The sequence below is a fragment of the Citrobacter sp. RHBSTW-00881 genome, assembly GCF_013728515.1.
In the GTDB taxonomy this organism is placed as follows: Bacteria; Pseudomonadota; Gammaproteobacteria; order Enterobacterales; family Enterobacteriaceae; genus Citrobacter; species Citrobacter braakii.
In genome coordinates, this window is record NZ_CP056269.1 from 4087137 (window position 1) to 4548509 (window position 461373).

Annotated in this window: 436 protein-coding genes, 8 tRNA genes, 3 rRNA genes, 11 pseudogenes and 1 other annotated feature (2 of these 459 running past the window's edge); of the genes and pseudogenes, 171 read left to right on the plus strand and 287 right to left on the minus strand. The window is 52.2% G+C overall.

Going from position 1 to position 461373, the window contains the following annotated elements:
- The 37 genes from HV311_RS19675 to HV311_RS19850 all read right to left on the minus strand — a co-directional run.
- Positions 1-759, minus strand: the 5' portion of a protein-coding gene (locus HV311_RS19675; RefSeq protein ID WP_191220348.1) for a hypothetical protein. It extends 636 nt beyond the left edge of the window; only the first 759 of its 1395 coding nucleotides appear in the window; the start codon lies at positions 757-759; its stop codon lies beyond the left edge, outside the window.
- On the minus strand, positions 760-1701 hold the full coding sequence (locus HV311_RS19680) for a hypothetical protein (RefSeq protein WP_191220349.1): 942 nt from the start codon (positions 1699-1701) through the stop codon (positions 760-762).
- Positions 1685-2119, minus strand: coding sequence for a hypothetical protein (locus HV311_RS19685; protein ID WP_045407444.1), 435 nt, complete (start codon positions 2117-2119; stop codon positions 1685-1687). Before HV311_RS19685 ends, HV311_RS19680 begins: the two co-directional genes overlap by 17 nt.
- Positions 2116-2544 (minus strand): hypothetical protein, encoded by a 429-nt coding sequence (locus HV311_RS19690; protein ID WP_000213589.1) that lies wholly within the window; start codon positions 2542-2544, stop codon positions 2116-2118. The genes HV311_RS19685 and HV311_RS19690 overlap by 4 nt, the downstream gene beginning before the upstream one ends.
- A complete protein-coding gene (locus HV311_RS19695) occupies positions 2541-3023 on the minus strand; it encodes a hypothetical protein (RefSeq protein ID WP_047721640.1) in 483 nt (160 codons plus the stop codon). Before HV311_RS19695 ends, HV311_RS19690 begins: the two co-directional genes overlap by 4 nt.
- A 68-nt stretch (positions 3024-3091) precedes the next feature.
- Positions 3092-4123: a hypothetical protein gene (locus tag HV311_RS19700; RefSeq protein ID WP_023327266.1), complete on the minus strand. Its 1032-nt coding sequence runs from the start codon at positions 4121-4123 to the stop codon at positions 3092-3094.
- Between the two features lie 16 nt (positions 4124-4139).
- The gene (locus tag HV311_RS19705; RefSeq protein ID WP_191220350.1) at positions 4140-5000 is read right to left on the minus strand and encodes a hypothetical protein; all 861 of its coding nucleotides are present in this window, start codon (positions 4998-5000) and stop codon (positions 4140-4142) included.
- A 15-nt stretch (positions 5001-5015) separates the two neighbouring features.
- Positions 5016-6632 (minus strand): NUDIX domain-containing protein, encoded by a 1617-nt coding sequence (locus HV311_RS19710; RefSeq protein ID WP_191220351.1) that lies wholly within the window; start codon positions 6630-6632, stop codon positions 5016-5018.
- An 18-nt stretch (positions 6633-6650) separates the two neighbouring features.
- Entirely contained in the window at positions 6651-7475 is an 825-nt protein-coding gene (locus HV311_RS19715) for a hypothetical protein (protein WP_191220352.1), read from the minus strand.
- On the minus strand, positions 7472-8893 hold the full coding sequence (locus HV311_RS19720) for an anti-CBASS protein Acb1 family protein (RefSeq protein WP_191220353.1): 1422 nt from the start codon (positions 8891-8893) through the stop codon (positions 7472-7474). Before HV311_RS19720 ends, HV311_RS19715 begins: the two co-directional genes overlap by 4 nt.
- Before the next feature lie 11 nt (positions 8894-8904).
- On the minus strand, positions 8905-10236 hold the full coding sequence (locus HV311_RS19725; protein WP_191220354.1) for a terminase large subunit domain-containing protein: 1332 nt from the start codon (positions 10234-10236) through the stop codon (positions 8905-8907).
- A gap of 2 nt (positions 10237-10238) precedes the next feature.
- Positions 10239-10979, minus strand: a complete 741-nt coding sequence (locus HV311_RS19730; protein ID WP_191220355.1) for a hypothetical protein — start codon at positions 10977-10979, stop codon at positions 10239-10241.
- 58 nt (positions 10980-11037) lie between these two features.
- Positions 11038-11562, minus strand: a complete 525-nt coding sequence (locus HV311_RS19735) for a hypothetical protein (protein WP_191220356.1) — start codon at positions 11560-11562, stop codon at positions 11038-11040.
- Positions 11563-11710: 148 nt separating this feature from the next.
- Positions 11711-11971: a DUF1378 family protein gene (locus tag HV311_RS19740; RefSeq protein WP_191220357.1), complete on the minus strand. Its 261-nt coding sequence runs from the start codon at positions 11969-11971 to the stop codon at positions 11711-11713.
- Entirely contained in the window at positions 11968-12498 is a 531-nt protein-coding gene (locus HV311_RS19745; protein WP_191220358.1) for a hypothetical protein, read from the minus strand. The genes HV311_RS19740 and HV311_RS19745 overlap by 4 nt, the downstream gene beginning before the upstream one ends.
- Positions 12495-13022: a lysozyme gene (locus tag HV311_RS19750; protein WP_191220359.1), complete on the minus strand. Its 528-nt coding sequence runs from the start codon at positions 13020-13022 to the stop codon at positions 12495-12497. The genes HV311_RS19745 and HV311_RS19750 overlap by 4 nt, the downstream gene beginning before the upstream one ends.
- Positions 13023-13024: 2 nt before the next feature.
- A complete protein-coding gene (locus HV311_RS19755; RefSeq protein ID WP_317077090.1) occupies positions 13025-13267 on the minus strand; it encodes a phage holin in 243 nt (80 codons plus the stop codon).
- A 194-nt stretch (positions 13268-13461) separates the two neighbouring features.
- Positions 13462-13536 (minus strand) — tRNA-Ile (locus HV311_RS19760).
- Between the two features lie 91 nt (positions 13537-13627).
- Positions 13628-14317 (minus strand): bacteriophage antitermination protein Q, encoded by a 690-nt coding sequence (locus tag HV311_RS19765; protein WP_191220360.1) that lies wholly within the window; start codon positions 14315-14317, stop codon positions 13628-13630.
- Positions 14314-14439: a hypothetical protein gene (locus tag HV311_RS28085; RefSeq protein ID WP_326928872.1), complete on the minus strand. Its 126-nt coding sequence runs from the start codon at positions 14437-14439 to the stop codon at positions 14314-14316. Before HV311_RS28085 ends, HV311_RS19765 begins: the two co-directional genes overlap by 4 nt.
- Entirely contained in the window at positions 14436-14633 is a 198-nt protein-coding gene (locus HV311_RS19770; protein WP_191220361.1) for a Lar family restriction alleviation protein, read from the minus strand. The genes HV311_RS28085 and HV311_RS19770 overlap by 4 nt, the downstream gene beginning before the upstream one ends.
- Complete coding sequence (locus HV311_RS19775; RefSeq protein ID WP_191220362.1) at positions 14630-15214, minus strand: recombination protein NinG; 585 nt, start codon at positions 15212-15214, stop codon at positions 14630-14632. The genes HV311_RS19770 and HV311_RS19775 overlap by 4 nt, the downstream gene beginning before the upstream one ends.
- A complete protein-coding gene (locus tag HV311_RS19780) occupies positions 15207-15377 on the minus strand; it encodes a NinE family protein (RefSeq protein WP_191220363.1) in 171 nt (56 codons plus the stop codon). Before HV311_RS19780 ends, HV311_RS19775 begins: the two co-directional genes overlap by 8 nt.
- Positions 15370-15819, minus strand: a complete 450-nt coding sequence (locus HV311_RS19785; protein WP_191220364.1) for a recombination protein NinB — start codon at positions 15817-15819, stop codon at positions 15370-15372. Before HV311_RS19785 ends, HV311_RS19780 begins: the two co-directional genes overlap by 8 nt.
- A gap of 230 nt (positions 15820-16049) precedes the next feature.
- Positions 16050-16205: a hypothetical protein gene (locus HV311_RS19790; protein ID WP_191220365.1), complete on the minus strand. Its 156-nt coding sequence runs from the start codon at positions 16203-16205 to the stop codon at positions 16050-16052.
- Between the two features lie 173 nt (positions 16206-16378).
- Positions 16379-16594: a hypothetical protein gene (locus tag HV311_RS19795; protein ID WP_191220366.1), complete on the minus strand. Its 216-nt coding sequence runs from the start codon at positions 16592-16594 to the stop codon at positions 16379-16381.
- The gene (locus HV311_RS27880; RefSeq protein ID WP_220131807.1) at positions 16591-17214 is read right to left on the minus strand and encodes a hypothetical protein; all 624 of its coding nucleotides are present in this window, start codon (positions 17212-17214) and stop codon (positions 16591-16593) included. Before HV311_RS27880 ends, HV311_RS19795 begins: the two co-directional genes overlap by 4 nt.
- Entirely contained in the window at positions 17211-17909 is a 699-nt protein-coding gene (locus tag HV311_RS28090) for a hypothetical protein (protein ID WP_326928873.1), read from the minus strand. Before HV311_RS28090 ends, HV311_RS27880 begins: the two co-directional genes overlap by 4 nt.
- A 252-nt stretch (positions 17910-18161) precedes the next feature.
- A complete protein-coding gene (locus tag HV311_RS19810; protein ID WP_191220367.1) occupies positions 18162-18743 on the minus strand; it encodes a hypothetical protein in 582 nt (193 codons plus the stop codon).
- Complete coding sequence (locus HV311_RS19815) at positions 18733-19059, minus strand: hypothetical protein (RefSeq protein ID WP_191220368.1); 327 nt, start codon at positions 19057-19059, stop codon at positions 18733-18735. The genes HV311_RS19810 and HV311_RS19815 overlap by 11 nt, the downstream gene beginning before the upstream one ends.
- On the minus strand, positions 19056-19598 hold the full coding sequence (locus HV311_RS19820) for a hypothetical protein (RefSeq protein ID WP_191220369.1): 543 nt from the start codon (positions 19596-19598) through the stop codon (positions 19056-19058). The genes HV311_RS19815 and HV311_RS19820 overlap by 4 nt, the downstream gene beginning before the upstream one ends.
- Complete coding sequence (locus tag HV311_RS19825; RefSeq protein ID WP_191220370.1) at positions 19595-20098, minus strand: hypothetical protein; 504 nt, start codon at positions 20096-20098, stop codon at positions 19595-19597. The genes HV311_RS19820 and HV311_RS19825 overlap by 4 nt, the downstream gene beginning before the upstream one ends.
- A complete protein-coding gene (locus HV311_RS19830; protein ID WP_191220371.1) occupies positions 20098-21501 on the minus strand; it encodes a DnaB-like helicase C-terminal domain-containing protein in 1404 nt (467 codons plus the stop codon). Before HV311_RS19830 ends, HV311_RS19825 begins: the two co-directional genes overlap by 1 nt.
- The gene (locus tag HV311_RS19835) at positions 21498-22316 is read right to left on the minus strand and encodes a replication protein (RefSeq protein WP_191220372.1); all 819 of its coding nucleotides are present in this window, start codon (positions 22314-22316) and stop codon (positions 21498-21500) included. The genes HV311_RS19830 and HV311_RS19835 overlap by 4 nt, the downstream gene beginning before the upstream one ends.
- Complete coding sequence (locus HV311_RS19840) at positions 22309-22455, minus strand: chorismate synthase (RefSeq protein ID WP_146158953.1); 147 nt, start codon at positions 22453-22455, stop codon at positions 22309-22311. Before HV311_RS19840 ends, HV311_RS19835 begins: the two co-directional genes overlap by 8 nt.
- An 87-nt stretch (positions 22456-22542) precedes the next feature.
- Positions 22543-22764, minus strand: a complete 222-nt coding sequence (locus HV311_RS19845; RefSeq protein WP_191220373.1) for a CII family transcriptional regulator — start codon at positions 22762-22764, stop codon at positions 22543-22545.
- A 33-nt stretch (positions 22765-22797) separates the two neighbouring features.
- The gene (locus HV311_RS19850) at positions 22798-23019 is read right to left on the minus strand and encodes a helix-turn-helix domain-containing protein (RefSeq protein WP_191220374.1); all 222 of its coding nucleotides are present in this window, start codon (positions 23017-23019) and stop codon (positions 22798-22800) included.
- A 99-nt stretch (positions 23020-23118) separates the two neighbouring features.
- Here HV311_RS19850 and HV311_RS19855 point away from each other — a divergent pair, with 99 nt between their 5' ends.
- The 19 genes from HV311_RS19855 to HV311_RS19935 all read left to right on the plus strand — a co-directional run bounded on the left by HV311_RS19855 (position 23119) and on the right by HV311_RS19935 (position 31900).
- The gene (locus HV311_RS19855) at positions 23119-23751 is read left to right on the plus strand and encodes a LexA family protein (RefSeq protein WP_191220375.1); all 633 of its coding nucleotides are present in this window, start codon (positions 23119-23121) and stop codon (positions 23749-23751) included.
- 178 nt (positions 23752-23929) lie between these two features.
- A complete protein-coding gene (gene kil / locus HV311_RS28095) occupies positions 23930-24328 on the plus strand; it encodes a host cell division inhibitory peptide Kil (protein WP_326928874.1) in 399 nt (132 codons plus the stop codon).
- Positions 24325-24522 carry a DUF1482 family protein gene (locus tag HV311_RS19865; RefSeq protein ID WP_191220376.1) on the plus strand — a complete coding sequence of 66 codons (198 nt, stop codon included), beginning with the start codon at positions 24325-24327 and terminating at the stop codon, positions 24520-24522. The genes kil and HV311_RS19865 overlap by 4 nt, the downstream gene beginning before the upstream one ends.
- Entirely contained in the window at positions 24488-24805 is a 318-nt protein-coding gene (locus HV311_RS19870; RefSeq protein ID WP_326928875.1) for a hypothetical protein, read from the plus strand. Before HV311_RS19865 ends, HV311_RS19870 begins: the two co-directional genes overlap by 35 nt.
- A gap of 82 nt (positions 24806-24887) precedes the next feature.
- On the plus strand, positions 24888-25283 hold the full coding sequence (locus tag HV311_RS19875; protein WP_191220377.1) for a hypothetical protein: 396 nt from the start codon (positions 24888-24890) through the stop codon (positions 25281-25283).
- Complete coding sequence (locus tag HV311_RS19880; protein ID WP_191220378.1) at positions 25277-25435, plus strand: hypothetical protein; 159 nt, start codon at positions 25277-25279, stop codon at positions 25433-25435. Before HV311_RS19875 ends, HV311_RS19880 begins: the two co-directional genes overlap by 7 nt.
- Positions 25419-26078, plus strand: a complete 660-nt coding sequence (exoX, locus tag HV311_RS19885; RefSeq protein WP_191220379.1) for an exodeoxyribonuclease X — start codon at positions 25419-25421, stop codon at positions 26076-26078. Before HV311_RS19880 ends, exoX begins: the two co-directional genes overlap by 17 nt.
- A 3-nt stretch (positions 26079-26081) precedes the next feature.
- Positions 26082-26750, plus strand: coding sequence for an ATP-binding protein (locus HV311_RS19890; RefSeq protein ID WP_191220380.1), 669 nt, complete (start codon positions 26082-26084; stop codon positions 26748-26750).
- A gap of 15 nt (positions 26751-26765) precedes the next feature.
- Positions 26766-27470, plus strand: coding sequence for a hypothetical protein (locus HV311_RS19895; RefSeq protein WP_191221210.1), 705 nt, complete (start codon positions 26766-26768; stop codon positions 27468-27470).
- Positions 27454-27636, plus strand: coding sequence for a hypothetical protein (locus tag HV311_RS19900; protein WP_191220381.1), 183 nt, complete (start codon positions 27454-27456; stop codon positions 27634-27636). Before HV311_RS19895 ends, HV311_RS19900 begins: the two co-directional genes overlap by 17 nt.
- The gene (locus tag HV311_RS19905; RefSeq protein ID WP_191220382.1) at positions 27629-28186 is read left to right on the plus strand and encodes a phage N-6-adenine-methyltransferase; all 558 of its coding nucleotides are present in this window, start codon (positions 27629-27631) and stop codon (positions 28184-28186) included. Before HV311_RS19900 ends, HV311_RS19905 begins: the two co-directional genes overlap by 8 nt.
- Positions 28183-28404: a hypothetical protein gene (locus HV311_RS28100; protein ID WP_326928876.1), complete on the plus strand. Its 222-nt coding sequence runs from the start codon at positions 28183-28185 to the stop codon at positions 28402-28404. The genes HV311_RS19905 and HV311_RS28100 overlap by 4 nt, the downstream gene beginning before the upstream one ends.
- Positions 28401-28994 (plus strand): hypothetical protein, encoded by a 594-nt coding sequence (locus tag HV311_RS19910; protein WP_191220383.1) that lies wholly within the window; start codon positions 28401-28403, stop codon positions 28992-28994. The genes HV311_RS28100 and HV311_RS19910 overlap by 4 nt, the downstream gene beginning before the upstream one ends.
- Positions 28991-29182: a DUF1382 family protein gene (locus tag HV311_RS19915; protein ID WP_191220384.1), complete on the plus strand. Its 192-nt coding sequence runs from the start codon at positions 28991-28993 to the stop codon at positions 29180-29182. The genes HV311_RS19910 and HV311_RS19915 overlap by 4 nt, the downstream gene beginning before the upstream one ends.
- The gene (locus HV311_RS19920; protein ID WP_191220385.1) at positions 29179-29907 is read left to right on the plus strand and encodes a DNA-methyltransferase; all 729 of its coding nucleotides are present in this window, start codon (positions 29179-29181) and stop codon (positions 29905-29907) included. Before HV311_RS19915 ends, HV311_RS19920 begins: the two co-directional genes overlap by 4 nt.
- Positions 29904-30131 carry a TraR/DksA family transcriptional regulator gene (locus HV311_RS19925; protein WP_191220386.1) on the plus strand — a complete coding sequence of 76 codons (228 nt, stop codon included), beginning with the start codon at positions 29904-29906 and terminating at the stop codon, positions 30129-30131. The genes HV311_RS19920 and HV311_RS19925 overlap by 4 nt, the downstream gene beginning before the upstream one ends.
- The gene (locus HV311_RS19930; protein WP_191220387.1) at positions 30128-30478 is read left to right on the plus strand and encodes a DUF7694 domain-containing protein; all 351 of its coding nucleotides are present in this window, start codon (positions 30128-30130) and stop codon (positions 30476-30478) included. Before HV311_RS19925 ends, HV311_RS19930 begins: the two co-directional genes overlap by 4 nt.
- 37 nt (positions 30479-30515) lie before the next feature.
- Complete coding sequence (locus HV311_RS27885) at positions 30516-30863, plus strand: helix-turn-helix domain-containing protein (RefSeq protein ID WP_317101379.1); 348 nt, start codon at positions 30516-30518, stop codon at positions 30861-30863.
- Positions 30746-31900, plus strand: a complete 1155-nt coding sequence (locus tag HV311_RS19935; protein ID WP_326928899.1) for a site-specific integrase — start codon at positions 30746-30748, stop codon at positions 31898-31900. The genes HV311_RS27885 and HV311_RS19935 overlap by 118 nt, the downstream gene beginning before the upstream one ends.
- 14 nt (positions 31901-31914) lie before the next feature.
- Here HV311_RS19935 and HV311_RS19940 read toward each other — a convergent pair.
- From HV311_RS19940 to proB, 14 genes are all read right to left on the minus strand, one after another.
- Positions 31915-31990: transfer RNA gene (locus tag HV311_RS19940), tRNA-Thr, on the minus strand.
- A gap of 168 nt (positions 31991-32158) precedes the next feature.
- Entirely contained in the window at positions 32159-32620 is a 462-nt protein-coding gene (locus HV311_RS19945) for a methyltransferase family protein (protein WP_191220389.1), read from the minus strand.
- A 193-nt stretch (positions 32621-32813) separates the two neighbouring features.
- On the minus strand, positions 32814-34262 hold the full coding sequence (locus HV311_RS19950; protein ID WP_049281691.1) for an EAL domain-containing protein: 1449 nt from the start codon (positions 34260-34262) through the stop codon (positions 32814-32816).
- Between the two features lie 342 nt (positions 34263-34604).
- Positions 34605-35078, minus strand: coding sequence for a hypothetical protein (locus HV311_RS19955; RefSeq protein ID WP_047498186.1), 474 nt, complete (start codon positions 35076-35078; stop codon positions 34605-34607).
- Positions 35053-35784, minus strand: coding sequence for a winged helix-turn-helix domain-containing protein (locus HV311_RS19960; protein WP_191220390.1), 732 nt, complete (start codon positions 35782-35784; stop codon positions 35053-35055). Before HV311_RS19960 ends, HV311_RS19955 begins: the two co-directional genes overlap by 26 nt.
- A gap of 144 nt (positions 35785-35928) precedes the next feature.
- The gene (locus tag HV311_RS19965) at positions 35929-36624 is read right to left on the minus strand and encodes a fimbria/pilus periplasmic chaperone (RefSeq protein WP_047417050.1); all 696 of its coding nucleotides are present in this window, start codon (positions 36622-36624) and stop codon (positions 35929-35931) included.
- Positions 36621-38237, minus strand: coding sequence for a hypothetical protein (locus HV311_RS19970; protein ID WP_049281648.1), 1617 nt, complete (start codon positions 38235-38237; stop codon positions 36621-36623). The genes HV311_RS19965 and HV311_RS19970 overlap by 4 nt, the downstream gene beginning before the upstream one ends.
- A 4-nt stretch (positions 38238-38241) precedes the next feature.
- Entirely contained in the window at positions 38242-40734 is a 2493-nt protein-coding gene (locus HV311_RS19975; RefSeq protein WP_191221211.1) for a CS1-pili formation C-terminal domain-containing protein, read from the minus strand.
- Positions 40735-40780: 46 nt separating this feature from the next.
- Positions 40781-41458, minus strand: a complete 678-nt coding sequence (locus HV311_RS19980; protein WP_191220391.1) for a hypothetical protein — start codon at positions 41456-41458, stop codon at positions 40781-40783.
- A gap of 53 nt (positions 41459-41511) precedes the next feature.
- Positions 41512-42099 carry a common pilus major fimbrillin subunit EcpA gene (gene ecpA, locus HV311_RS19985; protein WP_046276283.1) on the minus strand — a complete coding sequence of 196 codons (588 nt, stop codon included), beginning with the start codon at positions 42097-42099 and terminating at the stop codon, positions 41512-41514.
- A gap of 745 nt (positions 42100-42844) precedes the next feature.
- Positions 42845-43825 carry an IS5-like element IS5 family transposase gene (locus HV311_RS19990; RefSeq protein ID WP_064349473.1) on the minus strand — a complete coding sequence of 327 codons (981 nt, stop codon included), beginning with the start codon at positions 43823-43825 and terminating at the stop codon, positions 42845-42847.
- A gap of 68 nt (positions 43826-43893) precedes the next feature.
- Complete coding sequence (locus HV311_RS19995; protein ID WP_191220392.1) at positions 43894-44613, minus strand: Crp/Fnr family transcriptional regulator; 720 nt, start codon at positions 44611-44613, stop codon at positions 43894-43896.
- A gap of 280 nt (positions 44614-44893) precedes the next feature.
- Positions 44894-46147, minus strand: coding sequence for a glutamate-5-semialdehyde dehydrogenase (gene proA, locus HV311_RS20000; RefSeq protein ID WP_016151868.1), 1254 nt, complete (start codon positions 46145-46147; stop codon positions 44894-44896).
- An 11-nt stretch (positions 46148-46158) separates the two neighbouring features.
- A complete protein-coding gene (gene proB / locus HV311_RS20005) occupies positions 46159-47262 on the minus strand; it encodes a glutamate 5-kinase (RefSeq protein ID WP_003031373.1) in 1104 nt (367 codons plus the stop codon).
- 289 nt (positions 47263-47551) lie between these two features.
- On the opposite strand from proB, the gene phoE reads away from it, so the two are divergent.
- A complete protein-coding gene (phoE, locus tag HV311_RS20010) occupies positions 47552-48607 on the plus strand; it encodes a phosphoporin PhoE (protein ID WP_016151867.1) in 1056 nt (351 codons plus the stop codon).
- 57 nt (positions 48608-48664) lie between these two features.
- Here phoE and crl read toward each other — a convergent pair whose 3' ends face one another.
- The 3 genes from crl to gpt form a co-directional block, all read right to left on the minus strand.
- Positions 48665-49066: a sigma factor-binding protein Crl gene (crl, locus tag HV311_RS20015; RefSeq protein WP_016151866.1), complete on the minus strand. Its 402-nt coding sequence runs from the start codon at positions 49064-49066 to the stop codon at positions 48665-48667.
- 57 nt (positions 49067-49123) lie between these two features.
- A complete protein-coding gene (frsA, locus tag HV311_RS20020; RefSeq protein ID WP_016155767.1) occupies positions 49124-50368 on the minus strand; it encodes an esterase FrsA in 1245 nt (414 codons plus the stop codon).
- Positions 50369-50466: 98 nt separating this feature from the next.
- Positions 50467-50925: a xanthine phosphoribosyltransferase gene (gene gpt / locus HV311_RS20025; protein WP_003031380.1), complete on the minus strand. Its 459-nt coding sequence runs from the start codon at positions 50923-50925 to the stop codon at positions 50467-50469.
- 261 nt (positions 50926-51186) lie between these two features.
- Between gpt and pepD the strand changes: the two genes are divergently transcribed.
- Positions 51187-52644 (plus strand): cytosol nonspecific dipeptidase, encoded by a 1458-nt coding sequence (pepD, locus tag HV311_RS20030; RefSeq protein WP_016151863.1) that lies wholly within the window; start codon positions 51187-51189, stop codon positions 52642-52644.
- 53 nt (positions 52645-52697) lie between these two features.
- Here pepD and dinB read toward each other — a convergent pair whose 3' ends face one another.
- The 11 genes from dinB to lafA all read right to left on the minus strand — a co-directional run bounded on the left by dinB (position 52698) and on the right by lafA (position 61981).
- Positions 52698-53753 carry a DNA polymerase IV gene (gene dinB / locus HV311_RS20035; protein ID WP_191220393.1) on the minus strand — a complete coding sequence of 352 codons (1056 nt, stop codon included), beginning with the start codon at positions 53751-53753 and terminating at the stop codon, positions 52698-52700.
- A 66-nt stretch (positions 53754-53819) separates the two neighbouring features.
- On the minus strand, positions 53820-54461 hold the full coding sequence (locus HV311_RS20040) for a hypothetical protein (protein WP_016151861.1): 642 nt from the start codon (positions 54459-54461) through the stop codon (positions 53820-53822).
- 55 nt (positions 54462-54516) lie between these two features.
- Positions 54517-55515 carry a putative lateral flagellar export/assembly protein LafU gene (gene lafU / locus HV311_RS20045; RefSeq protein ID WP_016151860.1) on the minus strand — a complete coding sequence of 333 codons (999 nt, stop codon included), beginning with the start codon at positions 55513-55515 and terminating at the stop codon, positions 54517-54519.
- 2 nt (positions 55516-55517) lie between these two features.
- On the minus strand, positions 55518-56381 hold the full coding sequence (motA, locus tag HV311_RS20050) for a flagellar motor stator protein MotA (RefSeq protein ID WP_016151859.1): 864 nt from the start codon (positions 56379-56381) through the stop codon (positions 55518-55520).
- A 29-nt stretch (positions 56382-56410) separates the two neighbouring features.
- Positions 56411-57127: a FliA/WhiG family RNA polymerase sigma factor gene (locus HV311_RS20055; protein WP_046275416.1), complete on the minus strand. Its 717-nt coding sequence runs from the start codon at positions 57125-57127 to the stop codon at positions 56411-56413.
- 20 nt (positions 57128-57147) lie between these two features.
- Entirely contained in the window at positions 57148-57618 is a 471-nt protein-coding gene (locus tag HV311_RS20060; protein ID WP_191220394.1) for a flagellar basal body-associated FliL family protein, read from the minus strand.
- A gap of 7 nt (positions 57619-57625) precedes the next feature.
- On the minus strand, positions 57626-58801 hold the full coding sequence (locus tag HV311_RS20065) for a flagellar hook-length control protein FliK (RefSeq protein ID WP_191220395.1): 1176 nt from the start codon (positions 58799-58801) through the stop codon (positions 57626-57628).
- Positions 58798-59115 carry a hypothetical protein gene (locus tag HV311_RS20070; protein WP_016151855.1) on the minus strand — a complete coding sequence of 106 codons (318 nt, stop codon included), beginning with the start codon at positions 59113-59115 and terminating at the stop codon, positions 58798-58800. Before HV311_RS20070 ends, HV311_RS20065 begins: the two co-directional genes overlap by 4 nt.
- 4 nt (positions 59116-59119) lie before the next feature.
- Positions 59120-59512, minus strand: coding sequence for a flagellar export chaperone FliS (gene fliS / locus HV311_RS20075; protein ID WP_003843794.1), 393 nt, complete (start codon positions 59510-59512; stop codon positions 59120-59122).
- Between the two features lie 32 nt (positions 59513-59544).
- On the minus strand, positions 59545-60870 hold the full coding sequence (gene fliD / locus HV311_RS20080; protein WP_191220396.1) for a flagellar filament capping protein FliD: 1326 nt from the start codon (positions 60868-60870) through the stop codon (positions 59545-59547).
- A gap of 196 nt (positions 60871-61066) precedes the next feature.
- Positions 61067-61981: a lateral flagellin LafA gene (gene lafA, locus HV311_RS20085; protein ID WP_181629159.1), complete on the minus strand. Its 915-nt coding sequence runs from the start codon at positions 61979-61981 to the stop codon at positions 61067-61069.
- A gap of 555 nt (positions 61982-62536) precedes the next feature.
- On the opposite strand from lafA, the gene HV311_RS20090 reads away from it, so the two are divergent.
- On the plus strand, positions 62537-63487 hold the full coding sequence (locus HV311_RS20090) for a transcriptional regulator (RefSeq protein WP_191220397.1): 951 nt from the start codon (positions 62537-62539) through the stop codon (positions 63485-63487).
- Positions 63465-63944 carry a hypothetical protein gene (locus tag HV311_RS20095; protein ID WP_016151851.1) on the plus strand — a complete coding sequence of 160 codons (480 nt, stop codon included), beginning with the start codon at positions 63465-63467 and terminating at the stop codon, positions 63942-63944. The genes HV311_RS20090 and HV311_RS20095 overlap by 23 nt, the downstream gene beginning before the upstream one ends.
- Here the strand turns inward: HV311_RS20095 and HV311_RS20100 are convergent.
- The 12 genes from HV311_RS20100 to flgB form a co-directional block, all read right to left on the minus strand.
- The gene (locus HV311_RS20100; RefSeq protein WP_046275411.1) at positions 63941-64942 is read right to left on the minus strand and encodes a hypothetical protein; all 1002 of its coding nucleotides are present in this window, start codon (positions 64940-64942) and stop codon (positions 63941-63943) included. The genes HV311_RS20095 and HV311_RS20100 overlap by 4 nt on opposite strands.
- 25 nt (positions 64943-64967) lie before the next feature.
- Positions 64968-65897 carry a flagellar hook-associated protein FlgL gene (flgL, locus tag HV311_RS20105; RefSeq protein WP_019076091.1) on the minus strand — a complete coding sequence of 310 codons (930 nt, stop codon included), beginning with the start codon at positions 65895-65897 and terminating at the stop codon, positions 64968-64970.
- A gap of 17 nt (positions 65898-65914) precedes the next feature.
- On the minus strand, positions 65915-67291 hold the full coding sequence (gene flgK, locus HV311_RS20110; RefSeq protein WP_047498449.1) for a flagellar hook-associated protein FlgK: 1377 nt from the start codon (positions 67289-67291) through the stop codon (positions 65915-65917).
- 98 nt (positions 67292-67389) lie between these two features.
- The gene (locus tag HV311_RS20115) at positions 67390-67692 is read right to left on the minus strand and encodes a rod-binding protein (protein ID WP_029139422.1); all 303 of its coding nucleotides are present in this window, start codon (positions 67690-67692) and stop codon (positions 67390-67392) included.
- 8 nt (positions 67693-67700) lie between these two features.
- Entirely contained in the window at positions 67701-68822 is a 1122-nt protein-coding gene (locus tag HV311_RS20120) for a flagellar basal body P-ring protein FlgI (protein WP_191220398.1), read from the minus strand.
- Between the two features lie 14 nt (positions 68823-68836).
- Positions 68837-69502, minus strand: a complete 666-nt coding sequence (flgH, locus tag HV311_RS20125; RefSeq protein WP_029139421.1) for a flagellar basal body L-ring protein FlgH — start codon at positions 69500-69502, stop codon at positions 68837-68839.
- Positions 69503-69570: 68 nt separating this feature from the next.
- A complete protein-coding gene (flgG, locus tag HV311_RS20130) occupies positions 69571-70356 on the minus strand; it encodes a flagellar basal-body rod protein FlgG (protein ID WP_019076088.1) in 786 nt (261 codons plus the stop codon).
- Positions 70357-70386: 30 nt separating this feature from the next.
- Positions 70387-71124, minus strand: coding sequence for a flagellar basal body rod protein FlgF (locus tag HV311_RS20135; RefSeq protein ID WP_016151844.1), 738 nt, complete (start codon positions 71122-71124; stop codon positions 70387-70389).
- A gap of 9 nt (positions 71125-71133) precedes the next feature.
- Positions 71134-72336, minus strand: coding sequence for a flagellar hook protein FlgE (gene flgE / locus HV311_RS20140; protein ID WP_019076087.1), 1203 nt, complete (start codon positions 72334-72336; stop codon positions 71134-71136).
- A 26-nt stretch (positions 72337-72362) separates the two neighbouring features.
- On the minus strand, positions 72363-73229 hold the full coding sequence (locus HV311_RS20145; RefSeq protein ID WP_191220399.1) for a flagellar hook capping FlgD N-terminal domain-containing protein: 867 nt from the start codon (positions 73227-73229) through the stop codon (positions 72363-72365).
- Positions 73229-73660, minus strand: a complete 432-nt coding sequence (gene flgC, locus HV311_RS20150) for a flagellar basal body rod protein FlgC (protein ID WP_016151841.1) — start codon at positions 73658-73660, stop codon at positions 73229-73231. The genes HV311_RS20145 and flgC overlap by 1 nt, the downstream gene beginning before the upstream one ends.
- 2 nt (positions 73661-73662) lie before the next feature.
- Positions 73663-74010 carry a flagellar basal body rod protein FlgB gene (flgB, locus tag HV311_RS20155; protein ID WP_016151840.1) on the minus strand — a complete coding sequence of 116 codons (348 nt, stop codon included), beginning with the start codon at positions 74008-74010 and terminating at the stop codon, positions 73663-73665.
- A gap of 82 nt (positions 74011-74092) precedes the next feature.
- Here flgB and flgA point away from each other — a divergent pair, with 82 nt between their 5' ends.
- The 5 genes from flgA to HV311_RS20180 all read left to right on the plus strand — a co-directional run bounded on the left by flgA (position 74093) and on the right by HV311_RS20180 (position 79384).
- Entirely contained in the window at positions 74093-74863 is a 771-nt protein-coding gene (gene flgA, locus HV311_RS20160) for a flagellar basal body P-ring formation chaperone FlgA (protein ID WP_191220400.1), read from the plus strand.
- Positions 74864-74959: 96 nt separating this feature from the next.
- Positions 74960-75247 carry a flagellar biosynthesis anti-sigma factor FlgM gene (gene flgM, locus HV311_RS20165; protein WP_016151838.1) on the plus strand — a complete coding sequence of 96 codons (288 nt, stop codon included), beginning with the start codon at positions 74960-74962 and terminating at the stop codon, positions 75245-75247.
- A gap of 12 nt (positions 75248-75259) precedes the next feature.
- A complete protein-coding gene (flgN, locus tag HV311_RS20170; protein WP_047498461.1) occupies positions 75260-75688 on the plus strand; it encodes a flagellar protein FlgN in 429 nt (142 codons plus the stop codon).
- A 133-nt stretch (positions 75689-75821) separates the two neighbouring features.
- Positions 75822-76766: a lysine-N-methylase gene (locus HV311_RS20175; RefSeq protein WP_191220401.1), complete on the plus strand. Its 945-nt coding sequence runs from the start codon at positions 75822-75824 to the stop codon at positions 76764-76766.
- 56 nt (positions 76767-76822) lie between these two features.
- A complete protein-coding gene (locus HV311_RS20180) occupies positions 76823-79384 on the plus strand; it encodes a glycosyltransferase (protein WP_191220402.1) in 2562 nt (853 codons plus the stop codon).
- Positions 79385-79436: 52 nt separating this feature from the next.
- On the opposite strand, the gene HV311_RS20185 is transcribed toward HV311_RS20180, so the two are convergent.
- Genes HV311_RS20185 through HV311_RS20230 form a run of 10 tightly spaced genes read right to left on the minus strand, consistent with a single transcriptional unit; the run spans position 79437 to position 89795 of the window.
- On the minus strand, positions 79437-80693 hold the full coding sequence (locus HV311_RS20185) for a methyltransferase domain-containing protein (RefSeq protein WP_191220403.1): 1257 nt from the start codon (positions 80691-80693) through the stop codon (positions 79437-79439).
- 36 nt (positions 80694-80729) lie between these two features.
- Complete coding sequence (locus HV311_RS20190; protein WP_223952525.1) at positions 80730-82820, minus strand: glycosyltransferase family 9 protein; 2091 nt, start codon at positions 82818-82820, stop codon at positions 80730-80732.
- 6 nt (positions 82821-82826) lie between these two features.
- Positions 82827-83231, minus strand: a complete 405-nt coding sequence (locus tag HV311_RS20195; RefSeq protein WP_191220404.1) for an adenylyltransferase/cytidyltransferase family protein — start codon at positions 83229-83231, stop codon at positions 82827-82829.
- Positions 83228-83671 carry a flagellar FliJ family protein gene (locus HV311_RS20200; RefSeq protein ID WP_019076076.1) on the minus strand — a complete coding sequence of 148 codons (444 nt, stop codon included), beginning with the start codon at positions 83669-83671 and terminating at the stop codon, positions 83228-83230. Before HV311_RS20200 ends, HV311_RS20195 begins: the two co-directional genes overlap by 4 nt.
- Positions 83672-83673: 2 nt before the next feature.
- Positions 83674-85014, minus strand: a complete 1341-nt coding sequence (gene fliI / locus HV311_RS20205) for a flagellar protein export ATPase FliI (protein WP_046275400.1) — start codon at positions 85012-85014, stop codon at positions 83674-83676.
- Positions 85007-85717 (minus strand): flagellar assembly protein FliH, encoded by a 711-nt coding sequence (fliH, locus tag HV311_RS20210; protein WP_191220405.1) that lies wholly within the window; start codon positions 85715-85717, stop codon positions 85007-85009. Before fliH ends, fliI begins: the two co-directional genes overlap by 8 nt.
- 3 nt (positions 85718-85720) lie before the next feature.
- On the minus strand, positions 85721-86737 hold the full coding sequence (locus HV311_RS20215) for a flagellar motor switch protein FliG (protein ID WP_003838846.1): 1017 nt from the start codon (positions 86735-86737) through the stop codon (positions 85721-85723).
- Positions 86715-88394, minus strand: coding sequence for a flagellar basal-body MS-ring/collar protein FliF (gene fliF / locus HV311_RS20220; RefSeq protein WP_191220406.1), 1680 nt, complete (start codon positions 88392-88394; stop codon positions 86715-86717). The genes HV311_RS20215 and fliF overlap by 23 nt, the downstream gene beginning before the upstream one ends.
- 4 nt (positions 88395-88398) lie before the next feature.
- The gene (locus tag HV311_RS20225; protein WP_029139418.1) at positions 88399-88761 is read right to left on the minus strand and encodes a flagellar hook-basal body complex protein FliE; all 363 of its coding nucleotides are present in this window, start codon (positions 88759-88761) and stop codon (positions 88399-88401) included.
- 47 nt (positions 88762-88808) lie between these two features.
- Positions 88809-89795, minus strand: a complete 987-nt coding sequence (locus tag HV311_RS20230; RefSeq protein ID WP_016151826.1) for a sigma-54 interaction domain-containing protein — start codon at positions 89793-89795, stop codon at positions 88809-88811.
- 594 nt (positions 89796-90389) lie between these two features.
- Here HV311_RS20230 and HV311_RS20235 point away from each other — a divergent pair.
- The 7 genes from HV311_RS20235 to HV311_RS20265 are packed head-to-tail and all read left to right on the plus strand — an operon-like array spanning position 90390 to position 96647.
- A complete protein-coding gene (locus HV311_RS20235; RefSeq protein WP_019076071.1) occupies positions 90390-91253 on the plus strand; it encodes a FliM/FliN family flagellar motor switch protein in 864 nt (287 codons plus the stop codon).
- Positions 91246-91617 carry a FliM/FliN family flagellar motor switch protein gene (locus HV311_RS20240; RefSeq protein ID WP_016151824.1) on the plus strand — a complete coding sequence of 124 codons (372 nt, stop codon included), beginning with the start codon at positions 91246-91248 and terminating at the stop codon, positions 91615-91617. Before HV311_RS20235 ends, HV311_RS20240 begins: the two co-directional genes overlap by 8 nt.
- On the plus strand, positions 91614-92372 hold the full coding sequence (gene fliP, locus HV311_RS20245; RefSeq protein WP_191220407.1) for a flagellar type III secretion system pore protein FliP: 759 nt from the start codon (positions 91614-91616) through the stop codon (positions 92370-92372). Before HV311_RS20240 ends, fliP begins: the two co-directional genes overlap by 4 nt.
- 12 nt (positions 92373-92384) lie before the next feature.
- Positions 92385-92657: a flagellar biosynthetic protein FliQ gene (locus HV311_RS20250; protein WP_016151822.1), complete on the plus strand. Its 273-nt coding sequence runs from the start codon at positions 92385-92387 to the stop codon at positions 92655-92657.
- Between the two features lies 1 nt (position 92658).
- Complete coding sequence (gene fliR / locus HV311_RS20255) at positions 92659-93441, plus strand: flagellar biosynthetic protein FliR (protein ID WP_046275396.1); 783 nt, start codon at positions 92659-92661, stop codon at positions 93439-93441.
- Positions 93431-94570, plus strand: coding sequence for a flagellar biosynthesis protein FlhB (flhB, locus tag HV311_RS20260; protein ID WP_151222937.1), 1140 nt, complete (start codon positions 93431-93433; stop codon positions 94568-94570). The genes fliR and flhB overlap by 11 nt, the downstream gene beginning before the upstream one ends.
- Positions 94554-96647 (plus strand): flagellar biosynthesis protein FlhA, encoded by a 2094-nt coding sequence (locus HV311_RS20265; RefSeq protein ID WP_016151819.1) that lies wholly within the window; start codon positions 94554-94556, stop codon positions 96645-96647. The genes flhB and HV311_RS20265 overlap by 17 nt, the downstream gene beginning before the upstream one ends.
- 38 nt (positions 96648-96685) lie before the next feature.
- On the opposite strand, the gene HV311_RS20270 is transcribed toward HV311_RS20265, so the two are convergent.
- Complete coding sequence (locus HV311_RS20270) at positions 96686-97447, minus strand: C40 family peptidase (RefSeq protein ID WP_191220408.1); 762 nt, start codon at positions 97445-97447, stop codon at positions 96686-96688.
- 349 nt (positions 97448-97796) lie between these two features.
- Here HV311_RS20270 and dpaA point away from each other — a divergent pair, with 349 nt between their 5' ends.
- Positions 97797-98537: a peptidoglycan meso-diaminopimelic acid protein amidase gene (gene dpaA, locus HV311_RS20275; protein ID WP_016151817.1), complete on the plus strand. Its 741-nt coding sequence runs from the start codon at positions 97797-97799 to the stop codon at positions 98535-98537.
- Here the strand turns inward: dpaA and HV311_RS20280 are convergent.
- Both HV311_RS20280 and lpcA read right to left on the minus strand, forming a co-directional pair.
- A complete protein-coding gene (locus HV311_RS20280) occupies positions 98508-99275 on the minus strand; it encodes a class II glutamine amidotransferase (protein ID WP_016151816.1) in 768 nt (255 codons plus the stop codon). The genes dpaA and HV311_RS20280 overlap by 30 nt on opposite strands.
- Before the next feature lie 149 nt (positions 99276-99424).
- A complete protein-coding gene (gene lpcA, locus HV311_RS20285; protein ID WP_016155760.1) occupies positions 99425-100003 on the minus strand; it encodes a D-sedoheptulose 7-phosphate isomerase in 579 nt (192 codons plus the stop codon).
- Between the two features lie 239 nt (positions 100004-100242).
- Between lpcA and fadE the strand changes: the two genes are divergently transcribed.
- The 3 genes from fadE to HV311_RS20300 all read left to right on the plus strand — a co-directional run bounded on the left by fadE (position 100243) and on the right by HV311_RS20300 (position 104153).
- Positions 100243-102687 carry an acyl-CoA dehydrogenase FadE gene (gene fadE, locus HV311_RS20290; protein WP_016151814.1) on the plus strand — a complete coding sequence of 815 codons (2445 nt, stop codon included), beginning with the start codon at positions 100243-100245 and terminating at the stop codon, positions 102685-102687.
- Positions 102688-102797: 110 nt separating this feature from the next.
- Positions 102798-103565, plus strand: a complete 768-nt coding sequence (locus HV311_RS20295; protein WP_016151813.1) for an amidohydrolase — start codon at positions 102798-102800, stop codon at positions 103563-103565.
- A gap of 177 nt (positions 103566-103742) precedes the next feature.
- The gene (locus HV311_RS20300) at positions 103743-104153 is read left to right on the plus strand and encodes a Spy/CpxP family protein refolding chaperone (protein ID WP_053389578.1); all 411 of its coding nucleotides are present in this window, start codon (positions 103743-103745) and stop codon (positions 104151-104153) included.
- A gap of 15 nt (positions 104154-104168) precedes the next feature.
- Here HV311_RS20300 and HV311_RS20305 read toward each other — a convergent pair whose 3' ends face one another.
- The 9 genes from HV311_RS20305 to HV311_RS20345 form a co-directional block, all read right to left on the minus strand.
- A complete protein-coding gene (locus tag HV311_RS20305; protein WP_191220409.1) occupies positions 104169-104888 on the minus strand; it encodes an EAL domain-containing protein in 720 nt (239 codons plus the stop codon).
- A 1-nt stretch (position 104889) separates the two neighbouring features.
- Positions 104890-106557, minus strand: coding sequence for an O-antigen ligase family protein (locus tag HV311_RS20310; protein ID WP_191220410.1), 1668 nt, complete (start codon positions 106555-106557; stop codon positions 104890-104892).
- A gap of 1 nt (position 106558) precedes the next feature.
- Positions 106559-107101, minus strand: coding sequence for a fimbrial protein (locus HV311_RS20315; RefSeq protein ID WP_131405626.1), 543 nt, complete (start codon positions 107099-107101; stop codon positions 106559-106561).
- A gap of 9 nt (positions 107102-107110) precedes the next feature.
- Positions 107111-108175 carry a fimbrial protein gene (locus HV311_RS20320; protein WP_016155754.1) on the minus strand — a complete coding sequence of 355 codons (1065 nt, stop codon included), beginning with the start codon at positions 108173-108175 and terminating at the stop codon, positions 107111-107113.
- Positions 108172-108777 carry a fimbrial protein gene (locus HV311_RS20325; RefSeq protein ID WP_019076065.1) on the minus strand — a complete coding sequence of 202 codons (606 nt, stop codon included), beginning with the start codon at positions 108775-108777 and terminating at the stop codon, positions 108172-108174. Before HV311_RS20325 ends, HV311_RS20320 begins: the two co-directional genes overlap by 4 nt.
- Before the next feature lie 12 nt (positions 108778-108789).
- On the minus strand, positions 108790-109566 hold the full coding sequence (locus tag HV311_RS20330; protein ID WP_019076064.1) for a fimbrial biogenesis chaperone: 777 nt from the start codon (positions 109564-109566) through the stop codon (positions 108790-108792).
- 26 nt (positions 109567-109592) lie between these two features.
- A complete protein-coding gene (locus HV311_RS20335; RefSeq protein ID WP_016155751.1) occupies positions 109593-112064 on the minus strand; it encodes a fimbria/pilus outer membrane usher protein in 2472 nt (823 codons plus the stop codon).
- A gap of 41 nt (positions 112065-112105) precedes the next feature.
- On the minus strand, positions 112106-112654 hold the full coding sequence (locus HV311_RS20340; RefSeq protein ID WP_019076063.1) for a fimbrial protein: 549 nt from the start codon (positions 112652-112654) through the stop codon (positions 112106-112108).
- 69 nt (positions 112655-112723) lie between these two features.
- Positions 112724-113272, minus strand: a complete 549-nt coding sequence (locus tag HV311_RS20345) for a fimbrial protein (protein WP_191220411.1) — start codon at positions 113270-113272, stop codon at positions 112724-112726.
- Positions 113273-114021: 749 nt separating this feature from the next.
- On the opposite strand from HV311_RS20345, the gene HV311_RS20350 reads away from it, so the two are divergent.
- Complete coding sequence (locus HV311_RS20350) at positions 114022-114705, plus strand: winged helix-turn-helix domain-containing protein (protein WP_223307926.1); 684 nt, start codon at positions 114022-114024, stop codon at positions 114703-114705.
- 1 nt (position 114706) lies between these two features.
- Positions 114707-115225 (plus strand): hypothetical protein, encoded by a 519-nt coding sequence (locus HV311_RS20355; RefSeq protein WP_016155747.1) that lies wholly within the window; start codon positions 114707-114709, stop codon positions 115223-115225.
- Positions 115226-115380: 155 nt separating this feature from the next.
- Here the strand turns inward: HV311_RS20355 and HV311_RS20360 are convergent.
- Positions 115381-115457 (minus strand) — tRNA-Asp (locus tag HV311_RS20360).
- 134 nt (positions 115458-115591) lie between these two features.
- On the minus strand, positions 115592-116320 hold the full coding sequence (gene dnaQ / locus HV311_RS20365) for a DNA polymerase III subunit epsilon (RefSeq protein WP_029139417.1): 729 nt from the start codon (positions 116318-116320) through the stop codon (positions 115592-115594).
- 64 nt (positions 116321-116384) lie between these two features.
- Between dnaQ and rnhA the strand changes: the two genes are divergently transcribed.
- The gene (gene rnhA, locus HV311_RS20370) at positions 116385-116852 is read left to right on the plus strand and encodes a ribonuclease HI (RefSeq protein ID WP_016151805.1); all 468 of its coding nucleotides are present in this window, start codon (positions 116385-116387) and stop codon (positions 116850-116852) included.
- Here rnhA and HV311_RS20375 read toward each other — a convergent pair.
- On the minus strand, positions 116849-117571 hold the full coding sequence (locus tag HV311_RS20375; protein ID WP_047417097.1) for a class I SAM-dependent methyltransferase: 723 nt from the start codon (positions 117569-117571) through the stop codon (positions 116849-116851). The two genes, rnhA and HV311_RS20375, sit on opposite strands and share 4 nt — an antisense overlap.
- A 33-nt stretch (positions 117572-117604) precedes the next feature.
- Here HV311_RS20375 and gloB point away from each other — a divergent pair, with 33 nt between their 5' ends.
- Together gloB and mltD are read left to right on the plus strand one after the other, a co-directional pair.
- Complete coding sequence (gloB, locus tag HV311_RS20380; protein ID WP_191220412.1) at positions 117605-118360, plus strand: hydroxyacylglutathione hydrolase; 756 nt, start codon at positions 117605-117607, stop codon at positions 118358-118360.
- A 71-nt stretch (positions 118361-118431) separates the two neighbouring features.
- Positions 118432-119790 carry a murein transglycosylase D gene (gene mltD, locus HV311_RS20385; protein ID WP_029139416.1) on the plus strand — a complete coding sequence of 453 codons (1359 nt, stop codon included), beginning with the start codon at positions 118432-118434 and terminating at the stop codon, positions 119788-119790.
- Positions 119791-119839: 49 nt separating this feature from the next.
- Here the strand turns inward: mltD and HV311_RS20390 are convergent, their stop codons facing one another.
- The 3 genes from HV311_RS20390 to HV311_RS20400 form a co-directional block, all read right to left on the minus strand.
- Positions 119840-120610 carry a class I SAM-dependent methyltransferase gene (locus HV311_RS20390; protein WP_016151801.1) on the minus strand — a complete coding sequence of 257 codons (771 nt, stop codon included), beginning with the start codon at positions 120608-120610 and terminating at the stop codon, positions 119840-119842.
- A 76-nt stretch (positions 120611-120686) separates the two neighbouring features.
- On the minus strand, positions 120687-121487 hold the full coding sequence (locus HV311_RS20395; protein WP_029139415.1) for an endonuclease/exonuclease/phosphatase family protein: 801 nt from the start codon (positions 121485-121487) through the stop codon (positions 120687-120689).
- Positions 121488-121618: 131 nt separating this feature from the next.
- On the minus strand, positions 121619-122794 hold the full coding sequence (locus HV311_RS20400; RefSeq protein WP_191220413.1) for an MFS transporter: 1176 nt from the start codon (positions 122792-122794) through the stop codon (positions 121619-121621).
- Positions 122795-122898: 104 nt separating this feature from the next.
- Here HV311_RS20400 and yafC point away from each other — a divergent pair, with 104 nt between their 5' ends.
- Positions 122899-123813, plus strand: a complete 915-nt coding sequence (gene yafC / locus HV311_RS20405; RefSeq protein ID WP_016155740.1) for a DNA-binding transcriptional regulator YafC — start codon at positions 122899-122901, stop codon at positions 123811-123813.
- A gap of 20 nt (positions 123814-123833) precedes the next feature.
- On the opposite strand, the gene dkgB is transcribed toward yafC, so the two are convergent.
- The 7 genes from dkgB to gmhB all read right to left on the minus strand — a co-directional run bounded on the left by dkgB (position 123834) and on the right by gmhB (position 130905).
- On the minus strand, positions 123834-124637 hold the full coding sequence (gene dkgB / locus HV311_RS20410) for a 2,5-didehydrogluconate reductase DkgB (protein ID WP_049282727.1): 804 nt from the start codon (positions 124635-124637) through the stop codon (positions 123834-123836).
- A 164-nt stretch (positions 124638-124801) separates the two neighbouring features.
- Positions 124802-124878, minus strand: a tRNA-Asp gene (locus HV311_RS20415).
- A 55-nt stretch (positions 124879-124933) separates the two neighbouring features.
- Positions 124934-125049, minus strand: a 5S ribosomal RNA gene (gene rrf / locus HV311_RS20420).
- A 95-nt stretch (positions 125050-125144) separates the two neighbouring features.
- Positions 125145-128051 (minus strand): 23S ribosomal RNA (locus HV311_RS20425).
- Positions 128052-128271: 220 nt separating this feature from the next.
- A tRNA-Glu gene (locus HV311_RS20430) sits at positions 128272-128347 on the minus strand.
- An 85-nt stretch (positions 128348-128432) separates the two neighbouring features.
- A 16S ribosomal RNA gene (locus tag HV311_RS20435) occupies positions 128433-129974 on the minus strand.
- The 16S, 23S and 5S rRNA genes sit together here with 2 tRNA genes alongside, the layout of an rRNA operon.
- A gap of 364 nt (positions 129975-130338) precedes the next feature.
- Complete coding sequence (gene gmhB, locus HV311_RS20440; protein WP_016151783.1) at positions 130339-130905, minus strand: D-glycero-beta-D-manno-heptose 1,7-bisphosphate 7-phosphatase; 567 nt, start codon at positions 130903-130905, stop codon at positions 130339-130341.
- Between the two features lie 189 nt (positions 130906-131094).
- Here gmhB and metN point away from each other — a divergent pair, with 189 nt between their 5' ends.
- From metN to HV311_RS20475, 7 genes are all read left to right on the plus strand, one after another.
- The gene (gene metN / locus HV311_RS20445; RefSeq protein ID WP_016151782.1) at positions 131095-132126 is read left to right on the plus strand and encodes a methionine ABC transporter ATP-binding protein MetN; all 1032 of its coding nucleotides are present in this window, start codon (positions 131095-131097) and stop codon (positions 132124-132126) included.
- On the plus strand, positions 132119-132772 hold the full coding sequence (locus tag HV311_RS20450) for a methionine ABC transporter permease MetI (protein WP_016151781.1): 654 nt from the start codon (positions 132119-132121) through the stop codon (positions 132770-132772). Before metN ends, HV311_RS20450 begins: the two co-directional genes overlap by 8 nt.
- A gap of 44 nt (positions 132773-132816) precedes the next feature.
- Positions 132817-133632, plus strand: coding sequence for a methionine ABC transporter substrate-binding lipoprotein MetQ (metQ, locus tag HV311_RS20455; protein WP_006686809.1), 816 nt, complete (start codon positions 132817-132819; stop codon positions 133630-133632).
- Between the two features lie 116 nt (positions 133633-133748).
- On the plus strand, positions 133749-134153 hold the full coding sequence (gene rcsF / locus HV311_RS20460) for an Rcs stress response system protein RcsF (RefSeq protein WP_016151780.1): 405 nt from the start codon (positions 133749-133751) through the stop codon (positions 134151-134153).
- The gene (gene tsaA, locus HV311_RS20465) at positions 134150-134857 is read left to right on the plus strand and encodes a tRNA (N6-threonylcarbamoyladenosine(37)-N6)-methyltransferase TrmO (RefSeq protein ID WP_047417110.1); all 708 of its coding nucleotides are present in this window, start codon (positions 134150-134152) and stop codon (positions 134855-134857) included. The genes rcsF and tsaA overlap by 4 nt, the downstream gene beginning before the upstream one ends.
- Before the next feature lie 113 nt (positions 134858-134970).
- The gene (proS, locus tag HV311_RS20470) at positions 134971-136689 is read left to right on the plus strand and encodes a proline--tRNA ligase (RefSeq protein ID WP_016151778.1); all 1719 of its coding nucleotides are present in this window, start codon (positions 134971-134973) and stop codon (positions 136687-136689) included.
- 52 nt (positions 136690-136741) lie between these two features.
- Complete coding sequence (locus HV311_RS20475; RefSeq protein WP_016151777.1) at positions 136742-137566, plus strand: YaeF family permuted papain-like enzyme; 825 nt, start codon at positions 136742-136744, stop codon at positions 137564-137566.
- A 47-nt stretch (positions 137567-137613) separates the two neighbouring features.
- Here the strand turns inward: HV311_RS20475 and nlpE are convergent, their stop codons facing one another.
- From nlpE to HV311_RS20490, 3 genes are read right to left on the minus strand one after another with little or no spacing between them, the layout of a single operon-like run.
- On the minus strand, positions 137614-138315 hold the full coding sequence (nlpE, locus tag HV311_RS20480) for an envelope stress response activation lipoprotein NlpE (RefSeq protein WP_191221213.1): 702 nt from the start codon (positions 138313-138315) through the stop codon (positions 137614-137616).
- A gap of 30 nt (positions 138316-138345) precedes the next feature.
- Entirely contained in the window at positions 138346-138768 is a 423-nt protein-coding gene (gene arfB / locus HV311_RS20485) for an alternative ribosome rescue aminoacyl-tRNA hydrolase ArfB (RefSeq protein ID WP_016151775.1), read from the minus strand.
- Positions 138765-139310, minus strand: coding sequence for a YaeQ family protein (locus HV311_RS20490; protein ID WP_046275338.1), 546 nt, complete (start codon positions 139308-139310; stop codon positions 138765-138767). Before HV311_RS20490 ends, arfB begins: the two co-directional genes overlap by 4 nt.
- A 188-nt stretch (positions 139311-139498) precedes the next feature.
- Between HV311_RS20490 and HV311_RS20495 the strand changes: the two genes are divergently transcribed.
- Positions 139499-139699, plus strand: a complete 201-nt coding sequence (locus HV311_RS20495) for a YaeP family protein (protein WP_003018499.1) — start codon at positions 139499-139501, stop codon at positions 139697-139699.
- Positions 139686-139946 carry a Rho-binding antiterminator gene (gene rof, locus HV311_RS20500; RefSeq protein WP_016151773.1) on the plus strand — a complete coding sequence of 87 codons (261 nt, stop codon included), beginning with the start codon at positions 139686-139688 and terminating at the stop codon, positions 139944-139946. Before HV311_RS20495 ends, rof begins: the two co-directional genes overlap by 14 nt.
- Positions 139947-140000: 54 nt before the next feature.
- On the opposite strand, the gene tilS is transcribed toward rof, so the two are convergent.
- The 20 genes from tilS to rpsB all read right to left on the minus strand — a co-directional run bounded on the left by tilS (position 140001) and on the right by rpsB (position 163700).
- Positions 140001-141293, minus strand: coding sequence for a tRNA lysidine(34) synthetase TilS (gene tilS / locus HV311_RS20505; RefSeq protein ID WP_191220414.1), 1293 nt, complete (start codon positions 141291-141293; stop codon positions 140001-140003).
- 61 nt (positions 141294-141354) lie between these two features.
- Positions 141355-141744, minus strand: coding sequence for a VOC family protein (locus HV311_RS20510; RefSeq protein WP_016151771.1), 390 nt, complete (start codon positions 141742-141744; stop codon positions 141355-141357).
- A gap of 66 nt (positions 141745-141810) precedes the next feature.
- Positions 141811-143949, minus strand: coding sequence for a lysine decarboxylase LdcC (gene ldcC, locus HV311_RS20515; protein WP_016151770.1), 2139 nt, complete (start codon positions 143947-143949; stop codon positions 141811-141813).
- 99 nt (positions 143950-144048) lie between these two features.
- Positions 144049-145008 (minus strand): acetyl-CoA carboxylase carboxyl transferase subunit alpha, encoded by a 960-nt coding sequence (gene accA / locus HV311_RS20520; protein ID WP_003018513.1) that lies wholly within the window; start codon positions 145006-145008, stop codon positions 144049-144051.
- Between the two features lie 12 nt (positions 145009-145020).
- Positions 145021-148503 carry a DNA polymerase III subunit alpha gene (dnaE, locus tag HV311_RS20525; RefSeq protein WP_191220415.1) on the minus strand — a complete coding sequence of 1161 codons (3483 nt, stop codon included), beginning with the start codon at positions 148501-148503 and terminating at the stop codon, positions 145021-145023.
- Positions 148504-148527: 24 nt separating this feature from the next.
- A complete protein-coding gene (gene rnhB / locus HV311_RS20530) occupies positions 148528-149124 on the minus strand; it encodes a ribonuclease HII (protein WP_016151768.1) in 597 nt (198 codons plus the stop codon).
- Positions 149121-150269 (minus strand): lipid-A-disaccharide synthase, encoded by a 1149-nt coding sequence (gene lpxB, locus HV311_RS20535; protein WP_003829168.1) that lies wholly within the window; start codon positions 150267-150269, stop codon positions 149121-149123. The genes rnhB and lpxB overlap by 4 nt, the downstream gene beginning before the upstream one ends.
- On the minus strand, positions 150269-151057 hold the full coding sequence (lpxA, locus tag HV311_RS20540) for an acyl-ACP--UDP-N-acetylglucosamine O-acyltransferase (protein ID WP_003018525.1): 789 nt from the start codon (positions 151055-151057) through the stop codon (positions 150269-150271). Before lpxA ends, lpxB begins: the two co-directional genes overlap by 1 nt.
- 3 nt (positions 151058-151060) lie before the next feature.
- A complete protein-coding gene (fabZ, locus tag HV311_RS20545) occupies positions 151061-151516 on the minus strand; it encodes a 3-hydroxyacyl-ACP dehydratase FabZ (RefSeq protein WP_003018528.1) in 456 nt (151 codons plus the stop codon).
- 103 nt (positions 151517-151619) lie between these two features.
- Positions 151620-152645 (minus strand): UDP-3-O-(3-hydroxymyristoyl)glucosamine N-acyltransferase, encoded by a 1026-nt coding sequence (gene lpxD, locus HV311_RS20550; protein ID WP_003018531.1) that lies wholly within the window; start codon positions 152643-152645, stop codon positions 151620-151622.
- A gap of 3 nt (positions 152646-152648) precedes the next feature.
- Entirely contained in the window at positions 152649-153134 is a 486-nt protein-coding gene (gene skp / locus HV311_RS20555) for a molecular chaperone Skp (protein ID WP_016151765.1), read from the minus strand.
- A 122-nt stretch (positions 153135-153256) separates the two neighbouring features.
- Entirely contained in the window at positions 153257-155671 is a 2415-nt protein-coding gene (gene bamA, locus HV311_RS20560) for an outer membrane protein assembly factor BamA (RefSeq protein WP_016151764.1), read from the minus strand.
- A gap of 29 nt (positions 155672-155700) precedes the next feature.
- Positions 155701-157053, minus strand: coding sequence for a sigma E protease regulator RseP (rseP, locus tag HV311_RS20565; RefSeq protein ID WP_016151763.1), 1353 nt, complete (start codon positions 157051-157053; stop codon positions 155701-155703).
- 11 nt (positions 157054-157064) lie between these two features.
- Positions 157065-157922, minus strand: coding sequence for a phosphatidate cytidylyltransferase (gene cdsA / locus HV311_RS20570; RefSeq protein ID WP_016151762.1), 858 nt, complete (start codon positions 157920-157922; stop codon positions 157065-157067).
- Between the two features lie 12 nt (positions 157923-157934).
- A complete protein-coding gene (gene ispU, locus HV311_RS20575; protein ID WP_003018543.1) occupies positions 157935-158693 on the minus strand; it encodes a (2E,6E)-farnesyl-diphosphate-specific ditrans,polycis-undecaprenyl-diphosphate synthase in 759 nt (252 codons plus the stop codon).
- A gap of 312 nt (positions 158694-159005) precedes the next feature.
- Positions 159006-160202: a 1-deoxy-D-xylulose-5-phosphate reductoisomerase gene (gene ispC / locus HV311_RS20580; protein WP_049281543.1), complete on the minus strand. Its 1197-nt coding sequence runs from the start codon at positions 160200-160202 to the stop codon at positions 159006-159008.
- A 218-nt stretch (positions 160203-160420) separates the two neighbouring features.
- Positions 160421-160978: a ribosome recycling factor gene (gene frr, locus HV311_RS20585; RefSeq protein WP_016151760.1), complete on the minus strand. Its 558-nt coding sequence runs from the start codon at positions 160976-160978 to the stop codon at positions 160421-160423.
- 139 nt (positions 160979-161117) lie between these two features.
- Positions 161118-161843, minus strand: coding sequence for a UMP kinase (pyrH, locus tag HV311_RS20590; protein ID WP_005132114.1), 726 nt, complete (start codon positions 161841-161843; stop codon positions 161118-161120).
- A 145-nt stretch (positions 161844-161988) separates the two neighbouring features.
- On the minus strand, positions 161989-162840 hold the full coding sequence (tsf, locus tag HV311_RS20595) for a translation elongation factor Ts (RefSeq protein WP_016151759.1): 852 nt from the start codon (positions 162838-162840) through the stop codon (positions 161989-161991).
- 134 nt (positions 162841-162974) lie between these two features.
- Positions 162975-163700 (minus strand): 30S ribosomal protein S2, encoded by a 726-nt coding sequence (gene rpsB, locus HV311_RS20600; protein ID WP_016151758.1) that lies wholly within the window; start codon positions 163698-163700, stop codon positions 162975-162977.
- Positions 163701-164149: 449 nt separating this feature from the next.
- Here rpsB and map point away from each other — a divergent pair, with 449 nt between their 5' ends.
- From map to HV311_RS20620, 4 genes are all read left to right on the plus strand, one after another.
- Complete coding sequence (map, locus tag HV311_RS20605) at positions 164150-164944, plus strand: type I methionyl aminopeptidase (RefSeq protein WP_016151757.1); 795 nt, start codon at positions 164150-164152, stop codon at positions 164942-164944.
- 114 nt (positions 164945-165058) lie between these two features.
- Positions 165059-167731 carry a bifunctional uridylyltransferase/uridylyl-removing protein GlnD gene (glnD, locus tag HV311_RS20610; protein WP_016151756.1) on the plus strand — a complete coding sequence of 891 codons (2673 nt, stop codon included), beginning with the start codon at positions 165059-165061 and terminating at the stop codon, positions 167729-167731.
- Between the two features lie 31 nt (positions 167732-167762).
- Positions 167763-168587, plus strand: coding sequence for a 2,3,4,5-tetrahydropyridine-2,6-dicarboxylate N-succinyltransferase (gene dapD / locus HV311_RS20615; RefSeq protein ID WP_003829186.1), 825 nt, complete (start codon positions 167763-167765; stop codon positions 168585-168587).
- A 109-nt stretch (positions 168588-168696) separates the two neighbouring features.
- A complete protein-coding gene (locus tag HV311_RS20620) occupies positions 168697-169083 on the plus strand; it encodes a DUF3461 family protein (protein WP_003018562.1) in 387 nt (128 codons plus the stop codon).
- 42 nt (positions 169084-169125) lie between these two features.
- On the opposite strand, the gene cdaR is transcribed toward HV311_RS20620, so the two are convergent.
- The 3 genes from cdaR to dgt form a co-directional block, all read right to left on the minus strand.
- Positions 169126-170283: a DNA-binding transcriptional regulator CdaR gene (gene cdaR / locus HV311_RS20625; RefSeq protein ID WP_016151755.1), complete on the minus strand. Its 1158-nt coding sequence runs from the start codon at positions 170281-170283 to the stop codon at positions 169126-169128.
- A 148-nt stretch (positions 170284-170431) separates the two neighbouring features.
- Entirely contained in the window at positions 170432-171865 is a 1434-nt protein-coding gene (degP, locus tag HV311_RS20630) for a serine endoprotease DegP (protein WP_016151754.1), read from the minus strand.
- Between the two features lie 129 nt (positions 171866-171994).
- A complete protein-coding gene (gene dgt, locus HV311_RS20635) occupies positions 171995-173512 on the minus strand; it encodes a dGTPase (RefSeq protein WP_016155724.1) in 1518 nt (505 codons plus the stop codon).
- Between the two features lie 83 nt (positions 173513-173595).
- Here dgt and mtnN point away from each other — a divergent pair, with 83 nt between their 5' ends.
- Genes mtnN through HV311_RS20650 form a run of 3 tightly spaced genes read left to right on the plus strand, consistent with a single transcriptional unit; the run spans position 173596 to position 175748 of the window.
- Positions 173596-174294, plus strand: a complete 699-nt coding sequence (mtnN, locus tag HV311_RS20640) for a 5'-methylthioadenosine/S-adenosylhomocysteine nucleosidase (RefSeq protein WP_016151752.1) — start codon at positions 173596-173598, stop codon at positions 174292-174294.
- A complete protein-coding gene (gene btuF / locus HV311_RS20645) occupies positions 174287-175087 on the plus strand; it encodes a vitamin B12 ABC transporter substrate-binding protein BtuF (protein WP_016155723.1) in 801 nt (266 codons plus the stop codon). Before mtnN ends, btuF begins: the two co-directional genes overlap by 8 nt.
- A 37-nt stretch (positions 175088-175124) precedes the next feature.
- The gene (locus HV311_RS20650; protein WP_006686772.1) at positions 175125-175748 is read left to right on the plus strand and encodes a TRIC cation channel family protein; all 624 of its coding nucleotides are present in this window, start codon (positions 175125-175127) and stop codon (positions 175746-175748) included.
- A gap of 119 nt (positions 175749-175867) precedes the next feature.
- Here the strand turns inward: HV311_RS20650 and erpA are convergent, their stop codons facing one another.
- The 3 genes and pseudogenes from erpA to clcA form a co-directional block, all read right to left on the minus strand.
- Positions 175868-176212, minus strand: a complete 345-nt coding sequence (gene erpA, locus HV311_RS20655; protein WP_003018581.1) for an iron-sulfur cluster insertion protein ErpA — start codon at positions 176210-176212, stop codon at positions 175868-175870.
- Positions 176205-176270, minus strand: a pseudogene (yadW, locus tag HV311_RS27890) (small protein YadW). Before yadW ends, erpA begins: the two are co-directional and overlap by 8 nt.
- Before the next feature lie 23 nt (positions 176271-176293).
- Positions 176294-177715 carry a H(+)/Cl(-) exchange transporter ClcA gene (gene clcA, locus HV311_RS20660; protein WP_019078400.1) on the minus strand — a complete coding sequence of 474 codons (1422 nt, stop codon included), beginning with the start codon at positions 177713-177715 and terminating at the stop codon, positions 176294-176296.
- 168 nt (positions 177716-177883) lie between these two features.
- On the opposite strand from clcA, the gene hemL reads away from it, so the two are divergent.
- The gene (hemL, locus tag HV311_RS20665; protein WP_016155721.1) at positions 177884-179164 is read left to right on the plus strand and encodes a glutamate-1-semialdehyde 2,1-aminomutase; all 1281 of its coding nucleotides are present in this window, start codon (positions 177884-177886) and stop codon (positions 179162-179164) included.
- A gap of 100 nt (positions 179165-179264) precedes the next feature.
- Here hemL and fhuB read toward each other — a convergent pair whose 3' ends face one another.
- From fhuB to hrpB, 6 genes are all read right to left on the minus strand, one after another.
- On the minus strand, positions 179265-181247 hold the full coding sequence (gene fhuB, locus HV311_RS20670) for a Fe(3+)-hydroxamate ABC transporter permease FhuB (RefSeq protein WP_019078398.1): 1983 nt from the start codon (positions 181245-181247) through the stop codon (positions 179265-179267).
- Positions 181244-182134: a Fe(3+)-hydroxamate ABC transporter substrate-binding protein FhuD gene (gene fhuD / locus HV311_RS20675; protein WP_191220416.1), complete on the minus strand. Its 891-nt coding sequence runs from the start codon at positions 182132-182134 to the stop codon at positions 181244-181246. The genes fhuB and fhuD overlap by 4 nt, the downstream gene beginning before the upstream one ends.
- Positions 182134-182931 (minus strand): Fe3+-hydroxamate ABC transporter ATP-binding protein FhuC, encoded by a 798-nt coding sequence (fhuC, locus tag HV311_RS20680; protein WP_191220417.1) that lies wholly within the window; start codon positions 182929-182931, stop codon positions 182134-182136. Before fhuC ends, fhuD begins: the two co-directional genes overlap by 1 nt.
- 47 nt (positions 182932-182978) lie before the next feature.
- Positions 182979-185228, minus strand: a complete 2250-nt coding sequence (gene fhuA / locus HV311_RS20685) for a ferrichrome porin FhuA (protein ID WP_191220418.1) — start codon at positions 185226-185228, stop codon at positions 182979-182981.
- A gap of 232 nt (positions 185229-185460) precedes the next feature.
- Positions 185461-188001, minus strand: a complete 2541-nt coding sequence (gene mrcB, locus HV311_RS20690) for a bifunctional glycosyl transferase/transpeptidase (RefSeq protein ID WP_016151745.1) — start codon at positions 187999-188001, stop codon at positions 185461-185463.
- 135 nt (positions 188002-188136) lie between these two features.
- On the minus strand, positions 188137-190566 hold the full coding sequence (gene hrpB / locus HV311_RS20695; protein ID WP_191220419.1) for an ATP-dependent helicase HrpB: 2430 nt from the start codon (positions 190564-190566) through the stop codon (positions 188137-188139).
- 73 nt (positions 190567-190639) lie between these two features.
- Here hrpB and thpR point away from each other — a divergent pair, with 73 nt between their 5' ends.
- The 9 genes from thpR to panD all read left to right on the plus strand — a co-directional run bounded on the left by thpR (position 190640) and on the right by panD (position 197800).
- On the plus strand, positions 190640-191170 hold the full coding sequence (thpR, locus tag HV311_RS20700) for an RNA 2',3'-cyclic phosphodiesterase (RefSeq protein ID WP_191220420.1): 531 nt from the start codon (positions 190640-190642) through the stop codon (positions 191168-191170).
- Between the two features lie 15 nt (positions 191171-191185).
- Positions 191186-191890, plus strand: coding sequence for a DNA/RNA nuclease SfsA (gene sfsA / locus HV311_RS20705; protein ID WP_191220421.1), 705 nt, complete (start codon positions 191186-191188; stop codon positions 191888-191890).
- Positions 191891-192067: 177 nt separating this feature from the next.
- Complete coding sequence (dksA, locus tag HV311_RS20710) at positions 192068-192523, plus strand: RNA polymerase-binding protein DksA (protein WP_003018625.1); 456 nt, start codon at positions 192068-192070, stop codon at positions 192521-192523.
- 70 nt (positions 192524-192593) lie between these two features.
- Complete coding sequence (gene gluQRS, locus HV311_RS20715) at positions 192594-193490, plus strand: tRNA glutamyl-Q(34) synthetase GluQRS (protein WP_016155714.1); 897 nt, start codon at positions 192594-192596, stop codon at positions 193488-193490.
- A gap of 71 nt (positions 193491-193561) precedes the next feature.
- The gene (gene pcnB, locus HV311_RS20720) at positions 193562-194956 is read left to right on the plus strand and encodes a polynucleotide adenylyltransferase PcnB (RefSeq protein ID WP_203457720.1); all 1395 of its coding nucleotides are present in this window, start codon (positions 193562-193564) and stop codon (positions 194954-194956) included.
- Complete coding sequence (folK, locus tag HV311_RS20725) at positions 194953-195432, plus strand: 2-amino-4-hydroxy-6-hydroxymethyldihydropteridine diphosphokinase (protein ID WP_049269196.1); 480 nt, start codon at positions 194953-194955, stop codon at positions 195430-195432. The genes pcnB and folK overlap by 4 nt, the downstream gene beginning before the upstream one ends.
- A 120-nt stretch (positions 195433-195552) precedes the next feature.
- Entirely contained in the window at positions 195553-196344 is a 792-nt protein-coding gene (gene panB, locus HV311_RS20730; protein WP_137367169.1) for a 3-methyl-2-oxobutanoate hydroxymethyltransferase, read from the plus strand.
- Positions 196345-196469: 125 nt separating this feature from the next.
- Entirely contained in the window at positions 196470-197324 is an 855-nt protein-coding gene (gene panC / locus HV311_RS20735) for a pantoate--beta-alanine ligase (protein WP_016151737.1), read from the plus strand.
- A gap of 95 nt (positions 197325-197419) precedes the next feature.
- The gene (panD, locus tag HV311_RS20740) at positions 197420-197800 is read left to right on the plus strand and encodes an aspartate 1-decarboxylase (RefSeq protein WP_000621526.1); all 381 of its coding nucleotides are present in this window, start codon (positions 197420-197422) and stop codon (positions 197798-197800) included.
- Positions 197801-197806: 6 nt separating this feature from the next.
- On the opposite strand, the gene HV311_RS20745 is transcribed toward panD, so the two are convergent.
- The 4 genes from HV311_RS20745 to HV311_RS20760 all read right to left on the minus strand — a co-directional run bounded on the left by HV311_RS20745 (position 197807) and on the right by HV311_RS20760 (position 201335).
- On the minus strand, positions 197807-199036 hold the full coding sequence (locus tag HV311_RS20745) for a polysaccharide deacetylase family protein (RefSeq protein WP_191220422.1): 1230 nt from the start codon (positions 199034-199036) through the stop codon (positions 197807-197809).
- Between the two features lie 61 nt (positions 199037-199097).
- Complete coding sequence (locus tag HV311_RS20750) at positions 199098-199538, minus strand: PTS sugar transporter subunit IIA (protein ID WP_016151735.1); 441 nt, start codon at positions 199536-199538, stop codon at positions 199098-199100.
- 103 nt (positions 199539-199641) lie between these two features.
- Entirely contained in the window at positions 199642-200412 is a 771-nt protein-coding gene (locus HV311_RS20755; RefSeq protein WP_003829467.1) for an ABC transporter permease, read from the minus strand.
- The gene (locus HV311_RS20760) at positions 200409-201335 is read right to left on the minus strand and encodes an ABC transporter ATP-binding protein (protein WP_046275357.1); all 927 of its coding nucleotides are present in this window, start codon (positions 201333-201335) and stop codon (positions 200409-200411) included. Before HV311_RS20760 ends, HV311_RS20755 begins: the two co-directional genes overlap by 4 nt.
- A 101-nt stretch (positions 201336-201436) precedes the next feature.
- Here HV311_RS20760 and can point away from each other — a divergent pair, with 101 nt between their 5' ends.
- On the plus strand, positions 201437-202126 hold the full coding sequence (gene can / locus HV311_RS20765) for a carbonate dehydratase (RefSeq protein ID WP_016151733.1): 690 nt from the start codon (positions 201437-201439) through the stop codon (positions 202124-202126).
- A 70-nt stretch (positions 202127-202196) separates the two neighbouring features.
- On the opposite strand, the gene hpt is transcribed toward can, so the two are convergent.
- Positions 202197-202733: a hypoxanthine phosphoribosyltransferase gene (hpt, locus tag HV311_RS20770; RefSeq protein ID WP_016151732.1), complete on the minus strand. Its 537-nt coding sequence runs from the start codon at positions 202731-202733 to the stop codon at positions 202197-202199.
- A gap of 203 nt (positions 202734-202936) precedes the next feature.
- On the opposite strand from hpt, the gene HV311_RS20775 reads away from it, so the two are divergent.
- Positions 202937-205327 carry a glucose/quinate/shikimate family membrane-bound PQQ-dependent dehydrogenase gene (locus tag HV311_RS20775; RefSeq protein WP_191220423.1) on the plus strand — a complete coding sequence of 797 codons (2391 nt, stop codon included), beginning with the start codon at positions 202937-202939 and terminating at the stop codon, positions 205325-205327.
- A gap of 34 nt (positions 205328-205361) precedes the next feature.
- On the opposite strand, the gene HV311_RS20780 is transcribed toward HV311_RS20775, so the two are convergent.
- Together HV311_RS20780 and cueO are read right to left on the minus strand one after the other, a co-directional pair.
- Positions 205362-205883, minus strand: coding sequence for a hypothetical protein (locus HV311_RS20780; protein ID WP_016155709.1), 522 nt, complete (start codon positions 205881-205883; stop codon positions 205362-205364).
- A 121-nt stretch (positions 205884-206004) separates the two neighbouring features.
- On the minus strand, positions 206005-207621 hold the full coding sequence (cueO, locus tag HV311_RS20785) for a multicopper oxidase CueO (protein ID WP_046275358.1): 1617 nt from the start codon (positions 207619-207621) through the stop codon (positions 206005-206007).
- A gap of 153 nt (positions 207622-207774) precedes the next feature.
- Here cueO and HV311_RS20790 point away from each other — a divergent pair, with 153 nt between their 5' ends.
- The gene (locus tag HV311_RS20790; protein ID WP_003018667.1) at positions 207775-208122 is read left to right on the plus strand and encodes a YacC family pilotin-like protein; all 348 of its coding nucleotides are present in this window, start codon (positions 207775-207777) and stop codon (positions 208120-208122) included.
- 27 nt (positions 208123-208149) lie between these two features.
- On the opposite strand, the gene HV311_RS20795 is transcribed toward HV311_RS20790, so the two are convergent.
- The gene (locus tag HV311_RS20795) at positions 208150-209145 is read right to left on the minus strand and encodes a LacI family DNA-binding transcriptional regulator (RefSeq protein ID WP_103766822.1); all 996 of its coding nucleotides are present in this window, start codon (positions 209143-209145) and stop codon (positions 208150-208152) included.
- A 238-nt stretch (positions 209146-209383) separates the two neighbouring features.
- Here HV311_RS20795 and HV311_RS20800 point away from each other — a divergent pair, with 238 nt between their 5' ends.
- Entirely contained in the window at positions 209384-210787 is a 1404-nt protein-coding gene (locus HV311_RS20800) for a sugar porter family MFS transporter (RefSeq protein ID WP_075847970.1), read from the plus strand.
- A 17-nt stretch (positions 210788-210804) separates the two neighbouring features.
- Entirely contained in the window at positions 210805-212868 is a 2064-nt protein-coding gene (locus HV311_RS20805; protein WP_213351341.1) for a glycoside hydrolase family 36 protein, read from the plus strand.
- A gap of 83 nt (positions 212869-212951) precedes the next feature.
- Here the strand turns inward: HV311_RS20805 and yacL are convergent, their stop codons facing one another.
- Together yacL and acnB are read right to left on the minus strand one after the other, a co-directional pair.
- A complete protein-coding gene (gene yacL, locus HV311_RS20810; RefSeq protein ID WP_075847966.1) occupies positions 212952-213314 on the minus strand; it encodes a protein YacL in 363 nt (120 codons plus the stop codon).
- A gap of 174 nt (positions 213315-213488) precedes the next feature.
- Positions 213489-216086, minus strand: coding sequence for a bifunctional aconitate hydratase 2/2-methylisocitrate dehydratase (acnB, locus tag HV311_RS20815; protein WP_103928916.1), 2598 nt, complete (start codon positions 216084-216086; stop codon positions 213489-213491).
- Between the two features lie 447 nt (positions 216087-216533).
- Here acnB and HV311_RS20820 point away from each other — a divergent pair.
- Positions 216534-218142, plus strand: a pseudogene (locus HV311_RS20820) (DUF3300 domain-containing protein).
- Positions 218143-218152: 10 nt separating this feature from the next.
- The gene (locus tag HV311_RS20825) at positions 218153-218947 is read left to right on the plus strand and encodes a DUF2950 family protein (protein ID WP_153646641.1); all 795 of its coding nucleotides are present in this window, start codon (positions 218153-218155) and stop codon (positions 218945-218947) included.
- A 61-nt stretch (positions 218948-219008) separates the two neighbouring features.
- On the opposite strand, the pseudogene traT reads toward HV311_RS20825, so the two are convergent.
- The 5 genes and pseudogenes from traT to pdhR all read right to left on the minus strand — a co-directional run.
- Positions 219009-219200 (minus strand): annotated as a pseudogene (gene traT / locus HV311_RS20830) (complement resistance protein TraT); the annotation flags it as partial.
- A gap of 58 nt (positions 219201-219258) precedes the next feature.
- The gene (gene lpdA, locus HV311_RS20835) at positions 219259-220683 is read right to left on the minus strand and encodes a dihydrolipoyl dehydrogenase (protein ID WP_003018686.1); all 1425 of its coding nucleotides are present in this window, start codon (positions 220681-220683) and stop codon (positions 219259-219261) included.
- Positions 220684-220858: 175 nt separating this feature from the next.
- Positions 220859-222739: a pyruvate dehydrogenase complex dihydrolipoyllysine-residue acetyltransferase gene (aceF, locus tag HV311_RS20840; RefSeq protein ID WP_115190992.1), complete on the minus strand. Its 1881-nt coding sequence runs from the start codon at positions 222737-222739 to the stop codon at positions 220859-220861.
- 14 nt (positions 222740-222753) lie between these two features.
- On the minus strand, positions 222754-225417 hold the full coding sequence (gene aceE, locus HV311_RS20845; protein WP_181634996.1) for a pyruvate dehydrogenase (acetyl-transferring), homodimeric type: 2664 nt from the start codon (positions 225415-225417) through the stop codon (positions 222754-222756).
- Between the two features lie 162 nt (positions 225418-225579).
- Positions 225580-226344 carry a pyruvate dehydrogenase complex transcriptional repressor PdhR gene (pdhR, locus tag HV311_RS20850; RefSeq protein ID WP_003018699.1) on the minus strand — a complete coding sequence of 255 codons (765 nt, stop codon included), beginning with the start codon at positions 226342-226344 and terminating at the stop codon, positions 225580-225582.
- A 564-nt stretch (positions 226345-226908) separates the two neighbouring features.
- On the opposite strand from pdhR, the gene aroP reads away from it, so the two are divergent.
- The 3 genes from aroP (at position 226909) to HV311_RS20865 (ending at position 230796) form a co-directional block, all read left to right on the plus strand.
- Entirely contained in the window at positions 226909-228282 is a 1374-nt protein-coding gene (aroP, locus tag HV311_RS20855) for an aromatic amino acid transporter AroP (RefSeq protein ID WP_087121850.1), read from the plus strand.
- 157 nt (positions 228283-228439) lie between these two features.
- The gene (locus HV311_RS20860) at positions 228440-229846 is read left to right on the plus strand and encodes a glycoside-pentoside-hexuronide (GPH):cation symporter (RefSeq protein WP_181634997.1); all 1407 of its coding nucleotides are present in this window, start codon (positions 228440-228442) and stop codon (positions 229844-229846) included.
- Entirely contained in the window at positions 229846-230796 is a 951-nt protein-coding gene (locus HV311_RS20865) for a glycoside hydrolase family 43 protein (RefSeq protein ID WP_191220424.1), read from the plus strand. Before HV311_RS20860 ends, HV311_RS20865 begins: the two co-directional genes overlap by 1 nt.
- An 81-nt stretch (positions 230797-230877) precedes the next feature.
- Here the strand turns inward: HV311_RS20865 and ampE are convergent, their stop codons facing one another.
- Together ampE and ampD are read right to left on the minus strand one after the other, a co-directional pair.
- Entirely contained in the window at positions 230878-231732 is an 855-nt protein-coding gene (gene ampE / locus HV311_RS20870) for a beta-lactamase regulator AmpE (RefSeq protein WP_016155697.1), read from the minus strand.
- Positions 231729-232292: a 1,6-anhydro-N-acetylmuramyl-L-alanine amidase AmpD gene (gene ampD, locus HV311_RS20875; RefSeq protein WP_016151712.1), complete on the minus strand. Its 564-nt coding sequence runs from the start codon at positions 232290-232292 to the stop codon at positions 231729-231731. The genes ampE and ampD overlap by 4 nt, the downstream gene beginning before the upstream one ends.
- A gap of 87 nt (positions 232293-232379) precedes the next feature.
- Between ampD and nadC the strand changes: the two genes are divergently transcribed.
- From nadC to hofC, 4 genes are all read left to right on the plus strand, one after another.
- Positions 232380-233273 (plus strand): carboxylating nicotinate-nucleotide diphosphorylase, encoded by an 894-nt coding sequence (gene nadC, locus HV311_RS20880; RefSeq protein WP_016151711.1) that lies wholly within the window; start codon positions 232380-232382, stop codon positions 233271-233273.
- Positions 233274-233515: 242 nt separating this feature from the next.
- Positions 233516-233953: a prepilin peptidase-dependent pilin gene (gene ppdD, locus HV311_RS20885; protein ID WP_016151710.1), complete on the plus strand. Its 438-nt coding sequence runs from the start codon at positions 233516-233518 to the stop codon at positions 233951-233953.
- A 9-nt stretch (positions 233954-233962) separates the two neighbouring features.
- Positions 233963-235348 carry a type II secretion system protein GspE gene (gene gspE / locus HV311_RS20890; protein WP_181634999.1) on the plus strand — a complete coding sequence of 462 codons (1386 nt, stop codon included), beginning with the start codon at positions 233963-233965 and terminating at the stop codon, positions 235346-235348.
- A complete protein-coding gene (hofC, locus tag HV311_RS20895) occupies positions 235338-236540 on the plus strand; it encodes a protein transport protein HofC (protein ID WP_181635000.1) in 1203 nt (400 codons plus the stop codon). Before gspE ends, hofC begins: the two co-directional genes overlap by 11 nt.
- 55 nt (positions 236541-236595) lie before the next feature.
- Here the strand turns inward: hofC and HV311_RS20900 are convergent, their stop codons facing one another.
- Positions 236596-237639, minus strand: coding sequence for a GMP reductase (locus HV311_RS20900; protein ID WP_003829510.1), 1044 nt, complete (start codon positions 237637-237639; stop codon positions 236596-236598).
- Positions 237640-237864: 225 nt separating this feature from the next.
- Between HV311_RS20900 and coaE the strand changes: the two genes are divergently transcribed.
- From coaE to yacG, 3 genes are read left to right on the plus strand one after another with little or no spacing between them, the layout of a single operon-like run.
- Positions 237865-238485 carry a dephospho-CoA kinase gene (gene coaE / locus HV311_RS20905; protein WP_191220425.1) on the plus strand — a complete coding sequence of 207 codons (621 nt, stop codon included), beginning with the start codon at positions 237865-237867 and terminating at the stop codon, positions 238483-238485.
- Positions 238485-239228: a cell division protein ZapD gene (gene zapD / locus HV311_RS20910; protein ID WP_016151705.1), complete on the plus strand. Its 744-nt coding sequence runs from the start codon at positions 238485-238487 to the stop codon at positions 239226-239228. Before coaE ends, zapD begins: the two co-directional genes overlap by 1 nt.
- Before the next feature lie 9 nt (positions 239229-239237).
- The gene (gene yacG, locus HV311_RS20915) at positions 239238-239432 is read left to right on the plus strand and encodes a DNA gyrase inhibitor YacG (protein WP_016151704.1); all 195 of its coding nucleotides are present in this window, start codon (positions 239238-239240) and stop codon (positions 239430-239432) included.
- 88 nt (positions 239433-239520) lie between these two features.
- On the opposite strand, the gene mutT is transcribed toward yacG, so the two are convergent.
- From mutT to leuO, 23 genes are all read right to left on the minus strand, one after another.
- Entirely contained in the window at positions 239521-239910 is a 390-nt protein-coding gene (gene mutT, locus HV311_RS20920; protein WP_046275370.1) for an 8-oxo-dGTP diphosphatase MutT, read from the minus strand.
- A 56-nt stretch (positions 239911-239966) separates the two neighbouring features.
- Positions 239967-242672, minus strand: coding sequence for a preprotein translocase subunit SecA (gene secA / locus HV311_RS20925; RefSeq protein ID WP_016151702.1), 2706 nt, complete (start codon positions 242670-242672; stop codon positions 239967-239969).
- 60 nt (positions 242673-242732) lie between these two features.
- On the minus strand, positions 242733-243239 hold the full coding sequence (secM, locus tag HV311_RS20930; RefSeq protein WP_029139762.1) for a secA translation cis-regulator SecM: 507 nt from the start codon (positions 243237-243239) through the stop codon (positions 242733-242735).
- A gap of 285 nt (positions 243240-243524) precedes the next feature.
- Positions 243525-244442: a UDP-3-O-acyl-N-acetylglucosamine deacetylase gene (gene lpxC / locus HV311_RS20935; RefSeq protein ID WP_006686706.1), complete on the minus strand. Its 918-nt coding sequence runs from the start codon at positions 244440-244442 to the stop codon at positions 243525-243527.
- Positions 244443-244542: 100 nt separating this feature from the next.
- Positions 244543-245694 carry a cell division protein FtsZ gene (gene ftsZ / locus HV311_RS20940; RefSeq protein ID WP_003018753.1) on the minus strand — a complete coding sequence of 384 codons (1152 nt, stop codon included), beginning with the start codon at positions 245692-245694 and terminating at the stop codon, positions 244543-244545.
- Positions 245695-245880: 186 nt separating this feature from the next.
- Positions 245881-247143 carry a cell division protein FtsA gene (gene ftsA, locus HV311_RS20945; protein ID WP_003018755.1) on the minus strand — a complete coding sequence of 421 codons (1263 nt, stop codon included), beginning with the start codon at positions 247141-247143 and terminating at the stop codon, positions 245881-245883.
- Positions 247140-247973 (minus strand): cell division protein FtsQ, encoded by an 834-nt coding sequence (gene ftsQ / locus HV311_RS20950; protein ID WP_191220426.1) that lies wholly within the window; start codon positions 247971-247973, stop codon positions 247140-247142. Before ftsQ ends, ftsA begins: the two co-directional genes overlap by 4 nt.
- Before the next feature lies 1 nt (position 247974).
- The gene (locus HV311_RS20955) at positions 247975-248895 is read right to left on the minus strand and encodes a D-alanine--D-alanine ligase (protein WP_016151699.1); all 921 of its coding nucleotides are present in this window, start codon (positions 248893-248895) and stop codon (positions 247975-247977) included.
- The gene (gene murC, locus HV311_RS20960; protein WP_016151698.1) at positions 248888-250363 is read right to left on the minus strand and encodes a UDP-N-acetylmuramate--L-alanine ligase; all 1476 of its coding nucleotides are present in this window, start codon (positions 250361-250363) and stop codon (positions 248888-248890) included. The genes HV311_RS20955 and murC overlap by 8 nt, the downstream gene beginning before the upstream one ends.
- Positions 250364-250414: 51 nt before the next feature.
- Positions 250415-251482, minus strand: coding sequence for an undecaprenyldiphospho-muramoylpentapeptide beta-N-acetylglucosaminyltransferase (gene murG / locus HV311_RS20965; protein WP_047499873.1), 1068 nt, complete (start codon positions 251480-251482; stop codon positions 250415-250417).
- Positions 251479-252723, minus strand: coding sequence for a cell division protein FtsW (gene ftsW, locus HV311_RS20970; RefSeq protein WP_016151696.1), 1245 nt, complete (start codon positions 252721-252723; stop codon positions 251479-251481). The genes murG and ftsW overlap by 4 nt, the downstream gene beginning before the upstream one ends.
- On the minus strand, positions 252723-254039 hold the full coding sequence (murD, locus tag HV311_RS20975) for a UDP-N-acetylmuramoyl-L-alanine--D-glutamate ligase (RefSeq protein WP_016151695.1): 1317 nt from the start codon (positions 254037-254039) through the stop codon (positions 252723-252725). Before murD ends, ftsW begins: the two co-directional genes overlap by 1 nt.
- A gap of 2 nt (positions 254040-254041) precedes the next feature.
- Positions 254042-255124, minus strand: a complete 1083-nt coding sequence (gene mraY / locus HV311_RS20980; RefSeq protein WP_016151694.1) for a phospho-N-acetylmuramoyl-pentapeptide-transferase — start codon at positions 255122-255124, stop codon at positions 254042-254044.
- Entirely contained in the window at positions 255118-256476 is a 1359-nt protein-coding gene (murF, locus tag HV311_RS20985) for a UDP-N-acetylmuramoyl-tripeptide--D-alanyl-D-alanine ligase (RefSeq protein ID WP_049269165.1), read from the minus strand. The genes mraY and murF overlap by 7 nt, the downstream gene beginning before the upstream one ends.
- Positions 256473-257960: a UDP-N-acetylmuramoyl-L-alanyl-D-glutamate--2,6-diaminopimelate ligase gene (gene murE / locus HV311_RS20990; RefSeq protein WP_047499877.1), complete on the minus strand. Its 1488-nt coding sequence runs from the start codon at positions 257958-257960 to the stop codon at positions 256473-256475. The genes murF and murE overlap by 4 nt, the downstream gene beginning before the upstream one ends.
- Entirely contained in the window at positions 257947-259713 is a 1767-nt protein-coding gene (ftsI, locus tag HV311_RS20995; RefSeq protein ID WP_016151691.1) for a peptidoglycan glycosyltransferase FtsI, read from the minus strand. Before ftsI ends, murE begins: the two co-directional genes overlap by 14 nt.
- A gap of 15 nt (positions 259714-259728) precedes the next feature.
- On the minus strand, positions 259729-260094 hold the full coding sequence (ftsL, locus tag HV311_RS21000) for a cell division protein FtsL (RefSeq protein WP_006686695.1): 366 nt from the start codon (positions 260092-260094) through the stop codon (positions 259729-259731).
- Positions 260091-261032: a 16S rRNA (cytosine(1402)-N(4))-methyltransferase RsmH gene (gene rsmH, locus HV311_RS21005; RefSeq protein WP_016151690.1), complete on the minus strand. Its 942-nt coding sequence runs from the start codon at positions 261030-261032 to the stop codon at positions 260091-260093. The genes ftsL and rsmH overlap by 4 nt, the downstream gene beginning before the upstream one ends.
- A gap of 1 nt (position 261033) precedes the next feature.
- Positions 261034-261492, minus strand: a complete 459-nt coding sequence (gene mraZ / locus HV311_RS21010; protein ID WP_005124560.1) for a division/cell wall cluster transcriptional repressor MraZ — start codon at positions 261490-261492, stop codon at positions 261034-261036.
- Positions 261493-262105: 613 nt separating this feature from the next.
- Positions 262106-263110: a catabolite repressor/activator gene (gene cra, locus HV311_RS21015; RefSeq protein ID WP_016151689.1), complete on the minus strand. Its 1005-nt coding sequence runs from the start codon at positions 263108-263110 to the stop codon at positions 262106-262108.
- Between the two features lie 175 nt (positions 263111-263285).
- Positions 263286-263777 (minus strand): acetolactate synthase small subunit, encoded by a 492-nt coding sequence (gene ilvN / locus HV311_RS21020; protein WP_003829566.1) that lies wholly within the window; start codon positions 263775-263777, stop codon positions 263286-263288.
- 2 nt (positions 263778-263779) lie between these two features.
- Positions 263780-265504 carry an acetolactate synthase 3 large subunit gene (gene ilvI, locus HV311_RS21025; RefSeq protein WP_072034381.1) on the minus strand — a complete coding sequence of 575 codons (1725 nt, stop codon included), beginning with the start codon at positions 265502-265504 and terminating at the stop codon, positions 263780-263782.
- 318 nt (positions 265505-265822) lie between these two features.
- Positions 265823-266770, minus strand: a complete 948-nt coding sequence (leuO, locus tag HV311_RS21030; protein ID WP_016151687.1) for a transcriptional regulator LeuO — start codon at positions 266768-266770, stop codon at positions 265823-265825.
- A 655-nt stretch (positions 266771-267425) separates the two neighbouring features.
- Here leuO and leuL point away from each other — a divergent pair.
- From leuL to leuD, 5 genes are all read left to right on the plus strand, one after another.
- Positions 267426-267512: a leu operon leader peptide gene (leuL, locus tag HV311_RS28325; protein ID WP_049269161.1), complete on the plus strand. Its 87-nt coding sequence runs from the start codon at positions 267426-267428 to the stop codon at positions 267510-267512.
- Between the two features lie 90 nt (positions 267513-267602).
- Complete coding sequence (gene leuA, locus HV311_RS21040; RefSeq protein ID WP_016151686.1) at positions 267603-269174, plus strand: 2-isopropylmalate synthase; 1572 nt, start codon at positions 267603-267605, stop codon at positions 269172-269174.
- Complete coding sequence (leuB, locus tag HV311_RS21045) at positions 269174-270265, plus strand: 3-isopropylmalate dehydrogenase (RefSeq protein ID WP_016155686.1); 1092 nt, start codon at positions 269174-269176, stop codon at positions 270263-270265. Before leuA ends, leuB begins: the two co-directional genes overlap by 1 nt.
- Before the next feature lie 2 nt (positions 270266-270267).
- The gene (gene leuC, locus HV311_RS21050) at positions 270268-271668 is read left to right on the plus strand and encodes a 3-isopropylmalate dehydratase large subunit (protein WP_047498383.1); all 1401 of its coding nucleotides are present in this window, start codon (positions 270268-270270) and stop codon (positions 271666-271668) included.
- Positions 271669-271678: 10 nt separating this feature from the next.
- A complete protein-coding gene (gene leuD, locus HV311_RS21055) occupies positions 271679-272284 on the plus strand; it encodes a 3-isopropylmalate dehydratase small subunit (protein WP_016151683.1) in 606 nt (201 codons plus the stop codon).
- A gap of 45 nt (positions 272285-272329) precedes the next feature.
- Here leuD and HV311_RS21060 read toward each other — a convergent pair whose 3' ends face one another.
- Together HV311_RS21060 and sgrT are read right to left on the minus strand one after the other, a co-directional pair.
- Positions 272330-273508, minus strand: coding sequence for a sugar efflux transporter (locus HV311_RS21060; protein ID WP_065554749.1), 1179 nt, complete (start codon positions 273506-273508; stop codon positions 272330-272332).
- Between the two features lie 115 nt (positions 273509-273623).
- Positions 273624-273746, minus strand: coding sequence for a glucose uptake inhibitor SgrT (gene sgrT / locus HV311_RS21065; RefSeq protein WP_016151681.1), 123 nt, complete (start codon positions 273744-273746; stop codon positions 273624-273626).
- A 99-nt stretch (positions 273747-273845) separates the two neighbouring features.
- Here sgrT and sgrR point away from each other — a divergent pair, with 99 nt between their 5' ends.
- From sgrR to thiQ, 4 genes are all read left to right on the plus strand, one after another.
- Positions 273846-275501, plus strand: coding sequence for an HTH-type transcriptional regulator SgrR (gene sgrR, locus HV311_RS21070; RefSeq protein ID WP_016155682.1), 1656 nt, complete (start codon positions 273846-273848; stop codon positions 275499-275501).
- Between the two features lie 375 nt (positions 275502-275876).
- Positions 275877-276860: a thiamine ABC transporter substrate binding subunit gene (thiB, locus tag HV311_RS21075; RefSeq protein ID WP_016151679.1), complete on the plus strand. Its 984-nt coding sequence runs from the start codon at positions 275877-275879 to the stop codon at positions 276858-276860.
- A complete protein-coding gene (gene thiP / locus HV311_RS21080; protein ID WP_065554747.1) occupies positions 276836-278446 on the plus strand; it encodes a thiamine/thiamine pyrophosphate ABC transporter permease ThiP in 1611 nt (536 codons plus the stop codon). Before thiB ends, thiP begins: the two co-directional genes overlap by 25 nt.
- Positions 278430-279131: a thiamine ABC transporter ATP-binding protein ThiQ gene (gene thiQ, locus HV311_RS21085; RefSeq protein WP_016151677.1), complete on the plus strand. Its 702-nt coding sequence runs from the start codon at positions 278430-278432 to the stop codon at positions 279129-279131. Before thiP ends, thiQ begins: the two co-directional genes overlap by 17 nt.
- A 49-nt stretch (positions 279132-279180) precedes the next feature.
- Here the strand turns inward: thiQ and HV311_RS21090 are convergent, their stop codons facing one another.
- Both HV311_RS21090 and araC read right to left on the minus strand, forming a co-directional pair.
- Positions 279181-279948, minus strand: coding sequence for a DedA family protein (locus HV311_RS21090; protein WP_016151676.1), 768 nt, complete (start codon positions 279946-279948; stop codon positions 279181-279183).
- 119 nt (positions 279949-280067) lie between these two features.
- Positions 280068-280913, minus strand: coding sequence for an arabinose operon transcriptional regulator AraC (gene araC / locus HV311_RS21095; protein WP_003018834.1), 846 nt, complete (start codon positions 280911-280913; stop codon positions 280068-280070).
- A gap of 339 nt (positions 280914-281252) precedes the next feature.
- Between araC and araB the strand changes: the two genes are divergently transcribed.
- Genes araB through araD form a run of 3 tightly spaced genes read left to right on the plus strand, consistent with a single transcriptional unit; the run spans position 281253 to position 285228 of the window.
- Positions 281253-282962 carry a ribulokinase gene (gene araB, locus HV311_RS21100; RefSeq protein WP_075847948.1) on the plus strand — a complete coding sequence of 570 codons (1710 nt, stop codon included), beginning with the start codon at positions 281253-281255 and terminating at the stop codon, positions 282960-282962.
- Positions 282963-282972: 10 nt separating this feature from the next.
- The gene (gene araA, locus HV311_RS21105; protein ID WP_016155678.1) at positions 282973-284475 is read left to right on the plus strand and encodes an L-arabinose isomerase; all 1503 of its coding nucleotides are present in this window, start codon (positions 282973-282975) and stop codon (positions 284473-284475) included.
- Between the two features lie 57 nt (positions 284476-284532).
- Positions 284533-285228, plus strand: coding sequence for an L-ribulose-5-phosphate 4-epimerase (araD, locus tag HV311_RS21110; protein WP_047358339.1), 696 nt, complete (start codon positions 284533-284535; stop codon positions 285226-285228).
- A gap of 44 nt (positions 285229-285272) precedes the next feature.
- On the opposite strand, the gene HV311_RS21115 is transcribed toward araD, so the two are convergent.
- Positions 285273-285656, minus strand: coding sequence for a DUF4751 family protein (locus HV311_RS21115; protein ID WP_016155677.1), 384 nt, complete (start codon positions 285654-285656; stop codon positions 285273-285275).
- 598 nt (positions 285657-286254) lie between these two features.
- On the opposite strand from HV311_RS21115, the gene polB reads away from it, so the two are divergent.
- The 3 genes from polB to rluA all read left to right on the plus strand — a co-directional run bounded on the left by polB (position 286255) and on the right by rluA (position 292361).
- Positions 286255-288606 (plus strand): DNA polymerase II, encoded by a 2352-nt coding sequence (gene polB / locus HV311_RS21120; RefSeq protein ID WP_191220427.1) that lies wholly within the window; start codon positions 286255-286257, stop codon positions 288604-288606.
- A gap of 177 nt (positions 288607-288783) precedes the next feature.
- On the plus strand, positions 288784-291690 hold the full coding sequence (gene rapA / locus HV311_RS21125; protein WP_047498352.1) for an RNA polymerase-associated protein RapA: 2907 nt from the start codon (positions 288784-288786) through the stop codon (positions 291688-291690).
- An 11-nt stretch (positions 291691-291701) separates the two neighbouring features.
- The gene (gene rluA, locus HV311_RS21130; protein WP_191220428.1) at positions 291702-292361 is read left to right on the plus strand and encodes a bifunctional tRNA pseudouridine(32) synthase/23S rRNA pseudouridine(746) synthase RluA; all 660 of its coding nucleotides are present in this window, start codon (positions 291702-291704) and stop codon (positions 292359-292361) included.
- A gap of 95 nt (positions 292362-292456) precedes the next feature.
- Here the strand turns inward: rluA and djlA are convergent, their stop codons facing one another.
- Entirely contained in the window at positions 292457-293272 is an 816-nt protein-coding gene (gene djlA / locus HV311_RS21135; protein WP_005124510.1) for a co-chaperone DjlA, read from the minus strand.
- A 343-nt stretch (positions 293273-293615) separates the two neighbouring features.
- Between djlA and lptD the strand changes: the two genes are divergently transcribed.
- Genes lptD through apaH form a run of 6 tightly spaced genes read left to right on the plus strand, consistent with a single transcriptional unit; the run spans position 293616 to position 300361 of the window.
- Positions 293616-295976 (plus strand): LPS assembly protein LptD, encoded by a 2361-nt coding sequence (gene lptD, locus HV311_RS21140; protein WP_191220429.1) that lies wholly within the window; start codon positions 293616-293618, stop codon positions 295974-295976.
- Between the two features lie 53 nt (positions 295977-296029).
- On the plus strand, positions 296030-297316 hold the full coding sequence (gene surA / locus HV311_RS21145) for a peptidylprolyl isomerase SurA (RefSeq protein WP_191220430.1): 1287 nt from the start codon (positions 296030-296032) through the stop codon (positions 297314-297316).
- Complete coding sequence (pdxA, locus tag HV311_RS21150) at positions 297316-298308, plus strand: 4-hydroxythreonine-4-phosphate dehydrogenase PdxA (RefSeq protein ID WP_016151664.1); 993 nt, start codon at positions 297316-297318, stop codon at positions 298306-298308. Before surA ends, pdxA begins: the two co-directional genes overlap by 1 nt.
- The gene (rsmA, locus tag HV311_RS21155) at positions 298301-299122 is read left to right on the plus strand and encodes a 16S rRNA (adenine(1518)-N(6)/adenine(1519)-N(6))-dimethyltransferase RsmA (protein WP_003018865.1); all 822 of its coding nucleotides are present in this window, start codon (positions 298301-298303) and stop codon (positions 299120-299122) included. Before pdxA ends, rsmA begins: the two co-directional genes overlap by 8 nt.
- Before the next feature lie 2 nt (positions 299123-299124).
- Complete coding sequence (gene apaG, locus HV311_RS21160; protein ID WP_003018867.1) at positions 299125-299502, plus strand: Co2+/Mg2+ efflux protein ApaG; 378 nt, start codon at positions 299125-299127, stop codon at positions 299500-299502.
- 10 nt (positions 299503-299512) lie between these two features.
- On the plus strand, positions 299513-300361 hold the full coding sequence (gene apaH, locus HV311_RS21165; RefSeq protein ID WP_016151663.1) for a bis(5'-nucleosyl)-tetraphosphatase (symmetrical) ApaH: 849 nt from the start codon (positions 299513-299515) through the stop codon (positions 300359-300361).
- Positions 300362-300455: 94 nt separating this feature from the next.
- On the opposite strand, the gene folA is transcribed toward apaH, so the two are convergent.
- The 9 genes from folA to HV311_RS21210 form a co-directional block, all read right to left on the minus strand.
- On the minus strand, positions 300456-300935 hold the full coding sequence (gene folA, locus HV311_RS21170) for a type 3 dihydrofolate reductase (RefSeq protein ID WP_016151662.1): 480 nt from the start codon (positions 300933-300935) through the stop codon (positions 300456-300458).
- A 198-nt stretch (positions 300936-301133) separates the two neighbouring features.
- Positions 301134-302996, minus strand: coding sequence for a glutathione-regulated potassium-efflux system protein KefC (gene kefC, locus HV311_RS21175; RefSeq protein ID WP_191220431.1), 1863 nt, complete (start codon positions 302994-302996; stop codon positions 301134-301136).
- Complete coding sequence (kefF, locus tag HV311_RS21180; protein ID WP_016151660.1) at positions 302989-303519, minus strand: glutathione-regulated potassium-efflux system oxidoreductase KefF; 531 nt, start codon at positions 303517-303519, stop codon at positions 302989-302991. Before kefF ends, kefC begins: the two co-directional genes overlap by 8 nt.
- Positions 303520-303622: 103 nt before the next feature.
- Complete coding sequence (locus HV311_RS21185) at positions 303623-303856, minus strand: YgdI/YgdR family lipoprotein (RefSeq protein WP_003018880.1); 234 nt, start codon at positions 303854-303856, stop codon at positions 303623-303625.
- Between the two features lie 90 nt (positions 303857-303946).
- Positions 303947-305290, minus strand: coding sequence for an MFS transporter (locus HV311_RS21190; protein ID WP_191220432.1), 1344 nt, complete (start codon positions 305288-305290; stop codon positions 303947-303949).
- A gap of 109 nt (positions 305291-305399) precedes the next feature.
- The gene (fixX, locus tag HV311_RS21195) at positions 305400-305687 is read right to left on the minus strand and encodes a ferredoxin-like protein FixX (RefSeq protein WP_000203736.1); all 288 of its coding nucleotides are present in this window, start codon (positions 305685-305687) and stop codon (positions 305400-305402) included.
- Positions 305684-306970 (minus strand): FAD-dependent oxidoreductase, encoded by a 1287-nt coding sequence (locus HV311_RS21200; RefSeq protein ID WP_191220433.1) that lies wholly within the window; start codon positions 306968-306970, stop codon positions 305684-305686. Before HV311_RS21200 ends, fixX begins: the two co-directional genes overlap by 4 nt.
- 49 nt (positions 306971-307019) lie before the next feature.
- Entirely contained in the window at positions 307020-307961 is a 942-nt protein-coding gene (locus HV311_RS21205) for an electron transfer flavoprotein subunit alpha/FixB family protein (protein ID WP_053388875.1), read from the minus strand.
- 15 nt (positions 307962-307976) lie between these two features.
- Positions 307977-308747, minus strand: a complete 771-nt coding sequence (locus HV311_RS21210) for an electron transfer flavoprotein FixA (protein ID WP_016151656.1) — start codon at positions 308745-308747, stop codon at positions 307977-307979.
- Between the two features lie 481 nt (positions 308748-309228).
- Here HV311_RS21210 and caiT point away from each other — a divergent pair, with 481 nt between their 5' ends.
- From caiT to caiE, 6 genes are all read left to right on the plus strand, one after another.
- Positions 309229-310746: an L-carnitine/gamma-butyrobetaine antiporter gene (gene caiT, locus HV311_RS21215; RefSeq protein ID WP_131347644.1), complete on the plus strand. Its 1518-nt coding sequence runs from the start codon at positions 309229-309231 to the stop codon at positions 310744-310746.
- A gap of 34 nt (positions 310747-310780) precedes the next feature.
- On the plus strand, positions 310781-311923 hold the full coding sequence (gene caiA, locus HV311_RS21220) for a crotonobetainyl-CoA dehydrogenase (protein ID WP_003018898.1): 1143 nt from the start codon (positions 310781-310783) through the stop codon (positions 311921-311923).
- Positions 311924-312028: 105 nt separating this feature from the next.
- Positions 312029-313246: an L-carnitine CoA-transferase gene (gene caiB / locus HV311_RS21225; RefSeq protein WP_016155668.1), complete on the plus strand. Its 1218-nt coding sequence runs from the start codon at positions 312029-312031 to the stop codon at positions 313244-313246.
- 62 nt (positions 313247-313308) lie between these two features.
- A complete protein-coding gene (gene caiC, locus HV311_RS21230) occupies positions 313309-314862 on the plus strand; it encodes a crotonobetaine/carnitine-CoA ligase (protein WP_191220434.1) in 1554 nt (517 codons plus the stop codon).
- 54 nt (positions 314863-314916) lie between these two features.
- Complete coding sequence (caiD, locus tag HV311_RS21235; protein WP_019078347.1) at positions 314917-315702, plus strand: crotonobetainyl-CoA hydratase; 786 nt, start codon at positions 314917-314919, stop codon at positions 315700-315702.
- 60 nt (positions 315703-315762) lie between these two features.
- Positions 315763-316359, plus strand: coding sequence for a carnitine operon protein CaiE (gene caiE / locus HV311_RS21240; protein ID WP_047358347.1), 597 nt, complete (start codon positions 315763-315765; stop codon positions 316357-316359).
- 42 nt (positions 316360-316401) lie between these two features.
- Here caiE and caiF read toward each other — a convergent pair whose 3' ends face one another.
- From caiF to HV311_RS21265, 5 genes are all read right to left on the minus strand, one after another.
- On the minus strand, positions 316402-316797 hold the full coding sequence (gene caiF / locus HV311_RS21245; protein ID WP_016151651.1) for a carnitine metabolism transcriptional regulator CaiF: 396 nt from the start codon (positions 316795-316797) through the stop codon (positions 316402-316404).
- A 272-nt stretch (positions 316798-317069) separates the two neighbouring features.
- Positions 317070-320297, minus strand: a complete 3228-nt coding sequence (gene carB / locus HV311_RS21250; protein ID WP_016151650.1) for a carbamoyl-phosphate synthase large subunit — start codon at positions 320295-320297, stop codon at positions 317070-317072.
- 17 nt (positions 320298-320314) lie between these two features.
- Positions 320315-321463 (minus strand): glutamine-hydrolyzing carbamoyl-phosphate synthase small subunit, encoded by a 1149-nt coding sequence (carA, locus tag HV311_RS21255; protein ID WP_095715619.1) that lies wholly within the window; start codon positions 321461-321463, stop codon positions 320315-320317.
- Between the two features lie 456 nt (positions 321464-321919).
- Positions 321920-322741, minus strand: coding sequence for a 4-hydroxy-tetrahydrodipicolinate reductase (gene dapB, locus HV311_RS21260; RefSeq protein ID WP_016151648.1), 822 nt, complete (start codon positions 322739-322741; stop codon positions 321920-321922).
- Positions 322742-322874: 133 nt separating this feature from the next.
- Complete coding sequence (locus tag HV311_RS21265) at positions 322875-323882, minus strand: LacI family DNA-binding transcriptional regulator (protein WP_016151647.1); 1008 nt, start codon at positions 323880-323882, stop codon at positions 322875-322877.
- A gap of 187 nt (positions 323883-324069) precedes the next feature.
- On the opposite strand from HV311_RS21265, the gene HV311_RS21270 reads away from it, so the two are divergent.
- The 6 genes from HV311_RS21270 to HV311_RS21295 all read left to right on the plus strand — a co-directional run bounded on the left by HV311_RS21270 (position 324070) and on the right by HV311_RS21295 (position 328835).
- Positions 324070-325815 carry a class I mannose-6-phosphate isomerase gene (locus HV311_RS21270; RefSeq protein WP_191220435.1) on the plus strand — a complete coding sequence of 582 codons (1746 nt, stop codon included), beginning with the start codon at positions 324070-324072 and terminating at the stop codon, positions 325813-325815.
- 4 nt (positions 325816-325819) lie between these two features.
- Complete coding sequence (locus tag HV311_RS21275; RefSeq protein ID WP_016155663.1) at positions 325820-326248, plus strand: PTS sugar transporter subunit IIA; 429 nt, start codon at positions 325820-325822, stop codon at positions 326246-326248.
- A gap of 11 nt (positions 326249-326259) precedes the next feature.
- A complete protein-coding gene (locus HV311_RS21280; protein ID WP_003837349.1) occupies positions 326260-326754 on the plus strand; it encodes a PTS system mannose/fructose/N-acetylgalactosamine-transporter subunit IIB in 495 nt (164 codons plus the stop codon).
- 10 nt (positions 326755-326764) lie between these two features.
- Positions 326765-327565 (plus strand): PTS mannose/fructose/sorbose/N-acetylgalactosamine transporter subunit IIC, encoded by an 801-nt coding sequence (locus HV311_RS21285; RefSeq protein WP_046276031.1) that lies wholly within the window; start codon positions 326765-326767, stop codon positions 327563-327565.
- Positions 327565-328383, plus strand: coding sequence for a PTS system mannose/fructose/sorbose family transporter subunit IID (locus HV311_RS21290; protein ID WP_016151643.1), 819 nt, complete (start codon positions 327565-327567; stop codon positions 328381-328383). The genes HV311_RS21285 and HV311_RS21290 overlap by 1 nt, the downstream gene beginning before the upstream one ends.
- A 128-nt stretch (positions 328384-328511) precedes the next feature.
- Positions 328512-328835 (plus strand): hypothetical protein, encoded by a 324-nt coding sequence (locus tag HV311_RS21295; protein ID WP_155398672.1) that lies wholly within the window; start codon positions 328512-328514, stop codon positions 328833-328835.
- 304 nt (positions 328836-329139) lie between these two features.
- Here the strand turns inward: HV311_RS21295 and HV311_RS21300 are convergent, their stop codons facing one another.
- The 9 genes and pseudogenes from HV311_RS21300 to HV311_RS28105 all read right to left on the minus strand — a co-directional run bounded on the left by HV311_RS21300 (position 329140) and on the right by HV311_RS28105 (position 337587).
- Complete coding sequence (locus tag HV311_RS21300; protein ID WP_191220436.1) at positions 329140-329922, minus strand: glucose-6-phosphate isomerase family protein; 783 nt, start codon at positions 329920-329922, stop codon at positions 329140-329142.
- Positions 329915-330478: a glucose-6-phosphate isomerase family protein gene (locus HV311_RS21305; RefSeq protein ID WP_016155660.1), complete on the minus strand. Its 564-nt coding sequence runs from the start codon at positions 330476-330478 to the stop codon at positions 329915-329917. The genes HV311_RS21300 and HV311_RS21305 overlap by 8 nt, the downstream gene beginning before the upstream one ends.
- A gap of 97 nt (positions 330479-330575) precedes the next feature.
- Positions 330576-331490 (minus strand): ribonucleoside hydrolase RihC, encoded by a 915-nt coding sequence (gene rihC, locus HV311_RS21310; RefSeq protein WP_191220437.1) that lies wholly within the window; start codon positions 331488-331490, stop codon positions 330576-330578.
- A 66-nt stretch (positions 331491-331556) separates the two neighbouring features.
- On the minus strand, positions 331557-332507 hold the full coding sequence (gene ispH / locus HV311_RS21315; protein WP_016155658.1) for a 4-hydroxy-3-methylbut-2-enyl diphosphate reductase: 951 nt from the start codon (positions 332505-332507) through the stop codon (positions 331557-331559).
- A gap of 1 nt (position 332508) precedes the next feature.
- Complete coding sequence (gene fkpB / locus HV311_RS21320) at positions 332509-332958, minus strand: FKBP-type peptidyl-prolyl cis-trans isomerase (RefSeq protein ID WP_003018929.1); 450 nt, start codon at positions 332956-332958, stop codon at positions 332509-332511.
- A 116-nt stretch (positions 332959-333074) separates the two neighbouring features.
- Positions 333075-333572 carry a signal peptidase II gene (gene lspA, locus HV311_RS21325; RefSeq protein WP_003018932.1) on the minus strand — a complete coding sequence of 166 codons (498 nt, stop codon included), beginning with the start codon at positions 333570-333572 and terminating at the stop codon, positions 333075-333077.
- Positions 333572-336388: an isoleucine--tRNA ligase gene (ileS, locus tag HV311_RS21330; RefSeq protein WP_191220438.1), complete on the minus strand. Its 2817-nt coding sequence runs from the start codon at positions 336386-336388 to the stop codon at positions 333572-333574. Before ileS ends, lspA begins: the two co-directional genes overlap by 1 nt.
- 37 nt (positions 336389-336425) lie before the next feature.
- Positions 336426-337364 (minus strand): bifunctional riboflavin kinase/FAD synthetase, encoded by a 939-nt coding sequence (gene ribF / locus HV311_RS21335; RefSeq protein ID WP_016155656.1) that lies wholly within the window; start codon positions 337362-337364, stop codon positions 336426-336428.
- Between the two features lie 7 nt (positions 337365-337371).
- Positions 337372-337587 (minus strand): annotated as a pseudogene (locus tag HV311_RS28105) (DUF2575 domain-containing protein).
- 105 nt (positions 337588-337692) lie between these two features.
- Here HV311_RS28105 and rpsT point away from each other — a divergent pair.
- A complete protein-coding gene (rpsT, locus tag HV311_RS21340; protein ID WP_003018940.1) occupies positions 337693-337956 on the plus strand; it encodes a 30S ribosomal protein S20 in 264 nt (87 codons plus the stop codon).
- A 91-nt stretch (positions 337957-338047) separates the two neighbouring features.
- Positions 338048-338134, plus strand: a pseudogene (locus HV311_RS28330) (hypothetical protein); the annotation flags it as partial.
- Between the two features lie 114 nt (positions 338135-338248).
- Here the strand turns inward: HV311_RS28330 and nhaR are convergent.
- The 4 genes and pseudogenes from nhaR to HV311_RS21360 all read right to left on the minus strand — a co-directional run.
- Complete coding sequence (gene nhaR / locus HV311_RS21345) at positions 338249-339148, minus strand: transcriptional activator NhaR (RefSeq protein ID WP_016151636.1); 900 nt, start codon at positions 339146-339148, stop codon at positions 338249-338251.
- Between the two features lie 38 nt (positions 339149-339186).
- Complete coding sequence (gene nhaA, locus HV311_RS21350) at positions 339187-340353, minus strand: Na+/H+ antiporter NhaA (protein ID WP_049042495.1); 1167 nt, start codon at positions 340351-340353, stop codon at positions 339187-339189.
- Between the two features lie 156 nt (positions 340354-340509).
- A complete protein-coding gene (locus HV311_RS21355; RefSeq protein ID WP_191220439.1) occupies positions 340510-342225 on the minus strand; it encodes an aryl-sulfate sulfotransferase in 1716 nt (571 codons plus the stop codon).
- A 118-nt stretch (positions 342226-342343) separates the two neighbouring features.
- A pseudogene (locus HV311_RS21360) lies at positions 342344-343000 on the minus strand (cytoplasmic protein); the annotation flags it as partial.
- 70 nt (positions 343001-343070) lie between these two features.
- Between HV311_RS21360 and HV311_RS21365 the strand changes: the two are divergent.
- Positions 343071-344051 (plus strand): IS5-like element IS5 family transposase, encoded by a 981-nt coding sequence (locus HV311_RS21365; protein WP_064349473.1) that lies wholly within the window; start codon positions 343071-343073, stop codon positions 344049-344051.
- 136 nt (positions 344052-344187) lie between these two features.
- On the opposite strand, the pseudogene HV311_RS21370 reads toward HV311_RS21365, so the two are convergent.
- Positions 344188-344793: pseudogene (locus HV311_RS21370) on the minus strand (transposase); the annotation flags it as partial.
- Between the two features lie 199 nt (positions 344794-344992).
- Here HV311_RS21370 and HV311_RS21375 point away from each other — a divergent pair.
- Positions 344993-346024: an IS630-like element ISEc33 family transposase gene (locus tag HV311_RS21375; protein ID WP_032425611.1), complete on the plus strand. Its 1032-nt coding sequence runs from the start codon at positions 344993-344995 to the stop codon at positions 346022-346024.
- 23 nt (positions 346025-346047) lie between these two features.
- Here HV311_RS21375 and HV311_RS21380 read toward each other — a convergent pair.
- Both HV311_RS21380 and HV311_RS21385 read right to left on the minus strand, forming a co-directional pair.
- A pseudogene (locus HV311_RS21380) lies at positions 346048-347172 on the minus strand (anaerobic sulfatase maturase); the annotation flags it as partial.
- A gap of 98 nt (positions 347173-347270) precedes the next feature.
- Positions 347271-348764 carry a sulfatase family protein gene (locus HV311_RS21385; protein WP_080859392.1) on the minus strand — a complete coding sequence of 498 codons (1494 nt, stop codon included), beginning with the start codon at positions 348762-348764 and terminating at the stop codon, positions 347271-347273.
- Positions 348765-349334: 570 nt separating this feature from the next.
- Between HV311_RS21385 and HV311_RS21390 the strand changes: the two genes are divergently transcribed.
- Entirely contained in the window at positions 349335-350093 is a 759-nt protein-coding gene (locus tag HV311_RS21390) for an outer membrane protein OmpK (protein WP_047414475.1), read from the plus strand.
- Between the two features lie 110 nt (positions 350094-350203).
- Entirely contained in the window at positions 350204-351775 is a 1572-nt protein-coding gene (locus HV311_RS21395; protein ID WP_103928890.1) for a bifunctional metallophosphatase/5'-nucleotidase, read from the plus strand.
- Positions 351776-351839: 64 nt separating this feature from the next.
- On the opposite strand, the gene HV311_RS21400 is transcribed toward HV311_RS21395, so the two are convergent.
- The 5 genes from HV311_RS21400 to dnaK all read right to left on the minus strand — a co-directional run bounded on the left by HV311_RS21400 (position 351840) and on the right by dnaK (position 359054).
- Positions 351840-353552 carry an aryl-sulfate sulfotransferase gene (locus HV311_RS21400; RefSeq protein WP_191220441.1) on the minus strand — a complete coding sequence of 571 codons (1713 nt, stop codon included), beginning with the start codon at positions 353550-353552 and terminating at the stop codon, positions 351840-351842.
- Positions 353553-354454: 902 nt separating this feature from the next.
- A complete protein-coding gene (locus HV311_RS21405; RefSeq protein ID WP_046275510.1) occupies positions 354455-354778 on the minus strand; it encodes a phage holin family protein in 324 nt (107 codons plus the stop codon).
- Complete coding sequence (locus HV311_RS21410; RefSeq protein ID WP_181598605.1) at positions 354769-355722, minus strand: LysR family transcriptional regulator; 954 nt, start codon at positions 355720-355722, stop codon at positions 354769-354771. The genes HV311_RS21405 and HV311_RS21410 overlap by 10 nt, the downstream gene beginning before the upstream one ends.
- Before the next feature lie 190 nt (positions 355723-355912).
- The gene (dnaJ, locus tag HV311_RS21415; RefSeq protein WP_008786151.1) at positions 355913-357046 is read right to left on the minus strand and encodes a molecular chaperone DnaJ; all 1134 of its coding nucleotides are present in this window, start codon (positions 357044-357046) and stop codon (positions 355913-355915) included.
- Positions 357047-357131: 85 nt separating this feature from the next.
- Positions 357132-359054, minus strand: coding sequence for a molecular chaperone DnaK (gene dnaK, locus HV311_RS21420; RefSeq protein ID WP_016151634.1), 1923 nt, complete (start codon positions 359052-359054; stop codon positions 357132-357134).
- A gap of 611 nt (positions 359055-359665) precedes the next feature.
- Between dnaK and satP the strand changes: the two genes are divergently transcribed.
- Positions 359666-360232, plus strand: coding sequence for an acetate uptake transporter (satP, locus tag HV311_RS21425; RefSeq protein WP_003018969.1), 567 nt, complete (start codon positions 359666-359668; stop codon positions 360230-360232).
- A 35-nt stretch (positions 360233-360267) separates the two neighbouring features.
- Here satP and HV311_RS21430 read toward each other — a convergent pair whose 3' ends face one another.
- From HV311_RS21430 to tal, 3 genes are all read right to left on the minus strand, one after another.
- Positions 360268-361575, minus strand: coding sequence for an MFS transporter (locus HV311_RS21430; RefSeq protein WP_191220442.1), 1308 nt, complete (start codon positions 361573-361575; stop codon positions 360268-360270).
- A 124-nt stretch (positions 361576-361699) separates the two neighbouring features.
- Positions 361700-362287, minus strand: a complete 588-nt coding sequence (gene mog / locus HV311_RS21435) for a molybdopterin adenylyltransferase (protein WP_131380590.1) — start codon at positions 362285-362287, stop codon at positions 361700-361702.
- A gap of 110 nt (positions 362288-362397) precedes the next feature.
- On the minus strand, positions 362398-363351 hold the full coding sequence (tal, locus tag HV311_RS21440) for a transaldolase (protein ID WP_016151631.1): 954 nt from the start codon (positions 363349-363351) through the stop codon (positions 362398-362400).
- A 274-nt stretch (positions 363352-363625) separates the two neighbouring features.
- Here tal and HV311_RS21445 point away from each other — a divergent pair, with 274 nt between their 5' ends.
- Both HV311_RS21445 and yaaA read left to right on the plus strand, forming a co-directional pair.
- The gene (locus tag HV311_RS21445; RefSeq protein WP_103928888.1) at positions 363626-365056 is read left to right on the plus strand and encodes an alanine/glycine:cation symporter family protein; all 1431 of its coding nucleotides are present in this window, start codon (positions 363626-363628) and stop codon (positions 365054-365056) included.
- A 77-nt stretch (positions 365057-365133) separates the two neighbouring features.
- Positions 365134-365907, plus strand: coding sequence for a peroxide stress protein YaaA (gene yaaA / locus HV311_RS21450; protein ID WP_191220443.1), 774 nt, complete (start codon positions 365134-365136; stop codon positions 365905-365907).
- An 84-nt stretch (positions 365908-365991) separates the two neighbouring features.
- Here yaaA and thrC read toward each other — a convergent pair whose 3' ends face one another.
- From thrC to yjjY, 6 genes are all read right to left on the minus strand, one after another.
- A complete protein-coding gene (gene thrC, locus HV311_RS21455) occupies positions 365992-367278 on the minus strand; it encodes a threonine synthase (RefSeq protein WP_019078326.1) in 1287 nt (428 codons plus the stop codon).
- A gap of 3 nt (positions 367279-367281) precedes the next feature.
- A complete protein-coding gene (gene thrB, locus HV311_RS21460; protein ID WP_016155645.1) occupies positions 367282-368211 on the minus strand; it encodes a homoserine kinase in 930 nt (309 codons plus the stop codon).
- 1 nt (position 368212) lies between these two features.
- Complete coding sequence (thrA, locus tag HV311_RS21465) at positions 368213-370675, minus strand: bifunctional aspartate kinase/homoserine dehydrogenase I (protein WP_101700356.1); 2463 nt, start codon at positions 370673-370675, stop codon at positions 368213-368215.
- A 23-nt stretch (positions 370676-370698) separates the two neighbouring features.
- Positions 370699-370825: a sequence feature (Thr leader region), on the minus strand.
- Positions 370755-370820, minus strand: coding sequence for a thr operon leader peptide (thrL, locus tag HV311_RS21470; RefSeq protein ID WP_032337689.1), 66 nt, complete (start codon positions 370818-370820; stop codon positions 370755-370757). Its footprint overlaps the feature before it by 66 nt.
- Before the next feature lie 206 nt (positions 370826-371031).
- On the minus strand, positions 371032-371718 hold the full coding sequence (locus tag HV311_RS21475; RefSeq protein WP_181221184.1) for a tRNA/rRNA methyltransferase: 687 nt from the start codon (positions 371716-371718) through the stop codon (positions 371032-371034).
- Positions 371719-372117: 399 nt separating this feature from the next.
- Positions 372118-372258 carry a protein YjjY gene (yjjY, locus tag HV311_RS21480; RefSeq protein WP_042998021.1) on the minus strand — a complete coding sequence of 47 codons (141 nt, stop codon included), beginning with the start codon at positions 372256-372258 and terminating at the stop codon, positions 372118-372120.
- 95 nt (positions 372259-372353) lie between these two features.
- Here yjjY and arcA point away from each other — a divergent pair, with 95 nt between their 5' ends.
- The gene (gene arcA, locus HV311_RS21485) at positions 372354-373070 is read left to right on the plus strand and encodes a two-component system response regulator ArcA (RefSeq protein WP_001194359.1); all 717 of its coding nucleotides are present in this window, start codon (positions 372354-372356) and stop codon (positions 373068-373070) included.
- Between the two features lie 60 nt (positions 373071-373130).
- Here the strand turns inward: arcA and creD are convergent, their stop codons facing one another.
- Genes creD through creA form a run of 4 tightly spaced genes read right to left on the minus strand, consistent with a single transcriptional unit; the run spans position 373131 to position 377155 of the window.
- Positions 373131-374498, minus strand: coding sequence for a cell envelope integrity protein CreD (creD, locus tag HV311_RS21490; protein WP_191220444.1), 1368 nt, complete (start codon positions 374496-374498; stop codon positions 373131-373133).
- Positions 374499-374555: 57 nt separating this feature from the next.
- A complete protein-coding gene (creC, locus tag HV311_RS21495) occupies positions 374556-375980 on the minus strand; it encodes a two-component system sensor histidine kinase CreC (RefSeq protein ID WP_016155641.1) in 1425 nt (474 codons plus the stop codon).
- Entirely contained in the window at positions 375980-376669 is a 690-nt protein-coding gene (gene creB / locus HV311_RS21500; protein WP_191220445.1) for a two-component system response regulator CreB, read from the minus strand. Before creB ends, creC begins: the two co-directional genes overlap by 1 nt.
- A 12-nt stretch (positions 376670-376681) precedes the next feature.
- Positions 376682-377155 (minus strand): protein CreA, encoded by a 474-nt coding sequence (creA, locus tag HV311_RS21505; RefSeq protein WP_016151621.1) that lies wholly within the window; start codon positions 377153-377155, stop codon positions 376682-376684.
- Between the two features lie 211 nt (positions 377156-377366).
- Between creA and robA the strand changes: the two genes are divergently transcribed.
- Positions 377367-378236, plus strand: a complete 870-nt coding sequence (gene robA / locus HV311_RS21510) for an MDR efflux pump AcrAB transcriptional activator RobA (RefSeq protein WP_003837295.1) — start codon at positions 377367-377369, stop codon at positions 378234-378236.
- On the opposite strand, the gene gpmB is transcribed toward robA, so the two are convergent.
- Positions 378233-378880, minus strand: a complete 648-nt coding sequence (gene gpmB / locus HV311_RS21515) for a 2,3-diphosphoglycerate-dependent phosphoglycerate mutase GpmB (protein ID WP_016151619.1) — start codon at positions 378878-378880, stop codon at positions 378233-378235. The genes robA and gpmB overlap by 4 nt on opposite strands.
- A 52-nt stretch (positions 378881-378932) precedes the next feature.
- Between gpmB and yjjX the strand changes: the two genes are divergently transcribed.
- Positions 378933-379448 carry an inosine/xanthosine triphosphatase gene (yjjX, locus tag HV311_RS21520; RefSeq protein WP_016151618.1) on the plus strand — a complete coding sequence of 172 codons (516 nt, stop codon included), beginning with the start codon at positions 378933-378935 and terminating at the stop codon, positions 379446-379448.
- 75 nt (positions 379449-379523) lie between these two features.
- Here the strand turns inward: yjjX and trpR are convergent, their stop codons facing one another.
- Positions 379524-379850 (minus strand): trp operon repressor, encoded by a 327-nt coding sequence (gene trpR / locus HV311_RS21525; protein ID WP_019078321.1) that lies wholly within the window; start codon positions 379848-379850, stop codon positions 379524-379526.
- 89 nt (positions 379851-379939) lie between these two features.
- Positions 379940-381877, minus strand: coding sequence for a murein transglycosylase (gene sltY / locus HV311_RS21530; RefSeq protein WP_191220446.1), 1938 nt, complete (start codon positions 381875-381877; stop codon positions 379940-379942).
- A gap of 408 nt (positions 381878-382285) precedes the next feature.
- Here sltY and ettA point away from each other — a divergent pair, with 408 nt between their 5' ends.
- Positions 382286-383953 (plus strand): energy-dependent translational throttle protein EttA, encoded by a 1668-nt coding sequence (gene ettA / locus HV311_RS21535; RefSeq protein WP_003019019.1) that lies wholly within the window; start codon positions 382286-382288, stop codon positions 383951-383953.
- Between the two features lie 99 nt (positions 383954-384052).
- Here the strand turns inward: ettA and nadR are convergent, their stop codons facing one another.
- The 3 genes from nadR to serB form a co-directional block, all read right to left on the minus strand.
- Positions 384053-385282, minus strand: a complete 1230-nt coding sequence (nadR, locus tag HV311_RS21540; RefSeq protein ID WP_016151614.1) for a multifunctional transcriptional regulator/nicotinamide-nucleotide adenylyltransferase/ribosylnicotinamide kinase NadR — start codon at positions 385280-385282, stop codon at positions 384053-384055.
- A 65-nt stretch (positions 385283-385347) separates the two neighbouring features.
- Positions 385348-386730 carry a DNA repair protein RadA gene (gene radA, locus HV311_RS21545; protein WP_016151613.1) on the minus strand — a complete coding sequence of 461 codons (1383 nt, stop codon included), beginning with the start codon at positions 386728-386730 and terminating at the stop codon, positions 385348-385350.
- An 83-nt stretch (positions 386731-386813) separates the two neighbouring features.
- Complete coding sequence (gene serB / locus HV311_RS21550) at positions 386814-387782, minus strand: phosphoserine phosphatase (RefSeq protein ID WP_003829946.1); 969 nt, start codon at positions 387780-387782, stop codon at positions 386814-386816.
- Positions 387783-387897: 115 nt separating this feature from the next.
- Between serB and HV311_RS21555 the strand changes: the two genes are divergently transcribed.
- Complete coding sequence (locus tag HV311_RS21555; RefSeq protein ID WP_016151612.1) at positions 387898-388539, plus strand: YtjB family periplasmic protein; 642 nt, start codon at positions 387898-387900, stop codon at positions 388537-388539.
- A 20-nt stretch (positions 388540-388559) separates the two neighbouring features.
- Entirely contained in the window at positions 388560-389576 is a 1017-nt protein-coding gene (gene lplA, locus HV311_RS21560; protein ID WP_016151611.1) for a lipoate--protein ligase LplA, read from the plus strand.
- Positions 389577-389661: 85 nt separating this feature from the next.
- Here the strand turns inward: lplA and deoD are convergent, their stop codons facing one another.
- From deoD to deoC, 4 genes are all read right to left on the minus strand, one after another.
- Positions 389662-390381, minus strand: coding sequence for a purine-nucleoside phosphorylase (gene deoD / locus HV311_RS21565; protein ID WP_000224864.1), 720 nt, complete (start codon positions 390379-390381; stop codon positions 389662-389664).
- Positions 390382-390583: 202 nt separating this feature from the next.
- Positions 390584-391807 (minus strand): phosphopentomutase, encoded by a 1224-nt coding sequence (gene deoB, locus HV311_RS21570; RefSeq protein ID WP_016151610.1) that lies wholly within the window; start codon positions 391805-391807, stop codon positions 390584-390586.
- 50 nt (positions 391808-391857) lie between these two features.
- Positions 391858-393180, minus strand: a complete 1323-nt coding sequence (gene deoA, locus HV311_RS21575) for a thymidine phosphorylase (protein ID WP_016151609.1) — start codon at positions 393178-393180, stop codon at positions 391858-391860.
- A 179-nt stretch (positions 393181-393359) separates the two neighbouring features.
- Complete coding sequence (gene deoC, locus HV311_RS21580; protein WP_016155634.1) at positions 393360-394139, minus strand: deoxyribose-phosphate aldolase; 780 nt, start codon at positions 394137-394139, stop codon at positions 393360-393362.
- A gap of 261 nt (positions 394140-394400) precedes the next feature.
- Between deoC and HV311_RS21585 the strand changes: the two genes are divergently transcribed.
- Together HV311_RS21585 and HV311_RS21590 are read left to right on the plus strand one after the other, a co-directional pair.
- Entirely contained in the window at positions 394401-395951 is a 1551-nt protein-coding gene (locus HV311_RS21585) for a YjjI family glycine radical enzyme (protein WP_191220447.1), read from the plus strand.
- On the plus strand, positions 395923-396786 hold the full coding sequence (locus HV311_RS21590) for a YjjW family glycine radical enzyme activase (protein WP_137379956.1): 864 nt from the start codon (positions 395923-395925) through the stop codon (positions 396784-396786). Before HV311_RS21585 ends, HV311_RS21590 begins: the two co-directional genes overlap by 29 nt.
- Before the next feature lie 32 nt (positions 396787-396818).
- On the opposite strand, the gene HV311_RS21595 is transcribed toward HV311_RS21590, so the two are convergent.
- The 8 genes from HV311_RS21595 to holD form a co-directional block, all read right to left on the minus strand.
- Entirely contained in the window at positions 396819-397595 is a 777-nt protein-coding gene (locus HV311_RS21595; RefSeq protein ID WP_053389011.1) for a metal-dependent hydrolase, read from the minus strand.
- Positions 397592-398665, minus strand: a complete 1074-nt coding sequence (locus tag HV311_RS21600; protein ID WP_016151604.1) for a patatin-like phospholipase family protein — start codon at positions 398663-398665, stop codon at positions 397592-397594. Before HV311_RS21600 ends, HV311_RS21595 begins: the two co-directional genes overlap by 4 nt.
- A 245-nt stretch (positions 398666-398910) precedes the next feature.
- On the minus strand, positions 398911-399072 hold the full coding sequence (locus HV311_RS21605) for a DUF1328 domain-containing protein (RefSeq protein ID WP_003019081.1): 162 nt from the start codon (positions 399070-399072) through the stop codon (positions 398911-398913).
- Positions 399073-399199: 127 nt separating this feature from the next.
- The gene (gene osmY, locus HV311_RS21610) at positions 399200-399817 is read right to left on the minus strand and encodes a molecular chaperone OsmY (protein ID WP_016151602.1); all 618 of its coding nucleotides are present in this window, start codon (positions 399815-399817) and stop codon (positions 399200-399202) included.
- Between the two features lie 306 nt (positions 399818-400123).
- Complete coding sequence (prfC, locus tag HV311_RS21615) at positions 400124-401713, minus strand: peptide chain release factor 3 (RefSeq protein WP_016151601.1); 1590 nt, start codon at positions 401711-401713, stop codon at positions 400124-400126.
- 92 nt (positions 401714-401805) lie between these two features.
- Positions 401806-402486, minus strand: a complete 681-nt coding sequence (gene yjjG / locus HV311_RS21620; RefSeq protein WP_191221214.1) for a pyrimidine 5'-nucleotidase — start codon at positions 402484-402486, stop codon at positions 401806-401808.
- 14 nt (positions 402487-402500) lie between these two features.
- Positions 402501-402947: a ribosomal protein S18-alanine N-acetyltransferase gene (gene rimI, locus HV311_RS21625; protein ID WP_005123887.1), complete on the minus strand. Its 447-nt coding sequence runs from the start codon at positions 402945-402947 to the stop codon at positions 402501-402503.
- Positions 402916-403329, minus strand: a complete 414-nt coding sequence (holD, locus tag HV311_RS21630) for a DNA polymerase III subunit psi (RefSeq protein WP_003837254.1) — start codon at positions 403327-403329, stop codon at positions 402916-402918. Before holD ends, rimI begins: the two co-directional genes overlap by 32 nt.
- Before the next feature lie 103 nt (positions 403330-403432).
- Here holD and rsmC point away from each other — a divergent pair, with 103 nt between their 5' ends.
- From rsmC to HV311_RS21650, 4 genes are all read left to right on the plus strand, one after another.
- Positions 403433-404461: a 16S rRNA (guanine(1207)-N(2))-methyltransferase RsmC gene (gene rsmC / locus HV311_RS21635; protein ID WP_191220448.1), complete on the plus strand. Its 1029-nt coding sequence runs from the start codon at positions 403433-403435 to the stop codon at positions 404459-404461.
- Between the two features lie 209 nt (positions 404462-404670).
- Positions 404671-404757 (plus strand) — tRNA-Leu (locus HV311_RS21640).
- A 28-nt stretch (positions 404758-404785) separates the two neighbouring features.
- A tRNA-Leu gene (locus tag HV311_RS21645) sits at positions 404786-404871 on the plus strand.
- Positions 404872-404902: 31 nt separating this feature from the next.
- Positions 404903-404988, plus strand: a tRNA-Leu gene (locus HV311_RS21650).
- Between the two features lie 39 nt (positions 404989-405027).
- Here the strand turns inward: HV311_RS21650 and HV311_RS21655 are convergent.
- On the minus strand, positions 405028-405303 hold the full coding sequence (locus HV311_RS21655; RefSeq protein WP_032931271.1) for a DUF1435 domain-containing protein: 276 nt from the start codon (positions 405301-405303) through the stop codon (positions 405028-405030).
- A gap of 216 nt (positions 405304-405519) precedes the next feature.
- Between HV311_RS21655 and HV311_RS21660 the strand changes: the two genes are divergently transcribed.
- Entirely contained in the window at positions 405520-406596 is a 1077-nt protein-coding gene (locus HV311_RS21660; RefSeq protein WP_191220449.1) for a GGDEF domain-containing protein, read from the plus strand.
- A gap of 108 nt (positions 406597-406704) precedes the next feature.
- Positions 406705-407493, plus strand: coding sequence for a siderophore-iron reductase FhuF (gene fhuF, locus HV311_RS21665; RefSeq protein WP_104651998.1), 789 nt, complete (start codon positions 406705-406707; stop codon positions 407491-407493).
- A gap of 29 nt (positions 407494-407522) precedes the next feature.
- On the opposite strand, the gene HV311_RS21670 is transcribed toward fhuF, so the two are convergent.
- Entirely contained in the window at positions 407523-408866 is a 1344-nt protein-coding gene (locus HV311_RS21670) for a PTS sugar transporter subunit IIC (protein WP_016151595.1), read from the minus strand.
- A 365-nt stretch (positions 408867-409231) separates the two neighbouring features.
- Between HV311_RS21670 and HV311_RS21675 the strand changes: the two genes are divergently transcribed.
- Positions 409232-409690, plus strand: coding sequence for a YbaK/EbsC family protein (locus HV311_RS21675; RefSeq protein WP_101700350.1), 459 nt, complete (start codon positions 409232-409234; stop codon positions 409688-409690).
- Between the two features lie 57 nt (positions 409691-409747).
- Here HV311_RS21675 and bglJ read toward each other — a convergent pair whose 3' ends face one another.
- Both bglJ and HV311_RS21685 read right to left on the minus strand, forming a co-directional pair.
- Positions 409748-410425 carry a DNA-binding transcriptional activator BglJ gene (gene bglJ / locus HV311_RS21680; protein WP_029139757.1) on the minus strand — a complete coding sequence of 226 codons (678 nt, stop codon included), beginning with the start codon at positions 410423-410425 and terminating at the stop codon, positions 409748-409750.
- A complete protein-coding gene (locus tag HV311_RS21685; RefSeq protein WP_047414511.1) occupies positions 410386-411111 on the minus strand; it encodes a helix-turn-helix transcriptional regulator in 726 nt (241 codons plus the stop codon). Before HV311_RS21685 ends, bglJ begins: the two co-directional genes overlap by 40 nt.
- A 458-nt stretch (positions 411112-411569) precedes the next feature.
- On the opposite strand from HV311_RS21685, the gene HV311_RS21690 reads away from it, so the two are divergent.
- From HV311_RS21690 to opgB, 6 genes are all read left to right on the plus strand, one after another.
- Positions 411570-412346, plus strand: a complete 777-nt coding sequence (locus HV311_RS21690) for a threonine/serine ThrE exporter family protein (protein ID WP_016155624.1) — start codon at positions 411570-411572, stop codon at positions 412344-412346.
- A complete protein-coding gene (locus tag HV311_RS21695; RefSeq protein WP_016151589.1) occupies positions 412337-412810 on the plus strand; it encodes a threonine/serine exporter in 474 nt (157 codons plus the stop codon). Before HV311_RS21690 ends, HV311_RS21695 begins: the two co-directional genes overlap by 10 nt.
- A 123-nt stretch (positions 412811-412933) precedes the next feature.
- On the plus strand, positions 412934-413473 hold the full coding sequence (gene dnaT / locus HV311_RS21700) for a primosomal protein DnaT (RefSeq protein WP_016151588.1): 540 nt from the start codon (positions 412934-412936) through the stop codon (positions 413471-413473).
- 2 nt (positions 413474-413475) lie between these two features.
- Complete coding sequence (dnaC, locus tag HV311_RS21705; protein WP_016155623.1) at positions 413476-414213, plus strand: DNA replication protein DnaC; 738 nt, start codon at positions 413476-413478, stop codon at positions 414211-414213.
- Between the two features lie 70 nt (positions 414214-414283).
- Positions 414284-414775 carry a DUF2501 domain-containing protein gene (locus tag HV311_RS21710; RefSeq protein WP_016151586.1) on the plus strand — a complete coding sequence of 164 codons (492 nt, stop codon included), beginning with the start codon at positions 414284-414286 and terminating at the stop codon, positions 414773-414775.
- Between the two features lie 230 nt (positions 414776-415005).
- Positions 415006-417297 carry a phosphatidylglycerol--membrane-oligosaccharide glycerophosphotransferase gene (gene opgB / locus HV311_RS21715; RefSeq protein ID WP_191220450.1) on the plus strand — a complete coding sequence of 764 codons (2292 nt, stop codon included), beginning with the start codon at positions 415006-415008 and terminating at the stop codon, positions 417295-417297.
- Between the two features lie 105 nt (positions 417298-417402).
- Here the strand turns inward: opgB and HV311_RS21720 are convergent, their stop codons facing one another.
- Both HV311_RS21720 and HV311_RS21725 read right to left on the minus strand, forming a co-directional pair.
- Positions 417403-418848 (minus strand): tagaturonate reductase, encoded by a 1446-nt coding sequence (locus HV311_RS21720; RefSeq protein ID WP_191220451.1) that lies wholly within the window; start codon positions 418846-418848, stop codon positions 417403-417405.
- A 13-nt stretch (positions 418849-418861) separates the two neighbouring features.
- The gene (locus HV311_RS21725) at positions 418862-419884 is read right to left on the minus strand and encodes a zinc-binding alcohol dehydrogenase family protein (RefSeq protein WP_191220452.1); all 1023 of its coding nucleotides are present in this window, start codon (positions 419882-419884) and stop codon (positions 418862-418864) included.
- A gap of 137 nt (positions 419885-420021) precedes the next feature.
- Between HV311_RS21725 and HV311_RS21730 the strand changes: the two genes are divergently transcribed.
- The 3 genes from HV311_RS21730 to HV311_RS21740 all read left to right on the plus strand — a co-directional run bounded on the left by HV311_RS21730 (position 420022) and on the right by HV311_RS21740 (position 423077).
- A complete protein-coding gene (locus HV311_RS21730; RefSeq protein ID WP_016151582.1) occupies positions 420022-420936 on the plus strand; it encodes a GntR family transcriptional regulator in 915 nt (304 codons plus the stop codon).
- Positions 420937-421147: 211 nt separating this feature from the next.
- The gene (locus HV311_RS21735; protein WP_016155619.1) at positions 421148-422509 is read left to right on the plus strand and encodes an MFS transporter; all 1362 of its coding nucleotides are present in this window, start codon (positions 421148-421150) and stop codon (positions 422507-422509) included.
- Between the two features lie 52 nt (positions 422510-422561).
- Positions 422562-423077, plus strand: a complete 516-nt coding sequence (locus HV311_RS21740) for a GNAT family N-acetyltransferase (protein ID WP_047358387.1) — start codon at positions 422562-422564, stop codon at positions 423075-423077.
- Positions 423078-423116: 39 nt separating this feature from the next.
- Here HV311_RS21740 and tsr read toward each other — a convergent pair whose 3' ends face one another.
- The gene (gene tsr, locus HV311_RS21745) at positions 423117-424778 is read right to left on the minus strand and encodes a methyl-accepting chemotaxis protein (RefSeq protein ID WP_191220453.1); all 1662 of its coding nucleotides are present in this window, start codon (positions 424776-424778) and stop codon (positions 423117-423119) included.
- Between the two features lie 365 nt (positions 424779-425143).
- Here tsr and btsT point away from each other — a divergent pair, with 365 nt between their 5' ends.
- The 4 genes from btsT (at position 425144) to HV311_RS21765 (ending at position 430541) form a co-directional block, all read left to right on the plus strand.
- The gene (gene btsT, locus HV311_RS21750) at positions 425144-427294 is read left to right on the plus strand and encodes a pyruvate/proton symporter BtsT (RefSeq protein WP_003830033.1); all 2151 of its coding nucleotides are present in this window, start codon (positions 425144-425146) and stop codon (positions 427292-427294) included.
- A 49-nt stretch (positions 427295-427343) separates the two neighbouring features.
- Positions 427344-427538 carry a YbdD/YjiX family protein gene (locus HV311_RS21755; protein ID WP_003830038.1) on the plus strand — a complete coding sequence of 65 codons (195 nt, stop codon included), beginning with the start codon at positions 427344-427346 and terminating at the stop codon, positions 427536-427538.
- A 12-nt stretch (positions 427539-427550) separates the two neighbouring features.
- Complete coding sequence (gene yjiA, locus HV311_RS21760) at positions 427551-428507, plus strand: GTPase (RefSeq protein WP_115191028.1); 957 nt, start codon at positions 427551-427553, stop codon at positions 428505-428507.
- Between the two features lie 186 nt (positions 428508-428693).
- Entirely contained in the window at positions 428694-430541 is a 1848-nt protein-coding gene (locus tag HV311_RS21765) for a 3'-5' exonuclease (RefSeq protein ID WP_191220454.1), read from the plus strand.
- A 307-nt stretch (positions 430542-430848) separates the two neighbouring features.
- On the opposite strand, the gene HV311_RS21770 is transcribed toward HV311_RS21765, so the two are convergent.
- Both HV311_RS21770 and HV311_RS21775 read right to left on the minus strand, forming a co-directional pair.
- The gene (locus HV311_RS21770) at positions 430849-431151 is read right to left on the minus strand and encodes a BrnA antitoxin family protein (RefSeq protein ID WP_016155614.1); all 303 of its coding nucleotides are present in this window, start codon (positions 431149-431151) and stop codon (positions 430849-430851) included.
- Positions 431138-431425: a BrnT family toxin gene (locus tag HV311_RS21775; protein WP_049282566.1), complete on the minus strand. Its 288-nt coding sequence runs from the start codon at positions 431423-431425 to the stop codon at positions 431138-431140. The genes HV311_RS21770 and HV311_RS21775 overlap by 14 nt, the downstream gene beginning before the upstream one ends.
- A 230-nt stretch (positions 431426-431655) precedes the next feature.
- Here HV311_RS21775 and HV311_RS21780 point away from each other — a divergent pair, with 230 nt between their 5' ends.
- From HV311_RS21780 to HV311_RS21790, 3 genes and pseudogenes are all read left to right on the plus strand, one after another.
- Entirely contained in the window at positions 431656-432822 is a 1167-nt protein-coding gene (locus HV311_RS21780; protein ID WP_191220455.1) for a restriction endonuclease, read from the plus strand.
- Positions 432823-432917: 95 nt separating this feature from the next.
- Positions 432918-433073, plus strand: a pseudogene (locus tag HV311_RS28110) (type I restriction endonuclease); the annotation flags it as partial.
- Positions 433054-433337: pseudogene (locus tag HV311_RS21790) on the plus strand (SymE family type I addiction module toxin); the annotation flags it as partial. The pseudogenes HV311_RS28110 and HV311_RS21790, both read left to right, overlap by 20 nt.
- A gap of 94 nt (positions 433338-433431) precedes the next feature.
- Here the strand turns inward: HV311_RS21790 and tssD are convergent.
- From tssD to HV311_RS21825, 7 genes are all read right to left on the minus strand, one after another.
- A complete protein-coding gene (gene tssD / locus HV311_RS21795) occupies positions 433432-433923 on the minus strand; it encodes a type VI secretion system tube protein TssD (RefSeq protein ID WP_016151575.1) in 492 nt (163 codons plus the stop codon).
- Entirely contained in the window at positions 433924-434430 is a 507-nt protein-coding gene (locus HV311_RS21800; RefSeq protein WP_046275904.1) for a hypothetical protein, read from the minus strand.
- Positions 434430-434861 carry a tlde1 domain-containing protein gene (locus HV311_RS21805; protein ID WP_223952673.1) on the minus strand — a complete coding sequence of 144 codons (432 nt, stop codon included), beginning with the start codon at positions 434859-434861 and terminating at the stop codon, positions 434430-434432. The genes HV311_RS21800 and HV311_RS21805 overlap by 1 nt, the downstream gene beginning before the upstream one ends.
- Before the next feature lie 205 nt (positions 434862-435066).
- Positions 435067-436131, minus strand: a complete 1065-nt coding sequence (locus HV311_RS21810; protein ID WP_046275086.1) for a DUF2955 domain-containing protein — start codon at positions 436129-436131, stop codon at positions 435067-435069.
- A complete protein-coding gene (locus HV311_RS21815; RefSeq protein WP_049041984.1) occupies positions 436121-437188 on the minus strand; it encodes an HlyD family secretion protein in 1068 nt (355 codons plus the stop codon). Before HV311_RS21815 ends, HV311_RS21810 begins: the two co-directional genes overlap by 11 nt.
- Before the next feature lie 5 nt (positions 437189-437193).
- A complete protein-coding gene (locus HV311_RS21820) occupies positions 437194-437658 on the minus strand; it encodes a MarR family winged helix-turn-helix transcriptional regulator (RefSeq protein WP_191220456.1) in 465 nt (154 codons plus the stop codon).
- A 148-nt stretch (positions 437659-437806) separates the two neighbouring features.
- Positions 437807-437971 (minus strand): DUF1127 domain-containing protein, encoded by a 165-nt coding sequence (locus HV311_RS21825; RefSeq protein WP_016155606.1) that lies wholly within the window; start codon positions 437969-437971, stop codon positions 437807-437809.
- Between the two features lie 177 nt (positions 437972-438148).
- Between HV311_RS21825 and HV311_RS21830 the strand changes: the two genes are divergently transcribed.
- Complete coding sequence (locus HV311_RS21830; protein ID WP_191220457.1) at positions 438149-439561, plus strand: aminotransferase-like domain-containing protein; 1413 nt, start codon at positions 438149-438151, stop codon at positions 439559-439561.
- A gap of 434 nt (positions 439562-439995) precedes the next feature.
- Here HV311_RS21830 and HV311_RS28335 read toward each other — a convergent pair.
- Positions 439996-440104, minus strand: a pseudogene (locus tag HV311_RS28335) (Rpn family recombination-promoting nuclease/putative transposase); the annotation flags it as partial.
- A 230-nt stretch (positions 440105-440334) separates the two neighbouring features.
- Between HV311_RS28335 and HV311_RS21840 the strand changes: the two are divergent.
- The 3 genes from HV311_RS21840 (at position 440335) to mdtM (ending at position 443414) form a co-directional block, all read left to right on the plus strand.
- Positions 440335-441150 carry a helix-turn-helix transcriptional regulator gene (locus tag HV311_RS21840; protein ID WP_191220459.1) on the plus strand — a complete coding sequence of 272 codons (816 nt, stop codon included), beginning with the start codon at positions 440335-440337 and terminating at the stop codon, positions 441148-441150.
- A 48-nt stretch (positions 441151-441198) separates the two neighbouring features.
- Positions 441199-441849, plus strand: a complete 651-nt coding sequence (locus tag HV311_RS21845; RefSeq protein ID WP_191220460.1) for a LysE family translocator — start codon at positions 441199-441201, stop codon at positions 441847-441849.
- Between the two features lie 323 nt (positions 441850-442172).
- Entirely contained in the window at positions 442173-443414 is a 1242-nt protein-coding gene (gene mdtM / locus HV311_RS21850; RefSeq protein ID WP_191220461.1) for a multidrug efflux MFS transporter MdtM, read from the plus strand.
- 92 nt (positions 443415-443506) lie between these two features.
- Here the strand turns inward: mdtM and metC are convergent, their stop codons facing one another.
- On the minus strand, positions 443507-444697 hold the full coding sequence (metC, locus tag HV311_RS21855; protein WP_191220462.1) for a cystathionine beta-lyase: 1191 nt from the start codon (positions 444695-444697) through the stop codon (positions 443507-443509).
- Positions 444698-444727: 30 nt separating this feature from the next.
- The gene (locus HV311_RS21860; RefSeq protein ID WP_003019196.1) at positions 444728-445960 is read right to left on the minus strand and encodes a dicarboxylate/amino acid:cation symporter; all 1233 of its coding nucleotides are present in this window, start codon (positions 445958-445960) and stop codon (positions 444728-444730) included.
- Between the two features lie 219 nt (positions 445961-446179).
- Between HV311_RS21860 and HV311_RS21865 the strand changes: the two genes are divergently transcribed.
- The 4 genes from HV311_RS21865 to HV311_RS21880 all read left to right on the plus strand — a co-directional run bounded on the left by HV311_RS21865 (position 446180) and on the right by HV311_RS21880 (position 450339).
- Positions 446180-447106 carry a LysR family transcriptional regulator gene (locus HV311_RS21865; protein ID WP_016151563.1) on the plus strand — a complete coding sequence of 309 codons (927 nt, stop codon included), beginning with the start codon at positions 446180-446182 and terminating at the stop codon, positions 447104-447106.
- 75 nt (positions 447107-447181) lie between these two features.
- Positions 447182-448462: a DUF445 domain-containing protein gene (locus tag HV311_RS21870; RefSeq protein WP_095715655.1), complete on the plus strand. Its 1281-nt coding sequence runs from the start codon at positions 447182-447184 to the stop codon at positions 448460-448462.
- Between the two features lie 97 nt (positions 448463-448559).
- On the plus strand, positions 448560-449747 hold the full coding sequence (locus HV311_RS21875; protein WP_191220463.1) for an MFS transporter: 1188 nt from the start codon (positions 448560-448562) through the stop codon (positions 449745-449747).
- Positions 449748-449937: 190 nt separating this feature from the next.
- The gene (locus HV311_RS21880; protein WP_016155598.1) at positions 449938-450339 is read left to right on the plus strand and encodes a hypothetical protein; all 402 of its coding nucleotides are present in this window, start codon (positions 449938-449940) and stop codon (positions 450337-450339) included.
- A gap of 59 nt (positions 450340-450398) precedes the next feature.
- Here the strand turns inward: HV311_RS21880 and HV311_RS21885 are convergent, their stop codons facing one another.
- The 5 genes from HV311_RS21885 to uxuA all read right to left on the minus strand — a co-directional run bounded on the left by HV311_RS21885 (position 450399) and on the right by uxuA (position 456174).
- Positions 450399-451406, minus strand: coding sequence for a porin (locus HV311_RS21885; protein ID WP_016155597.1), 1008 nt, complete (start codon positions 451404-451406; stop codon positions 450399-450401).
- A gap of 176 nt (positions 451407-451582) precedes the next feature.
- Positions 451583-451792, minus strand: coding sequence for a hypothetical protein (locus tag HV311_RS21890; RefSeq protein WP_016151558.1), 210 nt, complete (start codon positions 451790-451792; stop codon positions 451583-451585).
- A 647-nt stretch (positions 451793-452439) separates the two neighbouring features.
- Positions 452440-453213, minus strand: a complete 774-nt coding sequence (uxuR, locus tag HV311_RS21895; RefSeq protein WP_029139754.1) for a Uxu operon transcriptional regulator — start codon at positions 453211-453213, stop codon at positions 452440-452442.
- A gap of 221 nt (positions 453214-453434) precedes the next feature.
- Complete coding sequence (locus HV311_RS21900; protein WP_016151556.1) at positions 453435-454910, minus strand: fructuronate reductase; 1476 nt, start codon at positions 454908-454910, stop codon at positions 453435-453437.
- Between the two features lie 79 nt (positions 454911-454989).
- Positions 454990-456174, minus strand: a complete 1185-nt coding sequence (uxuA, locus tag HV311_RS21905; RefSeq protein WP_016151555.1) for a mannonate dehydratase — start codon at positions 456172-456174, stop codon at positions 454990-454992.
- 260 nt (positions 456175-456434) lie between these two features.
- On the opposite strand from uxuA, the gene gntP reads away from it, so the two are divergent.
- Positions 456435-457778: a gluconate permease GntP gene (gntP, locus tag HV311_RS21910; protein ID WP_047414558.1), complete on the plus strand. Its 1344-nt coding sequence runs from the start codon at positions 456435-456437 to the stop codon at positions 457776-457778.
- Positions 457779-457826: 48 nt separating this feature from the next.
- Here gntP and HV311_RS21915 read toward each other — a convergent pair whose 3' ends face one another.
- From HV311_RS21915 to HV311_RS21925, 3 genes are read right to left on the minus strand one after another with little or no spacing between them, the layout of a single operon-like run.
- Positions 457827-458519 (minus strand): LutC/YkgG family protein, encoded by a 693-nt coding sequence (locus HV311_RS21915; protein WP_016151553.1) that lies wholly within the window; start codon positions 458517-458519, stop codon positions 457827-457829.
- Positions 458512-459939: a LutB/LldF family L-lactate oxidation iron-sulfur protein gene (locus tag HV311_RS21920; protein WP_191220464.1), complete on the minus strand. Its 1428-nt coding sequence runs from the start codon at positions 459937-459939 to the stop codon at positions 458512-458514. The genes HV311_RS21915 and HV311_RS21920 overlap by 8 nt, the downstream gene beginning before the upstream one ends.
- Positions 459940-459949: 10 nt before the next feature.
- Positions 459950-460669, minus strand: a complete 720-nt coding sequence (locus HV311_RS21925; protein WP_191220465.1) for a (Fe-S)-binding protein — start codon at positions 460667-460669, stop codon at positions 459950-459952.
- Between the two features lie 580 nt (positions 460670-461249).
- Here HV311_RS21925 and HV311_RS21930 point away from each other — a divergent pair.
- Positions 461250-461373: the 5' portion of an L-lactate permease gene (locus HV311_RS21930; RefSeq protein WP_191220466.1), read on the plus strand. Its footprint extends 1430 nt past the window's final position; the window shows 124 of its 1554 coding nt (coding positions 1-124); the start codon lies at positions 461250-461252; its stop codon lies off the right edge, out of view.

Genomic DNA, 461373 nt, shown 5'->3' on the forward strand with positions numbered 1-461373 from the left:
CGTAGCCATTGAAAATTCAGTGGTGGCAATGGCCGGGGCTTCCACGCCTGCAAATACGCTTTTATTACCCGTAGCTTTCCATGCAGCATACGCTGCGATCGTCGTGGTAACGAAGAAGTAAACCAGTGAAGATGGCGACGTATACAGACCAGTCAGCGTCTTGAATGTCGCCTCGGAATCCCACTCGCGCGGCACCAGATAAGAAAAGAACTTCTGATAAGTATTGCCAAGCGAAACATCTTCCGCGATGAAATCAGCTAGCGCTGCGATAGCGTCAGCATTCGAAACCGCGCCAAGCTCCAGCACGTAAACTGCGCGGCTTGTGCCCTGGGACCAGAACGAGTTATTCATCTGAACAATCTCGTTAGCCACCACCGTTTTTACGGATCCCATTGTGGTTGCCGTACCGGGGTTGCTGGTCAACTGATAGGTAAAGGTGTTTGTACCCGTTACGGTCGCAGTGTACGCGCCGTTATAGCCAGTTGGCGCAACGCCAGAGATGAGGACAGGGATCTGTGATCCGTTAGTCCACCCATGTGCAGCGCTCAGCGTGACAGTTACCGTACTGGTTGCCCAGGCGATAGTTGAAATAGCTTTTGCAGGTGCCAGAATGGACGCCAGATCAGTTTTTGCGGTCAGCAACTGATATTCGCCTGCATTCAGCGTAGTGCCGCCAACGGAAATCAGCGCACCGGATTTGAGCAGTTGCGACGGTTTCGGCGGGTTAGTCACCGACACGTTAATATTGACGATCGACATTTATTTCTCCGGGCTGATGGAAGGTATGGAAAATGCCACCAGCTTGCGCGCCACGTTGCGCATCCGTTGCTGGTAGTAGTTAACTTTGAATTTGATGGTCTTTCGCTGGGCGATGATGTTCAACTCGTTTTGCGTGACGCGCTCATCCTGCACAACAGGGATATTCATCACGCCCATTTCAGCGTCATCGCCGAGCGTGTACTGCTGCACGTACCTCAGGAAATCTTCAACCCCGGCATTACGCAGGCCAGTGATGGATATCGTCACATCCTCGGAAACCAGTTGATACTGGTTCTGCTGCTCATCGAGGTAAAAGCTACCGGCGATCGGCGCGGTGTTGCTGCACTTCACCGTTGCATACGGCGGTGACAGGTTCTGCGTCGACAGCATGGCCGGGAACATCGGCATGTACTGGCTCAGCGTCAGCCATACCGGCAATGAGCTCGAAACCACCACATCAGCCAGATCGATGTCATCTGCAGAGTTAATGATCTGCGATCGCATGTAGGGGAAGATTGCCTCCCCTGTGTAGTGGTAGAGGTTGGCCGGTTCATTCAGCCCGGTGCGCCGGGAGAAGGAAAACTGAAGGCCAAAGAACTCGCCGATATACAGGACATCAGATCCGATATCGTTGAACGGGTCGATATCCGCCTGAGCGGTAAACGTCACGACGTTCCGGTCATAGAGCTGCTCATCGTCCTGGATGGTTTCGGTCGTCAGGTGCAGATAGCCCTTAACGTCAACTGTATCCGGCTCGCTGCTGGGGTCGTCTGACAGAACAGAGGCTTTCACCCAGAAGACGAAACCATCGAGGGGCAGCACCTTGCGGATATACTTCGTGAACGTGACCACCTGAAAGCGGCTCAGGTCATCAAGACCCTGCGTCAGCGTGGCGTTAAGCTCTGTTTTTGCAGTCTGCTGCAACTCACTCAGGGAAGGCATTCAGCACCCCGCTTACCCAGGCGCGCATCGCGGCCTGATAGGTTCCGGTATCAATGAATGACGGACGCGGTGGCCCTTTTTTGTTTTTGAATCGCTTGGATATACCCTCCAGCGCGCGGCGCGTAGGCACGCCCGGCAATCCGTTCATTTCGGTATTGTCGAGGAAGGCGACAAACAGGTCATGGATCCGGGACATCGACTCTGCCAGAGGGTCTTTGGCTGGCGGCGCGCCGGCCATCATGTTTTCAAGCGACGCGGCCATGTCATTCGCCATCAGGTCAGCGATGTCTTTGCTGTACCTGTCGAAAAACGTCTGCATGATCTGGTACTTTTCCTCCAGATACTCGGCGACGTCTCCGGTCGTGGTGTTTTCGTCCTCATACGGGACATCAATCACCCCCAGGTGGAAGGTGATCATGACAGCCCCCACAGGCTGCCGAACTGCTGGGCAATCATCAGGTACCGGCGCCCCCACGGGTCCTGCAACATCTGCAGGTCAGCCAGCGACAGGTCTTTGAAGAAGTCCGGAACCAGGCGCTGAGCGCTGGTTGAGTTATCCCCGGCGCCAGTAATTACGCCAGCCTTGAAATTATTCAGGCCATACTCTTTCCTGAACTCGGCGAATACCGATTCGGTACCGTAGTTGACAAGGAAAGACGCGCCCAGGTTGTACACGGCAACGGTGTACAGATTCGGCGTGACGCACGCGATATCAGGGTTTACCCACTCAACCGCGCCGCCATACGCCAGGGTGAAAGACGGCGAGTCGTCGGGAACCTGCGCGGCGGTCACGCCCATGTCAGTTCGAACGAATTCGATAAATCCCGACAGGCTCGTTGTCATTTTTTCTTGCTCCCGGACTTTTCAGTCACGATTGTTTCGTTAACCGTTGGGGTGTCTTCGCTGTCTTCGCGGCCTTTCGCTTGCTCAGCGCTGACTTCCATCTCGCCGGAATAGCCGGTACCGCTTTCGCGCAGAGAGCTGTCCAAAGCCGCTACGGATGCCTGGCGGCGGCCGTGGGCGCCACGGGTCAGGTGAATATCGTTATCGCGGATTGCTTTTTCGATTACCGACGCTGATACAGGCTTGTTCAGGCTGTAGCACAGGCCGACAAACGCCTGGCTCTGGTCGATTTTGGTCGAGTCAACCAGGCCATAAACCTGGTGATGCTGCACCACTGCATCAACTTCATCAGTTGAGCCATCCAGCACCATCATCTGATCGCCGTGGTTAATCGGGATCTGAATAAGGCGGCCGGTCTCCAGCTTGCGATAGGCGAAAATCTGGCGCTGCTTGGTGGTGTTAGCGATATAGAGTTTCATTGGTTACCCTCGTAAAAAAGCCCCTGCTGAGTCTCCACGGCAGAGGCTTAACCAGATCAAAGAATGGATCAGGCGCTGTACGCCATGGACAGGATGGTGATTGCTTCAGGACGAACTGCCCAGCCTGCGGTGGAGCGCATTTCGGACAGAACATCGATGGCACCACCAGCGATCGGCGTCGGAATCTCACGCGGCGCGGCCATGTCGGTAAACATCAGCGCGTTCGCGGCAAGAGACGGGGTCAGCTTGGCAAATTCGTTGGTGTTCACGGTCGAATTGACCATTGGCACTTCGACCTCAGGGATGGTGATCACTACCGCATCGGTACCGCCAGCGCCTGCGCCGATAAGGGTATCGTCATACACCCAGTCAACCTGGACGTTTGCGCCTTTCAGCACTTCTTTCACCGTGCCGCCGACGGTGTCAGTACCACCACCAGGACGCTGGTAAGAAGTCAGCTGAACGATCTGCTGAATCTCCATGGCACCGAGAACGCGCTGCGGCCCCAGGATAACGACGCGCTGCTGGCGGCCCAGCTGCATGGTGCGGGTCAGTGCGGCCTGTACGTGGCCCAGCAGATATACCGCCATCTGGCCGTGGTCATAGGTCAGCACGGTGGTGTTATTGTTGCTGTCCGGAGGCAAAGACTCGGTAGTCGCGCCAGCGGTGTTCAGCAGGCCTTCACCGCCGGCAGGGTTCATGCCGTACAGCAGAGCAGAGCGCAGCTGCTGGAAAATGCCCTGACGCATGCCCAGGCGCTGAGCTTCCGGCAGTGCAAAGTTCCAGTTACCGGCAGCGGCCATGTCATGGTGATCGTAGATACCACGGCAGCGGAACAGGTAGGTTGGGGTTGAAATCATCTTCGCATCCAGCGCCACGCTCGGCAGTTGGTTACCGTTACCGGACTGACTGGAAGTGGTCTGGGTGCGAATATCCAGGCGGCGCATGTAGACGTACTGATCTCCTACGCCGAGACGGACTTGCGGGTTACCGCTGGCGATGGTTTCAAACGCACCTGACGCCTGCTGGTAACCAATGATCATCTCCGGCGCGATGTACGACGGATTGACGATGGTGTAGCTGGGGGTAATTGCAGCCATTTAATTCAGCTCCCGATTAAAGTAAGACCAGCGCGCAGCTGTCGGTGTTGTTCCAGGTCAGGAAACCAGTCGCGCTGTCATAGCTGACAGTCTTGGAGTTGCCTGATTCGATGGCGAGCACTTTTACCGGCAGCGTGATGTCGGAAAGCGTAACTGCGCCGATGGTGCCCGGCGTGGTTGCAGCGCCGCCTGGTGCAGTTGCCGGTGCATAGGTGAAGGTTGTTGCGTTCACGACTGACAGCACGACCACAGTGCCGTTGTACGCTGCAGGAGCGACGCCACTGATTTTTACGTACTGTCCAGCAGTCAGGCCATGAGCTGAAGCGGTTACTGCTGTCGCCACGCCATTGGCATAGGTCACAGCAGTTGTCGCAATATCAGAACCAGCAAAACCGGCTGCCGCCGCGGTGGTGATCTGGTTGTTCACGAAGTCCCAGGCCAGCGGAGTTTTCACTGAAGCACCATTGGTTCCCAGCGCAACAACCTGCGCAGAGGCTTTCAGCGGCACGCGCATGTTAGAGCCAAGTCGGTAGTACGAAACACTCATGCCGGAGGCGTACAGCGGGACCGGCGACTGCGGAGTGGTCAGGCCGTTGTGAGCCTGATTGAAGACGGTGAAGCCTTCCAGTTCAGCAACAGACACAGCTCGACGGATGAATGACCCGCGCGGGCTTGAACTGGTACCAGGCAGAAGCTCAGCAACCGGCAGACCGCCCCAGAGAGGTTTGGTTTCCGTTGCCGCCACAGTGCCAGCCGCCAGGTTAAAGCGGTTGGCCGGGTCATCGAGCGCCACGCCCTGAATATAACCGTCTGACTGCACACCGAAGGAGCCCAGCGCATTCGTGGTTGCCATCGGGTTAAGAGATAAAGTAGCCATGCTTGAGAGCTCCCGTTAAGCCTGGTTGTTGAAACTGGTGACCTGACGCTTGCCGGACTGGAACGGAGCCCAGGTGGCAGCAGGATCGCCTTCGAAGGTGCTGATCTGGCGACCGGTCGCATCAGCGCGTTTGATTTCGCGCAGCATGCCAGGGCCAACAGACAGGCTTGCCGATTTCTGCGCGTCTGCGTAGATCGTCTTCTCTGCCACGCTCAGCAGCGCTGAGTCAGCGATGGAGGACAGGTCGACGGATTTGAAGTCAGGCGAATGCTCCTGCAACTGGATCATCAGGCGGCGGCGATATGCCAGCGGCTTTTCACCAGACAGTGGCACCGGAGCGCGCTTGCCGAAGCAGGAAAACACGCTATCGGCCTTAACCTGTGCATCGGCGACTTCGTTGCGCTCTTCATCGCTCAACTCGGTTGGGATGCGGGAGCGCAGGTCGGCGATCTGCTGACGCAGTTCAGAATCAGCCTTTTCTTTCGCCATACGTTCTGCCTCTTCCGCGTCGGCCTTCTCTTTGGCTTCTGCGTCTGCTTTTTCTTTCGCGGCTTTCTCTTCCGCGTCAGCTTTGGCTTTCGCCTCTTCGGCCTCTTTTGCCTCAGCATCAGCCTTTTCTTTCTTGGCTGCTTCTTCGGCATCGGCCTTGGCTTTACGGTCTGCTTCTTCTGAGTCAGCCTTAGCCATGCGTGCGTCAATCGCCTTATTGATTAGCGCTACGATTTTTTCCTCGTCCATCTTTTCAGCCTCGTTTGGAATGGAATCAGATTTAACACCAGTAGGGGCAAGGAGCTTGTCCCATACGCCCTGTTCACAAATTGCAACGTGGTCGAGCAGCTCGGGGGATGGCTCCACCAGTAGAGGCTGACCGTCGACATTGATTGATTGAGCTACCTCTGAGAACTTCACAGTTGGCGAGGTGCTTAATTGCCTTGTTGCCATAATTTCAGCAGCTTCGGCGTCGTACACGCGCGCAACAGCCCACACTTCGCCCTTATCGGCTACCCAAGCATTTGTCAGGGTGCCAATAACGCGCTTTGCGAACTCGTTGCTATCAAGTGTTCTTTTTTTTGGGTGAAGCCAGATAAGTGGTACACCGGCTACCCGCTGGAGAAATTCGGGGGTGAGATAATCGTCCGGGTTACGGAATGTCATCTCCTGATCTGCAGAGCGCCAGGTAACCCCCGTTCCGGTTACCCTGATGGCGAACATCCACATGTTGTAAAAATATTGCGGGCTGCTTAGCGTCCCGTCAGCGATGAGCGCGGCCACTTCGGTCTCATTGAGCGCCTGCTGCGCCAGCATCTCAGCGAAGGGCTGATGAAGCGGCTTGGGCAGATCGTCAATGTGGAACCATCCGGCGGCCAGCGATTCGTCGTTAAGCTTCGCCTCGAACCTCTCCGGCACCTCAGCGCGAAACGTCAGATAATCGCCGTATACGCTGTGTGGAGTGAGCTGGCCATCGTACTGATAACCAACCTCTTCCAGCACCTCACGGAGTGCGGCATCAATAGCCAGTTCGCCAGGCTCTACCGTGCCGCCAGGCTGGCACCACGTGCCATCATCCGAGCGCTGGATCAGGAAGACGAACTTCCCCTGACGGAACATTATCCCGCTGCCAAAAATAGCCACGTTTTAATGCTCCTATGCTTATTTCATAGACGCCATGAACTTCTGCCCCTTCTGGGTCAGCATGTGTTCAGGAATACTCCGGAGGTTGTACAGATAGGTTACGTAACACCGGCAAAAAACCTCTTCACCGGGCTGCGTAATTTCATCAAGGTACCCGGAAGGCCCCACCTTCACGTAACCGTTTTTTTGCGCCCAGTTACCGCGGATGAGATAGACCACCTTATCGCGCTCTTTGTGATCTTCCCTGTAGTCATAACCCGCTTGCCGCCAGTGACTATGCCACTCGGCAGCTATGGCGTTATTACTGGCAGCTATGATGTTGTCGATGTTTGCAATGAGTTTATGGTTCTGATCAATCATCACCCGGCGCGCTTCAAAATCAATTTGCAAGGCGCTTTTCTGAATGTGATCACAGTTGTAATTAACCCCGCTTTTGGAGGATGGCGACAGTCCACCTCCAACGTAATCCTGCACAGGGATGCTGGTAGCCCACCCACTAAATCTCTGGACTGTTTTGTTTATCGCTCCTGTGCGGTTTAACTTAATTAAGTCGGCGCTAGCCAGGATGCGTCTATCAAGCTCGCTTCTTAACTTCGGCTCCATGTAATTCAGAGTAAAGCGAGACAACCCTGGATGCCGATCCTGAGCCTTAGCCCTGTTAACCTGCATCTCATAGGTTGATCTAAGCTTGTCCGACACCCTTGATATGTAGTCATCATGGGTTTCGCTTTCTGCCGCTTGGCGAATAATTCCCTGCCATCGCTCCAGCTCCTCTCTCGAGGTATAGCCATTGCGCAAGAAGAATTTAACCGCCTCCCTTACTGTTCTGGAGAATTTGCTCATAGCATCATCCCGCCGCCCGGCTCTTCAGCTTTCGGCGGCTCCGGCGGTTGGTTTTCCTTCAGCGAGTCGTAATCGAGATTAAGCCGCTGAGGGAAGAGGTTCTCGTTGGCATTGGCGTTTTCGCACGCCCACTCGATCAGCGTCGCCCGGTTTTCCGGGTCAGCAGTAAGCTGCGGAAGCACCACTTCCAGCATGCTGACGATCGCCTTAAAGCGCGTCTCGTCGACCTTCACCTTCTCGCTTTCCGGCTCTTTCAGGGAGGACGGCCAGCGATATTCGAAGTTGTTTATCCAACTCGCGAAATACACGCTGTAGGTGTTTTTCAGCTCCGGGAAGTCAGCACGCAACGACTGGAAGAACTCAATGCTCCAGGCGCGGTACTGGCACACTCGAATGAAGAAAGCGTAAAGCTGGTCCAGCCACTCGCGGATGTTGTCTATGTACACCGCCACGGCGCGGGCATCTTCAGTGCCTTCACCAAAACCCTGGGCGAATGTCTCAGAGTTGAGGATGATCGCTGGCATGTCGGCGGCGGCGGCAATGTTCTCCAGGATGTGCTTACGCGCAGAGTCGAGAGGCTTTTCCAGGTTGCTCAGGTCGATTGACTCGATGTTGTCGTTCTCGCCGATCTGGAGAACCTCCCCCGTCTTCCCGCGCTTCAGCATCATGCGTTTTATGCCGCTGAGCTTCTGCATCATGTTGTTGACGACGGAGCTTGGCCCCTTGATTTTCGTCACCAGCAGGCCGCCCTTCACCGCTACCATATCGTCGGTGCGCATGGTCTGGATGAAAGACTTCAGAGGATAGAGCGCGCGCTGGTACACGCTGCGGCCCGTGAATCCGAATGCCGCGGGGTTGTACGCGAGGTAAATCGGATCCTCGTTCTGCACGACGACACAGCGAGATTTGTGATACGGCTTGCCCGCCACCCGGATGCCATCGACTTTCTGGAAGTCCTGGGCGTTCGGGTCCTGATTCAGCACGATACTGCCGGCGGTGTTCAGCGGGTCCAGGATGTTAAAGCTGACGTTGTGCTTGTACAGCGTGCGGTAGTCCAGCGATTCGTTCGGCTCCTGGTTATCCACCAGCATGGCGATCGCTGATACGCCGTAAATTCGGGCGATGCGCGCGGCGTTGGCGATGTGCTGGTTCGCACCCATCGCTTTCCATTCGCGCTCGAACGCGTCGCGCAGGCGCTGTTCAAGCCCATAGGACTGGGCAACATGTACGGTGCGCGGCTCATTCATCGCCATTTTGATCGGGCGATCCACCATCTTGCCGCCCAGCGGGTGGTAGAGGTAAACCGTTTTGCAGGTCTGATAGCCAGCCGTGGAACCTGGCTGGATGTCGTCGCTGTCCAGCAATGCCATCAACTCTGAGTGAGAGCAGCTGCCGATTTCGAAATCGTCTTCGTTCATTGGTTCTCTCGTCAGATTGCGTCGCCGCTGCCGAAGGCGATGATCAGCCCGTAGGTGTAATCATCGAGCAGGTCGTCGGCGCGCTTATGCGCTTTCTTGTCGGCAAGGTGGAATCGGGAAACCTGCTTGTGCAGATGGTTTGCTGTCTCGCCCTTAAAGACGGCTGTCTTCTCGTAGGCGTGTCGGGAAATTTTCGCCAGCCCGCGGTAGTGATAACCGGAGGCCATAATGGCGCGCTCGTCCTTTCCTTTGCTGGTCAGGGCGGACTCAATTTTGTTGACCGGCCATCCCAGGCTTTCACCTTTCTGCAGGAGGATGCTGCCCATGCTGGCGTCCTCGATGAACACGCCCAGGCTGCCGTTGATGGCAACGCACTGGCCGGAAAGCTCGTTGAGGCGGTCAAATACCGACGGCATCCACGTTTCCAGCAGCGCGCCGTCAATCTGCACGACGTCCCAGTCCAGAATGGTGAGGCGCTGAATGCCGGGCCGGGTGTCGACGGCGTAATACACCACCGCCGTACCATCATGTTCTGAACCACCTTTGACGGCGGTATCCATGACAGCAAAGACGGCCTGGCACATTTCAGGGTAATCGACAGGCTGATCCTGATTCTCACCCTCAAACCATTTGCGGACGTCGAAAAGTGATGCCGCGGACCAGTCGACGAACTCGGCAAGAAACTCCTGACGGAACACGCGCGGATCGTTATTCTGCCTTTCGCGCTCAAGCTCTTCCGGCGGTACGAACGGGTTGGATGACGTCGGCGCGTGGTGCTCAATAAAACCCAGCGACTTGTTGTTGCAGATGGCGTAGAAAAAGTTCTCCTCGTCCACGCCGTCGGGTGTCGAAAAGACGTAAGCCCGGCCTTTCGTTGTCAGCAGAGTTGGCTTAATCGACTTGGGCCATATCTCCTTCAGCATCTCCGGTGATTTGGTGAAAGCGGCCTCATCGATAAGGATGATTTCGTATTCACGGCCACGCCCTGCCAGTTTGTTGTCGTTGGTGACCCAGAAATCAATCTTGCCGCCGTTTTTCAGCAGCAGACGCTTTTCCTGTCGGCTAAAGCTCTTTTTCAGCGGCAACAGGATTTCTTCGAGCTTGTCGTAAATCTCCTGGTACTGACGGTATTCAGCAGTGAAGATGCCGACGCGGCCACCAAGCGAGATATCCATACCCGGGCGTTTAAACTGCGCGGTGGCATACGTTACCGCAGCGCTGGACAGCATGAAAGTTTTACCCCAGCGGCGACCACAGCGGACCGCGTGCAACTGGTCATTCCAGGAGTCAGACCAGACCTTTAACTGCCCGTCGTGCAGCGTAGGCAGGTAAATGTCAGCCATGGTTATCTTCCCGGTATTGGCAGTGCGTTATGCACGACGATCGCGTTATCCCGATCCCCGTCTTTCATCACGCCTATCTCAAGCTCAACTTTTTCAGTTGCCGCCTCGCGATACGCCGCCTCAATCTGCATCTTGACGATATTGCCCTTGGTGTATTCCAGGGACTCGATGCGGGCCGTGTTGCGGTGCATGGCTTTCTCGGCGGAAGATATGAGGATGTGTAAATCCTTTGCCTCTTGGGTGGTCATGCCCTCAGCCTCTTCCTTCCAGCGCCCGATACTCTCAGCCGCCGTCAGGTTCGCCGCGCGCAGCCAGAAAAGCTCATCGTCGAGCGTGAGCATCTGGGCGTCTTCGGTGATTGCGTCAGAGAGCAGCATCCGACGACCGTAGCCGCCGTGTTTGAGCGCGTGCTGATTGCCGGGCTGAAAGGGTTTTATTGGCGGCGCGTGGCGCGATCCGCGAATAGGTTTCGTTTGTGGAGAAATTTCAGTGCTGCCCGCGTCACGGGGATTCTTTTCACCCTTCCCGGTTTTACTGGCCTTGTATTTCCCCTTCTGCGAATTCGCACTTTTTTTCGCACTGCTTTTTTGCGAATTCGCACCGTAATTCGTAACTTTGATATAGCGCTTAGCAGTGGCGTAATTCAGTCCCTGCGCTTCACACCAGTCTTTGGGGGAAATACCGGATTTATAATGCTCGGCGAGGAACTGGTCTTGCAGTGCTCCCCAGTCCGGTTTTGCCATGTTGAATCACCTGCGATTGACATTATCGAAGCCCCTCGGTGAAGGGCTCCTGTAATGCCTATTCAGATTTTTCTACGGGCGTGATCCGCTTGCCACTCATTGCATGAGTGATATGAAAAATCTCAGGGTGAGTTGTTATTGATGCTGAAACTGAATCACGAACCCGCTTCAACGTCTCTTCAAAAACCACATGGAAAGTATTGTGAGACGGGGTGAGAGAAGAAACGCTTCTGCAAACCTCGGCAAAGATTTTGTTCAGGTCTCCCGCTGTAGGAACCTGGATCTCAATCATAAAGTAATTGCTTTTAAGCACGTGCTTGTTACTGTCGATTTCGGTTTCAAGAGGCTCATCTTCTTCATAAACCGGCGTACACACCATGCTGTCGATGGCACATGTGCGAATCGTTTTTACTTCCAGTTCATTGGGTTTGGTAAACAACTTAAGCAGGCTGGTTTCTTTATATTCCAGAACAGGAATATCACTTGAATATCCTTCAAGGATAAGTTTTTCCATCGGCTCTGAAAAAATGCTTGTGCTGAGGTTGCGGTAAAGTTTCACATGCCAGCATTTAATTAATTTCATATTGGTTACCTTTTAGGTGTGAGCCTGTCGCATGGCAAAGCCGCCAAGAGCGAACGACTCGCCCAGGCTCACTACTGAAAGTCTCTCTTCGGAATGCGCATGCGAAGCGCAATAAAAAGCCCCGCGATTGCGAGGCTGTGATGATTTGTTATCCCACCACCGGGCCGGATGTGCTCGTTGCTGTGGCGTCAGGCGCTGAATCGGCTTCTGCCTGGAGTTGTTTCAGCCTGACCTGCACCAGCGCCTCAACCTTATCGGCTTCGGCCTTTGCCGCCGCTGCGGCTTCCTGCGCTTTCGCTTCGGCGTGAGCTTTGAACCAGTCACGGATTTTGACCCAGCCACCAGCGATGAGCAGGAATGCACTGGTCGCAGCGGAGAAGTACAGCAGTAATGTTTCGAATAACGTCATTTCGTTTTCCCTTGCCTGAGTTGCTCGGCCTGCCTGATGGCGGCCAGTTGGTTGTTTGCTTTCTCTATCGCAGCCAGCAGAGGTTCTATCCAGAGAACAGCCTGGCAGTACGTCAATTGGCTGGAGGGAGTGGCGCTACTACCGGCTTTGTCAGTTCCGGCGGTAGCGGTGTGCATTGCCCCGGCACGTAGACTGTTCGTGTAGTTGAGCAGCCCGTCAGCAACGTAAGCAGGCACAGGGTAATCACACGTTTTTTCACGGCGGAGTATCTCGCGGTATTCGATGACGGTTGTTTCTGCTCTGGCGTCCACGGCAGCATTAGCATCCACCGTACCAGACGCGATCGCGCTGAATGCCTGACTTTCTGTTGCCTGCTGTTGAATGACTTTAGCCTGTAGCAGGACATTGGCATCAGCGGTATCAGCGCGGCTACTGTTACTCGCATAACGGAAACCAAAGAACAGGCCAAGCCCGGCCACCAGCAGGATCAGGAATACGATGATGCTGGCGCGCGCTTCGGCGCTCACTGGTCTATCCCCCAGCACGCAAGCGCGCTTTCCTGATCCCGACGTTCAATCTGCCCATAGCAGTTGTTGGAACGTACCCGGCAATCTTTGCCGCCGTCTTTAATCCACCAGCGAATAGCCTCACAAGCACCTTTACGGTCACCAGCATTGATGCGTTGGTAGAACGTTGATGGGAAGCATTTGCCAGGACCAATGTTATACGGGCAAAACGAAGCAATCCCGGCCTTCTGCGGTTCGGTCAGCTTCACATGAATGTTTTTATCCACCCACGCCAGCGCCGCATCGCGTTCTTTTGCATTGACCTGATCGCATTTTTCCTGCGTCAGTTTCATACCCTGGCGAACTGGCTTACCGTCCACCAGCGTGGCGCCACGGCAAATTGTCCAGATCCCGGAACCATCACGGTAAGCCGTCAGGCTATTACCCTCTTTCTCATTCAGGAACTGATCCAGAATGGTGGGGGCAGAAGCGCCAGCAAGAACAAGCCCCAACACAGCGGCGCTGAGTTTTGTTTTTGAGGCCATGGTTAATCATCCTGCGGTGGCGATACGAGTTTCCCGGCAGAAAGCGCTTTCTCATAGGCTTTCGTCCAGCGGCGTTTGAAATACAGATTGGTGAAGTACGTGGCGGCACCAATGATGATCCCGCTTATCAGCGCAATAAAATTCCAGTCCAGACCGTGAAACCAGTCATAGGCCCGCGCAAGGCCTGTACAAATCAAGCCGCCTGACGTGCAGTACGTGGCCGCCGAAAAGATTTTATCAGGCATGGTTTTGATCATCTCGTCACCTCCGATTAGTCGGGGTGCTGTGCGTAATAGGTTCAGGCCCTCGGACTGCAATTAACAACGAGACGATGAGGGTTGATTGTCCGGGGCCTGAAAATAGAAAAGCCCGCTGCATGGCGGGCAATATGGGTCGAGCAAAACCGGCGATTATGCCGAAGGTACCCGCTGGTTGGGTTTGGTTCGCCCGGCTGGATTCGAACCAGCGATCATCCAATTATGAGTTGGGTGCTTTACCACTTAGCTACAGGCAAATAAAAAGCCCCGCGGGATGCGAGGCTTTATGTTCTTTGCCGCCATCTACAATTAAGGCAGCATACCAAAGTAGACTCAAATATGGCTTATTTAATTGACTTTTGCAATACCCTGCTGCGAAAAAGCTGATTTTTGTTGAGAACGTGATCGGACTATCGAAATCAAAGAGTGCCTGTCGAGAGACAGAAATACACCGCGCATGGCGCGCCAGTAGTCGCGATAGTTGTGTGTCCAGTTGTCAGGAGCGACGCCAACAAATCCCGCCAGTTCTTCATTCAGGTAGGTTTCTCTCCCTGAAAGTTGCTCTTTGACGTCCTGCGCCGCCAGCCAGATAAGCGCCTTAAGCTTCTCTTTTGTCTTCCCGGCTATGCGCCTGCCTTTAATCGTCTCGCTGAATAGCTGCCAGCCATGCTGAACGATTACGGTTTGCAGGCTGAAATCTGTGTCATGCAGATAGTTCCATTTCACCCAGGCACTTTCGGCGTCTTCCAGCTTCGCTATAGCACGGCGCCAGCTTGCGGTTGAAAACTCCACCGGAATTACCTGGGGGATAGATGTGCCTTTCGCGTGCGACTGCTTGCCCGGTACCGGTGGATTACGCAGCATGATTTTCTTTCCCGTCACCTCATCAACAATGAACTGTCGTTTTCGCGGATACCGTTCGTGGGTGAACTGGAGTTGTTCCACCAGCGCGACTAATTGCCCCTTCGTGCGACCGCTAAAGTCAGCAGTGGCCAGCGCGATTTCTTCCCGGACGTATTGCAGGTATTGTTCGTTCATGCGGCGGCCTCTGATGGTTGTTTTTGCTGAGTGGTTTTAACTGGCTTGCTGTGGCGCTTTACGGCGGGCAGCTTCGCCCGCGCTACGCTTTCGGCCTGGTACTGGATGTATTCAGGTTTCAAGATGGCCTCCGGTTCCAGGATCGGATTGCATCACGCTTTGTCTGGTAGGTGTCAGTGATAGGCTTAATCAGGCATTCGTTGTTGGCGCATCCGGCATAAACGCCTTCACCATCAGAAACCAGCTCCGCTCCCCCACCACAAAACGGGCAGCTCAATAGCGTTGCCCAATGCGGCAATTTGAGGTCGTAAATCATGCGGCCTCCTGCTTTTTCAGGTCGCGGAGTTTCGCCCTGGATTGTGCGCGTATCGCATCCAGTTCTTCCCTGGTGTAACGGTGTGATTCGTTGTTGCACTCCAGCTTTTGCACGCCTTCTTCGCCTATTTCTTCTACCAGGGCAGCGCGGTATGCCTCGATGTTCCCTGATTTATGGACGTTACATGATGGGCACTGGAGCCAAACGTTATTGTCGTCGAAGCGGAGTTGCGAGGCTGTTGCTGTTGTCCGGTAGTGTCCGGCGTGCCAGACTGGAGCGGTTTTCGTTCCACAAGACATACAGCCATAGCCGAGCGACAAGAGATATTCTCGGCGCCAGTCGTTGTAGGCGCGCTGCGTCATGTTGACCCAATGGCTGAGTGGTTTTACTGCGGACTTACGCTCACGCCATTCAGCACGCTCCTTTTTGATATTCGCTTTGCGCTGTCTCTCTTTTTTCTTTTCAAGCTCATGAAGCGCATATCCCGCCCCATGTTCCGGGCAGCACCAGCGGATATTGTCGTAAGCAGGAATAAACCAGGCTGAGCATACTCTGCATTTTCGACGGGGTGGCTTACGCATGATGCCTCCTCGCTGCCAGACGCAGCCATTTCTGATCGACAAGGCGAGCTGTGTAACCTTTAAGGGTGGGTATTTCGGAAGGTAAAAGTGCCGCCTTGCGTTTCAGGCGCGCAGGAATGCGGAAGATAGATCGCTCAATGATTTTTGCGAGTGGGCTATGCATGGGATTCTCCCCAGCGTTTGGCCCATTCGATTTCGAGGCGGGACTTTTCGCTAAACTTCACGCCCTGCTGCGTGCCGAACCAGTAGATAGCCTCGATGACTTCCACCATCTCGCGGACGGTCATCTTGCTGGTACGCTGACCAAACATCACAACGCCACCATCAAGGCCGGGAGCCATGCGTTGCTCTTGTTTTTTGGTCTTCGCCACCAGCGCGGTGATGAGGTCTTTCCAGTCGTCTGAGTCGTACCGGTTGCCGTACCAGATAACCTGATCTGACAGGTCTTTCAGTAGGGGCCACATTTTCCTGTTTTGCCCCAGCGTGCGTGATGGCTCTTTAATGTCCAGCACCAAGGGGCGCTTATAGTCAACAGGGAGGCTGCGAATGTAGTTTATGGCGCTTTGTTTAACGCTTTCGCTTACAAGGTGGAATTGCTGGCTCACGCTTCACCTCCGCAGAGGTTAAACGCAAAATGCAGAAAACCCTCAACATCTGATGACGTTGACGGCAGGAAGGTATTCTCAAATTGTTCGCGCATCAAAGTCCCCTAAAATGCGCGCAGATAGTTAACGGTTTCTCAGGCCGTTATGGATATTATGGACGGACCGTGACGGGAAATCAACGAAGCGAGAAGCATAAAAAAAGCCCCTGTGAGAGGGGCTTGAATTGGGGATTATTGTTTCTGGTGTCCGGCCATTTGTCGCTGCATCTCTGCCAGCTTATCGGCATGCTCCAGCGCAATCTGTTTCCATTCCCGCGCTTCTGCCATCCACCAGGCTACATCGTCACGGAGTCGGCGCATACGGCGCTGTTTGAGTTTGCTAGGCATCGCGTTTATCTCTGCTGAGCATCTTGATTCCGTATTTTCCGACGCGAAGCTCTTTAATGTAGCCATTGCGTACGGAAAACGGGGCGGGAAATTTATCACGATTTATGACAGACATTCCGTAACCGAAAATACGGATCCAGAAACCGCCATTGTAGAATGCATGCTGAATCACCTCACACCCCCTTCGCCGTTTTGATGATTGCTGCCAGGCACTTCTTGCACGGAACCTGCAAAGAACCTTGCTCGATACTGAGTAGCGCGTGCTGTGCATCCTGGAACAGCCATTCGCCGTAACCGGGTTTGTGGCCGCACCACAACTGAATCTCGCAGCGTGGTAGCTTTACGCCGTCCTTCCAGTCGTATTTGATGATATGTCGGATGTGGCTCATGGCTTCACCTTCGGCGCTGCGGCTTCCGCTCTGTTATAAGACTCATCAGATACAAAAGATAATTCACCGTAACCACTCAGGCTGTATCCGATAAGTTGCATAAGCTGCATGCGGTCATCTGGAGTAAAGTCTTCCAAAGCCATCTCATTTAGCCCGTAACCATGCTCCCTTGAGTAATCCAGCATTTTTCTGACAATGGCGTTTTCTTTAAATCGCAGAGTTCCCATAGCATCGAATTCCAGGGGCTGCATAGGCATCCGCTCGCTTACCGGAATCCAGCCATCAGGTGCTTTTGGCGCTGCGGCGAGCATTGCTTTATACAACTCTGTGCTCGATACAATTGGCTCACCTGAATAAAGCGCATTCCTGTACGCTTCTATCATTTCCGGCGTCGGCTCAACCGGGACCAGCACATACCCGGCAGGCACCGTTACAGGTTGCGCTGAATTACCGGACTGGAGGGCGGCACCAAGACGCCTGTTAAGCTCCAGTGCCACCATAGCGATGGTCGATGCGGTGATTGAATGCATGCGCGGATTACTTGCTATGACTTCCAGCCACACGACATCGTTGAATCTGTCAAAGTCGAAATCATCCGGCAACAACGTTTCGTCTTTCATGATTTACCCCCGTTGAGCATGGCGGCGCGGCAGGCGTTAACCAGCGTCAATAGGTCACGACGGTTTACCTTGCACGAATGTTCATCCATGTGATGCCACTCCGTAATGTGGTTAGCTTCATGTTCAAGCCGAGAGAGCACCTCATCCGGCACCGCAGGGACTGGCGCTTGAGACTCAGTTTTCCATCCGTGATGCCACATGAACGCGCAGTAAGCCGCAACGTCACGAGGGTCACCTTTGCCAATGTGCTGATGAAAGTGTTGCAGGCATTGTTCCGACCAATCGCCACGCTTCCAGTTATCTGAGTAGCCATATTTCAGTTGTGCTTTATACAGCTTCTCTGCGAGCGCAGCGCTGAAATCGGCAACCAATTTTTTCGTATCTGGATGCAGGTCAGCGGGCATTGCCACCGCAGGGACTGGCGCGGGGTGGGTGTAGCAAGGAATGGTATAACCGACTTCCGGCATGGCTCGATTAACTATATTCGCGTAACCCTTAGATTCGTTTTCCCCTTGACGAAGATATCCCACCGGCTCTTGCTCATGCGCCGCCAGCGCTAAGCGGAATACTTCGAGTAACTCCTCATCGTTATGAGGGCTGTCACTACCACCATTTTTTAACGATATTTCTAACAGTTCAATTTCAGCTCTGATTCTTTCTTCCAGGCGCTCTCTGCTCGGTAATTGTGCTGTCATGGCCTAATCCTCACCTTGATCGAAAAGAATCCGCGAATAGCCAGCATCAGTGGAAACCTCAAGCCATCCATCACAACGTTCGCCTGTTCTGAGGTTTATTACGCGGGTATGCTGGTACTGCGATCCCCTAATATCGTCTAGGTCATCTTCACTGAAAAACATTGGCTTCCCACAGTGTGGGCAATAGCAACCGTAATCACCATCAGCACGCCCTATGTGCGTTACGGTCAAAATCTCATTAGTAGCCATCTTTCACTCCCCCACGCCTAAAGTGATGCCAGCGGCGGCGCAGGCTTCAATGAACGCCAGGTAGCATTCATCGATCGCCTTGTTCCAAATGCCGTCAGTGACAAATCCTGAGTTGTTGTGTTTGGTAGGCAACTTAACGGTGAGTGTGCGGGCCTCTAGTTCAGCGATGCGCTTAACCATGGACTCTGCGTACTGTTCTTGATTGCCTTCGCCCGCGAGTGCCTTTTCAGTTGTCCAGCCAATAGCCGCTCCCAGTTGGTCATATTGCGCAAGCAACATACTCACACCTTCCTCAAGACTGCTAATGTGCTCGCGCTGCTCCGCAATCAGCGCCTTATCAGCGTCACGATCTGCCAGCAGGGAGAGGATAAAATCAGGCGTACATAATTCCGCAAGTCGCGCGTAATTCTCGTTTTCTGCTGAATACTCAGGAAAACAAATATCGCGAAGAACGGTAAACACAATGCCGCCCTTATTTCTCAGGCACATTTTTCCGTGATATACGACAAGTGATAATGGCTCTTGCTTATCGCACGATTCAGCCGCCGCTCTGAGTGCCTGAATCTGTTCGCTGTTAATGGTCATTTCTGAGCTCCTGCTTATATCTACGAACTGAAAGAACCGGACATTTCTCAACGCCATTTTCTTTTACCCATTTCAGTAGCGGAAAACGATATGCATCAAATTGAAGACCTGCAGAGTTATCATCCTGAAATTCTTTCTTCCCAACCATCCACACAGTTTCGAATCGGCGTTCAATGCGTACTGCTGCTCTCCATCCAAACTCTGATCCAGCTTTGATAGCTGCATTTTTTGTTGAAAAAGTTGGTGCTGCTGACGCTATTTCATCAACTTGAATGCTCAGGAGGTGATTATCGCGATAGCTAATTCTGTCCCTCATGACTGCGCTCCTTTGCTCTCGTCTGCGCCGGATTTCGCTAATCTCTTTACTTCACGAACCAGAGACCTCACTCGCCTTTCTTCGTGAAAAAGTCTGCGATATAAGTCCTTCCGCATGTCGTCGTACTTGATCAGCTTTTCGTAATCCCAGTAGGGGTAAACGCATCCGGTATAGGAATCACGTAGCGCCTGAAAATCCTCTGCCGTAATTGCCATGCCACCGAAAAATACGTAGCAGTTTTTTAGGGATGCTAAGTCATTGGCGGTTACGCTTATATGGTCAGGTAGGCATCCTGACCACCAGTGGTCTTTAACTTTTCTTTGGCTTCCATCCCGCATATTTAGTGTCATCTCACTACCGGCAAATGCCTTGAAATATCCACCTGCTGGCGAATACAGCAGCGGTCGTTTAAATGGACCATCGATGCCGATTAAATCTCTTCCAATCTCTTCGTAGATAAAATTGAGTGGTCGGTTTAACACCAAAGCTTCATCGTTGTTAATCTGAACCACTGCAATAACTTTCAGTTCGTCGCTCACGATTGCACCTCCCCTTTGCTCTCGCGAAGCTGGCGGGCGAATGATTCCGCCATGTCTGACACTTTCGCGTAAATCAAAACCTGCCTGTCGAAATAACCTCCAGACTGTAATTTTTTATGCTCAGCCGACATTTCCGCTGCGAACATCGCCACCCCTTCCGCTCTCAGCGCTGCGATTGCGGCGTCGGTAGTGGGGGTTGGCGGAATGCATTGGATTGCTGGCTGTAAGCGACGCTGATAAACATCTATCAGATTCTCAATACCAGACTGCATTACTGCTTCATGGAATCCTTCGGCAATGGCTGCGTTAAAGCATCCAGATTGTTCATGCATCGGCGCCAATATATTTGCATTCTCAGCCACCAATGCGTCGCGCTGCTCAGTCACTGCTACCAGCTCGCGCAGGCAGGCAAGCTCAAAATCACCACGCAGCGACACAATGCCTGTGGAAGTCAGTTCATTGATGCGCTGCTTTACGCTTTCCATCGTTACCTGTTTCATCAGAAGCCACCTCGTTTATTCGGTTTTTCTTCGCGTTCCTGGGTGCGGCGGCGCGCCGTCTCCTGGTCGCAGTCGTAGATTGAACCGTTGCGTTGTTCGCAGTGAATAACGCCGCTTTGCCCGTGCCGGTTAAGGCGTAACAGCAACTCCGTTTCGCTCTGGTTAGCGGTTTCGTCATAGGCGCCGCCGCGGTAAATACCGATCCAGTAATCGCAGTCCTGTTCGATTTGTCCTGTGTCGCGGGAGTCGCTCGGCAGCGGGCGTTTGTTGGTGCGTTTTTCCAGATCGCGGTTTAACTGCGTCAACAGGACAACGACGCAATCCAACTCTTTAGCCAGGTTCTTAAGCCCCTTGGTGATCAGCCCGTAGGCCAGGTCGTTACGATCGGCTTTTTCAGCGGTCATAAGCGTCAGGTAATCGACCAGTACCATTCCGACGCGGCCCTTTTCGCGCTTAATGCGCCGGGCTTCTGACTGGATGTGCTGGAACGAGATGCCAGGCGTGTCATCGATAAAGAAATTTCCGCTTTCAGCCATCTGCAATGCCCGGGCGTTGGCGTGGGAAAACTCGGACTCATCGTCGGCGCCACGGTAGAAAATGTCGGTGTTAACGCCTGACAACTGCCCTACCATGCGTTCGAAGATTTGCTTGTCCGGCATTTCCAGACTGAACATGACGGCCGGCAGGTTTTCATGCAGCGCGCAGTTGATGGCCAGTTGGCTGTAAAACGTGGTTTTCCCCATCTTCGGGCGAGCACCAATAACCAGCAGGGATCCGCGTACAAGCCCTTTTGGCTGCAACAGTGCATCAAGTGAGGGGATCCCGGTAGAAAGCCCACGGGATCGGCTGTTAGGGTCAAAGCGCCCCTCCAGTTCGTCCAGCCAGTCTTCCATGACGTCCATCAGAGGGCGGGCGCCGCGACGTGAACCGTTGCGGGCATGGTCTGTCAGTTGCGAAGATATCGCCTGGATAGCTTCGTATTTCTGCGCAGCCGTCATGCCGTTGCGGGAATACAGCATTTCCACTGCCTCCGAGAGACGCTGTATAGCGAAACGTTCCATAGCGGCTTCACGCACAGACATGGCGTAGGCGACGATGTTGGCGGCGCTGGGCGTGTTTTTGGATATTTCAGCCAGGTACGCAAAGCCGCCGACCTGCTCTGTAATTCCTTTGCTCTCCAGTGCGTCGAACAGTGTCAGACCGTCTACCGGTTTGTTGTCCCGGTACATCTGGCGCATTTCGGCAAACAGCACCTGGTGGGCGCGGATGTAAAATGACTCTGGTTTCAGGATGGACAGGACTTTTTGGGTTCTTTCGCTGTTGTCGTCGTCCAGCAGCAGGCCACCGATAACACTTTGCTCAGCTTCCAGGTTGTGCGGTATGGTCAGGATCTCTGCGCTCACAATGACCCCTCCCGAGTTTTGATCAGCGTGTCAGAACGCAACAGGTAATCGAAGCTTGCGCGCCAACCCGAGTCGTTTTCACCGAAATAAAACGGCTTTGCAGCACGGGAAAAAGCTGAAAAATAGTTTTCTACAGCTTCAACTGTGGGCTCTTTAAGTTCGGACATCAGACGCTTGATACCGCGACGGCGTTTTTCGTTAAGGGATTCTGCCTTCGGAAGTCGGTCTCCCAGGGTGGTGTTGTATGCAGCCATCACAGCCTGGTAGTCGATACCCGTTTTTTTCTGTGAGACCTGTTTTTCTTCCAGCCCGCCACATTCCCCCTTGGGGGATTTAGGGGGATCTTTTCTTTCTTTCTTTTGAATAGTTTCTTTTGTGTTTAGCTGAATTGGCTTATGGGTATTAGCTGAGTTAGCTAATGTTTCTTTAGCTGTTTTGGCTAATGATTTGCCATATTGGCTAATGCTGAAATTCCAGTCAGAAATGCACTTGTTCACACCAATTGACAGGCCACTTCTGATGATGATGTTCATAGAAATCATCTCGTTTTTAGCCTTGCAAACATGCGTGTGATGAATTCCGGTCATCGCTTCAATCTGGGTATTAGTGATGCGGTCAAACTTTTTTCCGAACCCGTAGGTTTTTCGAATGATCGCCAGAACGACTTTAAGCTGGCGCGCCGTTAAATCGGCAGCCATAACCGCTTCCAGCAGCTCGTTAGCGATGCGGGTATACCCATCATCAATATCTGCCACCTGACGCTCCACGACCGATACAGACGGTCTGAATGGTATTACTTTTGCGAGGTTATCCACGGTCACTCTCCTTGCGTTTCAGTTCTTCGAGGATGGCGCGCATCTTCTCGGCCACCTCCGGATTAACCGAACGGATGAATCGCTCACGAGTGACGTTTTTATGGTTTTGAGCCTGGTAAAAACGATTGGCTTTAGGCATAATTACTCCTGTGAATTGATCCAGTTAATTCGCATCGAAGGCCGGTACTGTTCGCGCAGTCCGGCTTTCACCTTTCAGAACAGACATTCAAGCCTCCATGTCACCTTTCCCGGCTTCCCGGTTCGCCAGCAGAATGGCCAGCAGCAGAGACATGTTCGGCACCAGGTTTTCCCGCCAGCGGCTTACCGTTGACTTGTTCACTCCGGCCAGCTTTGCCAGTGACGTAATGCCCAGTTCAACCATCTGGCCGTTGAGCCAGCTCTCTATCCTCCGGGCCTCCAATTTGTTGCGTGTCGTTAAGGTGTCCATTTGTGATACTTCCTCTTGGTGTTGGGCCGCCGGTCAGGCGGCAGTTGATTTGCTCTGGTCATCTCCGAAAAGAAGCCATTCCGGCTTGCACTTAAGCGCGCGAGCCAGCTCAACCAGGTAGCGTGGGCGCTTCGTAGAGCCAGATTCGATAGCCTGAATAGACTGCTGCCGCATACCGGCAAGCTTTGCCAGTTGGTCTTGTGACAGATTCATCTCTTCGCGTTTTTTCTTGAGGCGTTGAGAAATTGTTTCCATATGCCCTCCACAGTTTTATCTGTATTCAACAACAGTTATTTCTGTTTGTCAAATACAGTTTTAACTGTGACTATCAGGGAGGATTAAAAGGGGAGTGCTATGAGCCTTGCAGATCGCGTAAAGCAAAAAAGAATTGAGATGGGGCTTACCCAAACAGAAGCCGCTGAAAAAGCTGGTATACGCCAACAATCATGGCAAAGTATTGAAGACGGTAAGACGCTGAAACCACGAAACATTGTAGGCATTGGCAAGGCGTTAAATTGTGATCCATCATGGTTGATGAATGGCGGCGCGTTCATGTCGACGAGTGAGGTAAATTCCCGACGTGTACCACTTATCAGCTATGTTCAGGCTGGCGCCCTGGCGGAGAAAAAACCTATCGAAGCATTTGACGGTGATTTCGAATACATACTTACGGACCTGGACCTTTCGGAGCACAGCTTCGCATTGCGAATTGAAGGCGACTCAATGGAGCCTGACTTCAAGGCCGGAGATGTGATTATTATTGATCCGGAACTGGAACCAGCGCCAGGTGAATTTGTGGTTGCCAAAAATGGTGGGCAAGAAGCTACATTCAAAAAATACAGGCCCACATATACCGATATGAAAGGCATTCAGCATTTCGAGTTGGTTCCCTTAAACGATGATTACCCGGTAATAAACTGTGATACGCAGCCCGTGCAGATAATTGGCGTCATGATAGAGCACAGAATTTATCGTCGAAAACGCTAACCGTTTTCATCCCCCACCACAAGCCGACGCAAGTCGGTTTTTTTACGCCCATCAAAAATAAATTCCTCAATTTTACAGATAGATATGTATTAAAACGGAAATAATACAGTTTTGTCTGTTGACGAGAATACAGTTTTATCTGTAAACTTAACTCATCCAAACAGCGGGCTTCGCGGCGGTGAATTGCAGTCCACCGAGACAACCAGAAGACAAGCGCCTGGCGCCGCCAGCGAGGCCCACCATCAGCGCAGATAGTTTTAACTCCGCCAGCCGGGCGACAACGGCAGAGGATGAGATGGAAATTACGCATAACAACCATCAGTACAAAGTTACCCCGATGGCCAATGGCACCCTCTGGCGCCTGACGCTGGTTGGCAGCCCGCGCGAAAGCGTTGTCCTGAACCGTGACCAGATGGTCATAGCTGGCCTGGGCCATGTTATCGAGAAAAGCATTGTGGACCTCAACAAAGTCCGCGCTGCTCAAAACAAAATCGTCATCGCCCGTTTTCTCGGTGATGAGCTGATGTGGACCAAAGCGGTTGAAGAATACCGCCAGGCAACAGGAGCGCAGCCATGAACACGTTATTTGCCCTGGTACTGACTGTCGGCCTGACCAACGGTGACTTTCAGGATGTTGTAGTCGGTGTTTACGACAACCTGCAGCAATGCGAAGCCGCCGCAGTTGAACAGCAAGTAGCTGGCGAGTGTTTCCCGGTTGAGCGCATTGTCCGGGCTGATGAAAAACCTGCCGGGTATCCGGCCTCATTTTAGGGTGATGGAAATGTGTAATTGCATCGAAACCGCAGCAGAAAAATTGAAACAACACCTGCTTGTTAAGGTACCTGACGGTGCCGAAGTAAGCGAAAGCATGCTTGATACCGGCTGGGAAAACACTGTGTATTCTCTTGGTGATAGCAAAATGCATGTGATGCTGAAATACCGCCTCGCTTACCGCGCCAAAAAGAAAAACGGCGAAATGGCTAAAAACAAGAACCGTCTCGAAGCCAGTCTGAAAATGACTTTTTGCCCACTCTGCGGTGAAAAGCTCGAATAAGCCCTGACGGGCAAAACCAAATTAATCGACACAGGCAGCCGCCATGGTGCCGGGATTCTCTCAGCCTTATGGAGTGTTAATTATGAATCCATTACCGCGTATTTCCTCTGAACGACTGGCAGCACTTCCTGTCGGTTCTCGTCTCAAACTCGGTTCGCAGATCGTAAAGCTTACTGGTCGCGGCCCGTTCACTTACAGCGATGGTCGCACGGAAGACATTATCGAGTACGTCGATTCGCGCGGCGTGGCCGGAAGTCATGCAGAAAGCATTTTCCTGGCTTCGGCTACGGAACATCTCAACTCAGTGATGTGCGACAAGTGCGGCCAGCTTCGTCATCCGGATGACTGCGACGTCCGCACCATTCATACCGCCATGGCAAGCCGTACAGGTCATTTCTGCCACGACAAAGGCTGTGCTGAGCGTTTTTTCCTGTTGCACCCGGCACAGGCAACACGAACGAGGAAACGCAGATGGTAAAGCGTCTCGAAGGAATGATGCTGATCGCCATGCTTTGTCTGGCGTACAGACTGCAACCCGAAGACCTGGAGCGAGTCGCTAACCAGCTCGCTGAATTTGACGCAGTAAACGACGCAATTACAGGAGAGTTCAACAATGTTGCGTGTAATTGATACCGAAACAACCAGCTTTGAGGGCGGCGTGGTGGAGATTGCCAGCGTGGATATCGTCAAAGGCGTTATCTGCAACCCGATGAGCGATCTGGTTCGCCCTGCTGAGCCTATCGGCTTCTCGGCGATGGCTATTCACCACATCACCGAGGATATGGTTTCCGATGCTCCGCTTATCTCTGATGTGATCGGGAAGTACCTGGGCGCTGATGCCTATGTGGCCCACAACGCGGCATTTGACAAAGGCAAGCTGCCACAGGTCACTGCCCCCTGGATTTGCACGTTAAAGCTGGCGCGCAAGCTGTATCCGGAATTTGAGTCGCACGGCAACCAGTACCTGCGCTATCGCCTCGGCCTGAAACCGGAAGTGCCGGAAGGTCTGTATGCGCACCGCGCGCTGTATGACTGCTATGTCACGGCTGAACTGCTGATGTACATGGGACGGGAAGCGCAATGGAGTATCGGAGAAATGCGGGAAATCTCTAACTCACCATCCCTGCTGCACATGATGCGCTTCGGTAAATACAAGGGGAAAACCTTCGAAGAAGTGGCGCGCATTGATAAAGGGTATCTGCGCTGGATGAGCGGGACAGAGCTTGATGAAGACATGCGCTTCACGGTCGATCACTGGCTGATTGAGGGGTGATGTATGGCGATGATGACTCTGATCCTTGCTGATTCCGGTTTCGGTAAGACATACAGCCTGCGCAACGTAAACCCGGAAAACGCCATTCTTGCCCGCTGCATTCGTAAGGCACTGCCATTTAAAAACAATGGCGGCTGGAAATTGCATGGGAAAAGACTGCCGGATAACTCTATCCAGCGTGGGAACGTCATTGATATTCGCGACGGCCGTCACCTGTTTAACGTTATTCAAAACATGGCAAACAGCGGACGTCGGATGCTCATCATCGACGATTTTCAGGCGGTCATGCAGCACGAAAACATGAACCGGGCATATGAGACCGGATACACCAAATTTACTGAAATGGCCGAGCATGCCTGGCGAATCATTGAGGCCGCCACCCAGTTGCCTGACGACTTCCGTGTTTATTTCCTCGCTCATACCGAAGACAGCGAAGGGAAAGTGCGCATGAAAACCGTCGGCAAGATGCTGAACGAAAAACTTACCCCGGAAGGTTACTTCCCGATTGTGCTTCGAATTATCAAGCGCGATGGCCGTCATCTGTTCCTGTTGAAGGGAGATGACAACGACACCGTTAAATGCCCGCCAGATCTGATCGGTAATGGCATTACGGAAATGGATAACGACCTGGCGAAATTTGATGCCGCCATAACCGAATTCTCTGACTTATAACGAGGCAAAAAAATGATGAATCAACCTGTAGCTTTTTCATGGAATAAGCAGGCTTCCGAAGCCGCTCTTAAAGCTGGCGCAACTGCCGGTATTACAGATACCGGTGCCTATGAAGGCGACATTCTCTCTGCCGTTTATGAGTTTGGTAAAGACGGCTCGCAGTCACAGGCTCTTGTTTTATCCATCGATGTTAACGGACAAAAAGCCAATTTTTTACGCATCAACTTTCTTGGCCGTGATGGCAGCCAGACATTTGGCATGGGGCTGATTTCTGCCCTTCTGTGGGCTGCTCAGGTAAAGGATGCGCAACCGCAACAACGGCAGGGCCAGAACGGTACTGAATGGTTTCTTCCCGCACTGGAAGGCAAGCGCGCTGGCTTTTTCCTGCAAAAAGTTCTCACCACCAAACAGGACGGCAGCGACAGCTACAAATTTGAGGTCCGGCATATTTTCCAGCCTGGATCGCGCCTGACTTACAAAGAGTACTTCGAAAAAACGCCAGCAGAAACGATCGCCACGCTGGAGCGCACTGTAAAAGACAAGGATGACCGCAAGCCACATGACCAGTCTCGCGGCGGATGGGGTGCTCCTAATACGCAAAATTCAGGTGGCTGGGGCGCGCCTCAGAATGACCCTAACGCCGTCCCTGATTCGCGCCTGCAACAGGCAATGCGCCAGCAAAACCAGACACCGGAATTTGACGATGACATTCCGTTCTGATGAGCCATGGACTCAGCAGGAACTGGCGCTGCTCGAATTACTGTCGAATGAAAGCGTAGCCGAAATGACTGGCCGATCACTCGAAGACATTCAGCAGCGCCGCCTGGAAGAAAACCACCGTCGCAATAACTGGCCTGAGTTTGACCCGGAGCGTACCAATGACTGATTTCAACGGCAGCAACACCCCGCCAGAGCAGCGCGATAGCTGGCGCACGCCGCCAGCATTGTTTGCGGCACTGAACGCGGAATTCATCTTCCAGATGGACGCCGCGGCCACCGAAGAAAACCGCCTGTGCCGCCTGTTTATTTCGGAAGAAGAAAACACCCTTACCACCTCGTGGCCTCAGGCCATGGGGTACGCAGAGGGCTATGTATGGCTGAACCCGCCGTACAGCGACATAGGCCCGTTTGTCGACAAGGTGGCGCACGAAAACAAATGGAGCCGGATCGGCTGCGTGATGTTGCTCCCGGCGGACACCTCCGTAGGTTGGTTCAGCCAGGCAATCGAGACGGCCAGCGAAGTGCGGTTCATCACTGGCGGTCGGCTTTCTTTTGTTCAGCCCTCGACTGGCAAGAAAAAAGACGGAAACAACAAAGGATCAATGCTGATTATCTGGCATCCGTGGCCGCGCACTCACTGCCGTTTTACCACAGTGAACCGCGATGAGTTGCTGGAGTTCGGCGAGAAGCTTTTGGCTAAGCGGGAGGTCGCATGACGCCAGCAGAGCAGGAAAACGCGATACGCGCACAGGCTAAACGCTGCACTGAGGAACTAAAGGCAGCATTGAAGCAAAAGCCGAAACCTAAGTGGAACGATGTATGCCCTCCGATCCTCCGTAAGCACTACGAGAAGGTGAAGCCATTCGGCATAAGTCTGGTGAAGTTTAACAGTGTCATTGGCCGGCTTAATGGTCGGTATGGAGTGGAATCGTGAAAGAACGCGGAATGATTTTTAACGCTGAGATGGTTCGCGCCATTCTCGACGGACGGAAAACGCAGACGCGGCGGATCGTAAAATCCGACTGTATGGATATTGGTGAAAAAGATGATGGCACGCTTTGGCCGTGGCGAGAACACGATAACGGCGGCGACTACTGGTATCCGTGCCCGTTCGGTGAAGTCGGCGATCGCATCTGGGTGCGCGAGACGTTTGGTGATTGCGGTGAGCGCCTTGTCTATCGCGCTGACACTGATGATGGTGCTCAGTGCAAGGTTAAGCGCTGGACACCATCTATTCACATGCCGCGCTGGGCCAGCCGCATCACGCTGGAGATTACTGGCGTGCGGGTGGAGCGGTTGCAGAACATCAGCGATGAAGACGTGGATGCTGAGGGTTTTGCTGGCGATTATCCAACATCTGCTCTTCCTGCGCTGTTCCCTGGCGAGCCAAGTGACTGGTCCCATTTATCAATGCAGGACTGTTACGGCGTGTTATGGAAATCCATCTACGGCGAAGAGAGTTGGCAGGCTAACCCATGGGTGTGGGTAATTACGTTCCAGCGTGTTGAAGGCGGTGCAGCATGAACAGAGCATCACCTGTTGAATTGAGAAAGTCCCTTGAGATGGCAAATAGCCTGGCGCAAATAGGGATTCGTTTTGTTCCTATTCCCGTGGCGACGGAAGAGGAATTTCAGGCTTTGGTAGCCCGGGTGCACAACAAACTGAACCAGCTTGTTATTGAAGCGGAGAAGAATGAAGGCGGTGCGGCATGATCAGAGTGCATAACACTAATTGCTTCGACATTTTCCCGACATTAGCGGACGGATCGGTTGACATGGTGTGCGCGGATATTCCCTACGGTACCACGCAATGCCGCTGGGACTCTGTTCTCGACCTGCAGGTGATGTGGTGTGAACTGTACCGCATCGCCAAACCGTCGGCGGCCATTGTGCTATTTTCCGCACAGCCGTTTACCAGCGTGCTGGTCAGCAGCAACCTACGGCACTGGCGTAGCGAGTGGATTTGGGAGAAAGGAAACGCTACTGGTTTCCTGAATGCCAAAAAGCAGCCACTGCGCGCCCACGAAAACATCCAGGTGTTTTACCGCCGCCAGCCGACCTATAACCCACAGTTTACGCACGGCCATCCAAGGCGCACGTCTAAGCGCAAGACGGTTAATTCGGAGTGTTACGGCAAGGCATTATCCCTGACTGAGTACGACTCAACCAGCCGGTACCCGAGAGACGTTCAGTTTTTCTCGAGCGACAAGCAGACCGGGAATTTTCACCCAACACAAAAGCCATTGGCGCTGTTGAAGTACATCATCGAAACCTACAGCAACGCCGGAGACGTCGTGCTTGATTTCACGATGGGAAGCGGTACCGCGGGAGTGGCCTGCCAGGAAACGGGGCGATCATTTATTGGTATTGAGAAAGAAGCGCCAATTTTTCTAACCGCCTGTCAGCGCTTGGGGATTAAACAGGAGCATGCAGCATGAGACCAGACACTATCGACGCCGCCTGCGAGCTTGAAGAGCTCCAGCGACAAGCCGCTATTCAGGCCCACCGTATCGACCGCAACGCGGTATCAGCGACTCACTGTGACGAATGCGGTGATGCGATTGAAGAGGCGCGGCGCCGGGCTGTTCCCGGCTGCCGGATGTGTGCGGACTGCCAGGCTGACGCAGAAAAGCGCGGCAAACACAGGGGGATGAAATCGTGATTGGAACACTCAAACCAGTACCGAAAGAAAGCTGGCCCATCAAGATGTATGACCCTAAACGTAGCCAGGTATGGGTTAACGCCTACTTTCTTGTGCAGGAATTTAAGGAAGCGGACGGCGTGATCAGACTGTCGATTAATACCACCAGCATGGGTGCCAGTGGCCGCTGGGAAGACGGCATCACGTGGGATGCGTTGCAAGAAATTAAAAACGCAGTCGGCTATCAGGACCGGGATGCTGTAGAGATTTTCCCGGCGCAAAAAGACCTGATTAACGTAGCAAACATGCGTCACCTGTGGATTGTTCCCGAATCTATCCCATTCGCATGGCGAAGAGACGGCCATTAAGACAACCGGCCCCGGTTGGGGCCATAGGAGAGCATCTATGGAAGAAGAGGTTTTCACCAGAGATGAGGCTGCCGCTTTCCTGAAACTGGATAAAGGCACGGTCGCGCAGTGGATTAAGTCTGGCCGCCTGGCTGCTACCAGAAAGAATCCTCACAAGAAAAAAAGCCCTTACCTGATCTGCAAAACAGACTGTATTGCAGCAGTAAAGAACCCGATCCACAATCAGCCGGTGAATGCGGTTGATGTGCAGGAGGATAAAGCATGTCAATCAAACAGCGTGGCGAAACATGGCATTGCGATTTCGTCGCGCCAAACGGAAAGCGAATTAGACAGTCTCTTGAAACAACGGACAAAAGGCAGGCGCAGGAACTTCACGATCGTCTGAAAATGGAAGCCTGGCGTGTTGATAAACTGGGGGAGGCACCGAACAGGACGTTTAACGACGCCTGCATTCGATGGCTGCGGGAGAAGGAAGATAAGAAAAGCCTGGACGACGATAAGAGCATCATCGGTTTCTGGATGCTGCACTTTCGGGGCTGGAAACTATCGGATATTACAGCAGACAGAATAACGGCAGCGGTAGACGGGATGGAGAACCGCCGCCATCGTCTGAACTGGGAAATGACCAGAGACAGGTGTTTAAGGCTGGGCAAGCCTGTCCCGGAGTATAAAGCAAAGCTGGCAGCGCGTGGAACCAAAACGCGCCACCTTGCAATTCTGAGGGCAATACTGAATTTGTCGGTGGAATGGGGGTGGCTGGACAGGTCGCCAAAGATATCGACACCGCGGGTTAAAAACGGGCGTATTCGTTGGCTTTCTGACGATGAGGCCAAACGGCTATTCGCTGAAATTGCGCCTCATTTTTTCCCGGTCGTTATGTTTGCGATCACTACAGGTTTGCGACGGTCAAACGTCACCGATCTGGAATGGTCGCAGGTGGACCTCGAAAGAAAAATGGCATGGATGCACCCGGATGAAACGAAGGCAGGGAATGCCATCGGCGTGCCGCTTAACGAGACCGCATGTCAGATACTTGCCAGACAGCAGGGTAAACACCATCGATGGGTGTTTGTCCATACAACACCGGCATGGCGAAGTGACGGAACAAAAACGCCAGCAGTGAGAAAAATGCGCACAGACAGTAATAAGGCGTGGAGCGGAGCACTAAGGCGGGCAGGCATTAGCAACTTCCGCTTCCACGACTTAAGGCACACCTGGGCAAGTTGGCTTGTTCAGTCCGGAGTTTCCCTTCTTGCGTTGAAGGAGATGGGCGGCTGGGAAACACTGGAAATGGTACAGCGATATGCGCACCTTTCGGCTGGACACCTCACCGAGCACGCGAACAAAATCGACGCGATTTTAGAGCGCAGTGGCACAAATATGGCACAAGGGGAAAACGTGGTTTATATGAAAGCGAGGTAACTCATTGAAAAAACTGGTGCCGATAATAGGAGTCGAACCTACGACCTTCGCATTACGAATGCGCTGCTCTACCAACTGAGCTATATCGGCCCTGAAAAGGACATGTCCACGAATGTGAGCACGGGGTAGAAGGTTAAAACTAACCGGGCGATGCGTCAATGGCCTTGCGAATCAAACGCCTATTTTTGCATCATCCGGTTTCAATTACGCACGAATCGTGTCGTTACAGGCATGCTTATACGCGGTCGGGTATTACTATCACCAGCGGCGAACATGTTGTTCATAGCGCTCCCATTCCAGCCCGAAATGTTTTCGCAGTTGTTCCTCTTCAAAATCAATATGTAATCTGGCAACCGCCAGCATAAACACCGGTACAGCCAGTACTCCAGTCAGGCTACCGATGCAAAGAGCAAAGGCCAACTGGATTCCACTCATACCAAGGTAGATCGGGTTGCGGCTCCAGGCATAACATCCGCCGGTAACAAGCGTGGTCGATTTATGTGCATGCAGCGGATTCAGGGTCGTACGTTTCATCCGCATCTGCCACGCGGTATGCAATATCACCAACAGACTGACGCCGGCCAGCAATGTGCTTATCACGATATTCACCCCGCCGAATGTGAAACGCGGACTCGCCGTCAGCACATCCGCAACGAGAAAAAGTACTAAGATAAGAGGCGGCGGAAACCAGACTCTTAATTTTGTCAGGAAATGACGCATGGCCAGGAACTCACCTCGGCATCGGTTTAATTAACGCTGATACAGCTATAAATACCCCGTATTAGATACATAAACAAACGATGCCTCACTCACAACAGGCTATCGCCTTCACCAGACAGGCGGGAGTTATCGTACTCACCTCGACAAAAAAACCTGCATCAGAGGCATCCGCCCCTGATGTTCCCGAAAGGCTTTACGTTGAGAAAGTAGAATCCGACGCTGATTCAAAAAAATCTAAAGACTGCTTGTAGTAACGCATAAAATCATCAAACGTCACTGGCGGTAAAAATTGATAACCCTGCAGGTAATCAACATTATTTTTCCCCAACCATTGCTGCTGATAGCCATGTTCAACGCCTTCCGCCACCATGCGTAACCCCAGGAGTTCGGAAAGGTGAATGATTGACTCGAGCATAGGGATATGTTGCTCAACTTCTTTAATAGCTTTGATAAACGTTTTATCAATTTTTATAACATCCAGGTCTAACTCATTGAGATAGCAAAGGTTAGCGTATCCCGTCCCAAAATCATCTAAAGCAAACAGAACCCCTCTGTTTCGCAACGATCGTATCAGTTCTTTGATTGCAGGAGTAATAGTGAGAGTCTGGTTTTCAGTTATTTCAATCATCAATTTTATCGGTAGCCTTTGCGTTATTTCCATAAAATTAAGACACTCCCAATAAAAGACGGGGTTACTTAAACCTGATGGACTCACATTAAAAGAGACGAATAAAGTTTTATTGAAATCCTCGCTTCCGTCGACCAGATTACGCGCGACGGCGTTCATTAAATAGCTCGTTAACTCATTCATTAAGCCACATTTTTCAGCCAGCGGTATAAACTCACGCTGAGAAATAGCATAATTATCCCCCTGTGGCCAACGAGCCAAAACCTCAACACCACAGACATCTTCGTTTATATTTACGATGGGTTGAAAATAAGGAATGATTTCTTCATTCCTTATTGCCATACTCAGTCGACCAGAATCTGAGACATCATATGCTTCGCCGTATATTACATTCTTACCAGAATGACTGTTCGTCGAGGAACCTTCATGCAATAGATTATTCCTGGTTAAAAAAATGATAGTTTCATTAAAATGAGAAAATCCCAGACGAGCGGTAATGCGTTCCCGATATCGATACACTGACTTAATTGTTATCGAGTTAGCATGACAAAAATCGTGCAATTTTTCCTTTGTGAAAGATGCATACAGCATTTTCTCTTCAAACTCAGTCAAATGAAAAGTAAATATCGCTGAACCTTTAGTGACTTCCACAACCTCATTGGGTGCCATTAGATTGGCTCTCAACTGAGAAATCAGCTGATCCGATAGTTCCCGTCCATTAATGAATGCATACTCCTCGTACCCCCGATTAATAGAACGATTTTCATTCATCCGAAGAACAATACAGTTTATATTGATAAACTGCGTGCTATTTCTCTGAAACCACTTCCTGACCTGGAATAATGGTAACCGGTTATCGATCACCAGTAAACAGGATGGATACCGTGGAATAATTGACTGTGAACCAGAAATAAATGCCCGCGCATCGACCAACACCAGATTTGGCAACCACGCTTTTATCCCTGAGAAAAGAAAAATATCATAACTGAGCAGAAAAACCTTTTTCGTATTCATAGTTACCACCAACTTAAATTTATGGCATGGCAGGTCCCTCGTTTTATACACGAGAGAATATACAACACCTTTAGCCTCCAGAAATTACAATGCAGTCCGCGAAATAACTTTATCCATAAGTCATCTCACGCAGTTTCAGAATTTATAATCACGCTTATCCATATGAATATTACCATTAAATGTTAAGGCCATTTTAATTATTGAAAAAGGAAAAATCCTAATTCTTCATCAATACAAATCCTATTGCTCATTTTCACTGTAAGACAAAATAAAAAACCACGAACACTAAAAACGACAAAATATAAAACTACTAAAACCGTAAGGATAACATATTATTGTTACTTATGCTGCCCGACAAACCATTAACGTACGTCGCAGATCTCTGATCGCATAGACATTTTTGGCGATATGGATGATCTTATAATAAAAAATTTCCTGTCGTGACATGAGTTGTTCGGTAACGTCATCAGGAACATTATCATTTTTATTTTTAACAATAGCTACACGACGGGTCTGCAGGTAACCATCACGATCTTTACCAATAAAATTCAGGATAACATTACGATCTACAGCATAATTTTTACCCTGAATATTGAGGCTTCCTACCTGAGATACCCGCCCTTCGGTAGCAGAAGAAATACGAAAAACCAGCAGAACTTCACCTTCAATTTTTACCCCCTGAGTTTGCGCCTCCAGATGCAGGTAAGTTTTTGCCGAGCAGGTCAGCGTCTCAGGTTCTTGATGGCGATATAAAAAATATGCTGTTATCGCTGCAAGAAAGATTGCCCCACTAATAAACAAAATTTTCACATTCACGGACACCCCCTCCTTTCTCTAACGTACAAACCCCAAGCAAATTCACTCTAAGATCATTGCCGGCTGATAAATTATTATCATCATAAAAAACAATTGTTTTCTTGCCATCATGACAAGCCGCATTTACTTTTCGCCACATATCAGAAGATAAAAATGCTTTTGTTTTATCAGCATTATTGTCATCGGCAGTATAAAGTTCACAATCATCTATTGCCCTGATATAGATAAAATTTTTGGATCTTGAATTAAGAGCTGAAAAGATAAATATGGCGCTTCCAAGAAATGCAAATAATAAAATGAAAAGAATAATATTTTTACGTTTTGGTCTTACGGATGAGTTCACCGTCTCAGTTACCGAACGCACAGTTTCATCTTCACAGGAAGATGACGATTCACCGCTGATCGAAGCATGGAACAAAAATCCCTGCCGGGGCAGCGTTTCAATGGGATTACCCGCCCCCAGCTCACTAAATGCTTTTCGCAAAATACTGATGCTTTTATTAAGACTATGACCCGATGGGGCCATGCCATGCTTTTTCCACACTTCTTCAATGATAAACTCGCGGTGGACTTGTTGATTTTTATGGGCAATGAATAGCTCAAGTAGTCTCGCGGTAGATGCCGAAAGAATTATTGTCGTATCGCGATGTTTCAGGCTTTTTCTGGTGGAATCATACTCAACCTGTTCATTAATTATACTGTTCATACTACCTGACTCTTAATTACCGTGACGTTGAGTGCAAATGACTAAAATTTCATCTGTGCCGAGCTGATTACTGCATTGTATAAAGACAGTTACAGTATAGGTTCGATATCTAACCATGACATATCGGATCAGAATTAATGTTTACTATTGATTGAGTTTGAAGCACCCCTGACCTACTGGTATGTATTTCTGCAATGCAACGATAAATTTCCGGTTTTTTGATTTCAATTCGCTACTACGCCAGGTTTCACCCGGCAACACATAACGCATGGTGGCTTCATCATCGGTTGAGTTGCACCCCAGGTGTACGATGATTTTAAAAAAAGTATTCCCGGTGTTTTTCAGTGTTCCGTTTGCCTCATCAATGGTGTAGGCCAGATTCATTTTTCTCGGGCGAACAACCAATATGGTGTCCATAGCGATCACCGGGAGAGCCTGCCCTCCTTTCCCTTGATTACGCTCGGTAAACAGCGTTATCGGCATTTCACGAAACAGAATTCGGTAATAGCGTTCTTTATCATCCTGCGGTCCACGGTAGAAAATCTTAAAAAACTCACTCGCCTGCGGAGCCAGTGAAAAATTCAGCGGCGTAAACAGAAGTTCGCCTTCAGCAATGGCACTTCTGTTTTCACCTCCCGGTCCGGGCTTATCAATTTTTACTGCGCCAATACTGTACAAATTCTGTTTCTGGCTATCGTTATAGATCCGTTTGCTGATAAATGATTTATCCGATGGCATCTCATAAATGGTCGACTCCAGGTAGACAGCCTGTGCGGAGAATATAGTCAACCCGGAAAGTAAGATAAATACCCATCTAAACACCAAACGGCAGCGGTTCATGGCGTCACTCCCACCCAATTCGCCGTGACTTTTATCTCTCCACTGGCACTGACAACACCTTCCCAATCTGTTCCGGAAACAGTTAACATCGACCGTGAATCATTCATTGGGAAAAGCAGTTTCAAATCAGTAGCATAATAGCTTCCATCATCATTGTTATTTGCGTCCCAGGGCGTCTGTTGCCACTGCGCATCGCTCATATTGATTGCTGCTTCACTACAGCTATTTCGTTTCTTCACCACGCCCCCCGACTGACTGTTGTACTGCAGAAAAGCGGGGATTGGGACTGACAGCCCGCCTTGAGGGGAGGTAAACAGACAGTAAGGCACACTGTTTATCGTCGTACTTTCTCCGATAACTTGCGCGGTAATGCTATCAGCCTGACGAGGACCGGAGACTGTCACGGTGTAATCTATTTCTATAGGAGCGGCGTCGCCAATCGTGCCACTGCCGCTCGCAGAAGCGGTGTTGTCTGAAGAGACGATACTGATCCCATACTCCTTCGGCACAATATTGATCTGTAGCGAAGGCGTAAACTGGTAGTGCCCTGACTCAGGTGTTAAGCCATTATAAAAACCGAAGGTAAACGGTTGAGTGTTAGTAATGCTGATTCCTGAATCGACGAGTTTTTTCAGGAATACCTTTGACAGAAAAATATATATGTACTCTCCAGAGGTCGTGAAAACGTTGTAATAAGCAGTTGAAGTACCATAGTTATACCAGTTTGAACCATTCCCGGAGTATTTCACGGTGGCCGGTCCAGGCGTAAAACCAAGCATCGCCGTGTCGACATAAGCGCGAAACGTCAGAGAGGCGGTCAGATTGGCGGTTTGTTGCAGGTTATAATTTACCATTTTGCAAATCACGCCGTCTTCGCTGCCTACCACGCCAAGCTCGCAATAACCAGAGTCTTTGGTGATGCTCGGCGTACCGTCGCTGGCAACCCAAAGTTCCTGAAATGCATTAGTCGATACCAGTGACAGATGACCACGTTTGGTTAACGTATAATTGACGTAATTCCATAATCCTTTCGATTGATCTTTGCAACGTTGCCCGGAAGAATAATCATAATCTACGGAAGTATAACAACGGTTGAACACATAGGTTTCGCTGCTACCGGTAGGCACATTGCGAAAGTACTCATAGGCAGTATCCGTCAGGGAAGCGAATCCGTAGGCGCCACCAATAACACCTGCGACAGATCCCACCTGCGCATGATAAAAACCGTTTTTATCCGTGCCTTGCCCGGCAATAAATCCAGTTGATGGACACTGGCTGCCGCTATAACAACGGATCCCCCGAAAAGGCCCGTTAATCGGGGAATTATCAATCCACATGTCCTGATAATAATTTCCTGGCGCAGTCCAGATGACAAAACCTAAATACCCGAGACTCACCTGAGAGGTACCGTATTTTATCCACGTGTTTGACCCGCTGAAACGCGGATCGAGTGCGGAGGGGGTGATAAAGTATTCACTATCAATGGCATTTTCAATAAACAAATAGTTATTACTGACTGAGCCGGAAGATACTGCATTTAAAGCCAAAGCAGGCGCAGGCGTGAAACTCCCCACGGCACAGATTACAGTAGCTACTTTAATTAATACTTTCATTTTATTACCTCTGCGCCATCGTGGTTTGCGTGGCACATTTCACATCACCAACCCACGCTGCGCCGCGTGCTTTTTCCAAATCGAGATCGGCTTCGCATAGGCTGCCATTGGCTGAAATTAACGTGATGACTGGATACTTCTTATCGATATCGATAGCAAACTCCCCTTTTTCATCCGTACGCGTTTTACCGATGTGATTATGAATATCGGTGTTTGCAGCTAACTGCCCATCGGGATAACGAATACGCCCGAATACGGTGACCATACTTTTCACTTCAGGGTTGATAACACCCACGTTACCCGGATATAGCGTCAGTTCCTGTTTGCGCCCTGAAACAATATCAAAGCTGTCTTCAGAGTTTTTATCATTGAGGATCTCCAGCTTGTACTGAGCATAAGGCGGCAGTGCAATGAAATTTGATTTACCGCTGAGAAGATAATTTCGGTTATTAATCTTCGCAGCCAGTTTCCCTTCGCCGGTCAAATCGGTTTTCACAATAATGCCTGACCTTTGCCTCTCTTTACTCAGACCGAAATCTTTTCCTGCCCACGCCAGGGAACCTTGAGAAGAGAAGTTCATATTGGTGGAGTTGTCCGCAGAACGCGTTACCGATACGGTGCCGGCGTTATATTTCGTGTCATAACTCAGATTGCCGTTTACAGAGTAATTATTGTCGTAATACTGCTCGCCACTCAGGCGTGTCGAAGCCGACAATCCGACCGATTTAATGGGGCCTTCAGCATACTGCTTGCGCGCGCTGAGATTACCCTGAGTGCTGCCATAGCGATCCCGGGAGACGCCCATGCTCATCCAGGACGCCAACGGCAACGATAAATCCAGGCTGACATAACGTTCCTGTCGCCCATCGTCATTCCGGTTGTTGTAGTAATAACGCTGAATACCTGCGCGCAACCCAACCGTGGCATACTTGCCTGAATAAAGGTTCGTGCTGTAGTCCAGGTTACGGTATTTATTTCCCGAGTAGCGATTCTCCGTCTGGCTCACGGTAAGCGAGCCGCCGTGAGGAATAAACTTCCCGAGGTTAAGAGTGCCACCAATGGAATAATTGTCACGCTCCTGCATGGGCAGACGGTCGCCAATTTTACTGTCTTCACGAGATGCCCAAAGGGAACCATATCCCTCGGGGATATTGAGATTGATATTACTGATGTTTCGCCATGACGAATCGTTCGCTACCAGCGTCTGATTGCCAATGCTTACGTATTCATTCACATTGAGTGTGACATCCGTTTCATTAACCGTATTGTTGCCAAAACCGTAGAGCGTAGATTTCAGGCCCAGCCCCGACAATATTGCCAGCGTCACCGATGCGGCACCGCCGGCAATCCAGGTCTGCTCATTGCCTAAATCCTGATAGTGGTTTCGCTTATAACTCACACGGTCATAATCCAGTGAGCCACCAAACAGTTGCCATGAGAGCTGATCAATTCCGGCTGCCTGTTGGCGGGCAAAGATTTTATTAACCCGACTGATACGACTATTAATTGTCCGGCCATTGACCACGATATCTACCGTGACATCATAAACACCATACGGAAAACGACTGGTATCAATTTCATAACTGCCCATATTAAAGTTCTGTACGCTGAGCAAACGCCCGTCACGAAATACATGAATCTCGCCAGCGGCTGGCAAAAATACGGTAATTGGCGTGAGCGAAAGCGAGGTATTCTCAACAACCGTACTTCCTTTGTTTCCGTAGCTTACGCCGTAAATTTTCCCACCATTCAGCGCATTCAGGCTGGCAATAGACTGGACATTCCAGGTGTCGAGCATCCCGAGCGCCAGTCGATATCCGTCATAATCACGCTCATACATCGCGCGATAGAGTTTACTGGTGCTGTTGCTGTCGCCTATGCCGTAAAACGAACCGTTAATGTTGACATGGTGTTCACGCAGCGATGTTGTATTGTCCATCGTCAGATAGCTGCGGGTACTGCTGCCGTTATGATAATCGTTGTAGTAGGTGCCAAAGTTATAGTTCAGGACGTTAGAGAGAGTCTCCACGCTGGAAGGTCCAAGCAGGCTGCTGCGTGCGACAATCGCTTCAGTTAACGCATCTTTGCTGACAATCATCTCCAGGTGAAATGAGGAGACGTTGAGTTGCAGACGTGCATCATTCGATAGCTCAATGTTGGTGTTATCGTGAAACTTCACATCACGAATTTTTTCCACCAACGCGCGGGTTTTTCCAGATAACACGGCATTATTGGGCAATTCAGCAAGAGTCAGGGCTTTAACTGTAATATTGCCATCAATAAGGGAAATCACCGCATCGGCAACTTTTTGCTGACTTTTCTCATCAGTCTCGTTGTAACGAATATATACCGGCACCGTCATTCCCTGTTCCAGTGAACGGGCGAAAGCGCTGGGGATAACGTAATTACCCACTTTTACTGGGGCTGCATGTGAAAATCCTGGTGTCAGCGTAAGAAAAAGACAAATGCTACCGCCGACAATATTTGTTGTTGTCATCTGCATCCTACATTCCGGTAATTTTATTTATCCCTGCTATTGACCATCACTTCACTGTAATAAACTGCTTACCGTGCCAGATACCGATGCGTGAACGGCTATTACTAATGTCGGTAAACTGTAATTTTATTTTTGTACCCGGCATAATGTAATAACGTTCGCGACAGCCTCGTCCCCGATCGCGAGCCTTATCTTTACAAGCCCCATAGGCGATCACACGAAACGAAACATTGCCGGTATTGGTAATAACATCACCATTTCGGCTATATTCAAAACGCTCCTTGCGCGGCGCGACTACCAAAATAGTGCCAATTTCAGCCGACGCTGTTGCAACAGCCATTTTATTCGCCCGGGTTTCCGCGCTCTCGGTGATCGGCTCATCTATCCATTGCAGACGATAATAACGCTCGACATCATCTGCAGGTCCTTTATAAAAGAAACGAAATACATCCTTCGCCTGGCCAGGAAGAATAAGATTGGCAGGTGTAGAGAGTAATTCTCCGGAATTAACGGGCTTTATTTCGATTCCCCCCGCCAAAGGTGATGACAATTGTTTTACCGAAACACTGACATAACGCGCCGCATCTGTCGTATTGATAATTTCTTTCGATAATGAACTCTCAGCAGAAGTCATGATCGATGTGATTTCACCAACATTAATTGCCCATCCGGGAAAAGATGCTACTAACCCTACCAACATCGCTGCCGGTAAATATTTTTTCATGACACCATTCCTGATAAATTCGGGAGAACAAATTCTCCCGAATTTTTTATTACTTAGGCAGACGGAGTCGTCCAGGTTGCATTGAACTGTACTTTTACATCGCCAGTCCAATAGCCGTCTGGCAGTGCAGAGTAATCTGCTACTGTCTGACTACCATCAGAAGTCGCTGACGCGATGGTGAATTTGAAGTTGGATTGATCGCTGACACGATCGGCACCGTTATAAGCGCCATCAGCCATCAAGCTTTCAAGACCAGAAGTGGAGCTGGAGTTAACAAGGACAGTATCTGATGAATTAGTCAGCGCAGTGCCATTCCATGCCACCCCTACGTTCAGGGTAGAAGCATCACCACTGGCGTTGATCAGAGTGTTACTAATAATCTGAGCAGTCAGTTCAAAATCAGTTGCCGTCTCCTGACCCTGAATCGTCACATCAAAAGCACCGTCCTGAGAGTTGAAGGCATTCAGCCCTTCAGCATACTGGAAAGTTAAAGAGTTCAGCGGGGTGACAACCAACATGCTGGTGGTATCTTTCGTTGCCGTCGCGTCCCACGAGGCTGTTGCAGAAGCAGTAACATCTGCCATTGCATTTGCTGCAACAAATACAGAAGCCAGAGATGTTACTAATAATATTTTTTTCATTTTATCTTCTCCTAAGAACAAACTCACCACCGAGTCTTATTATTAAGTCACTCCAGCGGTTCCATTAATTGCGAGCCAGAATTGCCGCGCCAAAAAATTATCATTTGGATTAAGTAACATCTCAACAAACCCTGAAACGTAAAAATTACAAAAAACTAAGAATTTTCCTATAAAAAACATTATCTAAGAAGTTTCCTAAGATATAATTACTTAAAATACGTACATTTTTAGAATTATTATCCACACGAACAATAAAAACCAAACAATTCATCTTTTTTATGTTTTTGATAAATATCAAAAAGATCATACAAATAGCCCAGAAGTAAAACCCTTAAAAAACATAAAGATAATTAACATCCACATACTCCCTCTATAATGCTTATTATTTGTTGCAATTATGCTAATTTTTTAACTTCACAAGAAAATTCTCATGGAATATTTATTTAAGGGGGAATATTCTTATAAAAACAGCGCTGACCTGTAGGATTATCATTCGAATTGATAACTATTCCACATAAATAAAACCAGGAATTTTCCATATAAAATGAATATTCCTGGAATATCAAGAGATAAATAACGCACGGCAAAGATAGGGTTAGGGAAGGTGCGAATAAGCGGGGAAATTCTTCTCGGCTGACTCAGTCATTTCATTTCTTCATGTTTGAGCCGATTTTTTCTCCCGTAAATGCCTTGAATCAGCCTATTTAGACCGTTTCTTCGCCATTTAAGGCGTTATCCCCAGTTTTTAGTGAGATCTCTCCCACTGACGTATCATTTGGTCCGCCCGAAACAGGTTGGCCAGCGTGAATAACATCGCCAGTTGGTTATCGTTTTTCAGCAACCCCTTGTATCTGGCTTTCACGAAGCCGAACTGTCGCTTGATGATGCGAAATGGGTGCTCCACCCTGGCACGGATGCTGGCTTTCATGTATTCGATGTTGATGGCCGTTTTGTTCTTGCGTGGATGCTGTTTCAAGGTTCTTACCTTGCCGGGGCGCTCGGCGATCAGCCAGTCCACATCCACCTCGGCCAGCTCCTCGCGCTGTGGCGCCCCTTGGTAGCCGGCATCGGCTGAGACAAATTGCTCCTCTCCATGCAGCAGATTACCCAGCTGATTGAGGTCATGCTCGTTGGCCGCGGTGGTGACTAGGCTGTGGGTCAGGCCACTCTTGGCATCGACACCAATGTGGGCCTTCATGCCAAAGTGCCACTGATTGCCTTTCTTGGTCTGATGCATCTCCGGATCGCGTTGCTGCTCTTTGTTCTTGGTCGAGCTGGGTGCCTCAATGATGGTGGCATCGACCAAGGTGCCTTGAGTCATCATGACGCCTGCTTCGGCCAGCCAGCGATTGATGGTCTTGAACAATTGGCGGGCCAGTTGATGCTGCTCCAGCAGGTGGCGGAAATTCATGATGGTGGTGCGGTCAGGCAAGGCGCTATCCAGGGATAACCGGGCAAACCGACGCATGGAGGCGATTTCGTACAGAGCATCTTCCATCGCGCCATCGCTCAGGTTGTACCAATGCTGCATGCAGTGAATGCGTAGCATGGTTTCCAGCGGATAAGGTCGCCGGCCATTACCAGCCTTGGGGTAAAACGGCTCGATGACTTCCACCATGTTTTGCCATGGCAGAATCTGCTCCATACGGGACAAGAAAATCTCTTTTCTGGTCTGACGGCGCTTACTGCTGAATTCACTGTCGGCGAAGGTAAGTTGATGACTCATGATGAACCCTGTTCCATGGCTCCAGATGACAAACATGATCTCATATCAGGGACTTGTTCGCACCTTCCTTAGCTGAAACCTTTTAACCCCAAATAACTATTAATTGTTACCGTACGGACCCGATGTAAGCTAATCAACTTTTGATGTTCGAGGGATTTTAATGAGCGGCTAACGGTTTCAATTTTAAGATCGAGATAACTGGCAATTTCCTCCCGCGAGAATGGCAAGCGAAGCGTCGTTTCAGGCCTGCCAATACGTAAATGCATTTCGTAAAACTCCACGAGGAAAGCAGCGATTCTGGCCTCAGCATGTTTATTGGCATAACGCCGTAGTTTTTCAACAATGAATCCATTGTCCCTGCAGAGAAACTTGATGACGGCCGCTGCAACCGACGGCTCCTTTTCTGCTGCCTTGAACAACCGCGCAATATCGATATGACATACCTCCGCAGCCGTTGCAGCCTTGATCGTTGTCAGATACGTTCCCCCTTCAACAGCATCCAGCGCCATGATGTCTCCCGGAAAATAAAAGCGACTGATAAAATCGTTATCACCACATTCCACGCTGGACGTGCAGTACCCCTCGTGAATCACAAAAAGCATGTCTGCGGCTTCATCCTGCCGGGCGAGTATCTCCCCCGCTTTAAACTTCCTTCTTTTGTCTATTAATCGGTATTGATTATCACGATCAATCGCCGCGCCCTTTGGACACAGTGAACAATGGCGGGGGGGAAACGGGTTGCCGAGCGGCACAACAGGAATGCTATGTTTGTGAATATCCGATTTCACGCAACAACTCCTCATAAAAATGAGACTGATTCTAATAGATCGAACCATGGGAACAATACGTGAGCTACAGACCCAGAAAATTCATGCTGGCAGGGAAAATTCTGTGATACGTCGTCTTTCAACGCCAGGGAGCGCATGGGTAAAAAACAGACTGATGCGGATGATGATAAAACGCAGGATAGAAAACAAATACGGTAGCGGGGTAAAGGGTAGAATTAACCGGGCAATGCCTTAATAGACTTTAAAATCATAGGCCTATTATGGCATCGCCCGTTTTCAATTACGCACGAATCGTGTCGTCACCGAAGCCAACCCACTTATAGGTGGTCAGTGCTTCCAGACCCATTGGGCCACGCGCGTGCAGTTTTTGCGTACTCACAGCCACTTCCGCCCCCAGTCCGAACTGGCCGCCATCGGTAAAACGAGTAGAGGCGTTAACGTACACGGCAGAAGAGTCCACTTCATTCACGAAACGATCGGCGTTACGCAGGGTGCGCGTCAGGATGGCATCGGAATGCTGGGTCCCATGCTCGCGAATGTGGGTGATAGCATCGTCCAGATCGGTAACGATTTTCACGTTCAGATCCAACGACAGAAACTCGTCGTCATACTCTTCGGCTTTCACCGCAACCACGTTAGCGGGCCCTGCCTGCAATGTGGCCAGCGCGGTGTCGTCGGCATGCAGCGTGACGCCGCTTTGTGCCATCTGCTGGCTCAGCGCAGGCAGAAAACGCGCAGCGATATCCTGATGCACCAGCAGGGTTTCTACGGTGTTACAAGTGCTCGGACGCTGGGTTTTGGCGTTGACGATAATCTTCAGCGCCGGGTCGATCTCCGCGCTATCATCAACATAAATATGACAAACCCCAATGCCGCCGGTGATGACCGGGATAGTCGACTGCTCACGGCACAGCTTATGCAGACCCGCGCCACCGCGAGGGATCAGCATATCAATGTACTTATCCATACGCAGCATTTCAGCGACCAGCGCGCGGTCCGGGTTATCTATCGACTGCACGGCTGCAGCGGGTAAACCACAGGCTTCCAGCGCCTTTTGGATAACCGCCACGGTTGCCGCATTCGTCCGGTACGTCTCTTTCCCACCGCGCAGGATCGCCGCATTACCGGTTTTCAGGCACAGGGAAGCAACGTCAACGGTGACATTTGGACGCGCTTCATAAATCACGCCAATCACGCCTAGCGGAACGCGACGACGTTCGAGACGCAGGCCGCTATCCAGCAGACCGCCGTCAATCACCTGCCCGACCGGGTCGGCGAGATTACATACCTGACGCACATCGTCGGCAATCGCTTTCAGACGCGCCGGAGTCAGCGCCAGGCGGTCGAGCATCGCTTCGCTCAGGCCGTTGGCTCGCGCTTGCTCAACATCTTGTACGTTCGCGCTGAGGATGCTTTCCGTTTGCGCTTCCAGCTCATCAGCAATCGTTTCCAGTACGCGGTTTTTTTCGCGACTGGAGAGCAGCGCCAGCTTGTATGACGCAGCTTTGGCAGCAATGCCCATTTGTTCCAGCATATGCCTGTTCCTTAACGGGTAATCATGTCGTCGCGATGGACAGCAACCGGACCGTATTCGTAGCCCAGGATGGTGTCGATCTGTTGTGAGTGATGTCCGGCAATACGGCGCAGCGCATCGCTGTTATAGCGGGTAACGCCGTGGGCAATATCGCGCCCTTCGAGATTGCAGATGCGGATCACTTCACCACGAGAGAAGTTGCCTGTCACGCTTTTAATGCCTTTTGGCAGTAATGAACTGCCACGCTCCAGAATCGCTGCGGTCGCACCCTCATCAACGGTAATTTCCCCGGCAGGCGGTGCGCCGAAGATCCAGCGTTTACGGTTCTCCAGCGGAGAGGCCTGTGCATGAAAACGCGTCCCAACGGAAACGCCTTCCATCACGTCGCCAATTACGCCCGGCTTGCTGCCTGCAGCAATAATGGTGTCAATCCCGGCGCGGCATGCAACATCAGCGGCCTGCAGTTTAGTCCCCATACCACCGGTTCCCAGACCCGAGACGCTATCACCGGCAATGGCGCGCAGCGCATCATCAATACCGTGAACGTCTTTGATCAGCTCAGCCTGCGGGTTGGTGCGCGGATCGGCGGTAAACAGCCCTTGCTGATCGGTCAGCAGCAGCAGCTTATCGGCCCCGGCCAGAATCGCCGCCAGCGCAGAAAGGTTGTCGTTATCACCGACTTTAATTTCGGCGGTCGCTACGGCGTCGTTCTCATTAATGACAGGAACGATGTTGTTATCCAGCAGCGCGCGTAGCGTATCGCGGGCGTTAAGGAAGCGCTCTCTGTCTTCCATATCCGCACGCGTTAGCAGCATCTGTCCGATGTGAATACCGTAAATCGAGAACAACTGTTCCCACAGTTGAATCAATCGGCTCTGCCCTACCGCCGCCAACAGCTGTTTCGAGGCTATCGTTGCCGGGAGCTCAGGGTATCCCAGATGCTCACGTCCGGCGGCAATCGCGCCCGAGGTAACGATAACAATACGATGCCCTGCGGCATGGAGCTGCGCGCACTGGCGAACCAGTTCTACGATGTGGGCGCGGTTCAGGCGGCGCGATCCGCCCGTTAACACACTGGTGCCAAGTTTTACCACCAGCGTCTGGCTGTCACTCATGATTCTCTGCCATTCAAAATTGGGGAAAATGATATCAAACGAACGTTTTAGCAGGACTGGCCCCGGTTGCCAACAACCAGCGCACAAAGCATGAAATTTTATTGCGCAGGATCAGCAAGCGTAGCGGCAGATTTTGACGCATTTATTACAGAAACAAAAAAACATCCTTTTTTAAAAATATTCTTACTTTGTCATAAAACGTTCATTACCAGACGTTAAAAACCCTCCTGTCTTTTAACGGGGATCACACCCAGTGAATATTAGCGCGTACTTTTAATCAGGAATGAAAATGAAAAAGAGCACTCTGGCATTAGTGGTGATGGGTATTACTGCGTCGGCATCCGTACAGGCAGCGGAAGTGTATAACAAGAACGGTAATAAACTGGACCTGTACGGCAAAGTAAAAGCCATGCATTACATGACGGATTATGACAGCAAAGACGGCGACCAGAGCTATATCCGTTTAGGTTTTAAAGGCGAAACGCAAATTAACGATGAACTGACGGGATATGGCCGCTGGGAAGCAGAGTTCGCCGGCAATAAAGCCGAAAGCGACTCTAACCAGCAAAAAACCCGTCTGGCCTTTGCCGGTCTGAAATTAAAAAACCTTGGCTCGTTTGATTACGGTCGTAACCTCGGCGCGCTGTACGACGTGGAAGCGTGGACCGATATGTTCCCGGAATTCGGCGGCGACTCCTCCGCACAGACCGATAACTTTATGACCAAACGCGCCAGCGGCCTGGCGACCTACCGTAACACCGACTTCTTCGGCGTCGTGGATGGTCTGGATCTCACCCTGCAATACCAGGGGAAAAATCAGGACCGCGATGTGAAAAAACAAAACGGCGACGGTTTTGGTACTTCCGTTACCTATGACTTTGGCGGCAGCGATTTCGCGGTGAGCGGTGCGTATACCAACTCCGATCGTACCAACCAGCAGAATCTGCAAACGCGTGGGACTGGCGATAAAGCAGAAGCCTGGGCGACCGGTTTAAAATATGATGCTAACGATATTTATATTGCGACGTTCTATTCTGAAACGCGCAATATGACGCCAATTTCCGGTGGCTTCGCCAATAAAACACAGAACTTCGAAGCGGTAGTTCAGTACCAGTTTGACTTTGGTCTGCGTCCGTCACTGGGTTATGTGCTGTCAAAAGGGAAAGATATTGAAGGCGTAGGCAATGAGGATCTGGTGAATTATATCGACGTTGGCGCAACATACTATTTCAACAAAAATATGTCCGCGTTTGTCGATTATAAAATCAACCAGCTCGATAGCGACAATAAACTGGGCATCAACAATGATGATATCGTTGCTGTCGGTATGGTTTATCAGTTCTGATGTAGCATAAAAAAATGCCGGATGGGGTTGCGCCGCCATCCGGCATTTTACTGTTCATTATGCCGTTAATTTAACCGGTTCATCGTTAAAATCGTCAGCAGGCTCCAGCGCCAGATTCAGCGACGTTAACAACCCACGTAATTTTTCATGAAATTCACGTAAGGTGTATTCCAGTCGCTCTACCACTTCAGTCTCTTTCACCGGCACCGCAGTCCAGTTCCCGTCTTTATCGAACAAGCCAAACTGGTAGCTGTACGTGAAGCGTTTTTCCTGCGCCTCCAGTTCCATCCACCAGCCCCAAAACTCGCGTTTCTCTGGGGCGGGTTTCACATTGACGCAAACAGCCAGACAATCGAAAAAAAACCGATTATCTTCGCACTGCCCTTCCCGGATGTACGGGCCAAGCGCGGTGAATTTCTTGATCAATCTACTTTTCGGATGCCCACTCGGTAACGTCATTACGATCTCCTTAGGTGAAGCACCTGTTTTACCAAATCGATAAAATTTAGCAAACTTTTAACACAATCTCTGATTGATCCAACCGGTTATTTCCTGCAGCCCTTTGTCAAAATTGCGATACACCGGGTTGAATGGAATCTCCAGCAGCTTACCGTCAGAAGATGAAGAAGTGATTAAACGCGACTCCTCTTCCGGGCTAAACGGATCGTTTTTCCAGAACCCCGACAGCATTGGCGTCGGGCAGCGTCGGCCCAGCAGGCCCTGCACTTTTAATGAATAGCGATTAAGCTCAACGCGCAACGCTTCATCGGATGCGTCGTGCATCCCCAAACGACTGGCCAGAACGTCAAGGTACATTTCCGGGACGCTTGCCTGGCGCTGCGGGTCGCTAAGCAGCGCATGAACCACCGGCCCTAAACAGGCCACCGCCTTCAGACGTGATGATTCCAGATACGCCAGGCGTACCGCCACGTTGGCGCCAAAACGGAAGCCGAAGGCCGCCACACGGGTGTGATCCACCCACGGAACATTCGGCAGCGCTTTTAATACGTGCTGATGCAGCAGGCTGGAGTCCTGGGTCAGTTTCCATTTTGACGAGAACCCGACCGACGGCATATCCAGCGTCAGCATGGCAATACCGCGCGGGGCAAAGTAGCGCTCATACAGAGTGTAATAATCCGTTTGCATGGAATCGAGGCCACCGCACATCAGCACCGTCGGGAACGGACCGTCGCCTTTTGGCATATGCAGGAAGCCGGTAATCGGCGCGCCGCCGGTAACGGCAAATTCCATCTCACGCAGCGTGCCCGGCAGACGCTGTGCGGCCTCTTCATAGGCGCGATTGGCCAGAGCCTGCGCCTGCTCTGCCAGCTCATCGCCTTTTAAGTGCGGATAAGCAGCGATGTTGTAGAGCGTGGAAGCATGCAGCCAGTGGCGTCCGCTCACTTGCGGATCCTCTTCCATAGAGGCTTTCTGTTGCCAGTCCATCGCCTGCTTCGCCCACTCGTAAATCCAGTTTCCGCCGCGATAGCCGATAACCGTGTCGTAAAGCTCTTTATCGGTGCGTTCGGCTTCGCTCATGACGATACGTGCCTGCACTTCGAGGATTTCGCGCGGATCGACGCCACGCCAGATCCACATCAGGCGGTTCACCATGCGGTACCAGTGCGGGATGGTTTTGCCATCCAGGGTCGATTGTACGGACGGCTGCGCGCCGTGATTAAAACGACGAACCAGCGTTGACGTTTCAGGGTGTTTGAAGCGGGGTTTAAACAGGACTTCGCTGAGGTTAGCCTGTGACATGATTGCAGCCTCCATGAGTACTTACTAAGGCATAGTGTAACCTGACACAGCACAAAAAGAACAACGCCCGACAGTGCGGGCGTTGAAAACTTTTTAGATTAGCGACCCGAGATCGGCGGAACGAACACTACGCCCATATCCCACGGCTGCTCAATCCAGGTATCCTGAGGGATATCAACAACATAATCATTCACCAGCGGGCGACCTGCCGGCTTAGCGAAAATAGTGACGAAATGCGCTTTAGGGTACATTTCGCGGATCGCTACGGCGGTACCACCGGTGTCAACCAGGTCATCAATTACGATGAAACCTTCACCGTCGCCTTCGGCACGCTTCAGCACTTTCAGTTCGCGCTGGTTGTCGTGATCGTAGCTGGAGATGCATACGGTATCGACATGACGAATACCCAATTCACGCGCCAGCAATGCGCCCGGCACCAGACCACCACGGCTAACGGCAATAATGCCTTTCCATTGTTCAGAAGGCATCAGGCGGCTTGCCAGTTTACGTGCATGGATCTGCAACATGTCCCAGGTGACGACGTATTTTTCGCTCATGTGAAGTGTCCCAGCCTGTTTATCTACGGCTTAAAAAGTGTTCGAGGGGGAAATAGGTTGCGCGAGATTATAGAGATCTGACGCACTAAAAACCAGTGTTTCGCGGAATCCGCGCCTCTTTTTGCATGCTTTATGCTAGCCGTCAGCGGAGAAAGTGGTATTCTCAATCGCATCGCGCAAGCCTGACTTGTGATGTTTTTAATTCTGCTAACCCTGTGGCCTGCAAGCAAGTTTTGTAGGACATCGCCAAGGAGACTCAACGTGTCTGAACTGTCTCAGTTATCCCCGCAACCGCTGTGGGATATTTTTGCCAAAATCTGTTCTATTCCTCATCCGTCCTACCATGAAGAGCAGCTCGCTGAACACATTCTGAGCTGGGCCCAAGAGAAAGGTTTCCACGTCGAGCGCGATCAGGTCGGTAATATCCTGATTCGCAAACCCGCTACCGCAGGAATGGAAAACCGCAAGCCGGTCGTTCTGCAAGCGCACCTGGATATGGTCCCGCAGAAAAATAACGACACCGTGCACGACTTCACTAAAGATCCTATCCAGCCATATATTGACGGCGAATGGGTAAAAGCCCGTGGCACCACGCTGGGTGCGGATAACGGCATCGGCATGGCGTCCGCACTGGCCGTTCTGGCTGATGACAACGTGGTACACGGTCCGCTCGAAGTGCTGCTGACCATGACCGAAGAAGCAGGTATGGATGGCGCGTTTGGTCTGCAGGCTAACTGGCTGCAGGCAGATATCCTGATCAACACCGACTCTGAAGAAGAAGGTGAGATCTATATGGGTTGCGCAGGCGGTATCGACTTTACCTCTAACCTGCCGCTGTCCCGTGAAGCAATCCCGGCTGGCTTCCAGAGCTTTAAGCTGACGTTGAAAGGCCTGAAAGGCGGTCACTCCGGTGGCGAAATCCACGTTGGTCTCGGTAACGCTAATAAGCTGCTGGTACGCTTCCTGGCGGGTCACGCTGAAGAGCTGGATCTGCGTCTGGTTGATTTCAACGGCGGTACGCTGCGCAACGCAATTCCGCGTGAAGCCTTTGCCACCCTCGCCGTGGCGGCAGATAAAGTTGATGCGTTAAAAGCGCTGGTCAACACCTACCAGGAAATCCTGAAAAACGAACTGGAAGCCAAAGAGAAGAACCTGGCTCTGCTGCTGGATGCCGTGACTCACGACAAAGCCGCGCTGACCACTCAGTCTCGCGACAGCTTCGTACGTCTGCTGAACGCCACCCCGAACGGTGTTATCCGCAATTCCGACGTAGCCAAAGGCGTGGTTGAAACCTCCCTGAACGTCGGCGTTGTAACCATGACTGACGACAACGTTGAAATTCACTGCCTGATCCGTTCCCTGATCGACAGCGGTAAAGACTACGTGGTGAGCATGCTGGATTCACTGGGTAAACTGGCTGGCGCGAAAACCCAGGCCAAAGGCGGATACCCAGGCTGGCAGCCGGATGCTAACTCTCCGGTTATGCACCTGGTTCGCGAAACCTACCAGCGTCTGTTCAACAAAACGCCAAACATCCAGATCATTCACGCCGGTCTGGAATGTGGCCTGTTCAAGAAACCGTATCCGGAAATGGACATGGTTTCCATCGGGCCAACCATCACCGGTCCGCACTCCCCGGATGAGCAGGTTCATATCGAAAGCGTTGGTCACTACTGGACGCTGCTGACTGAACTGCTGAAGTCGATTCCGGCGAAGTAAGATTCTGCGCTAAATGCCGGATAGCGCTACGCTTATCCGGCAATCCATCAGAGTCACAGCCCCAACAGCAGCTGTCTTTCCAGTTGGGGATCCAGCAGCGTGACGTGTAATCCCACCAGCCTCACGCCTCGCCCTCCCCGACGTTCTTCCCAGGTTTTACGCGCCGTCGCAATTAAGTCATCTTTATTTAAACGCGGCCAGACGTGCTCCTGCGTGGTCTGCTGAAAATCATTAAACTTGAGTTTTATCCCCTGGCGAGCGATAAGGAGATCCGGCTTTACCTTGACCAGACGCCGTTCCAGTTCGGGATAAAGCCGCTCAATAATCGCCTCACACTCTGACCACTCATGAATATCTTCCGCCAGCGTGCGCTCCACGCCGACGGATTTGCGCAGTCTGTCGTTGTTAACGTCCCGCTCGTCAATGCCCTGGCTTCGCTCCCACAGCACGCGACCAAACTTACCAAAACGTTTGAGCAGCATTGCCAGGTCGTATTTTTGAACATCCTCGCAGGTACGCAATCCCATTGATTCCAGCTTCGCGGCGGAGACTTTGCCGACGCCGGGAATTTTGCCGAGCGGTAACGTTTTGAGAAATTCAGGAACATCGGCAGGGGTAATTACATATTGCCCGTTGGGCTTGTTGAGATCGGAGGCTATTTTTGCCAGAAATTTAACCGGCGCAATCCCGGCGGAGGCGGTTAGCTGCAGCTCGTTAAAAATCGTCTGGCGGATCTCCTGGGCGATCAGCGTGGCAGAACCGTGGCAGTGGGTGCTGTCGGTTACATCCAGATAGGCTTCATCCAGCGACAGGGGTTCAATCAGCGAGGTATAGCGGGAGAAAATCGCCTGAATCTGGCGGGAGGCTTCTTTGTAGGCCTCGTAGCGACCGGGTAATAAGGTAAGATGCGGGCATAGCTTTAACGCCATTCCCGTTGGCATCGCGCTACGCACGCCAAATTTGCGCGCCGGGTAATTGGCTGTACTGATAACCCCCCGACGCTCCCGGCTGCCGCCGATGGCAATGGGAATGTCACGCAGAGCGGAGTTATCGCGCATTTCCACCGCTGCGAAAAAGCAGTCCATATCAACATGTATGATTTTGCGCATTACTCGCCTCCCACAACACTGTTTAAGTATACAGTATTTTTATAGTGTGAGAAGTATGATTATTCCTTACGCCGGACCATTCATGACGAAGCGGGCATCGCACAGGTAACGCACAATATCCTTTTTCGTATGTTCTGCGGGATTCCCCGCCGTACTGACAAACAGTTTATTCACTTTGCGAACATTTGCCCGCAGCAGTTTTTCGATTGTCATCAGGCGGAAGGCATCATTTTCAACGCAGAAAAGCTCGTAGTCGCCCAGACGTTCACCACAAATTTCACAGTGATTCATCCAGTAACGTAGCCCGGTGGTTTTACTTTTATCGAGGTAGTAATTGCTGGCTTTGATGTTCTTTTTTATCTCTTCAGGCAGAGAATTAATGTGGAACAAAAAGCTGTTACGCCTGACCGACTGCCAGCCCTGACCATCCTGATTTTTCTTAATAAAGCGGGTAAACATCACGCCATGGATGCGGGTAATTTGGTGGCAGCTCCAGCAGTGCATCTTCGAGGTAATCACCAGATAGTACGGCGCGACAATATTAAAATTGTCGGTGTCGTAGACATAGTCACGAAGCGCCCCGTTTAGCTCGTGGGGTTCGGTGTACCAGATACCTGAGACCTTGTCGAAATGCGCCCCCTGACAGGCTACATCGGTGACGTTATCAGTATGAATCTCCAATGGAATAATATGGGTTACATCTATCACATTGCCTTCCTGAGGAATAAATTGCCCCCACGTTGCGTGGGGGACGGGAACAGAATTAATGAGTGACGGGAGCAGATTGCTGACGTAAAGAAGTCACCTGCTTTTGCTTGTCCAGCTTATCCACCAGCGGTTGCACAACTTTCTCTCCCTGCTGGCCAAAATATTGATACAACGTATCGGAAGCGCTTTGCGTCAGCACCATGATCTCAATGCGACGGTTCCCGGCACTTTCCGGGTTTTTCGCATCCAGCAGCATTTGGTCCGCCATCGCGCTGACCTGCATGACTTTATTCTGCGGCATTCCGGCATCCTCCAGCACGCGTCGCGCCGACAAAGCGCGGTCGCCGGAGAGGTTCCAGTTGTTGTAAATGTTACTCTTATAGCTCATCGCGTCTGTATGCCCGGTGATGATTATCTTGTTATCCAGCGAGTCAAACACGGGAGTCAGTTCGACCAGCAGCGATTTAAAGAACGGCATAATCCTGGCGCTACCGCGTTCAAACATATTGCGATTCTGGTCATCTTTAATCAGTACGCGCAGCCCCTGAGGAACAATCTCCATCTCAAGGTTAGTTTCCATATGCGCATTGCGGGCGATAACGTTAATGTCGGTCGCCAGTTCGCCCAATTCGCGGGCTGATTTTTGTTTCAGCAGCACCGCTTTTTCATTCACATCCAGCGCCTTTTTCGCGTTCTCTTCCGTAATTTTCGCCGTCTCCTGCGGGTTGACGGTTTTATCGAGTTTGTTGCGCGTGACGTTTTTCTTCTGCGCTCCCGGCGCTATCGGCTGCTTGCCCAGCTTATTTAACGGCGCCATACCGCCACCGTTAAAGATTGACTGACCATGCAGCGCCGCCACGATATTTTCGCGGTCAGCTTTACTGACGCTGTTCACAATCCACAACGTCATAAACAACGCCATCATCGCCAGCGTAAAGTCAGCAAATGCCACCTTCCACGCTCCCCCATGATGACCTGCATGATTCTTTTTGATTTGTCGGCGGATAATGGTGGTTTTCGCGCCGCGATCGCGACGATTTGGCCCCTTCCTCATGCTTATTCTTGCTCCAGCATCGCATTCACCCACGCATCCAGATTGGCGAATGTGGGTTTGGAAGCCAGATGAAGAAGTTTACGTCCCGCATCAACCGCCAGCAGTGTCGGCTTACCGCCCGCCTGCGCCACCAGCACGGTACGTACACATTCGAGTAGCGAATGTTCCGCCCGCGCCTGCTGTTCCATGGCGTTTGCCAGCGGATCCATCACGCAATAACAGATGAAGACCCCTAAGAATGTCCCCACCAGCGCCGCCGCCACTTTCAGGCCGATAAGCGCAATGGAACCATCGATTGACTGCATGGTGATGATGATACCCAGCACCGCCGCGCAAATGCCGAAGCCAGGCATCGCCTCGGCGGTACGCTGCAGGGAACGCGAAGGGGTTAACAGCGATTCTTCCGCGGTATCCAGTTCCTGATCGAGGATCCCTTCCAGCTCGTGGGCATCAATTTTCCCCATCGCCATCAGACGGAAATTATCGGCGATAAAGGTCACCAGTCGTTTCTGGGTCAGTACCAGCGGGTATTTCTGGAAAATGGTACTCTCTTCCGGCTGTTCGATATGCTGATCTAACATACGCAGACCGCCGTTTTGCACCATTTCCAGCAGTTCATACAGGCACATCAGCAGCTGACGCTGGAACTCCGGCCCCATTTTCTTTTTGCTGACCACGCCTTTGATCTGGTGAGCAATCTCTTTAAGCACATGCATTGGGTTACCGATAATCATCGCCCCCAGACCGGCCCCCACGATAATAATAATTTCTGCCGGCTGCCAGATAGCAATTAACTGTCCGCCAGCCTCAAAGTAGCCACCAAATACGCAGCCTAAAACCACCAATAAACCAAAAATCTTTTGCATTACGTCCTCCGCATGTTGATTCGGAATTGTTAATCTGGATATAAACAATCACGAATCTTGTGCGTGATTTTTTTATTCATTTGACAAATTCGAGCTTCAGTCAGCCCTAATACCAGCGCGATTTCTTTTAAATTCATATCGTGCTGGTAATACATTGAGAGCACCAGTCCCTCCTTTTCGCTGAGTTGGCTCAGGGCATAACCCAGCATTTCCTGCGTGACGAATTGTTCTTCAAGCCCCCGCCCTTCGAGCGGCGCAATCGGTATATCGCCATTCAGTAATTCATCCAGGCTGGCCAGCGATTCAGCACCTTCCAGCTGTTGATATTCCTGATAATCTTCAGACGACAAACCCAACCGGGAAAGCTCTTCCCATGAGGGTTCATGCCCGAGCTGAGTACGCGCATCACGAATCAAATCTTTAATCTGATGGTATTTTTGTCGTAGCTGACGAGGCCGCCAGTCGAGGCTGCGCAGCTCATCGAGTATGGCTCCGCGGATACGATGGACGGCATAACCGGCAAAGCCCTCATCCGGTTGACCATAGCGGCGAATCGCATTCAGCAATCCCATCAGCGCCGTTTGCTCCATATCCTGCCTGTCCATAACGCAGGTACATTGCGGCGCAAGTTGACGCACCACTTTGCGCACCAAAGGAAGATAAGCCTGTAAATAATGGCTCTCTTGCTTTGGCGTTAGCACGGGCGTCGCATTAAAATCTTCTGACTCGTAAGCATCCTGGATCATGTTATTTCCTGGCTTGTCGCTTATTGAAACACGACTTTTTTCACCAATATGTCCTTATACGGTGTCGCCATTTTGCGTTTCGCTAATTCAATTTTCAGATTTTCAAAAACTTTCTTTCTGATATCGGAGATCTTCAGCGCCCGAATCTCTTCATATTTCATATTCGAGAGTTCATCTACCGTAATACTTTGATAGAGCGGTTCGTCTTTCTTAATTTTTTCAGCGTCTTTCTCTGAATCAACGACCATTACCAGCTCTGCCACCATGTATCGGTCTGTCCCTTCACTATCATGAAGCGTAACCACCGTTTCCGGCAGAGAGACAAATATGCTGCTGCTCTCATCCTGATTTTCTTCGGGTATCTCAGCGGTTTTTGCTGCCTTAGCTGTCGCACCTTTATTCATAAAATGATAAATACCCCATCCAGCCCCACCAGCAATACCCAGAGCAACGACAGAGCTGATCACACACGCAATAACAATTTTCTTCATCTTGCTTTTACACTTTGATCAGAACGGATTCGTTCTGTTGAAATTGAGGTTCGTCGTTAAGCGTTAGCGCCGACGTCACCTCGTCCTGTTGATGGCCTGACTGCTGTTGTTGCTGTTGCGATTGTCCCTCGGAAGAGACCTGAACATTCACTTCCATGAAGTTCTGCGCCGTGAGGTGCTGGCGTAAGTTCTCGCTAAATTGCTGCAACGAGCGGCAGACATCGCCCTGATTTGCGCCGATGTGCACCATCAGCTTTCCTGCGTCCAGCTGCACGGCAATTTCCAGTTTGCCCAACGATGGCGGGTCTAGACGAATGGTCGACACCTGCTGTTGCTGACCCAACTGGAACTGAATTCTGTCTTTGAGCAGCGCGGTGAGCTTCTCGCCGAGCTCCTCTGTTGACAGCGTGGTAGGCGCGGAAACTTGCGTCGACACCACGTTGTGGTCGCTCAGGGCATTTACCGGCTGAGTTCCCTGCGCCGCCGTATTGAGCAAACTTTGCGACGCAAGCGATGGGTTAACCGTTACGTTATCCGTTTTTCTCACCGCCATCGGGCGAGGAACGGCGTGATCCGCTGACTTCACCCGGGCGGAAATTTGCTGTGAGGTCGAAAGCGAGACAGGTTCAGGCGCGATCGCGCGCAGATCCTGGGCGGAGAATGTCGCCAGTTTGGCCTGCTGATCCGGGGTAGCCTGGGGCAAATTCTCGGTGATCGATGCCAGTAACGTTTGCAGCTTTGGCGACAGTGACGATAAATCCGTGGCGTGCTGCTCAGCCGACGGCATGGATTGTTTTCCTTGCCCGGCCATCGCGCTCGCCAGTTGGCGCAAAAGCGCAGACCCCGCCCCCGTAGTTTGCGCCTGCGTCAGCATTTTCAGCATCTCACCGTCAGGCTGCTTCTGCGCCGCCGCAGGCGTTAACGGCTGTGCCGGTTGCGCCAGTAACATCGCCAGCAATGCCTGCATGGCCGCAGGATCTGCATCATCGCGTTGATGCTCAGGCAACGACGCCTGCTGTTGGTTTATTTTTGCGCCGGCCAAACGTTCAGCCACCGCATTAAGCCCGGCCTGCGGTAAAGAAAACGTGCTGCCGCTCGTTGACGTTGTTGGGGCCGAAATAGCCGCTTTTTCCGGTGTGGCCTCTGCCAACGCACTGGCCGAGGCCAGTAATACAGGATTCATGCCTTCTCCGAAATTAAATTAACCATTGAGTACGCCAACATTCCTTCCTGATTTTGCTGATGTTGATCCATGCGCGCTTTGAGTTCTTCCGCACGCTGCGTTCGTCGGGCAATCAGCACCTCAAACGCCGCATGCAGGGTGTCTTTGACCTCTCGCAACGCGGTGGCATCGGTTTCCCAGGCGGCATAGTCATGAAAAACGCGCATCACCTGCTGATGCAGGCCGGGTAATCGGCGCCAACGCTTTCGATCCAGCGCCTCGTTCATCTCTTTTACCAGGGCATAAAGCTGCTGTTGCTGACGCTCTCTTTCCATCGTCTTATCCCAGCTTTGCCGACAGACCTTCCCAGCCTGTGCGTAGATTGGTCAGGATGAGGATCACTTCATCAATTTTTTCCAGCGACAATTCGCCGCTGGCTTCATACAGGCGGTAGACGCAGTGGTCATACAGCCGGGACAAATTCACCACCAACTCGCCGCCCGTTTCAAACTCCAGCGAGCTGGTTAAGGCGTTGAGAATATCGATGCATTTGTTGATGCTTTGCGCCTTGCGCTCATAGCGTTTGTTCTCAATGTGGCTTTTGGCGCGTTCCAGCTCGTCCATCAGCCCCGAAAACAGCACCAGCACCAGCTCTAATGGCGATGCTGCTGCGGTACGCGCAGCAAGATCCATCTCTTTGTATTGCGAATAACCATCCTGCGTGTCATACATTTAATTTTTAATCCTTCTACTAAATCAGCCGGTTACATAAACGCGGCCATACTCATTTTCATGGAGTACGTTTCCACCAGCGTATTGGTGTACTCTTCCACATAGCGCTCGTAGTTGGTGTTATAGGTTTCAGTCAGCTGATCGCTTTCGTCCTGAATTTTGCTCTGCTGGTCATCAATGTTTTCCTGGCGCAGGGCGATGATGCCGTTGCTGGAATCCAGATAGCTTTCCATCAGGTCGTCCATCTGCGCGACCATGCTGTCCTCCCCGACAAAAATAGCGGTCAAACCGTCCGGGTTTTCTTCCATTGCTTCGCTGAACTGAGTGGAGTCAATTTGTAAGTGACCGTCGGAATCCAGCGTGATGCCATAATCAACAATCGACACGCCACCGTAAGACGCGTGAGCAATATCATCCATCTGATTTGCCAGCGAATTCATCCCGGCGTCACCCGCAAAAACTCCGGACGCCGTGTCGTCATCGCCGTAGCTGGTCAGTGAATCGATGGTGTCGACCAAGGTGTTGTAGGCATCAACAAAGGTCTGTACTTTGGCCTGCGATCCGCTGGAGTCTTCCGCGACGGTAAAAGTGGTCACATCGTTAGGATCATCAGGATCGCTAACCTCAGAAAAAGTCATCGTCACGCCGGGGATAACATCATCGAAGGTATTGGTGCTGCTGGTGATCGCAGGGCCATCCTCGTTACCGAGGTGAATAATGGCGTCCTGCGCTTGCGTTATCGGTTGTTCACTGGAGGATTCCGCCGTAGCCAGATCGGTGTTACCCGAAACGCTCACCGAAAAACCGCTTTGCTCACCGGTGGTATCAGAGGTCAGCATGATGGTGGTCGTGCCGTCGGTCTTAACCAATGCCGCCGACACGCCTGGGTTATCGTCCGAGTTATTAATCGCATCAACCAGTTCACTGGCATCAACACAGTTATCGCCATCCTCATCGACCGTAGACAGGTCAATATCCATGGTTGTGCCGTCATCCATGGTTATCTCAAATGAACCCGTCGCGGCGTAAGTATCGTCGCTCATGCTGAACGTGGTTTGTTGCCCCTGTGCTAACTGCGAAACATAAAATGAGTAGGTCCCCGCCTGTGCCTGCGAGTTAGCCGACACCGTATTCGACTCATTATTTGTGGTGGCGGAAAACGTCAGTGGGCCGTCGGTGTCGCTGTTCAGCGCATCGATTGCCGTCTGAAAATCAGTCAGCGCGGTACTTAGCGAGTCCAGACCGCTGCTCTCAGCATTCAACTCGTTCTGTTGGTTCTGCAGATTCGTCGCCTGGGTGGCAATATCGGCGTAGGCAAATTGTTGTGCTAATTTTTGGATCGGACTCGTATAGCTCATGATCAATGACTCCGTGCAACGTTATTTATGTAAAAGCAAAATACATGCCAATAATTTTTATAATTAAAATTCAGTAAGTTAACTTAATGGCGGAAATGATTTTTCCCTTCCCCAGGAAGGTTTCCAGGTAAAAGCCAGGTCGCTGAAAGCACAACACCGCCGGGTGGCGGTGTTGTAAATGACGTTAAGTCAGGAATTACTGCAGCAGGCTGGAAACCATGCTGGACATGCTGTTGGACTGCTTCAGCATGGTGATGCCGGTTTGCATCAGCACCTGTTGCTGGGTCATGTTGGACGCTTCCGTCGCGTAGTCGGTATCCATAATGTTACCGATCGCCACTTCAGTGTTGTCCTGCATGCTGGTCAGGTTAGCGGCGGTATCGTTCAGACGGTTGATAGATGCACCCAGTTTGGACTGGATCTTAGACACGTCGTCCATTGCAGTCTGGATAGTAGTGATCATCTGGTTTGCAGAACCAGAAGCGGTCAGCTCAGTACCACCGGAAATGCCTGCAGTACCGGTCGCATCTAACTGATCAGCTTCGAAAGAGTTGCTAACGCTGTTTAAATCGGTAACCAGAGAGTCCAGTTGGCTGGAGATATCAACGGTCATGGTGTCAGAAGATTCAGCACCAACCTGGAAGGTTACCGCCCCCTGGAACAGGCCGTCTTTGCCGGTGTTGCTGGTACCGGAAACACCGAACAGGTTGGTGCCGCCGTAAGTGGTGTTCTGCAGCATATCGGACATCTGCTGACCCAGTTCGTCGTATTCGTCCTGCATCGCCTGCAAATCTTCGTCGCTGTAGGTTCCGTTCGCTGCCTGAGTGGACAGGTCTTTCATACGGCCCAGTACGTCGGTCATTTCGTCAAACATGCTGTCTGCAGTTTGCAGCATCGCAGTCGCGTCCTGAATGTTGCTCAGCGCAACGCCCATACCGCTGGACTGCGCAGTCAGACGGTTGGCAATCTGTTTGCCCGCAGCATCATCTGCAGAAGAGTTAATACGGTTACCTGTCGCCAGACGTTCCATAGAAGTAGACAGTGATGCGCTGCTTTTGTTGATAGCGTTAACAGCGGACATTGATGCGGTATTAGTATTAATCGATAACATGGTACTGCTCCTTGGGAATAATCGTTTTCGTTTCGATACTCTGTAAAAACGACCACCCCTTCGGAAAACTTAAAGCGCTGCAGAAAAATTTTTTACGCCTTGCACAACATCGTTAACGCGAGAGATAAAACGTCTCCCACCTCTATTTTAGCTTTCCGTGCTCCTCACCAAAACAATCACTACATAAGGAAGATCTCAATCAAGATTTAATTAAAAGATTATTAGAAATATCTAATAAAGACCCGATCGATTACGCACCTGCTATGTTAACCTTATGATAAAAATAAGATTATACTTAGATAAAAATGTTTTAAAGAGCCTGGTTATAACTTTATTTTACATTTGGTTGCAAATGCCCTGTATTTTTATATTGTGAGTCTCAGACACTTTCGCTACATTTCCAATCCTCTTTTGCACAGCATAAAAAACACTCAATACCGATTTACCTGCTGTTTCTCAGGCAGAAGACATCTCAATTTCTCCAGAATTTTAATGCACTGATTTTTAACGGTGTGACACCAGGGATATAAAAATCTTGCGCGGGTATAATAAACCATGAGTATTGTAGTCAACAATTGGCGGATGGACTCTTCGCTTAATGCGTTAATCCACTGTGAAACAGGTGAGATACGTCGCCTGGGCGAATACCATTTTATTCTGTTAGAGACATTAGCTAAAAATGCCGATGTTGTTTTATCTCGTTCATTTTTAATGACCGCTGTCTGGAAGAATCGCATCGTCGGTGGAAATAGTCTGCCGACAGCCGTTCACGCCCTGCGCGTCGCTATTGATGATGATGGTAAACAACAAGAAATTATAAAAACCATACCAAAAAAAGGGTATTTGTTTAATAAACTCTATCTAACTGAAATCATTGCTCCTAATGAAAATAAGGTTGATGACAGCGCCAGTGAGGTAACCGAAGAGAATGCTGAGGTAGTTGAAATCCTCGCGTCTGAGGAGCAACTGCCATCAACAACAACAGAAAAAATAACCTTAAATAACAGTTCATTACATGAAGTCAGCAAGAAAAAACTGGCAACCAAACATCATCCTTATCGGGCTGTTCTGATTACCTTGCCCGTTATCGTTGTCGCTCTGTCGCTGTTTGCACTGATCTCATATTTTAAAGCGCCGTCATCCACTAAAACGGAAGAAACTCCACAACTGGTTAAAGAAACGCTTGAAAATGCCAACCGTATTACGGTCTATCAACTTTACGATCCAGGTGAGAATAAGAAATCGTTATCGCTTGTTTCAAAACATATTCTTCCTGGTATAGAGCAAATCAATCAACTGTTGGTCGCGCATAGCGCCTCGATGACCCTTTATTATCGGGTCTCGTTGAACAAACTCGCACTTGATATTGTGATGAGCAATCAATGCAATGATAGCTGGCAGTTAGCACTAAGCTTTGATAACTGGCTAAATAAAGATAACGAAATGAATGGTATTTTAATTAAAGAAGTGGAGAAAATGTTAAATGAAATGCCAAAATGCAAATAATTACGCTTTTTATATCCTGGCTATTTCCTCCCTATTTTTTAGTTTTCTGGCCCATGCCCACATTGAGCACACGGTTATTGCCTATTATGATCTTAACGCCGGAAGGAATGCACATTACCAACTTATTCTGAGCCCACAACACAAGGATACGGCCCTTACGCTCATCCCTTTGGAACATAATAACCAGGTTCCTTCAGTATTCGAGATCTCCACTTGCCTTAATCGTTCTACAGAATCATCTCAACAAGGTGAGCTTCATTTTAGCGATGCGAAAGCGGATAATAACGATCTCCGCTTATCCAATTTCAGTTCCTTTATTGTTGAGCATAACCTTCATACGTGGTGGATTCATTTAAACCCGCAGCAAAATTTGCTCTTCACTCAGGATGTAGGAGGCCTGTTAATCACAGACCCCTCGGCATTTACCTTTTCGACAACATCTTGTCAGCAGAATTAACTTAATAAGCTACGGACAGTCTGGCTGGAAAGCCGGGCTTGTCCGTTGACCGCCTGGGCTAAAACCTGATAGTTGTGATTAGCATGATCCAGTACCCCGCCCAGTGATTCAGATGCTTTAACCGCACTTTCTGCCTGTGGAAAACGCGCCATACCGTCAATCAGCTGCCGGGCCTTCTCCTGCTGCGCGGCCATTTGCGCGCGCTGATCGCCAATCGCATCCAGCGCCTGCTGTAACCCATCCTGAGTGCGGGAACTGCCCTGCGCGATATGTTGCAGAAGCTCATCTGAACGAGAGGGATCGGCAAATGTCTTTAGCAGAGTAAACGCCGAGGACTTCGCGTCAACATCACGTACGCTCAGGGTTTGTTGGATCTGCTGCCATTGCTTCTCCGTCGTGGAAAAGCTCAGCGCCCCCTGCTGATCGTGCACCTGTACACCGACACGGCGCAGTGCGTTGCTCATCATCATTTTGTATTGACCAGGATCCAGGTCCTCGCCTACCACCACCGCAGAGTGCTGCGTCTGCCGCCCGTCAGAAACACTGAACATGCGTGAACTTATCGCGTTTTTTTGCAGCATCTGCGCCAGTTCAGGCGAGTGAAAAGTGACTCGTGCCTCACCCTGTAAAACCGGACGCAACTGCCTGTCGACCGCATCACCGGACAATGCTGGCCGTTTTTCCAGCCACTGAGTTAGTTCAGCCCCCTTCTGCTGCAGCGCCTGTCCGCCGCGGCGAGAAGCGTGACGAAAGTCCAGCAAATGCTGCTCCAGTTGACCCAGGTAGTGGTCAGCTTGCTGCAGCGTGGTGAGCTGATCGTTAAGCTGCACGCTGTAGCGCTGAGGCCGGGTAGTAATAAGGGGTGAGGCCGGGTAATCACTCGCCGTTGCGGGTAACTTTTGACGGACAGGGGCATTCTGCGCAACGGTATGCTGCTGCACAGAAGGATTAAGCGCTCCGCTACCGGAGAGTGATGTTGTATTTAAACCGACCTGCATACTATTCCTGAGCTACTGCTAACTGTTAAATCACACTGAAAAGGTTTAACTCACTCACTTTGGAGTAGGTTTTTAAAGTGGCTTCCATCGCCATTTCCAGACCGGTAAAGGTAATGGAGGCTGGGCCATAATCCAGATCGCTCAACTGACTGATAAGCTGATCGTTGGAGGTAGTGATATCCGTCTGAGCACTGCTCAGCATGCTCATCGTATTCTGCGTTTCACCAATGGTGGCTATAGAAGCGTTGAGCGCGTCTGAGGCCACATCCACCGTATCAATGGCATTTTGAATATCGCTTTGCACCTGTGGATCGGCAGGGTCAACCGACGGATCCTGTAATTCTTTCGACAACGACGTCAGAGTGTTCAGAACGTCGAGGCTATCGCCGAAGAAATCGCTGACTGCCACATTGGTATCAACCTCAACGCCATTGGACACCGTGGTCTGGCGATGATCGTCGTTACCCTGATAGGTATAACTGTCAGTCACCCCGTCACCGTCCTCATCTACCGCGACAATGGGCGGTTGATCGTTCACCGTCCCGCCAAACACATAGTGACCGTCTTCATCCTGATAATTCAGCGCCGAGACCATCGCTTCGGTCATCGACTGAATATCCTGCCCCAGGCTGGATAACGACTCGGCGGTGTTGGTGCCGTTGGCGGCCTCCAGCAGATCGTCGCGAATCGCTAACAGATCGTTGTTGACGCCATCCAGAATAGACTCCTGCTGGCTCATCCCCGCCGAGGCGGAATCAATATTAGTTTGATACTGATCGAGAGCCGATTGCTGGCGGTTAAGCTGGGTGATTCGTGTCGCAGCGATAGGATCGTCTGACGGCAGCAGAATACTTTTCCCTGTCGCCATCTGCGTGACAACGTGGGAAAGATCGCTGGAAAGGTCGTTAAAACTCTGCGTCATAGACACATAGGATTGTTGGGTAGACACGCGCATGATAATAGCCCTCCAGATTAACTACACATTTCCAGCACAGAGTCGAAAATATCTGCGCCCGTTGAGATAACTTTGAGGTTGGCCTCGTAAATTTGCTGGTAGGTAATGAGGTTCACCGCTTCTTCATCCATGCTGACGCCGCTGACGCTGCTCTGCTGGTTCTGTGCTTCGGAGTACACGTTCGCTGCCGCTTGCGCTTCCGTCTGGTTTTGCTGGCTGTAAATACCGATGTTACTGATGATTGATGAACAGGCTTCGCCCACGGTTACGCTACCAAGCCCCTCGATATCTAACGGTTCGGTTGAGAGGTTGATCAGCGCCTGCAGGTTATCGCTGTTGCCGCTTTCATCCGGCGAACTGGAAAACGCCAGCTCATCGGCGGTGATATCGGGGTTCACTTCCAGCGGGCCATCCGAGGAGTTTTCGTCATAAATAAACAGCGGCTCGCCGGGATTTCCGTTCAGGTCGTAGCCCTGCGCCAGTTGGGTGTTAACCGCATCGGCAAACTGCTCTGCCATGCTGTTAATCGTCCCCGTCAATGGCGTCAGTACCTCATTCTGATAATCAAACAGCGCGCCCAGCGAGCCGCCGGTATCGGTGTTCATGGATGACGTGGTTCCGGCGAACGTCAGCGACATGCTCTGCGTGCCGTCGGCGTTGGTCTCCAGTTCGAGGGTAGAACTCTCTTGCCCGCTCACCAACGGCTGACCGTTTTGCAGCGTGACGTTGTAGTTACCTTCATCATCAATATTGACCTGAACATCCATAATGCCGCTCAGTTCTTCCACCATCTGGTCGCGGGCATCGTAGAGCGCAGACGCGTTATCCCCGTTGGCTTCGGCTTCAGTGATCTGCTGGTTGTAGCTGGCAATACCGCTGGTAAGCGTATTCACCTGCGCCACCATCGCCTGCTCCTGACTAACGATTTCACTGCTTTGCGAATCGATATAATCAAGGGTGTTATCCACGCGCAGCGCCAGCGCGCCGGACTCGCTGATCACCTGCTCACGCAGAGCAGAGTCATCCGGGCTGGTGGTGGCTTCGTTTAACGCGGCAAAAAAGTTGTCAAAGCCGCCGCTCAGGCTGCTGTTATCATCGCTGAGCACGGTTTCCAGTTGAGTTAAATACGTCTGCTGGGTGTTGTAATAACCGTAATCGCTGGCGGCATACCAGACCTGGTTCACCTGATACTGGTTGGATACCCGGCGAATACTGTCCACCTGCACACCGTTACCCGCACTGTTCGCCGAGCCTGAGCTTGCGCCAATAGTACTGGTGACGGCCACCTGCCGGGTATAACCGTCGGTCATGGCGTTCGCCGTGTTTTGCGCCGTTACGTTAAGCTCCACCTGCGCAGTAGATGCGCCGCTGTAGCCAATGTTAATCATGTCCATCAAAGAGTCCTCGCCGGTCAGTTCCCCGGTCTGTCGTTAACAACCTTGCCGATTAAAAGCGGCGAAAAAACCTCAGTTCTTAAGCCGCCGCGCAACCTTTATCCTTTGTGATGCGGGGAGAGCTGTTTAACGATCATCGCCGCAATCCCAATACCGTGCTGCTGGGCCAGGCTGTTACATAACTGATCGTCGTAAAACCCCTGCATCATGCGCACCGAGTCGCTGTTAAACGGGTTATCTTTGGAGTCGAAGATCTCATTGGTTTTACGCATTTCTTTCAGCATGTTGCGTAAGAAAATGGCTTCAAACTGCTGGGCGGCTTTCTGCAAATCGTTATCTTTAATTTTCGGGCCCATTAACGCATCGCTACCGTCAATGCCCCCGCTATGATTCACTTTGATGTCGGCCATTAAATGACCTCCAGATCGGCATCCAGTGCCCCAGCTTCATGCAGGGCCTGTAAAATGGACATAATGTCGTCCGGCGTGGCCCCGAGGCTGTTGAGCGCATTAACCAGCGTTTTCAGGCTGCTGGATTCAGGCAGCGTAATCATCCCCGGTCGGGCGTGATTCACCGAAATATTGCTCTGCGGCGTCACCGCCGTACGACCGCCGGCAAAGGCATTCGGCTGGCTGACGTTGCTGCTTTCATTGATGGAAACCGTCAGGCTGCCATGCGATACCGCCGCTGCGTGCAGGGCAATGCCATCCCCCATCACCACCGTGCCGGTACGCGAGTTAAACACCACGCGGGCGCGTACTTTTTCTGCCTGAACCTGGACGTCATCTAACTGAGACATAAAGGCAACGCGCGCCCCTGGGCTGGTTGGCGCACGAACGCTGACGTTGGTCGAGCTTTGTGCCGTAGCAATGCCGCCAAACGAGGCGTTGATCGCCGCCGCAATATTATTGGCATCTTTAAAGGAGGGACGTTTCAGATTAAGCGTAATGGTGTCACCCATCTGGAAATCGCTGGGAATTTCACGTTCGACTGACGCGCCATTCGGTATCAGTCCGGCAGTGGGGGTATTCACGGTCACGCTGGAGCCGCTAGCCCCGCTCGCGTTCATCCCGCCCACCACCACGCTCCCTTGTGCGAGGGCATAAACCTCCCCATCTGCGCCATGGAGCTGGGTGAGCAATAACGTACCGCCGCGCAGGCTTTTGGCATCGCCAATCGACGAGACCGTGACATCAATGGTCTGCCCACGCGAGTACATTGGCGGCAGCATCGCGCTGACCGCTACCGCCGCGACGTTTTTCACCTTCGGATCGATTTTACCCGGCAGTTGTACCCCGAACTGGCGCAGCATGTTGGTAATAGTTTGGTTCGTGAATTTGACCTGGTTTTTATCCCCGGTTCCGTCCAGCCCCACCACCAGGCTGTAGCCAACAAGTTGGTTTTCCCTGATCCCCTGGACGTTGACCAGCGACTCCAGAGATTGCGCCTGCGTAGTGCCGGGCAGCACCAGGCTCAGGGCGATAACGATGCCGTTTAACGCCTTCATCCAGCGCCCGCTTATGTGTTGCATATTAAAATCCTGCATTAGATCGGGAAGAGAGGATGGTTAAACAGACGCGTCAGCCAGCCCGCCGCATTGGCATCGCTCAATGCGCCACGGCCCGCATAGGAGATACGCGCATCGGCAATGCGCTGCGATGAGACGGAGTTGTCGTTTTGAATATCATCGGCGCGCACCAAACCACTCAGGCGAATGTACTCATCCCCCTGGTTGAGGGTGAGCCATTTTTCACCGCGAATTTCCAGAATGCCGTTCGACTGTACCGAGTGCACCGACACCGTAATTTCGCCACGCAAACTGTTTTGCTGCTGCGAGGTCGCCGTCCCGTTGAAGTCGCGATTGGCGTCCACGGAAGCGGAAAGATTATCTTTGGTATGCCCAAAAAGAGTCGGTGCGCCGATATCAACGGTATTGTTCTTGCCGAAATTGGTTTTCGCCTGTTTGCTCGACTGGGTGGATTCTTCCAGCATCACGGTCAGGATGTCGCCCACCCGATAGGCGCGGCGGTCTGCCGTCAGCGACCACTTGTAACCCGTTTCGAACACTCCTCCCGCGCGACCATCCGCCGTTGGCGGCAACTCGGTTTTGGGAGGAGCAAAGAATTCGTCATTTTTTTTGACCAGGAGGGCCTGCGATTCGCACCCGCTTAACAGGGGCAGCAGTACCACCAGCCAGAGATAATTTTTCACGTTCTGCCTGTTTACTTTAAATTTGCCGGATAAGGCGAAACCGCTATCCGGCATTTCACATTCTTGAATTACAGCGTCTGACTAATAAACTGCAGCATATCGTCTGCCGCAGAGACCATTTTGGCGTTCATCTCATAGGCGCGCTGCACGTTAATCATCGCCACCATTTCGTTGACAATATCCACATTCGAGCCTTCCAGCGCGCTGTCCTGCAAGGTGCCCAGACCATCTTCCCCCGGAATACCTTCCGTCGGTTGACCGCTGGCTGCCGTTTCCAGATACAGGTTGTCGCCTTCGGCTGAAAGCCCCGCCGGGTTGGCGAAATTCACCAGCGTCAGTTGCCCCAGTTCGGTCGGATCGCTGTCGCCAGGCAGGATCGCCGTCACGGTGCCATCTTCGCCAAATGCCACGTTGGTCGCGCCTGCGGGAACATCAATTTCCGGTTGCAGCGGCAACCCCTGGGCGTTGGTTAGCACGCCGTCGGCGTTAATCTGCATATTGCCGTCACGGGTATACGCAATATCCCCGTTGGCCTTTTGCACCTGCCAGAACCCCTGCCCCATGATGGCCACGTTCATCGCATTGTCGGTGGTTTCCACATTCCCTTCGGTGAAGGTTTTTTGGGTTCCAACGATGCGCACACCGCTACCGAACTGCATTCCGGTCGGCATGATGTTGTTTTGATCGAGCATGGCGCCCGGCGCTTCCTGAGTCTGATAAAACAGATCCTGGAACATCACGCGGTCACGCTTAAAGCCCGTGGTGTTGACGTTGGCGATGTTGTTGGCAATCGCACTCATCTCAGCATCCTGCGCCGACAGGCCGGTTTTACTGATCCATAACGCTGCGTTCATAAAACTTTATCCCTGATTAAAGGCTACGACTCAGGAGCCGCGTAGCAGCCTGTTGCCGGAGTCGCTGAGATCTTCAGCGGTTTTCATCATCTTGATTTGCGCTTCAAACTGGCGGTTCATCGCAATGGACGACATCATTTCGCTCACCGCAGACACGTTACTGCCTTCCAGAAAGCCGCCGCTTACTTTGATGTTTTCATCGCGCTGGGCCGGTACGCCATCCGCCGTCACCAGCATTCCCTCGCTGTTTTTCGCCAGATTAGCGACCGGGATATCCACCAGCTTCAGCCGATCGATATCCATCGTGGCGGTAACATCACCGTCGTCAGGCGTAACCGAGAGCGTGCCGTCGCTGCCGAAAGAGGCAATCGCGTTTGGCGGCAAAATAATCGGGCCGTTATCTCCGAGCACCACGTTACCGTCGATGGTCAGTTGCCCTTGATCGTCCTGCTGAATATTGCCGTTGCGGGTATAGACCTCGTTTCCGGCTTTGTCCTGCACGGCGATATAGCCCGTCCCCTGAATGGCGACGTCCAGCGGGCGCTCGGTTTTTTCCGCCACGCCGGTGCTGTCATTGACGCCGCTGGGGCTTTCCTTCGCCATAAAACGCGTATCAAAACCACCGCCCTTCACTTTGTCATTACTCGCCATCGCCATATCCGCGCGAAAACCATTGGTGTTGACGTTGGCGAGGTTGTTGGCGCTAATTTGCTGCTCTTGCAACGTCTGGGTGGCGCCGCTCAGCGCGGTATAAATCAACCGATCCATTTCTTAGCCTTACATCGCCTGGAAGAGAGCCTGATCCAGCTGCGTACTGGTGGAAATCACCTTGGTGTTCGCCTGGTAGTTACGCTGGGCGGTCATGAGATTGACCAGTTCGTTGGTGATATCCACATTAGAGCTTTCGAGCATGCCGGAGGAGAGCGTGCCGCAGGAGCCGGAGCCAGGTGTGCCTATCAGCGGCGTACCGGATTCGCCCGTCTGTACCCAGGCAGTACCGCTCACTGCTTCCAGTCCGTTCTCATCCGGGAAGGTGGCGAGTACAACCTGGCCCTGCAGCATGCGCTCACCGTTGCTGTAGGTGGCGTACACTTTACCGTCGTCATCGACCTGCACGCCGTTTTGCGTTGCCGATGCGTATCCGGTCGCGGAATTGGTGGTGACCGAGAAATCAGAGCCGTACTGAGTACAATCGGAGTAGTCAATCGTCATTGAAATCGGTGCGGCTTCATCGGTGGTGAAGGTGATGGTTTGCGGCGTGGTTGGAGCCGTCAGCTTGCCGGTATTTGGGTCGAAGGTCAGCGTAGTCGGCGGTACACCGCTCTGCGCTTCACCATCAAAGGTGTATTGCACTTCCCAGGTGTTATCCGCCGTTTTAGTAAAGTACTGGCTAACCGAGTGCTCATTACCCAGCGAGTCATACACGGTGGTGGTGTAGCTGTCGGTGTAGGTATCGCTGTTGTTGGCATCAAACGGCACGGTTGCGCGATCGATTGTTTCATCACTGGCGTCAAAGTTTGCCGTGAAGGTCATGCTGTCCGTGGCCTGCGCCGGGATGTTGCCGGTTTTAATCTGGATATCGGTAACGGTACCGGTTTGCAGCGTGCCGCTGTCATCAACCGGATAGCCCTGCAGGTAATCGCCGGACGCATTGACGATATAGCCGTTTTTGTCCGTCACGAAGGAACCCGCGCGGGTATAGGAGATGTTCCCGGCGCTGTCGCACATCACAAAAAAACCATCGTCGTTGATCGCCAGATCCAGCGCATTACCGGTTGAAACCATAGAGCCGCCGGTGGAGATGCTTTGTGCCGAACCCGCCACGCTCACGCCCATCGCCTGCGTTCCGGCATACATGGCGGAAAACTGGGTGGTCATCGATTTATACCCAACCGTACCGGAGTTTGCGATGTTGTTACTGATGCCATCAAGCTGTTCGTTGACGGCGTTCAGTCCCGTCGCTGCAATTTCATAACTCATTGTTTCTTCCTGTAATGTAAACGAGATCAGATCACGGTGTTGCTGTCGGCGTTATCGCCGCCGTCGTCAGTATCCGGCGGCGTGAAGTCATCAGTGCTGTCCGGAACGCCAAACTGGGTGATCATGGTGAAAGGCACTTCGCCAACGCCGTCAACGTTGAGCACTGGCGTGCTGCCATCGAGCGGAATACGCACATCTTCCACCATTCCGGTCACCTCAATCGGCACTTCCTCTTCTCCGGTATTGGTCACCACGGATACGCTGTAATCGCCCGGCGGGATGCCGTAATCCGCAGGATTGATGTCGAAATCAACCTGGCCGGGCCCGACGGAGGTTTCACCTTGCGGGATCAGCGACACGGTGTAGTCATCACCGGCTTCATCGGTAAAGTGCAGATCCACATCGGTACAACTGTCATCCAGCGTCACGCGTCCCTGGATCTCTTGACTGTTGTCTTCGATATCCAGCGAGGTGGTTTGCACCATGATGTCGTCGCCGACCATATTCCCCAGCGCCATCACCTGAATATTGCTCATCAGTACGGCGTTAGTGTTTGCCTCAACGCTCATCTCTTCCATCATGGCAACCTGCGCCATGGAGGCGAGCTGATCGATATAGGCCGTAGGATCGGTTGGATCGGTCGGGTCCTGGTTTTCAATTTCAGCCACGAACAGCGTCAAAAACGTATCAACCGCGGACGTTTCGGTGGACGTTGTCGTGGTTGGAGTACCGCTTGTCCCGCTGGTATTCGTTGTTGACGACGTTGAGGAAGAACTGCTGTCTCCCAGATTGCTGCTTTGCGCCGTAGCGCCGACGTTATTTTCAGCCACCGCCGTATTCTCCGAAGAAGGAGCCTGCGCCTGAGATTGGGCATACAGAGTCAGGGTATTCATTACACTTCTCCCAGTTTGAGTAAGCTTTGCTGCATACTTTTGACGTTATTCAGCACATCAACGTCGGTTTCAAAATCACGTGAGGCGGACATCATGTCGGCCATTTGCTCGACCACATTGACATCCGGATACCAGACGAAACCGTTCTGGTCCGCCATCGGATGGTGTGGCTCATAACGCTTCACCGCCCCGCCGCTTTGCATGACGTCCTGAACCTGTACGCTGGCACCATCAATGGCATGGCGGTTATGCCCACCCATCAGGCTATTGTGGTAAACCGCGGCAAAAACCGGGCTGCGCGCCTTATAGGCCTGCGCCTCGCTGCTGGCGGGAGATTCCGCATTCGCCATGTTGCTGGCGACGGTATTCAGACGGATGGTTTGCGCCGTCATCGCCGAGCCGGAAATCTGGTAAATATCAGTAAACGACATGGTTATTTCCCTTCGATGGCCTCTTTGATACCGCTAAGTTGCAGGTTCAAAAAGGTCAGACTGCTTTGATAATCCATACTATTTTGTGAAAACCGGGCCTGCTCGGTATTCAGCTCTACGGTATTGCCATCCTCTGAGGGCTGCATCGGCACACGGTATTTCACGTCAGCCTCGGGCAGCACATTTGTGCGACTTGCCCGTTGCATCTCAGCGGCAAAATCAATATCTTTAGCTTTGAAATTTGGTGTATCGACGTTTGCCAGATTCGCAGTCAGTAGCTCGGTCCTCTCAAGACGTAACTTCACTGCCTGCGGATGTACACCCAATGCCTGCTGAAAACTGATTCCCATTTCTTGCATCACTCCTGCGTAGATATCGCTGTTATTAGCAATATGTATGCCAACTTTTAAGTGATTGATGAGAAATGACTTTATGAAATTCCCCTTCGACATAAGGAAGCCTTCTTTCCCCTTTGCCGCGGAAATAATGCTGGCGTTATGCTGTGTCTTACCCGCACATGCCGCCGTCCATCCCATTCAGCACAGCGCCCGGGAACAGATCAACGCGCGGGTCATAACTGCCGCCGGTCATGAAATTGACGCGCTGGCGAAAAAACAGCAGTGGCAGGACTATCGCTACACGTTCAACGTCTATATTCCCTCAACGGTGAGCACCAGCGCGCTATGCGCAACAGCGCCCCAGATCACCTCCAGCACATCCCCAGGAATGGCCCTGACGCGAATGAACTTTGTGGTCAGTTGTCCGGGCAGCGCGGGCTGGCAATTTAACGTTGCGGTACGCCCCGACGTGTCGGTGCCGGTAGTGATGCCAAAGTCGTTGATTGCCCGAGATACGGTAATTACGGCCAACGACCTGCAGCTTAAAAAATTCAATATCAGCAACCAGCGGGAAGGATTAATGACAAATATGGATGAGGTGATTGGTCTCACCAGTAAGCGCGCCCTGCAACCGGGCAAACCGATTACCCGGAGCGAACTGGTTCAACCGGTGCTGGTCAAACGCGACCAACCGGTGATGATCGTCTCCCATACGGCCGGAATTACCGCCTCGATGCCGGGCGTGGCGTTGAAGAACGGGCGCAAAGGGGATGTGATAAAAATTCGCAACAGCAGCAGCCAGCGGATCATTAGCGGGATGGTGGACGATATCGGCGTGGTCACCACACTGACGGCTGAGCAGTGAAGGGATTTTTTGTGATGGGATTAAAGTTTTCCTCTCTTACCGTCGCTTTTAGCCAATAACAGATAACCAACCCAACGAAATATGTACGAGGTTGCTATGAAAATTACCCCGACTCTGCCAGGCGATCGCCCTGCATCTACAACCGGGCAGACGCGTTCAGACAAGAGCAGCACGCAGACCACTACCTCCAGCGCCGCGACGCTTTCCGCTGACGATATTACTCAGGCGGGATTGCAAACGGCGCAGCAAACGCTGAACAGCGATCCGCAAAGCGACGTTGATTACGACAAAGTGGCGCAAATGCAGGCCATGCTGGCCGCAGGCGACATGCAGGTTGATACCCAGCAACTGGCTGGTGACATGCTCAGCTTTTTCCAGAAATAAGAGGCCAAAATTGTGAGTACCAGGCTACAGCAGGTGAAAACGCTGCTTCAGGGTATCCGGGAGGACGGGACGCGATATGACGCGCTCAGACAGCAGTTGGAACAACAACGTCTGTGCATGATCCGTCGCGCCAGTGAAGAGCTGTTGGCGGTCAATGAGACGATTCAACAGCATTATGAGCAGTTGCAAAACAGCAGCCAGCAGCGCCGCTCAACCCTGCAACTGTTGGGCGTAAGCGTCGATCGTGCAGGGATGGAACAGGTGTTTAGCTGGTTGCCGGGCTTACAGAAAAGTGCCGCAGAGGGTTGGTGGCAGAGCCTTGAGCAAAAAGCGAAACGCTGCAAGACGTACAACGAAAAAAACGGCGAGTTGCTGATCCGCCAGTATGAATTTATTCAGACTTTTTTAGGCACCGAGCCGGATTTTATTTACCAGCGCTAAACCTTCCTTCCCTGACGCGGAAAACGACTTTCCGCGCATGCCCTAACTAATTGATATAAAGACAATAAAAATTCAGGCATGGATATTGCAGATGTAGCCAGATTATGAATTTAGGGATTGCTGAGAACACATTATGAGTATGATTGATTGTTATGAACCTGACTTTGTCCGGTTGTTTTTATCCCACCATCCGGATTCCGCTTTGCTGGCCGAAATGCGCTGGAAAACGGAAGTACGTCAGAGTCTGGTATTAACCGATCCGGCCAGCTGTCAGGCTGCGTTAGGCGATCCCAACGCCTTTGTGCTGCATACCTCGCAATGTGCAGCCGATGCGGACAGCCCGGCGTTATCTCCACGCGATCAGGTACTTAATCAATCTGCTCTGCATACCATCACGCTCCCCGGTTTGTCACCGGAACTGCGCTTGTATGCGCTGGGCATCATGCTCTCTTTTTCCGAGAAATGCCCTGGCGACAGCGATCCTATGCTTGAAAAACTGGCCTCGCTGCCGCAGGTTCTGGCCGCCCACGCGCAAAGCGGAAAACTGCAGGAGCAGTTCGTGCAACTGCCCAGCCTGCCCCAACTGCAGCGGGAGCTGATCACCCAAATGGGCAGTTGTGAGTTCAATTGGGATCTGTTGCCGGAAAGCACGCGCAAGCTGACCTTACCTCTGCAGGTAAGTCTGCTGATGCTCCAGGATGCAAACAGTGAGGCTATGCTTCAGCAGCAGTTGCAGGATCAGTGGTTAAATACCTATGAGCGCTACTTTGCCCATGACGCATGGATATTCAGTAACTATCTGATTTATCGCCTGTATCACGATACCTTCCCGCAGCACGAGAGTGAAAGCGCGCTGTTGCGCTTCTTCTGGCTGGTAGCTGACGTCTTTATGCTTCGCACCCTATTTTGCCTGTGGACAATGGATGATTCCACGCTGAGCCATGACGAAATCTACGCCCTTTTCGCGCTGTTTGAAGCGTGGCGCAACAGCGAGAATGCCCGCTCGTTGCGGCAGCATATTCTGGATATGCTGCCGGGAGATCCTCTGCTCTCGGCGTTTTCCCTGATCACACGTTAGCGCCTGTTGGCCGGGTGCATACCCGGTCCTTTTTCGAATCGCGAATACACATCACCATGTCTGAATCCTCCAAAGTACGTTCCGCCCTGACCGGCATCGTTAAAACGCTCGACACTGGTCGCGAAAAACCGTTTGTCAGCGTCATTACTCCCACGTGGAACCGCGGCGCTTTCTTACCCTATTTGCTGTATATGTTCCGCTATCAGGACTACCCTGCCGACCGCCGGGAGCTGGTGATCCTGGATGATTCCCCACAAAGCCATCAGTCAATCATTGACAGGCTGACGCAGAATCACCCGGAGAAATTCAATATTCGTTATATCTACCATGCGGAAAAACTGACGCTGGGAAAAAAGCGCAACATGCTCAATGCGCTGGCGTTAGGCGAATATATTCTCTGTATGGATGACGATGATTATTATCCGGCGGATAAGATCTCCTACACTATCGACATGATGCAGCGCCACCGGGCGTTGATTTCAGGTTCCGATCAGATCCCCATCTGGTATAGCCATATCAACCGCGTGTTCAAAAGCCGCAGCTTTGGCCCGCAGAACATTCTCAACGGCACCTTTTGCTACCACCGCAACTATTTAAAAAAGCACCGTTACGATGATGAATGTAACTTAGGCGAAGAGGAAGGATTCACTAATCAATTCACCGCGAACCCGCTGCAATTGCCGGGCGAGCGCACCATTATTTGTATCTCGCACAGTCAAAATACGTTCGATAAAGACTTTGTGCTGGGCAGCAGCGAGCCGCTGGAAACCTCGCTGGCACACTCGATTACAGACCCGATGCTGAAAAACTGGTATCAAAGTCTGCATAACGCCACCCATCATCAACCGATCCAGTGGGATTACATCGATCAGGTGGTGATCGTGAATCTGGACTCACGCCCGGATCGTTTAGCACACATCCAGCAAGAGCTGGCGTTTCTCAATTTCCCGGCGCAAAAGATCACCCGCCTTGCGGCGTCCGTTGCCACTAACGGCCAGGCTGGTCGCCGCCAGTCCCATCTGCAGGCGCTGCAACTGGCACAGCGTAACGGCTGGAAAAACTACCTGCTACTTGAAGACGATAGCGTGATCCTGAAGCAGGAAAAGCATATCCGGGTACTCAACTCGCTTCTGAACGCGCTGCCTGGTTTTCCGTGGGAAGTGGTTATCCTCGGCGGAGAAATTAAACAAGGACGCGAACTCAAAAGCCTCAATGGCATGATCCATGCCCGCGACTGCAATAAGGTTTGCGCCTATCTGGTCAACAGCAGCTATTACCCGGCATTGGCTCAGCATATGGAGCATGACCTCTCAGATACGCTCGAAGGACAATGGCAGCCGCTGCTGCGTGAAGGGAAATGGCTCTCCTGTTATCCGAGCATCTGCTATCAGCGCGCGGGATACAGCGATATTGAGAAAAAAGAAACCGATAACATCGGTTACTACTTCAACAAAATCAATAAGAAACCCGCCACCGTCAACACGCAGGTAAGCAACCCGCTTCCTACGGCATCCACGCAGATAGATGCCATTGGCTTCTATATGGAAACCTCGCTGCACTACGCGGTCTACCGCCCTATCATTACCGCGCTTCAGGCGATGGGCCATACCTGCTCGCTGCTGGTCAGTGACAAAATACCTAAATCGTTTCTGGATGAGATGACCGCGACGATTAAAGCCATCAACGACCCTGCGCTCGGCGGTACGCGTCTTTCAGCGGTCATTGAGAACCGTCAGCGCTTCCGGTGCCTGGTCAGCCCTTACTACACGCCACTGCTGAACGGGCTGGCGGATACCCATGTACGCACCCTGTATGGCCTGGCGAAAGAAGAGTGGAATCATGCCTGGTGGAACGCCTTTTATCACCGCATCCTGTGTTACAGCCACTATAGCCAGCACGCGCTTGATATCGGTGGCAGCGCCAAAGTGGTGGGCAATCCCCGTTTCGATGAGTGGCATAATCACACTTACGATACTGCGCTGCCAAAAAGCCTGAAGCTGAATGCGAAAAAGCAGACCATCCTGTATGCGCCAACCTATGGCGCGCTAAGCTCTCTCCCTCACTGGGCGGAACAGCTCAGCCGGTTAAGTCATGAATACAATGTCGTCACCAAACTACATCATGGCACCCTGCACAGACCGGAAGAAGCCGCCTCTCTGGCACTGGCGCTGCGCTATTTAAAAAACCGAATTGACGATCCACAGCATCTGCTGGCGCTTATCGCGCAGGCGGATTACGTCCTGACAGACAGCAGCGGCTTTATTTTTGACGCCATTCATATGAATAAACGCGTCATTTTACTGAGCTGGTCAGAGATGCCCTTGCTGCTCGATGGTCAACAAAGTTTCTCTACTCCTGACAGCGCTGATCAGCGTATTCGCGATGTTCTCCCGGTGGCACAGGATATACAGACGTTGCGCCACGCACTGTCATCCGCATTTGACTGGGCTGCGCTGGAAGCGCCACTGGAGGAGATTCGCCACCATTATTGCGATGCGTTTAGGGATGGTCAGGCGGGGAAACGGGCGGCTCAGGAGGTCGCCGCTTTGCTTACGGAAACAGAGAATGCCCACAGTAATACGCTATTACATAGTCTACAGAGAAAACTTTTTAGCTAAATTTCTGATATGAATTGGCGATAAAACCACCGTTAAACCGGTGGTTTTAATTTTATTGTGGTCGTTTTTTTATAACAATCTCGATACCACTTTCCGCAAATGGTGTGCGAGTTTGATCAAACCGAGGGAGACCAGACAAATAGCTATGATTTAGTAATTCAATTTTCTGAACGTCATGATTTGCGGTTATCGTCTGAATCAATTCCAATACATTTATCGATACCGGTGACCAACTACTTTTCTTGAAGATACTGAAAGTATGCTTGTGATCGGTATTAAAAGTCGATGGCCATACTTTTTGTTCATACATATCTTCGTCAGGAACAGTAATAATGAGATGACCATTTGGTTTAAGCACTCGCATCCAGTTATTGATAGCAATGAACGGGTCAACCACATGTTCCAGACAGTGTGCAGAATACACAAAATCAAAACTATCATCACTAACATTATCTAAGTATTGGGCATCACCTTGCGGTAAGTCATAGACCGTCACCGTTCTCATTAGAGGGAAAAGCGAGTGGTAAATCCCAATACTGTCCGGTCCTCCACCTATATCCAAACCAGCGCCAACAAACCAACGAGAAGTAAACCGTGCATCCATAAGTCGACGATTTACAGACATACTGGTCGTCCCCACAACGCCCCGGTTAATCAGAAACTTACTGGTAACATCCCCAGGTAAAATGAGTGGTTTAATCGCTTCACCAGCTAAACTATGCGGCCATAAAACTGCGTATCCAGTATCTTCAGGATACCAGTGCAAGGAGTGTGTATCGGCAAAACTCTCTAATAGTCCAATAAATTCATTAGCACGATCAAACCCATGATCGGCATATTCTGGTAAAGTACCACTTGTCACGGCAAAGTCTTTCAAATATATTCTGCAATCATCAATAATAACGATCGCATTATCAATTTTACCTTCCAGAATTCGCAACTCGTTAATTAGTGGCAAGCGAATATCTTTATCCCATTCGTCACTGCGATAGTGTTCATTGCAGTAATCTGAACCAGGATAATGAGCATCCAGAAAAATGAGACTACGGCGGCTCCTCAAAATATCATTGACCGCTTCCGAGTTCAGAAATGATAAGCTATCATCCGGACGAACTGTAATATTTTCATTTTTTTCTTGTAGTGCTTTTTCATACAATGGCTGATATATCTCACAGGACAACGCATGGTGAAAACCTGCCGACAATGCCATACGACATGAGTTACCAATACCATACCCAGTTTCAACCAAATGCGTCACCTGGTATTTTTCAACTATTTTGCGTAAAGGAAAACGACCTAAAAACCCCATAACCACTCCATTTAGAATATTTAATCATAGAAATACTTAAGAATTTTTCACATAATCATCAGAACTCAAAAATAATTGAATCTGATGCCAAAAATATTCGGCGGTAACCTTCTTCATGCACCGATATTTTTTCTCATTCGGACACCAGACAGAAAATTCATCACCTCGTGGACGTGTAAATTCTTTGCCCAGTTTGTTTTTAACGAATTGCGGACTCATGATAAGGTGACCGCATTGACCAAACTGACATTCTGTATCAATACCCATAGCATTCCACCCATACCGACCATTCCTGTAGGGCAATCGGTAACTGGCCGGAATAATAGAGTACAACGCGCAAATAGCAATTGAAGTGAGTCCAGCAAGTGCGACAGGACCAGAATCACAAGCAACCAGTAGCTGACACCGCTCCATCAAATAAATCATCTCAAGCATAGAGAACTGATTAATGCAATTGATAGCCTCCGGGATATCTATATCCATCATCTTCTTCTCTTGATACTTATTATTATCGCTGCCAATAATGACAACTTTCCAGCCTGCAGCAATAAAGTATTTCGCGAGTTGATTCCATCCCTTTTCGGTCCACGTCCGGTTTGGAGAGCCTATATTGGGATGTAATAAGACTGTTTTTTCTTTCTGCAAATAATGATTATGAATAAAATCATTGACGTTTTTCTTATCCAATGACGCCAATGAAATCATAGGCTGCTTATTACACAAGGAATGATTATGAATACTATCACCGATAAAAGCATCCGTCATATGTTCAGATGCTACTATATCCTCCCAGTGGCCAAGGAAATGAAATTTATTTTCCTGACGCGCAATCGCAATATCAATAAAAGCATCTTCTGTCAGCGCATTGATATCCCAATACTGTGCCACCACAGGACTTGAAGCGATAAGGTCATGATACAATTTGTGTGCAATAAAGATAAAATCCTCATCATGACATTCTCTAAATGCAGTGAGGCAACCCAACGCGTAGATCGCGTCCCCCATCGACCCAGGACAATAAAATACCCTTTTCTTAAACGAACCGGGTTTAACACCAACTAACTCATTTACATGATAAATTTTCTTATTGCTAAAGTTGATGTGACCAGCGTACTTATCAGTATCTTCTGGTAACTCTGTTGTTAGAAAAAATAGAATACTTTTCTCTGGCGCTTGATATAGTTCATCTGAAAAATATCCGGCAATGGCTAAAGGTAATATTTGTAGAACCTTTAAAAAATTAAGAGTGATTAACTCAGGGAGTTTGATAGCCTTGCATCCCAACTGACGTAATATTTCACCATCGACTTCACCCTCTTTCTTTTCGCGGAAGAGAAGGATTTTATCTTCAGAAATTGCAAATTCATTGATTGCATGCTGAATAACGTCCACAAGCGCTTCTTGATGTTGTTTTTTCAGCGAGGGAAAGCGAGGTGAGGTGCTGAGTAATAGTAGAGATGACGAGCTTATCTTTCGTAATTGAGAATAAATACCATTTGGTATCTTGAATAGTTCCAGAAAATCCGTTATTTTATTTTCATCGATTGCCGGTACATTACCACAAAGCAATTTCTTTGAATTTTTGAATGAGCTATTCTCTTGTAGATAATAAGTTGTTGTTAACACTTTATGCCAGGCATATCCGGCGGCAATATTCCACTCATCTTTTGGCATGTTATGATTATTATTTAATGCCATACTTATGGTATTACCATATCCAGTGACCAATTTATTAAATAAATTTACTGGGATTTTTTCAAGTGCAGAAGCAGCAACTAGCTCGGCTATCTCTCCTTCATAAACATGAAGATGGATTAGCGACCGAAGAGAGTTTAATCTCATCAACAACGGAATAAGTAAGTCATAGCTTTCAGCCAGCGCCGCATGGATATCTAGTGCTGTTGGCGAGAGCTTAGTTAGTACATGTGATATTTTATCCAGCGCAGGCAGTAGTGTGGATTCATTATATTTAAAAACAATATTTGAATTCTTTTCCAGCCATTTTTCACTCAATTTATCAGAACAAATAAATAATATATTAACTACTCCATCCATATCTTGAATAAAATTGGACATTTGAAGCGGCAGCGTAACTTCTTTAGTTTCAATGAATAGTCTTATTTTCATATTATTTTACAGGTTTTGATTTTGGTTGGTAATTACCTCAATAATCGAGGTGGTGGATATCGATGGCGTTCTGGGAAAATAGGCCACTTTGCACAGGTACGACAAACTATCAAAGCGCCCTGCCCAGTCATCGCCCATCACCAGCGTATCGGCGTTAAACTGGCGAATATAGTCCGCTTTTTTCTCCAGCGACTCTTCGAGAAACACGCTGTCCACACATTTCAGCCCGGCAACAATCCCCATGCGATCGCTTTGGCTGTAAACCGGCATCCGACCTTTTTTCTGCATATTTAGCGCATCTGAAGAGATACCGACGATCAGTCGCTCCCCCAACTGTCCGGCACGTTGCAGAATACGCAAATGCCCGATATGAAAAACATCAAAGGTGCCGAAAGTAATGATCGTTTTCATACCACTCCCAGCGTCTTCTGTCTTAGCCAGCATTGTGCGGCAATTTCATCTACGGCTTTTTGCTCTTTAACCAGTGCCTCATTGCTCAGTTCATCGCGCTTATCATCGAGCGTCATGGCGACAATTTTCTCTTCACATGCCGCTGACACCAGGTTTTTCTGAATACGCTGTTCTTTGATTTTAGCCAGCGTTTTCTCCTGCTCTTGCCAGGCAATAACCGTGCGCAGCGTGCCTTTGTATCCGGTCACATTTTTGAGCGATTCAACGCAAGGCACCTCCACGCCGGTGCCGGTTTTTTGAATCAGGTAGCCCAGCGCTTTGATGTTATTGTCAAAACCGATGCAAACTTGTTGCTGTTTAGCCAGTTGTACCGTCATATCTTTGACTGATTTATCCCGCAGGCGCTGCAGTTGCGCCAGGGTATCGATAATTTGCCGCATGATTATTTACCTTCCGTTTTCTTTGCCTGCGGGAAAAGGGCCTGTAAGCGGCTTTGCACCAGTTCCAGAGAGGCCGGTTCACTGACTTCCTGGCGCAGAAAACGCTCAATGGCGGGGAACACTTTGACGGCCTTATCCACGCCGGGATCGGCTCCTGCAACATATCCGCCCAACGGGATCAGCGGCTTAATTTCCATATAGGCGGCATAGTTCTGTTTGAGCAGGCGGGCCGACTGCTGATGCGCGTGGGGCGTTACCTGGGTCATGCATCGACTGATCGACTGCCCGATATCAATAGCCGGATAATGTCCGGCCTCCGCCAGCTTACGGGTCAGAACAATGTGCCCGTCCAGCACCGCACGCGCGCAGTCGACGATCGGATCCTGCTGATCGTCTCCTTCCGCCAACACCGTATAAATGGCGGTCATTGACCCATCGCTTTCACTGTTCCCAGCGCTTTCCACAAGCTTTGGGATCATGCCGAACGCCGACGGTGGATAGCCTTTCGTCGCCGGAGGTTCACCCAGTGATAACGCAATCTCGCGCTGCGCCATGGCATAACGGGTTAACGAATCCACCAGCAGTAAAACGTGATGTCCGCGATCGCGAAACCAGGCGGCAATAGAGTGGCAAAGCTCGGTGGCTTTCAAACGCATTAACGGCGACTCATCCGCAGGCGCCGCCACGATAATTGATTTTGCCAACCCTTCCGCGCCCAGAGCGTGATCGATAAACTCCTTCACCTCGCGGCCACGCTCGCCAATTAACCCCACCACCACGATGTCGGCCTTGGTCTGGCGGGTGATCATCCCCAGCAGTACGCTTTTTCCCACGCCGCTGCCGGCCATCAAGCCCACGCGCTGGCCTTTGCCGATAGTTAGCAGACCGTTGATTGCTTTAACGCCAACATCCAGCGGTTGGTTCACCGACCGACGCGTGAGGGGGTTAATGGAAGGCGCCTGAGGCGGCAATACGTCATTGCCCGTCAGACGCCCTTTGGCATCCAGCGGTTCGCCCAGGCCATTGACTACCCGCCCCAGCCAGCTTTCGCTAATCAGGATCTCCTGGGTTTTTTCTTCGGGGAAAACGCGCGCACCCGCCATCAGTCCGACGGGATGCTTGAAGGGCATCAGGTAGGTGATATCGCGGTTAAACCCCACCGCCTGCGCGTCGATCAACGTATGGTCGGCGCTTTCGACGCGGCACAGCTGGCCGGTCGCCAGCGGACAGCCCACGCTCTCCAGCAAAATGCCGTTTACGCGCACCAGTCGCCCGGCAACCCGGGCTAAAGGGATCGACTCAATGGAACGCAGCGCGTTGTCAACGCTGGAAAGGTCACTCACCCGTCGGCTCCGGCAAAAGCGACTCTTTGAGCGCCGACATGCACTGGTCGAGTCGATGTTCACAGCCAATATCCAGCTCGGATTTATCGGTAATCACCCGACACTCGCCCGCCTGCAGTTCGGGTGATGGGGTCAGCCCCCATTCAGCGACCTTCTCCGGGGCTGCATCTTTGATACGGTTAAATTCTTCATGACTTAGCAGGACCTGTAGCGACTCAGGCATCGCAGGAAAGGCCGAAATCGCCTCTTCAACCAGCGACAGTAACTGCGTCGGTTGCAGCGCCAGCTCGCAACGAATCACCTGGCGAGTGACCTTTTCAACCAGTTGCAGCAGGTCTTCCCGCTGTTTACGCTGAATGTGCGCCAGGTAGTCGTTCACTTTGCCAGTGATGGCTTCCAGCGGTTGCGCTGCTTGCTCAAACTGCTTACGCCTTTCCTGTTGCCCGGCCAGGCTGCCTTCAGTGTATCCCTGACGACGGCCTTCATCGTGTCCCTTCTGATGACCTTCCTGAAAGCCCTGCTCCTGACCTTCCGTCATCCCCTGTTCAAAGCCTTTTTGCAGGCCTTCCTGGAAGCCGTCCATCAACTGGCGCTGATAATCCGCAGGCGTGATCCCCGGCGTGAGCTGTTCAGCCTGCAAATGGCGCTGGCGAGGAGGAAAGCGGTGCAGTCGGTAACGACCACGAATGGTTTCAATCGCCATGTGTTACTCCGCCGTCTGTTCAGCAAACAGCTGAAGCTGAATTTCACCCGCTTCCTCAAGCTCGCGGGCAATCCCCATGATTTCACGGCGGATCTGTTCAATACGGCTCACCGGAACCGGACCCAGGCGCGACGTTATCGCCTCCAGCTGTTGTACCTGACGCTTAGGCATCACGGCATAAATCGACCGGCGCAACAGCGCTTCGGTACCTTTCAGCGCCACAGCCCAGTCTTCCATCGGCACTTCATCAAGGAGACGACGGCGCACCTCATCACTTTGGCGGCTCAGGATAAAGAAGTCGTACATTTCGTCCTGCAACTGCTCAAGAACATCTTCATCGCGTTCACGAAGCTGATCGAGGATCACCTGTTGGTTACCCTGGAAGCGGTTAACGATATCCGCGGCCTGCTTGATTCCCTTCACTTTCGAACCATGTTCGGACAGCACCGACAGCCCACGTTCGATCAACCGATCCAGCTCATCCACAACATCGCGATTCACATCGTTGAGCTTGGCAACCCGATAGAGGATCTCGTTTTGCACCGACTCATTCATGTAAGACAGTACCGTGGCCGAGATCTCCGGCGTCAGGAAGGCAAGGAAGACGGCCTGCAATTGCAAATGTTCTTCGGAGATCAGTATCGCCAGCTGGCGCGGTTCCACCCACTGTAAACGCGCCATCCGCGAGCGGATCTCATCACCATAAATGCCGTTGATCACGCTGCTGGCGATTTCTGTTCCCAGCGCTTTATTGAGGATCCCTTGCAGCATGGAACGCGAGGCACCGTTGATGCCGCTCTGCTCGCGGAACTCATCAAAAAAGTTATTGATCACTTTTTTCGCCATGCTGGTTTTCACGCCAGACAGACGCGCCATGTTTTCACTCAGACGAACCACCTCTTCACGGCTGAGCTTTTGCATCACCGTGGCTGCCGCCTCCTCGCCCAGACACAGCAATAAAATTGCGGCCTGTTCCAGGTAGCTGTTGTTACTGCCGTTATTTATTGTCAATTCGCTCATTGCTGGTAATCCATTGTCTGAGAACTTCAGCTACGCGATCGGTGTCGCTCATCGCCAGTTTTTGCAGGAACTCCAGCTTCACTTCCAGACCGGAACTCTGCGAAGGCAGGCTGTCGTCACCAGGGAAAGAAGGCAGTTCGATATTTTTGCGTTCATCTTCAGCAGCCGCAAAATGGGGCTTGTCCGCAGGGATCGCGATCGGTGCGGCGTCCAGCGCCAGTTCAGGCGTAGAGGTCCGGCGGCGCTCGACAGTCAATCGTTTCATGACCGGGCGCACGACAAACAGCAGCAGCAGTAACGCCAGCAGGCCACAGCCAATTAAGCGAACCCAGGCCAGAATGCTGTCATCCTTCCATAAAGGCAGCGTCGGCTCGACGGGGATCGACTGCGGCACAAAGTTGAGCAGGGATAAGGACAGATTGTCGCCACGCTTTGCATCAATCCCGGCAGCGTTATTCAACAGCACCATCAGCTGCGTAGTTTGTTCCGGTTTCCAGTTCTTTAATGCCGGCGCGCTCTGGTTGAGGACTATGGCCACATTTAAACGTTTGATGTCGAATCCAGGGTGCTGGATATGTTCAACGCTACGGTCCCAGGAGTAGTCGCGTTTGTTCTCGCTATGTTTTGACAGCGCGGCTGGCTGGCGAGAATCCTCAGGCGTCGTCCCTGTGGCACCATTTCCCGCCTGGTTTGCCGCCAACGGTGGACGATTGCTCAGCGAGCCGGGGATCCCTATGGCGATTTGGTTGGTATCACTATCGAGTACCGTTTCTTCACGATTAACCTTCGGCGTGTCACCGTAGTGCTCCTGGGTTTCATCGATATTGCTCAGATCGAGATCCGGCATCACGCTCACGCGGTAGTTGCCGGTTCCGACCAGCGAGTCGAGGACATTGGCGAGACTGGCGCGGGTCTTATCCTGAATATCTTTGAGGATCTGGTCGCGCTTACGCGTCGCCGCAGAAACGGCTTCTCCCGCGCCAATGCCGTCGGACAGTAAATTCCCCGCCTGGTCGACAACGCTAACCTTCGACGCATTCAAATTGGGCACACTGCCGGACACCAGATGCACAATGGCATTTACCTGGTCCATATCCAGCTTGCTGCCATAATGCAGACGCACCACTACTGAAGCGCTGTTTTGCGGCTCATCGCTGACGACAAATGAACTCTCTTCATTCAGCGCCAGATGCACGCGGGCGCTCTCGACGGCGTCCAGCGTCATGATGCTCTGCGCCAGTTCACCTTCCAGGCTCCGCTTATAGCGGACGTTCTGCACAAACTGACTGGCGCCCAGCACTTCGTCTTTATCCATCAGCTCGTAGCCGCTGGGCAGCATGGCTTGCACGCCTTTCGCCGCCAGCGTCATTCGCGTTTTCGACAGCGCCTCTTCGGGAACCAGAATTTGCCCGCTTTGCGGGTCGATACGATATTCCAGCTTTTCACCATCCAGCACGGTGACTATTTGTGAAACCGGGAGATGTTCCTGACTACCGTACAGCGAAACATAGCCGTGATTGCTGTTCCACAGCACGCTGACAATTATGGCAGTCGCCGCAATGGCCGCTGCCGCCAGTAACGCCAGACGTTTATTACCATCCAGGCGAAAAGAGAACGAGGGTAAAAACTGAGTGAGTTTTTTTATTAATTCATTCATAGCGTTAGACTGACATGCTCATCAGGTCATTGAATCCGGAAGCGACTTTATTTCTGACCTGAACCAGAGCAGAAAACGATAACGATGCCTGCTGACTGGCAATCATCGCCCCCGCCAGGTCGTCGCTTTTCCCCATCTCAATGGCCGTTTGTTTTTGCTCCGCGACCTGCTGAAATTGATCAACATGATTCAGCGCGCCTTGCATGACGTGGTCGAACGAGACCGGAGATGATGCCGACTGGGCGCCCACGGCGTTAATCTGCATTGGCGAAAGGACAGGCGCCTGAGCGACCGCTTTCATCTGCTGCATGTCCTGCATCATTTGCGTCTGCATCGTACTGGCTGGGGCTATCGTATTTATGCTCATGACCTACTCTTAAAATTAAAAAAGCGTTCTCGCTACCACAGACTGATTCAGGAAAAGATCTCTATTCCCTGTTTTCGCATTGACGCCAGACGATAACGAAGCGCGCGTGGGGTAATGCCTAATAAATCAGCAATTTTGGTTTTATTACCCTGATATTTACGCATCAGGTCAGCGATATATTGATACTGCGCGCTACGGCCATGCTGACCCAGATTATCGCTGGTCGTTATTGGCATACTGGGCTTTGGCTGCCATTGCGGTTCGCTCCAGGAGTCAGATTCAATGGATGGCAGACCTAAGGTATCGGGATAAATGACACCATCACGATTCAGGATCATTCCCCGTTGGATAGCATTCTCAAGTTGACGCACGTTCCCCGGCCATTCGTAGCTGAGTAACGCCCGGCGTGACGATTCAGAAAGCTTGATATTTTTAACCAGTACCGTGGAGTATTTTTTGATAAAGGACTCCGCCAGCGGAATAATGTCTTCCATACGCTCGCGCAGCGGCGGCATCGTCAACGGAATAACTGACAACCGATAATAGAGATCTTCTCTGAAGCGTCCTGCAGCCACTTCTTCTTCAAGATTTTTATTGGTACAGGCAATTAAACGGAAGTTCAGTTTGATTAAACGGTTACTGCCTAAGCGCTCAACCTGTTGCTCCTGCAATACACGCAATATTTTAGCCTGTAGCGCTAAAGGCATATCGCCAATCTCATCCAGTAATAATGTACCGTTATTGGCTAATTCCATTTTCCCCGGCACGGTCGCCACTGCTCCGGTGAATGCCCCTTTATCATAACCAAACAACGTGGCTTCGAGCATATTTTCAGGGATAGCGGCACAGTTCACCCCGATATAGGGGGCCTGTGGCTCCTGCGCAAACGTAATTGAATGGATAAATTTGGCGATACATTCTTTACCAGTACCGGTTTCACCATGGATAAGCACTGGAACATTAAACGCAGCAATACGCCTTGCCATTGAAAAAACATTGATACTGGAGGCTGCTTCGGCAATAAGTTCAAACATGATTATTTTACACTTAGAAGTAAGGTTAACATCCGTTACGAGAAATATACAAATCATTCCAAAGCACAATCATCGAATAATAGATATCGCCCGTGCCATGTTTTAATCCCATCCTTGCTCATGTTTTACCGCCCCATCAAAGGGCAGCCCTATCGAAGACTATTTCAAAATAGGGTTTTTCCTAAAAAAATAGTAACACCGGTGCCTTTAACAATCTTAAATTAAAAGATAATAAAATTATTATCACATAAAAAACAATAAGTTATGGATGTGTGGGTATGAAACCAAGGCATGCAAGACATGTCTTACCAAGGTTAGAGGATTAGCGGGGAGCATCACGTATACGTAATTAATTATTTTTTAATTATAACCTGACACCATTAATAACTTGCAGAGGAGAGAGGTAAAATATCTAATGTCCAGCCCTACATCAGAGACGAGAGTAGGTACTGCATTTCATATCTAATGGACTTCAACAATATGAGAAAGCGTCAAGGATGAACCATAAATTAAATGGAGTAGTATTTTCTTTTATAACCGCGGGATTTGATATCAACTCATCCGCCCCAGAAATTACAGCTGAGAAAGCGTACCATGCTGAAATATAGTCAAACGCCCGGAATCTTTAAACTTGAAGGCAACCGGCTTGGGCGTCCTTATCATCGTCTGCCGACTATGTTTACGGGTAATTTTGATACAATCGAATCACATCTCGGAAACTATTTTCTGAAAAAACATCGCACAAATATAACACTCAGAAAAATACAATGTGAGATGGACGTTATCAATAAAAGCGCTGAGTTATTAGTCTCGCAGGTTGGACATTTGGCTTTTGATATCGATCGCGCGTTATTGTTAATGTTATTAGGTAACTTTTATGGCCTGACTTCATCGCTTGCAGACGAAAATTCAGAAGATGATTTACCAACCAAGACGGAAACCCGGCTGAGAAGCAGGCTGGCGCTGGATATTAGCAATATCATTTTTAATAAAAATATATCAGGCATTCCGCTGACGCTTAAACCTGACAGCAGTACTGTACAAACACATTGGGCTTATCAGCTCACTTTTGTTTTAGGTGATGAGGAGAATTGCAGTTTCCGCATCTTACTGGACGATTCCCATACCGATTACATTCTGAATTTAATCCGCCGTAGCGAGCACGGCGAGAAGAAAAAGCAGGTTGATAAAGCCAACGTTGAGATGCGTAAAAAAACGCTGATTAAAGAAATCATTCATACGCTGCCGCTGACCATGAACGTCAAGATTGCAGAAATTCCCCTCAATGTCGCCGACCTGACGACAATTAAACCCGGGGATATTTTACCTATCGCAATGCCTGAAACTTTCCCTGTTTATATTGGGAAATCCGAATTATTTAATGCCCTGATCGTAGAGGACAAAGACAAACTGTTTTTATCCGAATTAACGAGCAAGACGGAGAAATCCTATGAGTAAGCCAGAAGATATTTTAGAGCAAGGTTTCGAGTTAGCGCCCGAAACAACCACGCCAACGGCACCGTCGGCAACAGAAACGTTGGTGGCGCGTTTAGAAGACCGCTTTTCCGAGTCGATGTCATTACTCAAACGTATTCCGGTCACGCTAACGCTGGAAGTGTCATCCGTGGAAGTGATGCTGTCCGATCTGCTGAACATTGATGACGACACCGTCATTGAGATGGACAAGCTTGCCGGTGAACCGCTGGATATTAAGGTTAATAACATCCTGCTGGGCAAGGCTGAAGTGGTGGTGGTCAATGAAAAATATGGCCTGCGCGTCCTTGAATTCAACACGCATGAAATCAACGACCTGGCACCATGAAACGCACACCAACCCTCACGCTCATACTGGGTATCTCATTACTCATCCTTTCTCCCTTTGCCTGCGCGCAAGGGGGAGATATCCCGTTGCTGAATGTGATTTCACACGGTAATAGCCAGGAATACAGCGTAAAAATCCAGGTCCTGATCCTGATGACCCTGGTGGGCATTCTGCCAACCCTGGTACTGATGATGACCTGCTTTACGCGTTTTATTATTGTTCTCTCCCTGCTGCGCCAGGCGTTGGGGCTGCAGCAAACGCCACCCAACCGCATACTGATAGGCATTGCGCTGTCGTTAACCATGCTGGTGATGCGTCCGGTCTGGATCAACATTTACGACCACGCGGTTGTGCCTTTTGAAAACGATCAAATCACGCTCCCTGACGCCCTGAGCACCGCCGCCTCGCCCCTGAAGCGCTTTATGCTGGCGCAGACCAACAAAAAAGCGATTGCGCAGATCATGACGATCGCCAACGCGAAAGGTAATGCAGCCGATCAGGATCTCTCCATTATCGTCCCGGCGTATGTGCTGAGCGAACTTAAAACCGCCTTCCAGATAGGCTTCATGATTTACATCCCGTTCCTGGTGATCGACCTGATCGTCGCCAGCGTGCTGATGGCGATGGGGATGATGATGCTGTCCCCGCTGATCGTTTCCCTCCCCTTTAAGCTGATGCTGTTTGTGCTTATTGACGGCTGGGCGCTGACCGTCGGTACGCTGACCTCCAGTATTCGCGGTCTGGGACTGGGCTAACGGAGATCGGATATGTTAACCATTGATGTAGCCGCAGATATCGTCGCCAGCGGCATAAAAGTCGTGATCATTTTAGTCTGCGTGTTGGTCGTTCCCAGCCTGCTGGTGGGGATGCTGGTCAGCATTTTTCAGGCCGTTACGCAGATTAACGAACAAACGCTCAGCTTTTTGCCCAGGCTTATCGTCACCCTCGCAGTTTTGGGCATTAGCGGAAAATGGATGATCGTCCAGTTAAGCGATCTCTGCGTGCATCTGTTCACTCAGGCCGCCATTCTGGTGCACTGACATGCGCGAAACAGACGTTACACAGTTAAGTAACCTGATACTGGGCATGTGGTTTCCATTCGTGCGCATTATGGCGTTTATTCACTACGCGCCGGTACTGGATAACGCGGCGCTCACGGTGCGAATACGCATAATTTTGTCCCTGGCGCTGGCCTTTATCATTACGCCGCTTATTCCCCATCCGGTTCCTGACAGCCTGCTGTCGATCAACAGCATTATTTTGACCGCAGAGCAGTTTCTGTGGGGCATGCTTTTCGGCCTGATGCTGCAGTTTTTATTTTTAGCGCTGCAGCTGGCGGGCCAGATCCTCTCTTTCAATATGGGGATGAGCATGGCGGTGATGAACGACCCCAGCAGCGGTGCATCAACGACGGTACTGGCGGAGATGATCAACATCTACGCGGTGATCCTGTTCTTTGCGATGGATGGGCATTTGCTGCTGGTGAGCATTTTATTCAAAGGCTTTACTTACTGGCCGATTGGCAATGCGCTGCATCCACAATCTTTGCGCACCATTTCCCTGGGGCTGGGCTGGGTGTTTGCCGCGGCCACCCTGCTGGCGCTACCGACAACCTTTATCATGTTGATTGTCCAGGGCTGCTTTGGCCTGTTGAACCGCATTGCGCCTCCGCTCAACCTGTATTCGTTAGGTTTTCCGATCAACATGCTGGCGGGTCTTGTCTGCTTTGCGACTCTGCTTTACAACCTGCCCGACCACTATTTGCACCTGGCAAATTTCGTCTTGCAGCAACTTGACGCGCTCAAGGGGCACTATGGCGGATAGCAGCAGCGAAGAAAAAACAGAAAAACCCTCGGCGCAAAAACTTCGCAAAGCCAGGCAAGAGGGGCAAATTCCGCGCTCAAAAGATATGGGGCTTGCCGCCAGTCTGTTTGCCGCGTTTATGGTGATCTCCAGCAGCTTCCCCTGGTATGAAGATTTTGTCCGCGAAAGCTTTATCAGTGTGCATCAGTATGCGCAGAACATTAATGATCCGGACATTATCGGCCAGTTCCTTGAGCACCATCTGCTGATTTTAGCCAAGTTCATCCTGACGCTGTTACCCATGCCGGTTGCCGCGCTGTTTGCCTCGCTGATTCCCGGAGGCTGGCTGTTCCTGCCGAAGAAAATTTTGCCGGACTTTAGCAAATTAAGCCCGCTCAAAGGGATTGGCCGTCTGTTTTCCACCGACCATCTGGTGGACACCGGCAAGATGACGCTCAAAGCGATGGTGCTGCTGGTGATGCTGTGGATTAGCGTGCGCAATAATGTTGCCGCCTTCCTGGGACTGCAGGAGCTGTATTTCAAGCAGGCCGTCAGCGATGGCCTGGCGCTGTACAGCAGCATCATGCGCAACTTTGTCATCCTGTTTGTCTTTTTCGCGGTGATCGATGTTCCTCTGGCGAAGAAAATGTTCACCAAAGGGTTGAAGATGACCAAACAGGAAGTGAAGGAAGAGTATAAAAATCAGGAAGGTAAGCCGGAGGTACGGGCCAGGATCCGTCGCCTGCAACGGCAAATGGCGATGGGGCAAATTCGCAAGGTGGTGCCAAAAGCCGATGTGGTGATCACCAACCCAACCCACTATGCCGTGGCGCTACAGTATGACCAGTCGCGCGCCGCCGCACCCTTCGTTGTCGCCAAAGGCACCGATGAAATCGCGCTGTATATCCGTCAGGTGGCGGCGGAGAGCAATATTGAGATTGTTGAATTTCCTAAGCTGGCGCGCTCCGTTTATTACACCACCCAGGTCAATCAACAGATCCCATTTCAACTTTATCGGGCGATAGCACACGTCCTGACCTATGTACTGCAAATGAAGCACTGGCGTGACGGTTCACAAGCACGCCCTTCGCTGAACAGACATATTTCCATTCCAAAAGAGGTTCTTAAACTGGATGCCGAAAACAACTAAACAATTCCTCGCGCTGCTGCGTAACGGTAACATCGGCATTCCGCTGGTCATACTGTCTATCCTGGCGATGGTGATCCTGCCATTACCACCGGCCGTGCTGGATATTCTGTTCACCTTTAACATCGTGCTGGCGGTGATGGTGCTGTTGGTGGCCGTTTCCGCGAAACGCCCGCTCGAATTCAGCCTGTTCCCGACCATTTTGCTGATCACCACCTTAATGCGCTTGACGCTGAACGTAGCATCAACGCGCGTGGTGTTACTGCACGGCCATATGGGCGCAGGCGCTGCCGGTAAGGTGATTGAGTCCTTTGGTCAGGTGGTGATCGGCGGTAACTTTGTCGTCGGTTTTGTGGTGTTCATCATCCTGATGATCATCAACTTTATCGTGGTTACCAAGGGTGCCGAGCGTATCTCCGAGGTTTCGGCCCGCTTTACGTTGGACGCCATGCCCGGGAAGCAGATGGCGATCGACGCCGATCTGAACGCAGGCCTGATTAATCAGGCCCAGGCGCAGGCGCGACGTAAAGATGTGGCGGGCGAAGCGGATTTCTATGGCGCAATGGACGGTGCGTCGAAGTTCGTGCGCGGTGATGCCATCGCCGGGATGATGATCCTGGCCATCAACCTGATAGGCGGCGTCTGTATCGGTATTTTTAAATACGATTTAAGCGCCGAAGCCGCATTCCAGCAATACGTACTGATGACCATCGGCGACGGTCTGGTTGCCCAGATCCCATCTCTGCTGCTGTCGACGGCGGCGGCGATTATCGTTACACGCGTGAGCGACAGCGGTGATATCGCCACAGACGTGCGTAGCCAGTTGCTGGCCAGCCCCTCCGTACTTTATACCGCCACCAGCATTATGTTTGTACTGGCGGTGGTACCGGGAATGCCGCATTTCCCGTTCCTGGTGTTCAGCGCCCTGATGGGTTTCACCGCCTGGCGTATGAGCAAGCGCCCGAAGGTGGCTGAAACTGAAGAGAAAAATCTTGAGACGCTGACCAAAACCATTGTTGAAACCACTGAGCAACAGGTCAGTTGGGAAACTATTCCTTTGATCGAGCCAATCAGCCTGAGCCTGGGGTACAAGCTGGTATCGCTGGTAGACAAATCCAAAGGGAATCCGCTCACTCAACGTATTCGCGGTGTACGGCAGGTTATCTCAGACACTAACGGCGTGCTGCTCCCGGAAATTCGCATCCGCGAAAACTTCCGTCTAAAACCGACCCAGTACGCCATTTTTATCAATGGGATCAAGGCTGATGAGGCTGATATTCCCTCAGATAAGTTGATGGCGCTGCCCTCCAGTGAAACGTATGGCGAGATCGATGGTGTTTTAGGCCACGATCCGGCCTATGGTATGCCGGTGACGTGGATTGTCCCGGCGCAAAAAGCCAAAGCGCTAAATATGGGGTATCAGGTCATTGATAGTGCCAGCGTCATTGCGACACATGTGAATAAGGTCATTCGCAACTTTATTCCCGACCTGTTTAACTACGATGATATTACCCAACTGCATAACCGCCTCTCTTCGATGGCCCCCCGTCTGGCGGAAGATCTGAGCGCGGCGCTGAATTACAGCCAGCTCTTGAAGGTTTATCGGGCGCTGCTGGTCGAAGGCGTGCCGCTGCGCGATATCGTTACCATTGCCACCGTACTGGTCGCCAGTAGCGCCGTCACTAAAGATCATATTCTGTTAACGGCAGATGTGCGTCTGGCGCTCCGTCGCAGCATTACCCATCCGTTTGTGCGCAAAGATGAGCTGGCGGTCTACACGCTGAATAATGAGCTGGAGAATCTGCTGGCTAATGTAGTGAATCAGGCTCAGCAAAGTGGAAAAGTGGTGCTCGATAGCGTACCGGTCGATCCTAATATGCTGAATCAGTTCCAGACCAATATGCCGCAGATTAAAGAACAGATGAAAGCCGCGGGTAAAGAGCCGGTACTGCTGGTCGCACCGCAGCTACGTCCTCTGCTTGCGCGCTATGCGCGCCTGTTTGCACCAGGCTTACAGGTGTTGTCATATAACGAAGTTCCGGATGAGCTGGAATTAAAGATCATGGGGGCGTTGAGTTAACCCCTGACGAGGCGGTGCCATTCGCACCGCCTTTTTGATTACAGAATGGTATTTTCCGTCAGAATACGACGGGCGCCGAGATAATGATCCTGCCAGAAGTCATCGGATAAATTGCTCACCCAAATCGTTTCTCCTGTACGCGGCGATTCAATAAATTGTCCCTGCCCCAAATAGACGCCCATATGATCGGCAATATCCCGACTGTGAATATGAAAGAACAATAAATCACCACGACGAAGGTCACGATTAGCGACGATGGTCGCCCGCCGATAGTGATACATTTCATTCGCCGTACGTGGCAATTTTGCTGCCAGAATTTTGTTGTAGGCATAAAAGATCAGCCCGCTACAGTCAAAGCCTTGTTCCGGGCTGGTCCCGCCCCACAAATAGGGTTTACCTAACTGCTGCTCAAGACGGTGGATTGCCACTTCGGTTATGTTGTGCAGATGATCGCTACTGAGAAAATGGTCATTCTCAGCCAGCTCCTGCCAGCGTTGATCGCTCGCTTTTAGTGGCCCCGGGAACCACTCCGGGTGCTGTTTAATCAGCGTCCTGTTTTGCTGGCGCAGCGCGCTTTTACTTTGCGCATTACCTTCCACCACATAACTTGCCTGCTTTTTTACCTGCGCGTGGTACTGCTTCAGCAGCCGGGCGCGGTTACGCATGCGTAATTGCGCCGCATAGCTTAAATGGGCGTCAGATAAGAGGGGCTGAACTTTGGCGACAGACGGCGAGGACAACACAACACACAAAGACAGCAGACCCGGCAAAAAGCGTCGGGGCGCAGAGACAAAAGACATGAAAACAACACTACCTAATCAAACACGTTCGCCGCAGTCTACCGCTATTGCCGGGCATTGCATTTTAATATTCGATTATTAAATTATTAATTTTTTAAATTCAATATATTAGGAATTCTGCACTCAGAAGACTTAATGACGTGCGCTAACCCACAAAATACGTCAGTGTCTGACTGCCTTTAAGCACAATTTTCCGTATAAAGAAAATCTAAAGTGTAAACGCCGCACGAGAGACTTGCGAAAAACTCTCTGGGTGATAATGTGAGCGCTCCAGATCCAGATTTATCCGATTTGGGAACTCTTTTTGCCGTCCTGGCGTGTGTAATCGTTTTATCAAGGAATAAGCAGTATGCGTAAAATCGCATTTTTTCTTGCGATGCTTTTATTGCCGTGCGTTTCATTTGCCGGTTTGCTGAGCAGCAGCAGCCCGACTACGCCTGTCAGCAAAGAATATAAGCAGCAATTAATGGGCTCCCCCGTCTATATCCAGATCTTCAAAGAAGAGCGAACGCTGGATCTGTACGTCAAGATGGGCGAACAGTATCAATTGCTCGACAGCTATAAGATCTGCAATTATTCCGGCGGCTTAGGTCCGAAACAGCGTCAGGGCGATTTCAAAAGCCCGGAAGGGTTTTACAGCGTACAGCGCGGACAGCTGAAACCGGATAGCCGCTTTTATAAAGCGATTAACATTGGTTTCCCTAACGCCTACGACCGCGCACACGGTTATGAAGGTAAATACCTGATGATCCACGGCGCCTGCGTTTCCGTCGGCTGCTACGCAATGACCGACAACGGCATTGATGAGATTTTCCAGTTTGTCACCGGCGCACTGGTGTTTGGGCAGTCCAGCGTGCAGGTTAGCATTTATCCATTCCGCATGACCGATGCCAACATGCAGCGCCATAAGTTCTCGTATTACAAAGAATTCTGGGCGCAGCTAAAGCCTGGCTACGATTACTTTGAACAAACGCGTAAGCCACCGACCGTTTCCGTCGTCGATGGCCGTTACGTTATCAGCAAGCCATTGAGTCACGAAGTGGTTCAGCCGCAACTGGCATCAAACTATACGCTCCCCGAGACAAAATAACGCCCACTCGCCTGGCATAATCTTTTGCCAGGTTTCATTGCCGGTTAGCGGCTGAGTGGCAATCACGGTGACCACATCATTGGGTGTGGTCTCTGAGCTAAAATCGATTTCCACATCCTGATCCAGCAGTGTCGCCACGCCAAACGGCGCACGACGGGTGATCCAAAACAGGTTGGTCGAGCAGAAAGCCATCACATAACGCCCGTCAGACAACAGCATGTTGAAGACGCCCTTCTCACGCAATTCTCCTGCCAGCATCGCGATATATTTAAACACTGCCGTCATATTGCCAGGCGTACGCGGATAACGTTCAGTTAGCTTGTGGAGCAGCCAGCAGAAAGCTTTTTCGCTGTCGGTTTCCCCGACCGGACGGAAATTACCGGTTTCCAGCGATTTATAGCCGCTGAGCTGTCCGTTATGAGCGTACGTCCAGTTACGTCCCCACAGTTCACGCGTAAATGGATGGGTGTTTTCCAATGCCACTTCGCCACGATTCGCCTGACGAATATGGGCAATCACGGAACAGGATTTGATGGGATAGTCTTGTACCAGTTTGGCGATAGGCGAATTAAAGCTGGGTTGCGGATCTTTAAACGTACGGCAACCCTTACCTTCATAAAACGTAATACCCCAGCCGTCTTTGTGCGGCCCGGTACCTCCGCCGCGCTGAACCAGCCCGGTGAAGCTAAAGCAGATATCGGTTGGCACATTGGCGCTCATCCCGAGCAGTTCGCACATACATCACCTCCACAAACGCCTTTAAGCGGGAAGGCGTAATTGTTGCAGCCAGTTTAGATTCGGACAGCGCGCAGAAACCGGAGCGTACACGTAGTACGTGAGGATTTCGGGCACTGCCCGGATTCAAAATGGCAAATAAAATAGCCTTCTTACTTCACCATCTCTTTTTCGATCAACTGGATCAGGATATGGATCACTTTGATATGAATTTCCTGAATGCGGTCAGCATAGCCAAAGTGCGGCACGCGAATTTCGATATCCGCACTACCCGCCATTTTGCCGCCATCTTTACCAGTCAGGGTGATGACTTTCATCCCTTTCTCGCGCGCTGCGGCAATCGCTTTAATCACGTTAGCGGAATTCCCTGAAGTAGAGATGCCTAACAGGACATCGCCTTCGCGACCCACGGCTTCAACGTAGCGGGAGAAGACATAATCGTAACCGAAATCGTTGCTGACGCAGGAGATATGGCTGACATCAGAGATAGCGATCGCCGGGTAGCCTGGGCGGTTTTCGCGATAACGTCCGGTCAGCTCTTCGGCGAAGTGCATCGCGTCGCAATGGGAACCGCCGTTACCGCAAGAAAGTACCTTACCGCCAGCTTTAAAGCTGTCTGCCAACAGGACCGCCGCGCGCTGAATGGCGTGAATATTGGCGTCATCTTTAAGAAAATTAGCCAGCGTTTCCGCCGCTTCGCTCAGTTCGTTACGAATAAGATCCTGGTACATGAGGATATCCTTCAGCATGAATGTAAATGACAAGATGCAGTGTACCGGATAGCGCTACCAGCGAGAAGTACAAGCCACAGGAATGGCTGCGGCTTTTGATTTTTTGTGCCGGTTAAAACAGCAACAATGTGAGCTTTGTTGTAATTATTTTGTAAACACATTGCTAAAAGAATTTACATCCACTACAACCATATCATCACAAGTGGTCAGACCTCCTACAAGCAAGGGAGCTTTTCGTTATGATGATTTTGAGTATTATCGCTACGGTTGTTCTGCTCAGCGTTCTGTTTTATCACCGCGTGAGCTTATTCCTCAGCAGCTTAATTTTGCTCGCCTGGACAGCTGCGCTTGGCGTGGTTGGCCTGTGGTCAATCTGGCTGCTGGTTCCTCTGGCCATTCTCCTCGTACCGTTTAACTTTACGCCAATGCGCAAATCCATGATCTCTGCGCCAGTGTTCCGCGGTTTCCGTAAAGTCATGCCGCCGATGTCGCGTACTGAGAAAGAGGCGATTGATGCCGGTACAACCTGGTGGGAAGGCGACCTGTTCCAGGGCAAGCCAGACTGGAAAAAACTGCATAACTATCCTCAGCCGCATCTGACAGCTGAAGAACAAGCGTTTATTGACGGCCCGGTGGAAGAAGCCTGCCGCATGGCGAATGACTTCCAGATCACCCATGAACTCGCGGATCTGCCGCCGGAACTGTGGGCGTATCTGAAAGAACACCGCTTCTTCGCGATGATCATTAAGAAAGAGTACGGCGGGCTGGAATTCTCCGCGTATGCTCAGGCTCGCGTTCTGCAGAAACTCTCCGGCGTTTCCGGGATCCTGGCGATCACCGTTGGCGTACCTAACTCCTTAGGCCCTGGCGAACTGCTGCAGCATTACGGCACCGAAGAGCAGAAGAATCATTACCTGCCGCGTCTGGCTCGTGGTCAGGAGATCCCCTGCTTTGCTCTGACCAGCCCGGAAGCGGGTTCCGACGCAGGCGCGATCCCTGATACCGGCGTGGTTTGTATGGGCGACTGGCAGGGCCAGCAGGTGCTGGGTATGCGCCTGACCTGGAATAAGCGTTATATCACGCTGGCACCTATCGCTACCGTACTGGGTCTGGCATTTAAACTCTCCGACCCGGAAAAACTGCTGGGTGGTGAAGAAGATCTCGGCATTACCTGTGCGCTGATCCCAACGTCAACGCCAGGCGTACAAATTGGGCGTCGACACTTCCCGCTGAACGTACCGTTCCAGAACGGTCCGACGCTGGGCAAAGATGTCTTCGTGCCGATTGATTACATCATCGGTGGCCCAAAAATGGCCGGTCAGGGCTGGCGCATGCTGGTGGAATGTCTGTCCGTGGGACGCGGTATTACCCTGCCGTCTAACTCGACGGGCGGCGTGAAATCGGTCGCAATGGCAACCGGCGCGTATGCGCACATTCGTCGCCAGTTCAAAATCTCTATCGGTAAGATGGAAGGTATTGAAGAGCCGTTGGCACGTATTGCGGGTAACGCGTACGTGATGGATGCAGCGGCGTCGCTGATTACCTACGGTATTATGCTGGGTGAAAAACCGGCGGTGCTGTCGGCCATCGTGAAGTATCACTGTACCCACCGTGGACAGCAGTCAATCATCGATGCAATGGATATTACTGGCGGTAAAGGCATTATGCTTGGCGAAAGCAACTTCCTCGCCCGAGCTTATCAGGGCGCGCCTATCGCCATTACCGTTGAAGGTGCCAACATTCTGACCCGGAGCATGATGATCTTCGGTCAGGGGGCGATTCGCTGCCATCCGTATGTTCTGGAAGAGATGGCCGCGGCACAGAGTAACGATGTGAATGCATTCGACAAGCTGCTGTTTAAACACATCGGCCACGTCGGCAGTAACAAAGTGCGCAGCTTCTGGTTGGGCCTGACGCGCGGCTTAACCAGCAGCACGCCAACCGGCGATGCGACCAAACGTTACTACCAGCATCTGAACCGTCTGAGCGCTAACCTGGCACTGCTTTCGGATGTCTCCATGGCCGTACTGGGCGGTAGCCTGAAGCGCCGTGAACGTATCTCCGCGCGTCTGGGCGATGTATTAAGTCAGCTGTATCTGGCCTCTGCGGTACTGAAGCGTTATGACGATGAAGGCCGTAATGAAGCAGACCTGCCGTTGGTTCACTGGGGTGTTCAGGATGCGTTGTACAAAGCGGAACAGGCGATGGACGACCTGCTGAAAAACTTCCCGAACCGACTGGTCGCGGGCCTGCTGAATGTGGTTATCTTCCCTACCGGTCGCCACTACCATGCACCGTCTGACAAGCTGGATCATAAAGTCGCGAAGATTCTGCAGGTTCCGAGCGCCACTCGTTCTCGCCTTGGTCGTGGTCAATACCTGACGCCGAGCGAGCATAACCCGGTAGGTTTGCTGGAAGAGGCTTTGCTGGATGTGATTGCAGCCGACCCTATCCACCAGCGGATCTGCAAAGAGCTGGGTAAAAACCTGCCGTTTACCCGCCTGGATGAACTGGCGCACAATGCGCTGGCTAAAGGGCTGATTGATAAAGACGAAGCCGCAATTCTGGTGAAAGCCGAAGCAAGTCGTCTGCGTAGCATCAACGTGGATGACTTTGAACCCGAGGCGCTGGCGACTCAGCCGGTAAAGCTGCCAGAGAAGGTGCGTAAAGTCGAAGCCGCGTAACGACACACGCACAACGTTTAGCCCCGCTTAATGCGGGGCTTTTTATTGCCACATTTCAGTTAGAGCTCATGCTACAGTGTCAAAATGTTGTTCAATGAGGAGCCTCGATCGTGCCCGGTTTGAAAATTACTCTGCTGCAACAACCGCTGATCTGGATGGATGGCCCGGCCAACCTGCGCCATTTCGACCGCCAACTGGAAACCGTCACCGGACGTGATGTCATTGTGTTACCTGAAATGTTTACCAGCGGATTTGCCATGGAAGCGGCAAGCAAATCGCTGCCGCAGGAAGAGGTTGTCAGTTGGATGCGCACTAAGGCGCAACAGACGAACGCCCTTATAGCAGGCAGCGCCGCTCTCTTGTCTGAACGTGGCCCGGTAAACCGCTTTTTGCTGGTCGAACCCGAAGGTAATGTCCATTTCTATGACAAGCGCCACCTGTTCCGCATGGCGGATGAACATCAACATTATCAGGCGGGTGACGCGCGGGTTATTTTTGAATGGCGCGGCTGGCGCATTCTGCCGTTGGTCTGTTATGACCTGCGTTTTCCGGTATGGTCGCGCAACCGCAACGATTACGACCTGGCATTGTATGTCGCCAACTGGCCGGCGCCGCGTTCGCTACACTGGCAGGTTCTGCTCACCGCGCGGGCAATTGAGAACCAGGCTTATGTAGCAGGATGTAACCGCGTGGGTACTGACGGTAACGGCCATCATTATCGCGGTGACAGCCGGGTGATTAATCCGCAGGGGGAGATTATTGCCACCGCCGAGCCGCATCAGGCTACGCGCATTGACGCTGAACTGTCACTCTCGGCGCTGCGCGAGTACCGCGAGAAGTTCCCCGCCTGGCAGGACGCTGACCCGTTCACGCTGTAGATATCGCCTTCTTCCCGCTGCACAACGTTTTCCGTAGCGGGATTGTTTCACTCCGTAACCAACCGCAAAACAAATTCGCGTGGCGACGTGCTTCGGGCATCGTATTCTGCAAAGGATAATCACTCGTCTTAAGCGAGTGACAGACAATGTTAATAATTCCCTTATCAGGATCCCGAAATGAAGAACTTCGTACGCATGACTTTGCTGGCGGCAACCGTGGCTGGCGCTTCTTTTAGCACGCTTGCAGCAAACGTATCCAATGTACCCGCACCAGCTCAGGACCCGGTAGTTCAGCACCTTAAACTGAGCACTGACCAGGTTGCGCAAATCAAAAAACTGCACCAGCAGCTCGAAACCAACGTTAGCCAGATATCGGTGAAGGATGTTAAAGACGGCGCGTTGATTGACGTCATCAAGTCCGGGAAATGGGATGACGCCGCCGTCAAAAAACAGCTTTCCGCGTTCAGCAATATCGAACAGCAGGCGCGTTATTACCGCGTGAAATACTATTTCGACCTGAACAAAGTACTGACCCCAGAACAGCGCCAGCAGGTGCAAAAAGATATCGCACAGACGCTGAGCGAATAATGACCATAGCCTGAATCAGCATTGATTCAGGCTTTTCGGTAATACTTCCTGCTCGAACAAAAATCCCTGCACAGCATCTGCGCCGCTCATACGGCAAATGGCGTAATCCTGCGGCGTTTCCACCCCCTCAATCACAACCCGTTCTCCCAGCCCGCGAAATTGATTGACCAGTACCCTCAACTGCCACTCCGACGTCCTGAACTGATGAAACATTCCGCTTTCAATTTTGATGGCATCGAAACGGATGCCAGACAGTCGCCAGACAAAAAATAGCTCAGGCGAAACATCATCCAGCCACACGCGAAACCCATGACGCACCAGGGTTTTGACGGCAATGCATACGGCCTGCTGTTCTGCCTTGTCCAGTCGCATCATGGTGCCCGGATCCTGTATTTCGATAACAATCCGCCCCTGATGTGCCTGCCGGGCGAGCTGCGCAATCCACGACAGACAGGTCAGCATCCTGACGGATAAATTCAGCGAATAACTTCCCGAGAGTGCCAGTACCTGCCGCATTTGCCACAGAAATAGCTGCTGTTTTGCGGTGATGGAAAGGTGCTTGAAAAAAAGATCGAGCGGTAGCGGCGTGCGTACCTGACTTAACACCTCACAGACATCCAGCGATGCATCATCAAAAAAATGGATGCGCTGTAAACGGATCCCGGTGATCCGCAGCAGCTCGGCGTTGCGGGGAAGCTCTGGCACATGGCGGGTCTGTTCGCTGAATCTGTTCATATCATTCCATTTTTTGATTGAAAGGACGTCGTGCATCCTGCAGCCACGGGATACGACGATCGTTCGGGTATGTCAGGTAAAAGCGCGTCGCCAGACGATGCGCCTCAGGTAGGTCGCGCTGCTGTAACGCCAGCAAGATTTGCGTGAAGGAGACATTCGGGTCTGGGTGAACACGCACATAGTCAGGCGCCCAGCGGCGAACCGCTTCCAGCCAGCGAGCATCCCGGGTACGCTGATACCGTTGCAGATACCCCATCTGAACATCAAACCGGTAGCGAGGGGCAAGGAGCCAGCCTCCTACCGGGAGCGACTCGGCCAGACGCCACTGCGCTGACTGTCGCTCCGCCAGCGTCAACTGCTGTTGCGTGTGCAGTGAGAGAAGCAACAATGGCGTGAAGGTTAAAAACGAGATCAATGCCAGCGCACGAATCAGCGACGTCGACGTAAGCGTCAGGCGAGCCCCTTTTAGCGGGCTATCTGCACAACGAAGCAGCAGGATCAGCAGTAACCAATGTGGTGTTGACTGCCTGACGGGGTATTCCGTCAACATATGAATGACCACCGGCAGCGCCGCCACCAGACAGGCGCGACGCCAGCGATTTCCGTGCATCCACAGCCAGAAGCCTCCCGTAATAAAGCACAGCGCCCCCGCCAGCCCAACCAGGCCGCCCTCCACCAGCCACAGCACCAGCTCATTGTGCGGATGCGAGATGCTGCTCAGCCCCAACGGCCCCGCGCGTTCGAGAAACACGGCGGCAAAACTGCCCACGCCCCACCCCGTCCACGGGCGTTCGGCAAATAATGCCAGTGACGTTTTAAGCACCGTCCAGCGCACCTGGGAAGTGGTCAGGTGATCGACTGTAGCAACGGACAAAAAATGGCGAGCGATCGTGCCCGCCACCATGCCTAACGCCAGCGGCAGCAGAAGTAGCAACAACATACGGCGTTGCGCCGGGAAAACCACCAGCAGCAAGACTTCACCTACCACCACAGACACATAGCCGGTTTGCGACTGGGATTCATGCAGCACAAAGCCCATCATCACCAGAGCAACCCCGATGACAATTCGATATCTGTCGCGTAGCCGTAAAAAGAGCGGAGCTGACAGCAGCACACCAGATGCAGTGAAGCTGGCCATCAGATTGACCTGCTGAAAAATACCGTAGGGCCGCGTACCGCGTCGCCAGGCAAACTCCCAGTAATCAACACCCGGCAAATGCCAGTACTGATACAAAAACGCCAGACATTCGATGACGCACGCGCCCCATAGCAGGGTCAGCAGTACCGTCAGGGTGTTTGCCGCAAGCGGAATCTGCAATGTCACCAGATAGACGAGCACGCCTCCCAGCAGCGCCCCTGCGACCAGCTGCGCCTCGAACTGCCAGACGCCAGGCGTCAGCAGACAAAGCAGCGTCAGGATGAGCGCCCCCATCGAAAAAACCGTGGCGGGGACAGTGATGCGCCAGTGTTGACGAGGCACCAGCACTGATGCGCTTGCAGCCAGCACAACGGCATAAATCCAGCTCGTAATATTAAGCGGCAACGACAGACCGCTGCCGCCGTTATTCGGCCAGTAGAGATGCATTACCCCACACCAGAAAAACAGACTAATAACGAGCAATAATTTCTGCGCAGGCAGCGGGGCAATACGATTCAGAGCGTTCATCATGCTACTGGTAGCTCAGTGTCCAGGTCCCGCTGGCGCTGAATGGACCGTATTCGAGAGACTGATTTTTTATCGCCGACGGCTCTGCTGCGACCCACGCCCAAAAATTTAGCGTCATCGAGCCTGCAGTTATCTCTTTGACTGACGTGCTCTCATCAAGGCGGATTGCCGTGCCGTCCTCTTCGCTCATCCCAATACCGATCCCTGTCGCGCCGCCCTGTTCACTGCTATCCAGCGCCAGATGATCGGCAAGCTCAGCATCCTCACTACCACTGAAAGTGACCGAGATCCCGCGAAAAACCTCTGGGTTGCAGTCGCGTAGCTGAATGCTGAATTTTTCCGGCTTACTGCGCCCCGAAAGATAGAGATCCTGCGTTGCGATTTGCCCGAAATCGACCTCGATTTTGTCGCCTCCAGGTGCCAGGCTGCAGGCCAGCGCTCTGATAGTGCCGTGAAAATACATATCGCCGCCGACCAGTTTGGTGTCGGCCTGCGCCATGCCGCCAAGCAGTAACACGCCGATCGCGAATAACGCCGAAAATCTCATGGCATCCCCCTACTGAAACTGCGCAACAACGGTGGCAGAGGCTTCAAACTCACCTTCCTTAACGCTTCCCACGCCCGGCTTTGCCACCGGTGCAGCGGTGAGATTCCAGTCGCCCTGATTCTGGTAAAAACCTTTCACGTTATAGAATTGATTGGGCACGACGGTGCCACCGCTCTCGTCTTTAAGCATAATGCCGAGATCGTCGCGCTTTTGTCCGCCGCTCAGCGTGCCGAGGAGATGATCGTTGAACCCCGCCGTGCCTGACGCCGTGGTAGTTTGTACGCCAAGATTAATGTTCAGCGCGCCCTGATCGAAGCTGCCGCCTTCACAAACAACATGAATGGGGATCGACTTGCTGTAGTTAGTGCCATTGAGCCGGGCAGCGGATCCTGGCAGATCGCCAAACTCAATACTGATTTTGTCTCCCCGGTTGAAGGTGCATTTGTCCGGTACGGTAATCAGCCCGGATTTAATCACCACACGGGAAATCGCCGTAGTGGGCGTAGGTCCCGCGCTCCCCATGCGCCCGGCAACCTCCACCAGCGATTGGGAAGTGATATTGATGCCGTTGATAATGGGTTTAGTGACAATAAACGTCACTTTCCCTTTTGAACCACTTTCAACGTTAGTGGCGCGCGTGTAGCCCTTGCGCTTTTTGCAAGTGTTATTGCTGTTGCGGTTTGAAACGTTGGTAAAAGGCGCCTGAACATACTGTTTATAGCCCCCGGCAACCCACACCTGCACTTCTACATCCAGATACTCATTTAGCCGAAAACGGTTCGCCCCCTGATTTGAAGGCGGCATCGTAGTCGTGGTGGTGTAGTAAATCGGCGACCGGGAGATGTCAGCCTGCTCGCAATAGAAATTCACCACATACCAACTGCCCAGGTTCCAGGTAAACGGATCCGTTCTGCCACCCACGTGGTTTTTACTGACATCCAGCGAGCTCAATTCGATATCGTACTGATGCGGCGACCCGCCCTCCGGCTCACCTTCCCCCTGTGTAAATGCCTGCCCGGCCAGTGGACAGCCAGCCAGGGCAACCCACAACAGCGCTTTGCGTAATACGCTCATAGATACTCCAGCTTAAGTCTCACCAGGCCGTTAAATTCTCCGGCAGTCACCTCTGGCCCAAAAGATTCCAGCGTGGCCAGAAAGTGAATGGCGTTATCGCCTGGTTTGAGGATCCACATACGTTGCGGTTGGTTCAGATGGATCAGCTGATTACGCTCGGTCAGTAGCCGAATGCCCGCGCCGCGCACATCACCACGAATACGCCCCAGGTCACTGTTTTCCGGCGCGCCTTCAGCCATCAGCGTCATCGAAACGCCACGTTCCACCGTGCTGTGCGCCAGCTCAGGCATTTCGCTGGTCTGCCCGGGGAAATCCCTCAGGGTATGACCAGAGCCCTTTAAGCAGCCGTTCAGGTACAGCGTGACCAACACCGGTTCGCTGCGATCGCCGCCCTGGCGAAACCGACTGGCGGAAATATCACCAAGATTGATGGTCTGATCGCGTGAGGCCATATCCAGCACGCACGGCGACACGTAGACCCGGCCGTGAAAGCGGACGTTGCCATACTCACCGGACACGTTGCTCATATCCTGGCGGCCGCTGGTGGCCTGAACCTGCCAGGCCATGCCCGCCATCAGCAGGGCGCAAAGCATCTTTTTCATTTACGATTCCTGTTACCGGGGCTGTTGCTCCATCGGCAATGCTTTACATACATTGCCTGTGCAGCTGAATTTCAGTTCGGGATGACCGCCAAAATCGTTCACGTACATCATGCTGAACTGGCTGACGCTGCCGTCCGTGACGCTGAAATCGAGAGAGGATTTTGGTGAGACCATAACGCCGGGGAAGTCGGTCAATCTGCCGCCTCCCTGCGCTTCTGGCTTGCGGCTTAAGCCGATTAAGGTGACGAAGTAAGGCGTTGGGTTATCCACACGCCAGCGCTGGCCCTGCTTGTGAAAGACCAGTTGGTTTTGCCACACGGCGCCCGGCGTTTCCGGCACAATGGCGGCCGGACGGTAGAACAATTTGATGCGCGACTGCATCGCCAGTTGCAGCACGTTCGGCTTATCCGGTTTAGGCGGAATTTCACGTACGTTCAGGTAGAACAAGCTCTCGCGATCCTGCGGCAGGGCGTTGATCCCGCTGGTTTTCGTCACGCGGGCAATTCCCTTTTGCCCGCCGTTAATTCGTTGCAGCGGCGGTAAGACCATCAGCGGCGAGGTAATTTTTGTTCCGTTGGCATCTTCCACCCACGACTGAGCCAGAAACGGAATGCTCGGGCTGGTATTGGTTAAGTTCGCACTGACTGAGCGCGCATCACCAGTGATGATCATGCGGGTACGGTCGAGCGCAATACCCGCCCATGAGGTGTTGATCTCTGCAATCAAAAGCAGTCCACAGGCCACGGGTTTAAGCCAACGCTGCACGGAGTAAAAAGCTTGATTATTCATGACAAAATTCATTCAGGTTATTGAAATTATTCACAAGGCAACAGCACGTTACCTTCCGGGTTGATTTGTTGTGGCACCTGTAAGTGGCACTGCGCACGGCCAGCCCAGGCAACGGAAAGACGCTCAGCCGGATTCACACCCGCAATCCAGGCCATACCGTTTTCCATTACCATGGCGACGCTAACGCCGTTAGCGTTAAACACTTCGGCGCCAAACGGCGGTACCGAACCATCCTTCAGGCGCAGCAGCGCCATCATTTTTTGCCCCTGTGCCACGGCAAAATGCTGGTAGCCAATCGCACCTTCCGTCAGGGTGTTGGTCACGATGGCTTTAGTCGCGGAAATGTCCTCGTCCATTGCGTCCACATCGATACGGGTATCAAAGCTGTGATAGCTAACGACGTCCGGTACGACGGCAATACCGAAACGGTTTGAGTGCGCCTGTTCGCCGTTCAGCGGCACGTTCGCCACCCCGTCGGTATCAACCATCACCCTGGCGGTATTCATCGACGCCTGGCTGTTGTGCAGCGCCGCACCGTGACGCGTCGCGGTAAAGCCGCCGCGCATCGTGCCGCCCACGGAGAAATAACGTGATTGCTGCCAGCTGACGTTAGATTCCAGTTCCGCCATCATGCTGCGGTGCTTGTAATAGCCATCAAACGCCGTACGCCCTTCACCGGAAACCCCTGTGCGCAAACGCCACGGATTGTTACGGTCGCGGTTATCGGAATACGAAACCATCTGGCTGGTCTGGTTGCCGCTGTTCTGCAATTCGTAATCCATAGAGCGGCCATCGCTCCATGGCACCGAGATTGAAAGCGAAAGACTGTCGTCTCGTTTGCCCTGATACTCAGAGCGGTAAGCCGCAACGTTGGCGCTGATCCCCTGGATGCCAGCAAATGAAAAGCTGTGCCCCATCGATAATCCGTAACGATCCTGGGAACCGCGATCCCAATAGTTCTGGTGGGTATAGGTCAGGTACAACGTGGTCGCTAATAGTGGATCGTCAGCAAAGAAGGTTTTGTTGCCGGTGATGGTGTACATCTCTTTTTCGTTGCCGGCACTGTTGTTATTTTCATACTGCTCGTCGAGAAACTGCGAGAAAGTGCGGAAGTTACGCTGTGAGAAGCGGTAACCGGCAAAGGTGATGGCGCTGTTGTACTCATCAAAAGTTTTGGCGTAGCTGAGCTTAAAAGACATGCCTTTTTGTTCAGCCTGATGCTTTACCCGACTCACGGATTGCGTCGCATCAGCCGACAGCGCCCCCAGCCAGCTCAAGTCCCGCCCAATCCCCATCGACCAGGCGTTATAGCGATCGCCAGTCAGCAGCGCGCCGCCGTACAGCGACCATGCATTGCTGACCCCCCATGAAAAATCACCGCTATAAAACGCAGGCCCCTGAACGTCGTGGTTATAACGCGATGGCTTCCCAACCGCGGCGTTGTAGCGCACATAGCCTGGGCGCGTCAGATAAGGAATATCGGCCGTATTGACCTGAAAAGTATGTACGCTGCCATCCTGCTCCTCGACGCGAACATCCAGCGTGCCGCGTACCGAACCGTGCAGATCCTGAATATTAAATGGCCCTGCAGGAACGGTGGTTTGATAGATAACACGGCCCTGCTGACTGACGGTAACCTTCGCATTGCTGCGGGCGATGCCGTGCACTTCAGGCGCGTAGCCCTGCAAATTCGGTGGCAACATACGCTCGTCGCTGGCGAGGTTAGCCCCGGTGAAACGTACCGAATCAAAAACCTGAGAATTCAGGTAGATTTCGCCGACCGTCAGTTTTGCAGCCTGCATCGGCAACGGTCGATAGGCATAGATCTGATCCCAGTCGATACGGCCGCGATTATCATCCGAAGCGTAATTGGCCTGATACTGGCCACGAAATCGCCACGCGCCGAGGTTAAAACCTGTCTGCCCATAACCAGACAGAGAGCGATAACGATCGCCGCCCTGTTCATAATGTGTGGCCTGACCCGAGACGCTGTAGTCAAAAATCAGCCCCGCGACGCCGTTATCCCAGCGCTCCGGTGGCGTCCAGTCTGGATCGGTATATTTCATCCACGCCTGAGGCACGATAATGTCCAGTACGCCTGCGCTATTATTCAGCGCCACACCCGGCAGACGGGAAATGTCATAGCAGGTCGCGCTAATCGGATGAATATAGGCCAGCGCTTCTTCTTTGAGCGCCAGTAATTCGAGTTGTTGCGGGGTCAGACATGCCATGGATTTATGCGGGTTGGCAGGATCGACGATATAACGGATCGACTGCTGTGGAATCTCCTGGCTGTTAATACGAACATCCAGCAGATATTCTCCGGGAGTCACAAAGTTGCCTTCGGAAAAACGCTGCAAATCGACATTGTGCCTGTCGCTGGCATCCAGTACGTCGGTATTAAATTCAATGGCCTCATCCGCTTCAGCCCATGAAGAGGCACAGACCAGAGCAATAAAAAGCGCCAGACGTTTTTTATCTGTTTTCAGCGTGATCATTTTCGTTCGCAAACCTTCAGATACCCGAATTGCAGTGCAGCTCAGAGATAATTCACAACAAAATGCGTGACCGCAGTAAATTCGCCAGATGTCATTCTTCCGTCGCGGGAGATCAAATAAGCCGTAAAATTGAGCGTGTTTTTCCCTGGATTAAGCACATAGTCCGGTGATGGCTCACCCAGATGAATTTGCTGTCCGTTGCTGTCATATATTTCTATCGCTAAATTTTCAGTTTCCGATTGCACGCTTAGATAATCAGGATTGTCACTATCCGGTGCGCCAGAAAAGGTAATATTGGCGCGTTGAAACAGATTCCCGGGGTGTTGAGAATCCCCTAATGAACATCCCAACAAATGAATGCTGAAATCATGCGCTGATACTTTCTCTGGTTTTCCGGAAATATCTCTGGCTGAGAGATCATCAAATTCAACCAGTAGCGACCGGTCGCGTGGATCGACATAACAGGCAGCCTCAATAATATTTCCGCGCATGCGCATTTTGCCGGGCGTACTGACAAGACGATTGGTGTCAGCCAAAACCCATGCAGGCGATATGAAGATAAAAAGCAGTAAAATTCGCCATCCAGGCATCACCGCATTTCCTTTCAGTTATTCGCAGGAAGGGTTAAGCAGGCGCGTTAATGCGCCTGCTGCAGATCGTTACTGGTAGTCGATCTGGAAATTAACGGTAGATTCGAAATCACCTGGAGTTACCGCGGCAGATGCGTTGTTTGCCTGCAGGTAAGCGACGAAATCAATGTCGGTTTCACCATCGGTAATGTTGACCTGAGAGGCGGTTTGACCCCATTCCACGTCCTGGTTGCCACTGTCAATCATACCGATGCCCGCGCCCTTTGCAGTACCAGAGGTGAATGCAGCCAGCGCGTTGTTGTCTGTATCAATCGTTGCCGGGGTATAAGTCACAGTGGCCGTTTTCGCGACGGTCGTATCACAGCCCTGCAGAACGATTTTGGCATGCTTAACGCCAGCACGTTGGTTGTCTTTTAACTGAGAAGTTGGGATCTCACCAAAATTAACCTGTACCGGGCTGGATTCTGGTGCCAGACCACATGCGGAATTAACCAGAGAACCGGTGAAGTGAATTTTACCGTTAGTCGGTTCGACATTTTTTGCAGCAAAAGCAGAAGAGGCAGTAAAAGTCATTCCCGCCATCAGCGCACAGGCCACAGCCACATTTTTCATTTTCATATTACTACTTAACCTTATATCTGTTTTTTAGTTATTCCGAAGATCTATTTCCGCAGATAATTTATGTCCGGGAATCCTGATCTGCAGGTGGCGGTAGCGCATATCCTTGCAAACAATCCATCTCAAGCCGCCCCGTATTTTGAACTTCATTGGTATTCCATCCGAAATACCGTCCACAGTTGTTTACGCTGTTTCGGGGCTTATATTAAGTCGACGGGAAAATGACACAATGCAAAAATCCGGTATTAATCAAACTCAGGGAATCATGTTGTCACACTGTCTGCAGAGTGATCTTTTACCTAAAAAACCGCCAAAAATCACGACTTAGCCAGTGTTAGTATCTATCATTTATCATTTTTATAGAGTTTTTATCTATCAACTATTTTTTTATTTAGCCAGAACAACAGGCAAAATGTATTTATGAAATTTTTGTAAAAATGAAATTGGATATCAAAAGCGAGTAATGACAATAAGATAGTGAAAGAGAGGAAGGAGAAAAGAGGATTCTATAAGAGATATTAAAATATTGTTATATAAATATTAATAAAGCGATCTATGGTACAACCATTTTTTATAAATGAATTATGTTATGCTATTGCTTCACCCACTCGAATGCGAGATATCCTGCTTTAAAGGAGACATCAGTGATTTCTCATATACCAATAAACAAAATTAAATCCGTAATTATTGGTGATGGCTTAGTTTTCAGACCACATAAAAATACCCTAAAAGACCTGGCATCTGGTGAAATGGCCACATTGAATAATGTGGCAACACAATTACTGCTCTATTTGTTGCAAAATGGTAAAGAGATATCCTCGCGTGATGAAATTCTGCTGAATGTTTTTCAGCATAATGGCGCCAGAGCGACGGATGCGAATCTCAATCAGCACATTTCATTTCTGCGCAAAGCAATAACGTCTACGGGTCATCCTGCAGAACTCATCGTCACAATTCCGCGGATGGGATTTCGGATGGGCGACGCTAATATCAATATTCAGCAACTGGAAGAAGCGCAAGCTCCCGCCAGAATTGCCAATGTTGCATCGACGCTCAACAAAAAGAAACAAAGCCGTTGGCCTGTGGCGATAACCGCGTTAATTACCGGAATCGCCGTGCTGGCGACAGCGTGGTTAACATGGATACCCAATGAAATCGCCATGACGGACGCGACTATCCTGCGGACTATCGACTATGAACAATGCCGTGTACATATATTAGGAAACGCCCTCACCGACACCATAACCGAAAAGAAAGCGCTGGATATTTTCAAGTCCGTGGGCATTAACCCCGACTGTTCGTACCCAAAAGATCTGTATCTCAATACCTGGGCGAGCAACCATAATCTGGTTGAGTGGTCGTTTGCCGCTGAATGCGGGCTGAACCTCGGCTATTACCATTGCATCAGCCAGTATCGCCATCATGAGGAATGATATGAAGCAAGAAAGCGATCACTCTCCTTTACTATGGTCAGTCGTGATTGCCATTTTTGGGCTGGCGGCTATCGCTTTTTTTATTATCGCCGGGAATGCGAAAAAACAAGAAATCAGTTTTTCCTGCTCCTCGGAATTCACGTCGATACTCGACATCCAGGATACAAAAAAGGTACTCCATGGAATAATGCTGATTACCAGCTACAACTCCGGACACCTTTCATTGTCAGTACAAGGGAAACTCAAAAGTGATGATGGCGAGTTTGCTGTGAACCGAAAACTGTTCTTTCGCTATGCCCGACCACTCGGCCATACCGCCGGTGTTTTCATGCTCACTCCCAACGGACGTGAAAAATCTCCCGATGATGAAGCAACGGATGCTGTCGATTATCTCTTCTTCGACGCTTACGAACGTGCCGACAAGCTGTATATGCTAAAGCACTTGAATGAAGAAACGGTGCTTATCGGCGATAACTTTTCCCCCCGCTTCGCCTGCGTGATGAATCACTTCGCAGGTTGATCTGCCCCTGGATATGCGTCGGGTTAAGGATGACCTGATGTGTTGCCTGCCCGATAGCACGGACGTGGTCGATAAAGTGTGATGATGAGATTATTATTGTGGCGGGCTAAAACGACGAAAGCCTGAATCATTTCTGATTCAGGCTTTCTGAATAGTGGCGGAATGGACGGGACTCGAACCCGCGACCCCCTGCGTGACAGGCAGGTATTCTAACCAACTGAACTACCACTCCGCGTTGTGTTCCGCTTGGGAACGAAGCGAATATTACGGATTGCCTCACGCCTCGTCAACGCTTTTTCTCACGTTTTTTAATCGTTTGCTGCAAAAATCACCCGAATGGTCATTTCCATACGGAAAACGTACAAACTATGCCCGCCAGAGGCAACTTCCGCCTTTCTTCTGCACCAGGTCAAGGCGCGACTCATGGGCCGCTAACTCTTCATCAGTGGCGAAAACAACGCGTAGTTTGCTGGACTGTCGCACAATACGCTGGATCCCCGTGTCATTCTGCTGCTGGCTGTCACCTTCCATTGAGAACGCCATCGTGGTCTGCCCACCGGTCATCATCAGATAAACGTCGGCCAGAATCTGGGCATCGAGCAATGCGCCGTGCAGGGTTCGCTTACTGTTGTCTATTTCATAGCGTGAGCATAACGCATCAAGGCTGTTGCGCTTGCCAGGAAACATTTTCCTCGCCAGCGCCAGGCTATCGGTAATTTTGCAGAATTCGTTTGTCTTCGGAATATCCCGCCTGAGCTTAGCGAATTCGTAATCCATAAAGCCGATATCAAACGATGCGTTATGAATGACCAGCTCCGCACCGCGGATGTAGTCGAGAAACTCATCGGCCACATCGGCAAACGTAGGTTTATCAAGCAGGAATTCGTCTGCGATTCCGTGTACACCAAACGCTTCCGGGTCCACCAGCCGATCCGGTTTCAGGTAAACGTGGAAGTTATTCCCGGTCAGGCGGCGGTTCACCACTTCAACCGCACCGATCTCAATGATCTTGTGGCCTTCGTAGTGGGCGCCAATCTGGTTCATACCGGTGGTTTCGGTATCGAGGACGATCTGTCGTGTAATTCCAGTGCTCATAACGGTCATTTATGTCAGACTTATCGTTTGATTTCGATTTGCTAAAACAGGAAGTCTACCAGAGATGCTTAAACAGGTAGAGATTTTCACCGATGGTTCTTGCCTGGGAAATCCAGGGCCAGGTGGTTATGGGGCGATTTTACGCTATCGCGGGCGCGAAAAAACCTTTAGCGAAGGCTACAACCTCACCACCAATAATCGCATGGAGCTGATGGCGGCAATCGTTGCGCTGGAAGCCCTGAAAGAACAGTGTGAAGTGATACTCAGCACGGACAGCCAGTATGTGCGCCAGGGCATTACGCAGTGGATCCACAACTGGAAGAAGCGCGGCTGGAAAACAGCAGATAAAAAACCAGTGAAGAACGTCGATCTGTGGAAACGTCTGGATACCGCGCTGGGGCCGCATCAAATCAAATGGGAATGGGTTAAAGGCCATGCGGGCCATCCGGAAAACGAACGCTGTGATGAGCTTGCGCGCGCTGCTGCAATGCGTCCCACTCAGGATGATATTGGGTATCAGGCTGAGGCTTAAACGTCTGGTTTACGGTATTGCCGGGTTGCGCCAACGGCCTGGCGGATAGGCGTTTTGCTTTTATTTTGTTTCATCGGGTTGAGCGTAAGCGGAATGGTTCGCTTACGCGCAACCACCAGTTGCAAACAGCCCAGCGCAGGGATATGGGCGCTTAACATTTTCCCGCCCTTCTTGTTCCAGGGCAGGACATGAAAACGGCTACAGTGCAGTACTTCAAAATTCAGCAATGAGAGCCAGTCCAACTGCCGCATGAGGGTAAACATCCGGCTGTTGTAGGGCGATGTTTTACGCAATACGGGCACCAGTTTACGCAATCCCATCAGACTTACCGGGTTAAAGCCGCTCAGAATCAACCAACCGTCATCAATAAGCACGCGATCGGCTTCATGCAGTAAGCGATGTGGATCGGAACACCACGGCAGCGTATGAGCCAACAAACAAACATCCACGGACTTATCGGCAAAGGGCAGATGTAAAGGATCGGCAGTCACCTGCATGGGAGCGCCTTGCAAAGAAACATTTACCTGATGAGAAACCGCGCACGCTTCAGAATTGATTTCTGCGCTTAAATTACCAATCTTAAGCAGATGAAATCCGTACATTTTTGCGAACCACGGGTTAAGCTGATGCTCCAGCGCCTGACGATAGTGTTCGCCCCAGGGAAAATCATCCCAACTAACGGGCGCTACGACAGTTTGAGGGATCCTTGCCGGTTTCATCACAACCTTCCGTTACGCATTGAGAGGTAATCTATGAATCTTAACAGTATTCCTGCATTTCAGGACAATTACATCTGGGTCCTGTCGAATAATGACAAACATTGTCTGATTGTGGACCCGGGTGAAGCAGCACCTGTTCTGAAAGCTATTGCAGAACATAACTGGGTTCCCGAGGCCATTCTGCTGACACATCATCATCAGGATCACGTGGGCGGCGTGAAAGAACTTCTGCAACATTTCCCACAAATAGCGGTATACGGACCGGCTGAAACGCAAGATAAGGGAACGACGCATATAGTCGAAGATGGCGATATTGCACTCGTTTTGGGGCATGAATTTACTGTAATTGCTACGCCGGGTCACACTTTAGGACATATCTGTTACTTTAGCCATCCTTACCTGTTTTGCGGCGATACGCTCTTCTCCGGTGGCTGCGGTCGGCTTTTTGAAGGCACGGCATCTCAAATGTATCAATCACTTAAAAAACTAAACGCACTTCCTGACGATACATTGATTTGTTGCGCACATGAGTACACATTAGCAAACATGAAGTTTGCCTTAAGCATTCTTCCGCACGATACGTTCATAAATGAATATTATCGTAAAGTTAATGAGTTACGCGTAAAAAAACAAATGACACTCCCCGTAATTCTGAAAAATGAGCGACGAAATAATCTTTTTTTAAGAACGGAAGATATTGATTTAATTAATGAAATAAATAAAAAAACAATATTGCAACAACCTGAAGAGCGTTTTGCCTGGTTAAGGTCAAAGAAAGATACGTTCTGACAATTGCGGGTTGCCTTTTGAAAACTTCGCCGTTATGATCGGTCGTCTTTTAAGCAACTATTGACACACACATGAAGGCAAAAGCGATATTACTCGCCTCTGTCCTGCTTGTTGGGTGCCAGAATACTGGTAACGTCCAACAACACGCACAGAGCCTTTCTGCAGCTGGTCAAGGGGAAGCAGGAAAGTTTACAAGTCAGGCGCGATGGATGGACGACGGAACATCTATCGCTGCTGATCAAGATTTGTGGGCTTTCATTGGTGACGAGCTAAAGATGGGAATTCCGGAAAACAACCGGATTCGCGAACAGAAACAGAAGTATTTACGCAATAAGAGCTATCTCCACGATGTAACTTTACGGGCAGAGCCGTATATGTACTGGATAGCCGGGCAGGTTAAGAAACGTAACATGCCAATGGAACTGGTACTACTACCCATAGTGGAGAGCGCTTTTGATCCTCACGCAACGTCTGGCGCCAATGCCGCAGGTATTTGGCAGATCATTCCGAGCACGGGGCGCAATTATGGTTTAAAACAGACCCGCAATTATGATGCACGTCGCGACGTTGTGGCTTCCACCACCGCCGCACTGGACATGATGCAGCGTCTGAACAAAATGTTTGATGGCGACTGGCTGCTGACCGTTGCTGCTTATAATAGCGGTGAAGGTCGTGTCATGAAGGCAATTAAAACGAACAAAGCCCGTGGTAAACCCACTGACTTCTGGTCGTTGCCATTGCCTCAGGAAACGAAGCTATATGTGCCAAAAATGCTGGCATTGAGCGATATACTCAAAAACAGCAAACGCTATGGCGTGCGTCTGCCAACAACAGACGAAAGCCGCGCGTTGGCACGTGTTCGCCTGAGTAGCCCGGTTGAAATGGCTCAGGTTGCCGATATGGCAGGTATTTCCGTCAGCAAGCTGAAAACCTTCAATGCAGGCGTGAAAGGCTCCACGTTGGGTGCCAGTGGTCCGCAATATGTGATGGTGCCAAAGAAGCATGCAGAGAAGCTGCGTGAGTCTCTGGCCTCAGGCGAAATTGCAGCCGTGCAGTCAACGTTGGTTGCGGATAACACGCCGCTGAACAGCCGTAGCTACAAAGTTCGCTCTGGCGATACGCTTTCTGGCGTCGCTTCACGTCTTGGCGTGAGCACCAATGACCTTAAGCAGTGGAATAATCTGCGCGGGTCATCGCTGAAAGTAGGCCAAAATCTGACGGTGGGCGCTGGTACCAGCGCACAGCGACTGGCGAACAACAGCGATAGCATCACCTATCGTGTGCGTAAAGGCGACTCGCTCTCGAGCATTGCCAAACGCCACGGGGTTAACATCAAGGATGTGATGCGCTGGAACAGCGATACGAACAATCTGCAGCCAGGCGATCAGCTAACGTTGTTTGTGAAAAACAGCGGTATGCCGGACTCCTGATAGCATTGTAGAAATGAAGGCACTGGTTTCCCCCCAGTGCCTTTTTTATTTATCCCGCTTTATGTGCTTCAACCATTATCGTGTCGCTGGTAAACGAGCCATCTTCCTGTAACGCAAAATAGGCTTTCACTTCCGCAGAAGCACTTTGTTGGTATACACGGATCGCGTCGCTCAATGCTGCAGGCGTGCGCATCCGCGCCACCCACGAACTGAACTCCAGCGGCAGACGATCGGTTAACAAGGTATCGGCAATCAGATTGGCGTCATTAATTAACGACAGCCATTCTCCGCTGGAATAGTTGCGCACGTGCGAGGTATCGCGTAACGCCTCCACAGTTTGCAACCAGATGTCACGTACAGGATGGCCTGGCGACATCACATCCATCACAATCAACACGCCGCCGGGCCTGAGAATGCGGTTCACTTCTCGCAACGCACGCCCGACATCATGCCAGTGATGCGCGGAATAGCGGCTAATCACCACGTCAAATACGTTATCTTCAAACGGCAGGCTTTCAGCATAACCCTGCCGTGTGGCGATATTCTCCAGACCTCTGTCCTTTGCCGCTTCAGTGACCACGTCAAGCATCTGCGACGATAAATCATATGCCACTACCTGCTTTACGTATTGCGCGGCCACAAAGCTGGCGTGCCCCGCTCCGCATCCCATATCCAACACGCGGGCCTGCGGAAATGCCAGCAACCTTTCCCCCAGACGTTGCAAGTCACGACCAGAGGCGTGCACCGCACTGGTTAAGTAGGCATTAGCCTGAGAGCCAAACTGTTTTTCGACGTTGTCATGATGAGAGCGTGTTGTCATTGTGTTGTCCTTCGGTTGTTGTGAAATATGAAGGGCAACCATCACAGGCCTGCCCTACGGCAGACCTGACACACCGTTATTGTTCAGGTTTGCCGGGACTGAATTCAACGAGTAGCGGGTTGTGGTCGGAGGCGCGGGTGACCAGCACAGAGGCCTCACTCACGTTCAGACCGCGATAGAACACAAAATCGAGAGGACGACCAAACGCGCGGCGGCGCTGATCGTCGGTAAAGCGCACCTGGCGCAGCGACATTTCACGCGCAAAGCGGTACAGCGCATTCATCCGTCGACGGCTCCAGGCATTAAAATCGCCGGCCATAATCACCGGACCGCTGTGATGAGCAATCTGATCGCCAATGGGAAGTAACTGCTTACTATAGACATCAACGCCAAGGCTAAAGTTAACCGCGTGGATATTCACCACCATTAACAACCGAGTGTCAGGCAACGGGTACACCGTCACCAACGCCGATTTCGCCAGCCGTAAAATAGGCTCACGCTCGCGTAATGGGCAGCAGTAAACTGGATGGGCGGAGGAGAGTGTCATAACGCCAGAGGGGTGCTGTGGCAGCACAAAGGCGGGAACCTGGTCGGCAGCGAGATAGTTAGTGGTCGCAAACTGCACCAGTTCTGGTGTGGTTTGCGCTTCCTGCAATAACACCAGATGCGCGTCTTTGCCAAAATTCTTCAGCACCGACTGCCACTCTGCTCGCTGCTGTTTAAAAATATTCCATACCAGCACGCGAATGCGATCTTCACTGCTCAACGGTACGCCTGCGGGTAATGCCTGGCCAATATGCGCAAACGAGCCCGGAGGTAAAATCCGCTCGGCGGGTTGTCCGGCAACATAACGCATGGCATAGGTGTTTTTTCGCACTTTAGACCTTCAAACCTCTGTAACGTCAACCAGTCCGCAGCCGGACTGGTTCTTCTGTTATAGGGATTTTAGCACTCACTTTCAACGAACAATTGCAGTTTGTTTTGTAAGTAGGCGCTTACATAAATGATTTACCCTAGAGCAACGCGTGTGGACTTATCAAGACGGCCACTCAGCCCCATCAGCAGGAAAGCCACCAGAACAATAAGTGCGCCAATCCACGGTGTCTGCGCCAACCCATAATGCTCGACCGTTTGTCCGCCAATCACGGAACCCAGTGCAATACCAATATTAAACGCTGCAATGTTCAGCCCTGACGCCACATCAACAGCATTGGGCGTAAATTGTTCCGCTTTCTGTACCACGTAGACCTGCAACCCTGGTACGTTACCGAAGGCAAAGATCCCCATCACCAGAATGGTAGCCAGCGCGGCGTACTGCGTGGAAGCCGTCAGTTGGAAGACCATCAGCAGAACAAACAACGCGGCGAAAATGAATTTCAACGCAGGAACCGCACCATGCTTATCCGCCAGCTTACCGCCCCAGATATTGCCGATAGCGACTGATACGCCGTAACCCAGTAAGATCCAGCTTACCGCTGCCGGGGAGAAGCCCGCCAGATCCTGCATCATCGGTGCCAGGAAGGTGAAAGCCGTGAACACACCACCGTAGCCCAATGCCGTAATGGCGTAAATCAGCAACAGACGAGGATGAGTCAGCACTTTCACCTGGTCGCGAATGCTCGCGGCCGCTCGACCAGGAATGTTAGCCGGGATCAGCAGTTGGCTACTAATCAGCGCAATCACGCCTAACATTGATACTGCCAGGAAAGTCTCACGCCAGCCAAAGTGCTGGCCGATAAACGTACCCAGCGGCACGCCCGTGACCAGTGCCACCGTTAAGCCACCGAACATAATAGCGATGGCGGAAGCTGCTTTTTCTTTTGGCACCAGACTTGTCGCGATAGTGGAACCAATCGAGAAGAATACGCCGTGAGCCAGCCCCGTCAGCAGACGGGCGACAATAAGTGTCATATACCCGGGTGCCTGCCATGCCAGTAAATTCCCCGCCGTAAACAGGACCATCAGCGCGACAAGCAACTTTTTACGTGGCAGGCTTCCGGTCAGAGCGGTCAGTACCGGTGCGCCAATCGCCACACCCAGCGCATAGATTGAAACCAGCATCCCGGCTGAAGGTAACGAGATTGTCAGTTGTTGAGCGATGGTCGGCACCAGGCCAACAATCACAAACTCAGTGGTGCCAATAGCGAAGGCACTTATTGTTAGTGCAAATAATGCGAGAGGCATAAATAACTCCGTAACATCAGTAATCAGATGACACGCAGTATGCCGGGATGTTTTAATAACAAAAATATTCAAAATCTCAATATAATTTTGCGTCAGGTGCAAAAATGAAAGCAACCTCTGAAGAACTTGCGATTTTTGTGGCCGTTGTGGAAAGCGGCAGCTTCAGCCGGGCGGCAGAACAACTCGGTCAGGCTAATTCCGCAGTCAGTCGGGCAGTAAAAAAGCTGGAGATGAAATTGGGTGTGAGTCTGCTTAATCGAACTACCCGACAGCTAAGCCTGACTGAAGAAGGAGAACGCTACTTCAGGCGTGTGCAGCAGATACTGCAAGAGATGGCAGCAGCAGAAACGGAAATCATGGAGTCGCGCAATACCCCGCGCGGCCTGCTGCGTATCGACGCGGCAACGCCGGTGATGCTGCATTTCCTGATGCCGCTAATCAAACCGTTCCGTGAGCGATATCCTGAGATGACGTTGTCTCTTGTCTCCTCAGAAACGTTCATCAATCTTATTGAACGAAAAGTGGATGTCGCGATACGAGCAGGTACGCTGACTGACTCAAGCCTGCGTGCGCGTCCGTTGTTTACCAGCTATCGTAAGATTATTGCCTCACCGGACTATATTGCCCGTTTTGGCAAGCCCGAGACCGTCGAACAGTTAAAGCAGCATCTGTGTCTGGGGTTTTCCGAACCCGTTTCACTCAATACCTGGCCGATTGCCCGTAGCGACGGACAGCTCCATGAGGTCGAATGTGGGATTTCTTCCAACAGCGGGGAAACGTTAAAACAGCTTTGCCTGAGCGGCAATGGTATCGCATGTCTTTCAGATTATATGATTGATAAAGAGATCGCGCGGGGAGAACTGGTGGAGCTGCTGGCCGATAAACGTCTGCCGGTAGAAATGCCTTTCAGCGCCGTTTACTACAGCGATCGTGCGGTCAGTACACGCATTCGGGCATTTATAGACTTTTTAAGTGAGTATATAAGAACAGCTCCCGAAGGAGCTGTGAAAGAGGGTTAAAGGTACAGAGGGTCGGGCAATTAATCCCAATCAGGGGCCAGGCCTTCCGGGCTGACCAGACGATCGTTGCAGTCCAGTGCCGCGATCGCTTTTTTATCTTCAGTATCCAGATGCAGGTCCAGCGCCAGCAGGTTGCTTGCCAGGTTTTCACGCTTGGTAGATGAAGGGATCACGGAGTAACCTTCATCCATTGCCCATGCCAGAATAACCTGCGCCGGGGTCGCGTTATGTTTAGCGGCAATGCGTGCAATCACTTCATCTTTTAGCGCCTTACCGTAAGCCAGCGTCATGTAAGAGGTGATGTGGATACCGTGCGCTTTAGCCCAGTCAACCACCTTACGACTCTGCAGATACGGAGACAGCTCAATCTGGTTGGTCGCGATATTGTCTGCACCTACTGTAGCAATGGCTTTTTCCATCAGTGGAATAGTGAAATTTGAGACACCAATTTCGCGAGTCAGCCCCTGCTCTTTCGCTTCAAGCAGCGCCTGCATAAACTCTTCAACGGATACCGCATCGCCCGGAGATGGCCAGTGGATCAGCGTCAGATCGACATAATCCGTACGCAGTTTCTTCAGACTTTCTTTCAGACTTGGGATCAGTTTGTCTTTGCTGAGATTTTCAATCCAGATCTTGGTGGTGATGTACAACTCGTTACGCGGTACGCCACTTTCGGCAATTGCCTGACCAACAGCCGCTTCATTTTCATAGATTTGCGCAGTGTCGACAGCACGGTAGCCCAGCTCAAGCGCCGTTTTGACAGAAGCGATAACCACGTCGTCTTTCAGGCGAAACGTACCTAAACCAAATGCAGGGATAGTCATAGAATTCCTCTTTTTAATCACTATGTTCGTTAACTGAGAGGATTATGACCATCAGTTCTTTGCCGAAAAAGAGTGAAAAATGCAGAGGATTTTTGCGGATTCAGCAATAATTAAATCGCTGGAAAAGAAAAAGCCCTGAGCGTTAGCTCAGGGCTCTTAATAAGTGGCGGAACGGACGGGACTCGAACCCGCGACCCCCTGCGTGACAGGCAGGTATTCTAACCAACTGAACTACCGCTCCACCGAATTTCTTTGTCACTACCCGGATTATTCATCCCGGTTTACTGCAATTTGATGCCTGGCAGTTCCCTACTCTCGCATGGGGAGACCCCACACTACCATCGGCGCTACGGCGTTTCACTTCTGAGTTCGGCATGGGGTCAGGTGGGACCACCGCGCTACAGCCGCCAGGCAAATTCTGTTTATCAACACGCTTTTCGCATGTCGATGTAATCTGTAATCAAGCTGAATATCGTGTCTCTTTCGCCAAAACATCTTCGGCGTTGTAAGGTTAAGCCTCACGGTTCATTAGTATCGGTTAGCTCAACGTATCGCTACGCTTACACACCCGACCTATCAACGTCGTCGTCTTCAACGTTCCTTCAGGACCCTTAAAGGGTCAGGGAGAACTCATCTCGGGGCAAGTTTCGTGCTTAGATGCTTTCAGCACTTATCTCTTCCGCATTTAGCTACCGGGCAATGCCATTGGCATGACAACCCGAACACCAGTGATGCGTCCACTCCGGTCCTCTCGTACTAGGAGCAGCCCCCCTCAATTCTCCAGCGCCCACGGCAGATAGGGACCGAACTGTCTCACGACGTTCTAAACCCAGCTCGCGTACCACTTTAAATGGCGAACAGCCATACCCTTGGGACCTACTTCAGCCCCAGGATGTGATGAGCCGACATCGAGGTGCCAAACACCGCCGTCGATATGAACTCTTGGGCGGTATCAGCCTGTTATCCCCGGAGTACCTTTTATCCGTTGAGCGATGGCCCTTCCATTCAGAACCACCGGATCACTAAGACCTGCTTTCGCACCTGCTCGAGCCGTCACTCTCGCAGTCAAGCTAGCTTATGCCTTTGCACTAACCTCCTGATGTCCGACCAGGATTAGCTAACCTTCGTGCTCCTCCGTTACTCTTTAGGAGGAGACCGCCCCAGTCAAACTACCCACCAGACACTGTCCGCAACCCGGATTACGGGTCTACGTTAGAACACCAGCCATTAAAGGGTGGTATTTCAAGGTTGGCTCCATGCAGACTGGCGTCCACACTTCAAAGCCTCCCACCTATCCTACACATCAAGGACCAGTGTTCAGTGTCAAGCTATAGTAAAGGTTCACGGGGTCTTTCCGTCTTGCCGCGGGTACACTGCATCTTCACAGCGAGTTCAATTTCACTGAGTCTCGGGTGGAGACAGCCTGGCCATCATTACGCCATTCGTGCAGGTCGGAACTTACCCGACAAGGAATTTCGCTACCTTAGGACCGTTATAGTTACGGCCGCCGTTTACCGGGGCTTCGATCAAGAGCTTCTCCTTACGGATAACCCCATCAATTAACCTTCCGGCACCGGGCAGGCGTCACACCGTATACGTCCACTTTCGTGTTTGCACAGTGCTGTGTTTTTAATAAACAGTTGCAGCCAGCTGGTATCTTCGACTGATTTCAGCTCCATGAGTAAATCACTTCACCTACATATCAGCGTGCCTTCTCCCGAAGTTACGGCACCATTTTGCCTAGTTCCTTCACCCGAGTTCTCTCAAGCGCCTTGGTATTCTCTACCTGACCACCTGTGTCGGTTTGGGGTACGATTTCGTGTTACCTGATGCTTAGAGGCTTTTCCTGGAAGCAGGGCATTTGTTACTTCAGCACCGTAGTGCCTCGTCATCACACCTCAGCGTTAACAAGACTCCGGATTTACCTGGAATCTCCGCCTACATGCTTAAACCGGGACAACCGTCGCCCGGCTAACATAGCCTTCTCCGTCCCCCCCTCGCAGTAACACCAAGTACAGGAATATTAACCTGTTTCCCATCGACTACGCCTTTCGGCCTCGCCTTAGGGGTCGACTCACCCTGCCCCGATTAACGTTGGACAGGAACCCTTGGTCTTCCGGCGTGCGGGTTTTTCACCCGCATTATCGTTACTTATGTCAGCATTCGCACTTCTGATACCTCCAGCAACCCTCACAGGCCACCTTCAACGGCTTACAGAACGCTCCCCTACCCAACAACACATAGTGTCGCTGCCGCAGCTTCGGTGCATGGTTTAGCCCCGTTACATCTTCCGCGCAGGCCGACTCGACCAGTGAGCTATTACGCTTTCTTTAAATGATGGCTGCTTCTAAGCCAACATCCTGGCTGTCTGTGCCTTCCCACATCGTTTCCCACTTAACCATGACTTTGGGACCTTAGCTGGCGGTCTGGGTTGTTTCCCTCTTCACGACGGACGTTAGCACCCGCCGTGTGTCTCCCGTGATAACATTCTTCGGTATTCGCAGTTTGCATCGGGTTGGTAAGTCGGGATGACCCCCTAGCCGAAACAGTGCTCTACCCCCGAAGATGAGTTCACGAGGCGCTACCTAAATAGCTTTCGGGGAGAACCAGCTATCTCCCGGTTTGATTGGCCTTTCACCCCCAGCCACAAGTCATCCGCTAATTTTTCAACATTAGTCGGTTCGGTCCTCCAGTTAGTGTTACCCAACCTTCAACCTGCCCATGGCTAGATCACCGGGTTTCGGGTCTATACCCTGCAACTTAACGCCCAGTTAAGACTCGGTTTCCCTTCGGCTCCCCTATTCGGTTAACCTTGCTACAGAATATAAGTCGCTGACCCATTATACAAAAGGTACGCAGTCACCCCATAAAGAGGCTCCCACTGCTTGTACGTACACGGTTTCAGGTTCTTTTTCACTCCCCTCGCCGGGGTTCTTTTCGCCTTTCCCTCACGGTACTGGTTCACTATCGGTCAGTCAGGAGTATTTAGCCTTGGAGGATGGTCCCCCCATATTCAGACAGGATACCACGTGTCCCGCCCTACTCTTCGAGTTCACAACACATGCACTTTTGTGTACGGGGCTATCACCCTGTATCGCCGGACTTTCCAGACCGTTCCACTACCACACATGCTGATTCAGACTCTGGGCTGCTCCCCGTTCGCTCGCCGCTACTGGGGGAATCTCGGTTGATTTCTTTTCCTCGGGGTACTTAGATGTTTCAGTTCCCCCGGTTCGCTTCATTACGCTATGTATTCACGTAATGATAGTGTGACGAATCACACTGGGTTTCCCCATTCGGAAATCGCCGGTTATAACGGTTCATATCACCTTACCGACGCTTATCGCAGATTAGCACGTCCTTCATCGCCTCTGACTGCCAGGGCATCCACCGTGTACGCTTAGTCGCTTAACCTCACAACCCGAAGATGTTTCGTAAAACACTTCAGTGTTGCGAAAATTTGAGAGACTCGGACACACCGCTTTTCATTTCTTGTTTACGGAGAAATGAAACAGTGTGTCGTTTCAATTTTCAGCTTGATCCAGATTTTTAAAGAGCAAATATCTCAAACGAGACTCGAAAGTCTGTTTTGAGATACTTCGGTCGGCGACTTTCACTCACACATACCAGCAAGTGGCGTCCCCTAGGGGATTCGAACCCCTGTTACCGCCGTGAAAGGGCGGTGTCCTGGGCCTCTAGACGAAGGGGACACTGAAGTCTCAATCGCAAGACGCCTTGCTATTTACTTTTCATCAGACAATCTGTGTGAGCACTACAAAGGTCGGTTCTTTAAGGTAAGGAGGTGATCCAACCGCAGGTTCCCCTACGGTTACCTTGTTACGACTTCACCCCAGTCATGAATCACAAAGTGGTAAGCGCCCTCCCGAAGGTTAAGCTACCTACTTCTTTTGCAACCCACTCCCATGGTGTGACGGGCGGTGTGTACAAGGCCCGGGAACGTATTCACCGTGGCATTCTGATCCACGATTACTAGCGATTCCGACTTCATGGAGTCGAGTTGCAGACTCCAATCCGGACTACGACATACTTTATGAGGTCCGCTTGCTCTCGCGAGGTCGCTTCTCTTTGTATATGCCATTGTAGCACGTGTGTAGCCCTACTCGTAAGGGCCATGATGACTTGACGTCATCCCCACCTTCCTCCAGTTTATCACTGGCAGTCTCCTTTGAGTTCCCGACCGAATCGCTGGCAACAAAGGATAAGGGTTGCGCTCGTTGCGGGACTTAACCCAACATTTCACAACACGAGCTGACGACAGCCATGCAGCACCTGTCTCAGAGTTCCCGAAGGCACCAAAGCATCTCTGCTAAGTTCTCTGGATGTCAAGAGTAGGTAAGGTTCTTCGCGTTGCATCGAATTAAACCACATGCTCCACCGCTTGTGCGGGCCCCCGTCAATTCATTTGAGTTTTAACCTTGCGGCCGTACTCCCCAGGCGGTCGACTTAACGCGTTAGCTCCGGAAGCCACGCCTCAAGGGCACAACCTCCAAGTCGACATCGTTTACGGCGTGGACTACCAGGGTATCTAATCCTGTTTGCTCCCCACGCTTTCGCACCTGAGCGTCAGTCTTTGTCCAGGGGGCCGCCTTCGCCACCGGTATTCCTCCAGATCTCTACGCATTTCACCGCTACACCTGGAATTCTACCCCCCTCTACAAGACTCTAGCCTGCCAGTTTCGGATGCAGTTCCCAGGTTGAGCCCGGGGATTTCACATCCGACTTGACAGACCGCCTGCGTGCGCTTTACGCCCAGTAATTCCGATTAACGCTTGCACCCTCCGTATTACCGCGGCTGCTGGCACGGAGTTAGCCGGTGCTTCTTCTGCGAGTAACGTCAATTGCTGCGGTTATTAACCACAACACCTTCCTCCTCGCTGAAAGTACTTTACAACCCGAAGGCCTTCTTCATACACGCGGCATGGCTGCATCAGGCTTGCGCCCATTGTGCAATATTCCCCACTGCTGCCTCCCGTAGGAGTCTGGACCGTGTCTCAGTTCCAGTGTGGCTGGTCATCCTCTCAGACCAGCTAGGGATCGTCGCCTAGGTGAGCCGTTACCCCACCTACTAGCTAATCCCATCTGGGCACATCCGATGGCAAGAGGCCCGAAGGTCCCCCTCTTTGGTCTTGCGACGTTATGCGGTATTAGCTACCGTTTCCAGTAGTTATCCCCCTCCATCGGGCAGTTTCCCAGACATTACTCACCCGTCCGCCACTCGTCACCCAAGGAGCAAGCTCCTCTGTGCTACCGTTCGACTTGCATGTGTTAGGCCTGCCGCCAGCGTTCAATCTGAGCCATGATCAAACTCTTCAATTTAAGTTTGATGCTCGTGAATTAAACTTCGTAATGAATTACGTGTTCACTCAGAGACTTGGTATTCATTTTTCGTCTTGCGACGTTAAGAATCCGTATCTTCGAGTGCCCACACAGATTGTCTGATAAATTGTTAAAGAGCAGTTGCGACGCGCTTTAGCGCTCTGTCGCGAGGTGGCGTATATTACGCTTTCCTCTTTCAGAGTCAACCCTCATTTTCAGGTTTTTCTCTTCAACCGAACCGACTGTTTGTGTGAAGTGATTCACATCCGCCGTGTCGATGGAGGCGCATTATAGGGAGTCGACTCAGGAAGACAAGCGGAAAAATGCATTTTTGTTTCAACCGCTCACCTTTTATCCATTGCGCTTACTTTTGCTGCTTTTTTATCGCCATTGGCAGGTCTGCCAGACTGTTTATGACCAAATCTGCCGCATTTTCTGCTTCCGGCGTAACAGGTTTACCCGTGCGCACCAGAACCTTCGTTCCAACATTCGCCGCTGCTGCTGCCTGCATATCTTCTATCTTGTCGCCTACCATATAGGAAGCGGCCATATCGATATGCAGGAAGTCTCGGGCGGAGATCAACATTCCAGGATGCGGTTTACGACAGTCGCAGACCTGACGATACTCTTCTACTGTGCCCTGCGGATGATGCGGGCAATAGTAGATACCATCCAAATCAACGTCGCGATCGGCCAGCGACCAGTCCATCCATTCGGTCAACGTTTCAAACTGTGCCTCAGTAAATTTGCCACGAGCGATACCAGACTGGTTTGTCACGATAATGAGCGCGTAACCCATATTTTTAAGTTCACGCATGGCATCAATAACGCCGTCGATAAACTCGAACTCGTCAATCTCATGTACGTAACCGTGGTCCACATTAATGGTGCCGTCGCGGTCGAGAAAAATTGCGGGTACAGATTTTGCCACCTTTTATAGCTCCTGAATAAGGCATGTGGCTCTAGTATCGCATGTTTCGGCAGGCAAGAAAGTGCTCATCGTGCAAAGCTAGATTGATTTAGACGTCTGGATGCCTTAACATCCATCTTGTTGACGGCTTCGACCGTCCCAGACAGACGAAAATGCCACGGCTAACTTAATTACGATAATAAATAACCAATGATTAAACTTTCGAATATCACCAAAGTGTTCCAGCAGGGGACTCGCACCATTCAGGCGCTAAATAAAGTCAGCCTGCACGTTCCTGCCGGGCAGATTTATGGCGTCATTGGCGCCTCCGGTGCCGGTAAAAGTACGCTCATTCGCTGCGTTAACTTACTTGAACGCCCAACCGAGGGCAGTGTTCAGGTTGGCGGTCAGGAGCTGACGACGCTTTCTGAATCCGAGCTGACTAAAGCTCGCCGTCAAATCGGCATGATTTTCCAGCACTTTAACCTGCTTTCTTCCCGTACCGTGTTTGGCAACGTCGCGCTGCCGCTGGAACTGGATAACACGCCAAAGGAAGAGATCAAACGCCGTGTAACAGAACTGCTGGATTTAGTCGGCCTTGGCGACAAGCACGACAGCTACCCGGCCAACCTTTCCGGCGGACAAAAACAGCGAGTGGCGATTGCGCGTGCGCTGGCCAGCAATCCAAAAGTGTTGCTGTGTGATGAAGCCACCAGCGCACTTGATCCGGCAACAACCCGCTCGATTCTGGAATTATTGAAAGACATTAACCGTCGTTTGGGACTCACCATTCTGCTGATTACCCATGAGATGGACGTTGTAAAACGCATTTGTGACTGCGTGGCGGTCATCAGTAATGGTGAGCTGATTGAGCAGGACACCGTCAGCGAAGTGTTCTCCCACCCGAAAACGCCGCTGGCACAGAAATTTATCCAGTCCACGCTACACCTGGATATCCCGGAAGATTATCTGGAACGTTTAAAAGCAAAGCCAGAAGCCGACAGCGTGCCAATGCTGCGCATGGAATTCACCGGTCATTCGGTTGATGCGCCATTACTTTCTGAGACGGCCCGTCGCTTTAACGTGAATAACAACATTATTAGCGCGCAGATGGATTACGCCGGCGGCGTGAAGTTCGGCATCATGCTGACTGAAATGCACGGCACACAGGAAGATACGCAAGCAGCCATTAACTGGTTGCAGGAACACCATGTAAAAGTAGAGGTACTGGGTTATGTCTGAGCCGATGATGTGGCTACTGGTTCGCGGCGTATGGGAAACGCTGGCAATGACCTTTGTGTCCGGTTTTTTTGGTTTTGTGATTGGCCTGCCGGTTGGCGTGTTGCTGTACGTAACGCGGCCGGGGCAAATCATTGAGAACGCGAAGCTCTACCGCACGCTCTCTGCACTGGTGAATATTTTCCGTTCCATCCCATTCATTATCTTGCTGGTGTGGATGATTCCGTTCACCCGCATGATCGTTGGCACCTCTATTGGGCTGCAGGCCGCTATCGTCCCGCTGACCGTTGGCGCCGCGCCGTTTATCGCCCGTATGGTGGAAAACGCGCTGCTCGAAATCCCGACCGGGCTGATTGAAGCCTCCCGTGCAATGGGCGCCACGCCGCTGCAAATTGTACGTAAGGTATTACTACCAGAAGCACTGCCTGGACTGGTCAATGCGGCCACCATCACCCTTATCACGCTGGTGGGTTATTCCGCGATGGGCGGTGCCGTCGGTGCCGGTGGTCTTGGCCAGATTGGTTATCAGTACGGTTATATTGGCTACAACGCTACCGTCATGAATACAGTGCTGGTATTGCTCGTCATTCTGGTTTATTTAATTCAGTTATCCGGCGATCGCATCGTCCGGGCTGTCACGCACAAATAACGTTGCACACAACACTAAAAACTCATTAAGAAAAGGAAATAAGCATGGCGTTCAAATTCAAAACCTTTGCGGCAGTTGGAGCCCTGATCGGTTCTCTGGCACTTGTGGGTTGCGGTCAGGATGAAAAAGATCCTAACCACATCAAAGTGGGCGTTATTGTTGGCGCAGAGCAGCAGGTCGCAGAAGTCGCGCAGAAAGTGGCTAAAGAAAAATACGGTCTGGACGTTGAGCTGGTCACGTTTAACGATTACGTCCTGCCTAACGAAGCACTGAGCAAAGGCGATATTGATGCTAACGCCTTCCAGCACAAACCGTATCTGGATCAACAGATCAAAGATCGCGGCTACAAACTGGTTGCCGCAGGTAATACTTTTGTTTACCCGATTGCGGGCTACTCTAAAAAAATCAAGTCACTGGATGAGTTGCAGGAAGGCTCTCAGGTCGCGATTCCAAACGATCCGACTAACCTTGGCCGCTCCCTGCTGCTGCTGCAAAAAGTGGGCTTAATCAAACTGAAAGACGGTGTTGGTCTGCTGCCGACCGCGCTGGACGTGATTGAAAACCCGAAAAACCTGAAGCTGGTTGAACTGGAAGCGCCGCAGCTGCCGCGTTCCCTGGACGATGCGCAAATCGCACTGGCGGTCATCAACACGACCTACGCCAGCCAGATCGGCCTGACCCCGGCTAAAGACGGTATCTTTGTTGAAGATAAAGATTCTCCGTACGTAAACCTGATCGTGACTCGTGAAGACAATAAAGATGCTGAGAATGTGAAGAAATTCGTTCAGGCATACCAGTCTGACGAAGTGTACGAAGCAGCAAACAAAGTCTTCAACGGCGGTGCTGTTAAGGGCTGGTAATTTTAGGCTGTTTCCAGAATCTGTAATATCATCAGGACGGGCGCTTGCCCGTCTTGTCATTTATGCAAGCACCTGATTCAATATCTGACGTTTAGATCATTCATTGAGGAAATATTATGCGTGCTTTACCGATCTGTTTAGTAGCACTCATGCTGAGCGGCTGTTCTATGTTAAGCAGATCCCCTGTTGAACCCGTTCAAAGCACCGCTACCCCGCCTAAAGCGGAGCCGGAAAAACCCAAAGCACCGCGCGCGGCGCCAGTAAGAATCATTACTAACGCTGAAGATTTAGTTGGCAAACCGTTCCGCGATCTCGGCGAAGTCAGCGGCGAATCCTGCCAGGCATCCAACCAGGATTCTCCGCCGAGCATTCCAACCGCACGCAAACGCATGCAGATTAACGCATCTAAAATGAAAGCAAATGCGGTATTGCTGCACAGTTGCGAAGTAACCAGCGGAACGCCGGGTTGCTATCGCCAGGCGGTTTGCATCGGTTCTGCACTGAACATTTCGGCGAAATGAGCCATTTTCAGTTCGAGCAAATAGGCGTTATCCGCTCACCTTATAAAGAAAAGTTCGCCGTTCCACGCCAGCCAGGTCTGGTGAAAAGTGCCAGCGGTGAACTGCATTTGCTCGCACCTTATAACCAGGCCGATGCCGTTCGCGGCCTGGAAGCCTTCAGCCATTTGTGGGTGATTTTTGTTTTTCACCAGACAATGGAAGGTGGATGGCGTCCAACCGTGCGCCCTCCCCGTCTTGGCGGCAATGCCAGAATGGGCGTTTTTGCCACGCGTTCAACGTTTCGTCCGAACCCTGTTGGCATGTCGTTGGTTGAGCTGCGGGGCATCCGTTGCCATAAAGAGCACGTAATCCTTGAGCTCGGCGGGCTGGATCTTGTTGATGGCACGCCGGTAGTGGATATAAAACCGTATCTGCCGTTTGCCGAATCGCTGCCAGATGCTCGCGCCAGCTATGCTCAGGACGCGCCGCAGGCCAGTGTAGACGTGACGTTCAGTGAAGAGCTGGCTGAGCAACTACCAAAGCTCGAACAGCGTTACCCGCATCTTCGTCAGTTTATTGCCGAAGTGCTGGCGCAGGATCCGCGTCCTGCCTACCGTAAAAACGAGGAAGAAGGCAAAACCTATGCCGTCTGGTTGCTGGACTTTAACGTCCGCTGGCGCGTGACGCCGTCAGGATTTGAGGTCTTTGCTCTGGAAGCCCGCTAATTTGCATCGCGTACTCTTTTGACATCCCCTTCTCGCTGGTAAACTAAACCACTTTTGTTTTGTGCCAGGCTCATTTTGAGCCTGTTCGATCGTTCAACTGGAACCGTAACAACATGCGTACTAGCCAATATCTGCTCTCCACTCTGAAGGAGACACCTGCCGACGCCGAGGTCATCAGCCACCAGCTGATGCTGCGCGCCGGGATGATCCGCAAGCTGGCCTCCGGGTTATATACCTGGCTGCCGACCGGCGTGCGCGTCCTGAAAAAAGTCGAAAACATCGTGCGTGAAGAGATGAACAACGCCGGTGCGATCGAGGTGTTGATGCCGGTCGTTCAGCCTTCTGAACTGTGGGAAGAGAGCGGCCGTTGGGAACAATACGGCCCGGAACTGCTGCGTATTGCTGACCGTGGCGATCGTTCGTTCGTACTCGGCCCAACGCATGAAGAAGTGATCACCGACCTGATCCGTAATGAGCTGAGCTCCTACAAACAGCTGCCGCTGAACTTCTATCAGATCCAGACCAAATTCCGTGACGAAGTGCGTCCGCGCTTCGGCGTGATGCGTTCCCGCGAATTCCTGATGAAAGATGCCTACTCTTTCCACACCTCTCAGGAATCTCTGCAGGAAACCTACGACGCGATGTACGCTGCGTACAGCAAAATCTTCAGCCGTATGGGGCTGGATTTCCGTGCGGTACAAGCGGATACCGGTTCTATCGGCGGCAGCGCCTCTCACGAATTCCAGGTGCTGGCGCAGAGCGGTGAAGACGATGTGATCTTCTCTGACTCTTCCGACTATGCGGCAAACATCGAGTTTGCCGAAGCTGTTGCACCGAAAGAACCGCGCGCCGCTGCAACACAGGAAATGACGCTGGTTGATACGCCGAACGCTAAGACCATCGCCGAGCTGGTTGAACAATTCAACCTGCCTATCGAGAAAACCGTGAAAACCCTGCTGGTGAAAGCGGTTGAAGGCAGCAGCTACCCGCTGGTTGCGCTGCTGGTTCGTGGCGATCACGAGCTGAACGAAGTCAAGGCGGAAAAACTGCCGCAGGTTGCCAGCCCGCTGACCTTCGCCACCGAAGAAGAGATTCGTGCGCTGGTTAAAGCAGGTCCTGGATCTCTGGGTCCGGTGAACATGCCGATTCCGGTAGTTATCGACCGTACCGTTGCGGTAATGAGCGATTTTGCTGCCGGTGCCAACATCGATGGTAAACACTATTTCGGTATCAACTGGGATCGTGACGTGGCCACCCCGGAAGTGGCTGACATTCGTAACGTGGTCGCCGGCGATCCAAGCCCGGATGGCAAAGGTACGCTGATGATCAAACGCGGTATCGAAGTGGGCCACATCTTCCAGTTGGGTACCAAGTACTCTGAAGCGATGAAAGCCGCCGTTCAGGGAGAAGATGGTCGTAACCAGACGCTGACCATGGGCTGCTACGGTATCGGGGTCACTCGCGTTGTGGCTGCTGCGATTGAACAGAACTACGACGATCGCGGCATTGTATGGCCAGACGCCATTGCCCCGTTCCAGGTTGCTATTCTGCCGATGAACATGCACAAATCCTACCGTGTGCAGGAGCTGGCTGAGAAGCTGTACGCGGAGCTGCGCGCGCAGGGTATTGAAGTGCTGATGGACGATCGTAAAGAGCGTCCAGGCGTGATGTTTGCTGATATGGAGCTCATCGGTATTCCGCATACCATCGTGCTGGGCGACCGTAACCTCGACAACGACGATATCGAATACAAATACCGTCGTAACGGCGAGAAAGAGCTGATTAAAACCGGCGACATCGTCGACTACCTGGTCAAAGCTATTAAAGGCTAATACCAGCACAAGGCCCTGAGGATCAGGGCCTTTTTTACATGGATTGTATAAAATGGCTAAACCAACGGCGTATTACTGCCTGCTCCTCCCCTTCGGTCTTCTGCTTTCAGCCTGCACGATTGACGTCAGTCAGCAAAATTCATCAGCAACGGCTGTTGATGCCCAGGCAAAGAAATGGGAGGTAAAACTCCAGCATCAAAGTTCATTTACCGATCAAGCGCTGCATGAAATTACGGATACCGACCTCAGGCCGGGCGACCTGCTGTTCTCCTCCAGTCTTGGGGTGACCTCATTTGGTATTCGCGCGTTCAGCACCTCTTCTGTCAGCCATGTCGCCGTTTACCTTGGCGATAATGAAGTTGCCGAAGCGACCGGGGCGGGAGTACAAATCATTTCGCTTAAAAAGGCTGAAAATCACAGCGATAAGCTTTTTGCTCTGCGGGTCCCCAACCTCACACCGCAGCAGGCCGAAGAAATCAAAACATTCGCTTATAAAATCAAAGATAGCGGCTATAACTACCGCGGCATCGTCGAATTTATTCCGTTTATGGTGACCCGGCAAATATGTTCATTGAATCCTTTCTCAGAGGATTTTCGCCAGCAATGCGTCAGCGGGTTGGCAAAAGCACAGTTGAACAATACCAGTGAAGGAGAAAAGAAGGCGTGGTTTTGCTCCGAATTTGTAACCGATGCGTTTGCCACAGCCGGGCACCCGCTAACAATGGCGCAGCCGGGTTGGATTAGCCCTTCCGACCTGATGCATATGCGCGAAGGTGACATTTCCGCTTTTAAGTCTGAAACGCAGCTACAGTATATCGGCCACCTGAAGTTAGGGATTTATATCAAAACCAGCCGTTTTGTTGGATTGATCCGATAAGGAAAAACTGTCCGGGCGATCGCCGGACAGTTTTTATAAGCTGCAGATTAATCATCGCAACTCTGGCCAGGGATAAACTTAATTTCTTTATCCGCTCTTAAGGTTTTCACTGGTGTGCCCGTATCAGGATTTTCTTCCATCGTGAAGTGCCCTTCCACAGTAAGCAGTACTGCCTTATCCGTTGCACCACGCGCAGTCAGATAATATCGCTCCAGTTGTGCATTGTTCGCGACAGAGACTCTTTTACCCGTCGCACAATCAGTGAAGGTTGCCGCGTCAGCCATATAGAAGTACATCCCCCGCATCGGCATTGGCGTCACCGGTAAGCTGGCAGAAACTGGCTCAAGCGTGTAGTTGAACTGTGACTCAATCGGGTTACCTTCACGATCCAGCATCTCCAGCGCTTCACCTTTTGCCCGGTAGTACGACTTTTCACCTTTGCTGTCAGTCAGCACCAGCTTATCGGCAGTGCGCGCCCATGTACCATAAGAAGCAAAGGAGGACGGTTCATCCCGCACGCCCTGATAGCGTTCGTTCATCACCCATGTGCCGTCTTTTTCCAGGAACAGAGAGGTTTCAATTCCTTCGCAGTCCGCGCAAGGCAAAATGCCACGCCAGCTTTGCTGCATCGGTTTTAATTCTGCCGCCCGCGTCGGCTGTAGTACATCGACTTCAGTACGGTTGTTACAGCCGATCAAGGAAAAAAGCGTGCATGCAGCGACCACGGACAATATTGCTGTTTTCACTATGAATTCCTTATAATTTTTTATTCCCGCTCGTCAGTCTTGCGTTCGACGAACTCTCCCACGCAGTGCTTTCACTGTGGATTTTTGCGCCTTCGATGACAACCTGCGCTCTTTCGAGGCGCGCGTAGGACGTGTTGCCTGTCGGCTTTTTTGCACCGCGGTTAATTCTTTTATCACCGCCACCAGTCGGGAGATTGCCGCTTCCCGATTTAGCTCCTGGCTACGGTATTCCTGCGCCTTTATGATAATAACGCCATCGCTGCTAATCAGATGATGGCTGGCGGCCAGCAGACGTTCCTTGTAATACTCTGGCAGGCCTGAGGCCCGAATGTCAAAGCGCAAATGGATAGCCGTGGAGGTCTTGTTAACGTGCTGACCGCCCGCGCCCTGTGCCCGAATCGCCGTGATTTCCAGCTCACTGTCAGGGATAGAGACGTTTCGGGAGATAACAATCATGAACGCGGCTGCCACGCGGTCAGATGAATTTCCAGATTGTTCTGAGAATCAGACAACCAGATAGCGCCATCCTGGATAGTTGCCTGCAGCGCCATTGTACGACCAGCAAAATCACTCAGTTGCGCCAGCTGTTCATCATCCAGATACCACACGGTGAGATTTTTAAACTGTGCGCACTTGTTCTGGTTTTGCTGCCACCAGATCTGGGCCGCACGGCTGTTGTAAGTAAACAGGGCAACCTCACCAGACTGGGTACAGGCTTTTTTAATACGACGCTCATCCGGCAGACCCAGTTCAATCCAGAGATCGATGCCCAGATGGTCGTTACGCAGCCATGCTTCAGGCTCGTCTTCAGCACTCAGGCCACGCGTGAACTGCAGTCGTTCATCGGCATATTTAATCCAGGCCAGCAGGCGCAGCATCATGCGCTCCTGGGTTTCAGAGGGATGACGCGCCAGCGTCAAGGCCGCGTCAAGGAACTGGTTGCGGTCGAGATCCGCTACGTTGACGACGGCTTTATAAATTGTCGCTTTAAGCGCCATGAGAGAACTCCTTTCGAATCAGGCGCTCATTGTAGCGAAAACTGCGGCAAAAGGCTGCTAACAGCTCCTCAATCAAGGCGCTGATATTGCTTGAATGAGTATGGTATAGTCACCTTGCTAAACAGAGTTTATCTTCGTAGGCTTAGACTTGCATCCACGGTTAAGTCAGAGTGCTGACAGGAGGGCATGTGGAAAAATATTGTGAGTTAATACGCAAGCGGTACGCGGAAATCGCCAGCGGAGACTTAGGGTATATCCCGGATGCGCTGGGTTGCGTATTGAAGGTGCTTAATGAAGTGGCGGCAGACAGCGCCCTTCCAGAGTCGGTCAGGGAAAAAGCGGCCTATGCTGCCGCCAACTTACTGGTGAGCGATTATGTCAATGAATGAAACGTATCAACCCATCAATTGTGATGATTACGACAATCTTGAACTCGCCTGCCAGAACCATTTGTTACTGACGCTGGCGCTAAAAGATGGCGAAGTTTTGCAGGCGAAAGCGAATGACCTGGTTTCACGCAAAAACGTGGAGTATCTGGTCGCAGATGTCGCAGGTGAAATCCGGGAGCTTCGTCTCGATAAAATTGCCAGCTTCAGCCACCCGCAAATCGGTACCGTGGTCGTCAGCGAATCTTAACTTTTCTTGCACCTTATCAGGCCTAAATGACCAGGCCTGATAATCGCACCGCCATCAGGCATGCCAAATCAGACTCATACCTTCTTCATCTACCGCCGCACCCTCACGCGTCACAAAAACACCCGCAGCCGCAATCAACGTTTCACCGTAAAACAACAACGGCGTGGTATCTCGTCGCCAGGGCGGGATCCCCTGCTCCTGCCAGATTTTCTTTAATTTACGTCCACCGTTACGCCCGACAATATGCAATACGCCTGGCGCTTTAAAACGAATACTGATGGCTTCACCTGCTTGCGGCATGCGCAATTCGCCAGCCGAGATTAGCTGCACCGAGCCTAACCCGGCTGGCAGCGTCAACGGCGTTTCCCGGCATGACCACGAGATGACGGTTTCGCTTTGCCCGTCGACCGATTTGACCCACCATAGCTGTGACTGATAGCGACGGACCTCATATTCTCCCAGACGAAAACAGGGGGAAGCATCTTCTCGCGCCAACGCCACTTCGTGCCAGATACGTTCCAGCCCGTCCCGGGAAGGCATCGGCGCATTTAACCCCGCCAGCCAGCGACGAAGCAGAGCGGCACGCCGCATGCCACTCATCATCATTAACGGTGCCAGTAACAGTGTGCCTTGGGCAGTCACGCAGTCGGCTAAATCGTTGGCCAGCAGTTCATCCAGTAAACTCTCCTGCTCGGCGCACAGCGCGGCGCTGCGGGCTGCGGCTTGCGCGAAGTGCGGCCATCGTTGTTGGAGCAAAGGGGTAACGCGCAATCTGAGAAAATTGCGATCGTAGGCATCATCCTGATTACTTTCATCTTCGATCCAGCATAATTCATGCTGTCGCGCCCATGCTTCAAGCGCCTCTCGCGTTTGCGCCAGCAGCGGTCGAATCAGTTGGGTTCCGGCAAATGGTGAGCTTTCGCCCATGGCGGAGAGCCCGGCAGGACCACTGCCGCGCTTAAGCGCCAGTAGAAAAGTTTCACACTGGTCGTCGAGATGCTGGGCGGTCATCAGCACTTCACCCGGTAGTAAGGTCTGCGCAAATGCCTGATAGCGCGCGCGTCGCGCCTGAGCTTCGACACCCAGACCATCATCCTCAAGATGGACCCGTTCAACCACCAGCGGCACCTGCCACTGTGCGCATACCGACTCACAGTGTTGCACCCAACTGTCTGCCTGCGGGCTTAATCCGTGATGAATATGGATTGCGCGCAAGGCAACCTCAGGATTTTGCGCTCGCCACAGTACCAGCTGATGCAGCAGCACGGTGGAGTCCAGCCCGCCGCTAAAGGCGACCAGAATCGATTGAGAATTTAGCAGTGAAGTGTTCAGCGTGAGTGTCGTCATGATGGTTACTTACAAGGGCATTGCCCTGCACATTGCCGGACTAATGCCACAATGATAAGACTTACAGCTCGTACAGTTCGAGCGGTAATCCGTCCGGATCGTTAAAAAACGTAAAGCGTTTGCCGGTAAACGGATCGATACGCACGGATTCGCACTTCACGTGGTGAGCTTCCAGATGCGCGATCGCTTTTTCCACGTCATCTACGCTGAACGCCAGATGGCGTAAACCGCAGGCTTCCGGTCGGCTCGGACGGCAAGGCGGAAATGGAAAAGAAAAAAGCTCAATCACATACTGACCGTTCAATGCCAGATCACCCTTCCACGAGTCACGTTCTTCCCGGTAGGCTTCGCTGATTAGCGTAAAGCCCAGCACATCACAGTAAAATGCCTTACTCGCCGCGTAATCCGTCGCAATAATGGCAATATGGTGAACCTGTTTTAATCCCAGCATAGCGTCATCGCCTCTTTCGTTTTTCTGCCAGCACGTTACTCGTGCGTAATGGGTTCACGCAAGTCGTCATGCCATTTTTAGGACTCGCACGCGATACACGCCATCTTCACCCAGTTTAGCGCCATGGATATCGGTTTCAAATCCAGGATAGTGATGGCCCACTGAACACAACATCAGCAGAAAATCGAGTACAGCCCGGCTTTTGGCCGTGATCATTTCCCCGGGCATCAAGAGCGGCACACCGGGAGGATAAGGCAGAATCATATTGGCAGAAATGCGCCCCACCAGTTGATCGAGCGCCACCGTTTCGACCTCACCTTTGATCTGCCGCTGCCAGGCCTGGTGCGGGGTCATTTTCATTTCCGGTAAGGTATCAAATGCCCGCAGCATCAGCCCGGAGAGATCGTGCTGGCGGATCAACTTATGGATCCCCTGCGCCAGATCCTGAATACGCATATTACGATAGAAATCGGGATCCTCGGCATACAGATCCGGCAGCATATTTTTCACGCGTAAATTCAGATCGTACGAGCGTTTAAATTCCGTCAGGCCGCGCAGTAGCCCCATCGCCCGGGTTTTATCAATGCCAATACTGAACAGGAACAACAGATTATACGGTCCCGTTTTCTCGACAACGACGCCGCGCTCATCAAGGAATTTCGCCACCAGCGCCGCAGGGATCCCCTCTTCACTCATATTTCCCTGTTCATCCATTCCCGGCGTAAGAATGGTGACCTTCACCGGGTCGAGGAACATATGGTCGGCGTCAGCATCAACAAATCCGTGCCAGTCTTCACCAGGCGCTACCGGCCAGCACTCCGCTTCATCTACCCTTTCCGGCTGCCAGATATCAAAGAACCAGCCATCCGACTCTTCGCGTAGCCGCTGCACTTCTTTACGGAAATGCAGCGCCCGCTCCACCGAACGATTGATCAACCGCTTGCCTGAATTGCCACGCAGCATTGCCGCCGCCGTTTCTATCGACGCGACAATCGGGTAGCTCGGGGAAGTGGAAGTGTGCATCATAAAGGCTTCGTTGAACGTCTCTTCGTCGTAGTCGCCCTTAATGTGGATCAGAGAAGCCTGTGATAGTGCCGCCAGCATCTTGTGGGTTGACTGGGTTTCAAAAATCACTTTCCCCGGCACCCGTTCGCCGCTCATCCCGCTTTTCCCCTGATAGATCGGGTGAAAATGGGTATACGGCACCCAGGCAGAATCAAAATGAATGGAGGGCACATCCAGGGTTTGCTTGATCCAGTTAGTGTTATACAACAGGCCGTCATAGGTGGAGTTGGTGATCACCGCGTGTACCGGCCATAGTGCCTGAGGGGTCTCTTCTACCTTGCGTTCAATGCTTGCGCGGGTGAATTCCCGACGAGGTATACCGCCGAGGATCCCCAGCGCATTGCGCGTAGGCTTCAGCCAGATTGGCACCACATCGCTCATCATGAGCAAATGCGCCAGCGACTTATGGCAGTTGCGATCAATCAGTAGCGTACTGCCTGAAGGCGCGGCATACATGCCGACAATCTTGTTCGACGTCGAGGTGCCGTTGGTCACCATATAGCTCTGCTCGGCGCCAAAGGTGCGCGCGATATACTCCTCCGCTTCCAGATGCGGGCCAGTATGATCCAGCAGCGATCCGAGTTCAGTCACGGAAATAGACACGTCGGCCTTCAGCGTATTGCCGCCAAAGAAATCATAGAACAGGCAGCCTACCGGGCTTTTCTGATACGCCGTTCCCGCCATATGTCCGGGCGTGCAGAAGGTGTACTTTCCTTCCTTCACATAGGTAAACAGCGCCTTGGTGAAAGGAGGCGTGATGTTATCGAGGTATTCGCTGGTGTACTGACGGATGCGGGTTGCAATATCTTCAGACTGGCCCAGCGCATACTCAAAAAACCACAGCGCCATGCGCAGGTCGTGCGCGCTGACATCCATCGTCGAATGGGTATTAATAAAGGCGTAGAGCGGGAGATACTCGTTGAGCTGGTTGATGTCACTGCACAGATCCAGACTGTATTCATCCCAGTCAAAAATGACACCGCAAATTCGTGGGTTATGTTCGATAAACTTAAGCAGGTCGACGCTATTCTGCGGCCAGATAATCTGAAACCCCTGCTGTTGCAGCGCACGCTCAAGTTCCTTGATGGGCTCATCTTTATAAAAGACGCCATGCGGTCCCATGATGGCAATGATATTCATGCGTTCCTCCTGGAAAAACCTTAGTTAATCATAGCCTAGTGAAACCACAGGTAAAAAAAAGGGCCACAGCGTTGTGGCCCTTTTCAGAATTAATGCAGTTTACGCGTAACCGTAGCTCATCAGACGCTGGTAACGACGGTTTTTCAAATCATCTTTGCTTAACACGTCGAGGTCGGCGAGATCGGCCAGCAGCTGTGCTTTCAGGGACGCAGCCATCACTTCCGGGTTGCGGTGCGCGCCGCCCAGCGGTTCCGGGATGATAGAGTCGATAAGCTTCAGCTCTTTAAGACGCGGCGCGATAATCCCCATTGCTTCTGCGGCCAGCGGCGCTTTGTCGGCGCTTTTCCACAGAATGGAGGCACAGCCTTCCGGGGAGATAACGGAATAGGTGCTGTATTGCAGCATATTCACTTTATCGCCTACGCCGATCGCCAGCGCGCCGCCGGAACCACCTTCACCAATAACGGTGCAGATTACCGGTACGCTCAGACGCGACATTTCACGCAGGTTGCGCGCAATCGCTTCAGACTGACCACGTTCTTCCGCGCCCACGCCCGGATAAGCCCCTGGGGTGTCGATGAAGGTAATGATCGGCATATTGAAACGCTCGGCCATTTCCATCAGACGCAGCGCTTTGCGATAGCCTTCCGGTGCCGGCATGCCGAAATTACGACGAATTTTTTCTTTGGTCTCACGGCCTTTCTGATGACCAATGATCATCACCGGACGGCCATCCAGACGCGCGATGCCGCCGACAATAGCTTTATCATCCGCATAGGCACGATCGCCCGCCAGCTCATCAAATTCATCAAATGCCAGGCGGACATAATCCAGGGTGTACGGACGCTGTGGATGGCGCGCCAGTTGGGCTACCTGCCATGCGCCAAGATCGGCGAAGATTTTACGCGTCAGCTCTACGCTTTTTTCACGCAGACGATGCACTTCTTCATCGATGTTAATATCCAGTTTCTCATCCTGACGGCTAACCGCAGTCAGAGAATCGATTTTTGCTTCCAGCTCTGCAATCGGCTGTTCAAAATCAAGGAAATTCAGACTCATAGTATTCCTGTATTAGTCAAACTCCAGTTCCACCTGCTCCGAACCAATAAGGCCACGGAGATCGTTTAGCAAACGATCGCTCGGAGAGACACGCCACGTTGCGCCAAAACGCAATCGCGCACGTGCATCCGCCCTCTGATAGTAGAGATGTACTGGAATTGTCCCCGAGCGGTGGGGTTCCAGAGACTGACGGAGTCGGTTTAAAAGCTGGTCATCAATTTGCCTGTCCGTCAGCGAGATAGCAAGCCCGCGAGCATATTTTTCCCGGGCTTCGTCAATATCCATGACTTCACGGGCCATCATTTTAAGCCCGCCACTGAAGTCATCAAAGCTGACCTGTCCGCTGACGATAAGTATGCGGTCTTTTTCCAGCAATTGCTGGTATTTATCCAGGGCGTCGGTAAACAACATAACTTCCAGACGCCCGGAACGGTCATCCAGGGTACAGATGCCGATACGATTGCCGCGCTTGGTGACCATTACCCGCGCAGCAATGACGAGCCCCGCAGCCGTGGTGACTTTACCACGTTCTGTCGGATGCATGTCTTTCAGCCTGTGGCCTCCAACATAGCGCTCAATTTCTTTTAAATACTGGTTGATGGGGTGTCCCGTCAGGTAAAGCCCTAACGTTTCACGTTCCCCTTCTAATACCACCTGCTCCGGCCACGGTGTACAGTTAGCATAAGACTGTTCAATTTGTTCCGGCTCTTCAGCCAGCACGCCAAACATGTCCGCCTGACCCGTTGCCTCGGCTTTCGCATGCTGATCGGCGGCTTTTAGCGCATCGTTGAGCGAATTCATCAGCGCCGCACGATGCGGACCAAGGCGGTCAAACGCCCCGGACATGATTAACTTTTCCAGCACCCGGCGGTTGAGTTTTTTGATGTCCGTGCGCGCACAGAGATCAAACAGCTCGCGGAAGTAACCGCCTTCGTTGCGCGCCTCAATAATAGCTTCAATTGGCCCTTCACCCACGCCTTTTATCGCGCCGATGCCATAGACAATTTCGCCATCATCATTCACGTGAAAATGATAAAGCCCGGAGTTGATATCCGGCGGCAGGATTTTGAGCCCCATACGCCAGCATTCATCCACCAGCCCGACCACTTTCTCGGTGTTATCCATATCGGCGGTCATTACCGCCGCCATAAACTCGGCGGGGTAATGCGCCTTCAGCCATAGCGTCTGGTAAGAGACCAGCGCATAGGCAGCGGAGTGCGATTTGTTAAATCCGTAACCGGCGAATTTTTCCACCAGGTCAAAGATTTTCATCGCCAGTTCGCCGTCGACGCCGCGCTTTTTCGCCCCTTCTTCAAAGGTGCCGCGCTGCTTAGCCATCTCTTCCGGCTTTTTCTTACCCATCGCACGACGCAACATGTCCGCACCGCCAAGGGTATATCCGGACAACTCCTGGGCAATCTGCATAACCTGTTCCTGATACAGGATAATGCCGTAGGTCGGCTCCAGTACCGGTTTCAGACACTCATGCTGCCATTGTACGTCCGGGTAGGAAATCTCTTCGCGACCATGCTTACGGTCGATAAAGTTATCTACCATCCCCGACTGTAGCGGACCTGGACGGAACAGGGCCACCAGAGCGATCATATCTTCGAAGCAGTCAGGCTGCAGCCGTTTGATAAGATCTTTCATGCCGCGGGATTCAAGCTGGAAGACCGCCGTGGTCTCCGAGCGTTGCAGCATGTCGAAGCTTTTCTTGTCATCCAGCGGGATAGCGGCGATATCCAGCGGCGGCTCGCCGTTCTTTTCACGGCGCGCGTTAATCATTTCCAGCGCCCAGTTGATGATGGTGAGCGTACGCAGGCCGAGGAAGTCGAACTTCACAAGGCCGGCATATTCCACGTCGTTCTTATCAAACTGAGTAACCGGGTGCTGCCCCTGTTCATCGCAGTACAGCGGCGCAAAATCGGTAATTTTGGTCGGCGCGATAACTACACCACCGGCGTGTTTACCGGCGTTACGCGTGACGCCTTCCAGCTTACGCGCCATATCGATCAGCGCTTTAACCTCTTCATCTGCCTCATAGATTTCCGGCAGTTGGGGTTCGGCTTCAAAGGCTTTTGCCAGCGTCATGCCCGGATCGGGCGGCACCAGTTTCGAAATACGGTCCACGAAGCCGTACGGGTGTCCCAGCACGCGCCCCACGTCGCGGATAACCGCTTTGGCCGCCATCGTACCGAAGGTAATAATCTGCGAAACCGCATCACGACCGTACATTTCCGCCACGTGTTCAATTACCCGGTCGCGTTTCTCCATACAGAAGTCAACGTCGAAGTCGGGCATTGAGACACGTTCCGGGTTCAGGAATCGTTCGAACAGCAGGTCAAATTCCAGCGGATCCAGGTCGGTAATTTTCAGCGCATAGGCGACAAGCGAGCCGGCACCGGAACCACGTCCAGGGCCTACCGGTACGCCGTTATCTTTCGACCACTGGATAAATTCCATCACGATCAGGAAGTAGCCAGGAAATCCCATCTGGTTGATAACTTTAAGTTCAACTTCCAGACGTTCGTCATAAGGCGGGCGCTTCTGGGCGCGAACTTCAGGGTCCGGGAACAAAAACGCCAGACGCTCTTCCAGACCTTCGCGCGATTTCGCCACGAGGAAATCCTCGGTGGTCATATCACCGGTCGGGAACTGTGGCAGGAAATACTCACCCAGACGTACCGTCACGTTACAGCGCTTAGCTATCTCAACGGTGTTTTGCAGCGCTTCCGGAATATCGGAAAACAGCTCACACATCTCATCTTCGCTACGCATGTACTGCTGCGGCGAATAATTACGCGGGCGTTTCGGGTCGTCAAGGGTGAACCCGTCATGGATTGCCACGCGGATTTCATGCGCGTCAAAATCACCGGTTTCAAGGAAACGAACATCGTTGGTCGCCACCACCGGAAGACCACACCTTTCCGCCAGTTCTACCGCTGTATGCAGATAATTTTCTTCATCTTGCCTGCCGGTGCGGATAAGCTCGAGGAAGTAACAATTTGGAAAATGTTCTTCGTAAAACGCTACGCACTCATCAACCAGTGCGCTATTACCGCGCAGCAGGCTGCGCCCGACGTCGCCCATGCGGCCGCCAGAGAGCAAAATCAAACCTTCTTTTAACTCGGCCAGCCAATCCCGGTCGATGACCGGCCCTTCTGCGCCATAACCACGCTGATAGGCTTTCGATATCAACAACGTCAGGTTCTGATAGCCGGTATTGTTTGCGGCCAGCACGGTGAGCTGCGTGAGTTCATCGCCCAGCAGTTCGCTACGGACATGAAAATCTGCGCCAACTATCGGCTTGATACCCGCACCGTGACCCGCTCCGTAAAACTTCACCAGACCACACAGGTTGGTAAAATCGGTGATCGCCAGCGCAGGCATGCCTAACGCGGCCGCCTTTTTCACCAGCGGCCCGGTTTTCGCCAGCCCATCGATCATGGAGTAGTCGCTGTGCACCCGCAGGTGGACGAAACGAGGTTCAGACATCTTCAGATTCCTTCGACACAAGAATCAGGACGTGAGTCCCAGTGCGCGTTTGACGGGGCCAAAACTACGGCGATGGTGCTCTGTTGCGCCATGCATTGCCAACTTTTCCAGATGAAAAGCGGTTGGATAGCCTTTGTGCTGTGCAAAGCCATACTGCGGGAACACCGTATCCAGGGCCGCCATTTCAGCATCACGAGTGACTTTTGCCAGTATCGACGCCGCGCTAATCTCCGCCACACGGCTATCACCTTTTACCACCGCCAGCGATGGCACCGGTAATGTCGGGCAACGATTGCCGTCGATCAGTACGTATTCCGGCGCTATATGCAGACCCGCAACCGCACGCTGCATGGCCAGCATAGTGGCATGTAAAATATTCAACTCGTCGATTTCATGTGGTTCCGCACGACCCAGGCTCCAGCTTAACGCTTTTTCTTTAATCTCATCGAATAGCGCCAGGCGACGTTTTTCCGACAGTTTTTTTGAGTCGTTAAGACCGATAATAGGGCGAGCCGGATCCAGAATGACGGCGGCAGTGACAACCGCGCCGACCAAAGGACCACGTCCAACTTCATCTACACCCGCCACTAAATGCGTATGCGGATATACAAATTCAATCATTGCGCTAACTCCAGGACCGCATCCGCCGCCTGCTCATCAGCGTTGCAACGGATCTGCTGATGCAGTTCACGGAATGTGTCGTGCATTGCATGGCTGGTTTTGCCATTCGCCAGCAACGGCAACAGCGCTTGCGACAGCGCCTGCGGTTCGCACTCTTCCTGCAACAGCTCTTTAACCAGTTCTCTTCCCGCCAGCAGGTTAGGTAGCGAAACGTAATCGGTCTTCACCAGACGCTTTGCCAGCCAAAAGGTGAAAGGTTTCATACGATAGCCAACCACCATCGGGCATTTTGCCAGCATACATTCCAGCGCAGCGGTGCCTGAAGCCAGCAGTGCGGCATCGCTGGCAACCATCGCTTCACGTCCCATCCCATTAAGCAGATGTACGGAAAGCTCCGGTGCAACTTCAGCTTTAATGCGCTCAAACTGCTCGCGACGTTTGGCATTCACCAACGGCACTACCACTTCGAGATCTGGATAATGCTGGCGTAACAACTGCGCCGTTTTCAGAAAATCGGCGCTGAGCATCTCCACTTCTGCGCCACGGCTTCCTGGCAATAGCGCCAGGCAGTGAGCGTCATGGGGAATACCCAGAACATCGCGAGCCGCGTTTTTATCCGGGTCCAACGGCATGGCATCTGCCATGGTATGACCGATAAAGCGGCACGGGACGTTAAATTTGTCATAAAACGCTTTTTCGAAAGGCAGAAAGGCCAGCACCATATTGGTGGATCTGCCTATTTTGAAAACGCGTTTCTGTCGCCAGGCCCACACAGAGGGGCTGACGTAATGAATGGTTTTAATGCCCTGCTTTTTTAAGTTACCTTCGAGGGTAATATTGAAATCAGGCGCATCAATACCGACGAAAACATCCGGCTTTAAGTCGGTGAATCGGCGAGTGAGATCGGCGCGAATATGCAGTAAACGGCGCAAGCGTCCGAGCACTTCAACAATGCCCATTACCGCCAGCTCTTCCATTTCGTACCATGCTTCACAGCCTTCGGCCTGCATCAGCGGACCCGCCACGCCAACAAAACGCGCATTGGGAACGCGAGCCTTGAGTGCACGGATTAACCCTGCACCAAGAATATCGCCGGAGGTTTCTCCGGCGACGAGGGCAATCGTTAAAGGACGCTGCTCAGTCATTAACGAATCAGACCACGCGTTGAGCGCTCAAAGAAGTCGCTGAAAGCCTGAACTTCAGGGTACTGTTTCGCCAGTTCCGCGATTTCCGGTTTCACTTCTTCCAGCGTTTTACCACTACGGTACAACGCTTTGTAGGCATTACGAATCGCGGTAATCGCTTCGCGGGTGAACCCACGACGCTTCAGACCTTCGATATTGACGCCAAATGGCGTTGCGTGGTTGCCCTGGGCGATAACGTATGGAGGCACGTCCTGAGCAACGCCAGAACAGCCGCCAACCATCACATGCGCGCCGATGATGCAGAACTGATGCACCGCAGTCATGCCGCCGATGATAACAAAATCATCCAGCGACACATGCCCGGCAAGCGTGGCGTTATTCGCCAGAATACAGCGGTTGCCTACCGTACAATCATGCGCGACGTGCGCATTAATCATCAGTAAGTTATCGCTGCCCACCTTCGTCACTCCACCGCCCTGCACTGTGCCACGATGAATGGTGACGCTTTCGCGGATGCGGTTGCGATCGCCAATTTCCACGCGGGTCGGTTCGCCAGCATATTTCAGATCCTGGTTAACTTCACCGATGGAGGCAAACTGATAGATCTCGTTATCGCGACCAATTTTTGTATGGCCATTCACGACAACGTGAGACTTCAGTACGGTACCCTCACCAATTTCAACATGGGGTCCAACAATACAAAATGGGCCAATGTGAGCGTTAGCGCCAATGCTGGCGCCTTCTTCCACAATGGCAGTTGGGTGAATAAAGGCGGATTTATCAATCACGTATCAGGCCTCCCGGCTACGGGCACACATCATCGTTGCTTCGCACACAACTTTACCGTCGACCAGCGCAACCCCTTTAAAACGGGTCAGGCCGCGGCGCGTTTTCTCGAAAGTCACTTCCATGATCATCTGATCGCCTGGCACGACAGGACGCTTAAAGCGCGCTTCGTCAATACCCGCAAAATAGTACAGTTCACCTGGTTCCAGTTTCCCTACGCTTTTAAACGCGAGGATACCAGTGGCCTGCGCCATTGCTTCCAGAATCAGTACGCCAGGGAAAATAGGTTTACCCGGGAAGTGGCCCTGGAAGAAAGGCTCGTTAACAGATACATTTTTCACTGCGCGCAGAAAGCGACCTTCTTCAAAATCCAGCACGCGGTCAACCAGCAGAAACGGAAAACGGTGCGGCAGAAGTTCTAAAATCTCTTCAATATGCAGAGTATGAGTGTTAGTAGTCAAAATACTCTTCCTGTCAAAATATACTAAAAGGCAATAATAACACGGCCTGTCGCAATCGTATGAATGGGACAGGCCGAAAAGTCAGACATGCAAAAACGGTGCTTTAGTCTTGTTGATTAACCTTGCGCTCAATCGCTTTGAGACGCTTGCTCATATCATCAATATTCATCACCAGTGCAGCTGTTTTACGCCATACCTTATTGGGCTGTAGCGGAATGCCTGAGGAATAGACGCCAGGTTCGGTGATAGGACGCATCACCATACCCATGCCAGTAACCGTGACTTTATCGCATATTTCCATATGCCCATTGATCACGCTGGCGCCGCCAATCATGCAGTAACGGCCAATCTTCAGGCTACCCGCCATAATGACGCCACCGGCTACCGCCGTATTGTCGCCAATCACAACGTTATGCGCAATCTGGCACTGGTTATCAATGATAACACCATTACCGATCACAGTATCGTCCAGCGCACCACGGTCAATGGTGGTACAAGCGCCGATCTCGACGCGATCGCCGATAATCACGCGACCAAGCTGCGGGATCTTCACCCAGTTACCGCGATCGTTCGCGTAACCAAATCCATCAGATCCGACGACAGTGCTGGACTGGATCAGGCAATTCTCACCGATCTGAATGTCGTGGTAAATCGTCACATTCGCCCACAAGCGTGAACCTGCGCCGATTTTAGTATTTTTTCCGACGAAGCAGCCTGCGCCGATAACGACGTTATCGCCCAGTTCTACGCCAGACTCAATGACCGCATTTGCGCCCACAGAAACATTATTGCCCAGCTTCGCCGTCGCATCGATCACTGCACTCGGTGCAATGTTTTGTGCGGGCTGCGGCGTGGTATCTAAGATTTGCGCCATACGTGCATAGGTCAGGTAGGGATTCTTCACTACCAGCGCAGCACTCTTAGCAAAAGGAAGATCGTCCTGCGTCATCACAACGGCAGAGGCCTGGCATACGCCTAAGTGTTCACGGTACTTAGGATTTACCATGAACGTGATATTGCCAGTTTGCGCAGATTGCATGGACGCTACGCCGGTGATGACGATATCGCCATCACCGTGTAATTCTGCATCCAACTGCTCTGCTAAATCAGCCAGTCGAATTGAAGGCATTACTTATTTAACCTGTTTCAGTACGTCAGCGGTGATGTCTTTTACATCGCTGCTGTTGTATGCAACGGTGTTTGCGTCAACAACCAGATCGATGCTCTGACTGTTAGCAACAGATTTCACAGCTGTCTGGATACGAGTAACCAGTTTGCCACGTTCTTCGTTGGAACGACGCGCACGATCCTGCTCAAAAGCCTGAGCTTTCTGAGAGAAAGTCTGACGCTGAGCCATGACGTCTTTTTCCAGCTTGGTACGATCGCTACCCGCTTTCATGGATTGCAGACGCTGCATTTTAGATTGCAGATCAGATTCCATACGCTGCAGTTCGCTGGCACGGCCTTTGAACTCGTTTTCCAGCGTAGCAGAAACGCCCGTCTTCTGTGCAACCTGTTGGAACAAGCTACCCATGTTGACGATTGCAATTTTGTCAGCAGCCTGTGCGGACGTTGCCATCGCTAAACCGAGACCTGCAGCTAATAACCACTTTTTCACAATTAACTCCTTACCATCCCATTTGCACCCGAAGGTACAGTTCTTTGCGTGGCCAGGCGATCCCATGCAAGATCGCCTAAAGTCATCGCTACACTACCACTACATTCCTTTGCGAAGAACAATTACCAGGTTTTACCAATGTTAAACTGGAACTGTTCCGCTTTGTCTCCATCGTACTTCTTGAACGGCTGGGCGTAGGAGAAAACCAACGGCCCCAATGGGGACATCCATTGTAAAGCGATACCCGCTGACATACGGATATTGTTCGGATCGCTGTAGTCCGGATAACCAGAGTACTTAGCTGAATCCCAGTTCGTATCCCAAACGGTACCCATATCCCAGAAGAACGAGGTACGGACCGAGTTGGCATACTTGTCGCTGATAAACGGCGTCGGGGTAATGAATTCCAGGCTGGCGACAGCCATGGCGTTACCGCCCACCGCATCATCCGATTTACACGGTGAAGTATTGGTGGCGTCACATTCGTTATCGTAATCGCTATCGTTGTTATAACGATTAGCCGGTAAATAGACAGCCTTTGGACCGATGGTGTTGGACTGGAAACCACGCACGGTACTGGAACCACCGGCATAGAAGTTCTCGTAGAACGGCATCTCTTTGCTGCCGATGCCGTCACCATAGCCCCACTTCGTGCGACCCAGAACAACCCATTTGTGATCGTCATCGATCGGCACATAGGTCGCGGTATCCAACGTCGCTTTGTAGTATTCGTTGTCAGAACCCGGAATGGTTACTTTACCGTTCAGGTTGACACGCGTACCTTCCGTTGGGAAGTACCCACGGTCCAGCTTGTTATATGTCCACCCATAGTTGAAGGTGAAATCGTCTGATTTAAAGCTATCAGCGTCAGGATCCTTACCCATTGAAACCAGATAACGTTGCATTGCAACCTGTGGATCCATGTTAGACAAGGAGTTATGCACATAACCCACACCCGCACGCAAGGTGTTGTATTCGTTGATCGGGAAGCCGAGCGTTGCGTCAGTACCATAACTTTTGTTGGTATAGTCGGACAGGTCTGCATCATCCGCTTTAAAGTCATTGTAGAAAACGCGACCACCAAGGCTCACCCCATCAACGGTGAAATATGGGTTGGTGACAGACAACTCAGTATAGGTCTGATAGTCGTTTTTGGTGCCGTTGATGCCGACTGAATAACCGGTACCTAACCAGTTATCTTGCTGAACGCCAGCCTGGAAGCTCACGCCGCTTTCAGTACCGTAACCAACGCCGAAGTTAAAGCTACCGGTGTTACGCTCTTTAACCTTATAGACCACATCAACCTGATCCGGGCTACCCGGTACACGCTGAGTATCGGTATCGACAGTTTCAAAGTAACCCAGACGGTTCAGACGCTCTTTACCCTGATCGACCAGATCGCTACCCAACCAGGCACCTTCCATCTGGCGCATTTCGCGACGCAGAACGGAATCTTTAGAGGTGTCGTTACCTTCAAAACGAATCTTACGCACGTAGAAACGGTTACCTGCATCCACGTTTACGCGTAATTTAACGGTTTTGTCGGCGTCGTTGATTTCAGGTTGCGACTGTACGCGCGGATAGGCATAGCCATAGCGACCCAGAAGCTTCTTGATATCATCTTCCATTTTGGTCACTTTGGTGCCGTTATAGAGTTCGCCTGGCTCGATTTTGGTCAGGGTCTCAATTTCGGCGGAGTGCCCAGCCAGGTTACCGCTCACCTGTACCCCTGAAAGCTTGTATTGATCGCCTTCAGTGATGTTAACGGTAATGTAGATACCTTTTTTATCCGGCGTCAGGCTAACCTGGGTGGAATCGATATTGAAGCGAGCATAACCGCGATCCAGATAGTAGCTGCGCAAGGTTTCAAGATCGCCCGCCAGTTTCTGTTTCTGGTATTTACGATCGCCCACCACGTTCCACCACGGCACTTCATCACGCAGTTGGAAGTGAGAGATCAGTTCGTCGGTCGAGAAAGCATGGTTGCCGACGATATTGATCTGTTGGATCTTCGCCGAAACGCCTTCCTGGAAGACCAGCTTGAGGTCAACGCGGTTACGCGGCAACGGCGTTACCACCGCTTTCACACTGGCGCTGTACTTACCGACGCTATAGTAGAAATCTTCCAGCCCTTTTTCGATATCGGCTAGCGTGGTGCGATCCAGAGACTCGCCAACACGCACACCAGAAGCCTCGAGGTTTTGCTTGAGCATGTCATCTTTCACCGATTTGTTACCGGAGAAAGTGATGCTGGCAATCGTCGGACGTTCTTTTACCTGAACCAGAAGGGTATCACCATCGCGCAGGACGCGGACATCCTCAAAGTTACCGGTGGCGAACAGAGCACGAATGGTATTACTGATGTCTTCATCATTAACCGTGTCGCCTGTGCGCACCGGCATACTGAGGAGAGCCGCACCAACGGCGACTCGCTGTAGGCCTTCGAAATGAATGTCCTTCACTACGAACCCTTCAGCACCGTATACGGTGGCGCTGCTAAACAGCAGCGACGCTATGAGCAACTTTTTCATCGCCATCGTTATTATGCGTTCTTCCTAACACTCTCTTACAACCGAGAGAAATCATTGAAAAGTGCAAGCCCCATTAACAACACCAGCAAGATAGAGCCAATGCGATAACTAAAGTCTTGAACCCGCTCGGATACCGGACCGCCCTTCAGCTTTTCAATCGCCAGGAACAGCAGATGCCCCCCGTCAAGAACGGGCAACGGAAACAGGTTGATTATCCCTAAGTTCACGCTGATAAGCGCAAGGAACATCAGGTAATAAATAACCCCGAACTCCGCTGACATCCCAGCCCCCTGGGCGATAGAAATCGGCCCACTGAGGTTGTTCAGTTTTACATCACCGGTAATCAATTTTCCCAGCATACTGACCGTCAGCTTCATCAACTGCCACGTTTTATCCGAGGCTTCGAGGATGGCGCTGAATGGCCCATACTGGCGTACAGTCTTATACTCATCAGGCAGAGGAATAACTTTAGGCACCACGCCCGCAAAACCCTCTGCCTTCCCGTTAACCTGTTTTGAATCTGGGGTTAACGTTAAAGACAAGGAACTTCCTTGTCTTTCAATATCTAGCGCTAACGGCTTATCCGGATTATCGCGCACCAGCGTCACGAACGTCATCCATTGCGTTAGCGGCTGACCATTGACTTTAACGATCCTGTCGCCAGCTTGCAAACCCGCCTTACTTGCAGCGGAGTTTACCTGCACTTCTGACAGCACCGATTCAATCTGCGGACCGCGCGGGCGAATCCCTAAACTGGAAACAGGATCCTCTTTGTCTGGCTCAAATGCCCAATGGCGTAAATCCAGCGTTTTGTCCTGCCGCTGGTTGCTGCCAAACTGCGCCACGCTGAGAGTCGTATGTTCATCGCCAATTTTGGATACCAGTTGTAATCGCACGGCATCCCAATCAGGGGTTTCGATACCATCAACCGCTTTTAGTTCCGTACCCGGCTGAATTTGCGCCTGTGCGGCAATCGAGTTGGGTGTTATTTCACCAACAACCGGACGAACACCAGGGACACCGATGATAAACACCAGCCAATACGCGAAAATAGCAAAAAGGAAGTTGGCAATCGGACCTGCGGCGATGATGGCTGCGCGTTGTCCAACCGTTTTATTGTTGAAAGCGTAATGGCGCAGCTCCGGTGCGACCGGTTCAGCGCGCTCATCCAGCATTTTGACGTAACCGCCGAGGGGAATCAGGGCGATGACGTATTCCGTACCTGATTTATCGGTACGCCGCCAAAGCGCTTTTCCAAAGCCAATGGAAAAGCGTTCGACGCGGACTCCGCAGCGCCGTGCAACCCAGAAATGACCAAATTCATGCACGGTGATAAGCACACCAAGTGCAACGATGAATGCAGCCAGATTCCAGAGAATACTCAGCATAAGACCATCCGTTAGAGCGTCCTGAATACCAGTAACAACAGGCAGGCAAAGACCGGTACCGCAGCCGTCAGGCTATCAATACGATCCAAAATACCGCCGTGTCCTGGTATTAAGTGACCACTGTCCTTAATACCTGCTTCACGCTTAAACATACTCTCGGTCAGGTCACCCAGCACGGAGGCCAGGGCTGCAACGATGGAGCAAATAAGCAAGGTGACAGGCGCAACCTCAAGATTCGCCCACATGCCATAACCCCATGAGATCACGGCCGCAGTGGCGAGTCCGCCAATAAAACCCTGCCAGGTTTTACCAGGAGAAACCTTCGGCGCCAGCTTATGTTTGCCAAACAACTTACCAAACATATAGGCACCCGAGTCCGCTCCCCAGACGAGGATCATGACATACAGCAGCCATAGCGCGCCACTATAATGATTCTCATCATAGTGCCATGCACGTAGCGCCAGCATTCCCCAAAAGAAAGGGACTATGGTTAACACGCCGAAAATTATGCGTAATGTTTTGGAATTACGCCAGACCGACGCAGAGCCGGGATAAAACAGCACCAGTAACAGCGCCACGACCCACCAGCCCAGCGACGCCCACAGCGATACTTCAACCAGCGGCTGATGAATATTGCGATGGTATTCCGGCAACAAAAATAGCATCAGTGCCAGCAATAGCCCGCACAAAACAGCCAGCCAGACTCGCTGCGTACGCGTGGTAAAACCGCTTAACTGTCCCCATTCCCAGGCGGCCAGCATACAGACGGCCAGCGTAACAATGGCGAACCCCACCGGCGGCAGCAAAAACAGCGCCGCGATGACAACGGGTATTAAAACAAAAGCAGAAATCAGGCGATACTTCAGCAAAAGCGACCCCCATCAGGCTTTTTCATCACCGGGCTCGGTGCCGCCGAAACGACGCTCACGATTAGCAAAGGCATGCAGCGCACCTTCAAAGTCTTGTTCATCGAAATCGGGCCAGAGAACATCCGTAAAGTAAAGTTCGGCATAGGCAATTTGCCACAACAGAAAATTACTAATTCGATGCTCTCCCCCAGTCCTTATCACTAAATCCACAGGAGCCAGTTCATGCATACAAATTTGCTGCCCCAGCATCTCTTCATCGATTTGCTCTGGACGCAGCAGACCGTCCTGCACCTGTTGTGCCAGTTGTCTGACTCCTTGGACTATATCCCACCGTCCACCGTAATTCGCTGCAATATTTAGCGTCAACCCGGTATTCTGGGCGGTAATCGCTTCTGATTTGCGAATCCGTTCTTGCAAACGTGAGTTAAATCGACTGATATCCCCGATAATACGCAGACGTACGTTATGGCGGTGCAGGTTTTTCACTTCGCTATCAAGCGCCCACACAAACAGCTCCATTAACGCGCTCACTTCCTGCGCAGGTCGGTTCCAGTTCTCACTGCTAAAGGCATACAGCGTTAACGCATCAATACCGTTATTGGCAGCAAAAGAGACAGCCCGGCGGACGGACTTTGCTCCGGCCTTATGTCCAAAGGCGCGAATCTTCCCTTGCTTTTTCGCCCAGCGGCCATTGCCATCCATGATAATTGCTACATGGCGACAACCATGTGCTGGCAAATTTTCGCTTAATGGTTTAGTTGCAGACAACATAACGCGTTTTTAGTCCCTGAAAGGATTATACGGTACTCAGGAATACTGAAGCCTTTTGCGCTTCATCCTTCAGGCTGCTCCTTCGTCGGCTGTGATCTTCGCCCAAGTCACATACTCTTTGTATGCTCCAGGGGACTCATCCACTTGCCACCTTGATGCAACCTGAATGATTTTGTGCATCCACAAAAAAGCCGTGTCAAACCACGGCTTACCCGACCGAAAAAAAACAAATACCCGCGATCGAGTGGCGCAGACTATATCACTGAAGCCCAACGCTAACAAATAGCGCGATTCTCCGAGGAGGGATTATCATCAGCTTGAGCGTCGCATCACTTCTTTTCTGGCGACTTCCCGCGCGATAGCATCAACCTTCAGCACGTCATCAACGCTCTGTGGCTCCTGCAAATCCATCTTATCCAGTACGGATAAATTCAGGTCAGCAATATCGGTAAATCGGATCTGCTGCGCCAGGAATGCGGCAACGGTAATTTCATTCGCTGCGTTCAAAGCGGTCGTCGCCGCCTGCCCTTGCTCAAACGCGTCCATCGCCAGTTTCAGGCATGGATAACGCTGGTAATCAGGTGCGGAAAACGTCAACGCACTGAGCTTGCAAAAGTCGACAGGCTTAACGCCGGACGTCACTCGTTCTGGCCATGCCATCGTATGAGCAATAGGTGTACGCATATCAGGTTCCCCCAACTGCGCCAGAACGCTACCATCCTGATAACGCACCATCGAATGAATAACCGACTGCGGGTGAATCAGCACTTCCATCTGGCCTGCATTGGCATTAAATAACCAACGCGCTTCAATGTATTCCAGACCTTTATTCATCATGGTGGCTGAATCGACAGAGATTTTTCGTCCCATCGACCAATTCGGATGACGACATGCCTGATCGGGGGTCATAGAAACCAGATCGCGCAATGCCGTTTCACGGAAAGGGCCACCAGACCCGGTAAGCAAAACTGATATGACGCCATTTTGCTCAAGGTCAGCGTATCCCAGATTGTGTTGGATAGGTTGCGGTAAACTCTGAAAAATCGCGTTATGTTCGCTATCTACCGGCAAAAGCTGTGCTTTGTGGCGTTGCACGTCGTCCATAAACAGACGCCCGCAGGTCACCAGAGACTCTTTATTCGCCAGCAAAATGCTTTTGCCCGCGCGGATTGCCGCCAGCGTCGGTAGCAAGCCCGCCGCGCCGACAATCGCCGCCATAACCTGATCAACATCATCCAGCGCAGCCATATCACAGGCAGCCTGCTGCCCGCTCATAACCTCAGTACGACTGCCCTGCTCCAGCAGAGCTGCTTTTACCAACGCAGCGCTTTTTTCATCGTCCATTACCGCATAGCGAGGAGAAAATTCCAGACATTGCTCAACCATACGGACGACATTTTTACCCGCCACCAACGCAGCAACACGAAATTTTTCCGGGTTATGGCGTACTACATCCAGCGTACTGCAACCAATGGAACCGGTTGATCCCAGGATGGTTAATTGCTTCATCAGACATCCAGAAGAATTTTACTCGTCATATTTCAAGTTGCATGTACGTTGGCTCTCCTCGTTCACCCCTGTCACGCACGGGTGTACGCTCCCGGGGATGCCCTACGTCGCCGCCTTCCTGCAACTCGAATATTTAGAGTATATAGACAGAAAAAAGCAAAACGCCGCCATCCAGCCTTCTCAGGCCTTCTAAGCGGCGTTTTTAGCGTACAGGCGAATCAGAACTGCATCAGTTCCGTTTCTTTCTCTGCCAGCGCCGCATCAACTTTCTTGATAGCTGCGTCAGTCAGTTTCTGTACGTCGTCCTGAGAACGGCGATCGTCATCTTCGCTGATCTCTTTTTCTTTCAACAACGCTTTCACTTTGTCGTTGGCATCGCGGCGTACGTTACGTACGGCAACGCGCGCGCCTTCAGCTTCGCCACGCACGATCTTGGTCAGATCTTTACGACGTTCTTCAGTCAGCGGCGGCAGCGGAACGCGGATGTCGGAACCCGCAGAGCTTGGATTCAGACCGAGGTCGGAAGCCATAATTGCTTTCTCAACGGCTGGCCCCATAGAACGGTCGAACACGTTGATTTTCAGGGTACGGGAATCTTCAACCGTTACGCTTGCCAGCTGGCGCAGCGGGGTCGGTGTGCCGTAATATTCCACGACAATACCATCCAGCAGGCTAGGAGAAGCACGGCCCGTGCGAATTTTGCTGATTTGGTTTTTGAACGCTTCGACGCATTTGTCCATGCGTACTTCAGCATCTTTTCTGATATCGTTGATCACGTTACGAATCCTTGAAAGCTTGTTTCAGTCAGACCATACCCACCACGCAAGATGTGACAAGTATAGTCTTGATTAATTTTGAGGGACGTATCCCGCGACATTAAAGCGGAATATTACCTGCATTTAGCCGCAACGGGAATTATTCCGTGATTAACGTGCCTTCTTTTTCACCCATAACAACACGGCGCAGCGCACCCGGTTTGTTCATGTTAAAGACACGAATCGGTAATTTGTGGTCACGAGCCAGCGTAAACGCCGCAAGATCCATCACTTTCAGCTCTTTATCCAGTACTTCAGCATAGGTCAACTGTTCGTACATAGTCGCCGTTGGATCTTTAGCCGGATCAGCCGTAAATACGCCATCGACTTTGGTGGCTTTCAGTACCACATCCGCTTCAATTTCAATACCACGCAGGCAAGCCGCAGAGTCGGTAGTGAAGAACGGATTGCCAGTACCCGCAGACAAAATAACAACGCGGTTGTTACGCAGCAGGCTGATTGCTTCCGCCCAACTGTAGTTATCACACACGCCATTCAGAGGAATTGCGGACATCAAGCGAGCGTTCACATAGGCGCGGTGAAGCGCATCGCGCATCGCCAGACCGTTCATGACGGTGGCTAACATGCCCATGTGGTCGCCCACAACGCGGTTCATCCCTGCTTTCGCCAGACCAGCGCCACGGAACAGGTTACCACCACCAATCACTACGCCAACCTGGATACCCAGCTCAACCAGCTCTTTGATTTCCTGAGCCATACGGTCAAGGATGCTTGCATCAATACCGAAGCCTTCTGAACCTTGCAGAGCTTCGCCACTTAACTTAAGCAGAATACGTTTGTAGACGGGTTTTGCATTGGTAGCCATGTTTCTTTCCTGAGACTGTCAACGAATGAGATGAATTAATACCGGCGACATTGTATGTCGCTTTTCAGCATGACCACTATAGCGGTTCGCTGAATTTACAAGCCAGACACAAAAAGAAGCCGCCCTCAGGCGGCTCCTTTAAAAATTAAGACTGCTTGGACATCGCAGCAACTTCTGCTGCAAAGTCAGTCTCAACTTTCTCGATACCTTCACCCACTTCAAAGCGGATGAAGCCTGTTACATCAGCGTTGTGCTCTTTCAGCAGCTGACCAACAGATTTGCTCGGATCCATAACGAAAGGCTGACCAGTCAGAGAAACTTCGCCGGTGAATTTCTTCATGCGGCCTTCAACCATTTTCTCTGCGATTTCTTTCGGCTTACCAGACTGCATCGCGATGTCCAGCTGAACCTGGTATTCTTTCTCTACCACTTCAGCAGAAACGTCTTCCGGCTTAACGAATTCTGGTTTGCTTGCAGCAACGTGCATTGCCAGCTGTTTAACCAGCTCTTCGTCAGCGCCAGTTGCAGCAACCAGAACACCGATACGAGCACCGTGCTGGTAGTTACCCAGAACTTCGCCTTCCAGGGAAGCAACGCGACGGATGTTGATGTTCTCACCGATTTTAGCAACCAGAGCAACGCGTTCTTCTTCGAACTGCGCTTTCAGAACTTCAACGTCAGTGATTTTGCCAGCAACGGCAGCGTCCAGTACTTTGTCAGCAAATGCCTGGAAACCAGCATCTTTAGCAACGAAGTCAGTCTGGCAGTTAACTTCCAGAATGAAAGCGATGTTGCCGTCGATTTTGGTTTTGATTACGCCGTCAGCAGCAACGTTGCCTGCTTTTTTCGCCGCTTTGATTGCGCCGGACTTACGCATGTTTTCGATTGCCAGCTCGATGTCGCCATTAGCTTCAGTCAGTGCTTTTTTGCAATCCATCATGCCTGCGCCAGTACGCTCACGCAGCTCTTTTACCAGGGATGCGGTAATTTCAGCCATTCTAAAATCCTCGGAAGATTTGATCTGCCCGGCATGAAACCGCACAGATTTAAAAGTGAAAAAGGGGCCTAAAGGGCCCCTAACCAAACGTGATACTACCTGGTTTATAAGGGGGCTCGAACGAGCGTGCCTTATTATTCAGCTTCTACGAAGCTTTCTTCCGCCTGGGAAGCCAGATCCTGAGAACGGCCTTCACGAACGGTAGTAGCTACAGCGCCCAGGTACAGGGTCACAGCACGGATTGCGTCGTCGTTACCCGGGATAACGAAGTCAACACCGTCCGGATCAGAGTTGGTATCAACGATAGCAAATACTGGGATACCCAGGTTGTTTGCTTCTTTGATAGCAATGTGCTCGTGGTCAGCATCGATTACGAACAGAGCGTCCGGCAGACCGCCCATGTCTTTGATACCGCCCAGGCTGTTTTCCAGTTTCTCAAGCTCACGAGTACGCATCAGCGCTTCTTTCTTGGTCAGCTTTTCGAAAGTACCGTCCTGAGACTGAGTTTCCAGATCTTTCAGACGTTTGATGGACTGACGAACGGTTTTCCAGTTAGTCAGCATGCCGCCCAACCAGCGATGGTTCACGAAGAACTGGTCGCAGTTGTTAGCAGCTTCTTTCACCGCTTCGCTTGCAGCGCGTTTAGTACCAACGAAAAGGATTTTACCTTTACGAGCAGAGATCTTGTTCAGTTCAGCCAGAGCTTCGTTGAACATCGGTACAGTTTTCTCAAGGTTGATGATGTGAACTTTGTTACGCGCACCGAAGATGAACGGCTTCATTTTCGGGTTCCAGTAACGGGTCTGGTGACCGAAGTGAACACCAGCCTTGAGCATGTCGCGCATGGAAACAGTTGCCATGATTAAAACCTCTATATATAAAAGTTGGGGTTAAGCCTCCACGCATCCCATATTACCGACCCCAAAGGGCACCCCGGAATATGTGCCGATACGTGTGTGTTGTTACACAAAGTGAGATTTGTCGCTCCCGTCCATCGTGTGTAGTCTTCAAATGGATCGGAAGTCCGGCGCGCTTTATACCACAAATACGCTACCGACACCAATAATTGTTGGCGGTGCGTGCTGAATGAACGATGAATTTCGTGTTACAGGGAGGCAGCCAATTTTTGCATCTCCGGGAGCCTACATGCAGTAAGCGGCTGGAGTGAGCAAATACAGCCAACACACCTGTGGCACGAAAGGCGAAGTTCAGAATGATTCTCAATTTGGCAGCATGTATGCCGGACTGATACCATTGGCACCACTTAAACAATTATTGCCGATATCATCGGCACTGATGGACAGAATTCATGGCTATCTCAATCAAGACCCCTGAAGAAATCGAAAAAATGCGCGTCGCTGGCCGTCTGGCCGCCGATGTACTGGAAATGATCGAACCGTTTGTTAAGCCAGGCGTCAGCACCGGCGAACTGGATCGCATCTGTAATGACTACATCGTGAATGAGCAGCAGGCCATTTCCGCCTGCCTGGGCTATCACGGTTATCCGAAGTCCGTGTGCATCTCTATTAATGAAGTGGTGTGCCATGGGATCCCGGACGACGCCAAGCTCCTGAAAGACGGCGATATCGTCAACATCGACGTAACCGTGATTAAAGACGAGTTCCACGGTGATACCTCGAAAATGTTCATCGTCGGCAAACCAACCATTCTGGGCGAGCGTTTGTGCCGCGTCACGCAGGAAAGCCTGTATCTGGCGCTGCGGATGGTAAAACCAGGTATTCGCCTGCGCACGCTGGGCGCTGCGATTCAGAAATACGCGGAAGGCGAAGGCTTCTCTGTGGTCCGTGAATATTGCGGTCACGGCATCGGTCGCGGCTTCCATGAAGAGCCGCAGGTTCTGCACTACGATGCAGACGACGGCGGTGTGGTACTGCAGCCGGGCATGACCTTCACCGTAGAGCCCATGCTGAATGCCGGTGATTACCGCATCCGCACCATGAAAGACGGATGGACGGTGAAAACCAAAGATCGGAGCTTGTCTGCTCAGTACGAGCATACTATTGTGGTGACGGAAAAAGGCTGTGAAATTCTGACATTACGCAAGGATGACACCATCCCGGCGATCATCACACACGACGAATAATGTTTTGCCTGATGGCGATGCATCCGCATCTTATCAGGCCTACAAATTGTACTACTTCGTAGGCCGGGTAAGGCGTTCACGCCGTCATCCGGCTTTTTTAATGGGTGGCGCATAATGAATACTCTTCCTGAACAACACGCAAATACTGCCCTCCCCACCCTGCCAGGCCAACCGCAGAACCCCGGAACCTGGCCGCAGCACGATCTCAATTGCCCCGGCATTAAAGCGCATATCGACACTTTCCAGCACTGGTTAGGTGACGCGTTTGACAGCGGGATTTCCGCAGAACAGCTGATTGAGGCCCGCACCGAGTTTATTGACCAGTTACTGCAACGTCTGTGGATTGAAGCCGGTTTCGGTCAAATTGCCGACCTGGCGCTGGTTGCCGTTGGCGGTTACGGGCGCGGCGAACTGCATCCGCTTTCCGATATTGACCTGCTGATCCTGAGTCGTAAAAAGCTACCAGACGCGCAGGCCGAAAAAGTTGGCGAACTGTTAACGCTGCTATGGGACGTGAGGCTCGAGGTTGGGCACAGCGTGCGCACGCTGGAAGAGTGTCTGCTGGAAGGATTGTCAGATTTAACCGTCGCCACCAACCTGATTGAAACACGCCTGCTGATTGGTGATGTGGCGCTGTTTCTTGAGCTACAAAAGCATATTTTTAGCGAAGGTTTCTGGCCGTCCGATAAGTTTTACGCAGCCAAAGTTGAAGAGCAGAATCAGCGCCACCAGCGCTATCACGGCACCAGCTACAACCTGGAGCCGGATATCAAAAGTAGTCCCGGCGGCCTGCGCGATATTCATACCCTGCAATGGGTGGCCCGCCGCCATTTTGGCGCCACCTCACTGGATGAAATGGTCGGTTTCGGCTTTTTGACGCAGGCAGAACGTGCCGAGCTGAATGAATGTTTGCATATCCTGTGGCGCATTCGCTTTGCCCTGCATCTGGTCGTTAGTCGTTACGACAACCGTCTGCTGTTTGATCGTCAGCTCAGCGTGGCGCAACGCCTGAACTACGGCGGTGAAGGCAACGAGCCTATCGAGCGGATGATGAAAGACTATTTCCGCGTCACACGACGGGTCAGCGAACTGAACCACATGCTGTTGCAACTGTTCGACGAGGCGATCCTCGCCCTGCCCGCCGATGAAAAACCACGTCCGATTGATGACGACTTTCAACTGCGCGGCACATTGATTGATCTGCGCGACGACGACCTGTTTATTCGCAAACCCGAAGCGATATTGCGGATGTTTTACATCATGGTGCGTAATAGCGCGATCAGCGGAATTTACTCCACTACGCTGCGCCATTTACGTCATGCCCGCCGTCATTTAACGCAGCCGCTGTGCTACATCCCGGAGGCGCGTTCGCTGTTTCTCAGTATGTTGCGCCATCCGGGCGCGGTAAGTCGCGGCCTGCTGCCTATGCATCGCCACAGCGTGTTGTGGGCCTATATGCCGCAATGGTCGCATATTGTCGGCCAAATGCAGTTTGACCTGTTTCATGCCTATACGGTGGATGAACACACTATTCGCGTAATGCTCAAGCTGGAAAGTTTTGCTAACGAAGAGACCCGTCAGCGCCATCCGCTGTGCGTGGATCTGTGGCCGCGTCTGCGACAGCCGGAGCTGATTCTGATTGCCGCGCTGTTCCACGATATCGCCAAAGGTCGCGGCGGCGATCACTCGGTTCTCGGCGCCCAGGATGTGCTCAAATTCGCCGAACTGCACGGTCTGAACTCCCGCGAAACGCAACTGATCGTGTGGCTGGTGCGCCAGCATTTGCTGATGTCGGTTACCGCTCAACGCCGCGATATTCAGGATCCCGAAGTCATTAAGCAATTCGCCGAAGAGGTGCAAACGGAACATCGTCTGCGCTTTTTGGTGTGCCTGACCGTCGCAGATATTTGCGCCACCAACGAAACGCTGTGGAATAGCTGGAAGCAAAGCTTGCTGCGCGAGCTGTACTTCGCGACGGAGAAACAGTTACGGCGCGGGATGCAAAACACGCCGGATATGCGTGAGCGCGTACGCCATCATCAGCTTCAGGCGCTGGCGCTACTGCGCATGGACAACATTGATGAAGAAGCGCTACACCATATCTGGTCGCGCTGTCGCGCCAACTATTTTGTACGTCACAGCCCAAATCAGTTGGCCTGGCATGCGCGTCATCTGCTGCAACACGATCTCAGCAAGCCGCTGATCCTGCTCAGCCCGCAGGCTACGCGAGGCGGGACGGAAATTTTCATCTGGAGCCCTGACCGCCCTTACCTGTTTGCTGCCGTCTGCGCCGAACTGGACAGGCGCAACCTTAGCGTCCACGATGCGCAGATTTTCACCACCCGCGATGGGATGGCGATGGATACGTTCATTGTGCTGGAACCAGACGGTAGCCCGCTGTCGTCAGACCGACACGAAGCGATCCGTTTTGGGCTGGAACAGGCGATCACCCAGCGTAGCTGGCAGCCGCCGCAACCGCGTCGCCAGCCGGCAAAATTACGTCACTTTACCGTCGATACCGAGGTCACTTTTCTGCCGACCCATACCGATCGAAAATCATTTCTTGAGCTTATCGCTCTCGACCAGCCAGGACTGCTGGCGCGGGTCGGGCAGATTTTTGCCGATCTGGGAATTTCGCTGCATGGCGCCCGAATTACAACTATTGGCGAGCGAGTAGAAGATTTATTCATAATCGCCACCGCCGACCGGCGCGCCCTTAATAATGAGCTGCAGCAGGAAGTGCATCAACGGTTGACAGAGGCCCTCAATCCAAACGATAAAGGGTAATGTTTTTATTTATTATGGAAAGAGTTTAACAATGCAGCAGTTACAGAACGTTATTGAGTCCGCTTTCGAGCGCCGTGCCGACATTACTCCGGCAAATGTAGATACCGTAACCCGCGAAGCGGTGAATCAGGTTATTTCTTTACTGGATTCCGGTGCACTGCGCGTCGCAGAAAAGATTGAGGGTCAGTGGGTCACGCATCAGTGGCTGAAAAAGGCGGTCCTGCTCTCTTTCCGTATTAACGATAATCAGGTTATCGAGGGTGCGGAAAGCCGTTACTTCGATAAAGTGCCGATGAAATTCGCCAACTACGACGAAGCGCGCTTCCAGAAAGAAGGTTTCCGCGTGGTTCCGCCTGCGGCAGTGCGTCAGGGCGCGTTTATCGCCCGTAACACCGTGCTGATGCCGTCTTACGTGAACATCGGCGCTTATGTTGATGAAGGTACGATGGTTGATACCTGGGCGACCGTGGGTTCCTGTGCGCAAATCGGTAAGAACGTACACCTGTCCGGTGGCGTTGGTATCGGCGGCGTACTGGAACCGTTGCAGGCTAACCCGACCATCATCGAAGACAACTGCTTCATCGGCGCGCGCTCTGAAGTGGTTGAAGGCGTGATCGTCGAAGAAGGCTCCGTCATCTCTATGGGTGTGTATATCGGCCAGAGCACCCGTATTTACGATCGCGAAACCGGCGAAGTGCATTACGGCCGCGTTCCGGCGGGCTCCGTGGTCGTCTCCGGCAACCTGCCGTCGAAAGATGGCAAATACAGCCTGTACTGCGCGGTGATTGTGAAGAAAGTCGATGCCAAAACACGTGGCAAAGTGGGAATCAACGAACTGTTACGCACCATCGACTAACAGCGATTTGAAAAAGCGGGCTTAGCCCGCTTTTTTTACATCTGCGAGTGGCATAAACAAGGCTTTTCGTTAATTATTCAATGGTTATAGTGAGCTTAAGGGTACCGCTATGTATGACAATCTGAAAAGTCTGGGCATTACTAATCCTGAAGAGATCGATCGTTACAGCCTGCGGCAAGAAGCCAACAACGATATCCTGAAAATCTATTTCCAGAAGGATAAAGGCGAGTTTTTTGCCAAGAGCGTGAAGTTCAAATATCCCCGTCAGCGTAAAACGGTTGTCGCCGATGGCGTCGGCCAGGGTTACAAAGAAGTGCAGGAGATCAGTCCCAACCTGCGCTACGTGATCGACGAACTGGATCAGATCTGCCAGCGAGATCGCAGCGAAGTCGATCTTAAACGCAAGATCCTCGATGATTTACGTCACCTGGAAAGCGTCGTGACCAACAAGATCAGCGAGATTGAAGCCGATCTGGAAAAACTGACGCGCAAATAAGTCGATTGTTGCCTGATAGCGCTACGCTTATCAGGCAATTAATCAATGCTGCTCATCCAGCTGCAACGCCACATACAGCAGCAGTCGATCGTCAAAATTTCCCAGATCCAGCCCGGTCAGCTCTGAAATACGGTTCAGGCGATACTCCAGCGTATTGCGGTGAATAAACAATGCTTTTGAGGTCGCCAGCGGCTGAACGTTATGTCGAAACCATGCCGATAATGTTCGACGCAGCAAACCGTTGTTATCCATCGCTTTCAGCCTTACCAGCGGGCGCGCCAGCTCATTGGCCTGCCAGCCGCCGCGCAGGCTGTCCAGCAGCACCGGCAGCATCAAGTCCTGATAGAAATAGCTCCGGCTTTCCGGCATCCGCTGCTTGCCGACCATCATGGTGGTGCGCGCCGTACGATACGAACGGGCAATGCTGCCGGGCCCGGTAAAATAGTTGCCCAGCGACACGCGAAAACGCAGTTGTCCATTCTCTTTCATGCGGGCAATCAGTTGCTCAACGCGCTTGCGATGATCTTCAGCGTCCCAGCGGCCAAACTGATTGAGGGCTGGTTTCAGCACCACCATCTCGGTCAGAGAAACAATCGCAATCAGATTATTACGTTCGGGCGTAGTCAACGCGTTCTGCAATTGCTGTAGCTCCGCCATCGCACTATCAACGCCAAGCTGACCGCTGTCGACCTCCACTACCGCCACCACGCGCGGCTGGTTCAAATCAATGCCCAATCGCTGTGCCCATTCCATCAGCGCCGGGGTATTCTCTTCAGCCTGAATCAGGTTCATCACCAGCTCTTCACGCAGACGGCTATCCTGCGCTAACAGATGCATCAGACGCGACTGTTCCAGCATCATTTCGGCGGTCATGCACACCAGTTCGCCATACTTGCGCAGATGTTCCGGCTCGCCGGTAAGACCGATAACGCCAACGATTTCGCCTTCCAGACGCAGCGGCAGGTTTATCCCCTGACGCACTCCATGTAAATGCCGGGCTACCGCATCGTCAATATCGACCACCCGACCTTGCGAAAGCACCAGCAGCGCGCCTTCGTGCAATTCACCAATTCGTTCGCGATCGCCGCTGCCAATGATCCGCCCGCGGGCATCCATTACGTTGATATTGGTATCAATGATGCGCATGGTTCGCGCTACGATATCCTGCGCCATTTTGGTATCAAGATGCCAGCCAGCCATAAACCCCTCCTGTGAGCAGAGCTCAAGCATAGGGAAGATAATAAGCGGCGGCATTGTGCAACTGCACAAAGCGAGAGGGAGAAGTATGGAGTTGTGGGAAGTATCACAAAAAGAAACCCCTTCCTGTGCAGGAAGGGGTTTAGGGAGATTACTGCATCAACAGATAGATGGAGCTGTCACCACGCTGAATGTTCAGCGCCAGTACAGCCGGTTTGCTGTCGAGGATTTTGCGCAGTTCGGCGATATTTTTCACCGGCTGCTGGTTCGCGCCGATAATCACATCCCCTTTCTTCAGGCCAATCCGTGCAGCCGGAGAATTCGCTTTCACCTCGCTGACCACGACCCCTTTGTCCTGGCCTTTGTTGCTCATATCAGCCCCTTCAATGCCTTTGAAGATAGAGCTGGAATCAACCTGAGTCTGGCTGCTCTGCTGCAGTTCCAGATTCACAGTGACCGGCTTACCGTCACGCAACAGGCCAAGGTTAATTTTGCTGCCTACCGGCATCGTACCCACCTGCGCACGCAGGGCGGCGAAGCTGCTGATCGGTTTACCGTTCAGGGAGGTAATCACATCCCCGGCTTTAATACCTGCTTTCGCTGCGGAAGAGTTCGGCATCACCTGGCTGACAAATGCGCCACGCTGAGCATCAACTTTCATCGCTTTCGCCAGCTCAGAGCTCAGCTCGGTACCCATAATACCCAGCTCACCGCGTTTAACCTGACCAAACTCAACCATCTGCGACGTCAGGTTTTTCACCATGTTGCTCGGGATTGCAAAGCCGATACCGATGTTGCCGCCGTCCGGCGCAAGGATCGCGGTGTTAATACCGATCAGCTCACCGTTCAGGTTGACCAGTGCGCCACCGGAGTTACCCCGGTTGATCGCGGCATCCGTCTGAATAAAGTTTTCGTAGTTTTCCGCGTTCAGGCCGCTACGGCCCAGCGCAGAAACAATACCGGAGGTCACGGTCTCACCGAGGCCAAACGGGTTACCAATTGCTACGGTGTAATCACCCACACGCAGCGCGTCGGAATCTGCCAGCTTAATCGCCGTCAGGTTTTTCGGATCCTGAATTTGGATCAGCGCGATATCGGAGCGCGGATCTTTACCCACGATCTTCGCATCAAATTTACGGCCATCGCTCAACTGAACCTTAATCACCGTGGCGTTATCCACCACGTGGTTGTTGGTCACGACATACCCTTTCGCGGCATCAATAATTACGCCGGAACCCAGCGCCATAAATTTCTGCTGCTGGCCGCCGCCGTTGTCAGCGCCCGGCGCGCCGCCCTGGCAGAACGGTGAACTCTGGAACGGTGAACCGTCCTGGCAGAATGGTGAATTATCACCGAAGAACTGCTGGAAATTACGCGGCATACGCGGCGTATTTACCGTCGTGCTCCCCTCGACGTTAATGCTTACCACCGATGGCATCACTTTTTCGAGCATCGGGGCCAGGCTTGGCATCTGTTGGGCGGTCATTGCTGAAGACGACGTCTCAGCCGCTGTGGCAGACAGGGGGGACAACGCCAAACCTAAACTCAGAGCCAGTGCACTCATTGCTAATGTGGTTTTTTTCATGTGTTTCGTTCTCGATTAACAGGTAACGCAAAATTGCTGTATACGTCAGAGTCGTTTTATAGCGCTAAGTTCCAGAATTGAGTTTAAGGAAAAAGTAAAATTTTATTGGCCGTCTTTACAAATGAGTATTTATTGTTCTACGGCCATCAAGCGACGATATTCATCCCAGGCATACAGATCGGTCATCCCGCTGATATAATCCTGAATCAGCCGGCAGCGATAATAATATTCCATTACCGAAAACTCAGCGCAACCCGTTGATATTTTACTAACCGCCTCGACATAAGCAAGACGATGGCGAGTAGACAACTTCTGAAATAATCGTGATTCGATAGGAAAACGTTTAACTCTTTCATTGTCGACCAGCTCAGTAAAATCTGACTGGGACATTTTTAATAAAGGCTGATAGATCTCCAGCAACCCGCTGATCACCCGATACCCCTGCAATTCCAACTGCTCAACGTCCGGATGACTAAATACGTGTTTTACCGCCACATTTTTATAGACCCCCAGCAACTGACTAAAGCTACTGGCATCTTCTAACAGCGCGTGATTAAAGCTGCCGTCAAAAACCTGCGGTAAATTATCAATAAACCGCTGGGCTGCATACGGCACCAGTTTATTCAGCGTATTGACGCGTAAATACATAAAGAACTGATCTTCCGTGCTCCGGCTTAATGTATTTGAACGTGATTTCTCCCAGGCATTCTCAACAACCTGGCTAAACAGGGAACCTTTTTCGTGATGCCCCCACGCCTCATGCAGATGGTGATAAAGTTGTTCGACGCTAAAGATTCTTTTCTCAACGGCATCTTCCAGGTCGGCCACGCAATAAGAGATATCATCGGCAGCTTCCATTATCCAGGTTAACGGAAAGCGACTGTAGGGCGCTAATGATAATTCTTTACGTAACCGTTCAATATACGGTTCTTCAGAAAGGTAATAGCCCGGTTTCTTCATTAAATAGTCATGCGTCGTAGGCGTACTTCCGCGCCACCACGCCGGACGGGTATATTTTAAAATACCACCAACCTGAGCCCAGGTAAGATTCATACGCATCAAAGTATGCACCAGACGAATCCCTTGGGCATTACCTTCAAAATGGCACAGGTCCTGGCGCACCTTACGGCGAATATCATTCAGCGACTCTTCGCCTTCGCGCAAACGTAACGCCGCCACCAGGCAGCGGTCATCGCTGAGGGGCTGACTTTCCGCGTCGGCGGGATACAGCCGCTGGCGGAACCAGTCATTAATCGCCGCTTCACCAAAATGACCAAACGGCGGATTGCCGATGTCATGCATCAGGCACGACATTTCGACAATACTCTCAAACGGTCCCGTCAGTTCATCCAGACCATACTGCTCCAGCAGTTTTAGTTCTTTCAGTCGGCTGAGGATCTCTTTAGCGATATAGCGCCCAACTTGCTGAACTTCCATCGAGTGCGTCAGGCGCGTGCGCACCGCCGCGTTACGCTCCAGCGGAAAAACCTGGGTTTTTTGTTGCAGTCGGCGAATAGCCGGAGAATTGATAATACGTCCACGATCGCTTTCGAAAATACGTAGGATCTCATGCTCCGTCTTCACGCCCTGCGGCGAACGGTAACGACGATGCCAGTTTATTTTTTTTCGGAAATCGATCTGTACCATATCCTCTCCCGCCTGAGAAATGCGCTACCCCTTAAGCGCATGATAGACTATGCCCTCAAATCTGGCTTATCGCGAGTAAATCTATGAAAATCGGCATCATTGGTGCAATGGAAGAAGAAGTTACGCTGCTGCGTGACAAAATCGAAAACCGTCAGACCCTCTCTCTCGGCGGTTGTGAAATTTACACCGGCCAACTGAACGGTACAGAGGTTGCGCTACTGAAATCAGGTATCGGTAAAGTGGCGGCGGCGCTGGGCGCTACGCTGCTGCTTGAACGCTGCAAGCCGGATGCCATCATTAACACTGGTTCCGCGGGCGGCCTGGCCTCTACGCTGAAAGTCGGCGATATTGTGGTTTCTGACGAAGCGCGCTATCACGATGCCGACGTTACCGCCTTTGGCTATGAATTTGGTCAGTTACCGGGCTGCCCGGCTGGTTTTAAAGCCGATCCTGCGCTGATTGCTGCAGCAGAATCCTGCATTGCGCAACTCAATCTGAACGCCGTTCGCGGACTTATCGTCAGCGGCGATGCCTTCATTAATGGCTCCGTGGGTCTGGCTAAAATTAAGCATAACTTCCCGCAGGCCATTGCAGTTGAGATGGAAGCGACCGCGATTGCGCACGTTTGCCATAACTTCAATGTGCCGTTTGTCGTGGTTCGCGCCATCTCTGACGTCGCCGATCAGCAGTCCCATCTCAGCTTTGACGAGTTCCTGGTTGTTGCCGCGAAACAGTCAAGCCTGATGGTTGAAACGCTGGTACAGAAACTGGCGCATGGCTAAATTACTCTCCAGGGCGCTGGTCGCCCTGCTATTCACTCTTCCGGCGTTCCTGTACGCCGCACCGCGTGTTGTGACGCTTTCTCCTGCCAATACCGAACTCGCCTTTGCCGCCGGCATTACACCCGTAGGCGTCAGTAGCTACTCAAACTACCCGCCAGCGGCCAAAAATATCGAGGAGGTTTCCACCTGGCAAGGTATGAACCTTGAACGCATTGTGGCGCTTAAACCGGATTTAGTCGTCGCCTGGCGCGGGGGAAATGCTGAGCGGCAGGTGAATCAACTGACCGCCCTGGGAATTAAGGTCATCTGGGTGGACGCCGTTACCATCGAGCAGGTCGCCGATGCGCTCCGCCAGCTGGCAGCGTGGAGCCCAAAGCCTGAGCAGGCTAAACAGGCGGCGCAAACCATGCTTGATGACTATGCTTTACTAAAATCTCGGTATGCCAACAAACCGAAAAAACGCGTGTTTCTCCAGTTTGGCGCAAATCCTCTGTTTACCAGTGGAAAAGGCTCCATTCAGCACGAAGTTCTTGAGGTATGCGGTGGAGAAAACATCTTTGCCGGCAGTCGGGTCCCCTGGCCGCAGGTTAGCCGTGAGCAGGTCCTGGCACGAGCGCCCCAGGCTATTGTTGCAACCGGAGGGCCAGGCGAAACTCTGAAAATTGAACAATACTGGGGAAACCAGCTAAAAATACCCATTATTACACTTAATAGTGACTGGTTCGAACGCGCGAGCCCGCGTATTATCCTCGCCGCAAAACAACTCTGTAATGCGCTTTCACAGATAAATTAGCGCCTGCCCCCACCAGGTCTGTTGTGAGGATTTAAAAATGCTCGTCTATTGGCTGGATATTGTCGGTACCGCGGTATTTGCTATCTCTGGCGTCTTACTGGCCGGGAAATTGCGAATGGACCCGTTTGGCGTCCTGGTACTCGGGGTGGTTACCGCCGTTGGCGGCGGTACGATCCGCGATATGGCGCTGGATCATGGGCCGGTATTTTGGGTTAAGGATCCCACCGATCTGGTGGTGGCAATGATCACCAGCATGCTGACAATCCTGCTGGTACGTCAGCCACGACGTTTACCGAAGTGGATCCTTCCGGTGCTGGATGCCGTTGGCCTGGCTGTGTTCGTGGGGATTGGCGTCAATAAAGCATTTCTCGCAGGGACGGGCCCCCTGGTGGCGATCTGTATGGGGGTGATTACCGGCGTCGGCGGCGGGATCATTCGCGACGTGTTAGCTCGTGAAGTCCCGATGATTCTGCGCACCGAAATCTACGCCACGGCATGTATTATCGGCGGGATCGTGCATGCGACAGCGTTTTATACCTTTAATGTATCGCTGGAAAACGCCAGTATGATGGGGATGATCGTCACCCTGCTGATTAGGCTTGCCGCCATTCGCTGGCATTTGAAATTGCCGACGTTTGCACTGGATGATAACGGGCGTTGATGTGATGATGCAGAACATGTAGGCCGGATAAGGCGTTTACGCCGCCAACCGGCACATTGCCCGGTGGCGCTACGCTTACCGGGCCTACACCATCAGACCATCGGTATTACAGGCAGCAATCAGATGCTGAAAGAAGAACCACACCCGCAGGTGCTTTTCGCATTGGGGTTAGTCACAACGAAGCGGGAACCTTCCAGACCTTCGGTATAGTCAACCGCGCCGCCCACCAGATATTGCAGGCTCATCGGATCAACCACCAGACCCACACCTTGTTTCTCAATGGTCATATCACCATCGTTCACCTGATCATCAAAGGTGAAACCGTACTGGAAACCGCTGCAACCACCGCCGGTGATATACACGCGTAATTTCAGATTCGGGTTATCTTCGTCAGCGATCAGGCTTTTTACTTTATTGGCTGCTGCTTCAGTAAATTGCAGTGGCAGCGCTACGTCATCACTCATATTTTGCTCCAAACGACATTGGCAATTGGGCAAATTATAACCCAATGGTTAAGGCCATTATCTAATACCCTGGTATTTCGTTCAAGTATTCTCGCCAGCGGCGGTACTCTGGCTTTTTGCCGCTTGCTCCGCTTCCTGTTTTGCCAGCGTACGGGCAAGGATAGTCGAGTATAGCGGCTTTCCACCCATAAATTGGGCTAATAGTGTTGCGCCAAGACAGGTAATAATCATTGGCAAAATGAGCTGATAGTTATCGGTCATCTCCAGCACCAGTACAATACCGGTTAGCGGTGCACGTACCGAAGCCGCCAGCAAAGCTCCCATTCCGGCAATGGCAAAGGTTCCGGCCTCCAGATGATACTGTGGAAAAGAGGCCGCCGCGGCCATACCGAACGCAGTGCCAAGTAATGTGCCCAACGCCAGCATCGGGGCAAAAATCCCACCGGGCGCGCCGGACGAGAAGCACAACAGCGTGGTGATCACCCGGGTAATAAATATAAACAGCAGTAAACCGACGCTAAAATTACCCGCCGCGGCGATAGGAATCAGGTTAAACCCGCCGCCTGCCGCTTCCGGTTTAATTAATCCCAGGATCCCGCACAGGCCACCAATCGCGCCACCCATCAGCACCCATTTTTTAATTTCACCGCCGTGGAAGCGCTGGAACATATCCTGGGTACGCAACACCATCGTGTTGAACAACGGCCCGACACAGCCAAAAATAAGCCCGAGTACAAGATACAGCCACAGCGTATTTACCGGTGCATTAGACAGCTTCCCGACTTCAATAATCGGTGCTTCACCGTTGAACACACGAAACACGATGCTCGACATAATAACGCCGGTAAACACGGCTTTGATCGAGACGAGGTTATAGCGAAACTGCGGGCGCATCTCTTCAATAATGAACAGGATCCCCGCCAGAGGCGCATTAAACGCCGCCGACAAACCCGCAGCCGCACCGGTGGCCAGCAGGGTATGTCGCGCTTCGGCGCTGCGCATGCGGAAAATATCCAGCACCATACGCCCAATGTTCCCGCCTATCTGTACGGTCGGCCCTTCTCGCCCGAGCACCATACCGGCTCCCAGCGTGCCCATGCCGCCAATAAATTTCACCGGCAGAACGCGCCACCAGCGCACAGGTCGTAGCTCTTCCAGCGCGCCTTCAATCTCAGGGATCCCCGAGCCTCCCGCTTCCGGCGCAAATTTACGAACCAGAAAATAGCCGACCATCGCCAGCAATGCAGAGAGAATAAACGCCAGCGGCCACAGCAGAATGGCATGGTCCGCAACCTGGGCCAGGGCGCCAATGCGCTGATTTTGTACCCAGGTCACCGCTTTCTCAAATGCCACGCCAACAAGCCCCGTCACGGTACCGACAACGGCGGCCATCAACAGGATCGCCAGCGGCGTTTTATCGCGTTCCAGGAGTCGACGGATTTGATCCCTGCGGCGTAAACGCACAATTTGTTGTGCTTCAAAAGAGGGAGAGTCAGTCTTCATCAGATGATCATTAATTGGTAATACAAATACGGAATTGGCATTCTACTCGCACATTTCACGAAAATCCCCTGCAAATCGCATTGTTTCAAATGCGTAAAACTTTCATAACCTTCTCTGAATAACTAGAATAGCGGGCATTTACTTTTTCTACGAACCAGGACCCCATCCATGAGTAAGTCTGAAAATCTCTACAGCGCAGCACGCGAACTTATCCCTGGCGGCGTTAACTCCCCCGTTCGCGCCTTTACTGGCGTGGGTGGTACTCCGCTGTTTATCGAAAAAGCGGACGGCGCGTATCTGTACGATGTCGATGGTAAAGCCTATGTCGATTACGTCGGTTCCTGGGGACCGATGGTACTGGGCCATAACCACCCGGCAATTCGCAATGCGGTGATTGAAGCCGCAGAACGCGGTTTAAGCTTCGGCGCGCCGACCGAGATGGAAGTGAAAATGGCGGAGCTGGTCACTGAACTTGTGCCGACCATGGATATGGTGCGTATGGTGAACTCCGGTACGGAAGCGACGATGAGCGCAATCCGTCTGGCGCGCGGTTTCACCGGTCGCGATAAGATCATCAAATTTGAAGGTTGCTATCACGGTCATGCCGACTGCCTGCTGGTTAAAGCTGGTTCCGGCGCGTTAACGCTGGGTCAGCCAAACTCTCCGGGCGTTCCAGCCGATTTCGCGAAACACACCCTGACCTGCACCTACAACGATCTCTCTTCCGTTCGCGCGGCATTCGAACAGTATCCGCAGGAGATCGCCTGCATTATCGTTGAGCCGGTCGCAGGCAACATGAACTGCATCCCGCCGCTGCCAGAATTCCTGCCGGGCCTGCGTGCCCTGTGTGATGAGTTTGGCGCGCTGTTGATCATCGATGAAGTCATGACCGGTTTCCGCGTGGCGCTGGCCGGTGCGCAGGATTATTACGGCGTCGTTCCGGATCTGACCTGCCTTGGCAAAATCATCGGTGGCGGGATGCCCGTTGGCGCATTCGGCGGTCGCCGTGATGTGATGGACGCGCTGGCGCCGACCGGTCCGGTTTATCAGGCGGGTACGCTTTCAGGTAACCCGATTGCGATGGCAGCAGGTTTTGCTTGTCTGAACGAAGTGGCCCAGCCAGGTATTCATGAAACGCTGAACGAACTGACGACGCGTCTGGCGGAAGGTCTGCTGGAAGCCGCCGAAGAGACGAATATTCCGCTGGTGGTTAACCATGTGGGCGGGATGTTCGGGATTTTCTTCACCGATGCAGAAACCGTGACCTGCTATCAGGATGTGATGGCATGCGACGTTGAACGCTTCAAGCGTTTCTTCCACATGATGCTGGATGAAGGGATTTACCTGGCGCCGTCCGCCTTCGAAGCGGGCTTTATGTCCGTCGCGCACAGTGAAGACGATATCAATAACACCATCGACGCCGCGCGCCGGGTGTTTGCGAAATTGTAAAAGAGAACGTCCAGAAATAACGTAGGCCGGGTAAGGCGAAGCCGCCACCCGGCTTTTTTATTGCCGAATGGCGACGCAACCTAGATAGAAGGGATAAACCTCAGCGACTCTGCTTACGTAGCAGATAGATAAAGTACGGCGCGCCAATAAACGTCGACAGTAATCCTGCCGGGATCTGATACGGAAACAGCACCATCCTGCCGCACCAGTCAGCAAAGACCAGCAGCACACCTCCCGCCAGCGCTGAAATCAGCATATGCGGCATCGCCCGACGAAAACCCATCATTCGGGCAATATGCGGAGCCATCAGCCCGACAAAACTCAACGGTCCAATGGTCATGGTTGCTGTCGCCGTTAGTCCCGCAGCCAACAGCAGTAACCCCACGCGTGACGGCGTGATCGCCATACCCACCGCACGCGCCGTATCGCCGCCGAGCGGTAAAATCGTCAGCCAACGACGACACAGCGGTGTCAGTGCCAGCAGGATAACCATCACAATCCCGGTGCGCAGTACCTGTTCGCCCGTCGCGTTATAGGTTGAGCCGGAGATCCAGGTCAGCACGCCCGCCATACGCGGATCGCCGCTGGCCTGCAGCATCATCAACAACATAGTAAACGCCGTACTGAGCGCCATCCCTGCCAGCAGCATACGGTGCGGCGAAAAACCACCGCGCCCGGCGGCAATCATAATGATAAGCAAGGTGACCGCAGCCCCGAGGCTCCCTGCGGGCAGCAGCCAGCCAAAGGCATTTCCGGGGACCAGAAACAGCATTAACACCACGCCAAATGCCGCGCCGGAGCTAATGCCCAGAACTTCCGGGCTAGCCATTGGGTTTCCGGTCAGACGCTGAATAATACAGCCCGCTACCGCCAGCATAACCCCGGCAATCAACGCCGCCAGAATACGTGGCCAGCGCCAGGGCATCAGTTCATCCAGCATCGCGCCGCTGGCCCATGTCCAGCCGTGCGCATCGCGGCCAAACGACAGCGCCACCACCAGAGTCAGCAGCAAAACCACCCCGCCCGCCAGCGCAAACATCAGTACATTCTGACGCTCCGCGGCGATACGGTTGCTGGCATTCATATCCGGTGCGCTCATACTTCTAAGGCGCGGCAACAACCACAGCAGCAATGGCGCGCCAATCAGCGCCGTCACCGAACCGGTGGAGACCTCCATCCATACGCGGGTCAGCCACAGAATGATTTGGTCAGAGAGCCAGAGGATCAACGCACCAATCAGCGGGGCCAGCATCAGACGCGCCAACAGACGCCGCGCGCCGAGCATTTTCGCCAGCAGCGGTGCAAAGAGGCCAATAAAGCCGATAATCCCAACCGCGTTAACCAGCAAGGCGCTGATGACAATCGCCAGCGATAAGGCCGCCAGGCGCGCCAGCGACAACGCCAGACCGAGGTTACGCGCCACGCCGTCATCCAGTCCCATCAGCGTCATTGGACGCAACAGCAGCAGAGTCAGCATCACGCCGCCCAGCAGCTGTGGCCACAGTCGCTGTACGCCGCTCCAGTCGGTTTGGGTTAGCGTGCCGCTGCTCCATAAAAACATGCTTTGCAGTTGATCGTGATGGAAGATAACCATCAACTGGTTAATCGCCCCGCAGTACAGGCTGACCACCAGTCCGGCGAGGATTAACGTCACCGGAGAAAGACGTTTGCCCCAGGCGACGCCAAACACCAGCGCCCCAACGACACAAGCACCTGCCAACGCAGCAAATTGCGTGGTGAGCGCACCGGGAATAGCCCACAGCGTCGTGACGGTAATGCCCAACTGCGCACCGGTCGCAACACCTAGCGTGGTTGGCTCCGCCAGTGGGTTACGCAGCACCTGCTGAAACAATACGCCGACCAGTCCCAGCCCGGCACCGACCAACAGCGAAATCGCCAGCCTCGGCAGCAGGCTGTAGTGGAAAACCATCTGTTTAATGGCATCGATATCCGGTGACCAGATAGCCTGTTGCCACTGGTTGCGCGGTAGCGCAACGGAGAAGTTAACCCATGTGAGCCAACAGGCGGCAACAAACAGAACCGTCAGCAGGAGAATGGGGAACAGCGCGATACGTTTACTCACGCTTTGCCTCCCAGCGCATTATCCAGAATGCGGGCAAAATGCATGGCTGATAGCGTTGCGCCATAGAACCAGACGGCCGGCACGCGCTGAAAACGTCCGCTGCGAACAAAGGGCATCGCCTGCCACAACGGCGTAGACATCAGTGCAGCCATCTCTTTATCGTTGCCGTGCTCAAAGCACAATACATCGACATCCTGAAAAGCAGCCAGACGGTCAATACTCACGGCAGTGCTGCCCCAAAAGTTTGTCTCTCCCTGCCAGGCGTTGGGGATCCCATATTCGTCCAGCACGTCCTGAAACAGGCTGTTTGGGCCAAACACCAGCATATGCCGCGAATCAAGCAGAGAGGTGAGAAGCACAGGGCGCGCGCCGCGTTGAATGAAGCGCGGCTTCAGGCTGGCAATAAAACGATCATACTCAGTCAGATGGCGTTCAGCAGAGGCCTGCAGATTGAACAATTGCGCCATTTCCTGCAGCGATTGTCGCGCAACGATCAGCGGTTTTTTACCGTCGCTGAAGTTAAATCCCCGACCAGGTGCAATACGCGCCAGCTTTTCCGGGGAAGGACCATAGCCTGCCGACCAGAGCAGAAACGAGGGTTTCATTTCGGTCAGCAGTTCAAGATTGGGTTCCGTGCGTAGCCCGACATCAATCACCGAGTCCGGTAGAGGTGGCTCACTGACCCACAGCTTGTAGTTAGGGATATCCGCAATGCCATACGGCGTAATACCCAGCGCCAGCAACAGCTCTACCGGCAGCCATTCCAGCGCCACAATACGCTGCGGATCAATCGCTGCGGCGGACGCCGTATTCATCCGCCACAGCAGCGGCGAGAGCGCCATCGCCGTAAGCAGACGCCGACGGGTAATATGATGTAATTCAATCATTAATAGACAAAACTCACGGGTGCGGCACCGGCCGGATGCGGCAAAATGCCCATCGGGATACCGTAAATCTGTTCCAGAGTTTCACTGCGCATCAGTTCAGCAGGCGTTCCTTGCGCAATCATTTCACCACCGCGCAGCGCAACTAAGTAATCGCAGTAGCGGGCCGCCATGTTGATATCATGCAGCACCGCAATCACCGTTAGCCCACGCTGCTGGCTTAAGCGATGCACCAGCGCCAGCACGTCAACCTGATGAGCGATATCCAGCGCGGAAGTCGGCTCATCAAGCAGCAGACAGCGGCTGTCCTGCGCCACCAGCATGGCAATCCACGCACGTTGGCGTTCTCCGCCGGACAGGCTATCCACCAGGCGGTGCGCCAGCGGTTTTAAGCCGACCAACGAAATAGCTTCTTCTACTTTCTCTCTGTCGGCAACGCCAAAACGTCCCAGCGCCCCGTGCCACGGATAGCGGCCAATCGCCACCAGTTCACGCACCGTCATCCCTTCGGCCTGCGGCAACTGCTGCGGCAGATAGGCGACCTTGCGGGCAAACGCTTTACTGCTCCAGTTCTCCAGCGGCTGTTCGTCGAGCAGGATTTCACCTTCCGACGGCGACTGATGACGTCCCAGCATTTTCAATAACGTCGATTTTCCGGACCCGTTGTGTCCGATAAGGCCGGTCACTTTCCCCACCGGAAAAGTTAATGAGAGAGGATGCAAAAGCGTGCGGCCAGGCACACGAAAGGAGACATTACGCAACGCAAAAGTGGTGTCGGGATGGGATCTGTTTTCCTGCATAGCAGCCAACTTGTAAAACGGGCACGCAAAGCGTGCCCAAAAAGAAATTAGAAACGGAAGGTTGCGGTTGCAACGACCTGACGTTCTGCGCCCCAGAAGCAGCCATAGGTATTGAAGCAGCTGGCGACGTACTCACGGTCAAACAGGTTGTTCACATGCAGCGCCACGTTGGAACCCGCCATGCCGACGCGCGCCAGATCGTAACGTACTAACGCATCCACCAGCGTATAGCTTCCCACTTTGAAGGAGTTTGCCGGATCGCCATAGCTGGAGCCAGTATAACGAACCCCCGTACCCAACGTCAGCCCGGAAAGCGCGCCGTCATAAAGGGTGTAATCTCCCCACAGTGATGCCATATGTTTTGGCACCTGAGCAGGCGTGTTACCTTTGTAGTTGGTGTCAGTGGTGTATTCCGCATCGGTATAGGTATAAGAACCGACCACGTTAACGCTGGCTGAGAGCGCCGCTTTCGCTTCAATTTCCACACCACGTGAGCGAATTTCACCGCCTTCAACTGACCAGAATGATCCGTTCGGGTCGGCCATCAGGTTGTTGGTTTTGGTCAACTGGTAAACAGCACCGGTGATCACGATCGGACGATCGCTCGGCACATACTTCACGCCCGCTTCGTACTGCTTACCTTTAGATGGAGTAAAGATATTACCGCTTTCCCCGACCTGAGAACTAGGTTCAAACGATTCGCTGTAGCTGAAATACGGAGTCACACCGTTGTCGAACAGGTAGTTAACACCGCCACGCCAGGTGAACTGTCTGTCATCACGGGAATCCAGCACGCCAGAAACGCGGTTCAGTGAGTCCTGCTTAGCCCAGTCGTAACGACCGCCCAGAGTGACCAGCATCTTATCCCACTGCATCTGATCCTGAGCGTACAGGCCCGTTTGTTCCTGTTTATTCAGAACTCGGTAGGCAGCGCCCGGTCCAGTATGTGCCCCAAAATCAAAGTCGCTGCGATCAAGGTTATAAATATCTGAAGGCGCTACCGAACCAGCCCAACCAAACCAGGAGTTGATATCGTTACGCATCCGCATATAGTCAACGCCGGTCAGCAATGTGTGATCCACGGAACCGGTAGCGAATTTGCTCTGCAACTGGGTATCAACAGCGAAGTTCTGCAATTTCTCATTATCGTCAACATACTGACGAGTCAGCGTGTGAGCCCACTCGGACTGAGGAACGCTGGCGCAAGGACTGTTAGCCGGATCCTTTGTATAGAGCGGATCAGAGCACATACCGTAGCCATACACGCTGTTCTGCGAAACCTTGTTTTGCGCGTAACGCAGGTTCTGACGCACGGTAAAGGTGTCGTTAAATTCGTGGTCGAAGCTGTAGCCCACCATCTTCTCGTTACGAGAGTAGGTATTGTTGTTCGCACCTTCGTTGAAATCGGTAGGCAGACGCTTGCCGTTCGGCAGCTCAGTCACCGTCCCCTCTTTCGGCAACCAGCCGTAATAGCCAGTTTCCGGCTCGTTCTGGAAGTAGGAGAGGAAGGTAAAGTTCGTTTTATCATCCGGACGCCATGTGAACGATGGCGCGATGGCGTAGCGTTGTTCTTCCGCGCCCTGCTGCTGCGCATTCGCGGAACGCGCCAGGCCGGTCAGGCGGTATGAGTACACACCATCGTCATCCAGCGCATCGCTGAAGTCAAAACCGGTCTGGAACAGGCTGTCAGTGCCCATCTTGAACTGAATTTCTTTTAACGGCTCTGTGGTCGGGCGTTTGCTGACCATGTTCAACAAGCCACCAGGGTTACTCTTTCCGTAAAGAACGGAAACCGGACCGCGCATCACTTCAGCGCGTTCCAGCATATACGGGTCGATTACCGCATCGTTGTAGAAGTTACCCTGCATCTTCAGGCCATTCAGATAGTTATTCTGACTTTGGCCGTCGGCGGCAAATCCGCGAATAATCAGGTAGTCATAGGTGTTAGACGCGCCGCGGGTGCCTACGGCTACGCCTGGCGTGTAGCTGAGCGCCTCTTTAACTGATTTCGGCTGATGCAACGCCATCTCTTCGGCGGTGACCACTGAAATAGACTGAGGAACTTTTTGAATCGGGGTGTCAGTTTTGGTCGCCGTAGCAGACTGTCGTGCGGCGATGGTTGCCGCTGGCCCCCATGCGCTTTCTTGTGCGGCAGGTGCAGCAGTTACGGTGATGGTTTCTTCTTTCGGGTCAACCGCCGCCTGTGCATAGACAGACATGCCGCTAACCGCTGTGGCTACCACTACTGCGATTTTACGCAGCGATGAACTTGGCTGAGCAGTTTTAAGACGCGCCATTGGTATTTCTCTGATGAAAGTGAATGATAACGTAAACGAGAATTATTATTATAACGGCAGCATAATATTCGAAACTCTGGCGAGATAGCAAGCAATACGCGTCCCTACTAAAACTGAGGGGTTAAGAAATAACCAGATGAAAAGAAAGGGTTAATAAATTAGGCTGGAATGTTATTCGGCCCTGAGAATGGACCAAAGAAGAAAAACCCGCCGAAGCGGGTTTTGAGCAATATCAGTTACTGCCGAACATATCCTTTATCCAGCCAGCGACACCGTCGCTATCTTTCTTTTCCTGCTGCGCCGGTTGTTGCTGCTGCTGTTGAGGCTGCTGCTGCGGCGTTGACTGATCGAACGGATTCCCGGTCGGCTGTTGCATCATTTCACCCTGCTGACACAGCGAATCAGGATCGGTAGTCCATACCGGAAGCGTACGCATCCCCCCGCTACAAACGAAGTTACCGTCGTAGTCCACGCCCATATCCACCACATCTTCCGGCGGCGTCAGCACCAGCGGTGTTGGCGTCTGGTTGGCAAGATAACGCTGATAAATCGACATCGCACCGCTGGCACCGTACAGCTTGGTTGGCTGGTTGTTATCACGGCCCACCCAGGTGATGGTTACCTGGCTGCCGTCGATCCCGGCAAACCAGGTATCCACGTTGTTGTTAGTGGTCCCGGTTTTCCCTGCCAGATGAAGCCCAGGATATTTCGCGCCAAGCTGGCGGCCCGTACCACGCTGAACCACCTGTTGCATGGTCCACAGCGTCATATACGCCGCCTGCGCCGGAACGGCACGCTCGGCCTGTGGGAAGCTCTGATACAACACCGTACCATCTTCGGCAATCACCGAACGCAGCGCCGACAGCGGCGCGCGGTTCCCGCCGCTGGCGATAGTCTGGAACGCCTGCGCCACTTCGATCGGCGTCAGGTTCAACGCCCCCAGCAGCATGGCTGGAACCGGATTAAGCTGATCTTTCGGCGCGCCCAGCTTCAGCCAGGTATCGGTGACGGCAGGCAGGCCCAGCGCCATCCCCAGATTTACCGTTGGCACGTTCATTGAGCGCGTTAACGCATCCACCAGCATCACTTTTCCGCTTTCGCTATAGCGACGGTCATCGTTCTGCGGCGACCACACCTGGCCGTTAGGCTGACGCAGCGCAATCGGGGCATCGGCAATCCAGGTATTCAGACGATACAGCTTCGGCTGGCTGAGCGCTGTCAGATAGGTCGCTGGTTTAGCCAAAGAACCAATCGAACGACGTGCCTGCATCGCACGGTTATAACCAGCGAACTGCGGTTCTGCCCCCCCGACCATGGCACGCACTTCGCCGCTGAAGCGGTCGACCACCACAATCGCGGTTTCCAGATCGCTCAGCTTACGTTGTTTCTTCAGCACCGGAATACCTTCCACCGCCGCTTTTTCTGCAGCATCCTGCGCCACGGAATCAAAGGTGGTGAAAATCTTCACGCCGGAGAGATCTTTAACTTTATCGCCCAGCTTCGCCTGTAGCTCCTGGCGCACCATCTGCATAAAGGCGGGCTGCGGTGAGATCACCCCACCACGCGGCTGTACGCCTAACGGACGCGCGCTCAGCATGTCATAAAGATCCTGGTCGATAATCTGCTGCTGCTGCAGCAAACGCAGCACCAGGTTACGACGCTCCAGTGCCAGCTTCGGGTTACGCCACGGGTTATAGATTGACGCCCCTTTAACCATCCCTACCAGCAGCGCCTGCTGGTCGAGGCTCAGCTCTTCCACCGGACGGCCAAAGTAGTAAAGGCTCGCCAGCGGGAAGCCGCGGATCTCATTGTCACCGCTTTGACCGAGATAGACTTCGTTCATGTACAGCTCAAGAATGCGGTCTTTGCTGTAACGCGCATCCATGATCAGCGCCATATAGGCTTCGTTAGCCTTACGCCAATAGGAACGTTCGCTGGACAGGAACAGGTTTTTCACCAGTTGCTGGGTCAGCGTACTGGCCCCTTGTACCGTGCGCCCCGCCGTCAGGTTCGCCAGCACCGCACGGCCAATGGAATAGAGGCTGATACCGTCATGCTCATAGAAGTGACGATCTTCGGTCGCCAGCAGCGTGTCCACCAGCAGATCCGGGAATCCACTGCGCGGGACAAACAGGCGCTGCTCACCGTTAGGCGAAGAGAGCATGGTAATCAGTCGCGGATCGAGACGGAAGAAACCGAACTGGCGGTTGTTATCCATATTCTCGATGGTATCCAGATGGTCGCCATCAAAGGTCAGACGCGCGCGCACCTGACCTTCTTTACTGTCCGGAAAATCAAACGGACGACGGATCATCTCGATGCTTTTCGCCTGCACGGTGAATTCGCCAGGGCGCGTCATTTTCGTCACCTGACGATACTGCGTAGCCTCCAGCAGTTTCACCATCTCGTTCTTGCCGATCGGCATTTCTGGCTCAAGGTTAACCATACGGCCATATACTGCCGCAGGAAGCTGCCAGACTTTACCATCTATACGGCTGCGGATTTTTTGGTCCAGATAAACGCCGTAAATGGCGATCAGCACCAAAAAAACAATCGACAGTTTTACCAGCAGCCAGAACCAGCCGCGTTTACCACGAGGCTTACGCCCTTTGCCTTTACCCTTACGCGGCATCGGTTCTTCATCCTCATAGTCATCATCATCATAATCGTCGTCATACTCTTCATCTCTGAGTTGACGACGGCTCACCTTTTGTTTCACCGGACGCGAGGGTTTCCCTTTACGTCCAATTGGCTCGCGGTCATTCCCCGCCATGCTTTTTCTCCGCAACATTCAGGCGCAAGGGCCCGATTCTCTGTTCTTCCGTCAGTTAACAGAAGAAGAAATCTCTCAATTTACTGCCGTGTTTATACCGGATGACGGCTTCGCTTTATCCGACCTACAGTTTCATTACGAATACTTCTTTGTTCGCCGCGTTGGCGCGGTATTCGCCGGATCGTCCGGCCAGACATGTTTGGGATAGCGCCCTTTCATCTCTTTTTGCACCTCACGGTACGATCCCTGCCAGAACGCGCTTAAATCGCTCGTTACCTGCAGCGGTCGTTGGGCCGGAGACAGCAGTTCCAGCACCAGCGGCACGCGCCCCTCGGCGATGGTTGGGGTCTTCGCTTCACCAAACATTTCCTGCATCCGAACCGCCAATACCGGAGGGTTATCCTCATGATAGCGAATGGCAATCCGGCTTCCCGTCGGCACAGTGTAATGCGCTGGCAGTTCACTATCCAGACGTTGCAGCATTGACCAATCCAGCAAACCGCGCAACGCCTGACCCACATTTAGCGCTTTTAACGCGCGTAACGAGTGCACACCGCTCATGTGCGGCAGCAGCCAGCTCTCCAGCGTCGCCAGCAGAGAATCCTCATCTACCGCGGGCCAGTTATACTCTGGCAACCAGTTTGCCGCACATTGCAGACGCAGGCGAAATTGCTCGGCTTCCGGCGTCCAGTTGAGCACACTTAGCCCTTTATCGCGAATGCCGTTCAACATCGCCAGGTGTAACTCCTCTTCCGAGGGTTTGGCCAGCGCCTGTACTTTTACCGTTAGCTGGCCAATGCGCGACCGACGCAATGCTTTTAACGTTCCGTGAGTTTCATCCCATTCGATGGTGTCAGATTGTTGTAGCAGTTCAGGGCATGCCTGTATCAGCACCTCGATATCCAGCGGCAGAGCCAGCAGAATACGCGCATCCGGCGAAGCGCTGCCCTGCAGTAACAGCGGCGCAATCAGCCATTCATGGCGTCCGGAGGCGTCATCGGCATCCAGCATTGCCCCCATGCCATTCGCCAGTTGATAGCGCCCTTCCTGCCCGCGCCGACGCGCGATCCGATCGGCAAACGCCTGCGCCAGTAATGAGGGGAGCAGCGCGCTGTCCGGCTGTCCGCTGCGAACGTTAAGCCGTTTCAGTAATTGTTGGCTGCGCTGCTGCCAGGCGGGCTGATTTCGTGAAAACGCTACAGCCAGATCGGTACTGCCACCGCGCGGCGGCTCTTCCAGAATCGCAGCCAGTTTTGCCGCCGTTGCCGCTTCATTGTCATTGTTGGCGCTAACCAGCATAGCCGCTAAACGGGGGTCGTTACCCAACGTCGCCATTTTCTGCCCCCTGGCGCTGAGCCTGTCACCCTCAAGCGCCCCCAGCATCTGCAGCAGCCGTTTTGCCGCCTGCAGGTTGATGGCGGGCGGGGTATCCAGCCAGTTCAGTTGCTCAGGGTCGGTGCATCCCCATTGCAGTAACTCCATCAGCAGTCCGGACAGGTCGCACTGTAAAATCTCCGGTTCTCCCTGTGCAGCCGCTCTTTCCGCCTGCTCTTTGGCAAGCAAATGGAGGCAGATACCGGGTTCCAGACGGCCCGCGCGTCCCGCTCGCTGGGTCATCGAGGCCTGGCTTATGCGTTGGGTAATCAGTCGCGTTAAACCGGTACGCGCATCATAGCGCGCCACGCGCTCCTGGGCGCAGTCCACCACCAGCCGGATGCCTTCGATCGTTAAGCTGGTTTCGGCAATATTGGTCGCCAGCACCACTTTGCGCTTGCCTTGCGGAGCGGGCAAAATCGCCTGACGCTGCTCGGCAAGCGTCAGCGCACCGTACAGTGGGCACAACAACACATCGCTGCCCACACGCGTTGCCAGTTGCTCCTGCACGCGCAGGATTTCCCCTACACCCGGTAAAAACAGCAGCAGCGACCCGCTTTCATGGCGCAGGAGTTCTGCCGTCGCTACCGCTACCGCTTCAGCAAAACGCAGATGCGCCGCCAACGGCTGATATCGTCGCTCAACGGGAAATGCGCGGCCTTCAGAAACGATCGTCGGCGCATCGGGCAACATCTGCTGCAAACGCCCGTTGTCCAAAGTGGCAGACATGATCAACAGTTTCAGATCGTCACGCAGCCCTTGCTGCACATCCAGCAACAGCGCCAGCGCCAGGTCGGCCTGCAAACTCCGCTCGTGAAATTCGTCGAGGATGACCAGCCCAACGCCCGTCAATTCGGGGTCGCGCTGGATCATGCGTGTCAGAACCCCCTCCGTCACCACCTCAAGGCGGGTCTGCGGCCCTACGCAGCTTTGCGCACGCATGCGATACCCCACGGTCTCGCCAGGCTTTTCATTCAGCAATTCCGCCAACCGCTGCGCCACATTGCGTGCTGCCAGACGCCGCGGCTCCAGCAAAATAATTCGTCCCTTGATACCGCGATGTTCAAGGAGTCGCAACGGCAGCCAGGTTGATTTCCCGGCACCGGTCGGCGCCGTCAGCAGAACCTGCGACGAGGCATCAAGGGCGGTAAGTAGTTCAGGCACTACGGCGGCAACGGGCAACGACGTCACAAATGACTCCAGAGGGTTAACATTCTTCGCGCTGCATTGTAGCATCGCGTTAATTCATAACCGAGTATCCATCATGTCTGAGCCAAAAAGGCTGTTCTTTGCGATTGAATTGCCTGGCGAGGTTCGGGAGCAGTTAATCCACTGGCGGGCCGCGCAGTTCCCCCCTGAAGCGGGTCGTCCCGTCGCCGCCGATAATCTGCATCTGACGCTCGCCTTTTTGGGCGACGTCAGCGCTGAGAAGCAGCATGCGTTAACGCAGCTTGCAGGGCGTATTCGCCAGCCGGGTTTTACGCTCAAACTCGACGATGCCGGGCAATGGCTGCGCTCGCGAGTCGTGTGGTTGGGAATGCGTCAGTCGCCGCGCGGGCTGCTGCAGTTGGCGAACATGTTGCGGGCACAAGCCGCACGCAGTGGGTGCCACCAGAGCCCGCAGCCTTTTCACCCGCATATCACGCTGCTGCGTGACGCCGGTCACGCGGTATCTATCCCTCCGCCAGGGTTTGGCTGGTCGTTTCCGGTAACGGAGTTTGGGCTTTATTCCTCCTCATTCATGCGAGGACGCACGCGTTACACGCAGTTGCAACGCTGGACGCTGACTGAATAATCAAAGGAACTGTTCATGCAATTTTCTCCACCTTTACAACCTGCAACGCTCATTCAGCGCTATAAGCGTTTTTTAGCGGATGTGATCACACCGGATGGCACAACGTTAACGCTACACTGCCCCAATACGGGAGCCATGACCGGCTGCGCAACGCCGGGAGATACTGTCTGGTATTCGACATCAGAAAATACTAAACGAAAATATCCACATACCTGGGAATTAACGCAAACCCAATCCGGTGCACTTATTTGTGTTAACACGCTGTGGGCCAATAGATTAACGAAAGAGGCTATTCAGCGTTCGTTAATTTCGGAAGTTTCAGACTACAGCACCTTGAAAAGTGAAGTAAAATACGGCGCCGAAGGGAGCCGCATCGACTTTTTGTTACAGGCGGATTCCCGACCTGACTGCTATATTGAAGTGAAATCAGTCACGTTGGCGGAAAAAGATCAGGGTTATTTTCCCGATGCCATCACTGAACGAGGTCAGAAACATCTTCGGGAATTGATGAGCGTAGCGGCCGAAGGCAAGCGCGCGGTGATATTTTTCACGGTGTTGCATTCAGCCATTACACGGTTTTCACCCGCGCGCCATATCGATGCAAAATATGCGCAATTATTAGTTGAAGCACAGCTTAAGGGGGTAGAAATTCTGGTTTATAAAGCGGAACTTTCTGCCCATGGTATGACTCTTAAAGAGCCGTTGCCCATTACCTTGTAATGGTGTAAACATTCGGTTAATTAGTATTCTGGGCGCGTGGGCAAATACGCTTTTCCTCACAGGGTTGTCAAGTGTTACGTTTAGATAATTGCTATCCGGAAAAGCATCTGCTATTTATAGCGACCTGATTTTTCCCCCGAACATGGGGATCGATAGTGCGTGTTAAGGAGAAGCAACATGCAAGAAGGGCAAAACCGTAAAACATCGTCCCTGAGTATTCTCGCCATCGCTGGGGTGGAGCCGTACCAGGAGAAACCGGGCGAAGAGTATATGAACGAAGCCCAGCTGTCGCACTTCAGGCGTATTCTTGAGGCATGGCGTAATCAACTTAGGGATGAAGTTGATCGCACCGTATCTCATATGCAAGACGAAGCGGCTAACTTCCCTGATCCGGTGGACCGCGCCGCACAGGAAGAAGAATTCAGCCTTGAGCTGCGTAACCGTGATCGTGAGCGCAAACTGATCAAAAAGATCGAGAAGACGCTGAAGAAAGTAGAAGACGAAGATTTCGGCTACTGCGAATCATGCGGCGTAGAAATTGGTATTCGCCGTCTGGAAGCGCGTCCGACAGCCGATCTGTGCATCGACTGTAAAACGCTGGCAGAAATCCGCGAAAAACAAATGGCAGGTTAATTCCGGTCATTTTTACCACGTTTACTACAGGCGGGAGCTTCTCCCGCCTTATTATTTGTTAGCCCGCAAAATGAGCGATTCACATTATATTGGCCGCTTCGCCCCTTCCCCCTCTGGCGAACTCCATTTTGGTTCACTGATTGCCGCCCTCGGGAGTTACCTGCAGGCCCGTGCTCGTCGCGGAATCTGGCGGGTACGCATTGAAGATATTGACCCCCCTCGTGAAGTTCCCGGTGCTGCAGACACGATTCTGCGTCAGCTGGAACATTACGGGCTGCACTGGGATGGCGATATTTTATGGCAATCCCAGCGTCATGACGCCTACCGCGAGGCGCTGGCCTGGCTGCATCAGCAGGATCTAAGCTATTACTGCACCTGTACGCGCGCGCGTATTCAAAGCGTCGGCGGTATTTACGACGGTCATTGCCGTGAACTACGCCACGGGCCTGAACAGGCGGCGGTCCGCATTAAGCAACGCCATCCGGTGATGCAGTTTACGGACCAACTGCGCGGTGTGATTCAGGCTGATCCGCGGCTTGCAAAGGAAGATTTTATTATTCACCGTCGCGACGGGCTGTTTGCCTATAACCTCGCGGTGGTGGTGGACGACCACTTCCAGGGCGTGACGGAAATTGTGCGCGGTGCCGATCTTATCGAACCGACGGTACGGCAAATTTCGTTGTATCAACAGTTCGGCTGGCAAGCGCCGGACTATATTCATCTGCCGCTGGCGCTCAACGAACAAGGCGCTAAACTTTCAAAACAAAATCATGCACCTGCACTGCCGCAAGGCGATCCACGCCCGGTGATTGTTGCTGCGCTGCGCTTTCTCGGCCAGCACTCCGATATCCCGTGGCAGGAGATGCGCGTGGATCAGATTCTCACGTTTGCCATTGAAAACTGGAGTCTGACAGCGGTGCCAGAATCGGCGATCGTAAATCCGCCATTCTCAAATGCATCATGCTGAGCTATGATTAGCCGCTATTTTTACACAGCAACACTTGTTCTGATTGAAGTTTGACACTACCGAGGTGCACTATTTTTACCCGAGTCGCTAATTTTTGCCGCAAGGTGCTAAGCCGCGAGGAGCGCGAGGCCGAGCTCGCCGTCGCCCGTCCACATATGACGGTAATCCCGCGTGAGCAGCACTCTATCTCCCGCAAAGATATCAGTGAAAATGCCCTGAAGGTAATGTACAGGCTCAATAAGGCCGGATACGAGGCATGGCTGGTTGGCGGAGGCGTACGCGATCTTTTGCTGGGCAAAAAGCCGAAAGATTTTGATGTCACGACTAACGCCACGCCAGATCAGGTGCGAAAACTGTTTCGTAACTGTCGTCTGGTTGGTCGCCGTTTCCGTCTGGCCCATGTCATGTTTGGCCCGGAAATTATCGAAGTGGCAACTTTCCGTGGTCATCATGAAGGCAGCGAGTCCGATCGCACAACCTCACAGCGCGGACAAAACGGTATGCTGCTGCGCGACAACATCTTCGGCTCCATCGAAGAAGATGCCCAGCGTCGCGACTTCACGATTAACAGCCTGTATTACAGCGTGGCCGATTTCACCGTGCGTGATTACGTTGGTGGCATGCAGGATCTCGAAGAGGGCATCGTTCGCCTGATCGGTAATCCGGAAACGCGCTACCGCGAAGACCCTGTACGTATGCTGCGGGCCGTGCGCTTTGCCGCCAAGCTCGACATGCGTATCAGCCCGGAAACCGCTGAGCCAATCCCGCGTCTGGCAACACTGCTTAACGATATTCCCCCCGCACGCCTGTTTGAAGAAGCACTCAAACTGTTACAGGCGGGCTATGGGTATGAAACCTATAAAAAACTGCGTGAGTACAGCCTGTTCCAGCCGCTGTTCCCCACCATTACGCGCTATTTCACCGAAGACGGTGACAGCCCAATGGAACGCATCATCGCTCAGGTGCTGAAGAATACCGATAACCGCATCCACAATGATATGCGCGTTAACCCGGCGTTCTTGTTCGCCGCCATGTTCTGGTATCCGTTACTGGAAGCTGCGCAGAAAATTGCCCAGGAAAGCGGTCTGGCTTATTACGATGCCTTCGCACTGGCGATGAACGACGTACTGGATGAAGCCTGCCGCTCGCTGGCGATCCCGAAACGTCTGACCTCGCTGACCCGTGATATCTGGCAGTTGCAGCTACGCATGTCTCGTCGCCAGGGCAAACGCGCCTGGAAGCTGATGGAGCATCCGAAGTTCCGCGCCGCTTACGATCTGCTGGCCCTGCGTGCCGAAGTGGAAAACAACGCTGAACTGCAGCGTCTGGCGCAGTGGTGGGGAGAATTCCAGGTTTCAGCACCGCCGGAACAAAAAGGCATGCTCAACGAACTCGACGAAGAACCGGAACGCCGTCGTCATCGTCGCCCGCGTAAACGCGCCCCGCGCCGTGAAGGTTCCGCGTGACCATCGCCTATATCGCTCTCGGCAGTAATCTGGCCTCTCCTCTGGAGCAGGTTAATGCTGCCGTAAAAGCGATTGGCGACATTCCCGACAGCCGTATCGTCGCTGTTTCCTCCTTTTACCGCACACCGCCATTAGGCCCACAGGATCAGCCAGATTACCTGAACGCTGCCGTGGCGCTGGAAACCACTCTCGCTCCCGAAGAATTGCTTAATCATACCCAACGCATTGAGCTGCAACAGGGACGCGTACGTAAAGCCGAACGCTGGGGGCCGCGCACTCTGGACCTCGATATTATGCTGTTTGGCAATGAAGTGATTAACACCGAACGTCTGACCGTGCCGCACTACGACATGAAAAACCGTGGTTTTATGCTGTGGCCGCTCGCTGAAATTGCACCTGAGCTTATCTTCCCGGAGGGTATCAGCCTGCATCAGCACCTCACCCATCTTGGTGCCGCAAAACCTGCACACTGGTAAAGTATCCCCTCCTCTCCAGCGTTTACTGCTTTAGTGCCAAACGGTTGCTTAAAACAATTGCCCCCCTGAATGTGACTGTTAGAATGCCGATAAATATGACTTTCATCATCAGGAAATGTTATGAAACCCACCACCATTTCACTGCTGCAGAAATGCAAGCAAGAGAAAAAACGCTTCGCGACCATTACAGCCTACGACTACAGCTTCGCTAAGTTATTTGCCGACGAAGGCATTAATGTGATGCTGGTTGGCGACTCACTGGGCATGACGATTCAGGGGCATGACTCCACGCTACCGGTCACCGTTGAAGATATTGCTTACCACACTCGTGCCGTACGTCGTGGCGCTCCCAACTGTCTGCTGCTCTCCGACCTGCCATTTATGGCTTACGCCACGCCGGAACAAGCATTTGAAAACGCCGCGGTGATGATGCGGGCGGGCGCTAATATGGTCAAAATTGAAGGCGGCGCCTGGCTGGTGGATACGGTAAAAATGCTCACCGAACGCGCCGTACCGGTTTGCGGTCATCTGGGATTAACACCGCAGTCGGTGAATATTTTCGGCGGCTATAAAATTCAGGGCCGCGGCGACGCCGGACAGGTATTGCTGGATGACGCGCTGGCCTTAGAAGCCGCTGGCGCTCAGTTGCTGGTGCTGGAGTGCGTGCCGGTTGAGCTGGCGAAGCGTGTCACCGAAGCGCTGTCGATTCCGGTTATCGGAATCGGCGCTGGTAACGTCACCGATGGACAAATCCTCGTCATGCACGATGCCTTTGGTATTACCGGTGGCCACATCCCGAAATTTGCGAAGAATTTCCTCAATGAAGCAGGCGACATGCGCGCCGCAGTGCGGCAGTATATGGCTGAAGTGGAGTCCGGCGTTTATCCGGGCGAAGAACACAGTTTCCACTAATTTTTCAGGCCATATATCGGCCTGAAAAGCGTAGCGCCATCAGGCGGTTCGCTGCATGTTGCCGGATGGCGGTGTAAACGCCTTATCCGGCCTACGGTTCCTCAGGCAACTCAAGGAGTCTTGTCGTGTTAATCATTGAAACCCTGCCGCTGCTGCGCCAGCATATTCGTCGTCTGCGTCAGGAAGGCAAACGCGTCGCTCTGGTTCCCACCATGGGCAACCTGCACGACGGCCATATGAAGCTGGTCGATGAGGCAAAAGCGCGGGCTGATGTGGTGATCGTCAGCATTTTCGTCAACCCGATGCAGTTTGACCGACCGGACGATCTGGTGCGCTATCCGCGCACGCTGCAGGAAGATTGTGAAAAGCTGAACAAGCGTAAAGTCGATTATGTTTTTGCGCCAGCCGTTGAGGAAATCTACCCGCAGGGTCTGGAAGGCCAGACGTTCGTTGAAGTTCCCGGTCTCTCCACCATGCTGGAAGGCGCCAGCCGTCCAGGCCACTTCCGTGGCGTTTCCACTATCGTCAGTAAGCTGTTTAACCTGATCCAGCCAGATATCGCCTGCTTTGGCGAGAAAGATTTCCAGCAGCTCGCATTGATCCGCAAAATGGTGGCGGATCTGGGTTATGACATTGAGATCGTTGGCGTGCCGATTATTCGCGCCAAAGACGGTCTGGCGCTTAGCTCACGTAACGGTTATCTGACCGCAGAGCAGCGAAAAATTGCGCCGGGTCTGCACAAAGTGATGAACGGCATCGCTGAAAAGCTGCTTGCCGGCCATCGTGACCAGGAAGAGATTATTGCCATTGCCGAGCAGGAACTGAATGAAAAAGGCTTCCGTGCCGACGATATTCAGATTCGTGATGCCGACACGCTGCTGGAGCTGACGGAAACCAGTAAACGCGCGGTGATTCTGGCCGCCGCCTGGCTGGGTCAGGCACGTCTGATCGATAATCAAAGCGTTACATTAGCCCAGTAGACAGGGGTTAAAAATCAGGCAATACTGCCTGAGAATTTCTCAAAGCAGGCCAGTAGTGCCTGCTTAGCCAAGGTAAACGACAGGGTATAGAAGTTATGATTCGCACCATGCTGCAAGGCAAGCTCCACCGCGTAAAAGTCACGCAGGCGGACCTGCACTACGAAGGCTCCTGCGCCATCGACCAGGATTTCCTCGATGCCTCTGGTATTCTGGAAAACGAAGCTATTGATATCTGGAACGTGACCAACGGTAAACGTTTCTCAACCTACGCGATTGCGGCTGAACGCGGCTCCAGAATCATCTCGGTGAACGGCGCAGCGGCACACTGTGCTGAAGTCGGCGACATTGTGATTATCGCCAGCTTCGTCACCATGTCTGATGAAGAAGCCCGCACCTGGCGTCCGAAAGTGGCCTACTTTGAAGGCGACAACGAAATGAAGCGCACCGCGAAAGCCATTCCGGTACAGGTTGCCTGACAGCCCTTACCCCTGCGGCTGATTACTTATCAGCCGCGACATCGTCTCCAGCGAATCCGTTCTTAAAATATAAAGTCTTTTCAATAAGAACGGATTATCCCCCGGTTTAACCTTCCCTCTCACCGTGGTGACCGCCATGTGGAATCCCGCGTCGCCTGCCGCTTTTACTGCCGTGGAGTTATAGCCGCCAAACGGATACGAAAGATAAAGAACGTGAGGGTTAAACTGAGACAACGCCCGACGCGAACGGGCGAAATCAAACAGAATATTATGATAGCTGCGACTCAGCAGGATTGGCCGGTGATTCGCATCAACCCGATGTAAAAAATGGGTATGCGACTGGAAGTCGAACACGTCCCTGATCTCATTCAGTTCCGCGATGCTCATAAACTGCAGTGATTTCGGATCCCACTTCTGCGGGTGGCGCTTGATACGTGAGGAGATAATAAACGCCGTTGCCTTCATGCCGTGCTGCTTCAGAATCGGGTAAGCATAACGACTCACCGACTTCAGACCATCATCAAAAGTCAGCACCACCGCCCGCGCCGGGAGATTCATATTATTGCGAACATAGCCTTCCAGTTGGTATATCGTCAACGTGGTGTAGCCGCGGTCCTGTAGCCAGGCCATCTGGTTGCTGAAGGCGCGTACGGAGGTTGTCGTAGAGGTGTGGCGAAAACGGGTATTCTCTTCATCGCGCAGAATATGGTGATAGGTTAACACCGGGATACCGTTGTCTTCCTGCGCATCCAGAGCGCTGATATAGGCCAGTCTGCCGCCAATACGGATCTGGTACCAGGTTTGGTTGAGACGGTCTTTAAGCTTGCTGATAACCGGATAACGCAGATTATCCGCCAGCACGCCAAACGGGGCGCTACCAACATCCGGAGCGTTATAAACCGGCGTATCTTTCCAGGTGATCAGGCTTTGGTTGCTGAGGGGTTTATTGAGATCGCCCAGACCATCATCGACTTTCTGCCGCCCCTGCACAGGCTCCAGATGCCCCTTATCAATAAACCCGGTACCAAAACCAAAGGTAAATTCGTAATAGTCTGCCGCAATTGGCTCAACGGCGAGGATCTGCCCGGCGCGAATATTTCCTACCGTCACCATCTTGTTGCCAATCTGCGCCCACACGGCGGCTGCTTCGGTGGTTTGCATGTAGCGAGCAGGCAAAGCCGCAGCTATGCTGCCAGAACACAGGAGCAATAAAACAAGCAGAACGCGCATCACCATATGAGATAACCGAGGCGAGAAACCCCGGCTATTGTAGCAAAAGCGCCATCAATACCAATGATTAATACTCATACAAATCATGCTTCAACACGAAGGGGGGATTTTTCTGTTGTTGATGCCAGAGGCTAGAGACTTCGGGCCCGCCAAGCGCAACAATGCTATCACGAAACGCAGAACTGCTCATCGATTCCCGCGACGAAAGCATTCGCTCAAGCAATGGATAACTGATACCTGAAATCACTTCACACTGGGGATGTTTATGGCTCATTAACGAAGCCACGCGGTAAGGCGCGGCCCCGGCCATATCCGTCAGGAATATCACACCCTCGCCAGAGTCTGTAGCATGCAGGGCATGGCACATCATGCGACTTAGCATATTCGAGCTAAGCCCACGCCAAAAACTCACCGCCTGGCATTGAACCAACGGGCCGTACTTTTTCTCCAGACGATGCAGCATATCCTGTGCCTTATCATCATGACAGGTAATTACCCAACCTAGCATTGCCTACCTCCTTAGCAGGCAAGTAGTTTATCAGGGTGATAAATCCGTAATGGTGATAAGCATCAAAAGTCTTCCTCTCCCGGGCAAGGAGAGGAAGAAAGCATTAGCTGCGCAGGCCGCGTCCGCGCTGAATCAGGTACCAGCACAGCAAATAAAACGCCGCGATAAACACCACCAGCACGCCAAAGGTCGTGACCAGCGGAACATCGTGGATCCCCAGGAAGCCGTAACGGAAACCGCTAATCATGTAGACAATCGGGTTCAGATGGGACAGTCCCTGCCAGAACGGCGGCAGCAACGTTAACGAATAGAAAACGCCGCCCAGATAGGTCAGCGGAGTCAGCACGAAGGTTGGGATCAGGCTGATATCGTCAAAGGTTTTAGCGAAAACCGCGTTCAACAGACCGGCCAACGAAAACAGCACCGCCGTTAACACCAGCGTAAGCGCCACAAAGACCCAGGAATGCACCTGGAACGGCACAAAGAACAGCGAAATCGCTGTTACCAGGATCCCTACGCACAGGCCACGCGCCACGCCGCCGCCAACAAAACCGGCGATGATCACGTGCGTCGGTACCGGAGCGACCAGTAGCTCTTCAATGTTGCGCTGAAACTTGGCGCTGAAGAATGACGATGCCACGTTAGCGTACGAGTTGGTAATTACCGCCATCATAATCAGCCCTGGCACGATAAACTGCATGTAGCTAAAACCATGCATTTCGCCGATTCGCGAGCCGATCAGGTTACCAAAGATAATAAAATAGAGCGTCATAGTAATGACGGGAGGAACCAGAGTCTGGACCCAGATTCGCATAAAGCGGTGGATCTCTTTCGCCCAGATGCTTTTCAGCGCAACCCAATAAAGCTGCATCATGCGCGATCTCCTTGTTTTTCATGCACCAGAGAAACAAACAGTTCTTCCAGTCGGTTCGCTTTGTTTCGCATACTCAATACCTGAATGCCCTGGGCGCTCAGCTGTGAGAACACGCTGTTGACCCCCTGTTCACGCAGTACTTCCACTTCCAGCGTGGAGGTATCCACCAGCCGGTATTGATAGCCCTCCAGTTTTGGCAGCGGGCTTTTCGGCGCCAGATCGAGAATAAAGGTCTCGGATTTCAGCTTAGAGAGCAGGCTCTTCATCGAGGTGTTTTCCACCAGCTCGCCGTGCTGAATAATGCCGATGTTGCGACACAGCATTTCCGCTTCTTCGAGATAGTGGGTGGTCAGAATAATCGTGGTGCCTTTGTCGTTTAAATCCTTTAAAAAACCCCACATTGAACGACGCAGCTCAATGTCGACCCCCGCCGTCGGTTCATCAAGGATGAGTAATTTAGGCTCGTGCATTAGTGCGCGGGCAATCATCAGACGGCGTTTCATCCCGCCGGAGAGCATGCGCGCGCGCTCGTTACGTTTTTCCCATAAATCGAGCTGCTTTAAATATAGTTCGCTGCGTTTGACCGCCTCTTTATACTCAACGCCGTAATAACCCGCCTGGTTGACTACGATCTGCTGCACGGTTTCAAACGGGTTAAAGTTAAACTCCTGCGGTACCAGACCAAGCTGGCGTTTCGCATTAACGGTATCTTTTTCAAGATCGTATCCGAAGACGCTCACCCGCCCAGAGGTTTTATTCACCAGCGAGCTGATTATCCCGATGGTGGTGGACTTGCCTGCGCCATTCGGTCCCAAAAGCGCATAAAAATCCCCCGCTTCGACTTGCAAATCTATTCCGCGTAACGCCTGAACGCCACCGGGATAGGTTTTTTTAAGTTGTTGAAGTTCCAGAGCAATGGTCATGGTTTTTTACTTACCTTACATTCTAATGCTTGATATTTGGTTTTAATAAATCAGGAGTTACCCTATATTAGCGCAACGCAATTCAATTGGTTACAGCCTCCATGAAAGACATAGATACACTCATCAGCAACAACGCGCTATGGTCAAAGATGCTGGTAGAAGAGGATCCCGGATTTTTTGAAACGCTGACTCACGCACAAAATCCGCGCTTTTTATGGATTGGATGTTCCGACAGTCGCGTTCCCGCAGAACGTTTAACCGGTCTTGAGCCGGGTGAATTATTTGTTCACCGTAATGTTGCCAATCTGGTTATTCACACCGACCTGAACTGTCTCTCAGTGGTTCAGTATGCGGTGGATGTGCTGGAAGTGGAACATATTATTATTTGCGGCCACTATGGATGTGGTGGCGTACAGGCGGCTATTGAAAATAAAGAACAGGGGCTGATTGATAACTGGTTACTGCATATTCGCGATATCTGGTTTAAACACAGTTCACTGCTGGGCGAAATGCCGCAGGAACGTCGCATTGACACCCTGTGCGAACTGAATGTAATGGAGCAGGTCTACAACTTGGGCCACTCAACCATCATGCGTTCAGCCTGGAAGCGCGGTCAGAAAGTTACCATTCACGGCTGGGCTTACGGTATTCATGATGGCCTGCTGCGCGATCTGGACGTCACCGCCACCAGTCGCGAGACGCTGGAGCAGCGCTATCGCCAGGGGCTGTCTAACCTCAGCCAGAAACATACCAATCACAAGCAGATACCAACAAGCGGCAGCGACGCTTAAGTCGCTTTTCGGCCTGCGGGGAAGTATCGTGCAGGCCGAATAAGCAAAGCGCCATCAGGCGCTCCCGACATTACTCGTCCAGCAGCACCACTTTGCCAACGTACGGCAGATGGCGATAACGCTGGGCATAGTCAATGCCATAGCCGACAACAAACTCATCTGGGATAGAGAATCCGATAAACTCAACCGGAACATCCACTTCACGACGGGTAGGTTTGTCCAGCAGCGTACAAATAGCCAGGGATTTCGGCTCGCGCAGGCTCAGAATCTCACGCACTTTGGACAACGTGTTACCGGAGTCGATGATGTCTTCGACAATCAGCACGTCCTTGCCACGAATGTCTTCATCCAGGTCTTTCAGGATTTTAACATCGCGCGTGGTGGACATTCCGCTGCCATAGCTGGAAGCAGTCATGAAATCGACTTCGTGGGAGACATGCACTTCACGGCACAGGTCGGCCATAAACATAAATGAGCCGCGTAACAGACCAACCAGCACCATATCGCTGCCGCTGTCCTTGTAACGTTCGTTAATCTGACGTCCCAGTTCAGCAATACGCGCTTTGATCTCCGCTTCCGGGATCATGACTTCAACAGTATGTTTCATATCTCTAACCATATGATTTAAAAACAAATCACTCAATGCTAACTTTTAATAAGCCAGCATCTAAGCGCAAGGCACGCAGTATACCAGCAAAAGCATTCATACGCGGCATCTGTTGATAAAGTTCATAATGTGACGTTTATCACGCGTTTTAGCTCCTATAATTAACTGCTATTAAAGAAATAACACCTGTGATGGTATTTTTTATGGCAAATAACAACGTACGTTCTCAACGGCTTATCGTGACCCTGAGCGCCCTGTTTGCGGCACTTTGTGGACTATATCTCCTGATTGGTGGAGGCTGGCTGGTCGCCATCGGTGGCTCCTGGTATTACCCGATCGCGGGCCTTGCCATGCTCGGTGTGGCTCTCCTGCTGTGGCGCAGTAACCGATCCGCCCTTTGGCTGTATGCCGCCCTGCTTTTCGCCACCATGATTTGGGGCGTCTGGGAAGTCGGCTTTGATTTCTGGGCGCTGACGCCGCGTAGCGACATCCTGGTCTTCTTTGGTATCTGGCTTATCCTGCCTTTCGTCTGGCATCGCCTGATTATCCCTTCCAGTGGCGCAGTAGCGGCGCTGGTGGTGGCCCTGCTGATTAGCGGCGGTATCCTGACCTGGGCTGGCTTCAACGATCCACAAGAGGTTCACGGCACGCTGAGTGCAGATACCTCTCAGGCCGATGCAATCTCAGCGGTTGCCGACGAGGATTGGCCGGCTTACGGTCGCAATCAGGAAGGTCAGCGCTACTCACCGTTAAAACAAATTAACGCTGACAACGTTCATCAGTTGAAAGAAGCCTGGGTATTTCGTACCGGGGATTTAAAACAACCCAACGATCCCGGCGAAATCACCAATGAAGTCACGCCAATAAAAGTGGGGGATACTCTTTATCTGTGTACCGCCCACCAGCGGCTGTTCGCCCTGGATGCGGCCAGCGGTAAAGAGAAGTGGCATTTCGATCCCCAACTCAATACCAATACCAGCTTCCAGCACGTAACCTGTCGCGGCGTTTCTTATCATGAAGCCAAACCGGATACGGCTTCTGCAGAGGTGATGGCCGACTGTCCGCGCCGCATCCTTTTGCCGGTCAATGATGGTCGACTGTTTGCCTTGAATGCCGAGACCGGCAAGCTGTGCGAAACCTTCGCCAATAAAGGTATTTTGAATCTGCAGACCAATATGCCGGATACCTCACCGGGCCTGTACGAACCGACGTCTCCCCCGATAATCACCGATAAAACTATCGTTATTGCCGGGTCGGTAACCGATAACTACTCAACCCGCGAAACATCCGGGGTGATACGTGGTTTTGACGTCAATAACGGCAAGCTTCTGTGGGCATTTGATCCCGGTGCCAAGGATCCTAATTTCATCCCATCAGATGAACATACCTTCACCTTTAACTCACCCAACTCCTGGGCGCCCGCGGCCTACGACGCGAAGCTGGATCTGGTGTATCTGCCCATGGGCGTTACCACGCCGGATATCTGGGGCGGTAACCGCACACCGGAACAGGAACGTTACGCCAGCGCCATTCTGGCGTTAAATGCCACGACCGGGAAATTGGCCTGGAGCTATCAGACCGTTCACCACGATCTGTGGGATATGGACTTACCGGCGCAGCCAACCCTGGCGGATATCAACGTCAATGGAGAGAAAATTCCGGTCATTTATGCCCCGGCAAAAACCGGTAATATCTTTGTGCTCGACCGCCGTAATGGTGAACTGGTGGTGCCTGCCCCGGAAAAACCGGTGCCGCAAGGTGCAGCCAAAGGTGATTATGTCAGCAAAACCCAGCCGTTCTCCGATCTCAGTTTCCGTCCGCAAAAAGATCTCAGTGGTGCGGATATGTGGGGCGCAACCATGTTTGACCAGTTGGTGTGCCGCGTAATGTTCCACCAGCTGCGCTATGAAGGCATTTTTACCCCGCCTTCAGAGCAAGGCACTCTGGTGTTCCCGGGTAACCTCGGCATGTTCGAATGGGGCGGTATTTCCGTTGATCCCAACCGTCAGGTAGCCATTGCCAACCCGATGGCGCTGCCGTTCGTTTCTAAGCTGATCCCACGCGGTCCCGGCAATCCGATGGAGCCGCCGAAAGATGCCAAAGGTACTGGCACAGAGTCCGGTATTCAGCCGCAGTACGGCGTACCGTTCGGCGTAACGCTCAATCCGTTCCTTTCACCATTTGGTCTGCCGTGTAAACAGCCAGCATGGGGCTACATTTCCGCCGTAGATCTGAAAACTAATCAAGTGGTGTGGAAAAAACGCATTGGCACGCCACAGGACAGCATGCCATTCCCAATGCCGGTTCCGGTGCCGTTCAATATGGGGATGCCGATGCTGGGTGGACCTATCTCCACCGCGGGTAACGTGCTGTTTATAGCCGCGACTGCCGATAACTATCTGCGCGCATACAACATGAGCAACGGTGAAAAACTGTGGCAGGGTCGGCTTCCGGCAGGCGGCCAGGCAACGCCGATGACGTATGAAGTTAACGGTAAGCAATATGTGGTGATATCCGCCGGGGGCCACGGCTCATTTGGCACCAAGATGGGCGATTATATTGTGGCATATGCGTTGCCGGACGACGCGAAGTAAAATGGACAACGCCCGCTAATCAGCGGGCGTTTTTTTATTCAAACTTCAGTGACAGTAACGACGCTTTTGCGGCTTCCTGATACTGAGCCACCAGATCTTTGGTCATATTGAAGGAGACCTGCACCGCTTTCTCGTTTTGCGAGGTAATCAGCAGCATATTGAGAATTTCAGTATCCGGCGCTTGAGAACGGAAAGTAATCAGCCACGCTTTATGTCCATCAACCGTGACAGGTTCCGCCTGCGGCTTGAAATTGGTCAGCATCTTCAGCGTCGCATCCTTTGCCATATCCAACTGAGCGGCAGGCAACGCGTTGCGCCCGGCGGTAATACCTAGAGACGCTTTACCGCGTTCGTCACCGTAAATCACCTGAGGACGGTTTTCAGAAGGATATTTGATTTTTGCCATTTCGTCCGGCATTGGCGTGAGCGTCTGCGGAATTTCGAGACTTAAATTCAGTTTTGAAATCTGTTGGCGTTCCATCTTCATCGCAGCCTGTGCCGAAACCGCCAGAAGCATAATAAAAGATGCCGTCAGTACTTTACGCAAAAGGGTCATGAATACCTCGTGATGAGTGATTAACCTCATCAGTATATGAATGCCTTTACTCGACGATAGAGTAATAATCCGTTTTTGAAATAAACATTTAGCGGATAGCGCCACCGCTATCCGCCGCTGTTTATACGGTAAAACCGAGCATCATCCCGGTGTCTTCATGCTCTAACAAATGGCAGTGCGCCATATAGGCATGTTCCTTTGGCGCGTCGTGGTCAAATTTCACCAGCACCTCGCTCACGCCGCCCTCTACCCGCACCGTATCTTTCCATCCCGCGCGGTGCGCAGCAGGCGCTTTGCCATTTTCAGACAGAATACGGAACTGCGTGCCGTGAATGTGGAACGGATGCAGCATCATGTCGCCCTGACCGGAAATCACCCAGCGTTCGTGTTGACCTTTCGCCGCGGCAAACATCGGTTTATTCATATCAAACGCCTGACCATTAATCCGGTTGGCATTATGGAAATCGAATGTTCCATGCTTCATGTTGCCCATGTCACCATGCTGCATATTCCCCATCTCACCGTGGTTCATATTGCCATGCTTCATGTTCCCGTGGCCCATATTGTCATTATTCATATGGCCCATCATCTTGCCATGATCCATACCCGCCATAGCCTGAGCGCCGTACTTCTTCATCAACATTTGCATGCCCATCATGTCGAGCATTGGGTCCATCGATAATTGCAGTTTGCGCACCGTCAGCCCCTCAAGCGATGGCAGCGCCGGCATGGATGTCAGCGTATCCGGCAACGTGCCGGAAGCGGTAATCAGCAGCGGCTGAACGCGCATCACCGGATGCGGCTTATCAAATGGCGCAATCGCCATGCCCATCTGACCCACAGGCAGAGTGACCAGATCAAACGCTTTACCGTCGCTCACATCCACCAGCACTTCAAAGCGTTCGCCCATCAGCATAGGAAGTTCGGTTACTTTTACTGGCTCCGCCAACAGTCCGCCGTCGCTGGCAATAACGTACAAAGGACGATTGTCGCTGGCCGCGATATTCAGTGAGCGTGCGTTACAACCATTTAGCAGACGCAGACGCAGCCAACCGCGCGGTGCAGCATGCTGAGGATAAATCGCCCCATTGGTTAGCAGCGTATCGCCAAACCAGCCGACGGCAGCGGTCATGATGTCCAGTTGATAGTTAACCTGACCATCAGCAGAGAACTGTTTATCCTGAATAATCACCGGCACATCATCAATGCCCCACTGCTTAGGCAGCAGCAGCTTGCGAATCTCTTCATCTTCAATCAGCACCAGTCCGGCCAGGCCCATCGCCACCTGATGACCGGTCTTCCCATGCTGATGCGGGTGGAACCAGCAGGTTGCCGCGCGCTGATCCGGTGTGAAGGTCACAGAACGTTTCCCACCCGCCGGAATAATACCTTGCGGGCCACCGTCGACTTCACCGGGGATTTCCAGCCCGTGCCAGTGCAACGTCGTCTCTTCGGCAAGCTGGTTATGGATATCCACCGTCACCGATTGCCCTTTACTCAGCTTGACCGCCGGCCCGAGCAAACTGCCGTTATATCCCCAGGTCGTGGCTGTTTTACCGGCAAAACTCGACTGTCCGGCTTGCACGATCAGCTGCATACGGTTAGAGGCATCTGCGGTTAACAGGTCTGGAATGGGTAATGCGGGACGGTCTGCAGCAAATACGCTCCGGCTCCACAGAGGTAACGCTGACGCGACGCCCAGCGCCACGGAGTACTTTAAAAAGTCACGACGTTGCATAATCACTTCCTTATATTCAGCAGCTTAAGCAGGCTATCTTTTAAGCATAACCCTTCCCCTTACGGGAAGGTCAAGTAAACGGCTAATAATAAAGGTCGTCGCTTCGCTCGCAGTGTGCTAACGTTTAAATTCCGTGATGCAGTGGTAGAAGCAATGAAGACGTTTTTCAGAACCGTTTTGTTCGGCAGCCTGATGGCCGTATGCGCAAACAGCTACGCGCTTAGTGAGTCCGAAGCCGAAGATATGGCCGATTTAACGGCAGTTTTTGTTTTTCTGAAAAATGACTGTGGATACCAGAATTTGCCAAATGGGCAGATTCGTCGCGCACTGGTCTTTTTTGCCCAGCAAAACCAGTGGGACCTGAGTAATTACGACACCTTCAATATGAAAGCGTTGGGTGAAGACAGCTACCGCGACCTCAGCGGTATAGGCATCCCAACGGCCAAGAAATGTAAAGCGCTGGCACGTGACTCCCTGAGCCTGTTGGCTTACGTTAAATAGCCGCGCTGCGGAACCAGCAAGCTTCGCTTACTCTTTTACCGGCAACGTCAGCAACACTGATTTTGCCTGGTTTTCCCCTTTAGTGACTCTCAATATCGCCAACCCCAGTTGCCGCCCAACCTCTTCGTGATCGACGGTAAATAGACAACTCGACGACACCACTCGCACAGAAAAATCACTGCTTGCCGTGGCGCACAGCATGTTTTTTTCATTGAGTCCGCACTCGGGTAACGAGGCCAGATAGTGACTCGCCCCCATCAGTAAAAAGTCGTTGATGAAAATAATGAAATCAGGCCGCTCTGGCTGCTGTAGAAATTGCCGCGCGGCCTCTTCACCGGAAGATTCAGCTACGCTGCCAAAGAAAACCAACCCGTCATGGTAATGAATCCCTTGCACCGCCAACGCCTGCAAACAGCCGGTCAAGAACTGACGGCCATGCATACTGTCCGGGCCAAGCGTCGCAATGGCAATACGTTGCGCTCCGAGACGCAGTGCCGCACGCACGCATTGTTTCCCCATCTCCTCATGATGAAAATCGACCCAATTGAAGTTCCCGCCCAGCGAGCGGCTTTGCCCCATCGTCACAAAGGGAAACTTTAGTTCATCAAGCAGAAGGATCCGTTCATCATCAATACGAGTGTCTGTCAGGATAATCGCGTCAGCACGGTTCTGCTCAACAATTTTATGCAGCAGTTGTAGCTCACTTTCGCGATCGGTAGAAATATGGATGACCGGATCGATGGCACTCTCTTTTAAACTAGCCTGTAGCCCCCTGGCGATAGCCATAAAGAACGAGGCGGTATGGATATTGCCATCATCCGCTGCAGGCAGCAGCAGAGCCACGACCCCTGTTTTACCACTACGCAAATAGCGGGCTGATGCATTTGGCCGGTAACCCAGTTTATCCGCCGCTTCCAGTACCTTTTTACGGGTGTGGTTACTGATATCACTTTTATTATTTAGCGCTTTCGAAACCGTCGCTGTCGAAAGATTAAGATACGCCGCCAGCTCTTTTATATTCATATTTATTATGGACTAAACAGCTCTGAACAAGGATATTCCTGCCAATTTAACTGATTAGTTTTTACGTGACAATAAAAAACATTTCGACACGACTTTATTGTGTAGCAACGATCACAATTATGCAGTTACAACCATTGAAATCATTATTTTTCAGATCTAGCATAAAACAATACGAAATCGATTAAGTATTAAAACAAAAAGCCCTGAAAATAATCATACAAACAAAGGTACTTATATCATGACATTAGATAGTACGCTTCCAACTGCGGCCAAAAAACATAAAACGCGCCCCCAAGTCATCTGGATTTGCCTGTTGGCTGCGCTCGCAGGGCTGTTATTTGGCCTGGATATCGGCGTCATTTCCGGCGCACTCCCGCTGATCGCTAAAGAGTATCAACTGCTGGATAGCCAGCAGGAGTGGGTGGTCAGTTCAATGATGGTCGGCGCCGCCGTCGCAACTCTGTGTAGCGGTTTTCTGGCCTATCGCCTGGGCCGTAAATACGCTTTATTAATCGCCGCGGCCTCCTTTTGCTTAGGAGCGATTATTTGTACCTGCGCAGTTGGCCCAGGGATGCTCATCGTCGGACGGCTGATCCTCGGCGTCGGTCTGGGTGTCGCATCTTATGCGACACCACTCTATCTTTCTGAAATAACGCCAAAAAACATTCGCGGTGCAATGATATCAGCCTATCAATTGATGATTGCGCTAGGCATCTTGCTGGTTTTTCTGACCAATACCGCCTTTAGCTACAGCGGCAACTGGCGCGGTATGCTGCTGGTTGTCGCCATCCCTTCACTGGTCTTTCTGTTCGGGGCGCTATTCCTGCCGCGCAGCCCGCGCTGGCTCATGATGCATGGCCGTGAAGAGGAGGCTCGGATAGTGTTAATCCGCCTGCGTAATAGCCGTGAAGAGGTGGAGAATGAGCTTAGCGAAATTAAAGAACAGCTCAACGTTAAGCAACAAGGCTGGAATTTATTCAAAGAAAACAGGAATTTTCGTCGCAGTGTTAGCCTGGGAATTATTTTGCAAATCATGCAGCAGTTCTCTGGCGTAAATGTGATGATGTATTACGCGCCGCGTATATTCCATGAAATTGGCTTCACTTCAACAGCCGAGCAGATGTGGGGCACGGTTATTGTGGGCTTCGTGATGACGCTCGCCACCTTTATTGCCGTCGGCTTCGTCGATCGCTGGGGACGAAAACCAATGCTGTACGCTGGTTTTATCACGATGGGTTTCGCTATGAGCATCGTAGGGACGTTGCTGGGTGGTGATGCGTTATCAGCGCTGGAGAAAGGTATCACGGTTACCATGCTGTTACTGTTTATCGTCGGCTTCTCCATGTCTGCCGGGCCGCTTATCTGGTTATTGTGCTCTGAGATTCAACCGCTGAAAGGCCGAGAATTTGGTATCACCTGCTCCACTTTTACCTGTCACATCGCCGGGATGATTGTCAGTGCAACCTTCCTATCATTGCTAAATAGTTTAGGTAGCGCCCATACATTTTATTTATATGCGCTACTGAATATTGTCGCCCTCGTGATCATCTATCTTTTTGTGCCTGAAACAAAAAATATTTCACTGGAGCGCATTGAGCAAAACCTGATGGCAGGAAAAAAACTGCGAAATATCGGACAATAATACAAGGGTGCGACAAGATGAGCTTTATAGACTTTAAAGAAGATAACTTTCATATTTCCTTCGAGTTAAATGAAGAACAACAAATTTATATCAGCCAGTTTTTACTTGTCGGAAAGAGTGATGTACAGGGTGCATTCCCTCTTATTCAGGTGCATGTCAGTGGCCATAATCAAAACGATCACCACGCCCGTAAGCATACCGGTAGCGAACCAGGCTCCTCTCTGCGCTATCACGCCCATCGGGAAAGCGAAAATGCGCAGGGGAAAAAACTGGAGATAGATCTACATAGCCCAGCGGTTCACGCCCGCTGGCATCTACAGCATTTTCGTGGGCTACAGGCGGGCCGCGTCTGGTGTGATATCCGTAACGCCAGCGCCGATACTATCGGCCTGGAGTATGTCAGTTCGCTGACGTTGTTCGCCATCGACAGCCTGCCCTGGCAAAAAAATAGCGTCCTGCATCTACCGCATAATAACTGGTACGGCGAAGCACAGTGGAAAAGCGCCACACCACCAGAGCTTGGGCTGGATAAGGTGAATGTCTTCTCCCTTAATCGTATCGCTATCGAAAACACAGGAACCTGGTCCAGTATCGGCTATCTTCCTATGGCGGCATTTGAAGACACGGCGGCAGGAACAACGCTACTCTGGCAAATTGAGCATAACGGTTCATGGCAATGGGAGATCGGTGATTTCCGTAATCGTCTCTATTTGCAGGCTAGCGGGCCAACGGAAAACGAAAATCACTGGTGGAAACAACTACTACCCGGTGAAACCTTTACCTCCGTGCCTGTTGCCGTAAGCCAGGTACACGGCGGGCTGCAAGAGGCGCTACAAGAGATAACGCGCTATCGTCGACGAATAATGCGCCCTTCACAGGATAATGTGCAGCTACCAGTGATCTTCAATGATTATATGAACTGCCTCTCAGGTGACCCTACGACTGAAAAGTTGCTGCCGTTGATTGATGCAGCCGCAAAGGCTGGCTGCGAATATTTCTGTATTGATTGCGGTTGGTACTCGGACGGTGAATGGTGGGATGGCGTCGGTGAATGGCTGCCTTCATCCGCGCGTTTCCCTGGCGGGATCCACGAACCGCTTGAGTATATTGCCGCCAAAGGGATGAAATCAGGTCTGTGGTTAGAGCTTGAGGTCATGGGCATAGCTTGTCCGCTGGCGCAAAAGCTGCCCGATGAGTGTTTTTTCCAGCGTCATGGCAAACGGGTTATCGACCACCAGCGCTATCAGCTCGATTTCCGCCACCCATTGGTACAAGAACATGCCGAACGGATCATCACGCGCCTGGTCGAGGATTACGGTGTTAGCTATATCAAAATGGATTACAACATCAATGCAGGCAGCGGTACTGACTACCAGGCCGACAGCAGCGGCGACGGCCTGTTGCAGCATAACCGTGCCTATCTAACCTGGCTGCAGAAAACAATGCAACGCTACCCACAACTGGTGATCGAGAACTGCGGCAGCGGTGGTTTACGGATGGATTACGCGATGCTGCAACAGCACAGTATTCAATCCGTTACCGATCAAACCGACTATCGGCTCATGGCGGCTATCGCTGCCGCCGCAGCGTCAGCGGTCACTCCTGAGCAAGCTGCTATCTGGTCTTATCCACTGCGCGAGGGGGATCGGGAAGAAGTGGTGATGAATATGGTTAACAGCATGCTGCTGCGGGTGCATCAGAGTGGTCATCTGGCGGAGTTGAGTGAAGAACGTTTTGCGCTGGTTCAGGAAGGGATTGCGCTGTATAAAACGTTTCGCGAGAAAATTCCGCATCTACAGCCTTTCTGGCCGTTGGGTATGCCCACATTATCCTCACCGTGGTTGGCCTTTGGCCTGCGTAACGAGCATGAGGCGTGGCTCGCGGTATGGCGTATGGACAGCGAACAAGGAGCGATGACCGTCCCTCTCGCGCAACTCGCCACTATCACCTGCGTGTATCCCCAGGCCGAACAGTCGCGCTGCCAGCCTATACTCCAGTCGTCAGGTGCCTGCGTTTTTCTGAACCAAAAGATGACCGCAAGGTTATTTCACCTTACTTTTACCAGTGAATACACCCGATAACGGGCCTGCGAAAAAGTGCTCGGCTATCGGGTGCGCACAGCGCTCACCCGATAGTAATGCGGAGCCGAGTGGCTCCGCGTTGATTAGCGTTGTTGTACAAACTCGCGGTACGCCGCCACGACCTGAAGAAAGTCCTCTACGCCGCAAAGTGAAAAGCTCTCTTCGTCGTAGTAGCTCATCCCCTCTTCCATTTCATCTCCGGAGAATTCCAGCTGATTGGCGCGCACCATCACCTCTTCACCATCCAGCCAGAGCGTGTATTCATGCCCTGCTCGCTGCCAGGAGCGCTCACTGCCCTTCACCGCATGCGCCGCCTGTTCCACTTCATCAAGTAAGGCCAGGTTCTCTTTCACTTCTTCGTTAAACCAGTGCCCCACCACCTCGTGGCCCATGGACATACGCACTTTTACCACTCCGGTAATATCGCGCAGAAATTCGTAATCCATAATGTCTTCCTCTGCTCCCGGCAATGCGCCAATACCGCATTGCGCCTTGCTGTAATTATCGCAGCAGCGCGGCAGAAAAAAAGCGTAGCGGGTATAAGGAATAGAAATAAAAATGCCCGGAGAAGCAGACTTCTCCGGGCATTGATGCGTTTTTACACAAATCGCGTTTGCGTATTACACCGCGGTCTGGAAAATCACACCATCGGCTTTCTCAGTATACTGAGACAGCTGGTCGAAGTTCAGATAACGGTAAGTATCCACCGCCGTCTTATCAACCTGCGCCACATAGGCCTGATATTCTTCCGCCGTCGGCAGTTTGCCAATCAGCGCCGCAACCGCCGCCAGCTCCGCAGAAGCCAGGTAGACGTTCGCCCCGGTACCTAAACGGTTCGGGAAGTTACGGGTAGAGGTCGAAACCACCGTTGCGCCGTCAGCCACACGCGCCTGGTTACCCATGCACAGCGAACAGCCTGGGATCTCAATACGCGCACCGCTCTTACCAAACACGCTGTAGTAGCCTTCTTCGGTCAGCTGCGCCGCATCCATACGGGTTGGCGGAGCCACCCACAGACGCGTCGGCAACTGGCCTTTGTGTGCATCCAGCAGTTTACCCGCTGCACGGAAGTGGCCGATGTTAGTCATGCAGGAGCCAATGAAGACTTCATCGATCTTCTCGCCCTGCACGTCAGACAGCAGACGCGCGTCGTCCGGATCGTTCGGTGCACACAGGATTGGCTCTTTGATATCCGCCAGATCGATGTCGATCACTGCCGCGTATTCTGCGTCAGAGTCGGCTTCCAGCAATTGCGGATCCGCCAGCCATTTTTCCATCCCCTGCACACGGCGCTCCAGCGTACGGCGATCGCCGTAACCTTCAGCGATCATCCACTTCAGCAGAACGATGTTAGAGTTCAGATACTCAACGATCGGCTCTTTGTTCAGTTTGATGGTACAACCAGCAGCGGAACGTTCAGCGGAGGCATCGGTCAGTTCGAACGCCTGCTCCACTTTCAGATCCGGCAGACCTTCGATTTCGAGGATGCGGCCAGAGAAGATGTTTTTCTTACCTTTCTTCTCAACGGTTAGCAGACCCTGTTTGATCGCGTACAGCGGAATGGCGTGTACCAGATCGCGCAGGGTAATCCCCGGCTGCATTTTGCCTTTGAAACGCACCAGAACGGATTCCGGCATATCCAGCGGCATCACGCCGGTCGCAGCAGCAAACGCCACCAGGCCAGAACCCGCCGGGAAGGAGATGCCAATCGGGAAACGAGTATGGGAGTCACCGCCGGTGCCGACGGTATCCGGCAACAGCATGCGGTTCAGCCAGGAGTGGATTACGCCATCGCCCGGACGCAGCGACACGCCGCCACGGTTCATGATGAAGTCCGGCAGAGTGTGGTGCGTGGTCACGTCAACCGGCTTCGGATACGCGGCAGTGTGACAGAAGGACTGCATCACCAGGTCAGCAGAGAAGCCCAGGCACGCCAGGTCTTTCAGTTCATCACGGGTCATCGGGCCGGTGGTATCCTGAGAACCCACGGAGGTCATCTTCGGTTCGCAGTACGCGCCCGGACGGATACCTTTCACACCGCAGGCGCGGCCCACCATTTTCTGCGCCAGAGAGAAGCCGCGGCTGCTTTCCGCCACGTCTTTCGCCTGACGGAATACGTCGCTGTGCGGCAGTCCCAGCGCTTCGCGCGCTTTGGTGGTCAGGCCACGACCGATGATCAGCGGAATACGGCCACCAGCGCGCACTTCGTCGATCAGCACATCAGTTTTCAGCTCAAAGCTTGCCAGCAATTCGCCGGTTTCGTGGTTACGCACTTCTCCTTTGAACGGGTAAACGTCAATCACGTCGCCCATGTTCATGTTCGAAACGTCCACTTCGATTGGCAGTGCGCCCGCATCTTCCATGGTATTGAAGAAGATCGGTGCAATTTTGCCGCCGAGACACAGACCGCCGCCGCGCTTGTTCGGTACATGAGGGATATCATCGCCCATGAACCACAGTACGGAGTTGGTTGCAGATTTACGCGAAGAGCCGGTACCAACAACGTCACCCACATAAGCCAGCGGGTAGCCTTTTTTCTGCAGTTCTTCAATCTGTTTGATCGGGCCTACCGCGCCCGGCTGGTCCGGTTCAATACCTTCACGGGCGTTTTTCAGCATCGCCAGCGCGTGCAGAGGGATATCCGGGCGAGACCATGCGTCCGGTGCCGGAGAGAGGTCATCGGTGTTGGTTTCACCCGTCACTTTAAACACGGTAACGGTGATTTTTTCAGCCAGAGCAGGACGGTTCAGGAACCATTCGGCATCGGCCCAGGACTGCATTACCTGCTTCGCATATTCGTTGCCCGCTTTGGCTTTTTCTTCTACATCGTAGAAGTTATCGAACATCAGCAGCGTTGAAGAGAGCGCTTTGGCGGCGATCGGCGCCAGTTTTGCGTCGTCAAGCGCGTCGATCAGCGGATGAATGTTGTAACCACCCTGCATGGTGCCCAGCAGTTCAATGGCTTTTTCTGGAGTCACCAGCGGGGAGGTGGTGTCGCCTTTCGCGACGGCAGCGAGAAAACCCGCTTTAACATAAGCGGCTTCATCTACGCCAGGAGGAACGCGGTTGATCAACAGGTCTAACAGGAATTCTTCTTCGCCCACAGGCGGGGTCTTCAGCAGCTCGACAAGTGCGGCCATTTGGGTTGCGTCTAACGGTTTTGGCACAATCCCCTGGGCAGCACGCTCAGCTACGTGCTTACGGTATTCTTCTAGCACGACGATATCTCCTCGCTCTCATTGTCATAATGCGGCGCTTTTGTAGATGGGCGATTCTCTTCACGCTCCTGTGAGACAGTAGTTAGTAGGGTAAATGCCCGGTACCGCGTAAGGCACAATAACAGGATTTTCATTAAGTGTTAATCCGTTTACAAAAAAGCAACATAAAAAATTGGCTGAATCGTTAAGAATGGTGTAGCGACAAGGCGGGGCGTAATTTAGGCTCCCTAAAAACGATGTGAAACGGTGGATTTTCAAGCGCGACATGCTGAATATTCCAGCGATTTTTCAGCCATCAGATATAATTGTGTAATAAATCTTCACACTCTTTTTCCGGACCTGCTGGGTGAATCCCCAATAAAAGTCAAAACTATCTAACACGGGTGAATAATACTCGCGGCAACAGAACGCCTCACGGCACAGCGCTTGTCTCGTTGGAGTCATTTTATGAAGTTGCCCTTTAAGCCACATCTGCTTGTCCTTCTGTGCAGTGCCGGGCTGTTTGCCGCCTCTGGCGTGATGTTCGTTAAAAGTCGCGCAACGGAGCCAGTAGCTCCAGCCCCCGTCGCACAGCAACCGTCCGCACCGGCTCCAGCTCCCGTAGCGGCCCCTGCCCCGGCCGACCAACCAGCGCCCACCGCAGCCCCTACGTACACATCGGCACAAATCGATCAGTGGGTTGCGCCTATCGCGCTCTATCCGGATTCACTGCTGTCGCAAATTTTGATGGCCTCAACCTACCCGGCCAACGTCATCCAGGCCGCGCAGTGGTCAAAAGACAATCCAAAAATGCAGGGTGATGCCGCCATTCAGGCCGTTGCCAGCCAACCCTGGGATCCCAGCGTGAAATCGCTGGTGGCGTTTCCACAGCTGATGTCGCTGATGGGTGAAAATCCGCCGTGGGTACAGAGCCTGGGCGATGCATTCCTTGCGCAGCCGAAAGAGGTTATGGATTCCGTTCAACGCCTGCGTGCGCTGGCGCAACAGACCGGAGCGTTGCAATCTACACCGCAGCAGACCGTTACTACCGTGGTCAAAGCTGCACCGGCTAAAACCGTCACCAGCGAGTCAACGACCACAACAGCCACGACCGCCGCCTCAGCAAGCCCAACGGTAATCAAAATTGAATCCGCCGACCCGCAGGTAGTTTACGTTCCCACCTATAACCCAAATACGGTTTACGGTACCTGGCCGAACACCGCCTATCCGCCAACCTATCTACCGCCAACGCCCGGCGAGCAGTTTGGCAACAGCTTCGTTAACGGTTTAGGCTTCAGCCTCGGCGTCGCCACAACTTATGCCATTTTCAGCAATATCGACTGGGATGACGACGATGACTGGGATCACCATCATAACGATGACTGGGATAACCATGGCGGCTATAACCGCAACGGTGATAACAACATCAATATCAACGTTGATAACTTCAATAAAATCAGTGGACAGCGTCTGACGGATGCCAACCGTACCTGGCAGCACAACCCGACCTATCGCGAAGGGGTGCCGTACCCTAATAGCCAGCTCAATAACCGTTTCCACTCCACTAACACGGCTACGGGCCTAAGCTCAACCCAGCAAAGACCGGTCAACCGTGATAGCCAGCGTCAGGCAGCGTTGAGTCAGATGGAAAAATCAACGGGGAAAACCTTCCCCCAGACGGCGCGTACGGGAACGAAAGACGCCCAGCGTCAGGCATCCAGCCAACAGCTAAAGCAAATTTCCCAGCGTAATAATTACCGTGGTTACGATAGCAAACCGCAAACCGCAAACGGCAAAACGGGCAAACGCTCAGCAACATGAACATCGCCAGGCCGCCACTCAGCGACAAGAGAAACGGGTCACGCAACCAGCGCAGCAACGCAACGTGCAGCAGCGCAATCTTCAACAGCGTACCAGCCAGCCGCGGGCCAATGCGCTGAGCGGCAACGACAGTCGCTCCGCCAGTTGGCAGGCGCAGCAGCAGCGAGGGGCTCAAAGCAGGCAGGTCGCCCGCAACCAGCCATCTCGCCAGCTATCCGGCGACCGTGCTGAACACCGTGAATTCCGTCATCGTTAAGGGAAGCGACATGAAAAATAAACTACTCAGTGGAATGGTGTTATTCATGGTTTCGACCACCGCGATGGCACAGCAATCCTTCAGCACACCAGACCAGGCGACCGATGCCCTGGCAACCGCGATAAGCGAGCAGAATGAAAGCGCGATGAACAACCTGCTCGGGGAAAACTGGCGCGAGTTTCTGCCACCGGAAGGCGTCGATCCTGATGCGGTTGATCGCTTCCTGCGCGACTGGAAGGTCCGCCATAATACTGTCATCGACGGCAATAGCGCGCACCTGGTGGTCGGGGACAGCGACTGGCAACTGCCGATCCCGGTTGTTAAAACCGCTTCCGGCTGGCAATTTGATATCAAGGAAGCGGCCGAAGAGATCCTGACCCGTGAGATTGGGCGCAACGAACTTGCCGCTATTGAAGCATTACACGCCTATGTTGATGCTCAGCAAAGCTACTTTGCGATGAACCAAAAATACGCGCAAAAGATTGTCAGTTCTGAAGGGAAAAAAGATGGTCTGTACTGGCCTGTTTCGCCCGGCGAAGCGCCAAGCCCGCTTGGCCCGGCCTTTAGTCCGCAGGAGCCTGGCACGGGCTATCACGGCTATCGTTTCCGTATCCTTCCCGATAAAACCAGCGGCTTTGCGATGGTTGCCTGGCCCGTCAGCTACGATCACACTGGTGTTATGAGTTTTATGATTAACGGTGATGATAAAGTCTACCAGGCCGATCTCGGCGTTGATTCACAACAGAAAGCCCAGGCGTTAACCGCATATCATCTGGATAAAAACTGGCAGCCCGTAGCGCCCTGAATGCCAGTCAAATAGTGAGTTGACCGGGGAAGCGAAGCCCCTCCGGCCAACTCACGAGAGATTACAGGATGTTAGCGACGGATTTCGCCAGCTGCGCTTCCAGAACCGGTTTCGCTTCTTCGAACTTCAGGTTCACTTTGTTGGCATTAGACACGACGCGGGTCTGGTATTTTGCGCGATCGCCCTGCGCGCTGCAGGTTTGCAGCTTGATACCGGACGTGCCCTGGCGCAGTGCGGCAACGTTACCAGAACTGGTAGCTTTCAGGCAAAAAAAACGCCTCCGAAGAGGCGTTTTCACAAAAGCGGGAAGATTACTTTTTCTTCGCTTTCGGGTTTGGCAGGTCGGTGATGCTACCTTCGAACACTTCTGCCGCCAGGCCCACAGACTCGTGCAGAGTCGGGTGCGCGTGGATGGTCAGCGCGATGTCTTCAGCATCACAACCCATTTCGATCGCCAGACCGATTTCACCCAGCAGCTCGCCGCCGTTGGTACCGACAATCGCACCACCGATAACACGGTGAGATTCTTTGTCGAAAATCAGTTTAGTCATACCGTCTGCGCAGTCGGAAGCGATAGCACGACCAGAAGCAGCCCACGGGAAGGTGGCGGTTTCGTAGCTGATGCCTTTCTCTTTCGCTTCTTTCTCAGTCAGGCCAACCCATGCAACTTCTGGTTCAGTGTATGCGATGGATGGGATAACTTTCGGATCGAAGTAGTGTTTCTTACCGGCGATAACTTCAGCGGCAACGTGACCTTCGTGAACACCTTTGTGCGCAAGCATCGGCTGACCGACGATATCGCCGATAGCAAAGATGTGCGGCACGTTGGTACGCAGCTGTTTGTCAACGCGGATGAAGCCACGGTCATCAACTTCAACGCCAGCTTTGCCCGCGTCGAGGTTTTTGCCGTTCGGTACACGACCGATAGCCACCAGCACCGCATCGTAACGCTGAGCTTCAGCAGGCGCTTTTTTGCCTTCCATGGAAACGTAGATACCGTCTTCTTTCGCTTCAACGGCGGTTACTTTGGTTTCCAGCATCAGGTTGAATTTCTTGCTGATGCGTTTGGTAAAGACTTTAACCACGTCTTTATCGGCAGCCGGGATAACCTGGTCGAACATTTCAACCACGTCGATCTCTGAACCCAGCGCATGGTAAACGGTACCCATTTCCAGACCGATAATACCGCCGCCCATTACCAGCAGGCGCTTAGGAACAGTTTTCAGTTCCAGTGCATCGGTGGAATCCCACACGCGCGGATCTTCATGCGGAATGAATGGCAGTTCGATCGGACGGGAACCCGCCGCGATGATCGCGTTGTCAAAGTTGATCACGGTTTTGCCGTTTTCACCTTCAACTTCCAGGGTGTTTGCCCCGGTAAATTTACCCAGACCGTTAACCACTTTCACTTTACGGCCTTTGGCCATACCCGCCAGACCGCCGGTCAGTTGAGTGATAACTTTTTCTTTCCAGGTACGAATCTTGTCGATATCGGTTTTCGGCTCGCCAAAAACGATACCGTGTTCAGCCAGCGCTTTGGCTTCTTCGATAACTTTTGCTACGTGCAGCAGCGCTTTAGAAGGGATACAGCCGACGTTCAGACAAACACCACCGAGGGTGCTGTAACGTTCTACGATGACGGTCTCCAGACCTAAATCTGCGCAACGGAAGGCAGCAGAGTAACCTGCAGGGCCTGCCCCAAGTACCACGACCTGAGTTTTGATTTCAGTGCTCATCATGACCTCTTAATTTATACCCGTCGTCCACCGGGTCGTTCTATCCGCCCGTATTTTACAAAATTGTTAACAATTTTGAAACAACAAACGGCAACCGATTTGTCTTTCGCACAATAACCTCACTGACTTCATGAGATTACCAGAAAAAAGCCGGCCGTCGGGCCGGCTTTTTCGCTTACATCACCAAGCGGCGAATGTCAGACAGCATGTTGTTGATGATGGTGATAAAGCGCGCACCATCAGCACCGTCGATTACGCGGTGGTCGAAGGAGAGCGAAATCGGCATCATCAGACGCGGCATAAACTCTTTACCGTTCCACACTGGCTCCATAGAGGACTTGGAGACACCGAGGATAGCCACTTCCGGCGCGTTCACAATCGGCGCGAAGTGGGTCGTACCCAGGCCACCGATGCTGGAGATGGTGAAGCAACCGCCCTGCATTTCGCCAGCGGTCAGCTTGCCATCACGCGCTTTCTTGGAGATGGTGGTCAGTTCACGAGACAGCTCGGTAATGCTCTTCTTGTTCACGTCTTTGAAGACCGGAACAACCAGACCATTCGGCGTATCTACCGCGACACCGATGTTGATGTATTTTTTCAGGGTCAGACGCTGACCGTCTTCAGACAGAGAGCTGTTGAAGCGCGGCATCTGTTCCAGAGCGGCGGCAACGGCTTTCATGATGAAGACCACTGGCGTGAATTTCACATCCAGTTTACGTTTTTCAGCTTCGGCGTTCTGCTGTTTACGGAACGCTTCCAGATCGGTGATATCGGTCTTGTCGAAGTGAGTAACGTGCGGGATCATCACCCAGTTACGGCTCAGGTTAGCACCAGAGATTTTCTGGATACGGCCCAGTTCCACTTCTTCGATTTCACCAAACTTGCTGAAGTCCACTTTCGGCCAAGGCAGCATGCCCGGAATACCGCCGCCTGCTGCTGCCGGAGCAGCTTCAGCACGCTTGATAGCGTCTTTCACGTAAGCCTGAACGTCTTCACGCAGGATACGACCTTTACGGCCAGAACCTTTCACTTTCGCCAGGTTTACACCGAACTCGCGCGCCAGGCGACGAATCAGCGGTGTTGCATGAACGTAAGCGTCGTTCTCAGCGAACTCAGATTTACCTTCCGCTTTCGCGGCCGGAGCTGCGGCTGGTTTAGCAGCCTGAGCCGGTGCAGCTGCAGAGGCTGGAGCAGCCGCGGCAGCTGGAGCTGCGCCTTCAACTTCGAAGATCATAATCAGAGAACCGGTTTTGACTTTGTCACCGGTGCTGATTTTGATTTCCTTCACGGTGCCCGCGAACGGTGCCGGAACTTCCATCGACGCTTTATCGCCTTCAACGGTAATCAGTGACTGCTCAGCGGCAATTTTATCGCCCACTTTAACCATCACTTCAGTGACTTCAACTTCGTCACCGCCGATATCCGGAACGTTAACCTCTTTCGAGCCAGAAGCTGCCGGAGCCGCCGCTGCTGCTGGAGCTGCCGCCTGAGCCGGTGCTGCAGCAGGCGCTGCGCCTGCAACTTCGAAGACCATAATCAGAGAACCGGTAGACACTTTGTCGCCCGTGTTGATTTTGATCTCTTTAACGGTGCCCGCGAACGGCGCCGGAACTTCCATCGACGCTTTATCGCCTTCAACGGTGATCAGAGACTGTTCAGCCGCAACGGTGTCGCCCACTTTAACCATAACCTCGGTAACTTCGACTTCGTCACCGCCGATGTCCGGTACGTGTACTTCTTTCGCCGCTGCCGCAGCAGGTGCTGCTGCCGGAGCTGCTTCTTTCTTCTCTTCTGCCGGAGCAGGTGCAGCGGCTGCTGCACCATCGGCGGAATCGAAAATCATGATCAGTTTGCCGGTCTCAGTTTTGTCGCCAACAGAGACTTTGATCTCTTTAACGATACCTGCCTGAGGAGACGGAACTTCCATAGAGGCTTTGTCGCCTTCTACGGTGATCAGCGACTGTTCAGCTTCAACTTTGTCGCCCACTTTGACCAGGATCTCGGTGATTTCAACTTCATCAGCCCCGATGTCCGGTACATTGATTTCGATAGCCATTATTCTTTTACCTCTTACGCCAGACGCGGGTTAACTTTATCTGCATCGATGTTGAATTTGATGATTGCGTCAGCAACCACTTTCTTATCGATTTCGCCACGTTTAGCCAGTTCGCCCAGGGCCGCTACAACCACATAAGAAGCATCAACTTCAAAGTGGTGACGCAGGTTTTCACGGCTGTCAGAGCGACCGAAGCCGTCAGTACCCAGTACGCGATAATCATCAGCCGGTACATAAGTACGAACCTGTTCGGCAAACAGTTTCATATAGTCAGTAGATGCCACTGCCGGAGCGTCGTTCATCACCTGAGCGATGTACGGAACGCGCGGAGTTTCCATCGGGTGCAGCATGTTCCAGCGTTCACAATCCTGGCCATCGCGCGCCAGTTCAGTGAAGGAGGTTACGCTGTAAACGTCAGAACCTACACCATAGTCGTTCGCCAGGATCTGTGCTGCTTCACGCACGTGACGCAGGATAGAACCGGAGCCCAGCAGCTGAACTTTACCTTTCTTACCTTCGAGGGTTTCGAGTTTGTAGATACCTTTACGGATACCTTCCTCGGCACCTGCTGGCATTGCCGGCATGTGGTAGTTTTCGTTCAGCGTGGTGATGTAGTAGTAAACGTTCTCTTGTTTCTCACCGTACATACGCTCCAGACCATCGTGCATGATGACCGCAACTTCGTACGCGTAAGACGGATCGTAAGAGATACAGTTCGGGATAGTCAGAGACTGAATATGGCTGTGACCATCTTCGTGCTGCAGACCTTCGCCGTTCAGCGTCGTACGACCAGAAGTTCCCCCTACCAGGAAGCCGCGAGCCTGTTGGTCGCCTGCCTGCCAGCACAGGTCACCGATACGCTGGAACCCGAACATGGAGTAGTAGATGTAGAACGGAATCATCGGCAGATCGTTGGTGCTGTAAGAGGTCGCAGCAGCCAGCCAGGATGCGCCAGCACCCAGTTCGTTGATGCCTTCCTGCAGGATCTGACCTTTCTCGTCTTCTTTATAGTAAGCAACCTGCTCACGGTCCTGCGGGGTGTACTGCTGACCGTTCGGGCTGTAGATACCGATCTGACGGAACAGACCTTCCATACCGAAAGTACGCGCTTCATCAGCGATGATCGGAACCAGACGATCTTTGATCGACTTGTTCTTCAGCATCACGTTCAGGGCACGAACGAAAGCGATAGTGGTGGAGATTTCTTTGTTCTGCTCTTCCAGCAGCGCACCGAAGTCTTCCAGAGCAGGCAGTTCCAGCTTCTCGGTGAAGTTCGGCTGACGAGCAGGCAGATAGCCGTGCAGTTTCTGACGCTGAGCGTGCAGATAAGTGTGCTCTTCAGAACCTTCCGGGAAGGTGATGTAAGACAGGTTTTCAACCTGCTCATCGGTCACAGGAACGTTGAAACGGTCGCGGATATAACGCACGCCGTCCATGTTCATTTTCTTAACCTGGTGAGCGATGTTTTTACCTTCGGCGGTGTCACCCATGCCGTAACCTTTGATGGTATGGGCCAGGATTACAGTTGCTTTGCCTTTGGTTTCCTGCGCTTTCTTCAGTGCAGCGTAGACTTTCTTCGGATCGTGACCACCACGGTTCAGAGCCCAAATCTGCTCGTCAGTCCAGTCAGCAACCAGGGCTGCGGTTTCCGGGTATTTACCGAAGAAGTGCTCACGTACGTATGCGCCATCTTTGGATTTAAAGGTCTGGTAGTCGCCGTCAACGGTTTCGTTCATCAGTTGGATCAGTTTACCGCTGGTATCTTTACGCAGCAGCTCATCCCAACGACCGCCCCACATGACTTTGATAACGTTCCAGCCAGCGCCCGCGAAGATGCCTTCCAGTTCGTTAACAATCTTGCCGTTACCGGTGACCGGACCGTCAAGACGCTGCAGGTTACAGTTGATAACAAAGACCAGGTTGTCCAGTTTCTCACGGGTCGCGATGGTGATTGCACCCTTAGATTCTGGCTCATCCATTTCGCCGTCGCCCAGGAAAGCGTAAACGGTTTGTTTAGAGGTATCTTTCAGGCCACGGTGTTCCAGATATTTCAGGAATTTAGCCTGGTAGATTGCACCGATTGGGCCCAGACCCATAGATACGGTCGGGAACTGCCAGAATTCCGGCATCAGTTTCGGGTGCGGGTAGGAAGACAGGCCGTTGCCATGTACTTCCTGACGGAAGTTGTTCATCTGCTCTTCAGTCAGACGACCTTCCAGGAATGCGCGAGCGTAGATGCCCGGAGAGATGTGGCCCTGGAAGTAAACCAGATCGCCGCCATCCTGTTCGTTGCGTGCACGGAAGAAGTGGTTGAAGCAAACATCATACACCGTTGCGGAGGACTGGAAGGATGCCATGTGGCCACCCAGCTCGAGGTCCTTTTTAGACGCGCGCAGTACGGTCATGATGGCGTTCCAGCGGATAGCAGAACGAATACGACGCTCCAGCTCCAGATTGCCCGGGTATTCCGGTTCATCTTCAACGGCAATAGTGTTTACATAATTGCTGGCCCCAGCACCTGCCGCTACTTTCACGCCGCCTTTGCGAGCTTCTGAAAGCAGTTGGTCGATCAGATACTGAGCACGCTCAACACCTTCTTCACGGATGACCGATTCGATCGCCTGTAGCCAGTCGCGAGTTTCGATCGGATCCACGTCATTTGGGAAACGTTCTGACATGGGGGTATTCCTTATCTATCTAATACGTTGAGTTATCTGGAACCTGTCCCATTACGTTCTCACCAGAGAGCGTAATAAGACAGGTTCTGCGTTTAGTTGCCGCGCCTTTCGATAGCGCTTGATTTACAACATCTTCTGGTTAACGTTCTGCCAGAAAAATCACTAATTCTTTCGTTGCTCCAGACGGCGTAAGGCGCGTTCACGACGGCTTTCCTCACGGCTCCTGTCCAGCAGAATCTCTTCGATAAACGCCAGGTGACGGTGAGACGCTTCACGCGCTTCTTCAGGCTTCCCGGCGATAATTGCTTCAAAGATGCGGGTACGGTGACTGCTCACCAGCGGCAGCATCTCGCGACGCGCATACAGCAATTCGAAGTTTTGCCGAACGTTCTGGGCCAGCATCGGCTCCATACACCTTAGCAAATGGAGCAGCACCACATTATGTGCCGCTTCGGTGACAGCAATTTGATACTGGAGTACCGCGTCAGATTCGCCGTCAAGATCGCCGGACTGTTGAGCAAGCTCGATCGCATGGTGGAGTTCACGGATACGCGTTTTGTCTTCATCCGTGCTGCGCAGTGCAGCGTAATAGGCTGCAATACCTTCCAGCGCATGGCGCGTCTCAAGCAGGTCAAACTGGGATTCAGGATGGTCGGAGAGCAGCTCTACCAGTGGGTCGCTAAAGCTCTGCCACAGGCTGCTCTGAACAAAAGTGCCACCGCCCTGACGACGAAGCAGTAACCCCTTCGCTTCAAGGCGTTGGATCGCCTCGCGTAAGGAGGGGCGGGAGACGTCGAACTGTTTTGCCAGCTCGCGTTCCGGTGGGAGTTTTTCTCCGGGGCGAAGTGTCCCCTCAAGAATTAAAAACTCCAGCTGCTGCTCAATCACATCGGAGAGTTTTGGTTGGCGGATTTTGCTGTAGGCCATGATTTCCTGTCTTAAGCCATTTGCCCGGAGTCAATTGGTCTTACCAATTTCATGTTCTTGACGCTAAAGTAACAAAGTATTCACCTTCTGTCCATACAGGTTTTGATTGAAATCAGTAAAGGGGGCATATTTTAACAACATTACAGAAATAACGTTTCAAACATGTAACTATGCACAAATGTTAAATTTACCCACCACGGGGTAGTTTTAACGGAATTGAAACGAAAAAATATCTCATCTGAACCGATTCACCTGATTATTTATCGACACATTAGCCACAATTAGTGAATAAAAATTCAAAATGGAAATTTTGTGGTAGATAAACTCGCATTTACAAATGGTTTCTTTTTATTCAACTCGTCATCTTGCCCGCATAAAGCAGGTGCATTCGCGCTCGCATATCATTATTCTGATCAAGACAAAAGCACTGAGGCAACATTTTATATAAAGCATCTGTAAACAAATAAATACAACAAACGGAATTGCAAACTTACACACGCATTGCTGCGTAGTTCAAAAAATAAGTACTCGAAATATGAAGAGTAAAACCACACACGAGGTTTAATGATGGAAAGTCAACAGCATGGCGATCAGCTCAAGCGCGGTCTTAAGAACCGCCATATACAGCTAATCGCGCTGGGTGGCGCGATTGGTACCGGGTTATTCCTCGGTAGCGCATCCGTTATCCAGTCTGCAGGACCGGGTATTATTCTGGGTTACGCAATTGCCGGCTTTATCGCCTTTTTGATTATGCGTCAGTTAGGTGAAATGGTGGTTGAAGAGCCGGTTGCAGGCTCCTTTAGCCACTTTGCTTATAAATACTGGGGCGGTTTTGCGGGCTTCTCTTCTGGCTGGAACTATTGGGTACTGTACGTCCTGGTTGCCATGGCTGAACTGACTGCCGTAGGTAAATACATCCAGTTCTGGTATCCGGAGATCCCCACCTGGGTTTCTGCTGCAGCCTTCTTCGTGCTGATCAACGCCATCAACCTGACCAACGTGAAAGTGTTTGGGGAAATGGAGTTCTGGTTCGCCATTATTAAAGTCATTGCCGTGGTTGCGATGATTCTGTTCGGCGGCTGGTTGCTGTTTAGCGGCAACGGCGGCCCGCAGGCCAGCGTCAGTAACCTGTGGAGCCAGGGGGGCTTCCTGCCGCACGGCTTCACCGGTCTGGTGATGATGATGGCTATTATTATGTTCTCTTTTGGTGGGCTGGAGCTGGTCGGGATCACCGCAGCAGAAGCCGATAACCCGGAGCAAAGCATTCCCAAAGCAACCAACCAGGTTATCTACCGTATCCTGATTTTCTATGTAGGTTCGCTGGCTGTTCTGCTTTCCCTGATGCCGTGGACGCGCGTCACGGCTGATACCAGCCCGTTTGTCCTTATTTTCCACGAGCTGGGCGACACCTTTGTTGCCAATGCACTGAACATCGTAGTGCTGACCGCTGCCCTTTCTGTGTATAACAGCTGCGTATACTGCAACAGCCGTATGCTGTTCGGTCTGGCACAGCAGGGCAACGCGCCAAAAGCGCTGATGAACGTCGACAAACGCGGCGTACCGGTGAACACCATTCTGGTCTCCGCGCTGGTTACGGCTCTGTGTGTGCTGATCAACTATCTGGCACCGGAATCCGCCTTTGGCCTGCTGATGGCGCTAGTGGTTTCCGCACTGGTGATCAACTGGGCAATGATTAGCCTGGCGCACATGAAGTTCCGCAAAGCCAAACAGCAGCAAGGCGTTACCACCCGTTTCCCGGCGTTGCTCTATCCGCTTGGTAACTGGGTATGTCTGATTTTCATGGCTGCAGTGCTGGTGATTATGCTGATGACGCCGGGCATGGCGATTTCGGTGTACTTAATCCCGGTATGGATTGCCATTCTTGGCATCGGCTATTTGTGCAAACAGAAAACCGCCAAAGTAGCTAAAGCACATTAATTCTCCCTCCCCCACCTGCATCAGGTGGGGGTTGTTACCTGCCTCACACTTTCCCACTCACGACTGTTTCGTCCATATCACTGGCGTTATCCTGCAACGCAAAAACACCTCTGCCAGACAATAATTATCTCCATATCTTATTAATGGAGTGCAGTTGATGGAAACCAGTAAGCTCACGGTGAAAGAAAAGATCGGCTATGGAATGGGCGACGCCGGATGCAACATCATCTTTGGCGCCATCATGTTGTTTGTTAACTATTTTTACACCGATATTTTTGGCCTGGCACCGGCCCTGGTCGGCGTGTTACTGCTCTCAGTACGCGTTATAGATGCCGTTACCGACCCTATTATGGGCGCGATGGCCGACCGCACCCGCAGCAAATATGGTCGATTTCGTCCATGGCTTTTGTGGATGGCTTTCCCATACGCATTATTTAGCGTACTCATGTTTACCACCCCTGAGTGGACATATAACAGCAAAGTAATCTATGCGTTCGTCACCTACTTCCTGCTCTCTATCACCTATACGGCGATCAACATCCCTTACTGCTCGCTCGGCAGCGTCATCACTAACGATCCAAAGGAACGTGTCGCCTGCCAGTCATATCGCTTTGTGTTGGTAGGAATTGCAACCCTGCTGCTCTCCCTCACCTTGCTGCCAATGGCGGACTGGTTTGGCGGGGAAGATAAAGCTAAAGGCTATCAGATGGCGATGGCAGTGCTGGCCTTCATCGGCATGTGTATGTTCCTGTTTTGCTTTGCAACCGTCCGTGAGCGCGTACGTCCTGCCGTCCCGACTAACGACGATTTAAAAGCCGACCTGAAAGACGTATGGAAGAACGATCAGTGGGTAAAAATCCTGCTGTTAACCCTGTGCAACGTCTGTCCGGGCTTTATTCGCATGGCCGCCACCATGTACTACGTAACCTGGGTTATGCAGCAAAGCACGCAGTTCGCAACGCTGTTTATCAGCCTTGGCGTTGTGGGCATGATGATCGGCAGCATGCTGGCGAAGGTGTTAACCGATCGCTGGTGCAAACTGAAAGTCTTCTTCTGGACCAATATCATCCTGGCGATTTTCTCCGGCGCGTTTTACTTCTTCGATCCTAAAGCCACCATGATGATTATGGTGCTTTACTTCCTGCTCAACATTCTGCATCAGATCCCATCCCCACTGCACTGGTCGCTGATGGCAGATGTCGATGACTACGGCGAGTGGAAAACCGGTAAACGTATCACCGGAATCAGCTTCTCCGGCAACCTGTTCTTCCTGAAACTGGGCCTGGCGATTGCCGGAGCGATGGTTGGTTTCCTGCTCTCCTGGTACGGCTACGACGCAGGGGTGAAAGCGCAAAGCGACTCCGCCATTAACGGTATTATGCTGCTGTTTACCATCATACCGGGTGTAGGCTACCTGATTACCGCAGGCGTAGTTCGTCTGCTGAAAGTTGACCGCGAGTTTATGCAACAAATCCAGACAGATTTAGAAAAGCGCCGCGCCAACTACCGTGAACTGAATGAGTACCACGATATAAAAACGACTGAAAACGTAAGGAAAGCCTAATGAATCAGTGGCCAAACCCCTTTATTGAACAGCGTGCCGACCCGTTTATTTTACGTGACGGTAGCCACTACTATTTCATTGCTTCAGTGCCCGAATACGATCGTCTGGAGATCCGCCGGGCGGACTCGCTGGAAGGGTTACGCACCGCTATCCCGGTTGTCGTCTGGCGCAGACCAGAAAACGGCCCCATGAGCCAGCTGATCTGGGCACCTGAGATCCATCATCTGGCAGGCAAGTGGTACATCTATTTTGCCGCCGCCCACACACAGGCGCTCGACAAGCTGGGGATGTTCCAGCACCGTATGTTTGCGCTCGAATGTGCAGACGCCGATCCGCTGACCGGCCAATGGACAGAGAAAGGGCAGATTAAAACGCAGTTTGATACCTTCGCGCTCGATGCCACCACCTTTAACCATCAGGGAAAACAGTGGTATCTGTGGGCGCAGAAATCCCCCGATATCGCCGGAAACTCCAATATCTATCTCGCCGAACTGGAAAATCCATGGACGATTAAAGGCGAGCCGGTAATGCTCAGTCATCCAGAGTATGACTGGGAATGCCGGGGTTTTTGGGTCAACGAAGGGCCGGCCGTCATGGTTCACGGCGACAAGCTGTTTATCAGCTATTCCGCCAGCGCCACCGATGAGAACTACTGTATGGGGTTATTGTGGATTGATCTCAATGCCGATCCGCTCAACCCGCAGAACTGGCACAAATCGCCGCGCCCGGTCTTTACCACCAGCTATGAAAACCGCCAATACGGGCCGGGATACAACAGCTTTACGCAAACGCCGGAAGGAGAAGATGTGCTGGTGTACCACGCGAGAAATTACACTGAAATCGAGGGCGATCCGCTGTACGACCCAAACCGCCACACTCGTCTGAAGCTGGTACGCTGGAACGAAAACGGGATGCCAGATTTTGGCATCCCACCTGCTGATACGCTTTGAAAGATTGGCCCGCAAGCACAAAGCGACCGGGCCAATTTTTTTCCTCGACGGATAAGCGCAGCGCCATCCACTAATAATGGCTTAAATTAATGTTCCATAAATGGTCAGCACGGCAATGACCACCACCACCACAAACGAGGTCTTCTTCGCCATCGAAACCGCGGCTTTTGGCGTTGCGACTTTATCGGTATGTGGTTCACGCGCTAAAGAAAACTGCGCAAGGCGAGTAAGCACCTGATATTGCGAAGTATGCAGATCCGCCAGCGACGCAAACCAGGCAGGCAACGCCTTCTCGCCGTGCCCCAGCAGCGCATAGACGACACCCGCCAGGCGCACCGGGATCCAGTCCAGCACATGCAGGATCGCATCGATACCTGATTGTAAACGCTGGTGCGGCGTCTGATAGCGCGCCAGCCAGGACTGCCAGGCACGTAGAAAGGCATAACCCACCAGCGTCACCGGTCCCCACGGGCCACCGACAATCAGCCAGAATAACGGCGCCAGATAAAAGCGAAAGTTGTTCCATAACAGCGCGTTCTGCAGTTCGCGCAAGAACTCACGCTCATCACACTCAGGCGGAATCCCATGAATCAGTGTCAGCTCGCTGGCCATCGCTTCACGGGCGTGAGCGTCATCGCGAGCAGCCGCGTTCAGATAGGCATGATAATGAAGACGCGTCTTGCCAGCGCCGATGCACAGCAAACCAATTAAGATCCACGCCACCAGCAAAGGCACGTTAAACAACAGGCCTTGAAGTGCGCGCAGCAGCAGGAACGTCACCCCCATCGCAATAAGGGCCATGCCTACCGTACGCATCATCGAAAAATGCTTCACCCGGCGGAAAAAAGCTTCAACCCGGTGATCAAGCTGCCAGTGCTCACCCAGCTTAAACAGGCGTTCAACAATCAACACCAGTAATGTTGTAAACAGCGTCATGTCATCTCCTTGTGCGACGAGGGGGTGACCAGGGCGCGAAACCTTGCCCAGTCAAAAGAGGGCCCGGGATCGGTCTTACGCTCGGGCGCAATATTGCAATGTCCTGTCATGTTGTTGGCAATAGCCGGATAACGCGTAATCAGGGCATTCGTCACGGCTGCCAGTTGCTGATACTGCGCATCGGTATAGGCCAGCGTATCCGTCCCTTCCAGCTCAATACCAATTGAGAAATCATTACAGCGTTCGCGGCCTTGATAGTTCGACACGCCAGCATGCCAGGCGCGTTTATCAAAAGGGACATACTGCACAATTTCACCGTCACGGCGAATTAAACAATGTGCCGAAACGCGCAAATGGGCGATCCCGGCAAAATAAGGATGGGCATTGGGATCAATCGTGCCCGTAAACAGCGCATCGATCCACGGGCCGCCAAACTCGCCGGGCGGCAGGCTGATATTATGCACCACCAGCAGAGAAGGGTTTTCGTCATCCGGGCGGCAATCGTAATGAGGAGAGGGAACGCGTCGCGCCTCTGCCAGCCAGCCCTCGTCTAACAACATGCAGAATCTCCTTATTGGTGGTGCTCATATCAGGTTCAGGGTAGCATGTTTCCACCTTATGATTCGTTAGCAATTTGGAGTTTTATCATGCCGCCTCGCCGCTATAACCCTGACTACCGACGTGACGCGCTGTTGGAACGCATAAATCTGGATATCCCTGCCGCTGTAGCTCAGGCGCTGCGTGAAGATTTAGGCGGAGAAGTTGATGCCAATAACGATATCACCGCACAGCTTTTACCCGCGGAGATGCGCTCCCACGCCACCGTGATCACCCGCGAAGATGGCGTTTTTTGTGGAAAACGTTGGGTTGAAGAGGTCTTTATTCAACTGGCGGGCGATGATGTCAACATCACCTGGCATGTCGAAGATGGCGACAGCATTAAGGCCAATCAGCCGCTATTTGAACTGGACGGCCCTTCCCGCGTGCTGCTAACTGGCGAACGTACCGCGCTTAATTTTGTACAGACGCTTTCGGGTGTGGCGAGCGAGGTGCGTAAATATGTCGACCTGCTGGCGGGAACAAAAACCCAACTGCTGGATACACGTAAAACTCTGCCGGGGCTGCGTACCGCGCTGAAATACGCCGTATTATGCGGCGGCGGCGCGAATCATCGTCTGGGCCTTTCTGACGCTTTCCTGATTAAAGAAAACCACATTATTGCTTCTGGTTCGGTACGTCAGGCCGTTGAAAAAGCCTTCTGGCTGCACCCGGATGTGCCGGTTGAAGTCGAAGTAGAAAGCCTGGATGAACTGGACGACGCGCTGAAAGCAGGGGCCGACATCATCATGCTCGATAACTTCGAAACTGACCAAATGCGGGAAGCGGTAAAACGCACCAACGGCCAGGCGCGTCTGGAAGTGTCGGGTAACGTCACTCATGAAACTCTGCGCGAATTTGCCGAAACTGGCGTGGATTTCATCTCTGTTGGCGCGCTGACCAAGCATGTTCGCGCGCTCGATCTCTCTATGCGTTTTCGCTAATTACTGATGGTTTAGCCCGATAGTACTTTCACTTATCGGGCCCATCACGCCGGTTTTTCTATCGGCCGGATAAGCGTTTACGCCGCCATACGGCTGTTTCTTCGAGCCTCTTCGCAAATACGTTGTCTGACTCTGTAATTTCATAAAAATCCTCGGAACCCGCCTTCCCGTTCTGTTTTTTGCCTCTCGCCGTAAACCCGAGCGTTTGCCAAAGTAGCGCCAGCTAACTCAAGGAGCGAACGATGGACAAGCAACGAGGCTTCACACTTATCGAACTCATGGTGGTCATTGGCATTATTGCCATCCTTAGCGCCATCGGTATTCCGGCTTATCAAAACTATCTGCGCAAAGCCGCGTTAACAGACATGCTGCAAACCTTTGTTCCCTATCGCACGGCGGTTGAGCTCTGTGCGCTGGAGCATGGCGGAACAACAACCTGTGATGCCGGAACGAATGGCATCCCTTCTCCAGCCACCACCCGTTATGTCTCCGCCATGAGCGTTGAAAAAGGAGTGGTCAGCCTCAGCGGACAAGAAAGCCTGAACGGGTTAAGCATCACCATGACGCCGGGTTGGGACAATGCCAACGGTATTACCGGCTGGAGCCGTAACTGCGTTATCCAGAATGACAGCGCATTGCAACAGGCCTGTGAAGACGTTTTCCGTTTCGATATCAATTAAGGAAAAGAGATGAATACCACCCAACTTACGGCGCTGTGCCAACGTCATCAGGGAATATTACTGGATGCAGACAATGAAGTGGTGCACATCGCCGTCGTGGACGCTCCATCCCACGAATTGCTGGACGCACTGCATTTTGCCACCACCCGACGTATCGACATCGTCTGCTGGACGCGTCAACAAATGGAAGGCCACACGCATACGCCACAGAAAATGCTCCCGGCAGTGGTCACGAAAAGCAGCGCCAGCGCAGCAGATTTGCTGAATCAGACGTTTCAATCCGCTCTGGTGCAACGGGCTTCTGATATTCATTTTGAACCAGCGGAAAATCACTATCGAATCAGATTACGTGTGGATGGCGTACTGCATGCTTTACCGGACGTCACGACCGAGATGGGTATCGCCATCACTGCCAGACTAAAAGTTTTAGGCAGTCTGGATATTGCCGAGCACCGACTTGCGCAAGACGGCCAGTTTACCGTTGAGATTTCAGGAGAGCCGGTCTCGTTTCGCATCGCCACCCTGCCCTGTCGCTTTGGCGAAAAAGTGGTGCTACGGCTACTGCATCAGGTCGATCAAGCGCTGGAAATCACCGCGCTGGGAATGCAGGACGCGCAGCTGGCAGCATTTTCACAAGCGTTGCAGCAGCCTCAGGGGCTGATTCTGGTCACCGGACCGACCGGAAGCGGTAAAACGGTCACGCTGTACAGTGCGCTGCAGACCCGAAACACTCCGGACGTTAACCTCTGTAGCGTGGAAGATCCAGTAGAGATCCCGATCGCAGGTCTTAACCAGACACAAATTCATCCACGTGCCGGTCTCACTTTTCAGGGAGTATTGCGCGCGCTGCTGCGTCAGGATCCCGACATTATCATGGTGGGTGAAATCCGTGATGGCGAAACGGCTGAAATAGCCCTTAAAGCCGCACAAACCGGTCATCTGGTTCTATCAACACTGCATACCAATTCCACCACAGAAACACTAATACGCTTGCAGCAAATGGGGGTTGCACGCTGGATGATCGCCTCCGCGCTGACGCTCGTTATTGCGCAGCGGTTGGTGAGAAAATTGTGCCCACATTGCCGACAACGTCTGGAAACGCCGATCATGCTCCCGGAAGCGATCTGGCCTACGCCACTGCCTCATTGGCAGGCTCCGGGCTGCCAACATTGCTATCACGGATTTTATGGCCGTACGGCATTGTTTGAAGTTCTCCCCGTGACACCTGCATTGCGCCAGAGCATCGCTAACGGTACGTCCGTAGACGGAGTGGAATCGAATGCTCAGCAATTAGGGATGAGTACGCTTTTCGAAAATGGTTGCAAGGCCGTCGAACAAGGGTTAACAACATTTGAAGAGTTGGTACGCGTACTGGGCATGCCCCATGTCAGCTAAACTGCTTTGGCGCTGGCAAGGTATTAGCAACGAAGGTAATCCACTGGAAGGCGTACTTTGGGCCGATACCCGCCCCTCATTGATGCTTGCTCTCGAGCAACGGCATATTACGCCGCTGCGCATTAATCGTATGCGTGTCAAAGCCTCACACTGGAGCCGTGAAAAAAGCGCTGAAACCATACGTCAACTGGCGACGTTGCTGAAAGCAGGGCTAACACTCTCGGCAAGTTTAGCTTTGCTGGCTGAACAGCATCCCAGCAGCCAATGGCAAGCGCTACTGCGTACGCTGGCTCACGATATGGAACAGGGTATTTCTCTCTCCACATCGCTATCTCAGTGGCAACACGTTTTTCCGCCTCTTTATCAGGCAATGATCCGTACCGGAGAGCTTACAGGTAAGCTGGACGACTGCTGCTTTGAACTCGCCCGCCAGCAGAAGAATCAACAGCAGCTGGCGGATAAAGTTAAAAAAGCCCTACGCTATCCGATATTCATCATCACGATGGCTGTGATGGTGGTATTCGCGATGCTGCAGTTTGTACTCCCTGAGTTTGCCGCTATTTACCAGACGTTTAACACTCCGCTACCAGTACTCACTCAGTGGATTATTGCCATCGCGCATTTTAGCAGCCAATGGGGATGGCTGGCGGGAGCATTCAGCCTGATAGCGGTTGCAGCATATCACCTGATGAAGCAGCAGCCATACTGGCTCACTCTGCGCCAGAAATTGCTGCTCGGCTTCCCGGTCATAGGACCGATGGTGAGAGGGCAAAAACTCACGCAGATCTTCACTGTTCTGGCGTTAACGCAAAATGCAGGTATTCCTTTTCTGCAAGGTCTTGAGAGCGTCACTGAAACGCTGGCCAACCCTTTCTGGTCGCAACGCTTAGCGCAGGTACATCACGACATCAGCGCCGGAAAACCGGTCTGGTTAGCGCTAAAAAATTGCGGTGAATTCAGCCCATTGTGCATACAGTTGGTCAGAACAGGTGAGGCTTCCGGCTCGCTGGATACAATGCTGCGTAATCTCGCCCATCACCACGGCGAGAAAACATTGTCTCAGGCAGAGAATCTGGCTGCACTACTAGAGCCTGCGTTACTGGTCATTACGGGGCTGATAATCGGTACGCTGGTCGTTGCGATGTATTTGCCGATTTTTCATTTAGGAGATGCGATGAGCGGGGTGGGATAAATTCAAATGCCGGATGGCGCACAGCTTATCCGGCATGTCATAGTACTACCTGTTCTTACAGGCTATTGAAAACGCGGTTTTCTTGTTCCTGTACACGAATAAACGTTGTACGTTTGGTCAGTTCTTTCAGGCGAGATGCACCGACATAGGTACAGGCAGAACGCAGGCCGCCAAGGATATCGCGTGCAGTGTTATCAACCGGGCCACGCAGAGGCAACTTAACTGTTTTACCTTCCGCAGCGCGGTATTGTGCAACACCACCAACGTGACGCGTCATGGCTGATTCAGAGCTCATGCCGTAGAACAGCATGAATTTCTCACCGTTCTCTTCAACAATTTTGCCGCCGCTTTCTTCATGACCGGCCAACATACCGCCGAGCATAACGAAGTCCGCGCCACCGCCGAACGCTTTTGCCACGTCACCCGGCATTGTGCAGCCGCCATCACTGACAATCATGCCGCCCAGACCGTGAGCTGCATCGGCACATTCAATAACCGCAGAAAGCTGTGGGTAGCCAACGCCGGTTTTTACACGTGTGGTACATACAGAACCCGGGCCAATGCCGACTTTAACAATGTCCGCGCCGGAAAGTACCAGCTCTTCACACATTTCTCCAGTAACCACATTGCCCGCACAAATTGTTTTTGTCGGCCATGCTTCACGCGCTTTCGACACAAACTGAACAAAATGCTCTGAGTAGCCATTTGCCACATCAATGCAGATAAAGTTCAGCGCCGGGTTGAGCGCCAGAATCTGTTTGGTTTTTTCGAAATCTGCGTCAGAGGTGCCGGTTGAAACCATTACGTGTTTGAGCACATCAGCAGAGCTCTCTGCGATGAAAGCAGCCCAGTCTTCAACAGAATAGTGTTTGTGTACCGCAGTCAGGATGTCGAAGGATGCCAGCGCCGTTGCCATGGCAAACGTCCCGACAGTGTCCATGTTCGCGGCAATAATGGGTACGCCGGACCAGGTCTGACCTGAGTGCTTAAAGGTAAATTGACGTTCCAGCTCAACATCGGAACGGCTTTTGAGAGTAGAACGCTTAGGGCGGATAAGAACGTCTTTGAAACCTAACTTCAGATCTTCTTCGATACGCATGTGCGGATTCCTGGGGTTAATGGCGAAAAATCGAAACTCACAACTCCAGTGACGCTATCATACGCACTAATCAATGCCGCGCAAGACTGCGAAATTCTCTTTTTTTACGCTACAATCCCATAAATTTACCTGGCGAATAGTAGGTTAATCCTGCAGCAACCTCGCCGTCGCACGCTTAACTTTTAACTGTTTGATAATCAAACTTAAACTCCAGGATCTGCATCTATGAGGTATACGGTAGCCTTAACCGGTGGCATTGGCAGTGGTAAAAGTACCGTTGCAAATGCGTTCTCAGACCTCGGAATAAACGTCATTGATGCAGATATTATTGCGCGCCAGGTGGTTGAACCCGGTACCCCAGCCCTTAAGACGATCGAAGAACATTTTGGTACCGAAGTTATAGCTGCCGACGGATCGTTGCAGCGACGCATTTTACGCGAACGCATTTTTTCCAGTCCTGAGGAGAAAAGCTGGCTGAATGCCCTGCTCCATCCGCTTATTCAGCAGGAAACGCAGCGCCAGTTTCAGCAAGCAACCTCCCCTTATCTGTTGTGGGTTGTACCTTTGCTGGTGGAAAATTCACTGTATAAAAAAGCCAACCGCGTACTCGTGGTGGATGTTACCCCCGAGACACAGCTCAGACGCACTATGCAGCGCGATGACGTCACGCGTGAGCATGTTGAACAAATTCTTGCTGCCCAGGCAACGCGCGAAGCGCGTCTGGCCGTGGCAGACGATGTTATTGATAATAATGGCGCACCGGAGGCCATCGCCTCGGATGTCGCCCGCCTGCACGCGCTCTATCTGCAATGCGCGTTGCAGTTTGTCTCACAGGAAAAACCGTAATGCACACCCAGGTCCTTTTTGAACACCCTCTCAATGAGAAGATGCGTACATGGCTGCGCATTGAGTTTTTAATCCAACAGCTCTCCGTTAATGTACCCATAGCGGACCATGCAGGCGCACTGCATTTTTTCCGCAACATCGGAGACTTACTGGATGTCTTTGAACGCGGCGAAGTCCGTACCGAACTCCTCAAAGAGCTGGAAAGACAACAGCGTAAACTCCAGGCCTGGGTTGAAGTTCCCGGCGTCGATCAAAACAGGATCGACGCATTGCGCCAGCAGTTAAAAAGCGCGGGCAGCATTCTGATTTCGGCTCCGCGTATTGGACAGACGCTGCGCGAAGATCGTCTGATTGGCCTTGTACGTCAGCGTTTAAGCATTCCAGGCGGATGCTGCAGTTTCGATCTGCCGACCCTGCATATTTGGTTACATCTACCGCAGTCGCATCGCGACGCGCAGGTTGAAACATGGCTTGCAAGTCTGAATCCGCTCAATCAGGCACTGTCGCTGGTGCTGGATTTAATTCGCAACTCTGCGCCATTCCGTAAGCAAACCAGCTTGAATGGTTTTTATCAGGACAACGGCGAAGATGCCGATCTGCTTCGCTTGCAGCTGCCGCTTGATTCGCAGCTTTATCCGCAAATTTCTGGTCATAAGAGCCGCTTTGCTATTCGCTTTATGCCGCTGGATAGCGAGAATGGCCAGGTGCCTGAGCGTCTCGATTTTGATCTGGCGTGCTGTTAAGGAGTCAACATGTCTGAACAAACCATCGTCAACTGCCCAACCTGCGGCAAACCCGTAGTGTGGGGTGAAGTCAGCCCGTTTCGCCCATTCTGCAGCAAGCGCTGCCAGTTAATCGATCTGGGTGAGTGGGCCGCAGAAGAGAAACGTATCCCAAGCTCTGGTGATCTGTCGGAAAACGACGACTGGAGTGAAGAGCAGAAGTAATTCAGCTAAAACGTAGGGCGGGCAAGCGTAGCGACCCCGCCCTAATTTGCCGGATCGTGGGGTTGCCTAATCCGGCCTACGAACACCTTTATCCAGCAATCAGCTTTTCAATTACCGGCGCATTCGCAGGCGGAAAATCTTCTGCATTCAGAGCATCTTGCGCAATCCACTGCGCCGGTTGCCCCTCTTTCCCCCACGGTTCGCCTTCCCAGCTTTCAACCAGCCAGAACCACAGAGTGATATGCCGGTCCGGAAACTGGTACTCCAGCTTTTCGAACAGTGAGCTTTGAGTCGGCGTAATGCCTACTTCTTCCTGTAACTCGCGAATCAGCGCCTGCTCCGGCGTTTCGCCCGCTTCAATTTTCCCGCCGGGGAACTCCAGCTTATTGGCCATGTGGGCATCAGCCGCACGCTGGGTTATAAAAATTTCATGGTGCTGGTTGCGAATAATCCCGACAGCGATCTGCAGTATTTTCATCTTTATCGTCCATAAAAAAGGCGCAGAATTCTGCGCCTTTTCAGTAAGTTATTTTCTTAACTCAGGCGGCCATGGCACTGTTTGTACTTTTTCCCGGAACCGCAAGGACACGGATCGTTACGACCCACTTTACGATCGCCAGTTTGTGCTGCCAGCTCTTCTGCCGCGGCAGAATCGTCACCCTTATGGCTCAACTGCTGCATCTGCGCTAAACGTTCAGCGTCTTCACGACGTTGCTGCTCCATCGCTTCTACTTCTTCAGGCATACGTACCTGAACTTTGCTCAGGGTACTGATCACTTCGTACTTCAGTGATTCCAGCATTGATGCAAACATAGAGAAGGATTCACGCTTGTATTCCTGCTTCGGATCTTTTTGCGCATAACCACGCAGGTGGATACCCTGACGCAGGTAATCCATCGCCGCAAGGTGCTCTTTCCACAGAGAATCGAGAGTTTGCAGCATCACGCCTTTTTCGAAGTGACGCATCATCTCCGCGCCCACAACTTCTTCTTTACGCTGATAAACTTCGATGGCGTTTGCCAGAATACGTTCGCGCAGCGTTTCCTCATGCAGCTCAGGCTCTTTATCCAGCCACTCTGAAATAGGCATTTCCAGATCGAAGTCGTTTTTCAGACGTTCCTGCAGACCCGGGATATCCCACATTTCTTCCAGAGACTGCGGCGGAATATAGGCATCAATCGTCGCTTTGAAGACATCCTCACGGATGCTATTAATGGTTTCGCTAACGTCAGTTACGTCCAGCAGTTCGTTACGCTGGGTGTAGATTGCGCGACGCTGGTCATTGGCAACGTCATCATATTCCAGCAGTTGCTTACGAATATCGAAGTTGCGGCTTTCTACTTTACGCTGCGCGTTTGCAATCGCTTTAGTCACCCACGGGTGTTCAATCGCTTCACCAGGCTTCATGCCCAGTTTACGCATCATGCCGGACACGCGGTCAGAAGCAAAAATACGCATCAGCGCATCTTCCATCGACAGATAGAAACGAGAAGACCCCGCATCCCCCTGACGACCAGAACGACCACGCAGCTGGTTATCTATACGACGAGATTCGTGACGCTCGGTACCGATAATATGTAAACCACCTGCTGCTAACACCGCATCATGGCGAACCTGCCACTCGGCTTTGATCTGCGCGATTTGTTCTGGAGTCGGGTCTTCCAGCTCGGCAATTTCCGCCTGCCAGCTACCACCTAGCACGATATCGGTACCACGACCTGCCATGTTTGTCGCGATAGTCACGGCGGACGGATAACCCGCCTGGGCGACGATTGCGGCTTCGTTGGCGTGGAACTTGGCGTTCAGAACGTTGTGTTTGATACCCGCCTTGTTCAGCTCGTTAGAAACCACTTCCGATTTTTCAATAGAGATAGTACCAACCAGCACCGGCTGGCCATTTGCGGTACGCTCTTTAATATCTTCAATGATCGCCTGAATTTTTTCCGCTTCAGTCATGTACACCAGATCCGGTAAATCCTTACGGATCATCGGGCGGTTGGTCGGCACAACCACGGTATCCAGTTTGTAAATGGAGCTGAATTCAAAGGCTTCAGTATCTGCTGTACCGGTCATACCGGCCAATTTTTCGTACAAACGGAAGTAGTTCTGGAAGGTAATAGATGCCAGCGTCTGGTTCTCGTTTTGGATATCTACGCCTTCTTTGGCTTCAACAGCCTGGTGCAGACCATCGGACCAGCGGCGGCCCTGCATAGTACGACCGGTGTGTTCGTCGACGATGATAACTTCACCGTCTTTCACGATATAGTCAACGTCGCGGGTAAACAGCACGTGCGCACGCAGTGCAGCAGTCACGTGGTGCATCAGCATAATGTTGCCCGGAGAGTACAGCGACTCGCCCTCATCCATAATGCCTTCGTTAACCAACAGCTCTTCAATCAGTACCAGACCACGTTCGGTCAGGTTGACCTGGCGCGCTTTCTCATCAACAGAGAAGTGGCCTTCCCCCTGGAACGTGTCAGAATCGTCCTTCTCCTGACGAATCAGGTGCGGGATGATTTTATTCACTTTTTTATACATTTCCGAGCTGTCTTCAGCCGGACCGGAAATGATCAGCGGCGTACGCGCTTCATCGATCAGGATGGAGTCGACTTCATCGACCAGCGCATAGTGCAGTTTACGCTGAACGCGCTCTTCCGGGCTAAACGCCATGTTGTCGCGCAGGTAGTCAAAGCCGTATTCGTTGTTGGTACCGTAAGTAATATCGGCATTGTAGGCTTCACGCTTGGCTGGCGCAGGCAGGCCAGACATGTTGATACCCACGGTCATGCCGAGGAATTCAAACAGCGGGCGGTTATTTTCGGCGTCACGCTGAGCCAGGTAGTCGTTCACAGTAACCACGTGTACACCCTTCCCGCTTAAGGCGTTGAGGTAGGCTGGCAGCGTTGCGGTCAGGGTTTTACCTTCACCGGTACGCATTTCCGCGATGCAGCGATCGTTAAGCACCATACCACCCAGCAGCTGTACGTCGAAATGACGCATGCCGAACACACGCTTACTCGCTTCGCGGACCACCGCGAACGCTTCCGGGATCAGGCTTTCAACGCTGGCGCCTTTTTCCAGACGGGCGCGGAATTCAGCGGTCTTCGCTTTCAGTTCATCATCGGAGAGTTTTTCCATCTCCGGTTCCATTGCATTGATGACATTGACCACTTTACGCATACGACGCAGCGTACGCTCGTTACGGCTACCGAATACTTTTGTTAATAATTTGATTAGCATAATAAAATCTCAAACGCCCCGCGGTGCGGAGTCAAAAATTATAAGTTGGAAGGTTCTTTTTTAGCTGAGGCGTTGAGGGCCAGCGCGGATACCCTGCAGCTGGCTGATCCAGACCGGAACGCTAAATGCGGCCTGAGAGGTAAAATGGGCATATGTCACGCGACTCACGGTCGCGGGCGGTCTGCCTTCTTGCGTCAGCATCGCGCTGAGCGTATTCAGTAACGCAAGATGGTGCGCCTGGATTGGCAACGGCTCTTCGGCAACAGGCAGCGCCTGAGGAGCCATGGCAAAAGAAAGATGGCGAATGACCGTACGAATGGCATGCTGATGCCAGTAGTCAACGGTAAAATTCGGGCGGCGATTGGTCGCCTCCAGCAAAGCAAGCTGGCTAAAGTTAACTTTGGCAGATTGATCGTGATTGCTGGCGGTCGCCTTCGCGGGAGTATTAGGTTCAGCAGCATTACCGAGCGCAGGCAGGCCAAAACTAGCCGCGACCATCCCCAACAGGAGATGCGGCCAGAAGTACCGTCTGCCTAACTGTCGCCAGCGCGTCAGTATTCCACTCACGTTATTGCCACCTGATATACCCTGCGTTTGGGGTTACAAATGCAAAACCATTTTTTTGCGCATAAATATTACCATTAAAGCGTACGCTCCACAGCAGTAATGACAGCAAGTCGCGGGTAAATATGCTTAAGAAAGCAGCGATCGAACGGTGTTTTAATCTGTCGGTGGGAAAAAAGTCGCTTCAGATAAGGTGGTTTTGCAATCGAAAGATAAAAAAACGACTGGCTCACCTGGCCGGAGAGAGTGCCAGATTTACCAGTCGAATTTATGCGACAGCGTATGTCGTTATGCCAGTACAGTCGAAGGTGCTTTGAACGCCAACGGCAGTTCTGCATCGTCCTGGAAGGTCACATATTCCCAGGCTTCCTGTTTTGCCAGGACTGCCTGCAATAGTTTGTTATTCAGTGCATGACCGGATTTATACGCGGTGAATGCACCAATAATGTTGTGACCACACATGAACAAGTCACCAATCGCGTCGAGCATTTTGTGACGAACGAATTCGTCTTCAAAACGCAGGCCGTCTTCGTTCAATACGCGATAATCGTCAACAACGATGGCACAATCGAAGCTGCCGCCCAGGCACAGGCCGCGGGACTGCAGATATTCGATATCACGCATGAAGCCGAAAGTACGCGCGCGGCTGATCTGGCGCATGAACGCATCCGCAGAGAAGTTCATCGCGTAGCGCTGCGTGCTGGAGTCGATCGCCGGATGGTTAAAGTCGATGGTGAAATCCAACGTAAAACCATTATACGGCTTAAACTCAGCCCACTTATCGCCATCTTCGACACGAACGGTCTCTTTGATGCGAACAAATTTTTTGGCGCTGCTCAGTTCTTCAATACCTGCATCAAGCAGCAGGTAAACGAACGGAGCGGCACTGCCATCCATAATCGGGATTTCCGGGGCGTTGACTTCAATAACGATGTTATCGATACCTAAGCCCGCCAGAGCAGCATTAAGGTGCTCTACGGTTGAAATCCGCACATCATGCTCATTGACCAGACACGTACAGAGCATGGTATCACGCACAGATTTGGCATCGGCCGGGAAATCTACCGGAGGATTCAAGTCGGTGCGACGATAGATGACCCCGGTGTTGGCCGGCGCAGGGCGTAATGTCAGGGTGACTTTTTTGCCGGTATGCAAACCGACGCCAGTCGCCTGAACGATACGTTTAAGAGTCCTTTGTTTGATCATCGTATAATCTCGCCAAATTACCTATCCAACCGAAGTGTACTATACATTCGGTGGGCCAGTTTAGCACAAAGAGCCACAATTCCCAAATTCCAGCTAATTCTTAATCAGCTTGCTTACGCAGGAATGCAGGGATATCCAAATAATCCGGCTCTTTCGTGGTTTGCGGCGTATTGTCGTTAACCACTTTCGCTACCGGTTTCTGCTCTTGCGTCAACGGCGCCATACCGTGCTGCTGGTAACGATCCATTACCGGCTGCTGTACCTGTTTGTTGGTCACCAGAGTGATTTCAGGACGCTTGTCCATACCAATTCCAGTCGCAACAACGGTCACGCGCAATTCGTCGTTCATATCCGGGTCCAGAGAGGTACCGATAACCACAGTTGCGTTATCCGATGCAAAGGCACGAATCGTGTTACCCACGGTTTCGAACTCATCCAGACGCAGGTCGAAGCCCGCAGTAATGTTAACCAGCACGCCGCGTGCGCCGGACAGATCGATATCTTCCAGCAGCGGAGAAGAGATAGCCATTTCAGCCGCTTCTTCTGCACGGTCTTCACCACTCGCCACGCCAGAACCCATCATCGCGTAGCCCATTTCGGACATCACGGTGCGTACGTCTGCAAAGTCGACGTTCATCAGGCCCGGACGAGTAATCAGTTCAGCGATACCCTGGACTGCGCCTTTCAGCACGTCGTTCGCTGCGCCAAATGCATCCAGCAGGGAGATACCACGGCCCAGTACTTTCAGCAGCTTGTCGTTCGGGATAGTGATCAGAGAGTCCACGTGTTTGGACAGCTCGGTGATACCCTGCTCCGCGAATGCCATACGCTTCTTGCCTTCAAAGTTGAAAGGCTTAGTCACGACAGCAACGGTCAGGATACCTAAATCTTTTGCGACTTCAGCTACCACTGGCGCTGCACCGGTACCGGTACCGCCGCCCATGCCAGCTGCGATAAACACCATGTCTGCGCCGTCAAGCGCTGCGCGCAGAGCTTCGCGATCTTCGTCTGCCGCATTACGACCGACTTCCGGGTTTGCACCCGCGCCCAGACCTTTGGTGATGCCGCTACCAATCTGAATGGTCTGTCCAACCGCCGTTTTACGCAACGCCTGAGCGTCGGTATTCACCGCGAAGAATTCAACACCTTCGATGCGCTCACGCACCATGTGTTCAACGGCATTACCGCCGCCGCCACCGACGCCGATGACTTTAATCACCGCGTCGTTGGTTAGTTCCATAGGTTCAAACATAGTTTCTCTCTCCGTTTTACACTTCATCCTTCAAGCCGCCTCTTTGTTGGCTGCCTTCACTCACTCCCGTGACATAGTAAACTATGCTCCAGGAGATTCGCTCAGTTGCCGCTGCGATGCAACTTGAATGACTTTGTGTAGTGCCTGTCGCCTGAGACCGTTAATTTGCGTCGGTCTCTTTAAAAATTAAAACTCTTTACGTAACCAGCTATTCAGTCGCTTGATCCACGATCCGACCGAGGCAGTTACGCGCTTTTCTACTTCAGCCTCACCACTTAAATGGGATTCTTTCCCGTAGTGCAGCAGCCCCACCGCCGTTGAATAATACGGCTCCTGGGCATAATCCGTCAGACCGGTAATATTCAGCGGTGCGCCAATACGTACTTGTGTATGGAACACGCGCTGTGCGCAGGCCGCAAGACCTTCAATTTGCGCAGCTCCGCCGGTTAACACAATCCCCGCCGCCAGATGATGTTTCACACCCTGCTGGCGAAGCTGTTCTTGTAATTGCAAAATTTCTTCGTTGACCAGGTTGAGCAGCTCGGTATAACGCGGCTCAATGACCTCTGCCAGAGTCTGACGTTGCAGGCTACGCGGCGGACGACCACCAACGCTTGGCACTTCAACGCTCTCGTCTTTACCCACGATGGAACCCAGTGCGCAGCCATGACGCACTTTGATGGCTTCAGCATCGCTCGGCGGCGTACCAAAGGCATACGCGATATCGCTGGTCACGACATTCCCTGCATAAGGGATAACTTTAGTGTGGCGCAACGCCCCGCCAGTATAAACGGCGATGTCCATTGTACCACCACCAATATCCACCACGCAGACACCCAGTTCACGTTCATCTTCCGTCAATACGGAATAACTGGCTGCCAACCCGGCAAAAATCAGTTGGTCAACTTTCAGACCACAACGTTCAACGGCTTTGACAATATTCTTCGCCATGTCGTTGTGGCAGGTAATAAGATGGACTTTTGCCTGCATACGCACACCGGAAAGACCGACCGGATTTTTGATACCTTCCTGGTAGTCGATGGCGTATTCCTGCGGAATGACGTGCAGAACACGATGTTCATCGCGAACGCGTACGGATTTTGCCGTATGTACCACGTTTTCCACATCTTCCTGCGTCACTTCCTCTTCGGAAATGGGCACCATACCAATTTCATTCTGACAGCTAATATGTTTACCGGAAAGCGCCAGATACACTGAAGAGATCTGGCAATCTGCCATCAGTTCAGCCTGGTCAATGGCGCGCTGTACGCACTTCACCACTGACTCAAGGTCATTCACCCCGCCTTTATCCATACCTCGCGATGGGCAACTGCCCACGCCAATGATATTGACCATACCGTCGGGCAGAACTTCCCCTACTAAAGCGGCTACCTTCGCGGTGCCAATCTCCAGTCCAACTACCAGTTTTCTGTCCGTCGCCTTGATCATTGTTGTTCTGCCTGTGCCTGATTCTGTTGCTGATTAGATTCCTCAGGAGGCAAGGGAACCCAGCCTACTGCCGCTCCTGAGTCATAACGCAAATCAACGTAGCTAATCCGTTTGCCATCGGTTTGCGCCTGCTGCTGTAAAACCGGGTAGAGTTCCACAAAGCGAGCCAAACGTTTTATCGTATCGCCCCTGCCCAGATTCAGCTTAATATCGTTATTCAGCGTCAACTGCCAGGAACGACGAGCGGTCATTGCCGCTTCCTTCAGGGTGAATCTGTCCTTAGCCAGCACCTGCCCCATATCGCGGAACCCTTGCAGCACTTCACTTGCGCTGCCTTCCGGTCCGTACAACATAGGTAATACCTGCTTATTGGCCCGACCGGTTGGGACACTGAAGGTATTTCCTTCAGCATCCACCATATGTTGGTCATTCCAACGCGCTATTGGCACATATTCAACCAGATGAATCTTCAATTCATCAGGCCATTGCTTTCTGACGCTCGCCTGTTTGATCCAGGGGAGGCGTTCAATCTGACTCTGGATGATGTTCACATCCTGAGTCATAAATGTTCCCGGAGCGCCCAGCGCCAGGATGGACTGACGGATATCATCATTGCGCGTGTAATGCCGTTCACCGGTTAACACCAGTTTTGACAATGGCAGGCGCTGCGCATCTTCCATCCATCCCAACACTACCCAGCCGCTGACAAACACGGTGCACAGCACTGTCAGCAGGAACAGTATTCCTGCAAGACGCGTTCCATTATTGCGGCGTGAGGGGTTTACTTCTTCTTCATCACCGTTTCGCGTGTTCAGCGCAGCCTGCGACATATCAGTCCGCCAACTCCAGAATTCTTACCACCAACTGCGAGAAGCTCAGGCCCGCCTGACGCGCCGCCATCGGCACCAGACTGTGGCTGGTCATACCCGGAGAGGTATTCGCTTCCAGCAGATAAAACTGGCCATCGCTGTCCAGCATGACGTCAATGCGACCCCAACCTTTACAGCCCAATGCAGTCCACGCTTTCAGGACTAATTCCTGTAAAAAGGCTTCTTGTTCGACTTCCAGACCAGCAGGGCAGAAATATTGTGTCTCATCAGAGAGATACTTCGCCTCATAATCATAGAAGGTTCCCGCGGGTTGGATACGTATTGACGGTAAAATTTCTTCGCCAAGTATCGCAACTGTAAATTCCGGGCCACTGAGCCATTTTTCAATCAGTACTTCTTCATCATGCTGAAAAGCCAATGCTAATGCACCCTGCAAAGCATTTTCTTCTTCAACTTTTGACATCCCAACGCTGGAACCTTCACGGCTTGGCTTTACAATCAGCGGCAAGCCTAACGCAGAAATTTTTGTAACTGCTTCATCGCTAAGACCTTTTTCGAACTCAGCGCGGGTCAGCGCAACCCATGGGGCGACGGGTAAACCTGCGCCCTGCCACAGCAGCTTGCTGCGCAGTTTGTCCATGGAAATCGCGGAAGCCATGACGCCGCTGCCGGTATACGGCAGGCCAATCAGCTCCAGCATGCCCTGCAATGTGCCATCTTCACCGCCACGACCATGCAGCGCAATAAACACCTTCTGAAACCCCATAGATTTCAAAAGAGTGACATCGACCTCTTTAGGGTCAACCGGATGGGCATCTACACCACCTTCGCGTAACCCTGCCAATACGGCCGCGCCTGAATTCAGCGATACTTCACGTTCAGCGGAGGTTCCCCCTAACAGGACCGCGATTTTATCAGCCATGTTGTTCTTCCTCCGGGTTTTGCGGCTTCAGTTTGATTTCAGCTAAGGAACGCGCGATTTTGCCGATATTTCCAGCGCCCTGCACCAAAATCAGATCGTTGCCGGTTAATACGGGTGCCAGCATTTCTGCCACCTGGGCCGGGTCGGATACCAGAATCGGATCGATCTTACCGCGGCCACGAATCGTACGGCACAACGAGCGACTGTCAGCCCCCGGAATCGCGGCTTCGCCCGCGGCATACACATCCAGCATCAACAGCGCATCGACCTGGGTCAGCACGTTGGCAAAGTCGTCGTACAGATCGCGAGTACGCGTAAACCGGTGCGGCTGGAACAGCATCACCAGGTTTTTGTCCGGCCAACCCGCGCGCGCGGCTTTAATCGTGGCGTCCACTTCCGTTGGGTGGTGGCCATAATCATCAACCAGCATCGCGGTCCCGGCTTTACCGTTCACCGGCTCAAGCGGGAATTCGCCGAGGAAGTCAAAACGACGTCCGGTACCCTGGAAACTTTCCAGCGCGCGCAGAATAGCGTCGTCTTCAATACCTTCTTCCGTCGCGACCGCCACTGCCGCCGCCGCGTTCAGTGCATTGTGACGACCCGGAGCGTTTAACGTAACACGTAAATCGGCCATCCCCTGACGCACCAGCGTGAAGTGTCCTTGTGGACCAATCTGCTGGTAATCTTCAACGCGCACATCGGCATCATCACTGAAACCATAGGTTGTGGTTTGACGGCCAACTCGCGGTAACAGTTCGCGGATAACCGGATCGTCAACGCACATCACCGCACGACCATAAAACGGCAAGTTATGCAGGAAATTAATAAACGTCTGCTTTAAATTTTCGAAGTCGCCATGGTAGGTATCCATGTGGTCGGCTTCGATATTGGTGACAATCGCCACCATTGGCTGCAAATGCAGGAACGACGCGTCGCTCTCGTCTGCTTCGGCAATCAAATAACGGCTATGACCCAGGCGCGCATGCACGCCTGCGGCCTTCACCAGACCGCCGTTGACAAAAGTGGGATCCAGACCCGCTTCCGCGTAGATGCTGGAGACCATTGCCGTGGTCGTGGTTTTACCATGCGTCCCGGCAATAGCAATACCGTGACGAAAACGCATTAACTCCGCCAGCATTTCAGCACGACGAATCACCGGAATACGTGCTTCATGCGCTGCAACAATTTCCGGGTTATCCGCAGAAATAGCGCTGGATACCACCACCACGCTCGCATCGCGCACGTTTTCCGGGCGATGGTTGAAGAAAATCGTGGCACCCAGATTCGTCAACTGCTGCGTCACAGGATTCGGCGCTAAGTCAGAACCGCTGATCTGATAACCTTCATTGGCCAAAACTTCGGCAATACCGCCCATACCAGCACCACCGATGCCGACAAAGTGAATGTGCCGAACGCGACGCATTTCGGGCACGATGGAACGCAGTTTTGCCAGTTGTTGTGTATTCATTCTTTAGCCATTAACTTCTTAGTTCATGCGATGCAAAAGGCATCACCACAATTACGCCCGGGCAGCCCGGCTCACTTCATTTGCAACGCGCTCTGTGGCATCCGGTATGGATGCGGCGCGCGCACGTTCTGCCATGGTTAATAACGTTTCTCGCGACCACCCGGCAAGGGTGCTGGCGACGGCATCCACAGTAAACTGCGGCTGCTCCAGAATTTTGGCAGCGCCCGCTTTCTCCAGCGGCAGCGCATTCCAATACTGCTGTCTGTCTTTGTGCTGGAACGGCACAAACAGCGCAGGCAAACCTGCGGCGGCAATTTCGCTCACCGTCAGCGCGCCTGAGCGACAAACCACGACATCAGCCCACGCGTAGGCCGCTGCCATATCATCAATAAACTCAGTGACCTTGTGCTGCGGTTGTCCCGCGTCGGCATACGCCTGTTCAACGGTCTGCTGCGCGCCTTTGCCGCTCTGATGCCAGATAGTCACCGCGCCGCCAAGCTTTGCGGCAACCTGCGGCATCGTCTGGTTCAGTACGCGTGCGCCCTGAGATCCCCCGACGACCAATACACGAACCGGACCTTCACGCCCGGCCAGACGCGCTTTTGGCAACGGCAGCGCCAGCACGTCAGTGCGCACCGGGTTACCTACCACTTCCGCATTCGGGAAAGCACCAGGAAAAGCCTGCATCACCGTAGTGGCAATCTTCGCCAGCCATTTGTTAGTTAATCCCGCAATGCCGTTCTGCTCATGCAGTACAACCGGAATACCTAATGACCAGGCCGCCAGACCGCCAGGGCCAGACACGTAGCCGCCCATACCCAGCACCACATCGGGTTTAAACTGCTTCATGATGGCGCGCGCCTGACGCCAGGCATTAAAAATACGCACAGGTGCAGCCAGCAGCGCATTGACGCCTTTACCACGCAAACCGGAGATACGAATAAAGTCAATTTCAATGCCGTGTTTCGGCACTAAGTCCGCTTCCATACGATCGGCGGTGCCCAGCCAACGAACCTGCCAGCCCTGGGCCATTAAATGGTGCGCGACCGCCAGCCCCGGGAATACATGCCCGCCGGTACCGCCTGCCATCACCATTAACCGCTTCGGTTGACCACTCATCGTGCACCTCGTGTAAACGCCTGGGCTTTTTCCAGACGCGTTTCATAATCAATACGTAACAAAAACATGATGGCCGTCGACATAATCAACAAACTTGAACCACCATAACTGATCAGCGGCAGCGTCAGACCTTTGGTTGGCAGCATACCCGCCGCCGCACCGACGTTTACCAGTGCCTGGAAGCTAAACCAGATCCCGATAGAGCAGGCTAAAAAGCCTGAAAAACGGTGGTCAATTTCCAACGCCTTACGGCCAATCGACATCGCGCGAAAAGCGACGAAGAATACCATTAAAAGTGCCAATACCACACCGATATAACCCAGCTCTTCCCCAATGATGGCGAAGATGAAGTCGGTGTGCGCTTCTGGTAAATACTCCAGTTTTTGGACTGAATTACCTAAGCCCTGCCCCCAAACCTCACCGCGACCAAAGGCCATCAGGGATTGCGTCAGCTGGTAGCCACTGCCGAACGGATCTTCCCATGGGTTCCAGAAAGAGGTTACGCGGCGAATACGATACGGTTCGGCAAGGATCAGCAGCACGACCGCTGAAATCCCCATGCCGATAATGGCAATGAACTGCCACAGTTTCGCTCCGGCGAGAAACAGCATCGCCAGAGTAGTGACGAACAGCACCACCACCGTACCAAGGTCAGGCTGTGCCAGCAGTAAAATAGCCAGTACCAGGATCACGCCCATCGGTTTTAAGAAACCGCGCAGGTTGTTACGCACTTCATCAACTTTACGCACCAGGTAGTTGGCGAGGTAACAGAACAGCGACAGCTTAGTAAATTCCGCAGGCTGAATACGCAGCGGCCCCAGCGCAATCCAGCGCGACGCCCCGTTAACGGAGCTACCCACCACCAGCACAATCAGCAGCATGATGATCGAGGCTATCAGCATCGTCGTACTGTACTTTTGCCAGAACTCCATCGGCAGACGCAGCGTCACCATCGCCAGGCAGAATGCGAGGAAGATGTACAGTGCGTCACGCTTAGCAAACAGGAAAGGATCGCCCGCCAGGCGTTGCCCTACGGGCATCGATGCCGATGTCACCATCACAAAACCGATCGCTGCCAGACCAAAGGTCAACCACAGCAGCATGCGGTCATACATGATCAGGCTGTCCGCGTCTTTATCACGCGAAGCCATCACCCAGCCTTTAAGTGCCGCGAAGACCCACGCCAGGATACCCAGTCCCGGTAAGCGCGGCATTCTCAGACGAGGGAGAGATAAGCGCATCAACCCAACTCCTTCGCCAGACGGGTAAATACGTCACCGCGTTGCTCAAAGTTCTTGAACTGGTCGAGGCTGGCGCAGGCGGGCGACAGCAGCACCATATCGCCCGACTTCACGCGCGGTGCGAGCAGACGCATTGCCTGCTCCATGGTTTCAGTTTGTTCCGTAACGTCAGGTCGCAGAGCGGCAAGCTGCGCGCCATCGCGACCAAAGCAATACAGACGAATGTTGTCGCCGGTCAGGTATCGTTGCAGCGGCGTAAAGTCAGCGGATTTCCCGTCTCCCCCCAGCAACAGGTGCAACGTACCGTCAACGTGCAGGCCATTCAGCGCGGCTTCAGTGCTGCCGACGTTGGTGGCTTTAGAATCGTTAATCCAGCGCACGCCGTTGTGCTCAAGCACAGTCTGGAAACGGTGCGCCAGACCGGTAAACGTGGTGAGCGCTTTCAGGCTCGACGCCCGCGGCAGACCTGCGGCATCCGCCAGCGCCAGCGCAGCCAGGGCGTTGGTATAGTTATGCTGACCGGAAAGCGTCATCTCTTTCACGTTAAGGACTTTTTCACCCTTCACTCGCAGCCAGGTTTCGCCCTGCTGACGGTTCAGGTGATAGTCACCCATGTTGATGCCAAAGCTCACGCAACGCTCATCCGCCCCGCGAACCGGCATGGTCAGCGCATCATCAGCGTTGACCACACACACTTTCGCGTTTTCATAGACGCGCAGTTTGGCCGCACGGTACTGCTGCAAGCCAAACGGATATCTGTCCATATGGTCTTCGGTGACGTTCAAAATGGTAGCGGCTACGGCTTGTAAACTTGAGGTCGTTTCCAGTTGGAAGCTCGACAGTTCCAGAACATACAGCTCACGTTCGTCATCCAGCAGCATCAGCGCGGGCAGGCCAATATTACCGCCGACCCCCACGTTCACACCGGCCGCTTTCGCCATCTCACCTACCAGCGTAGTGACTGTGCTTTTCCCGTTGGAACCGGTGATCGCGACGATCGGTGCCTGTGCTTCGCGACAGAACAGTTCAATGTCGCCGACAATTTCAATTCCCGCATCGGCGGCGGCGCTCAACGAAGGATGCGCCAGGGCAATACCAGGGCTGGCGACAATAAGATCAGCGGCCAGCAGCCAGTCATCATTCAGGCTGCCAACATGACGCTCAACCGCTTCCGGTAATTTGTCCAGGCCCGGCGGCGTCGCGCGGGTATCCATTACGCGCGGCGTCACGCCACGCGCCAGGAAGAAATCCACGCAGGACAGCCCGGTCAAACCCAGACCGATAATGACGACTTTTTTACCCTGGTAATCAGCCATGATTAACGTACCTTCAGCGTTGCCAGGCCAATCAGCACCAGCATCAGCGAAATAATCCAGAAGCGTACAATTACGCGCGGTTCCGGCCAGCCTTTCAGTTCATAGTGATGGTGGATCGGCGCCATACGGAAGATGCGCTGTCCGCGCAGCTTAAAGGAGCCAACCTGCAAAATGACCGACAGTGTTTCTACGACGAATACACCGCCCATGATCACCAGCAGGAACTCCTGACGCAGGAGCACGGCAATAATGCCCAGCGCGCCGCCAAGCGCCAGCGATCCGACGTCGCCCATAAAGACCTGCGCCGGATAGGTGTTAAACCACAAGAAGCCTAAACCCGCGCCAACAATTGCCGTACAAACGATCACCAATTCGCCGGCATGACGTAAATAGGGAATATGCAGATAGTTGGCGAAGTTCATGTTACCGGTCGCCCACGCCACCAACGCAAAACCTGCGGCCACAAACACGGTCGGCATAATCGCCAGACCATCCAGACCATCGGTGAGGTTGACCGCGTTGCCAGTACCCACAATCACGAAGTACGCCAGCAGCACGTAGAACAGCCCCAACTGCGGCATCACGTCTTTAAAGAACGGCACCACCAGCTCAGTGGCCGGGGTATCTTTACCAGCCAGATACAGGGCAAAGGCCACCCCCAGCGCAATCACCGACATCCAGAAGTATTTCCAGCGCGCGATCAGGCCCTTGGTGTCTTTGCGTACCACTTTGCGGTAGTCATCGACAAAACCGATAATGCCGTAACCGACCAATACCACCAGCACGCACCATACGTACGGGTTCGACGGGTATGCCCACAGCAGTACGGAGATAACAATCGCGGTAAGGATCATAATCCCGCCCATGGTCGGCGTACCGCGTTTACTGAAGTGTGATTCCGGACCGTCGTTACGCACGACCTGTCCAAAGGACATTTTTTGCAAGCGGGCGATCATGCGCGGGCCCATCCACAAAGAGATGAACAGCGCGGTCAGCAGGCTGACGATGGCGCGAAACGTCAGATAGGAAAAGACGTTAAAGCCGGAATAATATTTGACCAAATGTTCGGCCAGCCAAACTAACATGTCCCATTCTCCTGTAATGCGCGTACTACCTCTTCCATGGCGGCACTACGTGAACCCTTCACTAAAATCGTCATAATCTGATGTTCTGCAATCAGCGCCTTAAGATGCGCGGTCAACGCGGTTTTATCCGCAAAATGCTCACCCACACCGCTGGCATGGCTAATTGCCTGACTCAGTTTCCCTGTACTCAGCACACGGTCGATACCTGCAGCCTTCGCAGCTTCACCCACCTGTACGTGGCATGCTTCGCTTTCCGCGCCAAGCTCTGCCATATCGCCAACGACCAGCACGCGGTAGCCCGGCATTTCGGACAGCACGTTTACCGCTGCGGTCATTGACCCGACATTTGCGTTATAGGAGTCATCCAGCAGTAGCTGATTTTCTGCCAGTTGAATCGGGAACAGACGCCCCGGTACCGCTTGCAGTTCCTTCAGACCCGCTTTAATCGCTTCGTGCGTCGCGCCTACCGCCATAGAGAGCGCAGCCGCCGCCAGGGCGTTAGCAATGTTGTGACGACCCGGCAGCGGCAGCAGAACATCAATGCTTCCGGTTGGCGTTTGCAGAGAAAACTCTGTGCCGTGTGAAGTCACATGAACATTGGCCGCCGAAAAGTCGCTGTTGGCCGCATTCGGGGAGAAGCGCCAGACTTTGCGATCGCCGATAATGCTCTGCCAGTTCAGCCAGTCGTTATTGTCGGCATTCATAATGGCGATTCCGTTCGCTGGCAGGCCGGTAAAAATCTCACCTTTTGCCTTCGCAACACCCGCCAGTGAACCAAAGCCTTCCAGATGCGCGGCTGCCAGGTTGTTCACCAGCGCCGCTTCCGGACGCGTCAGGCCAACGGTCCAGGCGATTTCGCCCTGATGATTAGCGCCAAGCTCAATCACGGCATAGTCGTAATCGTTGTTTAAGCGCAACAGCGTCATCGGTACGCCGATGTCGTTATTCAGGTTGCCCGCGGTATATAAGGTGTTGCCACACTGACTCAGAATGGATGCGGTCATCTCTTTGACAGACGTTTTACCGGAAGAGCCGGTCAGCGCGACAACGCGCGCCGGAACCTGGGCGCGTACCCATGCCGCCAGTTCACCAAACGCCAGACGTGTATCTTTAACAATCAGTTGCGGCAGGTTGGTGTCCAACGGACGGCTGACCAGCAGCGCACCCGCCCCGCTCTCTTGCGCCTTGTCTGCGAAATCGTGGGCATCAAAGCGTTCGCCTTTCAGCGCGACAAACAGGCAGCCCGGCGTAACTTTACGCGTATCGGTTGTCACTGCATCAAGAGTCAGATCGGCTCCTTTCAGTTCGCCACGGAGGATCTCCGCCAGTTGGCTGAGCGTTACGCTAATCATGCGATGACTCCCAGCAGACGCGCTGCCGTGACGCGGTCAGAATAGTCGAGGCGCTGCGAGCCAACGATCTGGTAGTCTTCGTGACCTTTCCCGGCCACCAGCACCACGTCGTTTTCTTTCGCCTGCATAATGGCGTTTGTTACAGCCTCTGCGCGACCTTCCATCACTTTCGCCTGTCCGGCATCCAGCATACCCGCCAGAATGTCGTTAATAATGGCGCGCGGCTCTTCGGTACGTGGGTTGTCATCGGTCACCACGACAACATCAGCAAACTGCTCGGCAATCGCGCCCATCAACGGACGTTTGCCTTTGTCGCGATCGCCGCCGCAACCAAAGACGCACCACAGTTTGCCAGTACAGTGCAGACGTGCCGCCTGCAGCGCTTTTTCCAGCGCATCTGGCGTATGGGCATAATCAACCACAACGGTGGTTTTACCCGGCGCGCTGAACACTTCCATGCGCCCACAAACTGGCTGTAATTGTGTCGCCGTTTTCAGTAAATCAGCTAACGGATATCCCAACGCCAGCAGCGTTGCCAGCGCCAACAGCAGATTGCTGACGTTAAACGCGCCCATCAGGCGACTTTCAATTTCGCCGTCACCCCATGAGGAGGTAAAACGAATCGTTGCCCCGCTGTCATGATAATTCACGTCAATCGCCTTTAACCAACGACCGTGACAGTTCGGGTTGATGTGGTCTTCCATCGATACGGCAACCGCATCCGGAAGTTTGGCCAACCAGCGACGACCGACTTCATCATCCGCATTAACGATGGCCTGGCCGCAATGGTGCGTGGAATACAGCAGCCATTTCGCGGCTTCGTAATGTTCCATGTCGCCGTGGTAATCAAGATGGTCACGGCTTAAGTTAGTAAATACTGATGCGGCAAACTTCAGCGCCGCCACGCGATGCTGAACCAGACCGTGTGAAGACACTTCCATTGCGCCAACCGTTGCGCCTTGTGCAACCAGCCCTGCCAGCACATGCTGGACATCAACGGCTGAGCCGGTGGTATTTTCCGTCGGGATCACTTTGCCCAGCAGGCCATTGCCGACTGTTCCCATCACCGCGCTGGTTTCGCCAAGCAGTTGGCTCCACTGTGCCAGCAATTGGGTGGTGGTGGTTTTACCGTTGGTCCCGGTCACGCCGACCAGTTGCATTTTTTCAGAAGGCTCGTGGTAAAAGCGGCCCGCCAGTGCAGATAAACGTTCGTTAAGCTGACTGAGATAGATAACTGGAACGCCGTGCATTTCACGGATTTCACCGTCAGTAGCTTCATCTTTTGCTTCTGCAATAATGGCAGCCACACCTTGCGCTATCGCCTGCGGGATATATCGACGCCCGTCCGCCTGATGACCCAATACTGCGACAAAGAGATCGCCCGATGCAGCCATACGGCTGTCGAGCGTCATCTCCCGCAGTGCTCGCTCCGGTGCACCCGGCACCCATGGAGCAAGAAGGTCGCGCAAATTACGATCTGCCACCTGTTGCCTCGCCTTGATTATTCACAAATTCATTTTTATCGCCCGTTGTCAGCGCATCCGGCTCGATGTTCATGGTGCGCAGTACGCCGCCCATGATGGCACCAAAGACCGGCGCGGAAACGGCGCCACCGTAGTATTTACCCGCCTGCGGATCGTTGATAACAACAACCAGCGCGAAGCGCGGCTGACTCGCAGGCGCAACACCTGCGGTATAAGCAATGTATTTGTTGATGTAGCGGCCATCCGGCCCTACTTTCTTCGCCGTACCGGTTTTAATGGCGATACGATAGCCTTTAATCGCCGCCTTCACGCCGCCGCCGCCGGGCAGCGCCACGCTTTCCATCATGTGCACCACGGTACGCACGGTTGATTCCGGGAAGATACGCTCGCCCGGAACAGGAGGGTCAACTTTGGTGATCGACAGTGGCCGATAAACGCCATAGCTGCCGATCGTTGCATAGACTCGCGCTAACTGTAACGGCGTTACCATTAGCCCGTAGCCGAAAGAGAAGGTGGCCCTCTCTATGTCAGACCACCGTTGTTTTTGAGGATATAAGCCACTGCGTTCTCCGACCAACCCCAAATTGGTCGCTTTTCCCAGCCCAAAACGTGAGTAAGTGTCTACTAACGCTGAGGACGGCATCGCTAACGCCAGCTTGGAAACACCGACGTTACTCGACTTCTGCAAAACCCCGGTGAGGGTCAATTCGCTATAACGCGCCACGTCTTTGATTTCATGGCCATTAATTCGGTAAGGGATAGTGTTAAGTACGGTATTTTCGCGAACCACGCCACGCTGCAGCGCCGTCATCACCACCATCGGTTTGACGGTGGAACCCGGTTCAAACACGTCGGTAATCGTACGGTTACGCATCGCATCCTTCGGCGTACCGGTGAGATTGTTCGGGTTGTAGGACGGGCTGTTGGCCATCGCCAGCACTTCACCGGTGTTCACATCCACCAGTACCGCACTGCCTGACTCCGCCTTGTTAAACGCCACGGCGTTATTCAGTTCACGGTAGACCAGCGCCTGTAAACGCTCATCGATACTTAGCGCAAGGTTATGCGCCGCCTGGCTGTCGGTAGAGGAAATATCCTCAATGACGCGGCCATAACGGTCTTTACGTACAATACGTTCGCCCGGTTGCCCGGTGAGCCATTTGTCGAAGCTTTTCTCAACGCCTTCAATCCCCTGGCTGTCGACGTTAGTAAAGCCGATAAGGTGAGCGGTCACTTCTCCGGAAGGATAGTAACGGCGGGATTCTTCGCGCAGGTGAATGCCTGGCAGCTTCAGTTTTTTGATGTAGTCAGCCATGTCAGGGTTTACCTGACGCGCCAGATAGATAAAGCGCCCTTTCGGGTTGGCGTTAATGCGGGAAGCCAGTTGATCGAGCGGGAGATTCAGTGCGGTCGACAGCGCTCTCCAGCGTTCACCAACGCTTACGCCGCCTGCGTCATGCACCTCTTTTGGGTCGGCCCAAATCGCCTTAACCGGAACGCTCACCGCCAGCGGACGACCTGAACGGTCGGTAATCATCCCGCGCGATGTGGACACTTCCTGTACGCGCAGAGAGCGCATGTCGCCCTGACGCACCAGCATGTCCGGCGCGATGATTTGCAGCCAGGCAACGCGCCCCAGCAGAAAACCCAGTGCCAGCAAAATACAGCCGCACAGTAACGCAAAACGCCAACTGATAAAGTTGGCTTGTTCTTCCTGGCGTTTTGGCTTGTGCGTTTTTGCCGCTGCTTTCATGCGTCGCGTTTATCCTTATTTTTGTACTACGATATTTTCTTGTGAGGGATCAACATGCTGCATTTGCAGCTTTTCCGTTGCGATCCGTTCAACACGGCTATGGTCGCCGAGCGCGTTCTCCTCAAGGATCAAGTTGCGCCATTCGATATCCAGCGCATCTCGCTCCAGAACCAGCTGCTCACGCTGCGCGGTCAGTAACCGCGTATGGTGTGCTGTTGTCACGACGGTAACCGCCGTCAAAATAATGCAAATGAACAGGCAGAGTGGCAGCTTCCCATACCGCAAAAGATCGTCACCGATCACGCCAGGCAAAGCATGGCGCTCGTTGCTTCCTATCGATCCTTTAACTTTGCTGAGGGCTTCTGTCACTCTGCTGATCATGCGTTCGTCCTCTCTGCAATACGCAGAACTGAACTACGGGCACGAGGATTTTCAGCTACCTCTTCTTCACCCGGCATCATCTTGCCTAGTGCTCTTAACTCACGGCCGCCCAGCTTTTTGATCTGCGCTTCGGTCATCGGTATTCCAGCCGGAACCTGAGGACCACGGCTTTGTTCGCGCATAAAGCGTTTCACAATGCGATCTTCAAGCGAATGGAAACTGATTACCGAAAGGCGACCACCTGGTGCCAGCACGCTGAGCGAGCTTTTTAGCGCCTGCTCTATCTCCTCCAGTTCACTGTTCACCCAAATGCGCACCGCCTGGAAGGTACGGGTCGCGGGATGTTTGAATTTGTCTTTCACCGGCATTGCCGCCGCAATCACTTCCGCCAGCTCTTTAGTGCGGGTCATCGGTTCGATGCGGTTGCGCTCTACGATGGCGCGAGCAATGCGTTTGCCGAAGCGCTCTTCGCCAAAGGTTTTAATCACCCAGGCAATGTCTGCTTCATCGGCGGTTTGCAGCCATTCGGCCGCTGACTGACCGCGTGTTGGGTCCATACGCATATCTAACGGACCGTCACGCATAAATGAGAATCCGCGCTCAGCATCATCAAGCTGTGGAGAAGACACCCCAAGATCGAGAAGAATCCCGTCGATCTTACCGGTAAGTCCGCGCTCGGCGACATAATCAGCCAGCGCAGAAAAAGGACCATGGACGATGGAAAAACGGGGATCGGTAATCGTCTTTGCAACGGCAATCGCCTGCGGATCGCGATCTATGGCCAGTAAACGCCCCTCTTCGCCAAGTTGCGAGAGGATCAGACGTGAGTGACCACCGCGACCAAATGTCCCGTCAATGTAGATGCCGTCTGGACGAATATTCAGGCCGTTTACGGCTTCATCCAGCAACACCGTTGTATGTTTATAATTTTCCATCATTTTATAGAGACAAATCCTGCAATCGTTCCGACAGCGCGCCAGTAACAGACTGCTCAGCGTCGATATCTTCCTTGACCTGTTGATACCAGGTCGTTTCATCCCACAGCTCAAACTTATTGAACTGCCCAACCAGCATCACTTCTTTCGTTAGCCCTGCGTGTTGCCGCAGAATGGGCGCTATCAATAATCGGCCAGCGCTATCCATCTGACATTCGCTAGCATGACCCAACAACAGGCGCTGTACGCGACGCTCAACTGGATTCATGCTCGACAGACGCGATAACTTCTGCTCGATAATTTCCCATTCAGGCAGGGGGTACAGCAGCAGGCACGGGTGATGGATGTCAATGGTGCAAACCATTTGACCGGTAGCGCTCTCGAGCAGTTGATCCCGATAACGGGTAGGCACAGATAAGCGCCCTTTACTGTCGAGATTAACTAACGTTGCTCCCCGGAACATGCCAGCCTCACCCCCGATTACCACTTTATCCCACAAATTCCCACTTAAAGGAGTTTACGGAGCGGAGGAAAACCTTGTCAAGCAAGTCACGGCGCTTAGCGGAGCAAAAAACCCATTGTTTACGGCTAATATCAGCGTTGAACAAATTCCGTACAGCAAACGAAGCAAATTAACGTCATGAATATTTGTAAGAAAAAAATCCAACAACTCATGATTGTTTAAAACAACTGAATATCATCAAAAGAAAAATATAAAGTGTCAGTTTGCGACGCGAGCGGCATTTTAGGACAATATGCAGCGAGATAACAGTACCAGTTAATCAGTCTGTACGCCGCACAGGAGCGAGATAAGGGCGAGATTGCCGCAACACACCAGTAAAGTGTTTGTTAATTCGGCAAATCCCTACATGCTTGTAACAAAATAATACAACCGTAACGCATCGTTACGTCTCAATTACCCAAAAATGGATAGTTGCATTTTTAATTCGGCATAATAGAAGAATCAATTTCAGATAATTCTAAAGAATATTCTTAATTATAATGCGGTTATTTCCGAGAACGGGATAATTGATGATGTCAGAGGCTTATCCGCCGACATCATCAATTGAGGCAACTTAGTTACGGCTTAGAATACCGCGACGGTACAGATTACGCCGTATACGCGTTAAACCTGGTTTGGGTTTACGCGGCTCATCCAGGCTTGCCAACACAATCTCCAGCACGCGTTCCGCGACATCTCGATGGCGCTGCGCCACCGCCAGTACCGGGCACTGCAGGAAGTCGAGCAGCTCGTGGTCGCCAAAAGTCGCAATCGCTAAATCAGACGGTAACTGCCCGTCGCGGCGCAGGGTCACATCCATCACCCCCTGCAACAGGGCAAACGACGTGGTAAACAGCGCCTGAGGCATTGGATGCGTTTCCAGCCATTTATCAAATAACTGCGCGGCCGCCTCCCGCTCATAGCTGTTGGCATAGAGAAAATGCACTTCACGCGGATCGTCCTTCCAAGCGGTACGGAAACCCTGTTCGCGCAGGAAACTGACGGACAATTCAGGAAGCGCCCCCAGATAGAGCACGGTTTCAGCAGGGAATTTACGTAACTCCTCCGCCAGCATCTGCGCATCATCCTGGTCTGCGCCCACCACGCTGGTGAAATGTTCACGATCCAGCGCGCGATCCAGCGCCACAATCGGGAATGAACTGTTCGCCCAGCGCTGATAAAACGGATGTTCAGGCGGCAAGGAAGTCGAAACGATAATGGCATCAACCTGACGTTGTAAAAGATGCTCAATACAGCGCATTTCGTTATCAGGCTGATCTTCAGAGCAGGCAATCAGTAGTTGATACCCGCGCTGACGCGCCTGGCGCTCCAGATAGTTTGCGATCCGGGTATAGCTCGTGTTTTCGAGATCCGGGATCACCAGCCCGATAGAACGTGTGCGTCCAGCACGCAGCCCGGCCGCCACGGCATTCGGGTGGTAATTATGCTCACGCACCACCGCCATGACTTTTTCAACCGTTTTGTCGCTTACGCGGTATTGCTTTGCTTTGCCGTTAATAACGTAGCTTGCAGTCGTTCGCGAAACGCCGGCCAACCGAGCGATTTCATCCAGTTTCACAATTGCCCCTTGCGTAAAATGTACAAACCATAACCTTTGAGATGGCATGGGTTAAACTTCTTAACATCTAAGCGCAGAATAATGACTGCGGCAACCGCTTTTGTCTCTGGTTACTGCTGATTTCGCAAAAAAAAGCAACCAGTAGCCAATGCATCTCGCGTAGGTCAGGTAAGCGTTAGCGCATAATTTTATCGCCGCGGGAAAGCCCCACCACGCCGGAACGGGCAACTTCCACGATTTTGGCGACTTCCCGTAGCGTTGCCAGAAACGCATCCAGCTTATCGCTGGTACCCGCCAGCTGTACGGTGTAGATCGACGGCGTAACATCGATGATTTGCCCACGGAATATCTCCGTGTTGCGTTTCACCTCTTCCCGGCCATAGCCGCTGGCCTGGATTTTCACCAGCATGATTTCTCGTTCAACGTGGGCGCCCTGCCCCAGTTCGCTGACGCGCAGAACATCCACCAGTTTGTGTAGCTGCTTTTCGATCTGCTCCAGGACTTTCTCATCCCCTACCGTTTGAATCGTCATCCGCGATAAGGTCGGGTCGTCAGTCGGCGCGACGGTCAGGCTTTCAATGTTGTATCCGCGCTGGGCGAAGAGGCCAATCACACGTGACAATGCACCCGACTCGTTTTCCAGCAATACTGATAATATCCGGCGCATAATCAGGTCCTCTCCGTTTTACTTAACCACATTTCGTCCATCCCGCCCCCACGAATCTGCATCGGGTAGACATGCTCACTGCCGTCGACGGTGACATCAACAAACACCAGGCGATGGTTACGCACATGTTCCAGCGCTTCGCCCAGCTTGCTCTCCAGTTCGCCTGGATGATTAATCTGGATACCGATATGCCCATAAGCTTCAGCAAGGCGCACAAAATCAGGTAGCGACTGCATGTAAGACTGGGAGTGACGCCCGGAGTAAATCATGTCCTGCCACTGTTTGACCATGCCGAGATAGCGGTTGTTAAGGTTGAGCACCAGTACCGGTAGCTCATATTGCAGCGCCGTCGACAGTTCCTGGATGTTCATCTGAATGCTGCCATCCCCGGTGACGCACACCACTGTTTCATCCGGCAGCGCCATTTTCACCCCTAACGCCGCGGGTAAACCGAATCCCATGGTGCCGAGGCCGCCTGAGTTAATCCAGCGGCGTGGTTTATCGAACGGATAGTAAAGTGCGGCAAACATTTGATGCTGGCCAACGTCAGAGGTCACGTATGCATCCCCTTTCGTCAGACGCCAGATGGTTTCAATCACCGCCTGCGGTTTAATACTTTCACTTTGCGTGTCGTATTTCAGGCACTGACGAGCGCGCCAGTGTTCGATCTCTTGCCACCAGTCACGGTTATCATCCAGCGGCTGCTGCGATTTCTCCTGCGGCAGCAGTTCAAGCATCTGATCCAGCACCAGGCGAGCATCGCCCACAATCGGAATATCCGCAGTGACGGTTTTTGAAATAGAGGTCGGATCGATGTCGATATGCAGCACGGTCGCATTCGGGCAATATTTTGCCAGGTTATTGGTCGTTCGATCATCAAAACGAACGCCGACGGCAAAGATCACATCAGAATGATGCATGGTCATATTCGCTTCGTAAGTACCATGCATGCCCAACATTCCCAGCGCCTGGCGATGCGTGGCCGGAAACGCGCCTAACCCCATCAGCGAGGAGACAACCGGCAGATTAAGTGCTTCGGCAATTTGCCCCAGTTGTTCGTGACAGGCGGCATTCACCGCGCCACCACCAACATAGACAACCGGTTTCTTCGCCGCCACCAGCGTCTGCAAAGCACGTTTTATCTGTCCTTTGTGCCCGGTCGTTGTCGGGTTATACGAACGCATACTCACCGACTCCGGCCAGCTATAAGGCAGTTTTTTCGCCGGATTCAGAATATCTTTCGGCAAATCCACCACCACCGGCCCCGGACGACCGCTTGCCGCCAGCCAGAAGGCTTTTTTCAGCACCTGCGGGATATCTTCCGTTTGTTTAACCAGAAAACTGTGTTTTACCACCGGGCGGGATATACCCACCATGTCGCACTCCTGGAAGGCATCGTAGCCAATCAGGGAGGTGGCGACCTGGCCAGAGAGGATCACCAGCGGAATGGAATCCATATATGCCGTTGCAATCCCGGTGATCGCATTGGTTGCCCCTGGTCCGGAAGTGACCAAAACGACGCCCACTTCTCCCGTGGCACGCGCCAGGCCATCAGCCATATGTACTGCGGCTTGCTCATGACGGACTAACACATGATCAATACCGCCGACCGTATGCAATGCATCATAAATATCGAGGACGGCCCCCCCGGGATAACCGAATACCTGCTTCACACCCTGATCGATAAGCGATCGGACGACCATCTCGGCTCCAGACAACATCTCCATGGCTTGCCTCACTCTTATAATGAATTACGGTTTAACAACACATTAACCGCTGACGATGACGCATGGCAATTGACTCCGAAGGGGTGGCACTGGAGTAAATAAGAATAAAACGGAGGTAAGAATTGAATAAATGGAGAATTAAACCAGCATAAGCAATTGATATGATAAATAATCGCTTAAAAAGGGGGACTTACAGCAATTAGTCTATTTTTTTACACTTTCGGACATACGTAAAAAGTCGAGTTCAGCACAAAATTTTAGATATAAAGATAAAAGCAGAATAAACCAGATGTATTCCCCGATTTATTCTGCCAGCGGCTACTTCTTACAGACGGAGACCAACAGTTCTTCCATCCATTGATGTCCTTTATCGCGCCCCGCAGCCTCATGCCAGGAAAGATAACATGTGCGGCTATTCAATTTTAAAGGTAAAGGCAATATCTGCAGTTCTAAAGAATCGGCGAACTCTTCCGCCAACCAACGCGGCGCAATAGAGACCAGGTGCGTTTGCGACACAATATTAAGCACGCTGATTAATGCCATTCCCTGATAAGCCACGCAGGATTGTTTATCCGGTGTGTCATACCACGGCTGGCTGAATGAGGCGAAGCGATCAAGCGAAACCACGGCATGCTGTTCATGATAGAGATTGCTTTCCAGCAATGGGCCACTAATGCGCGGATGTTTTTTACTTGCCACTAACACCATTTCGTCATTGAATAACGGAACACTGGTAAATTCCGGACGACGGAATTCTTCATAGCTAATAACAAACTCAGTTTCCTGATAACGTAATTGGTGCTCGGTATTTAGATTTAGTGAGGATTTAAAAACGACATTGATGTTCGGTGCGACTTGCTCAACCCGATTATAAATCAACGAAGTAAGAATATTATCCAATGGACTGCATACGCAAAGATTGAATACACGCTCGCTGCTGGTAGGTTCAAAGCCGGAACCAGGCAGTTCATTCTGCACTAATTGTAAAGCCTGACGAACGGAGCCAAACAGCTGGAAGGCTCTTGCTGTCGGCTGGATTCCACGGCCATAACGAACAAAAAGCTCATCGTTAAACATGACTTTCAGGCGTGCGACCGCATTACTGACAGCGGGTTGCGACATCCCCAGCGTATGTGCAGCACGCGTAATATTTTGTTCCTGCATCACCGCATCAAAAACAGTTAATAAATTAAGATCAACCATGCGAAGCTGTGGCTTCCCCATCTCTATGAGATTAGATTTATCTATTATTTTTACTTCTGGCATATTTAACTCCACTGTCACTCTAAACTCCCTTTTCCCAGACGGAGTGCAGAAATAATCTCCGTTAATATGATTTACCATGCATATAAAATAAGAAAAAGGAAAAACATTAAAATTAGGAAAACATAAAGGCACAAATCTAAATGTACAAAAAAACACTACAAACGTAGTGTGGCAGATGTCACTGCGCGATGATTCATATGTTTAAATTTCGAAAACAATATAACCATAAGCGTGGCGAATACACAATCATGCGCACAGTGAATACGTTTTTAAGTTTTAATTAAACATTTCTATTATTAACACATTAAAAGTTAACATTAATTTATCAATTATAGGGTGGCACATTGATTCAATCCATTCAGAATAGCTATAAATTCTGATAAATCATAAAGATATGAAATCCCAAACGAGGCGTTATCTTCAGTTCTTCGTGACCATAAATGCAAATAAATATGCTTAAATATGTCAAACCGTGAAAAACATGTTCAACGATCAGATGATTAATTTAATATACCCTGAGAAATTCAGCACAATTCGCTTAAGTTTATCATAAACTTCCCCCCCTTAACGGGAGCATTTGCAGGGAATGGGGTTGACATCAGTCTTCATATCCAGTACCACTAAAAGCATATCGCATTCGCCTGGAGCTTGATTGATGACTTACATTGCTCGTTTTATCGGTCTACTACTACTAAACGCATTCTCATTGCGCGGTAGACTGGTGGACGACATTCAGCATTAAGTCAGCTCCAGTTAAGACAAAAAACCCGCGCCGTTGCGCGGGTTTTTTTATGCTCGAAGCAAGGCGCCCTAAAGACCAAGGACCTAAACCATGAGCCAGCAAGTCATTATTTTCGATACCACCTTACGTGATGGTGAACAGGCGTTACAGGCGAGCCTGAGTGTGAAAGAAAAACTGCAGATTGCGCTGGCCCTCGAGCGTATGGGCGTTGACGTGATGGAGGTCGGTTTTCCGGTCTCTTCACCGGGTGACTTTGAGTCCGTACAAACCATCGCTCGTCAGGTTAAGAACAGCCGCGTTTGCGCCTTAGCCCGCTGCGTAGAAAAAGATATCGACGTTGCCGCAGAATCTCTGAAGGTCGCTGAGGCTTTCCGCATTCATACGTTCATCGCCACCTCGCCGATGCATATCGCGACGAAATTGCGCAGCACGTTGGATGAAGTGATCGAGCGAGCAGTCTACATGGTGAAGCGTGCGCGTAATTATACGGATGACGTGGAGTTCTCATGCGAGGATGCTGGCCGTACCCCTATTGCCGATCTGGCCCGCGTGGTCGAAGCCGCGATTAATGCGGGAGCCAAAACTATCAATATCCCCGATACCGTTGGCTACACCATGCCTTTCGAATTCGGAGCAATCATTTCTGGTCTGTATGAACGCGTACCGAATATCGATAAAGCCATCATCTCCGTGCACACCCATGATGATTTAGGTCTGGGCGTTGGCAACGCGTTGGCGGCCGTCCACGCCGGTGCTCGCCAGGTGGAAGGCGCGATGAACGGTATCGGCGAACGCGCCGGTAACTGCTCACTGGAAGAAGTGATCATGGCGATCAAAGTGCGCAAAGATATCCTGAACGTACAGACCCGCATTAATCACCAGGAAATCTGGCGTACCAGTCAGTTAGTCAGCCAAATCTGCAACATGCCCATTCCGGCCAACAAAGCCATTGTCGGTAGCGGCGCCTTTGCCCACTCCTCTGGCATCCATCAGGACGGCGTACTGAAAAATCGTGAAAACTACGAAATCATGACGCCTGAATCCATCGGTCTGAACCAGGTGCAGTTGAATCTGACTTCCCGTTCCGGACGCGCCGCGGTGAAACACCGTATGGACGAGATGGGATATAAAGAGAACGAATACAACCTGGACAACCTGTACGACGCATTCCTGAAGCTGGCGGATAAAAAGGGTCAGGTATTTGATTACGACCTGGAAGCGCTGGCCTTTATTAATAAACAGCAGGAGGAGCCGGAGCATTTCCGTCTGGATTACTTCAGCGTGCAGTCCGGCTCAAATGACATCGCCACCGCCTCCGTCAAGCTGGCCTGCGGTGAAGAAGTCAAAGCCGAAGCGGCGAACGGTAACGGTCCGGTCGATGCCATTTATCAGGCCATCAACCGTGTGACCGAGTACAACATCGAACTGGTGAAATACAGCCTGACCGCCAAAGGGCACGGTAAAGATGCGCTGGGCCAGGTGGATATCGTTGCTAATTATAACGGTCGCCGCTTCCACGGCGTCGGTCTGGCAACAGATATCGTCGAATCGTCCGCGAAAGCGATGGTTCATGTGCTGAACAACATTTGGCGCGCCGAAGAAGTCGAAAAAGAATTGCAACGCAAAGCTCAGAACAACGAGAACAACAAGGAAACCGTGTGATGTCGAAGAATTATCATATTGCTGTTTTGCCGGGCGACGGTATTGGCCCGGAAGTGATGGCGCAAGCCCTGAAGGTACTGGACGCAATCCGCAACCGTTTTAACATGCGCATTACCACCAGCCACTACGACGTGGGGGGGGCCGCTATCGATAACCATGGTCAGCCGCTGCCGCCAGCGACGGTTGAAGGCTGTGAGCAAGCTGACGCCATTCTGTTTGGCTCCGTTGGCGGCCCGAAATGGGAAAATCTGCCACCCAATCAGCAGCCTGAACGCGGCGCGCTGCTGCCGTTGCGTAAACACTTCAAATTATTCAGCAACCTGCGCCCGGCTAAGCTGTACCAGGGTCTGGAAGCATTTTGCCCTCTGCGCGCAGATATTGCCGCGAACGGTTTCGACATCCTGTGCGTGCGCGAACTGACCGGCGGTATCTACTTCGGTCAGCCAAAAGGCCGCGAAGGCAGCGGACAACATGAAAAAGCCTTTGATACCGAGGTTTATCACCGTTTCGAGATCGAGCGTATCGCACGTATCGCGTTTGAATCTGCTCGCCAGCGTCGCCGCAAAGTCACGTCGATTGATAAAGCCAACGTACTGCAAACGTCTATTCTGTGGCGCCAAATCGTCAATGAAATTGCTAATGAATATCCGGATGTTGAGCTGGCGCATATGTACATCGACAACGCGACGATGCAGTTGATCAAAGATCCATCCCAGTTCGACGTGCTGCTGTGCTCCAACTTGTTTGGCGACATTCTGTCTGACGAATGCGCCATGATCACCGGATCAATGGGGATGTTACCGTCCGCCAGCCTGAATGAGCAGGGCTTTGGTCTGTACGAGCCCGCTGGCGGCTCCGCTCCGGATATCGCCGGGAAAAACATTGCTAACCCTATCGCCCAAATCCTTTCGCTGGCGCTGCTGCTGCGCTACAGCCTGGACGCCAATGATGCGGCAACCGCAATTGAGAGCGCCATCAACCGCGCATTAGAAGAAGGCATTCGCACCGGTGACTTAGCCCGTGGCGCTGCCGCAGTCGGTACCGATGAAATGGGTGACATTATTGCCCGTTACGTCGCAGAAGGGGTGTAATCATGGCCAAAACGTTATACGAAAAATTGTTCGATGCGCACGTCGTCTACGAAGCGCAAAACGAAACCCCGCTGTTGTATATCGACAGACATCTGGTGCATGAAGTGACCTCTCCGCAGGCGTTTGATGGCCTGCGTGCGCATGGCCGTCAGGTGCGCCAGCCGGGTAAAACCTTTGCCACCATGGACCATAACGTCTCCACGCAGACCAAAGACATTAACGCTTCCGGCGAAATGGCCCGCATTCAGATGCAGGAATTAATCAAAAACTGCAATGAATTTGGCGTCGAACTGTACGACCTGAACCACCCGTATCAGGGGATCGTTCACGTGATGGGGCCTGAGCAAGGCGTAACGTTGCCGGGTATGACCATCGTTTGCGGCGACTCCCACACCGCCACCCACGGCGCGTTTGGCGCGTTGGCCTTTGGTATTGGCACCTCTGAAGTTGAACACGTTCTGGCGACGCAGACCCTGAAACAGGGGCGTGCCAAAACTATGAAGATTGAAGTTAACGGCGCGGCAGCACCTGGCATTACCGCCAAAGATATCGTGCTGGCGATTATCGGTAAAACCGGTAGTGCAGGCGGTACCGGGCACGTCGTTGAATTTTGTGGCGAAGCCATCCGTGCGCTGAGCATGGAAGGCCGTATGACCCTGTGCAACATGGCCATTGAAATGGGCGCCAAAGCGGGTCTGGTCGCACCGGATGAAACCACCTTTAACTATGTGCAGGGTCGTTTACACGCACCGAAGGGTGAGGATTTTACCAACGCGGTTGCGTACTGGAAAACGCTAAAAACCGACGACAACGCGACGTTTGATACCGTCGTTACCCTGCAGGCAGAAGAGATTGCACCGCAGGTCACTTGGGGTACGAACCCGGGTCAGGTCATCTCGGTGAACGATAATATTCCCGACCCGGCGTCATTTTCCGATCCCGTTGAGCGCGCATCGGCTGAAAAAGCGCTGGCATATATGGGGCTGAAACCGGGCATTCCGTTAACAGAAGTGGCCATCGATAAAGTGTTTATCGGTTCCTGTACCAACTCGCGTATTGAAGATTTACGCGCTGCGGCCCAAATCGCCAAAGGGCGCAAAGTTGCGCCTGGCGTACAGGCGCTGGTTGTGCCGGGTTCTGGTCCGGTGAAAGCGCAGGCTGAAGCGGAAGGTCTGGACAAGATCTTCATCGAAGCCGGGTTTGAATGGCGTTTACCGGGCTGTTCCATGTGTCTGGCCATGAACAATGACCGCCTGAACCCAGGCGAGCGCTGTGCATCCACCAGCAACCGTAACTTTGAAGGCCGCCAGGGCCGTGGTGGTCGCACGCATTTAGTCAGCCCGGCCATGGCCGCCGCTGCCGCCGTTACCGGTCATTTTGCCGACATTCGCAGCATCAAATAAGGAAACTACCATGGCAGAGAAATTTACCCAACATACCGGCCTGGTTGTCCCACTGGATGCCGCCAACGTGGATACCGACGCGATTATTCCCAAACAGTTTTTGCAGAAGGTTACGCGCACCGGTTTTGGCGCTCATCTGTTTAACGACTGGCGTTTTCTGGATGAAAAAGGGCAACAGCCTAACCCAGAGTTCGTACTGAACTTCCCGGAATATAAAGGCGCGTCAATTCTGCTGGCGCGGGAAAACTTTGGCTGCGGCTCTTCCCGTGAACATGCGCCATGGGCGCTGACCGATTACGGCTTTAAAGTAGTGATCGCGCCAAGCTTCGCTGACATCTTCTACGGCAACAGCTTCAATAACCAACTGCTGCCGGTGACCTTGAGCGACGCGCAGGTAGATGAAATGTTCGCCCTGGTGAAAGCCAATCCGGGCATTAAATTTGAAGTGGATCTGGAAGCGCAGGTGGTGAAAGCGGGCGATAAGTCCTACAGCTTTAAAATCGACGACTTCCGCCGCCACTGCATGCTGAACGGTCTGGACAGCATCGGGCTTACGCTGCAGCATGAAGCAGCCATCACCGAGTACGAAGACAAGCAGCCAGCGTTTATGCGCTAGTCCTTGTGGTGCCGGATAAGCGCAGCGCATCCGGCACTCCAAAAATCAAACGTCCTTTACCCGCCCGGTCATCACCAGCGTGATCACAGAAATCGCCGCAATCACCCAATAGACGGCAAAGTGACCGTAGCTTTGCGCAACAGCCCCCTGAATCACTCCCGCGAGAATGACCCCCGTTGAAATACTGTTGGTAAATAATGTGGTCGCTGACCCCGCACGCCCGGGCATAAGATCCTGAAACCACAGCATTCCTATCCCGGCGATGATACCGATAAATACTGCATTAAACAGTTGCAGCACCAGCAGCGCCGTGCGGCTGTGAAAGAAGATCAAACCAAGATAAAACAGTACGCCCGCCGCGACGGCCGCGATCATCATTCGCCGTTTGCCAAAGCGCTTCACATAGTAGCCCGCCAGGATCATCGCCGGAATTTCCAGCCCAGCCGCCGTCCCCATCAGGATCCCGGCCAACTTGTCCGGTAACCCCAGCTCAAGGCTTATCCACAGCGGCATATCGATGATGTACATGGTATTGCAGGTCCACATCAGCGTGGAGGCAATAAACAACATGCGCACATTTTTGTCCTGCCAACCGCCGGTCTGTTCCAGCGGTACGTCAACAGGTTGCTCCACCCGTGTGACTGACGGCAGTATCAGCGCAATCAGCACCAGGCTAATGGCGAAAATCCCTGCGGCAATGGAAAACATCGCCGTAAAGCCGTAATTCAGCGCCAGCATGAAGGCCAGCGGCGGTCCAATTACCCAGGCCAGCGAAAGCTGCGCACGCATCACCGAGCTAAACATCACCACTTCACGCGCGGAGTTATCAGCGTATTCCCGCGCCAGCGCAAACAGCTGCGGCATGGCGGTATTCGCCAGCGAGGCCAGCAGCACACCGCAGGTGATAAGCGTGAGATAGTGGCGATTAAACGCAAACAGCAGCGCGTTTCCGATTGCCATCAGACAGCAGAACATGATCAGCTTGCGCCTGTCGCCCTGGCTGTCGGATCGTTTCGCGAGGCCAAGGCTGACAACGATCCCGACAATCGCATTGACGGTATAAAACAGCCCGACCCAAAACGGCTGCGCCCCGACTTCACGGCTCAGGAACAAGCTCAGCGTGGGTGCCTGCAATGCACCTGCTACGCCCATCATAAAAGCGACCAGCATAAATGCCGCGTAAACGCCGTTGAGGCGCCGTCCCATGGTCATAATCCAGAGCATTACAGTTCCTTTTAGCGCAGCAGAAACAAAAAAAGCCAGCAGTGATTATCTGCTGGCGCGGCGATTAACACCAATACTCAGTCACACATGATGTCTGCAATTCCCAATTCAGGAGTCAGGCTGTCACCTCCCACTGCATCAGTTCTTCGAGCATCTTTAAGCGCTGCGGTGCGCTCAGGCAAGCCAACCAGGACGATTTTTCTGTCGCGGTAAAGTATTTCAACCAGAACTGACGCATAGATGACCCCTTCGTTGTCTCATCGCTTCATCGGAATCTATTATTGGCTTAATATAGGGAAAATAAAATTGCTGAGTTTTTCGCAGGAGTTCCCCTTTTATGTCTTCTGGTCGTCTGCAACAACAGTTCATCCGTCTGTGGCAATGCTGTGACGGCAAAACGCAAGACACGACGCTGAACGAGCTGGCGGAGCTGCTGAGTTGTTCGCGCCGCCATATGCGTACCCTGCTCAATACCATGCAAGAACGCGGCTGGTTAACGTGGGAAGCCGAAGTTGGGCGAGGTAAACGCTCGCGCCTGACTTTCCTCTATACCGGGCTGGCACTCCAGCAGCAGCGAGCAGAAGACCTGCTGGAACAGGATCGCATCGATCAACTGGTGCAGCTGGTCGGTGACAAAACGGCCGTACGACAGATGCTAGTTTCGCACCTGGGACGCAGCTTTCGCCAGGGGCGGCACATCATGCGCGTTCTCTATTATCGTCCCATGCACAACCTGCTTCCCGGTACGGCGCTACGCCGTTCAGAAACTCATATCGCCCGGCAAATCTTCAGCGCCTTAATTCGGGTAAATGAGGAAAATGGGGAACTGGAAGCGGACATCGCCCATCACTGGCAGCAGATTTCACCTTTACACTGGCGATTCTTCCTGCGTCCGGGGATTCATTTTCATCATGGCCGCGAACTGGAAATGGAAGATGTCATCACCTCGCTGATGCGCATTAACGCCCTGCCGCTGTACTCGCACATCACGCAGATCGTTTCTCCCACGGCCTGGACGCTGGATATCCATCTCGCCCAACCCGACCGCTGGCTTCCCTGGCTATTGGGGCAAGTCCCCGCCATGATCCTGCCGCGAGAATGGGAGACGCTCAGCAACTTCTCCAGCCACCCAATTGGCACTGGTCCCTATGCGGTGATGCGCAATACCAATAACCAACTGAAAATTCATGCATTTGATGATTACTTTGGCTACCGGGCGCTGATCGACGAAGTTAACGTTTGGGTGTTACCCGATATCGGCGAAGAGCCTGGCGGTGGGTTGACGCTAAAAGGCCCCACGGAGGATGAAAAGGCGATCGAAAGCCGCCTCGAGGAAGGATGCTACTACCTGCTGTTTGATGCGCGCACCCACCGTGGCGCTAATCAGGAGGTTCGCGATTGGGTTAGCCGCGTTCTGTCGCCAACCCATCTCATCTGCCACGCCGACGAACAGTTCCAGCGACTGTGGTTTCCCGCCTACGGTTTGCTCCCCCGCTGGCACCATGCCAAACCCGGCCATGGAGAAAAACCCGCCGGACTGGAAACGCTGACGATCACCTACTATCGCGATCACATCGAACATCGGATTATCGCGCAGATCATGAAGACGTTGCTGGCAGAGCATCAGGTACAGTTAAATATTCAGGAGATCGACTACGATCAATGGCATGCGGGTGAAATCGTCAGCGATATCTGGCTCAACAGCGCCAATTTTACCCTACCGCTGGATTTCTCGCTGTTCGCCCATTTGTGCGAAGTCCCGTTACTGCAAAACTGTATCTCGCGGGACTGGGAAAACGATGCGGCCCGCTGGCGAACGGGCGAAATGAGCCTGGCGGCATGGTGCCAACAGCTGCTCGCCACAAAGGCCATTGTGCCGCTGATCCACCACTGGCTCATCATTCAAGGACAGCGCAGTATGCGCGGATTACGCATGAACACCCTCGGCTGGTTTGATTTTAAATCGGCGTGGTTTGCACCACCGGATCCTTAGATCCGGCTCTTGATTGCCGCATAGCAACAAAATCATTACACTAACGCCGTTCTCAACGGGGTGCTAAATAAAAACATACACAAAATCATTCACGCTGCATCAAGGCGGCAAGCGAGTGAGTCCCCAGGAGCATAGATAACTATGTGACTGGGGTGAGCGACAAATCTGCCGGGAGCAGATTTGAACGCTGCTTGCAGCGGCCCCGAAGGGGCGAGACCCGGAGATGGGCCGAGTAACGCAGCCAACACAGAGGCAGCGTGAATGATGAAGTGTATGGGCTGAGAGATACCCGTCGAACCTGATCCGGATAATGCCGGCGAAGGGATTTGAGGCTGCAACTCAAGTCCTTTGCCACCCAACTTTATGAGGTGCAAAGTGTTTAAAAAATGTCTTCCGCTTTTACTGCTGTGCGCAGCGCCTGCTTTCGCCAAACCTGTACTGACCGTATATACCTACGACTCGTTCGCAGCTGACTGGGGCCCGGGCCCGACAATAAAAAAAGCCTTTGAAGCTGACTGCAACTGTGAACTGAAACTGGTCGCGCTGGAAGATGGTGTCTCGCTGCTTAACCGCCTGCGCATGGAAGGAAAAAACAGTAAAGCTGACGTCGTACTGGGCCTCGATAACAACCTTCTGGAAGCCGCCACCCAAACTAAACTGTTTGCCAAAAGCGGTGTAGCAAGTGAAGCCGTAAACGTGCCCGGCGGCTGGAAAAACGATACCTTCGTTCCGTTTGATTACGGCTATTTCGCCTTCGTTTATGATAAGAACAAGCTGAAGAATCCGCCCAAAAGCCTGAAAGAACTGGTAGAGAGCGATCAAAAATGGCGCGTCATTTATCAGGACCCGCGTACCAGCACGCCGGGGCTGGGCCTGCTGCTATGGATGCAGAAAGTCTATGGCGATAAGGCGCCGGAGGCCTGGCGCGCGCTTTCGGCAAAAACCGTCACGGTCACCAAGGGCTGGAGTGAAGCCTACGGCCTGTTCCTGAAGGGCGAAAGCGACCTGGTACTCAGCTACACCACCTCTCCGGCCTATCACATCATCGCCGAGAAAAAAGACAACTACGCCGCAGCCAACTTTAGCGAAGGCCACTATTTGCAGGTAGAAGTCGCCGCCCGTACTGCGGCCAGCAAACAGCCGGAACTGGCCGAGAAATTCCTCAAGTTTATGGTGTCTCCGGCCTTCCAGAACGCGATTCCGACCGGTAACTGGATGTATCCGGTAACCCAGGTCGCCCTGCCGTCTGGATTCGAGCAACTGAATAAGCCAGCCACCGCGCTGGAATTTACGCCGCAGCAGGTTGCGGCTCAACGCCAGGCATGGATTAGCGAATGGCAACGCGCCGTCAGCCGTTAATTCCCGGCTGGCTGGTTCCAGGGCTTACCGCCGCCACGCTGATGGTGGCCGTTGCCCTGGCCGCGTTTCTGGCGCTGTGGTTTAACGCCCCACGGGGGGAGTGGCTCTCACTGTGGCAAGACGACTACCTGTGGCACGTGGTGCGCTTTTCTTTCTGGCAGGCTTTTTTATCCGCAGTGCTGTCGGTCATCCCGGCGATTTTCCTTGCCAGAGCGCTCTATCGCCGCCGTTTTCCAGGACGACTGGCGCTGCTGCGCCTGTGCGCGATGACGTTAATCCTGCCAGTGCTGGTCGCGGTCTTCGGTATTCTTAGCGTGTACGGTCGTCAGGGCTGGCTGGCCTCGATCTGGCATACATTCGGGCTGGAATGGACGTTTTCGCCATACGGTCTGCAGGGCATTCTGCTGGCGCACGTCTTTTTCAATCTGCCGATGGCCAGTCGTCTGCTGTTGCAGTCGCTGGAGAATATTCCCGGCGAACAGCGACAGTTAGCCGCTCAGTTAGGTCTGCGCGGCTGGCATTTCTTCCGCTTTGTTGAATGGCCGTGGCTGCGTCGGCAAATCCTTCCCGTCGCGGCACTCATCTTTATGCTCTGTTTCGCCAGCTTCGCCACCGTTTTGTCGCTGGGCGGTGGACCGCAGGCCACAACCATCGAGCTGGCGATTTATCAGGCGCTGAACTTCGATTACGATCCCGCCCGCGCCGCCATGCTGGCGTTGATCCAGATGGTTTGTTGTTTAGCGCTGGTGCTCTTCAGCCAACGTCTGAGCCGCGCCATCGCCCCCGGTACCACGTTGGTTCAGGGCTGGCGCGATCCCGACGATCGTCTGCACAGCCGCCTGGCAGACGCACTGCTGATTATTCTGGCCCTGCTGCTACTGCTGCCGCCGCTGCTGGCGGTAATTGTCGATGGTATTAACCGCCATATGCTGGATGTTCTTAAGCAACCTGTACTGTGGCACGCACTGGGAACCTCGCTGCGTATTGCGCTGGCGGCAGGTGCGTTGTGCGTAGTTCTCACCATGATGCTGTTATGGAGCAGTCGTGAACTGCGTGCCCGACAGCAGGTGCTGGCTGGTCAGATGCTGGAACTTAGCGGCATGATGATCCTCGCCATGCCGGGCATCGTGCTGGCAACCGGCTTCTTTCTGCTGCTCAATAACACCATTGGACTCCCCGAATCAGCCGACGGGATTGTCATTTTTACCAATGCGCTGATGGCGATCCCTTACGCGCTGAAGGTGCTGGAAAACCCAATGCGGGACGTCACCACCCGCTACAGTATGTTGTGCCAGTCGTTGGGAATTGAGGGATGGTCGCGTCTGAAAGTGGTTGAACTGCGCGCCCTGAAGCGCCCGCTGGCGCAGGCGATGGCTTTTGCCTGCGTACTGTCGATTGGCGATTTTGGCGTGGTCGCGCTATTTGGTAATGAGGATTTCCGCACCCTGCCGTTTTATTTATATCAGCAGATTGGCTCTTATCGCAGTCAGGATGGCGCAGTTACAGCGTTATTGCTGCTGATCCTGTGCTTTACGCTGTTTACCGTTATTGAGAAATTGCCGGGTCGAAATGTTAAAACTGATTGATATCACATGGCTTTATCACCATTTGCCGATGCGCTTTACGCTGTCGATCGCACGCGGTGAGCAGGTCGCGATCCTCGGGCCCAGCGGCGCCGGGAAAAGTACGCTGCTGAATCTGATCGCCGGCTTTCTCACGCCTGCCAGCGGTACCATGTTGATTGAAGGTGAAGATCACACCGCCACGCCTCCCTCACGTCGCCCCGTTTCGATGCTGTTTCAGGAAAATAACCTGTTCAGCCACCTGAGCGTGCAGCAAAACATCGGCCTGGGCCTTAACCCGGGATTGAAGCTGAATGCATCGCAGCGGGAGAAAATGCATCACATCGCCCAGCAAATGGGGATCGACTCACTGCTGGAGCGCCTCCCCGGTGAGCTTTCCGGCGGTCAGCGACAGCGCGTAGCGCTGGCGCGTTGCCTGGTGCGGGAACAACCCATTTTGCTGCTTGATGAACCGTTCTCTGCGCTCGATCCCGCCCTGCGCCAGGAGATGTTAACGCTGGTTGCTGAAGTCTGTCGCGATAAACAGCTTACCTTGCTGATGGTGTCCCACAGTGTAGAAGATGCGGCGCGAATTGCGTCCCGTTCGATTGTGGTCGCCGACGGGCGCATCGCCTGGCAGGGCAAAACGGATGAGTTATTAAGCGGTCAGGCCAGCGCCTCGACGCTCTTGGGCATCAAAGCCGAGTGATTGATTTCCCAGGCCGGATAAGCGTCAGCGCCATCCGGCAAAAGAATCGTCAGAAACCCACGACTTTACGCAGAATATCAATATACACCGGCATCAGCGGATGGCGCAGTAACGCCACCAGCGCAACCACACCGATCCCAAGCGTCAACGGCGCCAGATACAGTAAACGGCTGCGGGGGAAATACGCGGTTAAGCGATCGACTGCCGCTTTGCCGCTACGCCACAGTCGCCAGCAAAACCAGCCCCCTACCCATAGCAACAGCGCCGTCGCCAGCAGCAACCATTTAAAATCCCCGCTCTGCATCTCAGAAGGAATATCAATTGCCGCCCCCGCCAGGATCCCCGGCAGGAAGTAGAACGGCGGCCACAGTACGCAACCAATAATATTCGGGACGATAAATTTAGCGACAGGCAGATCCAGCATGCCCGCCACCATTGGCACCAGCGGACGCGTCGGTCCCACAAAACGCCCCACCAGAATGGTAAACATGCTGTGCTGATGCAGCGCGTGCTCGGTTTTATCCAGCAACGCCTTGTTCTTTTTCATGAACGACCAACGATGCAGCGGCTTTTTAAAGCGCCAGCCCAACCAGAAAGAGATCCAGTCCCCCAACAGGCAACCAATGATGCCCGCAAGCCAGGCATGCCAGAAGTTCAGTTCGCCACTGCCAATCAGCGCCCCCAGCCCCGCCATCATCACGGTACCGGGCAGAATCAGACCAACCAGCGCCAGTGACTCCAGAAAGGCCACCAGCAGTACGGCGATCAGGGAGTACAGGGCGGACTGAAGAATAAAGTGTTCCAGCAATGCTTGCATAATGTGTCCGTCAGATTTACGAAGCAGGGATTTTGATAACCCGTCTCAACTTCGTCAAGCCATCAATTGTCTGAATAGATTGCGAGTTATGACAACTTTCAGGACACATCATTCACTTTTTATTCACATCCGGCGCGAAACTCGCTCGGACTGGCGCCGGTACATTTTTTGAAAACGCGAGAAAAATAGAGCTGATCGTCAAAGCCAACATTGCGCCCCACCGTAGCAATGGGCATACGAGTGGTACTCAGCAATAGCTTGGCCTGGCTGATACGCTGATCCTCGCGCCAGCTTAATACGCTGATACCCAACTGCTGACGGAACAGATGCGACAAACGGGAAGGCGACAGGCAGACGTGCTGTGCGACGCTGGCAATATCAAAATTACTGTCCGCCAGGTGATCGCTGATGTACTGGCAGGCGTCGCGCACGCGGTTGTCCATGGGGGGATGCAGCGATTCATTAATGGCTTCCATACGTCGGAGCAATAACTGCTCCAGTAAATTAATCGCCAGCAGTTCGGAATAGCGACCTTCTCCCTGCCCGGCGTTGATTATCTGCCCAAACAGTTCGTTAAAATGCGGCTGATGTGCTTCATCCGGACGAAAGAATCCAGTCTGGGCAAAAATGGCCGGCCAGGTCAGCCACTCCTGCCAGTAGGCGCGTGGGCGAAAGTAAACCCACTGGTGATACCACTCGCTGGCATCAGGATGGCGTCCGTAGTGGTGAATTTCTCCGGGCGGAAACAGCAAAATATCGCCAGGCCGACAGACAAATTGTTTGCCCTGATTATTGATAACCCCTTCGCCACGGATAGTGAGATTGAGGATATAGCCCTTCATACCCAGCGGCCTGTCGATAAAAAAATCCAGGTATCCGTTCGCCTCGATGGGGGTTAATCCGGCCACCAAATGCGCATTAAACGAATAGCCTGGCAGCAGGGGATCGTTTTGCGTTTCAGCCATAATTTCAATACTCCCTATGTTCTGCTAAGAAACAATTTGTCCATATTACACCAGACATCATTGCCGTCGCCCCTGCGGGCCGCTGTGTTTGCGGTAATGGACCATCAACCCCGCTTGTGAAAAGCACTTTGTAAAAAATATGTACTGCGCCAACGTTAAAATCGGCTAACAAAAGTGTCTATAACTACGGCAGAAATGTCCACATTGATTATTTGCACGGCGTCACACTTTGTGATGCCACAGCATTTTAGTCCATAAGATTAGCGAATCCTGCCTGACGGTTTTTATCCCTACTAACTACTGTTTATCCATACCCGTATTTTTGGATGGAGTAAGACGATGGCGATTGCAATTGGCCTCGATTTTGGCAGTGATTCAGTACGCGCTTTGGCAGTGGAATGTGCCACCGGAGAAGAAATCGCCACCAGCGTAGAGTGGTACCCACGTTGGCAGGAAGGACAGTATTGCGATGGCCCAAACAACCAGTTTCGCCATCATCCACGCGACTACATTGAATCGATGGAAGCGGCGCTGAAAACCGTGCTGGCCGAACTGAGCGTTAAACAGCGTGCGGAAGTGGTCGGGATTGGCGTTGACAGCACCGGTTCAACCCCGGCCCCCATCGATGCCGACGGCAACGTACTGGCGTTGCGTCCGGAGTTCGCTGAAAACCCAAATGCAATGTTTGTCCTGTGGAAAGATCACACCTCAGTAGAAGAAGCTGAAGAAATTACCCGTCTGTGCCACACACCGGGCAAGATCGATTACTCCCGCTATATCGGCGGTATTTATTCCAGCGAATGGTTCTGGGCCAAAATCCTGCATGTGACCCGTCAGGACCACGCGGTTGCCGAGGCCGCGGTTTCGTGGATTGAACTGTGCGATTGGGTTCCGGCCCTGCTCTCTAATACCGTACGTCCACAGGATATTCGTCGCGGTCGCTGCAGCGCCGGGCATAAATCCCTGTGGCATGAAAGCTGGGGTGGTCTACCGCCAGCCAGTTTCTTTGACGAACTCGACCCCATCCTCAACCGCCATCTGCAATACCCGATGTTTACCGATACCTTCACAGCCGACCTGCCGGTTGGCACCCTGTGCGCCGAGTGGGCGCAGCGTCTGGGACTACCGGAAAGCGTGGTGATTGCAGGCGGCGCTTTTGACTGCCATATGGGCGCGGTCGGCGCGGGCGCACAGCCCAATACGCTGGTGAAAGTCATTGGCACGTCGACCTGCGACATTCTGATTGCTGACAAACACAGCGTCGGCGAGCGCGCGGTGAAAGGCATTTGCGGCCAGGTTGATGGCAGCGTGGTGCCGCATTTTATTGGCCTCGAGGCAGGCCAGTCCGCGTTCGGCGATATCTATGCCTGGTTTAGCCGTGTGCTGAGCTGGCCGCTGGAGCAGCTTGCCACGCAACACCCGGAGCTGAAGACCCAGATTAAAGCCAGCCAAAAACAGCTGCTACCAGCGCTAACCGAAGCCTGGGCGAGAAATCCGTCGCTGGATCATTTGCCGGTGGTGCTCGACTGGTTCAACGGTCGCCGTACGCCCAATGCCAACCAGCGTCTGAAAGGGGTGATTACCGATCTGAATCTGGCAACCGACGCGCCAGCGCTGTTCGGCGGTCTGATTGCCGCCACCGCCTTTGGTGCACGCGCCATCATGGAATGCTTCACCGAACAAGGCATTGCGGTTAACAACGTAATGGCGCTAGGCGGCATCGCCCGTAAAAATCCGGTCATCATGCAGGCCTGCTGTGACGTGCTCAACCGTCCGCTACAGATTGTCGCTTCAGACCAGTGCTGCGCACTCGGTGCGGCTATCTTTGCCGCCGTTGCCGCGAAAGTACACACCGATATCCCAGCCGCTCAGCAACAGATGGCAAGCGCCGTGGAAAACACGCTGCAACCTCGACCAGAGCAGGCTCAACGTTTTGAACAGCTTTACCGCCGCTACCAGCAGTGGGCGATAAGCGCTGAACAACAATACCTTCCGACTGCCGCTCCGGCGCAACAAACCCCGGTAGACCAGGCAACCCTGACACATTAAGGACACGACAATGACGATTTTTGATAACTATGAAGTGTGGTTTGTGATTGGTAGCCAGCATCTGTATGGCCCTGAAACCCTGCGTCAGGTAACCCAACATGCCGAGCACGTCGTTAACGCGCTGAATACTGAAGCTAAACTGCCCTGCAAACTGGTTTTAAAACCGCTGGGTACTTCACCTGACGAGATTACCGCTATTTGTCGTGACGCTAACTACGACGATCGCTGCGCAGGTCTGGTGGTCTGGCTGCACACTTTCTCTCCGGCCAAAATGTGGATTAACGGTCTGACTATCCTCAACAAGCCGCTGATGCAATTCCATACCCAGTTCAACGCCGCCCTGCCGTGGGACAGCATTGATATGGACTTTATGAACCTGAACCAGACCGCGCACGGCGGCCGTGAGTTCGGCTTCATCGGCGCACGTATGCGTCAACAGCACGCCGTGGTCACCGGTCACTGGCAGGACAAACAAGCGCACGAACGCATCGGCTCCTGGATGCGCCAGGCCGTGTCCAAACAGGATACCCGCCATCTGAAAGTCTGCCGTTTTGGCGACAACATGCGTGAAGTCGCGGTCACCGATGGCGATAAAGTCGCTGCGCAGATCAAATTCGGCTTCTCGGTAAATACCTGGGCCGTAGGCGATCTGGTGCAGGTAGTGAACTCCATTAGCGACGGCGAAATCAACGCGCTAATCGATGAGTATGAAAGCACCTACACCATGACGGCGGCAACGCAAGTCCACGGTGAGAAACGTCAAAACGTACTGGAAGCGGCCCGTATTGAACTGGGGATGAAGCGCTTCCTGGAACAGGGCGGATTCCACGCCTTTACCACGACATTTGAAGATTTACACGGCCTGAAACAGCTCCCGGGTCTGGCCGTACAGCGTCTGATGCAGCAAGGCTACGGCTTTGCGGGCGAAGGCGACTGGAAAACCGCCGCTCTGCTTCGCATCATGAAGGTGATGTCAACCGGTCTGCAGGGCGGCACCTCATTTATGGAGGATTACACCTACCACTTCGAGAAAGGCAACGATCTGGTGCTCGGCTCGCACATGCTGGAAGTATGCCCGTCTATCGCGGTGGAAGATAAACCGATCCTCGACGTTCAGCATCTCGGCATTGGTGGCAAAGACGATCCCGCTCGTCTGATCTTCAACACCAAAACTGGTCCGGCAGTCGTTGCCAGCCTGATCGATCTTGGCGATCGCTATCGCCTGCTGGTTAACTGCATCGACACGGTTCAAACACCGCACTCCCTGCCGAAACTGCCGGTGGCTAACGCATTGTGGAAAGCCCAGCCTGATCTGCCAACCGCATCTGAAGCCTGGATCCTGGCCGGTGGCGCGCACCACACCGTCTTCAGCCACGCGCTGGATCTGAACGATATGCGCCAGTTCGCTGAAATGCACGATATCGAGATCGCCGTGATCGACAACGATACCCGCCTGCCGGCCTTTAAGGACGCGCTGCGCTGGAACGACGTCTATTACGGTTTTAAACGTTAATTATGTTGTTGCCGGGTGGCTCTGCGCTTGCCCGCCATCCGGCACAGAGGAATCAACATGTTAGAAGATCTCAAACGTCAGGTGCTGGAAGCCAATCTGGCGTTGCCTAAGCACCACCTGGTCACCTTGACCTGGGGGAACGTGAGTGCCGTCGATCGCGAGCGCGGCGTGTTTGTGATAAAACCTTCCGGGGTCGATTACAGCGTTATGACCGCAGAAGATATGGTCGTAGTCAGTATCGCCACCGGTGAGGTTGTAGAAGGTACGAAGAAACCCTCCTCCGACACCCCAACGCACCGTCTGCTGTATCAGGCATTCCCGACCATTGGCGGCATTGTTCATACCCATTCGCGTCATGCAACCATCTGGGCGCAGGCGGGCCAGTCGATTCCAGCCACGGGTACCACCCATGCGGACTATTTCTACGGATCGATTCCCTGCACACGGAAAATGACCGAGGAAGAAATCAACGGCGAATATGAGCGGGAAACCGGTAACGTGATCGTTGAAACCTTTGAGAAACAAGGCATTGACGCTTCGCAGATGCCTGGCGTGCTGGTGCACTCTCACGGTCCGTTTGCGTGGGGAAAAAACGCCGAAGATGCGGTACACAATGCCATCGTGCTGGAAGAAGTCGCCTACATGGGGATCTTCTGTCGCCAGCTCGCGCCGCAATTGCCGGATATGCAGCAAACCCTGTTAGATAAACATTACCTACGTAAACACGGCGCAAAAGCCTACTACGGTCAGTGAAAACAATCTGAGCGCGCCCGGAATCTCGGTGGCGCGCTCTCTGGTTATTCCTTTATATATTCCGCAAACGCACTTCGATACACACAGTTATTAGCACAAACGTATTTAATCACGTTGTCATAATGTCCCTGCGCCTCTTCACCATCCAGTGAATGAAAGAAAATGTAATCTGTAATCGTTGACTGCCAGCGCTGTCCATTCAACAGATAATTAATCACCGTATCACGATGACCATTTATTCTGTCATGCCCTTGCCAGTGAAAGAAAGCATTCCCACGTTCAATAACCTCAGTACGCCAAATTTGACCTGACCACGTTCTATACTCAATATATTGACTTACTGATTTAATTGTAGGGTTAGATAACTGAGTATTAACAAATAAATAGTGATCATATCCTACCTGTAACGCCTGAGTATAAATATCCATAATAGGCCTCCATAACACTACGCCCCCAAGCTATTGATATAAAACACCCGAGATATCTGATGAATAAAATTATATTCAGCGATAAAATCAAATTATACAGAGAGATATTCCCGACGAAATCGAACCGAAAATCCGTTTTTATCCAGACAATAGCAAGCCATAAAAATATATTATATTCAACCAGGTAACCCGAGTGTTTGATTAAAATAGTTACACTATCCATGAATAAAAACAAATAAAAAAAGAACCATTTTTCCTGAACCGAGGGATGAGTAACAAAACCGTACGAGCACGATTCCGAAAATGACATAAAAATCCTGAAACGGACTTCCAATTTATGAAACAAATATAATTACAAAAGAATAATAGATACAAATAGCCATGACAGGCCAATAAAATAATTCAAGGAAGAGTTTTCAATTAAGGCATTCATTTATTAAATATCAAACCCTATCCAGTAACACTTTTACTGCGGAGGGCATTTTACTGTTACTGTCACAATAACTGCCCGCAGTTCTCATTTTTAACTGTACAAAATAACAGTACAATCGTGTAAACCAGGCTATAATAATGCCTGGTTTTTTAATGGGTACGCAGCGTGGCGCAGGCAGGCTTTATTTTAACCCGGCACTGGCGGGACACCCCGCAGGGAACTGAGGTCACATTCTGGCTGGCTACGGACGACGGGCCGCTACAGGTCACGCTCGCGCCTCAGGAGTCGGTCGCGTTTATTCCTGTCAGTCAGGTTCCTCGCGTAGCGTCATTATTACGCAATGAAAACGGCTATCGTCTGACGCCGCTGCAATTGCAAGACTTCCACCGCCAGCCCGTTTCCGGCCTGTATTGCCGCTCACATCGCCAGCTTATGCGGCTGGAAAAGCTGCTGCGTGAAAACGCAATTACCGTCTACGAGGCCGACGTGCGTCCGCCGGAACGGTATCTGATGGAGCGTTTTATCACCTCACCTGTTTGGGTTGAAGGCGACAGACATAACGGTACGCTGGTTAATGCCCGGTTGAAGCCGAACCCTGACTATCGACCGCCGCTGAAATGGGTCTCGCTGGATATCGAAACCACGCGACACGGCGAACTCTACTGTATCGGCCTTGAAGGCTGTGGGCAGCGTATTGTCTACATGCTCGGCCCGGCAAACGGCGATGCCTCAGCGCTGGATTTTGAACTTGAATATGTCGCAAGCCGCCCGCAGTTACTGGAAAAGCTCAACGACTGGATTGCCCGTCACGATCCTGATGTGGTAATCGGCTGGAACGTCGTGCAATTCGATTTACGCGTCCTGCAAAAGCATGCCGAACGTTACCGCATTCCCCTGCGTTTTGGCCGTGACAATAGCGAGCTGGAGTGGCGCGAACATGGCTTCAAAAACGGCGTATTCTTCGCGCAGGCTAAAGGTCGCCTGATTATCGACGGCATTGAGGCGCTTAAATCCGCATTCTGGAATTTCTCATCCTTTTCGCTGGAAACGGTGTCACAGGAGCTGCTGGGCGAAGGGAAGTCGATAGATAATCCCTGGGACAGGATGGACGAAATAGATCGCCGGTTTGCCCAGGATAAGCCCGCGCTTGCCACCTACAATCTCAAAGACTGTGAGCTGGTCACGCGTATTTTTCATAAAACCGAGATCATGCCATTTTTGCTGGAACGATCGACGGTAAACGGCCTGCCGGTCGACCGGCACGGCGGTTCCGTTGCCGCCTTCGGCCATCTCTACCTACCGCGAATGCACCGGGCGGGCTATGTGGCACCGAATCTGGGGGAAGTTCCCGCGCACGCCAGCCCCGGTGGCTACGTGATGGACTCGCGCCCGGGTTTGTACGACTCCGTGCTGGTGCTGGATTACAAAAGCCTGTACCCGTCAATTATTCGTACTTTTTTGATCGATCCAGTGGGACTTATCGAAGGGATGGCACAGCCGGATCGGGAACACAGTACCGAGGGGTTCCTTGACGCCTGGTTCTCACGCAAAAAGCACTGTCTGCCGGAAATCGTTACCCAGATCTGGCATGGGCGCGATGAAGCCAAACGCCGCGGCAATAAGCCGCTCTCACAGGCGCTGAAAATCATCATGAACGCGTTTTACGGCGTGCTTGGCACCACCGCCTGCCGCTTTTTCGACCCGAGGCTGGCTTCGTCTATCACCATGCGCGGTCACGCGATCATGCGTCAGACCAAAGCGCTGATTGAGGCTCAGGGTTACGACGTCATCTATGGCGACACCGACTCCACCTTTGTCTGGCTTAAAAAGGCGCACTCGGAAGACGATGCGGCCCGGATTGGTCGGGATCTGGTGAGCTATGTCAACAACTGGTGGGCGCAATCGCTGAAGCAGCAAAACCTGACCAGCGCGCTGGAGCTGGAATTTGAAACCCACTTTTGTCGCTTTCTGATGCCGACCATTCGCGGTGCGGATACCGGCAGCAAAAAACGCTACGCCGGAATGATTCAGTCAGGTGCTGAGCAACGCATGGTATTTAAAGGTCTGGAAACGGTACGAACCGACTGGACGCCGCTGGCCCAGCAGTTTCAGCAGGAGCTGTACCTGCGAATTTTTCGTAACGAGCCTTATCAAGAGTTTGTTCGCGAGACTATCGACCGTCTGATGGCGGGTGAACTGGATGAACACCTGGTGTACCGCAAACGCCTGCGCCGCCCGCTGAGCGAATACCAGCGGAATGTTCCGCCACACGTTCGCGCCGCGCGGCTCGCTGATGAGCAGAATGTCAAACTGGGGCGTCCGCAGCAGTATCAGAATCGTGGCACGATTAAATATGTCTGGACGATAAATGGACCTGAACCTGTTGATTATCAGCAATCTGCACTTGATTACGAGCATTATCTGACCCGCCAGATCCAGCCGGTTGCCGAGGGAATTCTTCCCTTTATTGATGATAATTTTGCTACACTACTCACAGGACAACTGGGGTTATTTTGACGCGTGACGAAACCGCCGCCATCCAGTACCATAGCGCCCTTTCCATTCCTGGACCCATTTAACACCCCTACCACTGATTTATTAGCCTGGTAGCGGGGTCGTATGCTCTCAATAACGGGGACTAGCCCGGAAAATGACGAGTATTGCCTGCAATTAAAGATATAGAGCCGAACATATATGCCTTTTACACTTGGTCAACGCTGGATCAGCGATACAGAAAGCGAATTGGGACTTGGTACTGTTGTCGCCATGGATGCGCGAACCGTCACTTTACTTTTCTCATCGACGGGTGAAAACCGTCTGTATGCGCGCAGTGATTCCCCCGTGACCCGCGTGATGTTCAATCCTGGCGACACGATAACGAGCCATGAAGGCTGGCAACTGCATGTCGATGAAGTAAAAGAAGAAAACGGCCTGCTTGCCTATATCGGAACCCGCCTTGATACCGAAGAAACCGGTGTAACGCTGCGTGAAGTGCTGCTCGACAGCAAACTGGTTTTCAGTAAACCCCAGGATCGCCTGTTTGCCGGCCAGATTGACCGTATGGACCGCTTTGCGCTGCGCTATCGCGCACGTAAATTTCAGAGCGAACAGTACCGTATGCCGTGGAGTGGTTTGCGTGGTCAACGTACCAGCCTGATCCCCCACCAGCTCAACATTGCCCATGATGTCGGCCGTCGTCATGCCCCTCGCGTGCTACTGGCAGACGAAGTTGGTTTAGGTAAAACCATTGAAGCAGGGATGATCCTGCATCAACAGCTGCTGTCAGGCGCCGCAGAGCGCGTGCTGATCATCGTCCCGGAGACGTTACAACACCAGTGGCTGGTCGAAATGCTGCGTCGTTTCAACCTGCGCTTTGCGCTGTTTGATGATGAGCGTTATGCAGAAGCGCAGCACGATGCCTACAACCCGTTTGAAACCGAACAGTTGGTTATCTGTTCGCTGGACTTTGCCCGTCGCAGTAAACAGCGTCTGGAGCACCTGTGTGATGCCGAATGGGATCTGCTGATTGTCGATGAAGCCCATCACCTGGTGTGGAGCGAAGACGCGCCCAGCCGTGAATATATGGCCGTTGAACAGCTGGCAGAGCGCGTACCAGGCATCCTGCTGCTGACCGCAACGCCGGAACAGCTGGGCCTGGAAAGCCACTTTGCGCGCCTGCGTCTACTGGATCCAAGCCGCTTCCACGATTTCGCCCAGTTTGTTGAAGAACAGAAAAATTACCGTCCGGTCGCCGACGCCGTCGCCATGTTACTGGCTGGCAACAAGCTGAGTAACAATGAGCTGAACATGTTAGGTGACATGATTGGCGAACAGGACATTGAGCCGTTATTGCAGGCGGCAAACAGCGACAGCGAAGACGCCCAGAGCGCGCGTCAGGAGCTGGTTTCGATGCTGATGGACCGCCACGGCACCAGCCGCGTGCTGTTCCGAAATACCCGTAACGGTGTGAAAGGCTTCCCTAAACGCGAGCTGCATACCATCAAATTGCCGTTGCCAACCCAATACCAGACGGCCATTAAAGTCTCCGGCATTATGGGCGCGCGTAAGAGTGCGGAAGACCGCGCGCGCGACATGCTCTACCCGGAGCAGATTTATCAGGAATTCGAAGGCGACACCGGCACCTGGTGGAACTTTGACCCGCGCGTGGAATGGCTGATGGGCTACCTGACCAGCCACCGCTCGCAAAAAGTTCTGGTCATCTGTGCGAAAGCCACCACTGCGCTTCAACTGGAGCAGGTTCTGCGCGAGCGCGAAGGTATCCGCGCCGCCGTGTTCCATGAAGGGATGTCGATCATTGAACGTGACCGCGCTGCGGCCTGGTTTAGCGAAGAAGATAGCGGCGCCCAGGTGATGCTGTGCTCTGAAATCGGCTCCGAAGGGCGTAACTTCCAGTTCGCCAGCCATCTGGTGATGTTTGATCTGCCTTTCAATCCGGACCTGCTGGAACAGCGTATTGGCCGTCTGGACCGTATTGGTCAGGTGCATGATATCCAGATCCACGTTCCATACCTGGAAAAAACCGCGCAATCCGTGCTGGTGCGTTGGTACCACGAAGGTCTGGATGCGTTCGAACACACTTGCCCGACCGGACGTACCATCTATGACACGGTATATAACAATCTGATCGGCTACCTGGCTGAGCCAGAAAACACCGATGGCTTTGACGATCTGATCAAAACCTGTCGCGAACAGCATGACGCGCTGAAAGCGCAACTGGAGCAAGGTCGCGATCGCCTGCTGGAGATCCACTCTAACGGCGGCGAAAAAGCGCTGGCGCTGGCTGAGAGTATTGAAGAACAGGACGACGATACCAGCCTGATCGCCTTCGCCATGAACCTGTTTGATATCGTTGGTATTAATCAGGATGACCGTGGCGACAATTTGATCGTGCTGACACCGTCCGATCATATGCTGGTGCCGGATTTCCCTGGGCTGCCGGAAGATGGCTGTACCATTACGTTTGAGCGTGATGTTGCCCTGTCGCGTGAAGACGCGCAGTTTATTACCTGGGAGCATCCGCTGATCCGTAATGGTCTGGATCTGATCCTCTCCGGCGACACCGGAAGCAGCACCATTTCTTTGCTGAAAAACAAAGCATTACCGGTCGGTACTCTGCTGGTTGAACTGGTCTACGTCGTTGAAGCGCAAGCGCCAAAACAGCTGCAGCTAAACCGCTTCCTGCCGCCAACTCCGGTACGCATGCTGCTGGACAAAAACGGCAACAACCTTGCCGCGCAGGTTGAATTCGAAACCTTTAACCGTCAGCTCAGCGCCGTTAACCGCCACACCGGCAGTAAACTGGTCAACGCCGTTCAGCAGGATGTTCATGCCATTCTGCAACTCGGTGAAGCGCAGGTAGAAAAATCGGCCCGCGCGCTGATCGACGCGGCGCGCAAAGAAGCGGACGAGAAGCTGACGGCTGAACTCTCCCGTCTGGAAGCGCTGCGTGCCGTTAACCCGAACATCCGTGATGACGAACTCAGCGCCATTGAAAGCAATCGTCAGCTGGTGATGGAAAGCCTGGATCAGGCGGGATGGCGTCTGGATGCCCTGCGCCTGATCGTCGTGACACATCAGTAACGGAGCCTGACATGGGGATGGAAAACTATAATCCGCCGCAGGAACCCTGGCTGGTTATCCTGTATCAGGATGAGCACATTATGGTGGTCAACAAGCCGAGCGGCTTGTTGTCCGTGCCGGGTCGTCTGGATGAACACAAAGACAGCGTGATGACGCGTATTCAGCGCGATTACCCGCAGGCTGAATCCGTACATCGTCTGGATATGGCAACCAGCGGCGTGATTGTAGTGGCGCTAACTAAAGCGGCAGAGCGCGAGCTAAAGCGCCAGTTTCGCGAACGCGAGCCGAAGAAACAGTATGTCGCACGCGTCTGGGGACATCCCGCTCCGGCCGAGGGGCTGGTTGATTTACCGCTGATTTGCGACTGGCCGAATCGGCCAAAGCAGAAAGTGTGTTATGAGGCCGGAAAATCGGCGCAGACCGAGTATGAAGTGGTGGAGTTTGCGGAAGATAACACCGCCCGGGTCGTGCTCAAACCCATTACCGGACGCTCCCACCAGTTGCGTGTGCATATGCTGGCATTAGGGCATCCGATTCTGGGCGACCGCTTCTACGCCCCGCCACAGGCCCTGGCGTTAGCGCCGCGCCTGCTGCTGCACGCAGAGATGTTAACTATCACGCATCCCGAATACGGCAACAGTATGACGTTTAAAGTTCCAGCAGATTTTTAAACGCTGGCCCCATTTAGGCCGGTGGGCTTCGCTTACCCGGCCTACATTTATTAACGTAGGCCGGATAAGGCGCTAGCTGCCATCCGGCATAACGATTATTTAAAACCTTTCTGTTCTTTAATTAGCTCGTAAGCTTTTTGAATTTCCTGTGCTTTTTGCTTCGCCATTTCCATCATTTCTGGCGGCAGGCCTTTCGCCACCAGTTTGTCCGGATGGTGCTCGCTCATCAGCTTACGGTATGCGCGCTTAATGGTGGTCGCATCATCGGTCGCTTTCACACCCAGCACATTGCAGGCGTCTTCCAGCGTCGGACCGCGTTGCGCCTGCTGCCAGCCACCGCCGCCGGACTGCTGCTGATATCCGCCGCCAAACTGGGCGCCGCCCTGCATCATGCGCAGAAACTGATCAAACTGGGTACGTGAGATCCCCAACTCTTCAGCAATCACATACAGCACTTCACGCTCGTTCGGATGCAACGACCCATCGGCAAAAGCCGCCTGGATCTGAATCTCCAGAAACATGCGGATCAGATCGAAGCGACCAAAACAGACGCTGCGAAACTGACGCATTTTTTCACGTAATGGGTAATTGTCCGATTTTCCCACCCGGAAGGCATGTTGCGCGGCGGTACGCGAGTCGCCGTGCAAATTCATTCGATCCATCAATTGACTGGCGATATGGATATCGGCTTCCGTGACGCGACCTTTGGATTTGGTCAGATGCCCCATCACCTCAAAAGTGGTGGCAAAAAACAGCGCCTGGCGTTCACGCTGGTTGGCAAACCACGCCATTTTGCGCATGCGGGCTTTGTCGAACATGTGACCAACTAACAGGCCCAGAACCACACCCCAGAAGCCGCCGCCCATCATTAAGGCCACGGCGACACCAATTATCTTTCCCCAATACTGCATAGACTCCCCAAATCTTTCTGCTCTCAGCCAGGATATGTCCCACAATATAAGGTGCTTTTACCGATTTACGGCTGCGGTCAATTGTGGGACATCGCCTATAATTTGCATTATCATACCTGTCATTCTATGCCGTGCCTAACACCACAAACGCTATACCCGTTGGATTTCGAGTTGCAACAAGGCGGCAACGCAGTGACCAATTCGTCTGGAACGAAGATGCAGCTTGAAAGGTGGCGGGATAAAATGGGCAGGATTAATACTAGCGAAGTGAAGATGAGATAAGTTAGGCTGTGACCGTTTGTCACGCGCGACGCTACTGATGATGGAACAATAAATACAACGTATGAAAAAACGTATTCCCACTCTTCTGGCCACCATGATTGCCAGCGCCCTCTATAGCCATCAGGGTCTGGCAGCCGATCTCGCCTCACAGTGTATGCTGGGCGTGCCAAGCTATGACCGTCCTCTGGTACAGGGCGAGACTAATGAATTACCCGTCACCATCACTGCTGACAACGCGAAAGGGAATTACCCGGATGACGCGGTGTTTACCGGCAATGTGGACATCGCACAGGGTAACAGCCGCCTGCAGGCCGACGAAGTGCAGCTTCATCAGAAGCAGGCAGAAGGCCAGCCGGAGCCAGTTCGTACCGTCGATGCGCTGGGCAATGTCCATTATGATGACAATCAGGTTATTCTGAAGGGGCCGAAGGGCTGGTCTAATCTGAATACCAAAGATACCAACATCTGGGAAGGTGATTATCAGATGGTAGGTCGTCAGGGGCGCGGAAAAGCCGATCTGATGAAGCAGCGTGGGGAAAACCGCTATACCATTCTGGAAAACGGTAGCTTCACCTCCTGTCTGCCAGGTTCCAATACCTGGAGCGTCGTCGGTAGCGAAGTCATTCACGACCGTGAAGAACAGGTCGCAGAGATCTGGAACGCCCGTTTTAAACTGGGTCCGGTTCCGGTCTTTTACAGTCCTTATTTACAGTTACCCGTCGGCGATAAGCGTCGCTCTGGTTTCCTGATCCCGAACGCAAAATACTCTACCAATAACTATTTTGAGTTCTATCTCCCGTATTATTGGAACATTGCGCCCAATATGGACGCCACCATCACGCCGCATTATATACATCGTCGTGGCGGTATCATGTGGGAGAACGAATTCCGCTACCTCACCCAGGCGGGCGCAGGTCTGATGGAGTTCGACTATCTGAATTCCGATAAAGTGTACGAGGATGAACACCCGAAGGATGATAATTCCCGCCGCTGGCTGTTCTACTGGCAGCACGCCGGTGTAATGGATCAGGTGTGGCGTTTTAACGTCGACTACACCAAGGTCAGCGATTCCAGCTACTTTAACGACTTTGACAACAAGTACGGTTCCAGTACTGACGGCTACGCCACGCAAAAATTCAGCGTCGGCTATGCGGTACAAAACTTTGATGCGACAGTTTCGACCAAGCAGTTCCAGGTCTTTGACGATCAGAACAACAGTAGCTATTCCGCTCAGCCACAGTTAGACGTCAACTTCTATCAGAATGACGTCGGTCCGTTTGACACCCGAATTTATGGGCAGGCGGTCCATTTCGTTAATACCAACGACAACATGCCGGAAGCAACGCGTGTTCACCTCGAACCGACCATCAACCTGCCATTGTCGAATAACTGGGGAAGTATCAATACCGAAGCGAAACTGCTGGCAACGCACTATCAGCAAACTAACCTGGATTGGTACAACAACAACCCGAGTAACGTTAACAAGCTCGATGATTCTGCCAACCGTGTTATGCCGCAGTTTAAAGTTGACGGCAAGATGATCTTCGAGCGCGACATGAACATGTTAGCGCCGGGCTATACCCAAACGCTGGAGCCCCGTGCTCAGTACCTGTATGTACCGTATCGCGACCAAAGTCATATCTATAACTATGACTCGTCCCTGCTGCAATCTGACTACAGCGGCCTGTTCCGTGATCGTACCTATGGCGGTCTGGACCGCATCGCATCTGCCAACCAGGTAACGACCGGGGTCACATCTCGCGTTTATGATGACGCGGCCGTTGAACGTTTTAATATTTCTGTGGGTCAAATCTACTATTTCACCGAGTCTCGCACTGGCGATGACAACATTAAATGGGAGAATGACGACAAAACGGGCTCACTGGTATGGGCTGGCGACACCTACTGGCGCATCTCCGATCGCTGGGGTTTACGCAGTGGGATCCAGTACGACACGCGTCTGGACAGCGTTGCAACCAGCAGCAGCAGTATCGAATACCGCCGCGACGAAAACCGTATGCTGCAGCTGAACTACCGTTATGCCAGCTCTGAATATATCCAGGCAACCCTGCCGTCTTACTACTCTACAGCAGAGCAGTATAAAAACGGGATTTCACAGGTGGGCGCGGTAGCAAGCTTCCCGATCGCCGACCGCTGGTCGATTGTCGGGGCTTACTACTTCGATACCAACGTGAACAAAGAAGCAGATTCCATGCTGGGACTGCAGTACAACTCCTGCTGTTACGCCATTCGCTTCGGCTACGAACGTAAGCTGAACGGCTGGGATGACACTCAGCAACATGCAGTTTATGACAACACGATCGGCTTTAATATCGAACTACGCGGCCTGAGTTCTAACTACGGTCTCGGCACCAACCAAATGTTGCGTTCTAACATTTTGCCGTATCAAAGCTCTTTATGATCTGATTGATTTACAACGTAATCCGCTTTGCGGTTAATTGAAATGGAAAAAGTATGAAGAACTGGAAAACGCTGCTTCTCGGTATCGCCATGATCGCGAATACCAGTTTCGCTGCCCCGCAGGTAGTCGATAAAGTCGCAGCCGTCGTCAATAACGGCGTCGTTCTGGAAAGCGACGTCGATGGCTTAATGCAGTCAGTAAAACTTAATGCGGGTCAGGCTGGTCAACAATTACCGGACGACGCCACGCTGCGTCATCAGATCCTGGAACGTTTGATCATGGATCAAATCCTCCTGCAGATGGGTCAGAAGATGGGTGTTAAAATCTCTGACGAGCAACTGGATCAGGCGATTGCCAACATCGCCAAGCAAAACAACATGACGCTGGATCAGATGCGCAGCCGTCTGGCACAGGATGGCTTAAGCTATTCGACCTATCGTAACCAGATCCGCAAAGAGATGACCATCTCTGAAGTGCGTAACAACGAAGTTCGCCGTCGCGTTACTATCCTGCCTCAGGAAGTGGATGCTCTGGCGCAGCAGGTCGGCAACCAAAACGATGCCAGCACCGAGCTGAACCTGAGTCACATTCTGATCCCATTACCGGAAAACCCAACTTCTGACCAGGTTAACGCGGCTGAAAGTCAGGCGCGCTCTGTTGTTGATGAAGCGCGTAACGGTAGTGATTTCGGCAAACTGGCTATCACCTATTCCGCTGACCAGCAGGCGCTGAAAGGCGGCCAGATGGGTTGGGGACGTATTCAGGAGCTGCCAGGCATCTTTGCCCAGGCGCTAAGCACCGCGAAAAAAGGCGATATCATCGGCCCAATTCGTTCTGGTGTCGGCTTCCACATCCTGAAAGTCAACGATATGCGTGGTCAAAGCCAGAGCCTCTCCGTGACTGAAGTTCATGCCCGCCATATTCTGCTCAAGCCATCGCCGATCATGACCGATCAACAGGCGCGTCTGAAGCTGGAACAAATCGCAGCTGATATTAAGAGCGGTAAAACAACCTTCGCGGCAGCGGCTAAAGAGTTTTCTCAGGATCCGGGTTCTGCCAACCAGGGCGGCGATCTGGGCTGGGCTGCAGCGGATATTTTCGATCCCGCTTTCCGCGATGCGCTGACCAAACTTCACAAAGGCCAGATGAGTACCCCGGTGCACTCCTCTTTCGGGTGGCATCTGATCGAGCTGCTGGACACGCGTAACGTTGATAAAACTGACGCGGCGCAGAAAGACAGAGCTTATCGTATGCTGATGAACCGTAAATTCTCGGAAGAAGCGGCAACCTGGATGCAGGAACAGCGCGCCAGCGCCTACGTTAAAGTTCTGAGCAACTAATGACTCGTATTCAACGCGTTGTGATCACTCCCGGCGAACCCGCCGGGATTGGCCCGGACCTGGTGGTTCAGCTCGCCCAGCGTGAGTGGCCTGTAGAACTCGTTGTCTGTGCGGATGCCGCACTCCTCAGTGACCGGGCAGCAATGCTCGGTTTACCGCTTTCACTCCTCCCATACTCTCCAGATACCCCAGCCAGACCGCAATCAGCAGGTACGTTGACGCTGTTGCCGATTGCTCTGCGGGCGCCTGTTATCGCGGGTCAGTTGGCGGTAGAGAACGGACAATATGTGGTGGATACGCTGGCTCGCGCCTGCGATGGTTGTCTGCAAGGTGAGTTTGCGGCGCTGATTACCGGTCCGGTACACAAGGGCGTAATCAATGACGCAGGCGTCCCGTTTACCGGACATACCGAGTTTTTTGAAGAGCGCTCACAGGCAAAGAAAGTCGTCATGATGCTGGCGACTGAAGCGCTGCGCGTTGCCCTGGCAACCACTCATTTGCCGCTCAGAGCCGTTGCCGACGCCATTACGCCTGCTCTGCTTAAAGAAGTGATCGGTATTTTGCATCATGATTTGCGCACCAAGTTTGGCATTGCCGATCCGCATATTCTGGTGTGCGGTCTTAACCCGCATGCCGGTGAAGGTGGTCATATGGGAACGGAAGAGATAGACACCCTCATTCCTGTCCTTGATGAACTGCGTGCGCAGGGGATGAAATTAAACGGCCCGCTGCCCGCAGATACGCTGTTTCAGCCCAAATATCTCGACCACGCGGATGCTGTGCTGGCAATGTACCACGATCAGGGTCTCCCCGTGCTAAAATACCAGGGATTTGGTCGCGGTGTGAATATCACGCTGGGCCTGCCCTTTATTCGCACATCCGTCGATCACGGCACCGCGCTTGAACTTGCGGGTCGTGGGCAAGCAGATGTCGGCAGTTTTATTACGGCGCTTAATCTCGCCATCAAAATGATTGTTAATACCAATGAATAATCGAGTCCATCAGGGCCACTTAGCCCGTAAACGTTTCGGGCAAAACTTCCTCAACGATCAGTTTGTGATCGAAAGTATTGTCTCTGCTATCAACCCGCAGAAAGGTCAGGCTATGGTCGAAATCGGCCCGGGCCTGGCAGCGTTGACCGAACCTGTAGGCGAACGCCTGGACAAGCTCACGGTCATTGAGCTGGACCGCGATCTCGCCGCCCGCCTGCAAACACACCCGTTTTTAGGGCCGAAGCTGACTATTTATCAGCAAGATGCCATGACCATGAACTTCGGCGAACTCGCACAAACGATGGGTCAGCCGCTGCGCGTATTCGGCAACCTGCCGTATAACATCTCCACGCCGCTCATGTTCCATCTTTTTTCCTATACTGATGCCATCGCCGACATGCATTTCATGTTGCAAAAAGAGGTGGTCAACCGTCTGGTTGCAGGGCCAAACAGTAAAGCGTATGGTCGATTAAGCGTCATGGCGCAGTATTACTGCAATGTGATCCCGGTACTTGAAGTGCCGCCATCCGCATTTACGCCTGCGCCTAAAGTCGATTCCGCCGTGGTGCGTCTGGTCCCTCACGCGACAATGCCGTACCCCGTTAAAGATGTTCGTGTGCTGAGCCGTATTACCACTGAAGCGTTTAATCAGCGTCGCAAAACGGTACGTAATAGTCTCGGCAACCTGTTTAGCGTTGAAGTACTAACAGAGCTGGGCGTTGATCCGGCGATGCGAGCGGAAAATATCTCTGTCGCGCAATACTGCCGGATGGCTAACTATCTGTCAGAAAACGCGCCATCGAAGGAGAGTTAAACATGATCAATTCGCCCCGAGTGTGCATTCAGGTACAAAGCGTCTACATTGAGGCGCAATCCTCACCTGATGATGAACGTTACGTTTTTGCTTATACCGTGACTATCCGCAATTTGGGGCGAGCGCCTGTGCAGCTGTTAGGGCGTTATTGGTTGATCACCAATGGTCATGGCCGTGAAACCGAAGTTCAGGGCGAAGGCGTGGTTGGCGTTCAGCCCCACATCGAACCTGGCGAAGAGTACCAGTACACCAGCGGTGCGGTGATTGAAACACCGCTGGGCACCATGCAGGGTCATTACGAAATGATCGATGAGCAAGGGATCGCCTTTACCATCGACATTCCCGTGTTCCGACTCGCCGTTCCTACACTCATTCATTAAAACAATAGCTATGGCAACATACCTCATTGGCGACGTTCACGGTTGTTACGATGAACTGGTAGCCTTGCTGCACCAGGTTGACTTTAATCCAGAACAAGACACCTTATGGCTCACCGGCGATCTGGTCGCGCGTGGGCCAGGGTCGTTAGACGTTTTGCGCTACGTTAAATCGCTGGGCGACAGCGTGCGGTTAGTCCTCGGTAATCACGATTTACACCTGTTGGCCGTGTTTGCTGGCATCAGCCGTAATAAACCGAAAGACCGGCTCACGCCGCTGCTTGAGGCACCGGATGCTGACACGCTGCTTAACTGGCTACGTCGTCAGCCGCTGTTGCAGGTTGATGAAGAGAAGAAACTGGTCATGGCGCATGCAGGGATTACCCCACAGTGGGATCTGCAGACGGCGAAGGACTGTGCTCGCGATGTTGAAGCCGTGCTGTCGAGCGACTCTTATCCATTCTTCCTTGATGCCATGTACGGCGACATGCCAAATAACTGGACCCCGGAGCTGACGGGGCTGGCGCGCCTGCGTTTTATTACCAACGCGTTTACCCGCATGCGTTACTGCTTCCCCAACGGTCAGTTGGATATGTACAGCAAAGAGTCGCCAGAAGATGCGCCTGCCCCGCTGAAGCCGTGGTTTGCCATTCCTGGACCGGTCAGTGAAGCCTATAGCATTGCATTCGGGCACTGGGCATCGCTGGAGGGCAAAGGCACGCCAGAAGGTATTTACGCGTTAGATACGGGGTGTTGCTGGGGCGGGGATCTCACCTGTCTGCGTTGGGAAGACAAACAGTACTTTGTACAGCCATCAAATCGCCATCTGAATCTGGATCCCGGCGAGGCCGTCAACGCCTGATAGCCGTCTGCCGGATGGCGGTGCTTACACCTAATCCGGCAGACGAATGTGCAATCTGTAGGCCTGATTAGCGCAACGCCATCAGGCATCCACATTAACGACGTTCCAAAATCTCGAAGCAGTAGCTGTGGGAGTTTTGCGCGTCAGCATCGTGGAATTCACTGAACACCGATTCCCAGTCATCCGGTTCGTAGTCCGGGAAATGCGTATCCCCTTCAACTTCCGCATCAATGTGTGTCAGATACAGTTTCTGCGCTTTCGGCAGGAACTGCTCATACACACGCCCACCGCCAATAACCATGATTTCAGGTTCATCGCCACAGGCCGCGATCGCTTCCTCAACAGACTTCACCCACTGCACGCGATCGTCGGTGCCAGGCTTGCTGCTGATGACGATATTTTTACGCCCTGGCAACGGTCGCCCGATGGATTCCCACGTGTGGCGTCCCATGACAACCGGCTTGTTTAAGGTATTACGTTTAAACCAGGCGAGATCGGCAGGTAGGTTCCATGGCATGGCATTTTCCATACCGATGACGCGATCTACCGCTAACGCCGCAATCAGACTGATCATTGAATGTTTCCCGGATACAAAAAAATTGTCGCCACTATACGGAAAGCGCAATCTTTCGTCGACTGGCGGAAAGAGGATGAGCATGAAAATTTTCCGTTCTGCTGGCGAACCGACCTATTTAAGGTGGTACGCCAGCATTACAGTAGTTCAAAAACAGCCAATTAGCAGTAAAGTTTGCAGAACATCACATTTTTTACCCTATACTGACGGTTTCACTTCCGGCTCATCGGCGACGTCGCCCGTATGCTTACCTTCATCCGTGCCTTGCCAGCCATGGCGTTGAATTAATGATAAGTGCTGACGATCTTCCGCAATAATTTCACTCAGCATTTCGCTGGTGCGTTTATATACCGCCGCGCGGGACGTTGCGTCATTTTCCCCTTTCACCATCTCCTCAACCATCAGCGTGTTGAAGCGGCGGAATACATCGGCCCGCTCACGCGCTTCATAGCGTCCAAGCCCAAGACCTTCCAGTGCCAGACGTCCGGTCTTCAGCGCGCCCTCAAAGGTTTCACGTTCCGGCATCTCCACGCCAGCCTGGCGCAGGCGGATGTAATGATCCACATCGCGCGCACGGGCAATAATTTGCAGATGCGGGAAATACTGTTTCACCATTTCGGTCAGTTGCAGGCTGGTTTGCGGATCATCAATGGCGTTAATAATAACTTCAGCTTTAGCCGCCCCGGCAGACTCCAGCAGATCCATCCGCGTCGCATCGCCATAGAAAACCTTCATGCCGAATTTACGCAGCGTTTCGATATGGTCCGGGTCATGATCAAGAACCACCATTTTGACCCCGCTCGACAACAACAGACGACCGGTTATCTGACCAAATTGCCCAAACCCGGCGATGATCACCCGAGGTTGTTCCTCGTCGATTTCATCTGCTTCCCGCTCTTCACCGGTCGCCAATTTTTCCAGACGCGTCAGAATTACCAGTAAAATCGGCGTCGCCGCCATCGACAGCGCCACCGCCAGCGTCAGAGATTTCGCCCAATCAGGATCAAGCACGTTTGCCATTTGCGCCGCGCCAAACACCACGAAGGCAAACTCACTGCCCTGCCCTAATAACACGGCAAACCATCTGCGCTGCTTGTTCGGCACCTGTAAGGGTTTCGCTATCAGCCACAGCATGACAGTTTTGATAACCAGGAAACCGACCAACAGAATGATAATGCGCAAGGGATTATCAATCAGCGTACCAAAGTCGATAGACATCCCGACGCCGATGAAAAACAGTCCCAGCAGCAGCCCTTTAAATGGCTCGATATCGCTTTCCAGCGCGTGACGATACTCAGAGCTTGCCAGCAGCACGCCAGCCAGGAACGCCCCCATCGCCATCGACAGTCCAACCTCTTCCAACAGCAGACCGAAGCCAAAAACGAGGAACAGCGCAACGGCACTGAATACTTCCCGCAGGCCAGAACGAGCGACAAAACGCAAGGCCGGACGCGTCACATAACGCCCCAGCAACACCACCAGCACCAGGGCGCTCGCCACTTTAAGGGCGGAGAGCGCAAACGCCCCAAGCGTTGTCGATGCGCCGCTCGCCGCAAGTAATGGGATCATCGCCACCAGAGGAATAGCGGCGATATCCTGGAACAACAGCACGGCAAACGCGCTGCGTCCCATTTGCGAAACCATCAGGTTCCGTTCATTCATCGCCTGCATAGCAATAGCCGTGGAGGAAAGCGCCAGCGTCATGCCGATCAGTTCCGCTACCTGCCAGCGCAGGCCGAGGAACATACAGAACAAACCAATCAGACCGCCGCATACCACCATCTGCAGCGCACCACCACCGAACACCGAGGCCCGCAGTTTCCACAAACGTTGCGGATCCAGCTCCAGACCGATGACAAACAGCATCAACACCACGCCAATCTCGGCAAAATGCAGGATTGATTCAGCGTCGGTCACCATCCTCAGACCCCATGGTCCAATAATGCACCCTGCGATGAGATACCCCAGCACTGACCCTAGCCCCAGTCGCACGGCAATGGGGACAATCAGCGCCGCCGATCCGAGATAAATCAGCGCCTGTATTAGCGTATGGTTATCCATGATGAACCTCCTGCCACTCCAACAGACGCTGTTTGTAATGACGCGCCTGCGCCTGCAGAGTTTCATCATCACAGATAAACGTACAGTGCATCGCAAACGGCGGCAGCCATTTGAGGCCACAGTAGAGTGCCGTTGCCTGTAAGGGCTGGGAAAGCACATCAAATCCGGGATGGGAGCCAATATCAAAGTGGTTTTCGCCGCCGCCGGTCGTCACTGCCCACAGCAGATGTTTACCGTGGAGCGCAGTCCCGCCGTGGCCATATGCCCAACCGTGCGAAAGGACCTTATCCATCCACAGCTTGAGTAAGGGAGGTGTGCTATACCATTGCATAGGATGCTGCCAGATAATCAAATCAGCGCGCGCCAGCGCATCCTGTTCAGCGGCAATATCGATATTGAAGTCGGGGTAGAGCTGGTAGAGCGAGCGGATCTCCACGCCCTCCAGCATCCTTGCCTGTTCAAGCATCCGCTTATTCGCATGCGAGTGCTGCGGATAGGGATGCGCATAAATGATGAGGATCATGATTAGCCTGTTTCACTGCATTATTGTAATAACAGTGAGTTTAGTCAGTTAATCCGCAGGCTAACAGTCAATATTATTGAGTGGTTGAATGGAGAAAACTGAACTAGTTATCCAGTTCGCTCATATCTTTAACCTGATCGCGGTTAATTTGTTCCGTCTTACCCGTTTGCGCATTTTTGTACGACACCAGGCCTGTATCATCATCGACTTGCGGTTTGCCGTCGGTCACGATTGTTTTGCCATCGGTAGTTTTAACCGCCTGGTTCGAGGAGCAACCGGCTACGGTGAACAGTGCTGCTGCGGTAAAAATAGAGGTGATCAGAATATGTTTTTGCATGGTGTTCTCCCTGCTTTTCAGTCGTTTTCAGTGATATACCCGTTAACTGTAGGCTAACTGACTGAGTTGCAGGGAAAATACAGAACACTCCTAATAACCCGTCCTGGTCACGGGTTTACTGCGGATCGTCATTTGGCTAGTTTGCGCCAGCGTCAGGCCTCGCGTTTCCGGGGCGAAAGCGATGGACACGAGCAGGCCGATCAGCGAAATTCCCGCCCCCATCAACATGACATTACTGATCCCGTATTTGGTGATGAACACTGGCAGCGCCCAGGTTGAAACAATGGTGCCGATACGGCTTAAGGACATAATCACCCCGACGGCAGACGCACGAATATCGGTGGGAAACAGTTCGTTAGGGTATAGCCATTGCAGGTTTCCTGGTCCCCCAGAGAAAGATGCGTATACGGCAAACGCCAGCACCACCAGCCACGCGCCCATATCAGGGATTAACCCCAGCACGGCCAGCGCCAGCGTCATCATAATGAAGCTGCCAATTAACAGCGGTCGTCGGCCCGCGCTATTAAGCCAGAACATGGGAGGAATGCATCCCAACATAAAGCACAAGCTGATTACCACATTTCCCAACGCGGCGCTTTTCCCGGCACCAAGCCCCAGCAGCCCCACAATCTGCGGACCAAAGGTATAAATGGCAAACATCGGGATCACCTGACAAGTCCAGATAGCGGCGACAAACAGCACAAACGGGAAATGACGGCGATTAAATAGCTGAAGAAAGCGCGTCTCCTGCGGCGCTTCTTCGTCGAACACCACCGGTTCACCGAACAGTTTGATCATCATCTCCTCACACTCTTTCACCCGACCTTTACGCAGCAGCCAGCGCGGCGATTCAGGAAGATCGAAACGCCCAATCAGGATCAAAATGCAGGGGATCACCGCGCTGCCCAACATCCAGCGCCATCCGCCCTCAACATCATACAACCAGTAGCCGACCAGATCGGCACAGGTGGCGCCGACATACCACATAGCGGCGATAAAACCGATGGAGAAAGCGCGCTGGCGGGTATTGGAGAACTCGGTGATCATCGAGGTGGCGATCGGGTAGTCGGCACCAATCACAATGCCGATCAGCACGCGCATTACCAACAACTCAACGGGCGAGGAGACAAACATGGTTGCCGCCGATATCACACCAATGGCGATAATATCGATAATGAACATTTTGCGCCGCCCGACCTTGTCGGAAATGTAGCCAAACAGCGACGTCCCCACAAACAGCCCCGCGAGCGTACCGGCGCCCAGCAGACCAATCCACTGCGCATCCAGTTTCAATGCTGGCGTGAGCTGTTCCAGTGCCACGCCAATCATCACCAGCACATAACCATCCAGAAACGGCCCACCGCTTCCCCACAGCATTATCCGGCGGTGAATAGAGGTGAATTTGATGTCATCAAAGTTCCTGGGCTGCTGCATGGTTATGTCCTGTTTTATTTTAACTTAATGCCTGATGACGTTACGCTTATCAGGCCTACGCATTGTTCCTGTAGGCCGGATAAGGCGAAGCCGCCATCCGGCACCAGGTTTAGCCGTAGCGGAACTCCACGCCAAACGTCCCACGCGGGTATTCCCATTTTTCCAGCGCTGTATCCAGTCCGAGAATGCGGCACGTTCCGCATTCCAGGCATCCGGCATAATCAAAACGTACGCTACCGTCATCCTGCTTTTTATACAGGCCAGCCGGACAGGCCTTAATCAGCACCTCCAGCGCCTGTTTATCAGGATCGGTTTTGAGAATGATATGCGGACTGTCTTCATCCACATTGAACTTATTGACGCCCAGTTTGACGTCCACGTTGACGGGAGATGTCATAATACGGTCACTCCTTTCAGGCCATCTTTCATCAGGTTGATGAAGCCCACTTTCTTCGCATGGCGCAGGATTTTTTTACGCATTGGCACCGGTGCCGAACCATCCACGGTGAACAGGTCGCGCGCAATACTGACCGCCATTTCCGGATAAGCGGTAAACATGCGTGGGTTATCAAGAAAAGCGGGTAGCTTCTGATACATGCGCATATCGCGCATCGGGCCTTCGTTCAGATGCTGACGGTATTCCCCCAGCGACTGCTTGCTAAAATCGTCGCGCTTCATTGCGGAAAGCACCGTTTTTGCCGCCGCTTCACCTGCGGATATGGCGAGATCCATACCGCGAATGGTAAAGCCGAGGTTCATACACATTCCAGCAGCGTCACCAGCAATCAATACGCCGTCCCCCACCAGTTCTGGCTGCATGTTGATACCGGCTTCCGGTACGACGTGCGCGGCATATTCCACCAGCTTGCCACCGGCGATCAGCGGGGCAACCGCCGGATGCTGTTTGAAATCTTCCAGCATTTGCGGAACCGATTTTTTCGCATCTTTCAGATGATGAAGGCCGCAGACCAGTCCCAGAGAAAGGGTCGTTTCATTCGTATAGAGAAAGCCACCACCCATCAACCCATCGGTGGGCGATCCGGCAAACAGACAGGCAGCCCCTTCGTTCCCTTGTAACTGGAAACGATCTTCAATTACCGATTTCGGCAACTCGATCAGCTCTTTTACGCCGACGGCAACATGCGATGCCTCGACGCGCTTTGCCATACCTAGCTTTTCAGCCAACAGAGAATTCACTCCGTCGGCAAGGATCACCACTTTGGCTTCCAGAATATCGCCATCGGCTTCCACGCCCACGACTTTGCCCTCACGCTGCACAACGTTATCCACGCGGATACCGGTGATGAGCTGAGCGCCCGCCTCTTCGGCCTGTTCCATCAGCCAGGCGTCAAATTTACTGCGTAAGACAGAGTAAGAAACCTGCGACGATTTGGCGTCTTCGCCGTTGCAATAGTCGATGGTCATCGCCCCTTTGTCGGTCATAAAGGCGAGTTTTTCGTGGGTGATGATGCGTTCAATGGGGGCCTGCTCAGCAAAGCCGGGAATGATGTTCTCCAGGCTATGCGCATACATGCGCCCACCGGTGACATTCTTCGCGCCAGCAGAATTGCCGCGCTCGATAACCAGCACCTGTGCGCCCTCCCGAGCCAGCACCAGCGCCGCAACCGAACCCGCCAGACCTGCACCCACGATGATGGCATCAAAGATATCTTCGGACATACGTACTCCTGTCAGCGGCAGGACACCTTCGCATCCTGCCCGAAATGGTTTAACGCGCTAAAGCAGCCGTCAGCGCAGGCAGGATCTTCAGCGCATCGCCAACGATGCCAAAATCCGCATACTGGAAGATCGGCGCATTTTTATCTTTGTTGATGGCGAAAATCGTCTGCGCGCCGTTGGCGCCGACCATATGTTGGATCTGCCCGGAGATCCCCACGGCCAGATACAGTTCCGGCTTGAGCATCAGGTTGGAGATGCCGACGTAGCGTTCGTGTTCCATCCACTTCTCGTTTTCCGCCACCGGTCGGGAGCACGCCAGCTCGGCGCCAATCGTCTGGCACAGCGCCTCCGCCAGCGAGATATTTTCTTTGCTGCCGATCCCGCGTCCCACGCTAACCACCAGACGGGCTTTGTCGAGGTCGACGCTGTTGCTCTGACGTGCCTGAGTTGCCGTACGAGTAACGGCTATAGCCGGAGCCTGCCATGACACGGTGTGCACCTCGCCGCTGCGGGCGGTATCCGGTTGCTGCGCGTCAAACGTTCCACTGCTGAGCGTTATCACGGCGAACGGTGAAGCGATTGTTTCTGCCCCCATCGCCAGGCCGCCGTAGACCATATGTTTTACCGCCGCTTTTCCGTCCTGCACGGCGACTGCACTGGCGTCGTTGGAAACCGCTGCCGACAAGCGAAAACCCAGTTTTGCCGCTAACAGCTTGCCGCGACGCGTATTCGGCAGCAGCACCGCCCCGCCCTCGCTGTGCTGACGAATAGTTTCGGCCATCACATCAGCGTAGTCTTCAACCATACGGTCTTCTGGTTTACCGCTGAGTAACCAGACATCATCTGCGCCTAAATGGCATGCCGTTGCGCAGTCCGCTTCACTCAGCACAAACGTGTTAACTTTTTCACCTAAAGCCTGCGCACCATTCATCAGTTCCGGCAGACGAGAAGGGGTATCGCTGAATACCCAGATACTGGAAAATTTGTTCATAACATCCCCTGATAATTAAATGATTTTGCGAAGATTCTCGACAAACGCGGCAATCTGTTCTTCACCGTCACCTTCAATTACAACGCGCTGACGCTCGCGCTGCTTCGGTGCAGCAACGTGTTGTTCGGAATATGCCTGCGCGCTGTTCAGGCCAATGTCTGCCGGCGACCAGACCTGAACCGGTTTTTTCGCCGCGCCAAGAATGGCTTTCATGGAAGGGATTTGTGGGGTGTTGATGTCCGTTGAGACCGCGATCACCGCCGGAAGCGGAATGCTCAGAGTTTCGACTTCATCTTCCAGTTCACGCTCTACCGTCAGAGTGCTGTCGGTAAGAGAGAGGATTTTACTCACGCCGTTAATCGCCGGAATGTTCAGCGCTTCGCCCACCAGCAGACCAACCTGCTGAGCATAAAGATCGGAAGAACCGTCACCGCAAATAAGCAGATCGAAACCTGCTTTTTGCGCGGCGGCAGCCAGCGCGTTGGCAGTTTGTTGCGGCAGCGCCTGCTCAAATTGATCGTCAATAACAACAATCAGTTCATCTGGGCCACGGGAAAGCACATCTTTTCGCCCTTTTGCATTGGTCAGCGCTTTGCCGCCGACGCTCATGGCCACAACCTGGGCCTCTCCTGACTGTTGTTTCAACTGACAAGCCGCTTCGATCGCATTCAGATCATACTGGCTTATTTTGCCATCCGCTTTGCTGAAATCGAGTGAACCATCAGCATTATTAATCGCAATATCCTGTTCATCAGGTACGCATTTGTAGCAAGTAATTATCTTCATTGCATCTCCAGAAATCATGAAGGAAACGTATTTATATCGGCAGTGTTAAATACAGATATCACGCTCTTTAATTCGGAAATAAAACCTTAATCACCAATATTGAAAATGTCACACATTGAAATTCGTAACTTTCAATAGTGTTATGCACCTCACCAATATTGAAAGAATCACGTCAAATATGAAAATTTTCAATATTGTCTGCGGGTTCAACAATATTGAACGCCAGTCACTTAAAAAAGTTAAAAAACCACAGCCAACTAATTGATTAAAAACAAAAAATATCAAATTTTTAAGCGAATTACTCAGCATAAAAAAGTGTGACGAAGATAACAGAACCACCCGATATGAATACTCATTATGGGTTACTCACTGAGGCGCTCCCAGAGGTTAAAAAGTTATCAACAAATCATTAATAATAAATAAACAAACGATCATGCACGGGCACGCTAAATAAGTTTCGTTTTCACACTGGAATTCACTTATGAAAAATGAAAAGAGAAAATCGGGAATTGAACCGAAGGTTTTTTTTCCGCCATTAATAATAGTTGGGATACTTTGTTGGCTAACTGTAAGAGATCTCGATGCCGCTAACGTCGTTATTAATGCGGTATTCAGTTATGTCACCAATGTCTGGGGCTGGGCATTTGAATGGTATATGGTCGTCATGCTCTTCGGCTGGTTCTGGTTGGTCTTTGGCCCGTATGCCAAAAAGAAATTAGGTGACGAAAAACCAGAGTTTAGTACCACCAGCTGGATTTTTATGATGTTCGCTTCCTGTACATCCGCCGCGGTGCTGTTCTGGGGTTCCATCGAGATCTACTACTACATCTCCACCCCGCCGTTTGCTCTCGCGCCTAACTCTACGGCTGCGAAAGAGCTGGGCCTGGCGTACAGCCTGTTCCACTGGGGACCGTTGCCGTGGGCAACCTACAGTTTCCTTTCTGTGGCTTTCGCCTACTTCTTCTTTGTGCGCAAGATGGACGTCATCCGTCCCAGCTCCACGCTGGTACCGTTGGTGGGCGAGAAGCATGCGAAAGGGCTGTTCGGCACCATCGTCGATAACTTTTATCTGGTAGCGCTGATCTTCGCGATGGGTACCAGCCTCGGTCTGGCCACTCCGCTGGTAACCGAGTGCATGCAGTATCTGTTCGGTATTCCGCATACGCTGCAACTCGACGCAATCATCATTACCTGCTGGATCATATTGAACGCCATTTGCGTGGCCTGCGGCCTGCAAAAAGGGGTCAAGATCGCCAGCGACGTGCGTAGCTATCTGAGCTTCCTGATGCTGGGCTGGGTGTTTATCGTCAGCGGCGCCAGCTTCATCATGAACTACTTCACCGACTCCGTCGGCATGCTGTTGATGTATCTGCCGCGGATGCTGTTCTATACCGATGCCATCGGTAAAGGCGGATTCCCACAGGGCTGGACCGTCTTCTACTGGGCGTGGTGGGTCATTTACGCCATCCAGATGAGTATCTTCCTGGCCCGTATTTCTCGTGGTCGTACCGTCCGTGAACTGTGCTTCGGGATGGTGCTGGGCCTGACCGCGTCGACCTGGATCCTGTGGACAGTCCTTGGCAGCAACACGCTGCTGCTGATGGATAAAAACATTCTCAACATCCCGCAGCTGATTGAACAACACGGCGTGGCGCGCGCCATTATCGAAACCTGGGCTGCTCTACCGCTCAGCACCGCCACCATGTGGGGATTCTTCATCCTCTGCTTTATTGCCACCGTGACGCTGATTAACGCCTGCTCTTACACCCTGGCGATGTCCACCTGTCGTGAAGTCCGCGATGGTGAAGAACCGCCGCTGTTAGTGCGTATCGGCTGGTCCGTTCTGGTCGGCATCATCGGTATCGTTCTGCTGGCGCTGGGTGGGCTGAAGCCGATTCAGACCGCGATTATCGCCGGAGGATGTCCGCTGTTCTTCGTCAACATCATGGTGACGCTGTCCTTTATTAAAGACGCCAAAGTGCACTGGAAAGACAAGTAATTCTAATTAACCCAATTGATCAAGAGGCTGAAAGATGGATTTCAACTTAAATGACGAGCAGGAGCTGTTTGTCGCCGGTATTCGTGAACTGATGGCCAGTGAGAACTGGGAAGCTTATTTTGCCGAGTGCGATCGTGACAGCGTCTACCCTGAGCGTTTTGTAAAAGCGCTGGCGGATATGGGCATTGATAGTCTGTTGATCCCGGAAGAACACGGCGGTCTGGAAGCGGGTTTTGTTACCGTCGCTGCCGTCTGGATGGAGCTGGGTCGTCTTGGTGCGCCAACTTACGTGTTGTACCAATTGCCGGGAGGTTTTAACACTTTCCTGCGTGAAGGTACCCAAGAGCAGATTGATAAAATCATGGCGTTCCAGGGAACCGGTAAGCAGATGTGGAACTCTGCCATCACCGAACCGGGAGCGGGATCGGATGTTGGCAGCCTGAAAACCACTTATACACGTAAAAATGGTAAGGTTTATCTTAATGGCAGTAAGTGCTTTATCACCAGTAGCGCCTATACCCCGTACATCGTGGTTATGGCGAGAGATGGTGCATCGCCGGATAAACCTGTTTACACCGAGTGGTTCGTTGACATGAGCAAAGCGGGTATCAAGGTCAACAAGCTGGAGAAACTCGGTCTGCGCATGGATAGCTGCTGTGAAATCACCTTTGACGACGTTGAACTGGACGAGAAAGACATGTTCGGTCGGGAAGGTAATGGTTTCAACCGCGTGAAAGAAGAGTTCGATCATGAACGTTTTCTCGTCGCGCTGACCAACTACGGTACGGCAATGTGCGCTTTTGAAGACGCCGCGCGCTACGCCAATCAGCGCGTGCAGTTTGGCGAAACGATCGGCCGCTTCCAGCTGATTCAGGAGAAGTTCGCGCATATGGCGATCAAACTGAATTCCATGAAAAACATGCTGCTTGAAGCGGCATGGAAAGCGGATAACGGCACCATCACTTCGGGCGATGCGGCAATGTGCAAATACTTCTGCGCCAACGCCGCGTTTGAAGTGGTCGATACCGCCATGCAGGTGCTGGGCGGTGTAGGTATCGCGGGTAACCATCGCATCACGCGTTTCTGGCGCGATCTGCGCGTTGACCGTGTTTCTGGTGGCTCTGATGAAATGCAGATCCTGACGTTGGGTCGTGCGGTACTCAAGCAATACCGCTAGTTCAGCACGATTCGTAGGCCGGATAAGGCGTTTACGCCGCCATCCGGCAACATGCCCGGTGGCGCTGCGCCTACCGGGCCTACAAAAAATGCCAGGAGCAAAATTATGAATCATTTACCAATGCCAACCTTTGGCCCACTTGCCGGGGTACGCGTGGTTTTTTCAGGGATCGAAATTGCCGGCCCGTTCGCCGGACAAATGTTCGCCGAATGGGGTGCTGAGGTTATCTGGATTGAAAACGTCGCATGGGCCGATACCATCCGCGTGCAACCTAACTATCCACAGCTCTCACGCCGCAACCTGCACGCCCTGTCGCTGAATATTTTCAAAGATGAAGGCCGGGAAGCGTTTCTGAAGCTCATGGAAACCACCGATATTTTCATTGAAGCCAGTAAAGGCCCGGCCTTTGCTCGCCGCGGTATTACCGATGACGTGCTGTGGGAACATAACCCGAAACTGGTTATCGCCCACCTTTCCGGCTTCGGCCAGTTTGGTACCGAGGAGTACACCAATCTTCCGGCATATAACACCATCGCGCAGGCGTTCAGCGGCTATTTGATCCAAAACGGTGATGTTGATCAGCCGATGCCGGCCTTCCCGTACACCGCCGATTACTTCTCCGGGATGACCGCAACGACAGCAGCGCTGGCAGCCCTGCACAAAGTACGCGAAACGGGTAAGGGTGAAAGCATTGATATCGCCATGTACGAAGTGATGCTGCGTATGGGTCAGTACTTCATGATGGACTACTTCAACGGCGGCGAAATTTGTCCACGCATGACCAAAGGCAAAGACCCGTATTACGCTGGCTGCGGTCTCTATAAATGCGCCGATGGCTATATCGTCATGGAGCTGGTCGGCATCACGCAAATCAACGAGTGCTTCAATGATATTGGCCTCGCCCACATTCTTGGCACACCGGAAGTCCCGGAAGGCACCCAGCTTATCCATCGCGTGGAATGCCCTTACGGCCCGCTCGTGGAAGAGAAACTGGACGCCTGGCTGGCAACGCACACCATCGCCGAAGTCCAGGCGCGCTTTGCTGAGCTGAATATCGCCTGCGCGAAGGTACTGACTATTCCTGAACTGGAAGGCAACCCGCAGTACGTTGCCCGTGAATCCATTACTCAGTGGCAAACGATGGACGGCCGCACCTGCAAAGGGCCGAACATCATGCCGAAATTTAAAAACAACCCAGGGAAAATCTGGCGTGGCATGCCGTCACACGGCATGGATACCGCCGCCATTCTGAAAAACATTGGTTATAGCGAAGCAGACATAAATGAGCTGGTCGGCAAAGGCCTGGCCAGAGTTGAGGAATAAACGCGACGCGCTGACCCGCTGGTTGGTTAGCGCTCACGCCTGATTTCAGTGGATAAAGCATTATGGATATCGTTGGCGGACAAAACTTACGTCAGATGTGGGACGACCTGGCCGGGGTGTACGGAGATAAAACGGCGTTAATTTTCGAATCCTGCGAAGGAATCGTTCGGCAGTATAGCTATGCCTCGCTCAATGAAGAGATAAACCGCACGGCGAACCTTTTCCATTCCTTAGGGATCCGCAAGGGCGACAAGGTCGCATTGCATCTGGATAACTGTCCGGAATTTATCTTTTGCTGGTTTGGACTGGCAAAAATTGGCGCCATTATGGTGCCGATTAATGCCCGCTTGCTGGGCGAAGAGAGCGCCTGGATCCTGCAAAACAGCCAGGTGAGCCTGCTGGTCACCAGTGCCGAGTTTTATCCTATGTACCGCCAGATACGGCTGGAAAATACCACTCCGCTTAATCATATCTGTCTGATTGGCGAGCAGCTTCCGGTTGACGACGGCGTGAGCCACTTTACCCAACTGCAAGCCCGCCAGTCGACTAATCTGTGCTATACGCCTGCGTTATCCACTGACGATACGGCGGAAATTCTGTTTACCTCAGGTACCACCTCGCGGCCTAAAGGGGTGGTGATTACCCACTACAACCTGCGCTTTGCGGGCTACTACACCTCCTGGCAAATCGCTCTGCGCGATGATGACGTCTATATGACGGTGATGCCCGCTTTCCATATAGACTGTCAGTGTACGGCCGCCATGGCTGCCTTCTCCGCAGGCAGCACCTTTGTGCTGGTGGAGAAGTACAGCGCCAGGGCGTTCTGGGATCAGGTGCGTAGATATCAGGCGACGGTCACCGAATGCATCCCGATGATGATCAGAACTCTGATGGTCCAACCCGCAGCCCCAACGGACAGACAGCATCACCTACGCGAAGTGATGTTCTATCTCAATTTATCCGAACAGGAAAAAGATGCCTTTATCGAACGCTTTGGCGTCAGACTGCTGACCTCCTACGGTATGACCGAAACCATCGTGGGCATTATTGGCGATCGCCCCGGGGACAAACGGCGCTGGCCCTCTATTGGTCGCGTGGGTTTTAGCTATGAAGCTGAAATCCGTGACGATCACAACCGTCCCCTGCCTGCCGGAGAAATTGGCGAAATCTGCATTAAAGGCGTGCCGGGAAAAACAATTTTCAAAGAGAACTACGCGCAACCCGACGCTACTGCCAAAGCGCTGGAACCTGAAGGGTGGTTGCATACCGGTGATTCGGGTTACCAGGATGCGGACGGTTTTTTTTATTTCGTCGACAGACGCTGCAACATGATTAAACGCGGTGGGGAAAATGTCTCCTGCGTCGAGCTGGAAAATATTATTTCTGCGCATCCGAAAATTCAGGACATTGTGATTGTCGGTATTAAAGACTCGATCCGTGATGAAGCCATTAAAGCTTTTGTCGTCCTTAATGAGGGTGAAACATTAAGCGAAGCTGAGTTCTTCAGCTTCTGCGAAAACAATATGGCGAAATTCAAGGTTCCTTCTTTTATGGAGATAAGAACCGACCTGCCGCGCAATTGTTCAGGAAAAATAATCAAAAAAAATCTGAAATAACCCTTCCGGTCGGAATTCCTCCGGCCGGGAAACCTAATTATCTGGAGATGAACTATGAGTGAATCATTACATCTGACCCGTAACGGCCCGATCCTGGAAATTACCCTTGACCGGCCTAAAGCCAATGCCATTGACGCTAAAACCAGCTTTGCAATGGGGGAAGCTTTTCTTAATTTTCGTGATGACCCGGAATTACGCGTAGCAATTATCACCGGCGGCGGAGAGAAATTCTTTTCTGCGGGCTGGGACTTAAAAGCGGCGGCCGACGGTGAAGCGCCAGATGCCGATTTTGGCCCAGGCGGCTTCGCCGGTTTAACCGAAATTTTCGACCTCGATAAGCCGGTCATCGCCGCGGTAAACGGCTACGCGTTTGGCGGCGGTTTTGAGCTGGCGCTGGCGGCGGATTTTATCGTCTGTGCGGAAAATGCCAGCTTCGCGCTGCCGGAAGCAAAACTCGGGATCGTGCCTGACAGCGGCGGCGTACTGCGTTTACCTAAACTGCTGCCACCGGCAATCGTTAACGAAATGGTGATGACCGGCAGACGAATGAGCGCCGAAGAAGCACTGCGCTGGGGCATCGTCAACCGCGTTGTCAGCCAGAGCGAACTGATGGATAGCGCGCGCGAACTGGCGCAGCAGCTGGTAAATAGCGCCCCGCTGGCTATCGCCGCGCTGAAAGAGATTTACCGTGCGACCAGCGAAATGCCGGTGGAAGAAGGCTACCGGTACATCCGCAGCGGTGTGCTGAAGCACTATCCATCGGTGCTGCACTCGGAAGATGCGCTCGAAGGACCACAGGCATTTGCGGAAAAACGCGATCCGGTATGGAAAGGTCGTTAATGTGCCTATGCCGGATAAGGTATTTACGCCGCAATCCGGCAATAAAACCGAGATAAGACAATGAGCTATTACGCCTTTGAGGGCCTGATTCCGGTGGTACATCCGGATGCCTATGTCCATCCCAGCGCTGTGCTGATTGGCGATGTCATTGTGGGGGCCGGGGTTTATATTGGTCCACACGCCTCATTGCGCGGTGACTATGGTCGCCTGATTCTGGAAGCCGGTTCTAACCTGCAGGATGGCTGCATCATGCACGGCTACTGCGACACCGACACTATCGTGCATGAGAATGGACACATCGGCCATGGCGCAATCCTGCACGGCTGCGTGGTGGGCAGAGATGCGCTGATTGGCATGAACAGCGTGATTATGGACGGCGCGGTGATTGGCGAAGAGAGCATTGTCGCTGCCATGAGCTTTGTCAAAGCCGGATTTCAGGGAGAGGCAAGGCAGATGCTGGTTGGTTCACCGGTTCGCGTACTGCGTGAAGTCACGGACCAGGAGCTGCACTGGAAACGGCTGAACACCAAAGAGTATCAGGACCTTGCAATCCGCTGCCAAACAGGACTACACGAAACCTTGCCATTAACGCAGGTCGAAAAAAACCGGCCGCGCCTGAAAGGCACGACGGACGTAAAGCCAAAATCAGCACGGTAATTTATGCCGGAGAAGCGCTCACGCCGATCCGGCAAATCACCATTATCGACGCATGCTCTTGGAGAGCATCATCTGCCATTTCTGCTCACGGTTAAGCTCTGTTGGGGGAACCGCTGGCAGTCGCGGCGTTTTCGCCACACTCACCTTTTTTTCCTGCAAATTGTGATTCAAGCGTCTGTAGAGATGAGAATCAATACTGATGACTTTCACCAAACGCTGGCACTGGCAGCCGCGGCCTGCAATTTGATTAGGGATCATCTTAACTTCACAAACAATTTCTCCCACTTCCGACAGAATATAAGAGAGCGTATTAATTGCTTTGCAGTGTTCAATATCAAAATGGCGGGAAATTTCCTTTGCTGTGATCCAACGATCTTCAGCCATCATCCAGTCAGCAATTAACAAATAAAGCGGTCTTTCAACATATTTTTCACACATAAGCACACCATTTCACAAATTAAAAATCTGGCTACGGCCTGTCCAAATTAATAAAAACTAAGCCATATTAAAATTGTGGATATAATGGATAGTATGCGACTTGAATGTTGATTAGTGTGAGCAACATCGTGCTTATTACATTGAAAATGTGGTTATGAAAGCGCGGTTGGCCAGGAATGACCTTATGAGAGATAAAAAAGGGTTTCTTTACAGAAACCCTTTCCAAATTATATTGCAGGCCCGGTTAGCGCAATTATCACCGGGCCTTTTTTTTATGACTTTTTGATCTGCGCGTGCATTTCCTGAACCGAGGTCACCTTCTCGGTAGCATCGGCATTCAGCGCCATCGCCGTTGCGAAACCGCCGTTCAGGGTGGTGTCATAATGCACTTTGTACTGCAGTGCGCTGCGGCGAATCAGCTTGGAGTCTTCAATCGCCTGACGGCCTTCGGTAGTGTTGATGATGTAAGTGTACTCGCCATTCTTGATACGGTCCTGAATGTGCGGACGGCCTTCATGCACCTTGTTCACCAGACGTGGATTGATACCCGCTTCGCCCAGCACAATCGCGGTACCGTGCGTCGCATCCAACTCGAAACCAAACTTCAGCAGCTTCGCCGCCAGGTCAACCACGCGCTCTTTATCGCCTTCGCGAACGGAGAGCAGCGCACGCCCCTGTTTTTTCATGGTGGAGCTGCTGCCGAGCTGTGCCTTGGCGAACGCTTCCGCGAAGGTACGGCCCACGCCCATCACCTCACCAGTAGAGCGCATTTCTGGCCCTAACAGCGGATCAACGCCCGGGAACTTGTTGAACGGCAGCACCACTTCTTTTACCGAGTAGTACGGCGGGATAACTTCTTTGGTGACGCCCTGCTGTGCCAGCGTTTTCCCGACCATCACGCGCGCTGCAACTTTCGCCAACGGTACGCCCGTTGCCTTGGAGACGAACGGAACGGTACGCGCCGCACGCGGGTTCACTTCAATCAGGTAAACTTCGTTATTCTTCACCGCAAACTGGACGTTCATCAGACCGCGAACCTGCAGTTCGAAGGCCAGTTTCTGCACCTGCTGGCGCATCACATCCTGAATTTCCTGGCTCAGGGTATACGCAGGCAGAGAACATGCGGAGTCACCGGAGTGCACGCCCGCCTGTTCGATGTGCTCCATGATACCGCCAATCAGCACCATTTCGCCGTCGCAGATGGCGTCCACGTCCACTTCCACCGCGTCATCAAGGAAACGGTCCAGCAGTACCGGCGCATCGTTAGAAACGCTGACCGCGGTCTGGAAGTAGCGACGCAGGTCGGCTTCGTCGTAGACGATTTCCATCGCGCGGCCGCCGAGAACGTAGGACGGACGCACCACCAGCGGGTAGCCAATCTCTTTCGCCTTCTCAACCGCCATTTCAATGGCGGTCACGGTGGCGTTCGCCGGTTGTTTCAGCTTCAGACGGTCAACCGCCTGCTGGAAGCGTTCACGGTCTTCCGCACGGTCGATAGCATCCGGGCTGGTGCCGATAACCGGCACGCCTGCCGCTTCCAGCGCGCGCGCCAGCTTCAGCGGAGTCTGGCCACCGTACTGCACGATAACGCCTTTCGGCTTCTCGATGCGCACGATTTCCAGCACGTCTTCCAGCGTTACCGGCTCGAAGTACAGACGGTCGGAGGTATCGTAGTCGGTAGAAACGGTTTCTGGGTTACAGTTGACCATGATGGTCTCGTAACCGTCTTCGCGCAGCGCCAGCGAGGCGTGTACGCAGCAGTAGTCGAATTCAATGCCCTGACCGATACGGTTTGGACCACCGCCCAGCACCATAATCTTGTCGCGATCCTGAGTTGGATTCGCTTCGCACTCGTCTTCATAAGTGGAGTACATGTAAGCGGTGTCGGTGGCAAATTCTGCCGCGCAGGTATCCACGCGCTTGTAGACCGGGTGCAGGTTATATTGGTCACGCAGCTTGCGGATTTCCGCTTCGCGTACGCCGGCCAGCTTCGCCAGACGCGCATCGGCGAAACCTTTGCGCTTCAGTACGCGCAAGAAGTCAGCGTCGAGGCCGTTGATACCAAGGTCTGTGACTTTTTCTTCCAGGCGCACCAGTTCTTCAATCTGCACCAGGAACCAGCGGTCGATGTTGGTCAGGTTGAACACGCCATCGACGGACAGACCAGCACGGAAAGCATCGGCGATGTACCAGATACGCTCGGCGCCTGCGTCTTTCAGCTCGCGGCGGATTTTGGTCAGCGCTTCCGGGTCATCCAGACTTACTTTCGGGTCGAAGCCGGTCGCGCCCACTTCCAGACCGCGCAACGCTTTTTGCAGAGACTCCTGCTGGGTGCGGCCAATCGCCATCACTTCACCGACAGATTTCATCTGGGTGGTCAGGCGGTCGTTAGCGCCAACAAATTTCTCGAAGTTGAAGCGTGGAATTTTCGTCACAACGTAGTCGATGGACGGCTCAAACGAAGCCGGAGTCCGCCCGCCGGTGATGTCGTTCATCAGTTCGTCGAGGGTGTAACCTACCGCCAGCTTGGCTGCGACTTTCGCAATCGGGAAGCCGGTTGCTTTGGACGCCAGCGCCGAGGAGCGGGAGACGCGCGGGTTCATCTCGATAACAATCAGACGGCCGTTTTTCGGGTTTACCGCAAACTGGACGTTAGAACCACCGGTTTCAACGCCGATTTCACGCAGCACCGCCATCGAGGCGTTACGCATGATTTGATATTCTTTGTCGGTCAGCGTCTGGGCTGGCGCAACGGTGATGGAGTCACCGGTATGGATGCCCATCGCGTCGAAGTTTTCGATGGAGCAGACGATGATGCAGTTGTCGTTTTTATCACGTACCACTTCCATCTCGTACTCTTTCCAGCCAATCAGCGATTCATCAATCAGCAGTTCGTTGGTTGGGGAAAGATCCAGACCGCGTTCGCAAATTTCTTCAAACTCTTCGCGGTTGTAGGCGATACCGCCGCCGGTGCCACCCATGGTGAAGGACGGACGGATAATGCACGGGAAGCCGACGTCAGCGGCAACCGCCAGCGCTTCTTCCATGGTGTGAGCGATGCCTGAACGTGCGGTATCGAGACCGATTTTTTTCATCGCGATGTCGAAGCGACGACGGTCTTCCGCTTTATCAATAGCATCCGCCGTCGCGCCAATCATGGTCACGCCGAACTCAGCCAGTACGCCCTGGCGTTCCAGCTCCAGCGCACAGTTCAGCGCCGTCTGACCGCCCATGGTTGGCAGCACCGCATCCGGGCGCTCTTTCTCAATGATTTTGCGTACCACTTCCCAGTGAATCGGCTCGATGTAGGTGGCATCGGCCATTTCCGGGTCGGTCATGATGGTCGCCGGGTTGGAGTTCACCAGAATAACGCGGTAACCCTCTTCACGCAGGGCTTTACACGCCTGCGCGCCGGAATAGTCAAACTCACACGCCTGACCGATAACGATCGGACCCGCGCCCAGAATCAGGATACTTTTTATGTCTGTACGTTTTGGCATGGCTCTTTTACTCCTGATTATTTCGCGGACTGACGGTATTGCTCAATTAACTCGATAAAGTGGTCGAACAGCGGCGCAGCATCGTGTGGACCCGGGCTTGCTTCAGGGTGCCCCTGGAAGCTGAACGCCGGTTTGTCGGTACGATGAATCCCCTGCAGGGTGCCGTCGAACAGCGACTTGTGGGTCACGCGCAGGTTGGCAGGCATGGAGGCCTCATCGACCGCAAAACCGTGGTTCTGAGCGGTGATCATCACGGTGTTGTTATCAATATCTTTTACCGGATGGTTGCCGCCGTGGTGGCCGAACTTCATCTTAATGGTCTTCGCACCGCTTGCCAGCGCCAGCAGTTGATGGCCGAGGCAGATGCCAAATACCGGAATATCGGTTTCGAGGAATTTCTGAATCGCGGTAATCGCGTAGTCGCACGGCGCCGGATCGCCAGGACCGTTGGACAGGAAGATACCGTCCGGATTCATCTTCAGCACATCTTCAGCAGAGGTTTTCGCCGGCACAACCGTCAGGCGGCAGCCGCGATCCGCTAACATACGCAGAATGTTACGTTTAGCGCCGAAATCGTAGGCCACTACGTGGAACGGCAGTTCATCGGCGGATTTAGCTTCCGGCAGGTCACCGGCCAGCGTCCAGCTACCTTGTGTCCAGCTATAAGGCTCCGCGGTGGTCACTTCTTTCGCCAGATCCATACCGTTCAGACCTGGGAAGGCTTTCGCTTTTTCCAGCGCCAGCGCCGCATCCGGGTTATCACCCGCGATAATGCAGCCGTTCTGTGCGCCCTTTTCACGCAGCAAACGCGTCAGCTTACGGGTATCGATATCGGCAATTGCCACAATATTATTGCGTTTGAGGTAAGAAGAGAGGTCTTCGGTATCGCGGAAGTTGCTGGCAATCAGCGGCAGGTCGCGGATGACCAGGCCTTGCGCATGTACTTGAGAAGATTCTGCATCGGCTTCATTGGTGCCGACATTACCGATATGAGGATAAGTAAGAGTGACGATTTGGCGGGAATAGGAAGGATCAGTGAGGATTTCTTGATAACCGGTCATTGAAGTATTGAAAACGACTTCCCCAACCGCCGAACCTGTTGCCCCTATGGCCCGACCGTGAAACTGGGTTCCGTCTTCCAGAACCAATAGCGCTGACTTAATCAAAACACCCTCCAGAGAATATTCACTCACTTTATTTGCATATTAATTCATTAACACCTCATGAATCAATGCAAATTTGCTTACCTATGGATTTCTGGCAAACGGCGGCATTCTAGAGATAGCCCACGTAAAAGTCTACCCAAAAGGGCATTTTTTATTATTATTTTACGCCACTGAGATAAAACACACGATTTAACAGGCAAAAAGATCAGCTAACTTGGGGTGGAAAACGCTTGCGGAAGATAAAGAGTGTAAAAACAGGAAGCGCGATAGATAAAAGTGGACCATTTGGTCAAAATTTACATTGAAATAACAAAATAACCCCGCAAAACATCAACAAATAGGTCATTAAATAAAAAAATCAAATTAAAAAGCGAAAAATAAAAGGGCAATAAAATATTGCCCTATGTAATCAAATAGTTATGATTACAATAACCACATCACGAAGGGTAATAAAAGTTATAAACTGCGTAAATCAAGCACATCTTTCATATCAAAAAGACCGTTTGACTTTGATTTCAGCCAAATTGCCGATCGTACTGCGCCATTGGCAAAGGTCATGCGGCTGGAGGCTTTATGCGTGATCTCAATGCGCTCGCCAATATCGGCAAACATCGCGGTATGCTCACCAACGATATCTCCCGCCCGCACCGTGGCAAAACCGATCGTACCGGGTACGCGCTCACCGGTGTAACCTTCACGCGAATAGACGGCACACTCTTTTAAATCTTTATCCAGCGCCCCGGCAATCGCCTCCCCCATCGCCAGCGCAGTGCCTGACGGCGCATCCACTTTATGACGGTGATGGGCTTCAATAATCTCAATATCGGTGTAATCACCCATCACTTTCGCCGCCTTCTCCAGCAGCTTAAGCATGACGTTAACGCCAACGCTAAAGTTCGCGGCGAAAACGATAGCAATGTCCTGCGCAGCATCACGAATAGCCTGTTTGCCCGCGTCATCAAAGCCAGTGGTGCCAATCACCATCCCTTTACCGTGCTGGCGGCAAAACGCCAGATGCGCCAGCGTGCCTTCCGGGCGAGTAAAATCGATGAAAACATCAAAATCATCTTTCACCGCCTCAAGACTACTTTGCACGGTAACGCCCGTTTTACCGGCTCCCGCTAACTCTCCGGCATCGCTTCCCAGCAAAGAAGAACCTTCGCGCTCCAGCGCCGCGCCGAGCTGTACGCCATCCATGCCAAGAGTGGCCTGAATCAACTGACGCCCCATGCGCCCTCCGGCTCCCGCGATGGCAACGCGGATTTGTGCATCATGCATAGCTATTCTCTTTTGTTAATTTTACGTAAATCGTTTTCAGATTAACCAGCACATCGCTGCGCCGCCAGCCGAAAACGTCGATAATTAGAATTTAATGATAAACAGGCAGAGATATCAGTAAAAGGCATGACGATCAGCGAAAACCACATGATTCTCTGACCACCAGCGCAGGTGGCAGAATAATGCGTTTCGGAGGTTCGTCATTTCCCTGAATGCGACTATAAAGTAGCTCCCCAGCCTTGCGACCTATCTCTTTTGCGGCCACCGACACGGTGGTGAGCGCAGGTTGTACCAGCGCCGCTTCGGTGATGTCATCGAACCCCACCAGCGCAAAATCGCGCCCTGGTTCACGCCCCATTTTGCGTAATGCCTGCATAACCCCAAGCGCCACAATATCCTGATAACAAACGGCGGCGGTAATTTCCGGGAACCGCATAAGAAGCGACTCTGCCACTTTTGCGCCGTCAATCTGGCTGGCCTGCGTCGCCACTATCCATTGCGGATTCGGCGATATTCCCTGCTCCAGCAACGTGCTGGTGAATCCACCGATACGCTGTGCCCGGCTCCCGGAACTTGGGCTACCACCGATAAACGCAATATTCTTATGCCCCATTTTGACTAAATGGGTGGTGGCCATTTGCGTACCGAGAAAGTTATCGGTTCCCACAAAATCAAAATCAGGATCGCTAAGAGGGCGAACCACCATGATGGCGGGAATATTGCGCCTTTTCAGCGCCTCGAAGAAGGAGGTCGGTGTTTCGCGCGCCGCGCAGAGCACCATGCCGCAGGCATTATTGCGCATCAACGAGTCGACAAATTTTTGCTGCCTTTCTCCTGACTCTTCACTGTTTGCCAGAAACAGAAGCAGGTCATGCCGCTCCATCTCATGGCTTAGCCCTGCAGTCATCTCACCGTAAAAAGGGTTAGTGATATCGTGTAACAACAATCCGACCTGATTACTGCTTCGGTTACGCAGGTTAGCGGCGGTTTGATTATAAACGTAGCCGGCATCGTCCAGCGCTTTGAGCACCCTGTCACGTGTGGCCTGAGAAATGCGCCCCCGGTTACGCAACACCATTGAAACGGTTGCCGTGGAGACTCCCGCGCGTTCAGCAACCTGCGCCAGCGTGACTGTAGTCATGACCTCTCCTGTTTATTTCGAAGGTTAATCGAATAACCGAAATATTGCCTTTTTACGTGTGATTCACATCACGCTAACGTGCATTTCACCGCACTGGATTCTGATTATGGCGGGTTAATCGCGTTAACCACACTATGAAAATAAGGTTAATCGATTAATCTTAAATAAGCCAACACGGAGACAGAATATGCGTACAACCTATAATAAATTCCCTGAGGTTAACGTTCAGGGCTATGACAACCACGCCTGGCAGGGTTGGTCGTCAATTCATTCAGTGCTTAACACCAGGGTTTCTACCGCCGCCAAAACCGTATTGATCGTGGATTGCTATCCGGGCGTGCGGCTTGACGAGCTGGAGCAACAGCTTGTTACGACATTAGATACCGCACTGGTGCTAAATATTGAATCCGCCCGCCGCGATGAGCAGGCCCTGCATGATTTACTGGCGCGTAACCTTACCGACGATCGCGTATTCGGCGTTCTCTCCTGTCATCACCTGGATGAATTTTTTGATAGCGACAAACTCAGCCAACTCCGCCAACAGATTGATGCCGTTACCTCAGGGCTGGTTGTCGTGTACGGCTCAGGCGCTGCGCTGGCACACCCTGGTGACGTACTGGTTTATGCCGATCTTCCGCGCTGGGAAATTCAACAGCGTATGCGTCATAACGGGCTGGGTAACTGGGGTGCAAAAAACCAGGATGAAGATATTCTTCGTCGTTACAAACGTGCTTTTTTCATTGAATGGCGGGTATTCGACAAACACAAAACGCCGTTACTCAAACGCGCCGATTATTTGCTCGATACCACAGTAGAAAATAGTCCCGCGATGGTCAGCGGCGACGCGTTACGCGCCGGTCTGCAACAAACCACCGAACAACCGTTTCGCGTTGCCCCTTTCTTTGACCCAGGTGTCTGGGGCGGGCAATGGATGAAACAACGCTTCGATCTCGATCCCTCAGCCCCCAATTACGCGTGGTGTTTTGATTGCGTGCCCGAGGAAAACAGCCTGTTACTGCGTTTTGGCAACGTGCGGATCGAGATCCCCTCTCAGGATCTGGTGCTGACCTGTCCCCGCCCCCTGCTGGGTGAAAAAGTTCACGCGCGCTTTGGCGCGGAATTCCCGATCCGTTTTGACTTCCTCGACACTATTGGCGGCCAGAATTTGAGCTTTCAGGTTCATCCGCTCACTGAGTACATTCAACAGCAGTTTGGTATGCACTATACCCAGGATGAGAGCTATTACATTCTCGAAGCCGAGCCGGACGCCGTGGTGTATCTCGGGACCAAAACCGGGATCGCACCGCAGGATATGCTCGACGACCTCCGGGCCGCGGGTCGTGGCGAAAAAACCTTTGATGATGAACGATTCGTTAACCAGATCCCCGCACATAAACACGATCACTTCCTGATCCCCGCCGGAACCGTACACTGCTCGGGTGCAGGAACCATGGTGCTGGAGATCAGTGCAACGCCCTATATCTTCACCTTCAAGCTGTGGGATTGGGGCCGCTTAGGGTTAGACGGCTTACCGCGTCCGGTGCATCTGGATCACGGTCAGCAGGTTATTGACTGGCAGCGCGACACGCAATGGGTGCACGACAACCTCGTCAACCGTATTGAACCCCTGGCTGAAGGAGAGGGTTGGCGGGAAGAAAGAACCGGAATGCACGAACGCGAATTTATCGAAACGCGTCGCCATTGGTTTACGGCACCGGTCACTCACCATACCCATGGCGGCGTCAACGTCCTGAACCTGGTCGAAGGTGCGCAGGCCGTTGTTGAAAGCCCGAGCGGCGCGTTTCCCCCGTTTGTCGTCAACTATGCAGAGACCTTTATCATCCCTGCCGCCGTCGGAGAATATCGTATTTCACCGTTTGGCAAAGGCGTCGGTCAACAGCTCGCCACGATTAAAGCCTGGGTTAGAGGATAAGCGCATGATTAACGTAATTGTTGCCACCCATGGTCCCCTGGCGGATGCGCTTCTCGCCAGCGGTCGTATGGTTTATGGAGAATTACCGCATGTTTACCCCGTCACGCTGAGTGAACAGGCAGGTATCGAAGGGTTTAAAGCGACGTTCTCTCAGGTTCTCACCAGTGCCGGAAAAGACGCTGACGGCGTACTGGTGCTGTGTGACATGCAAAGCGGTACGCCGTGGAATGTCGCCTGCCATCATGCTTTTTCTTCACAAACGGTTCCTCCCGTTGCCGTCGTAGCGGGGGTCAATTTCCCGATGCTGTTACAAAGCGAGGAGATTTGCCATTTAACGGATGTTCACGCCGCAGCCGTCGAGCTGTTGGCGCTGACGATACCCACGCTGATTAAAGCCGCCCCGGTTTTATCCGTTCAGTCCGACGATTTTTAAAGGAAAACACTATGAGTATTTCTTTTGTACGTATCGATGACCGCGTAATCCATGGGCAGCTCGTGACACGTTGGGCCAAAGAGCTGCCCTGTGATGGGATCGTCGCTATAGACGACGCCGTCGCGGCCGACCCTTTGCTCTCTTCGGTGATGAAAGGCGCCGTTCAGGACACCAAAGTTTGGTTGTTTGATACGGCCACCGCGATTGAAAAATTGCCAAAAGTCATTGCCAGCGAGAAACGTTATTTCGTCATTGGCAAATCACCCGTCACGCTCAAACGCATTGAAGAAGCAGGTATCAGCCTGAAAAATGCCAACGGCAAGATTAATGTGGGTCCGATGAGCGCGCGTGCTGATACCACAACCATCGGCCCGAATCAGTCGGTCAACGGGGATGAAATTGCCGCCTTTGACTGGCTGACGCAACATGGGCACCTGGTTGAGTTTCGCCTGGTTCCTGATGCCAGTTGCTACAGCTGGCAGGACGCACGTCAGAAGCTGAAATAAGGAGCGCACGATGATTATCGAAGCTACGTTGATTGGCATACTTTGCTATCTCGGCGCCCTCAGCAGTCCCTGGCTTCTGGGGCTGACCGGCGGCTGGTATCTGATCACCCGCCCGCTGATTTCCGGAATGCTGGTCGGGATAATTCTTGGCGACATTAAAACCGGGATCATGATTGGCGTCGCGGTTCAGGCGGTGTATATCGCGATGGTAACGCCTGGCGGTTCGATGCCGGCCGATCTCAACTTTGTCGCTTACCCCGCAATCGCCCTAGGGATCCTTTCAGGAAAAGGCCCCGAGGTCGCGGTCGCGCTGGCTGCGACCATCGGTATCGCCGGAACCATTTTGTTTAACGCGATGATGGTACTGAACTCTTTCTGGAATCACCGGGCAGATGTGGCGCTGGAACGGGGTGACGAACGCGGTATTTACCTGAACAGCGCCATCTGGCCACAGGTGACAAACTTTGTCCTGCGTTTTGTACCGACTTTTATTGCGGTTTACTTCGGCGCGCAATACATCAGCGGTTTTATGGACAGCTTGCCGAAAATAGTTCTGTCAACGATGAACGTACTGGGCGGCATTTTACCCGCCGTCGGGATCGCGATTTTGCTAAAGCAGATCATCAAAAACTACACCATGCTGATCTACTTCCTCGTCGGTTTTGTCTGCATCGTATTTTTAAAACTCAACATGGTCGCGCTGGTGATCGTCGGTTCGCTGTTGGCGTTGATCCATTACAACTACAAACCGGAACCGCCGCAGGCCGCGAATGCAAAGTCGGTAGCCGATGATGAGGAGGATGAATTCTGATGGAAGAACGTACACTTACGCGTAAAGATCTTCGCCGCTGCTGGCGCGCATGGATGATGCACAACTTGTCATCGATGAGTTTTGAACGTCTGGAATCTTTTGGCTTTTGTTTGAGTATGCTTCCGGTGGCGAAAAAGCTCTATCCCGACGCAGCCCAACGTACTGAAATGCTGCGCCGTCATGCCTCATTCTATAATACGGAACCCCAGATAGGCGCGATCGTAAACGGCATGGTGCTGGGGCTGGAGGAGAAAAAAGCGAACGGTGAGCCGATCGATGGGGAGACCATCAATACCCTGAAGGTTGGCCTGATGGGCCCTATTGCCGGGATCGGCGATTCAATGATCCCTGGCATGCTGATCCCTATCCTGCTCAGCATCGGCATGGCCCTGGCGGCCGGCGGTAACATTCTCGGGCCGCTGTTTTATACCGTTGCCTGGCTGGCCATCATCATTCCCGGTTCGTGGTTCTTGTTCCTGAAAGGCTACAAAATGGGTTCTGGCTCGGTGGAAATGCTGGTGAGCAGCAAGTCTGCCCGTCTGCGTGAAGCGTTATCGCTGCTGGGTGTGTTTGTCATGGGGGGCGTGGCGGCCAGCTACGTTAAACTTGGCACCGGACTGGAGTTTATTACCAAAGATGGGGTGAATATCCATGTTCAACAGATGCTGGACGGTATCTTCCCGCAGTTACTGCCGCTGATTGTGGTGCTTGGTACCTGGTATCTGATGGCCAAGCGCGGTGTGTCACCAGTGAAAGCGATGATTTTACTGTTGATACTGGCCGCCCTCGGCGTCGCCACGGGCCTGTTTGCGGGATAACACACAGAAAACGGTACAACCGGGGCTATGCCCTAATGTCAGTCAGTTAAGCATTATGGAGAACATGTGATTTCGGCTCAGGGTTCCGTTCACCTCAGTGGTATCACTTTTCTGAAGCGCAGATACCCGTGAACGTGCAAGAGAGGCTCACCGCCGCCTCCCTTGCATCCCAGGCTCCCGGCGGGAAAATCGTCGCTACGCGATTCATTCGTCTTATGCCGTCTGCCTGTCGGGCCGGGGCCGAGCCTGCGTCCCTGCAGGCCGTCCCCTCTGCCCGCATCCCTGCGGGCAAACCCGGTCAGCCGTCAACGCCTCATCGATTTTCAGCCGGAACGGGGTCATCGCTGCAACGCACTGACTTCCAGTTAACTCTGTTTTGCTGTTCAGATAAAAAAACGCAGGTGGTCAGGTGTGAGCTGGTCCGGCTGAAAATTGCCGACGTGTTTCCGTAAGGCCGGGAGAACCCGCAGGGATGCGGGTTCAGGGCGCGTTTTGCAGGGACGCTGCCTCGCGCCCGGCCCGGTAGCCTGGAGGAATAAACGGAGGGGACCGCGGAGCGGCAATTTTCCCGCCGGGAGCCGGGATTGTTAAGGGTACGGCGATAGTACCCTTAACACGTTCACAGGTCGTATTGTCTCAGAGAAGTGATATCACTAAGGTGAACGTAGCAATACGCCGGAGGCAACAGATTCATTACCTCCGTAGGGCCACTCATCATCGTTAACTGACAAGCATTAGGGCTATACCCCGGTTTTTTTATGGATGAAAGTTTTGCCATAGCTCGGGGTGCTTGTCCGGGCGTGAGATAAATTGGAAACGTGCCGGGTCCTCGATGAATTGTTGATAAACAGGTGCGGAGGTAATCGAGAATTCCGTATATTGTCTGGGCGTAACGGCCTGCAGTCGTCCAGGGATGTAACGCGGATTATGCTGCCAGATAACGTTGTTGCCCTGCAACAGCGGATACCATGCCAGTCCTTTATGCGCACGCACGGCGTCGTACTCAAAACCATATTCACGATCGCACCACGCGCCAAAGGTTAACGGTACATCCGGGTCTGCGGATATAGTCGCATGCCCCCAACCGGGTGGTACCAACACTTTCTCACCGGGTCCGGCAATTACAGCAAAACAGCGGCCTGGGTCGTCCTCAACATATTCCTGCATATAAATGATCGCTTTTCCCTGCCAGATTTCATAAAGCTCCGGCGGAGACCAGCCGCTGTGCTGACTAATACGATGAATATGTCCCTGACTACGCACCGGCTCTTCTCCCAGCCGTCCCGCCGCATAGGTGACCACGCCAAACAACAGCATCCGCTTTTTCAACTCTTCTCGATCCTGCATTCGCGCCACATCCATCGCTATGGCATACACCTCTTGCGGCCCTTCACAGTGCGGATCGCGCAGCGAGGCGCGAATCTGGTCGAGTTGACGAATCTCCGGCATCGGCCCGGTAACCTCATCCCCATAGCTAAAACCAAGCGGGTGATGATGGACCGTCATATCCAGGCCGTAAGCATGCGCTAAGTCACCCATTCTGTACCTCCTTCGCCTGAACCGTCTTATTTTCCTCAAAGACCCTTATTCTGAAGCCACTGGCGAGCGCTGCATAATCATGACCCGCAATCCCTGGCCATACGGCGAGCGCCGACAGAACCTCTTCCCCGGTGTTGATTAACCGATGCGCGGTAAAGCCGGGGATAATGTGGACAGATCCCGCGAATACTTTTTCCAGCCTCGCGTCGCCCTGCTCAGTTTGCAACAGCAGCAAACCGGTGCCACGCAGACCAAAATAGACTTCCCCCTGTTCGCGGCGCGCATGGAAATGCCCGCGGGTCATAAAATACTCACAGCCGACCCGGCCAGGGTAAAGATGGGTAACGCCGGTGTAGAGTTCACCTTCAGCGGGAGACGTATCCAGCATCTCAACGTCATACACGACCTGCTCGCCAGTCAGCTGTTGACGGGCGTGTTCATCGGCAAAAACGTCTGGAAGATCCTCAATACGGGTGGATTTACGCAATAACAGGCCATCAGCTAAAGCGCCGCTTGCCCACGCCACCTGCGGTGGCTGGATAAAAGAAAGGTTCATATGTGTCTCCGGCCCGAGGAGAACAACAGGATCAGATTAGCAGATTAATCGATTAACCTGCTATCGCTATCTGCATATTGCGGGCCGGATCACAACCTCAAGGTGCCAGCGTCAGTACCTCTGCCACCCACTGCTGGAACCCCTCAACATCCAGCCCCAGCGCGACCAGGGCATTTGCCGGATGCCCTAAACGTCCTTCAATGTCCACCACCGTCGTACCCGAGGTATATTCACCCTGGGTTTCAACCGCCACGAAGCACGGCTGCAGGGTAAACAGTTCCGGGCGCACCAGCCAGGCAATAGCGCACAGGTCGTGCATTCGTAGCCCCGTATTCATACTGCCGCTACGGTAATGGCTAAACAGCGCGTGCAGCATTTTTCCCGTCTGGTTAAGCTGCGGCAACGTCGCCAGATAGTCAGGGGTGAGCATGGCCTGATTAGTGACATCCAGCCCACACATCACAATCTCCAGCCCGCTCTGGAAGACTTTTGCGGCGGCCTCGGGATCAATAGCAATATTAAACTCGGCGTTTGGCGTGAAGTTCCCGCGCCCGGCAGAACCGCCCATAATCACCAGACGGTGAATGTTGAATATGCATTCAGGATAATGAGTCAGCAGCAGCGCAGTGTTGGTCAGGGGGCCAATTGCCACCAGCGTCACAGGCTGCGGGGCATGCATCAACGCATCGCGAATGGCCTGGAAGGCAGGTTTTGCCATCACCTGGCGGTCATGTTCGACAAATTCATACCCTTCCATACCTGATTCACCGTGTACGGAAGCGGCATCTCGCAGCGGTCTCACCAGCGGCATCGATGCCCCCTGCGCCAGCGGAATATCGGCATTCCAGAAGTGCAGCAGTTGCAAGGCATTACGGGTGGTTTTTTCCACCGACACATTACCTGCTACCGTGGTCATCAGTTGCAGATCCAGCTCAGGGGCAAACAGCGCGGCGGCAATAGCGGCAGCATCATCAATGCCGGGATCGGTATCAAGAATGATCGGTAAGCGCATGGTTTCTCCATAAAAAAATGCCAGACGTTAAGTCTGGCATCTTCTCATAATCGTAACCGGAAAGACTTACTCTACTTCACGAACATCCACACGCAGCTCTTTCGGTACTTCGAAAACGATGTTTTCTTCACGCCCTGCCAGCGGAATAGCTTCCCCACCGCCAAGCTCCTGCAGGCGAGCAATCACGTTTTGCACCAGGATATCAGGCGCCGAGGCACCGGCCGTCACGCCCACGCACCTGGCTTCTTTCACCCACGCTTCCTGGATATCGGTCGCATCGTCAATCAGATACGCCGCTTTCCCCATTCGTTGGGCCAGTTCAGCCAGACGGTTGGAGTTAGAAGAGTTTTTCGAGCCGACCACCAGCACAACATCCGCCTGCTCTGCCAGCGCACGGACCGCTTCCTGACGGTTGGTCGTGGCATAACAGATATCGTCTTTGCGCGGCCCGACAATTTTCGGGAAACGGCTTCGTAACGCGTCAATGACGTCAGAGGTGTCATCAACGGAGAGAGTGGTCTGCGTCATGAAGGACAATTTGCCTTCATTTTTTACATTCAGTTTCAGCACATCTTCAGGTGATTCGACCAGATACATTCCCCCCTGCGGGTTACTGTACTGGCCCATCGTGCCTTCAACTTCCGGATGCCCGGCGTGACCAATTAAAATTGACTCTTCACCGCGACGGCTGGCGCGGGCGACTTCCATATGCACTTTCGTTACCAGCGGGCAGGTCGCATCAAAAACCGTGAGGTCGCGGCCTTTGGCTTCGTTACGCACCGCCTGAGACACACCATGAGCGGAGAAAATCAGGATCGCGCCATCCGGTACTTCGCTGATTTGCTCAATAAAAATAGCGCCGCGCTCGCGCAGGCTATCCACCACATAGCGGTTATGCACCACTTCATGACGGACATAAATCGGTGCGCCGTAAATAGCCAGCGCGTTTTCCACAATGCTGATAGCGCGGTCTACGCCAGCGCAAAAACCGCGCGGGTTGGCCAACAGGATCTGCATTTTACGCCTCCAGTGCCGGTTCGACTTCCAGCACTTCAATATCAAAATGAACGGTATGCCCGGCCAGCGGATGGTTGAAATCAACCGTGATCGAGTCACCATTGATTTCGCGGATCACACCAGGCATCTCACTGCCGTCCATTGCGGTAAAGAGCATGATAGCGCCAATTTCTGGCTCGCCCGCGTCCATAAATTCCCGACGCGAGAAATACTGAATTAAGTCCGGGCTGGACACGCCGAAGGCGGCATCCGGCTCCAGAGCAAAAGTGGTTTTATCACCTTCTTTTAACCCCAGCAGGTGTTGTTCCAGTCCTTCAGACAGAGAACCGTCGCCCAGGCGAAACAGCGCAGGCTTGCCGTTATTGCGGGTTGACTCTGCGGTGGAGCCATCGTCGAGCTTAAGGGTGAAGTGCACCAGCACCGCACTGTTACTCTGTACTGATTTAGACATGCAGGTTGCTCTTTAAAATTGCTGCCGCCTGTTTGCCCGATAGCGCTACGCTTACCGGGCCCACAAGAATCGCAGTATATTGTAGGCCGGATTAGCATAGCGCCATCCGGCATTTTTTATGCGGCTTTTTTCTCTTTCGACGGTAAGAAGCCTTCGAGGACAATCAATGCTGCACCGATACAGATCGCCGTATCAGCAAGGTTGAATGTCGCGAAATGCCAGTCACCGACGTAAAAGTCAATCATATCAACCACGAAGCCGTGCCACAGGCGGTCGAACAGGTTGCCCAGCGCACCGCCAATGATTAACGCATACGCGATGTTGTTTAGCTTCTGCGTCGCCTTCGAGCGATACATCATCACCATCAGGATAACGCAGATACCAATGGCGATACCGGCAAAGAACCAACGTTGCCAGCCACCGCTGTCGGCTAAGAAGCTAAACGCCGCACCATAGTTACGCGCGTAGTGCAGATTAAGCGACGGGAACAGCGACACCGTATCCCCCAGAGCAAAGTTCTGGAGGATCAGGTATTTGCTGCCTAAATCGATAATCAGCACGACTACCACCAGCCACAGCCAGCGTAGTCCTGTTGAACATAGAGGCTTACTCATCAGGCAAACTTACGTTGTTCGCCATCACCGGCGATGTTGCTGACACAGCGTCCGCAGATATCTGCATGTTCCGCCACCTGGCCGACATCGGTAGTGTAATGCCAGCAGCGCGGACATTTCTCACCTTCGGCTTTGCTCAGTACGATTTTCAGACCTTTGAGCAGTTCGCTCTGCTGAGCATCAGCAGGAGCCGCTGCATAATCCGCAACCGTCGCACCGGAGGTCAGCAGAACAAAGCGCAACTCTTCGCCCAGCGCGGTCAGTTTCGCCGCCAGTTCTGGTTCAGCGTACAGAGTAACCGCCGCTTCCAGCGAACCACCGACTTTCTTATCCGCACGCGCCTGCTCGATGACCTTGTTCACTTCGCCGCGCACTTTCAGCAACTCGTCCCAGTAGGCGTCATTCATCGCTTCGGTTTCGCCTAAGCCAAACAGACCTTCGTACCATTCACCGGTAAAGACGTACTTCTCACGATCGCCCGGCAGGTAACCCCAGATTTCATCAGCAGTGAAGGACATGATCGGCGCCATCCAGCGTACCAGTGCTTCTGCAATATGGAACAGCGCAGTCTGGCAACTACGACGCGCCACGCTGTCCGCTTTCGCGGTGTACTGACGGTCTTTGATGATGTCGAGGTAGAACGAACCCATTTCTACGGAGCAGAAGCGCATCAGGCGCTGTACTACTTCGTGGAAGTCATAGGCTTCATAAGCTTTCAGGATCTCTTCCTGCGCAGCTTGCGCACAACCTACCGCCCAGCGATCCAGCACCACCATCTCTTCCGGTTTCACCATATCTTTTACCGGATCGAACCCGTTCAGGTTCGCCAGCAGGAAGCGCGCGGTGTTACGGATACGACGATAGCTGTCGGCAGCACGTTTCAGGATTTCGTCAGAAACGGCCATTTCGCCGGTATAGTCGGTAGAAGCGACCCACAGACGCAGAATATCCGCGCCCAGTTTGTTCATTACGTCCTGCGGGCTTACGGTGTTACCGATAGACTTGGACATTTTACGACCCTGACCATCAACGGTGAAACCGTGGGTCAGTACCTGACGGTATGGCGCTTTGCCCTTCATTGCAGTGGAGATCATCAGAGAAGACATGAACCAGCCGCGGTGCTGGTCAGAACCTTCCAGATACATATCTGCCGCATGGCCTGCAAACTCAGGACGCACGTCCACAACGGATGAGTGGGTTGAACCGGAGTCGAACCACACGTCCAGCGTATCCGGGACTTTGACATACTGGTCAGCTTCATCGCCGAGGATATCTTTCGGATCGAGATCCCACCACGCCTGGATGCCGTCAACTTCAACGCGTTTGGCCACTTCTTCCATCAGTTCGATAGCACGCGGATGCAGCTCTTCGGTGTCTTTGTGAACAAACAGAGACATCGGCACCCCCCACGTACGCTGACGGGAGATACACCAGTCAGGACGGTTGGCAACCATCGATTCAATACGTGCCTGGCCCCAATCCGGGATCCATTGCACGCCTTTGATCTCTTTTAGCGACTGCGCGCGCAGACCTTTCTGATCCATGCTGACGAACCACTGCGGAGTCGCACGGAAGATGATCGGCGATTTGTGGCGCCAGCAGCACGGGTAGCTGTGCTGCATCTTCTCAACGTGCAGCAGAGCGCCTTTATCGCTCAGCAGCGCAACGATTTTGTCGTTGGCTTTAAAGACGTTCACACCGTCCAGATCCGGATAGGTACCCGCCAGATATGCGCCGTCCGGGCCAACCGGGTTAGCGATTTCCAGACCGTATTTCTGGCTAATGACGTAGTCATCCGGACCGTGGCCGCCGGCGGTATGGACCGCACCAGTACCCGCATCCAGCGTAACGTGATCGCCAAGAATAGCCGGCACGTCAAAGCCCATAAACGGATGGGTAAAGCGCAGCAGTTCCAGCTCGGCGCCTTTTACGGTGCCCAGAATAGTGTATTCAGCCGCACCAATACGCTGCATGACGCTTTCAACCAGATCCTTCGCCAGAATCACAGCCTGCCCGTCAATCTGCACCAGCGCATAGTCAAAATCAGGCGCCAGAGAGATTGCGCGGTTCGCCGGTAACGTCCACGGGGTGGTAGTCCAGATAACCAGTGAGATCGGGCCATTGACGTCAGAAACGCCAAATTTCGCTTTTACCGCGTCCTGATCGGCGGCCTGGAACGCAACGTCGATGGACGGGGAGGTTTTGTCATAATACTCAACTTCCGCTTCCGCCAGCGCGGAACGGCAATCAACGCACCAGTGCACCGGCTTCGCACCTTTGTGCAGGTGACCGTTGCCGATGATTTTACCCAGCGCACGAATGATGTTGGCTTCAGTTTTGAAGTCCATGGTCAGGTACGGATGCGACCAGTCGCCCAGCACGCCAAGACGGATAAAGTCTTTACGCTGACCGTCAACCTGCGTCGCTGCATATTCACGGCATTTGGCGCGGAACTCAGCGGCGGTGAACTTCTCGCCCGGCTTGCCGTATTCCTGCTCTACTTTCAGCTCGATAGGCAGACCGTGGCAGTCCCAGCCCGGAACGTAAGGCGAGTCGAATCCCGTGAGTCCTTTGGACTTCACGATAATGTCTTTCAGAATCTTGTTAACCGAGTGACCAATATGAATGCTGCCATTCGCATAAGGAGGGCCATCATGCAGAATGAAGGTTTTTTTGCCTTTTTTGGCCGCACGAATGATGCCGTACAGGTCATCATCAGTCCAACGCGCCAGCATTCCCGGTTCACGCTTGGCGAGATCGCCGCGCATCGGGAACCCTGTTTCCGGCAAATTCAGGGTTGATTTATAGTCACTCATCAGATTCTCGGTTCCGTATTTAAAACTCGTATAGGCATTAAGCCGGTTTTGTTAGCCCAAAAAATTCACGGGCAGTCAACTCATCACGCGCAATCTGCGCTTTTAGTTCATCCAGCGAGGCAAATCGCTGTTCGCTGCGTATTTTTTTACGCAGTACTACATCTATATGGCGACCATACAGGTCCATTACAACGTCCAATAGATGCACTTCCAACTGTTGGCGTACGCCTGCTACCGTCGGGCGTGTGCCGATGTTGGCGACGCCGGGGAAAGGTTTGTCACCCAGCCCCATTACTTCAACCGCATAAACCCCTTTCACCGGAGAAACCTGGCGACGAAGCGGTAAGTTTGCCGTCGGAAAACCGATAGTGCGCCCTAACTCGTCACCGTGAACTACGCGTCCTGAGATAGTAAAAGGATGCCCAAGCAGGCTTTCGGCCAGTTGCAGGTTATCTTCCGCCAGCGCCTGACGTACCGCGGTGCTGCTGATGCGCACACCGCCTTCACAGAAAGTTTGGGTGCTGGTGATATCAAAACCATACTCAGCGCCCGCTTCCTGTAATAACAAGAAATCGCCCGCACGGCTAGCGCCAAAGCGGAAATCATCACCAACGGCAAGAAATTGTACACCAAGGCGCTTCACCAGCAGATCGCTGATGAAGGTCTGCGCCGTTAATGCCGCGAAGCGCCTGTCAAAACGCACGCACAGCACGTAATCAACGCCGCACTCCGCCAGATAACGCAGTTTTTCCCGCAGGCGGGTGAGGCGCGCAGGTGACTTGTCCGTCGCAAACAGCTCCAGCGGCTGCGGCTCGAAAATCATCACCATCACCGGTAAATTGCGTTTGCGCCCTTCTTCCCGTAAGCCCTGCAGCAACGCACGATGGCCACGGTGCACGCCGTCGAAATTACCAATAGTCAGCACACACCCATGCGGGGCCTGACTGAGATTATGTATGCCTCGTATCAGCTTCATGTCTGGCTCAAAACAGTGAAAATCGTGAAAGTATACCCTGTACCGCGTTCAACGTTAACCGGCGATTGTTTCTACGAAACAGAAAGAGGATGGTTTTCATCGTTATGAAACAAATTGACGCCCTTCACGGGCACACCAATGCAATTTTTCTCGTGGAAAGGCTGTATTCACGCCCCGCAAGCTGGTAGAATCCTGCGCCATCACTACGCAACGAGTGCTGCAATTTAAACGGCGCTTATTTGCACAAATCCATTGACAAAAGAAGGCTAAAAGGGCATATTCCTCGGCCTTTGAATTGTCCATATAGAACACATTTGGGAGTTGGACCTTGGCTAATATCAAATCAGCTAAGAAGCGCGCCGTTCAGTCTGAAAAGGCCCGCAAGCACAACGCTAGCCGTCGCTCTATGATGCGTACTTTCATCAAGAAAGTATACGCAGCTATCGAAGCTGGCGACAAAGCTACTGCACTGAAAGCATTTAACGAAATGCAACCGATCGTGGACCGTCAGGCTGCTAAAGGTCTGATCCACAAAAACAAAGCTGCACGTCATAAAGCAAACCTGACTGCACAGATCAACAAACTGGCTTAATCGCCTGCTTGTTGTCGCTTTGTGAAAAAACCCGCGCAAGCGGGTTTTTTTATGCCCGTCGTTTGCAGCCGGATTCGACAGCAACTGCCATTCACTGGGCATTGAGCTGATAATCTCTGTCTGGCCGAAGGTGGAGAACCGCCCCAAGAGATATCGGGAGATGCGTGAAAACGGCTGGCCACGGAACAGAATTCCGGTATTTATCCGCGAAGGTGGTCAGTACCGGAATTTATTAAAGCAGTAGAATCCTTCCGGCTGTAGGCAACCACCGCAGCCGGAAGCATTACGAAGATCAGGCTGATTGCAGCTTAAATAATGCCGAGTAGTCCGCATTGCAAATACGCTGCACCGCTGGATGCTGGATCATTCTTTCTGCAAATATGGCGTGATACTCCTCCATCACATTCTCTACGCGTCCAATTTCAACAATTGAATCATCGGCATAGAAATTGTGGGAATAAAGCGTAGGCGCAACAAAAATAGCGTTATGCGTTGCACCAAACGCTTTCATCAGCGCGGCGTCATCAAACTCACCAAGGATTTCAACGTTCAGCCCTTGGGAGTTAATCCAGTTCAGCAGCTTACGCCCGAGCATCGAACGGCGCCCAGGGATCAGCAATCGACGCTCTTCGAGGCAGGCCGGAAATGGTTTCTCAGGCAATGGCTGGGTGCACCAAAAGCTCACGCTGCATTCGCCAATCCGCACTGAGAACAACCCTTCCTGCTGCGTAGAATCGATCGGGCAGTCGGAGATAATCATATCCAGTTTATGCTGGCTGAGCTGATCCAGCAGCATCTCGTGCGTTGATTCAAAACAACGCAGATGGATTTGTTCATCTTCAACGACTGCAGCATTCAGCACGCTGCTGACCAGCTGTTTGGACAACGCATCCGCCACGCCGACATCGAACAGTAAATTCGACTCTTTGCGATAGTTCACGATATCCAGCATTTCCTGGCTTAACGTGAACATCTTATCCGCATAACGAAAAACCAATTCGCCTAATTCGCTGGGCTCCAGTCCACGCCCCTTCCGCTTGAACAACTTTCCCTGTAAGCGTTCCTCAAGCGCTTTAATCTGCCCGGTAATGGTCTGCGGTGTCAGATAAAGCGCCTCTGCTGCACCAACCACCGATCCTTCTTTATATACATGCCAAAAGTAGTACAGGTGGTTGTAGTTTATATGAGACATACACTCTCCCTGAAAATTGTCACGAAAGGGTTATCCCGTCAGGCTGCTGCGTTCAACCGGGTGCGTAACCAGCAGTAACCTATTACCGCCGACAGCAAAGAACCGATCAGGATCCCCAGTTTCGCCCAGTTAATCAGCTCAGGATCGACGGTCCCAAACGCCAGGCTGGCGATGAAAATCGACATCGTAAAGCCAATGCCGCACAGAATACCGACCGCCATAATTTGCTGGAAATTCGTTCCCTCCGGCAATTGCGCCATCCTGAAGCGTAACGCCAGCCAGCAAAAGAGGCTGATACCCAGTGGTTTCCCGATTAACAGGCCAGCAATGATCCCCAGCGGTAACACCGAAGTCAGTCCATCAATGGTGACGCCCTGCAGTGAGACGCCCGCGTTAGCGAAGGCAAACAACGGTAGGATCAGGTATGCCACCCACGGGTGCAGAACATGCTCCAGACGCTTCGCCGGCGAACGCCCGTGTTTTTCCTTCAACGGGATGAAGAAACCGACGATCACGCCCGCCAGAGTTGCATGCACGCCAGACTTCAGTACGGCCGTCCACAGCACTACGCCAACCAGAATATAAATACCGGTACGTCTTACACCGCACAGATTCAATGCTGCCAGGATAAGGATCGCGCACGCGGCAACGCCCAGCGACAGCAGCGAGAGATCGCTGGTGTAGAACAACGCGATGATCACAATAGCGCCGAGGTCATCGATTATCGCCAGCGCCATCAGGAAGATTTTCAACGCCAGTGGGACACGGCTGCCCAACAGCGCCAGCACGCCTAATGCAAAAGCGATATCCGTTGCCGCCGGGATCGCCCAACCCTCACGGGTGATAGGGTCAGCATAGTTGAATGCCAGATACAGCAGCGCCGGGACAATCATGCCCCCGATAGCGGCAATGATCGGAAACGCCGCCTGGCGCAGACTGGCCAGCGAACCTTGCATTAACTCGCGCTTCACTTCCAAACCGATCAACAGGAAGAACACCGCCATCAACGCGTCATTGATCCACAGCAGCATATTTTTGTTGATCTCAAGCGCGCCAACCCGCAGTTGAACGGGCGTTTCCAGAAAGGCGTGGTACCATCCACTGGTAACCCCGATATTTGCCATCAGCATAGCAACCACGGCAGCGATGATCAGAATGATGCCCCCCGAGGCGTCACTACTAAAAAAACGATGCAGATGTTTCACTTTTATTCTCTCTATTGGGTGAATACTTCGTAAATACTATCTTACACCTTCAGAAAGCTCGTTAAAATTAGATTATTCATGATGAATAGATCGGTTTTTACGAATAAAAAAGCCCGAACAGATGTCGGGCATAGAGCGCAAAACACTGAGACCTAATCAGGCATACAGTCCCATTTTATAAACGCGGAAACTGGTGATGTCATAGCGATAGCCTACGCCATTCACTTCCTCGTTTTTATAGTAACCAGAGGTCATTGTCGCCTCAAAAAGCACCGACTTGGTTACCGGTTCAATTTCTTGCAGAAGCAAATTCCCCAATGCTTCATTTCCTTCCTGCGGGTCAATAATGTCGCTATCCCCCGGCTGGCAAGAGATAGCTCGGCCATTTTCGTCAAATGTGCAATCGCCGAAATGCACAACGATGTTGCCATTCTGCAACACCTCTTTGGCGCTTACACAACTACTATAACCGCGAGCTCCCAACTCCTTACCGTATTCAAAAGGGCGCATTACCGTCATTGCGTTCAAATCAACGATAAAGTGTACAACCCGGCTGTAATTATCTGGTGGAAGCAGGCTTTTACTATCAACACGAGAGCGATAGTTACCATTGTCGAATACCATAAATTCGACCATTCCTGGTTCGTCATTAGCCACTTCAGTCACATTGTGTTGTCCCCACGACCAAAAATCACGGTTTGCCGCATCCACATCATCCTGATTGCTGAAGTCATAAAGAGGGACACCATCACTGTCGACCGGAGTCAGAAGGTAAGGCTTATACTCCTCGCTCCAATCTTCATGCGTGGACATAATAAACTGCAGCGATTCAGTCTCGAGGCTGATGCCAAAAACAGCGCTCTGATGACGCCCTGAAGCGATCAGCAAACTATTCGTTTCATTAACATAGCTTTGGTTGATATGCAGCCAGTCCTGAGCGGTCGGATCTTCACCAGGTGCCGTCCCCGTTGGTCTCGCTGTACGTGAGGTATCAAGAATAGCGGCCATGTCGTAATAGGCAATTTCCAGCCCGGTAGATAAATCCACAACTGAGACGCCATCTTCATTAGTCTTCAGTGAATCCGGTCTGCCCGAGGTATATTCGGAAGGCGCGACGATGATATTACTGTCCCATTGCCAAATTGAGTGGTGGAATTGGTTATCCAGAATATAAAAAGTATACAGCCGTCCCATCATGTCGAACTCATACATCTCAAGGTAGGTGTTTTTAGCTTCTGATGTAGCCAAGAAATGACCGTTATCAATGCGCACCAAATTGAATGACGGGAAGTCCTGTGTCACGTACCAACGCACCACACCATCCTGATCCAGAGCGTAGTTATAGCGGTCGAAATGCGTAATGAAATAGCAGCCCGGCGCAATCAGGTCAGCGTCAGTCACTGGTTGAGTCACATTGATAACAGGAAACCCTAACTGCACATCTGCAGAATCCGTTGCAGGTAAAGGTTGGGTTGCTATCGTATAAGTGGCGATAACGACTTCATCAACCAAAATAGCCAGTTGGTTATCGACATCTGCCACTAGGCCAAGTACAGGCAGCAGATTCGCCCCCACATTCAACGTAAAATCTTGCACGACTTGTATCGCACTTTGCGCCAGATCCTGAATTTTCAGCGTTACAGTACGTTCTTCAGCACTCCAAACACCGGCATATGCACTTAAAGGGGCTGTACCATAAGGGTTTAGAACAATGACCGCATTTTCCAACGTATTCTCATCAGTGATCCGAGCCAGACAATCTTGATAAACAGCTGTATGACTGAGAACCATCTCATTATTGCTGTCAATCTCCTGATTAACAGCGGGACGAGGTGTAGGCAACTTAATATCGGGGGAAATAATCTTTTTCATTATGCGTGTCCAATGTATTCATTTCATCGTTCCACAGCGGAACAACAAAATAAATACACTGGGGATATATCAATCAGGCAATCAAAAAGTATCAATTAATATCAATAAAAATATTCCGTTATCGCATTATATTTTTATTATATTCAAATTTTAAATAATTCAGTACGACCGTAACATTGGCAGGAGACAGGCGACTAAGCTGAAAGAAAAACGGATGCGTATGCAAAAACTGAATAAATTTAGTGCTGCCCGTTAAGGTAGCGTAGCGTAGCATACTCGTTTTTTTATTTCCTGTGAGGTTACATACGGCTTTAGAGTAACCGCGTGTTGAGAAGGCTCGCCAGACATTATTGCGTATTCCGCCACTAAAGAACACTCGATAAGGAAAGTCTTTATCCGGAGGTGAAACCCCCATTTCTCTTACAAATGATATATGACAACGACCTTGCCGCACAGATTGCAGATTAGCCATCATACATCCTCCTAATATAAAACACTCATGATCGATGTCGTGCTGAACATTGAGGGAGTGCTCATCCGTAAGCTCTTTGACCAGCTCAAAATGCCGGTACGCGGGAAGAACCGGTTTTACCAACATCCCGGGATCGTTTTTGTAAAGCGTGGCGGGACCATAGTCGATATCAAATAGGGTATTTCGCCGCATCGTCATGAGTTCTTTGCGTTGGACAAGATGCGCTAACGTCCCAGGCGGCAGACGTTCCTCGTATTCAGAAATGTACTGATATTCGTTTTCGACAGGCTGCGTGGAATAATTAGGGAAGGTGCGAACAAGTCCCTGATATGAGATCATGTTTGTCATCTGGAGCCATGGAACAGGGTTCATCATGAGTCATCAACTTACCTTCGCCGACAGTGAATTCAGCAGTAAGCGCCGTCAGACCAGAAAAGAGATTTTCTTGTCCCGTATGGAGCAGATTCTGCCATGGCAAAACATGGTGGAAGTCATCGAGCCGTTTTACCCCAAGGCTGGTAATGGCCGGCGACCTTATCCGCTGGAAACCATGCTACGCATTCACTGCATGCAGCATTGGTACAACCTGAGCGATGGCGCGATGGAAGATGCTCTGTACGAAATCGCCTCCATGCGTCGGTTTGCCCGGTTATCCCTGGATAGCGCCTTGCCTGACCGCACCACCATCATGAATTTCCGCCACCTGCTGGAGCAGCATCAACTGGCCCGCCAATTGTTCAAGACCATCAATCGCTGGCTGGCCGAAGCAGGCGTCATGATGACTCAAGGCACCTTGGTCGATGCCACCATCATTGAGGCACCCAGCTCGACCAAGAACAAAGAGCAGCAACGCGATCCGGAGATGCATCAGACCAAGAAAGGCAATCAGTGGCACTTTGGCATGAAGGCCCACATTGGTGTCGATGCCAAGAGTGGCCTGACCCACAGCCTAGTCACCACCGCGGCCAACGAGCATGACCTCAATCAGCTGGGTAATCTGCTGCATGGAGAGGAGCAATTTGTCTCAGCCGATGCCGGCTACCAAGGGGCGCCACAGCGCGAGGAGCTGGCCGAGGTGGATGTGGACTGGCTGATCGCCGAGCGCCCCGGCAAGGTAAGAACCTTGAAACAGCATCCACGCAAGAACAAAACGGCCATCAACATCGAATACATGAAAGCCAGCATCCGTGCCAGGGTGGAGCACCCATTTCGCATCATCAAGCGACAGTTCGGCTTCGTGAAAGCCAGATACAAGGGGTTGCTGAAAAACGATAACCAACTGGCGATGTTATTCACGCTGGCCAACCTGTTTCGGGCGGACCAAATGATACGTCAGTGGGAGAGATCTCACTAAAAACTGGGGATAACGCCTTAAATGGCGAAGAAACGGTCTAAATAGGCTGATTCAAGGCATTTACGGGAGAAAAAATCGGCTCAAACATGAAGAAATGAAATGACTGAGTCAGCCGAGAAGAATTTCCCCGCTTATTCGCACCTTCCTTAGTTGTCACAGCGATAACCCTGCCACTGCCCTCTTCTGCCGTAACCAGAGCATACAAACTGTTGTCGCCGCCATTAAATTTAACCCGAAAAGCGCACGTACTCATCGCCAGATCAAACGCAGGAAAAACGAACTCTCGTTCAGCCTCATTTACCTTGCGGGATAATTTTTGTAGCGCACGGTTTAGACCCGTGCTGTCTAATGAAAGTGTCGCTCTAATATCAGACAACGAAGCGCCTTCCTGGATAAGTCTGGCAAGGTTTTCCTGACGGATATCTGCCTTATGTTCTCCTGGGGAAACGAACGTTTTGTGGCACTCAAGGCAGTATAGTCGCGCCTCTCTTTGAGCGGAAAATCCATATTTTTTCAGTGATGAACTACCGCAGCTAGGACAAGCTTTAATCAATCCCTTCCAGGCCTGGTTTGCCGACTGACGGAAGAGATTGAGCGAGTACTCAGAAATGATGGGGAACAAAAATCCACATTCTCTACACAGAATCTCCTTCCCTTGGGTTAAATAATCCGGACTATTTAATATACCCATATTTTTACAAGTAGGTGTTTTACAGGCATCAACATTGATTCGAGAAAACATATTCACTCCCTGCGAATATTACTATCACACAAATATTGTTTTTATCTCTGCTGGCGAAATATTATTTTCATAGAGCGTTTTCATCGCCCCCATCGCTAAATAGATGCGCGGAATAGTAGATCACTGAAAGGGAACTCAGCCCGGATTGTGCGATCTGATCAATCGCCAAACCAACCAAAACCACCAACCGGACTGAGCGATGCCGATCATAGCACCAATACCCCGTGGCGAACGACGCCTGATGCAGAAAGCTATTCATAAAACGCGCGATAAAAATCATGCCCGCAGACTCACGGCCATGCTGATGCTTCATCGGGGTGAACGGGTCAGCGATGTTGCCAGAACTCTCTGTTGTGCTCGTTCATCCGTTGGTCGCTGGATTAACTGGTTTACGCACTCAGGTATTGAAGGCCTGAAATCCTTACCCGCAGGGCGCTCCCGACGCTGGCCTTTTGAACATATCTGCACCCTGTTACGTGAGCTGATAAAGCATTCTCCCGGCGATTTTGGTTATCAACGTTCACGCTGGAGCACCGAATTACTGGCATTAAAAATCAATGAGATAACCGGTTGCCAGTTACATGCAGGAACCGTTCGCCGCTGGTTGCCATCTGCGGGGCTTGTATGGCGCAGGGCCGCGCCAACTCTGCGTATCCGTGACCCACATAAAGATGAAAAGATGGCGGTAATCCACAAAGCGCTGGATGAATGCAGCGCAGAGCATCCGGTATTTTATGAAGATGAAGTGGATATCCACCTTAATCCTAAAATCGGTGCGGACTGGCAGTTGCGCGGACAGCAGAAACGGGTAGTGACGCCGGGGCAGAACGAAAAATACTATCTGGCCGGCGCACTGCACAGTGGCACGGGTAAAGTCAGCTACGTGGGCGGCAACAGCAAAAGTTCAGCGCTGTTTATCGCTCTGCTGAAGCACCTGAAAGCCACTTACCGGCGGGCGAAAACAATCACGCTGATCGTTGATAACTACATTATCCATAAAAGCCGCGAAACACAGCGCTGGTTGAAAGCAAATCCCAAGTTCAGGGTAATTTACCAGCCGGTTTACTCGCCGTGGGTGAATCATGTGGAACGGCTATGGCAGGCACTTCATGACACGATAACCCGTAATCATCAGTGCCGCTCAATGTGGCAGTTACTGAAAAAGGTCCGCCATTTTATGGAAACCGCCAGCCCATTCCCCGGAGGAAAACATGGTCAGGCAAAAGTGTAGCGGTATTAGGCGCAGCTATTTAGTGCAGTATGGGAAAAAAACAACTGATAACCAGCACATAAAAAGTTCTGATTCGATACTCCTGAGACTGAGGGGAGAAATCGGTGTTTAGGACATCCCCCATTGCAAGCAAACCGCCACTGACAGGAGTAACATTCTTGCGCCATGGTACGGCTTTTATCATTGCCGAATTGCCGATTTTGCTCACTATTGTTCATCGCACGCACCGTTGTATGCTGAATATTCCCTAGTTTGTACTGCGGATAGACAAAGTGATCGCAGTTATAAACATCACCATTCATTTCCATTGCGAATGCACTGCCGCACGTTGGAGAAAACACGCACACATGCGGAGGTAATCCGCACCAGGCAGCCAGCGTCTGCTCAAATATCTGTATGCCAATATTACCAATATCCTCACGGATCCAGATATCAAAAATAGCATTGAGAAAATGGCCGAATTCAAGTGAGTCAACGGACCACGGCATCATTTTCGTTTGTTTATCACAGGGTGCAGCCAACTCGGCATCGCTGTTGTCACTACGCCTCTCTACTAATGGAATAAACTGCATATACTGGCTACCAATGCTTTTCAGATATTGGTAAACCTGCAGTGGATGAGACATATTAGTGTGGTTAACCACCGTCAGCGTATTAAACTCAACCCCGTGACGTACCAGGCGTTTAATGGCCTGCTCCACTTTCTCATGTGTTGGTTTACCCGAACGAGTAACACGCCATTCATCATGTAGCGCGGCGTCACCGTCAACAGAAATCCCCACCAGAAAATCATTCTTCTTGAAAAACTCAGCCCATTCTTCGTCGATCAAAACACCATTAGTCTGAAAGGTATTTACTATGGTTCTCCCCTCAGCGTAACGCTGCTGAAGTTCAATCGCCCGCTGGTAAAACGCGCGCCCCATCAGAGTCGGTTCTCCACCTTGCCATGCAAAAATGACGTCATCCACATCCTGTGCGGCAATGTGTTGCTTGATGAATAATTCAAGCATTTCATCTGACATTTTGAAATTTGCTTTTCTGTCTGGATAGAGCTTCTCTTTTTCCAGGTAAAAACAGTATTTGCAGTCCAGATTGCATACTGATCCTGTCGGCTTAACCATTACCTGACAACTTTTCCTTTGCATCACGGAGGTCCATAAATAAAAGAACCCGGCTCAGCATAAAAATACTGAGCCAGGCGGGCATAGCCCTAAGTGGCATACTCTATTTTTTTGTTGTTATCCGATTAACCCCAGGTTACTGGCGTCGGTTTTTCACCTCGGGCTTTCATTAAGGAATCGTTATCAATATCCTTTTTGTACTTCAGGAACTTACCGTACAGTTGTTTTTCGATATCAGGCTGCTTGCCAATCTGATTAAGGGTTTCAAAACGATCTTTTTTCAGGTTGTAGAGGTATTTAGGTTTATTTTCGCGATTGATGATCATTTTCCAGTCACCATCGCGAATAGCCCACTCATCCGTTGGATCATCCTGGAATGGCATATCAATACCAAAAATGAGTGGCTTCTGACGCGCCAACGTTTTCTGTTCCAGTAATGGCACCAGAGACTGCCCATCGTAGGTACGATCTGTTGGCAGTTTAAAATCCATCATATTTGCCAGCGTCGGCATCCAGTCGAGACCATAAACCGGCGTATCCGTTACCATCCCCTGCGGAATATGTTTACCATACTTGATGATTGCCGGAACACGGATGCCGCCTTCCCACAAATTGTCTTTACGACCGCGAAGCCCATCCGTTTCGCCCGCCAGGTTCAGTTCATACACTTTACGAGCCTCGCGTGTGACCGGTCCGTTATCGCTAGTAAAAATGACAATGGTGTTATCTTCTTCACCCATTGCCTTAATCTTATCCATTACTTTACCGACCTGGGCATCCATATAGCTGATATTGGCGTAATATTCTCCCGTGCCGCGCCACGGTTTATCAGCCCAATCTCCGTAGAACAGATCCGGATGCTGTTTCTGGTAGTCGCTCATGTTTTGTGAATACATATCGAGATACTTTTTCGGCGATGCCAGTGGGCTATGAACTTCTGTGAAGGCGACGTATAAGAAAAACGGCTTATCATCTTTCTTATTGTCCAACCAGTTCACGACTTCAGAGCTTACTAATTCTCCACTGAAGGTCTCCGCTCTACCAATCGGCTTGCCGTTACGCACAAAACCGGTTGGATGTACCATGCCATGACGCGGGCGCTCTGTTGCGGTATCTAAAGTTGAGTCCGTTACGAACCCGGCAGCATTCACCAGGGTGTAATCGAATCCCATATCGTTCGCTTGCGGCTGATCGGTGCGATCTCCTCCGGCATTCAGGTGTAATTTGCCCATTATCGCCGTGTCGTAGCCCTGCTCTTTCAGCAGATTGGCAATCGTCAATTCATTGCGCCCTAATGCGACGTCTTTCCCTTCAGGGATCCATGAGCGTATCCCGGTACGAAACGGCATACGCCCCGTTAATAAACCAGCACGAGAAGGAGAACACAGCGGCGCAGGTGCATAGTAGTCGGTAAATTTCACCCCTTCCTGCGCCAGCTTGTCGATATTAGGGGTTTTGACGATTTGATGGCCATAAGTCGCGAGATCGCCATAGCCTAAATCGTCAGCAAGAATGATGACTAAGTTAGGACGTTTATCCGTAGCAGCCTGCGCGGTTGACGATACGCTTCCGGCACATAAGGCCAGACCGATCATACTGGCAACAACAGTTCTTTTCATTTCAACTCCTTTGAATTATCACATCACCAATTACGCAATAAACTTGCCAAAAGGCTTAATATTTTCGGTTGATTTCTGGCACTCACTATTACATCAGCATGCAATAAAGAGTGATTGAAAAAATAAAGAAACAAATACATTCGCAGGCGCTATATTAATAATTAAAATATCATTTTTATTTATATAAACTTACCAGAAAATTCTATTAAAAAACTGCACAATAACAAGTGACGAAGATCCCAAACACCTCCCTCACCCTCTCTATATCTCGTTAATGTCAGCATATGTTGTTTTCTCGGCACTAAGTTGCTAATAGCGAATAAGTCATACAAAAAGAATATCAAAAGCATCGATAAAAAAGATTCGCGTTACTCCAGTAACACGCCTTATATTCAAAAAACATAAAGTTAGCATAAAAAAAACAACACCTCCCGACACTTTCTCAAATTAATATTCGAACACTGGTATTTTTGCGACACCTATCACTCACAAACAAAACATCAACCAATAGACTTCCTTTTTTTCAAAAGCATTACATTTTATTATTTTCTTTACCTCACGGAGCTGAGCATGAACAAAAAATACATTAATAGTCTACTTGGTGCATGCCTTATCTTAGCCTGTTTTAATGGTCATTCAGCTGAACTAAAACGCGTATATGGGAAAATTAGTCTCGGGTATGGTGACTGGAATAAAGGTTTCGTAAACGTCGATCGTGGTGAAGTGTGGAAAGCGGTGGCTGATTTTGGCGCCGTTTTCGACAGAGGTGAATTTGCTTCATTTTACGAAATGAACGTTCTCAACCATCCAGTCGAAGGACGGAACCACGTTACTCAGTTTCTCGGACATTATCGTCCGATAGAAGGTTCTGATTTTACGTTGATGACCAAACTCTATATGTCGATGGAGAACACGTTTGGTGATGAATTGAATATGATGTATGGGGTCGGCTACCTTGGTCTGGTAGAAAAATCATGGTTCATTAAACCCTATGTGGCTATACACAATTTATCCAACGACTATACGTCAAAAAAATACGGTCAGGCTACTGGCCTTAACGGATATGTACTTGGTTGGGTTGCGGCATATAATTTTGAAATGTTTAACGAAAAATTTGCTGTTTCCAACTGGAATGAAATTGAAATGGATCGTAATGATGCCTATGCAGAGCAACAAGGTGGACATACTGGTCTGAATGGCGCAGTGACTTTCACATGGAAATTTATACCTAGCTGGACTGCATCGGTATCCTATCGTTACTTTAATAATAAATTAGGTTATAAAGATTATGGTGACCGTATGAATTATATGATTGGCTTCGAGTTCTGATTACTATCAAAATAAATAAAAAAGAAATAACCCAGTTTGAAACTCTGCATCCGATATATCAGATGCGGTGAGGTGTAATTGTCAATATATCGAATAAATGGAATATGAATATGAATGTGAAGAATAAATTCTCGCTGTCCCTCTTGTCTTTATGTATTGGTTTATCATCTGCTATAACCTTTACTGCAGATGCCAGAGACATTACCATTTACTACACAAATGATTTGCATGCTCACGTTACACCAGGGATTATTCCTTCTGTGTCGAAGACACGTGAGGTAGGAGGATTTGCTCCTATCTCTAAAATAGTTAAGGATGCCAAAGAAAAAGATAAAGATGTTTTTTTCTTTGATGCAGGTGACTATTTTACTGGCCCTTATATCAGCACCTTAACCAAAGGTGAAGCCATTATCGATATTTTGAATACCATGCCCTATGATGCCGTTTCGGTAGGAAATCATGAGTTTGACCATGGACATGAAAATCTAGTCACACAACTGAGTAAACTTAAATTTCCGGTACTGCTCAACAACGTGTTTTACAGCAATAGTGATAAACCATTAATTAAAACACCTTATACCATCGTCGAAAAAAATGGTTTGAAAATTGGTGTTATTGGGATGCACGGCGTTTCGGCATTTTATGAAGCAATTGCCGCAGGCGTCCGTGAAGGTGTTGACTGCCAGGATCCCGTACCGTATGTGAAGAAACAACTGGAAGAATTGAAAGGGAAAGTTGACCTGACAGTACTGCTCGCGCATGAAGGTGTACCGGGTCGTCAATCCAGCGGTGGTGATGAAGACGTTGCCCGTGCGCTGAAAGCTGACGTTGAAATGGCTAAAACGCTTGAAGGCTACGGGTTGAACGTACTGATCACCGGCCATGCCCATAAAGGTACTCCAGAACCCATTAAAGTCGGCGATACGTTGGTGGTTTCAACTAATGCCTACACGATTGAGTTAGGCAAGTTAGTCCTCGACTGGAACCCTGAAACCAAAAAAGTGGATAGCTACAATGGTAAGCTAATCACGATGTACGCAGATACCTATAAGCCTGATCCGCAAACACAGGCAAAAATCGATGAGTGGAACAATAAAGTTAAGAAAATTACCGACAGAGTCGTCGCCTACTCACCTGAAATTTTGACCCGTTCTTATGGTGAATCTGCTACTACAGGTAATTTAATTACTGATGCTTTGATGTATAAGGTACCTTACGCCGATGCCTCATTCTATAATGCTGGCGGTATTCGTTCCGAATTACCCAAAGGCAACATTACATATGGTGATGTATTGAGCATGTATCCATTCACTAATGATGTAATGAGTGTGGAGATCAGCGGTAAAGATCTCAGGTCAATTATGTCTCATGCCGCAGATTTGAAAAATGGGACGCTACACGCGTCAAAAACAGTACAGTTTAAATACGACAGCACAAAACCGTTGGGGCAGCGTATTGTTTCGTTTAATATTAAAGGAAAACCGGTAGAAGACAGTCAATTTTATACTATTGCTCTGGATTCTTTTATCGGGAAAGGCGGTGGTGGATTTAGTTTCACCAATAGTAAAAATGTTAAATACATTAAGGGATTACAAACCGCTCAGGCAATAATCGATTACATGGAGCATGTGAAGAACATTGTTCCTGATCACACAATGCGTGTTGACGATATTAGCAAATGATTTTTTAGTAAGATCATTTAATACATAATGCGGCCACAATCATGGCCGCATTCATTTTTACTTATCAAAATAATGGCAGTTTATAAACTCTGAAAGCAGAAATATCATAACGATAATCATCACCATTTACTTCAGCATTTTTATAATAACCTGACGTTACCGTCGCCTCAAAAAGAAGCTGTTTCGTCTGCTTATTGATCTCTTGTAATACCAACATCCCCAGCGCCTGACTTCCATCTTGCGGATCCACAATATCACTGTATCCCGGTTGGGCAGATAGAGGACGACCATTTTCATCCATGGTGCTTGCACCAAAATGGATGACCAGATTACCATTGCTCAATAAATGCTTGGCACTTACGAAGCTGCTGTAGCCCCTGCTACCAACCTCATCTTTACCATATTCATACGAGCGTGTTACCGTCATCGTGTTTAGATCAATTCTAAACTGAACTACCCGGCTAAAGTTATCCTTTGGCAACAAGCTCCTGGCATCGTCTCGAGAACGATAATTTCCATTGTCAAAAACTATAAACTCCAGAATACCGATCTCAGCATTTGGAATCTCTACGATATTATGCTGCCCCCATGTCCAGAAATTACTGTTCGCTAAATCAATTCCATCTTGAGTAGAAAAATCAAACAGCGGATTACCTGACTCATCGACTGGTGTCAGCAAGTATTCCTCAAAGTCGGAGGCCCAGTCTTCATGATCGGCCATAATAAAACGCAGTTGGCCCGAGTCGACATCAACACCGAAGATGGCACTTTGGTGACGCCCTGATGAAACCAGCACATTATTGGTTGTATTAATATAGCTCTGGTTGATATGCAGCCAGTCATCCATCGTAGCCGATTGACCCGGTGCACTTCCTGATGGACGTGGCGAACGAGAATAGTCCATCACTTTTAACATGTCATAATAAGCAACCTCAAGCCCTGAAGTGAGATCGATAATGGAAACACCATCTTTACCTGTTGAGTAATCATCTGGACGTCCATTAGTATATTCCGAGGGGGCAATAGCCAGATTGTTCTCTAATGGCAGAATAGAGTGATGAAACTCATTATCAAGGAGATAGACTGCATATACTCTGCCCATTACGTCAAATTCGTACATATCCAGGCAGTGATTAATTCCTTGTGACGTAGCCAGGAAATGCCCGCTGTCTGTTCGGACAAAGTTATAAGAAGGAATTGCCTGAGAGACATACCAACGAACGATGCCATTTTGATCAAAGGCAAGATTATAGCGATCAAAATATGTTGAAAAATAAAGGCCATCTGCAACTAATGAGGAATCGTCAACTGACTTTGTCACAGTGATGACAGGGAAGCCAAGACTGATATCAGCAGAATCCGATGGCGGCAATGCTGATGGGGTTACCGTGTATTGCCCAACAATCTGCGCACCTGAGATTAAGGTAACGACATTATCCTCCCCGGCAACCAGACCCGAAACTGGAATCAGGTTTGCACCGGTCTGAATGCTGTAGGTCCAGGATACAGCTACCGTTATCCCCTTGCTATCCTGCACATTAATTTTGATATCTTCATTCAATTTCCCCCAAATACCCAGATATAGGCTTAAAGGTGCCGTACTATAAGGATCTAACGTAACTATGGCATTATCATAATCATTAGTTTCCACCACTGCAGAGAGGAGTGTTTGATAGATTGCATTATGCGAAAGCACCGTTGCGTTATCAACATCAATTTTCTGGTTAACTGGCATACGAGGTTCTGGTTGACTAATTTGTAATTTATTAATTTGCATATCTCTATCCTTTCACAAAAAGTTTTCATTTCCAATCGGCTATATAATCCCGATAGCTGGTAAGATAAACAGAACCGTAGTATTCGTACAAATAACTAGTAATAAAATAATCTAAAAAAACATCTTTATGAAGAAACAAAAAATTTATGTGACTATAAAACCATCTATTAATATGCTATGCCATATATCCCCAAATAAAAGTCTATAAATTGCCATTCAGCCTATGTCAAAAAACTCAATAATGCCTCCCTACCCCCCTAATGGCCAATTAAATAAATAACTCCTATTTAATTTAAAATTAATACAAACTAAAAATATCATAACTTATGTGACACGTATCGTTTTTACATGCAACAGGTATGCATATGTATTGAATAACAGAAAATTTGTATTTAATATTTCTGAACACATTAAACTAACCATGGTATATAAATGACCATTTACATTATTAAAAATAGTTGTATGTATGATAACGCCAGCCATGAATTAAAAAGTAAAGATGGGAAGCGAACTATAAAACTTACTCATATGCGTTCTAAATGTTTAAATTTCATCCTAACTCATGCGCAAGAACTGGTGATAAGGAAAAATCATATTGCGGAAGCATTATGGGAGGACAGGAGTACATTTATAAGTGATGCTAATCTGACTCAACTACTCTATCTGGTCAGAAAAGACCTGAGAATTTTTGGCATTGACAATTTGTTCATTACAATTCCACGTCAAGGAGTACAGATTAATGAAAACATAGAAATAAAATGCTTAAATAGCAAACATCATTTCCTGCAGAAACCGTTTCTGTATTATTATGCAATGATTTTATTTATTACAATAATTCTATATATCACACTAAGATTTTACTTACTTTAAGTATGGTAATGCCCATGGACGGGCAATACAGTTCACTTAGCAAAAACCTGTGCCAGTTTATCTTTCAACATTTTCAGTACGGGCCCAGCAAAAACCCCTCCCAGCCCTGACAATATGAGTATCATATTTATACCAGCACCTTTATCAAGAGCAATGCCAGAGAGTAAAAAACCTGTAAAACATGAAATAATGACTTGTTTTAAACATCCTGCTATATTTTTTTTCTTTCGTCCCCGGGCTTCTCTCATGAGATAGCTAACGACTCCCCCCCAAGCACTCACGATAATAATCGCAAGAATAGTCTCTAGCTCTATAATATACTTTAAGGCAGGTTCTGAACTTATTATCACTGACATAAATTATCCCGATCATTTATAGATGAATATTTAGATTGCAGTATCACTATCCACTCTCTAAGCACAACATAATATTTGCTTTTTTTATATAAAGAAGCATAAACAGGGATTGTTTTAAAAAATAATTCATCAGGCAGTGATAATATTTTAATATTATACCCTCTGGTATATTTAAAAAATGAAGCCAACTCAAGAGGTACAATGCAGATCATATTTGTTGTTTCTACTATATTGACTACCCCTAACATAGAATCGCTGCGATAACCTATTTTACGTTCTGTTCTATGATCAACGCTATTGGTATAAACCATTACTTCCGGAGAGAACATATCAGATTGATATACCGCATGTGAAAAAGTATAAAAATGGTGTAGTGAGATTTGCTCTAAGATTGATAGTGGATTGTCGTTGCCACAAATACAAACATATTGCCTAAAAACGTCAATAAGATGGACTTCAATATCAAAGTTTTTTGGTGGTGAAAGATTAATTAAAATATCACCCACTCCAGAAAGTAACATTTCAGCCAAAGTATCTTCGCTATTTTTATTTACTGCATAATGATTTATTTCATACTTTTCAATTAATTCATCATTCCTAATAAAATGATGGAGATAATAATTCTCTACAATATCACTCCCTAATAAAGTTATTGCTGGAGGATCGTAGTTATTCTTTGAAAGTGAATATGTAGCGTTGATTACATTCACAACATGGCTATAGGCCTTATGGAGTTCCAATCCTTTTTTCGTAGGCGTCAACCCTTTTCGGGTTCGTTCAAAGAGCTTAAATGAATAAATATTCTGTAATCGACTTAACGCCTGAGAAACAGCAGCTGGTGTTATGGATAATCTCTCGGAAGCTCGAGAAGCGTTTCCGGATTCCACAACGGCATTAAATATCTTAATTAAATTGAAGTCAAAATCATTTTCGCGCACAAGCATTTCACTCACCTTTTCTTCTATTAACTGAGCAAAAAATAGAAGAAAATCTTTATTTTAAAAAATCATTTCTCATCATTTTTCCTGAAGATTTATTCTTGATATCTAACTAATTATTTTTGTATTCGATACAAAAATAAAAAGCCCAGGATTCTTCAATCCAAGGCCTTTTAATTAATAAGACAGCTGTAAATTAGCGCGTCAAATCGTCAAAAAATTTCTTCACACCGTCGAAGAAGCTTTTAGAGCGCGGACTGTTTTGCTCGCCGGTCGGGCCGCCAAAGCTGTCCTGCAGATCTTTCAGCAACTGCTTCTGCTTGTCGTTGAGGCCTACCGGGGTTTCAACCACCACACGGCACAGCAGATCGCCCTGTGCGCCGCCGCGTACTGACTTAACGCCTTTACCACGCATGCGGAACAGTTTGCCGGTCTGCGTTTCGCCCGGGATTTTTAACTTCACGCGACCATCCAGCGTCGGCACTTCAATCTCGCCGCCCAGCGCTGCCATCGCAAAGTTAATCGGCACTTCGCAGTACAGGTTATTGCCTTCACGTTCGAAAATTGGGTGCTGTTTTACCTGCACCTGAACGTACAAATCGCCTGCTGGCGCGCCATGTTCACCGGCTTCACCTTCACCCGCTAAACGAATACGGTCGCCAGTATCAACCCCTGCCGGGATCTTAACGGACAGCGTTTTGCTCTTCTCAACGCGACCATGACCATGGCATTTGTTGCACGGGTCTTTAATCAACGTACCGCGGCCCTGACAGTGTGGACAGGTCTGCTGTACGGCAAAAAAGCCCTGACGCATCTGCACCTGACCAGAACCGTGACAGGTTGGACAGGTCTGGGGTTGCGTGCCCGCCTTCGCACCGCTGCCGTGGCAAACATCACACTCTTCCAGCGTCGGAATACGGATCTCTTTGGTGACGCCACGCACGGCTTCTTCCAGAGTGAGATCCATGTTGTAACGTAAATCAGCACCACGTGAGGCGCGCTGACGACCGCGACCGCCGCCAAAGATATCGCCAAACACGTCACCAAAGATATCGCTGAAGTCGGCCCCGCCGCCAAAACCGCCGCCGCCGCCCATACCGCCTTGCTCAAACGCTGCATGGCCGTACTGATCATAAGCCGCACGTTTTTGCGCATCGGTGAGGATCTCGTAAGCTTCTTTGATCTCTTTAAACTTGGCTTCGGCCTCTTTATCACCCTGGTTGCGGTCCGGGTGATATTTCATGGCCAGGCGCTTGTAGGCCTTTTTGATTTCACGCTCTTCCGCTGATTTGGAAACGCCTAAAATCTCGTAATAGTCTTGCTTAGCCATCTCTTTTTATCTGCCCCTAACATGCGTGCACGGGCGGAGAGGAAACCTCTTCGCCCGTGCCAGTAATTACCCGTTCAAAGGGCGATTATTTTTTGTCTTTCACTTCTTCAAACTCAGCGTCGACAACGTCGTCATCTTTCGCGTTGTTTGCAGAAGCATCAGCACCTGCTGCGCCAGCCTGCTGCTGTGCGTGCTGCTGCTGAGCGATTTCCATCAGTTTCTGGGAAACCTGTGCCAGCGCCTGCATTTTCGCTTCGATATCCGCTTTGTCTTCGCCTTTCAGAGAAGTTTCCAGCGCAGTCAGTGCAGACTCGATGGCAGTTTTGTCATCAGCCGGCAGTTTGTCGCCTGCTTCTTCAACCTGCTTGCGAGTGCTGTGCAGCAGATGGTCACCCTGGTTACGGGTCTGAACCAGCTCTTCAAACTTACGGTCAGATTCTGCGTTCGCTTCTGCTTCACGAACCATTTTCTGAATTTCTTCTTCGTTCAGACCAGAAGAAGCCTTGATGGTGATCTTCTGCTCTTTACCGCTATTTTTGTCTTTCGCGGAAACGTGCAGGATACCGTCGGCATCGATGTCAAAAGTAACTTCGATCTGCGGCATACCGCGCGGAGCCGGGCTGATGCCATCCAGGTTAAATTGACCCAGATCTTTGTTATCAGCGGCACGTTTACGTTCACCCTGCAGCACGTGGATGGTTACCGCAGACTGGTTGTCTTCAGCAGTAGAGAACACCTGGCTGTGCTTGGTCGGGATAGTGGTGTTTTTCGCGATCAGTGCAGTCATCACGCCACCCATGGTTTCGATACCCAGAGACAGCGGGGTAACGTCCAGCAGCAGCACGTCTTTCACATCACCGGTCAATACACCACCCTGAACGGCAGCACCGATTGCCACAGCTTCGTCCGGGTTAACGTCTTTACGCGGCTCTTTACCGAAGAACTCAGCAACTTTCTTCTGTACCATCGGCATACGAGTCTGACCACCGACCAGGATAACGTCCTGAACGTCGGAAACAGACAGACCAGCATCCTGCAGAGCAACTTTCAGCGGCTCGATAGAACGGTTAACCAGGTCTTCAACCAGGCTTTCCAGTTTCGCACGGGTCACCTTGATGTTCATGTGTTTCGGACCAGTCGCGTCTGCAGTGATGTACGGCAGGTTCACGTCGGTCTGCTGAGCGGAAGACAGTTCGATCTTCGCTTTCTCAGCGGCTTCTTTCAGACGCTGCATCGCCAGCGGGTCGTTACGCAGGTCGATACCCTGATCTTTCTTAAATTCGTCAACCAGGTAGTTGATCATACGGCTATCGAAGTCTTCACCACCCAGGTGGGTATCACCGTTGGTTGCCAGAACTTCGAAGGTTTTTTCACCGTCAACTTCGTCGATTTCGATAATAGAGATATCGAAAGTACCACCACCCAGGTCATAAACCGCGATAGTACGGTTGCCGACTTCTTTATCCAGACCGTAAGCCAGTGCAGCTGCGGTTGGTTCGTTGATGATACGTTTTACTTCCAGACCTGCGATACGGCCGGCGTCTTTGGTTGCCTGACGCTGAGCATCGTTAAAATATGCAGGTACGGTGATAACTGCTTCAGTTACCGGTTCACCCAGGTAATCTTCAGCCGTTTTCTTCATTTTTTTCAGCACTTCAGCAGAAATCTGCGGCGGTGCCATTTTCTGACCTTTTACATCAATCCATGCATCACCGTTGTCAGCACCGATGATTTTGTACGGCATGATGGCTTCATCACGCTGCACTTCTTCGTCCTGGAAGCGGCGGCCAATCAGGCGTTTAATCGCAAACAGGGTGTTTTGCGGGTTTGTCACTGCCTGACGTTTAGCCGGCTGACCAACCAGAGTTTCACCATCCTGGGTATAAGCAATGATAGAAGGCGTGGTGCGATCGCCCTCGGCGTTCTCCAGCACACGTGCAGTAGTGCCATCCATAATCGCTACACAAGAGTTGGTAGTACCCAGGTCGATACCAATAATTTTACCCATCTAAACGTCTCCACTAAAAATTCGGTCATCATGTGGTTGTGAATCTGTAATAAGGGCGAAACGTGCGGTTTCAACTACCCTGAATCGTTTTTTTTCAGACTCACCACTGCGGTTGTCTACAAGATGGGGTCGTAACCCACGTCATCAAGGGGGGCATGAAAAATTTTTTTAGCCTTGTGGCATTAAATTCGCAGAAAAAAGGCAAAAAGAGAGAAAAATGAATAGTCGCCAACCAGAATTAATTCATACAACCAATTAAATCAGGAAAGTTATTCACATAAAAATTGCAATAAAAAGAAAAGATTACGAGCATGAATCGTTTTTATGACGACGGTAATCTGGTCTGAAGTCACACACTGTTGCAGCCGTCAAAGAGAAACTCCATGAAATCTGTGTTAACTCTTTCCACCAGCCTGCTTATGGGCCTTCTGCTGAGCAGCACCGCCGTAACTGGCAAACGTGATGCCCATCACAGGGAAAATAATTCATTTTCCCTTCGTTAGATCATAGACAGAGCCTTCTCCCCTGATTATCATGCCGCGCCCCGAAGACAGCGATCGTTATTCGGGGAAACTATTTCACCATTCAATCAATGATGATTTTGAGGAATTATGGGCAACACTAAGTTGGCTAATCCGGCACCGCTGGGCCTGATGGGCTTTGGCATGACCACCATTCTGCTTAACCTGCACAACGCGGGTTTCTTCGCTCTGGACGTTATTATTCTGGCGATGGGCATTTTCTACGGCGGTATCGCGCAAATTTTTGCCGGACTGCTGGAATATAAAAAAGGCAACACCTTCGGTTTAACCGCCTTTACCTCCTACGGTTCGTTCTGGCTGACGCTGGTTGCGATCCTGCTGATGCCGAAAATGGGCCTGGCGGATGCAACCAATGGTCAGTTCCTGGGCGCTTACCTCGGTCTGTGGGGCGTGTTCACTCTGTTCATGTTCTTCGGTACGCTGAAAGCGGCGCGCATGCTGCAGTTCGTGTTCCTGAGCCTGACTGTGCTGTTCGCCCTGCTGGCCGTTGGCAACATTGCGGGTAACGAAGCGATCATTCACGTTGCTGGCTGGGTAGGCTTAGTGTGTGGCGCAAGCGCCATTTACCTGGCGATGGGTGAAGTGCTGAACGAACAGTTTGGCCGTACCATCCTGCCGATTGGTGAAGCGCACTAATCTGATGCTATCCCCCCCTGACGGGGGGATATTCCTTACAAGCGCTGTAACTCTGCCTGTACGCTCGAATCGCGATGATAAAGATCCTGTCGCAGCCAAATCCCCAAACCTAGCCCTACCAGCGATAACGCCAGCACATACCAGGCCGGAGCCATTGGCGACACGCTCATTAACATCGTGACGGCGATTGGCGTCAGACCACCAAAAATGGCGTACGACACGTTGTAAGAAAAGGATATTCCGGTAAAGCGGACTTCCGCCGGAAACGCCCGCACCATCACATAAGGCACAGCCCCCACCACGCCAACGCATAACCCCACCAGCCCGTATAACAGGAACAAATGCTGGGGATGGCTGCCGGTCAGGTGATAGAAAAACCAGCTTGAACAGGCCAGCATCAGGCTGCCGACAATAAAGGTTTTGCTGGCGCCGACCCGATCGACAATAAACCCAGCCAGCAGGCAACCGACGCACAGCATAATGGTAGCGATACTGTTGGCTTGTAACGTTAGCGCCGGCGCAAAGCCATACTGCTTCTGCAACCAGACTGGTGACATCAGGATCACCACCACAATCCCAGCCGATAGCAGCCAGGTCAGCAGCATTGAAATAACTACCGCTTTTTTATGTTTGCTCACCACTGACTTCACCGGTAGCTCTTGCGCCAACGCTTTACGCTGCTGCATTTCGAGAAATATGGGTGTCTCCTGCAGCCAGCGACGCAGGTACATCGCCACCAGCCCAAACACGCCCCCCAGCAGGAAAGGAATACGCCAGCCGTAATCATGCACCGCCTGCTGCGTCAGGCTGGTGTTCACCAGCGTCGCAACCACCGACCCCAGCAGAATTCCCACCGTCAGGCCGGCAGTCAGCGTTCCGCAGGCAATGCCGATGCGACGCTCCGGTACATGCTCCGCCACAAACACCCACGCGCCCGGAACTTCTCCGCCGATGGCAGCGCCTTGCAAAATACGCATCAGCAGTAACAGCAGCGGCGCGAGGATCCCCATTGAGGCGTAAGTAGGCAAGAGGCCAATCGCCAGCGTCGGTATCGCCATCAGCAAAATGCTCAGGGTGAACATTTTCTTGCGCCCGACCAGATCGCCAAAGTGCGCCATGATGATGCCCCCCAGCGGACGCGCCAGATAGCCGGCGGCAAAAATGCCGAAGGTTTGCACCTGACGTAGCCATTCAGGGATGTCTGCGGGGAAGAAAAGCTCGCCAACAACAGCGGCAAAGAAGACAAAGATAATGAAATCATAAAACTCAAGCGCACCACCAAGGGCAGCAAGCGTAAGGGTTTTATAATCCTGGCGATTCAGCGGTCGAGTGTGTTGTGACATAGCAAACCATGAGTCAGTGAAGTAATTGAATCTGTTCGTTGATATATGTAAAGCAAAAATTACTATATCGTAAACAATTCAATACTCCACTGTCATTGGCACTTATGTCACGATCGGGCTACTTTCAGGCATTTGTATCGCGTATTGCGCTTTTAGGACGAAAAGATGCTACAACAGTCGGTGCGGTTTCCACATACGGCCCATCCAATAGCTGTATACAATACGGTACACTTGCAAAAATACCCGGCACGATAACCTTACCGTCGGCATCTTTCACGCCTTCCAGCGTCTCTTTGATCGATTTTGGCTGACCTGGCAGATTCAGGATCAACGCCTGCTTGCGAATCACGCCAACCTGACGGGAAAGAATCGCCGTTGGCACAAAGTGCAGGCTTATCTGGCGCATCTGCTCACCAAAGCCTGGCATCTGACGGTCGGCTACGGCAAGCGTCGCATCAGGCGTTACGTCACGACGGGCCGGACCCGTTCCGCCGGTAGTCAGCACCAGATGACAACTCATTTCGTCTACCAGCTCGCATAAGGTCTGTTCGATGATCGCCTGTTCATCCGGGATCAACCGCGTTTGCAGCTCAAAAGGGGTGGTAAGGGCAGACGCCAGCCACTCTTCAAGGGCCGGGATACCTTTATCCTGGTAAACGCCGCTGGAAGCACGGTCAGAAATGGAAACCAGGCCAATGCGTAAAGTATTCATGATTATTCCGTTTAAACAGTCTCGTTAAACAGAATGATACACTGCGAAGGGAAGGACAGACAGGTTTCAGAAGAGGTAGCGTGACCCATATCAGGGCCACGCACTAACGATTACAGCAGATCGCCGATCATTTTTTCCAGTTTACCCTGGTCTACAGCAAACTTACGGATACCGTCCGCCAGTTTGTCTACAGCCATCGGATCCTGGTTGTGCTGCCACAGGAACTCAGCTTCGGTGATGCGTGCAGGGCGCGCTTTCACTTCGCCGGAGAAAGACAGTTTACGTTCGATAGCACCTTCGCTTTCCGCCAGTTCTTTCAGCAGTGCCGGAGCAATCGTCAGACGATCGCAGCCTGCCAGCTCAATGATTTCGCCGATGTTACGGAAGCTCGCACCCATAACTACGGTTTCGTAACCGTGCTGTTTGTAGTACTCGTAGATTTCCGTTACGGAAACCACACCCGGATCTTCTGCCGGTGCATACTCTTTCTTGTCGGTATTGGCTTTGTACCAGTCAAGAATACGGCCAACGAACGGAGAAATCAGATATACGCCAGCTTCTGCACATGCACGCGCCTGCGCGAAGGAGAACAGCAGAGTCAGGTTACAGTTGATGCCTTCTTTTTCCAGCTGCTCAGCGGCACGGATGCCCTGCCAGGTTGAAGCCAGTTTAATCAGGATGCGATCGTTGCTGATGCCAGCATCGTTGTACATTTTGATCAGGCGTTTTGCTTTAGCGATGGACGCGTCGGTGTCGTAGGACAGACGAGCGTCAACTTCAGTGGAGATACGACCTGGGACCAGTTTCAGGATCTCCAGACCGATATTTACTGCCAGCTTGTCGGTCGCGTCGACGACCTGCTGCGCACGGTCGTTGCTCTGCTGCTTAGCCCAGGCTACAGCGTCATCAATCAGCTTGCGGTATTCCGGGATCTGCGCTGCGTTAAGAATGAGAGAAGGGTTAGTTGTGGCATCCTGAGGCTGATACAGCTTCATTGCCGCGATGTCTCCGGTGTCGGCCACTACTGTGGTGAACTGACGAAGGGAGGTCAATTTGTCCGTCATGATAGCGATTCTCTTTAAACAGCTTGTTAGGGGGATGTAACCGATCTTCCCTGATGATAGCACGACGCACTCTCAGCGCAACCGCCTGGATTGTCCGACCAGCCGCTCAGCCCTGATTACGCATCGCCAAGCCTGTGATGCGCAATTAAGGGATATAACGATTGTTATGATAAACTCCCGTAATCAATCACCTTATAAGGTATATACTGGTCGATTATTGGTAGCGCTTACATGGGAATATTCGCGCTTACCGGCATCAACAAGAGGGATGTTAATGCCTGATTTTTTCTCATTTATTAATGAAATACTCTGGGGATCGGTGATGATCTACCTCCTGCTTGGCGCAGGATGTTGGTTCACCTGGCGTACAGGGTTTATTCAGTTTCGCTATATTCGCCAGTTTGGCAAAAGTCTTAAAAACAGCATCAGCCCGCAGCCGGGCGGTTTAACTTCCTTTCAGGCTTTATGCACCAGTCTTGCCGCACGTATCGGTAGCGGAAATCTGGCGGGCGTGGCGTTGGCGATTGCCGCTGGCGGCGCGGGAGCCGTGTTCTGGATGTGGGTCTCGGCGATCATTGGTATGGCGACGTCATTTGCCGAGAGCTCTCTTGCCCAACTGTATAAAGAGCGCGACAGCAAGGGACAGTTTCGCGGCGGTCCTGCGTGGTATATGGAGCGTGGGCTGGGCATGCGCTGGATGGGCGTTCTTTTTGCCATCTTTTTACTCATTGCTTATGGTCTGATTTTTAACAGCGTTCAGGCAAATTCGGTCTCTCATGCGCTGACCTTTGCTTTTGATATCCCTCCCCTCTTTACCGGTATCGCACTGGCAATAGTGTCATTATTGGCAATCATTGGCGGCATTAAAGGCGTTGCCCGCCTGATGCAATGGTTCGTTCCGATGATGGCGCTGTTGTGGGTCGGTTGCAGCATCGTCATCTGTCTGTGGCATTTCGGACAGCTCCCCGGCATTATCATGACCATTATAAAAAGTGCCTTTGGCTGGCAGGAAGCCGCAGCCGGTGCCGCCGGGTATACACTAAGCCAGGCCATTGCCAGCGGCTTTCAACGCGGTATGTTTTCTAATGAGGCCGGAATGGGATCAACTCCGAACGCGGCCGCGTCAGCAGCATCCTGGCCTCCGCATCCTGCGGCACAAGGCATTGTGCAAATGATCGGAGTATTAGTTGATACGCTGATCCTCTGTACGGCCAGCGCGATGATTGTTCTGTTGGCGGGTAATGACGCCAGCTATGTACCGATGGAAGGCATCCAGTTACTTCAGAAAGCGATGGTTTCAGTGACGGGAGAATGGGGTGCCGGATTCGTGGCGTTAATTGTGATTCTGTTTGCCTTTAGCTCTATCGTGGCCAACTACATCTATGCGGAAAACAACCTCGTTTTCCTGAAGCTGGACAATATCCGCGTCATCTGGCTATTACGGATCGCCACCGTAAGCACCGTTATCGGCGGAACGTTAGTCAGCGTTCCGCTGGTCTGGCAGTTGGCGGACATCATTATGGCGTGTATGGCCATCACTAACCTGACGGCGATTCTGCTGCTTTCACCGGTTGTGCAGACGATCGCCTGCGACTATCTACGCCAACGCAAACTCGGGGTGCGCCCAGAATTCGATCCGCGCCGTTATCCTGATATCAGACAACAACTTGCACCCGAAAGCTGGGATGAGACGCCGCGCGGATAGCGCGGCAATCGCAACCATCGATCAATTCTGTCGTTTTTTTTGCTAAAGTCGCAGTAAATTTCCTGCAAGGACTGGATATGCTGATTCTGATTTCACCTGCAAAAACGCTCGACTACCAAAGTCCGCTGGCAACGACACGTCATACATTGCCCGAACTGCTAGATCACTCTCAGCAGCTTATTCACGTGGCGCGCCAACTCTCTGCTCCGCAAATTGGCAAGCTGATGGGAATTAGCGACAAGCTGGCGGATCTGAACGCCACGCGTTTCCATGACTGGCAGCCTGACTTCACGCCGGAAAACGCGCGCCAGGCCATTCTGGCATTTAAAGGCGACGTGTATACCGGACTGCAGGCTGAAACCTTCTGCGAAGCGGATTTCGACTTCGCTCAGCAACACTTACGGATGTTGTCCGGGCTGTACGGCGTTTTGCGTCCGCTGGATTTGATGCAGCCTTACCGTCTGGAGATGGGTATTCGTCTGGCCAATGCGAAAGGTAAAGATCTCTACCAGTTCTGGGGAGATACCATCACCGATAAACTTAACGAAGCGCTGGAAGCGCAAGGCGACAGCGTGGTGATTAACCTCGCCTCGGATGAGTATTTTAAATCCGTGAAGCCGAAAAAGCTCAATGCGGAGCTTATCAAACCGGTCTTCCTCGACGAGAAGAACGGCAAGTTCAAAGTCATCAGCTTCTATGCCAAAAAAGCGCGCGGCCTGATGAGTCGCTACATTATTGAGAACCGCTTAACGCAGCCAGAACAGCTGACCGCCTTTAACAGCGAAGGCTATTTCTTTGATGAAGAAGCGTCAGGAAATGGCGAACTGGTGTTTAAACGCCAGGAGCAGTAGTAAAAAGGCCGGATGGCGGCGAACGCCCGATCCGGCCGACAGGTTTTGTAGGCCCGCTAAGCAAAGCGCCAGCGGGCACAACCGTTAACCGCGGGTCATCATCAGCTTGCGCAGTTCAGCAAAATCAGCAGGCAGGTGATGAGAAAGCAGCGGCAGGTCCGCGCGTTCCGCCAGCGCTTTTGGCAGAGCCAGCGTCAGGTCAAGAATCTCTTCAACGCTTTCTTTAAACTTGGCCGGATGCGCAGTACCGAGGAACAGGCCGTACTCGCCAGGATTCAGTTGGTCACGCAGCGCACGGTAAGCCACCGCCGCATGCGGTTCTGAGGTGTACCCCATCTCATGCAGCTCACGCATCGTGTCCTGAGTAGTGGCATCGTCAACAGCGGCATAACCCAGCTCATTCAGACGCCAGATTTTACGGCGGAAAAGTTCTTCCACCCGCGGCCAGTTATTTGGCTGGCTGACATCCATCGCATTCGACAACGTCGCCTGAGTCGCTTTCGGCGCCCACTCACCTTGTGCAAGAAAGCGTGGAACCGTATCGTTGACGTTGGTCGCCGCGATAAAACGCTTCACCGGCAAGCCCAGTGATTTTGCCAGCAGCCCGGCAGTCAGATCGCCAAAGTTGCCGCTGGGAACGGAAATAACCAGTTGATTACGCGCCTCTTGCGGCAGTTGAGCCACGGCCTCAAAGTAGTAACAGATTTGCGCCAGCAGACGGCTAATGTTGATTGAGTTAGCCGAATTCAGCCCCAAAGCCACCTTCAACTCTTCGTCATCAAACGCCTGTTTCACCAGCGCCTGACAGGCATCAAAATCGCCATCAATCGCCACGGTTTCAATATTGCCACCCAGTGTACAGAACAGTTTTTCCTGTAATGGGCTAATCTTGCCGTTCGGATAAAGGATCACCACGCGCACATTTTTCAGACCATAAAAGGCATGTGCGACTGCCGCACCAGTGTCTCCAGAGGTCGCCGTCAGAATGGTGACCGGTTTGTCGCCGCTGATATGCGTCAGCATCTGCGCCATAAAGCGCCCGCCAAAGTCTTTAAATGCAAGCGTTGGGCCGTGGAACAGCTCCAGACAGCCGATATCCGCGGCAACCTGAGCAACCGGTGCCGGGAAGGCAAACGCCGCACGCACGCGCTGTTCCAGAATCTCCTGTGGGATTTCATCACCGATAAATGCGGAAAGGATCTTCGCGCTGCGGCTAACGAAATCCTGGTTCAACATCTCATCGACTTCTGACAGATTGAATTCCGGCAAATCGTGCGGAAAAAACAATCCCTGATTCTTGCCAAGCCCTTGCGTGACGGCCTGTGCAAAGCTGACCTGTTCGTTATGATCTTTCAGATTATACAGTTTCATTGATTATCCCAGTACCCGTGCGCCCGCCGTGTCCAACCGGCAAATATGAACAAAGCCTTCCTGATTTTGCAGATAATTTTTACCCAGCCAGTCTGCTACACGCTGCGCCGTATCCGGCTTGTCGCACAAAGCGAACAGCGTCGGCCCCGAACCGGAGATGCCGCTGGCCAGCGCCCCGATTTCCGCTACCGCCTGACGCGCCTGGCTAAAGCCTGGCAGCAGGCGGGTACGGTATGGCTCAGCAATGACATCTTTCATCAGCTTCGCGGCAAGCCCTGGCTGACGGGAATAGCAGGCATGGATAAACCCAGCCAGATGCCGCCCGTGGGCGATACAGTCCTGACGGCGATACTGCGCAGGTAAAATCGCCCGCGCTTCTGCCGTCGACACTTTAATCCCCGGATACGCGAGGACCCACAGCCACTCATCAAAGCCTGGCACCTGCTGGCTGATAATGCCGTTTTCTTCGATCATTAACTGCATGCCGCCCAAAAAGCACGGGGCGACGTTATCGTAATGAATACTGCCGGAGATACGCCCTTCCAGCTCACCCATTATCGCCAACAGGCGCGTATCGTTGAGCGGTTTACCGCAATGCTCGTTCATGGCGACCAGCGCCGCTACAACGGAACAAGCGCTGGAGCCTAACCCGGAGCCAATCGGCATATTTTTTTCCAGCGTCATCGCCACCGGAACGCTTTTACCCAGCTCCTGACAGAATCGCTCCCAGCACTGGTAGACAATATTTTCTCGCGGCTCAGGCGGCAGCTTATTGGCAAAGCGACCAAGGTTGTTAAGGCTGAAATGGTCAGCCGCCTCAACGGATACCACATCGCCTAACAGCGAACCGTCCACCGGAGTTACCGCTGCTCCGAGCACATCGAACCCGACGCTCATATTGGCGCTGGAAGCCGGGGCATAAACTCTCACCATGTCAGACTCCTAACTTCCATGAAAGGGTGCGTAGCAGGTCGGCAAATACGCCCGCCGCCGTCACGTCGTTACCCGCGCCGTATCCGCGCAGAACCAACGGTAGCGGCTGATAATAGTGGCTGTAAAACGCCAACGCGTTTTCACCGTTTTTCACTTTGAACAGCGGATCGTTGCCGTCTACTGCCTCTATTTTCACGCGACAGACGCCATCCTCTTCAATATTGCCAACATAGCGTAATACTTTCCCCTCATCACGGGCTTTCGCCACACGCGCGGCAAAGGCGTCATCCAGCTGCGGCAATTTCGCCATAAACGCGGGAACATCACCGGAATCATCAAACTCTTTTGGCAGGACCGGCTCAATAACAATGTCAGAAAGCTCCAGCTCACGACCGGTTTCACGGGCCAGGATCAACAGCTTACGCGCCACGTCCGTACCGGATAGATCGTCACGCGGATCGGGTTCGGTATAGCCCAGTTCACGCGCCATGGTGGTGGCCTCAGAGAAGCTCATGCCTTCATCCAGCTTGCCGAAAATAAACGACAGCGAACCAGAAAGAATGCCGGAGAAACGTTGCAGTTCATCGCCCGCGCTGAGCAGATTTTGCAAGTTCTCAATTACCGGCAAGCCCGCGCCTACGTTGGTGTCGTACAGGAATTTACGACGAGACTTCGCCGCAGCAAAACGCAGCTGATGGTAGTAATCCATCGACGACGTGTTGGCCTTTTTATTCGGCGTAACCACATGGAAGCCTTCGCGCAGGAAATCCGCATACTGATCCGCGACCGCCTGACTTGACGTACAGTCGACAATCACCGGATTGAGCAGATGATATTCTTTCACCAGACGAATTAAGCGCCCTAGGTTGAAAGGCTCTTTCGCGCTTTCCAACTCCGACTGCCAGTTTTCCAGATTCAGACCATGGACGTTGGTCAGCAGGGCCTTCGAGTTCGCCACACCGCACACGCGCAGATCGATATGCTTCTTTTTAAGCCAGGTTTGCTGACGTTTAAGCTGCTCCAGCAGCGCACCGCCCACGCCGCCAACACCAATGACAAATACTTCAATCACCTGATCGGTGTTGAACAGCATCTGATGGGTCACACGCACGCCAGTGGTCGCGTCGTCGTTATTCACCACTACCGAAATGGAACGCTCAGACGAGCCCTGGGCGATTGCCACGATATTAATGTTCGCGCGAGCCAGCGCGGCAAAAAATTTCGCCGAGATGCCACGCAACGTGCGCATACCATCGCCAACGACCGAGATGATCGCCAGACGCTCAGTTACCGCCAGCGGCTCCAGCAAGCCTTCTTTCAGTTCGAGATAGAATTCATCCTGCATGGCGCGTTGCGCACGCGCGCAGTCGCCCTGCGGGACGCAGAAGCTGATGCTGTATTCAGAAGAGGATTGGGTGATCAGCACCACCGAGATGCCTGCGCGCGACATCACGGCAAAAACTCGCGCTGCCATCCCCACCATGCCTTTCATCCCAGGGCCGGAGACGCTAAACATCGCCATGTTATTGAGGTTAGAAATCCCTTTTACCGGCAAATCGTCATCATCACTGCTGGCACCGATAAGCGTGCCGGGCGCTTGTGGATTGCCGGTATTTTTAATCAGGCACGGGATCTGGAACTGGGCAATAGGGGTAATGGTGCGCGGGTGCAGCACTTTAGCGCCGAAGTAAGAAAGCTCCATCGCTTCCTGATAAGACATCGACTTCAGCAGTCGGGCGTCGGGTACCTGGCGCGGATCGCAGGTATATACGCCATCGACATCGGTCCAGATCTCACAACAATCGGCGCGCAAACAGGCGGCCAGTACGGCGGCAGAGTAGTCAGAGCCATTACGCCCCAGCACCACTAACTCACCTTTCTCATTCCCGGCGGTAAATCCTGCCATCAGAATCATATGGTCCGCAGGAATACGGCTGGCGGCAATGCGGCGCGTAGATTCGGCGATATCAACGGTAGATTCGAGGTAATGGCCTACCGCCAGCAATTTCTCTACCGGGTCGATGACCGTCACGTTGTGCCCGCGCGCTTCCAGCAGGCCAGCCATGATGGCGATCGACATTTTTTCACCACGGCAAATAAGCGCGGCATTGATGCTGTCCGGGCACTGACCCAGCAGGCTGATACCGTGCAGGACGTGCTTAATCTGTGCAAACTCTTGTTCAACAAAGGCTTTGAGCGGAGCCTGCGGGAAACCCGGTTGCGCGGCGGCAAGACCCACCAACAGCTCAGAGAAAATGCGTTCGGCGTCGCTGATATTGGCTAAAGCATCCTGACCACCGATGGTCTTCTCAATCATCGCCACCAGATGGTTGGTAATTTTTGCGGGGGCAGAGAGAACGGTCGCGACCTGCCCCTGTCTGGCATTGCTTTCCAGAATATCGGCAACCCGCAGAAAGCGCTCTGCATTTGCCACTGATGTACCGCCGAACTTCAACACTCGCATGGTTTACCTCATTGCCTTTGGTCGAAAAAAAAGCCCGCACTGTTTAGGTGCGGGCTTTTTCTTGTGTTTCCTGTACGCGTCAGCCCGCACCGTTACCTGTGGTAATGGTGATGGTTGTGGTAATGGTGATGCTGATGCGTTTCATGATGTTGTGTGCTCTGTAATTATTTATTATCTGTCCTGTATTCTTTTAGGGTTAAAGTATCTGCTAACCTAAGTCAATAAATTTTTAAATTGGTCACATTCCGAAACTTGTTCACGAGCGACTGCTTGCCCTTTTAGTTTCGACCAATACAGTATGTCACCCCTACTTGAATCCAGAATAAAACACCACACAGTAAAAACAGTTCGATACTTTATTTCGTGATGCTTTTTTCTATATCATGTAAAAAACGGTGCAACATTGCCGTATCTCGCTGCCCTAACAGACCCATTCGCTGTTGCAGCCAGTCCGCCAACTTGATGTCGTCAGAAACGTTCAGCGTGGCTAATAAACGCAAAACGCGCGCGCGCAATGCCTGTAGCTGAAGCTCATCCGTCACCTCAATGTTTTTGACGGGTTGTTGTATTAAACCTGCTAATTGATAGCAATACACCATCACCGCCTGCCCCAAATTGAGTGAAGGATAGTCAGCCACCATAGGTACACCGGTGAGTACATCCGCCAGGGCCAATTCTTCGTTGGTCAGCCCTGAATCTTCACGACCAAAAACCAGCGCGGCGTGATCCATCCACGTTGATTTTTCCTGCAGCAGAGGAACCAGTTCGACCGGCGTAGCGTAGTAATGGAACTTCGCCCGACTACGCGCAGTGGTCGCGACGGTAAAATCTACGTCGTACAGCGCCTCCGCCAACGTTGAAAAAACGCTAATATTATCAATAATATCGCCAGAACCATGCGCGACCCATCGCGTGGCGGGTTCCAGGTGGGCTTCGCTGTCAACGATGCGTAATTGGGTGAACCCCATGGTCTTCATAGCGCGGGCAGCCGCACCAATATTTTCCGCTCTGGCGGGGGCAACCAGAATAATTGTTAAACGCATTTCGATACTCTTTTTGGCCAGTCTGCAAGGAAAAATGTGACGTGCTTCAACATATTACGCAGTGCGAATTTACATATTTTTAACAGAAATCACTGAAAAAGCATTTCGCATCCATTAAAAAATGCTAAACTATTTCCCGGGTGTACTATTGCTTTTTATGTTAACAAAAGTTGCATATCCCTCTGTTTATCCATGATAATTTAATTTAAAATGGATCGCACCGGTTGGATTCATTACATTTATTAATTTGCTCGTGCAACTAGTTGTAATATTGCAATTTTGTGATGAAAGCAAACATTTGGATACGTTGATTTCATCAAACTGTTAACGTGCTACAATTGAACTTGATATATGTCAACGAAGCGTAGTTTTATTGGGTGTCCGGCATGTCTTAGCCTGTTATGTTGCTGTTAAAATGGTTAGGATGACAGCCGTTTTTGACACTGTCGGGTCCAGAGGGAAACTACCCACGACCAAGCTAATGATGTTGTTGACGTTGATGGAAAGTGCATCAAGAACGCAATTACGTACTTTAGTCATGTTACGCCGATCATGTTAATTTACGGCATGCATCAGGCAGGTCAGGGACTTTTGTACTTCCTGTTTCGATTTAGTTGGCAATTTAGGTAGCAAACATGCAGACCCCGCACATTCTTATCGTTGAAGACGAGTTAGTAACACGCAACACGTTGAAAAGCATTTTCGAAGCAGAAGGCTATGATGTATTCGAAGCGACAGATGGCGCGGAAATGCATCAGATTCTCTCTGAATATGATATCAACCTTGTGATTATGGATATCAATCTGCCTGGGAAAAATGGCCTGCTGTTAGCGCGCGAACTTCGCGAACAAGCTAACGTTGCGCTGATGTTCCTGACGGGCCGTGATAACGAAGTCGATAAAATTCTCGGCCTCGAAATCGGCGCAGACGATTACATCACCAAGCCGTTTAACCCGCGCGAACTGACTATCCGTGCTCGTAACCTGCTGTCCCGTACCATGAACCTGGGTACTGTCAGCGAAGAACGCCGTAGCGTCGAAAGCTACAAGTTCAATGGCTGGGAGCTGGACATCAACAGCCGCTCTCTGATTGGTCCTGACGGTGAGCAGTATAAACTGCCACGCAGCGAATTCCGCGCCATGCTTCACTTCTGTGAGAATCCGGGCAAAATCCAGTCTCGCGCAGAACTGCTGAAAAAAATGACCGGTCGCGAACTGAAGCCGCATGACCGTACCGTTGACGTGACGATCCGCCGCATTCGTAAGCATTTCGAATCAACGCCGGATACGCCAGAAATCATCGCCACCATTCACGGTGAAGGCTACCGTTTCTGCGGCGACCTGCAGGATTAATTCAATCCTCACTGGTATAAAAACGGCGCTTTATGCGCCGTTTTTCATTTCCCTACCGCTCTATTTCCACAAGCGAAATTCGTCGCTCTGCGCAGGCTGAAGCTCTGGAAGTTCTGTAGATTTTGGCTTTGCTTTTGGCTGTGCCAGTGAGTGCCAGTCAAGATGACGCGTCAGGAACATTACCCCACACAGCGCGAACAACAGCACGCCGGTTCCCAGCAGTAAAGAGCTATCCTGTGAACGTAGCAGCACCCACATCACACCATCCAGCCCCAGCAGCGCCACGGTGAACAAAATACTGTTCCGCCAGCCCTGCAAAATCGCCTGCAGATACACACCGTTCATCAACGCCCCCACCAGACTTGCCGTTATCCACGCCGCCGTAAAACCGATGTGTTCCGACAGTGCCAGCAGCAGCAGATAAAACATTACCAGCGATAGCCCCACCAGCAGATACTGCATCGGGTGCAGGCGCAGATTGGTCATACTTTCAAGGACGAAGAAAGACATAAAGGTCAGCACAATCAGCAGGATGGCATACTTTGTTGCCCTGTCCGTTAACTGATACTGATCTGCAGGCGTGGCGACGGCGACGCTAAACGCTGGCATGCCCAGCCAACCAATCTTTTCGTCGTTAAAGCGCTCGCCGAGGTTGTTCGCAAACCAGCTGCTTTGCCACTGAGCCTTGAATCCTGATTCGCTAATTTCGCGCTTAGCCGGGAGAAAGTCCCCAAGAAAGTTGGGATGCGGCCAGTTGCTGGTTAAGGTCATTTCACTGTTACGTCCAACCGGAACGACGGAGAAATCGCCGGTTCCGCTCAAATTAAGCGACAACGCCATGCTCAGATTTTGCTCAGCCCAGCTCGCATCGGGTAGCGGAATGTGGATCCCCTGCGCACGTCCATCCAGCCCCGTCCCAGGCTCAACGGCCAGCGACGCTCCATTGACCTGCGACGCTTTTACCACGCCAATCCCGCGCGCATCCCCCACGCCAACCACAATAAACGGTTTGCCAATGCTGATATTAGGATGATTTAAATCACCCAACCGTTCGGCGTTAAACTCAGCCTTCACCGAAACATCATTGTGCCAGACCTGGCCCTCATAAATACCGATTTTACGCGCTTCAACGTTCTGATTCCCCTCAACTACCAACGACTCCGGCAGCCAGAAATGGATATAGCTACGCTTACGCTGGATTTCTTTGCCATCCTCCAGTGAGGTGTAAAGTTCCGTTAGCGGAATGGCTATCAACGGTCCTACCATCTTTTGCGGCCCGCTGGTGCTCTGTCGGATAGCATCTTCGACTTCATCGCGGTAATCCGATCGCTCCACGATGATCTGCCTGACCATCGTCAGCGGAATTAACAGCAGCAGTATTGCGCCACCTAAGGTGACTATTTTCCAAAACAGGGGTGATTTAAACATAGCGTTCTCCTTTGCAATATCAGCAAGGTAGAACAGCTATGTGCGGAGAATTTGAAGTTATGTGAAGTGACCGTGAAGCGTAAACGAGGCCTGTGCGCCGCCTTGTGGTCGGTTGCACAATGTCACCGTCCCCTCGTGCAGTCGTGCAACCTCACTGACAAACGCCAGCCCTAAACCGCTGCTCTTATGCCCATTTTCACGGGGCAGAGAATAGAAACGCTCAAAAATACGCGGCAACGCGAAGTCGGGGATCCCGCTGCCACTGTCGATTATCTGCAATGTGACCAGTTCATCCTGCTGATGCGCGCTCAGCGTAATCGTCCCGTCCTGTGGCGTGAAGTCGATAGCGTTGTCGAGCAAATTCCCCAATGCCTGCTCCAGTAACGCAGGATCGGCGGCAACGCTAAGCGATGAAGGCATAATGGTAAGCGTGATGTTTTTTGCCGCCAGTTGCACACTACGCGCCTCTTTGAGCTGAGCAAACAGCGCATCTACCGCCACTGGCGTCAACGTAATGTCCTGTCGATTCTCCAGCCGCGCCTGGCGTAACAGGGTTTCGACCAGCGCCTGCATGCGCGCATTTTGCGTCAGGATATTATCGGTAAAGCGCGCAACCACGTTCGGCGGCGGACCTTCGCGCAAAATCTCAGCCGCGCCGCGAATGGCCGCCAGCGGACTTTTCAGTTCATGCGTTAACGCATAAACATACTGCTCAATGTAGTTTTTGCCCTCCAGCTTCAGTCGCATACTTTCCAGCGCCTGCGCCAGTTTACGTAGCTCGCTGCTGCCTAAATCAGGCAGTGGGACGGGGCGATTCTCGGTAACGGAGTCGGCATAGCGCGCCAGCCGGGCGATGGAGCGGTTTATCCACCATACCATCCCGATGCCAATCACTAAGGCAATGCCCAGCAATACGGCGCTGGCCCACAGCATCCGCCGTTCACTGCGTTTAATCACCGGCGCCATCGCCGCGTTCGGTTTACCGACGCTAAGCACTCCGATAATACGTCCGCCGTCTACGATCGGCGCGGCCACGTACATCACTGAACTTTCCGGATCGTTCGGGTTTTGCGGCGTACTGCGGGCGCCATATTGCCCACGCAGGGTTAACCACACGTCGTTCCAGCGAGAATAGTCCTGACCGACAGCCTGGTTTGCGGAATCAAACAACACTTTACCCTGCGCGTCTGTCATGTAGACATGGTATTCATTACGGACTTTGTTAATGCCGCTGATATTGGCGCTGAATGGGCGGTTATGCAGTTGCGAAAATGCCTGCGCCAGCTTGCCGTTGGCGGGAGAGTCAGAGAGCAAGTCATCGCGCGCCAGCGCAGCCAGCAGCGTGGCGGTATCAATCAAAGTGCCTTCGGTCGCCCGGCGGACGCCTGGTTTAATTTCCTGCACAAAGATCGACAAAACGAACCAGGCGGCGACGGCAACAATCAGAAAATAGCCGAGCAACAAACGCATGCCAATGCGCATCAGACGCTCCTCAGGCTATATCCCATACCGCGATGCGTATTGATGGGGGAAAGCTCAGGGTTGATAGCCCGCAGCTTGGCGCGCAGCGTTTTAATGTGGGTATCGACCGTTCTGTCAAAGGTGTCCTGTGCATCGGCCCAGACTAAATCCATCAACTGCTGGCGTGAGTAAATGCGCCCCGGCGACAACAGCAGCGTTTTCAGCAACAGAAATTCATAGCGCGTCAGGTTTAACGGCTTGCCGAACCAGGTAATCTGCGCGGCCAGCTCATTAAGTTTAAAATCACCGCAGCGCGTCGTCGATGAAGGAGCAGAGAATTTCTGCACCCGCCGCAGCAGCGTACGCACACGGGCGCACACCTCGCGCGGTGAGAAAGGCTTGGCAACATAGTCATCCGCGCCAATTTCCAGCCCCAGCAGGCGATCCACCTCATCGCTACGCGCGGTCAGAAACAGGATCGGCAACGCTGGATGCCGCTCCAGCAGGCGTCGACACAGTTCAAAACCGCTGATATCCGGTAGTCCGACATCCAGAATGATCGCATCAGGACAACGCTGGCGAGATTTCTCCAGCGCAGGTAACCCGCGCTCAAACGCTTCCACGCTAAAACCTTCCTGCTGCAGCATGTAGATGAGCGTATCGGCAATGCCCTGCTCATCCTCAACCAACCAGATCAACGGTTGTTGCATTTTGCTTCCTTGTTATTCCCGCCACGGCATGATGGGCACCGCGCTGATGGCATTTTTGGGCGATCCATCGACCACTTTATCTGAATAGGCCAGATAGGCCAGTGCATTACGTTTCGCGTCGTAAAAACGCACGACCTGTAAGGATTTAAACACCAGCGAGGTACGTTTTTTAAATACCACTTCACCCTGCGCTTTGCCGTTCTTGATTCTGTCGCTCAGTTCTACCGGCCCCACCTGCTGACAGGAAATGGCGGCATCGGAGGTATCTTCCGCCAGCCCCAGCCCACCTTTGATGCCGCCGGTCTTCGCCCGGCTCACGTAGCAGGTCACGTTGGTAACATCAGGATCGTCAAACGCTTCGACCACAATTTTATGATCCGGCCCAAACATTTTGAACACTGTATCGACAGATCCAATCTGCTCCGCATGGGCGACCTGCGCTAACATCAGCAGAATTGAGGAAATGATTAAGCTCTTATATTTCATATTGTTACCATTTTTAAAAGTTACTCTGTGTAATTATTCGACATTCTAAGATAAAACGTATACAGATCACAGGATTACAATAATCACGCTTTCGAATGATCGAAAAAAGCATTTATGAGCAAAAAAAACACTGAATGCTAAAACAGCAAAAAATGCTATTATCCTCATACCTGACGTCAGGTACTCGTTGTTGAAAGGATGAGGATATTTTATGGATCAGGCTGGCATTATTCGCGACCTATTAATCTGGCTGGAAGGTCATCTGGATCAGCCTTTGTCGCTTGACAATGTGGCGGCAAAAGCAGGCTATTCCAAGTGGCACCTGCAGAGAATGTTTAAGGACGTGACGGGCCATGCTATTGGCGCCTATATCCGCGCCCGTCGTTTATCGAAATCCGCAGTGGCGCTGCGCCTGACTGCACGCCCAATTCTGGATATTGCGCTGCAATATCGCTTTGACTCTCAACAAACCTTTACCCGCGCGTTCAAGAAACAGTTTTCCCAGACGCCTGCGCTGTATCGCCGTTCGCCGGAATGGAGCGCGTTTGGTATTCGCCCGCCTATGCGACTGGGTGAATTTGCCATGCCTGCGCACGAGTTTGTCACGCTGGAAGATACGCAACTGCTTGGCACCACGCAAAGCTATTCCTGCTCGCTGGAGCAGATTTCAGATTTCCGTCATGAAATGCGAATTCAGTTCTGGCGCGACTTCCTTAGCCAGGCTCCTGCGATCCCACCGGTGCTGTACGGGCTGAACGAAACGCGTCCGAGCATTGAAAAAGATGATGAGCAGGAAGTGTTTTACACCACAGCACTGACGCCGGAACAGGCCAATGGTTATGTGCCGTCGGCACAGCCTATCCTGCTACAGGGCGGCGAGTATGTGATGTTTACCTATGAAGGGCTGGGGACCGGTGTACAGGAGTTTATCCTGACGGTTTATGGCACATGCATGCCAATGCTGAACCTGACGCGCCGTAAAGGGCAGGATATCGAGCGATACTACCCGGCAGAAGATGCCAAAGCGGGAGATCGCCCGATCAACCTGCGCTGCGAATTCCTGATACCGATTCGCCGCTAGCGCTGCAGTTCGTCTAACGCAGGGGCGTCCAGATGTGAGATGTCCCCTGCCGTTTCAACTACCCATCCCGGCGCCAGCCACAAACTTTCCTGGTAATCGACGCGAGAAATAGAACAGTTGCGCAGACGCAGGCGACGTTCAGCCCATGCCGGTAATCCCAGAATCGTACTCACCAGGCAACCCAGTGCAATACCGTGACTGACCAGCAGCGGACGACTCCCCGGCGGCAACTCCAGACAGGATGCCAGCGCCGCGTGGACGCGATCGCTCAGTTCCTGCATCGATTCCCCTTCAGGAATACGCCCCTCCACCGTACCGTTCACCAACTGGCGACGCCAGCCCTCTTCTTCCGACGTCAGCGTATCGATATGACGTTGCTCCAGCACGCCCATATTCAGCTCGCGCAAACGTGAGTCATAGGTGATATCACAGCCACAGGCCTGGGCGATGATTTCTGCGGTGCGTCGTGTACGACCTAAATCGCTGCTGATGACATGCGTAATACCAAACGTGCGGGCGCGTTCGCCCACCTGCATGGCTTGCTGTTCACCTTTAGCGGTCAGTGGGCTGTCTGACTGGCCTTGAATACGTCGCTCGGCGTTCCACTGCGTTTCGCCATGGCGAACAAGGTATACCTGTAACATGCTTTTTTTCCGTTATACTGCGATGCGATGAATTTTCAAACTGAGCTTAATTATGCACAAGGTTATCTCTGCGACCACCAATCCTGCCAAAATTCAGGCAATTCTGCGGGCATTTGAAGAGATTTTCGGGGAAGGATCCTGCCATATTGAACCCGTCGCCGTCGAGAGTGGCGTGCCGGAACAACCTTTCGGAAACCAGGAAACGCGCACTGGCGCACGAAATCGCGTTGATAATGCGCGCCGTCTGCACCCGCAGGCTGATTTCTGGGTCGCTATTGAAGCGGGAATTGACGACGATGCGACCTTCAGTTGGGTAGTGATTGATAATGGCGTCCAGCGCGGCGAAGCCCGTTCAGCCACGCTGCCATTGCCAGCTGTCATTCTCGACAGAGTCCGTCAAGGCGAAGCGCTCGGTCCGGTGATGTCGGACTACACGGGTATTGATGAGATTGGCCGTAAAGAGGGCGCAATCGGCGTCTTTACCGCGGGCAAGCTGACGCGCTCAAGCGTATACCACCAGGCGGTGATTCTGGCGCTCAGCCCGTTTCATAACGCAGTGTATTTATAGCGTTGTGCCGGATGGCGGCTTCGCCTTATCCGGCCACAACCACGCCACATAATTAGGCCTGAAAGCGAAGCGCCATCAGGCATTTTTTAGCAGCACCTGCTCCAGCCAATGACGCAGATCCACCGGTGCGGATTTGAGGCTGTTCGACCCCCGTGTAATGGTGGCGATCCCCGCCCCGAGCTCGTTTTTAAGCTCGCGCTGACTCATCTCGCCGCGCAGCAGCTCTTCAATGATACGCACGCGCGTGCCCAACGCTTCGCGCTCATCCGGCGTTAACATCAAATTGAGCAAGGGCAGGTGTAAGTCTTGTTCATAGGCGTGTTTAAGCAGATCGACAAAACGTAACCACTCCTGGTGACGCTGTTCTGCCATCTCTGCCGAATAGGGTGATTGCTGAGTCATAAGTTATCGCCATCGTTGCGGGGGAAGCGTGCTTGCTTCCCCCTTTTGTACTCTTTAACGAGTACGATAGCATAACACAACCGACACGATCAGTAACGACGTTGCCATTCTGAGTCGGTCATCAACTCCGGCTTATCACCAAGGAAATAGCGATAGTACGCATCGTAAGCCAGCACGTTCTTCACGTAGCCACGCGTCTCAGAGAATGGAATGCTTTCGACAAACGCGACAGCATCGATACGACCCGCGCTATTGCCAAACCAGGTGCGAACGCGCCCCGGTCCAGCGTTATAGGCCGCCGACGCAAAAATGCGGTTATTGCCGAATTGCTGATAGACATACTGTAAATAGCTGGTACCAATGTTGATGTTGGTATCAGGATCCAGTAGTTGGCTCGGGCTGCTGTAACCTGGAATCGAGAACATTTTCACCGTATGCGTCGCCGTACCCGGCATAATCTGCATCAGCCCGCTGGCACCAACCGGCGATTTTACTTTCGGGTTCCAGGCGCTTTCCTGACGCGCTATCGCCATCGCATAGCTTGGCGGAATATCCTTGCCGCTGGTGTAGCGTGTAAACAGATCCTTGTAGGCCAGTGGGAAACGCTCTTCCAGATGATCCCACAGCTTACCGGCGATCGTCGCTTGTACGCTCAGATCCCACCAGTGATTGTTGAACGCGTAACGCGCCAGCTGAGCCTGCTCAGACTTCGTGCGACTGGTGACCAGATTCGCCCATTCACTGCGCGCGGTATTGTCCAGGTTCCAGTACATTAGCTCGCGCACACGTGCCATTTCCGGTCCCTGAGTCAGCGCAGAGTCAACGTTTGCCGGGGCTTTATCCACTTTCAGCTCGTACTCTTCACCCAGACGCTGTGCCGCCACCATCGGATAGAAACCGCGCTGCTGCATGAGTTGGTGCAGGATCTCTTTGGCTTCCGCCTCGCGTCCGCGCTCCAGCAGCAGATCCGCCTGCCAGTAACGCCACTCATCTTTCTCTTTTGCTTCCATTGGCAGACGCGCCAGCCAGGTATTCAGACCACGACGATCGCCGGTTCCCAGCGCCATGCGTACACGTCGCTCCACAAGCGAGGTGGAATTCGAGCGCATAATGGCGTCATCGCGCCATTTGGCCTGCTCATCGGTAACGTCATTGCCCATCAGACGCCAGGCGACGATGTCGCGCAGCTCCTGGGTTTGCTCGTCATTCAGCTGTTGCGCCTGCGCCAGAGACGGGATCATCAGGCGGGCGTTTTCCGCATCCTGACGCGCCACGCTGGAAAAAGCCACCGCCGCCATCTGTCGGGTGAAATCCGTCGCGCCAGTGGTGCGTGCAAAGGTCATCACCGAATTCGGATCGTTGGCCAGCGCGATGATCGCCGAAGCGATAGTTTGGTATTGCGCGGGCATTTGTCCAGCCAACGCCGTGACCAGACCGGTATTCCCGGCTTTCATCGCCAGACGAATACGCTCCAGATACGCCAGCGGATCCTGAGTTCCTGAGGCGCGCCATACGCCGAATAATTTGTCACAGGCGTTCGGCTGGCTTTTCCCGCTCAACCACAGTTCTTTCGCGCCCTGCCAGGCCTCTTCGGTTTGCCCGGTGCTCCATTTCGCAAAGTAATAGTTGCATTGCGCTTCCGTGGTACCCGGTTTTTCTGGGCTGAACGCCAGTAGTCCACGCCAGTCCTCCCGTCGCGCCAGTTCATTCACGAAACGTGATTGCAGAGTACGCGCGGGGGGCAGCGTCGGGTTGGCGCGCACAAAATTGGTAACGGTAATGGTGGGCTGATTCATCAGATCGTCAGTAATCTGACGATATTCCAGATAAGGATACAGAGGATAATTCTTCAGGCCGGGCATCATCTGCTCTACGACATCCATCTGTCGGTTATCCCAGGCCTGTTTAATTTGCGCATAGCGACTGCGCTGCTCATCCAGGGAATCGGCTCGCGCCACTTGACTGACCGTCAGCAGACATACGCTGGCCGCCAGCAGGCGCCAGGTAAATTGATTGGCTTTGTCCACAAGCTCTTCCTCTTCTCATGTTACGTCTGTGCAGCATCATGCCGCTTAATTAGTTCATGCTAACCAGACATTGCAGAATGCGCCACGTCACGGACACTTTTTTACTTTTGTTGCGAGTGAGATCTGCTGGCTGGGATTGGGCAATGAAAAAGGCTACACTTCGCCTTTGATAACTATTTACCAATAATTAGCCCTGAATAATTCAAGTTGCAGCAAGGCGGCGAGGGAGTAAATCCCCTGAGCGTACATAGTGCGTGACTGGGGGGAACGACAAATCTGTCAGGAACAGATTTGAACGCTGCGGAGCAGCGGCCCGCAAGGGCGAGGCTCATGGATGAGCCGAGTAACTCACAGCCAACGCATCTGCGGCTTGAAGTATGACGGGATAAATAAAGAGGCGAGTCCAACGTGGCCCAATTTGTTTATACCATGCATCGTGTCGGCAAAGTCGTTCCGCCGAAACGTCATATTCTTAAAAACATCTCACTGAGCTTCTTCCCTGGCGCCAAAATCGGTGTACTTGGTCTGAACGGCGCGGGTAAATCGACCCTGCTGCGCATCATGGCCGGCATTGATACCGATATCGAAGGTGAAGCTCGCCCACAGCCTGGCATTAAAATCGGTTACCTGCCGCAGGAACCGAAACTAAACCCGGAACATACCGTTCGTGAATCCGTGGAAGAAGCGGTTGCCGAAGTGGTTAACGCGCTGAAAGGTCTGGATGAAGTGTACGCAAAGTACGCCGAGCCGGACGCCGACTTCGATAAACTCGCTGCGCAACAGGGCAAGTTTGAAGAGATCATTCAGGCGCACGACGGTCATAACCTGAACGTGCAGCTTGAGCGTGCCGCTGACGCCCTGCGTCTGCCGGACTGGGATGCTAAAATTGAGAACCTCTCCGGTGGTGAACGCCGCCGCGTCGCGCTATGCCGCCTGCTGCTGGAAAAACCAGACATGCTGCTGCTCGACGAGCCGACTAACCACCTGGACGCCGAATCCGTTGCGTGGCTGGAACGCTTCCTGCACGACTTCGAAGGCACCGTGGTGGCGATTACCCACGACCGTTACTTCCTCGACAACGTTGCGGGCTGGATTCTGGAGCTTGACCGCGGCGAAGGTATTCCATGGGAAGGCAACTACTCCTCCTGGCTGGAGCAGAAAGATCAGCGTCTGGCGCAGGAAGCGTCTCAGGAAGCGGCTCGCCGTAAATCCATTGAGAAAGAGCTGGAGTGGGTGCGTCAGGGCGCTAAAGGCCGTCAGTCTAAGGGTAAAGCCCGTCTGGCACGCTTTGAAGAGCTGAACAACACCGAATACCAGAAGCGTAACGAAACCAACGAACTGTTTATCCCACCTGGAGCACGTCTGGGTGATAAAGTCGTTGAAGTAACCAATCTGCGTAAATCCTACGGCGATCGCGTTCTGATTGACGACCTGAGCTTCTCCGTACCGAAAGGCGCCATCGTCGGCATCATCGGTCCGAACGGCGCGGGTAAATCTACCCTGTTCCGTATGATGTCCGGTCAGGAACAGCCAGACAGCGGCACCATCACGCTGGGTGAAACCGTCAAGCTGGCCTCCGTTGACCAGTTCCGTGACGCCATGGACAACAGCAAAACCGTGTGGGAAGAAGTTTCCGGCGGGCTGGATATCATGAAGATCGGCAACACCGAGATGCCAAGCCGCGCCTACGTTGGCCGCTTCAACTTTAAAGGTGTTGATCAGGGTAAACGCGTAGGCGAACTCTCCGGCGGTGAGCGCGGTCGTCTGCACCTGGCGAAGCTGCTGCAGGTTGGCGGCAACATGCTGCTGCTTGATGAACCAACCAACGACCTGGATATCGAAACCCTGCGCGCGCTGGAAAACGCCCTGCTGGAGTTCCCGGGCTGCGCGATGGTCATCTCGCACGACCGTTGGTTCCTCGACCGTATCGCGACTCACATTCTGGATTACCAGGATGAAGGTAAGGTTGAGTTCTTCGAAGGTAACTTTACCGAATACGAAGAGTACAAGAAACGCACGCTGGGCGCAGATGCGCTGGAGCCGAAGCGTATTAAGTACAAGCGTATTTCGAAGTAATTACCGTTAAGCGCCGGATGGCGGCGTTACGCCTCATCCGGCCTACGAGGTTAGTGCGACTTGTAGGCCGGATAAGCGCAACGCCATCCGGCATTTACGCTATCTCTGCTCGCCCATCAACTCTTTCACCAACTCCACGCAGCGCAGAAATCGACCGTCATAGTCGGGCTCCTGAACGTGCACAAAATTGATATTGTTTTCCTGCAGCATCTCGACCAGCAGCGACTGAAACGCTTTTCTGTCAACCGAACTGCCGAGACTGCGTAGGCCATCCGCCACCCATGGAGTGTTGTTCTCCAGCAGGATCACCAGGTCAAAGCGATACTCGTCAATCAGGGCCTGCACAAACGGGTGTTCACGCCCTTCATACTTTTTGCAGAAGGCCTGAGTGGTAACGAAATCGGTGTCGATAAACGCCACTTTATTGGCATACTTGACAGCAAAATCAATGTATTGGGCTTGTCCCAGGGCGATTTTATCGTAATCGGAATACTGCAACGCCATCTCATCACCGCCCAAATGGGAGAAGACGTAATCACGCCCATATTCCCACGCACTGGTAGTGTTAAAGATATTGGCGAGCTTGTTCACCAGCGTCGATTTTCCGCTCGACTCTCCGCCGAGGATCGCCACGGTGCGCACGAAAAACGGCTTCACTTCTGTAGGAATATACTCCCAGTAGCGAAACGGGTTCTCACGGATTTGCCCGCCGCTGATGTTCATAAACGTTCGTTTGGGATCCACCAGCACGGTTTCGATCCCCAGATGTTCCAGATACTGCGGGGCATCTGACTCTTCAGAGGTGTAAATCCAGTTAGGCTGGATCCCTTTCTCCTGCATAAACGTTTTGATCCCGTTGCTCCACACATCCCAACCGTGTGGATACGGCTCCATACCCTCTTCGTTGAAGGCGTGAATACGGATATTTTTCTGATACTTAAAGGTTTGCAGCAGCCAGCGTAGACGATCGGGCACCGTGGGCTGTTGCGACATAGCGCTGTCTTCAAACAGGCTGCGATCGCGCGTGTCGTCATACCCCATGATGATATGCAGTTCATCGACCTGACTACACGCGCGCTGGATAAGATAGATATGGCCGGTATGCAGCGGATAAAACTTACCGAATACCACACCGATATTCTTCTGCTGGCGCGGAAACTCCAGCCCGAGAAACCGGTGCAACGCCTCCAGCTTTTGCGCGCTGGGACTTTTAATTTTGGCATTCAGCAGTTGACTTAAATATCCCTTGGTCATGCCACTGGCATCTGCCACCTGTTGCAGGGTACAGCCCTTTTGCTTAATGGCAGTTTTCAGATAATCAAATGACACAAGAGCCTCCTGCTGTAAAAATAAACGTAATACCCAATACCGCCGGAAAGACGGCGGGTATTTTATTATAGGTCGTCAAACACGCTTAAAGCATCCGTAAGCTTCTTAACGCCAAAGACCTGCATCCCTTCCGGCACTTTTTTCGGCACGTTGGCGGCAGGAACAATCGCCCGACGAAAGCCGTGCTTCGCCGCTTCGGAAATACGCTCCTGGCCGCTGGGTACCGGACGGATTTCGCCCGCCAGTCCCACTTCGCCAAAGACCACTAAGTCCTGCGGCAGCGGTCGGTCGCGCAGGCTGGAAACCATTGCCAGTAGCAGTGCCAGATCGGCGCTGGTTTCGGTAACCTTCACGCCGCCAACCACGTTGACGAACACGTCCTGATCCGCCATCTGCAAGCCGCCGTGACGATGCAGCACGGCCAGCAGAATCGCCAGACGGTTCTGCTCCAGACCGACCGCCACACGACGCGGATTCGCCATCATCGAATGGTCGACCAGCGCCTGAATCTCCACCAGCAACGGGCGCGTGCCTTCCCAGACCACCATCACCGAACTGCCGGAGGTGACTTCATCGCCACGGCTTAAGAAGATAGCGGAAGGGTTGCTAACTTCACGCAGCCCCTGTTCGGTCATGGCAAAGACGCCCAGTTCATTCACCGCGCCAAAGCGGTTTTTATGGCTACGCAGAGTACGAAAACGAGAATCGGCGTCGCCGTCGAGCAGAACCGAGCAGTCAATACAGTGCTCCAGCACCTTTGGACCGGCCAGCGAGCCGTCTTTGGTGACGTGGCCGACCATGACAATCGCCACGCCGCGCGTTTTGGCAAAGCGGGTCAGGTAAGCCGCGGTTTCGCGCACCTGTGCCACGCTGCCCGGCGAAGACTGAATATCCGCCATGTGCATCACCTGAATGGAGTCGATAACCATCAGCCTCGGCTGTTCTTCTTCGGCAATCAGGCAAATTTGTTCGATGCTGGTTTCCGACAGCATGTTCAGATTCGCCGTTGGCAGACCGAGTCGATGTGCGCGCATCGCCACCTGTTGCAAAGACTCTTCGCCGGTGACGTACAGGGTTTTCATCTGCTCAGCGAGCTTGCACAGCGTTTGCAGCAGCAGCGTTGATTTCCCTGCGCCGGGGTTACCGCCAATCAGGATGGCGCTGCCGGGCACCACACCGCCGCCCAGCACGCGGTCAAACTCTTTAAATCCGGTGGAAAAACGCGGCAACTCTTCAAGGCTGATATCAGACAGCTTCTGCACTTTTGCGATGCCCGCATTCCCGGCATAGCCGCTGAGCCGCTCGTTACGCGCCACCGTTGGTGACGCGGCAAGGCGTACCTCGGTAATGGTGTTCCAGGCCTGACAGGCGCTGCATTGCCCTTGCCAGCGCGGGTAATCGGCCCCGCATTCGTTACAAACAAAGGCGCGTTTTGGAGCTTTGGCCACGTTTTACCTCTTTCGTTAGCGCGTTTACCGGACAGCGTGGGCGCTTATCCGGCCTACGGTCACTTTGCCATCAGGCAATTAAATCATTTCTGGTTCATGCTGCCAGAGAGAATGCAGAACACGCCCATCAGGTCAGCGTGACGGATCGTAATCTCCGTCTTTTCATTCACTTTGGGTTTGGCATGATACGCTATACCCAGTCCAGCCGTTTTGATCATCGGCAGATCGTTGGCGCCATCGCCGATCGCCACCGTCTGCGCCATCGGGATCTCATACTCCTGCGCCAGGCGGGTCAGGGTGTTGGCTTTGTACTGCGCATCGACGATATCGCCGATCACGTTGCCGGTGAATTTACCGTCCATGATCTCCAGCTCGTTTGCCACAGCCGCCGTCAGACGTAGTTTGTTACGCAGATAATCGGCAAAGAAGGTAAAACCGCCGGAGGCAATTGCCACTTTCCAGCCGAGCGTTTCCAGTTTTAACACCAGTTGAGTCAGGCCAGGCATCAGTGGTAGCGTTTCGCGCACCTGGTGCAAAATATTGGCATCAGCGCCCTTCAACGTCGCCACGCGGCTGCGCAAGCTGGCGGTAAAGTCCAGCTCGCCGCGCATCGCGCGTTCGGTGACTTCCGCAACCATTTCGCCGGTTCCCGCCAGTTTGGCAATTTCATCGATACACTCGATCTGGATAGCCGTTGAATCCATGTCCATCACCAGCAAACCCGGCGTGCGCAAATGCGGAATTTTACCCAGTGGCGCAACATCCAGTTTGGCATCATGCGCCAGTTTTGCCGCACGCGGCGTTAACGAGCCCGCCAGACGAATCACCTGATAATCCTCAACGCACCACGCCGCCACGATCACCATCGCCGCACCCAGTTTGCTCTGGTATTGCGTTAACCGTTGTTTATCCAGCCCACGACCGTACAGCAGCCAGCCACTGCGGCCCGCGTGGTAATCCAGCGGCATGACTTCATCACCGCTTAAAGAGAGAGGCAGACCTGGCCACAGAGAAACATCTTCAGGTAGATCGCACCAGGTAATGTTAGGCATTAAAGCTCCTGTAAAATCGTTCGGGTCGGAATCATCAGGGGAAAATAACGCATGAGGCTACCCTGTAACCAGCGCTTCTGGCAACATTAAGTCTCAAATTTTCAGCAGGTGGAATATGGCTCGCACAAAACTGAAATTCCGACTTCATCGTGCAGTGATTGTATTGTCCTGCCTTGCGCTGCTCGTTGCTCTGATGCAGGGCGCGTCCTGGTTTAGTCAAAGCCACCAACAGCAGCGTAATCCGCAGCTCGAAGAGCTGGCGCGCACGCTGGCTCGCCAGGTCTCCTTGAACGTCGCCCCGCTGATGCGTACCGAAACGCCGGATGAAAAGCGCATTAAAGCGGTACTCTCGCAGCTCACGGAAAGTAGCCGTATTCTGGATGCGGGGGTCTACGATGAACAGGGAGACCTGATTACACGCACCGGTGAGAGCGTCAACGTTCGAGACCGACTGGCGTTGGACGGCAAAAAAGCCGGGGGCTATTTTAACCAGCAGATTGTCGAGCCCATTCAGGGAAGAAATGGTCCGCTGGGCTATCTACGCCTGACACTGGATACCCACACGCTCGCCACCGAAGCCAAGCAGGTGGATAACACCACCAACATCTTACGCCTAATGCTGCTTCTGTCACTGGCAATTGGCGTGGTGCTCACCCGTACCTTATTGCAAGGCAAGCGCACCCGCTGGCAGCAATCCCCTTTCCTGCTGACCGCCAACAAACCGGTACAGGAAGAAGACAACGAGAAGAAAGAGTAATAACAGAAAGGAAATCGACCATGACGACACTACGCCTGCTTATCTCAGACTCTTACGATCCGTGGTTTAACCTCGCGGTCGAAGAGTGCATTTTTCGCCAGATGCCCGCCACGCAGCGCGTCCTGTTCTTGTGGCGTAACGCTGATACGGTGGTGATTGGCCGGGCGCAAAACCCGTGGAAAGAGTGTAATACCCGCCGTATGGAAGAAGACAACGTGCGGCTCGCCCGTCGCAGCAGCGGCGGCGGCGCGGTGTTCCATGACTTAGGCAATACCTGCTTTACCTTTATGGCCGGTAAACCGGAGTACGACAAAACCATCTCTACCGCTATTGTCCTCCATGCCCTGAACGCGCTGGGCGTAGACGCCGACGCCTCCGGGCGTAACGATCTGGTCGTGAAAACGCCAGACGGCGATCGCAAAGTTTCCGGCTCTGCTTATCGGGAAACGAAAGACCGCGGATTCCACCACGGCACGCTGTTGTTGAACGCCGATCTCAGCCGCCTGGCAAACTATCTCAATCCGGATAAAAAGAAACTCGCCGCCAAAGGCATCACCTCGGTTCGCTCACGCGTAGCGAATCTAACGGAGCTGTTGCCGGGCATCACCCATCAACAGGTCTGTCAGGCCATCACGGAAGCCTTTTTTGCCCACTACGGCGAACGTGTCGAAGCGGAAATTATCTCGCCGGACAAAACCCCGGATCTGCCGAACTTTGCCGAAACCTTTGCCCGTCAGAGCAGTTGGGAGTGGAATTTTGGTCAGGCGCCTGCGTTCTCGCACCTTCTGGACGAGCGTTTCACCTGGGGCGGCGTTGAGCTGCATTTCGACGTGGAAAAAGGTCATATCACCCGTACGCAGGTCTTTACCGACAGCCTCAATCCCGCGCCGTTAGAAGCGCTGGCGGGTCGTCTGCAGGGGTGTTTGTACCGTGCGGATATGCTGCAACAGGAGTGCGAAGCGCTGCTGGTTGATTTCCCACAGCAGGAGAAAGAGTTACGCGAGCTGTCAGCGTGGATTGCCAGTGCAGTGAGCTAAACGCTGGCCTGAAAATGCCGGATGGCGGTCCGGCATACAATCGATGTATGCCCGGTAAGCGCAGCGCTACCGGGCATCACAACACTTACTCTTTATCGCCCAGCAGAACGGATTCCAGTGCGATTTTGATCATGTCGTTGAAGGTCGTCTGACGTTCAGCGGCAGTGGTCTGCTCGTGAGTACGGATATGGTCGGACACGGTGCAGATGGTCAGCGCTTTCGCACCAAACTCAGCCGCAACGCCGTAGATACCCGCCGCTTCCATTTCCACGCCCAGCACGCCGTATTTTTCCATTACGTCGAACATTTCGCCGTCCGGAGAGTAGAACAGGTCAGCGGAGAACAGGTTGCCCACGCGCGCGTCTACGCCCAGTGCTTTTGCCGCATCAACTGCATTACGCACCATGTCGAAGTCAGCGATAGCTGCGAAGTCATGATCTTTAAAACGGATACGGTTTACTTTGGAGTCGGTGCAGGCGCCCATACCGATAACCACGTCACGCAGTTTAACGTCCATACGCACAGCGCCGCAGGAGCCTACGCGAATGATTTTCTTCACGCCAAAATCGGTGATCAGCTCTTTGGTGTAGATAGAGCAGGACGGGATACCCATCCCGTGACCCATAACGGAGATCTTACGGCCTTTGTAAGTACCGGTGAAACCTAACATGCCGCGAACGTTGTTCACTTCACGAACATCTTCGAGGAAAGTTTCAGCAATATGCTTTGCGCGCAGCGGGTCGCCCGGCATCAATACGACGTCAGCGAAATCACCCATTTCTGCATTAATATGTGGAGTTGCCATCTTCAGTTCCCTTTTGATTTATTGTTTTTGTCGAGGGAGGGGTAGCAATGCCTTACCCAACCGACAAAACGAATTCAAATACCCTAAGGATTTCGCGTTGTAGGAAGGCGACGAATTCGGAACCCCCGGGAGCATAGATTACCTATGTGACCGGGGTGAGCGAATGAAGTCAACGCATCTACAGCGCGAAAGACAACGGGTATCACAGCATGTTTTTACCGTAGTCCATCGGCGATGTACCAAAGTAGCTCGCCAGCGTCTGGCCAATATCCGCGAAAGTTTCACGGTGGCCTAAAGAACCTGGTTTCACTTTCGGGCCGTAAACCAGCACCGGAATGTGCTCACGGGTGTGGTCAGTGCCGGTCCAGCTCGGGTCACAGCCGTGGTCAGCGGTCAGGATCAGAATGTCATCTTCACCCACCAGTTCCATCAGTTCAGGTAAACGGCGGTCGAACAGTTCCAGACCTGCAGCGTAACCAGCGATATCGCGACGATGTCCCCAGGAAGAGTCGAAATCAACGAAGTTAGTGAAGACGATGGTCTTATCACCCGCTTCTTTCATCTCTTTGATGGTGGCGTCGAACAGCGCGTCCAGGCCGGTAGCTTTCACTTTTTTGGTGATGCCGCAGTTAGCGTAAATATCCGCGATTTTACCGACGGAAACCACGTGACCGTCTTTCTCGTCGACCAGTTTCTGCAGCACAGTCGGTGCTGGCGGCTCAACGGCCAGATCGTGACGGTTACCGGTACGCTGGAAATTACCCGCTTTATCACCGATAAACGGACGCGCGATAACACGACCGATGTTGTAACCACCTTCGGTCAGTTCTTCACGAGCGATTTCACACAGTTCGTAGAGTTTATCCAGGCCAAAAGTCTCTTCGTGACAGGCAATCTGGAACACGGAGTCTGCAGAAGTATAGAAAATCGGCTTGCCGGTTTTCATATGCTCTTCACCCAGTTGATCCAGGATCACGGTACCGGAAGAGTGGCAGTTGCCGAGGTAGCCCGGCAGGTTGGCACGTTTGACCAGTTTATCCAGCAGTTCCTGCGGGAAGCTGTTGTCATGATCGGAGAAATAACCCCAGTCAAACAGAACCGGAACACCCGCGATTTCCCAGTGGCCAGACGGCGTGTCTTTCCCGGAAGAGAGTTCATGCGCCCAGGCGTAGGCACCAATCACTTCCGCGTTACCGTCCATACCAGCAGCAATTTTACCGGTAGAACCTTCGTGAGCTTTCACCAGGCCCAGACGGGTCAGGTTAGGCAGATTCAGTGGACCTTTGCGACCCTTGTCAGCTTCGCCTTTCGCACAGGCTTCTGCAATGTGTCCCATAGTGTCTGAGCCTACGTCGCCAAAGCGATCCGCATCTTCAGTCGCACCAATACCAAAGGAGTCCAGCACCATAATAAATGCACGTTTCATCTTGTTCTCCAACATCTGCGCCGCAAAAAAGCGATCAGATCAGTATACAGTTATTCGGTAATACGACGATAGACTGTCGGTGTAATTTCTGGCGCTTTATCGTCAAGGCTAATTGCCGCTTTGACCGCTTTCGCCGCTTCCTGCCAGCTGGCTTCGTCTTTGGCGTGGATCACCGCCAGCGGACGCTGTCCGTCTACGCTGTCGCCCAGTCGCGCCATGTCGCTAAAGCCAACGCTGTAATCAATGGTGTCCGAAGCCTGACGACGACCGCCGCCCATGGAAACAACCGCCATACCCAGCGCACGGGTATCCATAGCGCTGACAAAACCTTCGGTATCAGCATATACCGCTTTGCTGAGCATTGCCGTCGGCAGGTACTTCGCATAATTTTCGACGAAATCGGTCGGGCCTTTCTGCGCTGCAACCATGCGACCAAAAATCTCTGCCGCTTTGCCGTTATCCAGCACCGCCTGCAATTTCGCACGGGCTTCGGCATCGTCTTTCGCCAGATTGCCGGAGATCAGCATTTCCACGCACAGCGCCATCGTGACGTCTAACAGACGTGGATTGCGGTATTCACCTGTCAGGAACTGCACCGCTTCGCGGACTTCTACCGCGTTACCTGCGCTGGATGCCAGTACCTGGTTCATATCGGTTAACAGCGCGGTGGTACGTACACCCGCTCCGTTCGCCACGCCGACAATCGCTTCGGCAAGCGCTTCAGAAAGCTCATAGGTCGGCATAAAGGCGCCGCTGCCTACTTTCACATCCATCACCAGCGCATCCAGCCCTTCCGCCAGCTTTTTCGCCAGGATAGAGCCGGTAATCAGCGGGATGGAATCCACCGTCGCGGTAATATCGCGGGTGGCATAAAAACGTTTATCCGCCGGTGCGAGCGAACTGGTTTGCCCAATAATCGCCACACCCACGTCTTTAATAATTTCACGGAAACGCGCATCGTCCGGGAAGATGTCAAACCCTGGGATGGCTTCCAGTTTATCGAGCGTACCGCCGGTATGCCCCAGACCACGTCCGGAGATCATCGGAATATAGCCGCCACATGCAGCGACCATCGGGCCTAACATCAGTGACGTTACGTCACCCACGCCGCCGGTAGAGTGTTTATCCACAATCGGGCCGTTCAGTTGCAGGCTTTTCCAGTCCAGCACGGTTCCTGAATCACGCATTGCCATGGTCAGCGAAACACGCTCAGGCATTGTCATATCGTGGAAGAAAATGGTCATCGCCAGGGCGGCGATTTGCCCTTCAGAGATGGTGTTGTCGCGAATCCCATTGATAAAGAAACGAATCTCTTCATCGCTCAGAGCATGACCATCACGTTTTTTACGAATAATTTCTTGTGCGAGAAACATGGTAACCCCCGATAAATCAGGTTATGTGCAGCGGAAAACCCACTGCAATGAATGATTACTCTAAACAATTCGAGTCGCAGGAAGCGGCAAGGAAGCTCATCCCCAGGCGCTTACTACAGTAAGTGACTGGGGTGAGGGAGTGCAGCTAACGCACCTGCGGCTTGCAGTATGACGAGTAATTAGTAGCTGCTTGCGCTCTTACCATCGCCGTGACCCAGCGCTTTCAGCAGGCTCGCCAGCAGGCTGGATGCGCCAAAACGATAGTGACGGGAATCGGCCCAGTCAGCGCCAAACAGTTCGTCAGCAATCGCCAGGAACTGCTGTGCATCTTCTGCGGTACGCACGCCGCCTGCCGGTTTGAAACCTACAGTTTTAGAAACGCCCATGTCGCGGATCACTTCCATCATGATGCGTGCGCTTTCCGGCGTCGCATTTACCGGCACTTTACCGGTAGAGGTTTTGATGAAATCAGCACCCGCTTTGATGGAGATTTCAGACGCTTTACGGATAAGACTCTCTTCTTTCAGCTCACCGGTTTCGATGATCACTTTCAGCAGCACGTTTGCCGCCGCACACGCATCTTTACATGCTTTAACCAGATCAAAACCAACCTGCTCGTTACCGGCGATCAGGGCACGGTAAGGGAACACCACGTCAACTTCATCCGCGCCGTAGGCAATCGCCGCGCGGGTTTCAGCCAGCGCAATCTCGATGTCGTCGTTGCCGTGCGGGAAGTTGGTCACGGTTGCAATACGGATGTCCGGAGTACCTTGCTCTTTCAGCGTCTTACGCGCGATAGGGATGAAACGCGGATAGATGCAAATAGCGGCAGTGTTGCCTACCGGGGTCTTCGCCTGATGACACAGCGCGATCACTTTTTCATTGGTGTCGTCGTCATTCAGAGTGGTCAGGTCCATCAGTTTCAGTGCACGCAGGCTGCTTGCTGTTAAATCGGTCATAACATTCTCCAACGGCATCGCCGTATAAAATTTCACCTTGCGAGTTTGTTAGTATTCTAACATCCGCTCGCTATTACACTTCGATATACATCACAGTTAATGAAAACCACATACAGATTTGCATTACTCTAATGAGATCTACTTCAAATAAATTACCTTTCAAGAAGGGATGCGGTGGCATCAGGCGCATCCGGATCAAAGGTTGTGGCGGCGTTGCTTTCTACAATGGCGTTACACCTTCGGGATAAAAAGGAATCAACGATGCCCACTTCAAGCGAACTCGCGCTGCAACAGCGTTGCCAACAAATCGTGACCAGTCCGGTGCTCAGCCCTGAGCAGAAACGCCACTTCCTGGCGCTGGAGGCTGAAAACGCGCTGCCTTACCCGCAACTACCTGCTGAGGCTCGCCAGGCGCTGGATGACGGGGTGATCTGCGATATGTATGAAGGTCATGCCCCGTTCAAACCGCGCTATGTTTTACCCGACTACGCGCGTTTTCTGGCCAACGGTTCCTCATGGCTGGAACTGGAAGGAGCCAGGGATCTTGATGACGCGTTATCCTTACTCACCATCCTGTATCACCACGTTCCGTCAGTCACCTCGATGCCGGTCTATCTCGGCCAGCTCGACGTTCTGCTGCAACCATATGTTAGAATTCTAACACAAGATGAGATCGATATTCGAATAAAACGTTTCTGGCGTTATCTCGACAGAACCCTGCCAGACGCATTTATGCATGCCAATATCGGCCCCGCAGATACGCCTGTCACCCGTGCAATTTTACGCGCAGACGCAGAGTTAAAGCAGGCTTCGCCTAATCTGACGTTCATTTATGATCCGCAAATTACACCTGACGACCTGCTGCTCAACGTGGCGCAAAATATCTGCGAGTGCAGTAAGCCGCACATTTCCAACGGCCCCGAAAATGATAAAATTTTCACAAAAGGTCAGTATGGCGTCGTCAGCTGTTACAACTCGTTGCCGCTCGCCGGGGGTGGAAGCACGCTGGTCAGGCTCAATCTTAAAGCCATCGCAGAGCGCAGCACCTCTGTCGATGACTTCTTTACGCGCACCCTACCGCACTATTGCCAGCAGCAAATCGCCATCATTGATTCACGATGTGAATTCCTCTATGAAAAATCACATTTCTTTGAGAATAGCTTCCTGGTGCAGGAAGGGTTGATTGATCCCGAACGTTTTGTCCCTATGTTCGGCATGTATGGCCTGGCGGAGGCGGTGAATCTGCTGTGCGATAAGGCGGGGCAGAATGCTCGCTACGGAAAAGATGAGGTCGCCAATCAGCTAGGGTATCGCATCAGCGCCCAACTGGCGGAGTTTGTAGAAAGTACCCCGGTGAAATTTGGCTGGAAGCAGCGCGCAATGCTGCACGCACAGTCAGGGATCAGTTCAGACATCGGCACCACGCCGGGCGCGCGTCTGCCCTATGGCGATGAGCCGGATCCGATCACTCACCTGCAAACCGTCGCGCCGCATCATGCGTATTATCACGCGGGAATCAGCGACATTCTCACGCTGGATGAAACCATCAAGCGCAATCCTCAGGCGTTGGTGCAATTGTGCCTCGGGGCGTTTAAAGCTGGGATGCGTGAGTTTACCGCCAACGTGAGTGGTAACGATCTGGTCCGCGTCACCGGCTATATGGTACGCCTGTCGGATCTGGAAAAATATCGCGCCGAAGGTTCACGCACCAACACCACTTGGCTGGGCGAAGAAGCCGCGCGCAATACCCGCATTCTGGAACGACAACCTCGCGTGATTAGCCATGAACAGCAGATGCGCTTCAGTAAGTAAGATCATTCCTTTCTCCTGCGTCGACGGGCCGGGCAGTCGCCTGGCTCTGTTTCTGCAAGGATGTAACCTGCGCTGTAAAAATTGCCACAATCCGTGGACGATGGGACGCTGCAACGACTGCGGGGAATGTGTCCTGCATTGCCCGCATGAGGCGCTGAGCCTGAGTGCGGGGAAAGTGAGATGGCAATCCGACGTATGTCAGCAGTGCGATACCTGCCTGCACATGTGCCCACAGCAGGCCACGCCGATGGCGCAAACCCTGAGCGTTGATGAAGTGCTGCAGCATATTCGCAAGGCGGTGCTGTTTATTGAAGGAATTACGGTCAGCGGCGGCGAAGCGACCACCCAGTTGCCGTTTATCGTGGCGCTGTTTAACGCGATCAAAACCGATCCGCAGCTGCAACACCTGACCTGCATGGTAGACAGCAACGGCATGCTGAGCGAAACCGGCTGGCAAAAACTACTGCCGGTATGCGACGGCGTAATGCTCGATTTAAAAGCCTGGGATAGCGCGTGTCATCGACAGTTGACTGGCCGCGATAACACGCTGATTAAACAAAGCATTACCTTTTTGTCCGGGCAGGGAAAACTTGCGGAACTGCGCCTGCTGGTTATTCCTGGCCACGTGGATTATCTACAGCATATCGATGCACTGGCGGCGTTTATCAAACGTTCAGGTGATGTACCAGTGCGGCTAAATGCCTTTCATGCGCACGGGGTGTACGGCGAAGCGAAGGACTGGCCGAGCGCCACGCCTGAGGATGTGGAGCAACTGGCGCAAAGATTGCGCGAGCGCGGGGTGGATAATTTGATCTTCCCGGCGCTGTACCTGTGATTGCCGGATGCGACGCATCCGTCGTCCGGCAATTAAAAATCAAATAACGCCGTCGTATTGCGATACAGCGCATCAGCGATAACATCCGCAGGTTCCGGGCGCAGCTCGCAGAGGACATCAAAGACTCTGACCACCTGCTCCGGGCGATTCGGCTGTCCCTGAAAGCCGTTGAGCGGCATATCCGGCGCGTCAGTTTCCAGCAGCAGTGAGTCCAGCGGCAGTTGCGCCATTACCTCGCGGGTTTTACTGGCGCGCGGATAGGTAATGGTGCCGCCCACGCCAATTTTGTAGCCCAGTTGCACAAAACGTTCGGCCTGCTGCACGCTCCCGGAAAATCCATGCACCACGCCGGTTCGCGGTAAAGCATGGCGTTTCAGGTGCATCGCCAGCTTGTCATGAGTGCGCCGCGAATGCAGGATCACCGGCAGTTCGTAACGCTTCGCCAGCTTAAGCTGCGCTTCCAGCAGCCGCTCTTGCTTATCGAATTGCGGATCGTCCCGATAAAGATCCAGCCCAATCTCACCTACCGCCACCAGCTTTTGCGGACGCTTATCCAGCGCCTGCTGCAACTGCTCCAGGCAGTCATCGCTATGTTGCTCAATAACAATGGGGTGCAGCCCCAGGGCGGCAAACAATGGAGGGTAATTTTCCGCTAACGCCAGTACACGGGAAAAATTTGCCGCCTGGGTGGCCGGAACGATAATGCTTTGCACGCCGACGTCAGTCGCGCCCTGAATACTGGCAGATTCATCGCCCGTAAACGGCGGAAAATCAAAGTGACAATGCGTATCAATAAAACGATAACTCACGCCAAATCCTCATTATTAAACGTCGTGTCGTTAGCCTGAGGCGCATTGGTCACCACGGGGGCGTGAGCGTCGTTAGCCACCGGCGCAGGTGGAACCACGACCGGTCCCGGCACCACAATCTTCGGCGTCTGACGAGGCAGCGGCGCATTTTTCGCCAGCAGCTTACCGACGGTTGCCAGGAAGTAACGACCACACAGGCGTCCGGTCTTGTAATCTTCCCGCAGCGCCGGAATACGGCTTCCTAATGCCATGCTATGGAGCGGTTTGGGCGGGTAGATCTCAAAGATACGCAGCTTGCCCGGCGGTTTCTCAATAAAACTCTGAATCGCGCGATAGCTGGCTTCATGGTGCTGGACCAGATTCAGCAGCGGTTGCAGGCTGCTTTCGCCCAGCCAGCGTTCCATACGCTTGAACCACTGCGGGGTGTAATACATTTGCGAAGGCACGGTGCGGATAACCACCAGCGTTTTTGCCCCCTGCTTCGCCGCTTCCTGCACGGGAATGGCGTCGCTGACTCCCCCATCGAGATAATTCACACCATCCAGCGCAACCCCGGCGCGGTAGAACCCTGGAATCGCGCTGGAGGCACGAATAAGATCGAGCCAGTTTTGCCGGTTCGGCGAAAAATAGCCAGGCGTGTAGTCATCGCCCCGACAGGCGCACATATAAAACGATTTCCCTGCGGCAAACAGGCGCTCGGCGTTATCCATCGCCAGCGGCATCTGGGACGCGGTCGAATCCACCAGCCAATCGAGATCGATTAAATTTCCCCCGCGCACAAAGCGCACCGGGTCAAAAAATTCACGTCGGGTAGTGTAACGCATGATGACTTTACGACCGTAACCCGGCTGGTTACAAAGATAGGCTGAAAGGTTTTGCGCACCAGCGGAGGTCCCGTAGAAGAGATCAAAAGGATTGAACTGTGCGCGCATGAATTCATCCAATACGCCAGCGGTGAAGATGCCTCTTTGTCCACCGCCCTCACACACCAGCGCCATACTGCCTGGTTGAAACGGACGTAACGATAACGGCGCAATATTACCGAGCGTGACGGGTATTCTCTGCCCCACCTCTGCCTTCCTGTTGTTTTTGTAATAGAACAACAAAGTAACGCAAATTGCCTGATGCTAAAACCGTAAAAGCCAGTCCGATGGACTGGCTTAGTAGCAAGTTATCTTTACGGTTAATCCCCAAAATAATTCGAGCCACAAGAAGGCGGCAAGGGCGTGAATCCCGATCTGCTTACTCTGGTAAGTGATACGGGCGAGCACGCGTAGCCAGCGCACCTTTAACTTGAAGAATAAAGGGGATGTCGCTAGGGCCGTTTACGACCTGTAAACAGGCTGACCAGAAACAGAATGATCCCCACCACAAAAACAATTTTCGCTGCGCCAGCAGCGGTACCCGCCAGTCCACCAAAACCCAGTGCAGCGGCAATTAACGCGATAACCAGAAATATGATGCCCCATCGAAACATGCGCTTCTCCTTTACCATAGTTAATGTCACCGCTTGATATGAGCACTCAGGCTGCCCATCGGCGATATTTTCAGTGTGGTGCACAACACGCCTCCCGACAAACGTCGGGAGGACGAATTAAGTCTAATTAGTGAGTTTTAAGATCGTTTTTGACGCTTTTCACGCCATCAATCGCTTTGGCGATGCTCTCAGCGCGATCGCTTTGAGCCTGTGATTCAACGGTTCCTGAAAGCTGTACCACGCCATCGGTGGTTTCAACTTTCACTTTTCGGGAAGGGACAATATCATCGGCCAGCAGCTTAGCTTTTACCTCACTGGTGATTGCCGTATCGCCCGCATAGCCTTTTACAGAAGTGTCTTTGCTATCACGTACGTGCAGTTTGTCGCTAACGGAGGTCACACCCTCAACGCCTTTGGCGACTTTAACTGCCTCTTCGGCTTGTGCCTGGCTTTCAACAAACCCGCTTAGCGTCACCACCTTCTGGTCGGTTTTAACGGAAATGTCGGTGCTCTTAATGCTATCGTGATCCACCAGCGCGGCTTTTACTTTCGCAGTGATGGTGCTGTCATCCATGAAATTACCGACTTTGTTCATGGAGCTATCGACTTTCTGCCCCGCACTTTCGACGCCGGATTGCGTTTTATCCGTCGTGGAGTTTTCTGCATAAGCAGAACCCGTTGCAACAGCGGAGGTCAGCATCACGGCCAGCAGCGTTTTAGAAATCTTAAGTCCTGTCATTGTCATCGATGTATTCCTGTATGTTTGCTAAAAGCTGCGCTCTGCCGTCAAACGGCTTGAGCCAGCAACTAATCTTGTAAGTGGAATAAATATCAGCAATAGAAGCTGCAACAGGCAGCCTAAAAAGCATTTAACGCCGACATTTATGTCATCACATTGTTAAATATAGTTCAGGATTTCGTGATCGCAGTCCAGATTGACTAAAAAACGTGCAAACAAAAGAAAAACGAGAGGTTTTAAGAACATTCCGCAAGGGATTTAAAAGACAGGAAAAGTTGTAGGGCACGGCGGATACCGTGCCCTGAAGGTCGATTAGTGTTCGCGCGTTTTGCGGAACTGAACGTCAGGGTAACGTTCCTGGGTGAGATTCAGGTTAACCATGGTCGGCGCGATATAAGTGAGGTTATCGCCGCCATCCAGCGCCAGCTGAATTTCGTTTTTACGCTTGAATTCTTCGAATTTCTTCACGTCAGAACACTCTACCCAGCGTGCTGTCGCTACGTTGACCGACTCATAAATCGCTTCAACGTTGTATTCGCTCTTCAGGCGTGAAACCACCACGTCGAACTGCAGCACACCCACAGCGCCCACGATCAGATCGTTATTAGCGATCGGACGGAAAACCTGCACTGCGCCCTCTTCGGACAGCTGAACCAGCCCTTTCAGCAGCTGTTTCTGCTTCAACGGATCCTTCAGACGAATACGACGGAACAGCTCCGGCGCGAAGTTCGGAATACCGGTGAACTTCATCATTTCGCCTTGGGTAAAGGTATCGCCAATCTGGATAGTGCCGTGGTTGTGCAGACCCAGAATATCGCCCGGATACGCTTCTTCCACGTGAGAACGGTCACCGGCCATAAAAGTCAGCGCATCGGAGATAACCACGTCTTTACCAATGCGCACCTGGCGCATTTTCATGCCTTTCTCGTACTTGCCGGACACCACGCGCATAAACGCCACGCGGTCACGGTGTTTCGGGTCCATGTTGGCCTGAATTTTAAACACGAAGCCGGTGAACTTCTCTTCTGAGGCTTCAACGACGCGGGTGTCGGTTTTACGCGGCATCGGCGCAGGCGCCCACTCCACTAAGCCATCCAGCATATGATCAACGCCGAAGTTACCGAGCGCGGTACCGAAGAATACCGGGGTGATTTCGCCCGCGAGGAACAGCTCATGGTCGAACTCGTTAGACGCGCCCTGCACCAGCTCCAGCTCGTCGCGCAGCTGCTGCGCCAGGTCTTCCCCCACGGCGGCATCGAGTTCCGGGTTGTTCAGACCTTTAACAATGCGCACTTCCTGAATGGTGTGGCCTTTACCCGTCTGGTACAGGTAAGTTTCGTCTTTATATAGGTGATAGACGCCTTTGAACAACTTACCGCAGCCAATCGGCCAGGTGATCGGCGCACAGCCGATTTTCAGTTCATTCTCGACTTCATCCAGCAGCTCCATCGGATCGCGGATGTCACGGTCGAGTTTGTTCATAAAGGTCAGGATCGGGGTATCACGCAGGCGGGTAACTTCCATCAGTTTACGGGTCCGGTCTTCAACACCTTTTGCGGCGTCGATGACCATCAGGCAGCAGTCCACCGCCGTCAGAGTACGGTATGTATCTTCAGAGAAGTCTTCGTGCCCTGGGGTGTCCAGCAGGTTTACCAGGCAGTCATGATATGGAAACTGCATCACAGAGGTGGTAATGGAGATACCACGCTGTTTTTCCATTTCCATCCAGTCAGATTTCGCATGCTGGCTGGAGCCACGGCCTTTTACCGTACCGGCGGTCTGAATCGCCTGTCCGAATAACAGTACCTTTTCAGTAATTGTCGTTTTACCGGCATCCGGGTGAGAAATAATGGCAAAAGTGCGGCGTTTGGCCACCTCTTGCAAATAAGGAGACAACGTCATAGTCAAATCTTCTTAGGTAAGCACGGCAACAGGCCGTGCAAGTTGAATACGAAAAATTGCGGCTATTTTACCCATCAACGGGGGGGAGGCAATCAGTGTTTACACAGGAGCCGCTCCAGTTCACTTAATGACGCTACAGTCCAGGTCGGCTGAATGCCCGCTGGCTGCTCGCGGTGGTGCGTATTTAGCCAGCAGGTGGATAGCCCGGCGTTAATGCCGCCAAGAATATCGGACTCTGCGGTGTCGCCCACCATCAGTACGCGGGAACGCTCAGGATTGCCCGCCTGCTCCAGCGCATGGTCAAAAATACGGGGATCGGGTTTTGCCACGCCAACCTGCTCAGAAATCACCAGCAGGTCGAAATAGTCGCGCAGCCCCGTCCGCTCAAGGCGGATTTGCTGCAACGCCGTAAAGCCGTTAGTAATAATACCGATTTTTGTTTTATCACGAATCGCATTGAGCAGAGAAACCGCCCCTGGCAACGGCGAGCAAATCTCCGCCATCGCATTGATAAAGGCGTCATTAAGCTGGCCTGGCTCAACCTTCAGGCGTTCAGCCCAGCTCTGAAAACGAGCGTGCTGGAGTTGTAATGAGGTTATCGCACCGTTTTGATAATCCACCCACAGCGGTTTATTTACGGTCTGGTAGTCCTGAAAATCTTCAGCGGTAAAGGTAATGCTATAGTCGAGAAACATCCGCTGTAAGCCGGTAAACGAGTCAAACGTAAACAGCGTTTCGTCGGCATCAAAGAAAATCCAGTCCCACTTCTTCATCATTACACCTTGTCTTACATGCTGATTGGCAATGCCATTATAATGGCGTCTTCATGACCATCGGCCGTCGGATAGTAATTGCGCCGGATCGTCGCCTCGTTAAAGCCCAGGCTTTCGTACAGCGCGATAGCGGCAGCATTTGAGGCGCGTACTTCAAGCCACAGTGTCAAAATGCCACGCTTTTCCAGCTCATCGATCAGGTATTCCAGTAGCTCACGCCCCAAGCCCCGGCGCTGAAAGTCAGGATCGACGGCAATATTGAACAGCGTAGCTTCATCCAGCACGACCTGTGTAATCGCAAAGGCGGCCATTACGTCGTCAACCCTCAACTGAAAATTGAGGTAGCGATCGCCCTGGTTGCTGGCAAATGTTTTTTCACTCCACGGAAAAGCGTGGGCGCGTTTTTCAATCTGAAATGCTGCAGGTAAATCAGTCGGTTCGAGGGAAGAAATCGTGTTCATATGCGCAGATTTGTTGCCATAACGCGGCGCGGGCCGCGGGGTTTTCCCGTAATTCATTAAACGCAGGACTCTCGACCTGAGCGCCCTCCAGCAGCAGCGGCTCTTCGGTTCCCAGCCGCCAGCTATTACAGCGACTGCCCTGCGGCAGCATGGCGACACGGTCAGGCGTCAGTTGTAAAACCTGATCCGGGCTGACGGTTAATGCGCGTAAAATATCGCTCATCAACGGTTCGGTTAGTGCGGGTAATTGTGCAGCAACCATCACCAAACGGACGTGCGCAGGAATTGAAATCGCGATCTCGCCCTGCAATGCGCCGGGACGACGCAATGACCACTGCGTAATGCCCAGTTGCTGTAACTGCCAGTCTCGTCGGGATGTCATAGCGAAACACTCCTGTCTATCAGGGGCGCAAATATAGCAAATTTGTCGAATCCGTGCCATCAAACAACTATAATCCCCCGCTGTACAATTTAAGGAGCACTCCATGTCTGCTTTTACCCCGGCAAGTGAAGTCTTGCTGCGCCACAGTGATGATTTCGAACAAAGCCGTATTCTGTTTGCCGGTGATTTGCAGGATGACCTGCCTGCCCATTTTGAATGCGCCGCCAGCCGTGCGCACACTCAGCAGCTTCACCACTGGCAGGTGCTTAACCGCCAGATGGGCGACAACGTTCGCTTTAGCCTCGTTGCCCAAGCCGATGACGTTGCCGATAGTGATACGCTAATCTACTACTGGCCGAAGAATAAGCCGGAAGCCCAGTTCCAGTTGATGAACACTCTGTCGCTGTTACCGGTGGGCACCGATATTTTTGTTGTTGGTGAGAACCGCAGCGGCGTTCGTAGCGCAGAGCAGATGCTGGCCGAATACGCACCGCTGAACAAAGTCGACAGCGCGCGTCGCTGTGGCCTGTACCATGGTCGTCTGGAAAAACAGCCGGTCTTTGATGCAGAAAAATACTGGGATGAATACCAGACCGAAAATCTGACCATCAAAACGCTGCCGGGCGTATTCAGCCGTGACGGCCTCGATGTTGGCAGCCAACTGCTGCTCTCCACGCTGACGCCGCACACCAAAGGCAAAGTTTTGGATGTCGGCTGCGGTGCAGGTGTACTCTCCGTCGCCTTAGCCAGCCACTCGCCAAAAGTGCGCTTAACCCTGTGCGATGTTAGTGCCGCCGCCGTTGAAGCCAGCCGCGCAACGCTTGCTGCCAACGGTATTGAAGGAGACGTAATCGCCAGTAACGTCTTTTCTGACGTGACGGGTCGCTTTGATATGATCATCTCCAACCCACCGTTCCACGACGGGATGCAGACCAGCCTCGATGCCGCGCAAACGCTGATTCGTGGTGCAGTGCGCCACCTCAACAGCGGCGGTGAACTGCGTATCGTGGCGAACGCCTTCCTGCCTTATCCGAAGGTACTGGATGAAGTGTTTGGCTTCCACGAAGTTATCGCGCAGACCGGTCGCTTCAAGGTCTATCGCACCATCATGACGCGTCAGGCGAAGAAGTAGAACGGCCATCCCATGCCGGATAAGGTGCCTGCACCGCCATCCGGCAGGGTTTGCTAAATGCGGGGTGGCACTTCGTTTACACGGCCTGCGTTTAGCGCCCATTTTTACATCAATTAAGCGCGTCCTGGGCAATTAACTATTGACGAAAAGTTGAAAACCACTAGAATGCGCCTCCGTGGTAACGATACTTTTTTGAGTGTCGATGGTATGCGAAGGTGGCGGAATTGGTAGACGCGCTAGCTTCAGGTGTTAGTGTCCTTTCGGACGTGGGGGTTCAAGTCCCCCCCCTCGCACCATAATCCACGTTGATATTGCTCGCACTGGGCGAAGGTGGCGGAATTGGTAGACGCGCTAGCTTCAGGTGTTAGTGTCCTTAGGATGTGGGGGTTCGAGTCCCCCCCCTCGCACCAACGAGGCGATATCAAAAAATAAGATGACTGTGCGAAGGTGGCGGAATTGGTAGACGCGCTAGCTTCAGGTGTTAGTGTCCTTAGGATGTGGGGGTTCGAGTCCCCCCCCTCGCACCAATTATCTTATTTCCCTCTCGATTTTCTTCCCTGTTTTGTTCATCCCTGATTCCCGTTCATCATCACCAGAACAATGCCGCCGATCAGCGCCGCACATGAAGGCAACAGGACAAAATGCCGCAAACGCTTGTGGTACAGCATGAGTGAAGTCAACAGTAATCCTAATACAATCATCGCCTTCCATACGTAGATCGACAGGTCGCTAAATGCCATCCCGGCAATCAGTATTCCCGGCAGCAGAACACCCCATCCACTGCCCAGCGTACGTTGCAACATGGTACCACCTATGACACTGATAATGATAACTAATATCATATGATAAATTTTCTCATTTGTCAGCTGGGTGGCACTATCAATTATATGAGTTTTACTTAACGATTGATGACATGAATAATTTAAGGTGATAAATTGCTCGCCGGTTAGCTTTTCAACTAAAAACAATAAAAACCTCTGCGAATGATACCCCGTTCGTTATTTGTTTTATTTACCAACACACCTTCGTACATTGCAGATAACTAACAATATTTACCTATGACAGTACAATCCTGGCGAGCTCTGCGCACCAAAAAATACCAACTCTCTTTACGATTGTTTCTGCTGCTCAACGCAGTCTCCGCACTGTTTACGCTTTTTTTTCCCCTGTTTGCCGTCAAAGCGTTGTCAGTACCGGCGTTGCTGATTCTCGTGATGAGTACATTGTTGCTGGCATGGCATAGGAAATATGTGGATAAAAGAATTAATCTTCCTTTTATTTCAATCGTTTTTGGTTTGCTATGGGCATTACATATTTTCCTGAAATATAACGCTCTGGGTCATAATGATTATTATTTTCTATTAATCGCGCTTCTCAGCGTGCTGTTTATTGGTTCTATCGCTTTTGCCAATAATATCATCGCGTTTACGCTTCACTCATTGCCTTCCGTCGCCGTCTGTTTATGGCTGAATGGCAGCGAGCATGGTTTGCGAATTATCTATTTTATGGCGCTGCCCATGGCCGGGATCGCCATCCAGCATGTGATACAAAAACGCTACGATGGCTTCGCCCAGCAGCTAATGTACAAACTGCTGGAAGAACGGGAGACCCTGAACGGGCTCAGCATGCTCGACCCGCTAACCGGTTTGTACAATCGTCGGGGGCTGCAACACCGACTCGATACGCTGTTGGCCTTGAGCAACGCGAAGCACTACGTCTTGCTGCTGGATATCGACCATTTCAAAGCCTATAACGATCACTACGGTCATATGATGGGAGATCAGGCGCTGATCCGCGTCTCTGCCGCGATTCGTGACTCCGTGCGCTCCCGGGACGTGGTGGCGCGCTTTGGTGGGGAAGAGTTTATGGTTTTGCTGACCGCGGTCGATCCCCAGCAGGCCCAGGCTGCCGCCGAACGTATTCGCCAGAAGGTGTACGACCTTAAAATTCCTCACATGTTTAACGAGAGCGTGGCAACCAACGTAACCGTGAGTATTGGTATTGCGCCTCTGGTCGAGCAGGATATTGATGCCGCTATTGCCCGAGCGGATAAAGCCCTTTATGAGGCCAAGAGCCTTGGGCGCAACAGTACGCTGGTCAGCGATGACCTGCGGGTAAACTGCCCTTCTGCCTGAGCTATCTGTGCGGTGTGGCCCGGGATGGCGACAAAGATCTTGCCATCGCTCAATGTCAATTATAGGATTAGCAATCATTATCATTAAGATTAACATCCTTATATCGACATGGCTTATCGTTCCGCACCGATCGTTGAAGATGTCATCTGGCGTAGCCCTCTGCCTGCAAAGATGCCCTCGCTGGCTGCTGCCGTACGCGCAACGATAGCCAACACCCGTGAGCACCTGCTGGACTTCATTCGTCTTGACGAAACGCCCGTGCCAGGTGCGATGACGCTACATGAATGGACGCAATCAACGACGCTAAGTTCATTGCTGGCTGTCTATTCAGACCATATTTATCGCAATCAGCCCACGCTGCCACGCGAAAATAAGCCGCTGATTTCTCTCTGGGCGCAGTGGTATATCGGCCTGATGATGCCTCCGCTCATGGTGGCCCTGCTGACGCAAAAAGAGGCCATCGACGTCTCTCCTGAACACATGCACGTAGAATTCCACGAAACAGGCCGTGCTGCCTGCTTCTGGATCGACGTGCATCAGGATCACCAGGTCACGGCCCAGTCTCCTCAGCAACGCATGGAAACACTGATTCTCTCGGCACTGACGCCGGTTGTGCAGGCGCTGGAAGCGACAGGCGAGATCAATGCGAAGCTTATCTGGAGCAACACCGGATATTTAATTCACTGGTATTTAACGGAAATGAAGCCGTTATTAGGTGAAGAACTGCTGACCACACTGCGCCAGACCTGTTTTTTTGATAAGCAACTCTCCTGCGGTCAGGATAATCCCCTGTGGCGTACCGTTGTTCCGCGCGAGGGACTGTTAGTGCGCAGAACCTGCTGCCAGCGCTATCGCCTGCCCGATGTCCAGCAATGCGGTGACTGCACGCTGAAGTAAGCGAGGAGCCGTAGCCCCTCGCCCGTCAGTTATGCAACCTGCTGATTTTCTTCTTCTATACGCTGTGCTTCTTCTTTTTCCTGCGCTAATAGCTGCTTTTCGTAAACCTTAAAGAATGGGAAGTAGATGACGGCAGACACCAGTGCCAGCAGGACAACCAGAATGGCCGCACGATAATCCCAGCCTAACGCCCATGCCGCGCCAACCGGTGCCGGGGCCGTCCAGGGAACCACTGAAATCACCCGCCCAATTAAATCCAGCTTCATCGCCGCCCAGGCCAGCACTGCGTTCACCATAGGGGCCAGCAGGAAGGGAATAAAGAACACTGGGTTCATGACAATCGGCGTACCGAAAATCACCGGTTCGTTAATATTAAAAATGCTCGGGACAACGCTCAAACGCCCGATCGATCGCAGATGGGCCGAGCGGCTACGCAGATAGCAAATCACCAGCCCCATCGTCGCGCCGGAACCTCCAACCACAATAAAGAACGTCCAGAACGCTTCCATAAAGATATGCGGTAAAGGCGCGCCCTGCGCCAGCGCCGACTGGTTCATCCCGAGATTGGTGAGCCAGAACATTTGCAGCATTCCCGACACAATTGCCGCGCCATGAATACCCGCAAACCACAGCAGATGGCCGATCAGCACCGCCAGCAGTATCGCTGGCAGAGAATCCGCTGCAGACACCAGTGGTTTAAAGATGGCCATGATGGCCTGCGGGATCAGCATGTCAAACTGCGACTGAATCACCAGACTCAGCGGGTACAGCGTCAGTACCACCACCAGCACAGGGATCAGCAGATCGAAGGAGTTTTTGATCATCGGCGGCACCTGATCGGGTAAACGAATGCCGATGTTGTGCGCCTTCAGGAAGCGCATCATTTCAACGCAGTAAATAGCCACCAGGATGGCAGTGAAAATCCCCGTACCGCCAAGGCTATCAACCGGCATCGTGCCTTTGGTTTTCGGTGCAGCAATCAGCAAAAAAGCCATGATCGATAGCATCGCGCACATGAAGGGATCTAGCTGATGCGACTTCACATAGTGCTTGCCCAGGTTATAAGCGATAGCCGCACATATGTAGACTGACATGATCCCCATCGTCATATCAAACGGTGTGAGGATTTGGCCTTCAAACTGTTTCGCCATATCCAGCCACGCACGTGCAAACCCCCAAGTGGTATCCGGAGAAAAAGGTGGATAGGCGAAAACCAGCAGAAACGAGCCTACGATCATAAAGGGCATCGCCGAAATAAACCCATCACGGATAGCCATCACATGACGTTGTGAAGAGATGCGCCCGGCAACAGGGCTGACGTAATTTTCAACGAAGCGGAAAATCACATTAAACACAGCATGATTAGTAGACATAGCCGTTCTCCCGTTGTGCAAAACCCTGCAACCGTGCTGGTATCAACACCGCCACGTAAAGCCCATTACTACTTTTCGCAACCGTGCCGGGAGGAACGCCAGCGCTACTGCATTTTGAGTTCAGTTTCATAGATGGCTCTTATTATGTAATACAGAGGAAGTGACAACTTCAGTATTAATCGCCATTTGAGCATTCTGCAACCGGTTACTGTAACCGGTTTCTTTGATTGTGAAGACGATCGAAAAACTGCCAATGTTGCCATGTTGTTACATTAAAATATTTACAGCGAGCTTGCCCCTATGACAAATTACGCCATGCGGTTTTCTGCTGGATGGAGCTGCCTGTAGGCGATTTGGAGAGAAGAATGAGTTTGCAATCTGTACGCCAATTTTTAGCGCAATATGCACCAGATATTGAGATTATCGAATTAGATCAGAGCACAGCTACCGTCGATCTGGCAGCGAAAGCCCATAACGTCGAACCTGGCCAGATCGCGAAAACGCTTTCGCTGAAGGTCAAGAACGACATTATTCTGGTCGTCGCCAAAGGTGATGCCCGACTGGATAACAAAAAGCTAAAGAGCACTTTCGGTGCCAAAGCCCGTATGTTGAGTAGCGATGAAGTAGTGAACGCGACGGGCCATCCCGTTGGCGGCGTTTGCCCTTTCGGACTGGAAACGCCGATTTCGGTGTACTGCGATGTTTCGTTGAAGCATTACGCTGAAGTGCTTCCCGCCGCAGGCGCCATCCACAGCGCCGTTCGTATCACGCCAGAAAGGATGGCTGAGCTGACTTCCGCCACCTGGGTGGATGTGTGTCAGTGATGATTCACGTTCCGTGCCGATAACGAAACCCGGCACGAAACGATCTAACATTATCCGCTAAGAAGCCGCCTGTAGAAAAGGTGCAGGTTCACCTGCACGCAGGTACAGCAGGATATCTGCAGCATCCAGCAGTCCGGCATCTGAGCTCACGCCTAGCTTGGACATCACATTAAATTTATGTGCCCGAATGGTTTTAATATTCCGCTCTAACTGAGCAGCGATCTGCGGCATTGAATAGCCATTCGACATAAAGCGCAGTATTTCTCGTTCTGTTGGACTGAGCATACGGCTTTGATTGATATACCAATGGTTTTTAGAACCTTCGGTTCCCCGGTTGGGGCCGTTCAATACCGTAAATAACGCGTCCTGCAGTACCGTTAATGAAGAAGATTTGCTCACAACGCCATCTAACGGCAACGGCGACAAAGAGCCGATTAATCGCGCTTCAGCGTCATCATCAGCAATCACCACCCGGCGAATACGCGGAAAATTTACAGCCAGTTCCGTCAGATAAGCTAACCCAGCCCTGCGATCGGTTCTGATTGCAGAGAGAGAGAAAATAACCGCCGAAAACGACGTTTTTAACATCACCTGACTAAATGCAGGCTGGCTCGAAAAGATATGAAGTTCGTATTGATTATCCGGCATGGTATTAAACAGGCTCTTAATACCGACGCTACTCATCGCGCACTTCTCTACCAGCGCAACGTTTCTTTTGATGCTTCGGCTTTCCATTCCGTGGTTTCTCCATAAACTGAAGGTAAATTCAATTCTCGCGATCCTTGAGAACTGTTTATCCAGGCGTACATTTCTGCATTGCTATGTATCGACAAGCGGCGCATAGCACTGTTCTTTTGGGCGCTAATCGTTTTATTGCTTTTCTTCAGCAATGTCGCAATCTGATTAATTCCCCAACCTTTTCCCAGGAGTCTCAGCACTTTCCTCTCCGAGAGGGTAAGTACAATTGAGCGGGCGCTATGGTCTGCTAATTCTGGCATCACGGGCGGAGAAAGCAGCGACTTGCTAATTCTCTCGGCACGGCTATTTCCTGCGTGAATAACATTCACCAAACTTTCAATCGTCTCGGCATCAGATAACAGCGAACTGACAGGGCACATCAGCAATTCAATGGCCAGCGGATAAAAAACACGAGAAACGAGAAATACCCAGTGAATATCGCGGTATTGAGATAATAAAGAATAATACTGTTCGCAGACTGAACGTGGATGATTACAGTCTCCGGATAAATCAGCAATCACCAAATCGGCACAACGCAGCTGCAGCAACGTCAATTCTTCGACGGAGCGGCAGTAGGCAAGTTCATAATCAGCGAACTGCCCCTGCATTACACCTTTAAGTCCGGTTTGTACGATCGGTAATTTACTAATAATAATTGCGTTTTTGCAGCGTCCTGGCAACATATCTCCTCCACACTCACCAGTCCGTATTCGCACTTATTAAAAATCCCCTGATAAATTAAAAGTATTAATTAACAGGAAACCCTAAACAATAGACGAGGTGAATTGTTTATCCTTGGCTTTTATTTATAAACAAAGTTATACCGCTACAATCCCAGTAGCATCAAACTATTGAACCATCATGCCAATAATTACTCATGAATACACTCTTTGTACAATTAAAAGAACTACAATAGATCGTTAGCGTTGCTTACGTATTTTCCATCCTGATAAATAACATTACATTTTCATAAGCGCTGTCTTTATTGATAAGCAAGTGAGGTGTGCAAACGCATCAGACGTACGATCTGCATCTTTTTTCGACGCAAAGATTGATCTTAGCCAGAGCCAACAGGATCATGCTTCATGATAAAAAGAAGACATCCGCCACGCAAAGAGATCCTTTTCAGTCAGAGCGAGTCATGCAAACAGAGCAGTCGTCACAGCGAACGGTTACACGGTTATGTATTCAATGCGGTCTTTTTTTACTTCAGCATGGGGCAGAAAGTGCGCTGGTTGACGAGCTATCCACCCGCCTCGGGCTAGCGCTTGGCATGGATAGCGTAGAAAGCGCTATCTCCTCTAACGCCATCGTCCTGACCACCATTAAAGACGGGCAGTGCCTGACTTCAACGCGAAAAAATCAGGATCGCGGAATTAACATGCACGTCGTGACGGAGGTGCAGCACATCGTTATTCTGGCGGAACACAAACTGCTGGATGTTAAAGGCGTTGAGAAACGCTTTAGCCAGATTAAGCCGCTGCGCTATCCAAGATGGTTGGTCGCCTTTATGGTCGGCTTGTCCTGCGCCTGCTTTTGTAAACTCAATAATGGCGGATGGGATGGCGCGGTGATCACCTTTTTCGCCAGTATGGTGGCAATGTATATTCGCCAGATTCTGGCGTCCCGGCATTTGCACCCGCAAATCAACTTCTGCATTACTGCGTTTGTGGCAACCTCGATTTCTGGTCTGCTGCTAACGTTGCCGACGTTTAACCACACTCCAACCATCGCCATGGCCGCCAGCGTGCTGCTGCTTGTTCCGGGTTTTCCGTTGATCAACTCCGTCGCAGATATGTTTAAGGGACACATTAATACTGGGCTCGCTCGCTGGGCTATTGCCAGTCTGCTGACGCTGGCGACCTGCATTGGCGTAGTCATGTCGATGACCTTATGGGGGCTTCGCGGATGGGCGTGATCGATTTCATTTTGGCGCTAATGCAGGACATGATCCTGTCGGCAATACCTGCGCTTGGTTTTGCCATGGTATTTAACGTACCACATCGGGCGCTCCCCTGGTGCGCGTTACTCGGCGCACTCGGCCACGGTTCACGAATGGTGATGATGAGCGCAGGATTTAATATCGAATGGTCAACCTTTATGGCGTCGCTACTGGTGGGCTGCATTGGGATCCAGTGGTCACGCTGGTATCTGGCGCATCCGAAAGTCTTCACCGTTGCGGCAGTAATCCCCATGTTCCCTGGGATCTCGGCCTATACCGCCATGATCTCGGCGGTAAAAATCGGCCATTTTGGTTACAGCGAAGCGCTGATGATCACGCTGTTGACCAATTTCCTGAAAGCCTCATCGATTGTCGGAGCGCTCTCCATCGGGCTATCCGTACCGGGATTATGGCTGTATCGCAAACGCCCGCGCGTTTAGCGGCACGCTTTGTTAGCTCCTCACAGAGAGGGGAATCGCCCCCTCATCTGCTGCTCTCCTTCTTCTCTGTGTTACTATAAAAGCAGTCCCCTTCTCGGTTGTTGTTCAGTATTGAGAAACATTATGCCCAGCAAAATTTTGACGCCGGACGTCACTAGCATTGACGCCTTACTACACGATCACCATACGGTGCTGGCCAGGTCTGCGGGCGGTGCCGTAGCCGTATTCGCCAATAACGCGCCAGCATTTTACGCGGTGACGCCTGCACGACTGGCCGAGTTGTTGGCGCTTGAAGAGAAACTGTCACGCCCGGGAAGCGATGTGACGCTGGATGCACAATTTTATGAAGAGCCGCAAACCGCTCCTGTTGTCGTGCCAATGGGGAAATTTGCGATGTACGCTGACTGGCAGCCCGATGCCGACTTTCAGCGCCAGGCCGCCCTGTGGGGCGTGGCGTTAAGAGAACCGGTCACCGCCGAGGAACTGGCCTCATTTGTCGCCTACTGGCAGGCCGAAGGCAAAGTCTTTCACCATATTCAGTGGCAGCAAAAACTGGCACGCAGCATCCAGATTGGCCGGGCCAGCAATGGCGGAATGCCGAAGCGCGATGTGAACAGTGTCAGCGAGCCTGACAACCATATTCCACCGGGTTTTAGAGGATAACGATGAAAAACGTTGGCGACCTGATGAAACGTCTGCAAAAAATGATGCCGGCTAATGTCGAGCCAGCCTTTAAAACGGGCGAGGAGCTGCTGGCATGGCAAAAAGAGCAAGGTGAAATTCGCGCCGCAGCGCTGGCCCGTGAAAACCGAGCCATGAAAATGCAGCGCACATTCAACCGTTCCGGTATTCGTCCACTGCATCAGAACTGTTCGTTCGATAACTATCGGGTGGAATGCGAAGGTCAGATGAACGCCCTGAGCAAAGCTCGCCAGTACGTTGAAGAGTTTGACGGCAACATCGCCAGCTTTATTTTCTCTGGCAAGCCCGGCACCGGCAAAAACCATCTGGCCGCCGCTATCTGCAACGAACTGCTGCTGCGCGGCAAATCGGTGCTGATTATCACCGTTGCAGACATTATGTCAGCCATGAAAGATACCTTCAGCAACCGTGAAACCAGCGAAGAACAGCTACTCAACGATCTCAGCAATGTCGATTTGCTGGTGATCGACGAAATCGGCGTGCAGACCGAATCCCGCTATGAAAAGGTGATCATCAACCAGATCGTCGATCGCCGCTCGTCTTCAAAACGCCCGACCGGTATGTTGACCAACAGCAATATGGATGAAATGAACAAACTGCTGGGCGAGCGGGTAATGGACCGTATGCGCCTTGGCAACAGCCTGTGGGTGATTTTTAACTGGGAAAGCTACCGTAGTCGGGTAACCGGTAAAGAGTATTAACGTATTAGGACCACTCCTAAGACTGCCGGCGCTATACTGCGCTGAAAAGGCATAACACGAGTTGCATATAATGATGAAAACAACCAAACGTCTGTTGTGCTGTGCGCTTGCCGCCAGCACGCTCATCTCGACCAGCGTTTTCGCCGCCTCCTGGCAGGATTCGCTCTCCAGCGCGGCCAGCGAACTGAGCAAACAAAGCTCCGGCTCGCAGGGCGGCTCGTCGCTCTCTTCCCTGACCAGTCTACTGAATGGCAGCAATCAGTCGCTGACTTCCAGCAGCATGAATAACGCCGCCGGAATCCTGGAATATTGCGCGAAACAGAAACTGGCCTCGGTCACCGACACGCAAAACGTCAAAAACCAGGTGCTGGATAAACTGGGCCTTAGTGCTCCGGAGCAAAAACAAGACACCAACTATATGGACGGCATTCAGGGGCTGCTCAACGCCAAAGATGGTCAACAACTGGACCTGAACACAATTGGCAACAGCTCGCTGGCGAAGCAGGTAAAAACCAAGGCCTGCGATCTGGTGTTAAAACAGGGTATGAACTTCATTTCCTGACGCACGACATGCCGCGTATATCCTGCGCGGCATCAACCTGCTCCCCATAAAATTCACACGTCAAATAATCAGTAAATCCCCCGCAAAAAACACGCATATCTAAACCAATTCTGAATAACAACGTAATTTAATGTCACTACAATTGCAGCAATGCAACATCGCTATTACATTGTGCTTTCCCCAAATCATTAGCCTGCCAGGCGTTTGCCCGGTTTACTGAGGATCGATCGTTGTCAGAACTCATCTCCATCACTCTGTTTCTCGCTTCAGTGCTGATTTACGCCTGGAAAGCGGGTCGCAATACCTGGTGGTTTGCTGCCACGTTAACGGTGCTGGGGATTTTTATTGTCTTGAATATCACGCTGTATGCCAGTGACTATTTCACCGGCGACGGTATCAATGACGCGGTTCTGTACACGCTGACCAACAGCCTGACCGGCGCGGGAATTGGAAAATATATCTTACCTGGCGTCGGGATTGCGCTGGCCCTGACGACCGTTTTTGTCGCTCTCGGCTGGATTCTGCGCCGCCGTCGCCATCATCCGCATCATGTGGGTTACAGTCTGCTGGCCCTGCTGCTGGCGCTGGCCTCCGTAGACGCCAGCCCGGCGTTTCACCAGATAACCGAACTGGTAAAGTCGCAGTCGCGCGATGGCGATCCGGATTTCCCAACCTATTATAAAGAGCCGTCAAAAACGATTCCCAACCCGAAGCTGAATCTGGTTTATATCTATGGCGAAAGCCTCGAGCGCACCTATTTTAACAACGACGCGTTCCCGGATCTGACCCCGGAACTCGGTGCGTTGAAAAACGAAGGGCTGGATTTCAGCAATACCATGCAACTGCCGGGTACCGATTACACCATCGCTGGCATGGTCGCCTCCCAGTGCGGTATTCCGCTGTTTGCGCCGTTTGAAGGTAACGCCTCGGCATCGGTCTCCAGCTTCTTCCCCAACAATATCTGTCTGGGCGATATCCTGAAAAACTCCGGCTATCAAAACTACTTTGTGCAGGGAGCCAACCTGCGCTTTGCCGGCAAAGACGTGTTCCTGAAATCTCACGGTTTTGATCATCTCTACGGTGCGGAAGAGTTAAAAAGCGTGGTTGCGGACCCAGCCTATCGCAACGACTGGGGCTTCTACGACGATACCGTGCTGGATGAAGCATGGAAAAAATTCGAAGAGCTTTCGCGTTCGGGCCAGCGCTTTTCACTGTTTACGCTGACTGTGGATACCCATCATCCAGATGGATTTATCTCACGTAGCTGCAACCGTAAACGTTATGACATCGACGGGAAGGCCAACCAATCCTTCAGCGCGGTCAGCTGCAGCCAGGAAAACATTGCCGAATTTATCAATAAGATCAAAGCCTCACCGTGGTTCAAAGATACCGTTATCGTGGTTTCTTCCGATCATCTGGCGATGAACAACACCGCATGGAAGTATCTGAACAAGCAGGATCGCAACAACCTGTTCTTCGTGCTGCGCGGCGACCAGCCACAGCAGGACACGCTGGCGGTGAAGCGTAACACGATGGATAACGGGGCAACGGTACTGGATATTCTCGGTGGCGATAACTTTATCGGTCTTGGCCGCAGCAGTTTGTCGAGCGAATCCGTGTCTGAAGTGTTCCTGAACATCAAAGAAAAAATGCTGGCGTGGAAGCCCGATATCATCCGCCTGTGGAATTTCCCGAAAGAGATGAAAGAGTTCACCGTCGACCAGGACAAAAACATGATCTCTTTCTCCGGCAGCCATTTCCGCCTGCCGTTGTTGCTGCGCGTATCGGACAAACGCGTCGAGCCGCTGCCGGAAAGCGAATACTCGGCCCCGCTGCGCTTCCAACTGGCAGATTTCGCGCCGCGAGATAACTTTGTCTGGGTTGATCGCTGCTACAAAATGGCGCAGCTATGGGCCCCGGAGCTGGCGCTCTCCACTGACTGGTGCGTATCGCAAGGCCAGTTAGGCGGACAGCAAATCGTGCAGCACGTAGACAAAGCCAAATGGAAAAGTAAAACCGTGTTTAAAGACACGGTGATCAACATGGAGCGCTACAAAGGTAACGTTGATACGCTGAAAATTGTCGATAACGACATTCGCTACAAAGCCGACAGCTTCGTCTTCAACGTGGCGGGCGCGCCGGAAGAGGTTAAACAGTTTAGCGGCATTTCACGCCCCGAATCCTGGGGACGCTGGTCCAATGCGCAGCTCAGCAAAGAGGTGACCATCGAGTACAAGGCCCCGCTGCCGAAGAAATTCGATCTGGTCATCACCGCGAAAGCCTTCGGCGACAACGCCAATCGCCCTATTCCCGTACGCGTTGGCCACGAGGAACAGACGCTGGTGTTAGGCCATGATGTCACTACCACTACCTTGCATTTTGATAACCCGGCAGATGCCGATACGCTGGTGATTGTCCCACCCGATCCGGTCGCCACCAACGAGGGCAATATTCTCGGCCACTCGCCGCGTAAGCTGGGGATCGGGATGGTTGAAATCAAAGTGGTCGCTCAGGGCTCGTAATATGAAATGGCTGATGGCGCTTCGCTTATCAGTCTTACAGCTAGCCGCATTTATTGTCTGAAAAAAAACAGCGCCCAACACCACACCGGGCGCTGCATGGCAACCTTATTCCAGACTTTTCACTGCCTGGCGCATACCCTGCACCAGAATCATTTCCAGGTTTGCCGTCACCTGCCCGGCAAGCCCGGGCAGCAACGTCAAATCTTCACCCCAGTGCGCCGCATCGCCGAGCACAGTATCCACCAGTTCACGCAGCGTTAAATCTTTGCCAACTCGCGGCCACAGACTGGCATACAGGCTAACCCACTGCTCATCATCCTGTATCGGATAGCGTTCTCCCTCCCGCTCTGCGCGATAAAACGCCAGCAGCGCGGCGAGGGCGAACGTTAACCGCACGGGCCAGCGCCCATTTTGCTGGCCCGCCAGCAGTTGCGGCAAAATTCGGGTACGGAATTTGGTCATCCCGTTAAGCGCAATGGAAAGCAACTGGTGACGGATGTAGGGGTTTTGAAAACGCCCGCTCACCGCGTCGGCAAATTCACGCAGTTCATCCGCCGGGAGATCCAATACCGGTATAATTTCCTCGCTAATCGCCCGCTCGACAAAATGGCGGACATCGGCATCCTGCATCGCTTCACCGACGGTCTCCAGCCCACACAACCAGGCCACCGGCACCAACGCCGTATGCGCGCCATTGAGAATGGCGACCTTACGCTCTTTGTACGGTTTGATATCGCTCACTACCCGAATGTTCAGCGGGCACTGCGCCAGCTTCAGTTCCTCGGCCAGCCACTGCGGCCCCTGAATCACAAACAGGTAAAAATGCTCCGCGGTATCGAGAAACGCATCATGATAGCCAAGCGAAGCTTCCAGCGCGGCGGCTTCTTCTCGCGGGTAGCCGGTGACAATGCGGTCGACCAGCGTGGAACAGAAGGTATTTGCCGTCGCCACCCAGTCGGCAAACGCCGGGGGAAGCTGCCACTCCTGCGCATACTGCAGTACCAGCGTTTTGAGCGCCTCACCGTTATAGTCGATAAGCTCGCACGGGATAATGACCCAGCCCTTATCCACTGCGCCCTCAAAATGATTAAAACGTTCCAGCAGCAGACGCGTCAGTTTAGCCGGAAAGCTTACCGGCGGCGCATCATCGACCCGGTCTGCCGCGTGATAGCTAATTCCGGCTTCGGTGGTATTTGAAAACACAAAGCGAATATCCGCATTGGGGGCCAGCGCCAGAAACGCCGCGAAGTCCTGATACGGATTGATTTCGTTATTCACCGAACGGATCAGCCGCGCCTCGCTCACCGCTTCGCCCTGCGCGTTTAGCCCGCGAATAAGCGTGGTATACAGCCCGTCCTGGGTATTCAGCGACGGTGGAAAATCGGTATTGATCGGGCGAACGATGGTCACGCCAGCGTTCAGAAAGGTTTGCTCGTTGAGGATATCCAGTTGCCAGTCGACAAACGCCCGCAGGAAATTCCCTTCACCAAACTGGATCACGCGCGTTGGGTAGCTGGCACCCGGAAAATCACGTCGATTCAATGTCTTCATCACATTTACCCTCTCAGAACGTGATCACGCCTTTAATCAGCTCACGGTTGTTAATCACATCCCGTTCGTAGATTTCTGCCAGTGTGGCAAACGCGTAACGGTGCGTGAGCATCATGTCGGCGGTCAGTTTGCCTTCCGACATCAGGCGGCCCACTTTGGCGAAATCTTCCGGTGTGGCGTTGCGACTGCCCATCATGGTGGTCTCTTTCTTGTGGAACTCCGGATCGGAGAACTGCAAATCGCCTTTGAATAGCCCAACGAAAACAATGCTGCCGCCATGGCGAATCAAATTCACCGTGTTGTTCATCGCATGCTGATTGCCCGTGGCATCAATGACCTTTTGCGCCAGCGAACCGCCAAACTGGTCACGCAGTTGCGCATCAAAATCTTCAGCAGACGGATCGATAACCGGGAGCCCCAACCGGGAAACCACATGCTCCCGGCGAGCCGAACTGGTATCGGCGACCACCACCTGTGCGCCATCGGCTTTGGCAATCGCCGCCGCGCCCAGACCAATCGGACCGGCACCGACCACCAGCACCTGCTCACCCGGAGCCACTGCCGCCCGGCGTACCGCATGCGCGCTAATGGCATAAGGCTCAATCAGCGCCGCCGCCTGCGGATCAATTCCCTGCGCATCCAACAGGTTGGTGACCGGTACGGACAGGTATTCGCTGAAGCCGCCATCCTGATGCACGCCAATCACCGAAATCTTCTCGCAGCAGTTAGTGCGCCCGCTCAGACAGGCCGGACACTGCTGGCAGGCCACGTAAGGAATAACCGCCACCTGCTGACCATTTTTCAAATTCTGTATATTTTTGCCCAGCCCAACAATTTCCCCACATATTTCATGACCCAGCACACGTGGATAGCTGAAAAATGGCTGATTGCCACCCCAGGCATGAATATCGGTACCGCAAATCCCGACTGATTTAATTTTTATTAATGCTTCACCCTCACCCGGAATAGGTATTTCACGCTCTTTCCAGACTAATTTTTTAGGTTCCTGGCAAATCAACGTATTCATCGTAGACATGATTCTGCTCTCCTGTTTTTTTGTTGCCTCAGATATCAACGAAAATAAAAAAGCCGGAGAAAGCAGAAACACAATCTGTGAATCCCAGCGCATAAAAATGTTTTAAATCGGGTTTTAATACGCAAAAAGGAGAAGCCATGAGCCGTTCACAGAACTTACGCCACAATGTGATTAACCAGATAATCGATGATATGGCGCGTGGTCATATCCCTTCCCCCCTCCCGTCGCAAAGCGCGCTGGCGGAGATGTACAACATCAGCCGCACCACCGTGCGCCATATGCTGAGCCACTTAGGCGAGTGCGGCGTGCTGACCCAGGTCGGCAGCCACTATGTCATCGTACGTAAACCCGACCATGACGACGGTTTTGCCTGTACCACCGCCTCCATGACTGAGCAAAACCGGATTTTTGAGCAGGCTTTTTTCACCATGATCAACCAGCGTCAGCTACGCGCAGGGGAGAGTTTCTCCGAACTACAGCTTGCCAGAGCTGCAGGGGTCAGCCCGGTGGTGGTGAGAGAATATCTTTTAAAATTCGAACGTTACAATCTGATCAAAAACGAAAAACGCGGCCATTGGAGCATGAAGCAGTTCGATCAGGCCTATGCGGAACAGCTGTTTGAACTCAGAGAGATGCTGGAAACCCATTCCCTGCAGCATTTTCTCAATCTGCCCGACGATGACCCGCGCTGGCTGCAGGCTAAAACACTGCTGGAGCGCCACCGGGTCCTGCGCGACAGCATCGGCAGCAGCTTTCGTATGTTCTCGCAGTTAGACCGTGAGTTTCATGCTTTACTGCTCTCCGCAGCGGATAATATATTTTTTAATCAATCACTTGAAATCATTTCCGTGATTTTCCACTTTCATTATCAGTGGGATGAAAGCGACCTCAAGCAGCGCAATATCATTGCCATTGATGAGCATATGACCATCCTCAGCGCACTGATTTGCCGCAGCGACCTGGATGCCACCCTGGCGCTCTGTAACCATTTGAATTCAGCCAAACAATCGATGATTCGCTCCATCAACCAAAGCCATAGCGCCGCTCATTAAGTACCGATAAAAAACAGCAAACCATTACCGGGAGCACGATTTTATAAAAATAAAAACGCCGGAAAAATACCGCTTGCCTATGCTCACGCTAAGTCGACTGCATTAAAAACTTTTGTGAGCGGTGATGAGCAAATTGATTCATCACTGGTATTTTTCAATACTGCACAGCCCGGCTGTGTAAAAATAAATTATTGAGGTTCAGGAGTCCGGCGTGGAAAAAAATAATATTACCCTCGACCCGAGTTCTTCGTTTGGCACGTCGTCATCTGCGGATATTAACGTTCCGCCTGAGGGCATGGTGCAACGCAGTAGCCGAATAAAACGTATTCAGACCACAGCAATGATTTTATTATTTTTTGCTGCGGTGATTAATTATCTCGACCGCAGTTCACTGTCGGTCGCCAACTTAACGATTCGTGAAGAACTGGGGCTGAGCGCCACGCAAATCGGCGTACTGCTGTCAGTGTTTTCTCTCGCTTACGGTATTGCACAGCTGCCCTGCGGCCCGCTGCTGGATCGCAAAGGTCCGCGCATTATGCTGGGGCTGGGGATGTTCTTCTGGTCGCTGTTTCAGGCGATGTCTGGCATGGTTCACAGCTTCACTCAGTTTGTGCTTGTGCGTATCGGGATGGGGATCGGCGAAGCGCCCATGAACCCGTGCGGCGTAAAGGTCATCAACGACTGGTTTAACATCAAAGAGCGCGGTCGCCCAATGGGGTTATTCAACGCCGCTTCCACCATCGGTGTTGCCATTAGCCCGCCGATTCTGGCTGCCATGATGCTGGTGATGGGCTGGCGTTGGATGTTTATTACCATCGGCGTGCTGGGTATTTTCCTCGCCATCGGCTGGTACATGCTGTATCGCAACCGCGAGCAGATTGCGCTGAGCGCTACTGAACAAGCGTATCTGAACGCCGGTAGCGTCAATGCCCGCCGCGATCCGCTGAGCTTTGCCGAATGGCGCAGCCTGTTCCGCAACCGCACTATGTGGGGCATGATGCTGGGCTTTAGCGGCATCAACTACACCGCATGGTTATATCTGGCGTGGCTGCCAGGCTACCTGCAAACCTCCTACAACCTGGATTTAAAAAGCACCGGATTAATGGCGGCGATCCCATTCCTGTTTGGCGCAGCCGGCATGTTAATTAACGGTTTTGTCACCGACTGGCTGGTGAAAGGCGGTATGGCACCGATTAAGAGCCGTAAGATTTGTATTATCGCCGGGATGTTCTGTTCTGCGGCCTTCACTTTCATCGTGCCGCAGGCCACAACGTCGATGGCCGCCGTCTTACTGATCGGTATGGCGCTGTTCTGTATCCACTTCGCCGGCACCTCGTGCTGGGGCCTGATCCACGTAGCCGTCGCCTCACGCATGACCGCCTCCGTGGGCAGTATCCAGAACTTTGCCAGCTTTATCTGCGCGTCGTTTGCACCAATCGTCACCGGATTTATTGTTGATACCACCAACTCTTTCCGTCTGGCGCTAATCATTTGTGGCTGCGTCACCATGGTGGGAGCCCTCGCCTACATCTTCCTGGTGCGCCAACCCATCAGCGATCCGCGTAAAGATTAATCCTCATGATGCCCGATAACACCGCGCTTATCGGGCATGTTATGCTCGACAAATGAACATCACCTTACGCTCCACCACTCTGGCAGAAACTGCCGCTCTTCCCGCCATCGAACGATCTGCGGGGCAACGTTTTTTACTCATCCCCGAACTGGCGTGGATTGCTGACGACCAGATTATATCGGTTGACCAGCATCGGGCATTTGCCGCTGCTGGCATGAGCTGGCTGGCGCAGGTCGACGAGCATCCGGTCGGTTTTTTAGTTGCCGAAACGCTGGGGTCATCGCTGTTTATTGCTGAACTTTCATTGCATCTGGAGTGGCAGGGAAAAGGTATTGGTCGCAGATTGATTGGCTATGTTGCCGAACAGGCGCGCGAGAAAGGTTATACATCGCTCACGCTGACCACCTTCCGTGATGTGCCGTGGAATGCGCCATTGTACGCTCGACTGGGGTTCGAAATGCTGGCTGACGAGACGCTTCCTGCACTGCTGCGCCAGAAAAGAGAAGACGAAGCGGCGCACGGGCAGACGTACGAACTACGCTGCGCCATGCGCCTGATGCTGCGTTAATTGCCCGCGGGCGGCTACGCCTTATCGGGCATTACCAACTTAGAACGTTTCCCAGTTATCCCCGGCATCCGATACCGCAGCTTTTCGCGGCTGGACCGTTGAAACTGGTTTAGCAGCAGCAACGTCACGCGCGCGCTGTTGGTCATGCTGAATACGGAACACGGCAACGGCCTGGGTCAGACGGCTGGCCTGCTCTTCCAGCGCCGCAGCGGCGGCGGCGGATTCTTCCACCAGCGAGGCGTTCTGCTGCGTCACACGATCCATCTCAGCAACGGCCAGACCGACCTGGTCGATACCGCGGCTCTGTTCATCAGAAGCAGAGGCGATTTCACCCATGATATCGGTCACGCGGGTTACCGCATTGACGATCTCATCCATGGTTTCACCAGCGCTTTCTACCAGCGTTGAACCCACATCCACACGGCTGACCGAGTCTTCAATCAGGCTCTTGATCTCGCGCGCGGCCTGCGCACTACGCTGGGCCAGGTTACGAACTTCACCCGCAACCACTGCAAAACCACGGCCCTGCTCGCCCGCACGCGCAGCTTCTACCGCGGCGTTGAGCGCCAGAATGTTGGTCTGGAAGGCAATGCCGTCGATGACGCTGATAATGTCGGCGATTTTCTGCGAACTGGAAGCGATGTCGCGCATGGTTTGCACCACGTTATCCACCACTTTGCCGCCTTTTTGCGCGGTTTCAGAAGCGCTTAGGGCCAGATGGCTGGCCTGACGCGCGTTTTCGGCGTTCTGCTTCACGGTCGCCGTCAGCTGTTCCATGCTGGCTGCGGTTTCTTCCAGAGATGCAGCCTGCTGCTCGGTACGCGAGGAGAGATCGTTGTTGCCCATCGCAATCTCGCTGGCCCCGCTGTAAATCGCGTTGGCACCGTTACGCACATCACCCACGGTGTTCATCAGCTCACCCTGCATATGACGCAGACTTTCCGCCAGTTGGCCAATCTCGTTGGAACCTTCCACCTCAATACGCTTCACCAGGTCGCCGCTGGCGATATGACGAATGCTGTCGATCAGACGGTTCATTGGGGAGATAAGAGTCAGTTTGATGCCGAACCAGACCGCAATAATTGCCGCCAGTACGGTAATCAGTACACAGACTAGTACCCACATCGCCTGGCTGTAAGAGCTGTTGTTATCTGCTACCGCATTGTCATACAGGTGATCGTTCTGCTGCATGTAGTTGATGTATGTCTTCTCAAAACCATCCTGATAGCTCTGCGTGGGTTGATCAAAGAACGCATTGATCTTCCCGTCACCCAGTAACTGGATCAGCTCCGCCAGCGCGCCGTGATAGATGTCATAGGTGCGGTTGATCTCCTGGAACGCGGCTTCACTTTGACGCGGATCGCGCGGGAGCGACTCGTAAATCGCCCAGTTTTTTTCCGTCAGTTTCAGCGCCGTGCTGGCTACCTGCATCAGCTCAGCAACGGTCGCACCGCTGCCGATATTGCTCTGATCCATCATGTAGCGAATACCCGCCCGGTTCAGGGTATTACGCGTTTGCAGCAGCTCAACCCAGGTGGCGTTCAGCGCAGACTGCTGCTGGCGAATGGTTTGCAGAACGGTAAAGTTCTCTTTGTCATTCTTAAGTGAGTTAAAAAACAAGCCGCCGGAGGCGAGCTGTAAAAGGCCAAATAGCGCCAATACCAGCAGTAAGCTGGTAACAATCTTCATTCGTTTTAACATGTTTTCTCTTTCCGCTAGACAGATGTCAGAATTTTCGGCCTGGAAAGGGAAAACTTTATGAAATTTGTGCTAGTTGAATCGATCTCAGCATCGACGATTCGTCGATCCACGCCGTCTGCCAAAGCGCTAAGCGGGTTTATTAGTGATCTCAATCACATAAATATACCCGTTAGTCCCCATTGCTTACCGCTCACTGACACTTGGGACCGCTTAAGCTGACATACAACCGCTCACTTATTTACCTTACTTTACGCGCGTATTTCTCTGGCAAGATCCCCCCAACATAGCAGTCAATTTACCTCCTCAAACACAAGATCAAACCCACGCGGCTTCGGCCAATTATTAATTAGATACCAGGTTTTACTATGGATACGAAAAAGATATTCAAGCACATACCCTGGGTGATTCTCGGAATCATCGGTGCATTCTGCCTCTCGGTAGTGGCATTACGTCGGGGTGAGCACATCAGTGCCCTGTGGATCGTGGTCGCCTCAGTTTCTGTTTATCTGGTGGCCTATCGTTACTACAGTCTGTACATCGCCCAAAAGGTGATGAAACTTGACCCGACGCGTGCCACGCCGGCGGTCATCAACAATGACGGTCTGAACTACGTTCCAACCAACCGTAACGTATTGTTTGGCCACCACTTTGCCGCTATCGCAGGTGCGGGTCCGCTGGTTGGGCCGGTACTGGCCGCGCAGATGGGCTATCTGCCCGGTACGCTGTGGCTGCTGGCGGGTGTCGTGCTGGCCGGTGCGGTGCAGGACTTCATGGTGCTGTTTATCTCTTCACGCCGTAACGGCGCATCGCTGGGTGAGATGATCAAAGAAGAGATGGGCCCGATCCCGGGAACCATTGCACTGTTCGGCTGCTTCTTAATCATGATCATCATCCTTGCGGTACTGGCGCTGATCGTGGTGAAAGCGCTGGCTGAAAGCCCGTGGGGGGTGTTCACCGTCTGCTCAACCGTACCTATCGCGCTATTCATGGGGATCTACATGCGATTCCTGCGACCGGGTCGTGTGGGCGAAGTGTCGGTGATTGGTATTGTGCTGCTGGTTGCGTCTATCTACTTCGGCGGCGTGATTGCTCACGACCCGTACTGGGGCCCGGCGCTGACCTTTAAAGACACCACCATTACCTTTACCCTGATCGGCTACGCGTTTATCTCTGCGCTGCTGCCAGTATGGCTGATCCTCGCGCCGCGCGACTATCTGGCTACCTTCCTGAAAATCGGCGTTATCGTCGGTCTGGCGGTGGGGATTGTTATCCTCAACCCAGAACTGAAAATGCCGGCGATGACTCAGTACGTTGATGGTACTGGCCCGCTGTGGAAAGGCGCTCTGTTCCCGTTCCTGTTCATCACCATCGCGTGTGGTGCGGTCTCTGGCTTCCACGCGCTGATCGCTTCTGGTACCACACCGAAGCTGCTGGCCTGTGAAACCGACGCGCGCTTTATCGGTTACGGCGCCATGCTGATGGAATCCTTCGTGGCGATTATGGCGCTGGTTGCCGCGTCCATCATCGAACCGGGTCTGTACTTCGCAATGAACACCCCGCCAGCAGGCCTTGGCATCACCATGCCGAACCTGCATGAAATGAGCGGCGAGAACGCCCCGCTGATTATGGCGCAGTTGAAAGACGTAACCGCACATGCGGCGGCGACCGTCAGCTCCTGGGGCTTCGTCATTTCGCCTGAGCAGATCCTGCAGACCGCGAAAGACATCGGTGAACCGTCCGTTCTGAACCGCGCAGGTGGCGCGCCGACGCTGGCCGTTGGTATCGCTCACGTGTTCCACAAAGTGCTGCCGATGGCTGATATGGGCTTCTGGTACCACTTCGGTATTCTGTTTGAAGCACTGTTCATCCTGACCGCACTGGATGCCGGTACTCGTTCTGGCCGCTTTATGCTGCAGGATTTACTGGGGAACTTCGTTCCGTTCCTGAAAAAAACCGACTCTCTGGTTGCGGGTATCATCGGTACTGCGGGCTGCGTAGGCCTGTGGGGTTACCTGCTGTATCAAGGCGTTGTTGACCCGCTGGGCGGCGTTAAGAGCCTGTGGCCGCTGTTCGGTATCTCTAACCAGATGCTGGCTGCCGTGGCACTGGTTCTGGGCACCGTGGTACTGGTTAAAATGCAGCGCACCAAATACATCTGGGTTACCGTTGTTCCGGCAGTATGGCTGCTTATCTGCACCACCTGGGCGCTGGGTCTGAAACTGTTCAGCACCAACCCGCAGATGGAAGGCTTCTTCTTCATGGCGAATCAGTACAAAGAGAAGATTGCTAACGGCGGCGAACTGACCGCTCAGCAGATTGCCAACATGAACCACATCGTCGTCAACAACTACACCAACGCAGGCCTGAGTATTCTGTTCCTGGTGGTGGTGTACAGCATCATTTTCTACGGGTTCCGTACCTGGCAGAAAGCCCGCGCCATCAACGGTCGCTCTGATAAAGAGACGCCGTATGTACCGGTGCCGGAAGGCGGCGTGAAGACCTCTTCACATCACTAACCGTATTCAGCCCCGCTTCGGCGGGGCTTTTCGCTTATCAGGATTGTTTATGTTTGGTACTTTAGGTCAGGCAAAAAAATACCTCGGTCAGGCGGCAAAGATGCTGATTGGCATTCCGGACTACGACAACTACGTCGAGCACATGAAGACCAACCATCCCGATAAGCCGTACATGACCTACGAAGAATTCTTCCGCGAGCGCCAGGAAGCCCGCTACGGTAGCGGCGGAAGCAGTTGCTGTTAGAAGGAGAAATGAATGACCCCGATTGCAGTTACCCTACTCACCGGTTTTCTTGGCGCGGGTAAAACCACCCTGCTGCGCCATATTCTCAACGAGCAGCACGGCTATAAGATTGCCGTTATCGAAAACGAATTCGGCGAAGTCTCGGTGGACGATCAGCTGATTGGCGACCGCGCCACGCAGATCAAAACCCTGACCAACGGCTGCATTTGCTGTACCCGCTCCAGTGAGCTGGAAGACGCACTGTTAGATCTGCTCGACAACCTCGACAAAGGCGCCATCCATTTCGACCGTTTGGTGATCGAGTGCACCGGCATGGCCGACCCCGGCCCGATTATTCAGACCTTTTTCTCCCATGAAGTGATTTGCGAACGCTACCTGTTAGACGGTGTGATTGCGCTGGTTGACGCGGTACATGCCGACGAGCAGATGAACCAGTTCACCATAGCCCAGTCGCAGGTGGGCTACGCTGACCGCATCCTGCTGACCAAAACCGACGTGGCGGGTGAAAGCGAGAAACTGCGTGAGCGCCTGGCGCGCATCAACGCCCGCGCCCCGGTGTATACCGTCACGCATGGTGATATCGACCTCTCCTTGCTGTTCGATACCAACGGTTTCATGCTCGAGGAGAACGTGGTCAGCGCCAAACCGCGCTTCCACTTTATCGCCGATAAGCAAAATGATATCTCCTCGATCGTCGTCGAGCTGGATTACCCGGTAAACATCAGTGACGTGTCGCGGGTAATGGAAAATCTGCTGCTGGAATCCGCCGAGAAGCTGCTGCGCTACAAAGGCATGCTGTGGATTGACGGCGAGCCGAACCGCCTGCTTTTCCAGGGCGTTCAGCGTCTGTACAGCGCCGACTGGGATCGCCCGTGGGGCGACGAACAACCGCACAGCCTGCTGGTGTTTATCGGCATTAACCTGCCGGAAGACGAGATCAGAGCCGCGTTTGCGGGATTGAAGAAGTAAACAGCCGCTCCCTTTTATTTGTGAAAGGGAGCAAATATCTCTGAAACAAATATCTCGCATCACGCTTTCTGTTTGTAATATTGTCTGTTAATGTCATTACCCATGATGAATTCATGTTTTTATTAATATCTCTCGGAATATTAATTTAACATATTTATATAATTTTCATGAATTGGTAGGCGTAACATGGCAATCATTATTCCCACAATAAGCAGTTGTAGCGAGAAAATTACTGCCGGCGAAAAAAGACTGGCAAGACTTCTTGAGGGGGGACTCAGCGAACAGTGTACCTGCTGGTATGACACCCGAATGGGAGACAAGCAAGAGCATCCGGATTTTGTAATTCTAACCCCCGAAAAAGGTTTGTTATTTATAGAAGTAAAAGACTGGTTTATTACAAAAATTAAATCTGCCAACAAATCACATATTCATTATGAAACTAAAGACGGCATTCAACCGTTCAAGAATCCACTCGAACAGGTTCGTCAATATACCTTTCACACTATCAATAGCCTAAAAAAAGATCCGCTGCTTCGCCAGCAACAAGGTGATTATGAAGGCAGCTTTATTATGCCGTATGGATTTGGTGTTTATTTGAGCAATATTACCCGAGCACAGCTAGAAAAGAGTTTTCCACCCGAAGCGATAAATGAACTATTCCCAGCCAGCCAGGTTATTTGCAAAGACGAACTCAGCGAGTTTATGACCAAGGAACAAATCTCTGCCCGGCTCGAATCCCTTCTCAGACATAACTACGCTCATCACACCACACCACAGCAACTCGACCGTATCCGATGGCATCTATATCCCGATGTACGCATTAACGCATCCGTTACGCAGGTTGATCTGAACAATTTTACGTTCCACACCCCCGATGTGGTTTGCATGATGGACAGGAACCAGGAACAACTCGCCAGAAGCATGGGTGCAGGACACCGTGTTATTCATGGCGTGGCAGGATCCGGTAAAACGCTCATTTTGCACCACCGTTGTATTGAGCTTGCCAACAATATTGAAAACACCAAGCCGATCTTGGTAATTTGCTACAACATCACGCTGGCCAAAAAACTCAAATCACAGCTTGAGCAGCACACTTTAAGACTTCCCGTCGAAGTCATCCATTTTCATGCCTGGTGTTATCAACAGTTAAATGCACATCATTGTCTTCCGCCGAAAAGCAAAAACTTTATTGAGCTGATGGAAAATGCACTGACGGTGGCATTTGAAGAGGGGATTATAAAACCGGAGCAATACAGCGCAGTCCTAATAGACGAGGGACACGATTTTAAACCGGAGTGGCTGAGAATACTCGCACGTATGCCAGACAACAAAGATAACTCCCTTCTTTTCCTCTACGATGACGCCCAGTCTATCTACCAGAAAAAGAAAGCCCTCGACTTCACACTCTCTAGTGTCAATATTAAGGCCCTCGGCCGCACTACGATCCTGAATACCAACTATCGTAATACCCGGCAAATACTCCATTTTGCCAGCAACATTGCCTTTAATTATCTCAATAATCACATTGAAGAGGCGCTCAAATACCAGCAACCCGATGCTGGAGGCTTGTCCGGCACTTACCCGGCACTGGCCAGCTTTGATAATCAGGACGAGGAGATTACTCACGTGCTCGATTGGGTGACAAAGCAGCGACAACAAGGTATTGCATGGTCAGAGATCGCCATACTGTGCCCTTCAACATACAGCATTTCGGGGATGCTGGGGCCACGTCTCGCGGCGCGTAGCATCCCCTACCAAATGATTGTGACCAGCGATGACAAAAAGCACTGGTCGCCGCAAAATGATCTCCTTTGTGTAATGCCTTTACCAAGCAGTAAGGGGCTTGAATTTCACTCAGTGGCTATTATGGATGCCGCAAAGGAAAGGGATGAGGAAGATCTGAGTGACGACATCAAGCGTCTGTATGTCGGATTTACCCGCGCGCGCCAGAATCTTTTGGTGACAATGCACGGAACAGGGAGCTTGCGCGACCATCTTATCAACACCTACGAAAATAGCGCAAAGGTGATCTAACGGAGCCACGCCAGGAATCCGTAAACATTCCCCTCTCCCTACAGCGGAGAGGGGCGAATCCTATTTCAACACGCCCTGCTGCGTTACAACCCACTGTTCACTGGTGGTAATCGGTTTGTCATCTCGGCATGATGCCGCAGGTGTTCCACTAATTTGACAGCTGCGGTTATTTTAGCGGAGAACCGCAGCAGAAATAACCTCGCAGATGCCCGGTGGCGCTACACTTATCGGGCCAGGAAATTCCGCTTCCCGTAGACCGGATCAGGCACAGCCGCCATCCGGCACTCACAGTCCCTGCATATTCTGACTATTTCTTATTTTGCTCGCGCAGCATCGCTTCGCGCAAAATGGCATTAAGGCGCGTCTGATATCCTTTTCCTGGGCGCTTCAGCCATTCCATCACATCGGCATCAATGCGCACCGACGCCTGCGTTTTTAACGGACGAAAAAACTTACCGCGAATGGCCTCTGACCACTGCTTATCCTCGGTCACGGGAATGTCGCTGTAATCGATATCATCGTCCGGTTTATTCGCCAGCGCCTTCAGTTCAGCCTCATGCTGAGCACTCAGCGCGGATACGCTGCCGCGTTTATGTTTAACTATGCTCATAACGATTCCTCTCTTTACGATCTGCCTTTCTGGCACTGATGATACGAATGACTTCAAAGCCACTTTCAAACCTAACGCTATGGGCAACCAGAATAACCACAATGCCATGAACAAGACCGATGGTCTGCCAGCGATACTCACTGTTCTCATACCTATCCTGCCGCGACAGATGTTGGGGATCGTCGAAAACCAATATTGCGTCCTCAAAGCGAACACCATGTTTACGGTGGTTACTTTGTGCCTTGTTTGCATCCCACTCAAACTCCATTGGCATGTTCTTTCCCTAATTGTATATACAAAAGTGTATATACAATTATCTTACGATTATAGCGAAATTGTTGGAAATAACATCACATTTTGCTTTTAATAGAGTGAAGTTAGTAGGCGGATAAGGCGCAGCCGCCATCCGGCACTGGCAGTTTTCATTCCGATAAGTGATTCATCCCATGGAATTTTTCATCTGGTATGGCAAGCTATTGCCATTGCACTCGTTAAGGGACCAACGTGAAAAAGTACAAAGTGATTACCCCGCTTTTTCCAACTTATGATCAGACCCGAGCCATGATGAATGCCGTGGCTGGATGTTCAGTCAAAGCGGTGCGTAATATGATCACCGCCATTCAGGAACAAACGGGTACGCCACAAAACCCGGTTGACTGGTCAGAGCCGGATAACTGGATTAAAGAACGGCTCAGCGGCGAAGATGCCAAAATAGCCTGGCAGATCTGGAAGATGGATAACCATATTCTCAACCCCCGCCACAGCTATGGCTGCTACATGTTTATCAATAACCCTTTGTTCGATCTTATGCAGACCCACGAAGACGGCGGCTGGTACCCCAGCGAACAGGGGCGATTATTTCTGGATAACGATGAAGCCACACTGCGTAAACTCGACGATACAGAAGGCATGTTGCAACTACTGGAACTGCTCGCCGGCCGGGAGCAGGCCAGACGCGCTGATCTGCTACCCGAGTGGCTGGCATTCTTACATCAGCACTCAAAATTTGCCTCCCCCAGTTCAGTCAAAACTACGCTCTACGCCCGGCTGTACAACCTAGTCGAGCGCGATCTGGTAGCCCGTGAAGGGATGAGCTACAAAATTACCGAGGCTGGTCGAAAATGGCTCGGTAAGGCACTGCCTGAACGTCGAACCGATCCACGTAAGGAGTTGCTGGATGCGGTAAAACGCTATAACCAGCAGCAAAAAGAGCTATTGCGCGACCAGCTCTCCACTATGAATCCGTACAAATTTGAACATCTGGTGGCTCAGCTACTTGAAACAATGGGCTACGGGCAGGTTGAAGTGACCAAAGCCTCCGGCGATAAAGGCGTGGATGTGATTGGTAAGGTTCAGGTGGGCATCACCACCATTACCGAAGTGGTGCAGGTAAAACGGATGCAGAACACCATCACGCGCCCGTATATCGACCAGCTACGCGGCGCACTGCCTTACCACAAAGCCATTCGCGGCACGCTGATCACTACCGGTAAGTTCGCCGCTAAGTGTGCAGAAGCGGCGCTGTTCCCTGGCGCCGCGCCGATTACCTTAATCGACGGAGATCGCCTGCTGGAGCTGTTGATTGAAAACAACGTCGGCATTCGACGCAGCAACGCAGTGGAATTGCTGGATGTGGATTTACAGCTGTTTGATGAGCTGGAGATTGAATAACGTGCCAGACACTGTAGCACAGCCATTTCTGTTCATGGCTTGCATAACAATATTGTGTAAAATCAGAGCAATCCCATTATCGGTAGAGAACGGACATGGCTGACCTGAACCTGAGTACCCTGACGGAAGCAGACATCATCACCAAACGCGTAATGCCCGCCATCCTTGACGCTGGCTGGAACGACACAACGCAAATCAGACAAGAGGTCAAACTCCGGGACGGCAAGGTCATCGTACGCGGCAAAGTCGCGTTATCCGGATTACACGCATGTTCCGACAATTATTATGAAAGGCCAGTGGCTGGAGGCAGCCGGTTTCACCACCGGCTGCAAATTCGATGCCAGAGTGATACCCGGCTGCATCGTGCTGACGGCCAAGCTGCCGGAGCCGGAAGAACTAGCGTTATTACATTCGCTGCGTCGGGTGTGCAAGCTGTCCGCACGTAAGCAACTAAGCAACAGTAGGTGCAGGAGTTTATCGACGTAATTTCGGCGAAACCTGTCAGGCAGAAATAACCGCCCGGATGCCAGACAGCGCTCATGAGTATAAGCGCCGTGTATTGATTGCATTACAGCTCTGGGTAACATCATTTTATCCGGAGCCGTTTACTCAAGACCCTAAGCGATAATCCCAATCATCATAGTGGACTATATTCCCATCATGATAGTGCCAGGTAATCTTCTTGTAACGGAGCTGAGCAAGTTCAAGATGGGTCTGTTTTTCGTAATAAGGATCTTTAACATCGTGCATCAGTGAAAAAAGCGTAACGACTTTCACATTTTCCAGGGTTATCGTAAAATAGACCTCTTCCTGACCAGCATAATTTATTCGATAGAGGTCAATAACAGCTTTCCTTAATGTTTCTCCGGTACTTAATGATTTGTACAAAAGCACACTAGAAGCATCAATTTCCTTTTCAATTAAAAATGGACGATGTTGGCGTTTATTCAACACCCTCCCATTATGCAAATCAGAGTTGTAGCTCACATTATGATACAGACCTAAAATCTCGATCTGATTTTCACGGTCTTTTACCATTACACTACCTTTGATAATATTTCCAGCATCATCGATTAATGACATATACCCGGGGATAGCCATTTATAAATCCTTGTTAAATGGAATAGAATTCTCAACACTATTGATCATAACCGCAATACACCGCTTCCCTTCTGTCGTTTTGACCTTATACATTTCCCTGATGGAATTAACAAATAGCTTATTCATTTCTTCTTCTGACTCAGGGTAAGAGGTAAATGCGCATATCTGCTCAATATTCAGCAATGGTCTGTTATCGTTGAGGATAGCCAGAACACCGACTGGGTTATGTGGAATGGCTTCAGAGACCGCCCCCTGTAAATCTTCCGCCGTACTGGCATCCACTCCGAATTCAAGAGCACTTGCTACCGTTAACCAGTCATTATTACCTTTGCTAATTTCAGGAATAATATGGTTCCACCATTCTGACTCACTGTCATCATAAAGTTCGTGTACAACGGTATTTGCTCCTTTTTCATTTATCATCTGCAGAAGCTGTGCTGCAGTATGCACTGCAGCACAGGGAGCACCCGAAAGAATAAATAGAAAGGAGATAAAAATAAATTTCATTATCTTACCACCAAAATTGTGTCACCCGAATCGTAAATGGTTTGGCGCTTATCTTGTCCATTCATAATGATACATCCTGCAGATGCCGTTCCCGGTGGCTGCCCTTTTTTATCACCATGAATTTCGAAATGATCTCTGCCAAAAGTATTTGTCCCTGCAATAGGTTCGAGGATAATAGCGGAGGGACTTTTATGATTATTCCATCCAGCAATAAAATAAACGCCTCGTGGAATGGGGCCCTTGTTACGTATGTGTTCACAGTTCGGTTTATCCTTTGATTCACCAGCACCACTGTAGCAATAAGCAATTAATTTACCGTTATGGCTCAGTATACCTGTCGATACTTTATATTCCCATGTCATATGATTTACATCCTTTAAAATATAATAATTATGCTTATCATATTTAATTGTAAAATTAAATATGTTCATAAAGTCACAATTATTAAAATTCAAAATATTTATAATTCATACATCTTTATTTCTCGAACAAATAACTCGTATTCTGAATAATTAGATAACGGGGAAGCAGCAGGCAATCTGAAAACACCCGGTGGCACGACGCTTACCGGGTCTACAAATTCTGCGTCTCATAGGCCGGATAAGGCGCAGCCGCCATCCGGCACTCACTCCCCACTCACTCGGTAATCACAAACCGCGTCGCGGTAAAGCAGTTCAAAACCCGGTGTACCAGAAATACCATCGTTAGCGTTGCCACCAGCGCGACGGTAACAGAGGTGATGCGGTATAAATCGCTGAACACCAGATCGCTGTCTGGATGCAGGTTCTGGCCGAACATAATCCCGATGGTGGTGATACTGGCAAAACCCACCCCCGCGCCGACTTTTTCCATTACGTGCAGGCGGGCGCTGAACGCCAGCCCGAGGCCGATCAGCGGCATCATCAGCAGCATATGGTTGCTGAAATCATAGATAAGCAGTTGCACCAACAAAATATACAGGCAGGCCAGCACCACGCCGACCACGCGCCAGAGCGAGCTCAACACCGCGCCGCGATAGTGCATAGGAAACAGGATCAAAATGCCCGCCATCAGTGCCGACAGCGAATCGCTCAAATCACAGATCTGGAAGATAACAAAAATCATCGTCGCCACCGTACCGGAAAGCAGCGACTCGTGGCGCACCCGGGTGGCATCTTTCTCAATGCGCGGCGGTAGCTGGCGGGGTTCCACGTCCGGGATCAGATAATGCAGCAGCGCACTCAGCGCCACCGCCATGATGCAGGCTTCCATATTGGAGAACATCAGCGTATGCCAGTTGGTGGTGGGATAGCTCATAAAGTTAAGCATCGTGCTCTGGCACACCACGCCCATCGAACCAAGCAGAAACAGCGGTCCTTTGCTCATCAAGCGAAAACGCATCACATACAGGCCAAACACCACCAGCGTCATAATCAGCGGCCACTGTGAGAGATAGCCGACGATTAGCACCATTTCGACACAGTTCACCGCCGCGCTGAACACGAACTGTTTTGCCACATGGCGGTTGAACACCGGCACCAGCGACAGCAGCATCAGCGGATAAACCACAAAAAATACGCCGTACTGTACGTTGTAGAAGGTCGAGATACTCAGTGCTATCGTCCCGGCAACGGAGATACGCAAGGTCTGGCGAAAATCATTGGCGGTGTAGACAATGTTCCCGTGCGGCGTAAAGACGTGGGCCAGAGTGTTAATAGACATAATGCAGCCAGCTGACGAGGTGGATCTGCGCCCCGGCAAAGGTACGGGCGAACATCCCCTCGCTGTTATACAGCTGCACCGTGGCGCGCGCCCCGGTCGGTAACGGCGTGTCGAGCGGTTCGTTCAGTGCTACGTGAATGCGCATACGCTGGGCATCGCGCACCCAGCGGGTGGACTGTTCCGGTTGCGACAGCAGACCGTTAACCTGTTCCTGACCCGCCAGAATACCGGCATCGCTGCTGGTGACGCGGGCAGAGAAAACTTTGCCCGGCAAGGCGTCGAACACCACGGCGGCATCGGTATCTACCCGAGTGTGGCGCAGGCTTTTCTCGCGAAAGTCGGCCACGATATCGGTCTGATGGCTGACCAGCGCCAGCAGCGGCGTGGCCGCGGTAGCGTAAAGTCCGGGACTAAGCTGAAGGTTACTCACCGTACCGTCGGTCTGTGCATACACTTTGCTCCAGCTGACGTTCAGTTGCGCCTCTTCCAGCGCATTACGGTATTTTTGCAGCGTCACGTTACGCTTGTCATCGAGCTCGCCGCGCTGGATCAGCAGGTTCTGAATGCTGGCATTAAGCGCCGCCACCGACTGCTCGCTGGTTTGCCAGGCGGTACGCACCTTGTCGAGATCTGATTGCGACACGTTCTGCATGGTGGCCAGGCGCTGATAGCGGTCAAAGGTGGTCTTATCGTTACGGGCACTGAATTGCGCGGTACGCAGGTTGGCGCGCGCGGAGGCTATCTGCGCATCCAACTGTTGATTGCTCAACTTCGCCTGCTCAAGGGCGATTTGCGCAGCCTCGACCTTATTGATAAACGGCGTCGGATCCAGTTCGTACAGCAAATCGCCCTTCTTCACCAGGCTATTGTTGTGTACATGCACCTGCGAGACGTAACCGGATACGCGTGAGGAAACGGGCGTTACCACGCGCATCACCGTGGAGTCCGGCGTCAGCGGGATCCAGATATCGGCAACGATAAACCAGGCGAATATTACCAGGAAAGCGGCAATACTCACCCTTACCCAACGGGCAAATTTTTGTTCTGGGGTCATCATAGTTTTTAGTGTTGATTGTCTTCTTCGCGGATTGTCCGCAAATTGCAGGCGAGTTGATTTAAGGTCGCGCTGAATGAGGAAAGCTCCGCTTCGGGAATGGTGCAGGTGACGCGATGTTGATATGTCTCAATCACCCGGTTAAGTTCTTCAAGCCTTGAGCGGCCTTGCGCGGTCAGCGTTAGCAGACGGATGCGTTTGTCATAAGGCGATGTGGAACGCAGCAGATATCCCTGCTTTTCCAGTTGCGAAAGGGTGCGCATCAGCGGCGGCAGTTCAATGCCCTGTATTTGTGCCAGTTCACTGACCGAGACGTTGTCTCCCAGTTGATACAGTTGCATCAGTACCGTCCAGCTTGACTGCGTCAGGCCAGTATCGGTGATGGCAGCATCAATAATGGCCCGCCACTGGCGCACCACCATAGCCATGCGCATCCCCATCGGACGGCGGGCAAACAGTTCATCTTCCGTCATCTTACTTTCCCCTCATCGCTGAGAAGAAAATAATACTTATCAGGGTAACTATCAAGAAACAGGCTACCCAGAAGCATGAATTGATAAATAATGTGAATACAAAAGAGGCCGGGGCGATAACCCTCCAGCCTCTGTCGATGGAAGAAAATCACTCAACCTGATCGCGTCGCAACCCGACGTCCCGCAGCCGCTCATTACTCATCTGTTGCAATACGCGCCGCGTTTGCGCCCGTAACCGCCACGCCTTATATGCCCGCCAGATCAGAACAAACCCAATAAATGGCTGCTTTGCTTTATTCTCATGAAATTCCATACCTTGCCTCCCCGCCTTGTCTGAGGCTTTATCTTCACGGATTTGGCCCTAAGCAATACAGACTCACAAAGTACTTTTATTTAACATACAGATTGGTTAAAAAGAGTTCTGCATCGCTTTTTTCACGCCAATCTGTACTGGTTTTTTAATCTGTATGATACCCATGAGGGATACAGCATGACGCGTTATCAACATCTGGCCAATCTGCTGGCCGAACGCATTGAGCAGGGGTTGTATCGCCATGGCGAAAAACTGCCTTCGGTACGTAACCTGAGTCAGGAGCACGGGGTCAGTATCAGCACCGTCCAGCAGGCGTATCAGATGCTGGAACAGCGGCAACTGATCACCCCGCAGCCGCGTTCCGGTTATTTTGTCGCGCCGCAAAAAGCGCTGCCGCCCGTACCGCCGATGTCACGCCCGGTGCAGCGTCCGGTCGAGATAACGCAGTGGGATCTGGTGCTGGATATGCTAAAAGGGCATAGCGATAAATCTGTGATCCCCTTCAGCAGCGGCGCACCAGATGTCAGTCAACCGAGCCTGAAACCGCTCTGGCGCGAACTCAGCCGCGTAGTGCAGCATAACCTGAAGGCAGTGCTGGGGTACGACAAGCTTCCCGGCAGCCAGGATCTGCGCCAGCAGATCGCCCGTCTGATGCTGGACAGCGGTTCAGTCCTCAACGCCGATGATATTGTGATAACCAACGGGAGCCAGAGCGGAATGTCGCTGGCGCTGCTGGCGGTTTGTCAGCCAGGGGACATTGTCGCCGTTGAATCCCCCACCTACTACGGCACAATGCAGCTACTGCGCGGCCTCGGGATCAAGGTGATTGAGATCCCAACCGATCCGGATACCGGGATCAGCATTGAAGCGCTAGAGCTGGCGCTGGATCAGTGGCCGATCAAAGGCGTGCTGCTGGTACCCAACTGCAACAACCCTCTCGGGTTCATTATGCCGGATGCGCGTAAGCGGGCGGTGCTCGCCCTCGCCCAGCGTCACGACATCGTCATTTTTGAAGATGATGTGTATGGCGAACTGGCCACAGAGTATCCGCGCCCGCGTACGATCCACTCCTGGGACAGTGACGGCCGGGTAATACTCTGCAGTTCGTTTACCAAATCCGTAGCCCCCGGACTGCGCGTGGGTTGGGTGGTTCCCGGTCGCTATTACAATAAACTGCTACATATGAAGTACGCCGTCATTGGTACTAACGTTCCCGCTACGCAGTTGGCAGCAGCCTCCTTTGTGCGCGAAGGTCATTACCATCGGCATATCCGGCGTATGCGCCAGATTTATCAGCGTAATATGGAGATCTACACCTGCTGGGTACGGGAATATTTTCCCTGCGGGATCTGCGTCACACGACCAAAAGGCGGCTTTATGCTGTGGGGCGAGCTGCCGCTCCAGGTCGATATGGTCTGCGTCGCTAAGCAGCTCTGTCGCCTGAAAATCCAGGTCGCACCGGGATCGCTGTTCTCCGCTTCCGGAAAGTATCGCAACTGCGTACGCATCAACTGCGCGTTACCGCCAAACGAGAAGCATCAGGAAGTGATGCAAAAGCTCGGCGAGGCGGTAAAGATGGCGATAGAGTAAACCGGACCGCCCGGTGATTTCGGCCAGACGATTATGCGATTTAACTCATATCTAATGACTTAAACCCTGAATATCTTCTGCGGAAAGCCGGGTAATTTTTTGTACCGTGCAGATATCAATACCGTCTGCCAGCATGGTGTGGGCAATACGGAGCGCCTCATCAAGTCGCCCTTCTATAAGCCCTTCTTGTCGCCCTTCCTGTAACCCTTCCAGCCTGCCTTTTTGTAGCCCTGCCTCATGCAATCTGTCGGCGATCGTCATCAAATGCTCCTTATGCTGCGGTGAACGTTCGGCAACCTCACGAATAAACTCACTGAATCGAGGCGCATCGCCAGTTCGTAAAATATAATTAAACAGCGTCTTTATCTGGCTGTCATTAGTCAGTCCGGTAAGTAGCAGGGAAACAATTTTCTCGACCAGCCCCATAAGTTCGCGCAGCGAAGCGGGAAGATGTATTTGTAGAAAATCCCGAGCTGTATCAGGGTGGCGCAAAAACGTTTTAAAGACCGCATCATGCGGGGTGGAAGTCGGTGCTTTGTTCATGGAGATCCATCACCTGGAAATAAGATGCCGTGACTGTAGCGCTGGTAAACCACACCCTCACCTGTAACTTTCTCTCTTTGCGAGGCGATTTCCGGGATAAAAACGCCCCTTTGTAACGTCTGCATTTGTCTGGAACGCATCACGCAGAATCACGACCTCAATGCACATTCCCGCTTTTTCACCGCAGGGCCTGTGCTATAACAAATCATCACTTTCATGGAGGACACGATGTGACGCATACCCGAGATATTCCACAATCGTTCTGGCGTGATGAGCAACTGCCGTGGCTGGAGCTTCGCAGCACCTGGCGCAGCCAGCAGGCCTATAAGCGCCATCACCACTCTCAGCTCTCGATTGGGGCAATTCTCGAGGGAGGAACCTGCTGCCTGTGCGATGACAAGGAATACCATCTGGAGGTGGGCGATCTCATTGTGATCCCACCACTGGCACCTCACAGCTGTAATCCCGTCAACGGGCAATTTCGCAGCTATCACATGCTTTATCTTGATGCCCGGTGGTGCCTTGCCCATCTGCCAGCGCTGAACAGCAATCAACGGCTTTGCACGCGCCCTCCTGTTATCCGCGATCCGCAATTATTCCAGTGCTACATGCACCTTGTGGCGCTCATGCCGCAACGGCAAACGACGCAGATAACTGATGCCGCACAAGCATTGCTGCGCTCGCTGCCATTGCAGTCGGTAACACCGGAAAACCTAAGCGTCACCAGCCAGTATCTGCGCGAGCGGTTGCAGTCCAGTCTGCTCTCCCCACCCTCGCTGGATGAGCTGGCAGATGAGTGTCACATGCGTAAAGAGACGCTGATTCGGACCTTTAAGCAGGACACCGGGCTGACTCCGGGAAATTATCTGAACATCGTGAGGATTGACTATGCCCGTCAGCGGCTACGGGCCGGGGACGAGATTGTCGATGTCGGCTACCAGAGCGGGTTTGCCGACCAGAGCCATTTCCATCGCACCTTTGTTCGCTACACAGCAGCCACACCGCGCCAGTACGCACTGGGACGATCAATATCAGACAATAATTAGCGTTGCGTCAGGCGTACGCTGATCTCTGTTTCATTTTCTGAGGTCGCTATGTCGCTGCTTGCTGAACTTTTTCCGTCTGCTTTTCCCGCGCTGGCGCTGGCGCATTTTGTTGCACTACTCAGCCCAGGGCCGGACTTCTTTTTACTGGTCGGTTACGCCGTACGTTACCGAATGCGCGGCAGCGCCGGGCTGTGTGTGGGGATCGCCATCGGCAACGGGCTGTATATCCTGCTGGCGATTATTGGTTGGGGGATCCTGCGCCAGCTTCCCCTGCTGTTTACGGTTATTGAGCTGCTGGGCGCGCTCTATTTATTATGGATTGGCAGCCTACTGATACGCAGCCGCCCGCAAACCCTGACCGGAGCAGACGCCCAGTCTACCTGTCCAGGATTTGGTAAACAGCTGCTGCTGGGATTAGGCTCGTCGCTGCTCAACCCAAAAAATGCGCTGTTCTATCTGGCGCTGATGACCGCCCTGCTCGGCCCGTCGGTGACGCTGCTGCAACAAACCATGAGCGGGATCTGGATGACCAGCGTGGTGTTGTTCTGGGATCTGCTGATCGTGATGTTCATCGGCTTACCGCAGATCCAGCGACGGTTATCCAGAGGGATATTGTGGATTGAGCGTATCGCCGGAGGCGTGCTGATCGTCTTCGGTTGTGCAATCGCGCTGCGTTTTCTGCAGAGCGTCACTTTCTGATAAGCGTGACGATTTTCTGCAAATAAAGCGGATAAACTCGTTTAATTAATATCCAATCCGCATTACACTTTGGGTGGCTATTATCCATTCAACCAATTCTTCCCGAGGTGCGATGTGCTGATTGTTACTTGTAATCGTTACGTTTTCTGACCCGAGTCTGAAAACGTTTCTCCTGTTTGCGCCTCGCGCAGGCAGCGTTTTTGATTACATGAAATTCAGTACATTTGCAGTCTGCTTTTTTCTGTCATCGGTCTGACGTCTCAAAGACGGTATTGAATTTCGCTATTCCCGTTGAGGGTTTTCTCCCGAAAAGGAGCTGTTTTATGCAACGGATTCTCGCGTTTTTCTCCCAACGCACCACGGCGCTATTTTTTCCTGTCGCGTTGATTTTATATGACTTCGCCGCCTATCTGTCGACGGACCTGATCCAGCCAGGCATCATCAATGTGGTGCGTGATTTCAACGCCGACGTCAGCCTGGCCCCCGCTGCGGTGAGCCTCTATCTGGCTGGCGGCATGGCGCTGCAATGGCTGCTGGGACCGCTCTCCGACCGGATTGGCCGTCGACCGGTGCTGATTGCGGGGGCGTTAATCTTTACGCTCGCCTGCGCTGCCACGTTATTGACCACCTCAATGACGCAATTTCTGGTCGCCCGATTTGTACAGGGCACCAGCATCTGCTTTATCGCTACCGTTGGCTATGTCACGGTGCAGGAGGCGTTTGGGCAAACGAAGGCCATTAAGTTAATGGCGATAATCACCTCCATTGTGCTGGTTGCGCCAGTTATCGGCCCGCTCTCCGGCGCAGCGCTGATGCACTTTGTACACTGGAAAGTCCTGTTTGCCATTATCGCCGCCATGGGGCTTATCGCCCTGATAGGGCTAGCGTTAGCAATGCCGGAAACCGTTAAGCGCGGCGCGGTGCCATTCAGTGCACGCGGCGTACTGCGTGATTTCCGCGATGTTTTCCGCAACCGGGTGTTCTTGTTTGGCGCAGCCACGCTGTCGTTAAGCTATATCCCGATGATGAGCTGGGTGGCGGTCTCGCCAGTGATCCTGATCGACGCTGGCGGTATGAGCACATCAGAGTTTGCCTGGGCGCAGGCACCGGTCTTTGGCGCGGTGATCGTCGCCAATATGGTGGTTGTTCGTTTTGTGAAGGATCCAACCCAGCCACGCTTTATCTGGCGGGCGGCACCCATTCAACTGAGCGGGCTGGCGGTGCTGATTGCCGGCAATTTGCTGTGGCCGCACGTCTGGCTGTGGTCGGTGCTGGGAACCAGCCTGTATGCGTTTGGCATTGGTATGATCTTTCCGACGCTGTTCCGCTTTACGCTGTTTTCCAACAACTTACCGAAGGGTACGGTCTCGGCGTCGCTGAATATGGTCATCCTGACGGTGATGGCGGTTTCTGTCGAAATCGGACGTTGGCTGTGGTTTAACGGCGGCAGGATTTCGTTTCATCTGTTGGCGGTTGCGGCGGGTATTGCTGTCGTCTTTACCCTGGCAGGCTTACTGAAACGGGTTCGCCAGCATGAAACAACAACGTTAGCCACTGAAAACTAACCAGCCGGATGGCACTGACGCTTATCCGGCCTGTGTCGTAGTGATAGGCCGGATAAGGCGCTTGCACCGCATCCGGCAACCATCACATTATCTTAAGCAATGCGCGCAAACCCTGCTTCCAGATCGGCAATCAGGTCGCCAATATCCTCAAGGCCAATATGCACCCTGACCAGGGTGCCGCTGAAATCCACCTCTCCGGCTGGGCGAATGCTGTTCAGCTCTTCCGGCTGATTCGCCAGAATAAGCGACTCAAATCCGCCCCACGAATAGGCCATATGGAACAGCGAGAAGTTATCGAGGAAATTCGCCATCTGCTCGTCGGTCAGTCTCTTTTTCAGCACAAACGAGAACAGGCCTGAGCTTCCGGCAAAGTCACGCTGAAAATACTCGTGTCCCGGACATTCCGGGAATGCCGGATGATTCACCCGCGCCACTTCCGGCCTTGCCGACAGCCAGCGGGCAATATGGATGCTGCTCTCCTGATGCTGCTTAAGACGTACCGCCAGGGTACGCAATCCACGGCTGCCGTTGTAGGCCGTATCGGCATCCAGCGTTTGCCCCATCAAATAGGAGTTCTCGCGCAGACGATCCCAACAACGAGCGTTGGACACCGCCGTGCCCAGCATGCCGTCCGAATGACCGATGGTGTACTTCGTTCCCGCCTGAATGGAAATATCCACGCCATATTCCAGCGCTTTGAACAGCACACCCGCCGCCCAGGTGTTGTCGATCATAATGACAATCTCCGGATTAACCGCGCGGATAGCTTTCACCATCCCCGGTACATCCTGGACTTCCATGGTGATCGAACTTGGCGATTCGAGGAATACAACTTTCGTTTCCGGACGCAGAAGATCAACGATACCAGCACCAATCAACGGATCGTAATACGTTGTTTCCACATTGAATTTACTCAGGATCTTATTGCAAAAATCTTGGGTTGGCTCGTAGGCCGCGCCCGTCATCAAAATATGATCGCCACCCTGAACAAACGCCAGAATCGCATTGGTCACCGCCGCAGCGCCGCACGGGTAAAGCGCGCAGCCAACGCCGCCTTCCAGTTCGCTCATTGCCTCCTGGAAGGCAAAGTGGGTGTAGGTTCCGCGGCGACCATAAAACAGCTCGCCATTTGCGCGATTGGCGGTGGCGAATTTTTTGTCTTTCACGGTATCAAACACCAGCGAAGAGGCGCGCTGGATAACCGGATTCACCGCTCCCTGGGTGTAGCGTTTGTCGCGACCCGCAACAACTAATTGCGTCTCAAGCTTCATTGCGTCTTTCATAACATCTCCTGTTCTTAATCCGTGTGAAACCTATACCACCGCAGCAGTAGAGTTTATTTCAGTGTTGGTCTGCTTTTTTCCAGCGAACCGTTCAACAATCTGCGCCGCATTCAAATCATGGATAACGTTAATCAGTGTGGCAGGCGCATCGGTAATCGTGCCCAGCACTACTAACATCGGGATCGCTTCCATTGGCAGGCCCAGCGTAGTGACGATAAAGATTTCACCGAGGAATGCCCCGCCCGGTACGCCGCCGACGATAATGGCGGAGAGCACCGCAATCAGCATGGTCAGGAAGAAGGTCTCGGTGGTGAACTCCATGCCCAGCACGGAATAGATAAAGACAATTTTCAGCGCGGCAATCATCGCCACGCCACCTTTGTTCAGGTTAACCAGTAGCGGAATGGAGACATCAACGATTTCCGGGTTAATCCCCATCGCCTTACCGGCACGCAGCGTCACCGGGAGAGTCCCCAGCGAAGAGCAGGTTCCCAGCGCAGTCGCAGACGGTTCAATCGCATTACGCCAGAAAGCTTTGACCGCCGGAATCCCGCCGCCAATATACGAATAGAGAATCGAGCCAAAAACAAAGTAGACCAGCGTAGCCACCATGAACAGGCCGATAGCGCGAGCAAAGGTTAACAGCAGTGCAGAGTCCTGACTGGCCATAGTGGCAGCGAAATAGCAGCCCAAGCCAATCGGTGCGACCTTCATAATGATCGAGACGATCTTCATGATCACGGTATTGGCATCTTCCAGCAGCGACGCAATGCGCTTACCGGCCTGATCCGATTGACCAATCGCCACACCAGCAATAATCGCCATCACAATCAGCGCCAGAATATTGGACTTAGAAAACAGTCCGATAAAGTCGCTGGTCGTGATCATGCTGACAAAATCCATCTTACCGCTGCCCGCCTGCACCGACTGCGAAAGATCGATAGTGACGCCCTGCGCCGGGTTATACCATAGCGCCAGCGCAACGATCCCGGCAGCCGGAATAAAGGCCATTGCGATCGAAACAATAAAGATAATCGCCATAATGCGCCCCAGCCTTTTCAGGTCGGTCATACTGGCGATCGAAGACATGACGCTGATCCCCACCAGCGGCACAATAATCATAAATAGCAGATTTAAGAATATCTGGCCGATTGGCTGGAGTTTACTTGCAAACGAGGGGGCATAAATACCTAATAAGCCGCCAATCACCAGAGCAACTAATAAAATAATCGACGATCTGTAGGGTTCGAGTCGTGACCACATAATCGGTACCTTTAGAATAATATTTAATGAGATTAAATTCACAATGTGATGAGTTTCCGTTTCGCCTCCTTTTATTTTGTGACGTAACTCACCTAAGTTGTTATTTTTTCATTTTGCCAGCAAGTTGTTTCCTGTGATTCAATAGTTGCATGTTTAAAACGCGAATGTAACGGCCTATTCGTACCGTTTTTGCAAATCACTTGTGAATAAAAGGAAACTATGAGTACGCCGATTTCACTCAAGCATCTGGAGTTTTTCATTAAAATCGTCGACTGCGGAGGATTGTCAGAAGCCGCGGCGCAGCTCAACGTCTCGCCATCTGCGGTCAGCAAAAGCCTGGCGGCAATGGAAGATACGTTAGGCACGACATTAATTAAACGTACCACCCGCAGTATTACCCTGACCGATGCCGGGCAATATCTCTTTAACCGCGCCAATAAGCTTTTGAAAGAATTCGATGAAACGCTGAATACCACCTCCGGTTATTACCACAGCCCGCAGGGTGAATTACGTATAACCTGCTCAATTGCGTTTGGTTATTCCCGGCTGGTGAACCTGGTGGATAAATATCGTTCCCAGTTCCCAGATGTGAATCTGTATATCGATCTCAACGATAACTTCGTGAATCTGAACGAAACGGATTTCGACATCGCCCTGCGAATCTCCACCGCACCACCGCAGAACTACGCAATGCGCAAGCTGGTGCCTGTCCGCTGGGCGTACTGCGCCTCACCCGGCTACCTTGCCAAAAAAGGCATGCCCCAGCGTCGTAGCGATCTGGTCAATCATGATTGCCTGGTTTACCCAGGTCTCACGCCAGTGCTGAAGGTGGCGGATGAACAGGATCGTCTGCATCAGTTAAAACTGCATATGCCTATCCAGGCCAACAGCAGTCTGGTATTGCTGAAATCGGTGTTAGAAGATCAGGGAGTGGCGTATTTGCCTACCTATCTGATTGGCGATCATATTCAAAAAGAAGAGATAACGCCGCTGATGCTCGACGGCACCATCACCTGCGAAACCCACGCCCTTTATGCGCTCTATTTTCCCAGTAAGTACAGCAATCCGAAGGTGCGATCGTTTATCGATTTTCTGGTGGCGGAACTCGGCCCCTTACCCGCCTGGGACAACTGGATCCCGGAGTAATCTTTGCACGTCTGAAAATGGGAGGCGCTCCACATTTTTTGCGCGATCCCCCCGTCTGGCTCTATCCTTAAGCCTATGAATAAAATTGCTGAACTCAAACGCGCCAAGCGACTGGCGCTCTCATTGCTGCTGATGGCCGCCGCTACCTTCGTCATCACGCTGTTTCTGCCGCCTAACTTCTGGGTGCTCGGGATCAAAGCGATCGCCGAAGCGGCGATGGTCGGTGCGCTGGCGGACTGGTTCGCCGTGGTGGCGCTTTTTCGACGGGTACCAATCCCGTTTATCTCGCAACATACGGCGATTATCCCACGCAATAAGGATCGGATCGGGGAGAATCTCGGTCAGTTTGTGCAGGAAAAATTTCTCGACACCCAGTCCCTGATCGCCCTGATCCGCCGCCATGAACCGGCGTTGTTGATCGGTAACTGGTTCAGCCAGCCGGAAAACGCCCAGCGAATTGGCCAGCATCTGCTGCAGATCATGAGCGGTTTTCTCGAACTCACCGACGACGCCCGCATTCAGCGGCTGATCAAGCGGGCAGTGCACAAAGCCATCGACAAGGTCGATCTCTCCGGTACCAGCGCGCTGATGCTGGAAAGCATGACCAAAAACAATCGCCATCAGGTGTTGCTCGACACATTGATCGCCCAACTTATCGCCCTGCTCCAGCGCGACAGCTCGCGGGCGTTTATCGCCCGACAGATCGTGCACTGGCTGGAGACCGAGCATCCGCTGAAAGCGAAGATCCTGCCGACTGAATGGCTGGGCGAGCACAGCGCCGAACTGGTGTCTGATGCCGTTAATTCCTTACTGGATGACATCAGCCACGATCGGGCGCATCAGATCCGCCACGCCTTCGATCGCGCCACGTTTAAGCTAATCGATAAGCTCAAACACGATCCGGAGATGGCCGTGCGGGCCGAAAGCATGAAAAACTATCTGAAGGAAGACGAAGCCTTCAACCGTTATCTTGGCGAACTGTGGGCAGACCTGCGCCAGTGGGTGAAAACCGACATTAACGCTGACGATTCGCGCGTGAAGCAGCGCATCGCCAGCGCCGGACAGTGGTTCGGCGAAACACTGGTTGCCGACAGCGCCCTGCGCGCCTCACTGAATGGGCATCTGGAGCAGGCCGCGTATAAAGTTGCGCCGGAGTTCGCCACCTTCCTGACACGCCACATCAGCGACACGGTGAAAAGCTGGGATGCGCGCGATATGTCGCAGCAAATTGAGCTAAACATCGGCAAAGATTTACAGTTTATCCGCATCAACGGCACGCTGGTCGGCGGTTCTATTGGGCTGGTGTTATATCTGTTGTCGCAAATTCCTTCCCTGCTGACGCTGGCGAATTTTTAAGGAGAAAGTAAAACCCCTGTTTTTATTTTACTTTTTATTATCATTTGCACATGTAATATAACAATTATCAAACTAACAGCGTGAAATGAGAGTCCGTATGTCCCAGGGAAGCCCCGATTCAAATCGTCATGCCATCAGCGTCGCGCTCTTTGGCATGCTGGTCTTAACGCTGGGCATGGGAATTGGACGCTTTCTGTATACGCCGATGCTCCCGGTACTGCTGTCGGAAGGTCAGTTTACGTTTGACCAGCTCTCCTGGATTGCCAGCGCCAACTACGCCGGATATCTGGCGGGAAGCCTGCTCTTCTCCTTCGGGCTCTTCCATCTTCCCTCACGTTTACGCCCGATGTTGTTAACTTCTGCGCTCGCTACCGCAGGATTGATTCTGGCAATGGCAAGCGTTAAGCAACCCGCGCTGGTGATGCTGATCCGTTTTCTGGCAGGCGTCGCCAGTGCCGGTATGATGATCTTTGGTTCGATGATCGTCCTGCATCATACCCGGCATCCCTTCGTGATCGCCGCATTGTTCTCCGGCGTTGGCGCAGGCATTTTGCTGGGCAATGAATATGTCATCAGCGGTCTGCATTTTGCGCTGTCATCACACACGCTCTGGCTGGGGGCAGCGGCAGCCTCCGCGCTGTTCTTTGTGCTACTCGTTATGCTCCTGCCATCTCGCGACCATGCGCTCCCCGCCGCCACACTGGTAAAAACAGAGCATCAGCCTATGTCCTGGTGGCTGCTGGCGCTACTGTATGGATTAGCCGGATTTGGCTACATCATTGTCGCTACATACCTGCCACTGATGGCGAAAAGTGCCGGGTCGCCGCTGCTGACGGCCCATCTCTGGTCGTTGGTCGGCATATCGATTATTCCGGGTTGTTTCGCCTGGCTGTGGGCAGCCCGACGCTGGGGGGTGTTGCAATGCCTGACGGCGAATTTACTGATCCAAAGCGCTTGCGTGGTCATGACGCTCGCCAGCGACTCCTTGCCGCTGCTGGTGATAAGCAGCGTGGGTTTTGGCGCAACGTTTATGGGGACCACTTCGCTGGTCATGCCGCTCGCCCGTCAACTTTGCGTACCGCGCAATATTAATCTGCTGGGCCTGGTCACCCTGACTTACGGCATTGGGCAAATACTCGGGCCGCTCTTAACCAGCCTGCTGGGAAGCGGCGCTCAAGCGATCGTTAACGCCACGCTATGCGGTGCCGTCGCCTTGTTTATTGCGGCACTCATCAGCCTCACACAATTATACAAACAGCGTTTCGCCTCCCCCAAAAGGGTATAATCGACAACCTTATAAACAGGTATCTTAGGATTAGTCCGCAATCAAAAGTCAACATTTAATAAACCACAAATAATCGGCAATTACCCGCCAGACAATTTATAATCCCCGGCTGTTCATTTATAAACTCAATTTAAAATGCGTAAAAATGGACATATTAACTCAGCATCAACACTATCTTCGGGAAAAGTACATGTCATGGTTTAAAAAAATACTACTGGGGTTAATTATTTTGGTGGGTTTAATTGGCACGCTAAAAGATTATAAAGACTTTGGCCTGTTTGGCGCGTTAGGATTGTTTCTTATATTCCTGTTAACAACAACATTTTTATGGCAATGGGCCTCTGGCAGGTTACCAGAGATAACCCAGCTTCAGGCCGTATTTATTTTACTGGCCAGCGCGGTAGCCTCAATTTTTGTTATCAATATGGCAATTGCCGGAAATTTGCATGTGGATTTAATGGAGGTCATGTACGTTACCATTACGCATAATCCACTTTTTTACCTGATTCTCTGCGTGGTCGCATGGGTAAAAGTGGGCATCTGGCAATGGCTGTTTAGCGGTGGACAGGTCAAAGAGAGTCAGCCAGTTTAAACACGGCAGAGGTAAAAAAGGCGTCTTAACTAAGACGCCTTTTATGCTAGTACAACAAATTAGAACTGATAGGTCAGACCTGCAACAACCTGGTTGTCGTCGTCTTTGCCGTCGAGCAGGTTAATTTTGTAACCCACATCAGCCACGATGTTTTTGTTGAAGTAGTAATCCGTGCCCAACGCTACGTATTCAGTCAGGTCATTATTGTTGTTGTCACGCGCGTGAACGTAACCCACGTTCGGACGCAGACCAAAATCAAACACATACGCAGCCATTGCTTCAAAGTGCTCAGCTTTATCCGCATCCTGAATCAGGTTGTGGGACTCGCCGTACATGGTCGCGACGTAGATGGCATTAGCATCATATTTCAGACCCGCGCCCCAGAACTCTGCGTTTTCGCCATCCCAGCCGCTTCGTTTCTGCAGAGCAGTCACCGCACTGGTGGTGTAGGCCGCAATCGCAGATACGCCGGAATCCGCAATATTGTCATAACCCAGGGAGAAGCCATAGCCATTGCCATGCTGTTTTGCCGGGCTAATGTTAGTGTCATCCTGGCCCTGGTATTGCGCGCCAATGTTTAGACCATCAACGGCTCCAAACAGATTTTTGGTGCGGAGTGTTGCAACGCCAGCAGTACGTGTAGTAAGGAAGCGGTCAGTATCTTCAAAGGAGTCGCCGCCGAACTCTGAAAGAGTGTCAGTGTAAGCTCCCACGTCGTAAGCAATACCGTAGTTACGACCGTAGTCAAAGCTAACGTCATGGCCATAATCCAGGCCAGCAAACGCCAGACGTGTATTGACGCCATTCTGAGAACCTTCTGCTTTAGAGGCATCAAACTGACTTTCAAATTGGCCATAACCGGTCAGTTGATCGTTGATTTGTGTCTCACCGCGAAAACCCAGACGCGCGTATGTACCGTCGGCATCGGTGCCGCCAGTCCAGGAATGGACCGCTTTTACTTTGCCGTACAGATCCAGTTTGTTGCCATCTTTATTATAAATTTCCGCTGCATGAACGGAGGTTACCCCTAATACCATTACAGCTAATGCCACTGCTGACTTTTTCATGTTATTACTCACTTTTAATTGTGAATTTTGCTATCAACTTTGTTATGAAGGCAGAATACCCGCATAAAAAAGCCCCCTATGGAAAAGGGGAAAACCTCTAACACACCAATGAAGGTAATAATAAAGTGGCAAGACACATATCATTTTGGGTTAAATAAAACCCGAACAGAGAGTAATTACTTAGATTCTTCGTTTACGCTCTCATTAACAGAGCGATATAACATTATTGCTTCGGCAATAATATCTTGTTTACTTTTACGGGTTTCAAATGCCAGCGTACGAACATATTCCCACAGAGAGGTATCGACACGGGCACTTAAAAGAACCATATCTTTTGAACGGGTACCCCTGGCCTTTCTAATATCGGGGTAATCTCGAGAGGGCATTATCATCTCCTGAACGCAAACACGCTTATGGCGATGAAATATGCAGTCAGTGTAAAAACATGTCAACGGCAAAATACAGTGACAATAGTAATGAAACTGTTAATAACGGACAAAAAACTGGAACAGCATTTCAAATGAAAGATAACTTGATTATAGAATAATGTGTAATTTTAACTTTACATATATTCACTTTTATTCATTTGATTAAAAAAGCCATAACTATTGACAATAAACATGACCTCAAATCAAAACATCATTACAGCCAATAAGTTACGTGCCGTTATTAATGTCTACATTTCCGTGAAGCGCCTGTTTTTATGCACTGTTATTCCGGGCTGCTTCGCTCTGACCACCGCGTAAATCAGTTTGATTCTCACTTAACACAGGCCCGTTTTGTCTAAAAATAAGCACGGAAAGGTAAAAATAAGGTAAACAATGCATTTTTTCGCATGCAAAAATAAGTTGTTTTTAATTGATATAAATCAATTTTCACCGCGTAACGACGGCGAAAAAATCATCATCTGAGGTGATGGAAACCTTTTTTTACGTGACGTTCATGACGAGAAAAAAGCGTTGTTATGCAATAAACTTTTGTGCTGAAAAGTGTCGCGCGGGCTGCAACAGCCCGCATGGGAGAGGAAGGAAAATCAGGCGTTAACTTTATCCAGCGGCCAGGAATCAAACAGATAACCATCAAAGTCGATATCATCAACATTTGAAAACTCCAGCAGGCGCTGTTTGACGTTTTCCAGATGCTGCCACATTGCCAGCTTGGCTGCGCGGGCATCCTTTTTGATTAATGCCGCCAGGATCTGTTTGTGGTCGCCCATCCACTCTTTACGGTAATGGGTATCGTCGAGGTGGCTATGGAGCTGGATCCACATCGGGTTGTTTTCACGCCACTGCCATGACTGGCGAAACAGCTCCACCAGCATGCTGTTATGCGTGGCTTCGGCTATGGCGAGATGGAACTGCATGTCGCCGCTTTCAGAACCGTTCGCTTCGCTGGAGGCCAGCTCCCGCTCTTCCAGCTGTAACGCCTGGCGCATTTTAACGATATCTTCACGCGTTGCCTGCAGCGCGGCGAATTCGGCGATATTGCTTTCCAGCAGCTGTCGCGCCTGCAGCAGCTCAAACGGGCCTGCGTCATTGCAATGATTGACATCCGTACTGTCGATGGTCTGCGCATCTGCATTGTCGAGTACGTAAATCCCGGCACCGCGGCGCACGTCCACCAGACCTTTAATTTCCAGCATAATTAACGCTTCGCGAACCACCGTGCGAGTGACGTTGAGCATCTCAGCAATTTCACGTTCCGGCGGCAAACGCTCCCCGGGCTGGTACGGCGTCTGGACAATCAGATCGCGGATCATTGCACCCACTTCCTGGTAGGGTCTTTGTTGAGAAGTGTTCGATTTCATCGTGTTATGTCCGTCAGATGCGTCAATTCAGATCCGTAGGCCGGATAAGGCACATGCGCTGCCAACTGGCACCTGTGCCATTGGCTGATGGCGACGCTGACGCATCTTATCAAGCCTACAAAAAACATTTTTTCGCCTGAACTATAGCATTTGCGGGAAGCCAAAAACAGAAAACGGGTCAACCAAATCAGCATTTTGATTGACCCGTCATACTTCGAGGATTATGCGTCAGCGCCTAACGCCGCAACGCACTCGCGTGCGCCGTGTTCACACAGCTGTTGATACGTCGCGATAATTGTCTCCACAAAATCAGCGTTTTCCGCCAGATCATGGCCAAAAATGCCGCTCAGCCCCAGCAGCGCCGTCACGCGTTCGGCCCCCTGGAACTGTTGGTTAATGCGCTGGAACTCAGCCAGCAAGGGGTCGACAACATCAATGGCCTGCCCCTGTTCATCCACGCCACGGGTGTAGCGCATCCAGCCCGCCACGCCCAGCGCCAGGTGACGCCAGTCGCTGGCGTTTTGCAGATGCAGACGCACCGGATCCAGCAGGCGCTGCGGCAATTTCTGGCTGCCGTCCATCGCAATCTGCCAGGTGCGGTGACGCAGTGATGGGTTGCTGAAACGCTCAATGAGCAGCGTCGCATAGGCGTTAAGATCGGTGCCTTCCGGCATCGACAGCGTCGGCGCTTGCTCCTGCATCATCAGCGCGAACGCCGCTTTGCGATACGCCGGATTTGTCATGGTATCAGCGATAGTTTCATAGCCGCCGAGATAGCCCAAATACGCGAGGAAAGAGTGGCTGCCGTTGAGCATACGCAGTTTCATCATTTCAAACGGCACCACATCGGCAACGAACTGCGCACCAACGTTATCCCAGTCAGGGCGACCGTTGACAAAGTTATCTTCGATAACCCACTGACGGAATGGCTCACAGGCGATAGCACACGGATCGTACACGCCCAACTGGTCGGCAATCTCTTGCAACGTTTCTGGCGTCGCCGCCGGAACAATGCGGTCTACCATGGTGCACGGGAAAGTGGCGTTAGCCTCAATCCACTGCGCCAGCTGCGGGTCGCGCGCCTGCGCCAGACCCAGCACCGCGACTTTCGCCACATGACCATTTTCACGCACGTTATCGCAAGACATCACGGTAAAGGCCGCAAGCCCTTGCTCACGACGCAGATGCAGCGCCTGTACGATGTAACCAATCGCCGATTTCGGCGCGCCTGGATTCGCCAGATCGTGTTTAATCAGCGGGTTATTGAGATCTAACTGTCCGCTGGCAGCATCGGTGCAGTAGCCTTTTTCCGTGACCGTCAGCGAGACAATTGCCGTCTGCGGGCGCGCCATAGCCTGTAAAATACCATCACAGCCGTCAAGCTCCGGGTGCAACGCTTCTTTCATCGAGCCAATCACTTTCAGCACGGTGTTGTCCGCGCCTTTTTCCGCCACGGTATACAGCAGTTGCTGTTTGCGCAGGTTTTCAATCAGTACGCGATCGTTACCCGGCATCAGGTTAACTTCACAGATCCCCCAGTCGCTGTCGGTGGTTTCCAGCAGATGATGGGTGTACAGCGCCTGGTGCGCGCGGTGAAATGCACCGCATCCCAGGTGAACAATGCGGGATTGCAGGCGCGAGCTGTCCCATGCAGGGCGAGCAACCGGCAGGTTGCTATTGGCAATTGTCGTTGTCATCGTGAACTCCAGAACCCGTTGAATGACCAACGGAAGAGAAAAGAAAAAAACCGGCCAGACAGGTGACCGGCAACTCGCTTTAGCGGCTAAAGAAAGCGCGCTGGATAGCCATCTCAACGCCACGCACTTCCGCCAGCCCTTTCAGGCGACCAATCGCGGAGTAGCCTGGGTTGGTTTTCTTTTTCAGATCGTCAAGCATCTGGTGGCCGTGGTCCGGACGCATTGGGATCAGGTCCTCTTTACCCTCGGCTTTACGGCGCTGCTCTTCCTCAACGATCGCTTTCACGACTTCGTACATATCGACGTCGCCGTTAAGATGCGCCGCTTCATGGAAGGTTTTCGGGTTATCTTCACGCAGCGTGGAGCGCAGATGGGTGAAGTAAATGCGTGGGCCAAACTGTTTGATCATGTCGACCAGATCGTTGTCCGCCCGGACGCCGTAGGAGCCGGTGCACATGGTAAAACCGTTCGCCATGCTGTTGACCGTATCGACCATCCATTGCATATCTTCCACGGTGGAAACAATGCGCGGCAGGCCGAGGATTGGGCGCGGCGGATCGTCCGGGTGTACCGCCATCCGCACGCCTGCTTCTTCCGCCACAGGAATAATTGCTTTCAGGAAGACGGCAAAGTTCTCGCGCAGTGCGGCTTTATCGATATCTTTATAACGCGCAAGATGCTGGCGGAACTGGTCAAGCGTATAGCCCTCTTCCGCGCCCGGCAGACCGGCGATGATATTGCGGGTCAGACGCGCTTTGTCTTCATCGCTCATGGTGGCGAAGCGTTCATTCGCCTGAGCAATCTCTTCGGCGGTGTAATCCGCTTCCGCGCCCGAACGTTTGAGGATGTGCAGCTCAAAGGCGGCGAATTCAATCTGGTCAAAACGCAGCGCTTTGGAGCCGTCCGGCAGGACGTATTCCAGGTCGGTACGGGTCCAGTCGAGAACCGGCATGAAGTTGTAGCACACGGTACGAATGCCGCACTGGGCCAGGTTACGCAGGCTTTGCTGGTAGTTGGCGATCCACTGCTGATAGTTACCAGAACGGGTTTTAATGTCTTCGTGGATCGGTACGCTTTCGACGACCGACCAGACCAGGCCCGCCTGCTCAATAATGGCTTTGCGTTTTAGGATCTCATCAACCGTCCACACTTCCCCGTTCGGGATATGGTGCAAGGCGGTGACCACGCCCGTGGCACCCGCCTGACGTACATCCGCTAAGGTGACCGGATCGTTAGGACCATACCAGCGCCATGTCTGTTCCATCTTTTATTCCTCATTTACGTTATGGACTCGACGATATGGCACATAAATTCCTCCTTTTGGTATGACATGTCAACCTGAAGAAATGAATTGGTTAACCAAATCACGATTTCTGCTGATTAGATCGCCATTTTACAGCCAGGAAGCGCAGTAAAGATGTAAACATGTAACGCAATGTGACATTCATCGCATCAATGGTTAACCAATACGGATAACATCTCAACCAAAATCATAATAGTTCAACCAATAAAGGTAGACGTTATATGCATGTTCTCAATATTCTGTGGGTCGTATTCGGCATCGGTCTGATGCTGGTGCTCAATCTAAGATTCAAAATAAACTCGATGGTCGCCCTGCTGCTGGCGGCGCTCTCGGTCGGCATGCTGGCGGGTATGGACTTAATGGCGCTGCTGCACACCATGAAATCCGGCTTTGGCAGCACGCTGGGTGAGTTGGCGATTATCGTGGTATTCGGGGCAGTCATCGGTAAGCTGATGGTCGATTCCGGAGCGGCGCATCAGATTGCTCATACGCTGCTGGCGCGACTCGGGCTGCGCTATGTGCAGCTGTCGGTGATCATTATTGGTCTGATTTTCGGCCTGGCGATGTTCTATGAAGTGGCGTTTATTATGCTGGCGCCGCTGGTGATCGTCATTGCCGCAGAAGCGAAGATCCCGTTCCTCAAGCTGGCGATTCCTGCCGTTGCCGCCGCCACCACCGCCCACTCTCTGTTCCCACCGCAGCCTGGTCCGGTCGCGCTGGTTAACGCCTACGGCGCTGACATGGGTATGGTCTACATCTACGGTATTCTGGTGACTATTCCGAGCGTGATCTGCGCCGGGATTATCCTGCCGAAGTTCCTCGGCAACCTCGATCGCCCGACGCCGTCATTCATGAAGGCCGACGTACCGGTTGACCAGAACAATCTACCGTCTTTCGGCATCTCTATTCTGGTTCCGCTGATCCCGGCGATCATCATGATCTCCACCACCATCGCCAACATCTGGCTGGTGAAAGGAACGCAGGCGTGGGAAGTGGTCAACTTCTTAGGCTCCTCGCCAATTGCGATGTTTATCGCCATGATTGTCGCCTTCGTGCTGTTTGGTACCGCGCGTGGTCACGACATGCAGTGGGTGATGAACGCCTTTGAAAACGCGGTGAAAAGCATCGCCATGGTGATCCTGATCATCGGCGCGGGCGGCGTACTGAAGCAGACCATTATCGATACCGGCATCGGCGATACCATCGGCATGCTGATGTCGCACGGCAATATTTCTCCGTACATCATGGCGTGGTTGATAACCGTGCTTATTCGTCTGGCAACCGGTCAGGGCGTGGTCTCAGCCATGACGGCAGCGGGGATTATCAGCGCAGCCATTCTCGACCCGGCAACCGGTCAACTGGTGGGCGTCGATCCGGCGTTGCTGGTACTGGCGACGGCGGCAGGCTCCAACACCCTGACCCATATCAACGATGCCTCGTTCTGGCTGTTCAAAGGCTACTTTGACCTGTCGGTGAAGGATACGCTGAAAACCTGGGGTCTGCTGGAGTTGGTGAACTCCGTGGTTGGCCTGGTAATCGTGTTGATCATCAGCATGATTGCATAACGTCGATACCGCTCTGGCCCACAGCCCAGAGCGGTTCTTTCTCCTGCCTTAACAATCCTCAATAATCAGATACACCGCCTTCACCGGGCCATGCACCCCAACCACCTTGATAAGCTCAATATCCGCCGTCGAGCTGGGTCCGCTGATAATGTTAATGCACGACGGCATACGCTCACCGGCCTGCGCTTTCTGATGCAGTTTTTCTGCCAGTTGCGCCACGCGCGGCAGGATGGTGCTTTTACGCAGCACGAAAATCGAGGACTCCGGCAACAGGCTCAAAGAACGCCCGCGCTCCGGCGCGGAAAACAGCACCACGCCGCCGGACTCGGTCAGGCCATACTCGGCATACACTACGCCGACTTTCGCCTGCTCGGCCTCGGTAATATTTTCGCTGCCTCGCGCCGGATCCCAGACCACGGCGTTGCATTCCTGCTGCAAGCGTTCGGTGATGCCCAGCGCCACCAGTCGGCTGTCGCCGCTCAGCACTACCGGCTGACCCAATTCTTCACACAGGCGTAGCGCTGCTTCTGCGGCCTGGTCCTCGCGAGTCAGTTCACAGCGGGCCAGCATCACTTCGCTGGCGAACTGGATAAACGCATCGCAGCGCTGCTGCGGGCTAAGTTCGGTCAGGCGCTCGTTGGCATAATTGTTAACCGGCGCGGCATCCGCTTGCGGTTCGAAACGCGGCGGGCGACCCAGCGCCTGGGCGATGGTGTTTAAAAACGCGGTACGGTTATCCATTCTTTTTCTCCTGCGCCTGATGTTTCTTAAACCAGCTGCGGAAGCTCTCGCCGTCAGCATCAGGCAGATCGCGCGCCTCCATCCAGTCACCAATCGCGCCAACCTTGAGCGGGGTTTTCCCGCCATTGATAAACCAGCTTGCCGCATGCGCGCCGGCCATCATCCCCACTTTCCACAGCCCCGGATGGCTATTGGCATAAGAGAACATTTTGATCGCCCGTCGCTCAGCTTTCGGGGTAATGCCCTCCTCGGCCATCACCCGGCGATGACGCAGGATCAGTTTTGACAGCGGAATACGCACCGGGCAGACGCTGTCGCAGGCCGTACATAAGGAACAGGCGTACGGCAGATCTTTAAAATCTTTATAGCCGCCGAGCAGTGGAGAAATCACCGCGCCAATAGGACCGGGATAGATCGAGCCATAGCCGTGTCCGCCAATGTGGCGATACGCCGGGCAGGTGTTCATACAGGCCCCGCAGCGGATGCAGCGCAGCACATCGCGAAACTCAGAGCCCAGCACCTGCGAGCGACCGTTATCGACAATCACCAGATGGAACTCTTCCGGTCCGTCCACGTTATCCGCCTCACGCGGGCCGGTCAGCCAGGTGTTGTAGCCCGTCAGACGTGCGCCCACGGCGCTGCGCGCCAGCATGGTGATCAGCACATCCACATCAGCAAAGGTTGGCGCGATACGCTCCATGCCCATCACCGCAATGTGCGTTTTCGGCAGCGTGGTGCACATGCGCGCGTTGCCTTCGTTGGTCACCAGGCATACTGAACCGGTTTCCGCCACGGCAAAGTTACAGCCGGTAATACCGATTTCGGCACTCAGGAAATCCTCGCGGATCTTCTGGCGAATGAACAAGGTCATGGCTTCCGGGGTTTCCGGGCCGTCATACCCCAGACGCTCGTTCAGCACGCGGCGGATCTGATAGCGATCTTTATGAATAGCCGGCACCACGACGTGCGAAGGCGGATCCTGATCCAATTGCAGGATATATTCGCCGAGATCAGTTTCGATCACCTGGATTCCCGCATCCTGCAGGACATGGTTGACGCCGATCTCCTCGGTCACCATCGACTTGGACTTCACCACCTTCTTCGCGTTTTTGCTGCGCGCGACCTGCAGAATGTAGGCGGTGGCCTCTTCTTTGGTTTTGGCGAAATAGACGTGACCGCCGTTTTGCGTCACTTTCTCGGAGAGTTGATACAGATAAGCGTCGAGGTTGCTCAGCACGTGATCGCGGATCTGGCTGGCACGATCGCGCCAGTCTTCCCAGTGGCCTAACTCATCGACCATTTTTTGTCGATTTGCGCCAATACGCTCCTGCGCATTGGCCACGGCTTTGCGCATGATCGGATCTTCTATCTGCTGACGAATGCGCAGTTTAAATTCTACATCGCTGGTTTTTATCGACATCTCTTTCCCCTCAGCGGCTCATCAGCACTTCAGCAATATGCATCACTTTGACCGGCTGGCCTTCCCGTTGCAGTCGACCGCCAATGTTCAGCAGGCAACTGACGTCTGCGCCAATCAAATATTCCGGCTGCGCATCCATCAAATGTAAGACTTTCTCTTTCACCATCTCGCCGGATATCTCGGCCATTTTGACCGAGAACGTCCCGCCAAAGCCGCAGCAAGTGTCCTGATCGGCAAACGTCAGCAGCTCCAGCCCGCGCACGTTTTTCAGCAGCGCGAGCGGCTCTTCCTTCACCCCCAGCTTCCGAGTCAGGCTACAAGAGGGATGATAGACAGCGCGGCCCTGCAGGCTCGCGCCGACGTCCACCACGCCCAGATTGTTAACGATAAAGGAGGTGAGATCCTGCATACGCGCGGCAACCTTTTCGGCACGCAGCGCCCATTCCGGTTCATCGGCCAGATACGTCGGATAACTTTTTACCGCGTAGGTACAGGAGCCTGCTGGCGAGATAATCGGATCGTCGTTGTCTTCCAGGGCGGCGATCAGGTTTTTCATCCCAGGGATCGCCTCTTTGATGTAACCGCTGTTAATGGCTGGCTGACCGCAACACCCTTGCTTCTCGGGGAAATTAACGCGACAACCCAGTTTTTCCAGCAGCAATACGGAGTCTCGTGCCATCCGTGATTTCAGTGCGTCACCAATGCAGGTAACAAAGAAATTTACATTCACAATAACTACTCCATTGCTTCATTTCTGTTTATTGCGCTTGATATCGCGATATCAAGCAAAGGTTCAGCCGTATTTCACGCCCAGTTTTTCTGTTTGCTGTTTTTACTAATGCCTGGGTTCATGGTGATGCTCGGGTCGTTTTCCTTTGATGCCGACTCTCCGCTTCTTAAGTCAGGACAGTCGCATATGTCTGTATTTTCATTTGTATGACAAAACCAAATAATCCCCTAATCAACCCCCATATGCAACAACCAGGTTTATTTCTTTCGGTCTCGCTCACATTTTTATATTTAAAACCACAGCGTTATGAACACCTTAATAACAGTTTCAGGTGCTTACTATTCTCATCGCCAGCATTATTAAAAAGGTTATCATATAACTATTTATAGGTATTCAACTTACTCTTAAGTATATTTACCTGGCATTGGATTTTAATTAAAAGATTACAATAGTTACAAAACTACAAATCATAATTACTTTATTCACTGAAGCGATTCAGTTTACATACTTTATTAACCCAGCAATGTAGCCTCCCCACCATAAATATAAATCAGGTTTAATGAACCAATCAGGAATAGCAATGAACGAATATTTTATGTTTGCCCTGGCACTCTCTCCTTTACTACTGATGGTATTTTTAATATTGAAATTGAAAATGCCCATCCATTATTCCGTGTTGATCTCTTTGGTATTCACTGCCGCGC

Coding starts and splice junctions, on each gene's coding strand:
- caiC (WP_191220434.1), top strand. CDS start 313,309: ATGGATATCGTTGGCGGACAAAACTTACGTCAGATGTGGGACGACCTG.
- dgt (WP_016155724.1), bottom strand. CDS start 173,512: ATGGTACAGATCGATTTCCGAAAAAAAATAAACTGGCATCGTCGTTAC.
- rapA (WP_047498352.1), top strand. CDS start 288,784: ATGCCTTTTACACTTGGTCAACGCTGGATCAGCGATACAGAAAGCGAA.
- deoC (WP_016155634.1), bottom strand. CDS start 394,139: ATGACCGATTTAACAGCAAGCAGCCTGCGTGCACTGAAACTGATGGAC.
- tsf (WP_016151759.1), bottom strand. CDS start 162,840: ATGGCTGAAATTACCGCATCCCTGGTAAAAGAGCTGCGTGAGCGTACT.
- HV311_RS21770 (WP_016155614.1), bottom strand. CDS start 431,151: ATGAGCATAGTTAAACATAAACGCGGCAGCGTATCCGCGCTGAGTGCT.
- HV311_RS19810 (WP_191220367.1), bottom strand. CDS start 18,743: ATGACCATTAACAGCGAACAGATTCAGGCACTCAGAGCGGCGGCTGAA.
- HV311_RS21185 (WP_003018880.1), bottom strand. CDS start 303,856: ATGCAAAAACATATTCTGATCACCTCTATTTTTACCGCAGCAGCACTG.
- HV311_RS21060 (WP_065554749.1), bottom strand. CDS start 273,508: ATGCTCTGGATTATGACCATGGGACGGCGCCTCAACGGCGTTTACGCG.
- HV311_RS21775 (WP_049282566.1), bottom strand. CDS start 431,425: ATGCCAATGGAGTTTGAGTGGGATGCAAACAAGGCACAAAGTAACCAC.
- HV311_RS19790 (WP_191220365.1), bottom strand. CDS start 16,205: ATGCCTAGCAAACTCAAACAGCGCCGTATGCGCCGACTCCGTGACGAT.
- fliH (WP_191220405.1), bottom strand. CDS start 85,717: ATGGCGATTGAAACCATTCGTGGTCGTTACCGACTGCACCGCTTTCCT.
- rseP (WP_016151763.1), bottom strand. CDS start 157,053: ATGCTGAGTATTCTCTGGAATCTGGCTGCATTCATCGTTGCACTTGGT.
- fadE (WP_016151814.1), top strand. CDS start 100,243: ATGATGATTTTGAGTATTATCGCTACGGTTGTTCTGCTCAGCGTTCTG.
- leuD (WP_016151683.1), top strand. CDS start 271,679: ATGGCAGAGAAATTTACCCAACATACCGGCCTGGTTGTCCCACTGGAT.
- cueO (WP_046275358.1), bottom strand. CDS start 207,621: ATGCAACGTCGTGACTTTTTAAAGTACTCCGTGGCGCTGGGCGTCGCG.
- HV311_RS19725 (WP_191220354.1), bottom strand. CDS start 10,236: ATGGCTGACATTTACCTGCCTACGCTGCACGACGGGCAGTTAAAGGTC.
- HV311_RS20335 (WP_016155751.1), bottom strand. CDS start 112,064: ATGATCACGCTGAAAACAGATAAAAAACGTCTGGCGCTTTTTATTGCT.
- btsT (WP_003830033.1), top strand. CDS start 425,144: ATGGATACGAAAAAGATATTCAAGCACATACCCTGGGTGATTCTCGGA.
- robA (WP_003837295.1), top strand. CDS start 377,367: ATGGATCAGGCTGGCATTATTCGCGACCTATTAATCTGGCTGGAAGGT.
- HV311_RS20250 (WP_016151822.1), top strand. CDS start 92,385: ATGTTAACCATTGATGTAGCCGCAGATATCGTCGCCAGCGGCATAAAA.
- proB (WP_003031373.1), bottom strand. CDS start 47,262: ATGAGTGACAGCCAGACGCTGGTGGTAAAACTTGGCACCAGTGTGTTA.
- kefC (WP_191220431.1), bottom strand. CDS start 302,996: ATGGATAACCATACGCTAATACAGGCGCTGATTTATCTCGGATCGGCG.
- gluQRS (WP_016155714.1), top strand. CDS start 192,594: ATGAGCGATTCACATTATATTGGCCGCTTCGCCCCTTCCCCCTCTGGC.
- hofC (WP_181635000.1), top strand. CDS start 235,338: ATGTCAGCTAAACTGCTTTGGCGCTGGCAAGGTATTAGCAACGAAGGT.
- HV311_RS21395 (WP_103928890.1), top strand. CDS start 350,204: ATGAATGTGAAGAATAAATTCTCGCTGTCCCTCTTGTCTTTATGTATT.
- HV311_RS21355 (WP_191220439.1), bottom strand. CDS start 342,225: ATGAAAAAGATTATTTCCCCCGATATTAAGTTGCCTACACCTCGTCCC.
- HV311_RS20475 (WP_016151777.1), top strand. CDS start 136,742: ATGGCTAAACCAACGGCGTATTACTGCCTGCTCCTCCCCTTCGGTCTT.
- fkpB (WP_003018929.1), bottom strand. CDS start 332,958: ATGTCTAAATCAGTACAGAGTAACAGTGCGGTGCTGGTGCACTTCACC.
- apaH (WP_016151663.1), top strand. CDS start 299,513: ATGGCAACATACCTCATTGGCGACGTTCACGGTTGTTACGATGAACTG.
- HV311_RS20510 (WP_016151771.1), bottom strand. CDS start 141,744: ATGCTGGGATTAAAACAGGTTCACCATATTGCCATTATTGCGACGGAT.
- kefF (WP_016151660.1), bottom strand. CDS start 303,519: ATGATCCTCATCATTTATGCGCATCCCTATCCGCAGCACTCGCATGCG.
- dnaC (WP_016155623.1), top strand. CDS start 413,476: ATGAAAAACGTTGGCGACCTGATGAAACGTCTGCAAAAAATGATGCCG.
- HV311_RS19980 (WP_191220391.1), bottom strand. CDS start 41,458: ATGAAAAAATATTTACCGGCAGCGATGTTGGTAGGGTTAGTAGCATCT.
- HV311_RS19680 (WP_191220349.1), bottom strand. CDS start 1,701: ATGCCTTCCCTGAGTGAGTTGCAGCAGACTGCAAAAACAGAGCTTAAC.
- HV311_RS21190 (WP_191220432.1), bottom strand. CDS start 305,290: ATGCAGCAGCCCAGGAACTTTGATGACATCAAATTCACCTCTATTCAC.
- dnaE (WP_191220415.1), bottom strand. CDS start 148,503: ATGTCTGAACCTCGTTTCGTCCACCTGCGGGTGCACAGCGACTACTCC.
- HV311_RS21915 (WP_016151553.1), bottom strand. CDS start 458,519: ATGGATAACCGTACCGCGTTTTTAAACACCATCGCCCAGGCGCTGGGT.
- rluA (WP_191220428.1), top strand. CDS start 291,702: ATGGGGATGGAAAACTATAATCCGCCGCAGGAACCCTGGCTGGTTATC.
- HV311_RS20755 (WP_003829467.1), bottom strand. CDS start 200,412: ATGATGCAGCTTTATTGGGTTGCGCTGAAAAGCATCTGGGCGAAAGAG.
- lpcA (WP_016155760.1), bottom strand. CDS start 100,003: ATGTACCAGGATCTTATTCGTAACGAACTGAGCGAAGCGGCGGAAACG.
- araD (WP_047358339.1), top strand. CDS start 284,533: ATGTTAGAAGATCTCAAACGTCAGGTGCTGGAAGCCAATCTGGCGTTG.
- HV311_RS21605 (WP_003019081.1), bottom strand. CDS start 399,072: ATGTTTCGATGGGGCATCATATTTCTGGTTATCGCGTTAATTGCCGCT.
- HV311_RS20955 (WP_016151699.1), bottom strand. CDS start 248,895: ATGGCTGATAAAATCGCGGTCCTGTTAGGGGGAACCTCCGCTGAACGT.
- rnhA (WP_016151805.1), top strand. CDS start 116,385: ATGCTTAAACAGGTAGAGATTTTCACCGATGGTTCTTGCCTGGGAAAT.
- caiT (WP_131347644.1), top strand. CDS start 309,229: ATGAAAAATGAAAAGAGAAAATCGGGAATTGAACCGAAGGTTTTTTTT.
- HV311_RS21275 (WP_016155663.1), top strand. CDS start 325,820: ATGATTAACGTAATTGTTGCCACCCATGGTCCCCTGGCGGATGCGCTT.
- HV311_RS27885 (WP_317101379.1), top strand. CDS start 30,516: ATGGAAGAAGAGGTTTTCACCAGAGATGAGGCTGCCGCTTTCCTGAAA.
- fliD (WP_191220396.1), bottom strand. CDS start 60,870: ATGAGCTATACGAGTCCGATCCAAAAATTAGCACAACAATTTGCCTAC.
- dksA (WP_003018625.1), top strand. CDS start 192,068: ATGCAAGAAGGGCAAAACCGTAAAACATCGTCCCTGAGTATTCTCGCC.
- HV311_RS19900 (WP_191220381.1), top strand. CDS start 27,454: ATGACATTCCGTTCTGATGAGCCATGGACTCAGCAGGAACTGGCGCTG.
- ldcC (WP_016151770.1), bottom strand. CDS start 143,949: ATGAATATCATTGCCATCATGGGACCGCATGGCGTCTTTTATAAAGAT.
- HV311_RS20180 (WP_191220402.1), top strand. CDS start 76,823: ATGTCTGAATCCTCCAAAGTACGTTCCGCCCTGACCGGCATCGTTAAA.
- gpt (WP_003031380.1), bottom strand. CDS start 50,925: ATGAGCGAAAAATACGTCGTCACCTGGGACATGTTGCAGATCCATGCA.
- leuL (WP_049269161.1), top strand. CDS start 267,426: ATGACTTACATTGCTCGTTTTATCGGTCTACTACTACTAAACGCATTC.
- HV311_RS21265 (WP_016151647.1), bottom strand. CDS start 323,882: ATGACTACAGTCACGCTGGCGCAGGTTGCTGAACGCGCGGGAGTCTCC.
- HV311_RS19950 (WP_049281691.1), bottom strand. CDS start 34,262: ATGAATACGAAAAAGGTTTTTCTGCTCAGTTATGATATTTTTCTTTTC.
- HV311_RS21675 (WP_101700350.1), top strand. CDS start 409,232: ATGAGTTTGCAATCTGTACGCCAATTTTTAGCGCAATATGCACCAGAT.
- fhuF (WP_104651998.1), top strand. CDS start 406,705: ATGGCTTATCGTTCCGCACCGATCGTTGAAGATGTCATCTGGCGTAGC.
- HV311_RS19850 (WP_191220374.1), bottom strand. CDS start 23,019: ATGGAAACAATTTCTCAACGCCTCAAGAAAAAACGCGAAGAGATGAAT.
- HV311_RS21765 (WP_191220454.1), top strand. CDS start 428,694: ATGGCAATCATTATTCCCACAATAAGCAGTTGTAGCGAGAAAATTACT.
- HV311_RS20790 (WP_003018667.1), top strand. CDS start 207,775: ATGAAGACGTTTTTCAGAACCGTTTTGTTCGGCAGCCTGATGGCCGTA.
- dinB (WP_191220393.1), bottom strand. CDS start 53,753: ATGCGCAAAATCATACATGTTGATATGGACTGCTTTTTCGCAGCGGTG.
- mraY (WP_016151694.1), bottom strand. CDS start 255,124: ATGTTAGTTTGGCTGGCCGAACATTTGGTCAAATATTATTCCGGCTTT.
- aceF (WP_115190992.1), bottom strand. CDS start 222,739: ATGGCTATCGAAATCAATGTACCGGACATCGGGGCTGATGAAGTTGAA.
- leuC (WP_047498383.1), top strand. CDS start 270,268: ATGGCCAAAACGTTATACGAAAAATTGTTCGATGCGCACGTCGTCTAC.
- HV311_RS20230 (WP_016151826.1), bottom strand. CDS start 89,795: ATGTTTGAACTTATTGCCGAAGCAGCCTCCAGTATCAATGTTTTTTCA.
- dkgB (WP_049282727.1), bottom strand. CDS start 124,637: ATGACTATCCCTGCATTTGGTTTAGGTACGTTTCGCCTGAAAGACGAC.
- yacL (WP_075847966.1), bottom strand. CDS start 213,314: ATGGATTACGAATTTCTGCGCGATATTACCGGAGTGGTAAAAGTGCGT.
- sfsA (WP_191220421.1), top strand. CDS start 191,186: ATGCAATTTTCTCCACCTTTACAACCTGCAACGCTCATTCAGCGCTAT.
- HV311_RS20060 (WP_191220394.1), bottom strand. CDS start 57,618: ATGAAGAAAATTGTTATTGCGTGTGTGATCAGCTCTGTCGTTGCTCTG.
- flgA (WP_191220400.1), top strand. CDS start 74,093: ATGAAATTCCCCTTCGACATAAGGAAGCCTTCTTTCCCCTTTGCCGCG.
- caiA (WP_003018898.1), top strand. CDS start 310,781: ATGGATTTCAACTTAAATGACGAGCAGGAGCTGTTTGTCGCCGGTATT.
- HV311_RS20390 (WP_016151801.1), bottom strand. CDS start 120,610: ATGACAACACGCTCTCATCATGACAACGTCGAAAAACAGTTTGGCTCT.
- rsmH (WP_016151690.1), bottom strand. CDS start 261,032: ATGATGGAAAATTATAAACATACAACGGTGTTGCTGGATGAAGCCGTA.
- frsA (WP_016155767.1), bottom strand. CDS start 50,368: ATGTCACAGGCTAACCTCAGCGAAGTCCTGTTTAAACCCCGCTTCAAA.
- metN (WP_016151782.1), top strand. CDS start 131,095: ATGATTAAACTTTCGAATATCACCAAAGTGTTCCAGCAGGGGACTCGC.
- HV311_RS20320 (WP_016155754.1), bottom strand. CDS start 108,175: ATGAGCGTATTACGCAAAGCGCTGTTGTGGGTTGCCCTGGCTGGCTGT.
- HV311_RS21865 (WP_016151563.1), top strand. CDS start 446,180: ATGAGTACGCCGATTTCACTCAAGCATCTGGAGTTTTTCATTAAAATC.
- sgrR (WP_016155682.1), top strand. CDS start 273,846: ATGTCTTCTGGTCGTCTGCAACAACAGTTCATCCGTCTGTGGCAATGC.
- HV311_RS20215 (WP_003838846.1), bottom strand. CDS start 86,737: ATGAGCGAATTGACAATAAATAACGGCAGTAACAACAGCTACCTGGAA.
- HV311_RS19870 (WP_326928875.1), top strand. CDS start 24,488: ATGAAAAACCTGCCGGGTATCCGGCCTCATTTTAGGGTGATGGAAATG.
- degP (WP_016151754.1), bottom strand. CDS start 171,865: ATGAAAAAAACCACATTAGCAATGAGTGCACTGGCTCTGAGTTTAGGT.
- HV311_RS28100 (WP_326928876.1), top strand. CDS start 28,183: ATGACGCCAGCAGAGCAGGAAAACGCGATACGCGCACAGGCTAAACGC.
- satP (WP_003018969.1), top strand. CDS start 359,666: ATGGGCAACACTAAGTTGGCTAATCCGGCACCGCTGGGCCTGATGGGC.
- panD (WP_000621526.1), top strand. CDS start 197,420: ATGATTCGCACCATGCTGCAAGGCAAGCTCCACCGCGTAAAAGTCACG.
- map (WP_016151757.1), top strand. CDS start 164,150: ATGGCTATCTCAATCAAGACCCCTGAAGAAATCGAAAAAATGCGCGTC.
- gntP (WP_047414558.1), top strand. CDS start 456,435: ATGCATGTTCTCAATATTCTGTGGGTCGTATTCGGCATCGGTCTGATG.
- accA (WP_003018513.1), bottom strand. CDS start 145,008: ATGAGTCTGAATTTCCTTGATTTTGAACAGCCGATTGCAGAGCTGGAA.
- HV311_RS21690 (WP_016155624.1), top strand. CDS start 411,570: ATGCAAACAGAGCAGTCGTCACAGCGAACGGTTACACGGTTATGTATT.
- HV311_RS21210 (WP_016151656.1), bottom strand. CDS start 308,747: ATGAAGATAATTACTTGCTACAAATGCGTACCTGATGAACAGGATATT.
- deoA (WP_016151609.1), bottom strand. CDS start 393,180: ATGTTTCTCGCACAAGAAATTATTCGTAAAAAACGTGATGGTCATGCT.
- dapD (WP_003829186.1), top strand. CDS start 167,763: ATGCAGCAGTTACAGAACGTTATTGAGTCCGCTTTCGAGCGCCGTGCC.
- aceE (WP_181634996.1), bottom strand. CDS start 225,417: ATGTCAGAACGTTTCCCAAATGACGTGGATCCGATCGAAACTCGCGAC.
- glnD (WP_016151756.1), top strand. CDS start 165,059: ATGAATACTCTTCCTGAACAACACGCAAATACTGCCCTCCCCACCCTG.
- HV311_RS20345 (WP_191220411.1), bottom strand. CDS start 113,272: ATGAAAATGAAAAATGTGGCTGTGGCCTGTGCGCTGATGGCGGGAATG.
- ftsA (WP_003018755.1), bottom strand. CDS start 247,143: ATGATCAAGGCGACGGACAGAAAACTGGTAGTTGGACTGGAGATTGGC.
- HV311_RS19855 (WP_191220375.1), top strand. CDS start 23,119: ATGAGCCTTGCAGATCGCGTAAAGCAAAAAAGAATTGAGATGGGGCTT.
- HV311_RS19905 (WP_191220382.1), top strand. CDS start 27,629: ATGACTGATTTCAACGGCAGCAACACCCCGCCAGAGCAGCGCGATAGC.
- HV311_RS20090 (WP_191220397.1), top strand. CDS start 62,537: ATGAGTATTGTAGTCAACAATTGGCGGATGGACTCTTCGCTTAATGCG.
- HV311_RS21590 (WP_137379956.1), top strand. CDS start 395,923: ATGAACAGCAGATGCGCTTCAGTAAGTAAGATCATTCCTTTCTCCTGC.
- dnaK (WP_016151634.1), bottom strand. CDS start 359,054: ATGGGTAAAATTATTGGTATCGACCTGGGTACTACCAACTCTTGTGTA.
- HV311_RS21200 (WP_191220433.1), bottom strand. CDS start 306,970: ATGTCCGAAGATATCTTTGATGCCATCATCGTGGGTGCAGGTCTGGCG.
- HV311_RS20120 (WP_191220398.1), bottom strand. CDS start 68,822: ATGCAACACATAAGCGGGCGCTGGATGAAGGCGTTAAACGGCATCGTT.
- HV311_RS20330 (WP_019076064.1), bottom strand. CDS start 109,566: ATGAATAATCAAGCTTTTTACTCCGTGCAGCGTTGGCTTAAACCCGTG.
- HV311_RS19685 (WP_045407444.1), bottom strand. CDS start 2,119: ATGATCACCTTCCACCTGGGGGTGATTGATGTCCCGTATGAGGACGAA.
- HV311_RS19925 (WP_191220386.1), top strand. CDS start 29,904: ATGAGACCAGACACTATCGACGCCGCCTGCGAGCTTGAAGAGCTCCAG.
- HV311_RS19795 (WP_191220366.1), bottom strand. CDS start 16,594: ATGAGCCACATCCGACATATCATCAAATACGACTGGAAGGACGGCGTA.
- dnaT (WP_016151588.1), top strand. CDS start 412,934: ATGCCCAGCAAAATTTTGACGCCGGACGTCACTAGCATTGACGCCTTA.
- aroP (WP_087121850.1), top strand. CDS start 226,909: ATGATGGAAAGTCAACAGCATGGCGATCAGCTCAAGCGCGGTCTTAAG.
- ispH (WP_016155658.1), bottom strand. CDS start 332,507: ATGCAGATCCTGTTGGCCAACCCGCGCGGTTTTTGCGCTGGCGTAGAC.
- zapD (WP_016151705.1), top strand. CDS start 238,485: ATGCACACCCAGGTCCTTTTTGAACACCCTCTCAATGAGAAGATGCGT.
- exoX (WP_191220379.1), top strand. CDS start 25,419: ATGTTGCGTGTAATTGATACCGAAACAACCAGCTTTGAGGGCGGCGTG.
- arcA (WP_001194359.1), top strand. CDS start 372,354: ATGCAGACCCCGCACATTCTTATCGTTGAAGACGAGTTAGTAACACGC.
- fixX (WP_000203736.1), bottom strand. CDS start 305,687: ATGACATCTCCCGTCAACGTGGACGTCAAACTGGGCGTCAATAAGTTC.
- hemL (WP_016155721.1), top strand. CDS start 177,884: ATGAGTAAGTCTGAAAATCTCTACAGCGCAGCACGCGAACTTATCCCT.
- HV311_RS20070 (WP_016151855.1), bottom strand. CDS start 59,115: ATGGAAAGAGAGCGTCAGCAACAGCAGCTTTATGCCCTGGTAAAAGAG.
- HV311_RS20300 (WP_053389578.1), top strand. CDS start 103,743: ATGAAGAACTTCGTACGCATGACTTTGCTGGCGGCAACCGTGGCTGGC.
- HV311_RS21730 (WP_016151582.1), top strand. CDS start 420,022: ATGAGCCGTTCACAGAACTTACGCCACAATGTGATTAACCAGATAATC.
- arfB (WP_016151775.1), bottom strand. CDS start 138,768: ATGATTGTTATCTCCCGAAACGTCTCTATCCCTGACAGTGAGCTGGAA.
- HV311_RS21305 (WP_016155660.1), bottom strand. CDS start 330,478: ATGAACCTTTCTTTTATCCAGCCACCGCAGGTGGCGTGGGCAAGCGGC.
- HV311_RS21890 (WP_016151558.1), bottom strand. CDS start 451,792: ATGCCCTCTCGAGATTACCCCGATATTAGAAAGGCCAGGGGTACCCGT.
- HV311_RS21815 (WP_049041984.1), bottom strand. CDS start 437,188: ATGATGACCCCAGAACAAAAATTTGCCCGTTGGGTAAGGGTGAGTATT.
- bglJ (WP_029139757.1), bottom strand. CDS start 410,425: ATGGAAAGCCGAAGCATCAAAAGAAACGTTGCGCTGGTAGAGAAGTGC.
- HV311_RS20490 (WP_046275338.1), bottom strand. CDS start 139,310: ATGGCGCTTAAAGCGACAATTTATAAAGCCGTCGTCAACGTAGCGGAT.
- HV311_RS20225 (WP_029139418.1), bottom strand. CDS start 88,761: ATGAGCATAAATACGATAGCCCCAGCCAGTACGATGCAGACGCAAATG.
- fhuC (WP_191220417.1), bottom strand. CDS start 182,931: ATGCAGGAAAACAGATCCCATCCCGACACCACTTTTGCGTTGCGTAAT.
- HV311_RS20195 (WP_191220404.1), bottom strand. CDS start 83,231: ATGAAAACGATCATTACTTTCGGCACCTTTGATGTTTTTCATATCGGG.
- thrB (WP_016155645.1), bottom strand. CDS start 368,211: ATGGTGAGAGTTTATGCCCCGGCTTCCAGCGCCAATATGAGCGTCGGG.
- HV311_RS19895 (WP_191221210.1), top strand. CDS start 26,766: ATGAATCAACCTGTAGCTTTTTCATGGAATAAGCAGGCTTCCGAAGCC.
- HV311_RS19755 (WP_317077090.1), bottom strand. CDS start 13,267: ATGCCTGATAAAATCTTTTCGGCGGCCACGTACTGCACGTCAGGCGGC.
- HV311_RS19840 (WP_146158953.1), bottom strand. CDS start 22,455: ATGCCTAAAGCCAATCGTTTTTACCAGGCTCAAAACCATAAAAACGTC.
- HV311_RS19765 (WP_191220360.1), bottom strand. CDS start 14,317: ATGAACGAACAATACCTGCAATACGTCCGGGAAGAAATCGCGCTGGCC.
- fliF (WP_191220406.1), bottom strand. CDS start 88,394: ATGAATGAATTAATAAAAAAACTCACTCAGTTTTTACCCTCGTTCTCT.
- tilS (WP_191220414.1), bottom strand. CDS start 141,293: ATGACGACACTCACGCTGAACACTTCACTGCTAAATTCTCAATCGATT.
- prfC (WP_016151601.1), bottom strand. CDS start 401,713: ATGACGTTGTCTCCTTATTTGCAAGAGGTGGCCAAACGCCGCACTTTT.
- mog (WP_131380590.1), bottom strand. CDS start 362,287: ATGAATACTTTACGCATTGGCCTGGTTTCCATTTCTGACCGTGCTTCC.
- motA (WP_016151859.1), bottom strand. CDS start 56,381: ATGCAAAAGATTTTTGGTTTATTGGTGGTTTTAGGCTGCGTATTTGGT.
- creB (WP_191220445.1), bottom strand. CDS start 376,669: ATGCAACAACCGTTGATCTGGTTGGTTGAGGATGAGCAGGGCATTGCC.
- araB (WP_075847948.1), top strand. CDS start 281,253: ATGGCGATTGCAATTGGCCTCGATTTTGGCAGTGATTCAGTACGCGCT.
- thrC (WP_019078326.1), bottom strand. CDS start 367,278: ATGAAACTGTATAATCTGAAAGATCATAACGAACAGGTCAGCTTTGCA.
- HV311_RS21660 (WP_191220449.1), top strand. CDS start 405,520: ATGACAGTACAATCCTGGCGAGCTCTGCGCACCAAAAAATACCAACTC.
- HV311_RS21475 (WP_181221184.1), bottom strand. CDS start 371,718: ATGCGTTTAACAATTATTCTGGTTGCCCCCGCCAGAGCGGAAAATATT.
- tsaA (WP_047417110.1), top strand. CDS start 134,150: ATGAGCCATTTTCAGTTCGAGCAAATAGGCGTTATCCGCTCACCTTAT.
- mdtM (WP_191220461.1), top strand. CDS start 442,173: ATGCAACGGATTCTCGCGTTTTTCTCCCAACGCACCACGGCGCTATTT.
- HV311_RS21810 (WP_046275086.1), bottom strand. CDS start 436,131: ATGTCTATTAACACTCTGGCCCACGTCTTTACGCCGCACGGGAACATT.
- creD (WP_191220444.1), bottom strand. CDS start 374,498: ATGTTTAAATCACCCCTGTTTTGGAAAATAGTCACCTTAGGTGGCGCA.
- HV311_RS21290 (WP_016151643.1), top strand. CDS start 327,565: ATGGAAGAACGTACACTTACGCGTAAAGATCTTCGCCGCTGCTGGCGC.
- flgE (WP_019076087.1), bottom strand. CDS start 72,336: ATGAGTTATGAAATTGCAGCGACGGGACTGAACGCCGTCAACGAACAG.
- caiE (WP_047358347.1), top strand. CDS start 315,763: ATGAGCTATTACGCCTTTGAGGGCCTGATTCCGGTGGTACATCCGGAT.
- pdxA (WP_016151664.1), top strand. CDS start 297,316: ATGACTCGTATTCAACGCGTTGTGATCACTCCCGGCGAACCCGCCGGG.
- HV311_RS19780 (WP_191220363.1), bottom strand. CDS start 15,377: ATGCATAGCCCACTCGCAAAAATCATTGAGCGATCTATCTTCCGCATT.
- araA (WP_016155678.1), top strand. CDS start 282,973: ATGACGATTTTTGATAACTATGAAGTGTGGTTTGTGATTGGTAGCCAG.
- deoB (WP_016151610.1), bottom strand. CDS start 391,807: ATGAAACGTGCATTTATTATGGTGCTGGACTCCTTTGGTATTGGTGCG.
- HV311_RS20190 (WP_223952525.1), bottom strand. CDS start 82,820: ATGAAAATAAGACTATTCATTGAAACTAAAGAAGTTACGCTGCCGCTT.
- thpR (WP_191220420.1), top strand. CDS start 190,640: ATGTCTGAGCCAAAAAGGCTGTTCTTTGCGATTGAATTGCCTGGCGAG.
- ampE (WP_016155697.1), bottom strand. CDS start 231,732: ATGACGCTGTTTACAACATTACTGGTGTTGATTGTTGAACGCCTGTTT.
- dnaJ (WP_008786151.1), bottom strand. CDS start 357,046: ATGGCTAAGCAAGACTATTACGAGATTTTAGGCGTTTCCAAATCAGCG.
- HV311_RS21725 (WP_191220452.1), bottom strand. CDS start 419,884: ATGTCTACGATGAATACGTTGATTTGCCAGGAACCTAAAAAATTAGTC.
- HV311_RS19915 (WP_191220384.1), top strand. CDS start 28,991: ATGAACAGAGCATCACCTGTTGAATTGAGAAAGTCCCTTGAGATGGCA.
- HV311_RS20760 (WP_046275357.1), bottom strand. CDS start 201,335: ATGACCATTGCTCTGGAACTTCAACAACTTAAAAAAACCTATCCCGGT.
- HV311_RS20800 (WP_075847970.1), top strand. CDS start 209,384: ATGACATTAGATAGTACGCTTCCAACTGCGGCCAAAAAACATAAAACG.
- yjiA (WP_115191028.1), top strand. CDS start 427,551: ATGACCCCGATTGCAGTTACCCTACTCACCGGTTTTCTTGGCGCGGGT.
- mtnN (WP_016151752.1), top strand. CDS start 173,596: ATGAAAATCGGCATCATTGGTGCAATGGAAGAAGAAGTTACGCTGCTG.
- sgrT (WP_016151681.1), bottom strand. CDS start 273,746: ATGCGTCAGTTCTGGTTGAAATACTTTACCGCGACAGAAAAATCGTCC.
- rnhB (WP_016151768.1), bottom strand. CDS start 149,124: ATGATTGAATTTGTATATCCGCATACGCATTTAGTGGCGGGTGTAGAT.
- bamA (WP_016151764.1), bottom strand. CDS start 155,671: ATGGCGATGAAAAAGTTGCTCATAGCGTCGCTGCTGTTTAGCAGCGCC.
- HV311_RS19965 (WP_047417050.1), bottom strand. CDS start 36,624: ATGAACCGCTGCCGTTTGGTGTTTAGATGGGTATTTATCTTACTTTCC.
- flgC (WP_016151841.1), bottom strand. CDS start 73,660: ATGTCGTTTACTGATATTTACCAGATTTCCGGCTCGGCGATGACGGCG.
- lafA (WP_181629159.1), bottom strand. CDS start 61,981: ATGTTATCGATTAATACTAATACCGCATCAATGTCCGCTGTTAACGCT.
- HV311_RS20825 (WP_153646641.1), top strand. CDS start 218,153: ATGAAAAATAAACTACTCAGTGGAATGGTGTTATTCATGGTTTCGACC.
- HV311_RS20280 (WP_016151816.1), bottom strand. CDS start 99,275: ATGTGCGAACTGCTCGGGATGAGCGCCAATGTGCCAACCGATATCTGC.
- coaE (WP_191220425.1), top strand. CDS start 237,865: ATGAGGTATACGGTAGCCTTAACCGGTGGCATTGGCAGTGGTAAAAGT.
- rsmA (WP_003018865.1), top strand. CDS start 298,301: ATGAATAATCGAGTCCATCAGGGCCACTTAGCCCGTAAACGTTTCGGG.
- gloB (WP_191220412.1), top strand. CDS start 117,605: ATGAATCTTAACAGTATTCCTGCATTTCAGGACAATTACATCTGGGTC.
- HV311_RS20175 (WP_191220401.1), top strand. CDS start 75,822: ATGAGTATGATTGATTGTTATGAACCTGACTTTGTCCGGTTGTTTTTA.
- HV311_RS20055 (WP_046275416.1), bottom strand. CDS start 57,127: ATGATCCAGGATGCTTACGAGTCAGAAGATTTTAATGCGACGCCCGTG.
- HV311_RS20270 (WP_191220408.1), bottom strand. CDS start 97,447: ATGTCTTTTGTCTCTGCGCCCCGACGCTTTTTGCCGGGTCTGCTGTCT.
- thiQ (WP_016151677.1), top strand. CDS start 278,430: ATGTTAAAACTGATTGATATCACATGGCTTTATCACCATTTGCCGATG.
- mltD (WP_029139416.1), top strand. CDS start 118,432: ATGAAGGCAAAAGCGATATTACTCGCCTCTGTCCTGCTTGTTGGGTGC.
- HV311_RS21670 (WP_016151595.1), bottom strand. CDS start 408,866: ATGTCTACTAATCATGCTGTGTTTAATGTGATTTTCCGCTTCGTTGAA.
- gspE (WP_181634999.1), top strand. CDS start 233,963: ATGAATACCACCCAACTTACGGCGCTGTGCCAACGTCATCAGGGAATA.
- leuO (WP_016151687.1), bottom strand. CDS start 266,770: ATGCCAGAAGTAAAAATAATAGATAAATCTAATCTCATAGAGATGGGG.
- metC (WP_191220462.1), bottom strand. CDS start 444,697: ATGAAAGACGCAATGAAGCTTGAGACGCAATTAGTTGTTGCGGGTCGC.
- lpxB (WP_003829168.1), bottom strand. CDS start 150,269: ATGACTGAGCAGCGTCCTTTAACGATTGCCCTCGTCGCCGGAGAAACC.
- can (WP_016151733.1), top strand. CDS start 201,437: ATGAAAGACATAGATACACTCATCAGCAACAACGCGCTATGGTCAAAG.
- ftsL (WP_006686695.1), bottom strand. CDS start 260,094: ATGATCAGCAGAGTGACAGAAGCCCTCAGCAAAGTTAAAGGATCGATA.
- HV311_RS21090 (WP_016151676.1), bottom strand. CDS start 279,948: ATGCAAGCATTGCTGGAACACTTTATTCTTCAGTCCGCCCTGTACTCC.
- HV311_RS20145 (WP_191220399.1), bottom strand. CDS start 73,229: ATGAATACCCTGACTCTGTATGCCCAATCTCAGGCGCAGGCTCCTTCT.
- HV311_RS21410 (WP_181598605.1), bottom strand. CDS start 355,722: ATGCTTGTGCGCGAAAATGATTTTGACTTCAATTTAATTAAGATATTT.
- ilvN (WP_003829566.1), bottom strand. CDS start 263,777: ATGCGCCGGATATTATCAGTATTGCTGGAAAACGAGTCGGGTGCATTG.
- rsmC (WP_191220448.1), top strand. CDS start 403,433: ATGTCTGCTTTTACCCCGGCAAGTGAAGTCTTGCTGCGCCACAGTGAT.
- yafC (WP_016155740.1), top strand. CDS start 122,899: ATGAAAGCAACCTCTGAAGAACTTGCGATTTTTGTGGCCGTTGTGGAA.
- rcsF (WP_016151780.1), top strand. CDS start 133,749: ATGCGTGCTTTACCGATCTGTTTAGTAGCACTCATGCTGAGCGGCTGT.
- lptD (WP_191220429.1), top strand. CDS start 293,616: ATGAAAAAACGTATTCCCACTCTTCTGGCCACCATGATTGCCAGCGCC.
- tssD (WP_016151575.1), bottom strand. CDS start 433,923: ATGGCTATCCCCGGGTATATGTCATTAATCGATGATGCTGGAAATATT.
- HV311_RS19920 (WP_191220385.1), top strand. CDS start 29,179: ATGATCAGAGTGCATAACACTAATTGCTTCGACATTTTCCCGACATTA.
- lpxD (WP_003018531.1), bottom strand. CDS start 152,645: ATGCCTTCAATTCGACTGGCTGATTTAGCAGAGCAGTTGGATGCAGAA.
- HV311_RS21845 (WP_191220460.1), top strand. CDS start 441,199: ATGTCGCTGCTTGCTGAACTTTTTCCGTCTGCTTTTCCCGCGCTGGCG.
- HV311_RS19750 (WP_191220359.1), bottom strand. CDS start 13,022: ATGGCCTCAAAAACAAAACTCAGCGCCGCTGTGTTGGGGCTTGTTCTT.
- creA (WP_016151621.1), bottom strand. CDS start 377,155: ATGAAATATAAGAGCTTAATCATTTCCTCAATTCTGCTGATGTTAGCG.
- HV311_RS21805 (WP_223952673.1), bottom strand. CDS start 434,861: ATGAACATATTTAATTTTACAATTAAATATGATAAGCATAATTATTAT.
- carB (WP_016151650.1), bottom strand. CDS start 320,297: ATGCCAAAACGTACAGACATAAAAAGTATCCTGATTCTGGGCGCGGGT.
- yjjX (WP_016151618.1), top strand. CDS start 378,933: ATGCACAAGGTTATCTCTGCGACCACCAATCCTGCCAAAATTCAGGCA.
- HV311_RS21870 (WP_095715655.1), top strand. CDS start 447,182: ATGAATAAAATTGCTGAACTCAAACGCGCCAAGCGACTGGCGCTCTCA.
- thiP (WP_065554747.1), top strand. CDS start 276,836: ATGGCAACGCGCCGTCAGCCGTTAATTCCCGGCTGGCTGGTTCCAGGG.
- panB (WP_137367169.1), top strand. CDS start 195,553: ATGAAACCCACCACCATTTCACTGCTGCAGAAATGCAAGCAAGAGAAA.
- HV311_RS21405 (WP_046275510.1), bottom strand. CDS start 354,778: ATGTCAGTGATAATAAGTTCAGAACCTGCCTTAAAGTATATTATAGAG.
- yaaA (WP_191220443.1), top strand. CDS start 365,134: ATGCTGATTCTGATTTCACCTGCAAAAACGCTCGACTACCAAAGTCCG.
- hpt (WP_016151732.1), bottom strand. CDS start 202,733: ATGAAACATACTGTTGAAGTCATGATCCCGGAAGCGGAGATCAAAGCG.
- HV311_RS21880 (WP_016155598.1), top strand. CDS start 449,938: ATGTCATGGTTTAAAAAAATACTACTGGGGTTAATTATTTTGGTGGGT.
- flgK (WP_047498449.1), bottom strand. CDS start 67,291: ATGGACATGATTAACATTGGCTACAGCGGCGCATCTACTGCGCAGGTG.
- HV311_RS21800 (WP_046275904.1), bottom strand. CDS start 434,430: ATGAAATTTATTTTTATCTCCTTTCTATTTATTCTTTCGGGTGCTCCC.
- yacG (WP_016151704.1), top strand. CDS start 239,238: ATGTCTGAACAAACCATCGTCAACTGCCCAACCTGCGGCAAACCCGTA.
- murC (WP_016151698.1), bottom strand. CDS start 250,363: ATGAATACACAACAACTGGCAAAACTGCGTTCCATCGTGCCCGAAATG.
- HV311_RS20750 (WP_016151735.1), bottom strand. CDS start 199,538: ATGCTAGGTTGGGTAATTACCTGTCATGATGATAAGGCACAGGATATG.
- rimI (WP_005123887.1), bottom strand. CDS start 402,947: ATGAACACGATTTCTTCCCTCGAACCGACTGATTTACCTGCAGCATTT.
- HV311_RS21400 (WP_191220441.1), bottom strand. CDS start 353,552: ATGCAAATTAATAAATTACAAATTAGTCAACCAGAACCTCGTATGCCA.
- crl (WP_016151866.1), bottom strand. CDS start 49,066: ATGACGTTACCGAGTGGGCATCCGAAAAGTAGATTGATCAAGAAATTC.
- ampD (WP_016151712.1), bottom strand. CDS start 232,292: ATGTTGTTAGACGAGGGCTGGCTGGCAGAGGCGCGACGCGTTCCCTCT.
- ilvI (WP_072034381.1), bottom strand. CDS start 265,504: ATGGAGATGTTGTCTGGAGCCGAGATGGTCGTCCGATCGCTTATCGAT.
- HV311_RS20265 (WP_016151819.1), top strand. CDS start 94,554: ATGCCGAAAACAACTAAACAATTCCTCGCGCTGCTGCGTAACGGTAAC.
- HV311_RS21365 (WP_064349473.1), top strand. CDS start 343,071: ATGAGTCATCAACTTACCTTCGCCGACAGTGAATTCAGCAGTAAGCGC.
- HV311_RS19770 (WP_191220361.1), bottom strand. CDS start 14,633: ATGATTTACGACCTCAAATTGCCGCATTGGGCAACGCTATTGAGCTGC.
- HV311_RS21885 (WP_016155597.1), bottom strand. CDS start 451,406: ATGAAAAAGTCAGCAGTGGCATTAGCTGTAATGGTATTAGGGGTAACC.
- HV311_RS20795 (WP_103766822.1), bottom strand. CDS start 209,145: ATGAATATAAAAGAGCTGGCGGCGTATCTTAATCTTTCGACAGCGACG.
- nadC (WP_016151711.1), top strand. CDS start 232,380: ATGCCGCCTCGCCGCTATAACCCTGACTACCGACGTGACGCGCTGTTG.
- uxuR (WP_029139754.1), bottom strand. CDS start 453,213: ATGAAATCGAACACTTCTCAACAAAGACCCTACCAGGAAGTGGGTGCA.
- fliS (WP_003843794.1), bottom strand. CDS start 59,512: ATGTATGACACGCAGGATGGTTATTCGCAATACAAAGAGATGGATCTT.
- secA (WP_016151702.1), bottom strand. CDS start 242,672: ATGCTAATCAAATTATTAACAAAAGTATTCGGTAGCCGTAACGAGCGT.
- HV311_RS20375 (WP_047417097.1), bottom strand. CDS start 117,571: ATGAAACCGGCAAGGATCCCTCAAACTGTCGTAGCGCCCGTTAGTTGG.
- HV311_RS19865 (WP_191220376.1), top strand. CDS start 24,325: ATGAACACGTTATTTGCCCTGGTACTGACTGTCGGCCTGACCAACGGT.
- HV311_RS20650 (WP_006686772.1), top strand. CDS start 175,125: ATGCTCGTCTATTGGCTGGATATTGTCGGTACCGCGGTATTTGCTATC.
- HV311_RS20780 (WP_016155709.1), bottom strand. CDS start 205,883: ATGACCCTTTTGCGTAAAGTACTGACGGCATCTTTTATTATGCTTCTG.
- leuA (WP_016151686.1), top strand. CDS start 267,603: ATGAGCCAGCAAGTCATTATTTTCGATACCACCTTACGTGATGGTGAA.
- HV311_RS20355 (WP_016155747.1), top strand. CDS start 114,707: ATGAAGCAAGAAAGCGATCACTCTCCTTTACTATGGTCAGTCGTGATT.
- ftsW (WP_016151696.1), bottom strand. CDS start 252,723: ATGCGCTTATCTCTCCCTCGTCTGAGAATGCCGCGCTTACCGGGACTG.
- tsr (WP_191220453.1), bottom strand. CDS start 424,778: ATGTTAAAACGAATGAAGATTGTTACCAGCTTACTGCTGGTATTGGCG.
- dnaQ (WP_029139417.1), bottom strand. CDS start 116,320: ATGAGCACTGGAATTACACGACAGATCGTCCTCGATACCGAAACCACC.
- rihC (WP_191220437.1), bottom strand. CDS start 331,490: ATGCGCTTACCGATCATTCTTGATACCGATCCCGGCATTGATGATGCT.
- HV311_RS19970 (WP_049281648.1), bottom strand. CDS start 38,237: ATGAAAGTATTAATTAAAGTAGCTACTGTAATCTGTGCCGTGGGGAGT.
- HV311_RS20350 (WP_223307926.1), top strand. CDS start 114,022: ATGGCCACATTGAATAATGTGGCAACACAATTACTGCTCTATTTGTTG.
- HV311_RS19730 (WP_191220355.1), bottom strand. CDS start 10,979: ATGGCAAAACCGGACTGGGGAGCACTGCAAGACCAGTTCCTCGCCGAG.
- HV311_RS20340 (WP_019076063.1), bottom strand. CDS start 112,654: ATGCCTGGATGGCGAATTTTACTGCTTTTTATCTTCATATCGCCTGCA.
- folA (WP_016151662.1), bottom strand. CDS start 300,935: ATGATCAGTCTGATTGCGGCGTTAGCGGTAGATCGCGTCATCGGTATG.
- HV311_RS21115 (WP_016155677.1), bottom strand. CDS start 285,656: ATGGATATTTATACTCAGGCGTTACAGGTAGGATATGATCACTATTTA.
- HV311_RS21585 (WP_191220447.1), top strand. CDS start 394,401: ATGCCCACTTCAAGCGAACTCGCGCTGCAACAGCGTTGCCAACAAATC.
- flgG (WP_019076088.1), bottom strand. CDS start 70,356: ATGAACGCAGCGTTATGGATCAGTAAAACCGGCCTGTCGGCGCAGGAT.
- fhuD (WP_191220416.1), bottom strand. CDS start 182,134: ATGATTGAATTACATCATATTACCCGTCGGCGTCTGCTTACGGCGATG.
- HV311_RS21285 (WP_046276031.1), top strand. CDS start 326,765: ATGATTATCGAAGCTACGTTGATTGGCATACTTTGCTATCTCGGCGCC.
- surA (WP_191220430.1), top strand. CDS start 296,030: ATGAAGAACTGGAAAACGCTGCTTCTCGGTATCGCCATGATCGCGAAT.
- caiD (WP_019078347.1), top strand. CDS start 314,917: ATGAGTGAATCATTACATCTGACCCGTAACGGCCCGATCCTGGAAATT.
- murD (WP_016151695.1), bottom strand. CDS start 254,039: ATGGCTGATTACCAGGGTAAAAAAGTCGTCATTATCGGTCTGGGTTTG.
- HV311_RS21555 (WP_016151612.1), top strand. CDS start 387,898: ATGGCTCGCACAAAACTGAAATTCCGACTTCATCGTGCAGTGATTGTA.
- gpmB (WP_016151619.1), bottom strand. CDS start 378,880: ATGTTACAGGTATACCTTGTTCGCCATGGCGAAACGCAGTGGAACGCC.
- flgB (WP_016151840.1), bottom strand. CDS start 74,010: ATGGGAATCAGTTTTCAGCAGGCATTGGGTGTACATCCGCAGGCAGTG.
- HV311_RS19700 (WP_023327266.1), bottom strand. CDS start 4,123: ATGGCTGCAATTACCCCCAGCTACACCATCGTCAATCCGTCGTACATC.
- murF (WP_049269165.1), bottom strand. CDS start 256,476: ATGATTAGCGTAACGCTCAGCCAACTGGCGGAGATCCTCCGTGGCGAA.
- lplA (WP_016151611.1), top strand. CDS start 388,560: ATGACGACACTACGCCTGCTTATCTCAGACTCTTACGATCCGTGGTTT.
- HV311_RS19775 (WP_191220362.1), bottom strand. CDS start 15,214: ATGCGTAAGCCACCCCGTCGAAAATGCAGAGTATGCTCAGCCTGGTTT.
- HV311_RS28090 (WP_326928873.1), bottom strand. CDS start 17,909: ATGACAGCACAATTACCGAGCAGAGAGCGCCTGGAAGAAAGAATCAGA.
- HV311_RS21375 (WP_032425611.1), top strand. CDS start 344,993: ATGCCGATCATAGCACCAATACCCCGTGGCGAACGACGCCTGATGCAG.
- mrcB (WP_016151745.1), bottom strand. CDS start 188,001: ATGGCGGGGAATGACCGCGAGCCAATTGGACGTAAAGGGAAACCCTCG.
- HV311_RS20100 (WP_046275411.1), bottom strand. CDS start 64,942: ATGCAGGTCGGTTTAAATACAACATCACTCTCCGGTAGCGGAGCGCTT.
- HV311_RS21270 (WP_191220435.1), top strand. CDS start 324,070: ATGCGTACAACCTATAATAAATTCCCTGAGGTTAACGTTCAGGGCTAT.
- murG (WP_047499873.1), bottom strand. CDS start 251,482: ATGAGTGGTCAACCGAAGCGGTTAATGGTGATGGCAGGCGGTACCGGC.
- HV311_RS21205 (WP_053388875.1), bottom strand. CDS start 307,961: ATGAACAAATTTTCCAGTATCTGGGTATTCAGCGATACCCCTTCTCGT.
- HV311_RS21695 (WP_016151589.1), top strand. CDS start 412,337: ATGGGCGTGATCGATTTCATTTTGGCGCTAATGCAGGACATGATCCTG.
- HV311_RS19715 (WP_191220352.1), bottom strand. CDS start 7,475: ATGAGCAAATTCTCCAGAACAGTAAGGGAGGCGGTTAAATTCTTCTTG.
- ftsQ (WP_191220426.1), bottom strand. CDS start 247,973: ATGTCGCAGGCTGCGCTGAACACGCGAAACGGTGATGAAGAAGAAGTA.
- HV311_RS21280 (WP_003837349.1), top strand. CDS start 326,260: ATGAGTATTTCTTTTGTACGTATCGATGACCGCGTAATCCATGGGCAG.
- HV311_RS21900 (WP_016151556.1), bottom strand. CDS start 454,910: ATGACAACGACAATTGCCAATAGCAACCTGCCGGTTGCTCGCCCTGCA.
- HV311_RS19890 (WP_191220380.1), top strand. CDS start 26,082: ATGGCGATGATGACTCTGATCCTTGCTGATTCCGGTTTCGGTAAGACA.
- HV311_RS20135 (WP_016151844.1), bottom strand. CDS start 71,124: ATGGATCGGTTGATTTATACCGCGCTGAGCGGCGCCACCCAGACGTTG.
- tal (WP_016151631.1), bottom strand. CDS start 363,351: ATGACGGACAAATTGACCTCCCTTCGTCAGTTCACCACAGTAGTGGCC.
- HV311_RS21820 (WP_191220456.1), bottom strand. CDS start 437,658: ATGACGGAAGATGAACTGTTTGCCCGCCGTCCGATGGGGATGCGCATG.
- proS (WP_016151778.1), top strand. CDS start 134,971: ATGCGTACTAGCCAATATCTGCTCTCCACTCTGAAGGAGACACCTGCC.
- mutT (WP_046275370.1), bottom strand. CDS start 239,910: ATGAAAATACTGCAGATCGCTGTCGGGATTATTCGCAACCAGCACCAT.
- HV311_RS21755 (WP_003830038.1), top strand. CDS start 427,344: ATGTTTGGTACTTTAGGTCAGGCAAAAAAATACCTCGGTCAGGCGGCA.
- HV311_RS20240 (WP_016151824.1), top strand. CDS start 91,246: ATGAGTAAGCCAGAAGATATTTTAGAGCAAGGTTTCGAGTTAGCGCCC.
- btuF (WP_016155723.1), top strand. CDS start 174,287: ATGGCTAAATTACTCTCCAGGGCGCTGGTCGCCCTGCTATTCACTCTT.
- HV311_RS21720 (WP_191220451.1), bottom strand. CDS start 418,848: ATGAAGACATTGAATCGACGTGATTTTCCGGGTGCCAGCTACCCAACG.
- HV311_RS21920 (WP_191220464.1), bottom strand. CDS start 459,939: ATGTCGATAAAAACCAGCGATGTAGAATTTAAACTGCGCATTCGTCAG.
- deoD (WP_000224864.1), bottom strand. CDS start 390,381: ATGGCAACTCCACATATTAATGCAGAAATGGGTGATTTCGCTGACGTC.
- HV311_RS20620 (WP_003018562.1), top strand. CDS start 168,697: ATGTATGACAATCTGAAAAGTCTGGGCATTACTAATCCTGAAGAGATC.
- HV311_RS20860 (WP_181634997.1), top strand. CDS start 228,440: ATGGAAACCAGTAAGCTCACGGTGAAAGAAAAGATCGGCTATGGAATG.
- HV311_RS20310 (WP_191220410.1), bottom strand. CDS start 106,557: ATGATGAACGCTCTGAATCGTATTGCCCCGCTGCCTGCGCAGAAATTA.
- ribF (WP_016155656.1), bottom strand. CDS start 337,364: ATGAAGCTGATACGAGGCATACATAATCTCAGTCAGGCCCCGCATGGG.
- pyrH (WP_005132114.1), bottom strand. CDS start 161,843: ATGGCTACCAATGCAAAACCCGTCTACAAACGTATTCTGCTTAAGTTA.
- rof (WP_016151773.1), top strand. CDS start 139,686: ATGTCAATGAATGAAACGTATCAACCCATCAATTGTGATGATTACGAC.
- dapB (WP_016151648.1), bottom strand. CDS start 322,741: ATGCATGATGCACAAATCCGCGTTGCCATCGCGGGAGCCGGAGGGCGC.
- thrA (WP_101700356.1), bottom strand. CDS start 370,675: ATGCGAGTGTTGAAGTTCGGCGGTACATCAGTGGCAAATGCAGAGCGC.
- HV311_RS20450 (WP_016151781.1), top strand. CDS start 132,119: ATGTCTGAGCCGATGATGTGGCTACTGGTTCGCGGCGTATGGGAAACG.
- HV311_RS19695 (WP_047721640.1), bottom strand. CDS start 3,023: ATGAAACTCTATATCGCTAACACCACCAAGCAGCGCCAGATTTTCGCC.
- HV311_RS19815 (WP_191220368.1), bottom strand. CDS start 19,059: ATGAGGGACAGAATTAGCTATCGCGATAATCACCTCCTGAGCATTCAA.
- lpxC (WP_006686706.1), bottom strand. CDS start 244,442: ATGATCAAACAAAGGACTCTTAAACGTATCGTTCAGGCGACTGGCGTC.
- HV311_RS21875 (WP_191220463.1), top strand. CDS start 448,560: ATGTCCCAGGGAAGCCCCGATTCAAATCGTCATGCCATCAGCGTCGCG.
- HV311_RS19720 (WP_191220353.1), bottom strand. CDS start 8,893: ATGAACGAAGACGATTTCGAAATCGGCAGCTGCTCTCACTCAGAGTTG.
- dpaA (WP_016151817.1), top strand. CDS start 97,797: ATGCGTAAAATCGCATTTTTTCTTGCGATGCTTTTATTGCCGTGCGTT.
- djlA (WP_005124510.1), bottom strand. CDS start 293,272: ATGCAGTATTGGGGAAAGATAATTGGTGTCGCCGTGGCCTTAATGATG.
- osmY (WP_016151602.1), bottom strand. CDS start 399,817: ATGACAATGACAGGACTTAAGATTTCTAAAACGCTGCTGGCCGTGATG.
- ispC (WP_049281543.1), bottom strand. CDS start 160,202: ATGAAGCAATTAACCATCCTGGGATCAACCGGTTCCATTGGTTGCAGT.
- ppdD (WP_016151710.1), top strand. CDS start 233,516: ATGGACAAGCAACGAGGCTTCACACTTATCGAACTCATGGTGGTCATT.
- caiF (WP_016151651.1), bottom strand. CDS start 316,797: ATGTGTGAAAAATATGTTGAAAGACCGCTTTATTTGTTAATTGCTGAC.
- araC (WP_003018834.1), bottom strand. CDS start 280,913: ATGGCTGAAACGCAAAACGATCCCCTGCTGCCAGGCTATTCGTTTAAT.
- HV311_RS20065 (WP_191220395.1), bottom strand. CDS start 58,801: ATGAATCCTGTATTACTGGCCTCGGCCAGTGCGTTGGCAGAGGCCACA.
- HV311_RS19735 (WP_191220356.1), bottom strand. CDS start 11,562: ATGAAATTAATTAAATGCTGGCATGTGAAACTTTACCGCAACCTCAGC.
- HV311_RS21655 (WP_032931271.1), bottom strand. CDS start 405,303: ATGATATTAGTTATCATTATCAGTGTCATAGGTGGTACCATGTTGCAA.
- uxuA (WP_016151555.1), bottom strand. CDS start 456,174: ATGGAACAGACATGGCGCTGGTATGGTCCTAACGATCCGGTCACCTTA.
- HV311_RS20775 (WP_191220423.1), top strand. CDS start 202,937: ATGGCAAATAACAACGTACGTTCTCAACGGCTTATCGTGACCCTGAGC.
- holD (WP_003837254.1), bottom strand. CDS start 403,329: ATGACATCCCGACGAGACTGGCAGTTACAGCAACTGGGCATTACGCAG.
- lafU (WP_016151860.1), bottom strand. CDS start 55,515: ATGAGGAAGGGGCCAAATCGTCGCGATCGCGGCGCGAAAACCACCATT.
- HV311_RS21390 (WP_047414475.1), top strand. CDS start 349,335: ATGAACAAAAAATACATTAATAGTCTACTTGGTGCATGCCTTATCTTA.
- HV311_RS21445 (WP_103928888.1), top strand. CDS start 363,626: ATGCCTGATTTTTTCTCATTTATTAATGAAATACTCTGGGGATCGGTG.
- trpR (WP_019078321.1), bottom strand. CDS start 379,850: ATGACTCAGCAATCACCCTATTCGGCAGAGATGGCAGAACAGCGTCAC.
- ecpA (WP_046276283.1), bottom strand. CDS start 42,099: ATGAAAAAAATATTATTAGTAACATCTCTGGCTTCTGTATTTGTTGCA.
- HV311_RS19825 (WP_191220370.1), bottom strand. CDS start 20,098: ATGAAACAGGTAACGATGGAAAGCGTAAAGCAGCGCATCAATGAACTG.
- proA (WP_016151868.1), bottom strand. CDS start 46,147: ATGCTGGAACAAATGGGCATTGCTGCCAAAGCTGCGTCATACAAGCTG.
- HV311_RS20805 (WP_213351341.1), top strand. CDS start 210,805: ATGAGCTTTATAGACTTTAAAGAAGATAACTTTCATATTTCCTTCGAG.
- HV311_RS21710 (WP_016151586.1), top strand. CDS start 414,284: ATGATGAAAACAACCAAACGTCTGTTGTGCTGTGCGCTTGCCGCCAGC.
- HV311_RS27880 (WP_220131807.1), bottom strand. CDS start 17,214: ATGAAAGACGAAACGTTGTTGCCGGATGATTTCGACTTTGACAGATTC.
- HV311_RS21685 (WP_047414511.1), bottom strand. CDS start 411,111: ATGTTGCCAGGACGCTGCAAAAACGCAATTATTATTAGTAAATTACCG.
- HV311_RS19945 (WP_191220389.1), bottom strand. CDS start 32,620: ATGCGTCATTTCCTGACAAAATTAAGAGTCTGGTTTCCGCCGCCTCTT.
- cdaR (WP_016151755.1), bottom strand. CDS start 170,283: ATGGCTGGCTGGCATCTTGATACCAAAATGGCGCAGGATATCGTAGCG.
- HV311_RS19975 (WP_191221211.1), bottom strand. CDS start 40,734: ATGACAACAACAAATATTGTCGGCGGTAGCATTTGTCTTTTTCTTACG.
- HV311_RS20095 (WP_016151851.1), top strand. CDS start 63,465: ATGAAATGCCAAAATGCAAATAATTACGCTTTTTATATCCTGGCTATT.
- HV311_RS20200 (WP_019076076.1), bottom strand. CDS start 83,671: ATGCGGCAAATTATCGATACCCTGGCGCAACTGCAGCGCCTGCGGGAT.
- HV311_RS20865 (WP_191220424.1), top strand. CDS start 229,846: ATGAATCAGTGGCCAAACCCCTTTATTGAACAGCGTGCCGACCCGTTT.
- yjjY (WP_042998021.1), bottom strand. CDS start 372,258: ATGACTAAAGTACGTAATTGCGTTCTTGATGCACTTTCCATCAACGTC.
- leuB (WP_016155686.1), top strand. CDS start 269,174: ATGTCGAAGAATTATCATATTGCTGTTTTGCCGGGCGACGGTATTGGC.
- HV311_RS21860 (WP_003019196.1), bottom strand. CDS start 445,960: ATGTGGTCACGACTCGAACCCTACAGATCGTCGATTATTTTATTAGTT.
- HV311_RS21740 (WP_047358387.1), top strand. CDS start 422,562: ATGAACATCACCTTACGCTCCACCACTCTGGCAGAAACTGCCGCTCTT.
- flgL (WP_019076091.1), bottom strand. CDS start 65,897: ATGCGCGTGTCTACCCAACAATCCTATGTGTCTATGACGCAGAGTTTT.
- HV311_RS21830 (WP_191220457.1), top strand. CDS start 438,149: ATGACGCGTTATCAACATCTGGCCAATCTGCTGGCCGAACGCATTGAG.
- serB (WP_003829946.1), bottom strand. CDS start 387,782: ATGCCTAACATTACCTGGTGCGATCTACCTGAAGATGTTTCTCTGTGG.
- metQ (WP_006686809.1), top strand. CDS start 132,817: ATGGCGTTCAAATTCAAAACCTTTGCGGCAGTTGGAGCCCTGATCGGT.
- lspA (WP_003018932.1), bottom strand. CDS start 333,572: ATGAGTAAGCCTCTATGTTCAACAGGACTACGCTGGCTGTGGCTGGTG.
- creC (WP_016155641.1), bottom strand. CDS start 375,980: ATGCGCATTGGCATGCGTTTGTTGCTCGGCTATTTTCTGATTGTTGCC.
- fliP (WP_191220407.1), top strand. CDS start 91,614: ATGAAACGCACACCAACCCTCACGCTCATACTGGGTATCTCATTACTC.
- HV311_RS21300 (WP_191220436.1), bottom strand. CDS start 329,922: ATGGGTGACTTAGCGCATGCTTACGGCCTGGATATGACGGTCCATCAT.
- nhaR (WP_016151636.1), bottom strand. CDS start 339,148: ATGTCTCATATAAACTACAACCACCTGTACTACTTTTGGCATGTATAT.
- fliR (WP_046275396.1), top strand. CDS start 92,659: ATGCGCGAAACAGACGTTACACAGTTAAGTAACCTGATACTGGGCATG.
- ileS (WP_191220438.1), bottom strand. CDS start 336,388: ATGAGTGACTATAAATCAACCCTGAATTTGCCGGAAACAGGGTTCCCG.
- phoE (WP_016151867.1), top strand. CDS start 47,552: ATGAAAAAGAGCACTCTGGCATTAGTGGTGATGGGTATTACTGCGTCG.
- HV311_RS20185 (WP_191220403.1), bottom strand. CDS start 80,693: ATGGGGTTTTTAGGTCGTTTTCCTTTACGCAAAATAGTTGAAAAATAC.
- HV311_RS20315 (WP_131405626.1), bottom strand. CDS start 107,101: ATGAGATTTTCGGCGTTATTCGCGATCGGCGTGTTACTGCTTGGCGGC.
- HV311_RS20745 (WP_191220422.1), bottom strand. CDS start 199,036: ATGGTGATGCGCGTTCTGCTTGTTTTATTGCTCCTGTGTTCTGGCAGC.
- HV311_RS20235 (WP_019076071.1), top strand. CDS start 90,390: ATGCTGAAATATAGTCAAACGCCCGGAATCTTTAAACTTGAAGGCAAC.
- HV311_RS20900 (WP_003829510.1), bottom strand. CDS start 237,639: ATGCGTATCGAAGAAGATCTGAAGTTAGGTTTCAAAGACGTTCTTATC.
- flgM (WP_016151838.1), top strand. CDS start 74,960: ATGAAAATTACCCCGACTCTGCCAGGCGATCGCCCTGCATCTACAACC.
- ispU (WP_003018543.1), bottom strand. CDS start 158,693: ATGTTGTCTGCAACTAAACCATTAAGCGAAAATTTGCCAGCACATGGT.
- HV311_RS19960 (WP_191220390.1), bottom strand. CDS start 35,784: ATGAACAGTATAATTAATGAACAGGTTGAGTATGATTCCACCAGAAAA.
- rpsB (WP_016151758.1), bottom strand. CDS start 163,700: ATGGCAACTGTTTCCATGCGCGACATGCTCAAGGCTGGTGTTCACTTC.
- HV311_RS19740 (WP_191220357.1), bottom strand. CDS start 11,971: ATGACGTTATTCGAAACATTACTGCTGTACTTCTCCGCTGCGACCAGT.
- fhuA (WP_191220418.1), bottom strand. CDS start 185,228: ATGGCGCGTCTTAAAACTGCTCAGCCAAGTTCATCGCTGCGTAAAATC.
- HV311_RS20400 (WP_191220413.1), bottom strand. CDS start 122,794: ATGCCTCTCGCATTATTTGCACTAACAATAAGTGCCTTCGCTATTGGC.
- yjjG (WP_191221214.1), bottom strand. CDS start 402,486: ATGAAGAAGTGGGACTGGATTTTCTTTGATGCCGACGAAACGCTGTTT.
- clcA (WP_019078400.1), bottom strand. CDS start 177,715: ATGAAGACTGACTCTCCCTCTTTTGAAGCACAACAAATTGTGCGTTTA.
- flhB (WP_151222937.1), top strand. CDS start 93,431: ATGGCGGATAGCAGCAGCGAAGAAAAAACAGAAAAACCCTCGGCGCAA.
- HV311_RS20325 (WP_019076065.1), bottom strand. CDS start 108,777: ATGAAAAAGATGCTTTGCGCCCTGCTGATGGCGGGCATGGCCTGGCAG.
- ftsI (WP_016151691.1), bottom strand. CDS start 259,713: ATGAAAGCAGCGGCAAAAACGCACAAGCCAAAACGCCAGGAAGAACAA.
- HV311_RS19705 (WP_191220350.1), bottom strand. CDS start 5,000: ATGGCTACTTTATCTCTTAACCCGATGGCAACCACGAATGCGCTGGGC.
- HV311_RS19880 (WP_191220378.1), top strand. CDS start 25,277: ATGGTAAAGCGTCTCGAAGGAATGATGCTGATCGCCATGCTTTGTCTG.
- lpdA (WP_003018686.1), bottom strand. CDS start 220,683: ATGAGCACTGAAATCAAAACTCAGGTCGTGGTACTTGGGGCAGGCCCT.
- HV311_RS21430 (WP_191220442.1), bottom strand. CDS start 361,575: ATGTCACAACACACTCGACCGCTGAATCGCCAGGATTATAAAACCCTT.
- apaG (WP_003018867.1), top strand. CDS start 299,125: ATGATCAATTCGCCCCGAGTGTGCATTCAGGTACAAAGCGTCTACATT.
- HV311_RS19690 (WP_000213589.1), bottom strand. CDS start 2,544: ATGACAACGAGCCTGTCGGGATTTATCGAATTCGTTCGAACTGACATG.
- HV311_RS19990 (WP_064349473.1), bottom strand. CDS start 43,825: ATGAGTCATCAACTTACCTTCGCCGACAGTGAATTCAGCAGTAAGCGC.
- ftsZ (WP_003018753.1), bottom strand. CDS start 245,694: ATGTTTGAACCTATGGAACTAACCAACGACGCGGTGATTAAAGTCATC.
- HV311_RS21385 (WP_080859392.1), bottom strand. CDS start 348,764: ATGAAAAGAACTGTTGTTGCCAGTATGATCGGTCTGGCCTTATGTGCC.
- HV311_RS19845 (WP_191220373.1), bottom strand. CDS start 22,764: ATGGACACCTTAACGACACGCAACAAATTGGAGGCCCGGAGGATAGAG.
- HV311_RS21825 (WP_016155606.1), bottom strand. CDS start 437,971: ATGGAATTTCATGAGAATAAAGCAAAGCAGCCATTTATTGGGTTTGTT.
- HV311_RS19875 (WP_191220377.1), top strand. CDS start 24,888: ATGAATCCATTACCGCGTATTTCCTCTGAACGACTGGCAGCACTTCCT.
- pdhR (WP_003018699.1), bottom strand. CDS start 226,344: ATGGCCTACAGCAAAATCCGCCAACCAAAACTCTCCGATGTGATTGAG.
- caiB (WP_016155668.1), top strand. CDS start 312,029: ATGAATCATTTACCAATGCCAACCTTTGGCCCACTTGCCGGGGTACGC.
- mraZ (WP_005124560.1), bottom strand. CDS start 261,492: ATGTTCCGGGGAGCAACGTTAGTTAATCTCGACAGTAAAGGGCGCTTA.
- HV311_RS20305 (WP_191220409.1), bottom strand. CDS start 104,888: ATGAACAGATTCAGCGAACAGACCCGCCATGTGCCAGAGCTTCCCCGC.
- erpA (WP_003018581.1), bottom strand. CDS start 176,212: ATGAGTGATGACGTAGCGCTGCCACTGCAATTTACTGAAGCAGCAGCC.